General features: G+C 51.9%; 391 protein-coding genes and 11 pseudogenes. 170 read left to right on the top strand and 232 right to left on the bottom strand.

The window, feature by feature from the left end:
* The 4 genes and pseudogenes from ACLBVC_RS03440 to rhaS (ACLBVC_RS03455) all read right to left on the bottom strand — a co-directional run.
* Positions 1-222, bottom strand: a pseudogene (locus tag ACLBVC_RS03440) (type VI secretion system tip protein VgrG); the annotation flags it as partial.
* Between the two features lie 231 nt (positions 223-453).
* Positions 454-1545 carry a coiled-coil domain-containing protein gene (locus ACLBVC_RS03445; protein WP_410148107.1) on the bottom strand — a complete coding sequence of 364 codons (1092 nt, stop codon included), beginning with the start codon at positions 1543-1545 and terminating at the stop codon, positions 454-456.
* 208 nt (positions 1546-1753) lie between these two features.
* Positions 1754-3193, bottom strand: coding sequence for an aldehyde dehydrogenase (aldA, locus tag ACLBVC_RS03450; protein WP_410148109.1), 1440 nt, complete (start codon positions 3191-3193; stop codon positions 1754-1756).
* A 216-nt stretch (positions 3194-3409) separates the two neighbouring features.
* Positions 3410-4228: an HTH-type transcriptional activator RhaS gene (gene rhaS / locus ACLBVC_RS03455; protein ID WP_410148110.1), complete on the bottom strand. Its 819-nt coding sequence runs from the start codon at positions 4226-4228 to the stop codon at positions 3410-3412.
* Positions 4229-4628: 400 nt separating this feature from the next.
* Here rhaS (ACLBVC_RS03455) and rhaS (ACLBVC_RS03460) point away from each other — a divergent pair, with 400 nt between their 5' ends.
* The 5 genes from rhaS (ACLBVC_RS03460) to panE all read left to right on the top strand — a co-directional run bounded on the left by rhaS (ACLBVC_RS03460) (position 4629) and on the right by panE (position 10301).
* Positions 4629-5621, top strand: coding sequence for a rhamnose ABC transporter substrate-binding protein (rhaS, locus tag ACLBVC_RS03460; RefSeq protein ID WP_104925188.1), 993 nt, complete (start codon positions 4629-4631; stop codon positions 5619-5621).
* 68 nt (positions 5622-5689) lie between these two features.
* Positions 5690-7204, top strand: coding sequence for a sugar ABC transporter ATP-binding protein (locus tag ACLBVC_RS03465; protein WP_410148113.1), 1515 nt, complete (start codon positions 5690-5692; stop codon positions 7202-7204).
* Entirely contained in the window at positions 7201-8214 is a 1014-nt protein-coding gene (locus ACLBVC_RS03470) for an ABC transporter permease (RefSeq protein WP_410148115.1), read from the top strand. Before ACLBVC_RS03465 ends, ACLBVC_RS03470 begins: the two co-directional genes overlap by 4 nt.
* 44 nt (positions 8215-8258) lie before the next feature.
* Positions 8259-9224 (top strand): ABC transporter permease, encoded by a 966-nt coding sequence (locus tag ACLBVC_RS03475; protein WP_410148803.1) that lies wholly within the window; start codon positions 8259-8261, stop codon positions 9222-9224.
* Between the two features lie 159 nt (positions 9225-9383).
* Positions 9384-10301 carry a 2-dehydropantoate 2-reductase gene (panE, locus tag ACLBVC_RS03480; protein WP_410148117.1) on the top strand — a complete coding sequence of 306 codons (918 nt, stop codon included), beginning with the start codon at positions 9384-9386 and terminating at the stop codon, positions 10299-10301.
* A 342-nt stretch (positions 10302-10643) separates the two neighbouring features.
* Here the strand turns inward: panE and ACLBVC_RS03485 are convergent, their stop codons facing one another.
* From ACLBVC_RS03485 to ptrR, 3 genes are all read right to left on the bottom strand, one after another.
* The gene (locus tag ACLBVC_RS03485; protein ID WP_410148118.1) at positions 10644-11177 is read right to left on the bottom strand and encodes a cytochrome b; all 534 of its coding nucleotides are present in this window, start codon (positions 11175-11177) and stop codon (positions 10644-10646) included.
* 216 nt (positions 11178-11393) lie between these two features.
* Entirely contained in the window at positions 11394-11801 is a 408-nt protein-coding gene (locus ACLBVC_RS03490; RefSeq protein ID WP_152326686.1) for an H-NS family histone-like protein, read from the bottom strand.
* 537 nt (positions 11802-12338) lie between these two features.
* Positions 12339-13223 carry a putrescine utilization regulator PtrR gene (gene ptrR / locus ACLBVC_RS03495; RefSeq protein WP_410148119.1) on the bottom strand — a complete coding sequence of 295 codons (885 nt, stop codon included), beginning with the start codon at positions 13221-13223 and terminating at the stop codon, positions 12339-12341.
* Positions 13224-13323: 100 nt separating this feature from the next.
* Here ptrR and ACLBVC_RS03500 point away from each other — a divergent pair, with 100 nt between their 5' ends.
* Entirely contained in the window at positions 13324-14715 is a 1392-nt protein-coding gene (locus tag ACLBVC_RS03500) for an aldehyde dehydrogenase family protein (protein WP_410148121.1), read from the top strand.
* Positions 14716-14777: 62 nt separating this feature from the next.
* Here ACLBVC_RS03500 and ACLBVC_RS03505 read toward each other — a convergent pair whose 3' ends face one another.
* Positions 14778-16109: an ABC transporter substrate-binding protein gene (locus tag ACLBVC_RS03505; RefSeq protein WP_410148122.1), complete on the bottom strand. Its 1332-nt coding sequence runs from the start codon at positions 16107-16109 to the stop codon at positions 14778-14780.
* 19 nt (positions 16110-16128) lie between these two features.
* Positions 16129-17772: a methyl-accepting chemotaxis protein gene (locus ACLBVC_RS03510; RefSeq protein ID WP_410148123.1), complete on the bottom strand. Its 1644-nt coding sequence runs from the start codon at positions 17770-17772 to the stop codon at positions 16129-16131.
* Between the two features lie 411 nt (positions 17773-18183).
* On the opposite strand from ACLBVC_RS03510, the gene fhuE (ACLBVC_RS03515) reads away from it, so the two are divergent.
* Both fhuE (ACLBVC_RS03515) and ACLBVC_RS03520 read left to right on the top strand, forming a co-directional pair.
* Positions 18184-20385 carry a ferric-rhodotorulic acid/ferric-coprogen receptor FhuE gene (gene fhuE, locus ACLBVC_RS03515; protein WP_410148124.1) on the top strand — a complete coding sequence of 734 codons (2202 nt, stop codon included), beginning with the start codon at positions 18184-18186 and terminating at the stop codon, positions 20383-20385.
* 150 nt (positions 20386-20535) lie between these two features.
* Positions 20536-20880, top strand: coding sequence for a nitrous oxide-stimulated promoter family protein (locus ACLBVC_RS03520; protein ID WP_410148125.1), 345 nt, complete (start codon positions 20536-20538; stop codon positions 20878-20880).
* Positions 20881-21076: 196 nt separating this feature from the next.
* Here the strand turns inward: ACLBVC_RS03520 and ACLBVC_RS03525 are convergent.
* Positions 21077-21592, bottom strand: a pseudogene (locus tag ACLBVC_RS03525) (ferritin-like domain-containing protein).
* A 48-nt stretch (positions 21593-21640) separates the two neighbouring features.
* Positions 21641-22138 carry a YciE/YciF ferroxidase family protein gene (locus ACLBVC_RS03530; RefSeq protein ID WP_410148127.1) on the bottom strand — a complete coding sequence of 166 codons (498 nt, stop codon included), beginning with the start codon at positions 22136-22138 and terminating at the stop codon, positions 21641-21643.
* Positions 22139-22880: 742 nt separating this feature from the next.
* Between ACLBVC_RS03530 and ACLBVC_RS03535 the strand changes: the two genes are divergently transcribed.
* Positions 22881-23141 carry a helix-turn-helix domain-containing protein gene (locus ACLBVC_RS03535; RefSeq protein WP_410148129.1) on the top strand — a complete coding sequence of 87 codons (261 nt, stop codon included), beginning with the start codon at positions 22881-22883 and terminating at the stop codon, positions 23139-23141.
* A gap of 318 nt (positions 23142-23459) precedes the next feature.
* On the opposite strand, the gene ACLBVC_RS03540 is transcribed toward ACLBVC_RS03535, so the two are convergent.
* The 8 genes from ACLBVC_RS03540 to ACLBVC_RS03575 all read right to left on the bottom strand — a co-directional run bounded on the left by ACLBVC_RS03540 (position 23460) and on the right by ACLBVC_RS03575 (position 33933).
* A complete protein-coding gene (locus ACLBVC_RS03540; protein WP_410148130.1) occupies positions 23460-25142 on the bottom strand; it encodes a ShlB/FhaC/HecB family hemolysin secretion/activation protein in 1683 nt (560 codons plus the stop codon).
* Positions 25143-25283: 141 nt separating this feature from the next.
* A complete protein-coding gene (locus ACLBVC_RS03545) occupies positions 25284-27971 on the bottom strand; it encodes a two-partner secretion domain-containing protein (protein WP_410148131.1) in 2688 nt (895 codons plus the stop codon).
* A 197-nt stretch (positions 27972-28168) separates the two neighbouring features.
* Entirely contained in the window at positions 28169-28717 is a 549-nt protein-coding gene (locus tag ACLBVC_RS03550) for a hypothetical protein (protein WP_410148132.1), read from the bottom strand.
* Between the two features lie 117 nt (positions 28718-28834).
* Positions 28835-29368: a fimbrial protein gene (locus ACLBVC_RS03555; protein WP_410148134.1), complete on the bottom strand. Its 534-nt coding sequence runs from the start codon at positions 29366-29368 to the stop codon at positions 28835-28837.
* Positions 29369-29379: 11 nt separating this feature from the next.
* Positions 29380-29913: a fimbrial protein gene (locus ACLBVC_RS03560; protein WP_410148136.1), complete on the bottom strand. Its 534-nt coding sequence runs from the start codon at positions 29911-29913 to the stop codon at positions 29380-29382.
* A gap of 153 nt (positions 29914-30066) precedes the next feature.
* Positions 30067-32604, bottom strand: a complete 2538-nt coding sequence (locus ACLBVC_RS03565) for a fimbria/pilus outer membrane usher protein (RefSeq protein ID WP_410148137.1) — start codon at positions 32602-32604, stop codon at positions 30067-30069.
* A 49-nt stretch (positions 32605-32653) separates the two neighbouring features.
* On the bottom strand, positions 32654-33331 hold the full coding sequence (locus ACLBVC_RS03570; protein WP_410148138.1) for a fimbrial biogenesis chaperone: 678 nt from the start codon (positions 33329-33331) through the stop codon (positions 32654-32656).
* 71 nt (positions 33332-33402) lie between these two features.
* Complete coding sequence (locus ACLBVC_RS03575; RefSeq protein ID WP_410148139.1) at positions 33403-33933, bottom strand: fimbrial protein; 531 nt, start codon at positions 33931-33933, stop codon at positions 33403-33405.
* Positions 33934-34693: 760 nt separating this feature from the next.
* On the opposite strand from ACLBVC_RS03575, the gene ACLBVC_RS03580 reads away from it, so the two are divergent.
* Together ACLBVC_RS03580 and ACLBVC_RS03585 are read left to right on the top strand one after the other, a co-directional pair.
* On the top strand, positions 34694-35350 hold the full coding sequence (locus ACLBVC_RS03580; protein ID WP_410148141.1) for a winged helix-turn-helix transcriptional regulator: 657 nt from the start codon (positions 34694-34696) through the stop codon (positions 35348-35350).
* Between the two features lie 595 nt (positions 35351-35945).
* Positions 35946-36908 (top strand): fimbrial protein, encoded by a 963-nt coding sequence (locus ACLBVC_RS03585; protein WP_410148143.1) that lies wholly within the window; start codon positions 35946-35948, stop codon positions 36906-36908.
* A 528-nt stretch (positions 36909-37436) separates the two neighbouring features.
* On the opposite strand, the gene fabV is transcribed toward ACLBVC_RS03585, so the two are convergent.
* Positions 37437-38633, bottom strand: a complete 1197-nt coding sequence (fabV, locus tag ACLBVC_RS03590; protein ID WP_410148144.1) for an enoyl-ACP reductase FabV — start codon at positions 38631-38633, stop codon at positions 37437-37439.
* A 359-nt stretch (positions 38634-38992) separates the two neighbouring features.
* Between fabV and ACLBVC_RS03595 the strand changes: the two genes are divergently transcribed.
* A complete protein-coding gene (locus ACLBVC_RS03595) occupies positions 38993-40450 on the top strand; it encodes a sugar porter family MFS transporter (protein WP_410148145.1) in 1458 nt (485 codons plus the stop codon).
* A gap of 33 nt (positions 40451-40483) precedes the next feature.
* Here the strand turns inward: ACLBVC_RS03595 and ACLBVC_RS03600 are convergent, their stop codons facing one another.
* Genes ACLBVC_RS03600 through ACLBVC_RS03615 form a run of 4 tightly spaced genes read right to left on the bottom strand, consistent with a single transcriptional unit; the run spans position 40484 to position 45205 of the window.
* The gene (locus ACLBVC_RS03600) at positions 40484-41356 is read right to left on the bottom strand and encodes a 4Fe-4S binding protein (RefSeq protein ID WP_410148146.1); all 873 of its coding nucleotides are present in this window, start codon (positions 41354-41356) and stop codon (positions 40484-40486) included.
* Positions 41356-42204: a dimethyl sulfoxide reductase anchor subunit family protein gene (locus tag ACLBVC_RS03605; protein ID WP_410148148.1), complete on the bottom strand. Its 849-nt coding sequence runs from the start codon at positions 42202-42204 to the stop codon at positions 41356-41358. The genes ACLBVC_RS03600 and ACLBVC_RS03605 overlap by 1 nt, the downstream gene beginning before the upstream one ends.
* Before the next feature lie 2 nt (positions 42205-42206).
* On the bottom strand, positions 42207-42827 hold the full coding sequence (locus tag ACLBVC_RS03610; protein WP_410148150.1) for a DMSO/selenate family reductase complex B subunit: 621 nt from the start codon (positions 42825-42827) through the stop codon (positions 42207-42209).
* Positions 42824-45205 (bottom strand): DMSO/selenate family reductase complex A subunit, encoded by a 2382-nt coding sequence (locus ACLBVC_RS03615; RefSeq protein WP_410148152.1) that lies wholly within the window; start codon positions 45203-45205, stop codon positions 42824-42826. The genes ACLBVC_RS03610 and ACLBVC_RS03615 overlap by 4 nt, the downstream gene beginning before the upstream one ends.
* A gap of 292 nt (positions 45206-45497) precedes the next feature.
* On the opposite strand from ACLBVC_RS03615, the gene ACLBVC_RS03620 reads away from it, so the two are divergent.
* Entirely contained in the window at positions 45498-46169 is a 672-nt protein-coding gene (locus ACLBVC_RS03620; protein ID WP_410148154.1) for a GntR family transcriptional regulator, read from the top strand.
* A gap of 3 nt (positions 46170-46172) precedes the next feature.
* Here the strand turns inward: ACLBVC_RS03620 and ACLBVC_RS03625 are convergent, their stop codons facing one another.
* The 8 genes from ACLBVC_RS03625 to ACLBVC_RS03660 form a co-directional block, all read right to left on the bottom strand.
* Entirely contained in the window at positions 46173-47432 is a 1260-nt protein-coding gene (locus ACLBVC_RS03625) for an aspartate aminotransferase family protein (protein WP_410148156.1), read from the bottom strand.
* Positions 47433-47443: 11 nt separating this feature from the next.
* Positions 47444-48493, bottom strand: coding sequence for a phosphotransferase (locus ACLBVC_RS03630; protein WP_410148158.1), 1050 nt, complete (start codon positions 48491-48493; stop codon positions 47444-47446).
* Entirely contained in the window at positions 48486-49220 is a 735-nt protein-coding gene (locus ACLBVC_RS03635; protein WP_410148159.1) for an SDR family NAD(P)-dependent oxidoreductase, read from the bottom strand. Before ACLBVC_RS03635 ends, ACLBVC_RS03630 begins: the two co-directional genes overlap by 8 nt.
* 87 nt (positions 49221-49307) lie before the next feature.
* Positions 49308-50147 carry an ABC transporter permease gene (locus tag ACLBVC_RS03640; RefSeq protein ID WP_410148161.1) on the bottom strand — a complete coding sequence of 280 codons (840 nt, stop codon included), beginning with the start codon at positions 50145-50147 and terminating at the stop codon, positions 49308-49310.
* Between the two features lie 12 nt (positions 50148-50159).
* A complete protein-coding gene (locus tag ACLBVC_RS03645) occupies positions 50160-51425 on the bottom strand; it encodes an ABC transporter permease (RefSeq protein ID WP_410148162.1) in 1266 nt (421 codons plus the stop codon).
* A 167-nt stretch (positions 51426-51592) separates the two neighbouring features.
* A complete protein-coding gene (locus ACLBVC_RS03650; RefSeq protein ID WP_410148164.1) occupies positions 51593-52621 on the bottom strand; it encodes an ABC transporter substrate-binding protein in 1029 nt (342 codons plus the stop codon).
* Between the two features lie 267 nt (positions 52622-52888).
* The gene (locus ACLBVC_RS03655) at positions 52889-54343 is read right to left on the bottom strand and encodes an NAD-dependent succinate-semialdehyde dehydrogenase (RefSeq protein ID WP_410148166.1); all 1455 of its coding nucleotides are present in this window, start codon (positions 54341-54343) and stop codon (positions 52889-52891) included.
* A gap of 8 nt (positions 54344-54351) precedes the next feature.
* Positions 54352-55620: a 4-aminobutyrate--2-oxoglutarate transaminase gene (locus ACLBVC_RS03660; RefSeq protein ID WP_410148168.1), complete on the bottom strand. Its 1269-nt coding sequence runs from the start codon at positions 55618-55620 to the stop codon at positions 54352-54354.
* 145 nt (positions 55621-55765) lie between these two features.
* On the opposite strand from ACLBVC_RS03660, the gene pdxR reads away from it, so the two are divergent.
* The 10 genes from pdxR to ACLBVC_RS03710 all read left to right on the top strand — a co-directional run bounded on the left by pdxR (position 55766) and on the right by ACLBVC_RS03710 (position 69218).
* Positions 55766-57322, top strand: coding sequence for a MocR-like pyridoxine biosynthesis transcription factor PdxR (gene pdxR, locus ACLBVC_RS03665; protein ID WP_410148169.1), 1557 nt, complete (start codon positions 55766-55768; stop codon positions 57320-57322).
* A gap of 248 nt (positions 57323-57570) precedes the next feature.
* On the top strand, positions 57571-58656 hold the full coding sequence (locus tag ACLBVC_RS03670) for an ABC transporter ATP-binding protein (protein ID WP_410148171.1): 1086 nt from the start codon (positions 57571-57573) through the stop codon (positions 58654-58656).
* Positions 58657-60066: 1410 nt separating this feature from the next.
* The gene (parA, locus tag ACLBVC_RS03675) at positions 60067-60693 is read left to right on the top strand and encodes a ParA family partition ATPase (protein WP_014341720.1); all 627 of its coding nucleotides are present in this window, start codon (positions 60067-60069) and stop codon (positions 60691-60693) included.
* Positions 60690-60899 (top strand): plasmid partition protein ParG, encoded by a 210-nt coding sequence (locus ACLBVC_RS03680; RefSeq protein ID WP_101078106.1) that lies wholly within the window; start codon positions 60690-60692, stop codon positions 60897-60899. Before parA ends, ACLBVC_RS03680 begins: the two co-directional genes overlap by 4 nt.
* Positions 60900-62267: 1368 nt before the next feature.
* Positions 62268-63254 carry a replication initiation protein gene (locus ACLBVC_RS03685; RefSeq protein WP_104925214.1) on the top strand — a complete coding sequence of 329 codons (987 nt, stop codon included), beginning with the start codon at positions 62268-62270 and terminating at the stop codon, positions 63252-63254.
* Positions 63255-63659: 405 nt separating this feature from the next.
* Positions 63660-65279, top strand: coding sequence for an ABC transporter substrate-binding protein (locus ACLBVC_RS03690; protein ID WP_410148805.1), 1620 nt, complete (start codon positions 63660-63662; stop codon positions 65277-65279).
* A gap of 51 nt (positions 65280-65330) precedes the next feature.
* The gene (locus ACLBVC_RS03695) at positions 65331-66290 is read left to right on the top strand and encodes an ABC transporter permease (RefSeq protein WP_410148174.1); all 960 of its coding nucleotides are present in this window, start codon (positions 65331-65333) and stop codon (positions 66288-66290) included.
* Positions 66290-67237: an oligopeptide ABC transporter permease gene (gene opp4C / locus ACLBVC_RS03700; RefSeq protein WP_410148176.1), complete on the top strand. Its 948-nt coding sequence runs from the start codon at positions 66290-66292 to the stop codon at positions 67235-67237. Before ACLBVC_RS03695 ends, opp4C begins: the two co-directional genes overlap by 1 nt.
* Complete coding sequence (locus ACLBVC_RS03705; RefSeq protein ID WP_410148177.1) at positions 67234-68238, top strand: ABC transporter ATP-binding protein; 1005 nt, start codon at positions 67234-67236, stop codon at positions 68236-68238. Before opp4C ends, ACLBVC_RS03705 begins: the two co-directional genes overlap by 4 nt.
* Before the next feature lie 14 nt (positions 68239-68252).
* Positions 68253-69218, top strand: a complete 966-nt coding sequence (locus ACLBVC_RS03710; protein WP_218522899.1) for an ABC transporter ATP-binding protein — start codon at positions 68253-68255, stop codon at positions 69216-69218.
* A 29-nt stretch (positions 69219-69247) separates the two neighbouring features.
* On the opposite strand, the gene ACLBVC_RS03715 is transcribed toward ACLBVC_RS03710, so the two are convergent.
* A complete protein-coding gene (locus ACLBVC_RS03715; RefSeq protein ID WP_218522789.1) occupies positions 69248-70171 on the bottom strand; it encodes a LysR family transcriptional regulator in 924 nt (307 codons plus the stop codon).
* Between the two features lie 158 nt (positions 70172-70329).
* Between ACLBVC_RS03715 and ACLBVC_RS03720 the strand changes: the two genes are divergently transcribed.
* Positions 70330-71202, top strand: coding sequence for a fumarylacetoacetate hydrolase family protein (locus tag ACLBVC_RS03720; protein WP_410148179.1), 873 nt, complete (start codon positions 70330-70332; stop codon positions 71200-71202).
* 5 nt (positions 71203-71207) lie between these two features.
* On the opposite strand, the gene ACLBVC_RS03725 is transcribed toward ACLBVC_RS03720, so the two are convergent.
* The gene (locus tag ACLBVC_RS03725; RefSeq protein WP_410148181.1) at positions 71208-72596 is read right to left on the bottom strand and encodes a PTS transporter subunit EIIC; all 1389 of its coding nucleotides are present in this window, start codon (positions 72594-72596) and stop codon (positions 71208-71210) included.
* 321 nt (positions 72597-72917) lie between these two features.
* On the opposite strand from ACLBVC_RS03725, the gene ACLBVC_RS03730 reads away from it, so the two are divergent.
* Positions 72918-74117 carry an enolase C-terminal domain-like protein gene (locus ACLBVC_RS03730; RefSeq protein WP_410148183.1) on the top strand — a complete coding sequence of 400 codons (1200 nt, stop codon included), beginning with the start codon at positions 72918-72920 and terminating at the stop codon, positions 74115-74117.
* Here the strand turns inward: ACLBVC_RS03730 and ACLBVC_RS03735 are convergent.
* Positions 74114-74824, bottom strand: a complete 711-nt coding sequence (locus ACLBVC_RS03735; protein ID WP_410148185.1) for a GntR family transcriptional regulator — start codon at positions 74822-74824, stop codon at positions 74114-74116. The genes ACLBVC_RS03730 and ACLBVC_RS03735 overlap by 4 nt on opposite strands.
* A gap of 316 nt (positions 74825-75140) precedes the next feature.
* Entirely contained in the window at positions 75141-77615 is a 2475-nt protein-coding gene (locus ACLBVC_RS03740; protein ID WP_410148187.1) for a membrane-bound PQQ-dependent dehydrogenase, glucose/quinate/shikimate family, read from the bottom strand.
* Between the two features lie 725 nt (positions 77616-78340).
* Between ACLBVC_RS03740 and ACLBVC_RS03745 the strand changes: the two genes are divergently transcribed.
* Together ACLBVC_RS03745 and metQ are read left to right on the top strand one after the other, a co-directional pair.
* Entirely contained in the window at positions 78341-79552 is a 1212-nt protein-coding gene (locus ACLBVC_RS03745; protein ID WP_410148189.1) for an MFS transporter, read from the top strand.
* A 705-nt stretch (positions 79553-80257) separates the two neighbouring features.
* On the top strand, positions 80258-81070 hold the full coding sequence (gene metQ / locus ACLBVC_RS03750; protein ID WP_410148190.1) for a methionine ABC transporter substrate-binding lipoprotein MetQ: 813 nt from the start codon (positions 80258-80260) through the stop codon (positions 81068-81070).
* An 85-nt stretch (positions 81071-81155) separates the two neighbouring features.
* On the opposite strand, the gene ACLBVC_RS03755 is transcribed toward metQ, so the two are convergent.
* Complete coding sequence (locus ACLBVC_RS03755) at positions 81156-81335, bottom strand: YodC family protein (protein WP_195813064.1); 180 nt, start codon at positions 81333-81335, stop codon at positions 81156-81158.
* A gap of 145 nt (positions 81336-81480) precedes the next feature.
* Here ACLBVC_RS03755 and ACLBVC_RS03760 point away from each other — a divergent pair, with 145 nt between their 5' ends.
* Positions 81481-81912, top strand: a complete 432-nt coding sequence (locus ACLBVC_RS03760; protein WP_195813063.1) for an OsmC family protein — start codon at positions 81481-81483, stop codon at positions 81910-81912.
* Positions 81913-81979: 67 nt separating this feature from the next.
* Here the strand turns inward: ACLBVC_RS03760 and ACLBVC_RS03765 are convergent, their stop codons facing one another.
* Both ACLBVC_RS03765 and ACLBVC_RS03770 read right to left on the bottom strand, forming a co-directional pair.
* Positions 81980-82327, bottom strand: a complete 348-nt coding sequence (locus ACLBVC_RS03765) for a type II toxin-antitoxin system RelE/ParE family toxin (protein WP_410148191.1) — start codon at positions 82325-82327, stop codon at positions 81980-81982.
* Between the two features lie 33 nt (positions 82328-82360).
* Positions 82361-82594 (bottom strand): type II toxin-antitoxin system Phd/YefM family antitoxin, encoded by a 234-nt coding sequence (locus tag ACLBVC_RS03770; RefSeq protein WP_410148192.1) that lies wholly within the window; start codon positions 82592-82594, stop codon positions 82361-82363.
* A 211-nt stretch (positions 82595-82805) separates the two neighbouring features.
* On the opposite strand from ACLBVC_RS03770, the gene ACLBVC_RS03775 reads away from it, so the two are divergent.
* The 7 genes from ACLBVC_RS03775 to ACLBVC_RS03805 all read left to right on the top strand — a co-directional run bounded on the left by ACLBVC_RS03775 (position 82806) and on the right by ACLBVC_RS03805 (position 90852).
* The gene (locus ACLBVC_RS03775; RefSeq protein ID WP_104925231.1) at positions 82806-83714 is read left to right on the top strand and encodes a LysR substrate-binding domain-containing protein; all 909 of its coding nucleotides are present in this window, start codon (positions 82806-82808) and stop codon (positions 83712-83714) included.
* A gap of 146 nt (positions 83715-83860) precedes the next feature.
* Positions 83861-85324, top strand: coding sequence for a gamma-aminobutyraldehyde dehydrogenase (locus ACLBVC_RS03780; protein ID WP_410148194.1), 1464 nt, complete (start codon positions 83861-83863; stop codon positions 85322-85324).
* Between the two features lie 34 nt (positions 85325-85358).
* On the top strand, positions 85359-86498 hold the full coding sequence (ydcS, locus tag ACLBVC_RS03785; RefSeq protein ID WP_410148195.1) for a putative ABC transporter substrate-binding protein YdcS: 1140 nt from the start codon (positions 85359-85361) through the stop codon (positions 86496-86498).
* 153 nt (positions 86499-86651) lie between these two features.
* A complete protein-coding gene (locus ACLBVC_RS03790; RefSeq protein WP_410148197.1) occupies positions 86652-87674 on the top strand; it encodes an ABC transporter ATP-binding protein in 1023 nt (340 codons plus the stop codon).
* Between the two features lie 15 nt (positions 87675-87689).
* On the top strand, positions 87690-88622 hold the full coding sequence (locus ACLBVC_RS03795; RefSeq protein WP_410148808.1) for an ABC transporter permease: 933 nt from the start codon (positions 87690-87692) through the stop codon (positions 88620-88622).
* Entirely contained in the window at positions 88612-89418 is an 807-nt protein-coding gene (locus ACLBVC_RS03800; protein WP_410148198.1) for an ABC transporter permease, read from the top strand. Before ACLBVC_RS03795 ends, ACLBVC_RS03800 begins: the two co-directional genes overlap by 11 nt.
* Before the next feature lie 12 nt (positions 89419-89430).
* Positions 89431-90852: a gamma-aminobutyraldehyde dehydrogenase gene (locus ACLBVC_RS03805; protein WP_410148199.1), complete on the top strand. Its 1422-nt coding sequence runs from the start codon at positions 89431-89433 to the stop codon at positions 90850-90852.
* Between the two features lie 504 nt (positions 90853-91356).
* Here the strand turns inward: ACLBVC_RS03805 and ACLBVC_RS03810 are convergent.
* The 3 genes from ACLBVC_RS03810 to ACLBVC_RS03820 all read right to left on the bottom strand — a co-directional run bounded on the left by ACLBVC_RS03810 (position 91357) and on the right by ACLBVC_RS03820 (position 93302).
* The gene (locus tag ACLBVC_RS03810; protein ID WP_410148200.1) at positions 91357-91527 is read right to left on the bottom strand and encodes a hypothetical protein; all 171 of its coding nucleotides are present in this window, start codon (positions 91525-91527) and stop codon (positions 91357-91359) included.
* A 494-nt stretch (positions 91528-92021) separates the two neighbouring features.
* Entirely contained in the window at positions 92022-92621 is a 600-nt protein-coding gene (gene tehB, locus ACLBVC_RS03815; RefSeq protein ID WP_410148201.1) for a tellurite resistance methyltransferase TehB, read from the bottom strand.
* Positions 92622-92720: 99 nt separating this feature from the next.
* Positions 92721-93302 carry a nuclear transport factor 2 family protein gene (locus ACLBVC_RS03820; RefSeq protein WP_410148202.1) on the bottom strand — a complete coding sequence of 194 codons (582 nt, stop codon included), beginning with the start codon at positions 93300-93302 and terminating at the stop codon, positions 92721-92723.
* Between the two features lie 107 nt (positions 93303-93409).
* On the opposite strand from ACLBVC_RS03820, the pseudogene ACLBVC_RS03825 reads away from it, so the two are divergent.
* A pseudogene (locus ACLBVC_RS03825) lies at positions 93410-93595 on the top strand (LysR family transcriptional regulator); the annotation flags it as partial.
* A 194-nt stretch (positions 93596-93789) separates the two neighbouring features.
* Here the strand turns inward: ACLBVC_RS03825 and ACLBVC_RS03830 are convergent.
* The 3 genes from ACLBVC_RS03830 to ACLBVC_RS03840 all read right to left on the bottom strand — a co-directional run bounded on the left by ACLBVC_RS03830 (position 93790) and on the right by ACLBVC_RS03840 (position 95842).
* Entirely contained in the window at positions 93790-94326 is a 537-nt protein-coding gene (locus tag ACLBVC_RS03830) for a GNAT family N-acetyltransferase (RefSeq protein ID WP_410148204.1), read from the bottom strand.
* Positions 94327-94470: 144 nt separating this feature from the next.
* Complete coding sequence (locus ACLBVC_RS03835; RefSeq protein WP_410148205.1) at positions 94471-94800, bottom strand: NirD/YgiW/YdeI family stress tolerance protein; 330 nt, start codon at positions 94798-94800, stop codon at positions 94471-94473.
* A 145-nt stretch (positions 94801-94945) separates the two neighbouring features.
* Positions 94946-95842: a LysR family transcriptional regulator gene (locus ACLBVC_RS03840; RefSeq protein WP_410148207.1), complete on the bottom strand. Its 897-nt coding sequence runs from the start codon at positions 95840-95842 to the stop codon at positions 94946-94948.
* A gap of 113 nt (positions 95843-95955) precedes the next feature.
* Here ACLBVC_RS03840 and ACLBVC_RS03845 point away from each other — a divergent pair, with 113 nt between their 5' ends.
* Together ACLBVC_RS03845 and ACLBVC_RS03850 are read left to right on the top strand one after the other, a co-directional pair.
* Positions 95956-97308, top strand: a complete 1353-nt coding sequence (locus ACLBVC_RS03845) for an MFS transporter (protein ID WP_410148209.1) — start codon at positions 95956-95958, stop codon at positions 97306-97308.
* A gap of 17 nt (positions 97309-97325) precedes the next feature.
* The gene (locus ACLBVC_RS03850) at positions 97326-97715 is read left to right on the top strand and encodes a DUF4440 domain-containing protein (RefSeq protein WP_410148211.1); all 390 of its coding nucleotides are present in this window, start codon (positions 97326-97328) and stop codon (positions 97713-97715) included.
* A 134-nt stretch (positions 97716-97849) separates the two neighbouring features.
* Here the strand turns inward: ACLBVC_RS03850 and ACLBVC_RS03855 are convergent, their stop codons facing one another.
* The 11 genes from ACLBVC_RS03855 to ACLBVC_RS03905 form a co-directional block, all read right to left on the bottom strand.
* Positions 97850-98119, bottom strand: coding sequence for an HPr family phosphocarrier protein (locus ACLBVC_RS03855; RefSeq protein ID WP_410148213.1), 270 nt, complete (start codon positions 98117-98119; stop codon positions 97850-97852).
* Positions 98120-98128: 9 nt separating this feature from the next.
* On the bottom strand, positions 98129-98989 hold the full coding sequence (locus tag ACLBVC_RS03860; RefSeq protein WP_410148215.1) for a class II aldolase: 861 nt from the start codon (positions 98987-98989) through the stop codon (positions 98129-98131).
* A 39-nt stretch (positions 98990-99028) separates the two neighbouring features.
* On the bottom strand, positions 99029-100537 hold the full coding sequence (locus tag ACLBVC_RS03865; RefSeq protein WP_410148218.1) for an FGGY-family carbohydrate kinase: 1509 nt from the start codon (positions 100535-100537) through the stop codon (positions 99029-99031).
* Positions 100530-101888: a PTS galactitol transporter subunit IIC gene (locus ACLBVC_RS03870; protein WP_410148220.1), complete on the bottom strand. Its 1359-nt coding sequence runs from the start codon at positions 101886-101888 to the stop codon at positions 100530-100532. The genes ACLBVC_RS03865 and ACLBVC_RS03870 overlap by 8 nt, the downstream gene beginning before the upstream one ends.
* Before the next feature lie 77 nt (positions 101889-101965).
* Positions 101966-102253 carry a PTS sugar transporter subunit IIB gene (locus ACLBVC_RS03875; RefSeq protein WP_410148222.1) on the bottom strand — a complete coding sequence of 96 codons (288 nt, stop codon included), beginning with the start codon at positions 102251-102253 and terminating at the stop codon, positions 101966-101968.
* Positions 102250-102723 carry a PTS sugar transporter subunit IIA gene (locus ACLBVC_RS03880; protein WP_410148223.1) on the bottom strand — a complete coding sequence of 158 codons (474 nt, stop codon included), beginning with the start codon at positions 102721-102723 and terminating at the stop codon, positions 102250-102252. Before ACLBVC_RS03880 ends, ACLBVC_RS03875 begins: the two co-directional genes overlap by 4 nt.
* A gap of 13 nt (positions 102724-102736) precedes the next feature.
* Complete coding sequence (locus ACLBVC_RS03885; RefSeq protein WP_410148224.1) at positions 102737-103483, bottom strand: GntR family transcriptional regulator; 747 nt, start codon at positions 103481-103483, stop codon at positions 102737-102739.
* 223 nt (positions 103484-103706) lie between these two features.
* Positions 103707-104972 (bottom strand): c-type cytochrome, encoded by a 1266-nt coding sequence (locus ACLBVC_RS03890; protein ID WP_410148225.1) that lies wholly within the window; start codon positions 104970-104972, stop codon positions 103707-103709.
* A 15-nt stretch (positions 104973-104987) separates the two neighbouring features.
* Positions 104988-106757 carry a GMC family oxidoreductase gene (locus ACLBVC_RS03895; protein WP_410148227.1) on the bottom strand — a complete coding sequence of 590 codons (1770 nt, stop codon included), beginning with the start codon at positions 106755-106757 and terminating at the stop codon, positions 104988-104990.
* A gap of 45 nt (positions 106758-106802) precedes the next feature.
* On the bottom strand, positions 106803-107528 hold the full coding sequence (locus tag ACLBVC_RS03900) for a gluconate 2-dehydrogenase subunit 3 family protein (protein ID WP_410148229.1): 726 nt from the start codon (positions 107526-107528) through the stop codon (positions 106803-106805).
* Positions 107529-108093: 565 nt separating this feature from the next.
* Positions 108094-109116 carry a LacI family DNA-binding transcriptional regulator gene (locus tag ACLBVC_RS03905; protein ID WP_410148231.1) on the bottom strand — a complete coding sequence of 341 codons (1023 nt, stop codon included), beginning with the start codon at positions 109114-109116 and terminating at the stop codon, positions 108094-108096.
* A gap of 429 nt (positions 109117-109545) precedes the next feature.
* Between ACLBVC_RS03905 and ACLBVC_RS03910 the strand changes: the two genes are divergently transcribed.
* The 6 genes from ACLBVC_RS03910 (at position 109546) to chbG (ending at position 114843) form a co-directional block, all read left to right on the top strand.
* Complete coding sequence (locus tag ACLBVC_RS03910) at positions 109546-109866, top strand: PTS sugar transporter subunit IIB (protein ID WP_195826036.1); 321 nt, start codon at positions 109546-109548, stop codon at positions 109864-109866.
* A 123-nt stretch (positions 109867-109989) separates the two neighbouring features.
* Complete coding sequence (gene chbC / locus ACLBVC_RS03915; RefSeq protein WP_152326755.1) at positions 109990-111348, top strand: PTS N,N'-diacetylchitobiose transporter subunit IIC; 1359 nt, start codon at positions 109990-109992, stop codon at positions 111346-111348.
* 63 nt (positions 111349-111411) lie between these two features.
* Complete coding sequence (gene chbA, locus ACLBVC_RS03920) at positions 111412-111759, top strand: PTS N,N'-diacetylchitobiose transporter subunit IIA (RefSeq protein WP_410148233.1); 348 nt, start codon at positions 111412-111414, stop codon at positions 111757-111759.
* A 14-nt stretch (positions 111760-111773) separates the two neighbouring features.
* Positions 111774-112610 carry a transcriptional regulator ChbR gene (gene chbR, locus ACLBVC_RS03925; protein ID WP_410148234.1) on the top strand — a complete coding sequence of 279 codons (837 nt, stop codon included), beginning with the start codon at positions 111774-111776 and terminating at the stop codon, positions 112608-112610.
* 80 nt (positions 112611-112690) lie between these two features.
* Positions 112691-114034: a 6-phospho-beta-glucosidase gene (locus ACLBVC_RS03930; protein WP_410148235.1), complete on the top strand. Its 1344-nt coding sequence runs from the start codon at positions 112691-112693 to the stop codon at positions 114032-114034.
* 47 nt (positions 114035-114081) lie between these two features.
* Entirely contained in the window at positions 114082-114843 is a 762-nt protein-coding gene (gene chbG / locus ACLBVC_RS03935) for a chitin disaccharide deacetylase (protein WP_410148237.1), read from the top strand.
* A 147-nt stretch (positions 114844-114990) separates the two neighbouring features.
* On the opposite strand, the gene ACLBVC_RS03940 is transcribed toward chbG, so the two are convergent.
* On the bottom strand, positions 114991-115782 hold the full coding sequence (locus ACLBVC_RS03940) for a helix-turn-helix domain-containing protein (RefSeq protein WP_410148239.1): 792 nt from the start codon (positions 115780-115782) through the stop codon (positions 114991-114993).
* A 170-nt stretch (positions 115783-115952) separates the two neighbouring features.
* Between ACLBVC_RS03940 and cfa (ACLBVC_RS03945) the strand changes: the two genes are divergently transcribed.
* The 4 genes from cfa (ACLBVC_RS03945) (at position 115953) to cfa (ACLBVC_RS03960) (ending at position 119619) form a co-directional block, all read left to right on the top strand.
* Complete coding sequence (cfa, locus tag ACLBVC_RS03945) at positions 115953-117095, top strand: cyclopropane fatty acyl phospholipid synthase (protein WP_410148240.1); 1143 nt, start codon at positions 115953-115955, stop codon at positions 117093-117095.
* Between the two features lie 73 nt (positions 117096-117168).
* Positions 117169-117588, top strand: coding sequence for a hypothetical protein (locus ACLBVC_RS03950; protein ID WP_410148241.1), 420 nt, complete (start codon positions 117169-117171; stop codon positions 117586-117588).
* 43 nt (positions 117589-117631) lie between these two features.
* Positions 117632-118063 carry a PACE efflux transporter gene (locus tag ACLBVC_RS03955; protein WP_410148243.1) on the top strand — a complete coding sequence of 144 codons (432 nt, stop codon included), beginning with the start codon at positions 117632-117634 and terminating at the stop codon, positions 118061-118063.
* Between the two features lie 413 nt (positions 118064-118476).
* Positions 118477-119619 carry a cyclopropane fatty acyl phospholipid synthase gene (gene cfa, locus ACLBVC_RS03960; RefSeq protein WP_410148244.1) on the top strand — a complete coding sequence of 381 codons (1143 nt, stop codon included), beginning with the start codon at positions 118477-118479 and terminating at the stop codon, positions 119617-119619.
* Between the two features lie 145 nt (positions 119620-119764).
* Here cfa (ACLBVC_RS03960) and ACLBVC_RS03965 read toward each other — a convergent pair whose 3' ends face one another.
* From ACLBVC_RS03965 to ACLBVC_RS03980, 4 genes are read right to left on the bottom strand one after another with little or no spacing between them, the layout of a single operon-like run.
* The gene (locus ACLBVC_RS03965) at positions 119765-120568 is read right to left on the bottom strand and encodes an HPr family phosphocarrier protein (protein WP_410148245.1); all 804 of its coding nucleotides are present in this window, start codon (positions 120566-120568) and stop codon (positions 119765-119767) included.
* Positions 120555-121985 (bottom strand): PTS fructose transporter subunit IIC, encoded by a 1431-nt coding sequence (locus tag ACLBVC_RS03970; RefSeq protein WP_410148246.1) that lies wholly within the window; start codon positions 121983-121985, stop codon positions 120555-120557. Before ACLBVC_RS03970 ends, ACLBVC_RS03965 begins: the two co-directional genes overlap by 14 nt.
* A gap of 23 nt (positions 121986-122008) precedes the next feature.
* Positions 122009-122923 (bottom strand): 1-phosphofructokinase, encoded by a 915-nt coding sequence (gene pfkB, locus ACLBVC_RS03975; RefSeq protein WP_410148248.1) that lies wholly within the window; start codon positions 122921-122923, stop codon positions 122009-122011.
* 10 nt (positions 122924-122933) lie between these two features.
* A complete protein-coding gene (locus tag ACLBVC_RS03980) occupies positions 122934-123788 on the bottom strand; it encodes a tagatose bisphosphate family class II aldolase (RefSeq protein WP_410148250.1) in 855 nt (284 codons plus the stop codon).
* Between the two features lie 337 nt (positions 123789-124125).
* Here ACLBVC_RS03980 and ACLBVC_RS03985 point away from each other — a divergent pair, with 337 nt between their 5' ends.
* Both ACLBVC_RS03985 and ACLBVC_RS03990 read left to right on the top strand, forming a co-directional pair.
* Entirely contained in the window at positions 124126-124959 is an 834-nt protein-coding gene (locus ACLBVC_RS03985) for a DeoR/GlpR family DNA-binding transcription regulator (protein ID WP_410148252.1), read from the top strand.
* Positions 124960-124970: 11 nt separating this feature from the next.
* A complete protein-coding gene (locus ACLBVC_RS03990) occupies positions 124971-125939 on the top strand; it encodes a sugar kinase (protein WP_410148254.1) in 969 nt (322 codons plus the stop codon).
* A gap of 117 nt (positions 125940-126056) precedes the next feature.
* On the opposite strand, the gene ACLBVC_RS03995 is transcribed toward ACLBVC_RS03990, so the two are convergent.
* Positions 126057-127019: a LysR family transcriptional regulator gene (locus ACLBVC_RS03995; RefSeq protein ID WP_410148255.1), complete on the bottom strand. Its 963-nt coding sequence runs from the start codon at positions 127017-127019 to the stop codon at positions 126057-126059.
* Positions 127020-127096: 77 nt separating this feature from the next.
* Here ACLBVC_RS03995 and ACLBVC_RS04000 point away from each other — a divergent pair, with 77 nt between their 5' ends.
* The 6 genes from ACLBVC_RS04000 (at position 127097) to ACLBVC_RS04025 (ending at position 133169) form a co-directional block, all read left to right on the top strand.
* Entirely contained in the window at positions 127097-128068 is a 972-nt protein-coding gene (locus tag ACLBVC_RS04000; protein WP_410148257.1) for a transporter substrate-binding domain-containing protein, read from the top strand.
* 80 nt (positions 128069-128148) lie between these two features.
* Positions 128149-129042 carry an L-isoleucine 3(1)-dioxygenase gene (gene hilA / locus ACLBVC_RS04005; RefSeq protein WP_410148259.1) on the top strand — a complete coding sequence of 298 codons (894 nt, stop codon included), beginning with the start codon at positions 128149-128151 and terminating at the stop codon, positions 129040-129042.
* 62 nt (positions 129043-129104) lie between these two features.
* A complete protein-coding gene (gene hilB / locus ACLBVC_RS04010; RefSeq protein ID WP_410148260.1) occupies positions 129105-129836 on the top strand; it encodes a 3(1)-hydroxy-L-isoleucine 4-dioxygenase HilB in 732 nt (243 codons plus the stop codon).
* Entirely contained in the window at positions 129833-130564 is a 732-nt protein-coding gene (locus ACLBVC_RS04015) for an SDR family NAD(P)-dependent oxidoreductase (protein WP_410148262.1), read from the top strand. Before hilB ends, ACLBVC_RS04015 begins: the two co-directional genes overlap by 4 nt.
* Positions 130565-130611: 47 nt before the next feature.
* Positions 130612-131868: an ATP-grasp domain-containing protein gene (locus ACLBVC_RS04020; RefSeq protein ID WP_410148264.1), complete on the top strand. Its 1257-nt coding sequence runs from the start codon at positions 130612-130614 to the stop codon at positions 131866-131868.
* 62 nt (positions 131869-131930) lie between these two features.
* The gene (locus tag ACLBVC_RS04025; RefSeq protein ID WP_410148266.1) at positions 131931-133169 is read left to right on the top strand and encodes an MFS transporter; all 1239 of its coding nucleotides are present in this window, start codon (positions 131931-131933) and stop codon (positions 133167-133169) included.
* A 56-nt stretch (positions 133170-133225) separates the two neighbouring features.
* Here the strand turns inward: ACLBVC_RS04025 and ACLBVC_RS04030 are convergent, their stop codons facing one another.
* From ACLBVC_RS04030 to ACLBVC_RS04040, 3 genes are all read right to left on the bottom strand, one after another.
* Positions 133226-135097 (bottom strand): amidohydrolase, encoded by a 1872-nt coding sequence (locus ACLBVC_RS04030; protein ID WP_410148268.1) that lies wholly within the window; start codon positions 135095-135097, stop codon positions 133226-133228.
* A gap of 14 nt (positions 135098-135111) precedes the next feature.
* A complete protein-coding gene (locus ACLBVC_RS04035; protein ID WP_410148269.1) occupies positions 135112-135678 on the bottom strand; it encodes an antibiotic biosynthesis monooxygenase in 567 nt (188 codons plus the stop codon).
* A 114-nt stretch (positions 135679-135792) separates the two neighbouring features.
* Positions 135793-136212 (bottom strand): winged helix-turn-helix transcriptional regulator, encoded by a 420-nt coding sequence (locus ACLBVC_RS04040; protein WP_410148271.1) that lies wholly within the window; start codon positions 136210-136212, stop codon positions 135793-135795.
* A 110-nt stretch (positions 136213-136322) separates the two neighbouring features.
* Between ACLBVC_RS04040 and ACLBVC_RS04045 the strand changes: the two genes are divergently transcribed.
* The 3 genes from ACLBVC_RS04045 (at position 136323) to ACLBVC_RS04055 (ending at position 138392) form a co-directional block, all read left to right on the top strand.
* Entirely contained in the window at positions 136323-137180 is an 858-nt protein-coding gene (locus ACLBVC_RS04045; protein WP_410148273.1) for an SDR family oxidoreductase, read from the top strand.
* Positions 137181-137322: 142 nt separating this feature from the next.
* Entirely contained in the window at positions 137323-137598 is a 276-nt protein-coding gene (locus tag ACLBVC_RS04050) for a cupin domain-containing protein (RefSeq protein ID WP_410148274.1), read from the top strand.
* Positions 137599-137855: 257 nt separating this feature from the next.
* A complete protein-coding gene (locus ACLBVC_RS04055; RefSeq protein WP_410148276.1) occupies positions 137856-138392 on the top strand; it encodes a P-loop NTPase family protein in 537 nt (178 codons plus the stop codon).
* Here ACLBVC_RS04055 and idi read toward each other — a convergent pair.
* Both idi and ACLBVC_RS04065 read right to left on the bottom strand, forming a co-directional pair.
* Positions 138345-138878: an isopentenyl-diphosphate Delta-isomerase gene (gene idi, locus ACLBVC_RS04060; RefSeq protein ID WP_410148277.1), complete on the bottom strand. Its 534-nt coding sequence runs from the start codon at positions 138876-138878 to the stop codon at positions 138345-138347. The genes ACLBVC_RS04055 and idi overlap by 48 nt on opposite strands.
* An 11-nt stretch (positions 138879-138889) precedes the next feature.
* Positions 138890-139303: a MarR family winged helix-turn-helix transcriptional regulator gene (locus ACLBVC_RS04065; protein WP_410148279.1), complete on the bottom strand. Its 414-nt coding sequence runs from the start codon at positions 139301-139303 to the stop codon at positions 138890-138892.
* Between the two features lie 155 nt (positions 139304-139458).
* On the opposite strand from ACLBVC_RS04065, the gene ACLBVC_RS04070 reads away from it, so the two are divergent.
* Genes ACLBVC_RS04070 through ACLBVC_RS04080 form a run of 3 tightly spaced genes read left to right on the top strand, consistent with a single transcriptional unit; the run spans position 139459 to position 141793 of the window.
* A complete protein-coding gene (locus tag ACLBVC_RS04070) occupies positions 139459-140046 on the top strand; it encodes a non-oxidative hydroxyarylic acid decarboxylases subunit B (protein ID WP_410148280.1) in 588 nt (195 codons plus the stop codon).
* Positions 140047-140105: 59 nt separating this feature from the next.
* Positions 140106-141536: a non-oxidative hydroxyarylic acid decarboxylases subunit C gene (locus tag ACLBVC_RS04075; protein ID WP_410148281.1), complete on the top strand. Its 1431-nt coding sequence runs from the start codon at positions 140106-140108 to the stop codon at positions 141534-141536.
* A gap of 29 nt (positions 141537-141565) precedes the next feature.
* Positions 141566-141793: a non-oxidative hydroxyarylic acid decarboxylases subunit D gene (locus ACLBVC_RS04080; RefSeq protein ID WP_410148283.1), complete on the top strand. Its 228-nt coding sequence runs from the start codon at positions 141566-141568 to the stop codon at positions 141791-141793.
* 638 nt (positions 141794-142431) lie between these two features.
* On the opposite strand, the gene ACLBVC_RS04085 is transcribed toward ACLBVC_RS04080, so the two are convergent.
* The gene (locus tag ACLBVC_RS04085) at positions 142432-142923 is read right to left on the bottom strand and encodes a FidL-like protein (protein WP_410148285.1); all 492 of its coding nucleotides are present in this window, start codon (positions 142921-142923) and stop codon (positions 142432-142434) included.
* Positions 142920-143714 carry a winged helix-turn-helix domain-containing protein gene (locus ACLBVC_RS04090; RefSeq protein WP_410148286.1) on the bottom strand — a complete coding sequence of 265 codons (795 nt, stop codon included), beginning with the start codon at positions 143712-143714 and terminating at the stop codon, positions 142920-142922. Before ACLBVC_RS04090 ends, ACLBVC_RS04085 begins: the two co-directional genes overlap by 4 nt.
* A 348-nt stretch (positions 143715-144062) precedes the next feature.
* On the opposite strand from ACLBVC_RS04090, the gene ACLBVC_RS04095 reads away from it, so the two are divergent.
* Positions 144063-145190, top strand: coding sequence for an HD-GYP domain-containing protein (locus ACLBVC_RS04095; RefSeq protein WP_410148287.1), 1128 nt, complete (start codon positions 144063-144065; stop codon positions 145188-145190).
* Here the strand turns inward: ACLBVC_RS04095 and ACLBVC_RS04100 are convergent.
* From ACLBVC_RS04100 to ACLBVC_RS04115, 4 genes are all read right to left on the bottom strand, one after another.
* Positions 145165-146037, bottom strand: coding sequence for a hypothetical protein (locus ACLBVC_RS04100; RefSeq protein ID WP_410148289.1), 873 nt, complete (start codon positions 146035-146037; stop codon positions 145165-145167). The two genes, ACLBVC_RS04095 and ACLBVC_RS04100, sit on opposite strands and share 26 nt — an antisense overlap.
* Entirely contained in the window at positions 146028-148463 is a 2436-nt protein-coding gene (locus ACLBVC_RS04105) for a fimbria/pilus outer membrane usher protein (protein WP_410148291.1), read from the bottom strand. The genes ACLBVC_RS04100 and ACLBVC_RS04105 overlap by 10 nt, the downstream gene beginning before the upstream one ends.
* A gap of 85 nt (positions 148464-148548) precedes the next feature.
* Positions 148549-149127 (bottom strand): fimbrial protein, encoded by a 579-nt coding sequence (locus ACLBVC_RS04110; RefSeq protein ID WP_410148293.1) that lies wholly within the window; start codon positions 149125-149127, stop codon positions 148549-148551.
* Between the two features lie 88 nt (positions 149128-149215).
* Positions 149216-149911 (bottom strand): fimbrial biogenesis chaperone, encoded by a 696-nt coding sequence (locus ACLBVC_RS04115; protein ID WP_410148294.1) that lies wholly within the window; start codon positions 149909-149911, stop codon positions 149216-149218.
* A gap of 195 nt (positions 149912-150106) precedes the next feature.
* On the opposite strand from ACLBVC_RS04115, the gene msrB reads away from it, so the two are divergent.
* The gene (msrB, locus tag ACLBVC_RS04120; RefSeq protein WP_410148296.1) at positions 150107-150655 is read left to right on the top strand and encodes a peptide-methionine (R)-S-oxide reductase MsrB; all 549 of its coding nucleotides are present in this window, start codon (positions 150107-150109) and stop codon (positions 150653-150655) included.
* Between the two features lie 16 nt (positions 150656-150671).
* Complete coding sequence (msrA, locus tag ACLBVC_RS04125; RefSeq protein WP_410148298.1) at positions 150672-151397, top strand: peptide-methionine (S)-S-oxide reductase MsrA; 726 nt, start codon at positions 150672-150674, stop codon at positions 151395-151397.
* A 726-nt stretch (positions 151398-152123) separates the two neighbouring features.
* Here the strand turns inward: msrA and ACLBVC_RS04130 are convergent.
* Together ACLBVC_RS04130 and ACLBVC_RS04135 are read right to left on the bottom strand one after the other, a co-directional pair.
* A complete protein-coding gene (locus ACLBVC_RS04130) occupies positions 152124-153038 on the bottom strand; it encodes a proline iminopeptidase-family hydrolase (protein WP_410148299.1) in 915 nt (304 codons plus the stop codon).
* An 88-nt stretch (positions 153039-153126) separates the two neighbouring features.
* Entirely contained in the window at positions 153127-153882 is a 756-nt protein-coding gene (locus tag ACLBVC_RS04135; RefSeq protein ID WP_410148300.1) for a LuxR family transcriptional regulator, read from the bottom strand.
* 228 nt (positions 153883-154110) lie between these two features.
* Between ACLBVC_RS04135 and ACLBVC_RS04140 the strand changes: the two genes are divergently transcribed.
* The 8 genes from ACLBVC_RS04140 (at position 154111) to ACLBVC_RS04175 (ending at position 162582) form a co-directional block, all read left to right on the top strand.
* Positions 154111-155049, top strand: coding sequence for an ABC transporter permease (locus ACLBVC_RS04140; protein ID WP_410148302.1), 939 nt, complete (start codon positions 154111-154113; stop codon positions 155047-155049).
* Positions 155046-155906, top strand: coding sequence for an ABC transporter permease (locus ACLBVC_RS04145; RefSeq protein WP_410148304.1), 861 nt, complete (start codon positions 155046-155048; stop codon positions 155904-155906). The genes ACLBVC_RS04140 and ACLBVC_RS04145 overlap by 4 nt, the downstream gene beginning before the upstream one ends.
* Positions 155903-156910 (top strand): ABC transporter ATP-binding protein, encoded by a 1008-nt coding sequence (locus ACLBVC_RS04150; RefSeq protein ID WP_410148305.1) that lies wholly within the window; start codon positions 155903-155905, stop codon positions 156908-156910. Before ACLBVC_RS04145 ends, ACLBVC_RS04150 begins: the two co-directional genes overlap by 4 nt.
* Entirely contained in the window at positions 156894-157937 is a 1044-nt protein-coding gene (locus ACLBVC_RS04155; protein WP_410148307.1) for an ABC transporter ATP-binding protein, read from the top strand. The genes ACLBVC_RS04150 and ACLBVC_RS04155 overlap by 17 nt, the downstream gene beginning before the upstream one ends.
* Before the next feature lies 1 nt (position 157938).
* Positions 157939-159453, top strand: a complete 1515-nt coding sequence (locus tag ACLBVC_RS04160) for an ABC transporter substrate-binding protein (protein WP_410148309.1) — start codon at positions 157939-157941, stop codon at positions 159451-159453.
* Positions 159454-159674: 221 nt separating this feature from the next.
* Positions 159675-161171 carry an MFS transporter gene (locus ACLBVC_RS04165; RefSeq protein WP_410148311.1) on the top strand — a complete coding sequence of 499 codons (1497 nt, stop codon included), beginning with the start codon at positions 159675-159677 and terminating at the stop codon, positions 161169-161171.
* A 46-nt stretch (positions 161172-161217) separates the two neighbouring features.
* Positions 161218-161796, top strand: coding sequence for a TetR/AcrR family transcriptional regulator (locus ACLBVC_RS04170; RefSeq protein WP_410148312.1), 579 nt, complete (start codon positions 161218-161220; stop codon positions 161794-161796).
* 417 nt (positions 161797-162213) lie between these two features.
* The gene (locus ACLBVC_RS04175) at positions 162214-162582 is read left to right on the top strand and encodes a DUF2645 family protein (protein ID WP_410148313.1); all 369 of its coding nucleotides are present in this window, start codon (positions 162214-162216) and stop codon (positions 162580-162582) included.
* A 316-nt stretch (positions 162583-162898) separates the two neighbouring features.
* Here the strand turns inward: ACLBVC_RS04175 and ACLBVC_RS04180 are convergent, their stop codons facing one another.
* The 41 genes and pseudogenes from ACLBVC_RS04180 to tssB form a co-directional block, all read right to left on the bottom strand.
* Positions 162899-163063, bottom strand: coding sequence for a DUF2474 domain-containing protein (locus ACLBVC_RS04180; protein ID WP_152326793.1), 165 nt, complete (start codon positions 163061-163063; stop codon positions 162899-162901).
* Between the two features lie 10 nt (positions 163064-163073).
* Positions 163074-164081, bottom strand: coding sequence for a cytochrome d ubiquinol oxidase subunit II (gene cydB, locus ACLBVC_RS04185; RefSeq protein WP_410148314.1), 1008 nt, complete (start codon positions 164079-164081; stop codon positions 163074-163076).
* Between the two features lie 2 nt (positions 164082-164083).
* The gene (locus tag ACLBVC_RS04190) at positions 164084-165508 is read right to left on the bottom strand and encodes a cytochrome ubiquinol oxidase subunit I (RefSeq protein WP_410148315.1); all 1425 of its coding nucleotides are present in this window, start codon (positions 165506-165508) and stop codon (positions 164084-164086) included.
* 557 nt (positions 165509-166065) lie between these two features.
* Positions 166066-167448, bottom strand: a complete 1383-nt coding sequence (locus tag ACLBVC_RS04195; protein ID WP_410148316.1) for a VasL domain-containing protein — start codon at positions 167446-167448, stop codon at positions 166066-166068.
* Positions 167449-167531: 83 nt separating this feature from the next.
* A complete protein-coding gene (locus ACLBVC_RS04200) occupies positions 167532-168344 on the bottom strand; it encodes a lysozyme inhibitor LprI family protein (protein ID WP_410148317.1) in 813 nt (270 codons plus the stop codon).
* Positions 168345-168532: 188 nt separating this feature from the next.
* A complete protein-coding gene (locus ACLBVC_RS04205) occupies positions 168533-169003 on the bottom strand; it encodes a hypothetical protein (protein ID WP_410148319.1) in 471 nt (156 codons plus the stop codon).
* Positions 169004-169036: 33 nt separating this feature from the next.
* Positions 169037-169462 (bottom strand): type VI secretion system baseplate subunit TssE, encoded by a 426-nt coding sequence (gene tssE, locus ACLBVC_RS04210; RefSeq protein WP_410148321.1) that lies wholly within the window; start codon positions 169460-169462, stop codon positions 169037-169039.
* Position 169463: 1 nt separating this feature from the next.
* Complete coding sequence (gene tssJ, locus ACLBVC_RS04215) at positions 169464-170000, bottom strand: type VI secretion system lipoprotein TssJ (protein WP_410148323.1); 537 nt, start codon at positions 169998-170000, stop codon at positions 169464-169466.
* A complete protein-coding gene (tssG, locus tag ACLBVC_RS04220; RefSeq protein WP_410148325.1) occupies positions 169981-171087 on the bottom strand; it encodes a type VI secretion system baseplate subunit TssG in 1107 nt (368 codons plus the stop codon). Before tssG ends, tssJ begins: the two co-directional genes overlap by 20 nt.
* The gene (gene tssF, locus ACLBVC_RS04225) at positions 171042-172805 is read right to left on the bottom strand and encodes a type VI secretion system baseplate subunit TssF (RefSeq protein WP_410148327.1); all 1764 of its coding nucleotides are present in this window, start codon (positions 172803-172805) and stop codon (positions 171042-171044) included. Before tssF ends, tssG begins: the two co-directional genes overlap by 46 nt.
* 93 nt (positions 172806-172898) lie before the next feature.
* On the bottom strand, positions 172899-173585 hold the full coding sequence (locus ACLBVC_RS04230) for a hypothetical protein (protein ID WP_410148329.1): 687 nt from the start codon (positions 173583-173585) through the stop codon (positions 172899-172901).
* 75 nt (positions 173586-173660) lie between these two features.
* Positions 173661-174794: an SEL1-like repeat protein gene (locus ACLBVC_RS04235; protein WP_410148330.1), complete on the bottom strand. Its 1134-nt coding sequence runs from the start codon at positions 174792-174794 to the stop codon at positions 173661-173663.
* A gap of 97 nt (positions 174795-174891) precedes the next feature.
* Positions 174892-175401 carry a DUF6392 family protein gene (locus tag ACLBVC_RS04240; protein WP_410148331.1) on the bottom strand — a complete coding sequence of 170 codons (510 nt, stop codon included), beginning with the start codon at positions 175399-175401 and terminating at the stop codon, positions 174892-174894.
* Position 175402: 1 nt separating this feature from the next.
* On the bottom strand, positions 175403-176761 hold the full coding sequence (locus ACLBVC_RS04245; RefSeq protein ID WP_410148332.1) for an S-type pyocin domain-containing protein: 1359 nt from the start codon (positions 176759-176761) through the stop codon (positions 175403-175405).
* A 23-nt stretch (positions 176762-176784) separates the two neighbouring features.
* A pseudogene (locus ACLBVC_RS04250) lies at positions 176785-179286 on the bottom strand (type VI secretion system Vgr family protein).
* 41 nt (positions 179287-179327) lie between these two features.
* A complete protein-coding gene (locus tag ACLBVC_RS04255; protein WP_410148333.1) occupies positions 179328-179999 on the bottom strand; it encodes a hypothetical protein in 672 nt (223 codons plus the stop codon).
* The gene (locus tag ACLBVC_RS04260) at positions 179996-181957 is read right to left on the bottom strand and encodes a LysM peptidoglycan-binding domain-containing protein (protein WP_410148334.1); all 1962 of its coding nucleotides are present in this window, start codon (positions 181955-181957) and stop codon (positions 179996-179998) included. The genes ACLBVC_RS04255 and ACLBVC_RS04260 overlap by 4 nt, the downstream gene beginning before the upstream one ends.
* Positions 181958-181969: 12 nt before the next feature.
* Positions 181970-182512 (bottom strand): hypothetical protein, encoded by a 543-nt coding sequence (locus ACLBVC_RS04265; RefSeq protein WP_410148336.1) that lies wholly within the window; start codon positions 182510-182512, stop codon positions 181970-181972.
* A pseudogene (locus ACLBVC_RS04270) lies at positions 182505-185129 on the bottom strand (type VI secretion system Vgr family protein). The gene ACLBVC_RS04265 and the pseudogene ACLBVC_RS04270 overlap by 8 nt, the downstream one beginning before the upstream one ends.
* A gap of 26 nt (positions 185130-185155) precedes the next feature.
* Positions 185156-186757: a type VI secretion system protein TssA gene (gene tssA / locus ACLBVC_RS04275; RefSeq protein WP_410148337.1), complete on the bottom strand. Its 1602-nt coding sequence runs from the start codon at positions 186755-186757 to the stop codon at positions 185156-185158.
* Positions 186757-190176: an ImcF-related family protein gene (locus tag ACLBVC_RS04280; RefSeq protein WP_410148339.1), complete on the bottom strand. Its 3420-nt coding sequence runs from the start codon at positions 190174-190176 to the stop codon at positions 186757-186759. Before ACLBVC_RS04280 ends, tssA begins: the two co-directional genes overlap by 1 nt.
* Positions 190160-191320, bottom strand: coding sequence for a type VI secretion protein (locus ACLBVC_RS04285; protein WP_410148341.1), 1161 nt, complete (start codon positions 191318-191320; stop codon positions 190160-190162). The genes ACLBVC_RS04280 and ACLBVC_RS04285 overlap by 17 nt, the downstream gene beginning before the upstream one ends.
* 3 nt (positions 191321-191323) lie before the next feature.
* Positions 191324-191590, bottom strand: coding sequence for a PAAR domain-containing protein (locus tag ACLBVC_RS04290; RefSeq protein ID WP_410148343.1), 267 nt, complete (start codon positions 191588-191590; stop codon positions 191324-191326).
* 72 nt (positions 191591-191662) lie between these two features.
* Positions 191663-192055, bottom strand: a complete 393-nt coding sequence (locus ACLBVC_RS04295) for a hypothetical protein (protein WP_410148344.1) — start codon at positions 192053-192055, stop codon at positions 191663-191665.
* A gap of 42 nt (positions 192056-192097) precedes the next feature.
* Positions 192098-192400: an SUMF1/EgtB/PvdO family nonheme iron enzyme gene (locus tag ACLBVC_RS04300; protein ID WP_410148810.1), complete on the bottom strand. Its 303-nt coding sequence runs from the start codon at positions 192398-192400 to the stop codon at positions 192098-192100.
* A 197-nt stretch (positions 192401-192597) separates the two neighbouring features.
* The gene (locus tag ACLBVC_RS04305) at positions 192598-193383 is read right to left on the bottom strand and encodes a hypothetical protein (protein WP_410148346.1); all 786 of its coding nucleotides are present in this window, start codon (positions 193381-193383) and stop codon (positions 192598-192600) included.
* 42 nt (positions 193384-193425) lie between these two features.
* Positions 193426-194190, bottom strand: a complete 765-nt coding sequence (locus ACLBVC_RS04310; protein WP_410148348.1) for a hypothetical protein — start codon at positions 194188-194190, stop codon at positions 193426-193428.
* On the bottom strand, positions 194166-194954 hold the full coding sequence (locus ACLBVC_RS04315) for a hypothetical protein (RefSeq protein WP_410148350.1): 789 nt from the start codon (positions 194952-194954) through the stop codon (positions 194166-194168). Before ACLBVC_RS04315 ends, ACLBVC_RS04310 begins: the two co-directional genes overlap by 25 nt.
* A 3-nt stretch (positions 194955-194957) precedes the next feature.
* Positions 194958-195719 carry a hypothetical protein gene (locus ACLBVC_RS04320; protein WP_410148351.1) on the bottom strand — a complete coding sequence of 254 codons (762 nt, stop codon included), beginning with the start codon at positions 195717-195719 and terminating at the stop codon, positions 194958-194960.
* Positions 195712-197688: a lipase family protein gene (locus ACLBVC_RS04325; protein WP_410148353.1), complete on the bottom strand. Its 1977-nt coding sequence runs from the start codon at positions 197686-197688 to the stop codon at positions 195712-195714. The genes ACLBVC_RS04320 and ACLBVC_RS04325 overlap by 8 nt, the downstream gene beginning before the upstream one ends.
* A gap of 532 nt (positions 197689-198220) precedes the next feature.
* Complete coding sequence (locus ACLBVC_RS04330; protein WP_410148355.1) at positions 198221-198844, bottom strand: type VI secretion system amidase effector protein Tae4; 624 nt, start codon at positions 198842-198844, stop codon at positions 198221-198223.
* Positions 198837-201566 (bottom strand): type VI secretion system Vgr family protein, encoded by a 2730-nt coding sequence (locus ACLBVC_RS04335; RefSeq protein ID WP_410148356.1) that lies wholly within the window; start codon positions 201564-201566, stop codon positions 198837-198839. Before ACLBVC_RS04335 ends, ACLBVC_RS04330 begins: the two co-directional genes overlap by 8 nt.
* Positions 201567-201926: 360 nt before the next feature.
* Positions 201927-202415, bottom strand: coding sequence for a putative T6SS immunity periplasmic lipoprotein (locus tag ACLBVC_RS04340; RefSeq protein ID WP_410148357.1), 489 nt, complete (start codon positions 202413-202415; stop codon positions 201927-201929).
* Positions 202409-202957, bottom strand: a complete 549-nt coding sequence (locus tag ACLBVC_RS04345) for a type IV secretion protein Rhs (RefSeq protein WP_410148358.1) — start codon at positions 202955-202957, stop codon at positions 202409-202411. The genes ACLBVC_RS04340 and ACLBVC_RS04345 overlap by 7 nt, the downstream gene beginning before the upstream one ends.
* Before the next feature lie 15 nt (positions 202958-202972).
* Positions 202973-205615, bottom strand: coding sequence for a type VI secretion system ATPase TssH (gene tssH / locus ACLBVC_RS04350; protein ID WP_410148360.1), 2643 nt, complete (start codon positions 205613-205615; stop codon positions 202973-202975).
* Positions 205616-205904: 289 nt separating this feature from the next.
* Positions 205905-206396 carry a type VI secretion system effector Hcp gene (gene hcp / locus ACLBVC_RS04355; RefSeq protein ID WP_101079103.1) on the bottom strand — a complete coding sequence of 164 codons (492 nt, stop codon included), beginning with the start codon at positions 206394-206396 and terminating at the stop codon, positions 205905-205907.
* Between the two features lie 32 nt (positions 206397-206428).
* The gene (locus tag ACLBVC_RS04360) at positions 206429-208123 is read right to left on the bottom strand and encodes an OmpA family protein (protein ID WP_410148362.1); all 1695 of its coding nucleotides are present in this window, start codon (positions 208121-208123) and stop codon (positions 206429-206431) included.
* A gap of 3 nt (positions 208124-208126) precedes the next feature.
* Entirely contained in the window at positions 208127-208780 is a 654-nt protein-coding gene (gene tssL, locus ACLBVC_RS04365) for a type VI secretion system protein TssL, short form (protein WP_410148364.1), read from the bottom strand.
* Positions 208777-210114 carry a type VI secretion system baseplate subunit TssK gene (tssK, locus tag ACLBVC_RS04370; RefSeq protein WP_410148366.1) on the bottom strand — a complete coding sequence of 446 codons (1338 nt, stop codon included), beginning with the start codon at positions 210112-210114 and terminating at the stop codon, positions 208777-208779. The genes tssL and tssK overlap by 4 nt, the downstream gene beginning before the upstream one ends.
* 11 nt (positions 210115-210125) lie before the next feature.
* Positions 210126-211670 carry a type VI secretion system contractile sheath large subunit gene (gene tssC / locus ACLBVC_RS04375; RefSeq protein ID WP_195813448.1) on the bottom strand — a complete coding sequence of 515 codons (1545 nt, stop codon included), beginning with the start codon at positions 211668-211670 and terminating at the stop codon, positions 210126-210128.
* Between the two features lie 28 nt (positions 211671-211698).
* A complete protein-coding gene (gene tssB / locus ACLBVC_RS04380) occupies positions 211699-212196 on the bottom strand; it encodes a type VI secretion system contractile sheath small subunit (RefSeq protein ID WP_410148368.1) in 498 nt (165 codons plus the stop codon).
* Positions 212197-213060: 864 nt separating this feature from the next.
* Between tssB and ACLBVC_RS04385 the strand changes: the two genes are divergently transcribed.
* Both ACLBVC_RS04385 and ACLBVC_RS04390 read left to right on the top strand, forming a co-directional pair.
* On the top strand, positions 213061-214608 hold the full coding sequence (locus ACLBVC_RS04385) for a methyl-accepting chemotaxis protein (protein WP_410148370.1): 1548 nt from the start codon (positions 213061-213063) through the stop codon (positions 214606-214608).
* A 150-nt stretch (positions 214609-214758) separates the two neighbouring features.
* A complete protein-coding gene (locus ACLBVC_RS04390) occupies positions 214759-215307 on the top strand; it encodes a GNAT family N-acetyltransferase (RefSeq protein WP_410148372.1) in 549 nt (182 codons plus the stop codon).
* 62 nt (positions 215308-215369) lie between these two features.
* Here ACLBVC_RS04390 and ACLBVC_RS04395 read toward each other — a convergent pair whose 3' ends face one another.
* Positions 215370-216917 carry a methyl-accepting chemotaxis protein gene (locus ACLBVC_RS04395; protein WP_410148374.1) on the bottom strand — a complete coding sequence of 516 codons (1548 nt, stop codon included), beginning with the start codon at positions 216915-216917 and terminating at the stop codon, positions 215370-215372.
* Between the two features lie 390 nt (positions 216918-217307).
* Here ACLBVC_RS04395 and ACLBVC_RS04400 point away from each other — a divergent pair, with 390 nt between their 5' ends.
* Together ACLBVC_RS04400 and ovoA are read left to right on the top strand one after the other, a co-directional pair.
* Entirely contained in the window at positions 217308-218423 is a 1116-nt protein-coding gene (locus ACLBVC_RS04400) for a tyrosine-type recombinase/integrase (protein WP_410148375.1), read from the top strand.
* Positions 218424-218570: 147 nt separating this feature from the next.
* A complete protein-coding gene (gene ovoA, locus ACLBVC_RS04405; RefSeq protein ID WP_410148812.1) occupies positions 218571-220712 on the top strand; it encodes a 5-histidylcysteine sulfoxide synthase in 2142 nt (713 codons plus the stop codon).
* A 204-nt stretch (positions 220713-220916) separates the two neighbouring features.
* Here the strand turns inward: ovoA and ACLBVC_RS04410 are convergent, their stop codons facing one another.
* The gene (locus ACLBVC_RS04410; RefSeq protein ID WP_410148814.1) at positions 220917-221084 is read right to left on the bottom strand and encodes a YhfL family protein; all 168 of its coding nucleotides are present in this window, start codon (positions 221082-221084) and stop codon (positions 220917-220919) included.
* A gap of 313 nt (positions 221085-221397) precedes the next feature.
* Between ACLBVC_RS04410 and ACLBVC_RS04415 the strand changes: the two genes are divergently transcribed.
* From ACLBVC_RS04415 to ACLBVC_RS04430, 4 genes are all read left to right on the top strand, one after another.
* On the top strand, positions 221398-222996 hold the full coding sequence (locus ACLBVC_RS04415) for a tannase/feruloyl esterase family alpha/beta hydrolase (RefSeq protein WP_410148377.1): 1599 nt from the start codon (positions 221398-221400) through the stop codon (positions 222994-222996).
* A 173-nt stretch (positions 222997-223169) separates the two neighbouring features.
* Complete coding sequence (locus ACLBVC_RS04420; RefSeq protein ID WP_410148379.1) at positions 223170-223787, top strand: TetR family transcriptional regulator; 618 nt, start codon at positions 223170-223172, stop codon at positions 223785-223787.
* On the top strand, positions 223780-224115 hold the full coding sequence (locus ACLBVC_RS04425) for an SMR family transporter (protein WP_195813441.1): 336 nt from the start codon (positions 223780-223782) through the stop codon (positions 224113-224115). The genes ACLBVC_RS04420 and ACLBVC_RS04425 overlap by 8 nt, the downstream gene beginning before the upstream one ends.
* A gap of 35 nt (positions 224116-224150) precedes the next feature.
* Positions 224151-225017, top strand: a complete 867-nt coding sequence (locus ACLBVC_RS04430; protein WP_410148382.1) for a helix-turn-helix domain-containing protein — start codon at positions 224151-224153, stop codon at positions 225015-225017.
* 63 nt (positions 225018-225080) lie between these two features.
* On the opposite strand, the gene ACLBVC_RS04435 is transcribed toward ACLBVC_RS04430, so the two are convergent.
* Positions 225081-225860, bottom strand: coding sequence for a (S)-acetoin forming diacetyl reductase (locus tag ACLBVC_RS04435; protein WP_410148384.1), 780 nt, complete (start codon positions 225858-225860; stop codon positions 225081-225083).
* 195 nt (positions 225861-226055) lie between these two features.
* On the opposite strand from ACLBVC_RS04435, the gene ACLBVC_RS04440 reads away from it, so the two are divergent.
* The 3 genes from ACLBVC_RS04440 to ompC all read left to right on the top strand — a co-directional run bounded on the left by ACLBVC_RS04440 (position 226056) and on the right by ompC (position 228576).
* Positions 226056-226499: a hypothetical protein gene (locus tag ACLBVC_RS04440; RefSeq protein WP_410148385.1), complete on the top strand. Its 444-nt coding sequence runs from the start codon at positions 226056-226058 to the stop codon at positions 226497-226499.
* 152 nt (positions 226500-226651) lie between these two features.
* Positions 226652-226840, top strand: a complete 189-nt coding sequence (locus tag ACLBVC_RS04445) for a hypothetical protein (protein WP_410148387.1) — start codon at positions 226652-226654, stop codon at positions 226838-226840.
* 614 nt (positions 226841-227454) lie between these two features.
* Positions 227455-228576 carry a porin OmpC gene (ompC, locus tag ACLBVC_RS04450; protein ID WP_410148389.1) on the top strand — a complete coding sequence of 374 codons (1122 nt, stop codon included), beginning with the start codon at positions 227455-227457 and terminating at the stop codon, positions 228574-228576.
* Positions 228577-228662: 86 nt separating this feature from the next.
* Here ompC and ACLBVC_RS04455 read toward each other — a convergent pair whose 3' ends face one another.
* Positions 228663-228932 carry a DUF3761 domain-containing protein gene (locus ACLBVC_RS04455; protein ID WP_410148390.1) on the bottom strand — a complete coding sequence of 90 codons (270 nt, stop codon included), beginning with the start codon at positions 228930-228932 and terminating at the stop codon, positions 228663-228665.
* Positions 228933-229342: 410 nt separating this feature from the next.
* Here ACLBVC_RS04455 and ACLBVC_RS04460 point away from each other — a divergent pair, with 410 nt between their 5' ends.
* Entirely contained in the window at positions 229343-229828 is a 486-nt protein-coding gene (locus ACLBVC_RS04460; protein WP_410148391.1) for an RrF2 family transcriptional regulator, read from the top strand.
* A gap of 98 nt (positions 229829-229926) precedes the next feature.
* Here ACLBVC_RS04460 and oqxB read toward each other — a convergent pair whose 3' ends face one another.
* Together oqxB and ACLBVC_RS04470 are read right to left on the bottom strand one after the other, a co-directional pair.
* Positions 229927-233079, bottom strand: coding sequence for a multidrug efflux RND transporter permease subunit OqxB (gene oqxB, locus ACLBVC_RS04465; protein WP_410148392.1), 3153 nt, complete (start codon positions 233077-233079; stop codon positions 229927-229929).
* Positions 233080-233095: 16 nt separating this feature from the next.
* The gene (locus ACLBVC_RS04470) at positions 233096-234268 is read right to left on the bottom strand and encodes an efflux RND transporter periplasmic adaptor subunit (protein ID WP_410148816.1); all 1173 of its coding nucleotides are present in this window, start codon (positions 234266-234268) and stop codon (positions 233096-233098) included.
* Between the two features lie 409 nt (positions 234269-234677).
* Here ACLBVC_RS04470 and ACLBVC_RS04475 point away from each other — a divergent pair, with 409 nt between their 5' ends.
* From ACLBVC_RS04475 to ACLBVC_RS04485, 3 genes are all read left to right on the top strand, one after another.
* Positions 234678-235034: a helix-turn-helix domain-containing protein gene (locus ACLBVC_RS04475; protein ID WP_410148394.1), complete on the top strand. Its 357-nt coding sequence runs from the start codon at positions 234678-234680 to the stop codon at positions 235032-235034.
* A gap of 401 nt (positions 235035-235435) precedes the next feature.
* Positions 235436-236197, top strand: coding sequence for a 2-dehydro-3-deoxy-D-gluconate 5-dehydrogenase KduD (gene kduD, locus ACLBVC_RS04480; protein WP_410148396.1), 762 nt, complete (start codon positions 235436-235438; stop codon positions 236195-236197).
* A 58-nt stretch (positions 236198-236255) separates the two neighbouring features.
* Entirely contained in the window at positions 236256-236894 is a 639-nt protein-coding gene (locus ACLBVC_RS04485; protein ID WP_101079130.1) for an RpiB/LacA/LacB family sugar-phosphate isomerase, read from the top strand.
* 189 nt (positions 236895-237083) lie between these two features.
* Here the strand turns inward: ACLBVC_RS04485 and ACLBVC_RS04490 are convergent, their stop codons facing one another.
* Both ACLBVC_RS04490 and ACLBVC_RS04495 read right to left on the bottom strand, forming a co-directional pair.
* The gene (locus ACLBVC_RS04490; protein ID WP_410148398.1) at positions 237084-237404 is read right to left on the bottom strand and encodes a cupin domain-containing protein; all 321 of its coding nucleotides are present in this window, start codon (positions 237402-237404) and stop codon (positions 237084-237086) included.
* 6 nt (positions 237405-237410) lie between these two features.
* Positions 237411-238592 (bottom strand): oligogalacturonate lyase family protein, encoded by a 1182-nt coding sequence (locus tag ACLBVC_RS04495; RefSeq protein WP_410148400.1) that lies wholly within the window; start codon positions 238590-238592, stop codon positions 237411-237413.
* 293 nt (positions 238593-238885) lie between these two features.
* Here ACLBVC_RS04495 and proP point away from each other — a divergent pair, with 293 nt between their 5' ends.
* Together proP and amyA are read left to right on the top strand one after the other, a co-directional pair.
* Entirely contained in the window at positions 238886-240388 is a 1503-nt protein-coding gene (gene proP / locus ACLBVC_RS04500) for a glycine betaine/L-proline transporter ProP (protein WP_410148402.1), read from the top strand.
* Between the two features lie 122 nt (positions 240389-240510).
* Complete coding sequence (gene amyA / locus ACLBVC_RS04505; protein WP_410148404.1) at positions 240511-241992, top strand: alpha-amylase; 1482 nt, start codon at positions 240511-240513, stop codon at positions 241990-241992.
* A 36-nt stretch (positions 241993-242028) separates the two neighbouring features.
* Here the strand turns inward: amyA and ACLBVC_RS04510 are convergent, their stop codons facing one another.
* From ACLBVC_RS04510 to fbaB, 3 genes are all read right to left on the bottom strand, one after another.
* Positions 242029-243342 carry a hypothetical protein gene (locus tag ACLBVC_RS04510; protein ID WP_410148406.1) on the bottom strand — a complete coding sequence of 438 codons (1314 nt, stop codon included), beginning with the start codon at positions 243340-243342 and terminating at the stop codon, positions 242029-242031.
* A gap of 4 nt (positions 243343-243346) precedes the next feature.
* On the bottom strand, positions 243347-245032 hold the full coding sequence (locus tag ACLBVC_RS04515; RefSeq protein ID WP_410148408.1) for an Hsp70 family protein: 1686 nt from the start codon (positions 245030-245032) through the stop codon (positions 243347-243349).
* Between the two features lie 107 nt (positions 245033-245139).
* Positions 245140-246189 (bottom strand): class I fructose-bisphosphate aldolase, encoded by a 1050-nt coding sequence (gene fbaB / locus ACLBVC_RS04520; RefSeq protein ID WP_410148410.1) that lies wholly within the window; start codon positions 246187-246189, stop codon positions 245140-245142.
* Between the two features lie 237 nt (positions 246190-246426).
* Here fbaB and ACLBVC_RS04525 point away from each other — a divergent pair, with 237 nt between their 5' ends.
* Together ACLBVC_RS04525 and btsR are read left to right on the top strand one after the other, a co-directional pair.
* Positions 246427-248118: a LytS/YhcK type 5TM receptor domain-containing protein gene (locus ACLBVC_RS04525; protein ID WP_410148412.1), complete on the top strand. Its 1692-nt coding sequence runs from the start codon at positions 246427-246429 to the stop codon at positions 248116-248118.
* Entirely contained in the window at positions 248112-248831 is a 720-nt protein-coding gene (gene btsR / locus ACLBVC_RS04530) for a two-component system response regulator BtsR (protein WP_195824018.1), read from the top strand. The genes ACLBVC_RS04525 and btsR overlap by 7 nt, the downstream gene beginning before the upstream one ends.
* 25 nt (positions 248832-248856) lie before the next feature.
* On the opposite strand, the gene yjiA is transcribed toward btsR, so the two are convergent.
* The 17 genes and pseudogenes from yjiA to tssI all read right to left on the bottom strand — a co-directional run bounded on the left by yjiA (position 248857) and on the right by tssI (position 272595).
* Positions 248857-249822, bottom strand: a complete 966-nt coding sequence (gene yjiA / locus ACLBVC_RS04535; RefSeq protein ID WP_410148414.1) for a GTPase — start codon at positions 249820-249822, stop codon at positions 248857-248859.
* A gap of 13 nt (positions 249823-249835) precedes the next feature.
* A complete protein-coding gene (locus ACLBVC_RS04540) occupies positions 249836-250039 on the bottom strand; it encodes a YbdD/YjiX family protein (RefSeq protein ID WP_410148415.1) in 204 nt (67 codons plus the stop codon).
* A 79-nt stretch (positions 250040-250118) separates the two neighbouring features.
* The gene (locus tag ACLBVC_RS04545) at positions 250119-252269 is read right to left on the bottom strand and encodes a carbon starvation CstA family protein (protein ID WP_410148416.1); all 2151 of its coding nucleotides are present in this window, start codon (positions 252267-252269) and stop codon (positions 250119-250121) included.
* A 274-nt stretch (positions 252270-252543) separates the two neighbouring features.
* The gene (locus tag ACLBVC_RS04550; protein ID WP_410148417.1) at positions 252544-254925 is read right to left on the bottom strand and encodes a virulence factor SrfC family protein; all 2382 of its coding nucleotides are present in this window, start codon (positions 254923-254925) and stop codon (positions 252544-252546) included.
* A complete protein-coding gene (locus ACLBVC_RS04555; RefSeq protein ID WP_410148418.1) occupies positions 254922-257909 on the bottom strand; it encodes a virulence factor SrfB in 2988 nt (995 codons plus the stop codon). The genes ACLBVC_RS04550 and ACLBVC_RS04555 overlap by 4 nt, the downstream gene beginning before the upstream one ends.
* 4 nt (positions 257910-257913) lie before the next feature.
* A complete protein-coding gene (locus tag ACLBVC_RS04560) occupies positions 257914-259272 on the bottom strand; it encodes an SrfA family protein (RefSeq protein WP_410148420.1) in 1359 nt (452 codons plus the stop codon).
* A gap of 181 nt (positions 259273-259453) precedes the next feature.
* On the bottom strand, positions 259454-260347 hold the full coding sequence (locus ACLBVC_RS04565; protein ID WP_410148421.1) for a dihydrodipicolinate synthase family protein: 894 nt from the start codon (positions 260345-260347) through the stop codon (positions 259454-259456).
* A 49-nt stretch (positions 260348-260396) separates the two neighbouring features.
* Positions 260397-261842 carry a DHA2 family efflux MFS transporter permease subunit gene (locus ACLBVC_RS04570; RefSeq protein ID WP_410148422.1) on the bottom strand — a complete coding sequence of 482 codons (1446 nt, stop codon included), beginning with the start codon at positions 261840-261842 and terminating at the stop codon, positions 260397-260399.
* Positions 261843-261964: 122 nt separating this feature from the next.
* Positions 261965-262321 (bottom strand): hypothetical protein, encoded by a 357-nt coding sequence (locus ACLBVC_RS04575; protein ID WP_410148424.1) that lies wholly within the window; start codon positions 262319-262321, stop codon positions 261965-261967.
* A gap of 348 nt (positions 262322-262669) precedes the next feature.
* Positions 262670-262885: a hypothetical protein gene (locus ACLBVC_RS04580; protein WP_410148426.1), complete on the bottom strand. Its 216-nt coding sequence runs from the start codon at positions 262883-262885 to the stop codon at positions 262670-262672.
* Between the two features lie 71 nt (positions 262886-262956).
* Positions 262957-263499: pseudogene (locus ACLBVC_RS04585) on the bottom strand (RHS repeat-associated core domain-containing protein); the annotation flags it as partial.
* 280 nt (positions 263500-263779) lie between these two features.
* Complete coding sequence (locus ACLBVC_RS04590; protein ID WP_410148428.1) at positions 263780-264244, bottom strand: hypothetical protein; 465 nt, start codon at positions 264242-264244, stop codon at positions 263780-263782.
* A pseudogene (locus ACLBVC_RS04595) lies at positions 264216-265160 on the bottom strand (RHS repeat-associated core domain-containing protein); the annotation flags it as partial. The gene ACLBVC_RS04590 and the pseudogene ACLBVC_RS04595, both read right to left, overlap by 29 nt.
* A 216-nt stretch (positions 265161-265376) precedes the next feature.
* Positions 265377-265766, bottom strand: a complete 390-nt coding sequence (locus ACLBVC_RS04600) for an Imm50 family immunity protein (protein ID WP_410148430.1) — start codon at positions 265764-265766, stop codon at positions 265377-265379.
* Between the two features lie 12 nt (positions 265767-265778).
* Entirely contained in the window at positions 265779-270140 is a 4362-nt protein-coding gene (locus tag ACLBVC_RS04605) for an RHS repeat-associated core domain-containing protein (protein WP_410148432.1), read from the bottom strand.
* Positions 270141-270154: 14 nt separating this feature from the next.
* Positions 270155-270592, bottom strand: coding sequence for a DcrB-related protein (locus tag ACLBVC_RS04610; protein WP_410148818.1), 438 nt, complete (start codon positions 270590-270592; stop codon positions 270155-270157).
* Between the two features lie 2 nt (positions 270593-270594).
* Positions 270595-272595, bottom strand: a complete 2001-nt coding sequence (gene tssI / locus ACLBVC_RS04615; RefSeq protein WP_410148434.1) for a type VI secretion system tip protein TssI/VgrG — start codon at positions 272593-272595, stop codon at positions 270595-270597.
* 354 nt (positions 272596-272949) lie between these two features.
* On the opposite strand from tssI, the gene ACLBVC_RS04620 reads away from it, so the two are divergent.
* A complete protein-coding gene (locus ACLBVC_RS04620) occupies positions 272950-273861 on the top strand; it encodes a DMT family transporter (protein WP_410148436.1) in 912 nt (303 codons plus the stop codon).
* A 27-nt stretch (positions 273862-273888) separates the two neighbouring features.
* Here the strand turns inward: ACLBVC_RS04620 and ACLBVC_RS04625 are convergent, their stop codons facing one another.
* Both ACLBVC_RS04625 and ACLBVC_RS04630 read right to left on the bottom strand, forming a co-directional pair.
* Positions 273889-275136: an LVIVD repeat-containing protein gene (locus tag ACLBVC_RS04625; RefSeq protein WP_410148437.1), complete on the bottom strand. Its 1248-nt coding sequence runs from the start codon at positions 275134-275136 to the stop codon at positions 273889-273891.
* A 9-nt stretch (positions 275137-275145) separates the two neighbouring features.
* A complete protein-coding gene (locus ACLBVC_RS04630; RefSeq protein ID WP_410148439.1) occupies positions 275146-276213 on the bottom strand; it encodes a sugar ABC transporter substrate-binding protein in 1068 nt (355 codons plus the stop codon).
* 223 nt (positions 276214-276436) lie between these two features.
* Between ACLBVC_RS04630 and ACLBVC_RS04635 the strand changes: the two genes are divergently transcribed.
* The 12 genes from ACLBVC_RS04635 (at position 276437) to ACLBVC_RS04690 (ending at position 293610) form a co-directional block, all read left to right on the top strand.
* Entirely contained in the window at positions 276437-277525 is a 1089-nt protein-coding gene (locus ACLBVC_RS04635; protein ID WP_410148440.1) for an oxidoreductase, read from the top strand.
* A 196-nt stretch (positions 277526-277721) separates the two neighbouring features.
* Complete coding sequence (locus ACLBVC_RS04640) at positions 277722-278687, top strand: VirK/YbjX family protein (RefSeq protein WP_410148442.1); 966 nt, start codon at positions 277722-277724, stop codon at positions 278685-278687.
* Positions 278688-279079: 392 nt separating this feature from the next.
* Positions 279080-280645 (top strand): MFS transporter, encoded by a 1566-nt coding sequence (locus tag ACLBVC_RS04645; RefSeq protein WP_410148443.1) that lies wholly within the window; start codon positions 279080-279082, stop codon positions 280643-280645.
* 87 nt (positions 280646-280732) lie between these two features.
* The gene (locus ACLBVC_RS04650) at positions 280733-282901 is read left to right on the top strand and encodes a right-handed parallel beta-helix repeat-containing protein (protein ID WP_410148445.1); all 2169 of its coding nucleotides are present in this window, start codon (positions 280733-280735) and stop codon (positions 282899-282901) included.
* Positions 282902-282967: 66 nt separating this feature from the next.
* Entirely contained in the window at positions 282968-283648 is a 681-nt protein-coding gene (locus tag ACLBVC_RS04655; RefSeq protein WP_410148446.1) for an oligogalacturonate-specific porin KdgM family protein, read from the top strand.
* 436 nt (positions 283649-284084) lie between these two features.
* The gene (locus ACLBVC_RS04660) at positions 284085-284330 is read left to right on the top strand and encodes a hypothetical protein (protein WP_195813404.1); all 246 of its coding nucleotides are present in this window, start codon (positions 284085-284087) and stop codon (positions 284328-284330) included.
* A gap of 319 nt (positions 284331-284649) precedes the next feature.
* Positions 284650-287355, top strand: coding sequence for a magnesium-translocating P-type ATPase (gene mgtA, locus ACLBVC_RS04665; protein WP_410148448.1), 2706 nt, complete (start codon positions 284650-284652; stop codon positions 287353-287355).
* Positions 287356-287468: 113 nt separating this feature from the next.
* A complete protein-coding gene (locus ACLBVC_RS04670; RefSeq protein WP_410148450.1) occupies positions 287469-289136 on the top strand; it encodes a Na/Pi cotransporter family protein in 1668 nt (555 codons plus the stop codon).
* Between the two features lie 30 nt (positions 289137-289166).
* The gene (locus ACLBVC_RS04675; RefSeq protein WP_195813401.1) at positions 289167-289520 is read left to right on the top strand and encodes a DUF2493 domain-containing protein; all 354 of its coding nucleotides are present in this window, start codon (positions 289167-289169) and stop codon (positions 289518-289520) included.
* A gap of 194 nt (positions 289521-289714) precedes the next feature.
* Positions 289715-290509 carry a trehalose-phosphatase gene (gene otsB / locus ACLBVC_RS04680; RefSeq protein ID WP_410148452.1) on the top strand — a complete coding sequence of 265 codons (795 nt, stop codon included), beginning with the start codon at positions 289715-289717 and terminating at the stop codon, positions 290507-290509.
* On the top strand, positions 290506-291912 hold the full coding sequence (gene otsA, locus ACLBVC_RS04685; RefSeq protein WP_410148454.1) for an alpha,alpha-trehalose-phosphate synthase: 1407 nt from the start codon (positions 290506-290508) through the stop codon (positions 291910-291912). The genes otsB and otsA overlap by 4 nt, the downstream gene beginning before the upstream one ends.
* A 72-nt stretch (positions 291913-291984) precedes the next feature.
* Positions 291985-293610, top strand: coding sequence for an alpha,alpha-trehalase (locus ACLBVC_RS04690; RefSeq protein WP_410148455.1), 1626 nt, complete (start codon positions 291985-291987; stop codon positions 293608-293610).
* Here ACLBVC_RS04690 and ACLBVC_RS04695 read toward each other — a convergent pair.
* Entirely contained in the window at positions 293601-294491 is an 891-nt protein-coding gene (locus ACLBVC_RS04695) for a LysR substrate-binding domain-containing protein (RefSeq protein ID WP_410148457.1), read from the bottom strand. The two genes, ACLBVC_RS04690 and ACLBVC_RS04695, sit on opposite strands and share 10 nt — an antisense overlap.
* A 138-nt stretch (positions 294492-294629) precedes the next feature.
* Between ACLBVC_RS04695 and ACLBVC_RS04700 the strand changes: the two genes are divergently transcribed.
* Positions 294630-295349, top strand: coding sequence for a sulfite exporter TauE/SafE family protein (locus ACLBVC_RS04700; protein ID WP_410148820.1), 720 nt, complete (start codon positions 294630-294632; stop codon positions 295347-295349).
* Positions 295350-295405: 56 nt separating this feature from the next.
* Complete coding sequence (locus ACLBVC_RS04705) at positions 295406-295888, top strand: DUF1003 domain-containing protein (protein ID WP_165060409.1); 483 nt, start codon at positions 295406-295408, stop codon at positions 295886-295888.
* A gap of 7 nt (positions 295889-295895) precedes the next feature.
* On the opposite strand, the gene ACLBVC_RS04710 is transcribed toward ACLBVC_RS04705, so the two are convergent.
* On the bottom strand, positions 295896-296372 hold the full coding sequence (locus ACLBVC_RS04710; RefSeq protein WP_410148460.1) for a GNAT family N-acetyltransferase: 477 nt from the start codon (positions 296370-296372) through the stop codon (positions 295896-295898).
* A gap of 160 nt (positions 296373-296532) precedes the next feature.
* Between ACLBVC_RS04710 and ACLBVC_RS04715 the strand changes: the two genes are divergently transcribed.
* On the top strand, positions 296533-296907 hold the full coding sequence (locus tag ACLBVC_RS04715; protein WP_410148462.1) for a YebG family protein: 375 nt from the start codon (positions 296533-296535) through the stop codon (positions 296905-296907).
* 122 nt (positions 296908-297029) lie between these two features.
* Here the strand turns inward: ACLBVC_RS04715 and ACLBVC_RS04720 are convergent, their stop codons facing one another.
* Complete coding sequence (locus ACLBVC_RS04720) at positions 297030-297434, bottom strand: GFA family protein (protein WP_195813394.1); 405 nt, start codon at positions 297432-297434, stop codon at positions 297030-297032.
* A 179-nt stretch (positions 297435-297613) separates the two neighbouring features.
* Here ACLBVC_RS04720 and ACLBVC_RS04725 point away from each other — a divergent pair, with 179 nt between their 5' ends.
* The 7 genes from ACLBVC_RS04725 (at position 297614) to ACLBVC_RS04755 (ending at position 311034) form a co-directional block, all read left to right on the top strand.
* Positions 297614-298543: a nucleoside recognition domain-containing protein gene (locus tag ACLBVC_RS04725; protein WP_410148463.1), complete on the top strand. Its 930-nt coding sequence runs from the start codon at positions 297614-297616 to the stop codon at positions 298541-298543.
* Between the two features lie 19 nt (positions 298544-298562).
* Positions 298563-299999, top strand: a complete 1437-nt coding sequence (locus ACLBVC_RS04730; protein WP_410148465.1) for a glycoside hydrolase family 1 protein — start codon at positions 298563-298565, stop codon at positions 299997-299999.
* A gap of 257 nt (positions 300000-300256) precedes the next feature.
* Positions 300257-308797, top strand: coding sequence for a GH36-type glycosyl hydrolase domain-containing protein (locus tag ACLBVC_RS04735; RefSeq protein WP_410148467.1), 8541 nt, complete (start codon positions 300257-300259; stop codon positions 308795-308797).
* Positions 308798-308978: 181 nt separating this feature from the next.
* Positions 308979-309497, top strand: coding sequence for a hypothetical protein (locus tag ACLBVC_RS04740; RefSeq protein ID WP_410148469.1), 519 nt, complete (start codon positions 308979-308981; stop codon positions 309495-309497).
* A 121-nt stretch (positions 309498-309618) separates the two neighbouring features.
* Positions 309619-309942, top strand: a complete 324-nt coding sequence (locus ACLBVC_RS04745) for an antibiotic biosynthesis monooxygenase family protein (protein WP_410148471.1) — start codon at positions 309619-309621, stop codon at positions 309940-309942.
* A complete protein-coding gene (locus tag ACLBVC_RS04750) occupies positions 309935-310327 on the top strand; it encodes an amino acid-binding protein (protein ID WP_410148473.1) in 393 nt (130 codons plus the stop codon). The genes ACLBVC_RS04745 and ACLBVC_RS04750 overlap by 8 nt, the downstream gene beginning before the upstream one ends.
* Positions 310324-311034 (top strand): ArsR/SmtB family transcription factor, encoded by a 711-nt coding sequence (locus ACLBVC_RS04755; protein ID WP_410148475.1) that lies wholly within the window; start codon positions 310324-310326, stop codon positions 311032-311034. Before ACLBVC_RS04750 ends, ACLBVC_RS04755 begins: the two co-directional genes overlap by 4 nt.
* A 52-nt stretch (positions 311035-311086) precedes the next feature.
* On the opposite strand, the gene ACLBVC_RS04760 is transcribed toward ACLBVC_RS04755, so the two are convergent.
* The 4 genes from ACLBVC_RS04760 to ACLBVC_RS04775 form a co-directional block, all read right to left on the bottom strand.
* Positions 311087-312115, bottom strand: coding sequence for a LacI family DNA-binding transcriptional regulator (locus ACLBVC_RS04760; RefSeq protein ID WP_410148477.1), 1029 nt, complete (start codon positions 312113-312115; stop codon positions 311087-311089).
* A gap of 30 nt (positions 312116-312145) precedes the next feature.
* Positions 312146-313555, bottom strand: a complete 1410-nt coding sequence (locus ACLBVC_RS04765; RefSeq protein ID WP_410148822.1) for a sucrose-6-phosphate hydrolase — start codon at positions 313553-313555, stop codon at positions 312146-312148.
* A complete protein-coding gene (locus tag ACLBVC_RS04770; RefSeq protein ID WP_410148479.1) occupies positions 313555-314925 on the bottom strand; it encodes a sucrose-specific PTS transporter subunit IIBC in 1371 nt (456 codons plus the stop codon). Before ACLBVC_RS04770 ends, ACLBVC_RS04765 begins: the two co-directional genes overlap by 1 nt.
* Positions 314926-314999: 74 nt before the next feature.
* Positions 315000-316580, bottom strand: coding sequence for a carbohydrate porin (locus tag ACLBVC_RS04775; RefSeq protein WP_410148481.1), 1581 nt, complete (start codon positions 316578-316580; stop codon positions 315000-315002).
* A gap of 254 nt (positions 316581-316834) precedes the next feature.
* On the opposite strand from ACLBVC_RS04775, the gene ACLBVC_RS04780 reads away from it, so the two are divergent.
* From ACLBVC_RS04780 to ACLBVC_RS04805, 6 genes and pseudogenes are all read left to right on the top strand, one after another.
* Positions 316835-317779: an aminoimidazole riboside kinase gene (locus ACLBVC_RS04780; RefSeq protein WP_410148483.1), complete on the top strand. Its 945-nt coding sequence runs from the start codon at positions 316835-316837 to the stop codon at positions 317777-317779.
* A 389-nt stretch (positions 317780-318168) separates the two neighbouring features.
* The gene (locus tag ACLBVC_RS04785) at positions 318169-319722 is read left to right on the top strand and encodes a peptide MFS transporter (RefSeq protein ID WP_410148484.1); all 1554 of its coding nucleotides are present in this window, start codon (positions 318169-318171) and stop codon (positions 319720-319722) included.
* Positions 319723-319990: 268 nt separating this feature from the next.
* A pseudogene (locus ACLBVC_RS24845) lies at positions 319991-320455 on the top strand (MBL fold metallo-hydrolase); the annotation flags it as partial.
* 439 nt (positions 320456-320894) lie between these two features.
* The gene (locus ACLBVC_RS04795) at positions 320895-321284 is read left to right on the top strand and encodes an alkyl sulfatase C-terminal domain-containing protein (protein WP_410148488.1); all 390 of its coding nucleotides are present in this window, start codon (positions 320895-320897) and stop codon (positions 321282-321284) included.
* 117 nt (positions 321285-321401) lie between these two features.
* The gene (locus tag ACLBVC_RS04800) at positions 321402-322538 is read left to right on the top strand and encodes a GGDEF domain-containing protein (protein ID WP_410148489.1); all 1137 of its coding nucleotides are present in this window, start codon (positions 321402-321404) and stop codon (positions 322536-322538) included.
* Positions 322539-323212: 674 nt separating this feature from the next.
* A complete protein-coding gene (locus ACLBVC_RS04805) occupies positions 323213-323530 on the top strand; it encodes an RcnB family protein (protein ID WP_195824064.1) in 318 nt (105 codons plus the stop codon).
* A 37-nt stretch (positions 323531-323567) separates the two neighbouring features.
* On the opposite strand, the gene ACLBVC_RS04810 is transcribed toward ACLBVC_RS04805, so the two are convergent.
* On the bottom strand, positions 323568-324392 hold the full coding sequence (locus tag ACLBVC_RS04810; RefSeq protein WP_410148490.1) for a helix-turn-helix domain-containing protein: 825 nt from the start codon (positions 324390-324392) through the stop codon (positions 323568-323570).
* A 216-nt stretch (positions 324393-324608) separates the two neighbouring features.
* On the opposite strand from ACLBVC_RS04810, the gene ACLBVC_RS04815 reads away from it, so the two are divergent.
* The 4 genes from ACLBVC_RS04815 (at position 324609) to dcuR (ending at position 330098) form a co-directional block, all read left to right on the top strand.
* The gene (locus tag ACLBVC_RS04815) at positions 324609-326198 is read left to right on the top strand and encodes an alpha-L-rhamnosidase-related protein (protein ID WP_410148491.1); all 1590 of its coding nucleotides are present in this window, start codon (positions 324609-324611) and stop codon (positions 326196-326198) included.
* A 30-nt stretch (positions 326199-326228) separates the two neighbouring features.
* The gene (locus tag ACLBVC_RS04820) at positions 326229-327614 is read left to right on the top strand and encodes an MFS transporter (protein ID WP_410148492.1); all 1386 of its coding nucleotides are present in this window, start codon (positions 326229-326231) and stop codon (positions 327612-327614) included.
* Between the two features lie 148 nt (positions 327615-327762).
* Complete coding sequence (locus ACLBVC_RS04825) at positions 327763-329382, top strand: sensor histidine kinase (protein ID WP_410148493.1); 1620 nt, start codon at positions 327763-327765, stop codon at positions 329380-329382.
* The gene (gene dcuR / locus ACLBVC_RS04830) at positions 329379-330098 is read left to right on the top strand and encodes a two-component system response regulator DcuR (RefSeq protein WP_410148494.1); all 720 of its coding nucleotides are present in this window, start codon (positions 329379-329381) and stop codon (positions 330096-330098) included. The genes ACLBVC_RS04825 and dcuR overlap by 4 nt, the downstream gene beginning before the upstream one ends.
* Here dcuR and ACLBVC_RS04835 read toward each other — a convergent pair.
* Both ACLBVC_RS04835 and ACLBVC_RS04840 read right to left on the bottom strand, forming a co-directional pair.
* Entirely contained in the window at positions 330079-331047 is a 969-nt protein-coding gene (locus ACLBVC_RS04835; RefSeq protein ID WP_410148495.1) for an FAD:protein FMN transferase, read from the bottom strand. The two genes, dcuR and ACLBVC_RS04835, sit on opposite strands and share 20 nt — an antisense overlap.
* Before the next feature lie 171 nt (positions 331048-331218).
* Positions 331219-333996, bottom strand: coding sequence for a flavocytochrome c (locus ACLBVC_RS04840; RefSeq protein WP_410148496.1), 2778 nt, complete (start codon positions 333994-333996; stop codon positions 331219-331221).
* 739 nt (positions 333997-334735) lie between these two features.
* On the opposite strand from ACLBVC_RS04840, the gene ACLBVC_RS04845 reads away from it, so the two are divergent.
* Positions 334736-336247: an anion permease gene (locus ACLBVC_RS04845; RefSeq protein ID WP_410148497.1), complete on the top strand. Its 1512-nt coding sequence runs from the start codon at positions 334736-334738 to the stop codon at positions 336245-336247.
* A gap of 190 nt (positions 336248-336437) precedes the next feature.
* Complete coding sequence (gene fumA / locus ACLBVC_RS04850; RefSeq protein WP_410148498.1) at positions 336438-338084, top strand: class I fumarate hydratase FumA; 1647 nt, start codon at positions 336438-336440, stop codon at positions 338082-338084.
* Between the two features lie 77 nt (positions 338085-338161).
* On the opposite strand, the gene ACLBVC_RS04855 is transcribed toward fumA, so the two are convergent.
* A complete protein-coding gene (locus ACLBVC_RS04855; protein ID WP_410148499.1) occupies positions 338162-339106 on the bottom strand; it encodes an AEC family transporter in 945 nt (314 codons plus the stop codon).
* 489 nt (positions 339107-339595) lie between these two features.
* On the opposite strand from ACLBVC_RS04855, the gene ACLBVC_RS04860 reads away from it, so the two are divergent.
* Positions 339596-341281: an NAD-dependent malic enzyme gene (locus ACLBVC_RS04860; protein WP_410148500.1), complete on the top strand. Its 1686-nt coding sequence runs from the start codon at positions 339596-339598 to the stop codon at positions 341279-341281.
* A gap of 64 nt (positions 341282-341345) precedes the next feature.
* Here the strand turns inward: ACLBVC_RS04860 and ACLBVC_RS04865 are convergent, their stop codons facing one another.
* From ACLBVC_RS04865 to ACLBVC_RS04885, 5 genes are all read right to left on the bottom strand, one after another.
* Positions 341346-342116, bottom strand: a complete 771-nt coding sequence (locus ACLBVC_RS04865; RefSeq protein ID WP_410148501.1) for a DUF3750 domain-containing protein — start codon at positions 342114-342116, stop codon at positions 341346-341348.
* Positions 342117-342250: 134 nt separating this feature from the next.
* Complete coding sequence (locus ACLBVC_RS04870; RefSeq protein ID WP_410148502.1) at positions 342251-342703, bottom strand: hypothetical protein; 453 nt, start codon at positions 342701-342703, stop codon at positions 342251-342253.
* On the bottom strand, positions 342700-343155 hold the full coding sequence (locus ACLBVC_RS04875; protein WP_410148503.1) for a DUF1240 domain-containing protein: 456 nt from the start codon (positions 343153-343155) through the stop codon (positions 342700-342702). Before ACLBVC_RS04875 ends, ACLBVC_RS04870 begins: the two co-directional genes overlap by 4 nt.
* A gap of 1 nt (position 343156) precedes the next feature.
* On the bottom strand, positions 343157-344044 hold the full coding sequence (locus tag ACLBVC_RS04880) for a hypothetical protein (protein ID WP_410148504.1): 888 nt from the start codon (positions 344042-344044) through the stop codon (positions 343157-343159).
* A gap of 14 nt (positions 344045-344058) precedes the next feature.
* On the bottom strand, positions 344059-344538 hold the full coding sequence (locus tag ACLBVC_RS04885; protein ID WP_195824074.1) for an Hcp family type VI secretion system effector: 480 nt from the start codon (positions 344536-344538) through the stop codon (positions 344059-344061).
* A 517-nt stretch (positions 344539-345055) separates the two neighbouring features.
* Here ACLBVC_RS04885 and ACLBVC_RS04890 point away from each other — a divergent pair.
* The 6 genes from ACLBVC_RS04890 to eagI all read left to right on the top strand — a co-directional run bounded on the left by ACLBVC_RS04890 (position 345056) and on the right by eagI (position 353487).
* Entirely contained in the window at positions 345056-345733 is a 678-nt protein-coding gene (locus ACLBVC_RS04890) for an SDR family oxidoreductase (RefSeq protein WP_410148505.1), read from the top strand.
* A 269-nt stretch (positions 345734-346002) separates the two neighbouring features.
* Positions 346003-347244 (top strand): MFS transporter, encoded by a 1242-nt coding sequence (locus tag ACLBVC_RS04895; RefSeq protein ID WP_410148506.1) that lies wholly within the window; start codon positions 346003-346005, stop codon positions 347242-347244.
* Between the two features lie 290 nt (positions 347245-347534).
* Positions 347535-349265 carry an ABC-F family ATP-binding cassette domain-containing protein gene (locus ACLBVC_RS04900; protein WP_410148507.1) on the top strand — a complete coding sequence of 577 codons (1731 nt, stop codon included), beginning with the start codon at positions 347535-347537 and terminating at the stop codon, positions 349263-349265.
* A gap of 416 nt (positions 349266-349681) precedes the next feature.
* Positions 349682-350431 carry a pirin family protein gene (locus ACLBVC_RS04905; RefSeq protein ID WP_410148508.1) on the top strand — a complete coding sequence of 250 codons (750 nt, stop codon included), beginning with the start codon at positions 349682-349684 and terminating at the stop codon, positions 350429-350431.
* Between the two features lie 976 nt (positions 350432-351407).
* On the top strand, positions 351408-352652 hold the full coding sequence (mtr, locus tag ACLBVC_RS04910) for a tryptophan permease (RefSeq protein WP_410148509.1): 1245 nt from the start codon (positions 351408-351410) through the stop codon (positions 352650-352652).
* Between the two features lie 184 nt (positions 352653-352836).
* The gene (gene eagI, locus ACLBVC_RS04915) at positions 352837-353487 is read left to right on the top strand and encodes an acyl-homoserine-lactone synthase EagI (RefSeq protein WP_152323864.1); all 651 of its coding nucleotides are present in this window, start codon (positions 352837-352839) and stop codon (positions 353485-353487) included.
* On the opposite strand, the gene ACLBVC_RS04920 is transcribed toward eagI, so the two are convergent.
* Both ACLBVC_RS04920 and norR read right to left on the bottom strand, forming a co-directional pair.
* A complete protein-coding gene (locus ACLBVC_RS04920) occupies positions 353453-354214 on the bottom strand; it encodes a helix-turn-helix transcriptional regulator (protein WP_410148511.1) in 762 nt (253 codons plus the stop codon). The two genes, eagI and ACLBVC_RS04920, sit on opposite strands and share 35 nt — an antisense overlap.
* A gap of 336 nt (positions 354215-354550) precedes the next feature.
* Positions 354551-356089, bottom strand: coding sequence for a nitric oxide reductase transcriptional regulator NorR (gene norR, locus ACLBVC_RS04925; RefSeq protein WP_410148513.1), 1539 nt, complete (start codon positions 356087-356089; stop codon positions 354551-354553).
* Between the two features lie 159 nt (positions 356090-356248).
* Between norR and norV the strand changes: the two genes are divergently transcribed.
* On the top strand, positions 356249-357682 hold the full coding sequence (gene norV / locus ACLBVC_RS04930; RefSeq protein ID WP_410148515.1) for an anaerobic nitric oxide reductase flavorubredoxin: 1434 nt from the start codon (positions 356249-356251) through the stop codon (positions 357680-357682).
* A gap of 11 nt (positions 357683-357693) precedes the next feature.
* A complete protein-coding gene (gene norW / locus ACLBVC_RS04935) occupies positions 357694-358827 on the top strand; it encodes an NADH:flavorubredoxin reductase NorW (protein ID WP_410148517.1) in 1134 nt (377 codons plus the stop codon).
* Between the two features lie 60 nt (positions 358828-358887).
* Here norW and ACLBVC_RS04940 read toward each other — a convergent pair whose 3' ends face one another.
* From ACLBVC_RS04940 to ACLBVC_RS04960, 5 genes are read right to left on the bottom strand one after another with little or no spacing between them, the layout of a single operon-like run.
* Complete coding sequence (locus ACLBVC_RS04940) at positions 358888-359475, bottom strand: flavin reductase family protein (protein ID WP_195824088.1); 588 nt, start codon at positions 359473-359475, stop codon at positions 358888-358890.
* Positions 359476-359531: 56 nt separating this feature from the next.
* Complete coding sequence (locus ACLBVC_RS04945; protein ID WP_410148519.1) at positions 359532-360386, bottom strand: metal ABC transporter permease; 855 nt, start codon at positions 360384-360386, stop codon at positions 359532-359534.
* Positions 360383-361234 carry a metal ABC transporter permease gene (locus tag ACLBVC_RS04950; RefSeq protein ID WP_410148521.1) on the bottom strand — a complete coding sequence of 284 codons (852 nt, stop codon included), beginning with the start codon at positions 361232-361234 and terminating at the stop codon, positions 360383-360385. Before ACLBVC_RS04950 ends, ACLBVC_RS04945 begins: the two co-directional genes overlap by 4 nt.
* Positions 361231-362055 carry a metal ABC transporter ATP-binding protein gene (locus ACLBVC_RS04955; protein WP_410148523.1) on the bottom strand — a complete coding sequence of 275 codons (825 nt, stop codon included), beginning with the start codon at positions 362053-362055 and terminating at the stop codon, positions 361231-361233. Before ACLBVC_RS04955 ends, ACLBVC_RS04950 begins: the two co-directional genes overlap by 4 nt.
* Positions 362052-362993, bottom strand: a complete 942-nt coding sequence (locus tag ACLBVC_RS04960) for a metal ABC transporter substrate-binding protein (RefSeq protein WP_410148525.1) — start codon at positions 362991-362993, stop codon at positions 362052-362054. The genes ACLBVC_RS04955 and ACLBVC_RS04960 overlap by 4 nt, the downstream gene beginning before the upstream one ends.
* 188 nt (positions 362994-363181) lie before the next feature.
* Between ACLBVC_RS04960 and mntR the strand changes: the two genes are divergently transcribed.
* Complete coding sequence (gene mntR, locus ACLBVC_RS04965; RefSeq protein ID WP_410148824.1) at positions 363182-363628, top strand: manganese-binding transcriptional regulator MntR; 447 nt, start codon at positions 363182-363184, stop codon at positions 363626-363628.
* A gap of 49 nt (positions 363629-363677) precedes the next feature.
* Here mntR and ACLBVC_RS04970 read toward each other — a convergent pair whose 3' ends face one another.
* Positions 363678-364976: an MFS transporter gene (locus tag ACLBVC_RS04970; protein WP_410148527.1), complete on the bottom strand. Its 1299-nt coding sequence runs from the start codon at positions 364974-364976 to the stop codon at positions 363678-363680.
* Positions 364977-365279: 303 nt separating this feature from the next.
* Here ACLBVC_RS04970 and ACLBVC_RS04975 point away from each other — a divergent pair, with 303 nt between their 5' ends.
* Entirely contained in the window at positions 365280-366002 is a 723-nt protein-coding gene (locus ACLBVC_RS04975) for a FadR/GntR family transcriptional regulator (protein ID WP_410148529.1), read from the top strand.
* A 63-nt stretch (positions 366003-366065) separates the two neighbouring features.
* Here the strand turns inward: ACLBVC_RS04975 and ACLBVC_RS04980 are convergent, their stop codons facing one another.
* Positions 366066-367319 carry an enolase C-terminal domain-like protein gene (locus tag ACLBVC_RS04980; protein ID WP_410148531.1) on the bottom strand — a complete coding sequence of 418 codons (1254 nt, stop codon included), beginning with the start codon at positions 367317-367319 and terminating at the stop codon, positions 366066-366068.
* Between the two features lie 385 nt (positions 367320-367704).
* Here ACLBVC_RS04980 and ACLBVC_RS04985 point away from each other — a divergent pair, with 385 nt between their 5' ends.
* The 5 genes from ACLBVC_RS04985 to ACLBVC_RS05005 all read left to right on the top strand — a co-directional run bounded on the left by ACLBVC_RS04985 (position 367705) and on the right by ACLBVC_RS05005 (position 372105).
* Entirely contained in the window at positions 367705-368475 is a 771-nt protein-coding gene (locus ACLBVC_RS04985) for an SDR family oxidoreductase (RefSeq protein ID WP_410148533.1), read from the top strand.
* A 104-nt stretch (positions 368476-368579) separates the two neighbouring features.
* Positions 368580-369935, top strand: a complete 1356-nt coding sequence (locus ACLBVC_RS04990; RefSeq protein ID WP_410148534.1) for an MFS transporter — start codon at positions 368580-368582, stop codon at positions 369933-369935.
* Positions 369932-370978: an L-idonate 5-dehydrogenase gene (idnD, locus tag ACLBVC_RS04995; RefSeq protein ID WP_410148536.1), complete on the top strand. Its 1047-nt coding sequence runs from the start codon at positions 369932-369934 to the stop codon at positions 370976-370978. Before ACLBVC_RS04990 ends, idnD begins: the two co-directional genes overlap by 4 nt.
* Positions 370979-371200: 222 nt before the next feature.
* Positions 371201-371551: a hypothetical protein gene (locus tag ACLBVC_RS05000; protein ID WP_410148538.1), complete on the top strand. Its 351-nt coding sequence runs from the start codon at positions 371201-371203 to the stop codon at positions 371549-371551.
* Positions 371552-371565: 14 nt separating this feature from the next.
* Positions 371566-372105: a glycine zipper family protein gene (locus ACLBVC_RS05005; RefSeq protein ID WP_410148539.1), complete on the top strand. Its 540-nt coding sequence runs from the start codon at positions 371566-371568 to the stop codon at positions 372103-372105.
* 81 nt (positions 372106-372186) lie between these two features.
* Here ACLBVC_RS05005 and ACLBVC_RS05010 read toward each other — a convergent pair whose 3' ends face one another.
* From ACLBVC_RS05010 to ACLBVC_RS05035, 6 genes are all read right to left on the bottom strand, one after another.
* Positions 372187-372999 (bottom strand): Cof-type HAD-IIB family hydrolase, encoded by an 813-nt coding sequence (locus tag ACLBVC_RS05010; protein ID WP_410148541.1) that lies wholly within the window; start codon positions 372997-372999, stop codon positions 372187-372189.
* 106 nt (positions 373000-373105) lie between these two features.
* Positions 373106-374287 carry an MFS transporter gene (locus tag ACLBVC_RS05015; RefSeq protein WP_410148542.1) on the bottom strand — a complete coding sequence of 394 codons (1182 nt, stop codon included), beginning with the start codon at positions 374285-374287 and terminating at the stop codon, positions 373106-373108.
* 98 nt (positions 374288-374385) lie between these two features.
* A complete protein-coding gene (locus ACLBVC_RS05020; protein ID WP_410148544.1) occupies positions 374386-375384 on the bottom strand; it encodes an ROK family protein in 999 nt (332 codons plus the stop codon).
* 137 nt (positions 375385-375521) lie between these two features.
* Positions 375522-376244: an amino acid ABC transporter ATP-binding protein gene (locus tag ACLBVC_RS05025; RefSeq protein WP_410148826.1), complete on the bottom strand. Its 723-nt coding sequence runs from the start codon at positions 376242-376244 to the stop codon at positions 375522-375524.
* Positions 376231-376995, bottom strand: coding sequence for an amino acid ABC transporter permease (locus tag ACLBVC_RS05030; RefSeq protein ID WP_410148546.1), 765 nt, complete (start codon positions 376993-376995; stop codon positions 376231-376233). The genes ACLBVC_RS05025 and ACLBVC_RS05030 overlap by 14 nt, the downstream gene beginning before the upstream one ends.
* Positions 376996-377055: 60 nt before the next feature.
* Positions 377056-377823, bottom strand: a complete 768-nt coding sequence (locus ACLBVC_RS05035; RefSeq protein WP_165060300.1) for a basic amino acid ABC transporter substrate-binding protein — start codon at positions 377821-377823, stop codon at positions 377056-377058.
* A gap of 207 nt (positions 377824-378030) precedes the next feature.
* On the opposite strand from ACLBVC_RS05035, the gene ACLBVC_RS05040 reads away from it, so the two are divergent.
* Positions 378031-378795: a hypothetical protein gene (locus tag ACLBVC_RS05040; protein WP_410148548.1), complete on the top strand. Its 765-nt coding sequence runs from the start codon at positions 378031-378033 to the stop codon at positions 378793-378795.
* Positions 378796-378853: 58 nt separating this feature from the next.
* Here the strand turns inward: ACLBVC_RS05040 and kup are convergent, their stop codons facing one another.
* Positions 378854-380728: a low affinity potassium transporter Kup gene (gene kup / locus ACLBVC_RS05045; protein WP_410148550.1), complete on the bottom strand. Its 1875-nt coding sequence runs from the start codon at positions 380726-380728 to the stop codon at positions 378854-378856.
* 113 nt (positions 380729-380841) lie between these two features.
* Positions 380842-381699, bottom strand: coding sequence for a LysR family transcriptional regulator (locus tag ACLBVC_RS05050; protein ID WP_410148551.1), 858 nt, complete (start codon positions 381697-381699; stop codon positions 380842-380844).
* Positions 381700-381814: 115 nt separating this feature from the next.
* Between ACLBVC_RS05050 and ACLBVC_RS05055 the strand changes: the two genes are divergently transcribed.
* The 3 genes from ACLBVC_RS05055 (at position 381815) to pptA (ending at position 384004) form a co-directional block, all read left to right on the top strand.
* Positions 381815-382819, top strand: coding sequence for a nitrilase family protein (locus ACLBVC_RS05055; protein WP_410148552.1), 1005 nt, complete (start codon positions 381815-381817; stop codon positions 382817-382819).
* Between the two features lie 324 nt (positions 382820-383143).
* On the top strand, positions 383144-383716 hold the full coding sequence (gene mntP, locus ACLBVC_RS05060) for a manganese efflux pump MntP (protein WP_410148554.1): 573 nt from the start codon (positions 383144-383146) through the stop codon (positions 383714-383716).
* A gap of 57 nt (positions 383717-383773) precedes the next feature.
* A complete protein-coding gene (gene pptA, locus ACLBVC_RS05065; RefSeq protein ID WP_104925012.1) occupies positions 383774-384004 on the top strand; it encodes a tautomerase PptA in 231 nt (76 codons plus the stop codon).
* A gap of 87 nt (positions 384005-384091) precedes the next feature.
* Here pptA and ACLBVC_RS05070 read toward each other — a convergent pair whose 3' ends face one another.
* From ACLBVC_RS05070 to ACLBVC_RS05095, 6 genes are all read right to left on the bottom strand, one after another.
* Positions 384092-385000, bottom strand: coding sequence for an SDR family oxidoreductase (locus ACLBVC_RS05070; protein WP_195824099.1), 909 nt, complete (start codon positions 384998-385000; stop codon positions 384092-384094).
* A 105-nt stretch (positions 385001-385105) separates the two neighbouring features.
* The gene (locus ACLBVC_RS05075) at positions 385106-385441 is read right to left on the bottom strand and encodes a hypothetical protein (RefSeq protein WP_410148556.1); all 336 of its coding nucleotides are present in this window, start codon (positions 385439-385441) and stop codon (positions 385106-385108) included.
* Between the two features lie 119 nt (positions 385442-385560).
* Positions 385561-386418: an MBL fold metallo-hydrolase gene (locus tag ACLBVC_RS05080; RefSeq protein WP_410148558.1), complete on the bottom strand. Its 858-nt coding sequence runs from the start codon at positions 386416-386418 to the stop codon at positions 385561-385563.
* A 53-nt stretch (positions 386419-386471) separates the two neighbouring features.
* On the bottom strand, positions 386472-386672 hold the full coding sequence (locus ACLBVC_RS05085) for a hypothetical protein (protein WP_104925015.1): 201 nt from the start codon (positions 386670-386672) through the stop codon (positions 386472-386474).
* 129 nt (positions 386673-386801) lie between these two features.
* Positions 386802-387809 carry a tryptophan--tRNA ligase gene (gene trpS / locus ACLBVC_RS05090; protein ID WP_410148560.1) on the bottom strand — a complete coding sequence of 336 codons (1008 nt, stop codon included), beginning with the start codon at positions 387807-387809 and terminating at the stop codon, positions 386802-386804.
* A gap of 237 nt (positions 387810-388046) precedes the next feature.
* Entirely contained in the window at positions 388047-388973 is a 927-nt protein-coding gene (locus tag ACLBVC_RS05095) for a DMT family transporter (protein ID WP_410148562.1), read from the bottom strand.
* Positions 388974-389213: 240 nt separating this feature from the next.
* On the opposite strand from ACLBVC_RS05095, the gene ACLBVC_RS05100 reads away from it, so the two are divergent.
* The 3 genes from ACLBVC_RS05100 to ACLBVC_RS05110 are packed head-to-tail and all read left to right on the top strand — an operon-like array spanning position 389214 to position 391765.
* A complete protein-coding gene (locus ACLBVC_RS05100; RefSeq protein WP_195813530.1) occupies positions 389214-390053 on the top strand; it encodes a transporter substrate-binding domain-containing protein in 840 nt (279 codons plus the stop codon).
* Between the two features lie 3 nt (positions 390054-390056).
* Entirely contained in the window at positions 390057-390767 is a 711-nt protein-coding gene (gene pxpB / locus ACLBVC_RS05105) for a 5-oxoprolinase subunit PxpB (protein ID WP_410148564.1), read from the top strand.
* A gap of 11 nt (positions 390768-390778) precedes the next feature.
* Complete coding sequence (locus ACLBVC_RS05110) at positions 390779-391765, top strand: 5-oxoprolinase subunit C family protein (protein ID WP_410148829.1); 987 nt, start codon at positions 390779-390781, stop codon at positions 391763-391765.
* 72 nt (positions 391766-391837) lie between these two features.
* On the opposite strand, the gene ACLBVC_RS05115 is transcribed toward ACLBVC_RS05110, so the two are convergent.
* A complete protein-coding gene (locus ACLBVC_RS05115) occupies positions 391838-393040 on the bottom strand; it encodes a pyridoxal phosphate-dependent aminotransferase (protein WP_410148566.1) in 1203 nt (400 codons plus the stop codon).
* Between the two features lie 131 nt (positions 393041-393171).
* Here ACLBVC_RS05115 and ACLBVC_RS05120 point away from each other — a divergent pair, with 131 nt between their 5' ends.
* The 10 genes from ACLBVC_RS05120 to ACLBVC_RS05165 all read left to right on the top strand — a co-directional run bounded on the left by ACLBVC_RS05120 (position 393172) and on the right by ACLBVC_RS05165 (position 401557).
* On the top strand, positions 393172-393378 hold the full coding sequence (locus ACLBVC_RS05120) for a hypothetical protein (RefSeq protein WP_410148568.1): 207 nt from the start codon (positions 393172-393174) through the stop codon (positions 393376-393378).
* 31 nt (positions 393379-393409) lie between these two features.
* Positions 393410-394333 (top strand): nitrogen assimilation transcriptional regulator NAC, encoded by a 924-nt coding sequence (gene nac, locus ACLBVC_RS05125; protein ID WP_410148570.1) that lies wholly within the window; start codon positions 393410-393412, stop codon positions 394331-394333.
* Between the two features lie 138 nt (positions 394334-394471).
* The gene (locus ACLBVC_RS05130) at positions 394472-394912 is read left to right on the top strand and encodes an acetyl-CoA carboxylase biotin carboxyl carrier protein (RefSeq protein WP_410148572.1); all 441 of its coding nucleotides are present in this window, start codon (positions 394472-394474) and stop codon (positions 394910-394912) included.
* A complete protein-coding gene (locus tag ACLBVC_RS05135; protein WP_410148574.1) occupies positions 394909-395706 on the top strand; it encodes a LamB/YcsF family protein in 798 nt (265 codons plus the stop codon). The genes ACLBVC_RS05130 and ACLBVC_RS05135 overlap by 4 nt, the downstream gene beginning before the upstream one ends.
* Before the next feature lie 118 nt (positions 395707-395824).
* Positions 395825-396580, top strand: coding sequence for an SDR family oxidoreductase (locus ACLBVC_RS05140; RefSeq protein ID WP_410148576.1), 756 nt, complete (start codon positions 395825-395827; stop codon positions 396578-396580).
* 36 nt (positions 396581-396616) lie between these two features.
* The gene (locus tag ACLBVC_RS05145) at positions 396617-397312 is read left to right on the top strand and encodes an amino acid ABC transporter permease (RefSeq protein WP_195813323.1); all 696 of its coding nucleotides are present in this window, start codon (positions 396617-396619) and stop codon (positions 397310-397312) included.
* A gap of 4 nt (positions 397313-397316) precedes the next feature.
* Positions 397317-398072 carry an amino acid ABC transporter permease gene (locus tag ACLBVC_RS05150; protein ID WP_152323831.1) on the top strand — a complete coding sequence of 252 codons (756 nt, stop codon included), beginning with the start codon at positions 397317-397319 and terminating at the stop codon, positions 398070-398072.
* Between the two features lie 9 nt (positions 398073-398081).
* Positions 398082-398819, top strand: coding sequence for an amino acid ABC transporter ATP-binding protein (locus ACLBVC_RS05155; protein WP_410148579.1), 738 nt, complete (start codon positions 398082-398084; stop codon positions 398817-398819).
* Positions 398820-399212: 393 nt separating this feature from the next.
* On the top strand, positions 399213-400409 hold the full coding sequence (locus ACLBVC_RS05160) for an MFS transporter (RefSeq protein ID WP_410148581.1): 1197 nt from the start codon (positions 399213-399215) through the stop codon (positions 400407-400409).
* Positions 400410-400450: 41 nt separating this feature from the next.
* Positions 400451-401557, top strand: a complete 1107-nt coding sequence (locus ACLBVC_RS05165) for an alkene reductase (RefSeq protein WP_410148583.1) — start codon at positions 400451-400453, stop codon at positions 401555-401557.
* Positions 401558-401563: 6 nt separating this feature from the next.
* On the opposite strand, the gene ACLBVC_RS05170 is transcribed toward ACLBVC_RS05165, so the two are convergent.
* The 3 genes from ACLBVC_RS05170 to ACLBVC_RS05180 all read right to left on the bottom strand — a co-directional run bounded on the left by ACLBVC_RS05170 (position 401564) and on the right by ACLBVC_RS05180 (position 404932).
* Complete coding sequence (locus tag ACLBVC_RS05170; RefSeq protein ID WP_410148584.1) at positions 401564-402475, bottom strand: LysR family transcriptional regulator; 912 nt, start codon at positions 402473-402475, stop codon at positions 401564-401566.
* A gap of 157 nt (positions 402476-402632) precedes the next feature.
* Positions 402633-403661, bottom strand: coding sequence for an alpha/beta hydrolase (locus ACLBVC_RS05175; RefSeq protein WP_410148586.1), 1029 nt, complete (start codon positions 403659-403661; stop codon positions 402633-402635).
* 77 nt (positions 403662-403738) lie between these two features.
* On the bottom strand, positions 403739-404932 hold the full coding sequence (locus tag ACLBVC_RS05180) for an MFS transporter (protein WP_410148588.1): 1194 nt from the start codon (positions 404930-404932) through the stop codon (positions 403739-403741).
* Between the two features lie 246 nt (positions 404933-405178).
* Between ACLBVC_RS05180 and ACLBVC_RS05185 the strand changes: the two genes are divergently transcribed.
* Positions 405179-406069, top strand: a complete 891-nt coding sequence (locus ACLBVC_RS05185) for a LysR family transcriptional regulator (RefSeq protein WP_410148590.1) — start codon at positions 405179-405181, stop codon at positions 406067-406069.
* Between the two features lie 72 nt (positions 406070-406141).
* Here the strand turns inward: ACLBVC_RS05185 and ACLBVC_RS05190 are convergent, their stop codons facing one another.
* Both ACLBVC_RS05190 and ACLBVC_RS05195 read right to left on the bottom strand, forming a co-directional pair.
* Positions 406142-406465, bottom strand: a complete 324-nt coding sequence (locus tag ACLBVC_RS05190) for a hypothetical protein (RefSeq protein ID WP_410148592.1) — start codon at positions 406463-406465, stop codon at positions 406142-406144.
* A 58-nt stretch (positions 406466-406523) separates the two neighbouring features.
* The gene (locus tag ACLBVC_RS05195) at positions 406524-408176 is read right to left on the bottom strand and encodes a methyl-accepting chemotaxis protein (RefSeq protein ID WP_410148594.1); all 1653 of its coding nucleotides are present in this window, start codon (positions 408174-408176) and stop codon (positions 406524-406526) included.
* 462 nt (positions 408177-408638) lie between these two features.
* Between ACLBVC_RS05195 and ACLBVC_RS05200 the strand changes: the two genes are divergently transcribed.
* A complete protein-coding gene (locus ACLBVC_RS05200; RefSeq protein WP_410148596.1) occupies positions 408639-409268 on the top strand; it encodes a helix-turn-helix domain-containing protein in 630 nt (209 codons plus the stop codon).
* 33 nt (positions 409269-409301) lie between these two features.
* Here the strand turns inward: ACLBVC_RS05200 and licT are convergent, their stop codons facing one another.
* The 4 genes from licT to ACLBVC_RS05220 all read right to left on the bottom strand — a co-directional run bounded on the left by licT (position 409302) and on the right by ACLBVC_RS05220 (position 414680).
* Positions 409302-410141: a BglG family transcription antiterminator LicT gene (licT, locus tag ACLBVC_RS05205; protein WP_410148831.1), complete on the bottom strand. Its 840-nt coding sequence runs from the start codon at positions 410139-410141 to the stop codon at positions 409302-409304.
* A gap of 21 nt (positions 410142-410162) precedes the next feature.
* Positions 410163-411578 (bottom strand): glycoside hydrolase family 1 protein, encoded by a 1416-nt coding sequence (locus tag ACLBVC_RS05210; RefSeq protein WP_410148598.1) that lies wholly within the window; start codon positions 411576-411578, stop codon positions 410163-410165.
* A complete protein-coding gene (locus ACLBVC_RS05215) occupies positions 411575-413443 on the bottom strand; it encodes a beta-glucoside-specific PTS transporter subunit IIABC (protein ID WP_410148600.1) in 1869 nt (622 codons plus the stop codon). The genes ACLBVC_RS05210 and ACLBVC_RS05215 overlap by 4 nt, the downstream gene beginning before the upstream one ends.
* Before the next feature lie 322 nt (positions 413444-413765).
* Positions 413766-414680 (bottom strand): LysR family transcriptional regulator, encoded by a 915-nt coding sequence (locus ACLBVC_RS05220; RefSeq protein ID WP_410148602.1) that lies wholly within the window; start codon positions 414678-414680, stop codon positions 413766-413768.
* Between the two features lie 119 nt (positions 414681-414799).
* On the opposite strand from ACLBVC_RS05220, the gene ACLBVC_RS05225 reads away from it, so the two are divergent.
* Positions 414800-415243, top strand: a complete 444-nt coding sequence (locus tag ACLBVC_RS05225; protein WP_410148604.1) for an ester cyclase — start codon at positions 414800-414802, stop codon at positions 415241-415243.
* Positions 415244-415824: 581 nt separating this feature from the next.
* Here the strand turns inward: ACLBVC_RS05225 and ACLBVC_RS05230 are convergent.
* Positions 415825-416117 (bottom strand): annotated as a pseudogene (locus ACLBVC_RS05230) (hypothetical protein); the annotation flags it as partial.
* Between the two features lie 74 nt (positions 416118-416191).
* On the bottom strand, positions 416192-418321 hold the full coding sequence (locus tag ACLBVC_RS05235) for a TonB-dependent siderophore receptor (protein ID WP_410148605.1): 2130 nt from the start codon (positions 418319-418321) through the stop codon (positions 416192-416194).
* Between the two features lie 451 nt (positions 418322-418772).
* Here ACLBVC_RS05235 and ACLBVC_RS05240 point away from each other — a divergent pair, with 451 nt between their 5' ends.
* Positions 418773-419660: a MurR/RpiR family transcriptional regulator gene (locus ACLBVC_RS05240; RefSeq protein WP_410148607.1), complete on the top strand. Its 888-nt coding sequence runs from the start codon at positions 418773-418775 to the stop codon at positions 419658-419660.
* A gap of 6 nt (positions 419661-419666) precedes the next feature.
* Entirely contained in the window at positions 419667-420575 is a 909-nt protein-coding gene (locus ACLBVC_RS05245; RefSeq protein WP_410148609.1) for a manganese-dependent inorganic pyrophosphatase, read from the top strand.
* Between the two features lie 68 nt (positions 420576-420643).
* On the opposite strand, the gene ACLBVC_RS05250 is transcribed toward ACLBVC_RS05245, so the two are convergent.
* The 13 genes from ACLBVC_RS05250 to ACLBVC_RS05310 all read right to left on the bottom strand — a co-directional run bounded on the left by ACLBVC_RS05250 (position 420644) and on the right by ACLBVC_RS05310 (position 433598).
* Positions 420644-421150, bottom strand: a complete 507-nt coding sequence (locus ACLBVC_RS05250) for a protein disulfide oxidoreductase (RefSeq protein ID WP_410148611.1) — start codon at positions 421148-421150, stop codon at positions 420644-420646.
* Complete coding sequence (locus ACLBVC_RS05255; protein ID WP_410148613.1) at positions 421137-421721, bottom strand: DsbA family protein; 585 nt, start codon at positions 421719-421721, stop codon at positions 421137-421139. Before ACLBVC_RS05255 ends, ACLBVC_RS05250 begins: the two co-directional genes overlap by 14 nt.
* Positions 421721-423766, bottom strand: coding sequence for a protein-disulfide reductase DsbD family protein (locus ACLBVC_RS05260; RefSeq protein ID WP_410148615.1), 2046 nt, complete (start codon positions 423764-423766; stop codon positions 421721-421723). Before ACLBVC_RS05260 ends, ACLBVC_RS05255 begins: the two co-directional genes overlap by 1 nt.
* A gap of 52 nt (positions 423767-423818) precedes the next feature.
* A complete protein-coding gene (locus tag ACLBVC_RS05265) occupies positions 423819-424184 on the bottom strand; it encodes a copper resistance protein (protein WP_410148616.1) in 366 nt (121 codons plus the stop codon).
* Between the two features lie 117 nt (positions 424185-424301).
* Positions 424302-425567, bottom strand: coding sequence for a translesion error-prone DNA polymerase V subunit UmuC (umuC, locus tag ACLBVC_RS05270; RefSeq protein WP_410148618.1), 1266 nt, complete (start codon positions 425565-425567; stop codon positions 424302-424304).
* Positions 425551-425988: a translesion error-prone DNA polymerase V autoproteolytic subunit gene (gene umuD, locus ACLBVC_RS05275; protein WP_410148620.1), complete on the bottom strand. Its 438-nt coding sequence runs from the start codon at positions 425986-425988 to the stop codon at positions 425551-425553. The genes umuC and umuD overlap by 17 nt, the downstream gene beginning before the upstream one ends.
* 325 nt (positions 425989-426313) lie before the next feature.
* Positions 426314-427402, bottom strand: coding sequence for a fimbrial protein (locus ACLBVC_RS05280; RefSeq protein ID WP_410148622.1), 1089 nt, complete (start codon positions 427400-427402; stop codon positions 426314-426316).
* Between the two features lie 32 nt (positions 427403-427434).
* On the bottom strand, positions 427435-428175 hold the full coding sequence (locus tag ACLBVC_RS05285) for a fimbrial biogenesis chaperone (protein ID WP_410148624.1): 741 nt from the start codon (positions 428173-428175) through the stop codon (positions 427435-427437).
* Positions 428176-428438: 263 nt separating this feature from the next.
* A complete protein-coding gene (locus ACLBVC_RS05290; RefSeq protein ID WP_410148626.1) occupies positions 428439-428954 on the bottom strand; it encodes a fimbrial protein in 516 nt (171 codons plus the stop codon).
* Between the two features lie 23 nt (positions 428955-428977).
* Positions 428978-429523 (bottom strand): fimbrial protein, encoded by a 546-nt coding sequence (locus tag ACLBVC_RS05295; protein WP_410148628.1) that lies wholly within the window; start codon positions 429521-429523, stop codon positions 428978-428980.
* A gap of 48 nt (positions 429524-429571) precedes the next feature.
* Positions 429572-432220 carry a fimbria/pilus outer membrane usher protein gene (locus tag ACLBVC_RS05300; protein ID WP_410148629.1) on the bottom strand — a complete coding sequence of 883 codons (2649 nt, stop codon included), beginning with the start codon at positions 432218-432220 and terminating at the stop codon, positions 429572-429574.
* 103 nt (positions 432221-432323) lie between these two features.
* On the bottom strand, positions 432324-433016 hold the full coding sequence (locus tag ACLBVC_RS05305) for a fimbrial biogenesis chaperone (protein ID WP_410148631.1): 693 nt from the start codon (positions 433014-433016) through the stop codon (positions 432324-432326).
* A 54-nt stretch (positions 433017-433070) separates the two neighbouring features.
* Positions 433071-433598 carry a fimbrial protein gene (locus ACLBVC_RS05310; protein ID WP_410148633.1) on the bottom strand — a complete coding sequence of 176 codons (528 nt, stop codon included), beginning with the start codon at positions 433596-433598 and terminating at the stop codon, positions 433071-433073.
* A gap of 585 nt (positions 433599-434183) precedes the next feature.
* Between ACLBVC_RS05310 and ACLBVC_RS05315 the strand changes: the two genes are divergently transcribed.
* Positions 434184-434699 carry a fimbrial protein gene (locus tag ACLBVC_RS05315; RefSeq protein WP_410148635.1) on the top strand — a complete coding sequence of 172 codons (516 nt, stop codon included), beginning with the start codon at positions 434184-434186 and terminating at the stop codon, positions 434697-434699.
* Between the two features lie 250 nt (positions 434700-434949).
* Here ACLBVC_RS05315 and ACLBVC_RS05320 read toward each other — a convergent pair whose 3' ends face one another.
* A complete protein-coding gene (locus tag ACLBVC_RS05320; protein WP_410148636.1) occupies positions 434950-435870 on the bottom strand; it encodes a LysR substrate-binding domain-containing protein in 921 nt (306 codons plus the stop codon).
* Between the two features lie 95 nt (positions 435871-435965).
* On the opposite strand from ACLBVC_RS05320, the gene ACLBVC_RS05325 reads away from it, so the two are divergent.
* Positions 435966-436820 carry an aldo/keto reductase family oxidoreductase gene (locus tag ACLBVC_RS05325; protein ID WP_410148638.1) on the top strand — a complete coding sequence of 285 codons (855 nt, stop codon included), beginning with the start codon at positions 435966-435968 and terminating at the stop codon, positions 436818-436820.
* A 49-nt stretch (positions 436821-436869) separates the two neighbouring features.
* On the opposite strand, the gene pagP is transcribed toward ACLBVC_RS05325, so the two are convergent.
* From pagP to ACLBVC_RS05390, 13 genes and pseudogenes are all read right to left on the bottom strand, one after another.
* A complete protein-coding gene (gene pagP / locus ACLBVC_RS05330) occupies positions 436870-437451 on the bottom strand; it encodes a lipid IV(A) palmitoyltransferase PagP (protein WP_410148833.1) in 582 nt (193 codons plus the stop codon).
* Positions 437452-437934: 483 nt separating this feature from the next.
* Entirely contained in the window at positions 437935-438138 is a 204-nt protein-coding gene (locus ACLBVC_RS05335; RefSeq protein ID WP_410148640.1) for a hypothetical protein, read from the bottom strand.
* 122 nt (positions 438139-438260) lie between these two features.
* Positions 438261-438404 (bottom strand): annotated as a pseudogene (rpiB, locus tag ACLBVC_RS05340) (bifunctional allose-6-phosphate isomerase/ribose-5-phosphate isomerase RpiB); the annotation flags it as partial.
* Positions 438405-438649: 245 nt separating this feature from the next.
* Positions 438650-439003: pseudogene (locus ACLBVC_RS05345) on the bottom strand (VOC family protein); the annotation flags it as partial.
* Positions 439004-439181: 178 nt separating this feature from the next.
* Positions 439182-439493 (bottom strand): AzlD domain-containing protein, encoded by a 312-nt coding sequence (locus tag ACLBVC_RS05350; protein WP_410148642.1) that lies wholly within the window; start codon positions 439491-439493, stop codon positions 439182-439184.
* Positions 439490-440200, bottom strand: coding sequence for an AzlC family ABC transporter permease (locus ACLBVC_RS05355; protein WP_410148644.1), 711 nt, complete (start codon positions 440198-440200; stop codon positions 439490-439492). Before ACLBVC_RS05355 ends, ACLBVC_RS05350 begins: the two co-directional genes overlap by 4 nt.
* Before the next feature lie 77 nt (positions 440201-440277).
* Complete coding sequence (locus tag ACLBVC_RS05360; protein WP_410148835.1) at positions 440278-441051, bottom strand: AraC family transcriptional regulator; 774 nt, start codon at positions 441049-441051, stop codon at positions 440278-440280.
* 209 nt (positions 441052-441260) lie between these two features.
* Positions 441261-442733 carry a pyridoxal phosphate-dependent decarboxylase family protein gene (locus tag ACLBVC_RS05365; RefSeq protein WP_410148646.1) on the bottom strand — a complete coding sequence of 491 codons (1473 nt, stop codon included), beginning with the start codon at positions 442731-442733 and terminating at the stop codon, positions 441261-441263.
* Positions 442734-442751: 18 nt separating this feature from the next.
* Positions 442752-444137: a diaminobutyrate--2-oxoglutarate transaminase gene (locus tag ACLBVC_RS05370; protein WP_410148648.1), complete on the bottom strand. Its 1386-nt coding sequence runs from the start codon at positions 444135-444137 to the stop codon at positions 442752-442754.
* A 566-nt stretch (positions 444138-444703) separates the two neighbouring features.
* The gene (locus ACLBVC_RS05375; protein WP_410148650.1) at positions 444704-445117 is read right to left on the bottom strand and encodes a hypothetical protein; all 414 of its coding nucleotides are present in this window, start codon (positions 445115-445117) and stop codon (positions 444704-444706) included.
* Between the two features lie 106 nt (positions 445118-445223).
* Complete coding sequence (locus ACLBVC_RS05380; protein WP_410148652.1) at positions 445224-446627, bottom strand: heavy metal sensor histidine kinase; 1404 nt, start codon at positions 446625-446627, stop codon at positions 445224-445226.
* Positions 446624-447316, bottom strand: coding sequence for a heavy metal response regulator transcription factor (locus tag ACLBVC_RS05385; protein WP_410148654.1), 693 nt, complete (start codon positions 447314-447316; stop codon positions 446624-446626). Before ACLBVC_RS05385 ends, ACLBVC_RS05380 begins: the two co-directional genes overlap by 4 nt.
* Positions 447313-447624, bottom strand: coding sequence for a biotin/lipoyl-binding protein (locus ACLBVC_RS05390; RefSeq protein WP_410148656.1), 312 nt, complete (start codon positions 447622-447624; stop codon positions 447313-447315). The genes ACLBVC_RS05385 and ACLBVC_RS05390 overlap by 4 nt, the downstream gene beginning before the upstream one ends.
* Before the next feature lie 317 nt (positions 447625-447941).
* Between ACLBVC_RS05390 and ACLBVC_RS05395 the strand changes: the two genes are divergently transcribed.
* Positions 447942-448931, top strand: a complete 990-nt coding sequence (locus ACLBVC_RS05395) for an aldo/keto reductase (RefSeq protein WP_410148657.1) — start codon at positions 447942-447944, stop codon at positions 448929-448931.
* Between the two features lie 29 nt (positions 448932-448960).
* On the opposite strand, the gene ACLBVC_RS05400 is transcribed toward ACLBVC_RS05395, so the two are convergent.
* From ACLBVC_RS05400 to ACLBVC_RS05430, 7 genes are all read right to left on the bottom strand, one after another.
* Complete coding sequence (locus ACLBVC_RS05400) at positions 448961-449326, bottom strand: hypothetical protein (RefSeq protein ID WP_410148659.1); 366 nt, start codon at positions 449324-449326, stop codon at positions 448961-448963.
* A 168-nt stretch (positions 449327-449494) separates the two neighbouring features.
* A complete protein-coding gene (locus tag ACLBVC_RS05405; RefSeq protein WP_410148661.1) occupies positions 449495-451165 on the bottom strand; it encodes a methyl-accepting chemotaxis protein in 1671 nt (556 codons plus the stop codon).
* Between the two features lie 311 nt (positions 451166-451476).
* On the bottom strand, positions 451477-453069 hold the full coding sequence (locus ACLBVC_RS05410) for an ABC transporter ATP-binding protein (protein ID WP_410148663.1): 1593 nt from the start codon (positions 453067-453069) through the stop codon (positions 451477-451479).
* A complete protein-coding gene (locus ACLBVC_RS05415; protein ID WP_195824164.1) occupies positions 453066-453881 on the bottom strand; it encodes an ABC transporter permease in 816 nt (271 codons plus the stop codon). Before ACLBVC_RS05415 ends, ACLBVC_RS05410 begins: the two co-directional genes overlap by 4 nt.
* A gap of 18 nt (positions 453882-453899) precedes the next feature.
* Positions 453900-454838 carry an ABC transporter permease gene (locus ACLBVC_RS05420; protein WP_410148837.1) on the bottom strand — a complete coding sequence of 313 codons (939 nt, stop codon included), beginning with the start codon at positions 454836-454838 and terminating at the stop codon, positions 453900-453902.
* 106 nt (positions 454839-454944) lie between these two features.
* Positions 454945-456486, bottom strand: a complete 1542-nt coding sequence (locus ACLBVC_RS05425; protein WP_410148839.1) for an ABC transporter substrate-binding protein — start codon at positions 456484-456486, stop codon at positions 454945-454947.
* Between the two features lie 73 nt (positions 456487-456559).
* Positions 456560-457462 (bottom strand): homocysteine S-methyltransferase family protein, encoded by a 903-nt coding sequence (locus tag ACLBVC_RS05430; RefSeq protein WP_410148666.1) that lies wholly within the window; start codon positions 457460-457462, stop codon positions 456560-456562.
* A gap of 329 nt (positions 457463-457791) precedes the next feature.
* Here ACLBVC_RS05430 and fhuE (ACLBVC_RS05435) point away from each other — a divergent pair, with 329 nt between their 5' ends.
* Both fhuE (ACLBVC_RS05435) and ACLBVC_RS05440 read left to right on the top strand, forming a co-directional pair.
* A complete protein-coding gene (gene fhuE / locus ACLBVC_RS05435; protein WP_410148668.1) occupies positions 457792-460008 on the top strand; it encodes a ferric-rhodotorulic acid/ferric-coprogen receptor FhuE in 2217 nt (738 codons plus the stop codon).
* Positions 460009-460116: 108 nt separating this feature from the next.
* Positions 460117-460293, top strand: a complete 177-nt coding sequence (locus ACLBVC_RS05440; RefSeq protein WP_410148670.1) for a hypothetical protein — start codon at positions 460117-460119, stop codon at positions 460291-460293.
* 56 nt (positions 460294-460349) lie between these two features.
* Here ACLBVC_RS05440 and ACLBVC_RS05445 read toward each other — a convergent pair whose 3' ends face one another.
* Positions 460350-460613 (bottom strand): hypothetical protein, encoded by a 264-nt coding sequence (locus tag ACLBVC_RS05445; RefSeq protein ID WP_104925068.1) that lies wholly within the window; start codon positions 460611-460613, stop codon positions 460350-460352.
* Between the last annotated feature and the right edge of the window lie 760 nt (positions 460614-461373).

The raw sequence follows: 461373 nt of genomic DNA on the forward strand, positions 1-461373 counted from the left end.
ACCGCGCACCCGCCGTTTTATTTCGTCACCCTGCCAGATCACCAGCGTCGCCACTTCATCCAGCACTTTTTCAAACCCGATGGCCGGGTCGCTGCTGACCAGCACGACACCCAGGGTAAAGAGCTCGGAGTAGCTTTGAGATAGGGTAAAATTCAGGACGGCGAAAGTGTCTTTGGGGGTTTTTCCGACATTAATGGTAAAGCGGGTTCCGTTAATCGCCACGTGCTTAATCCTTAAGCTGAGAGAAAGAATCATTGCTCAGAAAGTAACTTCAAAAATGATTCATCATTAATATAAATACAATTAAATCAATGTGATAAATCCTGGCAGGGGAAAGTAAATCAAAGGGAGGCGGGTATCTGTGACGAAAATCGAAGAAAAGAGATTGAGTTGAAAACAAAAGCTACGGTGAAATAAGCCATTTCAGCCGGCGAAAACCGGCTTTTACGGAGGTTATGCTTTTCGGGTGTACGCGATCATGTGGGAAAGCGCGTACACCACGCAGCCAAGGAAGGCGGCGGGGGCGAGGCTGTCATAGAGATGTCCCGGCTGGGCGCCGGTATAGAGTATGACCGCCGAGACGGCGATGCCCATCATGGCGCCGGGCATGTGGATCCATCGGCTGAAACGTTCTTTTTTAACTTTGTACGCCGCGAACTCCTGCTGCGTACGTTCCAGCGCGTTGCCTAGCCTTTCGCAATCTTCTTCATTCTGACGAAAACCTTCGGCTAAACGGGCGTTTTCGTCATCCCGTTCGGCCAGCAGCTTTTTCAATTTCACCAGATTCTCTTTCGCCGACTGCCCTTCAAACTCTTCGCGTTTCAGGCTGATGCGCAGCTGGGTGATTTTCCGGTTCGCCTCGAAAGTGAGTTCTTTTTGTTGTTCGAGCAATGCGTAATTGCCATCGGCGCGACGATTAGCGGCATGCCGTTTACTTTCTTCTTCGCCGATGCGGTGTTCTCTATCACTTTCCATCTGGTTTAAACGCTGTTGCAACTTATCGCGCGCGGCCGCCATCGCAGCCATCTGGCTGCCGGTGTAGCTTATCAGCTTATTGGCGGCATCCAGCTCAGCCGAGGTCGAAGCCCCGGCGTTGCGCTGCCGTGAACGGAGCAGCGCCAGTTCATCGGCGTGCTGGATCCTTTGAATTTCTGCCTGACGTTGCAGCTCAGAAATCCGGGCGTTCAGACGAGATGCTTCATCTCTCATTCGCCCGATTTCTTCTGTATTACCACTGCCAGAATTGACGGTGGCAGGTTTATTGCGCGCAACGGCAAGTTCGTTAGTGAGGCTGCGCACCTGTTTTTCCAGCGAGGCCAGTCTTTCCAGCGTGACGGCGGTGTCTTTAAAAACGGTTTTAACCTTTGCCTTATCTGCATCAGAACGGCCAAAACTGACGCCTTTGAGCGCACTTTCCACCTCGCGTGCGATAGTGGTTTTGTCCATCGCCTTCATCCGGTTACAGGCGCTCGCCAGAAAACTTGCGGCTTCATTACTGTTTCCGGTTCCAAATGCTTGTTTGATAAGGCTCTGTATCACGCTCATTTTGTCGTGCTCGCTCGCAGGATGTATTCAGGACATGCATGATGCAGACCTTAGGTGCATCAGATTCTAATTACTCATTGTATCAGATAGGATTTGTTTTATTTATCGAAGTTATTTTAGGCGGATGTTTTGAAGGATTAATGGCCGTAGTCTTAAGATAAAAAAACCGGAACCCGTTTCCCCGGCTCCGGCTGTTTTCATACGGAAATTAGTGGAATTGCAGATACGCAACGTGGGTTTGCAGATATTCCTGCAAGCCATGTTTGCCGTCAGCGCCGCCGACGCCGGATTTGCGCCAGCCCGCATGGAAGCCCTGCATCGCTTCGAAGTTTTCGCGGTTGATGTAAGTTTCCCCGAACTTCAGCTGTTTCAGCGCTTTCATCGCAGTGTTAATATTGGAGGTATAGATCGAAGACGTCAGCCCGTATTCGCTGTCGTTGGCCATCGCGATGGCTTCTTCCAGCGTTTTGAATGTAGCGACCGGCAGCACAGGGCCGAACACTTCTTCGTGCATGATCGGCATGTCCTGTTTCACATCCACCAGCACCGTCGGCTGATAGAAGAAGCCCTTGTCGCCGTGACGTTTGCCGCCCAGCAGCACTTTTGCGCCTTGTGAAACGGCTTTCGCCACTTTGTCCTCGACGCGTTTTAACGCCGCACCGCTGATGAGCGGCCCCATATCCAGATCTTTTTGTTCGGCGGTGTTGCCGAAGGTCACTTTTTTCATCGCCTCGCTGATACGCGAAATAAATTCGTCGTACACGCCTTCCTGCACATAAACGCGTTCCGCACAGTTACAAACCTGCCCGGTGTTGATCACACGCGAGCTGACGATGGCTTTGACGGCCAGATCCAAATCCGCGTCGTCCATCACGATGGCCGGGGCTTTACCGCCCAGCTCCAGCGACACTTTCGTCACGTTCTGCGCGGCGGCAGTCATGGTGGCGATACCGGCGGCGACGCTGCCGGTCAGGCTGACCATGCCGACTTTCGGGTTTGCGGCCAGTTCCTGTCCGACGGTTGGCCCATAGCCGGTCACAATGTTCAGCACGCCTTTTGGCAGGCCGATTTTGTGGATGATTTCAGCAAAAATCACCGCGTTGTTCGGCGTTATTTCACTCGGTTTAATCACGATAGTATTACCGGTGATCAGCGCCGGTGCGGCTTTGCGCGCAATCAGGAAGAACGGGAAGTTCCACGGCAGAATACCGGTGGTCACGCCGATGGCTTTGCGGAACACAAAGATGTTTTCGTTTGGCCGGTCACTCTGAATAATTTCGCCTTCGTAACGGCGCGCCCATTCGGCCATGTAATCAAGATAATCGGCGGTAAACAGCACTTCGGTTTGCGCCAGGCCATAGGTTTTGCCGCCTTCGGCCATAATGGTTTCGGTCAGTTCGGCTTCGCGTTCGCGGATCCCGGCGGCGATTTTATGTAGCCAAACGCCCCGCTCCACCGCGGGCAGGGCTTCCCAGCCCGGTTGCGCCGCTTCGGCAGCATCAATGGCTTTTTTAGCGTCTTCGGCAGAGCCTTCCGGGATCTGCGAAATCACCTGTTCTGTGGCCGGATTGACCACGTCAATCCACTTACCGCCAGTGTTTTCAACAAATTCGCCGTTTATGTACATACGTTTTTGAATTGTGCCCATGTCAGAAATCTCCAAAGACCGGATAGAGGGATGATGAACGAGTTGTTAAAAAATAAGCTCTTTTTTGTAAAGTTCTGACAGCCTGTTCTATCCGAGACGTTTTTGCCTTTCCGTGATTGCCAGTTCGTTTTGAGAAATGGCAAAAATGTCATGGTCGGTCTGCCCGACATAACATTTTTGCAAATTGAGCTTTTGTGAAAAGAATCGGCAGGGTTTTTACTGGCGGACGTGGCGAGGGGCATACCCAAATTCGCGCTTAAAGAGAGTTGAGAAATAATTGCTGTCGCAGAAACCGCACTGATGGGCGATGTCGGTGATCGAGCTGTCGCTGAAACGCAGCATGTTGCGCGCATTCAGCAGGCGCAGGCGGTTGAGGTAATTGAGCGGCGTGCAGCCGGTTTGCTGTTTCATCTGACGATGCAGCGTGCGCAGGGACATGGAGAATTGATCCGCCAGCACCGGCCAGTTGATCTCTTCGTCATAATGCTCGTTCATCCAGTCCAGCAGATTATTCAGGTCGCCGCCCTGTCCGCGATAACCGACGTCGCGGCTGCCCTGACGCAGCAGTAATAAAAGCTGCATAAAATACAGTTCCTGCTGAGCCTGCGATTCCGGCGTCTGGCTGACCGGTTTGCGCGCCAGCAGGTCGATGAGCGTTTTGGCCTGCGTCACCTGATTCGGGCTGATGCGCCAGTGCGCCGGATAAATGCCATCGACTTCCTGCGGCAGCAAATCGCTGACACCGTTAAGGAAACGAAACGCATTCGGGCCACGGTACAGGACGTTGGTCAGATACAGATTGTCGGTATCTTCGTAAAGATGGTGGTCGCAGTGGCGCACAAAGCAGACGCTGCCCGCACTGAGGATCAGCGGATGATCATTAAAAACGTGCGTCCCGGTGCCCTGTTCGACCAGCACAATCTCGTTGAAATCCTGGTGATGATGTTCAGGAAAAGTTTCCTGCGGGAAACGAGGTTCAATGGCGACCGGAAAATTTCCTGAGGGGAAATAATCACTACTGCGTAACACGGTCATTTCCGACTCCTTATTAACATTATCGTAATATCTTAGTCGTCACTGACGCTGCCATCCGGCTGAAATTGTGATCTGCCAGCCGCTTTTGAACAAAACCTTTCTTTCCTGACACAATCTTGCGTAATCCGCCGTATGACGCAGGTTAACGCCCTCTTTAAGTGCGGTTTTTTCCGGCCCGGAATCGGTTTTTTTCGGGGCATTTCCGTGGGTCTAAACAAGATTGTTATCAATTTGTGAGGTTGTTCTCTTAAACCTTTGCAGCTTTGCCATAGTTAGCGCAGAACTGGCACTCGCGGAAAGGTCAGATCCTCAGCAACCTCCTAGAGTCGTGATCATGCGCCTGGCGCGTCGGCAATTTTGGGTCGTTAAACTTTATGCAGACTTATGCGGAGTACAAACAATGAAATTAAAACACGTACTGAGCCTCACCCTGATCGCGAGCAGCATCCTGCTGGCAGGCGCGGCATCGGCAGAAGTGAAGATTGCGCTGGTGGCAAAGTCATTGGGCAATGGCTTTTTTGAAGCGGCAAACGTTGGCGCGCAGCAGGCAGCGAAAGAGCTGGGCGATGTGAAAGTGATTTACACCGGCCCGACCACCACCACCGCCGAAGCGCAGATTGAAGTGCTGAATGGCCTGATTGCACAGGGCGTTGATGCGATTGCCGTTTCCGCCAATGACCCGGACGCGCTGGTTCCTGTGCTGAAAAAAGCCATGCAGCGCGGCATTAAAGTGGTGTCCTGGGATTCCGGCGTCGCCAAAGAGGGCCGTCAGATCCACCTGAATCCGTCCAACAATGCGCTGATTGGCGAAACCAACGTCAAACTGGCCGCCGATGCACTGAAAGCGCTGAATGTTGAAAAAGGGGATGTCGCAATTCTCAGCGCCACACCCACCTCGACCAACCAGAATCTGTGGATTGCCGAGATGAAAAAGGTGCTGCCAAAGTATCCTTCCGTCAATCTGGTGACTGTGGCGTATGGCGATGATCTGTCAGATAAAAGTTATCGCGAAACTATCGGCTTATTGAAATCTTATCCGGATCTGAAAGTCATTATTTCCCCGTCTTCAGTCGGGATTGTGGCCGCCGCGCAGGCGGTGAAAGATCAGGGAAAGATCGGCAAAGTTTACGTCACCGGCCTCGGTCTGCCATCTGAAATGGCGGGCGCGGTGAAATCCGGCGCGACCAAAAGTTTTGCCATCTGGAACCCGATTGACCTCGGCTACGCCGCAACGTATCTGGCCGACGATCTGGTCAAAGGCACCGCCACCAAAACTGAAGCCAGCATGGGCCGTTTAGGCAAAGTGAAACTGGATGCAGACGGCAGCGGCGCGATGGCTGAGCCGTTTGTTTACGACGCCAGCAACATCGACAAATTCTCGAAAATATTCTGATCCTGACGCCGGCTCATCGTTTTTTTGGTGAGCCGTTTTGTTGTGCTTAGCCAGACAGGGGAAACGAAATGACAGATTCCACGACTCCGCTTTTGTCATTACAGGGCATCAGCAAGGTCTTTCCGGGCGTCAGGGCGCTGAATAACGTGCATGTGGATTTGTATCCGGGAAAAGTGACGGCCCTGATTGGCGAAAATGGCGCGGGTAAATCCACGCTGGTGAAAGTCATGACCGGCATTTATCAGCCGGAAGAAGGCGAGCTGCGCTATAAAGCGATCCCGATAAAACTGCCCAATCCGGAATCCGCTCACAAAGTTGGTATCACCGCCATCCATCAGGAAACCGTCCTGTTTGACGAGCTTTCCGTGACCGAAAATATTTTCGTTGGCCACTACGTTTACGGCGGGCTTTTTAAGCGCCTGAACTGGCCGGCGATGCATCAGCAGGCGCGCGATATTCTGACGCGTCTGGAAGTGAACATCGATCCGCACGCTATTTTGAAAGAACTGAGCATCGCGCAGCGCCATATGGTGGCGATTGCCCGCGCACTGTCTTTTGATGCGCAGGTGGTGATCCTCGACGAACCGACGGCGGCGCTGTCGCAACATGAAATCGTGGAGTTTTATCAGATTGTCGAACGCCTGAAACATGAAGGAAAAGCCATCCTGTTTATCTCGCACAAGTTCGACGAGATTTTCGCGATTTCCGATTACTACACGGTGCTGCGCGACGGCAGTTATGTTGGCTCCGGCAAAATCAGTGATATCAGCGAGCCGCAGATGGTCACGATGATGGTCGGGCGCGAAGTCAGCCAGGCGTATCCGAAAGTCAACTGCGAACCGGGTGAAACGGTGTTGCAAGTGCAGAATCTCAGCCATCCGACCGAGTTTGCGGGCATTAATTTCTCACTGCGCAAGGGGGAAATTCTCGGTTTCTACGGGCTGGTCGGCGCGGGACGAACCGAGCTGATGCAGGCGCTGTTTGGCGTCACACAACCGAACGGTGGCAAGATTCTGATCCACGGCAAACAACATCATTTCACGCGTCCTTCTCAGGCCATCCGCGCGGGGATTGTGTACGTGCCGGAAGAGCGCCAGAAACAGGGCGCGATTATCGATTTGCCGATCAGCCAGAACATCAGCCTGCCGCAGCTCAGCCAGCTCAACCCGCGCGGCGTGCTCAATGACAAAAAAGAGTGGGCGCTGGCCGACGATTATGCGCGCCGGTTGCAGGTGAAAGCCTCGAGCTGGAAACAGCCTGTGGGCACGCTCTCCGGCGGAAATCAGCAAAAAGTGGTGATCGCAAAATGGCTGGCGACGCAGCCGGACATCATCATTCTCGATGAACCGACCAAAGGGATTGATATTGGTTCGAAAGCAGCGGTACATCAGTTTATGTCCGAGCTGGTCGGGCGCGGGCTGGCGGTGATTATGGTGTCTTCCGAATTGCCGGAAGTCATGGGCATGGCGGACCGGATTATTGTGATGCACGAAGGGCTGATGGTGGCGGAATTCAACGCGGGCGACGCGACCGCCGAAATGATTGTCAGCGCCGCCAGCGGTGCGGGCGAGGAGGCGGCATGATCAAGAATTTACTGAAGTATCGCGAGCTGTTGCTGGCGGTGGTGATTGTCCTGATGGTGCTCGGCGTCGGCGCGCGCTCACCGGAGTTTATCGGCGCCGGAAACCTGCTGGAGATGTTCAACGACACCTCGATTCTGATTATTCTCGCACTCGGTCAGATGATGGTGCTGCTGACCAAAGGCATTGATTTGTCGATGGCCGCCAACCTGGCGCTTACCGGCATGATCGTGGCGCTGATCAACTTCCATCATCCTGATATTCCGTTATGGGCGCTGGTTCTGCTGGCGACGGTCCTCGGTCTGGTCATGGGCGCAATGAATGGTCTGCTGGTCTGGAAAGTCGGCATTCCGCCGATTGTGGTCACACTCGGCACCATGAGTATTTATCGCGGGATTATTTTTCTGCTCTCGAACGGCGGCTGGATTAACGCGCATCAGATGAGCCCCGATTTCCTCAGCCTGCCGCGCGCGCCGTTTCTTGGCCTGCCACTGCTCGGCTGGTGCGCAATTGCCGCACTGATTCTGGTAGCGTATTTTCTGCGCTATAGCCGCACAGGCCGCGCGTTATATACCGCGGGCGGCAATGCCACGGCGGCGTATTACACCGGCATCAACGCCGGCAAAATGCAGTTCATCAGCTTCTGCCTTTCCGGCGCGCTGGCGGGTTTCTGCGGATACCTGTGGATTTCGCGTTTTGCCGTCGCCTACGTGGACGTCGCCAACGGCTTTGAATTGCAGATTGTCGCCGCCTGTGTCATCGGCGGGATCAGCACCATGGGCGGCATCGGTTCGGTGGTCGGCTGCCTGCTCGGCGCGCTGTTCCTCGGCGTCATCAATAACGCCCTGCCGGTGATTGAAGTGTCGCCGTTCTGGCAAATGGCCATTTCGGGCGCGGTGATTGTCATCGCGGTGATCCTCAACGAACGCGGCAATAAACGTAAAGGAAGACTGATTTTACGCCATTCACCTTCCGTCCACGCATCAGGACCTGAATCAGAGGCCAGATCATGAATAAGACCTTAACGTCGCGCACGCCTGCACGGGAAAGTGTGCCGATGGCCGTGACACCGTTCTTCCGCCGCCTGATGTGCTGGGAAGGGTTTTTGCTGGGGGTGACGCTGCTGGTGTTCGTGGTGAACGCCCTCGCCTCGCCTTACTTCCTCAATATCTGGAATCTGTCGGACGCGACGTTCAACTTTACCGAAAAGGCCATCATTGTTCTGCCGATGGCGATGCTGATTATCGCCCGTGAAATCGATTTATCCGTCGCCTCAACAATGGCGCTGAGTTCCACTATTATGGGATTCTGCGCGCAGGCCGGGATGCCGACACCGGCGCTGGTGGGTGTCGGGCTGAGCGTGGGATTAATGTGCGGGCTGATTAACGGGCTGCTGGTGACGCGTCTGAATCTCTCATCGATTGTGATCACCATCGGGACCATGAGCCTGTTCCGTGGCATCACGTATGTGCTGCTCGGCGATCAGTCACTCAATAAATATCCGGCCAGCTTTGCCTGGTTCGGGCAGGGTTATGTCTGGGGACCTCTGTCGTTTGAGTTCGCGTTATTTCTGGTGCTGGGCGCGGTTTTTTATTTCCTGCTGCACAAAACCAACTTTGGCCGCCGTACCTACGCCATCGGCAATAATCCGGTAGCGGCCTGGTATTCCGGCATTAACGTGAAGCGCCACAACCTGACGCTGTTTGTGCTGGTCGGCGTGATGTCCGGGCTGGCGGCGGTTCTGCTGACATCACGGCTCGGCAGTACGCGCCCGACGTTGGCACTCGGCTGGGAACTGAGCGTGATTACGATGGCGGTACTCGGCGGCGTCAGCGTTCTGGGCGGCTCCGGCAGCATGACCGGCGTCATTATTGCCGCCTTCCTGATGGGCCTGCTGACCTTCGGCCTCAGCCTGCTGAACGTGCCGGGGATCGTGATGTCAGTCATCGTCGGCGCGATGCTGATTGTGGTGATTTCGCTGCCAGTGCTCTACCGGAGGATTATGGCAGCGCGGGGGAAATAGCGTCTGGCCTGCAATTCCCGCCTACGGGCGGGGCTTGTGGGGAGAGAGCTGGGTTTCAATGCCTTTAATTGCCTGTTCCACTTGATCCTTTTCGCACTCTTCCCGTAGTTTAAACCCACAGCTTGGTTTCTGAATGTCTTGAAACAATGGGGAAAACATATGCGGATTTTAGTGGTAGGCGCGGGTGCGACGGGCGGATATTTTGGTGCACGACTGGCTCAGGCCGGGCAGGACGTGACGTTTTTACTGCGCGAGAAGCGCGCGCTGGCGGTGCAGAAAGAGGGACTGACAGTTCACAGCCCGCACGGTGATTTTCACCTTCAACCCACCGTAGTACAGGCCTCTCAGCTGATCGGCCCTTATGATCTGATATTGCTGACGGTGAAAAGTTTCGGCCTGGAAGCGGCCATTAAGGATATCGCGCCAGTGGTCGGCGAAAATACGCTGGTCATGCCGGTGCTCAATGGTATGAAGCATATGGAAATACTCAGCCAGCGGTTTGGCGAGCACGCGCTGATTGGCGGGCTGTGCAAAATCAACGCCACGCTGGATGCAGACGGCCATATTCACCAGATGACACCACTGCATCAGATTATCTATGGCGAGCTCTCCGGCGAGAAAACCGAACGCATTCTCAAAGTCGATCAGGCATTTCAGAGCGCCGGTATCGATGCCCTCCTTTCGGAAACTATCATCAGCGATTTGTGGGAGAAGTGGCTGCTGCTTTCAAGCTTCGGTGCCATCACCTGCACCATGCGCGGCAACATCGGTCAGGTTGCCTCTGCGCCGGGCGGAACGGAGTTCGCGCAGGCCATCGTGAGCGAAGCGTTAACGACCATGAAAGCCTTTGGCTACGCGGAACGCGCGGCGGCAGTGGCAAAAGTCAGGGAAGCGGTGACCGACAAAAATTCGCCGCAAACCTCGTCGATGTATCGCGATATGACGCAGGGATATCCTATCGAAGCCGACCAGATTATTGGTGATTTAGTCGAACGCGCAACGCGTGTGGGGATCAGCATTCCGCTTTTACAGGCAGCGTATACGCATTTGTGTGTGTATCAGAAGAACCGCGAATAGTGCCTGATTCTGTCAAATCCGAAAGCCTGACAATCTCCAAACGGCAAAAACAAAAACCCGCCAACAAAGGCGGGAATTTTGTGGTGCTTCGATTGGCGGTTTGACACCAAACAGGCGACCAACGAGGAGCTGATTAACTCACATTCAGCCCTGGTTAAAAACCCTGTGAAGTCATTGTTGTGGCATATCTTTTATGGCTTATATTTGAGTTAAGTTGAGTTATAAATCCAGTTACTTGCATAAAGCATACAGGTTATTTCATTAAAACAGCCTGGCGGGATGTCCAAAACAAAACCCGCCGCGGGGAATTTTATTCTTCCGGATGCTCTTTTTTATTGTCCGCTAATTCTTCCCCGGCAGCATGCGTATCAACGTATTATCGCGGCGACGGTAATGGTGCCAGAGCGCAGCGAACGCGTGCAATCCCATCAGGGTATAACCGGCAGTCGCCAGCCATTCATGTAAGCCCTTTAACTGTTTTTGTAATGGGAGATCCGGCAGATAGCTTTTGGGCATTCTGATGTTAAACATCGTCCAGTCATGGCCACCAAAATATTGCGACAAAATGCCCAGAATCGGTAAACCAATAAACATCAGATAAACAAGGCAATGCGTGATGGCCGACAAACAATGTTGCCAGCGCGGCGGAGCGGGTTTAATGGCAGGCGTGACGTACATCGCGCGAACAAAAAGGCGTACGCACATCAGAAATAATACGCAAAATCCCAGACTGTAATGCGTAAGAGTTAATAGTTCTCGTACAAAGGAACCTTTGGCGAACGCGTCTTTTATATCCATCGTGGTATAGGTCAGAACAACCAAAACAAACACCAGCCAGTGCAGCACAATTTGCGGATAAGAATATCGGGTACGCATAGAAGTTCCGGTAATCAAAGTTACCTTAACCTTACTTGTTGAGACTTAAGCTTACATTAAGATGGCGGTTAACGCGCCGGAGGGAAGGATGGGTGGAAAGAAAAATTAACAACCTTTGCAGTAAATGAATAAGTGATTAAAAGGCTGAGAAGTTGGATAACGCTACCTGCCCGATTCATAAGCTGACAGGTAACGCCCCAACACATCACGATTTAATTAACGCGCGATCAGGAAGCTTTCCAGCGCAGCGCCTTTATCCAGAGCAGCTTTGATGGCTGAGGGAGTACGACCCTGGCCGGTCCAGGTTTTTTTGGAACCGTCGGTGTCGGTGTACTCATACAGCGCAGGGCGCGGCTTGCGTTTAGCTTTGGTCGTTTCTTTCGCCGCCTGATGGCCCAGCAAGTCATCAATTGCGATGCCGTCATTTGCCAGCATTTCGCGGTATTTCAGCAATTTCTCATCACGTTCTTGTTGTTGCGCACTGCGTGCTTTCACGTTCTCACGGGATTCTTCAACAATAGCAGTCAGTTTTTCCAGAATTTCTTCCAGAGTGCTTAATGGGGTTTCGCGAGCCTGAGCCCGAAGTGTACGGATATTATTCAAAACGTTTAACGCGTTGTCCATGATGTGCTCACTTTAGGGGGGTATCATTAAATTAGTGACACTGATTCTACACAAACAAATAATGATATCAATTGCGTCAGGATAATATTACACGCGATTACACAATTCCTTTGCCTGCCGTTTAGTTTCATTGAATGTTAATACGCTATTTTTATAAGGGCTTGCCGTCTGAGAATAAATAAAATTATCCACTTTCCGCTTTACCCTCTTGAAATAGGTTGCGAATTATTAACCTAAATTTAGGCATCTTCTTAATAGTCTCGCAGCGTGAATAACCGATGTTGCTATTATGTACGATTGACACAAGTTCTTTTCTTTTCGTGCGAACTGCAACGGGTATAATAGCATTTTGATTGAATTATCCGATTTTTACCCGCCTGAGCACATTTCCTGCACAAGAAATATGGCGCGATTTAACAATTTTTGCCTTAGACTGTGACTTCGGTCACAAACAGGATTTCCCTCATAGTATGTTCAAAACCATTTTTTTTGTATGCGCCGCCTGCGTGTTACTCAAGCTGGCGCTCGACTGGCAGGTTATTTTACAAACGGTTGAAGGCTGACCGCAGCGACTTTCGCCATCCCGACGAATTCCGACAGATTGCGCGTCAGCGTTCCCCGGCGCCAGATAAGCCACGTTGTCAAAAAGCGGTAGTTATCCGCCAGCGGCCAGACGCTGACCGTCGTGCTGCCCGGCATGCTTTCCAGCATACTGCGTGGCATCAGCGCCAGGCCGCCGCCTGCAATGACACACGCCAGCATTCCGTGATATGACTCCATCTCGTAGATTTTTCCCGGCGCGGCACCATCATCGGCAAACCAGCTTTCGAAATGGCGACGATACGAACAGTTTGAGCGAAACGCATAGATAATTTCGCCGTTAACCTCTTTCCCCCGCGTCACCGCCGCGTGATTGAGCGGTGCCACAATCACCATTTCTTCCTGATAAACCGGGATCCCGTCGAGTACCGGATGCAGAACCGGCCCGTCGACAAACGTCGCTTCCAGCTCCCCTTCCACCAGTTTATCCAGCAGTTCGCCGGAAGGACCGGTGCTCAGCGCCAGTTCAACTTTGCCAAATTCCTGATGATAGCGCGCCAGTAATGGCGGGATCCGCACGGCCGCGGTGCTTTCCAGCGCACCGAGCGCGAAAATCCCTTGCGGCTCAGTGCCGGACACCGACACGCGCGCTTCTTCGACTAAATCCAGAATGCGGTTGTTGTAGCTGAGAAAATTCCGGCCAGCAGGAGAAAGCCGCAAACGCTGGTTTTCGCGGATAAACAGCTCCACGCCGAGTTCAGACTCAAGCTGTTTGATGCGCGTCGTCAAGTTCGACGGCACGCGGTGAACGCGCTGCGCGGCGGCGCTGATACTGCCGGTTTCCGCCACGGCGCGGAACATCTCAAGCTGAGACAGGTTCATAGTCTTTCTCAAAAAGTGAACGGTTTACTTATTTTTATTCATTTTTATTAAATCGCGCAAGCGTCTATTCTTATCGGACTGGCTTAACGAGGACACCGAAATGACGACAGCTAATCCGAACACGCACGCAATCTCAGTCAATCCGTTTAACGGCGAACGCATGGCAGATTATGCGTACGACACCGATCTGGCACTTGAAGCCGCCGTTGCGCAGGGCTTTTCTGCATTTAAACAGTGGCGCAAAACAGACGTCAGCGAACGCGCAGCCCTTCTGATCCGCCTGGCAGTCGCACTGCGCGAGGCCAGCGAAGACATCGCCCGCAGCATTTCTCTTGAGATGGGCAAACCGGTGAAGCAGGCCCGCGCCGAAGTGGAGAAATCCGCCGGTTTGTGCGAATGGTATGCCAAAAATGGCCCGTCGATGCTGGCACCGGAACCCACGCTGGTCGATAACGGCGAGGCGCACATTCATTACCGCCCTTCCGGTATGATTCTGGCGATTATGCCGTGGAACTTCCCGGTCTGGCAGATCCTGCGCGGCGCGGTTCCTGCTTTGCTGGCAGGGAATACGTTTTTGCTTAAGCCCGCGCCAAGCGTTATGGGTACTACATATCTGGTGAAGCAGGCCGCGCTGAAAGCCGGTTTTCCGGCGGGTGCGTTTGGCGTGATCAATGTCAGTACATCGGCCGTTGCCACGCTGATTGCCGACCCTCGCGTAATGGCGGTGACGGTCACCGGCAGCGTGCGTGCCGGTGCGGCTATTGCGGAACTGGCGGGCAAACAGGTTAAAAAATGCGTGCTGGAACTTGGCGGGTCTGATCCGTTTATCGTTCTGAATGATGCGAATCTTGACGAAGCGGTGAAAGCCGCCGTCGCCGGACGTTATCAGAATACCGGGCAGGTTTGCGCCGCTGCAAAACGTCTGATCATTGAAGAAGGCGTGCTCGACGCGTTTACTGCGAAATTTGTGGCGGCTACCCAGGCGCTGGTCGTAGGAAATCCGCTGGATGACGCTACTTATATTGGCCCGATGGCCCGTTTCGATTTACGCGATGAGCTGGATAAACAGGTTCAGGACAGTCTGTCGGAAGGTGCGACTTTGCTGCTCGGCGGTGAGAAAATTGCCGGAAACGGTAACTTCTACGCACCAACTATTCTCGGCAATGTTACCCCGGAAATGACGGCATTTCGTCAGGAACTGTTCGGGCCGGTTGCAGCGATCACGGTTGCCCGCGACGCGGACCACGCGGTTGAGCTGGCCAATGACAGCGATTTTGGCCTGAGCGCCACGATTTTCACCGCTGATGCAGAACGTGCAAAGCAGATGACCGCAGAGCTGGAAACAGGCGGCGTGTTCATCAACGGATACAGCGCATCAGATCCCCGCGTGGCGTTTGGCGGCGTGAAGAAAAGTGGCTATGGCCGCGAGTTGTCGCACTTCGGCCTGCGTGAATTTTGCAACGTGCAGACGGTCTGGACTGACCGAAAGTAATCACTGAAGCCGGTAGTTGAAATAAGAATCACAGGATTCCATCATCCTGTGATTCTTTGCGTTTAATTCCCCTGCGACGTCGCGGCGTAAATTGTGGTGACGACCTGCTGATTGGCGCTCAGCGTTTCATCCAGCGTTTTCTTCCCTTCCAGCAAATTCGAAATATTCCGCCCGACCGCATCCCCCATCAGATCAAAGCCCGGGATACTCACGTACTGCACGCCCTGATACGGCACGGGGTATAGCGTCGGCTGTTCCGGCGTCGCGGTTTCCACCGCCTGTTTTACGCCGTCAGCGTAAGGCGCGAGTTTCTGGTATTTCACCTGCGCGTAAGAAGAATAGCGGCTGCCCGGTGGAATAGCGCCCCAACCCACGGTTTTCGCGACGTCCTGAATATACGCCTGCGACGTGGCCCAGGTGATGAATTGCTGCGCTTCGTCTTTATGGCTGGCGCGTTGCGGAACAGCCAGCGCCCATGCCCAAAGCCAGTGCGAACCGTTGCTGGAAAGTGCCGTCGGCGCGGGTGCGAAACCGGCGCTGTCGGCGACAGATGAAATCTGCGGGTTAATCACCATTCCGGCGGCGACGGTGCTGTCGATCCACATCGCGCATTTGCCCTGCGCAAACAGTTTCAGGTTCTGACCAAAGCTGTTGGATTTCGCATCCGGCGGGCCGTAATCATGCATCATCTGCACGTAATCGGTGAGCACCGCACGCCACTCGTCGCTGTCGAGACGCGGATGCCAGTTTTCATCAAACCATTCCGCGCCATAGGCATTGGCCATCGTGGTGATAAATGCCACGTTGTCGCCCCACCCCGCCAGCCCGCGCAGGCACAAGCCGTAAACGCCTTGCGATTTATCGGTCAGCTGTGCCGCAAAAGCTTTCACTTCCTCCCAGCTCGGATTTTTCGGCATGGTCAGATTTTTTTTCGCGAACAGATCTTTGCGGTAATACGTCATGCTGCTTTCACCGTAAAACGGCAAGGCGTACAGCGTGCCCTGCCAGGAAAGCGCGCTGCGGATGGGTTTGAGCAAATCATCGACATGGTAATCAGCGGGCAAATTGTTGAGCGGTTGCAGCCAGCCTTTTTTGCCCCACAGCGGCGCTTCATAGGTGCCGACGGTGATCACATCGAAATTCGCCTGCCCGCTGTTCATGTCGCTGAGCACCTGCTTGCGCAGTTCGCCGTCGTCCATGACGTGCCATTCAAGTTTGATGTCCGGGTGTGATTTCTCAAACTCACCGGACATCTGCTGCATGATCGTCATGTCACCGTTGGCGATGGTGGCAATTTTGACCACCGTTTGCGCCTGCGCGCTGGCGCAAAGGGCCAGCGGCAGCAAAATACTGAGGTTCCGTCGCTGAAAAAGACCTGGCATGAGACCTGACATGTTCGTGCTCCTTTTCTGCTCAGGCATTGGCCAGACGCGGTTGACGGGGCGCTGTTTCCGGCGAATTCAACGCAGGCAGCGGTTCCAGCACGCCTTCCACGGCACCCGACGCAAGCTGTGCTGACGGACGAAGATGGAAGAACGACATTTTCTCAACCAGCCGCGCCGCATGTTCGTTCACCGTATGGCTGGCCGCGCTGGCTTCTTCCACCAGCGCCGCATTTTGCTGGGTCGCACTGTCCATCTGCACGATGGCGACGTTGACCTGATCGATACCGCCGGACTGCTGACGGCTGGCGACGGCGATGTCAGCCACGTATTCCACCATTTTCGCCATGCCGCCGTTGATTTCCTGAAGCGTTTCGCCGGAACGTAGCACCAGTTTGCTGCCCGCATTGACTTTGCTGACGCTGGTCTGGATCAGGGTTTTGATTTCCTGCGCCGCCGAGGCAGAACGTTGTGCCAGCTGACGCACTTCTGAGGCGACCACCGCAAAACCGCGCCCCTGTTCGCCAGCGCGCGCGGCTTCTACCGCCGCATTCAGCGCCAGCAGGTTGGTCTGGAAAGCAATTTCGTCGATAACACGGTTGATATCGGCAATTTTATTACTGGATTCTTCGATGTCGCGCATTGCGATCACCGCATTGTCCAGAATGCTGCTGCTCTGCTGCGCCTGCTTGCGGACGGTCTGCGCCAGTTCACTGGCCTGCGCGGCATTGTCGGCGTTGAATTTCACCGTGGCGGTCATCTGTTCCATGCTCGCCGCCGTTTGTTCAAGCGAGCTGGCCTGCGCGTGCGTTCGCGAGGACAGATCATTGTTGCCGTCGGCCATTTGCCCGGCTGCGCTGCTCAGCGCCAGTGCGCTTTCCCCGACTTCGCGCACAATGCCGCTGAGACGGGCGTCCATTTTCGCCAGCGCCTGCATCAGTTCGCCCATTTCATCTTTCGGGATTGCGCCCAGAAGGTGATTAAGGCCGCCTTCGGAAATGGATTCAGCCAGACGACGTGCGCGGCGCACTGCGCCGGTAATCGAACGCACCAGCATCAAGCCCGCAATCCCGGCGACCAGTAAACCGACAGCCAGAATCGCCGCCATGCTGTTGCGCATCGTGGCGTAAGCCGCTGAACTGGTGGCGTAATTGTTTTCGGCGTGGCTTCGCATCAGATTATCCAGCCCGTCGATATCCTGCTGCAATGCCTGACTGCCATTTTTCAGACGCGTTTCAATAACGACCAGCGCGCCGGACGGATTGCCTCCGGCGACCAGTTTTGCAGCATTGCTGATGGCGGCCTGATAACCGTTCAGGTCATCGAGAAAAGTGGTGCGGAGTTTTTCGCTGCCGGGCACGGCAAACGTGGATTCATACGCCTTGCGCTCGGTGGCAATTTGCCTGCCGTAAGCATCAATCTGGGCGACACGCTGATCGACTTCTGCCGGATCAGTCCAGTAGCGCAGCGATTCAAACAGCGTCGCCGATTGCATTTGTGCCAGACGGTATAATTTCGCTGAATGTTGTAAGGGTAATAATTCGGTGCGGTAGGTCGAAATCGCCCGCTGATCGGCGGCGCGCAACCCTAAAATGGCCCAGACGGCGGCGACAGTCAGCAGAACGCACAATAATCCCACGATGCCAATCAACCGGCTCTTGATGGTAAATCCCATATCAATTCCTCTGATAACAGCGGTAATCCAACAGGAAGGCGTCAGCTTTGAATGGCAGATGGGTGATCGCCCTTTGCACGGTTTATCGGCAGGCTTTGCAGAATGTTTAGTCAGTTATTTCCGTCGCCTGTGCCCACGCCGCAATGACGACTATGGCGATTTTAGATGGCAACGGTTTATGTTTAATCAGGGATTTATGCTGTCAGAAAGACGCAAACATATTTTGTTACTTTACGACGTCAAAAGATTTTGAGACGGATAAAACACAAATGATTACTATTCACATTCTCATTGCGTGCTCTTCTCAAAATTTGCGATTCAGGCTGATGGCTGCGGTCAGATGATCCTGTTTAAAGACAATGAAAAGAAGCGGTATCGCTTTTTCTTAACGTGGTTTTTACGGGATACATTATGTCTTTCAGTGGCAGGGATTACGGTGTGGAAACGTCTGCGCCGGAGAACAAAAGTAAGCTTTCAACCTCATTGTCGGCACTGGCGATCCTGGTCATGGCGGCTTCTTCCGCTGCTCACGCCGCAGCCGCCACCAGCACAGCGACAACCGCTGCGCCCGCCGCCGATGAGAATATGGTTGTGGAAGGAACGACGGGCGGAACTGCCGATGAGTCACAGGATTACAACGTCAAAACCACGCGCGCGGGCACGAAAATGTTGCTGACGCCGCGGGACGTGCCGCAGTCCGTCAGCGTGATCACTAAACAGCGCATGCAGGATCAGAACCTGCAATCGGTCGGCGACGTGATGGATAACACCACCGGCATCTCGACGGAAGTCATCGACAGCGAACGCGTTTCCTATTTCTCACGCGGCTTCTACATCAATAATTACACCTACGACGGCATTCCTTCTTCCGTCAGCGATACCTGGAACTTTGGCGATGCCGCCGAAGACACCGCCATTTATGACCGCATAGAAGTCGTCCGCGGTGCAACCGGGTTGATGACCGGTGCCGGTAATCCGGCTGCGTCCGTCAACATGGTGCGCAAACAGGCGGACAGCAAAGAATTCACCGGCAATATCAGCGCCAGCTACGGCAGCTGGAATAAACAGCGTTATGTGCTCGACGTTTCCGGCCCGCTCAACGAAGAAGGCTCAGTGCGCGGCCGCGTGGTGGCCGGTTATCAGGATCAGGACAGCTGGCTCGACCGTTATCATAAAACCAAGAAATTCATTTATGGCGTGGTTGATGCCGACGTGACCGATAACACCACGGTGTCGCTCGGCTACGATTATCAGGAGAATAATACCGGCAATCCGACGTGGGGCGGGCTGCCGACCTGGTACAGCAACGGCGCACGCACGCATTTCGACCGCAGCACCAATACTTCCGCGGACTGGACGCACTACAACACACAATCGCGCAAAGTCTTCGCCAACGTGGAACATGATTTCGACAACGGCTGGACATTCCGCGTTAACGGCACGCACGGCGAGCAGAAATTCGACGATAAGCTGCTGTATATCGAAGGTTTCCCGGAAGCGACAACGGGCGAAGGAATTTCCGGTTTTGGCAGTAAAGATCGCGGAACGCGCAAACTGGATTCGGTGGATACCTACGCAAGCGGACCTTTCCAGCTCTTTGGCCGCCAGCATGAAATGGTCGCGGGCGTCAGTTACAGCCGCCAGCACAACTCGACGTACAGCGCCAACGGCCCGATCTACAGCGACACCATGGGCAGTTTCAACAACTGGAACGGTGACGTCGCGGAACCTGAGTGGGACGACTGGTATCTGAACGCCGACGACGTGGTGCGCCAGAAAGCGGGCTACCTGGCGACCCGGTTCTCGCTGGCCGACCCGTTCTCACTGATTATCGGCGCACGTTACACGCAGTGGAGCACCGTCGGCAGCAGCGGCAACATGAGTAAAAATAACCTCACGCCTTACGGCGGCCTGGTTTACGACATCGACGATACGTGGTCGGCTTATGCCAGTTATACCTCCATCTTCCAGCCGCAAACCTACCGCACCCGCGACGGTCATTATCTGGCACCGGCCACCGGGAAAAACTATGAAACAGGCCTGAAATCCAGCTGGATGAACGACCGCCTGACCGCCACGTTCGCCGTTTTCCGCATCGAACAGGATAATGTCGCAGAAGCCGACGGCGATAATTTCGTCAATGACACCAGCGAACAGGCCTACTACGCCGCGCAGGGTACGGTCAGCAAAGGGGCCGAATTCGAGATTAACGGCGCGGTGACCGACAACCTGCAAATGACTTTCGGCGCCACGCGCTATGTTGCGCGGGATAACACCGGTGGACGTCTCAATAGCAATATGCCGCAGACGCAGCTTAAACTGTTCAGCCGCTATCAGTTGCCGTGGATGCCGGATCTCACCGTCGGCGGTGGCGTGAACTGGCAAAACCGTACCTTCCAGGATGCCACCGGGCCAGACGGCAACACAGTGCGCGTGTATCAGGGCAGCGTTCCGCTGGTTAATTTGTTCACCCGTTATCAGGTCACCCGTCAGCTCGCGGTGCAGGCGAACATCGATAACCTCTTTGACCGCCGCTATTACTCGTGGCTGAGCGATTACGCCGTTTACGGCCAGCCGCGCAGTTATTCCGTCAGCCTTTCTTACGCGTTCTGATTTGACCCGATGAACGTTCTGCCGCAGGTATCGTGCCTGCGGCTTTCTTTTCTCCATAAAGCATTCATGAAATGAATTATTGAGTCAGGTCATCTGCGGGAACATCTTGAACAGGTATTATAGATGCACCTTAATTTTCAGGTTACGTCTATGTCCGGGAAACGCATCGCCCGCGAAAAACTCACTATCCGCAAAATGATCCAACTTTATCAGCGCGCCTGCCCGCAGGCGCAGGAAGATCCCGCGCACTATCAGGCGCTGAATGTCTATGCCGATAAAAGACTGGATAAATGTGTATTTGGCGAGGAGAAACCGGCCTGTAAACAGTGCCCGGTTCACTGCTATCAGCCCGCAAAACGAGAAGAGATGAAGCAAATCATGCGCTGGGCTGGCCCGCGAATGCTGTGGCATCATCCGGTTTTGACAATCCGCCATCTGATCGACGATCGCCGCCCCGTGCCGGCGCTTCCGGAGAAATACCGGCCAAAGAAATAATGAGATTTCAATACTAAGACTGCTTTCACCTTTTCGAACGCCAACGCGCAATTCACCCCTTTTTGATGCGCGCAGCTGTTCTCAGATGATCATGGTAAGGGTGAATATCGGATTCTGAGGCGTTTAAGAAATGAGTTACAGGGCGCGAAAGCGCCCTTTTTTTATACGGAATTTGGTGCGTGGTTTAGGCCAGGAACTAGCGACTTGCATCGACGTCCGGGTTTTCAAGCAGGGTGAGATAACGTTTCGTTACCGCAGGAAGATTCTCCTCAAGCCATTTCGCCATTTGCTCTTCCTGAATTTTGATCGTCTTAAACGTCTGTGCGCCTTGCAGGTCACCCACAGCTTCTGCGGCAACTATCAGGGCACTGTAACAGGCAATTTCGAAATGCTCGAACACATAGCCGCTGATCCCGCCCTTCACCACTTCATCGCTGACAAACATTCCGCTCAGCGACTGTCCCATCGCCGTGGCTTTCGCGGCAACGTCTTTGATCACCGAATGGGAAGTATCGAGGCGATCCAGCACATCCTGAACGAGTTTCTGCTGGCCCTGCGTATCCACAATGTGCTCTTGGATGCGGCGCTGTAAAAGCGGCTAATGTTCAAGCCGGTCAGCCATTTTAGTCAGCATGGTTTCTGCTTGTTTTTCCATTGCATGCGCGTCACGCACCCAGTCAATATAATTTTCCTGCGCTTTAGATTTGCTCATTTTTATTCCTTTTATTATCGGGGACGTTACGTAATAATTCGTGCGCAATTAACTTTTTGCAGTTTTGGTTACGGGTTGTGATCCCGCAATAACCGTTAATTTTTTATCGGTGTCTTTTTCTTCTTGCAATGTTTCTTCAAGTAATTTAGCAGCCTGAGAATATCCCAGCTTTTTCGCTAGCGCGGCTAAGGTGCCGTAGGTTGCAATTTCATAATGCTCAACTTTTTGGGCGGCACCGATAAGCCCGGCGTCCAGCACTTCACCTTTTTCAACAGAATCTATCAGCTCCTGCGCTTCTTCTACCAGCCCTTCCATTGCATGACATTTCATACGTTTAAGGCGAATTTCATCTGAAGACTTAACGACTTGATCTAATCTTTCAATCTGCCCCTGCGTTTCTTCGAGGTGTGTTTTAAAAGCATCAACCAGTTTAGGGTCAGTGGCAGCACGGGCCATTTTAGGCAGCGCCTTGGTTATCTGACGTTCAGCACTATAAACATCAGATAAATCATGAATGAATAATTCTTTTAAGGTTGTAATAGACATTATATTTCCTTTTTACAACGGTGGATTTATTGACTCATTAAGCATAGTGGCTTTGAATGTCATAAATTTCGTTTAAGACTTATCTCATCAGAAATATAAAATAAAAATCATTTTTTATTCACCCATAAATACGCTAACCCCCTGCCTGCTATGACGATAATATTATTTATCGACAGACGAAAAAATAATATTGCTTTTATATTAAAAAGCAAACATCCATTCATGACGTCATAAATTTAGGAAGTGCGTTCGTTTTGTTTGTTCACCGTCAAACGCATTTTCTGCAATGGGAAGTGCAGAATGTAACTCACTGCAACGCTTGAAATTTCTCTGGAAAGCAAACCTCAATTTCACATTAAGCCTGTTGGTTTACTTCTTTGTATTACGCTATAGTGCGCCCGCTGCGGCAAAATCCGCAGCCGGGTTTCGCAGCTCGGTTAACTCTATAAGGACGTACTTAATGCCATGCATTGAGTGCCAATGTCTTTGCTCATCTGTTATTTGTACGGCTAACGCTGTCTGATAACATCAATGGTGGCTCAGACAGGGCAGCCTTCGGGCTGGCCGGTGTCCTTGTAGGCCGGTACTGCGAACCTTGTCTGAGCTACCACCAAAGAGTTTCGCAGCTCTCGTGGTAGTCGTATTTACTACAAGGAGATGTAAATGAAACTATCGCATAGCCCCACTTTTTTGCCCTTCTGCACCGCGGTTCCTGCACAAGCCAACACAGGAGCAAACCGTTATGAATAATCAGGACTGGCATCAGGCCGATATCATTGCCGCATTACGCAAGAAAGGCACAACGCTTGCCGCCGTTTCCCGCGCTGCCGGTCTGAGTTCTTCGACCCTTTCGAATGCACTTTCCAGACCGTGGCCCAAAGGTGAAATCCTGATCGGTCAGGCGCTGGGGATTCCTCCTTCCGTCATCTGGCCGAGTCGCTATTACCATCCTGCCACTCATGAACTGATGCAGCGGCCACCACGCGCGGCGAACCGGGTTTAAGAGACAGCAGGGGAATAAGATTAAGGGCGTGAATGCGCCCTTTTATTTACTCATGTCAAAATACTGAACCTGTACAGACTTCAGCTAAAAAAACTTATCGGCCATGCCATGACGGTGGATTGCCGATATAGGGTTCATTAATCTGCGCAGGGATCCCCTTAGTCGGTTGCTATCACACACCGGCGAATCTCCCTCAATTTTCCGGCGATAAGACGCATTGTTAAACTTCACATTTCAAATGTTTATATGAAGTAACCAGCCCACTTGACGATCTGCAAACAGTGGTCACTACACTCAATCAGTGTGCCCGGTTTAAAATCAATATTGCCACTGCACAGCAAATCCGACAGTAAACGGGCTGGCATGCATGTCATCGGGTTTTAAAATCGGGACACCTGCGAAGAGGTCGTAACCCACTTTCCCATTGATACCACGAACCCCTATTGCGGCACCGGCAATATGTTTGCCACTCCAGTAATCATCTTTTGAACCGCTGACTTCTCCATAGTCAACGCCGACATACGGCTGCATTCCCCATTTCGGCAAGTTAAGATTGATATCATTGCGCTGATACCAGCCCTTATCTGCATACAAGGTCGTTTCACCGTCAAATCCCCGTACCGTCCAGCGGTTACCGATAGTAAATTTGTCCGGTTGAGTCAGCCGGTCAGGGGACGTTTGTTTCATAAAATGTGGCTCATAGCTCATAGACTGCCCCGCAATCCTGAAGGGCAACGTCCCGTCAATACCCAGTGTAATAATCCTGGCTTGCGAATCGGCGCTGCCAAACAGTTCTTCCGCATCCGGCTGTTCTCCAAACCAGTGGGCTGCCCGCTGATATCCCAGGTTCGTTTTTAACTGGCCGAAGGAAAAATATGACAGGTGTTCAAGGTTTAATTTCCAGCTGCTGGTGTTACGGTGTTGTACTTCTATTTCGACGTCGTTAAGCGAATAAGCCGAGTCACGCTTTATCGCTTTCAGGCTAAGCGTGGTCTTCTGGCTGGCATTCCTGAACAGCACGCGGCTCAATTCTGCGGTTAGTAGCTTTTCATTACCGCTGTATAAATAACGGTAATCGCCGCTGTGGATTGTCTGAGTATAACGATATTTAGTGCCGTAGAAGTCCAGCAGCCAGTATCCCCAGGGGATGGAATAAAAGCTCGAAACGTTATCGGTGCGCCGCCCATCCTCATTCTTCAACCCACCGCCGTAGGAAACATAGAACATATCATTGAGCGAGGTCGGGTTATCCAAATAAAAAGCCATGCCACTCTGGTATCGTCCGGTATATTTACTGCCAGAATCGTCGGCCCAGGCCCCCAGACGCCAGGATTTGGGCTGCGTACGTGTGACTTCCACTTGCGTTTCTCCCGGTTTAGCACCAGGCACCAGGTTAATTTCTGCGGCGGATCCCGGGATACGCTGTAGGTTTTCCAACCCTTGTTCGAGGCCCCGAAGATCGAGAAGATCGCCTTTGCCCTGCGGGAAATTATTGAATGTGTGTATGTAGTGTCCGGCATTATCTTTAAAAACAATGTCAGTAATATTACCTGGGAGAATATCGAGAACCAGAGTGCCTTTACTCAGATCCTGGGGGAGAACCAAAACACGCGTTGTAATAAAGCCATGTTTAATCAGGCGGTTTTGTACAGCCTTATGGATCAATTTAATACCCTTGATGCCAATGCAACGCCCTTCAGCCTGGCGCGTTAAATCACTAAAGACCATCCAATGCGGCAGTGTATCCCTTTTTTCTAATATAACTTCGCGAATGCTATAGCAGGGTTTTTCCTGGGGGATTACCAACTTATCTGTAATAACAGGAGAATCCGATGATAATAGCGACTTAGCTTCGGAGGTAAGTTGATTGCGCCTGGCTTCATCTTGTTGTTGCTGGCTCAAAGCCTGCTGATTGGCCGCAACCTCAGCATAAGCCGGCGAAGAAATAATCCATAACGAATAAACTATCGCTACGCAAACCCCTGATTTACGAATAATCATTTTGAATTTTTGTCACTCTGATTTTTATAATATATTGCATATTAAAAACTGACGTTAATAAAAAATAAAGGAACGCTCCGATATCGGAGCGTCCTTTTTTGCATTACATCATGTACGTTAGATCGAATAAATCAACGGCAATCATAATTGTCCGTAAGTCATCATTCCGCCGGACTTAATCATATAACTTCCATCTGAGTTTACGACGACGGCTTTAATAGTTTTACCATTTACAACTGCACCGGTGTAGTAATCAACACCGTCGACCCACACACCACCTTGATCATCCGGACCATTTGGATGAACAGTTGTATCAGCAGTGGAATCGCCTTCGTCCGGCGTCACGCTACCATTGTCGGGTGTTATATCGGCAGTATCAGGAACAATATCATCGGGTTTTGTGTTATCACCAGAATCGGAGTTGCTTGCAGACGTTTCGGTAATAACCCCAAAGTTGTTTAAGCGACCTTCTGTAGTGACTTTAGCACTAACGATCTTACCGGTCGTATCATTGGTAATACCGTTATAACCCTGAATATAAACATCGCCTTCACTGCTGATTTCACCAGAGTTAGACACCGCACTGCTGCTGAGGTTAACGGCTTTTTCACCTTTGATAGTACCGAGGTTCATAAAGGTTGCCTGACCCATATCAACATTAGCAATGTTTCCAGCAGAAATTACGCCATAGTTGTCAGAAGTAGTGCGATTATTATTCATGGCCAGCAGGTTGACATCGTGTGCAGCAGTGATATCACCGGCATTGTGCATACCACTCATCAAATTAATGCTGGCATCATGACCCGCATTAATCTTTGAACCCGCATCAGTATTTAAATAGGAAATCCATGCAGTAATATCATTACCTGCAGTAATACTACCCTGCCCGGTATTATTTAAATTAGTACCGTTGATGTTGATATCACCCAGGCTGGTGATTGAACCACTATTAGTCAAATCGCTAACGGACAAATCCATTTGCGCAGCAGTGATCTTGCCTGAGTTGGTAAAGTTGCTGCCATTTTTCTGCAGATTTAGATGGTTACCCGCTTCAATAGAACCGCTATTCGTCGCGGGTTGTGTACGGGAGCCCTTGCTTATTTGCAGAGATATATCATGACCGGCTTTCATAACGCCACCATTCTTGAAGGTGTCAGTTACTGTCATATCCATGTTACGCCCGGCGATCAGCGAACTGTCCGCATCGGAAATATAATTTTGGTCATACATGAAAATGTCATTACCTGCGTTAATAACGCCGGCTGAGTTATCCAGATTACCGTTGAAGGACATATTGCCTTCGCCGGTAATGCTGCCGTCACGGTTAGTCAGCGTGTTATTGCCCATCAGCATCAGGTCGCTGTTTTGACCTTTTACAGTAATGCGACCGTTATCATTTTTCAGGTCATTAGCGCTAATCATGCTTGAGGTATAAGCATTGTTACTTCCGGCAGTGATGTCACCATGGCTATTGGTTAAGATAGTCGTGTTGATATTTAATGAACCGTCAGTTGTGATGGAACCAAAGTCATTGTTCAGGCTGGCGGAATCAATCGAGATATCGCCTTTAGCGGTGATATGACCTTCTTTATTAATAATACCGTCAGAGCCATACGGATGATTATTATTGCCATTCGTACCACGGTTAATATAAACAGAACCGCCGCTGGTCAGATTACCGCTGGTGTTGTCCAGCAGGTCAGTCATCACCGAAGCACTGCGCACACCATTGATAGTACCCTGGCTATTATTTACTGAACTACGACCATAAACGCTGACATCACCGCCATCAATTTTACCGTTGCTGTTATCAACAGCATTCTGGGCAGAGACTGAAACCATACCCGCAGAGCTAATCTTACCGCCATGGTTAATCACGTCTTTTGTGGTTTGCAACGACACGCTATTTTGAGCCTGAATATTGCCGCCGTTATTAATGATTAAGCCCTGGGAATCAATCATCAGAGAATCGGACGCGGTCAGATCAGCATGATCAATACGCACGCCAACACCGGACTCGGTTCCCTTCATGTAAATCTTGTTTGCATACATTGAGCCAAGAGAAGACACATCCAACGCCATTTCTGGCGCGCTGCCTGTGCCTGCAATGGTGTTTACACGACCATTCTTGTCAACATGGTTGCTGCCGGTGGTGATTGTCAGTTCGTTGGCTTTGAGTTGCGCATTCACTTTAACAGAACGGGCAATGATGTCGGTATATTGAGAAGAAGAGGTGTCCATCCCTTTACCGGTAATCACGATTTGTCCTTTTTTAACATCCAGCCCGGTTGTTTTTCCCTGAGCATCAACGGTTGCAACACCGGTAGTCAGGGTGGCGTGGTTAGTGTTAATAAAGCCGCAACCGTCGCAAGTAATCCCGGATGGGTTAGCAATAATAACTTGCGCAGACTTACCGGCAACTTCCACCATGCCATTTAACTGGCTTGGATCTGAAGAGCGGACTTCGTTCAAAATAACGGTAGCACTGCCGCCGGCCATATTAGCATTACCATCAATCTGGCCAGCCAGTTGGGTATTGATTGCGGTACCGCTGTTATTGAGAATTACGCCGTTAGCATCTACGTTAAATTCAGTGTAGATATTGTGAGATACGCCATCTGCACTGGCTTTGTTAATGTCAACTATTGTAGCGCCATTAGTATCGACGTGAACCGACGGTTGATTTGCTGATGAATTATCAGGAGTAATGGCGGCCTGAACCGGCATAACCATTCCTAATGCCATCATTGTAGCAAAGCATGCTGGTGCGAGTTTAGCGTGCAAAACTTTATTTTTACTTTTAGTTTGACGCATTTTTTTCGTATTCATAACTTTTCCTTGTAATTGCTAAAAATAACTTCAAAAAAACAAAAAACATTGCTAGCCACGTAATGACGCAGAGTTAATCAAGCCATTTCGACAGCAACGAGATTCTATTTTAAATAATTCAATTAAACCATATCAGATGCCAACTATTAGGAATAACCCTTCGGTTTTATTGATAACCACAAAAAATATAAACTCAGTCAATAATTACTATCAGCAATGATTTCCCAACAATTAATTAACCCCATCTCTGAGACAGCCCCCAATTTATTGAGTATCTTCTGCTTAATAGCATAGGCGGATTTATTTTGTATATTTAAAAACTTGCTGACAAATGAAATCGACTGATTTTCCATATAAAGAGAAATAAAATGGTGTTCATTTGGTTTGAGAATATTTCGCCTTAATGTCACCCCTTCTGCTTTTCGATAAGACGAAGGTTGATTAAGAAAGAAACGGGTCAGAGATACATTGATTTCATGAATGCTTGAATTATATAAAGCAAAACAAACCTGTCGAGAAATAACACCTGATAAAAACCTGATGAGTGAATCATGACAAAATATTATGATCATGTCAGCGTTAGATGACACTATAATTTCAAAATCAACCTTGCTTATCCATTTTTTTTCGAAAAAAAATATTTTATAAGTTGTCTCCCTGTATAAATTAATATTCATCGAAGCTATGATTTCATTCACCGCGACTCCGGCATAACTGTTATCACTGTATACAGTTGTCCCTTCCATTTACCCCACTAATTTAATAAGTGTATATGAGATGTTTTTTGATGCATCATTGTGAACGTGAATGACATATAAGTGTTATCTGGGATTGTATGTTATTGTTTCCATGATGACTGGCATTCACTGGTAAGTAAAATCCACTCCAACCGTTGAGCTAAATGTTCCTTTCCCCACATCACCTTTCGGAGAATACATTCGCGCCGATAACGGAAATGTAGCAGAGTGCGTGGATGATTTAACATCGACTTTCATCATGCTTCCATTGCCATAATTTGTCGTTCTTGCCGACATTTGAAGAGCAATATTTTTTGCAGAGCCATCGTTTTTGTACATAGTGGCTTCATTCTCATCGGGCACACCAGAGAATCTAGCAACAGCAGACTTCAGGTATACGGGGCAATTCTCCAAATCGAGATCGAAATCGACCCAATCCCCACCACTCCCCGCAGAAAAACTTCGGGCTTCCACTTTCGGTAATTCAACGAGTTTATTGATTGTGTCACTGTTAACGACACAGGGGGAGGCAATCACCTTCCCCTGGATATTAATTGCTGTGTCAGCCGCTGAGGCAGTTGTAGTGATAAATAATATTGCAAACACCACTGTCTTGTACCGTTCCATTTCAGCTTTCTCCATATTAATTAACGACAGCAACTCGTGGTTCTTTACTGATATTCGAAAGAGACCACAATCGTTGACGCAATATCGCCAGGGGTTACTGACCCCAGTTTTGATAATGCACGTGCAGCAAGTTTAAACGTGACATTTCCAGCGGTAACGGGTTCTGTCAGGGTTGCGTTATTTCCCAGGGGCACGGTTGGCGCATCCTGTTCCGTCAGTTCTACAGCGGTATTAACAGCTGGGCTGGCCGCCGTATTTTTCCACAATGAAGCCTCAGTATCGGCCGTACCGGTAAATGTAGCCTTAACATTTGTGGTGCTAGCCGGACAGCCAGTGAGGGGCAAATCAAACGCTTTCAATTCGGTCCCGGAACCCGCCTCGGCCAGACTATTAGCCTGAATGGTATCACCCAAGTTAACCGAAAGGGTGGCGGAGCTTCCGTTAACGGTGGTGCAAGGGGAAGCGATAACTTTGCCGGTTACATTGATCGTCACGTTATCCGCTGCAAAGGTGTTGAATACTATTAATGGCAGTACGATGGTAACAACTGCAGGGCGAAAAATACTGGTTAATTTCATGGGTACATCCTCTATATTTTAAATGATCAGTAACGAGTAAAAAATATTATTAAAAACGATGATAAAAACTGTTCATACACTCAATAATGTTAAATATATTTACTGTCTTAAAAGCAGCGTCATGAAAATCTGGATGAGTGAATTCGCTCTGATTTATACTGGTTTACAGATACTGTTTATTAAATAAATTTGCGAATCTGTCAGACGGACGTTTTTATTCACATTAAAATCGGCATGACATTTTTCATCAGCACTTTCACCCCATTGAATACTCAGTATACCTGTCTCATTAAGACCGGATAAATAGACCTGACCCGCTTCACCGACGATAAACCCTTGCGTATTTTCTGCACCACTAATTGTAGCCATAGCACCAAAAGGCACCGGGTGACCGTTATTAAGGGTTAGTGTCATCAAAATACGGCTACCTACATTTGCCTTATAGACAGCCCGCACAACGGCTCCACGTGTCGGCATGACCGTTTTAGCCGTGAGTTCAAGTTCTACATCATCCGGCAGCGTGGCGGTATCGAGTGCAATATCATTCTTTCTATAGGCCGATAAATTGCTGACAACGGTGTAGCCTCGGAAATCCGTCTTTACGCCAGTCTGATTCATAACACTGACGCCATTGGCACCCGGCGCATTCACCAGCGCGATGGTCTCGCCAAGCGGCTGACTTAATGTAATGCCTTCGGAATGGGCCAGAATGCCGCCGCTCAGTCCGAAGTTAGTACGCTGTGTATCGGTGTCGTAACTGTATCCACCGGTGACTTCGCCGTAAGTACCCCGATAATCCGCGTTGGCATTGCCGGTGTAACCCGCATTATCCGTTCCGTAACCCTGCTGTACGTTCCAGCTCAGAGCGTTTCCTTCCAGCGAAGTACCGCTGATCCCCATCGTGTGGGTCGTATTGCCCTGTTTACTATTATTAAGGCTGTAGTTCGCCCAGGTATTGCTCAGGAAACGATCCAACGGAATACTGATGTTCAGCGCTATCATCTGATCTTTGTCATAAATCTTGCCGCCACTGGTCCCGTTAGCATCAGAGTTTTTACTGTAGGTATAATTGATACCGTAGGAGATCCCATTCCATGAGTTGTTGTAACCCAGACTGAATGATTCCATGCTCTTATTGATATTCCAGTAATCCTCCCTGACGGCACTCCCGGTGATGGCTCCCAACTTTCCACCCAGGCTCTGGCTGATCGTCAACTCCGCACGGTTGCGACGACGGTTATCTAACGCGCTGCTATCTCCGTAAGAATCCAGAATCTCCTGCATGCCGTAATATCCGGCAGTTGAGTAACGGTAACCTGCGATAGAAAAATTGGTGCCCGTATCGGCAAAGTTTTTACTGTAACGGATGCGCCAGGACTGCCCACTGCTCTTTTGACCATCTTTTGGGGCGGATTCCGCCTGAATGACATCCGTCGAAATTGCGCCGATATCCCCCAAGTTCTTACCTACCCCCATCGCCAGAGACTGATATTTGCTGGATTGCTGCACACCGCCGTACAGGGTAAAACCGTGTGCTAAACCATAAATCGCCGTCCCTTGAACCAGCGGTGTTTTTTCCACGCTGCTGTTATATGAGCGATATTGACCCGCAGTCAGGCTGTATTTCAGGTGACCTTCACGCTGTAAAACCGGCACTGAAGCAAAGGGCACGATAAAATTTTGTTCACTGCCATCGGCTTCTTTCACGGTGACATTAAGGTCGCCTGATCCCCCTGTCGGAAACATATCTGTGATTTCAAACGCGCCGGGCGCGACATAGCTTTGGTAAATAACATAGCCATTCTGGCGGATCACGACCTGAGCATTGGTCCGGGCGATACCGCGAACGACAGGAGCGTATCCTTTCAGGCTGTCGGGCAACATGTCGTCATCCGACGCGATCTGACCGCCGCGAAAAGGGATGCTGTCAAACACATCTGACGGCGACGAACTGTCACCCAAGGTCATTTGGCTTTTCAGGGTCACAATATTGCGCTGAGCGTAGGTATAAACCGTTTCCCATTTATCTTGCCCGTTTGTATCGCGGTTCCAGGTCGTGTAATTTCGCACGCGCCAGGGTCCGACATTCAGACCTGGACGTAAATTCGCATATTGGCTGTTGCTGTTAGATCCACTTTTCTTACGCGCCCGGGTGCTGTCGCCAGAGAGGCTGTAATTTAATAACCCTGCTGTAATGCCTTCATCCCATAACTTAGGGGATACATAACCACGCGCCTCAGGTGACATAGCTGCCTGCGGAATGCTTAACACCAGCTTCTGTGAGCCAAATATGAACTGCGAACTTGCATCAGGAATCGATGCGAGCTGAATACACTCATCCTGACTGTCTATCTCCGGGAATAACTGTATTTTAACGCCATACGTTTGCAGTAATTCTGCACTCAAGCACGGTTTTAGTATTTCTTTACCATCAGGCTGTTTGACGTTTTTAAATTCTACTTCACGTGTATCCACCATTTGATCATTTATAATAATGTCAACACGATATTTTCCAGGTGCTTGCGAACCGGATTCAAAAGAAGATAAATCTGCGCCCTTCATTGACGGATTATCAACCTCTAAAAGAGCGGGGTTGAAATACTCATTAGAATAACTTGCTTGTGTAAAAAAACCTGATGTAACCAAGGCGACAAAACAAGCCAAATGGGTACGGTTAAATGTAAATTGCATTCAATTAACACTCCTGGAAGCACAAGCAATATAACAAAAAAATCAAAAATTAAATCGACGCTGCATGGGGTGTTCCTGTTCCGCCAAAATCGCTAATTATGATATAACTGACTTTCCCACTGCTCACGCCCGCCGGCAATGTGAATGAGGCTGACTGGCCGGGTGCCACATAGGTCACGTCCGTGAGGTTCTTGCCAGCAACTTTTATTTCATTAAAATTCATATAATAGGGAGTAGGATTAGTGACCAGTAATTTTGAACCCGCTGCTTTCCAGATTAATTTATCCGCAACCTCTTCGGGAGCATGGCCTTTCAATTTCACCGGCCGATAAATCAATTTAATTCTGGTTTTTACTGCAATCTGCAATGTGTTGTTTTTCTTTTCAGAAGAAGGGATTGATTTTACATTAAGCCAATACATTGATTCTTTATCTTCGGATAGATTACCTGCGCGTACGATGCGCATTACATTCTGTTGCCCTTGATCTAACCGGTAAAGAGGTGGTGTAATAATGAAAGGGGCTTTATCAGCACCACCGTTCGCGCCCTCTATCCATGATTGAATAAGATAAGGCACTGAATCCGGGTTATTGACGCTCAGTGAAGACTCCTTTTTGGATGCATCGTATATAACTCGAGTGCCGCCGATCACAACGCCTGCATATACAGAAGTTATACTGGAGGCAATGAGGATGCCTCCCAAAATAGTTTTTGGGAAAATGTTCATATTAACCTTTAAATTTAATGATACGGAGTGAAGTAATCATCCGTACCATTTTGTATTACACTAATTCAGAATCAGTTATAGTTGAGAGTAAACTGCGCCGTTGCGTTAGCAACACCGGAAACAACGGTTGCTTCTTTCTGAATATAACTGGCAACAAAAGGCAGAGTATTGGCACCTTCTGCCAAAGTATAACTGCTTGATGCTGTAAACAATGGAACAACTTTTTGTGCACTGTCTTTGATCTGGATGCCCACACCTGTCGCTGCAGTGCCCGTTTCCGGCGTATCCAGAGCCAGTACAGCATTATCTCCACTGTAGGTCGTGCCATCGAATTTCACGGTTGCGGTTTTTGCCGTAGCAGGACAATCTTTCACTTTGATGTCAAATTCCGTTGCAGAGGCCGTAGAGCCCACACCTGTAAAAGCGGTTTTTGCCACGGAACCCATTGCGACAGTCAGTTCATTTGTTGCGCCAATATCCATTGCACATGCCGTATCTGTTACGGAACCTGTAAAACTGATGGTTCCATCAGAAGCTGTAGCATTAACAGATGCGGCTGCTAATACGGACATTATAGTGACTGCCATTAATCCTTTCTTCATTTATATACTCCCTCTAGGTCTCATTTATTAAAAATTCACAACAAGGAAGGTGATTATTTTAAACGTGTCTATGCCTAAGCGTTCGGCATCTCAAAATAATGTCATCTTGTCGATGGGCAGCATTATCCAGATTATATTTTTTTACTCAATGTTTTTAGGTGTGTCAAATGACACAGGGTAAAAACAATTAAAAATCAATTAGTAACAACCAGATTCAGAGTGGGAGGTCTTATAAAAAACGTTAGTTTCGTGCACAGTCTGGACCTTAATAAGGCGTAATGAAGATCGTCCAAAATGACACAACATTAAAACATGAAAGATAGTATTTTTTGAGATATAGTCCATGACTACTTTGATCACACATTTACTTTGTAGCATTTAACGAGATACTCTATGAGACACGTAATAAAGTGCAAATTCAAACCCCATGAGAGCCAATATGCTTTTCTAGTATTGAATACCTTCGGAGAATTTATGACGTGGTATCTGGAACTCTATAAAACTGACCTTAATATTTTTTCAGAATTAGATATTCAGGAGTTGTTGTTTGAAGAGCGTCCTGACTTCTATCCATGTATTCCTCTCGTCAGTGGAGACCAGTTAGATATATGCTATCTGAGTCCTGATTTTTTCGATAAATAAGAAAATGAGAGCCTGGAGAATTATGCGGACACTGCGGCACTCATTTCTCTGCGTAGTGAGAGCTTTTTGCCAGGCATATGCTAAAATTAATATCATCATCCCATCTGGTCCTTGACGCATGTCTCTTTATAACTCAACAGAGTACCTTACACCCGAATTTACCAAGGCCGACGCCGTTCATATGCTCTTACTGATCGAACGTCTCTCACCCTTGTTGACGTTTGAAGATTTCCCCGTGGGCAAAAAGTTTTCCTTTACACCTCAGCATTGTCATGATTGCTACATAGTACTCACAGGGGCAATATCCCTGACCCGGAATCCTAATGATGTACTCATTGAGCTTGTCGAGGCACCGACATTAAGGGGTATTATTCCCTTACTGCATTCTTCACAATCCAGTTATACTCTCACTGTTATTGCACCTGCTCAGATTGCTATTTTGAAGCTCGACAGATTCTACGCCCTACTCACTGACCTGAATTTATGGGAAGCTTTTGCCCGACATTTACAAGTGATGGCCAGTCGGGGAGCTGATATGCTTTCTAAGCTGATCTTACCTACTGTTTATGATCTGGTTCGTACACAGTTGTATGAACTGATGGATAAAAACGAAGATATCCGTGAAAGTATCTCAGCTGAAAAGTATATCAGAAGTAAGACCTGTGTTTCGCGAAGCGCTGTTATGCGCATCCTTTCTGATTTGAGAACTGGAGGGTATATTGTTATTGAGAACGGGGTGTTAAAAACAATAAACAATATTCCAAAGGGATATTAATCCCCCCTCCCCGTTTGCAACCGTATGAATGGCTATCATTCCTTTAGCAGCTTTACACATTTTTGACTCGGCATAGCGACTGTATGTAGTGCTATCAAGGCGACTGGCAATAGTCGATATGCACTGGTCGCGACCTGTAATCTGACTGACCGCCTCAAATTTGAACTCTGAAAAGTCACGTTTATCGCTCATAGTACTTCTATTTTGAGTCATCTTAGATCACTTTGAGGTGTCGGTTAAACCTGTGGTGATTCATTTTCAAGCATATACGTCCGTTAAAGCACTGGGAGTTAAACTTGCAATACGATATAAAAAGTCAACCATCTGCAAATGAAAAGTCTTATTGTGTCATATTATGGCGATAGATGTTTTATTTTTACTGTCCCATATGAGACAACATAAATCATTGAGCAAGATAAAAAAAGGGGTAATAATGAACCTGATTTCTTCGATGTAAATTACTGACAGGGTGCTGAAAATAGAGAGTAACATTGCATTGTCCAATACTATTATGTGTAATCTAAATAAACAACTACTCAAGACGAGTATGTTTTATGACCTGTCTGTAATTCAATTCATCAGGAGAAATTATTAAATGAAATTATTTTTGCTATTCTTATTGTTTTTTAATTTTAATTGCTTCGCTAAATGTAGCTCACCAGGTGGTGATCATACATTTAGTTTTGGTAAAGTTATTGTACAAAGAGATGCTCCCGTCGGAACAAAAATAGCCCAAACTGACATTCCATTTCCGGGATATGTAAGCGGCGACAGCACTACCGACCTCTGTTACTTACATGGCATAATGTTATACTTAGGTGCTAGCGAAAGCGATATAAAAGGTGTATTTAAAACAAATCTCGACGGCGTCGGAATAGAGTTATATATGGCGACAAATAATGGAGGTGGCGATATGACGCCATATCCAGGTACCCCAATGGGAGGATTTCCAGGTGGTGGAGCTTATGGACTCTATTACAATTATTTCAGTCTGATAAAAATAGGGAAGATAACTTCAGGATCGCTTAGCGCCGGGCTCGCGGGTAAAGTAACAATGGACCATCAAGGTGAAGAGAATATCGGTGAGGTTCTTACTATCAGCTTACTGGGGGATACAACAGTTACCGCTCTGGCATGTTCTATTGATACTCCAAGTCTGACATTTCAAATCCCAGATGTCAGTGCAAACGAATTCAGCTCTACCATCGGTTTTTCACCGGCACAGAAAAAAACAATGGATCTTAAGCTAACTTGTGATTTAGGGGCAAATATCAATGTTGTTTTAAATGGCACACAGAATCCAGATACGTCTGATACGAGTGTACTGGCGATCGATGGTCAAAGTGGTGATTCTCATACTGAGGGTGCTGCAGATGGCATAGGTGTTCAACTACTTTATAATGATAAGCCTCTTAAGATAAATGAAAACATCGTATTAAAAAAATCGGATAGTGAGAGTGAAAGCTTCCCGATAACAGCCCGTTACTATCAGACGAAAAACCTTGTCAAACCCGGTTTAATTAACTCAACTTCAACTTTAACATTGACTTATCAGTAGCCAATTATTCTGATTATGGCAGGATCACCTAGGGTGCGGGTCATAGGCAAAGTGTAGTCGCCAGCTTTCACATTCATTCGGCATTTCATTCCCAGTCGGTGATGTCGACGCTTCAGATTATAAATAACTGTCGGTATAATCGATATTATCTGCAATAACTGGGTTTCGGTTTTTCACAGCAACTATTTATGAATATGCCGTGACGTTAACTGTGTTATATGCAGCAGCAACTTTTACTTATTTTATCATCACCTCCCAACGGCTAATGATATAGCCGTAAAAAGCCTTTTTTGATTCCGACAGGCATTTCAGTGGTTTCTGTTATTTCTAAACGAATTAATTATTTGGCGGGTGTTTACTTCATCTCCCTGGGATTTAATGTTTTAACGCTCATAGCCGTTGTCGCGTTGTTATTTACGCCACCAAAAACTGAAACTGTTTCAACATCCTGATATCCGACATATAAAAAACCCAGCTCCGCCTTCCGGCAGAACAGGGTTTTCAGCAACCGTTGCCCGTTAAATCAGATTACATCTGGATCAGATGTTTGATTTTCACGTCCGGATTGGTGTCGGCGGCGTAATCGACGCCGTTCAGGCCGAAGCCGAACAGGCGCATGAATTCGCTTTTGTAGCCTGCGAAATCCGTCAGTTCAGCGATGTTATCGTTGGTGACTTCGTTCCACAGTTTACCCACTTCACCCTGCACTTCTGGCGTGATTTCTTTCAGATCAGCACGCAGACGACCTTCGTTGTCCAGATGCGGAGAAGCGCCGTACAGGCTCTCTTTGTACAAGCCGTAAACCTGCTCAATACAACCTTCGTGGGTGCCTTGCTCTTTCATCACTTTGAACAACAGAGAAAGGTACAGCGGCATGACAGGAATGGCTGAACTCGCCTGAGTCACAACGGCTTTCAGAACGGAAACGCGTGCGTCGCCATGCTGTTCTGACAGTGAACTGCGGATATCCAGAACACGTTTGTCCAGATCCTTTTTCGCTTCGCCGATAGAACCGTTCCAGTAGATGTCCTGCGTCACTTCTTCACCCAAATAGGTGAACGCGGTGGTTTTCGCGCCATCAGCCAGCACACCGGCCGCTTTCAGGTCTTCAATCCACATCTGCCAGTCTTCGCCACCCATGACCGCAACTGTCCCGGCGATTTCTTCCGGCGTTGCAGGTTCGAGCGTGGTTTCGTTAATGGTTTCTTTATCGGTGTTAATACCACGGATGGTGACTTGCTTACCGATAGGTTTCAGGGTGGAGTTGAACACTTCACCGGTTTTCGGATGGGTACGACGTGGCGCAGCCAGGCTGTAAACCACCAGATCAACCTGCCCCAGATCCTGTTTAATCAGTTCGATGGTTTTCTGTTTTACTTCATCAGAAAACGCGTCGCCATTGATGCTTTTCGCATACAGGCCTTTTGCTTCAGCGAATTCTTCGAATGCGGCAGAGTTGTACCAGCCCGCAGTGGCAGTTTTTGACTCATCGCCCGGACGTTCGAAGAAGATGCCCAGCGTGGCAGCGTCAGAACCGAAAGCAGCAGAGATGCGGGCAGCGAGGCCGTAACCGGTGGAAGCACCGATCACCAGGACTTTTTTCGGGCCGCCGTCGATTTTACCCTGTGCGGTCACGTAATCGATTTGTTCTTTAACGTTCGCCTTGCAACCTTCCGGATGGGCAGTGACACAGATAAAGCCACGGATGCGTGGTTTGATAATCATATAGACCTCATTGTTGCAACTGTCTCAGTAAATTGGTCGATAGAATATAGGTTTGCGCCGTTTCAGGCAAAACCTGCTGCTTTTTCCCATCGTAAACAGACTTCTCTTAAGCAAAAACAGGTTCAATTTTACCCGAATGGATAAAAAACGAACCGAAAATCCTCTGTGAGCAAGTGTAATCCAGTTCCCGCCGCGCTCCTGCACGCGGGTCAGTATTTTCCGAAATTTCAACATCTGGTGCGCGGCAAACCATTCATTTTCCCTTTTTCCTACCAATATCCTCAACATGCGTTACGTTTAATAGTTGTGTGATCTGCATCACACTCCATAACGACAATAATGAAATACAGGGAGCACTTGTGACTGACAAACTCAAAGACGGAATGGAAGGCGAGGCGAAGAAAACGCCACAACCGACCGAACCGCTGGTAAAAGTAATCGCGTTCATCGCCACCCTCGGTGGTTTGCTTTTTGGCTACGACACCGGGGTGATCGCCGGCGCGCTGCTGTTTATGAAGCACGACCTTCACCTGACTTCGGTGACCACCGGGATGGTCACCAGCTTTCTGATACTGGGTTCCGCCATTGGAGCCATCTGCGCCGGGCGTGTTGCTGACCGGTTTGGCCGCAAGAAAATCATCCTCGCAATGGCGCTGATTTTCATGCTCGGTTCGCTGGGTTGTGCGCTGGCACCAAACGTCGTGCTGATGATTATCTTCCGCTTCATTCTCGGGCTGGCCGTCGGCGGCGCAGCGGCGATTGTGCCGATTTACATCGCCGAAATTGTGCCGTCTAACCGTCGCTGGCAGTTTGTGACCTTGCAGGAACTGATGATTGTTTCCGGCCAGCTGATTGCATACACCAGTAATGCGGCGATTAACGAAGTCTGGGGCGGCGAAACGACGTGGCGCTGGATGCTCGGCGTGGCGTGTGTTCCGGCTGTAATTTTGTGGGTCGGCATGTTATTCCTGCCTGACACACCGCGCTGGTACGCCATGCACGGCCGCTACCGCGAGGCGCGCGACGTGCTGGAGCGCACCCGTAAAGCGGGCAAGGTCGAGAAAGAACTGAGTGAAATCCGCAGCTCCATGAGTTCTAAAAGCGAGAAACACTCACGCCGCCAGAAGACCATCTCAGTATGGATGAAGCGGCTGGTGGCGCTGGGGATCGGGGTCGCGATGCTCCAGCAACTGTCGGGCGTGAACACGATAATGTTCTACGCGCCGACAATGTTACAGGCCACCGGGCTGAGCACCAATGCGTCGCTGATGGCGACCATCGCGAACGGCGTGATTTCGGTGATCATGACGTTCGTCGGGATCATGCTGCTGAGCCGTTTCGGGCGGCGTCCGCTATTACTGACCGGGCAAATTGGTTGCACCTGTACGCTGCTTGCCATCGGGCTGGTGACCTGGCTGATGCCGGAAACGGTCAACGGCCACCCTGATGCAGTGCGCAGTTATCTGGTGCTCGGCGGGATGCTGATTTTCCTGTGCTTCCAGCAGGGCGCGCTGTCGCCGGTCACCTGGTTGTTGCTGTCGGAAATGTTCCCGATGCGCATCCGCGGTATGGCGAACGGCGTCTCGGTATTTGCCATGCAGATGACAAACTTCTCCATCGCATTTATGTTCCCGATCATGCTGGAAAGCATCGGGCTGACCTGGTCCTTCTTCACGTTCGCCGTCATCGGCGTGGCGGGCGGGATATTCGCGGTGATTTTCGCCCCGGAAACGCAGGGCAAAACGCTGGAACAGATCGAGAAACACTTCAAAAAGCATTTACAGGATGACCCTGCGCCAGAGCAGTCAGGCGTTTAAGCCGTTTTGCCGGTGCAGGGACGCACCTTTTGCTCAGACCTTACGCATATTGAAACGGTGCTTCCGGCATACCGGGCACTGTTTTTCATCTGCTGACCATGCCGTAAACGGGCGGCGGCAGGTCGTACAGTCCGCGCCCGTTGTTTCGAAAACTTCTGAAACCGCCGCCGTCTCTTTTTCCACGCCGATCGCTTTTTCAAAGCAAAGCGTTTCGCAATTGCTGCAACCCGTGCATTTTTCCACGTTCAGCGTAAAAGACGTGTTGCTGATGTGAATCGCTGATTCGGGGCAAACACGAGCACAACCGCCGCACAGCGAACACTTTTCACGATCCAGCGTGAGGCGATATTCGGTGACCAGCGGGAAGCTGGCGCGGCGCGCCCTGCCTCCCGGCGTGACGTGACCGGTCTGGCGGGAATCGTCTTTAATGCGCAGCCAGTGACGGCGCAATCCCTGATGAGTCCCTTCAGAAGGCGGCTGTAGATTCCACAGCGGTTCACCGGTTTTTTTCAGCCAGATATTCAGCGCGGCAACCGCCATCAGCCAGCCGGAATGCGAACCGGCCTCCATTTCGACGGCGCGTATTTGGTATTGCGCGTGCCACATCAGCAGTTCGTTAACTGACGGCGCGCTCAGGCTCAGCGGCACCGTCAGACAGCCGTCGCGGTAAGCACGTTCCGGCGGCGTAATACCTTCAATAGCGCCAGCAGGACAGGCAAAAAGACAGGCCCCGCAGGCCGTACAGCCTGCGGTTTCTATTTCAATCTTTCGCTTGCTTACCTTTATGACGCCCGTGCCGCAGGCGTCCACGCAGGCCTGACAAGGATGGCCGGGAAGCGGGTTGCGAACGCAGGCCCGTCCGGCACCGGCTTCGGGCGGACGGGCATTGAGCGAAAACAGTTTCATTAATGAATGCTGAAGAAGTTAAAGCGCAGCAGCACTTCGGCGATAAGGATTGACACCGCGCCCGCCAGCAACCGCAGGCGGCTGAATCGCTGCGTGCGCAGACATAATGCCGTCACGCACACGCCTGCAATCAGTAACGCCCAGGCCACAAAACGCATTACGGCCATCTGCCCGTAAGCGGTAAGGGGCTGATGCGGGAACGTCATGACATCCGTACCGCCCAAGCTGGCCAGATAACTGCCGTACACCGGCTGAACCAGCAAACGCAGAACCGTCACCGCGATCAGCATGCCAATCAACATCACAGCCAGTCTGTGTAACGTCCCCCAGGCCAGCAACGGACGCTCCGTCAGTATCCACAATCCGCTGACCGCACCGAGGGTCAGCGCAGTGCCACCAAACATCACGTAAGTGTTGAAGTGCATCCACGTCACAACGGAAGCGTGAACGTAAATCGCGCTCATGCAGAAGATATCCACCGCGCCAGTCGCGACGGCAATCACCATTAACAGCGCGATCACCCGTTTGGTCAGAAGCGCAATCAGCGTCGCCAGCCCGAGCGCCGCCAGATACGCACTGGCAAAGACGATTTCACGGCTCAGCCACGAACTGCTGATATGACTCAGCGCATGAAACGCATTCAGCGGATACCCGAGATGCGCCGTGGACGCGATAAGCCCGAGCGCACCGGCGATAAAGGCCGTTAGCATGGCGGGCAGCGCAAGACGATGCTTTTCTCGGGCGCTCAGTTTGTCCGCGCCGGAAATCAGAATAAGCGTGGTGAACAGCGTGATGCCGACAGAACTCTGGATCAGCAGAGTAAAAATAATGAGTGGCCATTCCTGCATGATTACTTACCTTCCTTTTCTGCGCCCTGATGCGGTTTGATGACCAGATTTGGCTGAGTGAGTCCGGATTCCGGCAACCCCTGAACGTCGGACAGGTTGCCGTATTTGGCGCGTAACTCATCAATAGGCCCGAATTTGATCGCGCCCAGCGGACAGGTCGCGACGCAAACCGGTTGTTCGCCGGCGGTTTGCAGATCGACGCAAAAATCGCATTTCGACATCTGGCCTGTTTCCTGATTTAGCTGCGGCGCGCCGTACGGACACGACCACGCGCAATAGCCACAACCGACACATTTGTCGGTATTGACGCGCACAATCCCGTCGCCCGGACGTTTGTGCATGGCGGTGGTCGGGCAGTTTTTGGTGCAGATCGGGTCTTTGCAGTGGTTGCAGGAAATAGACAGCGTGTAGGCGTAGACGTTGTTGAAAACACCGCCCTGCCCGGTGGATACAAATCCGCCACCTTTGACTTCGTAAATACGGCGGAAACGGCGGCCCACTTCCAGATTGTTTTTATCTTTGCAGGCAACCTGACAGGCTTTGCAGCCCGAACAGCGGGAAGAGTCGATAAAGAAACCCAGCTGGCGGTCACTGACCGGCGCGTAATCTATAAATTTGCTCATGCTTTCACAACCTCCACCAGCATGGTTTGATGAGAATTCCCTTTCGCCAGCGCCGTTATGCGCGCCGAACTGAGTACATTGGCGCAACCACCACGGTCGACACCGTTTTCATCCGGCTGCCACCATGCGCCCGCCTGTAAAGCCACCACGCCGGGCATGATGCGTTGCGTCACTTCCGCCGGGATCAGCGTCACGCCGCGATCGTTGTGAATGCGCACGCTGTCGCCCTGCGCAATGCCGCGCTGCGTGGCATCAGCCGGGTTGATCCACAGCTTTTGCTCCTGAACTTCTTTCAGCCACGGGTTGGCATACTGCGTGGAGTTCGCGCGGTTTTTACCTTTCCAGGTGATCAGCTGCAACGGGAACCGGGCGGAAAGTTCGTCTTCCGGGCCTTCGTGCGCCGGCACGTAATGCGACAAGGCCGGGATTTCCGGATGCTGCATGTCGTAAAGACGCTTTGAGAAAATCTCAATTTTGCCGGAAGGCGTCGGGAAAGGATTGTTTTGCGGGTCGCGGATATTCGCTTCAAATGCGATATGCGGTTTGTCTTTGAAAAGATAACGTCGGGTGATCAGCAACTCGTCAAAGGTCGGCAGTTTCTCCTCCGGCATTGATTGGCGGGTTTTCTCCCAGATGCTGACGATCCAGTCCTTTTCCGTACGTCCGAGGCTGAACTCTTTTTCAACGCCCAGTTTGGCCGCAACTTCGCGTAACCAGTCGTAGTCAGAACGGCTTTCAAACTGCGGCTCGATCAGTTTTTCAGAAAGCATCAGATAACTGCCGGTTCCCCACGACTCGCCGATATTCCAGCGCTCCATAAAACTGGTTTCCGGCAGCAACAGATCGGCATATTTCGCGCTGGGCGTGAGGAACAGATCGCTGGCCACAATAAATTCAATTTTGGATTCATCTTCGAGAACCTTAACGGCCTGATGGATATCCGGATTCTGGTTCGCCAGATAATTTCCCGCCAGCGAAAACAGGATGCGGATATTGCTCTCCAGTTTATCCCCGCCGGTCAGTCCGTCCGCAGGGGTGATTTTGCTGGCGTCATCCGCCGCCTGTACCCAGTTCATCACCGAGATTTTCTTCGTTACCGGATTATCCGGCATTTCCACGCCAGCGGTGAATTTGCGGCTGCTGTCACCGCCATAGCCACCCGCCCAGCCGCCCTTAACGCCGACATTTCCGGTGATCGTCGCCAGTAATGTCGAACCGCGCGCAGTGCGTTCGCCGCAGTTGTGACGTTGTGGCCCCCAGCCCTGGATCAGCGCCGCCGGTTTGGTGGTGGCGTAATCACGCGCCAGCTGGCGGATAGTTTGTGCAGGCACATGCGTGATTTTTTCCGCCCATTCCGGCGTCTTTTTCACGCCGTCTTTTGCGCCAATGAGGTATGCCACCAGCGATTCATTGGCCGGAACGCCTTCCGGCATCGAGCTTTCGTCAAAGCCCAGGGTGTAACGTTCCACAAACGCTTTATCGTGCAGGTTCTCCGTGATGATGACGTACATCATCGCGTCCATCAGCGCATTGTCGGTAGAAGGCCGCAGCGGGACCCACTGATCCGCCAGCGAAGTCGCCGTGTCCGAATAGCGCGGGTCCACCACGATAAATCGGGTGCCGCTCTGCTTCATTTTCTGAAAATAGTGATTGGTATGCCCGAAAATGGTTTCGTTCGGGTTATGCCCCCACAAGATCACCAGCGGCGTGTCCGCCAGCGTATCCAGCGTGTTGCCGCTGGCTGCCGCGCCATAGGTGTAAGGCGTCGCCGCTGCCGTATTGCCCATGCTCACCGAGTGATAAGAATTGAGGTAGCCACCGGTCTGGTTCAGCAACCGGCGCACCATCGTATCGCCGGAGAACGGGCCTCCGCTGACCGCCGTGCCAACGTGAACATAGCGCGATTCCGGGCCGTATTTTGCCGTAATGCGTTTGAGATTATCCGCAATCAGCACCGTGGCTTCGTCCCAGCTGATCCTCTCGAATTTACCTTCGCCACGCCTTCCGACGCGCTTCATCGGGTATTTCAGCCGGTCAGGGTGATAGACAAATTTCCGGTAACTGCGCCCGCGGACGCAGGCGCGCATGATGGGCATTTCCGGGTCGAGATCGGCATCCGGACGTGTAGAAATGCGGGTCACAACCCCTTCCTGCAAATGGGCACGGATATCGCATTTACCGCCGCAGTCGAACGTACTGCAAGTCGGCACGATTATTTCTGGTGAGGGGGACAGTTCCTGAGTAGTTACGGCGATTTGCTCCGCCGCGTGCGAAAATTTAAAACCTATCAGAGGAAGTGCGGCCACCACGCCGCTGAGTTTGACAAAATCCCGGCGGTTAACGCCTGAGGAATTTTTACAATCTTCATTATTTTTCATAACATTAGCTCGCAAAAGGAAAAATCATCGCACGCTTGAGTCAAATTTTTCCTTGTGTGATATCAACGCGCGCGCACGTGGCCTCTCCTTTCGAGGTATTAACGCTTTATTTTTTAATTTCATAAGGTTATCTATTGATTTCAATTATGTATCGCACATAACTCATCACCCAAAATAGGTATGAAATCCCGGCTCATTTCTGGTCATCACATTTGATGCATCATGTTGTATAATCAGCGTCCATGAATTCTTCCTTAATCCGGGTGCCCGCACTCTATTGCTACGGTGAACTTTGAATTATCCCATCAGCTCGATTAACCACGCCTATCTGGGCAGCAGCGTCTACGCCACCTTGCGTGAAGCCCTGATTACCGGCCGCCTGAAACCCAATGACCGCCTGCGCATCCGCGAACTCGCGGAACAGGTCGGCACCAGTGTGACACCGGTGCGTGATGCGATTTTGCAGCTGGCAAAAGAGCAGGCGCTGGAAATGCGCACACCGAAAGATATTCGTGTTCCTCAGCTGGATGAACAGCAGTATCAGGAAATCCGCACGTTGCGTTTAGATCTCGAGGGTCTCGGGGCGGAAAAAGCGGCGCAGACAGTCACCGAGTATGAGTTACAGCGCATCGCACAGAACATTGAAAACAACCGTAAAGCTATCAGCAGTGAAGATTTGCCGGAGGCGCTGCGCCTCAACAGTGAATTTCATCTGATGCTGGCCGAAAGCGCGCGCATGCCGCTGCTGAGTAATTTCATTGACAGTTTATGGATGCGCACCGGCCCGCTGATTGCCCAGGCTTACGCACATTTTTCCGAGCGGATGGCGATCGAACATCACGAAGAAATCTTGCGCGCACTGCGCAAAGGCGACAGCGCGACAGCCAGAAAAGCCATTCAGGAAGACATTCTCGACGGCAGCCAGAAGATGGTCGAATTCCTGGCCGCCAGCCGGGAGAAGTGATTTTCAGGCAGGAATATCCGCCAGTACGCCCGACAATGTTTCCAGTAACAGCGTGGCGTGTTCGGGTTGAAAGACCATCGGCGGGCGGATTTTCAGGACGTTCGCTGCGGGGCCGGTGGCGCTGATCAGGATCTGTTTGTGCCGCATCTGGTTAACGACAAACGCCGCCAGCTCAGGCGCGGGCGTGTTGCGCTGATCGCTCACCAGTTCCACGCCGATAAACAGACCGTCACCGCGCACATCGCCGATTACTGGATAACGCGCTGCCAGTTTCAACAGCCCTTCCCGCAGAATTTCCCCCGTCCGTTGCGCGTTTTGTTGCAGTTCTTCACGGCGTAAAACCTGCAATACCGCATGCGCCGCACGGCAGGAAACCGGATTGCCGCCGAAGGTGTTGAAATAACGCTGACGGCGGCCAAATTCCGCAAACAGTTCCGGCCTGCCGACCAGCCCGGCGACGGGATGACCATTGCCCATCGGTTTGCCCAGACTCACCAGATCCGGCATCACGCCGTAACGGGCAAAGCCCCAGCGCTGACTGCCGGTGCGGCCAAAACCGGGCTGCACTTCGTCGGCGATAAATAACCCGCCCGCCGCGCGAACCCGCGCCACCGCGCGCTGCATTTCTGCCGGTTTAGGGCTGAAAACGCCATCGCTGGAAAAAATGGTATCCAGCAGCAGCGCTGCCGGTTCTACACCAGCCTGTTTCATGTCTTCCAGCGCCCGTTCCACGCCCGCGACGAAAGCGCCCTGATGGCGGAAGGTGTCCGGCGCATCAATCAGCCAGACATTTTTACCCTGCTCAAAACCGTCGCCGAGCGAAGGTGAAAGCTCTGCCAGCGCGCTGGTGACGCCATGATATGCCCAGCGCGTTACCAGAACACCCTTCCCGCCGGTGATTTGCCGCGCCACGCGCAGCGCCAGATCGTTGGCTTCGCTGCCGGTGCAGGTCATGGTGAGATTGCGCAGTTCCGGCGGAAACTCTGTCAGAAAATCTTCAGCAAACTCTACTATGGCGTCATTAAGATACCGCGTGTGCGTGTTGAGCTGCGCCGCCTGCGCGGCAATCGCTTCGACAACGGCCGGATGGCAATGCCCCACGGACGCTACGTTGTTGTAAGCATCCAGATAGCGACGCCCTTCGCTGTCATACAGCCAGACGCCTTCGCCGCGCACGACGTGCAGCGGTTCCTGATAAAACAGACGATAACCGCCGCCCAGCCACTGCTGGCGACCTTCCAGAACCTGTTGCTGAGTCAGCATTTTTGCTCCCTTTACGGCAATTCAGACGTACAAGACTGACTGAAAATCTCGCCAGTTTGCGAAAACGACAGCACCATCAGACGCGATAAACTGCCCCACGCGTGCGCCTGATTACGCAAAATATAGTCACGGTTTTGCGGGTATAACACGGCGCGGTGCTGAGCGATTAACAGGCTCAGCGCCAGCCGCGAGGCGACCAGTTCGGGCAAAACGTGTTGTTCTGCCTCGCTCAATGGCTGCCGGGCGGTATACGCCGCAATCATCGGATGGCAATACTGGAATAGATTTTCGCCCTGGCTGTCGAGCTGATACGCCAGCGCCGTCGCCAGTTCGTTGATCAGCGGCGCACGCAGCGCATCGCCAAAATCGATAATCCCCGCCAGACGCTGCGGGTCTGCGCTTTTAACCAGCACGTTGTGCGCGTTCAGATCATTGTGGATCACCTGCTTGCGCAAAAAGCGGCTGGCGGGCACCACTTTTTGCTGATGGATATCCAGCACGCGGCTGATGGTGTGGCGCTGCACCGGGTCAGTCAGATGCGGGATCCAGCCTTCGAGGCGCGACATATCGCTGATGTCCCACAGCAAATCCCGTTTCGCGCCGGGATGTTCAAAATCGCTGAGCGCAATGTCGAGACGCGCCAGAGTGTCGCCGAGTTCGTGCATCAATGTCTGAGATCGCGGCACCTGAAATTGTGCGGTCCCCGGAAGGTAACTGACGGCGCGTAAAGTCAGGTTTTGTCCGCCGACGCTGACCTTCGGCGTCAGTTCACCACTGCGGCTTTCCTGCAAACGCGGCACCGGCAGCTGGCTGTCACGCAAGGCAAGATGACTGAGAATGGCGGTCTGAAAATCGACCTCTTCTGGCACTTCCGCCGGATTCACAAACCGCAGCATGTAAGCACGGCCTGAAAGCGTGGTCAGGCAAAAGTTGCTGTCGCGCTCTCCGCCCAAAATCTGTGCGCAACCCTCCAGGCCGTAAACCTGCGCGGCGATGTTTTCGGCCTGTGAAGGGCTGACGCGCGGCACGTCGGTAGTCAGCAGTGACGGCGCTTCAGACATGCTGACCGCCGTTAACGTGGATCTCCGCGCCGTTCACATAGGACGCACCCGACGTGCAGAGGAAATAAATCAGCGACGCCACTTCTTCGGCCTTGCCCAGACGCTGTAAAGGCACGCTGCGCTCGACGATTTCCTGCGTGCCCGGCGACAGAATGGCGGTATCGATTTCCCCCGGTGCAATCGCATTAACGCGCACGCCGTGCGGGCCAAACTCATGCGCCATTTCGCGGGTCAGCGTGGAAAGTGCGGCTTTGGAACAGGCATACGCCACGCCCGCAAACGGATGCACTTTGCTGCCCGCAATCGACGTAACGTTTATGATGCTGCCCTGCGCGGCCTTAAGTTCATCAAATAATCCGGTTGCCAGAATCGCCGTCGAGAACAGGTTGACGTTGAACACCTGTAACCAGGTGGCGTAATCGCTGCCGAGCACGCCCATTCGCCCGCCCGTCGGCGTTTTTGGCGAAATCCCGGCGTTATCCACCAGCGCATCAAGCCGTCCGCCAAGGCGCTCTTTAATCATCGGCAGCGCTTTCTGCACGCTGTCAATGTCTTCAAGATCCAGATGAATATGGTTGAGAAAACCTTCTGCCCAAGGACATTCGTCCACCCAGTTCTGACGCGACGCGGTGAAAATCTGCCATCCGGCAGCATAAAAATGTTTCACCGTTGCGTGACCGATACCGCGGCTTGCCCCGGTCAGCAGTAATGTTTTCTTCTCTGTCATGATGAAGGCCCTTACCCATTTGATATTTGATGCATCAGGAATAATCAAAAAAAGAGGACCTGTAAAGTCCTCTGAGTCATTTAATGTTTAATGTGCAGCGGAAGAGTGGCGCAGGCGTTCGCCACGGCGACGCAGAAGTTCCATCACCAGCAGTAAAATCAGCGATGCGCCGACCATCAGCGACGCCGCAGCGGCAATCGTCGGGTCAAGGTTTTCGCGGATACCGGCGAACATCTGGATCGGCAACGTGCGCTGACGCGGGCTGGCGAGGAATAATGTCACCACCACTTCGTCAAACGAGGCCGCAAACGCAAACAGCGCACCGGAAAATACGCCGGGCGCAATCAGCGGCAGAGTCACTTTACGAAATACGCGCCACGGCGAAGCGCCCAGACTGGCGGCGGCACGCGATAAATTGCGGTCGTAGTTCTTGAGGATTGCCGTCACCGTAATCACCACAAAGGGTACGCCGAGCAGCGCGTGCGCCAGCACCAGCCCCAGATAACTGTTGAGCAGGGAAACGCGGGCAAAGAAGAAGAACATCCCGACGGCGATGATTACCACCGGCGCGATCATTGGCGAAATCAGAATCGCCATCACCAGCGATTTGCCGCGAAACTCACCGCGCACTAATCCGACAGAGGCCAGAACGCCCAAAACGGTGGCCAGAATCGTCGCCAGCGGCGCAATCATTAGGCTGTTTCCCAGCGAACTCAGCCATTCATCCGAGTGGAAGAATGTGTGATACCAGCGGAGCGAAAAACCAGTCAGCGGATAACTCAGAAACGAGCCGGAATTAAACGACAGCGGCACGATAATCAGCACCGGCACAATCAGAAACAGCAAGATTGCCGCGCTGTAGAAGTTGAAACACCAGCGCCACAACCGCAAAATCAGCGCCCCTTTTTGTTTCATACTGTGTTTCATAGTCGGGCTCCTTTAGTTCGCTGCCACTTCGGCTTTGGTGCGCGTCACGCGGATATAAACGATATAAAGCAGCACCACAATCACCAGCAACTGGCTCCCGAGCGCCGCCGCCATTCCCCAGTTCATCGTGGTATTGGTAAAGAACGCAACAAAATAGCTGACCATCTGATCGCCCGGCCCGCCGAGGAGCGCGGGCGTGATGTAGTAACCAATCGCCATCATGAACACCAGCAGCGCCCCCGCGGTGACACCGGCATAAGTCTGCGGCACGTACACCCGCCAGAACGCAGAGAAAGGATGTGCACCGAGTGAAATCGCCGCGCGGACATAGTTTGGCGATATGCTCTTCATCACGGCATATAAAGGAAGAACGATAAACGGCAGCATGATGTGCGTCATCGAGATGTAAACGCCGAGACGGTTGAACACCATCACCAGCGGGTGATCGATGATGCCGGTGGAAAGCAGCGCGCGGTTGATCAGGCCACCGGATTGCAGCAAAACAATCCAGCTGGCGGTGCGGACAATCAGCGATGTCCAGAACGGCAGCAACACCAGGATCATCAGTAAGTTGGCGCGACCAGACGGTTGTTTCGCCAGCCAGTACGCCAGCGGATACCCGAGAGCGACGCAGCACAGCGTGACGACCAGCGCCATCCACAAGGTGCGAAGCAGCACGTTAACGTACAGCGCCTGGTCCGGCGGCAGTGCCGTAATTTTGCCGGTATCGACGTCAACTTTGCGGTCAAAAGCTGCCAGCAGATAATAAGAAGTCAGCGGTTTCGCCGCGCGCTGCAACGTCTGCCAGGTGCTCATTTCGCCCCACAGAGGCATGCTTTGGATCAGCGCCTCTTTGACCGGCGCGGTGCCTTCGGGCGCATGGCGTAATGTGCCGGTGATCAGACTGCGGTAGCGGTTATCCTCATAGCTCAGACGTTTGGCGACAGTCGCCATCTGGCCGCTATTGCGGGCGTTACGCAGATCCGTCACCAGCGCGGAAAACGTCGCTTCATCTGGCACGGTTTTGCCTTCCCAATGTGCAAGCTGCGCCACGGTTGCTGGCATTGTTTCGCCAAGCTCCGGGTTGGTCACACTTTTGCCCAAAATGGACGCAATAGGAAACAGGAAGCTGATAATCACAAATAGCAAAAGTGGCGCAATCAGCAGCAAAGAACGTCGCGTATACGCCGCTTCTACTTTGCGCAGGCGCTGACGCAGCGTCGGCCCTGAAGCGGCGTCGTCCGGCACCGGTGTCGTCAGCATTTCGGTCTGGCTCATAATTTTCTCCCGCGGCAAATTCTCTGGTATTACCCAACTCAAAGCACAAAATCATTCAGACTGAATCGAGGCGGCAAGCGAAGCGGATCCCCGGCAACAATCAAAAGACTGTGACCGGGGTGAGCAAATGAAGCCAACGCCGAGTCAGACCGAAAGATGACGGGTATTTACTTAGCAGCCCAGGCGTTGAAGCGCTGTTCTAAGTCTTCGCCATGCTCAATCCAGAAGTGAGTATCTACCTGCAAAGCGCCTGCCAGGTTTTTCTCGGCGGTTGGCAGGTTCTGCGCATATTTAGGGTCAATCATGCCGGTGACTGATTTTTCAGTCGGGCCGTAGGGGATGGTTTCGGCGAAGACTTTCTGGTTTTCAGGTTTGTTGGCGAAAGCGATGAACTGCTCGGCCAGATCTTTGTGTTTGGACCCTTTTACGATGGCCCAGCTGTCGAGATCATACAGGCTGTTGTCCCAGACCATTTTGAAATCATGGCCTTCGCCCTGCGCGGCGCTCACGCGGCCGTTGTAGGCGGAAGTCATCACCACATCGCCAGACACCAGCCACTGAAGCGGTTGTGCGCCGGATTCCCACCACTGGATGTTCGGTTTGATTTGATCGAGTTTTTTGAAGGCGCGTTCCACACCGGCTGGTGTGGCGAGCACTTTATAGATGTCTTCACGCTTCACGCCATCGGCCAGTAAAGCGATTTCCAGCGTGAATTTGGCGCTTTTGCGCAGTGCGCGTTTGCCCGGGAAATCTTTTACATTCCAGAAATCAGCCCAGCTGGTCGGCGCTTTTTTCAGTTTGCTGGCGTCATACGTCAGCACGGTTGACCACAGGAAAATGCCCGCACCACACTCGGTTACCGCACCCGGCACGTACTGCGTTTTGTCGCCCAGTTTGCTCCAGTCCAGCGGTTCAAACAGCCCTTCATCACAGCCACGGATCAGTTCCGGGCTTTCGACTTCGACCACGTCCCAGCCCACCTGTTTGGTTTCTACCATGGCGCGGATTCGGGCCATTTCACCGTTGTATTCGCCTGGCTCAATGGTGCCTTTACCGGCTGCTGCGAAAGGTTTGTAAAACGCTTTGTCCTGAGCGTCTTTATTCAGACCGCCGAAAGAGATCACTGTCAGAGATTCAGCCTGAGCCTGAAACATCAACCCGGCGAGAAGAGTGGTAAGGGCAATCTTTTTAAACATGCTGTGACTCCTGGGTTAACTAAAAAGTAAGGAAATCGCTAAGGTAACGGCATTGCTAAAATATGATGCATCATATTTTATGATGAAGCATAAACCATGCCATTACTGTTGAGTCCGTCCGCCGCGCCGGAAATGGCGGGCGGACAGGTTCTGAAGAGGCGTTATGTGATTTTTTTGTGCCTCATGACCACTCAGTTTCTTTTTATTGTCTGACCTTGCACAGCTGACGTGCATTTCTGCACCCTATCGGGACGTTGTGCGTCAGGATTACTCACCCAGCTCGATGCACAGATATTTCATTTCCAGATAGTCGTCCATACCGTGGCGGGACCCCTCCCTCCCCAGACCGGACTGTTTAATACCGCCGAACGGCGCGACTTCGTTGGAAATCAGGCCGGTATTAATGCCCACCATGCCGTATTCCAATGCTTCCGGAACACGCCACTGGCGCGCGGCGTCACGCGTGAAGAGATAAGCCGCCAGCCCGAATTCGGTATCGTTAGCCATCGCCACTGCCTGCGCTTCATCGGTAAAACTGAAAACCGGCGCAACCGGTCCGAAGGTTTCTTCGCGCGCAAATTTCATCGCAGATGTCACACCGCCAACCACCGTCGGCTGGAAGAACGTGCCGCCGAGTGCGTGTGGCTGCCCCCCGGTGAGTATCATTGCGCCGTGCGAAAGCGCATCGTCGATGTGTTCACGCACTTTACTGACTGCGGCGTCGTCGATCAGCGGCCCTTGGGTGATACCGGTTTGAGAGCCCTCGCCAACTTTCAGCTTTTCCACTTCTTCAACCAGCCGCTTTACCAGCGCCGGGTAAATCCCCCGCTGGACATAAATCCGGTTAGCACAGACGCAGGTTTGCCCGCTGTTACGGAATTTCGAGGCCATAATACCGGCCACGGCGCGCTCTAGATTGGCGTCATCGAACACGATAAACGGCGCGTTACCGCCCAGTTCCAGAGAGAGTTTTTTCACCGTCGGCGCGCTCTGCGCCATCAGGATGCGCCCGACTTCGGTAGACCCGGTGAAGCTCAGTTTGCGAACCACCGGACTTGCGCACAGCACTTTGCCGACATCCTGCGCAGAACCGGTGATCACCTGCAATACGCCCGCCGGTATGCCCGCTTCCACCGCCAGTTGGCCGAGCGCTAAAGCACTGAGCGGCGTTTGTTCAGCCGGTTTCACGATCATCGCGCAACCGGCTGCCAGCGCCGGTGCGGCTTTACGGGTGATCATTGCCGCCGGGAAATTCCAGGGCGTGATGGCCGCGCAAACGCCAATCGGTTGTTTCAGCACCAGCATGCGTTGCGACGCCTGAACCGGAGCCAGCACGCTGCCTTCGACGCGTTTCGCCTCTTCGGCAAACCATTCAATAAAGGACGCGGCGTAGACGATTTCACCTTTTGCCTCTGCAAGCGGTTTACCCTGTTCCGCGGTGAGCAATGCGGCCAGATCGTCCGCATGTTCCAGCATCAGCTGCGCCCATTTCTGCATCACCGCAGCACGTTGTTTACCGGTTTTTTCCCGCCAGCCCGCCTGAGCCTGTTCGGCGTAAGTAATCACCTGCGCCGCCTGCGCCGGCGTAATTTGCGGAACGCTGCCGATCACCGCGCCCGTTGCCGGATTGATGACGTCTCCGCGTTCGCCATTTTCGCTGTCAACCCATTCGCCGTTGATCAGGCATTGCTGGCGAAAAAGTTCTGTATGTTTTAGTTGCATAGCGTTCCTCAGTCAGCCAGTACGCGGGACAAAATGGCCAGCGCGTCTTTGAACTGCGCATCCGGAATGGTCAGCGGATACAGGAAACGGATCACGTTACCGTGGACGCCGCAACTCAGCATCAGCAAACCGGCATCCAGCGCTTTACGCAGATACTGTTTGGTCAGTTCAGCGGATGGTTTGCCTGTCGCCGGGTCGTTGAATTCTGCCGCGACCATGGAACCGCGCGCACGCACATCGACCAGTGCAGGACATTTTGCTTTGGATTTTTCCAGGGTTTCGATCAGTTCAGCCCCCAGGCGATTAGCGCGTTCGCACAGTTTTTCTTCCCGGATAATGTCCAGAACGGCCAGCGCAGATGCTACGGCCAGCGGATTACCGGCGTACGTACCACCCAGACCGCCCGGTTCCGGTGCGTCCATCAGTTCTGCGCGGCCGGTTACGCCGGAAATCGGGATCCCGCCGCCCAGGCTTTTCGCCATGGTGACTAAATCCGGTCGGGCATTCGGGTAATAATCAGACGCAAACATTTTGCCGGTACGTGCAAAGCCGCTCTGCACTTCATCCGCAATCAGCACGATGCCGTGACGGTCGCAGATGTCGCGCAGACCTTTCACAAAATCTTCCGGCGCAATGTTAAAACCCCCCTCACCCTGGATCGGTTCGTAAAGAATGGCGGCAACCTGCTGCGGGCTGATATCACTGCGGAAAATACGTTCGATACTGTCCAGCGCCATTTCGGTGCTGACGCCGTGTTGTGTATTCGGATACTGCCCGTGGAATACCGACGCCGGGAACGGACCGAAGCCCACTTTGTAGGGCACGACTTTGCCGGTCAGTGCCATGGTCAGTAAGGTGCGGCCGTGGAATGCGCCGGAGAATGTGATAATACCGGGACGACCGGTGGCAGCGCGGGCAATTTTCACCGCGTTTTCTACCGCTTCGGCACCGGTACTGAAGAAGGTGGTTTTCGCTTTCCCTGACACAGGCGCTATTTCGTTGATGCGTTCGGCCAGCGTGACAAAGCTTGCATAAGGCACAATCTGGTAGGCGGTGTGCGTGAACAGGTCGAGCTGATTGCGGATCGCTTCGACAATTTTCGGATGGCGATGGCCGGTATTGAGCACGGCGATCCCGGCGGTGAAATCGATATATTCACGGCCCTGCTCATCCCACAACGTTGCGTTTTCCGCCTTCGCTGCATAGAAATCACACATGACGCCGACACCACGTGGTGTCGCTTCTTTACGGCGTTTTTCCAGTTCGCTGTGACTCATCTTTCGCTCCTGCCTGAAGGTTATGTTTTGGAGATTGCCGGTTGCAAGGTGAACAATTTGTCGAAATAGCAATCCGTTCTTGTTTTTTATCCCGTCAGCGGTTCTATAATCCAGAACCAGTTTGAATTATTTTGAGGATCCACTTTTGCGCTCACTGCTCTCTGACCTCATTTTTCAGCGTCTCACCGGTCTTTCTGAATCTTCCGGAGGCACGCTGAACAAGCGCGTTTATCAGGCATTACAACAGGCTATCTTTGACGGCAGCATCAGCCCCGGCAGCCGTTTGCCTGCGTCCCGGGACCTGGCCAAAGAACTGGATATTTCGCGCAATACGGTACTGGCGGTCTATGAGCAATTGCAGGCCGAAGGCTACATTCAGACACGTACCGGAAGTGGTACCTTCGTCACATCCGATTTACCGGAAGACGGTGTAATTGCAGACAAAACCACCACGCGCTGTACCCCGCTCCGCAGCCACGTTTCACTTTCCAAACGCGGCACGAATTTGCTGACGCGTACCGGCGTGGCGTCGCACCAGTGGGGCGCATTTATGCCGGGCGTGCCGGATGTCACAAAGTTCCCTCATGACATCTGGCGCAAGCTGCAAAACCGCCTGAGCCGCCGCCTTCATCCGGAATATCTCACTTATTCGCGCCACGGTGGCTGCCCGGAACTCCAGCATGCGCTGGCCGATTACCTGCGTATTGCGCGCTCCGTGGACTGTACCGCCGATCAGATCCTCATCACCGCCGGTACGCATCAGGCTCTCGATTTACTGGCAAAAATGCTCTGCGATCCCGGTGATGTGGCCTGGATTGAAGAACCCAGCTACTGGGGCATTCGCAATGTGCTCTCCATCAACGGCGTGGATATTCAGCCGATACCGGTGGATGAAAACGGTATGGATCCGCCTGAAAATCCGCCAGAAAGCCGCGCGCCAAAACTGATATGCGTGACACCGTCACATCACTATCCGCTGGGTGCGGTGATGAGTCTGGCGCGCAGACAGAAAATTCTTGCGATGGCCAGCCAGCAAGGCAGTTGGGTGGTGGAAGATGACTACGATAGCGAATTCCGCTATTCCGGCAGCCCGATCCCAGCGCTGCAAGGCCTGAGCAGCGATGCGCCGGTGATTTATATCGGGACGTTCAGCAAAACGCTGTACCCGGCAATGCGAATCAGTTACGTCGTTTTGCCGCGACCTCTGGCTTCCCGCCTCAAGATTGCGCATTCCGAGTTGTACCGTGCGGGTAACGGACTGACGCAACTTACGCTGGCAGAATTTATCCGCGAAGGCCATTACGCGGCGCATATCCGCCGGATGCGGCTGATCTACGGCAAGCGGCGTAATGTGCTGACGAAGCTGATTGAGCAGGAGCTCGGGCCGGAGTTTTTAAGCGAAAACAGTAATGCCGGATTGCATCTGATTTTGTCGTTGCCTGATTCGATTGATGACGTGGCGCTGAGCGCGGAGCTGGAGCAAAAGCGTGTGCTAACCCGTCCGCTTTCCGCCTATTACCTGCGTCCGGCCCCGCGGCGCGGGCTTTTGCTCGGTTATGGCGGTGTTTCGGAGGAAGAAATTGTGCCCGCGTTTGGGCATATCGTGAATTGTTTGCGGCGCAGGTTGCAATCTTGCAGTGCGCAAGAAGCGCTGACTGAGTTCACTGAAACGGAAGCTGGCGACTTGCCTGATCCTGCGTAATCCCTCCTTCACATTGCTAGCAATAACCCGAAAGTATTTAAAAATAGCAATAAAATTCATAAGCCTGCGAGATTTCCCTCAGGCTTTTTTTTGTGGTTTTTTGCTAAAAAATGCTTGTTAGCGTTTCTGGTGGGTGGTAAAGATTTTTAATAACGCCACACAAACAGTCCTTCTGAGGATGTTTTATGCATGATTTGTGCCGGGTTGCGTCATCCACTTTCCAATATTTTTTTCGCGGAGTGCCTGTTATGAGAACGTATGTCAGCTTCAAAAATATCAAGAAGAGCTATGACGGCGATAAACTGGTCGTTAAAAACCTCAATCTTGATGTCCACGAGGGTGAATTTTTGACGCTGCTTGGTCCTTCAGGTTCCGGCAAGACTACCAGCCTGATGATGCTTGCCGGGTTTGAGACACCGACTCAGGGCGAAATTCTTCTGCGCGACAAACCCTTGCATAACTTGCCGCCACATCAGCGTGATATCGGGATGGTGTTCCAGAACTATGCTTTGTTTCCGCATATGACGGTGGCTGAAAATCTGGCGTTTCCGCTGACGATACGCCGTCTTAACAAGACGGATATCAAGGAGAAAGTTGACCGCATTCTGGACATGGTCAAACTGAAACCGCTGGCTGATCGCTATCCGGCGCAAATGTCCGGCGGGCAACAGCAACGTGTCGCCCTCGCCCGCGCTCTGGTGTTCGAACCGAAACTGGTTTTGATGGATGAACCGCTCGGCGCGCTGGACAAACAGCTGCGCGAACATATGCAAATGGAAATTAAGCAATTGCATCAGATGCTGGACCTGACGATTGTCTATGTCACGCATGATCAGAGTGAAGCAATGACCATGTCTGACCGCGTTGCGGTATTTAATGACGGCGTTATCCAGCAAATGGACAGCCCGAGCGTGATTTATGAAAAGCCAGATAATGCGTTTGTTGCGCAGTTCATCGGAGAAAATAACAGTCTGCTGGCAACCAATACGGCAGCCGAGGGTGATTTTTATCGTGCATCGCTCGATGACGGCACAATTCTGCGCGCCGTTAAAATTCGCCCGAGTTCACCTGGTAAGAAAATTTTGCTCTCAATCCGCCCCGAGCGGATCAGTATCAACAATCCTCAGCCGGGTATGGAACAGATCAAAGCGCGAATTAAACAGTTCATCTATCTGGGTGACCATGTCCGCATGATGACTGAAGTTGCCGGTCAGGATAATTTCATGGTTAAGCTTTCTGCCGCACACATGAATCCGGATTGGAAAGCCGGATCAGAAGTTCTTCTTTCCTGGTTGCCTGAACATCTGCGTGCACTTGATGTTGTGACTCATTAATTCCGCAATTCAAATCTCTGAATCATACAATCACATAATCCCGAGATTATTTAATCTTGGGATTTATGATTTCTACATCTTGTCATCTTGTCATCTTGTCATCTTGTCATCTTGTCATCTTGTCATCTTGTCATCTTGTCATCACAAGATAAATCCCAGAATCTTACAATCACAACATCATTCATACCTGTATTCCATAATCATAAAATCACGCCATCCAGAAATCCTGCCATCCTAACTTTCATCATTAATAATGTTAATCCTGAGATTTCAAGATTCTGTAATCTTACAAAATCTCTATATCTCAGAATCCTTGAATCTTAAAAGGATGCATTCCTTGACTCCATAATCATGGAATCTCTGAATCCCTATGCATCGTGAGAATCTTGCAATCCCGTGATTTGTTACAAAAATCCTGTAATCTCATAATCCTATTTAAAATCATAGAATCCTGAAATCTTCTGATGATAGATCAGAACCAGCTTAACCTGGAGTGTATAACGGATTGATTTATAATGAATGATTATGGAATCATTGAATCCTGATGCGGAATCATGAAATCCAGGGATTCTCTTATAATCTCAGGATTACATGATACACATTGATAAGTTAAGCGAACTCTTATCTATGAGTAATCCCATACTCCTGTAATCCTCATTAAGATTGCAGGAGCGTAGCATCCTTGAATCCTTGCCTTCGTATATATCCCCCCTCTCTACAGGCAATTCAAGATTCAAGGATTGCATAATCCCTGAATCTTACTTTCACATCCTGACCTTCCGGGATTTTGCAATCTCAGGCATATCAGAATCTTTTAATCCTGTAATCGTAGTATGTTGATTATGTATCCCATGATTCCAGAATCACCCCATGTGGAAATCCTAGAATCTATAAATCACCAGATGGTGAGATGGTGAGATGGTGAGATTTTCTGGGCTACTGTTGTGGACGTCAACACCAGCCGAAACTTTTTATCACTTTAACTGACATGATAATCCCACGAGAAAATCCCAAGATTGCAGAATCATAAAATCACAAGATGACAAAATCCTGATAGTTTCATGTTGTACCATTGTTCTCTGAGATAGAAACTTCAGTCCTATCCGGCTGTAATCATGAAATCCCAAACCCCTGAGATGATGGGATTCAAAAATCACAACTTTCTGAACATAATGCTACCAACGCGCTCTGTTAACTGGTAATCACGTAATCCTGAAATCACGGGATAATATAATTCGGTAATCCTAAAATATTGAAATCATCGGATGTAATCTTTATAGTAGTGCTTCAATCCTGTGATTCATGGATTTTTAAATCCCAGAATCCTATGATTATATAAATAATAAATCCCAAAACCTTAAGATTACGGGATTCAATAATCTTCATTTAGCGCTTCATCAAGAGGTTGTTATGGCAGCGAAAATTATTTCTTTCCTGAACGGGAAGGGCGGGGTAGGGAAAACCACGACTTCTATTAACATCGCAACCTGTCTTGCACGACAAGGTCATAAAGTTGTGATGGTCGATACCGATCCACAGGGAAGCATCAGCAACTGGTACGACGAAAGTAAATGCCAGTTCGACCTGGCAGAAGCCGCATCAGAAAAAGAAGTCTATACCGTACGCAAGCAGTTGAAAGAATATGACTACGTCGTGATCGACGGTGCTGCAGCAATCTCGGCAATTTCATCAGCAGCCGTGATGGTCAGTGATTTAGTGCTGATACCCGTGACACCGTCACCTTTAGATTTTGCAGCCTGCGGCGCTATACTTGCCGTTGTTGAGGCGCGTGAAAATTTACAGCCTGTGATCGCGCGTTTTCTGATCACCAAGAAAGTCGCATCCGCTAAGATGCTGGAAGTCTTGAAAGAATCTATTGCTGATACAGGCGTTCCGGCCCTGCGCACAGGGACGACTCAGCGTCAGGTTTATATCCGTACCATGATGGATGGCGGAACAGTCTTCGATACAACGGACGGTAATGCGAAAGGCGAGATTGAAATTATGACCAAAGAAATTACGGAGTTGCTGAAATGAAAATGAAACTTGGCCAGCACAGACAATTAACTACAGCACTAGATGCTGTAGCCAAACCGCCGGCATCGGTAAAGAAATTACAGACCAATATCGATGAAGAGCTGCATCGCCGGTTCAAAACAAGCTGCTTCCTGCAAGATCGCGAGATGAAAGACGTTCTGACAGAGCTGATCAATGCCTGGCTTATCACCAACGAACGTTCCTGATCGTTTATACCGTTTGGATCGGGTCTCATCAGGCCCGTTTCTGTTTCTAAAGCCTGCACAACCTTGTCCCGTCTGGTGTTACCTCTTCCCAATCCTTTCTGCGATAACGTCACCATTCCTTATCAGGATCCCAAGATCAAATAGTGTTTTGTTTTATTTATAAGTTTAGATCTTTCTCTTTAAGAGAGGTTTTTTTCTATGTAAATCAGCAGAATAAAACGTGTCTTGTGGAGGTATTTCCTGCCCGAAGTGGAGATCCTTCCTGTTGGATGTGGATCCTTTTCATGATCAATGTAGAGCTTTTTCCTGTGGATAATTTCCTTACAGATCAGTCCACTGAATATGTGGAGCTTTTTTCTGTGGACAGTTTTCCTGGGAACCCCTGACATAAACATCAGCTTAGATTTAACGCTAACATATTGCCACAACTCATATTTCTGATAGGTGGAGTGATTTCCTGATCCCTTAAGGGGTACACATGTGGAGACATTTCCTGTGACAGCGTCACGTTGTGTCACGTAACAGAGAGGATCATCCTGGTCAGGCATAATCTGCTTTAGAAATCGGTATCCGGGCAGCAGAACAGGGCATATGTGGAAGATTTTCCTGAACTAATCAGCGGTTATGTGGAGACATTTTCTGATCTTCAAAACACTATTCAAACGAACTCTGAAAAAATATAATGTGTACAAACAATTGGTTATGAATTATGTGACATTGTCACTTACCTATATGTGGAAGAATTATCTGATCAAACGTGTGTAAATTCGCGGTAACTGTCCGGTCAGTTAAGCCCCTTACGATGGAATACGTGGAAGTATTTCCTGATCCCGCGCATTGCTATACGTGGAAAGATTTCCTGAGATCGTAACGCCCCCTTATGTGGAGTTATTTCCTGATCGCCAATCGAGCATCCCCAAATGTGGAGACATTTTCTGATCCCCGGGACACATATACGTGGAAAGTTTTCCTGCAGATCCCATTTCAGACAGGAAACGGGTCGGGGTGATGAAATGAGAAGAGGATCACAAAGCCGATTCCGGTCAGTTAACGTGCAATATGAACTTATATGTGGAAGAATTTTCTGATCGGCAGGGAAGATCAGCGCGTATCTCAGATATTCCGTGTTGGAGATCTTCAGCTCGATAAGTGGAGTAATTTCCTGTAAAAAGCGAGCCGATCCAGCATGTTAAAAAAAGGATCCCAAATGCGGAGGAAAATCATATGTGGAAGTTTTTCCTGATCGAAGTTTTAGGGGGTACGCCTAAGTATATGAAAATAAATGAATAAATAACGCTTGTTTTTACTTTACGCCAGTATTTTTTATGTGGAATAATTTACCTACTTTCCACTTATGGATCCTGCTACATGGAACTGAATAAACTCACCGTAGTTCAGGGGAACGATCTTCTTGAAGGCGCCTACAGCGTTACTCTGGATGAAATGCGCTTGCTCAACCTGGCGCTGGCACAAATTGATAGCAGGAAACCTCAACCGGACACGCTATATCGACTTTTCCCTCAGGATTACCAGCGGATCTACGGGGTAAACCCGACCAGCAGCCACCGCCAGTTGCGCGAAGCTGCAGAAAGCCTGATGAAAAAGCCGGTCACCATCTACAAACCGGATACGAAAACTGGAAAGGTCCGGACCGTTCAGCTTTCGTGGTTCTCGCGGCTGGAATACGTCAGCAGTGATGATCACAGCGCCGTTGTACTAAGATTCGGTCAGGACGTCGCACCCTATCTTTATGAATTAAAAGAGTCTTTTACCAAACTCAATTTTGCGAATATCGCAAAACTGGATACGCCGTTCTCCGTGCGGCTGTATGGCTGGTTAATCAAAGCCAAAAACCTCTACGGGCGACGCAGCGGTAAAGCCATTGAAGTGACCCTGGATCTTAACTGGATGCGCGAGAAGGCCGGTTTGGCAGGCAAATACGAAGATTACCGTGACTTCCGACAGAAGCTGCTTGAACCGACGATCAACCGGATCAACGCCAATACCGATATTTCCGTGGTCTGGGAGCCGGTGAAGCAGGGCAGAACCGTTGTTTCGATCAAGTTCGCCTATGTCGATGAGTCAGCGCCAGAAGCCAGTAAACCGCTGCGCCCGCGCTTACCGCGCCGTCCACGCGCTGTGGCAGGCTCTGCGCTGGAAGGCGAGTGGGCACGCCGCTGTATCACCATCTTCGAAGAGTATCGTGAGAAATTAAGCGCTTACGACGTAGAAGAAAAGGCGACGTTGCCGGATCTGCGCAAGCTTTCAGGCTGGTACAAGCTAATCGGCGAGAAAAGCAAACAAAAAGAGATCCTCTCTGAGGTCAGTTCCCGCAGTAAGAAAACCGCAGCCTGACACTCCGGCCGGAAAGCATTGCGAAATGAACGGTGTATCTTCGATGAGATACGCCGTTTTTTTTGTACGGATCTTGAGGATTACGGCGTCCATTACAGTTAACTCACTGATTACTCTACTCCGTATAGTTAGTAAGTACTTACTGGGTGCGGGCAGGAAATCATTCCACATTACCCGTTTTGGCGGCTTTTTCAGCGTACTGCCCAAAAGCTATAAGCCATATTTTTTCGTTGTTAGACAAGGACAAACCCCAACCTTACTCTTCGTCATGTTTTGTAAACCTATTGCACACTTATTGATGAGGGATGTCACTTGGCTACGTTACTCACTTCTGCCTCCGCGCAATCAGTCACCCGCGCGCGCCGCACCGTTTCTTTTAAAATCGCATTGCTGGCCAGCGCCGTAATGTTTTCTTCTTTATCCTTTGCGGACGATGTTCTCAAAGAAGGCATCACGCCGGCCACTGACGCCAGCCAGGTTCCTGCTGCCGCGAAGCTGCGAACAGATACTGTGATCGCCGGGATCTCCGAACCACAGGGCATTTTTAACCCTTATTTCTTCGTGAATGGTTGGGATGAAAACGTCACCAACGTGATCTTCGCCCGCCTGATTGACTGGGACAGCCAGGGTAAACTGGTTCCGGGTCTGGCGGAAAGCTGGACGGTCAGCCCGGACGGTAAAACGTATACCATCAAACTGCGTCCGAACCTCAAATACAGCGACGGTTCTTCGCTGACGGCGGAAGATGTCGCGTTCACGCTGACCGTGCTGTATGACCCGAAATATGATGGCGATACCGATATCACCCTGGCACATATTGCCGGTGGCGATGAATACAAGCAGGGCAAAGCGGACAGCGTCAGTGGTCTGAAAGTTATCGACCCGCTGACCCTTCAGGTGACGACCACGCAACCGGGCGCGACCACGCTGCAGAAAATCGGCGGGCCGGTGCTGTCGAAAGCCTATTACGGCAAAGATTATCAGCGTGGAAATCTCGATACACTGCGTACGCTGCACGGCAAACCGCTGGGTAATGGCCCTTACGTTTACGACAAATACATTCCGGGGCAGGAGATCCGTTTCCACGCCAACACTCACTATTACCGCGGTACGCCTCCGACGCCACGTTTCATTTATCGCGTCACCAACCCGTCGACGAACTTCCAGTTATTCCAGACCGGTGATACCGATTACGACGCCTTTACGTCGCGTCCGGATGATATCGAACAGCTGAAACTGCTGGGTTTTGCGAACATCAACCTTTACGGATCCAGCGATTACAGCAAGATTGAGTTCAATCTTCATCGCCCGGTATTGCAAGACGTAAAAGTTCGTCAGGCGCTGATCTACGGTCTGGATCGCCAGAAACTGATCGACGTGGTGTATCAGGGCTACGGCACCGTGGCTATTGAGCCGATCGCGCCGATCTCCTGGGCGTATAACACCGACGGCGTGAATCCGTACAAATTCGATCCGGCGCAAGCCAATAAGTTATTGGATGAAGCGGGCTGGAAAACCGGTACGGACGGCATTCGTGTGAAAGACGGCAAACGTCTGGAACTGACGCTGCTGGTCAGCAAAAAAGTGCTGAACGACGCGTTGATCCCGATTGCCAAAGAGGATTATCAGAAAATCGGTGTGCTGTTGAAACCACAGGTCGTGGATTTCAACGCGCTGATGTCGCAACGTAAAGCGGGGAATTACGATCTGGCGTCATTCAGCACCAGCACGCTCAACGATCCGCACGACGGCGTCTGGGATTACTACAGCACAGAAGCCAAAGAGCAGGGTTATAACAATCCGGAAGTGGATAAACTGATCAACGAAGGCAATGCGACGCTCGACATCGAAAAACGTAAACCCGTTTATCACGAACTGTACAAAGTTCTGGCGAACGATCCTCCGGTGATCCTGCTTGGCAACCGTAAGATTTTGTCTGCCAGCAGTGCACGCGTGACCGGTTTCAAACCGGATATTTACAACGGCCTCACCGGCAGCCTGCCGGATGTCAAAATCGTCAAATAATCAGAAATCACGTTGCTGCCGGTCTTTACCGGCAGCTTCAATGAGAAAGTCATGAGAAATTTCATTCTGCGTCGTTTGTTTCAAACCATCCCGATGTTGTTCCTCGCTTCGCTGCTCATCTTTATGCTGTTTGCCAAAACACCGGGCGATTTTATCGACGGAAATATTACCCTGACCGCACAGCGTGCCGCTGAACTCAAAGCGTTATACGGCCTCGATCAACCGCTGCTTAGCCGCTATCTGCACTGGCTGGGGAACCTGCTCCAGGGCGATCTGGGATTTTCGCTGCAATATCAGATCCCGGTGAGTCAGTTGCTGAATCAGTACATCTGGAACTCCTTCCTGCTGGCGACCATCGCGATGGTGCTGTACTGGGGTATTGCGCTGGCGGTAGGCATTGTTTCTGCCATGAAACCCTATTCGCTGTTTGATCATGTCGTCAGCGTGGTGATATTCGCGGCGATGTCATTTCCGACGTTTTTCCTTTGCCTGCTGCTGATCAAATGGTTTGCCGTTGATCTCCACTGGTTGCCGGTCGGTGGCATGACTAATACCGGCAGCGACGCTATGGGCTGGGCCTGGGTGATGCAGGTCGCGGCGCACCTGGTGTTACCGGTGGTTGCGCTGGTGATGCTCCAGGCAGGCAGCCTGACGCGCTATTTCCGCGCCAGTATGCTGGATGTTGTACGCATGGATTTCATCCGCACCGCGCGCGCCAAAGGGCTGCGCGAGCGCACTGTCATCCTCAAACATGCACTGCGGAACGCGCTGTTGCCGATTATCACGCTGCTAGGATTCGAACTGCCGGGGCTGTTTTCCGGTGCGCTGATCACCGAAAAAGTCTTTAACTGGCCGGGCGCGGGGCACATTCATATTGATTCGCTGGCAGCGCGTGATTATCCGGTGCTGATGGGATTCACGCTGTTTCTGGCGGTTCTCACCATTCTGGGCAACCTGATTGCCGATGTACTTTATGCGTGGGCTGACCCGCGTATTCGTGTGAGGTCGTGATGTTTGGATCATTATTTTCCACCAACCGCCGGCTTCGCCAAGCGGAAATTCCGGCGATGGCGCAGGTGACACCGTCACCGTGGCAGCAGGCCTGGAAATCGTTGCGCCAAAACCGGTTGGCGATGTTTTGCCTCATCCTTCTGCTGGTCATGGCGGTCTGGTGCATAGTGGGCCCTTACTATTCGCCATGGCGCGATGACGCCACAGATGCGCTGATGATTAATAAAGCGCCAAATGCCGATCACTGGCTGGGCACCGATTTTCTGGGGCGCGACGTCTACACGCGCCTGCTTCTGGCCGGGCGCATTTCACTGATTATCGGTCTGCTCACCATGCTGCTCTCCGTGACGCTCGGCTATCTGATGGGCGCAGTTTCGGGGTATCTGGGCGGAATTGCTGACAAAATCATTATGCGCTTTGCCGATCTGGTGATGACCATTCCGAGCCTGCCGCTGCTGATTGTGATGGGCGCGATGCTCTCGGAACTGGATTTCTCGCCGGATTCGCGCGTCTATATGGTGATCGTGATGCTCAGTTTGCTGGAATGGCCGAAGCTGGCGCGTCTGGTGCGCGGGCAAATTCTGTCCCTGCGCGAGCGTGATTTTATGCTGGCGACGCAGGTGCTTGGGTTATCCGCGCGCCGTCGTCTGTTCGGCCATCTGTTGCCCAATACCGTGCCCATTCTGGTGGTGATGGCGACGATGGCGGTGGCAAACGCCATTCTCAGTGAATCGGCGCTCAGCTATCTCGGGCTGGGCGTGGTGCCGCCGACGCCTTCATGGGGAAATATGATGGACGCGGCCAACAGCCTGATCGACTTCCAGCGTCGTCCGTGGTTATGGATGCCGCCGGGTGTGGCGATCTTTATCACCGTTATTGCGATTAACGTACTGGGCGATGGCCTGCGCGATGCGCTCGATCCTAAGATGAAACGGAGCAAAAAATGACTAAACCGTTGATCCGTTTTCATCAGCTTTCGCTGTCTTTTTCCAGCGATCAGGGGCGCGTGCGTGCGGTGCAGGACGTCACGTTTGACGTTCAGGCCGGGCAAACTGTCGGCATTGTGGGAGAATCTGGTTGCGGAAAAAGCGTCACGGCGATGTCGCTGATGGGATTATTGCCGCCACAGGCCGCGCGTATTGATGGCGGCGAAATCCTGTTTCAGGGGCGTGATTTACTGAAATTGCGCCCGTCGCAAATGGCTGATTTACGCGGCAACCAGCTGGCGATGATTTTTCAGGAACCAATGACTGCGCTGAATCCGGTGCTGACCATCGGTGAACAGCTGGTTGAGCCGCTGATCCGCCATCTCGGGGAATCGCCAAAATCGGCCTGGGAAAAGGCAACGAAGATGATCACAGAGGTCGGGCTGGCGCGTGCAGAAAGCCTGATGACCAGTTATCCGCACCAGCTTTCGGGCGGTATGTTACAGCGCATCATGATTGCGATGGCGCTGAGCTGTAAGCCGCAGCTGCTGATCGCCGATGAGCCCACGACGGCGCTGGACGTCACCGTGCAGGCGCAGATCTTACGGTTGTTACGCGATCAGGCGCGGCAAAATCACATGGCGCTGATGCTGATTACGCATGATCTGGGCGTCATCGCGCAGATGGCCGATCACGTGGTGGTGATGTACGCCGGGAAAATTGTTGAGCAGGGCGCAACGGCGGAGGTGCTGCGTAATCCGCTGCATCCGTACACGCAGGGGCTGATCGCGTCGCGGCCCACGCCGGGTGAGCGCCGTCGGCGGTTGTATTCCATTCCTGGTCAGGTACCAGATCTGGCGGCGCTGCCGCCGTACTGTGCTTTTACCGATCGTTGTGAACGTGCCACCGACCACTGTCGTCAGGGGATCCCGCCGCTGGAAGGGCGGTCGCGGCAGGCGGCCTGTTTTTACAGCGGGCTGAGTCCGACAAATGAAATGACGCAGAAGGAGTTGCAGCCATGAGTGCTGAAAATCTGATGAGTACCGACTACCTGATAGAAGTGGATGGCCTGAAGAAACACTTTCCGATCCGCGACGGCGTATTCGGGCAGGAAACCGGCCAGCTGCGCGCGGTAGATGGCGTCAGTTTTAACATCCGCAAAGGCACTATTTTCGGGCTGGTGGGCGAATCCGGCAGTGGTAAAACCACCGTCGGCAGAACGCTGCTCGGCCTTTACGATAAAACGGCGGGCAGCGTGAAGTTTCGTGGTGAAGACCTGCACCGGCTCAAACCGAAACAGCTAAAAGCGCTGCGACCGAAAATTCAGCTGGTTTTTCAGGATCCCTACAGTTCGCTGAATCCGCGTATTCGTATTGGTGACGCGATCGGCGAAGCGATGTTGGAACATAAACTCTGCTCACGTGCTGAACTGCACGGCAAAGTGCTGGACGTGATGAAAATCTGCGGGCTGTCGCCGCTGCATTACAACCGCTTTCCCCACGAGTTTTCCGGCGGGCAACGCCAGCGTATTGGTATTGCACGGGCGCTGATCCTGCAACCGGAATTCATTATTGCCGATGAGCCGATCTCCGCGCTCGACGTCTCGATTCAGGCGCAGATCATCAATTTGTTCTCGGATTTACGCGACGATCATGGCGTGACGTTTCTGTTTATCTCGCACGATCTGGGTGTGGTGGAACATCTGTGTGACGACGTGGCGGTAATGTATCTGGGGCAACTGGTGGAAACCGCGAGCCGCGATGCTTTATTCCGCCAGCCTTTGCATCCGTACACGCAGGCATTACTGGCCGCCGTGCCAACGCTTGATCCTGACAGCGAGCCGGTGGCAATGGTCAGCGGTGAAATTCCTGATCCGTCAAAACCGCCGTCCGGCTGCCGTTTCCATACCCGCTGCCCGCGCGCGACCGAACGTTGCCGCGCTGAAATCCCGTTACTGCGTGAAGTGGAAAGCGGCCACCGCGTCGCCTGCCATCTGGTGTAATTTCTGGATCTTTCCCGCCGCGGCTGGCCTTAGTCTTCCAGCATGCGGCGGGCTTCACTCTGCATTTTCTGCCCGACGTTTTGCGTCACTTCAATCACCTTTTGCGTCGCGGGTGAAAGGAATGCGCCTTCCCGCCAGGTAATGCCCACACGGCGCGGCATCATCAGCTGATCGTTATCAATCCGGATCAGCCGGGAAATAAACTCTTCCTCGACCAGAATGTTTTCAGAAAGAAAACTGAGCAGGCCACTTTTGGCGATCAGGCCAGGCACTGACGCCAGCGAGCTGATTTCCACTTTAACGTCCGGCAGCGGGCAATGATTTTCATAGAACATCTTGTCCAGCCACTGGCGCATCGACACGGTTTTGGCCGGTAAAATCCAGCCGTAACGGCTCATGTCGCGCAGCGAAACTGGCCTGCCCGCCAGCGGATGATCGCGGGACGCCGCGACGACCACGCGATCCGCGGTGACCGGCACCTGAACCACCGGGCTTTCATAGTTCACCAGCGGCCCGATAATAATGTCGATGACATGACGCTCCATCAGCGTGAACAGGACGTCGTTCATGCCGATCTGGATTTCCAGTTTGACGTTGGGAACTTGCAACTGAAGCGTTTTACAGATTTCCGGCAGTAAAAATTGCGTCGCGGAACCCGACACGCCGACACGTACAATCCCGCCCGCGCCGCTGCTCAGTTCCGTCATGACTTCTGCCATCTCATGATATGAGTTTTGCAGCGCCAGGCCCCGCTGATAAAGAATGCGACCCGCCTCGGTCAGTTCCAGACCCCGGCCGACTCTTTTAAACAATTTAATGCCGAGTTCTTTCTCCAAACGGGTGATGGATTTCGATAGCGCGGGCTGCGTAATATTTAAATTTTGTGACGCAAGTCTCAAATTTATCATCTCCGCAGCGGTGACGAAATAATCTAAGTCCCTGTTATTAATCATACATTCCTAAAATTCATCGATTTGGTAAAAAAATATAGTAGAAGGCATGAGAGGCGCGGTCAATAATCTCGCGATCTTTGCAGGGGCGTGAGCGTCTCCGCAATCTGAACGCCAATGAATTCACCTGTTTTATGTAAAATAAGAAACTAAGCGCACCTATGAAAATTGTTAATTTCACCTTCAGTAAAGAACACACCAAAAGCTTTGGCATCTTCCAGACAGACGGCATTATCGATGTCGGCCGTCACTCGGGTTGCCGGGATATTAACGAATTCATGGCGCATCATCAGCTTGAAGAATTACAGCGTTACGCGCAGCTTCCGGCCGACCTCCAGCTGAGCGACATCAGTTTCCTTCCGGTGATTGACCGCCCGGGCAAAATTTTCGGCGTCGGCATGAACTACGCCGAAAAGCGCAAAGAGTTTAATGAAACCAGCGATGCGCCGACGCTATTTGTTCGCTTCGCGGATTCACAGGTTGGGCATAACGGCACCGTCCTCAAACCGTCGTCGACAAATGAATTCGATTACGAAGGTGAACTAGCGATTGTGATAGGGCGTACAGGACGCAATATTTCCGCAGAGGATGCGCTGAATCATATCGCCGGTTACAGCTGTTATATGGATGGTTCGGTGCGCGACTGGCAGCATAAATGGTATACCGCCGGAAAGAACTGGCCGTCGACCGGGGCGTTTGGTCCGTGGATGGTGACGCCGGATGAAGTGGGTGACCCGCAAAATCTGAGCATTAAAACCTGGCTCAATAACCGGTTGGTGCAGGACGACACAACCGCCAATATGGTTCACACCATTCCGCAAATCATTGCGTATATCAGCACGTTTACGCAGCTTTCGCCGGGCGATGTGATCATGACCGGTTCACCGGGCGGTGTTGGTAAGACCCGCGTCCCGCCGCTGTTTCTCCATGAAGATGACATTATTGAAGTGGAAATTGAGAACATCGGCCGTCTGACCAACCGGATCGAAAATTCGCCGCTGTCTGAAGTCGTACGTTCAAAAACAGCGGCCTGATGATATCAGCGGGTTTGGTTCACCAGAGGCACCGATTTTTCGGTGCCTTTTCCTTTTACGACCATCAGATACGTCAGCGTAAATGACAGCCCCAGCGACAGCGCAACGCCCATCACGATGTAGATGAAATAAGGACCGATGTAGGCGGGCAGGCTGAAAATGCTCGACAGAATATAGCCGTACAAACGCACCCCGAAGAACGCGATAAACGCCGATGCCACAGAGCTGCTGATGGTGGTGGCGATAAACGCCTTTTTATAGCGTGTCAGCACGCCAAACAGCGCCGGTTCGGTAATCCCCAGTAGCCCGGATATCGCCGCCGACAGCACCACGGATTTTTGCTCGCGGTTTTTCACGTGGAAATAAATCGCGAAGGTCGAACCGGCAATCGCCATGTTGGCCATGAACATCATTGGCATCAGCATGTCCCAGCCCTGATCGGTGAAGTTTTGCAACGCAATTGGCGTCATGGCGTGATGCATTCCGGTGAGGATCGCCACCGGGCGGATCGCGCCAACAATGAAACCCGCAAACACCGATGACACTTCAAACAGCCCCTGAATGCCCAGCGCCAGCAGTTTACCGAGGTAAATTCCGGCCGGGCCAATCACCGTCAGTGAAACCAGCGCCGCAATAAATAACGTCAGCGTTGGCGTGAAGACCGTTTTCAGCACGTCCGGCATGATTTTGTCCACCCAGCGGTGGATGTAGCTCAGCGCCAGCACCGAGAAAATCACCGGAATAACGCTGGCCGAATAGTTAAATACCGAAACCGGCAAGATATCCATGAAATACAACGTCGTTGGCGCACCCGCAGTATGGCTGGCGAGTGCTTTTGCGGCATCAATCAGCGTGGGATACATCAGGCAGGCGGCAACTGCGGCGGCCAGATATTCATTGGTTTTGAAAATTCTGGCGGCAGAGACAGCGAGGAAGAACGGCAGGAAATAGAAAACGCCGCTGGCGATCAGATCAATGATCATCACGGTTTCGCTTTTTGCGGAAATCACCTTGAGGGCGATTAAACCGGCCAGCAAACCTTTGATCATCCCCGCTCCCGCAATGGCCGGAACAATCGGACCAAACACACCGGACACCGTGTCCATGAACATCGAGACCAGACTTTTACGCGCATTTGTGGAAACATTTCCTGCTGGTTTTGAGGCCGGATCCAACTGTGAAACTATCGCTTCGTACCAGGTATTCACCTTCGGGCCGACGATGATTTGCACCTGACCGCTCTGGCTTTGCGCACCCAAAACGCCGGGCAGATTTTTTATCTCATCCCACGCCACTTTATTTTCGTCGGCTAAATCAAAACGCAGACGGGTCATGCAATGCCAGACTTTATTAATATTTTCTGCACCGCCGACGCCTTTAATAACAGACTGCATTATTTCTGTATTCACCCTAAACCCCGCGACGGAAATTGTATTTTTATTCTCAGATGGGAAAGGAGTGTAATGAGCGTGATTTTTAAAAACAAACCAATAAAACAGGATCTCGGTCACATAATCCACGTTGCAAGCCTGAGTATACGGGGTTTTGTAATAATTGGTCTGGTTTTTAGCGGTAATTTGCCGGTCTTTTATACCAAAATAAATGCATGAAATTAAGGTTTACAGCCGGGCGTGAAATACGGTGAAATAACGGCAATACACATTCTTACGCTTTATTTTTTTAAAGAAACAGACGGTATTTATTAAGGATTTCCCATGAAACCTGTGCTGATTACTCATATTGAATGCCAGATAACGCGCCCCGATCGCCATAATTTAGTGGTCGTCAAAATTGAAACCGACAGCGGTGTTTTCGGCCTCGGTTGCGCCACATTCCAGCAGCGTCCACTGGCGGTGAAACTGATGGTCGATGAATACCTCAAACCGCTGCTGTTAGGCCGCGATGCAAATCACATCGAAGATTTATGGCAGATGATGATGGTGAACGCGTACTGGCGTAACGGGCCGGTGATCAACAACGCTATTGCGGGCATCGATATGGCGCTGTGGGATATCAAAGGCAAACTGGCGAATATGCCGCTGTATCATTTATTTGGCGGTAAATCGAAAGATGCGGTGACCGCGTACAGCCATGCGGCGGGCGAAACACTGGAAGATCTTTACGGCGAAGTGGATCGTCTTCTAAGCGAAGGTTATCGCCACATCCGTTGCCAGCTGGGCTTTTACGGTGGCAACGTGCGCGATTTCCACTCCACGCGCGAACCCACGGCGGGCGCGTATTACGATCAGGATCAGTACATGGAGAACACGCTCGCCATGTTCAAAGCGCTGCGTAAAAAATATGGCAATCATTTCCACATTCTGCACGACGTTCACGAGCGTCTGTTCCCGCAACAGGCAGTACAGTTTGCCAAAGCGGTGGAACAATATCGTCCGTATTTTATTGAAGATATCTTGCCGCCAGATCAAAACGAATGGCTGGCGCAAATCCGCAGTCAGACCGCCGTGCCGCTGGCCACCGGCGAGCTTTTTAATAATCCGGCGGAATGGAAGGATCTGATCATCAATCGCAGGATCGACTTTATCCGTTGCCACGTTTCGCAAATCGGCGGTATCACGCCCGCGCTGAAACTGGCGCATTTCTGCCAGAGCTTTGGCGTGCGTCTGGCCTGGCATTGCCCACCGGACATGACGCCGATCGGCGCGGCGGTGAATACGCACCTGAATATTCATCTGCATAATTCTGCAATTCAGGAGTTTGTTGCTTATCCGACCAATACGCAGCAGGTTTTCCCCGGCGCACAGGCACCGGTGGACGGATATTTTTATTCGTGTGAAGAAGCCGGGATCGGCGTGGGTTTCAACAGCGAGGTGGCGAATGAATTTCCGGTGGTGTATCGCCCGCATGAATGGACGCAAAGCCGCCTGCCCGACGGCGTGATCCACACGCCTTAAGTCTGGCGAAATGCCAGGTTATCCTGGTTAAACGGGATAACGTAAGTGCATGAGTAATCGATATCAATAATATTGCTGAACGCATAAACCCGGCCGCCCTGCAAAATGCCTCTGTTGGTGATCTGCATGGCGGCGATGCCTTTTTTGCAGCCCAGCAACTGCGCCTGCTCTTTGCTGACGCTGACCGCCTGATAACGGGTGAGGGAATGTGAAATCGCGAAGCCTTTATTCAGAACGTATTGCTGAATGGAATGCTCGATCGTTTTCTGATTCAGATCCGCAAAACCTTCGGCAGGCATCCGTGAATACTCAATCTGTACGTTGCGCTGGCTGATGCGCCGCAGACGGGTAAACGCCCAGATAAAATCATCCGCGGTTAAATCGAAAACCTGCTGTTCTTCGCGGTCAGGCCGCCGTTTGTGCAACTCCAGCATTTTGAAACTGATGTCGGTGAATTTCTTCTCGGTAATCGAGTTGTACACCAGCGGATTACTGCTGACGCCCGCATTGATATAAATCCCCGAGCCTTGCACGATGCGTACCGCGCCGATACTCACCAGTTTTTCCAGCGCCTTGCGCACGGTAAACCGAGACACACCATACTCTTCCGCCAGCTGGCGTTCCGGCGGCAACTTTTCCGGCAGGGATCCACTGTGCTGATAAATCTTACTCAGCAAATCCTGAGCGATAAATTCACTTTTTTTCATCGGCGTCTGGCTTATTTGAGAACGTGAGATCGGGAACGCATTGAAACATGCGACAGGCAGAAAGGGCAAATTACAGCCTGAAGGCTGTATTGGGTTTTTACAGATTATAGGGTGTAGAGGATATTTTAAAATTACCCGGATGGAACCCGGTTGGAAACACTGTTTAAACTGCTCGCCGCGCTGGATTTAGAGCTGCAGATAGTACCAGGAAATAGTGACCCACAGGACAAAACGTCGTGGGGTCAGGAGTGGTAATAACAAAAAAGCCCGCCAGTTTTCACCGGCGGGCTTTGTTTTTCGACAAAATTAAATCGAATTACTTCTGATCAGGTAAGGCGTAGGCAATCACGTAGTCGCCGCGTTCTGCGGACTGACGTGCGCCACCGGCGCTGATGATGATGTACTGTTTACCGGTTTTCGGGGAAACGTAAGTCATCGGGCCGGACTGGCTTCCCACCGGCAGGCGGGATTTCCAGATTTCTTTACCGGTTGCGGTATCGAACGCGCGCAGATAGAAATCCTGCGTACCGGCAAAGAACAGAAGGCCGGATTGCGTTGACAGGCTCGCGCCCAGCGTTGGCATACCGACTTCCATTGGCATACGCATTTTGATGCCCAGCGGACCGGTGTCTTTCACCGTACCGACAGGAACCTGCCAGACGATTTTACCGGTTTTCAGGTTAACCGCAGACATCGTACCGAACGGCGGTTTCTGGCAAGGGATTCCCAGCGGAGACAGGAAACGCTCGCGGACCGCGCCGTATGGCGTACCGTCCATCGGCACCATCCCCATCTCGATACCGCTAGCGCCCGTTGGCACTTTGGCACGCGGAACCATGTAGTTCGCCAGACCAAGACGCATATCATTCACGAACATGATGGCATTATTAGGATCCACCGACACGCTGCCCCAGTTCATGCCGCCCAGAGAACCCGGGAATTGCAGGGAACGATCCAGACCCGGAGGCGTATAAACGCCATCGTGACGCATGCCTTTAAACTCGATGCGACACAGTAACTGGTCCATCGGCGTTGCGCCCCACATGTCAGACTCTTTCAGCGTCTGGTTGCCGATGTTTGGCATACCGACGGAGAAAGGCTGCGTTTTGGAATAGCGTTCGCCAGGGACGTTACCCTGCGGCACTTCGCGATTTTCCACTTTCGCGACCGGCTGGCCGGTTTCGCGGTTCAGCATGAAAATCATGCCTTGTTTGGAGGTCTGCACCAGAACCGGCGTGCTGCCACCTTTATCGTCCGGCAGGTCATACAGCAGTGGCTGAGACGGCAGGTCAAAGTCCCACAGATCGTGATGTGTGGTCTGGAACGTCCAGCGAACTTTACCGGTTGTGGCTTCAACAGCGACCACGGATGAACTGTATTTATCGTCCAGATCAGTACGCGTGCCGCCGAAGAAGTCAGGTGTAGCGTTGCCGGTTGGCATATAAATCAGACCCAGTTTCGGATCATAAGACATCGCTGACCAGACGTTCGGCGTACCGCGCGTGTACGTCTCACCTTCCGGTGGCAGTTTGGTGATGTTCGGATTACCCGGATCCCACGCCCAAACCAGTGCGCCGGTGTGAACGTCAAACGCACGCACCACGCCCGGAGGTTCGCCGGTGGAGAAGTTATCGGCAACACGGCCACCGACCACGACTACATTACCCGCGACCAGCGGGGTTGAGGTCTGCTGGTAGTAGCCTGGTTTCACTTCACCCATGCCGACTTTCAGGTCAACTACGCCGTTGTCACCGAAATCAGCACAAGGCTTGCCGGTGTCGGCGTTGATGGCGATCAGGCGCGCATCGATGGTTGGCAGGAACAGACGACGTTCGCAGGTTCCGCTCACGGTCCCGCCGGTGGCCGCTGGCGCTTGTGGCGCATCAGAAACCGGAGCGGCAGCTTCGGAAGCCGCAGGTGTTACCGGTTCGGCGGCAGGAATGGCCGCCGCTTGAGCTGCCGGAGCCTGTGGCGCCGCGCTGTTCTCGTAATAGCCCAGACCACGGCAACGCTGCCAGTTCGGCGCAGTAGAGTTGGAGTCGTAAGCCCAAAGTTTTTTACCGTCATCCACAGAAAGCGCGATCACTTTGCTGTACGCGGTACACACAAACAGTTTGTCACCGATTTGCAGCGGCGTGTTCTGGTCTTCTGCACCGGAACCGTTGCTCTGCGGGATATCGCCGGTATGCGCAATCCACGCAACCTGCAATTTATCGATGTTGGTTTTGTTAATCTGATCCAATGCAGCAAAACGGTCGCCGGCGGTGGTGTTACCCCAGTTCGCCCAGTTTTTCTGTTCCGCACCTTTATCAACCGGTTTGACCGGAACCTGATCGTTGTCGGCGCTGATGATTGGCGTCGGGACGAACGTGTTACCGAATGCCGCGATCAGGGCAACGGCCAGCACGGCGGCCAGCGAGAAGCTCGGGCCTTTGCGGGCAACCCGACCCGCGCGCGTTTTCAGCAACGGATACGCCAGTGCGACGAGGAAGGCCAGAACACCAAAGGTGAACAGGCGGGAGAACAGTGGCCAGAAGGTTAAACCGGCGTCCCAGATTGCCCAGATAACAGAAAGCACGAAGGCGACGGCGTAGAGCCACGCGCCCGAAGGCTTGCCTTTGAAAATTAAAACGGCGGAAACGACGAGCGCCAGACCCATCAGCAGGAAGTAAATGCTTCCTCCCAATGTGGCCAGATACGCACCGCCGATACCGAGTGTCAGGCCGATAACGGCCATCAGCGCACTCAGCAGCCAGAGGAGCCAGATCCATTTACTCTTAGTTGTTGGCATGATTTATCTCACTGCACTTATGTTGTAGACAAAATTATTGTAGTCAGGATATGTGAAAAGCTGGAAACACGTAATGAACACCCGTTATCAAATGAACCAGATAGGACAATTTCGCGGAAATAGTAATACTTCTCATCGAGGTTGTGAATGTGTAACCAAGAGTTTGAAATTAGGTAAATTATTATAAGTGAGATTAATCTTTGTGCGGCCACTGGTTATCGTATTGATATTTAATAATTAAAAAAATCAACTTATTCAAATAAATTATATATTAACGGATATTTATATTTTTTATGTCTATATGGGCGCACTATTTGCTCACAAACGCTTAACTGAAATAGAGAGTGTGGCTGAGATCCCAAAGAAGTGTGAGTATCTGTGAACCTTCTGGGGCATTTTAATGATGCGGCGGCGAGATGCAGATCACCGCACAGGATAGCAGCTGCACGGATCCGTGGAGGCAGGTAACGTTAATGGCTAAGTTAGTTACAACATACTTTATATGTGGAAAGATCTTCTGTCCGCGTTATCTGTATGTGCCCTGCAAACCGGCGGCATAAGATCCCTGTGTAAGCCGCATCGCAGGCGGGCTCTGGCTTAGTCCAAATGGTCATTAGAAATACCCTAACGGTCGTTATAATAATCTTGACCCGGTGACGGCGATCACGTTTTATTACGATCAAAATACATGTCCGTAAAAATTCACCTCGCTAAGGATCACAATAATGACTGAGTGCTCATCGCTGGACACCCGGCCAGAGACGTCTGCTTTCCGCCGCTGGCTGGCGGTTTCTTCACTGGCCTGTGGCACCTTTGTTCTGGTCAACACTGAATTCCTGCCTATCGGTCTGCTGTCGCCGATTGCACAATCCCTGGGCGTGACGGAAGGCCACGCCGGACTGGCGGTGATGTTGCCGGGATTAATCGCGGCAATTTCTGCGCCGCTGATTATGCTTTTCGCCAAAAAAATGGATCGCCGGAATCTGCTTTTACTGCTCTCGGCGTCAGTGATTCTGGCAAACGGCATCGCGGTGATGGCCGAATCGTTCAACGTGTTGCTGATCGGACGCATTATTCTCGGTATCGGTGTCGGCGGTTTCTGGTCGTTTGCGATTCCGTCCGGGCGCAGACTGGTGGCGGAAGAACAGGGCGCACGCGCCATTTCGCTGATCACCGCCGGTGTGGCCGTCGGAACCGTGGCGGGCGTTCCGGCCGGGGCGTTTATCGGCGATCTGTACGGCTGGCGGATGGCGTTTACCCTCAACTCCGCGCTGGCGCTGGTTTTCTTTGTGCTGCAATGGCTGGCGCTGCCTTCTTTACCGGCGCAGCAGTCCATTGGCCTGCGCGCAATGCTGGGCGTGACGAAAGTGGCGGGGATCCGCTACGCGCTGATCATCGGCGTCTTTATGGCGGGTGGCCATTTCGCTGCTTACACCTATCTCGAACCCTGGCTGCGCTTTAACCTCAAGCTGCCTGCCAGCGATATTTCCTTATTGCTGATGGGATACGGGATCGCAGGGCTGATCGGTACGCTGACCACGGAAATCACCGTGCGCGAATTTGGCGTGAAGAAAGCCTTCATGCTGAACATGTTGCTGCTGAGCCTATCGGTGCTGGCGTTGTCGCTGCTTAACCTGCCGTTCCCGCTGGCCAGTGCGCTGGTGATCCTTTGGGGTCTCGCGTTTGGTGCGCTTCCTGTGTGTCTGAATATATGGACTTATCAGGCATCGCCCGCTTTGTTTGAAACCGGTTCAGCATTACTGGTTTGTGTATTCCAGACCTCGTTGGCGCTGGGCGCGCTGTTCGGCGGGATCCTCGCGGACACCGCCGGTGTCAGCGGTGCGTTTCTGCTCGGCGGCGCGCTGACGCTACTCGCGGGCATCACCATTTTCCTGTCACGCCCGCAGCCTGTTGCACTGCATTCCGCCAAAGAATGATCGTTTGCGATCAGGAAATCTTTCCACGTAAGCGATCCTGACCTCTCAGAAGCCTGCCTCTGGCGGGCTTTATTTGATTTAAGGCAATTTCAGTTCAATTATTGTTCGCACGAACTTCACAGCCCTGCTATTTTTTAATGGGATTTAACCGGAGGGAGTGCGTTATATGAGAGTGTTGAGGAGCGAAAGGGACTATATATCGTGGATGTTTGAGGACTACTTTAAGTTTTCGGATTCCATCGTCTCACCATTAATGAGTGATGAGGAAATTCAGCAGGCTCTGGTTGAATTGCACCCTGATTCTTTCCCCTGCATTGGATATTTAACATCTTCGCCAGGTGGTTGTATTTACAATGTAAATTATATTTCTCCTGATACGGTTTCTGCGTGGGCAACGGAATTGAATGTAAGGTAATATTATTTCACTTATAATGATATACCCTATAAAAACATGGTCTTAAGAATAATCCTAGGCCATGTTTCGTTTTTATCGAAACAGAATTCATGAAGATAAAACAACAAACTCACAACACTCAGGTTACCGTTTTATTGAATTAACGTATATTTTTCCGCCCAAAAAAAACCTTTTTGCATTAGGTTATTTCTTTTTCGTATTTGCTCATGTGAAAACGTTTTGAAACACTGTGTCGGTAAAGCTACGGCTTCAATTTGAACACTTATTTATTCACGGAAAGAGTAGACCTCATGCGCACCGCAATAAAAATTTCACTCCTGGCGTTATCGCTGGTTGGCGCTCTGGCGCTGACTTCTTGTGATCAAAAATCCAAAGATAACCACATCAAAGTGGGTATCAGCGCGGGTATTGATCAGCAAATGTGGGAGACCATCAAGAAAACGGCCAAAGATAAATACAATCTGGACGTCGAAGTGGTGACCTTCAACGATTTCGTGCTGCCTAACTCTGCGCTGAGCAGCGGCGATATTGACGTTAATTCCTTCCAGCACCGCCCGTATCTCGACAAACAAGTGAAAGAGCGTGGCTACAAACTGGTGGAAGTGGGTAAAACCTTTGTTTACCCGATCGCGGCTTATTCCCGCAAAATCAAATCCATCGATCAACTGAGCGACGGCGCACAGGTTGCCGTACCGAACGATCCGACCAACCTTGGTCGCTCGCTGTTACTTTTGCAAAAACAAGGGCTGATTAAACTGCGAGACGGTGTGGGCTTACTGCCAACGTCGCTGGATATCATTGAGAACCCGAAACATCTCAAGATTGTTGAGATTGAAGCCCCGCAGCTGACCCGCGCAATTGACGATGACAAAATTGAGCTGGCGGTGATCAACACCACGTATTCCGGTCAGGTTGGTCTTACGCCGGGCAAAAATGGTCTGTTCGTGGAAGACAAAGATTCGCCTTACGTGAACATTATTGTGGCGCGGGAAGATAACAAAGACAGTCAGTCCGTGAAGGAACTGGTTGAGGCTTATCAGACTGATGCAACAGTTAAAGCGGCGGACGCTATCTATCACGGTGACGCTGTAAAAGGCTGGTAAGGATACGGTTCTTCATAAAGAATCATTGAATCCTGAGATTTAATAATCTCAGGATTTTTGTATTTGCAAAATCAAAAAACGGTTTTCAGCAGACGCCAAAATCACCGTCTAAGTGATACAGATTCACAGAATCGGCGCTTACTTCGATCTCTTTTTTTGCGAAATCATCCGTACGCGCACACCACAACGTTTCGCCTTCCACGCGGAGCACAATCATTTGCGGTCCGCCGGTTTTTGACTGAACCAGATCCTGAGGTTTAAACATGTTTTTCTCTCTGTTTTTGGTGAGGATGAATGAATTCTATGGTTTGCGATAAAACCGCACTGAAGCCGCCTAGCCGGGCGATCCTCGCGAATCACAGCGCTAACGCTATACTTATAGCCAATGTAATACAAACCGGAGGAAAAACATGACCATTCATAAGAAAGGATCGGCGCACTGGGAAGGTGATATTAAACACGGTAAAGGTTACATCTCGTCTGAAAGTGGGGCGCTGAAGGATCAGCCGTACGGATTTAACACCCGTTTTGAAGGCAAAGCTGGAACCAACCCGGAAGAACTGATTGGCGCTGCGCATTCCGCGTGCTTTTCAATGGCGCTATCGCTGATGCTCGGCGAAGCAGGGCACACGCCGGAAAGCATCGATACCGTTGCAGATGTATCACTGGATAAAGTGGACGGCGGATTTGCCATCACTAAGATTGCGCTCGACAGCAAAATCAAACTGCCGGGTATCGATAAAGACAAATTTGACGAAATCATCAAAAAAGCCAAAGCCGGCTGCCCGGTTTCACAGGTGCTGAAAGCGGAAATTACGCTAACTTATCAGCTGGAAAACTGATGTTGGGTTGAAGCCGTCAGCGTTTGAAACGAACAAAGCCACGCGTTTATGCGTGGCTTTTGTGTTGTCAGCCCATGATAAGCTTTTTAAACAACAGCTCCTGGACGTTTTGCCGCTGTGAAAGCAGCACATACACAGAGATCAGTTTTGCCGGTTCGTTATAGGTATAAATGATTCGGTAACCGTTCAAGGTATTACATTGACGATATTTGATAACCCCCAGGGCCGCCAGATCGGGTGATACCGGGCAAGACAAGGGAAAGACCTTCACTTTAGCTTCAAACTCATCCAACACTGCGTTGATGATTTTTAGCGGATCGTTACCCTGTGAGGTCTGGTAACTCGCAATTTCATCGATAGACAGCTTTACGGTCTGCAGGTACTCAATCACTACTTTACTTTTCGTTGCTGACATAAGGGATCCCAGTGTTTAGCGAACCCGACCGGATTAACGGTGTAAGTCTTCTAAAAGCTGTTCTCTCGTGAATGTCCGGCCTTCTGCTTTATCATTTTCTGCCAGTGTCAGCAGTTTCAGCAAAGCGATGGTTTCATCCCTTTTTTGTCGGTCTTCAAAGGATTCAATGACATAAGCCGGTTCACCATTCTGAGTGACCAGTATCGGTTGTGAAAGGTCAAGTACAGCAGCATGCTTCTTCACAAAGCTGATGGTCTGTATTTGCATGTGTATATCTCCGTCGCCAAACGTATTGAGGTCTAAATATAGTCCTTTTACAGACCTCATGCAAAATAACTTTCCTGTTTTCCTTCACACCTCGAAAACTAAATTCTTCGCCGGTTTGACAAAAATCCGCCGCCTGCCATTACTTAATCATTCCCTTAAACCGAATGCTGAGTGTATGCATTCGATTATATGTAGAGGTCATGTTCGCGCCATGCTGACGTTACGCCAGATCCGACATTTTATTGCCGTCGCTGAAACCGGTTCGATTTCTGCGGCTGCGCAGGCTTCTTTTGTTTCGCAATCGTCGTTAACACAGGCGATTCAGCAACTTGAAGTGGAAACAGAAGCGCGGCTGTTTGACCGTCACGCGAAGGGAATGACGCTGACGCATCAGGGGCATCAGTTTTTGCGCCAGTCTTATCTGATCCTCGCAACCGTCGATAACGCCAAACGTAGCCTGCAACTGGGTACCGAAAGTGTGACTGGACAAATCACGTTGGGCGTAACCAGCCTGGTGGCCGGGTATTTCCTGGTGGATTTACTCAAGCAGTTCAACGCGTATTACCCGAACGTCGAGGTGAAAGTCGTCGAGGATGAGCGCCAGTACATCGAACATCTGCTGGTCAGCGGTGAAATTGATATCGGCGTGCTGATCCTCTCAAATCTCGAAGACCGCGATGCGCTCCAGACCGAAGTTCTTACCCATTCCTCTTATCGCCTCTGGTTACCGCCGTTGCATCCGCTGCTGGAGCGCGAAAGCATTTCGCTGGCTGATATCGCGAATGAACCGCTGATCCAGCTCAATGTGGATGAAATGGAAAAGCACGCGCAGCGGCTATGGGCGCGGGCGGGGCTGAAACCGAATATCGCGATGAAAACCGCCTCGACCGAAGCCGTGCGCAGCCTTGTGGCGGCAGGGCTTGGCGTGTCCGTTCAGCCGGACATGGCGTACCGCGCGTGGTCGCTGGAAGGCAATATGATCGAAGCCAGTAAACTGGAGGATTCCATTGAGCCGCTGGATATCGGGCTGGCCTGGCGGCGCGGCAGTGCGCGGCCGGAACTGGTGACGCCGTTTCTCACCATTGCGCGGGAAAACAGCGCCAAGCGACGTCCGGCCTGACGGAGCATTCGTTTTTTCCGAACGCACCCTTCAGTAATTGCTATTTGTTGCCCTCAGAGAAATTACCTAATGTGAATAGACGAATTGTTACTAACAAATAACATTTTTGTTAATTCACGATGATTGTCTTCTCTGTGGGGTAAGCGATGTCGGATGCAGAATTTGTTGCCCGTTTTTCTGAAAAACATGCGATTAACGGCGACCTCCGGACCGGCGAGGGCGCGACGCAAAGTATTTTCAATCCCGCCACCGGTGAAGTCATTGCCGAAATCGCTGAAACCTCGCTTTCTCAGGTTGGTCAGGCCGTCACCGCCGCCAACAATGCTTTTCTGCGCTGGTCACGCACCACGCCAGCCGAACGCGCTACGGTGCTTTTGCGCATTGCCGACGCTATCGAGAAACAGGCGCCGTCACTGGCGCAGCTGGAATCAATTAACTGCGGGAAACCGCTGCATCAGGCGCTGAAAGACGATTTGCCCGCGGCCATCGACGTTTTCCGCTTCTTTGCCGGTGCGGTGCGATGTCAGCAGGGGCAGCTTTCCGGCGAATATCTGCCCGGCCACACGTCGATGGTGCGCCGCGATCCGCTGGGCGTGGTGGCGTCTATCGCGCCGTGGAATTACCCGTTGATGATGTCGGCGTGGAAAATTGCACCGGCGCTGGCTGCGGGAAATACCGTGGTCTTTAAACCTTCCGAACACACGCCGCTGACCATTCTTGCGCTGCTGCCTGCGTTACAGGAAATCCTGCCGCCCGGCGTGCTGAACGTGATAACCGGCAGCGGCGAGGGCGTCGGTAATGCGCTGGTCAGCCATCCGAACGTTCGCCTGATTTCCCTGACCGGCGATATCGTCACCGGCCAGCGCATTCTTCAGGCTGCAGTCAAAACCGTGAAACGCACGCATCTGGAACTGGGCGGTAAGGCGCCGGTGATTGTGTGCAATGACGCCGATATTGACGATGTGGTGGATGCGGTCAGCCAGTGGGGATATTACAACGCGGGGCAGGATTGTACGTCTGCCTGCCGCGTGTATGCGCAGGCCGGGATTTATGAGCGTCTGGTGGAAAAACTGGGTGAGGCGGTCTCGCAGTTATCTTTCGCGCGCAAAAACGACAGTGAAAATTTTATGGGGCCGCTCATCAGCAGCCGCCAGCGGGATCGCGTGTCGAGCTTTGTTGAACGGGCGCTGAGTCAGCCGCATATCGAGCGCATCACTGGCGCGGCGTCGCATTCCGGCCCCGGTTTTTATTACCAGCCGACCTTACTGGCAGGCTGTCTGCAAAGTGACGAAATCGTCCAGCGCGAAGTGTTCGGGCCGGTCGTGAGTGTGACACGGTTCGACACCATTGCGCAGGTCGTCAGCTGGGCAAACGAATCAGAATACGGTCTGGCGTCGTCGGTCTGGACACAAAATATCGACCTGGCAATGCAAATCTCTTCCCACCTGCAATACGGCACCACCTGGATTAACACTCACTTTTCTTTAGTCAGCGAAATGCCCCACGGCGGATTAAAACGCTCCGGGTACGGCAACGATCTTTCCAGTTATTCATTACAGGATTACAGCGTAGTCAGACACATCATGGCGAAGTTCAAACCACAATTCTAAAAACATATTTACGACGACAGGACAGGAGTAACCGATGAAAAAGTTATCTGCTATTTGTTTGGGCCTGCTGAGTTTTTTAAATACCGCTCTGGCCGCGGAAACACCGGCAAATTTGGGTAAAGGCGAAGGCCAGTTAAATATTGTGGCCTGGCCAGGGTATATCGAGCGCGGTGAAAGCGACAAAAATTATGACTGGGTGACCCAGTTTGAAAAGCAAACCAGCTGTAAGGTGAATGTGAAAACCGCAGCGACGTCCGATGAAATGGTCAGCCTGATGGCGAAAGGCGGCTATGACCTGGTGACGGCGTCCGGCGATGCGTCGTTACGCCTGATTTACGGTAAACGCGTCCAGCCCATTAATCCGGCGCTGATCCCCAACTGGAAGAGTATCGACCCGCGTCTGACGCAGGGCGCATGGTTTAACGTGGGCGGGAAAGTGTACGGCACGCCGTATCAGTGGGGGCCAAACCTGCTGATGTATAACACCAAAACTTTCCCGACCGCGCCAGACAGCTGGGCGGTCATTTTCGTGCCGCAAAACCTGCCGGACGGCAAACCGAATCAGGGACGCGTGCAGGCGTATGACGGCCCGATCGCCATCGCGGATGCCGCGTTGTATCTGAAAAGCACCCAGCCGGATCTGAAAATCGACGATCCGTACCAGCTCAATGAAACACAGTATGCCGCCGTGCTGAAACTGCTGCGCGCGCAACATCCGCTGATCCACCGTTACTGGCACGATGCGTCGGTGCAGATGAGTGATTTCAAAAACGAAGGCGTGGTTGCCAGCTCTTCCTGGCCGTATCAGGCCAATGCGCTGAAAGGCGAGAAACAGCCGATTGCCACCGTGTTCCCGAAAGAGGGCGTCACCGGCTGGGCGGATACCACCATGTTAGCCGCCGATTCTGAGCATCCGAACTGTGCGTATCAGTGGATGAACTGGTCGCTTGAACCAAAAGTACAGGGCGACGTTGCCGCCTGGTTTGGCTCCGTGCCTGCGGTTCCGGCCGGATGCAAAGCCAGCCCGCTCCTAGGCGCGGAAGGCTGCGAAACCAACGGCTTCAATAAGTTTGCGTCCATTTCCTTCTGGAAAACCCCGCAGGCTGAAGGCGGTAAATTCGTGCCTTACAGCCGCTGGACACAGGATTACATCGCCATCATGGGTGGCAGATGATCCGCTTTATCCTTTGAGCCGTCTCTGCGTTGGCTGCGTTCGCGAACCCCGGTCACTTACTTCAGTAAGCTCCCGGGGATCACTCAGTTGCCGCCTTGATATAACTCAAATGATTTTGCGTTTGGTTTCGGTGAAAAAATCCAGGAGCACTTTATGCCTGCCGTACAGTTCATCAATGTTTCCCGTTTATTCGGGGAAGTGAAAGCCGTCGATAATGTGTCGATTGATATTCAGGACGGCGAGTTCTTTTCTATGCTCGGGCCGTCGGGCTCGGGGAAAACCACTTGCCTGCGTCTGATCGCCGGTTTTGAAACGCTGACATCAGGATCCATCCGCATTCACGGGCAGGAAGCGGCGCAGCTCGCGCCATATGAGCGTGATGTGAACACCGTTTTTCAGGATTACGCGCTGTTTCCGCACATGACGGTGCTCGATAACGTCGCTTATGGCCTGATGGTCAAAGGCGTGGGGAAAAAGGAGCGAACGCACAAGGCGATGGAAGCGCTGGAACGCGTGGCGCTGGGTTTTACCGCCGCCCGTAAACCGGCATTTTTGTCCGGCGGCCAGCGTCAGCGCGTGGCGCTGGCACGGGCGCTGGTGAATCAGCCGAGCGTGTTGCTGCTCGATGAACCGCTCGGCGCGCTGGATCTCAAACTGCGGGAGCAGATGCAGGGTGAGCTGAAAAAGCTGCAACGCGAACTGGGCATCACCTTTATTTTTGTTACCCACGATCAGAGCGAAGCGCTGTCGATGTCGGATCGCGTCGCGGTGTTCAATAATGGCCGCATCGAACAGGTCGATACGCCGCGCGAGCTGTATCTCAACCCGCGCACCGCCTTTGTTGCACAGTTTGTCGGTACTGCAAACGTGTTGACCTCCGATCTCTCCTTCAGACTCACCGGTCTTTCCGGCAGCCGTTCCATCCGCCCTGAGCATATCCGCCTGACGCCGCAACCGGTGGCCGGAACGGATACGGTGCAGGTCAGCGCCATCCTCAAAGATATTCATTTCCAGGGCGCCGCGACGCGCTACGAACTGGCGCTCGAGGGCGGTGAAAAACTGTTTGTCAGTGAGGCAAATAACCTTTCGGTCGGCGCGAAAAACACCTTCCATCAGGGGCAACCGGTGGTGGCCTGTTGGGACAAAGATGCCATGGTGGCGCTGCTTGAGGGCTAAACGATGGATATCAGCATGACTCCTTACGAGAAGCGATCGCGGCGTGGCCGGGCGCTGGTGACATTCCTGCATCGTCGTCCCGGATTTTATCTGGCACTGCTGCTTGTGCCGCCGCTGTTGTGGTTCGGCGCGGTGTATTTAGGTTCGCTGTTTGCGCTGTTGTGGCAGGGTTTTTATACCTTCGACGACTTCACCATGACGGTGTCCAATACGCTGACGCTGGCCAATCTGCGGGCGCTGTTTGATCCGGTGAATGCCGACATCATTATCCGCACCGTGACGATGGCGCTGCTGGTGTCATTTTTCAGCGCGGTGCTGGCGTTTCCGATTGCGTATTACATGGCGCGTTACATCACCGGCAAGAAAAAAGCGTTCTTTTATATCGCCATTATGATGCCGATGTGGGCGAGCTATATCGTGAAAGCGTATGCGTGGACGCTGCTGCTGTCCAAAGGCGGCGTGCTGCAATGGTTTCTTCAACATCTCGGGCTGGAACCGCTGCTGACGGCGGTGCTGAGCCTGCCGGGGATTGGCGGTAACACGTTATCGACCTCCGGGATTGGCCGATTCTGGGTTTTCGTCTACATCTGGCTGCCGTTTATGATTTTGCCGATTCAGGCCGCGCTGGAGCGCCTGCCGCCGTCGCTGATCCAGGCATCGGAAGATTTAGGCGCTAAGCCGTGGCAGACGCTGCGCTACGTGATTTTCCCGCTGGCGGTGCCGGGGATTGCCGCCGGGTCGATTTTCACTTTCTCGCTGACGCTGGGCGATTACATCATCCCGCAGCTAGTGGGACCGCCGGGGTATTACATCGGCAACATGGTGTATTCACAACAAGGTTCGATCGGCAATATGCCGATGGCCGCCGCGTTTACGCTGGTGCCTATCGTGCTGATCGCGCTTTATCTGTCGATGGTTAAACGATTGGGGGCCTTCGATGCACTCTAAACGCGCACCCTGGTTACTGAAACTCTTCGCGTGGGGCGGGCTGGTTTTCCTGCATTTCCCGCTGCTGATTATCGCCGTCTACGCATTTAACACCGAAGACGCGGCGTTCAGTTTTCCGCCGAAAGGCTTCACGCTGCACTGGTTCGCTGTAGCCGCCGGGCGTCACGACATTCTCGACGCCGTCTGGCTCTCGGTACAAATCGCCTGCTACGCCACGATTATTGCGATGGTGCTGGGTACGCTGGCGGCTGCGGCGCTGTATCGCCGGGATTTCTACGGCAAGAACAGCATCACATTATTGTTCATGCTGCCGATTGCATTGCCGGGGATTATCACCGGGCTGGCGCTGCTCAACGCCTTTCACGCCGCGCAGATCGAACCGGGCATGCTGACGATTGTTATTGGCCACGCCACGTTTTGCATGGTGATTGTTTACAACAACGTGATTGCGCGCTTCCGGCGGATTACGCACAGCCTGATTGAGGCGTCGATGGATCTTGGGGCCGACGGCTTGCAGACCTTCCGCTACATCATTTTGCCTAACCTCAGCACGGCGCTGCTGGCGGGCGGAATGCTGGCATTCGCGCTGTCTTTCGATGAAATCATTGTGACGACATTCACAGCCGGGCACGAACGGACATTGCCTATCTGGCTGCTCAATCAGTTGGGCAGGCCGCGCGAAGTGCCGGTGACAAACGTCGTCGCGCTGAGCCTGATGGTACTGACCATGTTCCCGATTTTAGGGGCGTGGTATCTGACAAGAAACGGGTCTGATGTAGCCGGTGACGGCAAATAATAAGGAAAAATGATGCAAACGAACATGCTGATTAATGGTGAGCTGGTTGCCGGAGAAGGGGCGTCATTGCCGGTTTTCAACCCGCATAACGGACAGGAAATTGTGCGTCTGGCGCAGGCCAGCGAACAGCAGACCCAACAGGCCGTTGATCTGGCGCATCGTGCATTTACGCAGTGGGGACAAACCACGCCGAAAACCCGCGCCGAGCTGCTGCTGGCACTGGCCGTTCGCATTGAAGCCAACGCCGAAGCGCTGGCAAATCTCGAGTCCCTGAACTGCGGGAAACCGTACCATCTGGCGCTGGGCGATGAGATCCCGGCGGTGGCCGATGTGTTTCGCTATTTCGCCGGTGCCAGCCGTTGCCTGAACGGTCTGGCCAGCGGGGAATATCTGGCCGGACATACGTCGATGATCCGCCGCGACCCGCTGGGTGTAGTGGCGTCAATCGCGCCGTGGAACTATCCGCTGATGATGGCGGCGTGGAAAATCGCACCCGCCCTGGCGGCGGGTAATTGCGTGGTGATCAAACCTTCTGAAATCACGCCACTGACGGCGCTGAAACTGGGCGAACTGGCACAAGATATCTTCCCGGCTGGCGTGCTGAACGTGCTGTTTGGCGACGGTCAGACGGTGGGTAACGCGCTGACGCATCACGATAAAGTCCGCATGATTTCCCTGACCGGTTCGGTCGCAACGGGCGAAAAAATTGTTGCGCAGGCCACCAGCGGCATCAAACGTACTCACATGGAACTCGGCGGCAAAGCGCCGGTGATTGTGTTTGATGACGCGGATATCGATCAGGTGGTGGAAGGCGTGCGGACGTTTGGTTTCTACAACGCCGGGCAAGACTGCACCGCCGCCTGCCGTATTTACGCGCAGAAAGGCGTTTATTCCCGGCTGGTCGCGGCACTGGGCGAAGCGGTTTCCACGCTGAAATTAGGCACCGATGAAAACAGCGAAATGGGCCCGCTGGTTTCTGCGGCGCATCTCGCACGTGTCGAAGGTTTTGTGCAGCGCGCAAAACAGGTGCCGCATATTGAGGTCGTGACCGGCGGCGAACGCGTCTCCGGCGAAGGGTATTACTTCCAGCCCACCGTTCTGGCGGGCGCGCGGCAGGAAGATGAAATCGTTCAGCGCGAAGTGTTTGGCCCTGTCGTCAGCGTGACGGAGTTCGATACCGAAGAGCAGGTTCTCGACTGGGCCAACGAGTCAAATTACGGGCTGGCTTCGTCAGTCTGGACGCAAAACATCGGTCGTGCGCACCGCCTCAGCGCCCGCCTGCAATACGGCTGCACCTGGGTGAATACGCACTTCATGCTGGTCAGCGAAATGCCACACGGCGGCCAGAAACAATCCGGCTACGGCAAAGACATGTCGGTGTACGGGCTGGAAGACTACACGGCAATCAGGCACATAATGATAAAACACGAATAATGGGCTCCCATGGTTCGTAGCAGGTATTCAGGCGGGGCGCATCGTTAAAATCATTCGTTATCAGGCTAATAGTCAAAATGGCAATTATTGTTAAATGCCATTAGGAGGAATCTGAGAAGATGAGTTCGCCCCTTCAAGAGCTAAGCCAATGAGAGTGCCGGAGATAAGCGCCGGGTGGGGTAAAAATTAATGAGAAGGCCGCCATCAGGCGGCCTTCTTACGTTTCTGAAGCGGAGTCTACGATGAACTGCTCAGGAATATGATGGCGATAATGAATGAGACGACCGTCAGGGCAGCGACTAAGCAGTTGCCCGGGGTCAGCAACTTGCTGTTGGTTTTGCTTCGGTGATTTCGGAACAATATCCAGATCATCACAATCGCGATGAGTATGAATATTATCCCACCGGTCAGACTGGCAACTGAAGTCATGTATGAGCCCTCATCAGTTAAACTCTAATGATAGTTCATATTATTGAATCCACTCCCGAAGCTGCCGCACGGTCGTTACGCTTCGCCGGACGTTGCGCTCTTTTTGCGGGCAATGTCGATAAACAGAATGCTGGCCGCGAACGAAATTCCGGAGCCGATAATCATGGAAAGCAGATAAGAAGTGACGTAATTATATTCTTTATCTATTAATGTCTGTTGTTCAGAAATTAAATCAATGTTGTCCATGACATAACCCCGGGACAAAAAGAGCCCTGCCCATAGCGCGCCGCAGACTATAAAACAGGTATAACAGACGTACGAGAATTTTTTATCAATATAATCAAGGTAGAATTTGGGATCTGAATAGGCCATTTTGAGAAGACCCAAAAAACAGCCCAGATAAATACCAATCAACCACTTCATTACGTCCCAGTTCATAGATGTCTCTGAATGTTGCCGGTGCGGCAGTAAACGATAGATAGAAGCCATCTCCGGATGCTCCGTTACGCATCGCTCAATAGCCGTAAAAACCCTAACAATATGATTTTACGTTGTTTTTTGTCATAAATAACGCGGCGTATTATCACACACACTTCGACATTCTGGCAAGATTGTTCACGCCGTGGGAAGAGTGAAACAGGTTAATGGCAGTCCTAAATTGCGAACCGTAAACGGAAATAAAAAAGAGCCGGAGATTTCTCTGTCGGCTCTTTTTTGGCAATAAACGTTTTAATGCTTAATTAACGCTTTTTCGCCAGCAGCGTGGCAAAACGCAGTTTGTAACGGTCGCCGTTTTCGTCGCGTTTATGCAGTTCGCCGACGTCTTCGTTGTATTTCACGATTTCCCAGCCTTCGTAATAATTACGCAATTCTTCCGGTTTGAAGGTAAACGGGAAAGGCAACGGACACGGATAATCCGGGCTATCCATGGCTGCGACAATCAAGTTGTAGCCGCCGGGCTTCGTCGCCGCATGCATATCTTCGATGATGTGCGGGATGCTGCCTCGTTCCAGGAACATCATCACCACGGTGGAGAAAATGAAATCGTACTCGCCGCTGAAACGGTGTGAATTGAGATCCGCCTCGCTAATTGCGATGTTTTGCAGTGATTCCTCAGCGATGATTTCATTCACTTTTGCGACGCTCATCGCGTTGTGATCCCAACCGGTGACGTCGAAACCTTTCAGGTTCAGATAAAGCGAGTTACGCCCGCTGCCGCAACCTAAATCCAGGGCTTTGCCCGGCTGGACATACTTTGCGGCGTTGATGATTTCAGAGTGCGTGCGGGTCAGGCCGTATTTTTCGGTGTAATAATCTTCGTGCGCAATGGGCTGAGTCATCCCTGGTTTCCTCTAATAGTGAATCGAATATCCGCTATTATCCTCCAAAATGACTCCCGCACCATTATCCTTAGTGATCAGCTTTATCGCCTAAAAAACTTACACCGCCAGCCAGGCCTTCGCGCTGGCTTTCATTTTTTGTTCCAGTTCACTGCCACGTGTGGCAAAGATGCGGCTCAGCGGGAAACCGCTCTTTTCCAGCAGATAAGCCAGTGCGGCATATTCGCGCGGATACTTCGTCACGATGCTCTGGTCTATTTCCACCTGCCCCAGCGGGAAAGTGAACGTGCCCATATCGTAAACACTCTGGCGGTGGAACAGTTTCCAGACGCCGTCGCGTTTTTCGGCCAGATCGTAAAAACGGTTATGGCATTCACAGCCCAGATTAAGGATTACGTTTTCGCCCATGATCATCGCGTTGGTTTCCAGAATCGCTTTGTTTCCGCTGGCATTAAACGTGACGACGGGTTGTGCGATGAGGTGTTTGGTGCGCAAATCCGACGCGCCCATACGCATTGAGCCATCGACAAAATCGCTCGCCAGCCCTTCAAACCAGGTGATTTCAATCGTGCCGTCCGGGTGGAATAAATTGCGCAACCCGTCCCAGTTACCCAAGTCGCGGTACATCCAGCCATTCATCAGGTCATTAATTTGCTGACGGTCTACAAGTTGACTTTGCATTTCGGTGACTCCTGTAGGTTGACGGTGTTCAGTTGGTCGTGAGAAGCGTTAAACTCAAATATATAGATTTGACTGAACAATCATTTTTAATGATTGATGGAGCGGTTATGGATTTGCGTCATCTGAGGTATTTTTTGGCCGTCGCCGAAGAACGGCATTTTGGCCGTGCGGCTGGACGGCTTAACATCGTTCAGCCCGCGTTAAGTATGCAAATCAAAGCGCTGGAAGCCGAACTGGGCGGTGCATTATTTATCCGCACCAGCCGTCACGTAGAACTCACGGAAGCCGGGATTCTGCTGCGGGCCGAAGCACAGCGCACGCTGGATCAGGTGAATATTCCCGGTCTGCATTACCGCCGTTTTGATGCGCCGGAGATGATGGCGAATCTGGTGATCATCAGCCGCGTCGCAGAACCGGGTCATGCGGTTACAGCTTATCTTGAGATGGCGCTCCCGGCGGTGTGACAGATTCTGCCGCCGGTATGGCGTTAATTTCCGCGCCTTCCGGTCTGGTGGTTTGTCTGCCGGAAAATATAACTGCCGACGCCGTGAACCGGATCGCCCTGAAAACCGACTTTCTGCATACCGATTTTTTCCAGAACGCGCTGTGACGCCTGATGATTTTCACGCACAGTCGCAGAGATTTGGGTAATGCCAAAGTGCTCAAAGCCGGTGTTCAGCGCCGCGCTGGCAAATTCGGTCGCCAGCCCTTTTCCCCACACGGACGTGGCGAACCGGTAGCCGAGAAACACCCGGTGATTTTCGTAGCCTTCACGAATGCTCAGCCCGCCAAACCCGATAATGTTGTCCGGCTGCGTATTCAGCGCGACAGCCCAGTGCCCGAAACCGTAATCGGGCCATTCGCGCAGCCAGCCGTTCATTTTTTCACGGGCAAATTCAAGATCAGGATAGGGGCCGCGCGGGTTGAACAGATTTGTCTGCGGGTCGCCATAGATCGCGAAAAGGGAATGGACATCATTGGCCTCAACCGGCCGGAGCAATAACCGCGATGTTTGGATGAGCATAGTGAACGTTTTCCTCCCGTTAGCTGAAATCAATCTTAGCCTGAGCGGAGAACTCTGCCACTGTTTGTAAGGAATAAGTGACCTTATTATTATCTCCCAACAACAAGGTCATGGTAATACGCGGGTTACAGATGTGAGGGGAAATTAGTTACCGACTACAACGTGGTCGACATCGATTTCGACACGGCCACCATCTTTATCCACATCACCGATAATATGCACGGTTTTGCCGATTAATCTGCGTTCATCGTCGTCGTCATCATCGTCCACGTCGATGCGGATTTTGCCCGTACTGTCCTGGAACCAGTAGCGGTCGTCGTCTCCGGCGTAGCTGATGATTTTTCCTGTCAGCATCACCCGTGCGTCGTCGCGCAGTGTTTTGGCTTGCGCCACGGTGACTTCACGGGTGTGTGAATGATTCGCGAAGGCGATCATTGGGAATAACAAAATAAGTAATGCACTTTTTTTAACCATTAAGGATCCATCCTTCCCTGCGGGAATGCTATTCCGAACCGATATGACAACGAGCAAAAGCAACCGGTTTACGGCGGAAGCGGATTCTAATCCTGAACAGAATGTAAGTTAATCCTGCGAGGCAATTATCAGAGATTTCTTTCACTTATTCTGGATTTATCTGACACTTCAGGAAATCAATAAACCGCCGTACTTTCTCGGGAACGTGGCGGGTGTTGGGGTAGAGCGCAAAAATTCCCTGCGGCGGAAAACGATGATCGGGAAGCAAATGGCGCAGGCGGCCCGCGTCGATTTCCAGCTGAACCAGCCAGTCCGGCAGCAATGCGACTCCGGTGCCGTGCAGGGTGAACGCCAGCAGCGATGAGGCATTATCGGCAGTTATGACCGGCGGTGTGGTTACGCGAAACAGCGTTTGTTTTCCCTGCGGTGACGTCACGGGCCAGCTCACCGGCCACGGCAGACGGCTGTGGGCAATCCACTTTACTTGTGCCAGCTGTTGCAGATTACCGATGTCGCCGTGCCTGCGTAAAAACGCCGGAGACGCCACCGGCAGTATGCCAAAACTGCCCAGCGTGGCGGCGTGATGGCTGGAATCTGCCAGCTGACCGAGGCGGATCGCCAGATCGAACCGGCCTGAAATCAGGTCATCATGATGCGATGAGGCGACATGCTGAATGCGCAATTGCGGGTGCAACGCCGCAAACGCGGCCAGCGCCGGAACCACCACGCGCGCGCCGTATTCCGGTGTACTGGTGATGCGTAACTGACCGCTCAGCCCGCCGTGATCACGCCGTACATCGTCAAGCACCGATTCTGCATCCTGCAATAAAATCCGGCAACGTTCGTAAAAGCGTTCGCCGGAATCAGTCAGCGCCAGACGCCGCGTGCTGCGGGTCAGCAGCGCGACGCCGGTTTCATTTTCCAGCTGTTTAACGTTGAAACTGACCACCGCCTTGGTCAGCCCGAGGGTTGCGGCCGCGCCGGTAAAACTCCCCGCCGTCACCACCGCCACGAAAATCTCCAGACGTTGTAAATTCAGCATTCCGAAGCCTTTATTGTCAAAAATATTTTGACAGTGTAGCGGCAACCCGCCCGTATATCATCCACCCTTTCTCCGTTACATTGCCCGCCATTCAGGGTGAAGGAGAGAATCAAATGCAGTACCGCACGCGTGTGGCCATTGTGTATCTGCTGGGATTTTTTGTTGATTTGATCAACATGTTTATCGCCAACGTGGCGTATCCCGGCATCGCCCGGCATTTTGACGCACCGGTCAGTGCGCTGGCCTGGGTCAGTTCCGGGTATATTCTCGGGCTGACGCTGGTGATCCCGCCCAGCCGCTGGTTGGCTTCACGGCTGGGTGCGCGTCGCGTATTCACCGTGTCGCTGGCGATTTTTATGTTGGCGTCGGTTGGCGCTGCGGGCGCGGAAAGCCTGACGTCGCTGACTGTCTGGCGGATTGTGCAGGGACTCGGCGGCGGCCTGCTGATCCCCGTCGGGCAAACACTGGCGTACGCACTTTATCGCAGCCACGAACGGGCGCGGCTTTCAGCGGTGATCATGCTGGTTGGCCTGCTGGCACCGGCGTTATCGCCCTTGGCGGGTGGCATCATCGTGGATCATCTGAACTGGCGCTGGGTTTTTGTCGCCAGTTTACCGCTGGCGCTGCTCGCGTGGATCCTTGCATTGTGCTGGCTGCGCGAGATTCCGGCTGAACCTGCGGTGCGTTTTGACCTGCGCGGTTTTTTACTGGCCAGTCTCGGGCTGACGCTAATTTTATCCGGCCTGACCCGTCTGGGGGAGCCCAGCGAAATGACCGCGGGAAGCGCGTTATTGCTGGCGGGTGTGGCGTGTCTTTATGCTTTCGTTCGTGATGCGCGCAGGCGACATAATCCGCTGCTGGATCTGCGGCTGATCAGGGAGCCGCTGCTGCGCACCGCGATGATAATTTACCAGTGTATCCCCGGCATTTTTACCGGCGTGAGCCTGATTGCGATGCTGTATTTGCAGGATGAAATGCAGTTTTCCGCCGCGCAGGCGGGCGGACTGATGGTGCCGTGGTCGGTGGCGTCGTTTGCGGCTATCGGGTTAACCGGCAAAGTGTTTAACCGCACCGGCCCGCGCGCGTTGTTTATCCCCGGATGTCTGGTTCAGGGGTGCGGAATTGTGCTGCTGGCGTGCATGACCGTTTATCCGGCGTGGCTGGCGGTGGCGGCGTTCACGCTGATGGGGTTCGGCAGCAGTTTGTGCAGCAGCACGGCGCAGAGCTGCGCGTTTTTACACATCGCCGCGCCGCAGCTTGCTGACGCCAGCGCGTTGTGGAACATCAACCGCCAGCTGAGTTTTTGCCTTGGCGTGACGGTCATCAGCGTCCTGCTCAATCTGTTACAGGCGCATCTGCAGCCGCAATGTGCCTACGAAGTGAGCTTCTGGCTGGCGGCGGCGAGCGTGCTGCTTCCGGTCATATTTTGTCTGAGATTACCGCGCGGGGCGGTGGTGCAGGAATGAAAACAACAGGAGAAAAAATGAACCGTTTTGTGAAAGAGGTGTTTGATGCACATGAACTTATCCGGATGTGGCTGGGCGATGAAAATTCTCCGCAGACAATTTGTGATGAATTGCTGGCGCGGTTTAGCGCAGATTATTCGATGGTGACGCTGACCGGCCACCGGCTGGATTATGCGGCGTTACGCGCATTTTTCACGGCGCAGCACGGGGCGAAATCCGGGCTGGAGATTCAGGTTGAGCAGCCAGAGTTAATTGCGGAAAGTGAAATGTCCGCCGTAGTGACGTATCAGGAGCGCCAGCAATTGCCGGGGCAGGCGGCGACGCTGCGTTATTCAACGGTGGTATTCAGCGTGGACGCGCAGGGCAAAATCCTGTGGCGGCATCTGCATGAAACAGCGGCGGGCTGATTTCAATGGCCGACCAGCAAAACATCCGGGATTTCATCTTCATATTATTGTGAGTCGCCGTCTGTTAACCACAGTGATAAGCGATACGGGAAGTTTTTATTATCCCCCGTATCGCTTATTAGTTTTTCATTTCACTAGCCGGGTTCACCAAAACCTTCAGCGAAAGCGATTTTCAATTCATTCATAAATGCCAGCTCATCCTGGCCATCACAAATTAAATCAATCATTGTATTTCCCTTCACGCCCGCACCCAGAATACTCATCATTCCTTTAACAGGTATTTCTTTATCATTGCTCACCAGGATCAGTGATGACTGGTATTTCTTGACGATTTTTGTCAGGGTGGCCGCCGGGCGAGCATGTAAACCTGTGCTGTTAATAACACGCACTTTTTGTCTGATCATCTCTGCTCCTTAGGATACTTTTCGCAACGCCGGATGGTGTTTATTCATCATCTGGATTTTGGAATAAACATCATTTTCAACAGCCTGTTTCGCTTTGGCCATTACGCCAGCCAGATTGGCTTCATTATTATTATTTTCCCAAGCTTTGCCGACAGAAGTTATAAATGCCTTTCGCAAGTCACTCGCAATATTAACCTTAGAAACTTTATAATTAATAAAGCTTCTCAGAATATCTGCATCAATACCTGAGCCACCATGAATAACCAGAGGAACCGGACTTAAAGCTGCGATATGTTGCAACAGCGGGATATCAATTCGTGGAACATCGTCCAGTCCATGTACATTTCCAATCGAGACGGCCAGCATATCGCAGCCTGTTTCCTCAACGAAACGCAGAACTTTCTCCGGTTCAGTTTTGCAATCAGCCTCGCTGACATGGTCATCTTCTTTGCCAAGAATAGCCCCCAGCTCCGCTTCAACCGGGACACCAAATAATTTACAGAAATCGACGGCTTCACGGGTAAACGCAATATTTTCTTCAAAAGGCAGCGCCGCACCATCAATCATTACCGAGGTAAAGCCTGCTCTGACAGCTTGTTTAACATCTTCAAACGTTTTTCCGTGATCCAGATGCAGACTAACAGGGACATCCATTTTATCTGCATGTCGCTTAACGATTTCATAAATATAGTCATAACCCGAAAGCTGAGCATTAGTTGGTGCTATTTGAATGAAATTAGGCAATCCAGAACGCTCTATCGCATTAAGAATTGAAATTGTCGTTTCCAGATTTGTCGTATTAAATGCACCAGCCAAGACACGCTTTTCCTGGATATAATCGAGTAAGATCCTACCATTAACTAAAGGCATATTAACTCCTAATGTTTTTTAGAAATAAGGATTAATTAATTAGCGAACGACTTCGTTTTCACAGGGATTTTCAGTATTTACTCCCTCATGCTGTAATTTAAATCGATAAAAAGACAACCATTGCCGCTGAAATATTTTTAACTTAGCCGAACGATTCGGATCAGGAACATAGCGCGCGGTTAGTGTTATTGGCGGAAGTGCCACCTCGGGACACGCTATTAATAAAGCCCCGACGGAGACGGCTTCATCAAAAGCGATGGCCTCGACAGGGCACTGCAAAACGTCAGCTTTCAATTGCAACCAGTAAGGGTTTTTCACTGCCGGGCCAATAACCTTAACGGGTTTACCCACGGGTAGGTTAAAGCACTCGTAACACTGTGCGAATTCCATTACCAGACCGATAAACACGCTTTCAAGGAGAGTTTCCGGCGGCAATGAATCTGTCAGGCCATACATCAGGCCTCGCGCATGACGATTTTTATTTGGCGAACCAGATCCCCGTAAATGGGGAATAAACACGGGGACCTGATCGGCAGACCAGGAAGGCCGAAGGTAGTCATCCCTTGCCTTTTCCAGGGCACTGCACATTTCCTCATCGGTTAAACGAAACGTTTTTTGTACCCATTCGAACGCATAGCCACCGACCGGGAGGGAAGCAAAAAGCGTAAAGGATCCGTCTGCCGAATAACAACCATTAGCCAACTTATCCCTTCTCGCATGTGAATGAAGAGTCGGTTGAGTATTCAGCAAAAGAATACCCTCTGTCGTCCCTGTTGAGTTCAGAATATCACCGGGCTGCATCTGCAATGCACGCGCCCCCACCATGTGATCGTGACCCGCGAGTGTGACTTTTACCTCATGAGAAATCCCCAGATCATTTCTGAGCGCTGGCGTAACCCATCCGGCCACTTGATCTGGCGTAATCAACGGAGCGAGGACATCGAAAGGGACGCCGAGTATCGCCGCCGCTTTGCGCGACCAGCTTCGGCGGGTAACGTCCAGACATAATGTTCTGCTGGCCAGAGAGATTTCCGTTTTTCTCTCACCCGTCAGCCGTAATAACAAGACTTCCGGGGCATGTAACCAGCAGATGTCTTTGCGTTCATGCAGTGAACAGTGGTCAAGTAACCAGCGCATTTTGAACGCCGAGTAGTTGCTGTGAGGCGGCAGGCCCGTTATTGCGTACAATTCTCTGGTTTCAGTTTCGCTCAGCGAGGCGAGATAGGATTCGCCTCGCCGGTCATACCAGGCCAGCATCGGCGTCAGGATGGTTCCGTTTTTATCCACAAACACACCTGACTCACCAAAACTCGCAATGCTGATCTGGGTCACCGGAAACGGCGAACAAGTGACGAGTCCAGCCATTATCCGTCGCAATGCTTGCCACAACTCTTCGATATCGAAATCTACCTCTCCGGGTTGCAATTCCTTCTTGGGGGTTGGAAATTTGCGGACTTCCAGCACTGTTGCGTCATGACAGGAATAGCAGCTGACTTTGCAGTTGGTTGTGCCAATATCGATGACAAGCGCTGCGTGATAATCAGGCATAAACCGTTCCTTTTGTCAGACGAAAGACACCATAGATAAGCAGTGCAATCACCGGGACCAGACCGAGCGCAATGATATTTCCGTTGAAGATCTCAAGCAGCCAGAAGCGGAAAGGGTTACCCCCGTCAAGAAAACTTGAGACCTGCCCGCTCGATCCTTCTGCCATCTTGAAATTAACGTCTTTTGCCATGCCCGTAATAAATGGCGCAATTTTGGTCGCAATCCACAAATCGGCAACGATGACCGGAATGGCAGTAATCACCGCTCGGAAAATATTGCCACGACACGCCAGTACAATCATTGAAGCCATTACAGCCAGGTTTGCGAGATCACCCAACGGCAGAACTTTATTGCCAGGAAGAAGAAAAGCAATGAAGACAGAGATTGGCGTTAAGATCAGGGCGGTCGAAATAATCGCCGGATTCCCTACTGCTACCGCAATATCCAGCCCGATAAACAGATCGTCACGGCCCGGATATCGGGCATTCAGATATTTCTTGATGGCTTCAGACAGAGGCAGCAAGCCTTCCATCAGAATGCGTACCATACGGGGAAGAATGAACATGACACCGCCGATACTGATGCCCAAAAGCAGGACATGCTTAAAGTCATATCCGGCAATAATACCCAGCAGGAGACCCAGGATTGTCCCAACCATCATGGGTTCACCAAAGATGCCCAACTTTTTCTGCACATTCTCAGGATCAATGTGAATGCGGTTAAGCCCGGGGATCTTGTCAATGATTTTGTCAAACAACAGCCCCACGGGAAAGAAGACAACGGACGACAGAGTCGGAAGAGAAATACCTTCCAGACCAAAGTACTTCGCCACTAAGGGTGCTGACCAGTCTGCCAGTTTAAGGACCACGATTGCTGCAACACCAGCAGCAGATAGCCCAAGAACAAAACTCCCTGTGCTGTAGTAAACCAGCGTTCCTGCTAAAGCAAAGTGCCAGTAATTCCACATGTCCACATCGACAGTCCGGGTTTTGTTGAGTGCCAACATGGCGACGTTAATCAGCATTGTCAGTGGAATGACAAAGGGAGCGATTGGAGATCCCCAGGTAATTGCAGCTAATGGCGGCCACCCCAAATCGACAACAGGAAGACTGATACCCGTTCGTTCAACCATTGCCTGTGCCGCCGGGCCTACGTTGCTGGTAAGAATGTCAAAGATGGCATAAATTCCGACAAAGCCTATTCCGACAATTAACGAAGACCGAAGTGCTTTTGCAGGTTTGACTTTGAAAAATAAGGCAAGAAAAAATAGAACCAGTGGTAATAACACTGTTGGACCAAAACCTAATACATATTGCACAACGGTATAGAGGGTATGCGCTATATCATTCATATTTTACCTCTTCTTCAGACATAACCAGACTTCGCGTTAGCGCCTGGGAATATCTATGTGGATTATTATTTATAAAATCAGTTCTGGTCTTTGAGAATAGAAACAATTCTTTCAAGCACTTTATCTTCGCCCACACCGGTAATTATCGGCAAACCATTAACGACAGGAATATCCAGTTCATAAGGCACCTTAGTTGTCGAAACAATCAGTGTGGCCCCGTCAGTATTATTCGGTAGCGAAGCGACATTTGTCTGAGAATAATTAACGCTAAGTCCATTTTCTTTACAATACTCCATGACTTTTTCCGCTACTGCCGTGGAGGTTGCAATACCTGTTGCACAAACGAACAGTATCATTTGACTCATAATTCACCTCTGTCAGATAATTTTTTGTAAATAGACTGAAAGATATCCTCAGCATTCATGACAAGTAGTTCCTGCATAAAATTCCCGTCCTGTATGATATCCATAACCCAACCAAGAACATTGAGCTGTTTATTGCTCTCACTTAAAGCAAGCAAGAACACCACCCGGACAGGGACAGGATCCGTCTCTCCGCCCATGTCTTCGAAACTGACGGGTTCAGCCAGTATTCCGATACTGATTGCGTTCTGACGAACATGTTTATGGTCAGTATGTGGAATGGCCACCCCGACAGGTTCCACCGGCAAACCTGTCGGAAAATCTCGTTCTCGTGCAATGACGTGTTCTGTAAAATCAGGAACGACCATCCCATCATTAATTAATGGCCTGGCAAGAGCACTGATAATGTCATTTTGACTCACCTCTCTTGTAAGGTGTTGAACATAATGACGGTGAAAATTAATACCCTGCATAATTTCCCCTTTTCTAGTTTGCTTCCCGGCGCTGCAAAATAGTGCCAAGATAATATTTATTGCCTTTTAACCAGACATTACCGAATTCAACGGGCAATTCTCTTGAGAAAAAGACCAGTTGTTCCAGATGAAGAACAGGTGCATCATCACCAATATCAAGATAATGCCCCCTCTCATTGCCAATAAGCCTGGCGGCATAGCGACTTTCAGAAAAACTTATTTTCTTATCAGACAATCTTTCAATTGTTGGAAATAAATTTTCTTTTGTGAAATTAATATCAATAATTCCGGGGCAAAGCTCAATATTAATACGGTTCTCAATCAGCATGACTTTTTCATCGCCGATTGATCGAAGGCGTTCAAGAAATAAGATATCCTGCCCTGGTTTGATACGCAGTTTTTCTGCCACAAAGCGGTTAGCGGGCTCCAGCCGGGAAGTGATGACGCTGGTAGTAAAGTTTATCTTCTGGCTTGCCAGAGCTTCCGCAAAAGAGAGCAATCCTTCACCTAACGGATATGCGACATTTTCCTTCTTCACGAAGGTTCCTTTGCCCTGAACCTGAACCAAAACGCCTTCGCGGACTAACTGATTAACAGCTTTCTTAACGGTTCCCCGGCTGACCTCCAGCATATCCATGATCTGGTACTCAGAGGGGATCCGGTCATCTTCGACCAGTTCACCGCTATAAATGCTTTCTCTAATCCACTCCACAACTTGCTGGTACAACGGCGTTTGTGAATTTTTACTCAACATTTTCATGGCGCGCACCTGAACGTTTAGAGTTGTCTATAGACAATCATGTACAACCTGGAGTTTATGATAGAGAATTTTTAGGAATGGGGGATGGGAGGGAGTCACAGTTTTGGTGTTCAAAACCAGATCACTTTTCCGTGATGTAAATCACAAACTTCAGACACAAAAAACGGCCTTCCCGCAGGAAAGCCGTTTTGATTTGAAACGCGATATCTGGCGGGCAACGAAATTAGTGGGTCAGCGTTTTTCTGACTTCACTGACGTCTTTCGCTGTTACCGCGGGTGCGTTGTTGCTCCAGCCCTGACGGATAAAGGTCGACAACTGCGCCGCTTCTTCATCGGTCAGACGGCCCGCAAAGCCCGGCATCACCAGTGTTGACGGTGCGCGTGCAGTTGACGGTTGCTGGGCACCGGCGAGGATCGTGTGGATCAGGCCAGTCGGATCTTTAGCATTCACAATCGTTGCCTGATCCAGCTGCGGGAACACGCCCGGTGCGCCTTTGCCGGTCACAAAGTGGCAGGCACCGCAGTTATCCAGATACAAACGCTCGCCTTCACTGAGGTTTTTCGCCGCTGTTAGTCTGGCTTCGGTCGCGCTGGTTTTCTGCGTTTCCGGTGCCGGAACCGGCGGATTGCCGCCCAGGAACTTGATGTACGCGGCAATGGCTTTCAGATCTTCATCGGTCATGTGCGCGGTGCTGTTCTCCACCACTGACGTCATTTCACCGCCAACGGCCGCTTTGTCGTTGCGCCCTTTGCCCAGATAATCAACGATTTCCTGCTGATCCCAGTGCGCCACGCCGCGCAGCGACGGAACGTCCCAGTTATTCAGACTGCCGCCCGCGAGGAAATCGGAGTCACTGCTGTCCAGCGCCTTCTCATTCATCCCCAGACCGCGCGGCGTGTGGCAACTGCCGCAGTGTCCGAGGCTTTCGACCAGATACGCGCCACGGTTCACTTCAGCGGACGCGGCGCCAATCGGCTGGAACGGTTTATCCGACGCGAATGCCCAGTTCCAGAAACGCATGCCCCAGCGCTGGCTGAACGGGAAACTCAGGTCTGTTTCCGGCGGCTGTTCAGCACTCGGTTTCACGCCCTGCATGAAGTAGACGTAAAGCGCGTGCATATCTTCATCGTTGATTTTGGCGTAATCCGGATACGGCATCGCCGGGTACAAACGGGTGCCATCCGGCAGCACGCCTTTACGCACGGCGTCCGAGAATTGCGATTCCGTATAAACGCCGATCCCGTGTTCTTTATCCGGCGTAATATTCGTCGAATAAATGGTCCCCAGATTTGAATTAATCGCCAGGCCGCCGGAAAACTCCGGTTTACCCGCCACCGTATGGCACGCACCGCAGTCACCCAGACGCGCGACGTACTCGCCCTGTTTGATGAGCTGCGCGTTATTAGCATCATCCGCCGCCTGCGCATTTGCCATCAGCCCGGTGCCCAGCAGCAGGGCGTTCGCGATAAATAAACTTTTAAGTTTCATCCTGTTCATCTCCGCTTATGCCTGTACCAGTGGACCAGGATTTTTCAGATACTGATCTTTAATCGCCTGCGCGGCCATCAGCGTGATGGCGCCGATGGTATCCGTCGGGTTCGCCTGGAAGTTCTGCGGGAACGCATTGCCGCCCGGCACAAAGACGTTATGCACATCCCAGCTTTGCAGGAATTTGTTCAGCGCGGAGGTTTTCGGGTTATCGCCCATGACCGCGCCGCCGACGTTGTGCGTCGAAACGTATTTGGTCAGGTCAAAGTGTGCGTCCATCGGCAGGAAGCTTTCGCTGTAGCTGTCCGGGTTCAGCTCTTTGGTGATATTGCCCACGATCCCTTTCAGATATTGCTGAAGTTTGAGTTCGTTCTGTTTCCAGTCGAAGGTCATACGCAGCAGCGGATAGCCGTATTCATCTTTGTAGTTCGGATCGAGATCCAGATAAATATCGCGATAAGACTGGCAGGTGGTGGTGATGCTGATTTTCATCGAATGGCCGTACCACTCTTCCATACCTTCTTTCCAGCCCGTGCCCCACGCCGGCGTGCCTTTTGGCAGAGACGTACTGATTGGCGTGCCGGTGGCCTGAGAACTGTGGATTTTCGCGCCGCCGATAAAGCCCAGAGCAGGGCCGTCGAAGTTGCCCGGAGAGATGTCGTTGATCATCTGGCCGGTGGCGCCCGCGGTGGCGAACGGGTTGAAGTTTTTGTCTTTGAAGAACAGCGTGGAGCCGCCGTTGCTCAGGAACGCGTAGTTACGGCCAATCACGCCTTCTTCGGTGATCGGGTTGTAGGGTTTGCCGATCCCGGAAAGCAGCATCAGGCGGACGTTACAGAACTGGAAGCTGCTCAGCACCACAATTTTCGCAGGCTGGAAGCATTCGTTGCCCTGCGCATCCCTGTAGATCACGCCTTTGGCGGTTTTCTTGTCGTCATGCAATTCGACTTTCAGCACGTTGGCGTGGACTTCGTAAGAGAAGTTGTTCATGCGTTTCAGTGCGTCCATGACGGCCGTCTGCGGCGAAGCTTTTGAGTAGTTCAGGCACGGATATTTACTGCAATAGCCGCAGTAGTTACACGGTGCGATCTGGTTGCCGTACGGGTTGGTCCAGGCGCGGGACACACAGGCAGACGGGTTCGGGAACGGGTGATAACCCATTTTTTTTGCCACTTCGGCAAACATGCTGCTGTTGAGCGTATCTTCCAGCGCAGGCAATGGATACGGCTCTGAGCGTGGCCCTTCGAACGGGTCGCCGCCTTCCATAATCTGGCCGCGCAGGTTGCCGGTTTTGCCCGACTGCCCGCAAATGTGCTCAAATTTGGTGTAATACGGCTCGATTTCATCCCAGGTGAACGGGAAATCCATGATCCGCATGTCTTCCTGCAGAATGCCCGGTTTATACGCCTCATCGGCATACGTTTTGAGCTTTAAATCGGTCGGTGTAGGGCGGATAAGAACGGCCGTCCAGTGCAGACCGGAACCGCCAACGCCCGTACCCGGCGCAAATGCGCCCCATTTACGGGTTGGCAGCGCGGTTTCGCTCATGTTGTAACGCACGGTCACCGCCGCTTCGGCAGGCGTCGCCATCACTTTGTTACGTACGGCGTAGGCGTATTCATCCGCCGGTTTCGGGTAAGCGAATTCTTCATACCCGCGGTCACCGCCGCGTTCAAGTGCGCGCACGGTCAGACCGGCCATTGCCAGCTCGATACTCATCAGCGAGCCCGCCCAGCCGAGGCCGACGACGACGACGTCGACTTCTGGTTTAATTACTTGTGCCATCTTTAATCCTGTCAGTCATCAGAAAACGGAAATAGCGTCCGGCGCTCAGGCGCGGGCACCTTGCAGGCTCACCGGCCCCAGCGGATAAGGGACGTTGTGTTGTTTCACCCACTCCGTAAAGCTGGCGCGTGCTCCGGGGAATCCGATGGCAATCCACGCTTTCATGCCTTTGTTGCCGCCATAAATCGGATCTGCCAGATAGCCATGTTTGGTATCGGAAAGCAGTTCCCCGAAGAATTGCGACGCGACCAGGTTCTCTTCGCCCATATCGGCAAAACGGATGCCGTTTTTCTGGAGCTGCGTCAGGGCGTTGTCTTTGTCCTGATCGGAGAGCGCGTGGAAGTCTTTCTGATGATTTTGCTGACACCAGCTGTTCGCCAGGCGAATACCGGTTTTGTAGATTTGCTGAGGACGGAAGGGGATCTGATACCCCATGGTCGCGGGCGCGTGAACGTTAAACGGCCCCTGCATATAGATCTCTTCGCCGAAATCGCCATGCATTTGCTGATCGATAAAAATCGGCACGTTGGTTTCGAGCGCGCCGGGCGCTTTCCCTTTGCCTCCTGCGGGGATCAGACGGTCAGCGGCGGCCATAATAAACTGCCACTCATCCGCGCTGAAAAACACGGGTTTATAATCGAGTAAATCCGGGGCGGCCATTTCAGCAGCCTGCGCCGCGGACAACCCTTTCATCATGATGGTGCCGACGGGCAACGCCATCAGCGACCCAAGTAAAAACTTGCGACGGGTAGTTTTCTTTTGAAGGAGCATAGAATGACGACTCTCACATGCCTGATGTTAAGTTTGGGTTAATTGTTATTATTTTGGGGTACAAATTTATAATATCACCGCTACATTTAAAATAAATGACTAATTTCCACAATGAATGTGAGGAGGAGATATTTCTTATGTTTCCATATATCAATTGTGAGTTTAAATTTTTTATAAAACAGTGAGTTGTGATTATTTGGTTTGGATGTGTAGTTGCGGGTATTTAGCATTTCTTATCAAAGAATAACGCCGGGTAATTCCGGTTAAATTTAGGTCAATATAATTCCGGAAGGAAAGTTAATGTTATTTGTTGAGAGTAATGTTAGCTAACATTTATAACATTTGGGAAATGGAATAAAGTTAACGTTTATATTTAAGGTCAATACCAAGACCTTGGGTTCGCCGCCGCTTCTCACTACTTACCCGACGCCGTTTTGAAAGCGGCCAGAAACTATGTAATTCGAAAGATTGATGCCGGTGTTTTTCCTCCTTCCCCCTTCGCAGGGGGAGGAGCAAAGCAAAACGGTTTTGACCTTTAAGCCCTTTTGGGCGGCGAGCCCAAAAATTAAGCGGATTCCCTGATCACCAACCTGTACCCTGTATCCACAATCGGTTCTTCAACCTTAATTCCTTCAATTCTGTCCGCCAGCATACTGGCCGCTTTGATCCCCAGCTCCCACTTATCTACGCTGACAGTCGTGATCGAAGGCCGGTTATGGGCCGCAAAATTTAAATCCGCAAAACCAATCACGGAAAAATCGTCGGGCACGCGCAGGCCTTGCGCTTCCGCCTCCATGATCACCCCTTGCGCCAGCGTGTCGGAACTGCAAATGATCGCATCGAAACGCTCACCGCCGGAAATCATCTCTTTCAGCGCTATGCGTCCGACTTCCATATTGGCAGGCAGCGACACCATCATTTCACGGATTTCCGTGCCGGGTTGTGTGCGTAATATGGAGATTGCGCCATTCTTGCGCACCACGGCACGGCGGTCCGAAGCACAGATAAAACCAAAACGTGTGAAGCCTTTCTCACGGAAGTATTCGCCAATCGCATTGCCGACTTTTTCATGGGAAAACCCTATCAGCATATCAATCGGCGTCGGGGTTAAATCCCAGATTTCCACGACAGGAATATTGGCGTTGAGGATAATTCTTTTCAGATCTGACGAATGATGAATACCGGTCAAAACGATGCCGTCCGGACGGCGTGAGAGCAGGGTGGCGACAATCTCTGTTTCTGCGTCCGGCTCGTAACCGACAATACACAGCAACATATGGTAGCCGCGTGCTCCCAGTTCATCGCTGATCGCCTGAACGGTATCGACAAACATATTGTTGTTAATCTGCGGCACAACCACAGCGATCAGCTTCGTGCGGCTGGTCGCCAGCCCGCCTGCCAGCATATTGGGGATATACCCGGTCACGTTCACGGCTTCCATGACTCTGGCGATGGTTGCTGGGCGCACAACCTTGGGATTATTCAGCGCCCGGCTGACCGTCATCGGTGAAAGACCGGCTTCTCTGGCGACATCTTCAAGCGTGGCCGTACGGGAACGACCTGTGTGATTCTTTATTATAGTATTCAATGTATTGCTCACTGGTTTGCAAGTTCAAACTACGAATGTTTGCGCAATCATTAGGAGTTTCTCACAAGAAAATGAGGGACGATAGACCCAAAGTGTTAAAACGCTGTTATCAGACAGATATCAATTTTAGAAGGAAAATTCTTACCCTTTCATCTGCTCCTCAGCAGCCTGTCGCAGTGACCCTGTAAACGGGGATCTTAATTATTTCCGCGAATTATTTGCCCAAAACGTGAAGGGAGTCATGGGCGATGGTCAAGGAGAGACAATTTCTATAAGTTCAGAATTATCCCTGCCGGAAGTGATGCCGTATACTTCTCTCAAGCAGAAACAATTAACTATCTTCCTTTATCTGCTGAAACTGAGTAATGACAGATAAAGAAGGATCCGTTGTCAGACCTGCACTCTATACGGAATACGAGGGTTTTCATTATGGAAAAGAAAGTCATTTATTTGTTTTGTTCCGCCGGAATGTCCACTTCTCTGCTGGTTTCTAAAATGAAGGTTCAGGCTGAGAAATACGAAGTGCCTGTCATTATTGAAGCATTTCCTGAAACGCTGGCCGCCGAAAAAGGCCACGCAGCAGATGTGATCCTTCTCGGGCCACAAATTGGTTATATGCTGGAAGAAATTAAGAAGGTATTACCGGGCAAGCCGGTTGAAGTGATTGATTCTGCCCTCTACGGGAAAATTGATGGATTGGGTGTATTGAAAGCAGCGGTTGCTGCGATCAAAAAAGCAGCAGCACAGTAAGTTTCAATTTTTTGCGTCAATTTTAAATTAGCAGTGATTAGCATTTTTAAGTCAAAGAGAACTCCAGTCAAAGAGCGAATTTCATACCTTGCCGCCGGAAGGCGGCTTTAAAGGAAAATGCCAATGAGCAAAGCCATTGATTCACTTGAAAAGATACTTCTCCCGTTTGCGGTAAAAATAGGTAAGCAGCCCCACATTAATGCCATCAAAAATGGCTTCATCAAATTAATGCCGCTGACACTGGCTGGCGCTATGTTCGTTTTAATTAATAACGTATTCCTGAACTTCGGTGCCGGTTCCTTCTTTTATTCCTTAGGTGTTCGTTTAGATCCGTCAACCATAGAAACACTGGCGGGATTAAAAACCATCGGGATTAACGTTTATAACGGTACGCTCGGAATAATGTCGCTGATGGCGCCGTTCTTTATCGGGATGGCGTTAGCCGAAGAGCGAAAAGTCGATTCGCTTTCTGCGGGTTTATTAGCCGTCGCCGCATTTATGACAGTCACACCTTATAGCGTAGGTGAAGCCTATGCCGTTGGCGCAAACTGGTTAGGCGGCGCGAATATTATTTCGGGGATGGTGATCGGGCTGGTCGTTGCCGAAATGTTTACGTTTGTTATTCGCCGGAACTGGGTGATTACATTACCGGCCAGCGTACCAACGTCTGTTTCACGTTCATTTTCTGCGTTAATTCCAGGCTTTATTATTCTGTTTATATTCGGGGTGATTTCCTGGTTGCTCGGATTGTATGGCCACAACTTCCACCAGATTATTATGGATTCCATTTCCAAGCCTCTGGCGTCAATGGGAAGCGTAGTAGGCTGGGCGTATGTTATTTTCAACTCACTGCTGTGGTTCTTTGGTGTGCATGGTTCTCTGGCGCTGACCGCGCTCGACAACGGCATCATGACCCCGTGGGCATTGGAAAACATCGCGCTGTACACCGAATACGGTTCCGTGAGTGCGGCGATTGAAGCGGGTAAGACCTTCCACTTCTGGGCCAAACCGATGCTCGATTCCTACATTCTGTTGGGCGGTTCCGGGGCTACATTGGGTCTGATTATCGCCATCTTTATTGCATCACGCCGTGCAGATCACCGTCAGGTGGCGAAGCTGGCACTGCCGTCAGGCATCTTCCAGATTAACGAACCGATTCTGTTTGGTCTGCCGATTATCATGAACCCGGTGATGTTCATCCCGTTCGTGCTGGTGCAGCCGATTCTGGCCGCTATCACGCTGGCGGCCTACAGTATGGGCATCATTCCGCCGGTCACCAACCTTGCACCGTGGACCATGCCGACCGGTTTGGGTGCGTTTTTCAACAGTAACGGCAGCATTGCAGCTCTGCTGGTCGCCTTGTTCAACCTCGGTGTCGCCACGCTGGTTTACATGCCTTTCGTGATTCTGTCTAACAAGGCACAGGCGATCATTGAAGAAGAAGAAAGCGAAGAAGACATTGCGGCGGCCCTAAAATTCTAATCTGACCTGAAAGCGGGACGATATATGTCCCGCCACTCAGCGGACTTTCAAGGAGAGATAAAGATGTTTGATTTAGACAGCATTGTTGAGAATGAAACCGAATTGCAGGATCTGGAAGAAGTGGTGATGGGGTTGATCATTAACTCCGGACAGGCGCGCAGCCTGGCGTACGCGGCACTGAAAAAAGCCAAAGAGGGCGATTTTGAGCAAGCGCGCGCGGTGATGGCGCAGTCAAAAATGGCGCTGAACGAGGCGCATCTGGTGCAGACCAAACTGATTGAAGGCGATCAGGGTGAAGGGAAAACCAAAGTCAGCCTGGTGCTGGTACACGCGCAGGATCATCTGATGACATCGATGCTGGCCCGCGAACTGATCGCAGAACTCATTGAGCTTCATGAGAAAATAAAATAACGTAGGGATCCAGGATGCAGCCACAGGTATTGAGCATGGAAATCAAGACAGCGCGCGAAAATCAACTCTTCGACGGTCAAAATTTCCACATGTTCATCTACAACAAAGTAGAGAGTATTTCCGGGCTGCATGAACATGATTACTACGAATTTACCGTGGTGCTGACGGGGCGGTATTACCAGAACGTCAACGGGAAAAGGGTATTGCTGGAGCGCGGAGATTTCGTTTTTATTCCTCTGGGTTCAAATCATCAAAGCTTTTATGAATTTGGTGCGACAAGAATACTGAATGTCGGCATCAGTAAAGCTTTTTTTGAACAACATTATCTGGCCCTGTTACCGGCACAGTTTATTGCGTCGCAGGTTTATAAGATAAACCACGAATTTCTGAATTATATTGAGTCCGTCACGGCGTCCCTTAATTTTCGTAACGGCGAGTTCAACGAATTTCTTGAGATGGTGACGTTTTATATCGTTAACCGTCTGCGCCATCATCGTGAGTCGGAAGTGACAGCGGATATTCCGGGCTGGCTGACGATGGCGGTTGAGAAAATGCATGATAAATCGCGCTTCGGGGACAAAGCTCTAACCAATATGGTGCAGTTATCCGGTAAGTCGCAGGAATATCTGACCCGCGCCACGCAGCGTCATTACGGCAAAACGCCGATGCAAATCATCAATGAAATTCGTATTGATTTTGCGAAGAAGCAGCTGGAAATTACGAACTACTCCGTCACCGATATTGCATTTGAGTCCGGTTACAGCAGCCCGAGTATGTTTATTAAGAATTTCAAAAAGCTGACTTCATTTACGCCGAATCATTACAGGAAGAAATTGTTCAGCATTAACTAAATGTCCATAGATTAAAGATGGATCATTTATATTAATCGGTTTTGTAATTTACAGTGCATTCTTATTGCACGGGAGATCCTATGCGTAAAAAACTGAAAGTGGTCACCATCGGTGGCGGAAGCAGTTATACCCCTGAATTACTTGAAGGCTTTATTAAGCGTTACAATGAATTACCGATTACCGAATTATGGCTGGTCGATGTAGAAGGCGGAAAAGCCAAACAGGATATTATTTACGATCTCTGCGTGCGTATGGTTGAGCGCGCGGGTGTGTCAATTGAAATACACAAAACGCTGGATCGCCGTGAGGCGCTGGCTGGGGCTGATTTCGTCACCACGCAGTTGCGCGTCGGGCAATTAAAGGCGCGTGAGCTGGATGAACGCATTCCGCTGAGCCACGGCTATCTGGGCCAGGAAACCAACGGCGCGGGCGGATTATTCAAAGGATTACGCACAATTCCGGTGATTTTTGACATTATCAAAGATGTCGAAGAAATCTGTCCGGACGCCTGGGTCATCAACTTTACCAACCCGGCGGGCATGGTGACAGAAGCGGTATTCCGTCACACCCAATTCAAAAAATTCATCGGCGTCTGTAACATTCCTGTTGGCATGAAAATGTTTATTCAGGATGTGCTGAAACTGTCAGCAGAAGACGATTTGTCGATCGACCTCTTTGGCCTGAACCACATGGTGTTCATCAAAGATGTGCTGGTTAACGGCGAATCCCGCTTTGCAGAACTGCTTGACGGCGTGGCGTCCGGGACACTGACCGCCGGTTCGGTGAAAAACATCTTTGATTTGCCGTTCAGCGAAGGGCTGATCCGCTCGCTGAACCTGCTGCCATGCTCGTATCTGCTGTATTACTTCAAACAGAAAGAGATGCTGGCGATTGAAATGGGTGAATTCTACAAGGGCGGAGCGCGCGCGACCGTAGTGCAGAAAGTCGAGAAACAACTCTTCGATCTGTACAAAAACCCGGAACTGAACGTCAAACCGAAAGAGCTGGAACTGCGTGGCGGCGCGTATTATTCCGATGCGGCCTGCGAAGTGATCAGCGCGATTTACAACGACAAACAGACCGAGCAGTACGTCAACTTCCCGCACAACGGCCATATTGATAATATTCCGGCTGACTGGGCAGTGGAAATGACCTGCACGATTGGACGCGACGGCGCGAAACCGCATCCGCGTGTCACGCACTTTGACGATAAGGTGCTCGGCCTGATTTACACCATTAAAGGCTTTGAAATCGCGGCCAGTGAGGCGGCGCTGAGCGGAAAACTCAATGACGTCCTGCTGGCGCTGAACCTCAGCCCGCTGATTCATTCCGATAAAGATGCCGAAATACTGGCGCGCGAAATGTTGCTCGCCCATGAAGCGCTGCTGCCAAACTTTGCTGACACCATTGCAGCGCTGAAATAATCCGCCGCCCTCCCGTAAAAAGGAGGGCGTGTTAGAAAGGGACGCTTATGGATAAGTTACTGATTGTGAACGCCGACGATTTCGGGCTGTGCAAAGCGCAGAACTACGGGATTATCGACGCGTTCAACAATGGCGTCGTGACGTCCACCACGGCGATGATGAATATGCCCACCATCGGGCACGCTTCGGCGCTGAGTGCGGCAAATCCGGGGCTGGCCGTCGGGATGCATTTTGTCCTGACGTTGGGAAAACCGCTTTCGCCGATGCCAGGTCTGGTGCGCGAAAACGGTGAACTGGGAAAATGGATCTGGGAAATGGCGGAGCAGGGCACGCTGCCGCTTGATGAGATTAAACATGAGCTGAAAGCCCAGTTTGCGAGGTTTACAGAACTGTTTGGCCGTCTTCCCACGCATATCGACAGTCATCACCACGTGCATCTGCTTGCGCCAATATTTCCGATTGTGGAAGCCTTTGCGAAAGAACAAGGCGTGGCGTTACGCATCGACCGCGATGAAATCAGGAAAGGCGAAATTGTTCTGCGCGGCGCGAAAAGCACGCAAGGTTTCGACAGCACGTTTTACGGCGAAGCGATTTCAGAAGCGTTATTCCTGAATGCACTGGATCAGGCTACCGCGCGCGGTGACGAGTCCGTGGAAATCATGTGCCATCCTTCGTTTATCGATAACACAATCCTGGCGAGCAAATATTGCTATCCAAGACTGGCAGAGCTGGACGTGCTGACGTCTGCATCGCTGAAAAACGCAATTGCAGAACGCGGGTTCAGGCTGGGGACGTTTAGGGATTTATAGTTTTTTGTAGCAAACCCTTCAATGTTAATGATTTAACGGCTCCCTGATGTTTGCCGGAAACGCCAGGATTGGGGACCGTTCAACTCTTCATCTCATACACATCCGTTATTTCATCCTGGTCAACATGATCTCAGCGTGCATGCTGCATTACACAGAGTACTCGGTGGGAGGGACGCCTAAAACGCTTTTGAATGAATAGCTGAATGCAGCTGTACTCGAGTATCCCATTTCGAGTGCTATTGTCGTGACGCTTTTATTTTGTTTCAGCATGATAACAGACTCAAATATCCGCATTTTTTGTTTCCAGAGACTAAACGATAATCCTGTTTCCTTTTTAAATTTTCTTGAAAAGTTTCGTGTAGACATGCCCACTTTGGCTGACCAGATTTCAATAAAATGCTCAGCGCCGGGGGATTCCAATATTGTACGGCACATTTCGTTTAACGCCGGACTTTGCGGCCAGGGAAGGACAAAATCTACTTGCGGTAAATTAAAAATAATATCCAGCAAAACACTGACCAGTTTCCCATCTTTCCCATGCTCATCGTACAACTCCGGAATTGTTTCGGATGCATAATGTATGAGTTCTTTTGCAACGTCACTGATGGTCACGGCTTTACACATGGTGATCGTTTCGTCTACGACATCCGTTTCGATATCCAAACTTTCCAGGAATACATCATCCATTGCCCAGACGGTATGCTCCATATAAGCAGGGATCCAGATTCCATAATGAGAAGGGACAATCCAGCAATTATCGGCAGTCTCAAGGCGCATACTTCCATTTCGGGCACAATGAAATTGTGCAAATCCATGAGTGTGCGGTAATACGCCCGTATTGGATTTAATTAAATAAGAGCGGAAATGAACAGGACGGCGCTCCTTGGGCATGGGATAGTCCTGCGATGAAACCCAATTTCTTTTAGCCGAGGCTTTCATTGCCGATTCCCCGAGAACATCTTGCTTAGACTTCTTATCGATAAAGATTGTCCTGTCATGATAATACATTTACAACATTTATAGATAATAATAATTCCCATGAATTGTTGTGTGTGATGAAGTTGTTGCTCGCAGGATATTATGCAAATCATTGATTAAACGGGTAAATTTTGAAATATTTTTCTTCCGTTACTCAGCATGTACGGTGTGACCCATGGTCACTTTTGGGAAAGAACCTTCTGCACAAAGCCGATATTCAGATAGAGGGAACGCGTCCCTGGGATATCAGAATACGCCATCCCGGGTTCTTCAAACGCATTATGCTACAGGGACTTTTGGGACTGGGTGAAAGCTATATGGATGGGTGGTGGGAATGTGATCGTCTGGATATATTTATCTATAAATTTCTCGCTCATAAATTAGATGAAGCAGTGCCTGGAAATTTCAGAGATATCCTGCTGGTTTTAAGTGAAAATATATTCAATCGAAAATCAGATGATTGCCACGGCAGTGTTTTCGTAAATGAATACGATATTGGTTACGATGTTTTCACTCATATGCTCGATCCTTATATGCAATATTCCTGTGGATACTGGAGGAAGGGTGCGACGCTGGCTGAAGCTCAGGAGGCTAAATTGAAAATGATTTGTGAAAAACTTCAATTAGCGCCGGGTATGCGTGTATTAGATATTGGTTGTGGTTGGGGGGGAACTGCTGAGTATAGTGCACGTCATTACGATGTCTATGTCGAAGGCACCACTAATTCGACCGAAGAGCAGAAAATTGCACAGTCGCGGTGTCAGGGACTTGATATAACGATAATGCTCGAAGACTATCAGGATCTGCTTGACGATAAATTTGACCGAATTATCGCGCTCGGTGCGCTTGAGTATCTGGAGCTAAAAAATTATCAAAATTTTTTTAAAGCGCTTGCGCGTTGTTTGAAACCTGATGGTCTTTTCCTTTTACACAGTACAGGTAGCACAGAGTTGGTTAGTCATGTCGGCCCCTGGTTAAATAAGTATATTTTTCCAAAAGGGTGCCTGCCGTCGGGGCAGCAATTAGTCCAGTCAATCGAACCTTATTTTAGAATTGAAGATTGGGATAACTTAGGTACGGATTATGATAAAACATTGATGAGTTGGTTTGAGAAAATAAACGAGTCCTGGCCTTCGTTGTCAATGAATTACTCTCCGGGGTTTAGGCATATGCTGGAATATTATTTATGTTCCAGTGCGGGTTTTTTTCGTGCGGGAAAAATTCAACTCAGGCAGTTACTGCTTTGCCTGGGAGGGGAAGGACAGATTATTTAAAACCCGAACTTTCTTCAATAAATTTTTTAATTATCTGCATGCAGTAATGCCATTTTATTAAATCAGAGAAATTATGAAACATACTTTATTACTGTCTTCTGTCATCATTGCAGTACTGTCTGTGTCCAGTTGTTCAAGCTATAAGTCACTCGAATTGAGTCAACAAAAAGTCCATACTTCTTCTGCATCATCTGATTATACCTATTATAAAATTGATCCACCTTTGTACGGAGGTGATATCGTGCAATATTCATTGCGTAACGGAAATAACGGTACACTTACTGTGAAAAGAACAACACCACAAACATTAATCAGTGATGATGGACTCCTAATTAATTTGTCGGATCTCGTCTCACTTAAGCGTAAAGAAATATCCAAAGGAAAAACAGCTGCCGCTGTCGGTACCGGTGTTGTTACCACCGTGGTGGTTGTGACGGCTGTCGTGGGTTTAGCGTTTGGGGCTGGCATGGTTGCGATGTTATCCGCAAGCTAAGGTATTAATGGGAATCAATTGTTGCAATTTGAGGCGCAGTGAGATGAAAGTGGAGTTGAATAAGAGTACGCCGGAAAGAATTTTACATGCAGTTCTTTTCGAAGTACTTGGGAATGTTGTTATAGCCATTTTCCTCGCCTACAGTCTTAAGGTTTCTTTGATACAGTCCGGGATGTTATCATTCATTTCCGCTCTGACTGCAACGGTCTGGAATTACGTATTCAATAAGATTTTTGATGGGATTCAGAAGCGGTTTTTATTTGAGAGAAACTTTCCAATCAGAGTTTTGCATGCCGTTATCTTTGAAGCGGTACTTGTTCTTTCCCTCACTCCTGTCGCGATATTTTTACTTGAGTTAACGGTCACTGAGGCATTTTGGGTTGAAATAGGTTTAATATTTATTTTCTTACCTTATACGTTAATCTTTAACTGGATCTATGACTATATACGTTGGAGGTTATTGGCGAATGAGTAGATTAATGATTTTAACTGAAATGATAAGGTTGCAAATATGAATGGTGTGGATTTGTTAAAGTTCAAGGCTAGTTCTCTGGAAAGTAAGGGGCTATTACGAAGAGCAATATCAATCTGGCAGGATATTTCAATTAACCCAAAGTTAAGTAAACACGATAGAGAGCAGGCATTGCATAGCTTGAATCGTCTTACGTGCGCTATTCAACAAAAAGTAGACATTCAGAGGGAGAAACTGAAGTCACATCCAGACAGATATAAAAATGTCGAGTCAGACAAAGAAAAGATTATGCATCTTTATCGGCAGGGATTAACAACAAGGGAAATACAACAGATAACACAGCGATCCAGGGATTTTATTTATAATTGCAAGAAGAAATCATGATTTTATAGGGGTTTTATTCAAAAGGCACGCTAATGAAAAAAAATATGATCGTACCTAAGGACTATAACGAATGGAAGAGAATCTGCCGTGAGCTTCTTGATGACGCGGGGATCGGAATTGATGGAGGTGAGAAGTATGATATTCATGTCAAAAATCCAAAATTCTATAAGCGTGTTTTAAAAAGAGGATCGCTTGCATTGGGTGAAAGTTACATGGACGGTTGGTGGGATTGTGACCGGCTTGATGTCTTTTTTACTAGAATAATCAATGCCGATTTACAATCTCGCGTACCGGATAATTTGAAAGATATGATCAGAGTGGCCGGGGCCAGATTCATTAATTTTCAATCCAAAAAAGGAGCTCTGAAAGTCGGTAAAGAACACTACGATCTTGGTAATGACCTTTTTTGTCTGATGCTTGATCCCTGGATGCAATACTCTTGTGGTTACTGGAAGAACGCAGATAATTTATATCAGGCACAGCAAAGTAAACTTAAATTGATTTGTGAGAAGTTGAAGTTAGAAAAAGGAATGAGCCTGCTGGATATTGGCTGCGGCTGGGGAGGGCTTGCGGCATACGCTGCTGAACATTATGGTGCGAAAGTCACAGGGATTACGATATCAGCTGAACAACAAAAAATGGCGCAAGTGCGCTGCGCCAGTTTTGATGTCGAAATTCTGCTTCAGGATTACAGGGAACTTGACAGGAAATTTGACCGAATCGTTTCTGTCGGAATGTTTGAGCATGTAGGGCCTAAAAATTATGCGACTTACTTCGATGTGGTGGATAAAAATCTAAAACCAGAAGGAATTTTCTTATTGCACACGATTGGTGCTAACAAAACAGAGGTCAACGTCGATCCCTGGATTAATAAGTATATTTTCCCTAACGGATGCCTGCCTTCTCTTGCGCATATCGCCTCGGCCAGTGAGCGATATTTTGTTATTGAAGATGTGCATAATTTTGGTCCTGATTATGACAAAACGCTTATGGCATGGAATGAACGATTTCTAGCCTCCTGGATGCATATCGAAGAAAATTATTCAGAAAGGTTTAAAAGGATGTTTACCTATTATTTAAATTCATGTGCAGGCGCTTTCAGGTCTCGCGATATCCAGCTCTGGCAGATCGTCTTTACAAGAGGGTTAGAAGGCGGTTTGATCGTCCCCCGCTAATAATGCAAAAATTCTGGGTTGAAACCGACAGCTTGCCAGACGGCGGCATGCGGTATCAGAGCTGCCGATCAACCCAGTGTCAAATGTTAACGGTCAGCCCGATCTGCGCAATTACAGGCCATTTTCTGTTTCAATAAAAAACCGGTCAGGAAAACAGGCGACTGAGCCAGGAACGTTTCTCGTTCTGTAATGGCAGCGTGACGGGCAATGTTGTAATTTCCCCCAGCCCTTCGCCTATGGCCAGCCCAATATTTTCCAGCGCGGAAAGGGCATCTGAACCACAGGCGCTGAAACGCAGCCGGTGTCCGTTTTTTGCACCCAGCGAAACTACCCGCATCAGGTTCTTAGCATCGACAATGCCCGATTGTGTATCAAGGTTCTGAACCCTGATATTGCATAAAAACTTTTTCGCTGTTTTTACCAGCAGTGCAGCAGGGCGGGCATGCAGGCCATGAGGATTACGAATGACAAATGTCGCCACTTCTGCGTGGACGTTTTCTCCCTCCGGAATATCCTCCCGTGTGTCCCGGCCGTTGAACAGAGCGAGAATATCTGAGGGCGTCTGCGCGTTTACAATTCGTTCCGGTACGCTTTCATCGCTTAAAACATGCGTCAGTTGCCTTAATATATCGAGATGCTCGTTGGTTCGCGCTGCAATACCGAAAACGACGTAAGCAATATTGTCATCGCCCCAGGCGATACCCTGACGAAACACAACCACGCTTACGCCGGTGTGCAAAACGGTATCTCGTGTTTCGGTTGTTCCGTGCGGGATCGCAATACCATTGCCCAAAAACGTGGATATCTGGTCTTCCCGCGCCCGCATGCCTTCCAGATAACCGGCTGTCACGTAACCCGCCTCTGTCAGTCTTGCGGCGATAAAAATGAGTGCCGAATCTTTGTCGAGCAGTTCGTCACAAAAGATGATGTCCTTTTCACAAAGTTGCATGTTGATCTCCTTGAGTAACGTTAACAGGGGTGGAAAGCGTGGATTGTGTGCGTTTTTGCCACAGACGCCAACATCCCATCATGACTGCACCACATGCCGAACCGGCAAGAATACACAGCACCCAGGCCAGTGGTTTGCTGACCAGCGGCAGGATCAGGAATCCGCCATGCGGCGCCGGAACCTGAATATGCAGGCTGTAACTGAGCACGGCGGAAATGGACGATGCAATCATCATCATCGGGATCACCCGCAGCGGATCCTTGGCGGCAAAAGGTATTGCACCTTCCGTAATATGGGTGCAGCCGAGAATATAGTTCACCATGCCCGCAGCACGTTCTTCTTCACTGAAGCCTTTGGGAAAAAACGTGGTCGCCAGCGCAATGACCAGCGGTGGCGTTATGCAGGCGGCTGACACGCCAGCCATAAAGAAGTAATTACCCTGGCCGAGCAGTACAGTGCCAGTGACATAAGCGGCTTTGTTGACCGGTCCACCGAAATCGAATGAGCACATGGCGCCGACCACAATCCCAAGCAGCACCGGATTGGCTTCCTGCAACGACGCAAGCCAATTCATCATGCCATTATTCACCGCGGCCACTGGCCGGCCCAGCAATACCATTAATACGCCAATCACCAGCACGCCCGTCAGCGGCATAATAAAAATCGATTTCAGCCCTTCATACTGACGGGGTAATCCGGCCAGCAGCGCTTTCACCCACAACATCAGATATCCGGCGGCAAAACCGGCGATGATTCCGCCGAGGAACCCCGCACCCGTAACGTTCGCAAGCAATCCGCCGACGAACCCAGCCACCAGTCCCGGTTTGCCTGAAATCGACCAGGCGATATACGCCGTGAATACCGGCACCATGATGGAGAAGGCTTGCTGACCTATTTTCATTAACATGGCCGCGATGGGGTTATATTGCGCGGATGTCGGATCCGCGGAATAAATGCCCCACAAAAAAGACAGGGCTATCAGGATCCCGCCAGCAACGACAAACGGCAGCATGTTCGAAACCCCGCTCATCAGATGTTTATAAATCTGCCGCCCGGCGGATTCTTTTTCCTGCTTCTCTGTACCAGACGTGGAAATCCCTTTACGCACAGGTACGCTGCCACTGAGCACTTTATTGATCAGGTCAGAAGGATGGTGGATCGCTTCTTTAACCGGAACTTCAATCACCGGATATCCGTTAAACCGGTCGGCATCAACATCTTTATCTGCTGCAATGATGACACCGGCGATGTTAATTAAATCCTCCTGAACAATCGGATTCTCCACACCAGAAGCACCGTTAGTTTCTACTTTTATTTCAACGCCAAGTTTACCGGCGGCGTGTTTGAGTGCTTCTTCAGCCATAAACGTATGCGCTATACCGGTAGGGCATCCGGTCACCGCGATTATTTTTTTCATGGGCAGACCTCTGGGTTCGGTAGTTATAATTTTTCAACCTGAACCTGCGATAACAGGTTCTTAATGGCGGCAAGTTTGCCAAGACCAGCAGACGCCGCGACGTCCGCACCGGTAGCACTGGCGAGCCTCAGCGCGTGTCCGATATCAACAGATTGCAACCACACGCTGAGAAAGGCGGCCAGCGCGGCATCTCCGGCGCAGGCAGAACTCACGAGTTCAATGTGTGGAGCGGAACAAAACCAGCAATCCAGGCCATCGGAGAAATACAGCCCGCGTTCGCCAAGCGTCAGTAAAATATTCCTGGCACCCAGCCTGTGCATTTCACACAGGGCTATTTTGACGTCGTCGTGGCCGGTGACTTTGAAACCAAAGATGGCCGCCACTTCGTCGTCATTGGGTTTGATTAAAAGCGGATGGAATTCCAGTAATTGGCGCAATGAGGGATGACTGATATCCAGGATCACCGGAATCCCTTTCGTTTTGCAAATTTCGAGGATCTCTGCATAAAAATGGCTTTCAATGCCGGGTGGCAAGCTCCCGCTGATCACCAGATGATCCGCTTTTGTTAACTGCGTCAAATGTTGAAGAATTTGTCTCTGGCAGTTGTTGCTTATGAATGTCCCCGGGTTGACGAGCTTGTATTCCTGCGCACCGTCGTTAATGAAAATATTGATCCGCGTGGGTTCTTCGACCCAGACGGGCGTAACGCTGAGTTTTCTTTTGCGCAGCTCATCGACTATATAGTGGCCGGTAAAACCACCGAAAATACCGAGAACGTGCGCGGGTTGTGCAAAATGCTGGAGTACCAGCGCCACATTCACGCCTTTGCCATTCGGGCAGTATTGTGTGCTGTGTGTGCGGTTTACCGCACACGGAACGATGGGACCGCTGGAAATATTCATATCAACAGCGGTATTGAGGGTCAGTGTGTAGATCACCGTGTGCTCCTTACAGTTGCCCTTCGCAGCCGCAAACGTGTATTACCTTACGCACGACGGCGGCCATTGCTTCCTTCGCCGGTTGCATGTAATGGCGGGGATCATTCGCCTGCGGGTGATCGCCGAAGTAACCTTTTAGCGCGTCCGAGAAGGCAATTTTCAGCTCAGTAGCGACGTTCACTTTGCAAACGCCCAGGCTGATGGCCTGGCGGATATCTTTTTCCAGCAGTCCAGAAGCTCCGTGCAAAACAAGCGGAATATCGACCTGTGCGCGTATCTCTGCGAGACGTTTGAAATCCAGTTTGGGTTCTGCGGTGTAAAGACCGTGCGCGGTCCCGATGGCGACAGCCAGGGAATCAATACCCGTAAGAGCAACAAATTCTCTCGCCTGCGCCGGTTGGGTATAAAGGGCGTCGCGGGCATCCACGATCAGATCATCTTCCACACCACCAAGACGACCTAATTCGGCTTCCACACTGGCGTCATACCGGTGACAGAAATCCACAACCTGCCTGACCAGTACGACATTTTCTTCAAATGGCAGGTGCGAGCCGTCGATCATGACAGATCGAACGCCTGCGTGGACTTTGGATTCGATATCAGTCAGCTTTTCGTGATGATCGAGATGAACGGCCAGCGGCAGGTTATAGATTCGAGCCAGATCCCCGGCAATCGCCACAATGTTGCCCGTTCCGGCATAGCTGAAGGTTCCTGGCGTGCCGGCAACAATCACCGGTGAACGCATTTCGGCAGCGGTTTCCACCACGACCTGCAACGTTTCGAGGTTGTGAATATTAAACGCAGGCACGGCATAACCCTTCAGTTGTGCTTTTTGCAGCATATTTTTACTGGAAATGATAAACATCGCGGACTCCCCATTAAGTTTACTTTCAATATTTAAGTTTTGTATCGGATTTGGCTTTCATTATGAAAGCAATGTAGCCTCCATTTTGCTCAGCGATTGTGATCTGCACTGCATAAAACAGATCTAAATTTAATAACGAAAGTAATTTCGTATAAATTACTTATGTTTTGTAAGTTGGTGGGCCGGCAAAGTGAGGGCTAACACGCTGAAATGAATGACCTACCGAAGAACAACCTACTCGCTGGCAGGCCCGTTAAATTGACTTCTCAGGGAGGAAGTTTAAAAATGAAAGTTAAAGCGCGGGAAATTCCTGCATGACAGTCAAAAGGTTATTTTTGTGGCCAAACCTTCTACCAGCCTGCTGAAAAGGCGTCTGGATATCGCAGAGATTGTCCGGAAAAACGGCGAAATAAAAGTGGACGATCTGGCTGAAAAGCTGGGCGTTTCTGGTGTGACAATTCGCAATGATCTCAACTATCTCGAAAACCAGGGGTACCTGAAACGGTCGTTCGGCGGGGCAATCTACACGGCGCAACAAGTCGGGAATGCAATCAGTCCGGCAGCATCATTTTTTCAGCCAGTCGATACCGCCATCGAGCTGGAACTTGCGAAACAACTGGCCAGACTGGTCAGCGACGGTGAACGGATATTTCTGGGTAGCGACAGCGTCTTGCGCAAAACGATCCCATTTTTGGGGGATTTTGCCGAACTCAGTCTTGTGGTGAACGATCTGATGCATCTCGCGCCTGCGCGGGATTTTATCAATGGCGAAGTTGTATTGTTGGGCGGTGTGTTGGGGACGGACGGGCAAACTGTCGAAGGCGAGCTGACCCTGCGCGGACTCGGGGAATTCCGTCCATCACGCTGTTTGCTGCGGGTAGATCACATCAGTGAAGACGGCACGCTGAATGTCGTTAACAAGGATTCGGCTCAGTTACTGCGTGAGGCAATGCGGGTAAGTGAACGTTGTGTCGTAGTGGCTGCCCGACGCCCTGCTTACGGTGAGCCGCATTTTGCTGTCGGTAAGCTTAAGGATGTTTATGCTGTCGTAACACCACAAATTGTCGCTGCAGAATATCACGCCCGATTTCTGAGCGTGGGTCTGTCAAATAGCTACACAAACAATGAATGTCTGACCTGGATAAACCCGCTTCTCCATCCTGCAAGGTGAAGGATCAACACATGAACGTGACCATTTGTACCATCGGGGAACTGCTCGTTGAGTTTCTGGCAAAGAAAGAGAACCAGGGATTTTCCGCTCCGGGTGAATTCTGGGGGCCGTATCCCAGTGGAGCACCGGCAATATTTGCCGATCAGGTCGCGAAATTGGGTTTTGGTTCACTGCTGTTCAGTTGTGTAGGAAGTGATGCATTTGGCGAGATGAATATTGCACGATTAGCGCGGGACGGGGTGAATGTTCAGGGGATTTCTGTGCTGCAAAAAGCCACCACCGGCAGCGCATTTGTCAGTTACCGCAGTCAGGCTCAGCGAGATTTCATCTTTAATATGCCCAACAGCGCCTGTGGTTTACTGAGCGCCGATCATATCGACGAATCGCTTCTGCGACGGTGCAAACATTTTCATATTATGGGCTCATCGCTGTTTTCATTCAGATTGATCGACGCAATGCGTAAAGCGATAGAGATCGTGAAAAGTCAGGGCGGCACGGTGTCATTTGATCCTAACATCCGCAAAGAAATGCTGAATATTCCGGAGATGTCTCAGGCATTTGAATACATTCTGGATTACACCGATTTCTTCCTGCCGAGCGATGGCGAACTGGAATATTTTGGGCAGAACAAGACAGGCAATGAACAGAAGATTGTCGATGGCCTGTTATCACGCGGAATCAGTCACGTCGTAATAAAGCGAGGTCAGCGCGGTGCCAGTTATTATGGTAAGAATACGCAGCATCATGTTGCGGGTTATCCGGTCAAGGTGGTTGATCCTACCGGTGCCGGAGATTGTTTTGGTGCTACTTTCGTCAGCCTGTTTTTGGCGGGATATCCGGTGAATGAGATTCTTGCGTATGCTAATGCGAGCGGGTCGTTGGCGATTTCTCAGCGCGGTCCGATGGAGGGCACCTCGACGCTGGCTGAAATCAAAACCTTTATGCAACAACAGAACAAAGTGAATCTGGCGGCGAATTAACATTAGACAGAGGCAAAAAGGCCCGCATCGCAGGCCTTTCACACATCATTCAAACGGCACGAGTAAGAAAAACACGAACATCCCATCAGGCGTTTGTATTTCTGCCACAAATCTGATCTAAAGCCGTCCTTCCTGTTTAATCCATTGCATAAAATCATCGATAAACACCCGCGTTTTAAGCGGCAGGAGTTTGTTGGGCAGGGTGATTGCGTAGGTGTTGCGCGGGAGCGGGTTTTCCACGCGCCAGTCAGGTAAAACGCGGCGCAATTTGCCGCTGGCGATATACCGGTTGGCGATAAACGTGGGGATCAGCGCAATGCCGACGCCTTGCAGAATGGCGTCGATCATGGCGTCACTGTTATTGATCATCAGCCGTGGAACCAGCGTCACACTTTCCATGATTTCATTTTGCCAGAAGCGCCATGCGCCGCGAAATTGCCGCTCATCAGGGAAAAAAATGTTGTGTTTGATGAGTCCGGCGGGGAAATCCGGCAGCACTTCGTCGTAATCTGCGGAACACACTAATACGTAATCGATCGGCATCAGTGCGCGGGCCACCATGTTTTCCGGCGGGCTTTCGGTGACACGCAGTGCCAGGTCGTAAGCGTCTTGCGCCAGATTACTGACCCGGTCGGACAATGTCAGCTCGACATTGATCTCAGGGTAACGGCGTAAAAAAGCGGGCAGGAATGGGGTAAGGAGGATTTTCCCCAGCGTGTTCGGTGCGGTAATTCGTAAAACACCCTGAGGGGTATCACTGAAACTGTCTGCCTGTGAGAAGAGTGCCTGCGTGGCAGATAACACGGCCTGCGCCTGCCGGTAAATCTCCAGCCCGACCTCGGTCGTCGTGACCGACCGCGTGGAGCGGGTAAATAACACCACATTGAGGCGTTTCTCCAGCCTGTCGATCATCCTGCTTACCGAAGATGGAGCCATCGAGGTCTCACGTCCTGCCGAAGAAAAGCTTCCTTTTTCAACTACCTGAATAAAAACGGACAAACTGGGAAGCAGTTCTGCTAACTCACTTGTGTTCTTCACGCATAGCTCTTTTGTTTCTGGGATATCTAGCCAAATTAGCATCAAGCCGTATGATGTTCAACAGAGGGTTCATCTGGTGCAAATCGACCATAATAGTCAATTTATTTAATGGGTTAGCTATGCCAAACCAAACGGTAATTGAAATGATCCGCCAGCGTGATGTGCTAAATGTTGGCGTTAGTCTGGGTTTTAGAGGGTTGTCGTTTCGTAACGCAATAAAGAATTGCTGGGAAGGGTTCGACATTGATTTAGCCCGGGCAGTGGCGGTCGCGGTGTTTGGCGATGCAGGAAAAATCCATTACATGCCGTTGCAGTCTGGTGACCGTTTCCGGGCGCTGCGTGATGGTGTGATTGATCTGGGTTCGTTCAATTCCAGTATTACCTTCCAGCGTGAGGCGGAATCAGAGGTCACTTTTGTTCACCCTATGCTGTTTGACGGTGAAGTGCTGATGACACCGGCCAGTAATTTGCTTGAACCGGTTGAACAGGCAAGTTATACCCGCAAGCGCCGGATAGCGGCCATGCGCGGTTCTACAACTGAAGAAAATCTGAAGCGTTATTTTGGAAATTTAAACCTGTCCTGCGAAATCAGTCTGTTTGATTCGCCGTCTCAGGCACGCCAGGCTTATCAACACGGTGAATGCAATATCTACTGTCTCGACTCCTATCTGCTGGCCGGTGAACGTGCTCAGCTGAAGGATAAAGACGCGCACATTATCTTGCAGGATCGTATCTCACTGGAAACCATGTCACCGGCTGTTGCCTCGCATGATCCGCAGTGGCTGAAAGCGGTAACCTGGATCATGCGTGCGCTGATAGAAGCGGAAAACCTGCAGGTCAGCAGCAAAAATATTCATGAAATGAGCCAGGAGGCGACGGGTTATCTTAAGACCTTCCTGTATCCGTCAGAGCAGAATTGCAAAAATTTGGGTCTGCGTCCTGAATTTATTCGCGAGATTATTCATCAGGTAGGCAACTACGGTGAAATATTCCAGCGCAATCTGGGGAAATACTCAGAACTGAATCAGGCGCGACGGGATAATAATTTATGGTCTCAGGGTGGAATGCTGTATTCGCCTTTATTCATATGAGACCTGATTTTATCCGGGCAATAATTTAATTTGGTCATATTCTTACTACACACATCTAAATATCCTTGGGCAGGAACATCATGAGTGAACTATTGGCTGAAAAACAGCAGGAAATGATATTGTCTGGTTCTGTGAAGAAAAACTTCGGTTATTTAGAAACCCGCCCTGATAATATCGACTTCAGTGTTATCAAAAATATTATTCTGCATGGACATCATCAGGGTAATGTTTTGTATATTATCCGTGATTTTGCTAATAAACAGATTTGCCAGGATGTAGCTGAAAAATTCGATCAGATGGTGAATAACAACGGCGGTGGGAACCGGGCAGATGACGGTTTTGTCCTGACCAACCAGATTGGCGCCACGCAGTTCTCACGTAATGGCGAACAATATATGGCGGAAGTGAATCGGGTGAATGGCAGCGTCGCTGAACTGATGGCAGTGACGGACACTTATGCCACAGAATCTCTGTTCCTCAACCGCACGCTGGAAGAAATTTTCCTTAACGAAGGTATTCATTTTGGCCCGGCGCGCTATAAAAATACTTACGCTTGTTTTGCTACTTTCCGCCGTTGGCTGGATAACGGGGTCATGTCTCTGATGCCGCATGAAGACCGCGCCCAGCTTAAGTTTGCGCTTCAGGATAATTTCGAAATTGCCGATGCAATGACGGTGACGGCTTTCAATGTCTGTCTGGAAGCGGCGCAGGGCGGCGGCGAACTGAAAATGTGGAATCTCGATCCGGACGAAATTTGCCGCGCCCGCTTTGGTGTGATGGACACAGGTTATCCGTATCCGCCACATTTGCTCCAGGGCGTGGAGTCGTTATCCGTCCAACTGAACGCCGGTGACATTTACTTTATGAATGCCTGTCATTTGCACGGCGTGAGCAGTGTGAGTCAGGGAAGTCGTCTGACGGCCGGGCGCTTTATCGGCAGGCTCAATAATAGCAAAGTGGTGTATTGGACATAATCGGAATGAATTCACAACGGCGATATATTCTCTCTGAATTCTGAATTAATAATGAGTCTGATATGAAATATGCTAATCATCTTACCGCCGGAGGATATGCTTTTATTCCCGGCAGTTATTATCAGGAATTGCCTGATACCCATTACGGAAATAAAGATATTTTTCTTTCGGATCTGGAAAAGTTAAAACTGGCGTACGAAAGTCTGACGCTGGATCCTTATTCTCCGGGCAACCGCTGGCGCGGCTATGCGCAATGCCGTCGGGACGCAGAGGGGAAACTGTTTTTTGGTCATTTCACAGCCTATAAGCAAACTAAAAAATACAATCCGGATACCGGAGGTATTATTCGACAATATCCTTTGTTGCCGGAAAATATTACCGCGAACCGTCTGATGCAGGCAATTTTGCAAGACGATATCGCTTTTGTGGAAGCCTATGAACGTATCGGGCCGCTGGAAGAACTGACTGTCGGCATTCATCTGTTTCGCTACGAAGCTCAGTGCGACGCTCCCGCCTACAGCTCGCCCGTGTGGCTGCATAAAGATGATGAAGACCTGGTGTTCGTTCATCTCATCCATGCTTCCGCCAACATGCTGGGCGGCGACAATCTGATTGCGCCGAACCCTAAAAACATTGAGCGGGTGTTGCGCCTTGAGAACCTGTTCGACACGCTGGTGGTGAATCACGACAAATATCACGCCGTGACGCCGGTCGGTTGCCGTGAACCCGGAGAGACTGCCGTGCGCGACATCATCCTGGTCACGTTCCAGCGTACTGAAGGAGAGGCGGCATGAGCCTGAACCATAAAGCTTTTATCACTGGCGCATCCAGTGGGATCGGCAGGTCGATGGTGGCGGCCTATCTGGCAGCCGGTTATGTGGTCGAGGGCATTGACTGTGCCCCGTCTGTTTTCACCGATGAACCTGACTACTTTCACCATCAGTTGGATATTACTGACTCCGTGCGACTTGATGCCGTCTTTGAATCGGCAGAGTACGCCAGCAGTAACAACGTCTTAATCAACTGTGCCGGTACCCGTGAAATCTGCCGTATTGATGAGTTATCGCTGTCGCTGTGGGAAAAAGTTTTTGCCGTCAACGTGACCGCCAGTTTCGTTGCCGGGCGTGCCTTTTGCCAGCAACTGGTTCGTCATAACTTGCCGGGCAATGCCGTGAATATCGCCTCGGTATCCGGGCTGATGGGTGAACCGGATCGCACCGCCTATGTCTCGTCAAAACACGCGGTGATCGGCCTGACGAAGCAACTGGCGCTGGAATACGGCAAACACCAGATCCGGGTGAATGCGATTGCGCCAGGTGTGATCCGCACGCCGCTGACCGAACCTTATTACGACAATCCGGCACAGATGGAGAAGATCCAACGCGGTCAGTACCTGCCTGTGCTGGGCGAAACTCAGGATGTCGCGCACGCGGCGATGTATCTCACCTCGCCAGAAGCGCGATTTGTCACCGGCTCAACATTGGTTATCGATGGCGGCTGGACGATTGGTAAAGAACTTTAATCCGATGGCCAGTGTAACGGCCACTAAAGACTTGCAGGAGTTTTAACATGAACAACACCTATATTCTGATCCTTGGCGGTGAATTTGCTTTACGTGAACGTGTTCTGGCCGGTGCCCTGCGGGCTTCAGGCGGTATGCGGGTACTCACCATGGCGAAAAATCGCACCACACCGACAATCAAATTTTTCGACGGTTTTTTGCCGGGCGACGTGGCGGATGCTGAGGCTGTTCTGCGTGCCGTTCAGGCTCATGAAAGCGAAACCGGTGAAACCCCTGCGGCGGTTATCCCGATGAACGACTTCACCGTGCGTGCCGCCAGCCTGCTGACGGAGCATTACCAGCTCTACGGGAATGACAGCCAGACTATCACCCACTGCCGCGACAAATTTGTCATGAAGCAGATCTTGCAAGCTGCTGGCCTGCCGGTGCCTCGCTTCGCGGCGTTTCGTACCTTAAATGAACTCAAAAAACTGATCGCTGAAATTGGTTTGCCGGTGGTGATTAAGCCTCGTGAAATGGCGGGCAGCCTGGGCGTATTAAAAATCAGCCGTGAAGATGAAATCGAAGAAGTATTCGGTAAATGTGTGACCGATGTGATTTCACTGAACGGGGAATCATTTGCGCCGGAAGACCTCTTCCAGGTCGAGGAATATGTCCCGGCCTGGCAGGAAGTCAGCGTCGAGGTGATCAATCAGGGCGACTATCACCGGGCAATGGCCGTGACCGACAAATACCTGGGCGAAGAGCCAAATTTCGTCGAAGTGGGCCACAGCATGCCGTCGCTGCACAGTAACAATAAGCAGTTGCGCGACATCGCCGAGCGTGCCTGTCATGCGCTGGGGATCCGCTACGGAGTGGCGCACTTTGAAGCGCGTATTACCCCGACGAATGAAATCAAAATCATTGAAGTGGGGGCGCGCACCGGTGGCGACACCATCATGGATCTGGTCGAAAGAACTTACGGCATCAATCCTTATGAACTGCATGTGCTCAGCCATCTGAACAAACTAAAACCCCTGCCGGACACCCTGAAGCCCCGCGGTCTGAGCGCCGTTGCTTTTATTAAAGCTGACGAAGGCGTGATTGAGAAAGTCACTTTGCCCGCCAGCCTGCCGGATCACGTAGTGAATATGCAGGTCACGGCGAAACCGTTGGATACGTCGAAAAAGCTGGTTTCATGGAAAACACGCGAAGGTTCGGTGGAGTATTTCTGGCCACAACGTGCCGCAGAACCGGGTTTTGATGAGCATTTAACGATTGCCGATCAGTACGCGCGTTCGCTGTTTACACTTCGTCAGGCCTGATATTAACCGGGCCACCTTGCCGGTGCCGGTGGCCCCTGAACTCTTTTAAGGATAGTGATGATATGAACAGTGATCGTTTTGGATTAAAACGCTTCGTCTTTTCCCGCTTTGCCGGGTCACTGTGCGATCAGTTCCTGCTGTTTGCCGTTCCGTTGGCGATTCTCAAAGCCACCGGATCTTTGACCTTTTCTTCGCTGGCCTTCGTCATCGAATGGCTGCCGCGCATTCTGTTTTTCCCGCTATCTGGTTTTCTGGCAGACCGAATCAAACCGCGCTTTATCTTCTTCAACGTAGAAGCAGGGCGTTCGGTACTGATGGTGGTGGCCTTCCTGACCCTGACTTTTCATCCCAGCGCCACGTTCCCGGTGCTGGCCGTCATGATGGCACTGCTGTCAGTCGCCTATGTGCTGAACTTTGTCGCCACTGAGGCGCTGTTGCCGCGCCATATTCCGGCCAGTACGCTGCCAAAAGCACATTCCATGCTGCAAGGTGTCGATCAGATCACGCAGGTGCTCGGCCCGGCACTGGCGGTGGCCATTTCGGTGTATGGCGGCGTCGGGGCAATTTTAGCCTGTGCAGCCGTGCTGTTTGCCATCTCGGCCATCAACTATTTGTTCCTCGAAACCCACGATCTGGTGGTTGCGGAGAAGATGAGCTTCCGCTCAATTGTTGAATCGAACCTGACGGCGATTCAGGTGCTGAAGCAGAATAAAATCCTGCTGCATCTGTGTGCGCTGACCTGGGTGGTGAATCTGGTCTACGGGGCGGCGCTGGTAGTGAGTGCGGCGGTGATCCTGAAAGAATTCCACCTGCCGGAAAGTTTTTTTGGTGTACTACAAACGTCCGCCGCGCTGGTCACTATTGTGACGTTTATCTTTGTGCCGCGCATTGCCAAACGCTTTGGTCTCTCAACGCTGGGAACATTGTCATTTTGCGGGATGATTTTGTCTGGCGCGCTGATGTCTTTGTCACTCGATTTCGCGATGTATCTGGTGGGTTATGCGGTACTGATGGCCTTCGACGGTGCATTCAGTGTTTACCTGCGCACCTTACGCAGCCAGATTATTCCACAAGAGCACCTGGGGAAAACGATGGGGCTGATTGGTCTGATGAATATGTGTTCTGTGCCGGTCAGTGGTCTGGCAGTGACGGCGCTGGCGGGCAGCTTCATGCCGCTGCAAATCATCGCCATTATTCTGGCTTTCGCGCTGGCATTAGGACTGGTGCTGATCGTCGTCGGTCGCCGCGCTTTTGGCTATCACAGCTGGTTACCGCCGGTGATTGCGCAGCCGCAGGTTTAAAACGAAATCACCCCTTACCCGTAAGGGGAAGGGGTGTATTTGCTAAAACAACACCCTCAGAAAGAGAAGCACGAACATCCCAGTGCACCCCAGAAGGCGTTGTCGTCTGAGACCGGGACATCGGATCTGCGGGCGATATCGTGGCTGTGTTTATGCACGCCGCAAGGGCCGACGCACTGGTGAGCCTGACGAACGAGCCCGACGCGTGCGGCACCTTGCGGGGGAGCGGAGCGGTAATGCCCTGGCACGGTGGTGACCGGCGACCAGTCCGGCAGAACCGGGATCGCGGGTGGTGAAAGCGGAGAGAATCCACCTGCGGCGTACACCACTTTCCCGTCTACCACCGTCATCACTGATTCAATGCCTTTTATGCGTTCTTCCTGCACGCTGAAGAAATCTTCTGAAAGCACGGCCAGATCCGCCAGTTGCCCGGCTTTGATTTGGCCTTTCTTGCCCTGTTCGCTGGAGAACCACGAGCTGCCCTGCGTCCAAAGCATCAGCGCGGTTTCGCGATCGATTCTGGCGTCGTCATCGTACATCGCCATTCCACCGACCGTGCGGCCGGAAACCAGCCAGTACAGCGCGGTCCATGGGTTGTAGCTTGCGACGCGGGTGGCATCGGTGCCCAGCCCGACCGGTAAACCGGCGGACAACATTTTCGCCACCGGTGGCGTGTGTTTAGTGGCTTCAAGTCCGTAGCGTTCAGCGAAATATTCCCCCTGGAATGCCATGCGGTGCTGTACCGCAATCCCGCCACCCAGCGCTTTGACGCGCTCAATATTCCGCTCGGTGATGGTTTCCGCATGATCGAAGAACCAGTGCAGGCCGTTGAACGGAATATCGCTGTTCACTTTTTCAAACACATCCAACATGCGGCTGATGGATTCGTCATACGTGGCGTGCAGGCGGAACGGCCAGCGGTGTTCGACCAAATGACGCACCACGCGCTCGAGTTCCACTTCCGTACCCGGCGGTAAATCCGGGCGCGGTTGCAGGAAATCTTCAAAATCCGCTGCCGAGAACACTAACATTTCGCCTGCGCCGTTATGACGGTAGAAATCTGTGCCCTGACCGGGTTTCAGCATGTCGGTCCACAGTTTGAAATCATCCAGCTCATGCTGGGGGCGCTGAGTAAACAGGTTGTAAGCGATACGCACGGTCAGCTGATTATTCTGATGAAGTTCATCAATGATCTGATAATCCTCAGGATAGTTCTGGAAGCCGCCGCCCGCATCGATGGCGCTGGTCAGCCCGAGACGGTTCAGTTCGCGCATAAACTGGCGTGTGGAATTCACCTGCTGTTCCAGCGGCAGTTTTGGCCCTTTTGCCAGCGTCGAGTACAAAATCATCGCGTTGGGTTTGGCAATCAGCATGCCCGTCGGGTTGCCGTTGCTGTCACGCTGAATTTCGCCGCCCGGCGGGTTTGGCGTGTCTTTGGTGTAGCCGACTACTTTCAGCGCGGCGCGGTTGAGCAGAGCGCGGTCATAGAGATGCAGAATGAAAACCGGCGTATCCGGCGCAGCCTGATTGATTTCATCCAGCGTGGGCATGCGGCGTTCGGCGAACTGAAATTCAGTCCAGCCGCCCACGACGCGAACCCACTGCGGGCCTGGCGTGCGCATGGCCTGATCTTTGAGCATCCGCAGCGCATCGGCCAGAGAAGGTACGCCTTCCCAGCGTAATTCCAGATTGTAATTCAGACCGCCGCGGATCAGGTGAAGGTGCGAGTCGTTAAGACCAGGAACCGCTGTGTGACCTTGCAAATCAACCACCTGCGTGCCCGCATCGGCGAACTGCATCACTTCATTTTCTGTGCCGACGGCAAGGAATTTACCGTCTTTGATCGCCACAGCGTTCGCCAGCGGTTTTTCGCGGTCAACGGTATGGAATTTACCGTTGGTTAAGATCAGGGAAGCAAAACGAGTCATTGGAAAAGCTCCTGTCATTGCGCGGTTGTGCGCGTCAGCCATGAATGGAAAACTCGGGTAATAATCGGCATCCAGAGGAATACCACCAGCGCAACGACGGACGCGTCATTGAGTAAATGGCCGCCCTCCGTGCCTTTGAGCTGCGGTAAAATGAGACCCCAAAACCAGGGAACGATGTGCGTTGAAGGGTAAATCACCAGCAGGGTCAGCAGATATTGCTTCCAGCGTGCCGGAGGACGAACCGTGGCGCTGGGCGGGGTGAACCAGAATTCAGCACCGGGGCGCACTTCCGTACTGTCGCTTTGTAAAAGCAGCGGGCTGACTTCATCCACCAGCTGCTTGCGCAGATCTGATTTGTGCCAGGCGTTGAGATTTTCCAGCGTGTCGAAGCGGACCAGAATGGTGTAGGCATCGCCGCTGCGGCTCGGACGGATAACGTTGACGCCCAGATGGCCCGGAAAGGTACTCGCCTGCGGCATGATTTTATTCAGCCAGGTTTCGTACTCTGCTTCACGGACAGGCGCAACTTTGTGCGTAATGACAAGCGTGACGTGCTGTTTGTGGGTCTGAGACTGGGACATTAACCACCTCACCTGTTGAAAATAAAATCATTTATCGAATCAATGAAATGATATTAGTTGGCGAGTGGAATCAATGATAGGTGAGAATTTTGGCCTTCTTGTTAAGTTTTTTTGTTACTCATTTTCCCCGACCACGCGCAGGCTGCGCTGCTTCATGACGCGGTGCAAATTCGATTCCAGCCAGTTCGCCAGCCCGGAAACCTGATCCTTCACCTCAATACCCAGCGGGGTCAGACTATACTCAACGTGCGGCGGCACGACCGGGAACGAACGGCGGTCAACAAAGCCATCTTCTTCTAACGACTGTAATGTTTGCGCCAGCATTTTCTCACTGACGCCCCCGACTTTGCGGCGCAGTTCGCTGAAGCGCAGCGTTTCATCGCTCAGGGCGAGCAAAATCAGTAAACCCCAGCGGCTGGTAATGTGCCGGAGGATTTCGCGGGAAGGGCAATTCGGGTCGAGCACTTCGCCCCGGCGGATCTGTTCTGTGAGAGGCAAACGCTCTGCCGGTATGTCGGAAGGAATTATTTTCATACTAACCTTTTGGTGCGTACTTACGAAAAGTTAGTATATCGCATAGGATGTTTTCAGAGCCAGCGTCTTTCGGGCCTCATGTTGAATAAAACACTTTTTGGAGAAACAAAATGATTGCAATTACCGGTGCTACCGGCCAGTTGGGCCGCCTCGTTATTGCCGCACTTTTGAAGAAAGTGCCAGCTAATCAGATTATTGCTGCTGTGCGCAGCCCGGAAAAAGCCAAAGATCTGGCTGATTTAGGTGTTGAAGTACGTCAGGCCGATTACAGCCAGCCTGCAACACTCGATTCCGCGTTTAACGGCGTTGAGAAACTGCTGCTGATTTCTTCCAGCGAAGTCGGTCAGCGAGAAGCACAACACAACGCGGTGATTGCCGCTGCGAAACGCGCAGGCGTTAAATTGCTGGCATACACCAGCCTGCTGCACGCGGACAAAAGCCCGCTGGGCCTGGGCGTGGAACACCGCGCGACGGAAAAAGCACTGAGCGAATCCGGCGTGCCTCACGTTCTGCTGCGCAACGGCTGGTATACGGAAAACTACGCGGCAAGCGTAGCGCCTGCACTGGCACACAATGCGTTTATCGGTGCCGTCGGCGAAGGGCGTATTGCTTCTGCCGCACGTCAGGATTATGCCGAAGCGGCCGCCGCAGTGCTGACCCTTGATAATCAGGCGGGTAAAGTTTACGAATTAGCCGGTGATGAGGCGTATACGCTGGCTGAATTCTCCGCAGAAATCGCGAAGCAGTCCGGTAAAAAAGTGGATTACGTCAATCTGCCGGAAGCGGAATTTGCAAAAGCACTGATCGGTGCCGGTTTGCCGGACTGGCTGGCGAATATGCTGGCAGATTCTGATACTGGCGCGGCGAAAGGCGGTCTGTTTGATGATTCCCATACATTGAGCAAACTGATTGGTCGCCCAACGACACCGGCAAAAGACGTGATTGCCGGGACGCTGAAATCACTCTGATTTATTAAATGTTGTTCACTATGTATTACTCAGCGGCCTGCAATTTTGCGGGCCGTTTTTATTTCTTCCTGATCCCGCCGTCTGTTAAGCGAATCCCCATCTGGTATTATCAGAAGGTCCGCATAAATACTCAGGTGAACCTATGACAGAAAATGAATTCAGACTACTGCTCGTCGATAATGGTTTTGACGAACCGGTGCTGGTCGAGCGGGAACCGCTTATCCGTCTTGAAAAACACGCTCACCCGTTCGAAGCCATGGCTTTTATCCTCAGCGGAGAAATCACTATCACCACCCAAAACGGGATCAGAACCTATTGCACCGGAGAGATTTTTCATCTTCAGCCCAATGAAATGCACGAGGAAGAGTTCGGCGATCAGGGCGTCCGCTACCTTTCGGGACGTAAAAGCCTGCAGTAAATTGCAGATAAAAGAATGCCCGTCAGGGGAAACGGGCATTGGAATGAGTTACAAGGGGAAAACCTTAAATCGTCTGTAGCAGGCTACAGATGAGCTCTATAATAATCATTTAATGTGAAGGTTGTGTGTAGGATGAATCTGTTTTCTGCTAAATGTGGCAACACATTTTCAACGTTCCCTCGCTATACAACCGATTAATTTCGCGGCAGAATACGCGCCCTTTTTGGCGAGAAAAACAGCGAGCGGAGAATTCTTCAGTGAAAATCAATGTCATTGGCACCAGCGGAAGCGGGAAATCAACACTGGCGCGCGGGATTTCTCAGAAGCTGAATATTCCGTATATCGAACTGGACGCATTGTTCTGGCGGCCGGACTGGCAGGGCACGCCGGATGAGGAGTTTTTCGTCCGCCTCGGCGAAAGGCTTTCCGCCAGTGAAGGCTGGGTGCTGGACGGCAATTATAAACGCACGCAGCCCGTGAAATGGCGGGAAATCGATCTGATTATCTGGGTGGATTACTCGTTCGGGCGGACGCTGTTTCAGGCGGTGAAACGTGCCGCTACACGCGCATGGCATCAGCAGGAACTTTGGCCAGGAACGGGAAATCGTGAGACGTTTCGCAAAAGCTTTTTCAGCCGGGATTCTATTATTTTGTGGACGCTGAAAACCTTCGCCAAAAACCGCCGCCAGTATCAGGCATTGCTAGAGGATCCTGACTGGCAGCATGTTCGTTTTGTGCGCTTACGTTCACCCCAGCAGACTCAGGTTTTTCTCCGTAATCTGACCCAGTTGTAACACCATCCACGGGCTGAATGCCCAAGGTGTTGCACGTACGCTGTTCAGCAAATCTTCCGGTTTTACCCACTGATAATCCATGACTTCCGTGTCGCGTGGCTCGGGAGTCTTACGGCAAAATGCGGAAAAAATCGGGCAGAATTCGTTCTCGACAATCCCGGAAGCATCCGTCGCGATGTACTGGAATTCCCCGATCAGCGAGGTGATTTTTTCAACCGATAAACCCAGTTCATACTGGCATCGACGGTAAACGGCTGCCTGCAATGATTCGCCGGGAAGCGGGTGCCCGCAGGCGGAGTTCGTCCAGACACCGGGCCACGCGATTTTGTTCAGGGAGCGGCGCGTGATCAGTAACTCACCGCGATCGTTGTGAATGTAGCAGGAAAAAGCCAGATGCAATGGCGTCTGAGCGTTGTGCACCAGCGCTTTATCCATGGTACCGGCCGGTTGATTTTTAACATCAAGCAACACGACTTCTTCAATCATAAAACTCTCCGTTACTCCTCCATCATCGTTTTCAACAGGCGAACCAAATGCTGTTGATCATCAGGAGAAAGTCTTGCCAAAAACTCGGTGTCTACCTGCTGGCCGAGCGGCTGGGTTTTGGCCAGAACCGCTTTTCCTTCCCCGGTCAGGGTAATAAAACGCCGGCGTTTATCTGCCGGATCCGCCTCACGGATTAACAAACCGCGTGACTCAAGTCGTGAAAGCATTTCCGCCAGCGTGGCCTTACTGCTGATGGCAACGTCGGTCAGCTGCACCTGTTCAATGCCCGGGTTTTCAGCAATTGAGCGCAATACCGCGTACTGAGGTTTGGTCAGATCCGGAATGCATTGCTGCCATCTCGCGGTGTGTTGCTGGAATACCTTACGCATTAAGTGAAAGGCTTCCTGTCTCAATTGTGTGCTCATCATCGTTCCCGGCTTTCTTATGGTTTCATCCTATCTTAGCAATCTATGGATCTCGAATGCGACAGACCATTGCGGGGATTTGAAAATGAGTATAAGGTAAAAATAGTTCGTATACGAACAATATATTCAAAAAGGCTAACGTGAGTGAGGGTGGCATGAGACTGATTGTGGGAATGACCGGTGCGACGGGCGCACCTTTGGGCGTCACGCTGCTGAAAGCACTGCGGGAAATCGACGGAGTAGAAACGCACCTGGTGATGTCGAAATGGGCGAAAGCCACCATTGAGCTGGAAACGCCTTATACCGCACGGGACGTCGCTGAAATGGCTGATTTCACGCACAATTCTGCCGATCAGGCTGCCACGATTTCCTCCGGTTCATTCAAAACCGACGGCATGATTATTATTCCGTGCAGCATGAAAACGCTTGCCGGGATCCGCGCCGGTTATGCTGAAGGGTTGGTCGGCCGTGCAGCGGATGTCGTACTGAAAGAAAACCGCAAGCTGGTGTTGGTTCCGCGTGAAACACCGCTCAGCACCATTCACCTCGAAAACCTGCTCGCGCTGTCGCAAATGGGCGCGGCGATCGTGCCGCCGATGCCAGCCTATTATAACCATCCCGAGACAATTCAGGATGTTACCGACCATATCGTGACCCGCGTACTCGACCAGTTTGGCCTTGAATATCACCGTGCAAAACGCTGGGCCGGGTTATCGCCAAAAAGTGACATCGTCACGTTATAGCATTCAATTTCTAAATTCTAAACACGTAGTAATCCTTCAACCGAAACAGGAGAGTCGAGATGGCTTTTGATGATCTGCGCAGCTTTATGAGCGCACTGGATGAAAACGGACAACTGCTGAAAATCACCGAACAGGTGAAAGCAGAGCCCGATCTGGCCGCGGCGGCTAACGCCACCGGTCGTATCGGCGAAGGCGCACCCGCCCTGTATTTTGACAATGTGGAAGGGTTTACCGACGCCCGTATCGCTCTGAATACGCTCGGTTCCTGGCAAAACCATGCGATTGCGATGGGGCTGCCGCCCACTACATCGACCAACGAACAGATTGCCGAATACATCCGCCGCTGGGATACCTTCCCGGTGAAACCGGAGCGCCGCGATAATCCGCCGTGGGCGCAAAATACCGTCGATGGCGAAGACATTAACCTGTTCGACATCCTGCCGCTTTTCCGCCTGAATGACGGCGACGGCGGTTTCTATCTCGACAAAGCCTGCGTCGTTTCCCGCGACCCGACTGACCCGGACAGTTTTGACAAACAAAACGTCGGTATTTACCGGATGGAAGTGAAGGGCAAACGCAAGCTCGGGCTACAGCCGGTGCCGATGCACGACATCGCGCTGCATCTGCATAAAGCCGAAGAGCGCGGCGAAGATTTACCGATTGTTATCACGCTGGGCAACGACCCGATCATCACGCTGATGGGCGCAACGCCGCTAAAATACGACCAGTCAGAGTATGAAATGGCCGGTGCGCTGCGTCAGGCACCGTATCCGATCGCTACCGCGCCGCTGACCGGTTTTGACGTGCCGTGGGGTTCAGAGGTGATCCTCGAAGGCGTTATCGAAGGCCGCAAACGTGAAATCGAAGGGCCGTTCGGGGAATTCACCGGGCACTATTCCGGTGGCCGCAACATGACCGTTGTGCGCATTGATAAAGTGTCGTACCGAACCAAACCGGTATTCGAATCCTTGTATCTCGGGATGCCGTGGACAGAAATCGATTACCTGATGGGTCCGGCGACCTGCGTGCCGCTGTATCAGCAACTCAAAGCCGAATTCCCGGAAGTTCAGGCCGTTAACGCCATGTACACGCACGGGCTGCTGGCGATTATCTCTACCAAAAAACGCTATGGCGGCTTTGCGCGCGCGGTCGGTTTACGCGCCATGACCACGCCGCACGGGCTGGGCTACGTGAAAATGGTGATTATGGTGGATGAGGACGTCGATCCGTTCAACCTGCCGCAGGTGATGTGGGCCCTTTCCGCGAAAGTAAATCCAGCGGGCGATCTGGTTCAGTTGCCGAACATGTCTGTACTGGAGCTGGATCCGGGGTCTTCTCCGGCGGGGATCACCGACAAGCTGATCATCGATGCCACCACGCCGGTCGCGCCGGATAACCGTGGGCATTACAGCCAGCCGGTACGTGATTTACCGGAAACCAAAGACTGGGTTGTGAAGCTGAATTCTCTGCTGGCGGGCCGTCAGGCCTGAGCATTAACTGACTGAGTGAAGGAGTGATTATGATTTGTCCACGTTGTGCCGGCGAGCATATCGAGCTGATGGCGGTATCGCCGGTGAAAGGGGTCTGGACGGTACATCAGTGCCAGCATTGTTTATACACCTGGCGGTCAACGGAGCCGTTGCGGCGCACCAGCCGGGAGCATTATCCGGAGGCGTTCCGGATGACGCAGGCGGATATAGATAATGCACCGATGGTGCCGTCGGTGCCGCCGCTTTTAGGGGAATAGTATTGGGTTGCCACCCAAAACTTCAAGAACTTGGGCTTGCCGCCCAAACTGGCCCAAAGGGCGCGTTAACGCTCGCGCCCTCTGTACACCCGCGCTTTTTAACGGCGCGCTGCCGCTCGCTGGCTATGTTCCAGAAATTCCGGTTAGTGCCGCAAAATCCCGCCGCTGCGCGGTACCCTTCGTTCGGGTTACAAACCTCGCAAAAACACGCTCGGTTTTCCACCACTCCTGCGGCGTGATTTTTGAAAGCGGCCAAAGGCTATGTCGTTCGGAAGATTCATGCAGGTTGATTTTGAATTGACTCCTTCCCCTCTCACGAGAAGAAGGGCGGGATGGGGTGTTGGTTGTAGCGACTCAATTGTCTGCCCCTTTTGCAAGAGAAGGAGCAAACCAATCCACTGTTATATTGGGGAACAGCCCCCGGCCACTGAGCGATCACCGCAATTGAAAAACCGAAACTTACACCAAGCTGGCGCTTCAAGCTGTTTGGGGGCAACCCAAGGTTTTGCCCTCAAGATCTCGATTTTTGACGCCGCTGTTACACGGCTATTTGAAGTATTTCGCTACATTAACGCGATTTATAGATTTTAAATAAAATTATACCGATATAAATAGATTTTTATTCCGGACTGACGTTCTCAATTCGCCACGCAAACGAACTGTGGCGCGTACGGGCTGCTGATCACATAAGCGCTGTCACGGATATTTCTCACTCCGATATTTATCGATCTGCTGTCACCGCTGTTTTCAAGCCACAGCTGATTGAAGTCGGCATCCGGCGTGGTGTCCAGCGGTGACGGTGTCACTTTTTCAATGGTGAAGTGATAGGTTTTACTGTCGACCCTGACGCCGTGAGTCAGATAGACCGTGCGCTCCAGATAGGTATTTTTCGACGGGGATTTCACATTGCCTTCGTACTGCACAATACCTTTATCCTTCCCGTAAAACTGAAGGTTTTCATTGAGTGAAAAAATTAATTCTCCTCGTTCGAGATCCATACTCCATCTGGCAAAGCCTTTACAGTTAAGCGAAGGCACAGAATTACGCGGGAAGAGTAACGCCAAAATTAAGGCGATGATGACTACAGCCAGCAGTAATAGAGAAAAACGCAGAGGTTTCAGGTATCTCATGGTTTGATCCATTTATAATGATAAAAATTATCACAGGAGATAATTTCTCTGTTCTTCCCCAGGACGCATAGAGACAGTAATGTTCGGCGGGTGTCCAGATTGGACACTGTCACCTCTCGGTTATAAATAATCACATTGTCTTTGTGACATTGAAGGCCATTTTTCTTCATAATATTAGCTACTTCCTGCATAGCATCCTTTTGACGCCGTTCAGAAATGTCCTTTAGAAAAATCACTTCACAACCGCTTTCCTTGTGAGTAACCACTGTTTTCTCATCATGTTCATCCTGATATTCCCAAAGCCAGAAAGCAGCAGCGCACAATACGATCAGCGCCCCCAAAATGACCGGCAGGATTTTCTTTTTTGGCGCAGCCGTGACAACCGGCGTTTCAGGAGCCTGGGGCTGAGAAGGCGGAAGTGGCGTCGGGGGCACCGGCGCGCTTTCTTGCTGCGTTGTCTCCGCTACCGGCATCACGCTGATGCTGGTATTCAGCCTGAAGCCGACTTTTGGCAGCGTCACAATCAGCTCATGGCAGTCGAGCATCGCCAGATTGCGGCGCAGGATGCTGACGTACTGGTTAAGATTATTGCCTGATGCCTGCAAACCGTGGCGATCCCACACGGTTTCCAGTAAGTAATCACGGGTCAGGTCACGCCCGTCCGACAACAGAAACTCTTCCAGAAGGCGCGACGCCGGCAGAGTGAGTTTTATAATATCTTTGCTGGCGGGATAAAAGAGCGACCCGTCGTCTGAGTTGAATTCTATTTTATTATCAATAAGATATTTCATCTGACCCTGTTAGATATCCATGAAGTCGTTCAAGTGGTCTTCTGAGAAAAGGTGTCTCAGATTAAGAGTATACAAATTAAAATCTTATATTCGTACTTCGGGAAAATATCGTTAAATTTTCTCTCCTTCTTGCTGTTGTCCATTATTTATGTGTGGGTAATTTTGTTGCCGTAGATAATTAATTATCCGGTAAATTCTGCTGAATGAAAAATAAAAACCTATATATTCCCCCATCGGGTAATTAAATTGTCTGCTTAATTAAAATACGGTTTCCTGTGCTGCCTGATCACAACGTATCGGAGGGAGCAGGGCCACGCGCATTTTCTCCCGTCTGCACGGGAGGTTTTAATGAACGTCAATTTTACTGATTTTCTCACTGCTTTTTCCTCGGCGCTGGATTTACTGAAACCGGAAACTCCTCATCAAAGCGCCCGCCGGGCTTACATTACACACAACATCGCCCGGCATCGCGGCCTCAGCAAGTCTGCTCAGCGCCGTTTGTTTATTGCCGCCTTGCTGTGGGATATCGGTAACGGCGCGCATTCTCCGGCGCATTGCGCACAACGGCTGAGGAATATTCCTCTGCTGGCCGGATGTGCCGGAGTGGTTTGCGGCGCAGGTATTCACAATGCGGAACATAGCCTGCTGCAACTGGCAGACGACCTCGCCGCCCTCAGCGTGCAGGAATTTCCTCGCGGGCATTATCCCGGAAAAGCCATGCAAACCCTGTGCGACTCCATCGGATGTAAATACGCGCTGGATGACGTCATTGCCCTGCGTGATCTCGGTTTACAGCAGGAATTCTGGAAGCAGCTCGCTTCTTCTGCTCTCAGCACTGAAATTCGCCTGCTCGCCCCTTTACCCGCACGCACTCTGACGGACACAGAGTTACTCCAGATTGCCAGCCTGCTGGCGCGCGTGATTGATACGCATTGTTGCTCGGCTATTGGTCATTCTTTCAAAGTTGCCGAACTGAGCGCTCAGCTGGGCGGTTTATATGGTTTCTCTCAGACGGGTATAGAAAAAATCCATATCGCCGGTCTGCTGCACGACCTCGGAAAACTGGCGGTTCCGGCGGCGGTGCTGACGCAAAAAACGCCGCTAAATGAAATGCACAGAAAACAGCTTTTCTGCCATCCGCTGCATACCTGGGATGTTTTATCCGCTGTGCCCGGGTTGTGCGATGTCGCACAGAGCGCCAGTTTTCACCATGAACGGCTTGACGGCAAAGGCTATCCTTTCTACCTGAAAAGCACGCAGCTGGATTTGGGCTCACGCATTGTTTCCGTCGCGGATAATTATGCCGCTCTGACGGAAGAGCGCTGTTACAAGGCCGCATACTCACCGGAAAAAAGCTTTGCGATCATGGAAGAAAACGCCCGCGGTGGAGGGCTGGATGCGGCCGTCGTAGGCGCGCTGAAGTCCGCCCTCAGCGTTAGCCCGGACATACTCAGCGCATCGTCAGTACAGCCGTAATACTTACATTGAATTTCCCGGTCTGCACCGGTTCGCCGGGAACCCGGCTCAGTTCCGCCACGTAACCCGTCTCATGAAATGCCGCGTCCGCATCGGTACTGGCGGCGCTGAAATCAACATATTTCCCCTGTTCCGCCCTTACGCTCAGCCCGATGCCCGGCAGACTGGTTTCGATGTGTTGCGCGTCAACCCGCTTGCCGTTGTAGACAAAATGAATGTCCATGTTGTCGTAATCTTCCGGCGTGTTACAGCGCACGGGCAGATGGAAACGGACGCTGGAAAGCACCGGAGAGGTGCCGAGCGTGGCGTCGGGGAATGTGACGTGCAGCGAATTACGGGTGATGCTGCACTGGCTAACGTTAAGCCGCAGCGCATTCAGCCCCAGCGACATTAGCGGCGCTCCTGCCTGATTGAGGGTAAACAGGGCGGCTAAATTGTATTCACCGGCCTGAACCCGACCGGTTTTATACAGGTGGATCGCGAAATTTTTCATCGACGCCGGAACGGATGACCCCGTCAGCGCCGCGCCGTTGTGCAGACACAGGCTGCCGTCCTGCTGGCAAAAACTAAAACCAATTCCCGGAATATCCGTCTGATAAATGCCCCGGCCTTCATCCCAGACCGGGTGCGGGATCATCACATTGAGGTCTGCGTCGGGCAACACCGCATGGCTTAACGTGCTGGCAGGAAAGGTGCCAAGCAGCGTGCCGCTGGGTTGGATCTGTTTTACCGCGACGGTCCCGGCTTTAAGTAACAGGATTTTGTTTTCGCTGGCCTGTGTCTGAGATAACAGAACCGGGGCAAGCAAAGGCAATAACAGCCAGGTATTGCGGCGCGCTATGAACATGATAATTTCCACAAAGTTGATGTGTCGGAGGAAGCGCCGGAGGTTGCCGGGCGGGGAATATGACACAGCAGCTGGCCGTTGAGGGTGACAGCCAGCGGCCAGCGGGCTTTACTGAAATCCGCCAGCAAAATGCCTGCTGCGCCACCGGTGCCCAGTTCAGAATGACCGGCATCCTGAACGCTGACGCCGAATGGCAGCGGCTGCTGTTTTTTATCGAGTATTTTGGCAAAACGCCGATCGTGGCGGCGTGCGTTGAATTCGGCTTCGATGATTGCGCCATGGGTCGGGACCACCCTTTTTACGGTCGATGACGCATCGATATGTCTGTCGAGGGATTCAGGATCCAGCTCCACATCGTTCGCCCGGTAAGGCACGGCGTAAGGGATCACCGCATTGCCCCAGTGGTCGGTAGCGATATTTTCGCTGTTTTCAATTTTCAACCCTGATGTCTGCGGGGTGTGAACCAGCACCACCGTGTCGCCCAGCGGCTGGCTGAACGTGATGCCATGATGATGCACCAGCATGCCGCCTTCCAGGCCGAGAATGGTTTGCTGATAACCCCGCCCCTGTGAAATTCCGGCGCTGACAATGCCCGCCGGACCGCTGTAATCACCGGAAATCTGCGCCGTCTTATGGCTTCCCTGACCGGAGAGACTGACGTCGTAACCCAGCTGATTATCCTCAAGAAAAGAACCGTTCACCGAGGCCGTCTGCTGCGTACCGCCCCGGGAATCTGTCAGGGCGTTGTAACCGACGTGGTGTTTTTGGGATTCGCCCAGCGGGATGACGACGTTGAACGTCAGGCTGTTATCCGTAACGCCCTGAAGGCTTCGCTGATGGGTGTAGTAAACCTGAAATTGTGATTGCCAGCGGTTGACGCTCAGCCCGAGACGCGAACTGCGCTGTCGGCTGCCGTCCCGGCGCTGGTCTTCGGTATAACGCAGCATCACGGTCATTGTGCCGATGCTCTGATCGAGTTGAACGTTGTACTGATCACGGAAGCGGATGCCTGCCGGGCTCAGTTCGGCGGCGCTGATCGCTTCGTCGATTTCCTGATAATTCTGGCTGTATTTGTGCTTCCAGCTCAGGCTCAGGGTGCTTTGGGTTTCGTCGACTGTACGCACAAACAGCGTTTCCAGCTGTTTCCCTTGCCGCATTTTTGGATTGCTTCCGGTTTGGGACTGACTGCGTTTAAGCAATAACGACAGCCCGCCAATCACCGGGATATTCGCACCCAGCCCGCCGCCGCTGTTCTGATAACGAAAGTTGCCCTTCGTCGCCATCTGCTGACCGCCAAGCAGGGTGAAGGTATTGCTTAATCCGTAAAAGGTGCTGGCCTGATAAATTTTTGGCGTAAGTATCGGGCCTGCCGTCGTGTTGTTGCGATAGCGTCCGGCGGAAATTTCATAGTTAAAAGTGCCCGGCGAAAGCAGGGCGGCAATGGCATTGAACGACTGAGTAAAATGCCAGGTACTGCCATCGCTTTCCATCACGGTGATATCAAGATCGCCGGAGCTGCTTGCGCTGTGTAAATCCTTAATCAGAAACGGGCCGGGCGTAACGCGGCGCTGGTCAATCACAAAACCGTTCTGGCGGATAACCACGGTGGCGTTGCTGCGCGCCGTTCCGCTGATGTCGGGCATGTAAAAACGCTGATTATCCGGGCGCATTTCATCGCTGGAAAAGAGCGTCATGCCGCGCAGTGAAACGGACGAAAAGATTTTGCCATTTGTGAAGAAATCGCCGCCGCGAAATGTACTTTTCAGTGCTGCGATGTCGCGGGTGGTATAGCTTGCGCTGCTCTGATAATGGCTGCCCGCCTCGCTGCTGTAGTTAAAATAGCCGTCGTTGCGCAGCCGCCAGTTTCCCAGATTGATGCCGCTGCTGAGCGTCGAACTGACGGTGTCATTTTGCTGGCTCTGGCTGCCGGTGTTGCGTTGAAGATTCAGGTTGTAGTTGAGCCGCGCGGCATTAAGCCCGGCTGCCCAGTTTTCTTCCGGCGCGATATCCCCTGAATTGGCGGAAAACCGGGCCTGCGGAACGGTCAGGGAGAGTTGCTCGCTTCCGGCGTCATAATTAACCTGGGCGTCATCCACAAAAGTAGCCAGCGGGTGCGGCCCTTCAGGGGAATGGTCAGGCGTAACGCCCCATGCGCTGAGTTGTGCGGCGGTAAACACGGGCTGAACGGAACCGTCCACCAGCTGAAAAGGCTGCGTGACCTGGCCGGTTTCCTGAGTATTGATCAGCAGATCGACCGGATAATTTCCTGCAATCATTTCACCGCCTTTTTCCAGCACTGATGTATCCACGCCCTGCAAATTGCCCACTTTTTCCATTAAAGACATATCGAAGTCTTCACTGCGCACAACGCCCGGATAACACATCGGGAGCAGAAAAAGGGTAAGAAAATGCGGGGGGATTCTCATGATGGGTGCCGGGAACCGGGCCGTAAAGACCGGTAACATCTGACGCCCGTGAGGTGAAGGACGCCAGATGTTATTTCCCTATGCGTTACTTATATGTGAACGCAAAAGTTGCATTGGACGTCAGAGCACCGGCGCTGACTGTGGCGTCCTGTTTCGCGTATTCCACGACAAAGTTGATGCTTTCGGTACCCTGATTCAGGCGATCGATGTAATCGGAAGATGGCACAACGCCGCCATTCACCTGGAGAGGTGTTGCCAGATCCTGCTCACTGAAAAGCTCGAAGCCTACGCCTTTTGCTCTGTCGGCATCGGTGCTGGCGTTGGTCAGGATATTCGGCGTTGAGCCGTCGGTATGACCATCAATGGTCAGGGTCAAATCATCCGCACTGGCTTTTTCAGCGCAGTTCACAGAAAGGTGAAAACGTTGCTGATTTTCCGCGGTGGCCTGGCCGGTGGTGAGCGCGGCAACTTTCGCCTGGTTGATTTCCGTCAGGTTCACGGAATGATCGGTATCACTGTCATTAATGGTGCAGGTCGGGGCTTTCACCGAACCATTGAACTGAATTTCAACCGAAGAAGCGGCGTCATCAGCGTGAACCATACCGGCGACTGGTAATAAAGATAATGCTAAAGCACCTGCTAATACATTTTTATTAAACGTCATTTTATTGCCTATATAAATTTAAAGCGTGGAGACTCACTTCCTTCAGCGGGGGGGTAAATCGCTGTGGGAAATTTTATTAAAATACATACTAGAGAGAGATATTTTGTATTTTTGATACGCCGCCAAAATCATTGATAATATTGTAATGCACCTGATGGACTACGGCGCTGGCGGGAACGGAAATTGTCAGAGTAGAAAACGGTTCAACCATATTGGCGGTAAGTCTGTTTTTATCGTTACTGACCGGGCCGCCCCATAGTTTATCGAAGGTAATATGGTAGGGCGTCGGGTTGGTGACGATCAGTTTTCCCGGTTCTGCGCGCCAGGTCATTTGGGTAAAACTGTCATGAAGTTCCGGGTCTATCCCTTTCGGACGGTAGAAAATTTTGATGCGGGTTTTGAAGGCGACAACCAACTGTGGCCCGCTTTCTTTGGCTTTTTGCGGAATTTCCTTCACATTCAGCCACATCATCGTTTCACGATCTGAAGGAAGATTGCTGGCGTCGATTTTTTCAATGCGCAACGTGCTGGCATTATTTCCGCTAATTTTGGACAGCGGCGGATACACGGTAAAACGACCTTCTTCCTGACCTTGATCGTTTTCAATCCAGGCCTGTGCCAGGAAATTAATTCGCGTCGGGTTATCGACTTTTACAGATTCCTGTGTTTTAGATTCAGGATATACCACCCGGGTTTCATTAAGAATAAGCGAAGCATGACAAAAGAAAGGAGATAAATAAGTCACCAGAAATAAGGTTAACGTCGTGACTATTTTGATGTTCATGTTTTTACCGGTATTAATGTATTAGGATAATTCGCAGGGGATTATTATAGGTGGCTGGTATCAACGCTTCTTCAACGGGTTTCTGCTGCTTACTTTAGATGTAAACCAATTGATACCAGAATATTCAAATTCGTCAGTTATCACAAAATGGTTAACTTTTCGGGAGGATTCGGTAAGACATCCGCCGGTAATCTGATGTCATCGACAGCAAACGCAACCGCAACCGCAACGGTGATGATGATGAACAGACGTAATTTTCTCTTAGGCAGCACCGCCGCTTCGGCGATTGCCGTAATGGGGCTCTTCCCCGGCGTGTTTACCCGCAGAGCCGAAGCGCAGGCCAAATCTGAAAAGTTTGAAATTGAACTGACCGATGCTCAATGGCATCAACGGCTTAGTGAAGCACAGTATTACGTTTTGCGCGAAGCCGGTACGGAGCGTCCTTATTCCAGCCCGCTCAATAATGAGCATCGCGAAGGGCAGTTTGCCTGTGCGGGTTGCGCCCTGCCTTTATTCTCTTCGGCGACCAAATTCGACAGCCACACCGGCTGGCCGAGTTTCTGGAAACCGCTGCCAGACGCGGCGCTGACCAGCCGGGATACGACATTGGGCATGGTTCGCGACGAAGTGCATTGCCGCCGCTGCGGCGGCCATCTCGGCCACGTTTTCGACGACGGCCCGCAGCCCACCGGTCTGCGTTATTGCATGAACGGGCTGGCGATGACGTTCAGTCCAAAAGTTTAATTCCCGCGAGGCTGCTATGAAAACATCCGAGAAAAGAGTGAAGTCTTTACGCAATATCAGCGTGATCGCCGGTCTGGTAATGGCGTCTGCCTTTGTCTTTCAGAATAATGCCTGGTCGTGGGGCGGCGCGGAAACGGCAGTGGTGATCCCCGCACCCGCACATGATGAACCGGCGGGCACATCACACAGTGAGACTGCCGTATTTGCCGGTGGCTGCTTCTGGGGAATTCAGGGCGTGTTCCAGCATGTGAAAGGCGTGACCAGCGCGGTGTCCGGATACGCCGGCGGCGACGCGCAAACCGCCAGCTACGAACAGGTCAGCGGCGGCGATACCGGCCATGCCGAATCGGTCAAAGTGACGTTTGACCCGACGCAAATCACCTACGGCGAACTGCTGCACATCTTCTTCTCTGTGGGGCATAATCCGACCGAGCTGAACCGGCAGGGGCCGGACACTGGCAGCCAGTACCGCTCGGCAGTGTTCCCGATGAACGCGGCGCAGGCGGAAGTGGCGAAAGCGTACATTGCGCAACTGAGCGCCAGCAAAATTTACAGCGATCCGCTGGTGACGAAGGTGGAAAGCAATGCGCACTTCTATCCGGCGGAGGCTTATCACCAGAACTTCCTGAATGATAATCCGGACTATCCGTACATTGTGGTGAACGATCTGCCGAAGATTAAAGATTTAGAGAAAGTCTTCCCGGCGGATTACCGGGAGAAACCGGTTCTGGTGATAAAGTAGAGCTTAGCGCTCTGGCTTTAAAGTCAAACCCTTGGGCTCGCCGCCCAAACTGCTCTCAAACGGCAGCTTGGCGTAAATTTCGGTTTTTCACTTGCAGTGATCGCTCAGCGGCTCGCGCCGAAACCGACCAAAGAGGCCCAGGACGGGGCCTCTTTGGAATCTCCGCGTCTTTTTACAACCCGCGCTATCGCTCGCTGGCTATGTTTCAGGTACCGCAGTTATTGCCGCGAAAACTTGCCGCTGCGCGGTACCTTCATTTCGGTCTTCGAGCCTTTCGGTCTCGAAACACTCATTCAGCAAGCTTTCTGAAAGCGGCTGGAGGCTTCTTCAATTCAAAATCAGCCTGCATAAATCTTCCGAATTACATAGTCCTTGGCCGCTTTCAAAATCACGCGGCTGGAGTCTTTTTCAATTCAAAATCAGCCTGTATAAATTTTCCGAATTACATAGCCTTTGGCCGCTTTCAAAACGACGTCGAGTGAGTGGTGAGAAACAGCGAGAGTCTTTTTTCGAGCAGGTTCGAACCCGAGGCGAGAGAACCGCGCAGCGGCGGCGTTTGCGGCAATAGCCGGAGTTGCTGAAACATACTTTACAAGCGGCAGCGCGCAGTTTAAAAAGCGCGGGTGTCCAGAGGGCGCGCGCGTTAACGCGCCCTTTGGGCCAGTTTGGGCGGCGAGCCCAAGGTCTTGACCTTGAGCGATCACCGAAACTTACACCAGACCGCATTTAAAGGCAGCCCTTTGCAGTTGCCTCCTGCAAATCCAAAAACTCCGTCACACACTCCATACACGCTCCCCGTTCTTCCACATGCGGCATGTGGCTTGAATTCTCAAAAATTACCCACCGGACGTCTTTGATCCCGTCGGCGAACGGTTGAACCACTTCAGGCGCAGCTTCATCGTAACGGCCAGAAATCAGCAATACGGGGACGTTAATCGCGTGCAAACGGTCGATAATCGTCCATTCTTTCATGCTGCCGATGACGTGAAATTCGGTCGGGCCGTTCATTGCGTGATAAACCGTCGGATCGGCGTCCATCGCGGAGAAGGTGCGTTTTACCTCTTCCGGCCACGGGTCGAGACGGCAAACGTGGTGCGCGTAGAAAACCTGCGAAGCGGCTTTGTATTCTTCGCTGTCAATCGTTCCCGTCTGTTCGTGGGCGAGCAGAGTTTCCTGCACACCGGCAGGAAGTTCGCTGCGCAGGCGGGCAGCGGCTTGCAGCCAGAGTTCCATCGAGGCCGGGGAGTTGGCGATGATCAGCGCCTTCAGGCCGGGGGGCTGCGTCACGGCGTGTTCTGCACCTAGCATTCCCCCCCAGGATTGCCCGAGCAGCGTATAGTTTTCTTCGATGCCGAGATGGCGCAGGAGATTGTCCAGCTCTGCCAGAAACAGCGGTGGTTGCCAGAAACCGGCCGGTTTATCGGGAAGATGCGTCGAACGGCCATTGCCGATCTGATCGTAATGAATGACCGCACGACCCGTTTTGGCGATGTCGCGAAAGGCGTCGACGTAATCGTGCGTGCAGCCCGGTCCGCCGTGGGCTATCACCAGCGGAGCCATGCCGCTGCTGAGATCGCCGCTGATGCGGTACCAGGTCTGGTATTCCTGAAACGGCGCGTAGCCTTCAGTGATCTTGACCATTTTGTTTCCCCTGTCGGTGAATAATCTTCTCAGGGTAAACATCGGGGCGGTGCTGAACAGCTAGTAAAAAAGATAGGAAATCGGGCGGTCAGCTGTCCAGCAGGCGGTAATGCAGCGCGCGAACCACCGCCTGGACGCGGTTGCTGGCCCCCAGTTTCCGACCGGCAGTGTTGAGGTGCAGCGTGACGGTGCCCACCGAGCGGTTGAGTTTGCGGGCGATTTCCTTGGCCGTCAGCCCTTCCGCCGCCCACGCCAGACATTCGCGCTCGCGCTTGCTCAGCCGCACATGTTTGCAGGTCAGCACGCTGGCGTCGAACAGCGGAAAGACGCACTCCTGAAACGTCAGCGCCAGCAGGCTCAGCTCCGCCAGCACATCGTGAATATCCAGTTCATGCCCCGCGCCGGTGTGTATGCCGGTCACGGTGACAAACCCGCCGTTAGGCAAATGCAGGGGGACGGTCGCGCCGCACGGCATATTGTTATCACACATGTAATGCGTGACCGGTTTGTTGAGATCGCTCAGGCGATTTTGCAGAGACGTATTGTCCGGTCGCTGATAGGACCACACAAACGGCGCGCAGCTTTCCAGCGCGTAATGCTGCACCGGATCGACCTGATAATAGCCACTTTCCAGCCACAATTTCTGCATGTCGCCCGGCACGTTACACATACGCAGCAAAGAGGGTGTGATCAGATCGCCTTCCAGCGAGCGCGGCACCGGCGTGTAATCGTAGATCAGGGCATCGAACCCCAGACGCGATGTCTGCGCAAAGAGCTGGTTAAACGCGCCGTCCACGGTGGTTTCCCGTAAGGGGGCTGCACTTTCTTTCACCGCGAGTTTCATGAATTCATCTCCGCAAGTTGCTCTTTCCGCCATGAATGTGCTGATCGGGCACCGATTTTGCTGCTGACCGGTTGTTAAGAAAAAGTTATGCAATCGCAGTGCCAAATCGCCGACGGGACAAACCTAGTATTTTTGCTAACTACCGGTGAGGTTTTGCTGAGGCTAACGTAGAGCCACAGGGGAAATGACGCCTGCTCTGCACCAAAAACAGTCATTAAGAGGATTGCCATGCACCGTTACCGATTTTTGCTCTGGCGCCCGCTGCAACTGCTGCCGGTTTTGCTGGGGATCAGCATTCTGACGTTTGTCATGGTGCGCGCCATTCCCGGCGATCCGGCGAGGATCCTGCTGGGCGTACGCAGCACGCCGGAAGCCATCGCCCGCATTCGTGCGCAGTACGGACTGGATCTGCCAGTCTGGCAGCAATATCTCTACTTCTTGCGCAACCTGTTGCACGGCGAAATGGGTAAGTCGCTGATTTACCGCGTGGATACGCTGAAACTGATCATGTCGCGCATCGAACCAACGTTGTATCTGGTGCTGGGCAGCGTGCTGCTGGCGATGCTGTTTACCGTGCCACTGGCGGCAACGGCGGCGCGAAACCGCGGGCGGCTGGCGGATCAGATGATCCGTCTGCTTTCTACCGTCGGCCTCGGATTACCGGCGTTCTGGCTGGCGATCATGATGATTTTGCTGTTCAGCCTGTCGCTCGGCTGGTTTCCGGTGTCGGGCTACGGCAGTGATTTCGGCGAGCGTTTACATCATCTGTTTTTGCCTTGTCTGACCGTGGCGCTGGCGTTGTCGGCGGTGCTGACCCGCAACCTGCGCGCCAGTTTATTGATGGAATTGCAGAACGATTACGTCACCGCGGCCAGGGCGCGCGGGCAGAACGAGAACCGGATTTTCTGGCGGCACGTCATGCCCAATTCACTGGTGCCGACGGTCAATCTGCTGGCGGTAAATATCGGCTGGCTGATTGGCAGCACGGTGGTGATTGAAAGCGTTTTTGCCATTCCGGGCATGGGACAGTTGCTGGTGAAAGCCATTATCAGCCGCGATTACATGGTGGTGCAGGGCGTGGTTTTGGTGTTTGCGCTGGCGACGGTGGCCGTCAATCTGGTGGCTGATTTGCTGACGGTGGCGTTAGATCCGAGGGTGAAGCTATGAGCATGACCGAAAAAATAGCCACGCAGCGGTTGAGCCGTTTTCATCTGCGCGGGTTGCCGCATCAGCAGGCGCTGAGGCTGGGTATTCTGATGCTGAGCGCGTGGGTGCTGATTGCGCTGTTTTCCCCGTGGATTGCCCCGTTCGATCCGATTGCGCAGGACGCTGCCGTCACGCTGTCGCCGCCGACTTTTGCGCATCCGTTTGGCACTGATAATTTTGGCCGCGACATTCTTTCACGCGTGATGTGGGGGGCGCGGATTGATCTGCAAATCTGCATTATTGGCGTCATTTTCCCGTTCACCTTTGGCACGCTTATCGGTGCGTTTTCTGGCTACCTCGGCGGCGCAGTGGATACGTTCTTCATGCGTGTCATCGATGTGGTGCTGGCGTTTCCATTTCTGGTGCTGATGCTCTCGATCATCGCCATTCTCGGGCCGGGGTTGAGCAGTTTTTATATCGCGATGGCGATGGTCGGCTGGGTATCTTACGCCCGGCTGGTCCGCTCACAGGTGCTGACGCTTAAACACCGCGATTTTATTCTGGCCGCACGCAGCCTGGGTTACAGCCATCCGCGCATTTTGCTTTTGCATCTTTTACCCAACGCGCTGACCAGTTCGCTGGTGTTCTCAATGTCCGATTGCGTGCTGGTGTTGCTCAGTGGTGCATCGGTGAGTTATCTCGGCTTAGGCGTTCAGCCGCCGCTGGCCGAATGGGGCGTGATGGTCGCGGAAGGGCAAAGTTTTATCACCACCGCCTGGTGGATAACCACGTTCCCGGGCTTAGCGATTGTCGTGCTGGCGATGAGTTTCAGCCTGCTGGCCGACGGTTTAGGCGACAAACTGGGGGAACGCCCATGACGCTGTTGCAAGTTCGCGGTTTAACCATTGAAGACCGGCAGGGCGTGGCGCTGGTGGATAAGCTTTCTCTCACGCTCAGTGCCGGTGAAATCCTCGGGCTGGTGGGCGAAAGCGGGTCGGGCAAAACGCTGAGCTGCCGCGCCATGATGCGCCTGTTGCCGGGCGAAGGCTTGGATATCCGCGCCGGAGAAATCCGCCTGAATGACACCGATTTACTGACGCTGAACGATAAACGCATGACGGCCATTCGCGGGCGGGAAATTGGCATGATTTTCCAGAACCCTGCCAGCCATCTGAACCCGGTGATGACCATCGGGCAGCAGATTGCAGAAAGCCGCCGCCTGCATTTTGGGGCGAGCCGCCGCGAGGCACAGCATCAGGCCGTCGAATGGCTGCGGCAGGTGGGCATTCCCGATCCGCAGCGGCGCGTGGACAACTATCCCCATGAGTTTTCCGGTGGTATGCGTCAGCGCGCAATGATCGCCGTGGCGCTGGCCTGCGAGCCCAAAATTCTGATTGCCGATGAACCGACTACGGCGCTGGACGTCACAGTGCAGATGCAGATTTTACGGCTGCTTTGCGATCTGCGCGACCGGCTGGGTATCGCCATTATTCTCATTACTCACGATCTCGGCGTGGTAGCGCAAACCTGCGACCGTATCGCGGTGATGTACGGCGGGCGCTTGTGTGAAACCGGCGAAAAACGGCAGGTACTGGCGCAGGCGCTGCATCCTTATACCCGTGGCCTGATTTACTGTCAGCCCGCCAGCGAAGGCGGGGCGGGGCGGCTGATCACGTTGCCCGGCCAGCCACCGGTTGCGGCGCGATTCCCGACCGGCTGCCGTTTTCATCCGCGTTGTTCACACGCCACGGCGCAGTGCCATGAGCTTCAGCCCGCGATGCAGACCGCTGCGTTTGCCCGCAGCCACGTCGCCGCCTGCCATCACCCTTTGCGGGTCCTCAGTCCGGTGATATCCGGGAGGGAAAATGAATCCACTTTCTGACCGGACGGCTGCGCCGGATGCGCGGCCTTACCCGCTGCTGGAAGCCGAAGATTTATCGGTGACGTTTCCGGTATCCGGCGGGCTGGGGCGTAAAAAGCGCGTGGTGCAGGCGGTGAACGGTGTGTCGATGTACATCAATGCCGGAGAAACCCTGGGGCTGGTGGGCGAATCGGGCAGTGGAAAAAGCACGCTGGGGCGCGCGATATTGCAGCTGGAAAACGTCAGTGCAGGGCGTGTGCGCTTTAACGGGCAGCTGATCACCGGCGGTGTGAAACCGGATATTGTCCGGCTTCGTCAGCAAACGGCAATGATTTTTCAAGATCCGTTTTCCTCGCTGAATCCGCGGCAGACGCTGGGCGAGAGCATTGGTGAAGTGCTGCGTGTACACCAGAAAGTCGCGAAAGCGGCGATCCCCGAACGGATTAACGAGTTGCTGACGCTGGTCGGCCTGAGCGCGGAACATGCTTCACGACGGCCGCAGGCGCTGAGCGGCGGGCAGTGTCAGCGCGCCGGAATTGCCCGCGCGCTGGCGATTGAGCCACGGCTGATTGTCGCCGATGAATGTGTCGCCGCGCTCGACGTGTCGATTCAGGCGCAAATTATCAATTTGTTGATGGATCTGCGCGAGAGCATGGGGCTGGCAATCTTGTTTATCGCGCACGATCTGGCGATTGTGCGGCGTCTCTGCGACCGCGTGGCGGTGATGTATCTGGGGCGGATTGTTGAAAGCGGCCCGACGCAGACGGTCTTTACCAGGCCGCGCCATCCTTACACTGCCGCGCTGGTGGCGGCAATTCCTGAAATTGACCCCGACCGCCCGCTGCCGGAGAACCCGTTACAGGGCGAACCACCAAGCCCGGTTTCACTGCCTGCGGGCTGCGCTTTTCATCCACGCTGTGCCCGTGCGCTTCCTGCGTGCAGGCAGGGCGCGGCACCCGAAACCCGGCATATTGCCGACCATACTTTCGCCTGTGTGCTTGATGCGCCCGGTAGCGAAAGGATTTTTCCGATGACTGAAGGAATGTGACATGAAGCAAAAGCATTTTAACGTTGTGGCCGCCGGGGTGCTGCTGGCGTTGAGCCTGGTCAGCGAAATGGCGCAGGCGGCCGGGGTTCTGACCATCGGACGTCGTGAGGACAGCACGACGTTTGACCCGATCAAATCGGCGCAAAACGCCGATAACTGGGTGTTCTCGAACGTGTTTGATCCGCTGGTGCGCGTGGACAATACTGGGACCAAACTGCTGCCGGGACTGGCGGAAAGCTGGACGATTTCGTCGGACGGCAAAACGTATACGCTGAAATTGCGCGAGGCAAAATTTTCAGACGGCACGCCGGTCACGGCTGCGGATGCGGTCTTCAGCCTGACGCGTATCCGCGATGACGCCGGTTCACTGTGGAAAGATTCGTACAGCATTATTGATACGCTGAAAGCGGGCGATGCGCACACGCTGGTCATCACGCTGAAAACGCCGTCGGCGGCGTTTCTTTCCCAGTTGGCGCTGCCCAATGCGTCGGTGATTTCACAGGCGGCGCTGACCAAACAGGGCGCGGATGATTTTGCCGAACATCCGGTGGGGTCGGGCGCATTCAGCGTGAAAGAGTGGACGCGTGGCGAGAAAGTCGAGCTGGTGAAAAACCCGTATTACTGGGATGCCGCGAAGGTAAAGCTTGATGGCGTCGAGTGGCTGACGCTGCCGGACGACAATACCCGCATGCTCAAAGTGCAGGCGGGCGAAATCGATGCGGCGCTGTCGATACCGTTCTCACGCATTTCCTCGTTGCAGAAAGACCCGAAACTGGCCGTCGAACTGGACACTTCTACGCGAGAAGACCACTTGCTGATTAACCATTCACACGGCGATCTGGGCAAAGTAGAAGTGCGTCAGGCGCTGGATTTCGCCATCGACAAAAAGTCGATTATCGACACCGTGACGTTCGGCTACGGCAAAATCGCCAATTCCTATATTCCTGACGGCGCGTTGTATCACTATGCCGGTAACTTACAACGTCCTTATGATCCCGAGAAAGCCAAACAGTTGCTGGCGGCGGCAGGCGTGAAAAACCTGACGCTGAAATATCTGGTGAACGCTGGGGATGAAGTGGACGAGCAAATCGCTGTTCTGCTGCAACAACAGCTGGCAAAAGCGGACATTACGGCCAGTCTGCAAAAAGTGGATCCGAGCCAGAGCTGGGACATGTTAGTCGCGGGTGATTACGACATTTCGGTGATGTACTGGACGAATGACATCCTCGATCCCGATCAGAAAACCACGTTTGTGCTGGGACATGATTCCAACAACAACTACATGACGCGTTATCACAACGATAAAGTGAAAGCGCTGGTGGCCGCCGCCCGTGTGGAAATGGATCCGGCAAAACGCCAGCAGATGTATATCGATTTACAGAAAATGGCTAAAGCGGACGTGAACTGGATAGATTTGTATTACAGCCCGTACCGCAACGTGACACGTAAAAATATCAAAGATTTCCATCAGAACCCGCTGGGCCGTTTCACGCTGGAAGACACTGTTAAAGAGTAATTTCGCCACACCGGGGAAATAATAAGAAAGCTGAGATAAAAGTCTGTTTACCCCTTTTGCCCACCTTCCGGTGGGCTTTTTCTTGCCGCTGAGTTCTGCGTTTCTGCCCGCCGGAGTGTCAACCGATCCTCAACCATTACGCTGGCTTCGCTTGATTTTGAGCGCCCGCTCAAGTACCTTTCGCGCTTGAGCAAGTGCTCAAAAACTTTCTGAGGCTGTATATGTTCGTCCAAAACCGCTGGCTGATCCTCGCGATTGTCACCAGTACCCTTTTCCTGATCATCATTGATATGACGGTGCTTTACACGGCGCTGCCGCGTCTGACGCTGGCGCTGGGGGCGTCGTCATCCGAAAAATTATGGATCGTGAATGCGTATCCGCTGGTCGTCGCCGGGCTGCTTCCCGGTGCGGGTATGCTGAGTGACCGTCTCGGGCATAAAAATCTGTTTATGAGCGGCCTGCCGGTGTTTGCGCTGGCGTCGCTGTGCGCGGCTTTTGCGCCGTCCGCAGAATGGCTGATCGCATCCCGCGTGTTTCTGGCGATTGGCGCGGCCATGATGATGCCTGCAACGCTGGCGATTGTGCGCCATGTGTTTACCAATGAGCGCGAACGCGCGCTGGCGATTGGTATCTGGTCGGCGGTGGCGTCAGGCGCGGCGGCGCTCGGGCCGGTGATTGGCGGCGTGTTGCTGGAGTATTTCTGGTGGGGCTCTGTATTCCTGATCAACGTGCCAATTGTGCTGGCCGTGTTCCCTTGTGCGCTTGCGCTGATCCCACGCGGCAAAGGCAACCCGGAACGACCGTGTGATTTCACCGGTTCTGCGATGGTGATGCTCGGGCTGGTCGGCGTGATTTATGCGCTGAAAGAGCTGAGCAACATGAACTCGTCATGGGCGGGCGTGTTGTTCCCGGCCTTTGCAGGCGTACTGTTTCTGGGGCTGTTCGCCAGAAGGCAAAAACGCGCCGTGCAGCCGATGATCGATTTTTCGCTGTTCCGCAACCGCGCTTTTGCCTGCGGCGTGGGCGTGGCGATCACCTCGATGATTGCGCTGATCGGCATCGAACTGGTACTGAGCCAGCGGTTGCAACTTGTGCTCGGGCTGACGCCATTTATGGCCGCGATGTTTATTTTACCTATTCCGGTAGCCTCCGCGCTGGCATCGCCGCTTGCCGGAATGCTGATGCCAAAATACGGCGTCCGTAAAATTATGCTCGGCGGTTTCGCGCTTTCCGCCGCGGGAATTGTCAGCCACGCGCTGCTGTTTGAAGGCGGCACCGCGATGCAACTTGTCAGCCTGTTTATTTTAGGTTTCGGCCTTGGTGGCGCGGTGACAGCGGCCTCGACCTCCATCATGCTGAACGCCCCGGAAGAAAAAGCCGGGATGGTCGCGGCAATTGAAGACGTGTCATGGGAAATGGGCGGCGTGCTGGGTGTGACGTTGCTGGGCGGCCTGATGACGGCGGTTTACAGCCGCAGCCTTATGCTGCCGGACGGTATTGTGACCGGCGACGGCGCGTATGACAGCCTCGATGAAGCGCTGAATATCGCCAGCCATCTCAGCCCGGAGCATGCGACGTTAATCAGCGAACTGGCGCGTACGGCGTTTGATCAGGCGTTTCTGGCAGTCCTGATTTCTGCCGCCACGCTGGTGATTGCCACCGTGGTGGTGCTGAAGATTGTCCTGCGGAAGCCGGTGGGCGTGCGCCAGTCTTCCTGATAAACTGCGGCCTGAGCGGTTGCTCAATGCCAGCACAGGATTGATGATGAAAGAAAATCGGGAAGCGTTGAGGGCGAAAATCCTCGACGGCGCAATCAGCCTCTTTATCGAAAAGGGGATTGAGAAAGTGACGACGCGCGAACTGACGGAATACGTCGGGATCTCGCGCAGTCATATTTACCACTACTTTCCCGACTGGCAGACGCTGTGTATTGAAGCGCTGACGGAAGTAATGCTGGCGGAGCTCAAGGAGTTCACCGCAGAAATCGTGGCGCTGCCGCCGCAGGAAAAACTCCACACGCTGGTAAACAGTTATCTGCCGGACACGCAGGGTGACATCTGGCGGCTTTACGGTTCGCTGTGGCAACTGGCGGCGCACAACGAGGCTTACGCCGAACTGGCGCAACTGATGGTGAGGAAATGGCTGGATTTGCTGGCTGAAATCATCAGCGCGGGCACTGAAGCGGGGATATTTCGATCCACCAACGCCGCACGCGTCACCCGCCAGCTTTCCGCAATGCTCAACGGCTACGCCGATCAGCTGATCGTCATGCCTTCAGCGGAGGTCAGGCAGGAAGCCATGGAAGATATCTGTGATTTCGTGGAATTGGTGTTGAAGAAATAAAGGGCGTTTTTGATCGGCTCTCCCTCAGGGCCGATCTTAGCAAAGACGGAAAGTGAAGATCTTCAACAAAAGAGACGTTTTAAACGTACACATCCCATTAATTACTGATATCTCTTATTCACACTAATAATTACTTATTGGTGTGAATGCCAGTGCTCGATTCTAATCAATCATTCTGTAGGGTATAAACCTTTACTATCGTATTGTGAAAACTCAGTTCACATAAATTAATAAGGTTGAATTATGATTGAGCATGGATGGGCGAACACTGTCATTGATACCGGAATTGCCGGTAACGTCACATTGAACAGATAGTCAGATTAAGAAGCACACACAAGGATGCTAAATTCTTAACCCTATGAGAACTTACAAAATGAGAAGAAATGCGATGTTCCTGCACGTGATGAGGTTTCAGGGGTGAACGTAAGGACAGATAAAAATCATTTCAAAATTATTATTAACGCTTTGATAATTTTTTATATATTAGTGATCATGTCATTTGCCCTTGTAGGTGGCATTCCTGAATATCTTTCCGCGATCGATGGTGATGACATAAAAAATGTTTGTGATGTTCTGAGAAATTTTGTTGCTGATGATATCAGGGGGCCAGTTGCCATTGCTGCTTTGATTGCGATATTTCCTGTCATTATTTACTGCGTCAAAATAAAATTCAGAATTAAATCTATAAATTTAACGTTAATGCTGTTTTCAGGTGTCTGGGTGTGGAACTTTATTATCCAATACAGAAATTGTTTGGGGTTTTATATTTATACGACCGGTTCATAGTGATTTTTTCGAACTGATACTTATAAAGTAAAATATTAGCTGTTTTAAAATCAAAACTGGCGCACTCAAAATCTTGCTGATTGAGGGTTCCAGACCTGAGGCTGGAAGCCCGAAAGAAGGTACCGCGAAGCGGCAAGGTTTGCGCCACATGCAGAAGTGCCAGAACACGACCTTTGTCCCAGCGACAGCGCGCAGTAAATGAGCCCGGGATTCTCAAGGGGGACGGCGATAAGTCCTCCTTGAGGCCGGTTTGGGTGGCAACCCAAGGTGTTGAATTTGAATTAAAAGGCCGCCACGGATGCAGCGGCCCTCTGCATCAATGCTCCCGCATTCCCGCTGCAAACATCAGCAGATGAAATACTGTCGCGACGACAAACAGCGCTAACACACTTCCACCCCAGATGACGGCCATCCAGCCAACGCGTTTTAAGAACGGCGCTTTGGTGATGTTGTTGTCATCCATTTTTCTGATGAGATTCATACGAAATTCCTCAGTGATAACCCTGGTCCGGCGTCACTTTTCCGCGGAACACGTAGTAGCTCCAGAAGGTGTACACCAGAATGATCGGGATGATGAACAGCGCGCCCACCAGAATGAAGCCCTGGCTTTGTGGCGGTGACGCCGCTTCCCAGATAGAAATGGACGGCGGAATGATGTTCGGCCAGATGCTGATCCCCAGACCGGTATAGCCCAGGAACACCAGCGCCAGCGTCAGCAGGAACGGCGCGTGATGCGCATTTTTGCTGATGGCACGGAACATCCACGCAGAGACTAATACCACCAGAACCGGCACCGGCAGGAACCCGTAAAGGTTAGGCCGCGTGAACCAGCGGGTGGCGATATCGCTGTGCGTCAGCGGTGTCCACAGGCTGACTGCCAGTGTCACCAGCAGGAAAACCACCAGCAGAGGTTTAGCGATTTTGTGCATCGTTTCCTGCAATTCGCCTTCGGTTTTCATGATGAGCCAGGTGCAGCCGAGCAGGGCATACGCCACGACCAGCGCGAACCCGCAGAACAGGGTGAACGGCGTGAGCCAGTCCAGCGCGCCACCGGCATACGTGCGGTTAACCACCGGAATACCGTTGATGACGGCGCCCAGTACCACGCCCTGACAGAAGGTCGCGATCACCGATCCCCAGATGAAGGATTTATCCCACACATGGCGCTTGGCCGGGCTGGCTTTGAAACGAAACTCAAATGCCACGCCGCGGAAAATCAGACCGAACAACATCAGGGTCAGCGGTATGGTTAGTGCATCCAGAATCACCGAATACGCCAGCGGAAATGCGCCATAGAGTGCTGCACCGCCCAGCACCAGCCAGGTTTCGTTGCCGTCCCAGACCGGCGCAACGGTGTTCATCATCACGTCGCGGTCGTGCTCTTTTTTCACCAGAGGGAACAGCAGACCGATACCCAGGTCGAAGCCGTCCATCACCACATACATCATCACGCCGAAGATGATGATCAAAAACCAGATCAGCGGTAAGTCGATACCCATTATCAAGCTCCCTTAGAGTCGTCGGACAGTGATTCCGAAATAGCAGACAGCGGACGCGCTGGCGTACGGTGCTGGCCCGGACCACCGTGGTCTACGCTTTGGCCTTCATGCGCCTGCGGACCTTTGCGGATCAGACGCATCATGTAGCCGTAACCCACGCCAAATACGGAGCAGTAAATCACGATGAACAGGATCAGGCTGACGCTCATCTGGAGAACGTTATGGTTCGATACCGCATCTTTGGTGCGCAGCAGGCCGTAAACGACCCAGGGCTGACGCCCCATTTCCGTGGTGATCCAACCCGCCAGCAGTGCCAGCAGACCGGAAGGCCCCATCAGGAAGGCAAAGCGCAGGAACGCTTTAGAGGTATACATTTTGCCGCCACGACGCAGGATCAGGCTCAGCACACCCAGTAAAATCATCAGCATGCCCAGACCGGCCATGATGCGGAAGGTGTAGAAAATGACGGACGAGTTCGGACGATCTTCTTTCGGGAAAGATTTCAGCGCCGGAATCTGATGCGTCAGACTGTGCGTCAGGATCAGGCTGCCGAGATACGGGATTTCAATCGCGTAACGGGTTTCTTCGCGGTTCATATCCGGGTAACCGATCAGCACCAGCGGCGTCGGTTTATTGTCTTTATTTTCCCAGTGACCTTCGATGGCCGCGATTTTAGCGGGCTGATATTTCAGCGTGTTCAGGCCGTGGGCATCGCCCAAAAATGCCTGAATCGGGGAGACAATCAGCGCCATCCACATCGCCATCGACAGCATGGTGCGGATTGCCGGGGTATCACGCCCGCGCAGTAAATGCCAGGCCGCCGCAGAACCCACGAAGAACGCCGACGCCAGGAAGGCCGCGGTGGTCATGTGCATCAGACGGAACGGGAAAGACGGGTTGAAGATAATTTTCATCCAGCTGACCGGCACGACCAGATTGTTAACAATCTCGTAGCCCTGCGGTGTCTGCATCCAGCTGTTGGACGCGAGGATCCAGAAGGTGGACATCAGCGTACCGAGCGCCACCATGCAGGTGGAGAAGAAGTGCAGTCCGGGGCCGACGCGGTTCCAGCCAAAGAGCATCACGCCCAGGAAACCGGCTTCGAGGAAGAACGCGGTTAACACTTCATAGGTCAGCAGCGGGCCGGTAATGCTCCCCGCGAACGAGGAGAACATACTCCAGTTGGTGCCGAACTGGTAAGCCATCACCAGGCCGGAGACCACGCCCATACCAAAGTTCACGGCAAAAATTTTCGACCAGAAATGATACAGGTCGCGGTAAGCCTCTTTCTTCGTTTTCAGCCACATGCCTTCCAGAACAGCCAGAAAACTGGCAAGCCCGATTGTGATTGCGGGGAAAATGATGTGAAAAGAGACGGTGAACGCAAACTGGATCCGGGCCAGTTCTAGCGCATCAAGACCAAACATAACAACCTCTTTTTGTGTGTCAGGTAACCCTTCCAGACATTAATACCGGTACGGGAACCGGCAATTTCTGACATTCGCAGGTGAAGTCTTGAATGAAAGGGTGGTACAGCTGGGTTTTCGCGAGGAGCCGATTTAACCACAGGGGTTAAAGGTATTAACAGGGACGGTTTCGCGGGGAAATTACTGGCTGTAACACTTTTGCGGCAGGGGAATAGGAGCGGGGAGGGAAACTAATTTCAGCCCGAAACGCCTGAGGGAAGAGTAACCCTGAAAAGTGCGCGGACATGATGTTGCATTGATCTGGATCAAAGGGTTTTGATGTTTTCTGAATGTAATTACCCTGCGTCCAGTAATGACTTGTTGTGTGCAATATTGGTAACTAAAAGGTTAAATCGCCAGCGGCACCAGCGTATTCTGGTTTTAATGCAATGTAAATTTATGTCATCGGTTTTGGTTGAAATGACGTCAAAACAGGTAATGGTTGTAGTATTTGTTTACATTTGCGTATCACGAAGGAAACGCCGTCAGCGCAGCGGGGTTGGCTGACGGCGTATAAATCATCGTTGTTGTGTTTCAGGCACCGCAGCGGCGGGTTCCAGCAGCGCATACCGGTTCAGCAGTTGTGTGAACTGATTATCCAGTTGCATCAGCAGCTGAGGAGACACGGCATTTTTCTGCTGTCTGGCGTCTGCTAATTTACGCAACGATTCTTCGACCGGTGTAGCGCTGTTCAGCGCCTGCTGAATGGCAAAAACCGACGATTTGAGCTGCGAGACGGTCATATATTTGCCGCGCTGTTCATCCAGCCCGTTAAGCTTATCTGCCAGTTGCTGCAACTGCGTGTTGGCCGCATACCAGCCGTTAAGGTTTTCCAGCGGCATAGCATTGGCGGTCAGTTGCTCGTTCCATTCCTGCGTCAGCTTTTTCGTCTCGGGACTGTCAGGCCAGAGGAACCGGGTCTGGTGGATCAGTTGTGAACCGGCGTCCTGCGCCCAGCGCGGTGAAAGTGCGGCGAGCTGGCGGGTTTGCTGACGGGTGGCTGCAATGATCTCTGGCGCCTCGCGGTTCAGTGATTCTGCCTCGCGATTTTTCAGGGCTTGCAGCTCCGTAGTGCTCAGAGATTTTGGCATGTTCGTCAGTGACACTATCAGCCGCTCGCTGGCAGGAGGATGATAAAACGCGTTTACGCCTGCCATAACGCCGCTGCCGACCAGTACGGTGACCACTATCCCTGCCACAAATCCTTTCCACTGTAACGGACGCCTCGCTGCCGGAGCGGGCGAAATCACCACCTGCGGAAGCTCGGGTTCTGCCTGAGCAACATAAACCCAGGGTTCGCTGGCCTGGGTCTCCCATGTTGTTTCAACTTTTTCGGCGGAAGCGGGCAGCACAACGGCAGAGTCTGTCGTGGCGTGCATGTTTTCGAGGCGCATCGCGGCACCCTGCATATAGGTGCTCAGCACGGCAAGCTGGCTGGCGTGTTTGAGTTCAAGGCGTTGCAATACTTCACACAACGCATTGATGAGTTTTTCCGCCTCATAAATTTGCGGCAGGTCGCGGTATTCCAGCGTCATTCCCCGTAGGGATTGCTGCAAGCGCTGGCTCAGCCCGGTCAGGATTTCCATTCGTGCATGAACCGGCTGCGGCCACAGCCCCGGCCACTGGCGGGAAATTAGCGCGTCGAGTATCGCCAGCCCTTCATTCAGCCCGGACAACCCGACGAGTTGCGCCCGCGCCTGTGTGTACCATGACGCAGTTTGCAGCTCGATACCGTTTTGCTGGAACAGGCTCAGACACAGCTGTTCCACTTTTTTCCAGTTCACATCCGGACGCGCCGGGTGTGTCAGCTTACTCAGTTCTTCGCGTAAAACGGCATAATCAGCCAGCGCACGCGGGTCGCCCCCGGTGCGCAGCTGGCGGTTTATATCTTGGGTCATCATCTTGTCTTACCTGATAGGGTAACATTAGGCTGGTGAGATTCGTGCACCCGCATCCGCGAGTGCACGTTGGTTAGATTAGGAAATTAGTTATTGTCTCCACCTAAGAACGTAATGCGATCATTGGTCATTTTAGTCTGACAGTCATAAATATTTATTCTGGTCTGGCCTGGGGTCGTTTCCATGTTTGCGTCAGAGAGTTTGCCGCATTTAAGTGCTTTCTCTGCCACCCAGGTCTGTTGTGATTTTTTCATGGATGTCTTAATTGAATCTGGGAGGCCTTTCCAGATGTCATTCAGATAAGTGTCACTTCTCGCGTAGTCATTCCTGGCGTTTAATATTTTTCCGTTAAAATTAGAATCAATAATGTAATCCTTATTAACGGCAAGTACGGCAATTTGGTACAAAGCGTTCTGGATGTAATTTATTTTGCTAACGGAAATGTCCTTTTTATTATCCGCAAGACTCAGGCTGTATGAGTAATTACTCCATACCACTTTGCCATTATTCAGTTTCCCGTTGTCTGAAATGATACTGGAGAGATACTCGGGATTACTTTTTATGACAGCCAGTGTTTCTGGAGGCAGTTGAGCTGACAGGGTTGCACTGCAATTGAGTGTGCCTTCGGTATCTGATGTTGTCGAAACATTAGAAATAGACATCGGGAGTGAATCGATTTTGCTTTGAAATTCCTGAATGTCTTTATTATGAAATGCCGCAGGACTGGTTATGTAGTAATTCTGTAACTTTGCCCCTGCTTCACTCTTAATGTAATCCTGAACAGCTTTTACGGCATCATCCCTACCACATTTAAACTCATCCCCTCCGCCAAAAAAACCAGCGTGTGCACTTAAAGAAAAAAGTGATGCGGAAGTTAACACTAAAATACCTTTAAACATATAAAAACCCTTTTATTTTAAATAAATCCGTTCAGGCATAAATAGCCCGTCGTTCCATATAGAGAGAATAAATATTGATATTACCGGTGTTGTGTGGCGCACCTCCATTGCTGAAAAACGTAAGACAATAAAATTGCGTTATGACAATTAAATATAAGAATGATAAAACCCGGCAACAGGATTAAAGGTCAGGACAATAAACCTTCAATCATGTTGAAAAAGACCTCTTCGCTGAACCTTTCGCCGGGCTGCGTGGACCAGCCTGCCGGACGCCATGTCCAGTGATTGTGCTCTGCGGAACGCATGAATAAACGGCAAAGAGGGACAGGAGCGCCCTCAGCGCAGAGGCTGACTTCCACACACCCCGTCACACCCTGACCGTATAAAAAGGCAGGCGTGAATTTCACCATCCTGTTTTCATAAAGAAGGTGTATTCCGGGGATGCTGAAGGTCTTCCCGCCTATCAAGAATTCAACCAATGAAACGGAAGTGCTTTTGGTCTGAATGCCGGTATCCGTCAGCCACGTTTCGATGCTCTCCTGCAACTGACTCATCTGTTGCTGAAATTCAGCGATATCAGCCTGACCTTTATTTTCAAACACGGTACGACCCGGTTGTTTGTCCTGTAGCTTTTTCAAAAAACGTTCTTTAGCTGACATACTTCCTCTGTCATTGACGATGGCGGATGACCATCAAACATAATTCTGCTGTTTCATATGGCGCATCAGCACCCGACCTTCCGGCATAAATTCAGTCCCAAACCGCACCAGGCCAAGCTCTTTCAGCTCGGCGTCAATGGCGTATTCAAGATGCCCTGGTGTGGATTGCGGCAGTAAAATCACGTTCAGCTTTTGGATCCGCGGCTCGTATTTCAGCAGCGTGGCGGAGAGCGTGGTCAGCAGGGAGTGCGCGGTGCCGGGCATCCCTTGCAGGATCTTACTCATGTCCGGCAGGCCGTAATCTGGCAGATGCGAAATCGTTCCTGCGCGGCAGTTAAGGACCCGCTGCATGTTGTCGAGCACGGACAGAATGACCTGATTGGCTTCGCTGACCTGATGAAGTTCGAGGCCACCGGCAAAATTGCCGAGCAGCATTTCGTAAAGTGAGGGTTGCGGCATATCACTTATCCTTCAGAGGTAACAACGTCATCCCGTGATTATTCAGTTCAATCTGGCGGGCCTTGTCGGGGTCAAGATCGTCACGGCTCAGCACAAGTCGCCAGGTGTTGTTGGTGATATCGGGTGCCAGAAATAGCCCGGCGACAGCCACAAATTGGGCTTTTTCATCCAAAGGCACATCAATGGTCACCGCCGCGCCCGGACGAATGCGGATGTCTTTCTCTGCAATCAGATCGGCTTTGATGGCCTGGCTGTCTTCGGCAAACAGCGACGGATAATCCGTACCATCAAACACTTTGCGGTCTTTTAACTGATAGACACGCACCACGGTGGAGAGCGGGGCACCGCTGGCATTATTGTTAACGGCGTCGCGTGCCTGAATATCCAGGTGCAGTGTTTTAACCTGTTTATAAAATAGAGATTTGGTCATCGCGACGGTGCCATCACTGACCTTTTGCGTTAGCCCGCATCCGCTTAAAGTGGACGCCATTGCCAGCATCAGTAACGTAAAACGGGTTTTACCAGCGATAGTCGCCATATTCATCAGTCTCCCTGCGGTGAAGATTTTCCTGTACGCGCTGATAGCGGCCCAGATTAATTGTGATCATTTCAGTGCTATTTTTTATGTCTGACACATGGTGTTGGGTACGCATTACGGCTGTCCGTCCCAGCAACACGCCGGTGCTTTTCGGCTGGCAGGAAAGTTGCGCATCCGGCAGCAGCGAACGTAATACCGACAGCTGCAGGCGCACATGTAATCGCGATCCCAGATATACCTGCATTAACGCCAGTAAATCCTGATGCAACTGTCCGCCCGGCAACCATTCTCTGGCCTCATCCGGATTGTTGGTTTTCAGTTGCAACAACACCTGGCAGTTTACGTCCACGGTATGACTGCCCATTACCGGGCTGTTGCTCATGCAGACAGGGTGACGCGTACTCATGGCAAGCTGTTTTCGCAGCGGTATGCGGCAGCGGTCATGCGCTGACACACGAACTTCGGTGTCCGGGGCCAGCAACTGAACCAGCGCGATGATGCCTTCACTGGTGCGCGTCGGCAGACGCATCATGCTGGTCAGTGCCAGAAAACGTGAGACTGGCGTCGCGATGTTATCCGCACATCCTTCAATGCCCAGACCACAGAGGCTCAGCAGATATTTCGACGTTTTATCTGTACCACCCGGCGTAAACGTGGCCGGATAAGAGTACTTACGCCAGATACGGTAATACTGGGTGATCATCCGGTGGTTGAAGATATCCAGAAAATCACTGACGGCTTCATGCCCGTCCCGGCGCTGCGTAATGTCGTCGATGAACGACGTGGGCAGCGGCGATTCCACGCCATACAACCCCATAAACGTGGTGCGGATAGTCGGCGGAAGATGCGGATGTTCCGGCATCTCCATCCGTTTAAACTCACTGGCCGGAAAACCCATCCCCGGATGAGGGCGGAAGCGAACCGGGTCGTGCCTGACCTGCCAGTGGCTGCCCAGCGCGGGCGCGTCCGGTTGACTTTGTTCCAGCAACTGACAGAAGCGATAAAACTGGGTGTTGGGCAGTTTATCGCGCAACTGCACGATTAACCGGGCAGACGCTGATTGTGATTCTCTTTCCATCGGATGCATTTCCCGGCTGGCTGAACGATAAGGGTGAGCTGATTGAACAGGTGAATATCCGCGTAAAGGGCAAAGAAACGATTGAGCATTTCGCCAAACAGATGGATGTCGCCTTCGCCGGTAAACCCGTTGCCATCGAGCGTGATTTCAATGTCGATACCCCGCAGCAAAAAGCCTTTTTCAAAACGCTGGATCTGGTGGTGTTCAACGTTCTGAATGGCATCGAGGCGGCGGTTATTCAGCTCGTCTCCCTGCCAGTTGTACAGCTCCAGCGTTCCGCGCAATACCTGTGCGCTGCTCATCAGATTCAGATAGCTGGAACCCAGATGGCTCAGCACCCGCCACTGGAAGTGATCTTCAGCAGGGGGATAAGACGGTAATGTTGGCTTACTCAGGTTGCGAACTTTCAGCGGCGTCTGCAGCACGGATTCGCAGCGGTCGAGCAGGGTACTTTGCAGTGCTTTTCGCGGTAACTGGCCGTTGGTGCCGGTGATTTTCAGCGAGACGGCTTCGCGCGTGAACTGGCGGTCGGCTTCCCACTGCTGACCGCCCAGGATCAGCCAGGTATCGTGCATCCCGGTTACGCCGCGCTTTACGCGGGTGTGGAAATAGCGTTCGGGTGCGTGACGTCTTTGCATCCCGCCGCGATGGCGGAAGCTGGTGAACGGCACGTAAGTCGCATCATCTGTACGCTGTGAGCCGGTCACTGAGTCCACCGAATAAATCTCGGTGTGCCCGTCCTGCAAGCGGCGCGGACGTAACAGGTACTCGTTCTCCAGCCCGTTGACGAGCAGCGGATCTGCTTCCAGCGTGAACAGGTTAATGACCGGTACGCAATGCAGCGCCATCGCCTCATCGGTCACCGGCAAATCACTTTGCCACTGGCTGCTCAGCACCACCTCAAGGTCAAAATGCGAAATCCCTGAGGGTAATGTGACGGATTCCAGCCCGTTGAGATGCACGAACATAAACTTCTCGCGGAAAGTGAAATATTCCAGCAACAGCTGATAACCGCTGAATGCGCTTTCTCCTTTCGGCCACAGCAAGTCCTCATCGGCAAATCCGCCGGGAGAGAACCAGCCGTCCAGTTTCATCCGGTCAGCCTGATTGGGCAGACGCAAATACAATGCAGCCTGACGGCGGGTGAGTGCCAGATGCAGCGCGCTGCTGACCGGTGCATCTCCCGCCAGATAGAAGCACAGACGGCGCAGATCCACCTGCGACCAGTCGGCCTGAGTGCTGCATTGCAACCGGATACGCAGCACAGAACGTCCGTCCGGCTCGGTTGCTATCATGACTTTGGAAACAGCAAGCGGGTTCAGTGCCACATCACAGGTCGTGCGGTACTGACAGACAGTGTTTTTCGGGCCGACAGGGCGGGAGTAAACCTCCATACCGGCATGCACGGTTTCCGCCATCTTCATCGCCGGTACATCCGGCGTCAGTGCCACGATGGAGAGTGAGGGGATCGTCCGCAGATAGTGTGGCCACAACATGCTCACCAGCCCTTCGGTAAACTCCGGCAGATCGTCATCAATCTTTTCGCGCAACCGCCCCATCGAAAAGGCAAAACCCTCAAACAGGCGTTCAACGTAAGGATCAGGCGTTCCCGGTTTATCAAGGTCAAGCATTGCAGCACGATCAGGGTGAGTTTGTGCAAACTCTTTCGCTGCATCGCGCAAATAGCGCATTTCAGCATCGTAATAACGCAGGGTTTGGTCTTTCATTTTGTTCCAGATAAATTAATTTCTGTTGTGGCTGATAAATAAATGCCCAAAACTGTATCGTGTATAGTACTGTTAATCAATTCTGCTGCTCACCTATTGCCTGAATTGTTTGTTACACCATAGGCAAAATAAGTCACCCGTATTTTCATCGCCTATGTCTGGAGTCTCCTTGATTATATGGGCGGCATTAGCAGGTCTCTTTATTCCAAAATCATTCTCTAACCAATCAATAAAGGAGTCATTTATTTTTATTTCTTCTCCATCTGCTATTTCTTCAGGAGATGATGAAAAATCATAGACATCACCTAACTGACCATAACCTATGGAAAGTAAAGATAAAAACTCCCTCGCGTTATTGGCAATGACACAGCATAGCATCGAAGCAGAACCCGATCCCATGTGAACAAACCTAAGCTCGTTGTTATCATCAAGCCAAAAAGCAAGGCGAGAACCATCAAATCCACTTTCCGCGAATGGCACTAGCCTTGATGATATTTCATCCGTGATTTCCGGAAGATCAAACCAATAATTCAGCCCTTTATGGACTGATGTGGTGAAGGTTATATCCGGGGAGAATTCATAGTCAACATTGATTCTGCCATACTGGTAAACATCAGGGTCACCCACCATACCTTTAGGTGTTTGTATAAGGCCGTCATGAGACTCTATAAGACCATTATTTTCAATCCACGTGTAAAGTAACTTTATCTCCTCGGGTATTTTTATGTCATTTTTTGATTTTTCAATTTCCTTTTGTAAATCCATGAGTAATTTACACATAATTAATCCCTCAATATTTATTAGTGCTCGTTATTGTGTATACAGAATATTTTCGAGGTCGCAGGTTTGCGTTTTTTACGACATCATTAAATTGATATGCCGCCAGTAGCCGCTTTTCGGGCAGGGCTCACCGGTTTTACAAAGCAAATGTACGGCAGCAGTTTTATTAAAATCCGGTGAGGTCGGCAACGGCCTGCCTGTTTCCGGGTTGAGCTGTTTGTCTTTCGCCAGTTGCTCAATCAGGGCCTCGCTCGGTTTGGTTGGCGGTACATTCGCTTTACGGGCTTCGACCCATTTCAATTTGCCGTCCCAGGCGGGCAGCGGGGCAGGTGGCAGCGGGACGATATCATTGATTTCAGGGACTTTAGGGCTGGCATAAGAGGCACTCGATAAGACTTTCCAGATTGCCTTGTAGCGCCGAGCTCGCTCAGGATCTTTCTGCTGACCCAAATAATACAATCCGTCGGTCGGCTCAGGGTCGTCAAACCCATGCTCTAAAAAACTGGAAGCGCTTTCATTACCCGCCGCTACGCCCAGTTGAAATGCCTTCATCGCCTCCTTGTATAATCCATCAATTTGAAGATCGATCCCCAGAGCCTTTGCTGCCTCTCCCTCACCCTGTTCGGCAGCACAATGTCGCATCTGTCGGGAAACATCAGGTGCCATATCAGCCGGAGACAACTTCTTGCCAACGTAAGCCTGGGCCTGAGGATTTCCTTCATCTGCCGCTTTACGGTAGTAGCGCAATGCCATGTCCGGATTTTGCTGCAGTCCGGCTGCACCACGTTCCAGATAGATGGCAATAAAGTAGTAACCGGTCGCCACTTTCGCATCTATAAGCTGTTGGCTCATCCGCAGACGTTCGTCTGAACGGAGAGTGAACTGGCCGCGCATTGCGCCATTCTGCAGGTTGATGCTGGCTTTAACATGCCCGTTGGCGGCGGCAATGCGGTACAGCCGCTCGGTTTGTGCATCCACGGCTTTGTCCTGCTTAAGCAGATTATTTTTCTGTAACCAGCGGGCGTATTTAAACAACACATCCGAATCGGCGGAAGCCTCCGGGATAGTTTCATGTTTGCAGGTAAAGGCCAGACGGGCGTTGATAGTAGAAAGCGGGTCCATGGCCGCACTTTTATTAACGGGCGGCGTGAGGTTATTTTGATCACACGCCGTTAGTAACAGACATGATAGAAATAGCAATTTACGCATCAATCCTGAACCTTTAAAAGGGGGATGAGTAATTCCCCTTAATTTTAAAAATCCTAAAAAAATAATTCTTATTTAGATTGGCCTTTTATTCCCATTTTCATTTTCCACTAAGCCGTTTTTTCTCTAACGCAGCCTGAATTTCTTTAGCTCGCTTTATTGGGAAAAAAGTTATATCCGATACAAACGAATCTTTATTATAACTAAATGAGATTACTATATTTTGATTGGGTGCCGGTAACGAATAAAACTCTTTTACCCCTCTATATATAGTCATAATGGTTTTCGCTTCAACATAAATCATTGGAACACCAAAACGCCCTCTTACCCATTGCTGAGTCATAACAGGTTCTAAGCTAAATGGCATCGGATGAGGGAAGATCCAATCTGTTTTCCCTTCATCCTCCAATGTTAGCGTCACTTCAGTAAGGATTTTTTCAGAGTTATTAATAAAAGCTAAATATATTCCTTCACGTTTCATGTCTAACCTAGCAACATCTTCATCGATTGCCCCGTATGGCTTTGTTTTATATGGTATTAAACCATCGTTATAAATTTCCTGATAAGGGGAGTCTAATTTTTTTATCAGCGCTTCAACATTAATATTCATTCTAATATAACCCTGTTTTCCGGTTTAACTCATGTAACTTAGCTCTGACTTCTTCAAGCTTTTCTTCACTTACATTATATTCATTTTTCAGGCACTCTGCATTTGCATCCCAGTTAGAGTTGACTGCCCCTTCCAGATCGCTGGCATCCAGCTCTTTTTGTCTGACTATATCCCCACCTTCTGTTTTAATCTGGCTATTATTCCGTCCGCCATAAGTCTCACTACATTTCTGGTGAACAGCTTTAGGAATAGCCACTGAAGCCACTCTACCTACCATCTTATCGATGAATTTACTTCCTTCATCAGGGTAAAGCCTACTTAAATAAATTCGTACGGCTGCCTTCGACGGAATATGATCCACCTCATATTCACCCTGTCTTGAGCGTCCTTCGAAATTGTCATAATAGTCAACCTCAAGGTTTTCGACAGGGGCTTTCTGAAAGTAGACATAAATGGCCGGAACATTGCCAATCGGGTCAACAATGATAAAGTCATCAAAATCCCGGTCTTCTATCGGAAATGTTTCAATGCTCGGGCGCTGTTCATCGGGAATTGGCGTTCCCGGTATCGGTGGCAAGGGCTCGGGAGCCGGATTGGGTAATCCCCAAATACCGACAGGCTCTGGTATTGGCGTCGGCGGGGATGTATATCCGCCGGAACTTCCTTCATGAATCGTTGTTTCGTTTTTCGTAGACGGATTAAGCTGGACTGGGGTGCTGCTATCGCCTTGCACAAACCTGCCCTGACCAGTGTCCGTTGACCAGACAAGCTTGCCCATGATGGACGGGTCTTCAAAACTCCACGTTTTATCATCGACCCGTTTTGCAAATCTGACTCGAACCCGGTCCAGCCCGCTCCCTTCGCCAACCTCGTAACTCTTCGTGGTTTTTTCGCCTGTCCGGGCATCCTGTTCAACACGTAAGCGAACTTGTGTTCGTACCGAGCCATTTTGCCGGGCTATGTGCCGGAGTTCATCCTCCGGCACATAATCTTGTTGTGAAACTGTATCCGAGGCACGGGTAAATGCGCCGACCATGAGTTGGCCATTAATCATGTTTTGATATAGCTGGTCGGGGGGCAGGTCAGAATTACCCAGGCTAGGTGTGTAAAATAATCCCATAATCAGGACGGTGGCGGGGTTGAGCGTTAAACCTTCACCTACACTCGCTGCCGCTGTACTAACACGTGTCGCGATCGCGCCACCCAACGCGGTTTCCGTCGCTCCCATGACATAAGCCCCGGCCATGGAAGCTGACAATGATGCAGATGCAAAAAAAACTTTTGCCGGTAAGCGTTCTACAACGGGTTCTTGTGGGGTCGCAGAGGTCCTGGCTGATGAAGTTCCCAATATTTGAGACATTACGGCTTTCTCCTGTCCATCACTTACAACAGTTCGACTTTTATTGATTCAGGTGTTCCGGTATAAACGCCGGCCGTTTTTCCTTTTGCATCAGCTCTTCCTTCAAATACTTCACCTTTCTCTGTCGTTATGCGGTAACGGGCATAGGGAATGACTTCACCGGTCTTGTGATCTTTGACGGTAAAACGTTCATCGAATCCTTTTGGTAGCTCAACCGGAGGTACCCGAAAATTTGCCGGCCCCATCTTCTGCCAGTTAGCCGACTTAAATAAGATGTTTTGCGGATCGGCAATTTCGATATTCCCGCCGCTGAGTCTGATGTATCCGCCGCCGCAGGTGAGGATCAGCTCTTTCGAGGCGGTTATCGTCACGGTGCCTTCCACGCTGGTGACGGTGACGTCGTTTTTCGCCAGTGCGGACAGTTCATCGCCTTGCGCCTGAATCTCGACTTTCCCTTTGCCGGCAAAGAGTTTCATACCGGCTTTCTGTGCCAGCAGGCTGACGCTTTCGCCTGCGGCTGAGGTGAAGGATTTACCGCTGCTGATATCCGTATTGCTGCCCGACATCATCCCGACGCTTTCGCTGCCTGACGCAATACGCACGGCCGCGGGGCTGACGATGCCGATCCCTTGCGGGGCAGACATCAGAATGCCCGCCGCTTTCAGTTTTGCCAGTGAGGCGTTCAGCGCTTTCTGGCTGTCGGTATCGCCCGGCGTCGCTTTGGCAATCTGCGCCGCTTTCGCCAGACTGCGCGCCAGCGTCAGCGCCTGCTCAAGCTGCGCAATCGCCTCATCCATCTCCAGCTGTTTGCCACTGGCGGCGGGCTGCGGATCGGCGCTGACGAACAGGCCTTTGCCGGCACGCAGTGCACCCCATTCATCGGTGCGCAGTTCAAAACCTTCGCCGCGTAATGTGCGGCTGGCTCCGACGTTATGGCCGAGATTCAGCTGCGTCTTGCCGCCGTATTCTGTGCTGAGCTTAATGTGTTCTTCGCCGCGTTTGTCTTCCAGCCGCAGCTTGTTATTGGCCGGTGTGCGGATCACGTTACGGGTGTTGTTCGCTTCCGTCACATGATCAACATGGCGGGAATCGTGCAGGGCGTGGGCAATGTAAGGTCTGTCCGGGTCGCCGTCGTGGAAGGCTATCGCGACTTCCGTGCCCTGAATCAGCGGGAAGTGAATGCCATATTCGTCGCCGCCGTAGGGCTTCGCGAAGCGCACCGGCATGCTTTCCTGCCCGACGGTTTTATCGTCCTGATCCGCATCAAATTTCACCCGGTACAAACCGGCATTGTCCTACCAGGCGTAGATATCGTTCGGTTTTGCGCTGGTGATGCGGGCCATCAGGGTGCCGCTGACGTTTGGGCGCGGTGTGAGTGCCGGACGCCAGCACAAGGTTTCGCTGAAGGGAACGGCGGCGAAGGTGACGTTCAGCGCGTCCTTACGGCTGGCGGTGAAGCCAGTGCGAATAAGCATCATCGGCTGCGAGAGCAGCTCCGGCAGCGTGGACGGAATGCTGTTGTCTGTCACGGTGAGCACCTGCGCCGGTTTCAGCGTGGCGTCTGTGCTGGTGCCGGTGATCAGGGTTTGCTGAGATAAAAAACGCTCATGGTCGAGACGCGCCATGAAGTTGCCGGTTTCAGCGGCCGGGTCAGTTTTTGCGCCGGTGTCCAGATGGCGGGGCTTGTAGTGGTAGACGTCACCATAATTAATCCCTTCACCGTCGCCGCGGGTCATGTCGGCTTTGGCGGACTGATTGACCTTCTGCGCTTCGCGGTAGTTATAGTCTTTGGCGGTGACGCTGGCCTGAACGACATTGTGCTGAACGTTCAGGCCCCAGACCGACTCCGCGCCGCTGTCACTCATACCCGACGGGCTGTTGAGCGGCAGCGTTTTGCCAAACTCGTAAGCGCTTTGTTTATCGGCAAAATGCACGACTTCAGTCTGTGTATCCGGCTGCAGGCTGAAGAAATAGAAAATACCGACTTCAGAGAGCAGGCGTTCGATAAAGGTCAGGTCACTTTCCTGATACTGGTTTATCTGCTCACGTTTGGGGTAAGTCTGTTTGAGGTTAAATGTATATTCCCAGCCTTTGAGACCGTGCTCCTGGAGCACCTGTTCCACCACGTCCCGCACGGACTTATTGACAAAGAAGCGGTGAGTACGGAACTGGTTACCCAGCAGTGCCAGAAAGGGCTGAAGGGTAATCTGAAACCGCGTCTGGTCGGCGGAGCCTGACAGGCGTTGAAAATCGGTGATAACGCCGTGCACCACTTTTTGTCCGGTCAGGCTTTGCAGCAACCCGGTGCCCATCGTGAGGGTGACCGGTTTACGCAACAGCTGAGCGGCGTCGATGTCGCGGTCGGTACTGGTGAAGGTGATGGTGTAGCGATACGTCCGGCTTATGCCCTCATCTCCGCGTAAAGTCTCAACATCGAGCGGCGACGAACAGGAAGGAATATCAAGACGATAGCGGTTCAGGGTGGTGGCATTCAGCGCCGCCACCGCGTGTTTAAGAATATCCATGATTCGGGCATGTCCTTATGTAGGGTTTAGCATCCAGCAAACTATTTTATTTTTTTGAACAAAATCCATCCTTTGGATATTTGCTCATTGGATTGTTTATCCAAAATAAGATTACAAAGCCCATTATTATTCATAAGTATTTTTTTACTATAATCCTTCATTGGATCATCTGTTGGTTCAGGTGAATTATTAGCTTGCATATTTACTTCAAAATAAGTGGAGCAATTGATTTTAAATGCTTCAGGATTAATTTTCTGTAACGGAATTATTTCTTTTTCATTTGTTGGTCGATTATTGCCCGGGAATTTTTCGCCGATTTTATATCTTATATTTTCGTCGGAATCACCATTAGTATCATCGTAGAAATTTTTTACGGTAGGTGCGTTTACTGTGAGTTCGTTACCTACCAACTTAGCATCATCCCATCCAATCGATGGGCCACCTTCGATCTCATCATGTTTATAAAAAAGTGCAATGTTATTATTTTTAACTAACATATATATTTCATTATTAGATTCATCGTTGGTATTGTTAATAAAGTAAAACCCGTTATCAATTTTATTGGGTTTGTTGATAATTAAGTCGCTAATCTTGTAGGAATTAATGTTGCCGTATGCCCAGTACGAATAATAAATTCCATCATCTATGCTTATTTTCTCAGCGTGGCAATTAAAGGGGAGTGATAAAAGTAAAAATATGAGTGGTTTATTCATTGTTCAATCTCGACATGGAATGCTGGCTCGCCAGCATGCTTAAAGGGGCTTATGTATTTAAACCCATCGTTATCCCTTGCGTAATCAGTTAAAGCTTTATCAAAAGCTAATTGAATATTTTTCTCTGTTGAAAAATGTTTGCTGATATCGAAAACATTTCTTGTGGCATACATTTTCTCGGTTACACAATGCCGCGAAACTAGCCGTCCACTTTCTTGTAAATCAATAACTTTATTAACCATGGCAGACTTAACTTCCTTGGTTTTGCTTAAGTCGTTGCCACCTGCAGCAACAGCTGCTTTTACAACCTCTCTTCCAGCGACTGCATAATAGTTAAGTTGAGACTGAATGCCTTTGCTTTGCATGTTTGCATACATTGCATCTACTTGTTTTTGAACAGTTCTGAGTGTGCTGGTTATTGTTATTTTATGAATTCCAGCCGTTTTCATTATTGTTTTCATAATGTTTAATGATTTGCTAGTCACAAGATCTTTTAAAGATTTTGAAACTGCAAAATTTATGACTGGCTCAAATTCACCTGGAGCCGAAGAAGGTTTTGAAGTTCCTTTGTCATCCGTTTTATGTTTTTCCGGTGGTTTCTGTCTTTTATTGATGGTGGCTGATTTCGTTGTTGTTTTTATATGAACAATATTCTTATTTTTATCAACGTCAGCGGACGTGCTACCAATAGGAAGTACAATATGACTCTTTGAATAAGCTATAGCCGCCTTAGAATTTCCATTGTGTACTCCAAGGTATTTCATGATCGCTTGCATTACGTCTTTAGGTATGTAACGGCTAATGTAATCAGCATTTGTGAAATCTTTAGTGTCATTATCTGTGGTATCAGGAAGCTTCAAGACTTGCCCGATATGAAGAACATTAGCATTTGGTAAATTGTTTAAATCAACAAGAACCGCGGCTGTAGTATCGAATGATTTTGCAATGGCAGATAAGGTATCACCTGATTTTACTGTGTATGTTGAGTTTGGTTCAGCCGTTCTTAGTGAGGGAGATGTGTTCTTTTTTTTCTTATCTTTAGATTTTTCTGTTGAACCTGAATCCCCTGACATGGCCAGTTTTTTATAGTTGTTCTTTAGAATGGTAAATACTATTTCCGCACCAGCAAGTGCATTGATTGCTTCGGTTTTACCCTGGCCATCAGTTTTTCCTTTAATGAATATTAAAGGATCATTCATAGTAGAAACAATTGATGGATAAAATGTGTTGGGACAAAGAGAAACAACGGCAACGTATTCCTTATTAGAAACTGGAGTGTCATCACCCGTGGATAGTTTAAATGAAGTTGCTATTTGCGTCGATTTTAGAAAATTCTCAATTTCAGGTAATCTTCTAATAATTTCGTTGGCACAATCTGTAGCATCTTTAGATATAAAATGTTCATTTTTATGATACTGCTTCAGACTTCCTAATCCATCATGATGGAGATAGTAAAGCCAGCGCCAATAGTCATCATAATTCGAATGGTAGAAATCTGAAACTAAATCTCGTGCCCGGAGAAGTGAGAATATGATTGCATAACACCCTAGCTCTGCATCAAATATTCTTTCGCCTGTAATATCCAGAGTGAACCCTAAACGTGCAGATGAATTTATAAGGGTATAATCCACAAACGCGATAGTTGCCTGGCCTATGCCTGCGGCTGATGTTGTACCAGCTGCTGCATCTGGGTTGAAACCTGATTCTATATGCGCGCAAAGTAAAATGTATGAAATTTCTTTATATGTTAATTTATATCGAGCACCTATTGTTATCAACATGTCGATAACTTTGTGTTGACTCTGCACATCTATATCGCCACTGATTCTGCTATTCCCTTTTATATCCTTTGCTTTGTCGATGTTTGGGTAAGTTTTTAGCAGAGATGAACTTATTATTTGATTATCAAAGTAAGCTTTGCCTTTCAAGGCAAACAAAGCAGAGTATAAATCACTCACATGTATTCCTCATCAATTGTTGCCATAAACAAAATTAATGTAGGTTACCCCTTGTGGGTTGGGCGGTATTTTACTTCTAAGAACTAAGCTTTTTTCTTGGCTGACAAAGTTTCCGTCAACATCAAATATCGGGGCTGTACTATTGGCGCTCAGAGAACCATCTATTCCCTCAGCATTATTCATCCCATCCCAGTAACCAATTAGAACATATTGTTCATCAACGCAAAACATCTTTTGTGGAGCCCAATCTGAACTGTCTATTATTTCCGGGAAGGTGAATTTTTGCTTTTCCAACTTTCTTTTTTGTTCGAGTGGTATATAGGGAAGATTGGCGGAGAAATTTTTATTTTCCCGACTGATGTTTAATGTGACACTTTTGCAAATATTTGACTCGTCATCTTCAGGATCCGCTTTGCATTTTGCAGAAACTGTAACTGTTGCAGGACCACATTGCATATTCACTTCACGTGATGTCCAGCTATCGCTAGCGAAGCTGTTTAGTGATATCAGTATAATCAGGGAACATGCGCAGCTTAATTTGCATGAATTATTCATTCTCATTTCCTTCACATTTGTCACATTGGCAGTCTGCGCCATGATGTGAGGCATCTTCAATATTTGTGTAGTGGACCCGTTCAACGACTATTTCACTGTCATACCAGAAATCATCCGTTAACATCTCAATTTCAAAAGCTTCACCCGCCTGAATTGACGTGACTGGGATCGTTTCGCCATTTGAATTTGTAATACCGAAAATTCGTTGACCGCTATCGAGGGTGATAAGGTAATTTTGTAATGCTACTGGAGTACCTGTTTCTGACATTGCTGTAAATTTCCCGCTATATGCTGCGGGTATTTGTGTCGGAGGTACATTCATACTCGCCGGCCCCATCTTCTGCCAGTTAGCCGACTTAAATAAGATGTTTTGCGGATCGGCAATTTCGATATTCCCGCCGCTGAGTCTGATGTATCCGCCGCCGCAGGTGAGGATCAGCTCTTTCGAGGCGGTTATCGTCACGGTGCCTTCCACGCTGGTGACGGTGACGTCGTTTTTCGCCAGTGCGGACAGTTCATCGCCTTGCGCCTGAATCTCGACTTTCCCTTTGCCGGCAAAGAGTTTCATACCGGCTTTCTGTGCCAGCAGGCTGACGCTTTCGCCTGCGGCTGAGGTGAAGGATTTACCGCTGCTGATATCCGTATTGCTGCCCGACATCATCCCGACGCTTTCGCTGCCTGACGCAATACGCACGGCCGCGGGGCTGACGATGCCGATCCCTTGCGGGGCAGACATCAGAATGCCCGCCGCTTTCAGTTTTGCCAGTGAGGCGTTCAGCGCTTTCTGGCTGTCGGTATCGCCCGGCGTCGCTTTGGCAATCTGCGCCGCTTTCGCCAGACTGCGCGCCAGCGTCAGCGCCTGCTCAAGCTGCGCAATCGCCTCATCCATCTCCAGCTGTTTGCCACTGGCGGCGGGCTGCGGATCGGCGCTGACGAACAGGCCTTTGCCGGCACGCAGTGCACCCCATTCATCGGTGCGCAGTTCAAAACCTTCGCCGCGTAATGTGCGGCTGGCTCCGACGTTATGGCCGAGATTCAGCTGCGTCTTGCCGCCGTATTCTGTGCTGAGCTTAATGTGTTCTTCGCCGCGTTTGTCTTCCAGCCGCAGCTTGTTATTGGCCGGTGTGCGGATCACGTTACGGGTGTTGTTCGCTTCCGTCACATGATCAACATGGCGGGAATCGTGCAGGGCGTGGGCAATGTAAGGTCTGTCCGGGTCGCCGTCGTGGAAGGCTATCGCGACTTCCGTGCCCTGAATCAGCGGGAAGTGAATGCCATATTCGTCGCCGCCGTAGGGCTTCGCGAAGCGCACCGGCATGCTTTCCTGCCCGACGGTTTTATCGTCCTGATCCGCATCAAATTTCACCCGGTACAAACCGGCATTGTCCTACCAGGCGTAGATATCGTTCGGTTTTGCGCTGGTGATGCGGGCCATCAGGGTGCCGCTGACGTTTGGGCGCGGTGTGAGTGCCGGACGCCAGCACAAGGTTTCGCTGAAGGGAACGGCGGCGAAGGTGACGTTCAGCGCGTCCTTACGGCTGGCGGTGAAGCCAGTGCGAATAAGCATCATCGGCTGCGAGAGCAGCTCCGGCAGCGTGGACGGAATGCTGTTGTCTGTCACGGTGAGCACCTGCGCCGGTTTCAGCGTGGCGTCTGTGCTGGTGCCGGTGATCAGGGTTTGCTGAGATAAAAAACGCTCATGGTCGAGACGCGCCATGAAGTTGCCGGTTTCAGCGGCCGGGTCAGTTTTTGCGCCGGTGTCCAGATGGCGGGGCTTGTAGTGGTAGACGTCACCATAATTAATCCCTTCACCGTCGCCGCGGGTCATGTCGGCTTTGGCGGACTGATTGACCTTCTGCGCTTCGCGGTAGTTATAGTCTTTGGCGGTGACGCTGGCCTGAACGACATTGTGCTGAACGTTCAGGCCCCAGACCGACTCCGCGCCGCTGTCACTCATACCCGACGGGCTGTTGAGCGGCAGCGTTTTGCCAAACTCGTAAGCGCTTTGTTTATCGGCAAAATGCACGACTTCAGTCTGTGTATCCGGCTGCAGGCTGAAGAAATAGAAAATACCGACTTCAGAGAGCAGGCGTTCGATAAAGGTCAGGTCACTTTCCTGATACTGGTTTATCTGCTCACGTTTGGGGTAAGTCTGTTTGAGGTTAAATGTATATTCCCAGCCTTTGAGACCGTGCTCCTGGAGCACCTGTTCCACCACGTCCCGCACGGACTTATTGACAAAGAAGCGGTGAGTACGGAACTGGTTACCCAGCAGTGCCAGAAAGGGCTGAAGGGTAATCTGAAACCGCGTCTGGTCGGCGGAGCCTGACAGGCGTTGAAAATCGGTGATAACGCCGTGCACCACTTTTTGTCCGGTCAGGCTTTGCAGCAACCCGGTGCCCATCGTGAGGGTGACCGGTTTACGCAACAGCTGAGCGGCGTCGATGTCGCGGTCGGTACTGGTGAAGGTGATGGTGTAGCGATACGTCCGGCTTATGCCCTCATCTCCGCGTAAAGTCTCAACATCGAGCGGCGACGAACAGGAAGGAATATCAAGACGATAGCGGTTCAGGGTGGTGGCATTCAGCGCCGCCACTGCGTGTTTAAGAATATCCATGATTCGGGCATGTCCTTATGTATTACTTATCCGCACAACACCGCGGCCCGCGCAGGGTCGAGGCCGATTAATCCGGCGAGTAAACTTTCCATTTCACCCTGAAGTCGGGGCTTGTCGGATTCCGCGCGGGTCGCTTTCATGCGCAGCAGTTTCAGGCGGCGGGCTTTCACTTCAAACAGCAGCTCGGGTTCCCACTGTGTGAGCGTCAGCCGGGTGCCATTGCTGTCCAGTTCGCCCAGCAGATGCAGCGCCATGTCGTTTTTGCCGTACTGTTCGGCCACGCGGGCCATCAGCAGGCGTATTAACCACTGATGACGTGGGGTTCGCGTGCCGGGGCGGTTTTGCAGCCAGTTTAGTGCCGCTTCGACGCCGTCGCTGTCGGCCTGCGCCAGTGCTTCCGGCTCCAGTTGCAGAATGTCGTCATCACCCGCCGTGTTGGCCGACGCTGAAGGTTCGTTACCCCAGTTCTCCGATGAGGTCATCACCTTTTGGTGGATCCAGTTCAGCGTGACTTCATCGGCAAACGGGGTGCCGTCGCTGAACGCCAGCCCTTCGAGCCCCGGCAGACGGGTCAGCAGGCCGTTCAGATCTTGCTGAATAATATCAGCCCAGCGATCAAAGGGCGCACCGGCTTTCATCAGCGCCTGATGGGTATACCACTGCAAATCCAGCCACAGATGGTTGACGCCCTGCGAGAACAGGCTGTCGGTTTGTTCAAGTAACTCCAGCCAGCTTTGTTGCAGATAAAGGCGTTTGAGCAGCGCGCGGTTTTCCGGTTTTGGCGGTGCGAGTCGGGTACGTGCGTCCCCAGCCAGCGGCGGTAATTCATGCAACGTATCCAGACGGATGCTTTTCATCAGGTGATGGCCCGATAGCCAGCCGTCCGGCTGATCGCGCAGATATTTCGCCAGCAGTTTGGCCTGATCGAGCAAATCGCGCCCGGAAGAGACCGGTTTCAGCGCTGGAGAATCCGCTGACGTATTTCCCGCCGGGCTGCCTGCGGACGTGCTATTTTGCGGGACAACGGCGTCAAAGCCGCCGGACTGCGCAAGCCGGTTTTCCAGCGCGGCGTAAAGTGCCCCCAACTGCGGTCTGGAAGACGCTTCCCAGATACTCAGACCCTGTTCCATGAGCGTCAGAGCACCCACGATCCGGGCAAAATCGACACTGTTGACTTCCGGGAACAGCGACAAGCTGTCCAGTACACGCGCGCCGGAAAGCCATTCAAGTGCGGTTTTCCGGCTGTTTGCGCGCTGCGGGTGCAGGGTTTCACCAAATCGGGTAATCAGCCCGGCCAGCAGGGAAAGCGCGTCGGCCAGCCCGGCTTCACCGTCACGATGCAAGCGGGCCCAGATGTAATAGGTTGCCACGCGTACATCTTTGCAGTGCGAAGTGAGCAGTTTTTCGGCCAGTTCGCAGGTCAGTGTGGTATCTGCGCCGGAGATTTTATTGACCTCTTCGCGCATCTGCTGAAAGTCATCATCGTAGCCGGGGTCTTGACCGGCAGGCATTTCAGGTGTTACCGGCTGGAGCCAGTTTTCCCAAAGGGAAGCCTGCTGTTGTGCCTGCAAGTGCATCGACTCCGGGTTGGCAGAACAGGCGTTCTGCAGCGTGATTAATGTTGCCATTACTGCTCCTCAGCGACTGCGTCGGGGTCAAAAGGTTTTTCAACGGGTGCCAGCGATGCCGGTGTTACCTGAAAAATTTGTGCAGGAAGCTGGAAGTTTCGCAGTTTCAGCAACTCCAGTGGGCCTTCTCCGGCTTCGGTACGCAGGGTGTAATTCAGCGATCTGCCGTCTGGTGCTTTCCAGCTAATATTAAAACTGCTGCCCACGCCCTGATACGGCGTCACCGTGGCTTTATCCAGCAAGCGGATCAGCCCCCATGCGCCCGGCATATCCGCATACTGACGGGTGCCCGCCTGTGTGCTTATCCAGCTCAGGCTGGCACCCGGCGCTTCGGTATCATTCGGCCAGGTGAAGCGCTTCCAGGCGGGTAACTGGTTGAAGTAGCTAAGTTTTTGGCTGTCGATCACCAAGTCGGTTTGCATCACATCTTTTGCGGTCCCGGGACGCAGCTCAAAGTGCAGACCGGCTTCACCGTTGGTGAACACAACGTCAGACAGGGAACTCAGGGTGTCCATGGCGTTCAGGAATGCCGGACTGAAGGTCAGCCCCTGTGCATTAATGCTGTCCGGTACCCAATGACGGCCTTCTTTATGCAGCACGCCGTTCAGGCGGGTTTGCAGGAAGAGGGCGATGCGCCCGCTGTCGTTGTTGAGATAACGTGCCATCAGCGGCAGTGAGACTTCGCTACTGGTGTCTTTCAGCGGATAACGGCTGCCGAATGTGCTGTTCCAGTCATTGACGATCGCGGTCTGCCATTGTGCATTCAGGCTTTCAGCGGCTGGGGTTAATACCTGCTGCCAGGCCTGCTCCATCGGCTGGACAAATATCGTTTGCCCAAACCCGCTCCATTCCTGCCCGAGGCTTGCGGCGACCAGGCTGCCGTAATCGCGCGTCTCGGTAAGATCAACGGCTTTTCCCTGAAACACGGTTTGCGCCAGCGTCTGGGTCATCGCCTGCGGATCGGCCGCATTGACCACCTGCTGGAGTTTAAGACGTACCTGCGTGACCCGGGTCAGGAAGGTTTGCAGACTCAGGTTGGTGTTACTTTGACCGCCCGACTTGCTGTCCATCAGCGCTATCACCGGGCCGAAGGTGGCATCGAGCGGCCCTTTTGCGCCAGCCTGCTGATCGATAGCCGGTTGTTCATCGCGGTTCAGCAAGTTTTTCGCGGATTTCACCAGCGAATCCGAGAGTGCTTCATTGGTCTGCCCGGTTTTGCCCTGAATGCTCAGGGTATTCATCAGTGCCACCAGCGGTGACTGTCGAACATCCGCCATCAAAGTCAGTTGATCGATAGCATCCGACAGCGTTTGTGCCTGCTGCCAGTGCAGGCTGTTGAGGAAATCCAGCCAGCTTGAGGAGAAGTCGGCGAAGTAACGTTCTTTGAGGCGGGCCTGCAAAGCTTCCGGTGAATCCTGTTCCGGCACCGCCGTTTTGCTGTCGCTCAGAACCCAGTCCATTTCCTCACGGCGGCTGCTGACGACTTTTTCAATCGCCGGTTTTACCGATTCCTCCCAGGCTTTGCGGGTGAACATGCCCGGCACAACTTCTTCGGTGGTGAAGATGCGTGACGAATCGGTATCCCCGGTCATATCGGGTAGCCTCATGTCGGCGTACAGATGTGCGACCTGGCGAAGCATTTTCTGGTAAAGCGACGACTCACTGTTGCGTGCGCCCATCATGCGAACCAGAAGGGTACGCGCCTGACTCACCAGATTCTCATCCGGCGTCAGACGCCAGTCCGGGTGACGGGGAAGATTGCGGGCATAAAAATCAAGCAGGGCGGGGCCATTGCCCTGCCAGATACCATCCGGTACGCCCGAACGCTGCGGCCAGTCGCTCAGCAGCGTTTTGCTAAACCATTCGGCATCCATTTTTTCCGGACGCGCCAGCATCAGATACATTTTCAACTGGTCATAAGCCGGTCTCATTAGCTTCTCGCGCAGCGGGGAATCTGGCGGAAGCTGCGTCAGGGTTTCAAGCTGATCCGAGAGATGTTGTGCCGTCGCATCGCGCAATAGAGGCAGTGCGCTTGCGCCGTAGTGCGGCCACAGCGCCGTCAGTAACGTATCATTCTGGCTCATCCCAAAGCGGCTGTACCACGGCGCACCGTGAATCTGGCGGAACTGAAGTCTGTCCAATGTATGCTGCAAATCAAGCTGAGACTGAAGGCGAACGGGTAGGGGGTGCTGCGTGTTGGCGGCCAGTTTCACCTGCGATCCGCTGGTGTTAATGATATTGCGGTTGACCATAAAGGCCATCACCATTCCCGCCCCCCACAACACCATCGCGCAGGCCGCGACCGTCGCCAGCAATTTACCCCAGGCAAATCCCAGTTTTTTGGGGGCAAGACCTGCCGGCAGGGAAAGTAATGAACCCGTTAATAAATCCCAGCGGTTATCCTTCGCCCAATGGTGTTTCACCGTGCGCTTCGCATCAACCGACGCTGAGCTGAACATCACACCGGCCAGCGGAGAAGGGCGGTAAGGATTTAACAATGTGGACAGCGGCCCGGCGACGGAGCCCGGCGAATGCGCCAGCTGATCGGCCAGCTGCAATAAAAAGGAGTGACGGGTATTCGCGCTGATCTGTTGCGTGCCTTGCGCAATCAGGTCGGGAACCAGCCCGGCAAGCTGAGCACTTAATTCATCGGTTTTACATCCGGCAGGCAGCAAACACCCCACGGGTTGTGTGATGCGGTCGTCCTGATCTTTTACGTTGGAATACAGCGACCAGACGTACAAAGGCAGCCGCCAGCCCAGAAGTTCGAAGCGTGCCGAGAAGGCTTTAGCCACGCTGTCCATCATATCCGCAGACAACGTATTTTTGTTTTCAGGTACCCCGGCTGAGGTTGTACGTGCCAGCGCAGAGGTCACCCAGACCACGCCATCCAGCGGACGGCGGCGGATACTTCGCAGCGCACTGAGCCAGGCTGAATCGGCCTGCGCCCCTAAATCGCCGCCCCACAACAACACGGTGCCGCTGTCTTCCTGCCAGTACTGTGACGTCAAACCTGGCGTGAGTTGTTCCACCTCGGCCGTGCTGCCGGTGAGCAAAAGAATGCGGACTTTGCGAGGCCAAAAACGGCCATAGGTCTGGCGAAGGGCCTGACGAAGTTCAGCCACCGTGACATGACGCGGTGGCGTTTGTACCAGGCGATTTTCACTGTCTGGCAGGATGTTTTGTTGTTTTTCTTCCTTACGGAACATTAACTGACGAGCCAGCCGAAGCAGCGAAGGGCCAAAACGTAATGCGACACCCAGTACACAGATCAGCAGGAAGGCGACGACTTTTTTGCTGTTTGTATCGAGTCCGATCATTTCGCCGTGATGCCAGATAGCCCAGCCAATAAGGCTGAGTATCGCCAGCAGCAGAACCGTTATCCCCCCGATACGCCAGAGCCTACTTAATGCGCTCATCCCCACTCCCTGATGTGATGGTGTAAACAAAATTTTCTGCTCCTGTTGTGGATAACGCTAACCATGATTGTTGCCCAACGCGGACAAAATCAGCCCCCAGCGCAAGGGTGAACCAGGGAGAATAGGGCCCCTGAATGCCGCAATAGGTTTCGACAGTCGTAATATCTTCTGCCTGCCACGTTGTGCCCAGTGCATTACCGGTGCCTATCAGCCCGGCTGTGGATTCTTTCCATTTTTGATGGTCAGCAAGAACACGGGCAGTTTGAATCGCCTTTGTTTGCGTCGTCAGAAACAACGCCAGGTCATCGTTGAAATGGTGCATATCTAACGGCATAGGCCGCAGCACCCGGACTGAATGCGCTAATGCGTATTTTTCCGCTACGTCATCGCTGGTGAAAACCAACGCCGCCAGGCCATCCGAATAGCTCGTTTCACCCTGCAACTGCATCACAAGAACGAGATGAACGCTGGATTCTGGTTGTCTGAGGCGCTCATCCAGCACGCTGAACGCGAGTTGCTCAGTAGAATTTATCGATGCCGGGCCCGGGCGCGTCGGGTACGTCTCCTGCCAGGATTGATCAAACTGGCTCAGCCATTCTTGTCGGGTTCTTTCCGGTTCGTCGGTAAGTAAAGTGACCTGAAGAGGCAGTTCGGCAGGCAGTGCCGATATTGTCTCCCGCACGCCTGACAACAAAACTGACAGAGGAGATTTGTCTTCAAGATAATCAATACGGCGAATCAGGTGTGAGAACTGCTCCAACCCGCGGGCATTTTTTAGCAATAACGCGGCTGAAATACGTTCTGGCAGTAGCACACAGTTTGCAAGAACGGCGATATAGCGCTCTGCCCAGGAGGTCCATTGCTGCTGGGCGTGTTCAGCTTCCTGCGTAAAAAACTGAAAGCGTTCAAGCTCACGACCGTAGAGATAGCCGCGGATGCAAAAGACCAGTATCCAGAGGACTACGGGGATCACCGAGAATAACCAGATGTTCACTGAATTGAGCACACTCAGCGTTCCAGAAGCGTGTAAAACGAAGAACAACACGCCGGCAATCACCGACAGTACACCACTGACTAACCAGCCTCCTGAAGAAGGGGGTGAGGGCTGTTCGGCGGTAAAGGGTTTTTGACGTTCCCAGCCCATGACTTATCCTATTGCGCAATCCGGCGCGCTTGAAATGACCTGACAGCCGCACTGACACCGGCAACCTTCCACCACAATGGCTTTCCCGTCTGAAGACCACTCAGATGATCCTTCTACAATCTGATTGGTGCCGTGTCCGGGAACCGGACAACTGACTTTGTCACCGACCAGTGCGACAGCTTTTCCGTTCACGATCATGGTTGACGATGCAGAAATAACAGCGCCACCGTGGGTGGTTTTATCGCCGAGTAATACGAAGCCTTTTGGCATGACAGTGTCGCCTCTGTAATTTATTGATAAGTTATAAGGAAGATGTTTTAAATATTTGTTCTGTCATTTTTATTAATTAGCAGATGCCACAGCAATGACATTTTCTTTTATGTCTTTATAAATAGTGCTGCCATCTTTTTCTGTTACCGCATGTCCAATAGGATTACCCAGTTTATCTTTATATACGATATTCCCCTTAGAAACCTCCGTTGAGCTTCCAACCAAAAGGCCAATTTTATCTTTGTAAGAAAAACCCCCATCAGAGTTTTTTGAAGAGTGTCCCAATGGACGACCTGACTCATCGGTATAATTCACGCCACCTTGAGCGTTAGATGCCTCATCAATTCGGTTGAAATGCTCACTGTTTAAGTAAAATACGCTGAATCCATCGAATGCCATGGCTACATTTGAGGTGCATAAGAAGAATGAAGTGATCAGGATGTATTTCGCTATACGGTTGGTCATGGTCATCACCTATGTAAAGTATCAGAGGATAGAAATGGAATATTATTTATTAATTACACAGCGGAAATTGTATACAGGCGAAATTCCGGTTTCTTTATCCGTTGGGTCCGGTTTAACAAACTGGCGATATACAGTCTGATTGGTGAAGGGGCCTCCGCCTCCAAGATACCCTCGGATGACTTTGTACTGACCTTTATCCGGCCCTTGCGGGTTCAATTCTGGATACTTAGAATAATAATCTTCCGTATGCCAGTCATTCATCCAGTCTACGATACTATCTGCCATGATATATAAACCTAATGGCGTCGATGGGAATTTCCCAACTGCATAACTAAATCCATTTATTCCTGCAAAAAAACATTTTGATCATTAGTGGCAGTGTTTACACCTGGCTTATATTCCCCGTTATCTGTTGCTCTGGCACAGCTACTTAAAATGAATGCAGAGATACAGATTGTCAGGATGTTTGCTTGTTTATGAATTTTCGATTTTATATTCATAGTTTATGGCGGCGCTGTGTGCTTTCCAATAAAGGAGATAAGCTACTTCATTTGCTCCAGCTTATTAAAGTCTGGATTTATATCTTTGGTTAAAACTTTTTCCCCATTAGGATATATATATGTGTACGTGGAGCCTTTCTTTTTTTCATAAGGGAATTTCATTTCTACTATTTTGCTTTCTTGAATGTCTGGTCTGTAGTTTATTAATGAGTCTTCATTAGGCTTTATGTGAAGGCGGGTTTCAAAAAATGCATTTTCCTTTCCAAATAGATAAAGTTTGTCAGGGGTTGTAGAATTTTTTTGTTCATTCCATCTTATTATGAAAGGATAGTACTTAGGGGTATAGTTTAGCTTGCTGCCTGATGTCAAACTAAATTTCCCATTGCGAGAAGCGTCATCGTCAAATGCGATCGTAGCACCGACAGCCGTGCCCGGTACCAGATCTTTTCCGAGATGTATGGCATCAATATATTCAATCCCTACATTGAATGCGCTTAATGTCCATTCGCAGGCACCCCCACCGGTCATCGCTACCTTCGCCTTCCAGAGGTCATTGGCTCCCTGCTGCAGGGGGATGTTGATGACGTTGTAATTGGGTTCTGTAATAACGGAACCGTCGACTCCGCTGATTCTTTTTTTCAGGCATTTATGCGAAATATACCTCACCTCCAGCGGGAAGGGTTTCGTGTATTGGGAAGGGTTTTTGACTTCCACGTTAACCCATTGGGTATCGGCTGGCGGCGATAGCGTACGATTTGGAGTGCCCGTGCAACCGCTGCTAAATAATACGGATAAAATAATCCCGAAAGCCTTTAATTTGTAATTCATTATACATTCCTTTGGTGGCTGTGAATTAGCGGTGGCTTTAAATTACTTGACTTTCATTTTATCGACTTTATCGAAGTCAGGAAAGAGCGTTCTTTCGGGGGCGATGCTGCCATCAGGATAAACTATTTTTGAGTAAACTCCTTCAGTTTTTTTCTCAGGCTCTATAAATCTAACCACTTTAGTTTCATTTATTTCAGGCTTGAATAATATTTCGCTCGCATTGGAAACCCTCAATGAGAGAAAACCCTCTTTACCTAAGAGTGATAGATCTTTCTTTTTCTTATTAATATTCCACTCTGTTATGTAAGGGTAGTATTTAGGTGATATTGTTACATTGCCTTCAATGGTCGTGAATTTCCCATTTCGTGATGCATCATCATCGAATGCAATTGTTGTACCTACAGCCGTGCCCGGTACCAGGTCTTTTCCGAGGTGGGTGGCATCAATATATTCAATCCCTACATTGAATGCGCTTAATGTCCATTCGCAGGCACCGCCACCGCTCATGGCTACCTTCGCCTTCCAGAGGTCATTGGCTCCCTGCTGCAGGGGGATGTTGATGACGTTGTAATTGGGTTCTGTAATAACGGAACCGTCGACTCCGCTGATTCTTTTTTTTAGGCATGTATGCGAAATATACCTCACCTCCAGCGGGAAGGGTTTCGTGTATTGCGAAGGGTTTTTGACTTCCACGTTAACCCACTGGGTATCGGCTGGCGGCGATAGCGTCTTATCTGTTGCTCTGGCACAGCTACTTAAAATGAATGCAGAGAAACAGATTGTCAGGATGTTTGCTTGTTTATGCATACGTCACTTCTCGAGTTTTTTATATCTGGATGAGTTGAACCATCAGAGACGACAGTGCCATCAGGATAAATTATTTTATAGAAAGCCCCGATTTTATATTCTTTAGGTGCAAGCATCCTGACTATTTTTGATTCGTCAATTTTAGGTCTATAGTTCACGCTTAGAGATTTAGAAACACTGCTAATTCTTTTTTGCAAGAAGTCTTCTTCGCCAAACAAATTTAATGTAGTGTTTTTATTTATACGGTTATTTACTTCTATTAAAGGGTAATATTTAGGTTCAAGATTTAAATCCCCTTGGGAAAAAGTAAATTGTCCATTTCGAGAAGCATCATCATCAAAAGCAATGGTTGCACCTACAGCTGTACCCGGTACCAGGTCTTTTCCGAGGTGGGTGGCATCAATATATTCAATCCCTACATTGAATGCGCTTAATGTCCATTCGCAGGCACCGCCACCGGTCATTGCTACCTTCGCCTTCCAGAGGTCATTGACTCCCTGCTGCAGGGGGATGTTGATGACGTTGTAATTGGGTTCTGTAATAACGGAACCGTCGACTCCGCTGATTCTTTTTTTCAGGCATGTATGCGAAATATACCTCACCTCCAGCGGGAAGGGTTTCGTGTATTGGGAAGGGTTTTTGACTTCCACGTTAACCCACTGAGTATCGGAGGGCGGAGATAGCGTTTTATCTGTTGCTCTGGCACAGCTACTTAAAATGAATGCAGAGATACAGATTGTCATGATGTTTGCTTGTTTATGCATACGTCACTTCTCGAGTTTTTTTATATTTGGATGAGTTGAACCATCAGAGACGACCGTGCCATCAGGATAAATTATTTTATAGAATGCACCGATTTTATATTCTTTAGGCGCAACCATCCTGACTATTTTTGATTCGTCAATTTTAGGACTATAGTTCACGCTTAGAGATTTAGAAATACTGCTTATCCTTTTTTGTAAGAAGTCTTCTTCGCCAAATAAATTTAATGTATCAATTGCATGAACCATTTTATTTGTTTTAATTAATGGATAATACTTGGGTTCTAGGCTTAAATCTCCTGGAGAAAAAGTAAATTGCCCATTTCGCGAAGCGTCGTCATCAAAAGCAATTGTTGCGCCGACAGCCGTGCCCGGTACCAGATCTTTTCCGAGATGTATGGCATCAATATATTCAATCCCTACATTGAATGCGCTTAATGTCCATTCGCAGGCACCCCCACCGGTCATCGCTACCTTCGCCTTCCAGAGGTCATTGGCTCCCTGCTGCAGGGGGATATTAATGACGTTGTAATTGGGTTCCGTGATAACGGAACCGTCGACTCCGCTGATTCTTTTTTTCAGGCATGTATGCGAAATATACCTCACCTCCAGCGGGAAGGGTTTCGTGTATTGGGAGGGGTTTTTGACTTCCACGTTAACCCACTGGGTATCGGCGGGCGGGGATAGTGTTTTATCTGTTGCTCTGGCACAGCTACTTAAAATGAATGCAGAGATACAGATTGTCAGGATGTTTGCTTGTTTATGCATTTTCGATTTCCTCTTCTCCGTAAAAAGCAAAGCGCTCGAGAATATCATTGCCATTTTTTATGGATAGGGTCGCCGCTAACGAGATGTCCAGCATTTTTTCAAGACTCAGGAATTTTATGTTACTTTCTGCTTCTTTTTCCGGCATTTCAAAGCCTTCTTTCTTCATCTGCTCTTCAAATTTTTTGACATTGTCTTTATGCTCTGTGAAATGTCTTTTCTTACTCAGGCCTTTATCATCGATCAATTCAAGGAGTTTGTTGTTTATATAGGGCATATAGGCTGTCATGAAATGGTCGCCAAAGGTCAGGTCAGCCCCCCTGTCGGGGTTTTTCCCTTCCGGGAAATAATCAGCTAAATCTTTTGCTGTGAGTGAGTGAATGAACTCTTTCTGATTCTTCCCGGCTTCCTGAGCCACTTGTTCTGCCAGTAAGGGAACCAGATACAACTTGGTCTTTACCGGCATTCTGCCTCTTAATGTTATGCAACCCGCAGGATCAGGATAACTTCTTTTGCAATCTTTCCATTCCCGGCTTTGTGTTGTCGTAAGAAAAACAACCGGGTTGCCGTGGTGCCAGAAACAGTCTCCCCATTCTACTATTTGCCATAAAGGAAGTTGCACAAGGGAAGACCATAACCCCCCTAATACACCGCCGACGGGGCCCCATAGTCTGTAAAACTCATTATCGACGTTTGCTTCTGGCGGCACGGCAGGAACTGGATCATTATCATTAACGTGCCGGAAGTGGGTTAGACCTGACAGTTGTTGTATGGCATCCCGAGTGAAGGTACGCGGCATGCCATAAGTGTGTAGGATCGGGCTGTATGATATTAATTTCGCAGCATGGATTAGCGCTAATGCCCCCCCTAGGCTATGTCCGCATATAAATAATTTTCTACCTTGTAATTTATCAAATAAATTTTCAATTTCTTTGGTGAATTTTCTTTCAAACCGATTATAGCCATTCCAAAAACCCTCATGCACTTTTCCTTTTGGAAATAGCGAAGTGCATTGGACTTTGTTGATATTACAGCTCTCAGTATCAATGGGACGAAACACGAGATCGGTACCCACATCGTATAGGGAGGCGGTTCCTCTCCAGGAAATTATGATTTTCTCATTGTTATAAACATAGAAAAGTTGTGTGTCGCCATCCTTCTTACTGCCACCTTCCGTACCTGACGTATCTCTTGATGTGTCCATAAATACTGGCGGAGAATAACGTTCACTGAACGGAACATCTTGCGGCAGTGTATTTGTGATGTAACTTCCTTTGTGCAGTTGGGGTAACTTTGATAAATCCTGACATTGCGTAATGAAAAACCGGCTGATCGATGAAGTATCGAACATATTATCATCTGCATACGACAATGACGCTGCCGCACCCAGGTTAATAGCATTCGCCATCGAGTAATCCTTCTGATGGTGCAATACCAGTTCCCATGCTCTGAACGGACATATTTCAACGACATGTCTTTTTTCAAGCTCATTGGTTCTTATTTTCAGTCCTTTAAGGGACTTGTCAGAGGGGAAATGAAATGGTGGCCGGTCGGGTTCACCCGGACGTTTCTCAATATCAGGATACGTTCTGCATAACTCACCGATTACGACGTAGTGCCAGATGTTCCCATTGTCTTCCGCTTCTTTTTTTATTTTCGATTCATTGGGGTCTCTGCTCACCCGTAAGGCACGTTGTTCCATTTCTTTTGACAATGGCTGACCCTCTATAAAGAGTCTTAATTCGCTGCCATAGCGAGGTTCAATTCGTATCAGGCCAGTAGCATCGCTGGTTCCTTTTAGTTCTTTCTCATAACCTCCAGGCGTTGCGCTATTTTCTGCGCGCCATGGCATATTGGCGACGGCTTTACCTTCTTCGTCGACCAGTTGTATTTCAACCCAGTATTCTTTTTGATTATTTGATGCGGGTGCATTTTTATTATCTGCCGTGGCGGAGGTTTGGTGCTGCGTCATTTTCATATCCTTTGATAAAATGATGTGAATTAATTATATTATCTAAGTGAACCTCTGAATTTAGAAAATGTTTGGAAACACAACCATGCTATTGCTCCACCTAATAAAAAGCAAAGTGGGATTAGACGGGTTATATACGACATGAGTTGTTGATTTTTTTCCTCACCCTCGTAATGCACCCCTTGGTAAAACAGGTGGATGTAGGTTTCGTATATTGATTTTGATATTAACTCAAACCTCGCCACAATGAATATTATCGCAATTCCAATTACGAATGAAAGAATAATAATGAAAATGGCTTTGCTTTGGTTTTTAATTTTTTTAGATATGCAGTAATAACTGACAATATTTAACCCGATACAAGCCAGGATTAAAGTCGATAACAGGTAAAGAGGATTAAAAAATGGGATGTGTTCTGCAATAATCTCAAAAATTCCATTTCGTGATAACCCATCCAAAGCGAAGAAAACAGCGACAGTATAAAAAGATGTAATCATACATGCGAGAAAAAGGCAGAACTTTTTTTTCATTTTTAATTAATCTCCCATAAAATGACTTTTTTGGCTTTAGTCAAGTCTGAAACACGAGCACCATCGCCAAACAGTCCCGTTATGGTTTCAGTTGCAACCGGTAAAGAGACGCGGAAAAAAGAAGCAACACTACCACTTCCTGCTAATTCATTTTTGTTCCATAAATCAATGTGATCTCCAGTAGGCGTTGTTTCCCCTGCCCGAAGCCAGTAATTTTGAAAGAAAATTATCCCCGTCTTACCTTTTACGCTGTTTTCAAATTTTTCGCCGGTGAGTACCAGTGCCTTAGGGCATCCAGCAAACGGACGAGTCTCAAGGTAATCACTCAGTTCCTGTGCCCTGATGGCATGGATTCCTTTCTTAGTATCCGGATCGGGTGTCGGGCAACTCCAGCAACGCTGTTTATTAAAACTCTTCATTAATACGCCACATTTATAAAGTGCATCGCTCACATTAATAGCACAGTGATCCGAAAAGGCATCTTTTCTTGTTTTAGGTTCAAGGTGCGTAATTTTATTGGAAGGGTAGGCAGCCCAGAGCTCAACGAATTTAAGTGTTTTTAATGAAAGTTCTTTTTGGGAATCTGTTTTGCTGTTTGTTCTTACGGTATTTTTTGGGTTAGGCATCTCGTCCTCCTTGATTCATTTTAAATAAAGCTTCGTCTCCCCAGTAAATATCAACGTCAACCTCATCTACAGTTTCAATTCTCTTCGTCAAACCTGAGTTATCTGTATAACCGGAAATGGTCTTTCCATTGGATGACACTGCATAATACGCATATCCGGAAATTGGCAAGCCCGTTGACATATCGATGGCTTTAAATTGTTCATCGTTGATTGTATCTGGGTATTCGATTTTCAGAGGAGTTGGTAAGTCGGAGTATATGTTAACCGTTTTTCCGAATTCATCCGTTGTTCCTTCATATATATCACCCTCACCGGTTGTTACCCGATAACGAGTAAACGGTAGTATTGCACCCGTTTTCTCATCCGTAGAGGTGTAAGAGGCTGCAAACGCCTTTGGCATTTCAGGAGGCGGAGAGTCGAGACTCGAAGCGGCCATCTTCAATACATTTGCGCTTTTCAGCAGTATATTCCCCGGCGCTCCTAATTCGATGTTTCCACCGCTAATCTTAATATATGCTCCGGCACAATTCAGCAACAGTTCCGTGCTGGCATTTACCGTCACCTTTCCTTCCGTGCTGGTTATAGTCACATCTTTTTGAGCTAAGGCAGCGAGTGCATCCGACTGTGCCTGAATATCGACTTTGCCCTGTCCGGCAAAAAGCTGCATTCCCGCACTCTGCGCAAATAAACTTACGGCATCACTTGCTGATACTGTGAAGGATTTTCCGCTGCTTATATCCGTGTGCCCGCCCGACATCACGGCAACGCTTTCACTGCCCGATGCCACACGTATGGACTTTGGACTTACCAGGCCAATACCGGCCGGGGCTGATATGACAATACCCGGAGCTTTCATCTTGCTGAGCGACTTATTAAGTGCCTGCTGGCTCGCTGTATCACCTGGAGTCGCCTTTGCTGTTTGAGCCGCTTTTGACATGCTCCGGGCCAGTGTAAGGGCTTGCTCCAACTGAGCTATCGCATCATCCATTTCCAGCATCTGGCCGCTGGCCCCAAACTGATTATCTGCCGCCAGTAATATCCCTTTCCCGCCACGGATCGCACCCCATTCATCCGTGCGCAGTTCAAACCCTTCACCACGTTTTGCACGCCCGGCATCCACATTGTGCCCCAAATTCAGCTGCGTCTTGCCGCCGTATTCTGTGCTGAGCTTGATGTGTTCTTCGCCGCGCTTGTCTTCCATACGCAGTTTGTTATTCGCAGGGGTGCGGATGACGTTACGGGTGTTGTTTTTCTCTGTGACGTGGTCAACGTGACGCGAGTCGTGCAGGGCGTGAGCGATATACGGCCTGTCCGGATCGCCGTCGTGGAAGGCTATCGCGACTTCCGTGCCCTGAATGAGAGGGAAATGGATCCCGTAAACGTCGCCGCCGTAAGGTTTTGCGAGGCGCACCGGCATGCTCTCCTGACCTTGCGCTTTATCATCCTGGTCGGCATCAAATTTCACGCGATACAAACCGGACGCATCTTGCCAGGCATAGATATCGTTAGATTTTGCACTGGTGACGCGTGCCATCATGGTTCCGCTGACTTTCGGACGCGGTTTGAGTGCAGGACGCCAGCAGAGAGTTTCGCTGTAGGGAATGGCTATCCACTGTGCAACTAATGCATTTTTTCGGCTGGCACTGACGTTGATGCCCGTAATCACCACGCCGTTTGTCGCGGCGGCTGGCACTGTTGGCGCAAGGGCAAGCTCTGTGATCGTTAATACCTGGCCGGTGCTGAGGTTGACATCGTTCGCCATGCCCATGATCCGCATCTGCCTTGATAAAAATCGCTCATGATCAAGGCGGGCGAGAAAGTTGGCGGTTTCCGCCGTCGGGTCGCTTTTGGTACCGGTATCCAGATGGCGGGGTTTGTAGTGATAAACTTCACCATAGGTCACGCCGTCACCGTCACCGCGTGTTACATCGGTTTTGGCAGACTGCAAAACTTTCTGTGCTTCACGGTAGTTGTAGTCTTTGGCGGTGACGCTTGCCTCAACCACGTTGTGCAGCACATTCAGGTCCCATACCGATTCAACGCCGCTGTCACTCATCCCTGACGGTTTGCTCAGCGGCAGGGTCTTACCAAACTCGTAGGCACTTTGCTTATCACCAAAATGCACCACTTCCGTTTGGGTGTCGGCCTGAAGGTTGAAGAAATAGAAGATCCCGACTTCGGAAAGCAGGCGTTCGATAAATGCCAGATCGCTCTCCTGATACTGATTTATCTGTTCGCGTTTTGGGTAGGTCTGTTTCAGTGCAAACTCATATTCCCAGCCCTTAAAACCATGCTCTTCCAGGATCTGCGTCACGACATCCTGCACCGATTTATTCACGAAGAAGCGGTGCGTGCGGAACTGTTTCTTCAACAGTGCGAGGGAAGGTTCCAGCGTTAACCGATATTTTGCCTCGTCGGTTGAGCTAGAAATCCGGCTAAAATCGGTAACCACGCCGTGTACCACTTTCTGATCAACCAGGCCTTGCAGCGATCCGGTTCCCATGGTCAGGCTGGCGGATTTGAGCAGGAACTGGGTTGCATCCAGATCTTTATCGGCACTGGTGAACAAGATGTCGTATTGGTACGTGTTACTGAGTCTCTCATTACCATTGAAATCTTCCACATCCAGTAATGAAGAGCAGGATGGAATATCAAGACGGTACCGGTTCAGGGAACCCGTGATTGCTGACGCAGCGTTGTACAACGTTTCAGTCATGCTCATAGCTTTGCTCCGTGGTGTTAACCATTTTTGTGTCACATTGCTGATCATCAGCAATCACAGAAAAATTGCAGTGGCTTCTTCGTCAGGCGTGAGTCGATCTCCCGAACCCTGACATCCAGTGAGAGTCATTAAGCAGATCAGAGAGAGTAGCGCGGGTCGCAGATTACGATCATTTTTTGTTATTACCATGGGAACCCCCTCAGAGCTTCTTTAAAATTTTGTCGCACTTAGGACTCAGTGATATCGCCATCATTAGTGACATCGCCGTCATTCCTCAGGCTGAGCCATTGGCGAAATTGGAAAGTGTATCAATCAGACTCATGATACTTACTCCATGTAATTCTTCAGTGCCTGTAAGGTTTACCGCTGGCAGGCAGCAAGCGGGGTGTCCAACGCGTAGCGGCAATATGGCAGAGAAATCTCCCTTTCTGTCGGTGTCACGTTATAGATGTGTCCGTGATTCACCTCCAGAGTGACAACAAATTTTCGAGGCTCGCCTTCATGTTTCGCTGAGGTTAATATGTATTCGACAATAAATTGTCCTTTATCCGGGAAGCGATAAAACGAAGGTGGAATACATAATTTTCCGTCAGTGACTTTAAGGTCTGGAGAAAAATTAAAATTCTTATTCTTTGAAGGTATTCCTCTTGGATTAATACCCATATCAGCGGGTTGATAATCCTGAGCGTCAGTGACATTGAAACATACACTGTCGTCCTGCTGACTGACCTGTGCAGTTTCATCAGGGCGCATCCTGTCACCAGGTCCAGGGCAGCCCGTAAGCACCAGCAAACATATGCCAGACAAAAAAGCAGACCATAGCACACGCGTTTTTATCTGTTTCACCATGGGAACCCCCGTAATGCATTTTTGTATTGTTTGCAAATGAGCGATTCAGAAATATCACCATCAAGCGTAATTGCTGGATCTTTCTCTCTCCACATACGTAGCCAGATATCATAACCACGAGTCTGTAATGTAAAATTATCTGCAATAATCTGCGCCTGCTGCTCCATGGGATATTCACACAGCAGTCGGCCATCAAGGGTATAACGGTAACTGACTAGCCAGCTAACCAGTCCCCTGCCGATGATGTTCATTCCTTTTGTCCGTTGCCAGACATGACTCATTTCGTGGATAAACAAATGCTTCATATCATCCGTTGACTGCGAAAAGTCATTCTTATACCAGTAGCGAAAATACAGCTCACCGTTTGGAGTCATTGCGGCATATTGATTTTGCATATTGAATGGCGGATAGCTATCGTTGTGGATCCATACGGTACCGTACTCAATGGAGGATCCAAACACCGTTTTCGCCAGCGCGATTTCTCCGGGGGTCAGCAAGCGGATCCCCCCTTCTTTTAATGTCTTGTCTGATTCATCTGCCATCTGAAATCTCCTTTATTACTCCCCAAATTCCAGCGTGATCCCTTCCTCTTCGTCCCAGCCCAGCGCCAGCGACGTGGTGCGTTGCTGTTCACTCATGCGGCTCAGCAGTTGCTGGCTCAGCACCGGCAAGATCTGCTGGTTGAGCAGGCTGTCGATGTTGCGCGCGCCGGTGTCCGGCAGCAGGCAGGCGGCGACCAGCGTGTCGTAGAGGCTCTCTTCGATGGTGCATTGCAGGCCGTAATGTTTGTTCAGACGTTTGGCGACCTGCGCCAGTTTCATCTCAACAATGGTGCGCAGCGCGGTGGCGGCCAGCGGACGGTAAATCAGCGTCTGGAAACGCGCCAGCAGCGCAGGCTGGAAGTGGTCGCGCAGGATAGGGCGCAGCAGTTCCTGCAGGTCGCTGTCCGTCGATTCCGGCTGTTCATCCAGCATCTGCAGGATGTGGTCGCTGCCAAGGTTGGCGGTCATCAGGATGACGGTATTGCGGAAGTCGATCTCACGCCCTTCGCCATCGCGCATAAAGCCACGGTCGAAGACCTGATAGAACAGGTTGATGACGTCGCGGTGCGCCTTTTCGACTTCATCGAGCAGGACGACGCTGTACGGACGTTTGCGCACGGCTTCGGTCAGAATGCCGCCCTGGCCGTAACCGACGTAGCCCGGAGGTGAGCCTTTCAGCTGGGAAACGGTGTGCGCTTCCTGATATTCGCTGAGGTTAATGGTGATCAGGGATTTCTCGCCGCCGAACAGGCAGTCGGCGAGCGCCAGTGCGGTCTCGGTTTTGCCCACGCCGCTTGGCCCGACCAGCAGGAACACGCCCAGCGGACCGTTCTCGGACGTCAGGCCGGTTTTGGCGGCGCGCAGACGCTGCGCCATATCCACCAGCGCGTGATCCTGCCCGACGACGCGTTGCCCCAGATGGTTTTCCAGTTGCAGCAAATCGGTCTGTTCGTCTTTTAAGAGGCTGGACAACGGCACGCCGGTCCAGTCGGCAATCACGGTGGCCACCGTGCGCACATCGACGTCCAGAGAGAGCAGCGGCGCGTTGCCTTGTAAGTGGCTGAGCTGATCCTGCAGGCTGGCGATTTCTGCCTGACGGCTGATGTCCTGACGGGTCTCCAGCAACTGCTGTGTCAGGGCTTTCTCCGCGTGATACTGCGTGTCCAGCGCGGAAAGTTGTTCGCTCAGACGATCGGTTTGCTGTTCAATCTTTTCCAGACGATCGCCGTGCGTTTTGTTGCCCAGCGCAATGTCTTCCAGCAGCGCCTGTTCTTCCATTTCCAGTGCGGTGACTTGTGCTTTCAGGCGGGTTATTTCTTCCGGTAAGGTATCGAGGCTCATACGCACGCGGGCGCTGGCGGTATCCAGTAAATCTACGGCTTTGTCCGGCAGCTGGCGGCCAGTGATATAGCGACGCGACAGGCTGACGGCGGCTTTGACGGCTTCGTCGGTAATGTGTACACCGTGATGCTGTGCATAACGGGATTTCAGGCCGCGCAGCATCAGGCTGGCCATTTCGTCGTCCGGCTCGTCCACTTTAACGATCTGGAAGCGGCGCTCGAGGGCGGCGTCGCGTTCAAAATATTGTTTGTATTCCGACCAGGTCGTGGCCGCAATGGTGCGCAATTCGCCGCGGGCGAGCGCCGGTTTAAGCAGGTTGGCGGCGTCCGCGCCACCGGCCTGATTGCCTGCGCCGATGATGGTGTGCGCTTCGTCGATGAACAGGATAACCGGCGTCGGGGATTGCTGAACGGCGTCGATGACGTTTTTCAGGCGTTGCTCGAACTCACCTTTAACACCCGCACCGGCCTGTAACAGCCCTAAATCCAGCGTGCGCAGGCTGACCGTTTTCAGGCTGTCCGGCACGTTGCCTTCTGCAATGCGCAGCGCGAGACCTTCCACCAGTGCGGTTTTCCCGACGCCCGGTTCGCCTACGAGGATCGGGTTATTTTTACGGCGGCGGGAGAGGATATCGACCATCTGGCGGATTTCGTTATCGCGGCCAAACACCGGATCAATTTGCCCGGCTTTGGCTTTCGCGGTGACATCCAGCGTGAATTTATCCAGCGCAGCTTGTAAAGCTTCACTCAGGCTGTGGCTGGACAAGCTATCCGCTTTCGGCGTGGCAGCAGGTTCATTCAGCGAGGACACCGGCATGTTCAGGCTTGCTTGTTGCTGAAGCTCTGAACGCTCTTCTGAAATCGCATCCAGCATGGGTTTAAGGCGACTGAGATGCTCTTCGCTCAGGCTGAACAGCGGCCACAGGCCTTCACAGCGCAGCAGTTTAGGTTTTGTCAGCAGGGCTTCCAGTAAGTTCACGCTGCGGATGGTCTGGTTATCGTCCTGCAAAGAGGCGGCCAGCCAGGCAGATTTCATCAGCGTCTGTAAGTCGTCGGAGAGTTGCGGGCGGGTGCGCACGGAACGCGGCAGGGCATCGAGATGGGCCAGCAGGCTTTGCCAGAGTGCGTCCATGTCCCATTCATAACGGCGCGCCAGCACGGTGATGTCGCCTTCGCCCTGTTCCAGCAATTTCAGCAGCCAATGCTCAATGGTGATTTCGGCATGTGCGCGGGTCTGGCACAGGGTGGCGGCAGCTTCCAGCGCTTTCGCGCAATACGGGTTCAAACGACGAAGTAAAACGGCTGACTGGTGTTCCATGCGGGCTGCTCCTTGATTTTGGGTATGCTACCGCCCGTCGCTGTTTCCTTGTCATCAGGAACCTAAAGCGCATCAGGGCGGAAGGCAGATTGTTTTTTTACTCAGCACCCGACACGCAGACGCTCAGGAAAACGGCGGACAGAAAATCCTGTCCGCACAGGGCATTACCCTAAATATTTCGTGCTGCAGAAAGGCGGCGAGTTCGCAAATCCCCGGGAGCATAGATAACTATGTGACCGGGATGAGCGAATGCAGCCAACGCATCTGCGGCGCGAAAGATGACGGGTAATTAGGCGGTGGTACGTTCGTTCCAGGAATCGGAATGAATGATGTTGCCGTCTTTGTAAGTCCAGGTGATTTTTTCGTAACGCAGCTCAATCGCTTCGAGGTGATTGTGTTTCTCTTTCGCCGGGTCTTTGATGTCGTGCATTTTTGGCGCGACTTTCACCAGCTTGACGTTTTCCAGTTTGGTGTTGAAATACTCAACTTCCTGGCCAGCGTCGTTGATGCGGTACCATTTGAACTCAGCAGATTTCAGGGTCTGACCGGTGGTCACTGCTTTGTACAAATACGGGCTGGAGGAGTCGATTTCTTTGGTAAACAGGAACGGGGTGTGAATACGAGTACCCGTCAGTTTGCCGGTGTTGTTATCGGTTGGGATGTACAGGTTGTGTTCCTGTGCAACCACTTCGATGCTGCCTTCGCGATCTTTTACGTCTACGGAGCCTTTAATGTCCGCACCGCCGTCGTCTTTCAGCCACAGATAAACAGGAATTGCCATGGGTAGTTCTCCATTTCTAGGTTAAGCATCCATCAATCATTTGATGAATCGGGGGTTGCTGTTGCTTTACAGGCGTCTGCCTGGGGCACCAGACTGATTTCAACACGACGGTTAGCCGCACGGCCTTCCGTTGTATCGTTTGTTGCAATAGGGCGTGTTGCGCCGTAGCCCTGAACCGCAAAGCAGCTCTCCGGTACGTCGCCGGTGTCACGCATCCAGTCACGCAGTGATTCCGCACGCCTGAGGGACAATGTCTGGTTCGCTTTTGCGTCACCGGTGATATCGGTGTGACCCGCGACGACGATCAGCCAGCCTGGCTTGGCTTTGATCCCAACCAGTGCGTTGATCAGCACTTTGGTAGAGCCCGTTTTGAGGACAGATTTGCCGGTGTCAAACAGCGACAGGGCGTCAAGGCTGATGATTTTCGGACCCTGCACAATTTTCTGAATCACCGGCGGCGGCGGTGGCGGCGGTGTCCAACTATTGATGGCGGCCTCAAGAGGGGCAATCAGTCGCATTCCCTGATATAGCCCCAGAGACAGGCGCATCGGTGCACCGCTACGCAGCCAGTCGTCAAGTAAACGGGCGTCAGCACGTAGCTGTTGCTGAGCGAGGGTTTTAGGAGAAGGCGGTGTACCCGTGAGGCGGTTATACACTGCGAGGTGATCACCGACACTCTGGATCAGGCGCTGGTTATTGATAAATGAAGCCAGCAGGGCAAAGAGCAGGAAAATGCCGAACATAGCGCCAGCAATTTGCCAGGTCTGCATCAGGCGGGAAACACCATGGCGGCTGGGCAGGTGCGGCAATAACATGTCCGGTAATGCCAGACAGTCCTGCTCATGCGAAGTGGCAGGCACCAGCGTGGTGATCCCCGCGATGTGCGTCTGCCATAAATTGTTCAGGTTCCCTGTCACCGGCGTAAAGCATGCGCCCCATACACAAGGGATCAGCGCCGGAACATCGCCTTGTCGCTGGGTCAGAATACTGCTGACATGGGTTTCCAGCCAAGGCAAGAGGCTTTCCATCCATAAGACAACACTTAATCTTTCCTGCATGTTCCGGGCATCTTGTTGCTGGCTCCACTCGACCAGTGGCAATGCGCCGGAACCTGTTTCCTGAACCTGGACGTCTTTTTGTCCTGGCGTGACGGTGAACCAGCGTTCGGTCTCAACGTCAGATGTGACAGGGGGTGAAATCCAGGTGCTGACCCAGACCGGAGGGATCCCTGCCAACCAGCTTTTACATTGCACAACGGCGCGTTGCCAGACGCGCAACTTTTGGGTGAAATCATCCTTGTCCTGATGCAGCTCGGGAACAATGGCCAGCAACACCGAAATCTGAGCGATAAGCGCCGGGCGTTCAGCGGCCAGATGTTGTGCCAATAGAGGCAGGTGTTCCGGCAGGCTTACCGGCAGATACCAGCCCTGACGTGTTTCCCGGAAGGGAACTGCCGCTGAGAACAACGGTGCGCTATCTCCACAAACGAGCACGACTGCGCCCTGGAAATCCTCGGGAGGCAGTGCGGCGTCAACAATGTGCGTCTGAGCAATCGCATCGTGGTGATGCCTGCGCCACTGAAAGTAGCCCATGGCACCGGTGATAATGATGACCAGGATGCTCAGTGTCACGCGGCTAGGGGTACCGAGTGGCCAGAAGCCAAGAATAAGCCACAGCGAGAGAGAGGCGGCCAGCAACAGCAGAATCAACTGCGTGAATACGCGCATTCGTTAGTGGTTCCCTGTTAGCTGGGACACCATATGTGCAAGGCGTGTATTTAATGTGAACCACAGAACCATCAGTATCACGATACCGGCAACCCATGAGAACCAATACGTCTTCCGGCCTGAACGCAGGCGCAGTGAACGTGAAACGATTGGCGTTTCCTGTGCTGACACAAAGGGTGGCACCAGCTGATTCAACTTGCGCACAACGTCTTCACGACGTTCGTCACCCTGTTCACGGTATCGGCCCGAGAATCCCAGCGTCAGTGCCCGGTAAAAGCAGGTTAGCACGGCGGTATCCGGCGCAGGTTCGTGCAGCACGGTACGAATGCGCTCCCACAGTTCCTCACCGGCATTCAGGGTATTGAAATAACGGGCCTGAAGCGGATCTTTAATCCACTTCTGGTAACCGCTGTCTTGTTTCTGGCGGTTCAGCACGCTTTCATCCAGCAATGCACACTGGGTATATAGCATATGGTCGCAGCTTACTTCGCTAAAACCTGCACGCGAAAGAGATTCACGCGCACCGTCGATCCAGTCACAGGCACGACGATAGAGTGCCTCCCCGTCTTCAATGTCTTGGCCGTTACGCAGCTGGCTGACCATCAGCCAACAGGGATAGAAGACTTCATCAATGACAGAGGTATTTAATTTGCTCATGAGCGCAGTACCGCAAACAGTTCGAGTTTGATTTCACCCAGCGAGCCGGGGGTGTAGAACGCGCAGTTACCCGCATCCAGCATGGCTTGTGCAGCCGGACTGTTGAGATCCAGAGAGAAATACTGATTCTCAAGGCGTAGCGGAATGGCGGCGGGTACATGGGACAGTGCCTTCATGACGACACCGTTCAGTGCCACGTTCACCACGTCCGACACATCTTCAAAGTTCCCTGCCTTACACAACAGCGGGAACTGAGTCTGCAGCAAATGGTTAGGAATAGATGAACGCACGGAAAGATAGAAATCCGCGCCTTCACGCAGGCGGGTGTCATGCAGTGAACCGGTCCAGAACTGGCCTTCGTTTGTCAGTTCAATAGCCACCATGCGCGATGGCAGGCTGGCTTCGAGCAGCGCGTCGAGTAAGGTAAACAACGGCGGGAAGACCTGCTCGGGTGCATCATGTTGGTAAAGCGGAATATCTTCAGCTTTATGCTCGAGAGAAAACGTCAGCAAGCTCCCGGCCAGGCGCACCAGTTCACGGTAGAACAACTCCGGATGACGGCCAGGTGCCTGATAAAGCTCCATCAGTACAGGTTCAGCGCTGTTTAATGCATTTAATAGCCAGAATAGCGACACATCCGCGACGGCAAAATCGGCCATTCGCTCATTACTTTCACGGCGCATGGACATCAGACGGCGACGACGAGCTTGCAGACGGTGAATCAAATCCCCCAGCTCTGTCAGTACAGCCGGGCAGGACGATAATGACAGCATAGGGGGAATGAACGCATTATCCTGCATCCATTGACCCTGGGCATTGCGTGTCAGGCGGACGACCGGGCAGGTCAGGTAAGCACTGTTTTCCTGATGCGCAAAACGCAGTGTCACGGCGTGTCGCATAATCGCAAGTTCAGTGCGCTCGTGCCCGGAAAGCTCCTGTACGGTCACCCATTCCTGTTTCCAGCGACGCGGACGTTCACTGTCCTGACCGTCATCCAGATTGCCCCCGTTGGCGGAAAGCAGCGGCAAAGCCAGTACCACCTCCACACTGTCACGATCTGAAATCACAGATAAATCGCAGGCAGGGGGCAGGTTATCAGCCCGTTCGGAATCAATCAGCGTGCCATCTGGAAAGCGAACGGTCAGTCGTAAAGCATTCAGGCGAGAAAGGGCCAATGATCCGGTGTCAAAGGCAGCATCAATCACACCCCAGGGGTTCGCCAGAACCATGTGCGCGACGGTATCGGCGACAAAGGCATCCCAACGGGCTTGTTGCTGGAACTGTTGTGGGGCCAGAAAGGCCCCATCGTTCCATAATGGACGATAAATTTTCATTGTTTCTCTGTTTATGCCTTAGCCTTCGGCATCTGAGAAACCAATGACAGGTTGACGTCCATACCTTCCACCTGGAAGTGCGGTACGGCGTACAGTTTCACGCGGAAGAAGCCCGGGTTGTCTTCGATATCTTCAACGGTCACTTTGGCATCGCGCAGGGGATGAGAAGCCTGCAGGTCATCGCCCGGATCGGTCATTTCGGTGACCAGCGAACGCACCCAGGTATTGAGTTCCAGCTCCAGCAGACGACGGTCTTTGGTGGTCCCGATGTTTTCGCGCTGGATTAACTTCAGATAATGCGCGATGCGTGACAGCAGGAATATGTAGGGCAGGCGCGCGTTGATGCGGCTGTTCGCGGTGGCATCCGCCGTGTCATACAACGCCGGTTTCTGCGCGGAGTTCGCGGAGAAGAAGCAGGAGTAGTCGCGGTTTTTGTAGTAAGACAGCGGGATGAAGCCCAGGTTGGCGAATTCAAATTCGCGGGTTTCCGGGATCATGACTTCAGACGGGATTTTCACCTGATTGCCGGTGCCCAGATCATACAGGTGGATTGGCAGATCAGTGACTGCACCGCCAGCCTGCGGGCCGCGGATCTGTACACACCAGCCGTTTTTGATGAAGCTTTTCACCATGTTCGCTGCAAACGCGAAAGACGCATTGGTCCACAGGTATTTCTCGTGGTCCGGGCCTTTCACTTCTTCAACATAGTTGAAGCTGCGAACTGGCACGGTATCTGGACCATACGGCAGACGACCCAGCACGCGCGGCATGGTCAGACCGATATAGCGGGAATCATCGGAGTCACGGAAAGATTTCCATTTGATGTATTCAGCACGGTCAAAGTAGTTGCCGATATCCTTGATGGCGGCAACTTCTTCCATGGAATCTTTCAGGAAGAATTTAGGGCCGACAGCACCGACAAATGGCATGTGTGCAGCAGCAGACACTTTGGAGATATTGCGCAGCAGCGCGACGTCTTGCGGGCTGGCGTCAAATTCGTAGTTGGAGATCACAGAACCGATGGGTTCGCCGCCCGGGGTGTCATATTCCTGGATGTAGGTATGACGGTACAGGCCACTTTGAATGATCTCAGGGCAATCTTCGAAGTCCTGACGAAGGTCGTCTTTAGAAACGTCCAGCAGTTCAATTTTTACGTTCTGACGGAAATCAGTACGATCTACCAGGAACTTCAGACCACGCCAGCCGGATTCCATACGTTGGAATTCAGGGTGATGCATGACTTCGTCCAGTTGGCGGCTAATTTGCTCGTCGAGCATCGCGATGTGGCCGTCCAGCAAGGTTTTATCCAGACGTTCAACTTTCTGACCGGACTGTTTCAGGCGTTCCAGGAAGACCTGAACTGCCGCTGTGACACGTTCATCCGTAGAGACATCAGACAGCGCCTGATCGTCCTGGAAGGCATTAACATCACCCAGTGCAGAGACTGGAGTCAGATTGATTTTTTCAAACAATGACGCATAAACACTTCCTGCGTCGGCACGTTCCAGCACGGTTGTGCGGCTTTCTTGACTGTTTTCAGTAGCAGACATCAGCATAGTCTCGGGTTAATCCGTTCAGGAAGGGTTAAGAATTCTGGGGAGCCAGAGCAGCCAGTTCAGCACGCAGGTCATCGCTCAAATTGTCATCTTTCAGGATGACTTCGAGTTCTTTGCGGAAAGTGGCGTTGTCTAATAAGTTGGATTTGAGGTCACGTAATAAATTACGCATAGCGAGCATTGCGCGCAGTTGTGGGATCTGACGTGCAACCTGTTCTGGCTCGAAATCTTTCATCTCTTTGAAATTGAGACTGACAGTTTCTTCGCTGCGATCGCCAGCCAGGGTGTTTTCCACGGTCAGGTTGAGCGACGGGCTAAAGTCGGCCAGAACACTGTTAAAGTTATTTTTGTTGATGTTAACTTTTTCACGCTCTGACACTGGACGTGTCTCTTTGCCATTGCTGTAGTCGCCCATTACCATTAATTTTAAAGGTAATTCGACTTTCTTCTGAGCGCCGCCAGTATGTAAATCAAGTTTAATATTGACGCGAGCCTTGGGTATTTCTTCCTGAAAGCTATTAGACATGCCTATCCCTTACTGTGGAGTGATAAACGCTGCCAATGAATCCATAAATAAATGAAAGGTTGGCAACCCTGCCAAAATAAACATCCTTTTTATGCACGTCAGTGTGCAAATAAAATCAGGGTCACAAGCGAGACAAAATATTTTGGGAACATTTTGCAGTGTGTTTTTGAATTTACCTGGAAATAAAATTTCAGATAAGTACCTGTTGACGGCATTTTAGAAACATTAGCTGTTTTAAGGAAAACTAAATATGTAAATAAATGTTACAGTTTTTGGCGTGGCCCATCCCAGATCATTTTGTTGATATATAGGAATTTTCTTCATATAACCCCGCAGCCCGCATGGGGTAAGGGTTCCGGAAATCAGTAGATTTATTTACAAGTTGAGAGTCGTAAGAATTTTCTTAGTAATTGGCCATCTGTCCTCAAAAAATATATAACAACTCGCAATGGCTTTCTATTTAACACAGGGTAATAAAAGAGAGTAAATATAAGAATTTTCCTCCAATTCCCCTAAGAATATTCGTGCGGTGAATCATTCATGCCATCAGGGTTTATTGTTCATCGGTGTGATTATATTTATTCCTTGTGATTTAGAGATTTTTGCTCGTCAGGAAAATTGCCTGTTAAAGATCATTTAAAAGAGATTGATCACAAAATTATTCATTCAGACGTGAAAGATCATTTCAAAAAAAGGGAAAACGTCTTGTTGTGAATAGTCAGATTTAGTCCGTCGTGTACCCCGTTGAAGCCCTTGCAGACACCGATCATCCTGCCGTAAATTTCAGATAAGGCGATGAGAATGTTAAATATCTGGTGCAATATGCCGATAAACAGACTCCAGCCCCATTTTGAGAGTTTATCGATGTCGCTTAAAAAGTCTTCTTTGCTAGTTTTAGTTGTTCTTTTTGCACTCTTTTTTACCAGCATGATTTCAAACGTCTGGTTGCTGACTCAGAGCAACCAGTCTTTGGATGACGTGAATAAAGAAATCCGCGTAGTGCTTTCCATCATTGACCCCATCAACCACAGCCGTACCTCACGTGTTCGCGTGATGGAATATATGAAAGAGATTGAAAACAGCGGCGGCCAGCCGTCGGCCTCTTCTCTGGACGGCGTCACTGAAGTGATGGGTAAAGCCGACGCCGCATTCAAGGCATACATTAATGCGCCAAAATTACCGGGCGAAAATGCACTGGCGGAGGCCTACCGCACGGCTTATCAGAACTATCGTCAGAACGGAATCGAGCCGTTGATCGACGCGGCGAAAGCAGGTGATCAGGTGCAGTTCAAAGCGCGGATCCCGGCTGTTGTTCAGCTGGATCATCAGTATGAAGTGGTGCTGGATAGAGTGCTGGCGCTGCATGAGCAGTACGCCAGAAATCTTAACAGTGACGCGCAGGGCAATTTCAAGTTTGGTATCGGGCTGACAATTGCGTTTGGTGTGCTGTTCCTGGTCATCATTATTGTTGTGTTGTTATTACTCCAGCGCTTCGTTCTGACACCGCTGCTGAGCTCGCGCGATCATTGCCGCAAAATTGCGGAAGGTTATCTCGATACGCCGGTGCCATTCAAAAACAGTTCACGGAGCGAAATTGAAGAACTGATGCAGTCAATGGAGCACATGCGTCTGTCGCTGACGCAAATCATCGGGCAGGTACGTGATACCAGCCATACTGTTGCGCACGCGTCGCAGGAAATTTCCGCAGGCAATATCGATCTGGCGTCGCGCACTGAACAACAGGCCGCAGCGCTGACGCAAACTGCCGCCAGCATGGAAGAGTTGGGCGCGACGGTAAAACAGAATACTGAAAACGTCAGCCGGGCCAGTGGTCTGACGCGTGAAGCGGTACAAAATGCCCGTGCGGGTGAAAAGGTTGCGCAGGATGTGATTGGAACCATGGTGCGTATTAACAGCAGCTCTAAAAAAATCGAAGACATTACGGGCGTCATCAACAGCATCGCTTTCCAGACCAATATTCTGGCGCTGAACGCCGCAGTTGAAGCCGCGCGCGCCGGTGAACAGGGGCGCGGATTTGCGGTAGTCGCCAGCGAAGTGCGCAGTCTTGCGCAACGAAGCGCGGTGGCGGCAAAAGAAATCGAAAGTCTGATTTCTGAATCGGTTGCCAATATAAAGGAAGGGTCGGATCAGGTGTCCCGTACCGGCGAATCTATTTCGGCAATTATCTCTTCGGTTACGCAGGTCGATGTGCTGATGGAACATATTTCAACGGCGTCCGATGAGCAAAGCCGGGGGATCAGTCAGATTGAGCAGGCCGTGACAGAAATTGACGGCGTGACCCAGCAGAATGCGGCGCTGGTGCAGGAATCTGCGGCAGCGGCGGCTTCTCTGGAAGAGCAGGTGCTTCATCTGACCCGCTCGGTGTCTGCGTTCAGGTTGGCGATCGCCTGATCCCGGCAGCGGACTGATCGGAAATTGTGATAAATCAGGCCGGACAGTGAAAACCTTGTCTGGCTTTTTAATTGATACAGAAACGGTTTCACAATGAATAACACTTTGATATAACGGATGAATTGTCTTTTATATTAACGAGCAACCTCTATGATTTTACTGGCCTCACCTTTAATCAGTCTGCGTCACTTTCATCATGACGACCTCGACGCTTTCACCCGCTATCGCCAGGATCCGGCTGTTGCCCGCTATCAGAGTTGGGAATATTTCACCCGTCCGCAGGCGGAATTGTTGTTTGAACAGATGAATGAAATTCCTTTTGGTACGCCGGATAACTGGTTTCAGATTGCGATCGAACATGCTGAATTCGGCATGGTAGGTGATTTCGGGCTGCACTTTGTCGATGACTATCAGGTGGAACTGGGCATAACGCTTGGCCCGAAATGGCAGGGAAAAGGGATCGCGAAGAGCGCATTAAATCTGTTGCTGACGTATCTTTTTGACCATCTCAAAAAGCACCGCGTGTACGCCGTTACCGATATCCGCAATCACGGCAGTTACCGGTTATTCGAGTCAGCGGGATTTCGGCGGGAAGGAAGTTTCCTGGAAAATTGCTTTCTGAAAGGGAAATGGTGCAGTGAATATTTGTATGCTTTGCTGGCGTCAGAGTGGGAGGTCAGAAACACAGTCAGGAAATAACCCAGCACCAAATTCGGCGAAACTTCCGTATCGGGTGCTGAATATGATCGAATTCCGACAAATTATCTGAACACACCGACGGCCTCAACCAGCCGGTCGGCCTGTCGTTTCAGGCCGGTAGAAGCGTGCGCGCCCTCCTGAACCTGAAGTGAATTCTGATGTGTGATCCGGTCGAGTTCTTCGATGGCTTTGGCGATATCCAGTAATCCCAGATTTTGTTCGCTGGTCGCGTTACGAATTTGCCCGATCAGCGACGAGACATTTCGCACCTGAGAAACAATTTCCGCCATCGTTTTACCGGCCTGATCGACTTGCTTTGATCCCGAAACAACAGTCTCGACGCTGGTGTCGATCAGCCTTTTGATTTCGCTGGCGGCGCTTGCACTTCGTTGCGCCAGGCTGCGAACTTCACCGGCCACCACCGCAAATCCTTTTCCCTGTTCTCCGGCGCGGGCTGCTTCGACGGCCGCATTCAGTGCCAGAATGTTGGTCTGGAATGCGATGCCGTCAATCACATTGGTGATGGTCGCAATCTGTTGCGAACTGTCAGTGATTTCCTGCATTGTGCCGACGACTCCCTGCATGGCGTTACTGCCTTTTTCTGCTGCGGCACTGGCGGTCAGCGAAAGTTTATCGGCTTCGGCGGCCGTTTGCGTATTGCTTTCAACGGTCGCACTCATTTCATTCATTGCGGCGGCTGTCTCGCCAACATTCGCGGCGGTTTGTTCGGTGCGCTGACTCAGCGCTTCGTTTCCGTTTGCCAGAGATTCACTGGCGGTGCGAACTTTGTGTGCCTGATCGTTAACGTCGTCCACCATCCACCGGCAGATCAACCCGAGCTGGCCTACCGAGCGCAGCGTCATCCCAATTTCATCGACGCGTTCCATCGGCGTGATCGTATGACTTGCACCACTGGCAACCCGCAATGTCTGGTGACAAAGTTGTTCGACCGGGCGAGTGATTTGCCATTCAAGCCAGAAGCCTAAAAGCAAAATGAAAAATGTGCTGAGTGCATACGCTGAATACAACTGTGCCGACGGTAACGCGGTGAGTGTGGAAATTGCCAGAGAGTTAAGAAGGAATAAAAGAAAGAGCCCGCTGCGGATCCGTCCCCGAACCGAAAGCGTTTTTAAAATTGAAAACGGGCAGGTGATGCCGGTGCGGATCAGCAGACCCCGGAACAACCGGCGGTTGTTCAGCTCCCCACGATTCATTTTGTCATAGAGCGCTTGAGTGTCAGAAATTTCGGTCGCCGTGGGTTTGGTCCGGACAGAAAGATAGCCTTTGGTTTTTCCGTCACGAATGATCGGTACCACATTTGCCCGAACCCAATAATGGTCTCCGTTACTTCGGCGGTTTTTTACCAGCGCCGTCCAGGGAAAACCTTGCTGCAATGTGGTCCACATATCTCTGAAAGCGGACGGCGGCATGTCGGGATGCCGGACAATATTGTGGGGCTGACCGATAATATCTTCACTGGCAAAACCGCTGACTTCAATAAAAGCATCATTGGCATAGGTAATATGGCTGTCGGCATCAGTCGTTGACATCAATGTTGCGTCGTCCGGGTACTGATATTCCCGCTGTGATACAGGTTGATTATTACGCATAGTGACATTTCCATGGCCAGACTGCGATTTGGAGAAGGTAAATGAGGTTTAACTCTTTAGATCTCGGCATAACCAAAATTTTCTTTAGGGCTGAAAGCACGTTATTGAAATTAATGTATTCAGGTGGCAAAACGGGAGATATTTTCGTCAATTTATAAGCTACAACGATGTGTTCAGTCGAAAATATGCGCTATATCATTATGTATGCTGTTTTTATGAACAATCTTTCAGGCGCCAATGACCGTCATAACTCCTTCATTTCTCTTTATTCATCGTTTTAGTGACTCCAGACTTAATAGGTCTGGAGTCATAAACATTTTGCCTCTGTTTCGGGGGCTTGCTATAACTGCGCACTGTGATTTTTCTGATGGAATTTAGCGGGCGGGCAATGTGGTTTCAGTAACAGAAGTCGAAGCGGATTTTGCCGCCGAAAATGTAGGCCGCCACGTTCTGGCCTATCTTCAGCAGGTCAAAATGACACCGCTGGCGAAACTGGACGATTTTGACGAAGAGGGCAATGCAACGGTCCGCCAGGTGATCAATATCTGGATCCGGCTTTCGCTGATGCTGACCCGACGTCGGCCGGAAATCGCTGTGTCTTCTTTGATGAAACATGTGCTGCCGTTGATCGGGGATGTTCCGCTGAATAAAATTACGCGCCTGCGCCTGAACCGGTTGTTTAATATTTTACTGGCCGAAGGTAAAATTTCGGAAGCCAAACGGGTTTTTGCGCTATGTAAGCAATTTTTTGGTTGGGCAGAAACGCAGGGTTATCTGGCACATTCGCCGCTTAGTTCCATGAAACGCCGTGATGTTGGTGGCCGCAACACGCCGCCGCGCGAAAGGGCGCTGACCGATGCTGAAATCTGGGTGTTCTGGTATGGCCTTGATTTATGGGATATTTCAGAACAATGCCGCTGGGCATTACGCCTGTGTCTGCTGACAGCCAGACGTCCGGATGAAGTGATCCGCGCGCGAAAAACAGAATTTAATTTGCGGATTGGCGTCTGGCGGCAGGGCACCCGAAACAAATCGGCCCGTGAACACAGCTTGCCCCTGACGCCTCTGATGATGGTTTGCATCAACGCGTTATTCGATGCCAGCCCGAAAGAGAGTGCCTGGCTGGTTCCGTCCCCAAAAGATGCACAAAAACCGTTATCGAGAGGCGCAATTACGCAGGTGATCCGCCGGATGTTACGCGCCGAACGTGGCCTGGGCATCGATGCTTTTACGACCCGCGACTTACGCAGGACTGCACGCTCCAAATTATCGTCCCTCAATGTTCCCAACGATGTTGCCCGTAAAATTATGAACCACTCGCTGGAAGGCATCGACAGGGTTTACGACACTCACGACTATTTACCGCAGATGAAACAAGCGCTCGAAGCATTTTCTGACAATATAAAGGGCATTATTGACGCCCCGGATTACTTTGCATTAAGCCATAAATATGAAGGCGAGTTCCTGGAACTTCCGGAATCTTCGCTGCTGTATATGGAAAAATAACGACATTTAACTGCATTTAAAATCTATTCATAATCATCAACCCGTATTCAGGTCAGCGCTCAAAATCTCCGCCTGCAAGGTTTGCGAAGGTGAACTGCTACACTTGGATATTGCCCGTCGTTGCCAGAGAAGATAAAGGAAATCATGATGCATTCACCACAATCGAATACGGCCGGTTTGCCCGAACCGACCCGGACAATCCTGCTGAGTACCGGAACCGCGGAACAAAAGCGTCAGGAAATTCGCGCGTACTTTATTCAGACATGGGAACTCTATGAAAGCCTGTTTGATTGCCTGACCGACGAACGCGCGTATTTTACTAAAGCGATTTCACTGCGGCACCCGCTCATTTTTTACTTCGGCCATACCGCTACTTTCTACATCAATAAGCTCATGGCGGCGGGGCTAATCCCACAGCGTATCGATTCCCATATTGAGGCGATGCTGGCGATTGGGGTGGATGAAATGAGCTGGGACGACCTCGACGATCAGAACTATAACTGGCCAACTGTTAGCAATTTGCAGGCATATCGTGACAAAGTTCGCGAAGAAGTCCTGGGCATTATTGATTCGATGCCGCTGACGCTTCCGGTTGGCTGGGACAGCCCGGCGTGGGTGATTCTGATGGGCATCGAGCATGAACGTATTCATCTGGAAACATCCAGCGTGCTGATTCGTCAGTTGCCGGTGAGCTGGGTCACCCCACAAACGCACTGGCCAGCATGCAACATTGCCCGAAATAACCGTCACACCGTGCCAGAAAACGAAACGCTGGCTGTAAAAGGTGACGTTGTCACGCTCGGTAAGCAGGATGACACTTATGGCTGGGATAATGAATACGGTTCAGTAACACATAAAATTCAGGCGTTTAGCGCCAGTAAAATGCTGGTCAGTAACGCTGAGTATTTCGCTTTTGTGGAGAGCGGCGGATATCAGGACGCAAAGTGGTGGGATGAAGAAGGCGCCGGGTGGCGGAACTTTGCTCAGGCTGAAATGCCGACTTTTTGGGTCGGATCGGCAAGTGAACCGGAGCAACTGAAACTGCGGTTAATGACCGAAGAAGTCGCAATGCCGTGGGACTGGCCGGTTGAAGTCAATCAGCTAGAAGCGGCAGCATTTTGTCGCTGGAAGGCGGCACAAACGGGTGAATCTGTGCAGTTGCCGACGGAAGCTGAATGGACTATTTTGCGAAATCAGGTAGAAGGGGACCAGCCTGACTGGGAAACTGCGCCGGGGAATATCAATCTGGCCTGGTGGGCGTCGCCATGCCCGGTCGATCACTTTGCGCAGGGGTGTTTCTTCGACATCGTGGGGAATGTGTGGCAATGGGCGTCCACGCCGATCAGCGGTTTTGAAGGTTTCCGCGTGCATCCGCTTTATGATGATTTTTCTACGCCAACGTTTGACGGCAAACATTCGATGATTAAAGGCGGAAGCTGGATTTCTACCGGTAATGAAGCGCTGAAATCCTCGCGTTATGCGTTTCGTCGTCACTTTTTCCAGCACGCCGGTTTCCGGTATGTGATATCCGGTCATCAGGAAACACAGACGGTGAATCCTTACGAAACGGACGGGCTGATCGCGCAGTATCTGGATTTCCAGTACGGGCCGCGTCATTTCGATGTACCCAACTATGCTGAACAACTGGTTGATATTGCGGTGAAAAATGTCGATTTACGCAGAAGGGCGCTGGACATAGGTTGTGCAACTGGACGCGCAAGTTTCGAGCTGGCAAGACATTTTGATTCTGTTGTCGGGATGGATTATTCGGCCAGATTTATTGATGTTGCTTTAGCGCTCGCCCGCGGCGAAGCCTGCCGTTATGTCATTCCGGAGGAGGGCGAGTTGGTCGATTACTGTCAGGCCTCATTGTCTGAGGTGAATATCGGTGGAGCACAAACCGGTCGTGTGAGCTTTGTTCAGGGGGATGCCTGTAACCTGAAGCCTCAGGGCGAACTTTATGATCTGGTTCTGGCGGCAAATTTACTGGACCGTCTGCGCGAACCGGCGCGTTTCCTGAAAGATATCGTGCCAATGATCCGCAGTGGCGGGGTGCTGATGTTGTCTTCGCCGTATACCTGGCTGGAAGAATTTACGCCGAAACAAAACTGGCTCGGCGGTTTCCGTGAAAACGGGGAAGCTGTGACAACCCACCAGGCATTACGTCGTCTTCTGACCAGCGAATTTGAGGAAATTCAGACACCGCAGGATATTCCGTTTGTTATCCGCGAAACAGCCCGTAAATTCCAGCATACGGTTGCAGAACTTACGCTGTGGCGTAAGCGATAAAACTCAGCATATTTCTGAAAAAAAATACAAACGGTCACGAATTGTGGCCGTTTTTTATTCGCATATTTATCTTGCTTGAAACCAAACGTTTTCGGAGTTGAAGTGTTCTCTGATATTTTTTACAAGTATAAGAATGTTGTAACTAAAACATGAGTTTTAAAAACCGCCCTGAAAGGGGCGGTCAGAGTAAAAAACAAACTCGAACTATTTATCCGTCGGGCCACAGCCGCCAATCATTTTAGAAATTGAAATCGCCGGGTGAAGCAGGTAAGTGTAGTCGCAGTTTTTCTCTTTATTATAAACGCTACCTGTACAGCCAGACAGGGTGGCCACTAAGGCAGAAAGAAGTACGAACTTGATGACGTTTTTCATGTAAATCCCTTTAAAAATAATAGTGTAAATAGTGCCGTTCAGAAGCCTGACGGCCACAATAATATACGCCTGAAAAGTCAGCGCATACAAATAAAACATCTCGTTTACCTGTTTTATTTAAATAAGTTATTCAATAAAATCAACTGGTTATTAGTTTTTTGTATATTTTGATATTTACGCATAGATAATTAATATTATTCAGGTTAAATAATGGTTTCAAATCCAGCGACATTTCTGAGATTAACCAGGCTTTAATCAATCCTGATTTAGTGACACACTGCCGTTATTGCGACTTTAGGACATATGTCTTCTGATGAAATTGATTCTGCCTGGTTTGTTGTTGATGCTGATCTCCGGTACTGTTTTCGCCACATCCGTTTCAGGATTGACCGAAGCACAATGTGTTGCCATGAAAAACACGCGTATACCGGCTTCCCGGATTGGACTTCCGTCGCGTGGAGCCGTCATAACGACCGTCGCGATCGCCGGTCAGCCGGTTGAAACCCATTGCAAACTCGAAGGAAAAATCAAACCGATTGACCCGAAAGCGCCAGATATCCAATTTCAGCTTTATCTGCCACTCGTCTGGAATGGCAAGGCGCTGCAACTCGGCGGCGGGGGATTCGATGGCGCAATAAAAGGGGCGGATACCGCGCGACTCGCGCCTGCCGCCGTACCCGGCGCACTGAAACAAGGATATGCAACTTTTGGCAGTGATTCCGGCCATCAGGGCGGCGTGTCTGACGCATCCTTTACGCTGAATGAAGAGGCCTGGATAAATTTTGCCGGTGCGCAAATAAAAAAAACGCACGATGTCGCAGTTGTACTGATTGAACAGGTTTATGGACGTAAACCTTCGCGCATGTATTTTCAGGGCAATTCGCAGGGCGGGCATGAGGCGCTGGCCGCTATTCAGCGGTATCCGCTCGATTACAACGGCGCTATTGCGATACATCCGGTTTACAACGTTGTCGAGTTGCATATGGCAGGCATTCGTATCGGACAGGCTGTTTACACTACGCCGGGAGCCTGGATTTCACCGGCGAAGGCCGCGCTGATATCTAATACCGTTTTTGGTGCCTGTGACAAGCTGGACGGGCTTAATGACGGCGTGGTCGCCAATGTGAACGCGTGCAGGGCGACCTTCAAACCAGAGAGGTTACGTTGTCACGATGGCAAGGATGACGGCGACCATTGCCTCTCTGATACACAATTATCTTTGGTGGAAATGCTGAGTAAACCTGTGCCTTTGGGCGTGAATTTACCCACCGGCGATCACTTTGCATCCTGGCCGATTTTGCTGGGGGCAGATGCCTCTGCGCTGGTCAGCGTATTTGGTTCCGGCGCTGATAAGCCGAAACCTGCCGCATCGAACATCATCATTTCCTTTCCTTATATGATGGGCGATCAGGCTGTGCGGTATGAAGTAATGCGTTCACCTGATTATGATTCCCTGCAATTTAATCCCGCCGAACATGAGGCACGACTGAAAGAACTGGCGTCTGAGGTTGATGATGACAATGCAGATATCAGCGCTTTTGTTCAACACGGTGGAAAATTGCTGCTGATGCACGGCACGGCTGATATGGCGGTGCCGCCGGGAAATACGCTGGCTTATTACGAAAAGCTCAAAGCGCTGTTTGGAGAGAAGGAACTGCATCGATTCGCGCGATTCTATCTTGCGCCTGGTTTTACCCACAGCAGCGGCCCCTTCCGTGTAAGCTGGGATTCTCTCGGCACGCTCGATAAGTGGGTAGATCATGGCATCGCCCCCGGTCAGCAAGTCATGATTGATACCAACAAAGCCACCGCCGGTCGTGAAATGCCGCTGTGCGAGTATCCTCAATTTCCCAAATATAAAGGGCAGGGAGACACAAAATCAGCCTCGAGTTTCATGTGTACAACTGACTAATTCCGCCTGCTACTGTATGAATATCCGCCGTATGGCGGGTACTCATTCCTGATCAAATGCAAGTTAATTTACCTATATATAATCACAGGTGAATGAACGTTCTCAAAAAACTTGAACATCCGTCCAACTCTTGGCATTATCCTCTGCTGTCTCTTCACTTTCGGATTTTTCAAGTGGCCTATCTCTGTAAGGAAGCGCGCAAGACAACCATTCTTGAAGCCGCCGCGCGGGTTGCGCGCTATGAAGGATTGGCTGCCACCACGGTACGCCGTGTGGCTCAGGAAGCGGGTGCTGCAACTGGTCAGGTTCATCATCACTTTTCAAGCGCGGCTGAACTTCGCGCACAAGCCTATACACAGGTGATGAAGATCCTTAAGGAACAGTTGCAGGAAAGAAGTCAGCAGCTGACCGCCCGCGAGCGTCTCAATATGCTGTTGATTGATCCGCAGGATGACCAGTCGTTGATGGCTATTCCGCTCTGGCATGAGGCCATGTTGCTGACCGAACAGGAGCCGCTGATGAAAGCGGCTTTTGCCCTGTCGGTAGCCGACTGGCACGAACTGGTATCTGATGCGATTGAATTCGGTCGCGAGAAAGGAGAATTCTCCAAAGGCGAATCTCCCGAGCATATATCCTGGCGGCTGATTGGTCTGAGCAGCAGCATGGATGCCATGTCGCGCCTCGATACGCTCGGGTTAACCAGTCAGTGTGCGGAATACAATTTACACCGCGCTATTCAGAACGAGTTGTATGTCAGCGAAGCTGGCTGTAAGGAAACCTCTGATGTTTAAAACTTATTTGCTGCTTGGCCTCGCGATTGTTGCCGAAGTTATCGCGACCAGCAGCCTGAAAAGTTCTGAAGGATTCACCCGTTTGTGGCCAAGCGTTGTCACATTGCTGGGCTACACAATTGCCATCTTTTTATTGTCTCTGACCCTGAAAACCCTGCCGACCGGTATTGCATACGCGATCTGGTCTGGCGTCGGTATTGTCCTGGTCTCCGCCATTGGCTGGTTTGGTTACGGGCAAAAGCTGGACACCCCGGCAATGATTGGCCTCGGGCTTATCATCGCGGGCGTGATTGTCGTGAACGTGTTTTCAAAATCTGTCGCGCACTAATTATGGCGACTTTATCGCAGCACAGGGAGTTCATTTTGCAGAGCGAACAAAAACCTGATTTCCATGATGACTTGATCAAAGAGTTACTCTACTGGATCGAAGTCAACTTAAGTGATCGTCTGACCATGGAAAAGGCCTCGAAGAAAACCGGCTATTCTCCCTGGTATCTTCAGCGTTTGTTTAAAAGTAAAACAGGTTTCGCGCTGGGCAAGTACATTCGTGACCGTCGTCTGACGATGGCTGCGATTGCTTTGCGGCTGACCAATATGCCGATCCTCGATATTTCGCTGTATTACTCTTACGATTCTCAGCAGACGTTCACCCGTTCGTTCAAAAAGAACTTTGCTGAAACGCCGGGAATGTACCGCCGGAATGCGTCTTGGACCATGAGTGGCATCACGGCACCGCTTACCGTGGATGAGTTCCCGCAGCCGGAATATGAAATTATAGAATTGCCGGAAATGGCATTCGAGGGCCAGACTTCAACGCATTCTTATCCGATTGAAGCGCTGTTTAACGCCAAGAATCACGTACATCGTGCCGAATTGTTGCGCTATCTGGAAACGCCGGAATCACTACTCGCGCCGGTTTGGGGCTTATCAGATTGCCGTCCTGATACGAATGATGAAGTCGCCAATGCGTTGCAGATGGATTATACGGTGGCGCATGAAGTGAAGGTCAGTGACAACCACAGCATTTTGGTGCCTGCCAGTCGTTATCTGAAGATCAGTTATCCATATGATCTCAGCCGGCTGAACGACTTCATTCTGTATCTGTATTCTGTGTTCCTGCCAACGCTGGGTCTCGAATTCATCATGCAGCCGGATCTGGAAAAATACTCACGGGAATCGGCCCTTAACGGTGTGACCTGCGAATATTACATTCCGCTGGCCAGACAGTAACTCCTCACCTGTAAAAACGCAAAAGCCTCCCGAATGAGAGGCTTGCCATGAATAGATGCGCTGTTAATTGAAGACCATCCCGCCGTCGATCAGTAACGCCTGACCGGTCATATAATCAGAATCCGGGCCAGCAAGATAAGAGACGCATGCTGCAACATCTTCTGGCTCTGAAAGGCGTTTCAGCGTGATGTTTTTCGCGAACTCTTTCGTACCGAAGCCCACAGGCTGACCTGCGGCCGCAGAAACCTGGCGGTCAATCTCTTCCCACATCGGCGTTTTCACGATGCCCGGACAATAGGCGTTAACGGTAACCCCCAGAGAAGCCAGATCGCGTGCTGCTGTTTGCGTCAGCCCGCGCACAGCAAATTTGCTGGAACTGTAGATGGCCAGTTCGGGATTGCCCACATGGCCCGCCTGAGAAGAAGCATTAATGATTTTGCCGCCATGCCCCAGTGATTTGAACGCTTTCACCGCCGCCTGAATCCCCCAGATAACGCCTTTCACATTGATGTTATAGACTTTATCGACAATTTCCGGCGTGATGTCTTCGATCAGGGTGGTCGGCGCGATCCCGGCATTATTCACGATGACGTCAAAACCGCCGAGCTGCTTAGTTGCTGCTTCAACGGCAGCAAAAACCTGTTCGCGGTTTGAAACATCAGCCAGCTGAGAAATTGCTTTACCGCCCGCATGATTAATTTCTTCGGCAACTTTCTTCGCTGTTTCCCCGTTGTAATCTACAACCGCAACAGCAAATCCATCCTTCGCCAGACGAAGCGCAATTGCACGGCCAATCCCCTGACCGCCACCTGTTACTAAAGCCACTTTTCCATTTTTAGACATACCACTATCCTCTATGTATTCGGTTTCTTTTCAGGTGCTGCGCGCAAGGCACGGCCAGACCAGCCCGGTACCTTTGCGTGAGCTCCGTACTGGTTTACGCCTCTGAGTCTGCATGTGCAAATGTTAGCCACGGTAATTAACTGTACTCACTCTAATAGTCATTAAGCGTCAGAATAGCGGCCAGGGTCGGGTAGAATGGCAGAATTGAACGTTATAAAGGATGCTGAAATGACAGAGTCAGACACTACAGTTTTTCGCGAGCGCCTGCTCGTGCTGGCGCGATCGCTACAATTAGCGCCCCAGGTGGCCGAAAATCAGGTTTTAGATCGCATGGCACTGAGTTTTCGCAAATTGCTGAATTTTTTTGCTGAAGATAACGCGATGACGCAAAGGGCTTTTCTATTGCCTCCGGAAGGACATGAAACACAAGCGATGCTTATCCGCATGATGGCTGAAAATATCACATTCAGTCAGCAAGATAAGCTGTTCCGTGATGATATTCCCGCACCACTTCTGGCACAGTGTTTTACCGGGATGCTGGTACAGTTCGCACATCAGCAGGGTGATTCTGCACAGCGGCATCAAAACAGTCTGGCGTGTGCAAAACTGTTCTGTGAGGGTATCTGGCTGAGGGAATAGGGACGCGATCCTGCTTTATTCTATTAATGAGAAAGCAAAGCATAAATCGTTGGTTCAAATCACGGTGCAGAAACGGTTAACTGAGGTCATTCCAGCGGCAGATAAAATCTGCCTGTTTCTTTAAACAGAATCATGATCAACCGGAGGCCTGTATGTCCACGACGGCACAAGCTACTGAGCAACGCTCGTTATGGCAGCGCATCACCCATCGCAAGGTAAAGGATCAGACTGAAGAAAAAACGCAGGATACATCGCGTTTTCTGGAGAGTTTTCTGGCTACAGGATGTCTTTACGGCATTGATGTGGGGAACACAGACCCGGCGTGGTTTCGCCGCTCCTGACCGTTACATTCGCTTGTTGCGTTTTAGCTACTGGAACGAGCTGTGCAACGGGCAAGCTTTCTCCTGATAGTGCAAAGCTGTACCCTGAATAGTTGGTGTTGCCGTTGCGCTGTGTGGACAGCGTAACTGTAACATCAGGTATGAAGGTTGTTGTGGAAAGTCTCTCTGACCTCGTCGTAGAAATTTTAGTTCTCTCTCATTTGTTGAGCCCATAACTTTCGCCGGTTATGGGTTTTTTTATGCAAAAAAAAGCCCCGCAGTCAGGCGGGGCAACGATAAGGCCGTTGACAGGGATTACGGCAAGTTAATGCTAATAATTAAAACCAAGGAAGGGTAAATTGAATTACAGTGATGATTCTGCAAGTCGGGAATTAATTTATCATAAAGCCATTCTTCATTTAAAATATATTATTTGTATGATTTGAATTTAAATATTCATCAAACATATAAATAAGCCATTTTGAAATATTTAGCAATAAATAATAAAGCTATTTTTAATAATTCCCCTACAAAAAAAGGGAACTATATAGGTAGTATTAGTGCGAGCACTGACTCATTAATAATGTATATATAAAAAATTCAAGTATTCAATTAAATGATAAAGGAATGACGTCATGAAATTAAAAGCACTGGCTCTTATTATTCCCGCATTACTGGTAGCAGGCGCAGCGCATTCAGCTGAGATTTATAACAAAGACGGCAATAAACTTGACCTGTACGGTAAAGTCGATGGCCTGCATTATTTCTCTGATGACGCAGGTAAAGACGGCGATCAGACTTATGTGCGTGTTGGTTTTAAAGGCGAAACTCAGATTACTGACCAACTGATCGGTTACGGCCAGTGGGAATACAATATTCAGGCAAACAGTGTTGAAGGTTCTGACGCTAATTCAACTGCCGGTAACGCAACCCGTCTGGGCTTCGCAGGTCTGAAATTCGGTGAATACGGTTCATTCGATTACGGCCGTAACTATGGCGTAGTGTACGACGTAGAAGCCTGGACAGATATGCTGCCAGAATTCGGCGGTGATACCTACACCAGCGCTGATAACTTCATGGTTGGCCGTGCAAATGGTGTTGCAACTTACCGTAATACTGATTTCTTCGGCGCAGTAAAAGGCCTGAACTTTGCGGCTCAGTATCAGGGCGCAAATGATGGCAACAACCGTGGTGAAGGTACAAACAATGGTGACCGTGCGGTACGGAAACAAAACGGCGATGGTTTTGCACTGTCTTCTACATATGATTTCGGCATGGGTATCAGCGCAGGTGCCGCGTATGCCTCTTCTGACCGTACCAACGATCAGGCTGCTGACGATCGTGGTGACAAAGCTGACGTCTGGACCATCGGCGCGAAATACGACGCGAACAACGTTTACCTTGCGACCATGTATGCTGAAACCCGCAATATGACTTATTACGGTAACGGCGACGCAGCAAATAAAACTCAGAACTTTGAAGTCACCGCACAATATCAGTTTGACTTCGGCCTGCGTCCGGAAGTTTCTTACCTGCAATCTAAAGGTAAAGATCTTAACAACGGCAACGGCGGCAAAGACAACGATAAAGATCTGGTTAAATACGTTTCTGTCGGTACCAGCTATTACTTCAACAAAAACATGTCCACCTATGTTGATTACAAAATCAACTTACTGGATAACGATGATTCGTTCTACGACAACAACGGTATTTCTACCGATGATATCGTAGCAGTTGGTCTGGTCTATCAGTTCTAATTATTCAGCGTTGACCTGAATATTAAGAATAATCAAAGCCCATCTTCGGATGGGCTTTTTTACATTTAAATCTAAATTAATATTTATTATTCTAACCACTGCGCAACACCACCGTGGCGTGAACAAGTTCCCCGGTGATGAGTACTGAAACTATAAGTTCCGTCACGACATTGTGCAGAGGCGCCTTCGGGGACGTTACCTGATTTGCTGTGTGCTGGTTTATGGACACTTTGCCCGTCGGAATTAATATAGTCGCCTTGTTCTATAAGCTCGCTATCCTGAGAATTATTTTGTTTTGCCAGGGCGGGTTGAAAAAGCAGAAAGCCAGTGATTATTAAACAAGCGAATAATCGCATGATGTTGCTATCATCCTGTGATAAAAAAGTGTGCGCAAAGCGTACTCTCCGTTTACAGCGATGCAATCCTGATATTTAACCATTAATGACGTGCTTAAATGAGGTGCTTCAACCTTTTTCAAGCCATATTCCTGCCCGCGTAAAATTTTGGTTAAGATTCGTTTAAAAAGACAACAAATCCTTGCCTGATCCTCCTGAAAAATCTCTCAAGCGCTTGAATTTAAAGAGGTGGAAAGCGTTATTATGCAGGGTCACTTATTAAGCGATTTGTGCCCTACATGATTGAAATCTATTGATAAATCGCATGTACAACCGACGGAGTATTTGGTATATTATTGACCAGATCACGTACAGGGCTATTTCTCTGTGATACGGTGTTTATCTAAGACTGGTTTTTTCAGGACAATGACATGTTAGATTATCGCTTTCCGACAGCTATGCAGATGGTGTTTTGTATCGCTCAGTCCCAAAAGGCTGGCCAGCGCTGCACCAGTGCGATTTTAGCAACGGGTCTGGAAGCCAACTCCAGTTTTATCCGCAAACTGATGGTGCCGCTGACTCAGCACGGCATTATTGTCTCCACTCTCGGTCGTACCGGCTCTATTAATCTCGGGCGTCCGGCTGAAGAAATCTCACTGCGCGATATTTACTCTGCGGTGATTGAAGATAAGCGCCTCTGGGCCGCTCGCCCCGATGTGCCAGCCCGCTGCGTGGTTAGCGCCAATGCCTGCACGTATTTCAAAAATATTGTCAACGAAGCCGAAGAAGCCTCGCTTCAGGTTTTAGCCCGTCATACCGTGGCGGATGCGCTGGCGGAGTTTGAACGCGGCGGCAAGTATAAATGCACACAAGATCTGGCGGCAGAATACGCAGAGAATGTTTCCTGCTCTAAGTAAATCACAGATTCTTTTTTTACTTTGACCATGAATTTTAACCATAAAAAAGCCGGGATATTTCCCGGCTTTTTGCTATAAGGAATATTTGCAGCAAGACGTTACACCGTCTGCGTTTCCAGCACGGCTTTTTTACGCGTCACCAGCTTACGCAGCGCAACATAAAATACCGGCGTCAGGAACAGCCCGAACAGCGTCACACCCAGCATGCCGGAGAACACGGTAATCCCGGTTACACCGCGCACTTCCGCACCGGCACCGTGGCCGAGGATCAGTGGAATGGTCCCCGCAATGAACGCAATCGACGTCATCACGATAGGGCGCAGACGCAGGCGACAAGCTTCCAGCGCCGATTCGATAATCCCTTTACCCTGCATTTCCAGCTCGCGGGCAAATTCCACAATCAGAATGGCGTTCTTACAGGCCAGTCCCATCAGCACCACCAATCCGACCTGCACAAAGACGTTGTTATCACCACCGGTCAGCCAGACGCCAAACAACGCGGAAAGCATGGTCATCGGCACAATCAGGATCACCGCCAGCGGCAGAGTCCAGCTTTCATACAATGCCGCCAGCACCAGAAACGCCAGCAGAACGGACATCGGGAAGACGATCAGCGCTGCATTGCCTTGTGTGGATTGCTGATAACTCAGATCCGTCCATTCAATATTCATCCCGTTTGGCAGCAGATTTTTCGACATTGCGGTCAGCTCAGTCATTGCCTGCGCCGAGGACAGAATGCGCGGGTCTGCATCGCCAATCAGATCCGCCGCCGGATAACCGTTATAACGGATCACCGGATCCGGCCCGTAGGTCGTGGTGATATTGAGCATACTGCCAATCGGCACCATTTCACCTTTGTCGTTACGGGTCCGCAGATTCGCGATATCTTCCACGCTGTCACGGAACTGGCCATCGGCCTGCGCCATCACTTTCCAGGTACGACCAAAACGGTTGAAGTCATTGATGTACGACGAGCCAAGATAAACCTGCAACGTACTGAACAAATCGTCCAATGAAACGCCCTGAGCTTTGGCCTTATCGCGGTCAATGTGCGCATCAAGTTGCGGCACGTTGGCCTGATAAGAGGAAATCGGATAACCCATTCCCGGCGTTTGCATGATGGCACCGGACATCGTATTGATTGCCGTTTGCAACGCACCGTAACCCAGCCCCGCGCGATCCTGCACGTAAAGCGAATAACCCGAACCCTGGCCTAATCCGAGGATCGGCGGTGGCATAATCGAGAAGGCAAACCCTTCCTGAATTTGCGAGATTTTGGCGTTGATTTCCGCGTTAATCTGCGCCGCCGTACGGGTACGCTCGCTCAGTGGCTTCAGGGCAAAAAATACCGTACCGGTATTCGGCGTATTGGTGAACTGCAACGCATTCAGGCCGGGGAAGGCCACCGCGTCAATCACGCCGTCTGTGCTCAGGCCCATTGCACTGATTTTGCGGATGACCGCATCAGTGCGCGACAGGGAAGAACCTTCCGGCATTTTCACACCGGCAATCAGGTACAGTTTATCCTGCGTCGGAATAAACCCGCCGGGCACCGTTTTAAACATAAATGCCGCGGCGCAAAGAAGCAGAACGTAAACACCAAATACCGCACCACGGCGACCCAGCGTTTTCGATACCGCATTCTGATACTTATGCGAACTGGCGTTGAAGAAGCGGTTGAACGGGCGGAAGATCCAGCCAAACAGCCGGTCAATCAGCCGCGAGGGCATATCCTTCGGCGCGCCGTGGGCTTTCAGCAATAATGCCGCCAGAGCAGGGGAAAGCGTCAGTGAGTTGATGGCTGAAATCACGGTAGAAATCGCAATCGTCACCGCAAACTGCTTGTAGAACTGACCGGTCACGCCGGAAAGGAATGCCATCGGCACGAACACCGCACACAGCACCAGCGCAATCGCTACAATCGGCCCGGATACTTCCCGCATGGCCTGATGCGCAGCATCTCTCGGGGCTAAGCCTTCCTCAATGTTACGCTCGACGTTTTCCACCACGACAATCGCATCATCCACCACAATCCCTATCGCCAGCACCAGCCCAAAGAGACTGAGCGTATTAAGCGAGAAACCCAGCAGATACAGAATACTGAATGTCCCGATCACGGAAATCGGTACGGCCAGCAATGGAATTATCGACGCACGCCAGGTTTGCAGGAACAGAATCACCACCAGCACAACCAGCACCACGGCTTCCAGCAGCGTATGCACCACGGCACTGATGGAGTCACGGACAAAAACGGTCGGATCATACGGCGCGCGCCAGGTCATACCTTCCGGGAAACGCGTCGACAGCTCAGCCATTTTTGCACGCACGGCGTCTGACAAATCAATCGCATTCGCGCCAGGCGACTGGAAGATACCAATCCCGACCGCATCCTTATTATTGAGCTGAGAGCGCAGGGCGTAACTGCCGGAACCCATTTCGATACGCGCGACGTCACGAAGACGCACAATCTCACCATTATCACCACTTTTCAGGATGATTTTGCCAAATTCATCTTCATCTTTCAGGCGGCCTTGAGCGTTGATAGACAGCAAATAATCGCTGTCTTTCGGCATCGGTTCAGCGCCCAGCTGACCGGCAGAAACCTGCACGTTTTGCTCCTGCATCGCTTTCACGACGTCAGACGCCGTCAGGCCACGCGCCGCCACTTTGTTCGGATCGAGCCAGACACGCATCGCATACTCGCCCGCACCGAAAATCTGAATCTGACCGACACCCGGCAGGCGCGCCAGCTCATCTTTCACTTTCAGCGTGGCGTAGTTACTCAGATACAACGAATCGTATTTACCGTTAGGCGAGACCAGATGCACGACCAAAGTCAACGTTGGCGACTGTTTCTGCGTGGTCACGCCCTGGCGGCGCACATCTTCCGGCAAGCGCGCTTCGGCCTGCGCCACACGGTTCTGCACCTGAACCTGTGCCTGATCCGGATCGGTACCCGGACGGAACGTCACGGTCGTCACCAGCACGCCGTCAGAACCAGCGACAGATTTCATGTACACCATGTTTTCAACGCCGTTGATGGCTTCTTCCAGCGGCGTCGCCACGGTTTCCGCAATCACTTTCGGGTTGGCGCCCGGATATTCAGCGCGAACCTGCACACTCGGCGGCACGACGTTCGGGTACTCGCTGACCGGCAGCAGGGGAATGGCAATTGCACCGGTCACCAGAATCAAAATCGACAAAACAGCCGCGAATATTGGCCGGTCGATGAAAAAGCGGGAAAAGTCCATAAGTCAGGATTCTCTTTTATTGAACTGCGGCGGGTGCAGGCGTCACGCTGTTCGCCGCCATAGTGACGGTTTTGGCGTTTACAGGCATTCCCGGCATGAAGACTTTTTGCACGCCGTCGATAATCACGCGGTCACCGGCTTCAAGGCCTTTCTGGATGATGCGAAGTCCGCCTGACATCCGTCCCGGTTCTACATCACGGCGCTGCGCTTTGCCGTCCTTATCCACCACGTAGACAAACTTGCGATCCTGATCGGTCAGTACAGCTTTATCGTCAACCAGCATGGCGCTGAACTGCGCGCTGCCCGGCAATTGCACGCGGGCAAACAGACCCGGCGTGAATGTGCGGTCGCGGTTATCCAACAGGGCGCGCATACGGATAGTGCCGGTGCCAGAATTGAGCTGGTTATCGGTGAAATCGACCACGCCCTGATGCGGATAGCCATTTTCGCCAACCAGACCTATGTGAACCGGTAGGCGGTTCTGCGGGTTATCGCTGCGCTGGCCATCACGCGCCATCGCCTGATAACGCAGGAACGTGCCTTCATCTACGTCAAAATAGACATACACTGTATCGAGGGAAACCAGCGTCGTCAGTACGCTCGCGGTATCACCGGCTGTTACCAGATTGCCGGTGGTGATCATGGCGCGGCTGGCGCGTCCGTCAATCGGTGAGGTTACGCGGGTGAAATCAAGATTGAGTTGCGCCATATCCAGCTGCGCCTGGGCGGCCAGTACATCTGACTGCGCCTGCGATGCGGCAGAACGGCGTTGCTCAGCGATTTCTTTGGAAACGGCCTGTGTCCCGATCAATGCTTCGGTTCGTGCAGATTCGCTGCGAGCCAGACCGGCCTGATTACGGGCGCGCACCAGCTCGGCCTGCGCCTGTTCTTGGGCAGCACGATAAGTCCGATCATCGATGGTGAATAACACCTGACCTTTTTTGACTTCCTGTCCTTCCTGATAATTCACTTTGTCAATGTAGCCCGACACGCGCGGACGCAGCTGAACGCTCTGAACCGCTTCGACGCGGCCATTAAAGGCATCCCATTCGCTAATTTGCCTGATTAAAACATCTGCCGCACTGACCTGCGGGGCAGGCGGAGCGGCGTTTTGCGCCACGCTGTTATCGCACCCGGCAAGCAGGGAAATAACCAGCGCAATCCCGGAAAGACGCAACGTCAAAGGCATGCCGACGGAACGGCCGCGTGCATTAACCTGTGATTTTTGCAGGTTCATCATTATTTTTATTTCCAGTGAAGTAAGTGCTGCCAGGCAATACACCGGCCTGTCCTCCGGGTAACGTCCTTTGCCTGATCTGACTTTTTTGGGGCTTGTGCCGTTCATCAGCACAATTATGTATCAATGTCTGATACAGTTAGTTCGAGGGGATTGTAGGGACGCTGCTACTAAAGTGCAAGAAATACTGTTACACTTTCTGTGCTATTTTACAGAACGTTTACTTCGGGGGAGTGGACTATCCCGTAACGAGAAATTAAATGCAATAGTAAAACTTGCATTTAACTCAAAACTGCGTCACTTTATAAATAGACGAGCCGCCCCGTTGGGTGATGAAAATTAAAAATGACGGAGAGAGTCCATGAGAACCGAGGATTTCATTCACGACCTGATCGAGTGGATCGATCACAATCTGGAAGAGCGTCTGGATATCAAAACCGTCGCTAAACGCGCAGGGTATTCACGCTGGTATCTGCAACGCATGTTCAAAGAACATACCGGCCTGCCGATGGGTGAATATATTCGTGAGAAAAAACTGAAGAAATCTGCCGATATGCTGGCCAGCAGTGGCGAACCTATCGTCAGTGTCGCGATTTCACTGGGGTTCGATTCCCAGCAATCGTTTACCCGCAGTTTCAAACGCCAGTTTGGACAAACACCGGGCGACTGGCGCCGTGGCCTGAGTCTGGCAACGGAATGTCAGGGCTGCCTGCACTGAGTTTACGCTCCGCTTTCTCTTTTCCCTGAGACGGCGTGTACCACTGGCCCGGCTTTCGTCGGGCAGTGAGTTTTCTTCCCCATCTTTTATTCCAATCCCTTTCAAAACCCGACATTGACCGATCCGGTACACTTTCTGTTGCACATTTTTCACTGTTTCCTTCACCCGTTTTGGGCATCTGCCTGCCTTATCCTGTGCCTGCAATAGTCAGGACGTGATCAACACAACAAAAAACAACACCAAAGTTCACATAAATTGAAATGATGTTTCAATTTGTTGAGTTGTGCGAATTTTGTCGCTAAACTCGCTCCATTACTTCGGCGCCGGGCCGTGCCCGACATCATTCAAGACGTCCGACGGAATCGCGTATTCGCCTCCGTTTTATGAAAAAAGGAAACATCATGATTCTGGATAATTTCTCTTTGCAGGGAAAAGTGGCTGTTGTCACCGGCTGTGACACCGGGTTGGGTCAGGGTATGGCCCTAGGTCTGGCAGAAGCGGGCTGTGATATTGTGGGGATCAACATCGTTGAACCGACGGAAACTATTGAGCGCGTTGGCGCAACAGGTCGCAGTTTCCTCAGCCTGACCGCCGATCTGAGTGACACCAAAGTGATCCCGGCCCTGCTGGAACGTGCCGTAGCGGAAATGGGTCATCTGGATATTCTGGTCAACAACGCAGGGATTATACGCCGTGAAGACGCCATTGAGTTCAGCGAAAAGAACTGGGATGACGTCATGAACCTGAACATCAAATCCGTTTTCTTCATGTCTCAGGCTGTCGCGAAACAGTTCATCGCGCAAGGGACTGGCGGGAAAATCATTAATATCGCGTCGATGCTTTCCTATCAGGGCGGCATCCGCGTGCCGTCTTATACGGCGTCAAAAAGTGCCGTGATGGGCGTGACCCGACTGCTGGCGAACGAGTGGGCGAAACACAATATCAACGTCAACGCCATCGCGCCGGGATATATGGCGACGAACAACACCCAGCAACTGCGTGCCGACGAAGCGCGTAGCGAAGAGATTTTAGGTCGCATTCCGGCCGGGCGCTGGGGTTTACCGTCTGACCTGATGGGGCCGGTGGTTTTCCTGTCGTCTCCGGCTTCTGACTATATTAATGGCTACACAATTGCCGTCGATGGCGGCTGGCTGGCCCGTTAATCCCGCCGCAATTCAACTTGCGCAGCGGAGAAATCCGCTGCCACAACGAGGAAATCTCATGAAAATCGCATTGATGATGGAAAACAGTCAGGCCGCTAAAAACGCGATCATTTTGAAAGAACTGAACGCCGTGGCGTCCGAAAAAGAGTATCCGGTCTACAACGTCGGTATGTCTGACGAACAGGATCATCACCTGACCTACATCCATCTGGGCATCATGGCCAGCATTTTGCTGAACTCCAAAGCCGTCGATTTTGTGGTCGCAGGCTGCGGCACTGGACAGGGCGCTCTGATGTCCCTGAACATTCATCCGGGTGTAAACTGCGGTTACTGCATCGATCCGGCGGATGCTTTTCTTTTCGCGCAAATTAACAACGGTAACGCGCTGTCGTTGCCATTCGCCAAAGGATTTGGCTGGGGCGCGGAACTGAACGTTCGTTTTATCTTCGAAAAAGCCTTCACCGGCGTGAAAGGCCAGGGCTATCCGGCAGATCGTAAAGAACCGCAGGTTCGCAACGCAGGGATCCTGAATCAGGTGAAAGCCGCCGTTGTGAAAGAAAACTATCTCGATACGCTGCGTGCCATTGATCCTGAACTGGTGAAAACCGCCGTCACCGGCGAACGTTTCCAGAAGTGCTTCTTCGAAAACTGCCAGAACAAAGAGATCGAAAACTTCGTGCGTGAAATTCTCGCATAATTTCAGTTTCTTTCAGGCGATAAAAAACCGGTGCTCAGTGAGTACCGGTTTTTTATTAGCAATAATCTAACCCTAAATGTTTTGAGTTGTATCAAGGCGGCAACTGAAGGAATCCCCGGGAGCTTACAAAAGTAAGTGACCGGGGTGAGTGAAGGCAGCTAACGCAGAGACGGCTCAAAAGATGACGGGTTAGAGGAAGTCCTGACGCTGCGGCGTAAAGGTATCGAGCAGTACGCCTTTCTCCAGACACACGCAGCCATGCATGATGTAGGGTTTTTTATACAGCGTATCGCCCGCTGAAACCTCGAGCGTTTCCTCGCCGATGGTGAATCTGAAGCGCCCCGAGAGCACGTAGGTCAGCTGTTCGTGCACATGATTATGCATCGGGCCGATTGCGCCGGTTTCGAATGAGACTTCCACTGCCATCATCGTGCCACCGTGCGCCAGAACGCGACGGCCCACACCGTCGCCCAGATCCTGAAGTGGAATATCTTTCTTAAAAATGAACATCGTCGTTTAGTCCTTACGTAATGTACTGAGCAGGCCCGCCGGGATTTCGGCCAGATACAGCGCAGGAAGACCTTCGTGATCGGTGGTAAAAAGCACATGACGATCATCCGGTGAGAAAGAAGGGTGCGGATGCGTCACCTGGCGGTCGCCGTCCAGCACACGCCAGGAACTGTTATGTGCCGCAAGTGGTGCATACTGGCGGGATTCGGCATCAAAAATGTACAGCCACGGGTCGTTATCAATCGTATGGCTGGCGGTATCCTGCACATCCACCGGCGTGCCGGATCCGTCGCCCACCAGCAACGATCCGTTTTCGTTGCTCATCAGATGCGAACAGGCGGGCATGGTCATCAGGGAAATATCTTCACCGGTTTGCGGATCAAAACGGCGGATATGGCGATCGTGCTGACCTTTCAGATACGACACGTACATCAGCGCCGATCCGTCCGGCACCCAGAATTCGTGAGTGCAGCTTTCACCCGGCGCATGTTCTTTCACCTTGCGCACATTGCTGCCATCTTCGTTTACCAGCCACATGCGCGCATCGACCAGATCGTGCGGGCCTTCATGGCAGAATGCGACGGTGTTGTCATCAAACGGACGATAAATCGGATGACCAAGCCACTCATTTCTCTCGTGGATGACACGGGATTTTCCGCTGAGCAAATCGACGCCCAGCAGGCGGCAGTGTGGATTGCTGTGATAAAACGTCTGGAAAATCGTCCAGTCGGTGAGCGGCGTCCAGTCCTTGCGGCTGATTTCGATACCGACCAGACGGGTACATTCACTGTTTGCCACCCACGTTCCGTACCCGACCCACTCTTCAGGCACCTGATATACCGTCCGCTCGCTGAAATCATTCAGCGTGACGCATTGCAGGCTGCGCTCGTTTTTCACGTAATACAGCGACTGATCGTCCGGTGAAAGAAAACCGCCGAACGTGTTATCGCCTGTACCTTCCGTCAGTTGAACCGCTTTTTGCGTCGTCAGATCCAGCAGGTAATAGTTGCGGTTACCGTCGAATTCCCCGGCGAAAAGCAGCTTATTGCCATCACGCGTAAAACATTTTTGATAGAAATAATTGCGATGACACAGAACGTCGGGAGGCGTTAAACGGGTCACGCAGGCACCGGTTTGCGGATCCTGAACGGTGTGGAAATTGAATTGAATCTGAGAACCTTTAGCCATGATTCACCCCATCAGTAGCATGAAATTAGCCGCTATTCTGGCTTCCCTTTCGTTAATTAAAATGCAGTTTCATTAATTTGAAAACACATTACCACTTGATGCGGTCTCACGGGGGCAGGGGAAAACAAAAGTGTAAAGCTGATCACAAAATGGCCGCCTTTTGCCTCTGACGAAAACCATTCTATAATGGTAGGGCTTGCTGAAAAATTATTGATACCCGAAATATTTAAAGGGTACGAACAAAAATATCTCACGCTTACATAGTGGAGTATTTTAGAAAAGGGATGTAAAAGATGAGATTAAGAAGAAAACGTGTTAAACCTATGCAAATCAATGACATTACTATCATTGATGATAAGAAACTGAAGAAAGCCATTACCGCCGCCGCGTTGGGCAACGCGATGGAATGGTTCGATTTTGGTGTATATGGCTTTGTCGCTTTTGCGTTAGGCCAGGTGTTTTTCCCGGGTGCCGATCCCGGTATCCAGATGATCGCCGCACTGGCAACCTTCTCGGTTCCTTTCCTCGTCAGACCTCTGGGCGGTCTGTTCTTTGGTGCAATGGGCGACAAATTTGGCCGTCAGAAAGTGTTATCCGTCACCATCATTATTATGTCTGTCAGTACCTTCTGTATCGGGCTGATCCCTGGCTATGCCACCATCGGCATCTGGGCGCCAATTCTTTTGTTACTGGCAAAACTGGCGCAGGGTTTCTCGGTCGGGGGTGAATACACCGGCGCGGCCATTTTTGTTGCGGAATATTCACCGGACAGAAAGCGTGGTTTCCTCGGCAGCTGGCTTGATTTCGGTTCCATCGCCGGCTTTATTCTCGGCGCGGGCGTCGTGGTGCTGATTTCCAGCATTGTGGGTGACGCGAACTTCCTCGACTGGGGCTGGCGTATTCCGTTCTTCATCGCTGCACCGTTGGGGCTGATCGGGATTTACCTGCGCCATGCGCTGGAAGAGACCCCGACATTCCAGCAACACGTAGATAAAATCGACACTGACTCACGCAAAGACATCGCTGAGCCACCGAAAGTCTCTTTCCGTGAAATTCTGACCAAGCAGTGGCGACCGCTGATTATCTGCGTCGGCATGGTTATCGCCACCAACGTCACCTACTACATGTTGCTGACGTACATGCCAAGTTATCTGTCTCACAGCCTGCATTATTCTGAAGATCACGGCGTGTTGATCATCATCGCCATTATGGTGGGTATGCTGTTTGTGCAGCCGTTTATGGGGATGCTGAGCGACCGTTTTGGGCGCAAGCCGTTCGTTATTATCGGCAGCGTCGGCCTGTTCATTCTGGCCATCCCATGCTTCATTCTTATCAACAGTGATGTGATTGGTCTGATATTCCTCGGGTTGCTGATACTGGCGGTTCTGCTGAACTGCTTCATCGGCGTGATGGCCTCGACTTTGCCAGCCATGTTCCCGACACACATTCGTTACAGCGCCCTCGCGATTGCGTTTAACGTCTCTGTCCTGATTGCTGGTCTGACACCTACCATCGTGGCGTGGCTGGTGGAAGCGACCAACAACCTGTACATGCCTGCGTACTATCTGATGGTCATTTCCGTTATTGGCCTGGTGACCGGTATCTTCATGAAAGAAACCGCGAACCGTCCGCTAAAAGGCGCTACGCCAGCGGCCTCTGACCGCGCAGAAGCCCGTGAAATCCTTCAGGAGCATCACGACAATATCGAACATAAAATTGAAGATATTGACGCGCAGATTGCCGAACTGGAAGCCAAAAGAAAGAACCTGATCGCGCAGCATCCTGAAATCAACTGATTCAGCGCTGACGCCCACACATGCCGGTCACTTTCATGACCGGCTTTTTTTTGCGCTTAGCCTTACAGTTCGTCATTCCTGATCCATACTTCATTTCCCGCTCATCTGAATGGAAATCCTGTATGCAGAATCCTACGTTGTTTCAGTTCTTCCACTGGTATTACCCGGAGGGTGGCAAATTGTGGCCTGAGGTCGCAGAGAAAGCCGCGTGGCTGGCTGAAATAGGCATCACCGCCGCCTGGCTTCCCCCCGCCTATAAAGGCGATTCCGGCGGATATTCGGTGGGTTATGACACCTACGATCTTTTCGATCTGGGTGAGTTCGACCAAAAAGGCTCACGCGCCACCAAGTACGGCGACAAAGAGGGATTCCTGGCCGCTGTTCAGGCGCTGAAACACCATCAGCTTGGCGTCATTCTCGATGTGGTGCTCAACCACAAAATGGGCGCAGACGAAAAAGAACGCGTGCAGGTCAACCGCGTCAATATGGACGACCGTGATGATATCAGCGACGACATCATTGAAGCTGATGCCTGGACCCGTTTTATCTTTGCCGCCAGAAACGGCCAGTATTCTAAATTCGTCTGGGATTATCACTGCTTCAGCGGCGTCGATCATATCGAAAACCCCGATGAAAACGGCATCTTCAAAATCGTGAATGACTACACGGCGGGTGGCTGGAACGATCAGGTTGACGAAGAGTTTGGCAATTACGATTACCTGATGGGTGCCAACGTCGATTTCCGCAATAACGCGGTCAGCGAAGAACTCAAATACTGGGGCCGCTGGGTCATGGAACAAACCGGCTGCACGGGATTCCGGCTGGACGCGGTGAAGCATATTCCGGCGTGGTTCTATAAAGAATGGATTGACCATATTCAGGCTGAATCCGAACAGCCGATGTATCTGGTGGCCGAATATTGGTCGTTCGACGTTCCCACTCTGCAAAATTACATCCATCAGGTGGAAGGCAAAACCATGCTGTTCGATGCGCCGTTGCAGCTGAACTTCCATCACGCATCGAAGCAGGGCGCCGATTACGACCTGACCACCCTTTTTGACAACACGCTGGTGGCCGCCGACGCGTCGCATGCAGTCACGCTGGTAGCGAATCACGACACGCAGCCATTGCAGTCGCTGGAAGCACCCGTTGAGCCGTGGTTCAAACCGCTGGCTTACGCGTTAATTCTGTTGCGCGAACAGGGCGTACCGATTGTGTTCTACCCGGATTTGTTCGGCGCAAGTTACGAAGATGAAGGGGATGACGGCAATAATTACACCATCGAGCTGCCCGCGATCCCGCAACTTGAAACGCTGATCAAAGCCCGCCAGACATACGCGTGGGGCGTGCAGACCGATTATCTCGATCACCCTAATTGTATTGCGTTCAGCCGCAGCGGAACCGAAGAACATCCGGGCTGCGTGGTGGTGATGTCAAACGGAGAAGGCGGAGAAAAGGCCATCGAACTGGGCGACGGTTTCGCCCATAAGAAATGGCGCGATTTACTGGAACACCGCGAAGACATCATCGAAACCGATGAAAATGGCGCGGCGCAGTTCTTCTGTGAAGCAGGCAGTGTCAGCGTCTGGGTTCTGACGGAGTAAAAAGACAGGCTGGTGAAGCTGCCAGCCTGTTATTTTTTAGCGGATCCCCAAAGCAATCAAAAAGGCATACATCGCCAGCAACAAAACAAATGACACAATGCCCACGATCCCTTCTGATTTTTTCATAAGTTGCCACGGGAATACCACCAGAATAATCATGGCGTTAAGCGGAACCTGGTACCATTTCCAGACCTTCGGCGCCATCATCCAGAGCACACAGAAACCGACAACACACATCACGCCGTAATTGGTTAACAACATTTGAAGATGGCCAGATTCTGGTTTGAAAGCGTCGAAAAAGCCCAGCAGCATTTTCGCTAAAATCAGAAGGGCAAGCAGCGAAAGTCCGCCTTCCGCAACCCTCAGCCACCAGTGCCGGTAACGCAGCACTCTTGCCAGAAAACTGTAGCCCTGCGTATAAACGCCAATAGTCGCGATCAACAGGATCCGGTCACGCCACTTATCGGGGTCTTCGCGGGTCGCAAGCATTGTCAGTAAAAGCCAGAAACCCGTCAGAAACACCGTTCCCCAGCTCATCGCTGCTCGTGATTCATCGAGCGCTTTCACCAGCTGAGAGTTTATTTGCGGCAACAGCGAAGGGAAATTCATCCTGATATAACTGAGTTCATCATACAGGGGTTTCAGAAAATCAGGCATCCACCTTGCCCACCACGCAAGCGTGGTGCCTTCGACGGTAAGCAACCTCAACCGCTGCCGATCCAGTGCGGATTTCTGATATTTATTTTGCAACTGAGTCAGGTAATACTTCGCGCCCGTATTTTCAATCTGACGATGAAGCGCGGCCAGACGATGCGCGGGTATTCCGCCCGGCTGATAATTGTCAATATCCCAGCCCATAATCTCTGAAACGCGAATAAGCAGCGCCGAATACAATCCTTCGCGCTCACTCAACTGTGCAGCCAGTTCCTGACTAAATACTTCCCGCAGACGCAGATTTTGCAAAAGATCACCGGATAGCACAGATTCGAGCAGGTTCACCCCTTCGGTTTCATCTTCCATCATGACATCGATGATGGCAGTCACCGGCCTTGACGCCTCTAACTCCTGCTCAAGCGCATCATCGATATCCGGCGTCAGCTCTTGTAAAGGCTCAATGTGAACCGGCATCCGTACAGTGAAAGAGGGAGATTCATCCAGAATTTCCGTGACAACGTCACTCTTTGAAGGGCGATTCGCATAACCTTTCGCCTGCTCGAACGCCTCTCTCAGCCGCTGATAGCCTGCAGGATCCTGATCTGGGCGCGTCGTTTTCAGTTTACGGGCATATGCGCGCTTGATAATGCTCAGATCGTCGGTAGGTTCGATGTCTAAGACTGACCAGATGCTCATCCGTTTACTCCCATTCCTTACGCAGATACGCGATCAGTCCCTCGATTTCCTTGCGAGCTTCAGCGATTTGCCGGGCATCCTGCGTGTCTAGCACGCTTTCGAAACGGTAAAGATGATCGGCGATATATTGACGTTGCTCACCGAGACTTTGTTCGTAAAACGCATTGGCTTCGGCGACCAGCTGGCGGTTAACCAGTTGCTCGCGCGGGTGCTGTTTGATGTTCTCAAGTTTCATCAGGCTGGCGGAGATTTGTTCCGGCGTGAGCGAACCGGGGGATTTTTCGATCACCAGTTTTTGCATCTCACCGGTGTGGTCGATCTTGCATTCCACTTCCAGAATACCGTCAAGCGTATAGGTAAAACGCACGTCGGCGGTGATTTCACCGGCAGGGCGCGGCGGGATATCCAGCGATAATGAACCTAGCAAAATATTGTCGGAAACGCGGCGGCCTTCGCCCTGGAAAATCGAAAGCTCGAGCAATTTTTGCTGGTCGTTCGTTGTGCGGACCGATTCCACGCGGCTCACCGGCACAAAACTATTACGTTCGATCAACGGCATAAAATGCCCCGCCTCATAGCCTTCGCCTTTACGTCGCGCAATCTCAATGCCGAGCGTGAAGGGCATCACATCAGTCAGCACGATGTCATCGAGCGCCTGATCCTGCATCGCCAGCCCGGCCTGAATTCCCGCACCCAGCGCAACCGCTTCATCGGGCTGAAGATCGCAGCGCGGGAAACGGCCAAACAGACGCGCGACAGCCTGACGCACCAGTGGCATTCGTGTTGCACCGCCCACCAGCACAATATGATCAACCTGATCGGCAGAGAATTTTGCATCTCGCAGCGCCTGAATCACCGGTTTTTTCATCCGTTCCAGCGCACTTTCACAGCATTGCGCCAGAATCTCCGTGGTAATGGTCCAGCTCAGTGTTTCGCCTTCATGTTGATAACTGACGAGCGTACTTTCCTGCGCTGTCAGCTGGCGTTTGGCCCGCTCCGCTAAGGTGACGAGCCGGCCGTGTAAACCGGTGTCTTCCTCGTCGAGTTGTGGAAATTGCGCCAGCATCCAGCTGACCAGGCTGCGAGTGAAATCATCGCCGCCGAGAAACACATCGCCGCTGCTGGCGCGTACTTCAATAACGCCTTCGAACATATCGATGATCGAGACATCAAAAGTGCCACCGCCCAGATCAAACACCAGAAACTTCTGCTCCTGCTGATTCGCCAGCCCGTAAGCCAGCGATGCGGCGGTCGGTTCGTTCAGCAAGCGCTCAACGTGTAAACCCGCCAGCTCACCGGCAGTTTTCACGGCTTTACGCTGAATGTCATTGAAATAGGCGGGAACGGTAATGATGGCGCGTTCGACTTTACAACCGCAATGTTGCTCGGCGTCGGCTTTCAGGCTGCGCAACAACACGGCTGAAAGCTCTTCTGCACGAAAAGACTGATGTCCGAGCCGGAAATTATGGTCGGTACCCATGAAGCGTTTAAAACTGGAGAGGGTTAAATCGGGGTGAGTAAACAGGCGGGCGTGAGCGGGTGCGCCAACCAGAATGTGCCCGTTATCATCGAGCCCGATAATCGAAGGCGTGAGATTGTGCCCGTAGGCGTTCGGTATCAGAACGGCCTGGCCGTCCTGCCAGATGGAAACAGCACTGTTTGACGTACCTAAATCTATCCCTATCAACATCCGTATTGCTCCCGAAATAAACTGAGAATGGCCGAAAGAAGTGTCTGACGATGAAACGTCTCTATCGGCCAAATGTACAGAATACTTAAGGGATTTTGTAGGCCGGATTAAGCGATGGTCACTTTCTTATCCAGATACACATCCTGCACTGCATTGATTAACGCCACGCCATCTTTCATGGATTTCTTGAAAGCTTTACGCCCCAGAATCAGCCCCATGCCGCCCGCGCGTTTATTAATAACCGCTGTACGCACCGATTCCTGAATGTCGTTTTCGCCAGCCGCGCCGCCGGAGTTAATCAACCCTGCGCGCCCCATGTAGCAGTTCGCCAGCTGATAACGCACCAGATCGATAGGGTGTTCGGTGGTGAGTTTGGAATAGACACGCGCATCGGTATAACCAAATTTTACGGCGTTATAGCCGCCGTTATTTTCGGCCATCTTTTGCTTCACGATATCTGCGCCAATGGTGGCCGCAAGGTGGTTCGCCTGACCGGTCAAATCTGCGCTGGAGTGATAATCCACGCCGTCTTTCACAAAGGCCGGATTGCGCAGATACGCCCACAACACAGTGACCATGCCCAGCTCATGCGCCCGTTCGAACGCGGCGGAGATTTCCTCAATTTGACGACGGGATTGTTCTGAACCGAAATAAATGGTTGCGCCGACCGCCTGCGCGCCCAGATCAAACGCCTGATCCACGCTGGCGTACAGCGTCTGATCATACTGGGTCGGATAACTGAGCGTTTCATTGTGGTTCAGTTTGACCAGGAACGGGATTTTGTGGGCATAGCGGCGGGAGACGGATGCCAGCACGCCGTAAGTCGAGGCCACACAGTTGCAACCGGCTTCCAGTGCCAGTTCGACAATATTCTTCGGGTCAAAATAGAGCGGGTTGGCTGCAAATGATGCGCCAGCGGAATGCTCGACCCCCTGATCGACAGGCAGAATCGACAGATAACCGGTTCCCGACAGACGGCCGGTATTATACAAATTTTGCATCGCTGCCAGCACGCGCGGCGAGCGGTTATTATCAATCATTACGCGATCGACAAAATCAGCCCCCGGAAGGTTAAGCTGCTCAGCAGTAATTGTGGAACAGCGATGTTGCAACAGGGAATCGGCTTCTTTACCTAAAACCTTAGAGATATCAGTCATAACGAACTCCGTCTCGGGCTCTGAACAGGGGTTCAGAGCGATGAATGAACCTGCCTTACAGTAGACAAAGTAGACTAACGTTTTGATTCCGGCCAACTTGTACATTAGATGCTGAGGGCTGACGCAAGCCACACATACAAAAAATTAATAAATCGATTTCGTTTTTCTGGCGCGTGCCAAAGAAACGTTTCGCTGAACACGGTATCGTGTGCGCTTCACTGATTGCGGATGTCAGGCATGTACGAATTCAATTTAGTTTTACTGCTTTTACAACAGATGTGTGTGTTTCTGGTTATCGCCTGGCTGATGAGTAAAACCCGCCTTTTTATACCGCTGATGCAGGTCACCGTCCGTCTGCCTCACAAACTGCTGTGCTACATCACGTTCTCCGTGTTCTGTATTATGGGCACCTATTTCGGCCTGCACATTGAAGATTCCATTGCCAACACGCGTGCGATTGGCGCGGTGATGGGCGGTCTGCTGGGCGGTCCGGTAGTCGGCGGACTGGTCGGGCTGACCGGCGGTTTACACCGTTATTCGATGGGCGGTATGACGGCGCTCAGCTGCATGGTTTCCACCATTACCGAAGGGCTGCTCGGCGGTTTGCTGCACAGCATTCTGATCCGCCGCGGGCGCACCGATAAACTGTTTAATCCGCTGACTGCCGGTGCGATTACGTTTGTGGCAGAAGCGGTGCAAATGCTGATCATCCTGCTGATTGCACGGCCATTTCATGACGCGCTGCATCTGGTCAGCAGCATTGCCGCACCGATGATGATAACGAACACGCTGGGTGCGGCGATGTTTATGCGCATTCTGCTGGATAAGCGCGCGATGTTTGAAAAATACACATCGGCGTTTTCCGCCACTGCGCTGAAGGTCGCGGCATCGACGGAAGGGATATTACGGCAGGGGTTCAACGAAGAAAACAGCATGAAAGTGGCGCAGGTTCTGCATCAGGAACTGGATATCAGCGCCGTCGCCATTACTGATTGCGAGAAACTGCTGGCCTTTACCGGCGTGGGCGATGACCACCATTTGCCCGGCAAACCAATATCTTCCGCCTATACCTGGCGGGCGATAGAGAATGACGAAGTGGTTTACGCAGACGGCAATGAACTGCCTTACCGTTGTTCGCTGCACCCGAACTGCAAACTCGGTTCCACGCTGGTGATCCCGCTGCGGGGCGAGAATCAGCGGGTGATTGGCACCATTAAATTGTACGAAGCGCGTAACCGGCTGTTCAGTTCGATCAACCGCACGCTGGGCGAAGGGATTGCGCAGTTGTTGTCGGCGCAAATTCTGGCGGGCAAATACGAGCAACAAAAAGCGCTGCTCGCCCAGTCGGAAATCAAATTGCTGCACGCGCAGGTGAACCCGCATTTCCTGTTCAACGCCCTGAATACGCTGATGGCAGTCATCCGCAACGACAGCGATAAAGCCGGGCAACTGGTACAATATCTCTCGACGTTCTTTCGCAAAAACCTCAAACGCCCGTCAGAAATCGTCACACTGGCCAATGAAATCGAGCATGTGAATGCCTATCTGCAAATCGAACTGGCACGTTTCCCGTCGCAACTGAGTGTCGAATTACAAGTGCCGGATCGGCTCTCAGCGCAGAATCTGCCTGCGTTCACCCTGCAGCCGATTGTGGAAAATGCCATTAAACACGGCACATCTCAATTACTTGGTCACGGCATTATAACCATCCGCGCCCGCCGTGAGGGGCAAAACGTCGTGGTCGAGGTCGAAGACAACGCCGGTTTGTATCAGCAGCCGCGCACAGAAAGCAACGGGCTGGGCATAAGTCTGGTGGATAAACGCCTGCGCGCCCGCTTTGGCGATGACTACGGGATCGTCGTCAGCTGCGAACAGGATCTTTTCACCCGCGTCACGTTGCGTCTGCCGATCGAGGAACCCGCATGTTAAGAGTGATGATTGTTGATGATGAACCGCTGGCACGCGAGAACCTGCGGCTCCTGCTTGAGAACGAAGGTGACATCGAAATTATCGGCGAATGCGCCAACGCCATTGAAGCCATCGGCGCGGTGCATAAACTGCGTCCGGATGTCCTGTTTCTGGACATTCAGATGCCGCGCATCAGCGGGCTGGAAATGGCCGGAATGCTCGATCACCGGCATCGTCCGCACATTGTTTTTCTCACCGCGTTTGACGAGTACGCAGTGCAGGCATTCGAAGAATGTGCGTTTGATTACCTGCTGAAACCCATTGAACCGCTGCGTTTACAAAAAACGCTGGCACGGTTGCGGCAGGAACGTCAGGTGCAGGAAATCTCGCAACTGCCGGAAAGCCAGCAGTCGCTGAAATTCATTCCGTGCAGCGGCCACAGCCGGATCTGGCTGTTACAGATGGAAGAGGTGGCGTTTGTCAGCAGCCGGATGAGCGGAGTTTACGTGACCAGCCAGGACGGCAAGGAAGGGTTTACGGAACTGACGCTGCGCACGCTGGAAAGCCGCACGCCGTTGTTACGTTGTCACCGGCAATATCTGGTGAATATGGATTATCTGAAAGAGATCCGCCTGGAAGATAACAATCAGGCGGAGCTGTTATTGCGCGACGGTCAGACCGTGCCGGTCAGCCGCCGCTATCTGAAATCGCTAAAAGAAGCCGTCGGGCTTTAAGTAGCAAGATATGTAGCGCAGCGGTTCAGGCTGGACGCAGCCCGTCAAATGCCTCACGAATTTCAGTTTCGGGTAACGCGACGCCGATAAACACCAACTGGCTGACCGGCGTTTCTTCCTGTTCCCACGGGCGATCCCAGTCGGCGCTGTACAGCCGCTGAACGCCCTGAAACAGCAGGCGGCACGGCTGATCTTCAATCCACAACATACCTTTGTAGCGCAAAAGACTGTCTGCAAAGCCAGAAAGCAAACCTTCCATCACGCCGGACACTGCCTGCAGCGCCACCGGATAATCCAGTTCCACCACAATGGATGAAATCGTATTTTCCTGCTGCGCCACAATGCGGCGGAAAACCGGCTTTGAAACCACCACGTTTTCTTCCAGCATAAAACCACGCGTATCGAACAACAGCGCCAGATCGATATCGCCGTTCACCACCGGATACACCGGCGCACGGGCGTTAATCCGCTGCAACCGCGCAATCAGCTCGCCGCTGTCACCGGCCACATCGGTTTTGGTCAGTAAAATCCGGTCGGCATAACCAATCTGCGACTGCGCCAGCGGGAACTGATCCAACTGCTGTTGCGCGTGAACCGCGTCCACCAGCGTGATCACGCCGTCGAGCAGATAGCGTTCACAGATAATTTCATGGGCGAAAAACGCCTGCAAAATCGGCCCCGGATCCGCCATGCCGGTGCACTCAATCACCAGCCGGTCAAACTGCACGTCGCCTTTATCCAGACCGTCGAGCAAATCCAGCAACGCATCTTCCAGTTCGTTCGAACGGCTGCAACAGATGCATCCGTTGGTTAGCGTGGTAATCCGCGTCGCGCGATCGCCAATCAGCTGACTGTCGATCGCCACTTCGCCAAACTCATTTTCAATGACCGCAATTTTGTAATCGTGCTGCTGATGCAGCATCTGGCGCAGCAGGGTGGTTTTGCCTGCGCCGAGAAAACCGGTTAAAACCGTGACCGCAATGGGTGTCATAACGTCATTCCTGTTAACAACAGCGCATCCCGCCTTTGCCGTCGCCGCCGTAGCGGGCCTGCTGGCGTTCGCGGAAAAATTCTTTGTAAGTCATCATCGATTTATCAGGATGATTAGTCTGCATGTGCAGCACGTAGGTATCGTAATCGGGGATCCCCACCAGCATGCGCGCCGCCTGACCAAGGTACTTCTTCGCTGCGCCTAAATTATCGAACACAAGCCGCTCCTTTGAGAGTATTGGCCGCCATGCTATATGCGGGAAAGCCCCGCGAGTGCGGGGCCATCACACAACATCATCAGTGGCTGGAGAGTTTGATACCTTCCTCCGGCACTGGCACATACGGCGTTTCTTTATCGGTACGCTGGTCGGTTTTACGCGCCTGCAACCACGCCTTGAAGCCGTAGAAAATAATACTGTACACCACAATCAGGAACAGAATACTCAGTCCGGCGTTGGTGTAGTTGTTGATCACTATATGGTTCATGTTGCTGATTTGCTGTTCCGTCAGATCCGCGCCGCCAGCGGCGATGCGGGCTTTATACTGGCTGGCCATGAAGAAGAAGCCTTCCATCTGCGGATTGGTGCTGAACAGTTTCAGGCCCAGCGCCCAGGTGGTGCAGATCAGCAGCCAGACCGCAGGCAACACGGTAACCCAGATGTATTGAGTGCGTTTCATTTTGATCAGCACCACGGTCGCCAGCACCAGCGCGACGGCGGCCAGCATCTGGTTGGAGATCCCGAACAGCGGCCACAGGCTTTTCACGCCGCCCAGCGGATCGACCACGCCCTGATACAACAGATATCCCCACAATCCTACGCAACCGGCGGTACCCACAATTCCGGCCACCAGTGAATCGGTTTTCTTCAGGAACGGAATAAAGTTGCCGAGCAAATCCTGCAACATAAAACGTCCGGAACGCGTACCGGCATCCAGCGCGGTCAGGATAAACAGCGCTTCGAACAGGATCCCGAAGTGATACCAGAAACCCATATCGGCGAACGGCACAATCTTGTGGAAGACGTGTGCGATCCCCACCGCCAGCGTCGGTGCGCCACCCGCGCGGTTCAGCACGGAAGGTTCGCCGATGTCTTTGGCGGTTTGCAGAATTTGTTCCGGGGTGATCACAAAGCCCCAAGAACTGACCGTAGCCGCCGCATGCGCGGTCACGTCTTTCAGTTGCGCCAGAATCATCGGCGCATTATCGCCGCCCAGTTCATGCAAGTTTGGCATCACAATGCCCAGACCGGCCGGCGGGGTGTTCATCGCAAAGTACAGGCCCGGTTCGATAATGGAAGCCGCAACCAGCGCCATCACGGCCACGAAGGACTCCATCAGCATCGCGCCATAACCGATAAACCGCGCATCAGTCTCGCAGGCCAGCAGTTTCGGCGTGGTGCCGGACGCAATCAGCGCATGGAAACCGGACACCGCGCCACAGGCAATGGTGATAAACAGGAACGGGAACAGCGCGCCTTTCCACAGCGGCCCGGTGCCGTCAATGTACTGCGTAATCGCCGGCATTTTCAGTTCCGGGTTCAGGATCACAATCCCGATCGCCAGCCCGACAATCACGCCAATTTTCAGGAACGTCGCCAGATAATCGCGCGGAGCCAGAATCAGCCAGACCGGCAGCAGTGCGGAAACAAACGCATAACCAATCAGGGTAAAGGTGATGGTGGTGTCTTTAAACGTCAGCGCCGGCCCCCAGTAAGGATCCGCCGCAATCACGCCACCAAACCAGATGGACGCAATCAGCAAAAGCACGCCGATGACCGAGATTTCACCCACCTGTCCCGGCCGGATAAAGCGCATATAAATGCCCATAAACAGCGCGATAGGTACCGTCGAACAGACCGTAAACACGCCCCACGGGCTTTCTGCCAGCGCTTTCACCACGATCAGGGCCAGCACCGCCAGAATAATAATCATGATCAGGAAACAGCCGAACAGTGCGATGGTGCCTGGCACCGGCCCCATTTCCTCTTTGATCATCTCGCCGAGCGACGCCCCGTTACGGCGCGAAGAGATAAACAGCACCATGAAATCCTGAACCGCCCCGGCCAGCACCACACCCGCCAGCAGCCACAGCACGCCGGGCAGATAGCCCATTTGCGCCGCCAGCACCGGCCCGACCAGCGGACCCGCGCCCGCAATGGCCGCAAAATGGTGACCGAACAACACGTTGCGGTGCGTCGGCACATAGTTCAGCCCGTCGTTATTGAGCACGGCAGGCGTTGAACGCGTCGGGTCGAGCTTCATCACTTTTTGCGCGATATAGAGGCTGTAATACCGGTAGGCCACCAGATAGACCGAAACCGATGCCACCACAATCCACAGCGCACTGATATGTTCACCTCGCCGTAAGGCAATCACTGCCAGACAGCAAGCACCGATGATTCCCAGAATCATCCAGGGTATATGCTTGAATATTGATTTTGTATTCATATGAAACCTGGTTGTCAGAATAGCCAACGAATGCCCCTCACGAATGGTGAGAGGAGCTTTTATAAGAGAAGGGCACTATTTTTTTGCCAGACACAGAATGGCGAATTTCACCGCAAAACGGGGGAAAGAGTGATTGAGCGGTTGTATGGGGAGATAAGCGGTTACTGGAGGCGGTAAGCGGTTTTGATGTCGCGCTAACCCACTGAATTTTGTGATTTAGATCTCACTGCAACCCCGCGTCACAGAGGCGTTTTGCCCCTGTGACGGGTTATTTTCAGGCCGGAACGGCTAATTTGCCGAGCAGGCGTTCTAAGTGTTCGCGCTGTTGCGCAGGAATTTCACCGCCCGCGGCGTAACCGGCGTTACGCATGATGCTTTCCTGCAATCCAACCAGCCAGTCGTAAATGTAAAACGCAGTTGAATTGGTCGGCGTCGCGGAGAGTTTGGTCAGCCTGCGGGAGGATTTCCAGCTGGCAACGTTTTTCTGCGGCTTGGCGAAAATCTTATTGCCCTTATTGATGCGGCTTTCCGGGCGTTCGGCTTCGCTGAGTTTTTCATAGCCGAGCCACGCGACAAAATCACCGAGCACGGTCAGCGCACGGGATACCTGGCGGTCGGCGTGATGTTCATGCTCGCGCGAACCGGCAGGCAAGGTTCCGCCCAGAGATCGTACCAGCGCCTCGCCCATATTCAGCCGGAAACTGGCGGTGATCAGCTCTTCCATCAGCAATTCCACCGTTGGTTTCGCCACGCCAAGCAGGGCGATCAGCGGTTCGTTTTCCGGCAAACCGCGCAGATGGTTTATCCAGTAACGCTGCACCTGACGCGCAAACGCCGCGCCGTCATCCTGTTTTTCCTGCCACGGCTGCACATCCTGTTGCTCGGCAAACAAATCAATGTCGATGCCGATACCAAAACTTTCTGTGCCCGTCTGATCCTGCGTGCCGGACTCCGCGTCCTGCCCGGAAATCTCGTGATAAATCCGGTGCAGCTCATCACGGCCGGGGAGCAGTTTTTCCAGCAATTCGCCGTGGACGCCGGTGCGCGTCTGCAAGGCTTTAATCACGGTCTGAACGGTATGCTGCTTTTTCGCCGGGTCAGCCACTTCGCCTTTCTGGAACCAGCGCCCCAGCAGGTTATCCGCCAGCTCACGATAGAGTTCGTCACGCAGTTCTTCGAGACGGTTCAGCCGGATTTCCGGGCGAATTTCCGCTACCAGATAATCGGCCATACGTTGCAGGCCGCGCTCGTCCATCGCCAGCAATGCGCCCCAGGCATCACCCGGATTGCCGACGTGACGCTGCACGGCTTCATCGAAATGCACCGATTCGGTCATACGGCGATCAAACGGTGTCAGCACCCAGACCAGACCCGGCTTGCGGCGGCCACGCACCTGCGTGTTTTCACCCTGCATTTCTTTGACCCAGTATTCCAGCGTGCGGCCCACGGCGACCACCTCTTCACGTTTGTCCGCGGCAGTGCACACCATCAGCATATTCATTTCATGGCGGTCGGTATAACGCTCGGGCAAATAAGCCATTTTGGCGCGGAACAGGGCGTCTTTATCGTCGTCCGTGCCGTCTTCCGCCAGCGCGCTTTGCGCCGGTAAATCCAGCAGGTCAGTCTGTTCAAACAGCACTTCGCGGGGAGCCGTCAGGAGCGGAATCTGGACTTCTGACGCAAGCAGCGCCAGCTCAGCCAGTGACAACGTCACCTGTGAACCGGTTTCGTCACCAAACTGCGGGCAGACCGGCACCTGAATATCCCAGGTCGGCGACGGGCTGAAAATCCCGTCCGCAGGCTGCATCGCGTCATCCACCAGAATGCTCAGCGGTGCCAGCAAACTTTGCGCATTACCGAGATGTTGCAGCGTATGAGCGTAATGACGATATGCGGCGGTTAATGCAGGTGTATTACCCCACAGCAAAGAAAACAAACGCGCGCGGTCGTCAACGTTCAGATACGGCGCAAGCTTCACGGCCACCGGCCAGTAATGCGCGTTGAGATGGCGGAAACGGCGAGCGTCGAGACGGATCATCGAATCCCATAGTCCCATCATCTGCTCGCGGGTAAAGCCTTCTACCGGTTCCGGCTGGCGGTGCATCATCAGCTTATTGAGATGCTCGGTAATCTGCTGCGTATCGGGAACGTGGTAGCTGGCGTCCGGCTCGAACGCGCGGATCACAATGCGCGCCAGATCGGCTTCGCTGAGCAGCAAGATACGTACCGGGAAAGCGCGATCTCTCACATCCACCTGACGCGTAAAGCGGGTCGCCAGACGGGCGGCGCGGTTGCCCGGATTAATCTGCGTCAGATAATCGAGCGTCACACCGCCGAGGCGGGTTTCAAGACGTCCATAGTTACCGGCCGCCAGAGAGCAAATCAGATAGGATTTTCCGGCCTGCGAATGCCCGTAGAAACCCAGCGCAGGCGGCAGCTCGCACGCCAGCGCCAGACGCTGTGCCTTGTCGCGGCAGCGTTTGAGTTGCAGACGCAAACGGTCGGCTTCCAGATCCAGACGCGGTGCCTGTTCACGGGTGGTGTCCACCCACTCCAGCGCGTCGCCCATTGTCGCGGCAGCGGCCGCGAACTGACGCTGTAATTCGTTGGTAGTCAGCGCCGGTGCCGGCGTTGAAACTGTCATACTTGTTGTCATGAGACGAATACGCTCCCACTGTCGATCCAGTAATGGCTTTCGCCCAGTGTGTTCAGCCTGAGCCGCAGATGATGAGAAGGCACTTTGGTGCCGTTATCCAGCACCGCGCTGGCGATGTCGAAAAATTCCGGTGTCGGGTGATCTTCACCTTTCTTAACGGCCAGCTTAACGCGCAGCACGCTGTCGCCCGCCACTTTACGCGCCAGCTCCGGCTGCGCAATCGACAGGGTATACAGCGGCGACGCGGGCCAGCGGTCATTTTCCAGCTGACGGAAACCGAGACAAATCGCACCACGGATACGGAAACTGGCGGCGCTGTCGAGTTTGTAATCATGCGCATCCAGGTCGATATCGCTGTAACAGACATTGTCCTCGGTCAGAACCTGATTACCGTTTATCATGCCGAGATATCGCACCGTGGAATACGGCTGGAAATCACCGGCCTTGAAATAGAAGCCCGGCAGCCGTAAATCCAGCGCCAGCAGGCACAACATCGCGCCCACGGCCGCCGTCGATTTCGGGTTATCAATGCGACCCTGTTTGTTAAACGGATACCAGCCGCTGGTGTGATAACCGTCCAGCGACAGCATGCGGTTAATTGGTAACGGCTGTAAATGGCGGAACAGCGCCTGAATACCGGGGAAACGCGAAGGGCGGCCGGTCAGCAGCAGCACATCGCAATCGTGCAGCGACACCACTTCACAGAGCGAACGCAGATTCTGCGTGATGCTCATGCGGTTAGATAAAAATTCGTTGTGCAGTTTGCTGAGCTTGAGCACCAGCGGAGCCTGCAAAATATCGAAAACGGCGGAACCGGCAGGCAGTACGCGCTGAATTTCGCTGTGCAGATAATCCAGCACTTTTTGCGTCGGATGTTGCCCCAGCAGTTCGCCAAACGGCGCATCGATTTCCGCGTGCGTGTCCAGCGGATCAAAACGTTCGTAAACTTCCAGCACGGCATGAGCCAGCGGGATGAAGATTTGCAGCGTACTTTGCTGACGCAGCGTCGCGTGTCCGTCCATGCGGCCTTCGCTGCCAAACAGGCGTGTCATCAGGCTGTCCGGATTCGCCAGCCCGGCTTTCTTCAAGGCGGCGTGCAGCGCTGGCAAAATATAAAGCTGGATCACGTCGAGCAGAATATCGTCGCCCGCAACTTTAAACCCTTCACGGAACAGCAGGCGCGGAGTGATTTTGACGTTATTCCCCATACCGTCGTCGAGCCAGTATTGGGTAATTGCCAGATCGGTGGTGCCGCCGCCAATATCAATCGACGCGATGCGCAGGGTTTTGCCCACCGGCTCATCGTCGGCGAGTTCCCGGTCCGGACGTGCCATGCTGGCAAAGAATTCGCCGGTATGACCGCCGAAATTCACCTGCGTTTCGTTGTACAAATAGACCATCTGGCCGCAGGTCGCTTCATCCCATTCCATCTGCACATCGGGCACCGGCAACCGGCTTTTGGCTTTATCGGCCTGATTTTTAAAACCGTCATCCGACGGATGCCAGCCCATAGATTTCCAGACCAAACCAATCGCTTCCTGCATTCTGCGACGGAAAATTTCGCGCTCAGGTTTCGGCATCGCCGACGGCAGCGTCAAAATGATATTGCGGATCTGGCGAGGCGCGGACGAGCGCAGCATGCGGATACGCTGCGCCGGGCTGTTGATTTGCATCATCGCCTGCGCCAGCAGTTCGGACAGCATCAGCGTCATCACTGAGCTGCGGCTGTAATGTGCAGAGAATACCGGCAGGCGATCTTCCGGCGGCAGGTCAGACAGCGGCTGACCTTCATCGTTGATGAGGAACGTCAGCGGCATCGCCGCCGCCACCGGCTCCTGCACTGCGCCGTGGCCGCCCTGACTGAAACGCCAGCCCGGTGTGTAACTGTCTTCATCCCACAAATAACGTCGCGGGCTGGAAATTCCGGTCGATCCTTCCGTGCCTTCGCGCAGCAGCGCCAGACGGCTGGCTTCACGCCCGGCGCGCAGAATTGACGGCCAGATAAAGGCATCATCACGGCCGCTTTCAACGGAAAAATTCGGCTTACCAAAGCGCGCCTGAGCAAACTCCACACGGCTCTCGAACAGCTCGTTATAGAGAAAATGTGGCTGCGAAAGGTCACGCAGTTGCAGTTCGCTGGTCTGTTTCAGGCCGTCGGTTTCGCCAACATGATCTTCAACCAGAATGCCGCAGGTGTGCGAGTTACCGACATCGAGGATAAGATCCACGCTGATCGCCGGTTCCTGAAGCGTCGCGCCGTTGATCTTCAGTTCCGGCATACTCAGCTGGCTGCCGAGCATTTCCAGCAGGTTCAGATAGTGCGCCTGATATTCAAACTCGCGGAGCGCCACTTTGATATTGCGCGCCTCGCGCTCTTCGCGTAGTGCAGCCTGCTCGGTAAAGACTTCACGCAGCCAGCCGTCTACCCAGGTCTGGTCAAGAAACTCAGGCAGTTCTTCGTTGTGCCACGCCAGCGCAAAGTTAATGCCGTTTTTCACGTCGTCCGGCGTCGGAGCCAGCAGCGCCAGTTCTTCATCGTCTTCAGTCACGCGGGTGTCAAACGCCACCACCACGCGGTGTGTGCTGCCGTCGGCTTCCGGCGTATCGAGCGCACGGATTTGCACACGCGCCCAGTTATCCGGGCCCGCCATAAAGGTGCGCGGAGGATTAAAACGCAGGAACGGCAACGGCAGCCAGACCTGATCGAGCAATTGGAGCGACTGTTCCAGCGGGAAACTGAATTCAGGCCGCACCACTTCCGGTGCGCCGCCATCCACGGCGGGTAAGAAATGGCGGCCATTTTGCGGGTTGAAATCCAGACGCAGCAGCGGGCCGTTGGCGCTTTTGCGCACGAATTTGGCAGGCAGCGCGTCATCCCAAACCGGTTTGAGCGCGAAATCGAGAAACTGAATGCCGCTGTCCTGGATCAGGGTTACGGCCTGCTTAAAAATGGTCTGTTTAAAATCTGTAATGGTTGCCAGCATGCTGTTATTTACCTTCGCGCTTCATGGTAATTGGGTAAACCGTGTCACCGTTGTAACGCCCCTGACACACCGCTGCGCCCGTCGCGCCCTGAGTACAGCTGATTTCCGGCATCTGATAACGGGAACCGTCGCTGCATTTCGCTCTGTAGCGGCTGTTGATCACCAGCTTGCCAGACTGCATCAGGCCAGCGCCCGTTTCAGCGTGACAGGTCACGCCCGCGCCATAGGTGATTTTCACCGTACCCTGGCCTTGTTTAATCTGATAACGCAGCACCGGCGGTTTGCCGGTTACCGGATCTTTAATATCGACGATAGCCGTCCAGTTACCGTTCAGGAATTTAGTTGAACCGATTTTTACCGCGTCCGCTGGCAGTACCAGCGAATTTTTGCTGACCGGAACCGGTGCAGGCGCAGCTTCGGCGATGACCGGGTTTTTCTCGGCTTCTGCCACCGGTTCCGGCGCAGGAACAATGACCGCCGCCGGAGCCACCGGCAGTGCGGCCGGGGCCGGTTTCGCAACCTCAGATTCCGGCGCTTTCACTTCCGTTGCGACCGGTGGTGGCGCAATCGTGACCGGTTCAGCCGCCGGTTTTGGCGCCTCGGTTTTGGCGATTTCTGCTTTCGGTTCAGGCGCACGCGAATATAACCAGGCGGCAGCAGAACCGGCGAAGACCAGCGCCGCGACCGGCAATGCCCAGATCAGCGGTGATTTTTTACGGCGCGGCGCGGCGACCGGTTCAGGCGTTGCGTTTTCCTGTTCGGCGGCGCGGGCTTCAATCGTTTTGATTACGCGCGGTGCCGGAGGCAGTTCGATGACCGGTTCCTGCACGCGCGGTTTTTCTGCGGCAAGCGACAGCGTCGGCAGCGGTTCTTCGGCTTTCAGCGTATTACGCAAAGCGGCGAACGGGTCGGCGTTATGGGTGTTATCCAGACTGACAAAACCCCAGAACGTCAGTACCGGCTGACCGCCCACCAGATAAACGTGGTTCTGATCCGGGAAACGAAACGCCTTTTCCAGCAGCGAGCCGAAAAACTGATTCGCGGATTTCTCAGAGGCTTTCGCCGTTTTGCTGATTTGCGCTACAGCATCCAGACAGTTTTCGAGCTGGCGCAGCGCGGAGGCGCGGGCCGCATCGGTGGCCGCTGCCCACGACACGACTTTGCCTTCGCGCGGGGAATACCAGTCGAGCCGGTCACCGGCTTCATTGAGTTGCCCAATAGCCAGACAATCGGCAATTGCAGGTTGTTTACGCAGACGTAAGGTTTCCCGTAATTGCAGGGCTGATGCGTAAACCGGTTGCCCGTTTTCGCCCAGCGCAAGGATGTCGTTGAGACTGCCACTGCGTAAAAATGATTTTGCCACGCCAGAAAAGCCTTTATTGGTTTTGCGCTGCGGAAGATAACAGGCAGAAAAGGTTCATGATGCTGACACTTTAGGGGATTTAAGCGAAATCAAACGGGGGAATAAGCAGCAAAAAGGGTGGCTGTTTATGGCGTGGGAATAGAGAAGGGAATAACGGCGGGACAAACGCCCGCCATCAAAATCAGGCATGTAAATCCAATTGTTCGAGAACACCCGCCAGGCGCTGACGCGCATCACCGCCCAGAGACTGAAGCGGTAACGGCAGACAGGGCGCAGAAACCATACCCAGTAATTCTGCCGCGGCAGCTACAACACGGACGCTGCCGTGTTTTCTGAATAACCCCCATAACGGCTCAAGCTGCGCCGATAACGCCTGTGCGCTCTCCGCATTGCCACTTTTCGCCGCGCGGGCAATAGCTACCGGAATTTTCGGGAACAAACCGCCAATCACGGAATACCAGACGTCGCCGCCCTGCGTCAGCACGGTTGCTGCCGCCAGATCACCCGCGGCGCCCAGTGCGATGTGTGCAGGCAGTAAGGCGCGCAGCACATCCAGACGCTGGCGGGTGGCGACCGGATCCGGCGAAAGGTTAGGGATTTTGATGCTGGCAACGTGCGGCAGTTGCGCCACGCGGACATACAGTTCATCGGAAAATTCAAAATGCGTGGTGCCCGGATTATCGTAAACGCACAAAGGCACCGACAGGTTACGGGACACCGTTTCATAGAGCGTAAACACTTCATCTTCGGTGAGTTTCTGGTACGACACTGGTGCCAGTAATACCGACTTCACGCCCGCCTGCTGGGCATCTTCGGCCAGGCGTAACACATCCGACGTCCGCACAGAACCGATGCTGACCATCACCCCCACATCACCCGCATTTTCAACCGCCAGACGCGCTACGCGGGCGCGCTCTTCTCGGGTCAGATAGGCGTAACTGCCTGTCGAACCCAGCGCACCAATGGAATCCACGCCAGCACGAACCAGCCGGTCAATCAGCCTGACAAAAGATTTCTCATCAATGCCGTTTTCTGTGAGCGGCGTAAGAGGAAAAGCGCTTAATCCTGTGAACATCGGTCTCTCCGAAAGAAGTTAACTAGCCGGGTAATCATAGCGTCATCATTTACTTTTTGCCGGACACCGCGACACCGGCGTCGGGTTTCAGCCGCAGTATATCCAGCCAGCCAATGAGTGTCAGGATCGCAATCACCACGAACGCGACTTTAAAACTCAGGCCGGGAATTGAATCCCAGTGCATCGCGGCGATCAGCTGTTCACCGAGCCGCGTACCGAGCGCCCCAACGGTAATGCCCAGCCCCACGGAAAGCTGTAGAACCGTGCTGAACAGCGTATTGGCATCGGCCATTTGTCTGGCCGGAACATCAGAAAACGCCAGCGTACTGATGCCGGTGAACTGCATCGAACGGCTGAGGCCACCGAGAAACAGCAACAACATCACCAGCCAGTCGGGGGTTCCCGGCGTCAGGAACGCACAAAACAGCAGCGAGAAAACGCTCAGTAATCCGTTCACTACCAGCACTGGCCGGAATCCGAAACGGCGGATCAGCGGCGTGGTCGCCGGTTTCATCGCCAGATTACCGACAAAAACCGCCAGCACCAGCAGCCCGGCGTGAAAAGGGTTCATCCCGAAACCCACCTGCAACATCAGCGGCAGCAGGAAAGGCACCGCGCTGATGGTCACACGAAACAGGGAACCACCGCCCATACTGATGCGAAACGTCGGGATCGCCAGCGACCCCAGATGCACCATCGGCGCGGGGTCATGTTGCAGGTGCCGTAACGCCAGCACCGAAAGCACAACGCCCACCACCAGCAACGCAATGGCGGTGATCCATAAAATGTGGTCCTGACTGATCAGCTCCAGTCCCGTCACCAGCGAAAGCATCGCCATGCCGGTCAGCAGAAAGCCCGGTTTATCGAAATGCTTCGGCTGGTCAGGTTTTTCCTGCGGGAAAAGCCGCCACGCGAGCATCATCGCAATAATGCCCAGCGGAACATTGATGTAGAAAATCCAGTGCCAGGAAGCGTAGTGAGTGATGAATCCGCCGAGCGGCGGCCCGAGAATTGGCGCGACCAGCGCAGGCCAGGTGAGGGTGGCGATGGCTTTAATCAGCTGCGGTTTAGGCGTGGTTTTCAGCACCGTCAGGCGCCCGACCGGCACCATCAGCGCGCCGCCAATCCCCTGAATAATACGCAGAATGATAAATTCACTGACGTTGGTCGCCAGCGCACAAAACAGGGAAGCCAGCGTGAAAACGCCCAGCGCAAAGGTGAACACATTGCGCGCCCCGAAACGCTCCGCCGCCCAGCCACTGGCCGGGATCAGCACCGCCAGCGTCAGCATATACGCGCTCATCCCTGCATTCAGATCCACAGCCGAAACACCGAACGACAGGGCCATTTGTGGCAGCGCGGTGGCAATCACCGTGCCGTCGATAAACTCCATGAAGAAAGCGGCTGCAACCAATAAAGCAATAACGGAAATTCCGGAGTTAACCGCGGAATCACCCTGCGGATGTTCTGACGCATCCGATTTACTCTGGCTCATTTATTCTGTCCCGGACACCACAAAGGCGCTGCAAGGCGCAGCGAAAGATAGATGATAAGTAGTCAACCTATCACACACCTTTGTGCAGGTTATAGATCTGCGGAGTAACAAAAAGAGCGGTTTTAGACAGGAAGTGCGGCAAAGAAAGCCTGGTCCGTGAGTTTGCAGGCGGAGTGAGAGAGGTCTTGCTGCAAGCAGAGTTCGACATCGGCAGTAAATTCGCGTCGCTGAAGTTCAAGTGTGGAACCGTTAGGCGAAGGCAGCACCAGCCGGGTACCGCCGGGCATGTCCAGCAAAGAGCAGGGCGAAAGCGTGAAACCCGTCCCGTCAAAACGGCGCTCCGTAGCGACACTTACGCAGGTTGAAAACGACATCACGTCAATAATGAAAATGCAACCCGCCTCAGCCGCCAGTTGTTCTACCGCCTTTACACTCCATTCCAGCCAGGTGTCATAATCGGCTTGCGAGAAATCGTTCAAGGGAGTGACCTGTAAGGTTAATTTAACGTGAGAGATAAAGCTTATTCCGAGCAGGGTTAATAATAAAGATCTGAAGCATCGGCTATAGAAACATCAGGCTCGCCGCACCCATATTTATTTCCTCCTGGTGAGTTATTTCCTCACGCTGGCCGTTGACCTGATTGTGGAGATAATAAATTTTGCTTTCAACACCTGTGCCGTCGATTCTGGCGAGCGGGGTATAACTATTCTGGTCGCTGCAGGCGTAAACCTGAGTATGGTTGCCACTCAACTCGACCAGCAGGCGCGGGCCTTCCCATAGGAATCGGGTTTAATTCGGAAAAATCAATGAATTTTTCCGAATGCTTATTAAACTTCTTCTATCGAATAGTTTATATCTAACTCAGTAAATGCTAATTCGATACAATTAAACACAGTATTTTTAACATCCCCACTTAAGTTGCTCACTATGAAAAAGCCTTCATCAGATTTTGCTATGGAAAAATCAATCCATTCAGGATATTCACTAGGTATCCATAATGCATTAAAATCCTCGGTTAACTGAGCTGCTGAATCTTGATCCATTATTTTTTTGCAATAACAAAAAAAACCTCTTCTTTGTTTTCTGAAAAATGAACTATGTATTCTAAACTCATTTACACACCACACCCATGCGCTCGACCACGTTTTGTCGGATAATCACTAGGATTTCTTATTCCTATATGTGTTTCATTTGGATTATAGCTTGGAATCCCTCGGTCATTGAGCGTAATAATTCCCGCCTCATTTTTATGAACATGGGTGTTAGCCCCTGATTTAGGTAAAGGTTGTCCATTTTTCATAGTCGTACTCTGGTTACCGTAGGGGTCAATGCGAACTTGGGAACCATCAGCATGGTTCCATGTTTGATTACCCGTACTGCTTTGCTTATCCAAATTAAATCCGCTGTCAGTTAAAATACTCCCAATCTGGGTTTGAGATTTTCCTTTCAATGGAGGCAAGTCTGAAGATGCGCTTAAACCTAGCGGATCTATCCAGCTCAGTGGATTCATCCCATAAGCATATAAATTCAATCCACCCAGCAACCCTATCGGATCTTGCTGGGTAAATCGTCCGTTATCGGGATCGTAATAACGGTATAAATTGTAATGTAACCCCGTTTCTCTGTCGAGATATTGACCCTGCATCCTCAGGTTTTGCGGGCCGCAGGTTGTAATGGCCTAGGATGAGAAATTATTACCTATAGTCTAAGAACAGGGTCGAGTGAAAAAACTCAGGAAACATCATTGCAACATTCACAACTTTGCTTCTGGTAGTAAACATTCCACCTTTAACACCTAACAAAATAACTTACTCAAAATACTCCTTCAGATCTTATTCATTTCAGTAATATTCACGGGTAATGTTGTCTGACTCTTGAGTACGTATTATTCGCTCATTAATGCTATGACTTAAAAACACCCCTGCCGTTTTTCATCCTTATCTTGTCACAAGAAAAAAACGTTCTTCGTATGAAAAAATAAAATGACTATTTGATTCCGTTACAACTACAGTTGTTTCATCCGAAGGCAAAAAAAAGTAGTTCCAATACTTTTTCAATAAACTATAAGGTGCAATGCATAAACATTTTGCACTAAAAAAAACAAAAACATTGGATATAGCAGGTAGCACTTTCTCAAAATCAAAAAATAATTCACTTGCTGATTTGTCATCTTCAAAATCAACATCATAATGATCGATTTTGAGAACTTCCTTCAATCCAACCTTCATCATATGTCGCTCATTCGGTGAAATAAACATTGACCAAAGAATATTACTTTGTTTTTCGTTAAAAAAAACAATATCACCAGAATGCATAGCCTGCATTAAGTCATCACAGTCTTCAAACCGCCATGCTTCGTAAAAATCATGCTCGCTAGAAAAACACATGTCCTCTTCCTCCATTAGATTTTCCTGCTTCCCAATCCTTCCATTTTACATGAGGTGTATTATTTTCTGGTGCGTTTTGTGTATGTGCTTCGTTTGGGTGAATTTCGTATCCTTTTTTGTATGGCCCCCCATTCTCATTATAAGGATCCCCAATCTCACCTTGTCTTTGTATGCGCCCACGCCCTTGATTAACCAAATCTATAGCATCTTTTTCGGTCGCTGTTCTAAAATTTGAATTCTTCCCGCCCCTAATTGCTTCAACAGCTTGCTTCCATTCACGGGTTCCAGGTTTTATAACTTTCAAATTTGAAGCATTACCAACTTCATTACCAGTAAGTCCACATTTCAATAAACCCAGCGGATCCACCCACCCCAAGGCATTCGGGGCATACTGGTATAAATTCAATCCTCCCAACAAGCCTATCGGATCTTGCTGGGTAAATCGTCCGTTATCGGGGTCGTAATAACGGTATAAATTGTAATGTAACCCCGTTTCTCTGTCGAGATATTGACCCTGCATCCTCAGGTTTTGCGGGCCACCGGTTGAGATTTCTCGGGGGTGTGTTTCCCCTGTGATTTTGCCCCAACTGTCGGGCTGGCCGCGCCAGCACTCCTTTCCTTCGCTGTCGGTCATGGCCTCCGGCTGGCCGTTGACCTGATTGTGGAAATAATAAATTTTACTTTCAACGCCCGTGCCGTCGATTCTGGCGAGCGGGGCATAACTGTTCTGATCGCTGTAGGTGTAAACCTGCGTACGGCTCCCGCAGAATTCGGCCAGCAGGCGCGGGCCTTCCCATAAAAATTGGGTGTCTGCGGGCTGGTACTTCTCAGGCTCGAAGGTGACGAGATCCCTCCGCTGGTAACGTACCCGCTTGCTGATGCGTCTGCCGAGCGGGTCATAGCTGAAATTCACCACGCATTCGGGGCAATTTATTGCACCTCCTGAATTGCCTTATTTATTAGGTTTTCAAGAGAGGAAATTGTGAGTTCTGCGTGTGAACTACATTTAACAACAAGCAGTTATGAAATGCCGCCTGAAATAACCTAGGCGGCGCTCCGGGGGGGATGAAGGTTTAGGACCGCAACCAACTGAAAAAATATGAAAATAGCCGAGAGGTTTTAATATTCTCTCGGCTTGATTTTCTTATTAATCCCATCTTTCATCTAAGTAAGGAGTTATTTCCTCGATAGTTAAAAACTTTGACTTACAGTGCAAATTAAGGTCATCACATTTTATTTTTATTTCAGAATAGTCTTTCAAAGAAACGATTGTTGGTGAGCAAAAAAAACCAACCCTTGAACCTGAAATATCTAACTTAATTACATCCCCAAAAGTAACTACCAAGTTCAAGGCATTAAAACGTTTTTTGTCCCATTTTTCAGGATGTTTTTTTGGCAAATTCTTACAACAAAAATGAAAATTTAAGTCTGAAAACCTTCCCAATGAAAAAAAATTAATTTCGATAGGCTGGATGTTGAATTCATTATTAAACATGAATTCAATTTTTTCTTTACCTATAGCATTTTGAAACCACATTCTAAACTCCCTCTAAAAATTATAATGACCATGAATTCCGGGTATACTGCCTGTATTCAAATTGTGACGTGGTCTAACATTAAAATGCGGCTCTGCTCCATGCCCTGGTGTAGCCTTCGAATGTCCCAGGCTATGTTCCTGTATAAAGACAGCGTTGCCGTCACCATTAGTTAATTCGTATTGCCTCGTTTTTGTTGGCTGCCCTTTACTGTTTAATATTTTCTTGCCACCACCATCCAACAAATCAGGCCTTGTAATTGATTGAGGTTGTTGGCTCATTGGTATTCCCGCGTCGCGTTTAGCCTGCCTGAATGAATCTCTTCGACTTGTACCTTCATAAGTTGTCTTTTTATTAGCTCCCAGACAACCACTTAACCCCAATGGATCAATCCATGAGAACGGATTCGGCCCATAACCATATAAATTAATCCCCCCCGCAAGCCCTATCGGATCTTGCTGGGTAAATCGTCCGTTATCGGGATCGTAATAACGGTATAAATTGTAATGTAACCCCGTTTCTCTGTCGAGATATTGACCCTGCATCCTCAGGTTTTGAGGGCCACCGGTTGAGATTTCACGGGGGTGTGTTTCCCCTGTGATTTTGCCCCAACTGTCTGGCTCGCCGCGCCAGCATTCCTTTCCTTCGCTGTCGGTCATGGCCTCCGGCTGGCCGTTGACCTGATTGTGGAAATAATAAATTTTGCTTTCAACGCCTGTGCCGTCGATTCTGGCGAGCGGGGCATAACTGTTCTGATCGCTGTAGGCGTAAACCTGCGTACGGCTCCCGCTGAACTCAGCCAGCAGACGCGGGCCTTCCCATAGGAATCGGGTGTCTGCGGGCTGGTACTTCTCAGGCTCAAAGCTGACGAGATCCATCCGCTGGTAACGTACCCGCTTGCTGATGCGTCTGCCGAGCGGGTCATAGCTGAAATTCACCACGCATTCCGGGCGCGTGTGGCTGAAGGGCTGATGCAGTACTTCAATCAGCTGATGGTCACTGTTATAGCGGTACTTCCAGCGTTCACCGTGGGTGGTTTTCTCGGTCGTTCTGCCGTAAATATCGTACCGATAATCGCATTCGTTGTGCTGCATGACGCGGTTATGCGGCCACAGTCCGACATTTATCGCCGTATCCAGTGGATTGGATGCCGGGTCATATCGGTAATACTGCGGTGATAGATTCGGGCCTTCGCGACCGGTCAGATGGTCGGCGGCATCATAGGTGTAGCGTCGGGCACGAAAATGCGTCGTGCTCTGATGCACCAGCGTCAGGTTATCCCTGAGGTCGTAATGCCAGCTCTCTTTCGACTGCGCCAGAGCGGAATGAGGCGTCCGGCCCGTCCAGCGTTCACTGACCCGCCCATGGCGGTCATAACGCAGCCCGGTTTGCAGCACGCCCTGAGTCCGGCCTGTTTCACGGTGCAATGCATCGCGGCTGAATTCAGTGATCAGCTGTGAATCCAGCATTACCTGCAGGGCATGTCCGCTGCCGTAATAGAGCGTTTTTAGCGAACGGCCATCAGGTAATGTCACCGCGTTGCGGTTACCCAGCGCGTCATACCGGTAGTTAACGTCTCCATTGCGCCCCCGTTCTGACAACAACTGGCCTGCGGGATCGTAGGCCAGCAAGAGGCGTTCCGGTTCTCCGCCGTCTTTGGGGGCGAAAAGGGCGTCGGTCAGTTGCCCGAGAAGATCATACTGATAGTGCGTGATGCCATCCGGCGTCTGCCGGGCAACAATTTGCCCGAGCAGATTGCGTGTGAAATGGTGAGTCAGCGCCTGATCAGTACCTGCGGCAAAGGATCTGTTGCTGCTCCGGTCACAGAGGTCATATCCGTATCGGGTGACCACGCCGTCGAGGCCGCGCTCTTCGGTCAGCCTGTCGTTTTCGCCCCAGCTGAAACCGTAGGCTTCGCCGCTTTCATTCATCAGGCGGATCAGCCGCCCGCGCGGATCGTAAGTACGGGAGACCGTTCCACCCAGTGCATCGCGACTGAAACGCAGCTGACCGGTGACCCGGTCATAGCCATACTCGCGCAATGTTCCGTCAGCGGCTTTCAGCCCGACAAGCTGGCCTTTTTCATCCCAAAGCGCGTGTTCAGTCCGTTCCTCTGCCGACGTCACCCGCAATATCCGTCCGGCAGCGTCGTACTCGTAATGCCTTGATTCCCCGGTGGCATCTGTCACAGAGACCTGCCGGTAATGCTCATCGTAGGTATAAAGCGTGGTGTGCCCGGAACAATCCTGCGCCTGCGTCAACTGACCGCGTTCATTCCATAAAAAACGGCTGATGCCATTGAGCGGATTGATGTAAGCCGTCACCTGACCAAATTCGTCACGTTCGTAGCGGCTGATATGCCCGAGCTCGTCTTCTTCGGCAATGACACCGTGGCAGGCGTCATATTGCAGGCTGTAAACGCCATCCTGCGGGTTGATGAACTGACGGGGATTTGACTGCTGCTCAAGCCAAATCGTGTGCGATATGCCTCCCATCGGGTCGATCTCTTTGACGAGGTTGCCGGAGGTATCGTAGAAAAATTGCTGCGTTGTACCGTCCGGCGCGACGGTTTGGGTGAGTTGCTGATTTTCATCCCACGCGAAACACCACGCGTTGCCCGCTTCATCAATAAAACGCTCCACCAGATATTCGGCGTTCCAGTGGTGCTCGCGGGCCATGCCGTCGGATTCCTCAACCCGTGTGATCCGCTGAGTCATGTCGTAACTTATCGTGCTGCGTCTTCCCGCACTGGTGGCGTGTGAAATGACCCGCCAGTCGTCTTCAAAAAGCTGCCAGCCATAAACACTGCGCAAGCCTGATGGCAAAATATGCCACGCCATCAGCTTTTTAGCGGTGTAATCAAACTCGCGAAGCACCACGTCAGCGGCATCCGTCACTTTTGCCAGCTGGCCGGTCAGCCCGTAATCATAAGTCATCAGCGTGTGGGGTTTTTCGCTGCTGGTGTCAGTGATCTGTGTGACACGCTGCGGGTGTGACGCAATCTGATAATGCAGGCTGACGCTGAGGCTATTTTCTGTGTCATTGATCTCAGCAAGTTTTCCCTGTGCGTCATAATGCAACAACAGACCGTTGCCGTATTCATCGCACAATGACGTCAGCCGCAGATTTCCGGCTGATTGAGGATCAGGCAGATACATACGCCAGACGCTGCCGTCAAGGTCGGCAACCAGAATCTGCCCCTCATCCCCGGTGGCCACCAGCAGACCAGAGTCGGGATAGATTTTACGTTCTCCGGCTGCCAGCGAGGCAAAGCGTAATTCGCGCCCGCTTTCGTCATGAAAACAGGTCATTTCGCCTTCAAGGGTAATGCGCGTCTCAAAAGAGGTTCGCCAACCAGTGCCAAACATTCCGCCTTCGGTGTTACAGCTGCTGTAAATACGTTGCCAGCGAAGAGGGAAACGTGCCGGTAAAACAAAATCCAGTTCTTCCTCACCCGCCAGCACTTTTGCGCCTGTCGCCGCATGCACGGGCATAAAGGCCGATTGCACAGAAGCCGCCAGTTTACTGCTCAACATACCTGCGCCCATCATCAGCAGCATGCACGGCAGTCTGCTGAACATTTTTGAGGGTCTGCCCATCGCCAACATGCTCACCGCCACCAACAAATCCAGCCCCGGCACTTTTCCACTGGAGATTGGGCGAACTATGACCGCTGCGCCGCCGATGGTGACGTTGGGCGATACGGCGGTTGAAACGGTGCCGCCACAGGTTGTGCGATCTTTCCCACGTACGGCAGGTAAATCGTTAATGGAGACGGTAGAAGAGCCTTCCGCAAGATATTGCGGAGGGGCAGGAGGATGTTTCTCACACAGGACGATATCCTGATTTGATGGTGCAACCGGCCCCGGAGGCAGCGCAACGGTCGGGTTCATCAGCTCCAGCCCGATGGCCTTAATGCCATTGAGCAGCATGGCGACGTAATCCCGTTCGCCTTCAGGTTCAGGCGGTAATCCGGCCTGTTCGGTTGTGCTGAGCAAACGTCCGGCTGCACGCGCGGCCGCGATATCATTGGTCAATACATTAGGCGCACCGGTGGTGATAACGCCCGCGGGTGAAGGCGGGAACATCATGTTCGCCAGCCCCTCACTTTCGTTGATGACCTCATCCATCATCCCCATGGCCTCAAGAACGAAACCGGCAATCAGCCCGGACCCCACACACGTTCCGGCAGCAGCGAGCGCGGTAGCCGCTAAGCTACCCACAGCTACAATAGGGGCAGCAACATAGGCAACACCCGCTACGATGGTCCCGGCGGCGACCAGCACAATCCCCTGAATCGCAACCGCAGCAATATCGGCCATTACGCTGGTATGAATAATGGCATCACCCAGACGGGCAGCATGTTCATCAGCCATGATGTGCTCCCCGGTCAGGATTGAGTCAGACACAATGACTGGCAAAGTTTTTGCCAGTAAAGGTTCTGCTCATCAGTGAAAGGTTGTAATGCGGTGCAGGTAAAAATCAGCATGTCCCGCCGCTCACCACGATAAATGGCCAGCTGGCGCTGGTAATGGATATGAGCCCCACGCCTGAAGTGACAATCTGTTTCCAGTGCGTGCAGACCGGTTGACATGGGCAGCAGGCGGGGGAGACGCGGCTCTGAGTGCAGAACTTCCACGCTACCGAGCAGGAGTGACCACTGATAATCCATTTCTTCTTCAAAAGTCCGTTCTTTGGGGATAACGCCCCGGCTGACAATCAGCGAAGAATTATCCTGAGTATTACGAAAAATATTGAGGCTGTAGTCCAGCCAGTTGTTGCCTTCAGGCAGCGGGAAGGTGCATTCGTCCGTGCGGTAGAGATTCATGATCACTCACTTTCCTTGTTGAAAATTCCATCGATGCTGTTTTGAATGGATTCTTTGTAGCTTTCACCCGGCGCACTTGCCGGGGAGCCCGGAGAGGAAGGATTCAGACCGAGCACGCCGCCAACGGTATTAATGACGCCGTTGCCTTCAATGGTGACATTCAGGCTTTTGCCTTTGAGGTTGATGGCTCCGCTGGCATGTAACTCGAGCGCGCTTTCGCCACATTCAAGGCGGATAAGTTCCCCGGATCCTATCGTGACGATCTTGACGGCCAGACTGGTGTGCGTTCCTCCCGTTAACTGAGCGACATCCCCTTGCACAGCGGCTGACTGCCCGACTTTCACCGTCGAGCCTTGAAATCCTTCTATGGCGTTCGTTTCATTACCCGTAACAATTTTTGTGCGATAGCCTTTAATGGTGTTGATCTCATTACCTTTGATGGTTTTTACCCGATGCCGGTCTACCGTAAGCACCTGATCGTTCAGCACTTTGGTCTTCATATCCTTCTGCGCCTGCATCGACAACAATTGATTGCCAGTCGCATCTTCGAACATCAGCTCGTTGTAGCCGTCGCCTTTGTAGGTTTGCGAACGGATCGCCATCTGGGTTTTGGTGCCGGGCAGGCCGCCAGGTGCGCGGTTTGTGGCGTGATAGGTGCGTCCGGTAATGATCGGCTGATCGGGGTCGCCGTTGAGAAAATCGACGATCACTTCCTGTCCGACACGTGGCACCGCGATGTTGCCAAAACCGGTGCCCGCCCATGCCTGCGATACGCGGATCCAGCATGAGCTGTAGTTGTCGGCTTTGTTGTAACGGTCCCAGGCAAACTTCACCCGCACGCGACCGTGTTCGTCACAAAAGATCTCTTCGCCCGGAGGCCCGGTGACAATCGCGGTCTGGGGGCCATCTGCGCGCGGTTTCGGGTGCGGCATCGATCGCCAGGTTTGGGTCGAAGGGATCACTTCAAACTCGTTAACCAGCGTCGTTCCCTGACCTTCGTTGCCGATCCATGCCTGTGGCTGGTCGCCACTCATCTCGCTTGAAACAACCTGCCAGTTCACGTTCAGATCTTCACGCGGATGGTCTGTTAACGCAAAGCAGACGCCCGGAGAGAGTTCGGGTGTATTACTCCTGCCAGCCACGACATCGGCGTTATTACGCCAGCCTTCAATCTGATATTTGGCGAAGTCCGCGCCGTGTTGCTCGTCTTTAAAACGCCCCGGATAGTCGAAAATCTTGTACAGGTCATGCTGATATTTCATTTTTGACGGTTGCTCCTGGTACTGTGCCTGCCAGTTGGGAGCGGTGAAGGTGTAATCCTGAGTGACAACTTCGGAAGGCCGGATGCGTGCGCTGCGACGGAAGTTGTTGATACAGTAAGTGTCGGCTTCAGAGGCCGCATTAGGGTTGTAAGGCAGGGAGCCGATGCCGGTTAATGCGGAGCAATTATCAGCAAAAGTCAGCTTCTGGTCGCTGGCCTCCAGAAACTCCTGCTCATAAAAGAAGATGCCTTCTTCCGCAGATAAGCGGGAAATATAATCGTAATCCGTTTCCATAAACTGGACGCAAAACTCACGCACGCCATGACTGGCACGAAAGAGTGTGTCGTATTTAACCACTTCCATTTCACTGAGTAATGGTTTGAAAATACTGAGAATATCCAGATTCTGAAAACTGCGGCAGTTCGTTCTCAGGGAACTGCGCCAGAAATTTGGCCGGATAGTCATCCGGTAAAGTGTCTGATGCTTGCCGGTATCACCTTGTTCACAAAACGTCACGATGCCGCGGACCCGTCGTTTAATCTCCTCCCCTTGCCAGATCGTCAGTGTCGCGTTTTCATCCAAGACCTTTTCGAACCCAACAGCCGGGTCGCTGCTGGCCAACGTAAGATTCAACGTAAAGAGTTCAGAGTAACGTTGTGAAAGATGAAAACTCACGACGGCGAAGGTGTCTTTTGCCGTGCTGCCTGCTGTAAAAGTGAAGCGCGTTCCATTAATCGCCATGCTGCTATTCCTTTATCATCCGGGGGCATTCATTAATCAGAAAGTCATTTATTAGACAAGATATCACTGAAATAAATACAATAAATTCAAATGGATAAACTCACTCAGAACAAAGAAACTAAACTGACTCAGAAGGTTTATCCATGACTCGGATCACACAAGAGCGGGGACAAAAAATATAAGCGATCCATTTTCCAACGTTGATAAGCCGGAAATGTGCAGAATGAAAAAGCAAGAAGCAGGAGGGCAGTAGGAAGGGAGTTAGCTACACTCATGAACGAAAATTAAGAAGAAGCACCGCTCACGAATATTGTGGCAAACAAATACACCACCCCAATCCAAAAGGAGAAGTGAATGAAAAGTGGCGATTATTGCCGTTTGTTGTTGCTGGCGGCTATCTGGGGCGGGAGCTTTTTGTTTATGCGGGTGGCGTCTCCGGCGTTCGGGGCGATCAATACCGCATTTTTACGGGTGCTGTTCGGGTTTGTCGGGCTGGTGGTGATTCTGGCGGTGCTGCGTACGCCCCGTGAGTATCAGGGGAAATTCCGCAGTGCGTTGCTGCTCGGCGTAATCAACTCCGGGTTGCCGTTTCTAATGTACTGCCTGGCCGCACGCTGGCTGCCCGCCGGGTATTCGGCCATTCTTAATGCCACGACGCCGCTGATGGGTGTGGTCGTGGGCGGGCTGTTTTTCCATGAAAGCGTGACGCTCAAAAAGGCGCTCGGCGTGCTGCTGGGGTTATTCGGCATTACGCTGCTGACCGCCACCGGCGCGGCGCAATCCGTGTCGTCGCTGCTGGCGGGCGTGCTCGCCTGCCTGATAGCGACCAGCTGTTATGCGGTGGCCGGGTTCCTGACGCGCCGCTGGATTTCTGATCGCGGCGGGCTGGATCCGAAACTGGTGGCAACCGGCAGTCAGCTGGGCGCCACGCTGTTCCTGCTGCCGTTCTTTTTGTACACCTCCGCGACAGAAGCGCCGGTCAGCTGGGCGCAGCCGGTGGTCTGGCTGTGCGTGCTGTCGGTCGGTTTCATCTGTACGGCCTGGGCGTATATTTTGTATTTCCGCCTGATTGCCGATATCGGCCCACTGCGCAGCATGACCGTGACGTTTCTGATCCCGCCATTTGGTATTTTGTGGGGCTATCTGTTGCTCAATGAAACGCTGTCGGAAGGGTTCTTTGCGGGTGGTGTGCTGATTTGTCTGGCGGTGTGGCTGGTGCTCAGCCCGGGGAAGAAGGTGGCAGAAAAGAAAATCGCCGCATCTTAAACTGACGTATTCAGACGCGGCGAAGCATTAACCGAGATACTCGATGATGGAAAGGCCACCGTTGTAGTCGGTGCTGTAGATGATGCCCTGCGCATCGACAAACACGTCGCAGGACTGAATCACCTGCGGCCTGCCGGGACGGGTGTCCATCATTTTGGCCGGAGCCGCCGGCACCAGTGCACCAGTCTCTTTCGGCTGATACGGATTGCTGATGTCGTACGCGCGAACACCGGCATTCTGGTAAGTGGCGAAAATCAGCGTCGAGCTGATAAAGCTGCCCGGACGGTTCTCATGCAGGTTGTGCGGGCCAAAATGTGCGCCTTTACTGACATAATCCCGCTCATCCGGCTGCGGGAACGTCGAAATACTCACCGGGCTGGACGGCTCGCGCACATCGAATACCCAGATCAGCTTCTCGCCGTCTTCCTGATTATCCAGCACCGCCTCATCGAGCACGATCAGCAAATCCCGGTCCGGCAACGGCAGCGCGGTGTGCGTACCGCCACCAAACGGCGGGCTCCAGTTACGGTGAGAAATCAGCTGCGGTGCGGTCCGGTCTTTGATGTCCAGCAACGTCAGGCCGCCGTCGCGCCAGCTGGCATACGCCGTGTCCCCGCTGATTATCGCGTGATGCAGCGCGTAGCGTTTACCTTCCGGCCAGCTCTGCGTTTCACCGCCTGCGGTGTGCATCCCCGGCAGCCACCAGCGTCCGGCCACCTGCGGGTGACGCGGGTCAGCCAGATCGATAGTCAGGAAAATATAATCGCTATAACCGTCGATCAGCGCCGACACATAAGCCCAGCGCCCGCCGACATACCAGATGCGGTGAACGCCGATACCTTCCAGCCCGAGAAAGCTAATCTCTTTTGGCTGATCGGGCGTCGAAATATCAAAAATCCGCACACCGGCGCTCCAGCCGCGCTGCTGCGTGCCTTTGACCGTCTCGCTGACGGAACGGGTGTAATACACTTTTTCATCGGCGAAACGCACGTCGGCAAACAAATCACGGGCGTTGATCACCAGCAGTAAATCGTCGTGCGCCTGTAAATGCACATTCCAGGTGCCCGGCGGTGCCGCGACGAAACCGGCAGGGCGTGGATTTTTCGGGTCGCGAACATCCACGATAGAAAAACCCTGCGACACCATATGGCCGATATAGGCATAACCACGGTGAACCATTACCTGTACGCCGTCAGGCTTTCCGCCCTGATCGCTGTGCCCGATCAGCCGCATATTGCGGCTGTATTCCGGTTGCGGAAGAGATTGCGTTGTCATTTTCCGGCCTTATTTCTTATTTTTGGCTTCGAGGGTGGCGAACCACGGGGCGATGAAATCATCCGATTTACCCCAGCCCGGAATGACTTTCGCCAGCGACGCGACGTTGACGGCGTCCGGATTGCTGGTCAGCAATGCCTGCGGAATAGCAGAAGCTTTGAAATCATAGGTTGCAGGCGTTTTCCCGCCGGCAATTTTATTGGCAACCAGACGCAGGTTAATCGCGCCGATCAGTTTCGGATCGACCGCCGCGCTCAGTTTCCACGGGCTGTTTGCCTCACGCATCAGGCCGATATCCTGATTGGAAATGTCGATGCTGTAGAGTTTGATTTCCGTGCGGCCATTTTCCTGCAAGGCTTTATACGCGCCCTGGCTGAACGCATCCCACGTCCCCCAGATCGCATCAATTTTGCCTTTCGGGTACTTCGCTAAAATCGCGCCAATTTTGTTGGCCGTGTCGCCCTGAACGTCCGAAGACACTGCGCCGACGGATTCGAGTTCATGAATTCCCGGCTGGTCTTTCAGCAGCTTTTTATAGGCATCCTGACGGCGTTCCATTGGCGGAAAACCGGCGACCCACAGTTTGACGATATTGGCCTTGCCGTCGAAATCCTTCACCAGCTGGCCCACGGACATTTCGGTTAACGATGCGTCATCCTGCTGGGTAACGGTTACGCCGGGAATATCGCCGTTGACGGCGGTATCAAAAACCGACACCGCAATGCCGCTGGCGGTAATACGTTTGAGCAATTCGGTGGAATACGGGTCGCGTCCCTGAGACAAAATAATCCCGTCATATTTCTGGCTGATGGCCTGATTGACGAAATCCTGGAATTTGGCGTCATCGCCGTTACTCAGAAACGTGCTGACCTGAAAACCTAACTTGCGGCCTTCCTGGATCGCACCGGAGACAAATTGCGTAGTGTTATCGTCCGAGCCCAAATTGCGGATCACCGCAATGCGCACCGGCCCTTTATGATCGGCAATGGCTTTTGGTATCGCGGCGGTGTCTGCCGCAAAAGCAGGAAAGACCGACAACAAACTTAATGCCAGCAATGAAGAAGAGAACAATTTCATTTCAATTACCCTGTGTGTGGTTAATCATCATTCGAACGGGAAGACAATTCATGCAGGCCTTTGGGGAGGCTTTTAGAATGCGTTAATGAATTGATTGTCCGAGTTTTGATGACAGGGTAGTGATTGGCAACGAACTAAAAGGCATAAGTTAATGCCAAAAATTATTAGCCATCCAGATGTCCGTGAGTAGGATGTTAACAGCTTCTAATTCAAGGATTTCCCCATGAGCGATACTGATATCCGCGTGGTTACCGGCCCCGCAAACTACTTTTCTTTCCCCGGCGCGATTGAACGTCTGGCGCAGTTTTACACACCGGAACAACTGGATAACGCGCTGTGGATTTACGGCGAACGCGCACTGGCGGCAGCGCAGGACTATCTGCCAGAAGCGTTCAGCGCATCGCAGGCAAAGCGCGTATTGTTCAGCGCCCATTGCAGCGAAACCGAAGTCCGGCGTATTGCGGCGATTGGCGGGGAATACCGTCAGGTGGTGATTGGGATCGGCGGCGGCGCAGTACTGGATACAGCGAAAGTCGTGGCCCGTCGCCTTGGATTACCGGTTGTCGCCATTCCGACTATTGCCGCCACCTGCGCCGCCTGGACGCCGCTTTCCGTGTGGTACAACGATGAAGGGCAGGCGTTGCGCTATGAAATTTTCAACGACGCCAACCATCTGGTGCTGGTCGAGCCGCGCATTATTCTCAGTGCGCCGAAGGAATATCTGCTGGCCGGAATCGGCGATACACTGGCGAAATGGTACGAAGCGGTGGTGCTCAGCCCGCAGCCGGAAATTCTGCCTTTAACGGTGCAGCTCGGCCTGAACACGGCGCTGACGATCCGCGACGTTCTGCTCAACGAAAGTGAAGCGGCGTTGCAGGCGCAGGACGACAATCAGCTGACGCAATCTTTCCTCAACGTACTTGACGCAATCATTGCCGGTGGCGGGCTGGTCGGCGGTCTGGGCGACCGCTATACCCGCATTGCCGCCGCACACTCAGTGCATAACGGCCTGACGGCGTTGCCGCAAACTGACGCTTTCCTGCACGGTACCAAAGTGGCTTACGGCATTTTGGTGCAAAGCGCACTGCTGAATCAGCCGGAAGTGGTTCAACAACTGACGGCGCTGTACCGCGTGCTGGATCTGCCAGTCAGTCTGGCGCAGTTGCAGGTGGATATTCATGACGAAGCACAGATCTCACGGCTGATTGAACGCACCTTGCAGGCTGGAGAATCCATACATCTGTTGCCGGGAAATCCGAACGCAGAACAGCTGCGTCTGGCCTTTGAATTTGTGGAAAATAAAACCTTGTAATCTCCACGGCGCGTCACAGTAAAAAACCTGATGAATGTGCAGAAAAAGCGGGTTACTGTGTAAAGAAAGCGTAAAGTAAACCGCAGCTAAACGATATGTACTTAATCCTGAAGCCTCCATTCTCTTTAAATCCACGTTGTTAAAATGTTTAAAAATCGGGTGATACCGTGATTATTTCAGGCAGCGGAAATAAATCATGGAACACTCGTCCCTCAATCAAACCGAATCCCTTAACGAAACAACGACAAAAAATGCCAGCGGATTCAACTTGTTTATGGATCTGCTGAGTGGTGCGCGCGTGCCTGATAATTTGTGGCGCGACCGGATGTTCCGCGTCAAATATTTCGTTCGCACCTTATTACATCCGCTGGACACCCTGAAAGTTCTCGACAAGATGGCCGCAGAACCGGTCTGGCACGAGGCCTTCACCGTTCAGACCAAACTGCCCAGCAAAATTCACAAACCTTATTTGTATCTCGGCTTACCTTCTGCCGGTCGCGCCGACGCGCTGGTTGACCATTACGCATTCGTCAGCGGTATGGAAAATACGTCATTGCGCAATACCTTCCTCAGCGCAAAAGGCAATACCGTCACGCAATTTACTGGCAAAGACGGCGAGGCATTCAGAGTAGTGCTCGGTTCCATCGGTAAATCCGAGCGTGAAGGTGAAGCCAACATGTTCCTGTATATGGAAGACACATTGCTGGCAGCACTGACGTTCAGTGTGGTGCAACGCCCGGAAGGGCCGACAATCGTGGTCGGCGGCTTTCAGGGTGCGCATCGCTCAACGCCGCATGAAGTGATTAAACAGGCGACCAAATCCTGCTACGGGCTGTTTCCAAAACGTCTGTTACTCGAAAGCCTTCAACGCATCGCAGAAATTGCTGGTGTGAAACGCATTCTGGCCGTCAGCGATACCGGCCACGTTTTCCGCAGCCTCCGTTACCGTCACCGAAAGAAAAATGTGTTTGTCGCCAGTTATAACGAATTCTGGGATTCCATCAGTGCGACGGTGTATTCATCTGCGTTATATGACGTTCCGCTGCAACTTCCACGCAAAACCATGGAAGAGATCCCGAGTAAAAAGCGTTCCGAATACCGTAAACGCTATACCTTGCTGGATGAACTCAGTGAAAGCACAGCGTCACTGCTGAAAGCCTGATATTCCGGGCGATTTATGAATCAGAATGACCCGCTGTAGCAGGCAATAAGGCCAGGGAATGGCCTGTTTTATCCCTTTCATGCACGACCTTTCACCTTAAGGTGAAAAGAAATCCTCAGATTCCCCCCCCCCAGGTTAAGTCATGGTTTTGATTAGTAATAGTCAGCAAACCATTCAACTCCAAACTAATGCAAATTGAACATACTCGTGAATTGTGATTTTTTGATGGACGAGAATGTTACACGTATCGCAAAATTGCCTGACAAATCATCCGCCGCGCTTTCAAATGTGAACTGATTCACATCTATTCATTCACTCCGCCTATATAAAACGCTATCTCTATAAAAACGAAACAGCGGTTCATATTTCTAAACTCTCTGGCGGAACGAAACATGAAGACAGAAAAACCGATTTTATTTAAACATCAGCTGGCCTACGGCGGCGGTAATTTACTGGGCAGCGGGGCGCTGGCGATTGCCGGGATCTGGCTGCTTTATTTCTACACCACGTTTTGCGGCCTGACCCTGCTTCAGGCTTCAGCCATCTTCTCGGTTGCCAGCATTATTGACGCTATCAGCAATCCGCTGATGGGTTACCTCTCGGATAACTTTGGTAAAACGCGCCTCGGCAAACGCTTTGGCCGCCGCCGTTTTTTCATTTTACTCGGCGTACCGCTGATGATGTTCTACCCGCTGTTATGGGTGGAAGGCTTCGGGTTCTGGTATTACCTGTCCACGTACGTGCTGTTCGAGTTGATTTATACCTCGGTCATGGTGCCGTATGAAACGCTCGCGACCGAAATGACCACCGACTTCTCGGCGCGCTCTAAACTGACCGGCTACAAAGCGATTTTCGGTAAAGTGGCAAATTTCCTGGCGGCTTTCATTCCCGGCCAGTTCATCCTGATTTACGGCAAGGACTCCGCGCAGCCGTTCTTCTTCACGGCGCTGACATACGGGGTGATCTTGTGTGTTGCCATTGGCCTGCTGTATTTGTCTTCCTGGGAACGTCCGGTGGAAGAGACTACGCCGGTTGACGAAACCAAAATGAGCCTCGGCAAAACCATGCTGACGCTGGTGCGCGATATGAAATCGACGTTCCACCTGCGCGTATTCCGTAAACATCTGGGCATGTATCTGTGCGGATTTGGGGCGGAATGGCTGTTCGCATCGGTCTTCACCTACTTCATCATTTTCGTTCTGCAATATGACCCGACCATGGTCGCAGGCCTGAGCAGCCTGAACTCAATTCTGCAACTGTTCTCTACCGCGATTTTCATCGGTATTTGCGTGAAACACGGCTTCAGCAAGCCTTATATTCTGGCACTGGGCATCGTGGTGTTTTCCGTCCTTTGCTACAGCCTGCTGCATTTCCTGCACCTGCCGCAGCAGTACGCGACCGTGGCGATGCTGACCATTACCGTGATTTTCGGTATCGGCACCGGCGGCGTTTACTACATTCCGTGGACGGTTTACACCTTCCTGGCTGATGTGGATGAAGCCTTTACCGGCCGTCGTCGCGAAGGGATCTACGCCGGGGCGATGACCTTCTCCGGCAAGCTGATGCGGTCGGTGATCGTGTTTGTGATGGGTGCCATTCTGAGCTTCTACGGCTTCCAGTCCAAATCACATACCCAGCCGGAAAGCGCGGTGATGGCGATTGCGCTGGTGTTCTGCATCGGGGTCATCGGCCTTGCGCTGATGGCGATGCTGTTCAGTAACCAGATGAAGCTGAACCGCAAAACGCATCTGGTGGTATTGGGTGAAGTGGCGCGTATCAAAGCAGGCGGCGCCATCGGCCATATCAAACCGGACGCGCGCGCGGTCATGGAAGAGCTGATCGGCCATCCGTATGAAGAATGCTGGGGCAACAGCGCGGTATGCCGCAAAATCTTCAACACGCCCGCCGTCAGCGTGGACGTGCCTAAACCGCTAACTGGCACCACGCAGCAGCCGTAATCTCCGAATAACACAGTATTTAGACCTCACCGGCTGGCCGGGAAACACCGGCCAGCGACCCCGTATTTTTTATGGATGAGAAAATCTATGTGGGAATACAAACTGGCTGTGGTCGCACTCTCCTTCGGGATTTGCGCACACAGCGTAGCCGCCGCATTGCCTGAACCGGAAAATCTGCGCTGGCACAGCATCGCTTTTGGTCAGTCTACCGACGTCAATTTCGCCACCAACGTATTGCCGGAAAAAATCGGCATGAACGAAGTGCGTCTGGCGGATGATAAGCCCGTTCCCGCAACGGGCATCCCGCTGACCACGCCGTTTACGCTGGAAAGCCGCGGCGGCAAAGTGGGGAACAGCCACGACGGCCTGACCTATTTCTATACGCGTCTGCCCGCAGAGGCGAATTTCCAGCTGGAAGCCGATATCACGCTCGATCAGTTTGGTCCTGAAAACGGCGCGAAACCGGCCGGTCAGGAAGGCGCGGGATTACTGGTGCGCGACATCCTCGGCGCACCGCGCGAGCCCGTCACCAAACCGGGCATTGAGGAGTTACCGGCAGCCTCAAATATGGTGATGAACAGCGTGATGGCCGTGGGCGATAAGCCGCCGGTCGTGGCGCTGATTGCACGGCAGGGCGTCAGACAGCCGTGGGGAAACACCGGGATCGGCATTGTGCGCGACGAATATCATCCGCTGACCACCCCTGCGCATTTCTCGCTGCGGCTGACGCGGACGGACAGCGGTTTTGATGTCGCCTATGCACCGCAGGGGAGCGACCAGTGGACGGTAAAATCCGTTGAAGGCGCAGACCGGGTCACGCAGCTGGATAAAACCGGGTATTACGTCGGTTTCTTCGCATCGCGCAATGCCAAAATCACGGTCAGTCACGCGAAGCTGACACTCAGCGAAGCGCATTCTTTGCCTTCCGCAGCTTACGTGACACCGTCACTGAAACCGCGTATTGAAATCATGTCTTCGCCGGTCATCGCGCGCCGCGACAGCGTATTCCAGCTGCGCACTAACGGCGATGGCCAGTTGCAGATAGATGAAGGAAATAAGCCGCTATTACGGCAGAAAACCGTTCAGGGCGGCGAAGTGGTTGCCGTGCCGTTCCACGCCGGGCAGCCTTCCACCACGCTGAAAGTGACGTTCACGCCTGAAAGCGGGAAACCGCTGACGCAGGAATTTGCGGTTCGTATGGCGCTGGTCAGCAATCCTGATGCGCTTTATGTCTCACCGCAGGGAACGGCTGAAAACGACGGTTCACAAGCGCATCCGCTGGATTTCGCCAGCGCGGTGGATCTGTTAGCGACGGGCGGCACGCTGTGGCTGGCAGACGGTGACTATCCGGCCAGCGTGATCCCGGCCACCGCCAGCGGCACTCTGGCAAAACAGAAAACGTTGCGTCCGCTGGGCGAAAATGCGGTGTTTAACGGATTAAAACTCGAAGCCAGTTTCTGGAATGTGCAGGGTATTACCGTCACGCAGAAAAGTTTTCATATTGCAGGAAGTCACAACCATATCGACCGCGTCAAAGCCCATCATGCCGACGATACCGGCATCTGGGTCGCCTCGCCGGACGGCATTGGCCGTGCGTTATGGGCCAGCCATAACCTCATCAGCAATTCTGAATCCTGGGAAAATCAGGATCCGGGGCGTAAAAATGCCGACGGTTTTGCCGTGAAAATGCGCGTGGGCGAGGGCAACCGGCTGGTGAACTGCTATTCACATGACAACGTGGATGACGGATTCGACCTGTTCAACAAAATCGAAGACGGCCCGAACGGCAGCGTCACGATCGAAAACAGCTTGTCGGTTCACAACGGCAGTAACGGATTTAAGCTCGGCGGAGAAGGCCTGCCGGTGGCGCACCGCGTGCTGAACAGCGTGGCGGTTGAAAACGGTATGGACGGTTTCACCGACAACTTCAACCCCGGCGAGCTTTACGTGGAAGGTAACCGCGCGGTGGACAACAAACGCTTCAACTTCCTGTTCCGTCCGTCGCCGTACACCACTGCAGATAAACAGGGCGTATTCAAAGACAACATATCGCTGCGCACCACGCCGGGAAAATATGACGATTCTGTCAGCGGCAATGTCGATGAGAGTAATTATTTTTATCTGAATAACAAAAGCGTGAATACGCTGAATAAAGAAATTACGCCGGGAGAGTTTATTTCTCTCAGGCTGCCGGATCCGGTTACCCGTCTTTCTGACGGCGGATTTAATTACGCTGACTTTTTGAAACAAAAATAAAACGGCGTGATGAATAACAAGCATTGCTTATAACATAAAAAACTCAATATCTCTGGGACTTAAAAAATGAAAAAGAACAGACTGCTGATCTGCGGTCTGCTGCTGGCCAGCGCCAGCAGTCAGGCCGTGACGATCGACCTTCGCCATGAATGGCTCGATGACAGTAAACAACATAAAGACAGGGCGTTAGTATCACACCGGTTTGCCAATGGTTTCGGTTTTTCACTGGAAGCCAAGTGGAAATCTGGTGGTGACAACCCCAACAAACCCTTTAATAATCTGGTAGATAACGGTACTGAAAGCACCATCAGCTATCAGTATAAAGTGACGCCCGCGTTCTTCCTGCAGCCGGGCTTTACGCTCGAATCCAGCTCTGACAGCAGTATCTATAAACCGTTTTTAACCGCCGGATATACCTTCGACAACGGCATTTACTTTAATGCGCGCTATCGTTACGAATATACCCGTTATACCAAAGAAAATACCGAAGACCGTAAAACTAACCGCGGTGAAATCTGGCTGGGATATCGTCTTGCCGACTGGCGCTTTGAATATAACTATATTTATAAGCACAGCGACCAGATTTTATATGACAACGACAAATGGGATTATGAGCAGGACCTGAAGGTCGCTTATAATATCAATAAGAACTGGACGCCGTATGTTCAGGTCGGTGATGTTTCTGTCAGAAAAACCACCGACGAACGTCAGACGCGTTTCCGTTTAGGAATACAATATTCATTCTGATATCACAAAATAACCAGCGCTTTAATTAACTCAAAACTCAGTAATAAACTCCTGCCTGAGAACTCCGGCGGGAGTTTCACTTTTATGACAATCTTGTTGATGTTCGTTTAGGTTATAACATCCGGTTGGAATAACGCTGTCGCTGTTTCCTCACTCAAACATAAACGGGGCGTATTAATTATGAGTTTACGGGTTGACAATATTTCCGACCCTGCGTAAATTGCACGTGCCGGAAGTTGCGGCCTTTCCTCACTTAACATAAGAGACTAATGGACACTGTATCTAGTAACTTCCCGAATGACGCTGAACTGGCGCTTCGGAATATTAAACATGAAATCGACTGTGATCATTTCATCGTTTGGGTGCGCCTCGCCAGAGCCTGATGCTCTTGTGTTATCTCACCTCAACCTGAGTGTTTACGGTCCCGGGGTGTGTTATGAACTTCAAATCAATCCTTTATCCTGATGTCAAAACCCTGACATCACTTCTGCGTGTCCGTCCGTCCCGAGACAGGGTTCTGGCTGCGCGCGGCAAAGACTCGCATTCAATTTTTTCTTCTAAAATCAGTAATATGAATCTTCGCGTAACCACCTGGCGCGTCAGTCCTGTGACCGGCCAGCTCGAACAGCGTTGCATCATGGCTGACAGCGAAGAACCTCAAAGTCGGTTTTCCCCCGCCTGATTTAGCCCGTGGTTTATCCCGTGCTGGATTTCGTCCTTATTACTGCCTGATCGTTTTCCGGCAGGAATATCGCTGATTTAATTCCGTTGAACTGGTTCGACTAAGTTATTTCAGAGAATAATTCCGCCCGGCAAAACCTGAAGCAGAAATAATAGACACACAATAAGGCTTGTTCTGTTTATCTTTAAATAAACAGCGAATAGCCCTGCATAAAATAAATGAAAATACCGATCGTCTCGACGATGCGGGCAATATTCTGCAGCCTGAAATAAGGCTTACAGATATTACGCCCCTATTGTTGCGCGACAGGAGCACCACCATGACTGTACAAAACAACACCACACAAGAAAAAAAGAAACAACAGACGCTCTCCATGCGTGCCGCGCAGGAGGCGAAAAACGGCGTTGCGGTTACGCTGATTAACGTTAACGCCACCCGCGATGGCCTGACGGAAGCCAGTGCCGCCACGCGTCTGGAGAAAGAAGGTTACAACGAAGTCGCCCATGACAAACCGCCTCACGCGCTGATCCAGATGGTGAAGGCCTTTAACAACCCGTTCATCTATGTATTAGCCGTGTTAGCCGTCATCAGCTTCTTCACCGATTTCTGGTTCCCGCTGCGCGCCGGAGAAGAAACCGATCTGACCGGGGTTTACATCATCGGCACGATGGTGGTGCTGAGCGGACTCGTCCGTTTCTGGCAGGAATATCGCTCGGCGAAATCGGCTGAAGCGCTGAAAGCCATGGTCAGAACCACAGCCACAGTGCTGCGCCGTGACCGCATGGGAAAAGCTGGTTCCCTGCGTGAAATCCCGATGCGTGACCTGGTCGTCGGCGACATCGTGCAGCTTTATGCGGGCGATATGATCCCGGCGGATGTCCGTCTGATTGAATCGCGGGACCTGTTCATCAGCCAGGCCGTGCTGACCGGTGAAGCGTTGCCGGTTGAAAAGTACGACACGCTGGGCGACGTGGCGCAAAAATCGGCCAGCGACGTGAGTGCGGATAATGAAAATCTGCTGGATATTCCCAACATTTGTTTCATGGGCACCAACGTGGTCAGCGGCACGGCGCAGGCCGTCGTCGTGGCGACCGGGCCAAGAACGTATTTTGGCTCGCTGGCGAAAGCCATTGTCGGCACCCGCGTGCAGACGGCGTTTGATCGCGGCGTGAACAGCGTCAGCGGGTTACTGATCCGCTTTATGCTGGTGATGGTGCCGGTGGTCTTCCTGATCAACGGCATCATGAAAGGCGAATGGTGGGACGCGCTGCTGTTTGCCGTCGCGGTCGCCGTCGGGCTGACGCCGGAAATGCTGCCAATGATCGTCAGCGCCAATCTGGCGAAGGGCGCGATGGCGATGGCGAAACGCAAGGTGGTCGTCAAACGTTTGAACGCCATCCAGAACCTCGGCGCGATGGACATTCTGTGTACCGATAAAACCGGCACGCTGACGCAGGACAAAATCATTCTTGAGCACCATATCGACACAAAAGGAGCAAAAAACGAGTCGGTTCTGGCGCTGGCATGGCTGAACAGTTATCACCAGAGCGGCATCAAAAACCTGATGGATCAGGCAGTTCTGCACTTCTCCGAGAATGGCGTTTCAAAATTCACCCGGCCTCAGGGCTACAGCAAAGTGGATGAAATGCCGTTCGATTTCGTCCGCCGCCGTCTGTCGATTGTGGTGAAAGATGCGAAGGAAAACCATCTGCTGATCTGTAAAGGTGCGGTAGAGGAAATGCTGAGTATTTCCACGCACATGCAGGAAAACGGTGCGGTGGTGGAACTGACGCCTGCACGCCGTGAGGCACTGCTGGCGCTGGCGAATGACTACAACCAGGAAGGGTTCCGCGTACTGGTTGTAGCGAGCCGTGACATCCGTAAGAGCGAGGCGAAAAAACAGTACGGCACAACTGATGAGCACGACCTGATCCTGCAAGGGTTCCTGACCTTCCTTGATCCGCCGAAAGAATCTGCCGGCCCGGCCATTGCGGCGCTGCGTGATATCGGCGTGGGCGTAAAAGTGCTGACCGGCGATAACGCCGTTGTGACCAGCCGCATCTGTCATCAGGTGGGATTAGCACCGGGCGAACCGCTGCTCGGGCCACAGATTGAACGCCTCGATGACGCCACGCTGCGTGAGCTGGTGGAAGAGCGCACGGTGTTTGCAAAACTGACGCCGCTGCAAAAATCGCGGGTGCTTAAAGCGTTGCAGGCCAACGGCCACACGGTCGGATTCCTCGGTGACGGTATCAACGATGCACCGGCGTTGCGAGACGCGGACGTCGGGATTTCCGTCGACAGCGGTACAGATATCGCCAAAGAATCTGCCGATATTATCCTGCTGGAAAAAAGCCTGATGGTGCTGGAAGAGGGCGTGCTGAAAGGGCGCGAAACGTTCGGGAATATCATGAAGTACCTGAACATGACTGCCAGTTCCAACTTTGGCAACGTGTTCTCCGTTCTGGTTGCCAGTGCGTTTATCCCGTTCCTGCCGATGCTGGCGATTCAGCTGTTGCTGCAAAACCTGATGTATGACATCTCCCAGCTGGCGCTCCCGTGGGACAAAATTGACAAGGAGTTCCTGAAAAAACCGCGGAAATGGGATGCCAAGAACATTGGCCGTTTCATGGTGTGGATTGGTCCGACGTCGTCCCTCTTCGACATGACGACCTTTGCCCTGATGTGGTACGTGTTCAGCGCCAACAGTGAACATATGCAGACGTTGTTCCAGTCCGGCTGGTTTGTGGAAGGGCTGCTGTCCCAGACGCTGGTGGTGCATATGCTGCGTACCCAGAAAATCCCGTTCATCCAGAGCACGGCGGCGTGGCCGGTGATGCTGATGACCGGGTTGGTGATGGCGGTCGGTATCTATGTGCCGTTCTCTCCGCTGGGGCCGATCGTCGGGCTACAGGCGCTGCCGTGGCAATACTTCCCGTGGCTGGCCGGTACGCTGCTGGCGTACTGCTGTGTCGCACAGGGCATGAAAACGTTCTACATCCGTCGTTTTAAACAGTGGTTCTGATGTCCTGATTTCTCATTAAAACCTGACCGGTGCCGCCGCACTTTGCGGCACCGTTTTAAGACTGAAAATAGCACCACGCTTCACAATGACAACCCTGAAAAAGGGGAGCGATTATGTTTGCAACAACCCAATCTGGCACCACCTTACTGATTAACCTGGCAGGCGCAATTGCTCTGCTGCTGTGGGGTTCCCACATGATTTCCTCCGCGTTGCAACGCGGGTTCGGAACGCCGTTACGCCACTGGATGGGGCGTCATCTAAAACATCGCGGGATGGCGTTGCTGTCCGGCGTGGGCATTACCTGCCTTTTGCAAAGCAGCACCGCCGTCAGCCTGATGGCCACCTCGTTTACCGCCGCCGGAACGCTGAGCCTCGCGCCTGCGCTGGCCGTGATGCTCGGTGCCAACGTCGGTTCGACGCTGGTGGTTCAGCTGATGAGTTTCAACACCGCGATCGCGGTTCCGTTGCTGATGCTTAGCGGATTTATCGTCTTTAAAATGCGTGACCATACCGGCTTTGAAAGTGCCGGTTGCGCGATGATTGGCCTCGGGCTGATGCTGTTGGCGCTGAACCTGCTGGGCGCAACGCTCGCACACATCGAATCCACACCGGTGTTCCGCGCCGTGATGTCCGGACTAGAGGGCGATACGCTGATCGCGCTGTCCGTGGCAGTGATCCTCACGCTGGTTTGCCATTCAAGTGTGGCGGTGATTTTACTGATCGCCTCGCTGGCGGCGACGGGCGTCATGACACCGGTCACCGCAATGGTGCTGGTACTCGGCGCGAACATTGGCGGCGCGCTGCCGCCGGTGCTGAATGCCGGAAAAGCCGTCGCCCGCCGTCTGCCCGTGGGCAATCTGCTGATCCGCTGCGCCGGTTGCGTGGTGGCACTGGCCTTTATGCCGTTGTTGGCGCGTCTTGCAGACAATTTATCGCTGACCACGCCGCAGCTGGTGGTGTGGTTTCATACCGCGTTCAGCGCCGTGCTGGCGCTGGTATTTATCGGCCTGACCGCGCCGGTCGCCCGCCTGCTTGAGCGGCTTTTCCCGGAAGAAGCACGTGCCGGTGATCCGGGCATGCCGGTGTATCTCGACGAAACCGGGCTGGACATCGCCTATATCGGTTTATCAAATTCTGTGCGTGAATCCCTGCGCGCAGCGGATATGCTCAACATTATGCTCGACCGGTTGCAGGTGCTGTTTCAGACACCGGAAAAGGGCAGCCGCACGGAAATCCGTCATCTGGATCAGTCGCTGGACATGCTGAGTGCGGCGATCCGGGCTTATCTGGCCGATCTGGCGCACGACGGGCTGAGTGACGCCGATGCCGACCGCGCGCAGGAAATTTTGATGTTTGTGATTAACGTCGAACATGCGGGTGACATTCTTTCCAGCAGCCTGGCGGAGCTGGCCGCACGCAGGACGCGACGTGGCGAGACGTTCAGCGAGTTCGAACGGAACAATATTGCGCTGCTGCATACGGAAATCCTCACCAGCCAGCGTCTGGCCGTAACCGCATTTCTGGGCGAAGACCACGACGCTGCGCATCAGCTGGTGGCGCGAAAAGAGGTGATTCGCCAGATTGAAGCCACCGCCAGCCGTGAACATTTTAAAAAACTGCGCGATGATAAAAATGCGTGGGCGGAATCCGGTGATATTTTTCAGCGTGTTTTACGCGATTACCGCCGCGTACATCATCATATTGCTGCCGTGGCGTATCCTGTTATTGACCGGCACGGTGATGAATTACGGGCGATAATTGAAAATAATGCAGACGTGTGAATCCCATAATAAAAACAACAGGAAAACTTCATGAGAGTGCTTATTTGTTCAGGCCGGTTTTATACCGGTATTAGTACGCTAACGCGGGTACTGGATTTATATTCGCAATCGCAGAATATCCGTGTGCTGATCCACGGCGGACATCAGTCCTCCGGCGGTGCGATCGAGCGCTGGGCAAGGGATGCGGGCGTTCATATCGTGCGCTATCCCGCCAACTGGGCCGCGCACGGTAAATATGCAGAAATCCGCCGGAATATTTTTATGTTAGAAGACAGCCGCCCGGATATTATTTTGGCATTTTCTGGCGGAGAGGATACCGCCGATTGTATCGGGCTGGCGAAAAGCAAAGGAATTAAAGTGATTGAAATTGAACAGTATCTGTAATGACAAATACGCCGGAAGTTAAGTGCAATTCTTTCCGAATATTCGGGAAACCGGTTTCTGGATTATTCTGATAGTCCCGGCAAACGCTTTATAAGAGGTTATATTTATTCAATTGTAGAGAGGTTGCGCCGCGCTGTTTTCGTTAACAGTGATAACGATTCAGCGCAACCGGCTACGTATACAGGAGAATAAAATTGACCTCAGAACTTAAGGATACCACCACAGAGACACCCCCGATCCCCGCCCTCAGTGGCGGGAAATATGCTTTCTTTTTTGATGTTGACGGCACGCTCGCCGAAATCTGCGACGAGCCGGACACCGTCACGATTCCCGCTTCCGTTCGCGATAATCTAAATACGCTGGCTATGGCTACCTCGGGCGCACTGGCGCTGATCTCAGGGCGCCCGGTTGATCAGCTTGATCAGCTTGCCGCGCCGCTGAAATTACCTGCAGCAGGCGTTCATGGCGCTGAACTGCGCGACGCCGCAGGGAATCTGCACCGCGTGACGTTGCCAGAGGACGTGGCCCTTGCGCTGCAAAAACAGCTCGAGCAGGGAATGGCCGCGATGCCGGGCACGCTGCTCGAAGCCAAAGGCATGGCGTTTGCCCTGCATTATCGTCAGGCACCGGCTTATCAGCAGCAGGTTCTGAAACTGGCCGAATCGGCGGTCGCCGCGTATCCCGAGCTAATGCTTCAGCGCGGCAAATGCGTGGCGGAAATTAAGCCGCGCGGCAACGATAAAGGCTCGGCCATTACGGCCTTTATGCAGCAGGCACCGTTCGCGGGGCGTATTCCGGTGTTTATCGGCGATGATCTGACCGATGAAAAAGGCTTTCAGGTCGTCAACGCGCTGAAAGGGATTTCCGTGAAAGTCGGAGGAGGTTCCAGCCATGCGCGCTACCGCCTGACGCGGGTCAGTGATGTACATCAGTGGCTGGAATCGTTACAACGTCACTTAACAGTCACTCATATGGAGACAAAATCATGAGCCGCCTGGTTGTCGTATCAAACCGTATTGCCATTCCTGATGGATCGAAATCCGCGGGTGGCCTTGCCGTCGGTATTGTGGATGCGCTGAAAAACACGTCCGGGCTGTGGTTTGGCTGGAACGGAGAAATCAGTGAAATCTCAGGCGAGGAGGAAGATGATCTCAGTCTGGTGGAAGAGGACGGTATCACCTATGCCTCGGTTCCGCTGAACCAAAACGATTACGATCTTTATTATTGCCAGTTTTCCAATGCCGTACTCTGGCCAGCGCTTCATTACCGCATTGATCTGGTGGATTACCAGCGAGAGGCCTGGGAAGGCTACTGCCGCGTCAATGATCTGCTGGCGAGAAGATTGCAGCCACTGATAAAGCCCGACGATGTCTTGTGGATCCATGACTACCATTTGCTGCCCTTTGCCGCGGCGCTGCGTAAACTTGGCGTAAAAAACCGCATCGGCTTTTTCCTGCATATTCCGTTCCCGACACCCGAAATTTTTAATGCCGTACCGCCACATAACGCACTGCTGGAGATGATGTCGCATTTCGATTTGCTGGGCTTCCAGACCGAAGGCGACCGTCAGGCGTTTCTGGATAATCTCGGCGAGCTGACTACCTTGCAGCCGTCCAATACCTGTCTGCATCAGGCGTTCGGCAACACATTCCAGACCGGAGTTTATCCGATCAGCATTGCGCCCGAAAGCATCCGGAAAATGGCCGAAGGGCCGTTGCCGCCGAAAATGGCCGCCATGGAACGCGAGCTGCGTGAGGCGAAAAATATTATTTCCTGCGAACGTCTGGACTACACCAAAGGCTTGCCGGAGCGTTTTCTGGCGTTTGAAGCGTTGCTGGAGAAATTCCCGCAGCATCGCGGCAAAGTGCGGTATTCCCAGATTGCGCCCACGTCGCGCGGCGATGTGCAGGCTTATCAGGAACTGCGTCATCAGCTCGAAACCGAAGTCGGGAGGATTAACGGAAAGTACGGCAGTTTTAACCAGACGCCGCTGTTTTATCTCAATCAGCATTTCCAGCGCAGCCTGCTGATGAAACTGTTCCGCCTGACCGACGTTGGGCTGGTCACGCCGCTGCGCGATGGCATGAATCTGGTGGCAAAAGAGTATGTCGCGGCGCAGGATCCGCAAGATCCGGGCGTGCTGGTGTTGTCGCAGTTTGCCGGTGCCGCCAATGAACTGACGGCGGCGCTGATCGTCAATCCGTATGACCGTGATGACGTGGCCACCGCGCTCGATAAGGCGCTGACGATGCCGCTGGAAGAGCGCCGTGAACGTTACAACGCCATGATGGATGTCCTGCGTAAAAACGATATTACGCACTGGGGCGAAAGCTATTTGCAGGATTTGCTGGCCATTTCCCCCCACGACGTTGCGCACAACGCGGTCGCTTGAGAAAAACTTATCTAAACACAGCCCTGAATTAGGGCTGTGACATTTTTAACGCAATGCAGAGGCTTGTCGCATATGCAAAACGCTAAATTGAAGACGAACGAATTCCCTGAACTGGAACCCATTGAACTGATCCTCGACCGGATGATGGACGCCGAGCCGGAACCGGAAATGATCGAAGGCCTGCCGCCATCCGATGCCTTGACGCCCGCAGACCGTTACATGGAACTGTTTACCGCCGTGCAGTCTTCGCACCTGTTTGAAGACAGCAAAACCTTCCCGGACTGCCCGCCGAAAATGGATCCGCTGGACATTCTGCTGCGCTACCGCCGGATAAAAAATCATCCCGGTTTTAACCTGCAGCGCTTTGTTGATGCACACTTTTCGTTACCGGCGCATCACGGCGATGAATACGTCAGCGATCCGGGCGACTCCCTGAAAGAGCACATCGACAAACTCTGGCCGGTGCTGACGCGCCAGTCGGAAGATCATGTGCCGTGGTCGTCGCTGTTACCGCTGCCGCAGGCGTACATCGTGCCGGGCGGACGTTTCAGCGAAACCTACTACTGGGATTCCTACTTCACCATGCTGGGGCTGGCGGAAAGCGGTCGCAACGATTTGCTGCGCACTATGGCCGATAACTTCGCCTGGATGATTGAGATGTACGGACATATTCCCAACGGCAACCGGACGTATTATCTCAGCCGTTCGCAGCCGCCGGTATTTGCCCTGATGGTCGAACTGTTCGAGGAGGACGGCGTGCGCGGTGCTCGGCGTTATCTGGATCATCTGCTGAAAGAATACGAATTCTGGATGGACGGCGCGGAATCGCTGATGCCCAATCAGGCGTACCGTCATGTGGTTTGCCTGCCGGACGGCACGCTGCTGAACCGCTACTGGGACGACAGGGATACGCCGCGTGATGAATCGTGGCGCGAAGACGTGGAGACGGCGAAACTTTCAAGCCGTCCGGCTCATGAGGTTTACCGCGATCTGCGCGCCGGTGCGGCTTCCGGCTGGGATTATTCCTCACGCTGGCTGCGCGATCCGGACAGACTGGCGAGTATCCGCACCACGCAGTTTATTCCGGTGGATCTAAACGCGTTCCTCTACAAACTGGAAAGCGCAATTTCGAATATCTCCGGCCTGAAAGGTAACCGTGAAACGCAGGCGCTGTTCCGGAAGAAAGCGGAGATCCGCCGCGACGCCATTACCCGCTATCTGTGGGATGACGAAGACGGGAGTTTCCGCGATTACGACTGGCACCGTCAGCAACTGGCGCTGTTTTCTGCCGCCAGCGTGGTGCCGCTGTTTGTCGGGCTTGCGACGCATGGACAGGCCGAAAGAGTCGCCGCCGTGGTGCGCGAACGCCTGCTGACGTCCGGCGGTTTGCTGGCGACGGAGTTTGAAACCGGCGAACAATGGGATAAACCAAACGGCTGGGCACCGCTGCAATGGATGGCGATCCAGGGTTTCAAACTGTACGGCAATGACGCGTTGGGCGACGAAATCGCCCGCAGCTGGCTGCGCACGGTGAATCAGTTTTATCAGAAACATCACAAGCTGATTGAGAAATACCACATCTCCGGCAACGCCGCGCGCGAAGGGGGCGGCGGCGAATATCCGCTTCAGGACGGTTTCGGCTGGACCAACGGCGTTGTCCGCCGCCTGATCGGGCTGTATGGCGAGAATTACGAGTAAAGGTCAGCCGCGCCCTGAATAACCAGCCAGCGCTCAAAGTCCTGATGGAGAAGTGTTTTCTGCACGCCGACCGGCGTCAGGGCGTGATACTGGCAGGACGCGACCGTGATCTGCGGGAACAGCGGCACAAGATTTCCGCGGGTGATTTCCGCAGATAACGTACTGACCGGCCCCAGCCCGACGCCAATCCCTTCAAGCATTGCGTGCAGCGAAACGTGAAAGTGATCGTAACGCCGGAAACCGCTGACCGGCGCTTTTTGCAGTCCGGCAACTGCCAGCCACTGATACCAGTGCCCCGGCCGCGTCAGGGTTTCAATCCTCGGGCAATTCAGCACATCCTCAGGCTTTCGCAGCGCAAAGCGTTTAAGCAGCGCAGGCGAGGCCATCAGACAATGTGTGTCCTGCAAAAACGGAATCGCCGAATATTCGGTCGCACTGATTTCGCGGCGGATCAGCAAATCATAATGACCTCCGATGTGCAGTTGCTCAGTATTGGCAGCGGAGATTTGCAGATTGGCCTGCGGAAAACGGGCATAGAAATCGTTCAGACGCGGCAGTAACCACTTCAGGCTTAACGTGGTTGGCACGCTGACGTTGAAAACGTTGTTCCGCCCGCCGTTGCCGTAGCGCAGGGCAATATCCGACAGTGTATCAAAGGCGCTGCCCAGCTCACGTGCCAGCTCCAGCGCATACGGCGTCGGCACCCGCCGCTGGCCTGCTTTGCTGAATAAATTCACCCCGAACCATTTTTCCACTACCTGAATATGGCGGCTGACTGCGCCGTGCGTAATACACAACTCCTGCGCCGCCGCAGTATAGCTGCCCGCATGGCAGGCAACGAAGAAAGCCCGTAAAGCCGTCAGAGGAGGAAGGGCGTGCATGGCGACTCCTTTATTCACAACGTTTTTAATCGCAACATTTTACTCACTGAAGTGTGACTTTTTATCACGGGTGCAGGTTTTTCCTTAACGCTATTATCGCGGCGGTGAATATCCCGAAAAGGAAAATACGACGTGATGATGTATGGAGTCATAATTGTGATGGGCATTCTGGCGGGCATGATCAGCGGCATTGTCGGCACCGGTTCTTCTATCATGCTGCTTCCCGCGCTGGCTTATACTTTTGGCCCGAAAACAGCGATCCCTGTTATGGCCGTCGCGGCCATTGTGGGGAATATTTCGCGCGTCATCCTCTGGCGCAAAGACATCAACCTGAAAGCATTCTTTTTGTACGCCGTGCCGGGCATTCCAGCGGCCATACTCGGCGCGAACACGCTGTGGGCGCTGCCAGCGACGCTTTCTAATCTTCTAATCGGTCTTTTTTTCCTGCTGCTGATCCCGTTGCGACATTGGGCCAGAATGAAAACGCTGTCGCTCAGTGACGGGCAACTGGCGCTGAGCGGCGCGCTGGTGGGGTTTTTGACCGGCGTGGTGTTTTCGACCGGTCCGCTGACAATCCCGGTTTTTGCCGGTTACGGGCTGGCGAAGGGCGCGTTGTTGTCCACAGAAGCGGCGGCGTCATTTGCCATTTATCTGGCAAAAGCGTCTACTTTTCGTGCCATCGGCGCGATGCCGGGATCGGTTTTACTGAGCGGGTTTCTGGTTGGCCTGACGCTGGTTGCGGGGATGATGATCGGCAAAAAGTTCGTGATCAAAATGCCGGATAAGACTTTTCACCGTTTCGTTGACGGCATGTTAATGCTGGCAGGGCTCTCACTGCTATGGGATGCGGCGAAATAGCGATAGAGTTAATCCCCGCCGTAAGCCTTTTTCACCGAAACATGAGAGTCAACACGATGCAGCCCGTCAAAAAATTCCGTTTTTATCGCCCGCTGAAAGGCCACAGTCACACGTTTGGCGAACAATGGTTTGCCCTCAAAGCTGAAGCCTTCGCCCGGTTCTTTGGCACGCCGACGTTTCTCATCGCGCAGACAGTGATTGTTGCGGTCTGGATCTACCTGAACATCTCCGGGCTGTCCAAATTCGACCCGTATCCGTTTATTCTTCTGAATCTGGCCTTCAGTTTGCAGGCAGCTTACGCCGCGCCGCTGATTCTGCTGGCGCAAACCCGCCAGGCCGAGCGCGATCAGGCGCACGCGCTGACGGATGCTCAGCACCGGGAAGATCTGGATGATGCGATGGCAAAACGTCAGACTGTGGCTGAAGAAAATTCCGCGCAGTTACTGGTTTTAGTCCAGCAGAACATAGAATTGACCTCGCTGACCAAAGAGCTGGCCGAACGTATTGAAACCCTGACAACACAGCTGGCCAGCCGTTAAAGAAAAGCTACGCCTCGTTCTTCAAATCATCCTTTTTTAAATAAATATCAGGCCGGGTTATCGCCCACGCATAATCCGGCCGGTTTACCGGTTCATAACCAAATTTTTCATACAACCAGGGCGCGGTGGTGGTGAATAACACCATGCGACGCAGGCGCGCGGAAACCGGATGCGACTGGCAGCATTCCACCAGCCAGCCGCCAAGGTTTTTACCCTGATATTCTTCCAGCACATAGACGTCGCACAGGTAAGCAAAGGTGGCGTAATCAGTGATAAAACGGGCGAAACCGATTTGTTTTTCGCCTTCAAACAGACCAAAATTGAGGCTGTTTTCCACGGAATCACGCACGGTTTGCTCGTCAATTCCGGCAGCCCACGTTGATCGGGTGAGATAACAATGTATCGCCGGAATATCCTGCGCGGCTTTATCCGTGGTGATATGAAATGCGCCTTTTGTCCACTGGCAAACGTCGGTTGCTGTCACTGTGTTCTCCGCGAGTTTCGGTTGTTTTAATGATCACCGTACGAATGTAGCGCAGGCCGGTCGAGATTTCATACAGTCGGGCTGTAAAAAGCTGACTGAATGATGTATCCTGCACTCATCATTAATATGCTGTATATAATTACAGTATAAGGAGCGAGTCATGGCTGTTGAAACAAAATTTGTTGTCGTCAGAAAAGGTGAAGAGAAAATGACATTTGCCAATAAAAAAGATGCGGACGCTTACGACAAGATGCTCGATATGGCAGATACCTTCACCGAGTGGCTTTCGCAGAGCGGACTTGAGATTGACGAAGTGCTGGCTGAAAATATTGCGCTGCATCTCGCCGAGCAAAAAGATGCCGTTCAGCATATTCTGCGTACCAGTAAAATGCCGGAAGCCGCAGTGGCCGTTGTTGAAGAAACGCCTGAAGAAACCGCAGAGCCTGTCACCGCAGAGCACGCTGAGCCGGAAGCAGAAACAGAAGAAAAAGCAGCGCCCGCTCCGAAGAAGCCTCGCGCCGTGAAAGCCGCCTGACTTTTTACCATAAAGAGCGCCGGAAACAGAAAGGGCACGCAACGGCAATAATCCCGCGTGCCCCTTTATCAATACCATTCCTCACACCTTCACTTCTTAGTACTGATTCCTTAGCCCCGTATTTATTTCGGCTCGTAACGAATATATCCCGCCACGCCGCCTTTACCGCCATCTTTCGGATGATTAATGCCGTCGCTGACGCTGACCACCGGGAAATCAAACGGCGACACGCCTTCGATGCAGGCGACATTAACGCCATAGAATTCAGGATTGGAACGGCGCTGGTGGAAGGTGTAAATCCCGCAAACTGAGCAGAAGTAATGCGCGGCTTCACCGGTGTTAAAGCGGTATTCGGTGAGCTTGTCCTTGCCCTTAATGACATCGACTTCCTGAGCCGGGACGACGACCGCGCCGCGCATACGGCAGAACGAACAATTGCAGCGAAGCACGTTGTTATAGCCATCGGTCAGTACGGCGCTGAAGACAACCGAACCGCAATGACATTGGGCAGACACTTTATCTGACATGGAAATCTCCTGAGATCGTCCGGCAAATGAGGGGGTTAGCCGATTCACCGTGTTGACTGTTTTCATCGAAGCTGACAGGCGTTCAGTTACGTTAGCCGCTTTTTTATCATTGCTCAACCGCATGACAACACGTCGGGTTGGCGCTATGTTACTGGCAATTTATTTTTGCGGAGCGGGTAATGGACATTATCGGGATCATTCTTTCGGCGGGGAAAGCTTCAGTTAACGTGGCGCTTTACACGCTGATCCCAATCATGGTGGTCATGCTGATCATCATGAAGTACCTGGAAGTTCGTGGGGTTCTCGACTGGATTGTCCGGCTGGTGACGCCGGTTTTACGCCCTTTTGGCGTCACGGGCATGGCTGTGTTTGCCCTGATCCAGCTGAATTTTGTGAGTTTCGCCGCACCGCTGGCATCACTGGCGCTGATGGAAAAGAGAGGGACGTCTGACCGCCATCTTGCCGCCACGCTGGCAATGCTTTTCGCCATGGGGCAAGGCAACGTGTTTTATCCGCTTATTCCTTATGGCCTGCACTGGGGCGCGGCGATTATCATTTCTATTGTCGGCGGGCTCGGCGCGGCCAGTGCGACGTACTATCTGTTTGGCCGCCGTCTTTCTGCAACCGCGCTGGAACGTGAAGGCAATCCGCTGGAAGACAAAGCAGGCAAAGGGCTGATCGCCATCATTAATGGCGCGGGTTCGGATGCAATCCGTCTGGCGCTGGGTTCCGTGCCGATGCTGATCCTCTCACTGACCGTCGTCGGTATTTTAAAAGAAGCCGGGGCAATTGAGTTTCTGACCCGTTTGCTCGGGCCGGTGTTAGGGTATTTCAGTATTTCGGACGTGTACGTTCTGCCCGCGCTGACCAAAATGCTGGCAGGCGGCACCGCCTATTACGGCGTGGTATCTGACCTGATTCATCGCGGGCTGTTTTCCCCGCAGCAGGTCAATGCGTCCAGCGGTTTTCTGATCCAGACGCTCGATTTGCCCGGTATCGGTATTTTTCTGGGGATCGCCAGCCGCTTCGTCCGGTTGTTCCGCTATGCGCTGCCGGGCGCGATCATCGGCATCCTCATTCGCAGCATGATTCACGCAATGATATTTTGACTGTTCAAGGGAGTTTTTTATGAAAGAGAAGTTTCCGCAAGGCTTTATGTGGGGCGGCGCAACGGCAGCCAATCAGGTCGAAGGCGCGTACGATCAGGACGGCAAAGGGCTGTCGATTGTCGATGCTATTCCCGGCGGTAAAGACCGGTTACGCATTGTTTCTTCACCGGAATTTGATTTCACGCTGGATACCGCGAAACACACCTATCCAAACCACAAGGGCATCGATCACTACCATCGTTTTGAGGAAGATATTGCCCTGTTTGCGGAAATGGGTTTCAAATGTTACCGCTTCTCTATCGCCTGGACGCGTATCTATCCAAACGGCATCGAGCAACAGCCGAACGAAGCCGGTCTGGCGCACTATGACAAGGTGATTGACGCCTGTATCGCGCACGGTATCGAGCCGGTGATCACAATTTCCCATTATGAAATGCCGCTGCATCTGGCGACCGAATTCGGTGGCTGGAAAAACCGTGAACTGATCGGCCACTTCGAGCGTTTTGCGCGCACGGTGCTGACGCGCTTTGGTCATAAAGTGAAATACTGGATGACCTTCAACGAGATCAACAGTGCAGCGCATTTCCCGATCATGAGCCAGGGGCTGACAGTCAAAACCGGCGCGCTGGAAGCTCAGGCCAAATTCCAGGCATGGCATAACCAGTTCGTTGCAAGTAGCCTGGCGGTCAAAATTGCCCATGAAACAAATGCTCAGATTCAGATCGGCTGCATGATCCTGTTCGCCACCAACTACGCCTACGACTGCAATCCGGTGAACCAGCTGGAAACCCTGAAAGAGACACAAGCGTTTAACTTCTATTGTGCGGACGTGCAGGCGGGCGGTAAATATCCGTACTACGCAAAACGCTTATGGGAATCGCAGGGCGTCGTACTGGACATACAGCCTGGCGACCTGGAACTGATTAAACAGCACACGGTGGATTACATTGGTTTTAGCTATTACATGTCTTCAACCATCAACAAAACCAATCCCGACGCAGTGTCCGCGCAGGGCAACCTGCTCGGCGGGGCGCGTAATCCGTTCCTCGAAGCCAGTGACTGGGGCTGGGAAATCGATCCGGTTGGCCTGCGCATCGCGCTGAACCAGCTTTATGACCGCTATGAAAAGCCGCTGTTTATTGTTGAGAATGGGCTGGGTGCCGTCGATAAGCCGGATGAAAACCACGTTATCGACGATGATTACCGCATCAACTATCTGCGCCAGCATATCGCTGCGATGGCAGAAGCCATTGAAGACGGCGTGGATCTGATGGGTTACACACCGTGGGGTTGTATCGATCTGGTGAGTATGTCCACCGGTGAAATGAGCAAACGCTACGGCCTGATTTATGTCGATCTCGATGACAAAATCTCCGGCACTGGCAACCGTTACAAGAAAAAATCTTTCCACTGGTACCAGAAAGTGATCGCCACCAACGGCGCAGATATCAGCTGAAACGGTGATGTGAAAAATTGCGGAAAAAACGGGCGGAGAAATTCGCCCGATTTTTTTGTAGTGAATTCAGGCTTCACACTCTGCGCTGACGAAAATAAACCCAGTGAAATCCGGTAAACAAGCTAGTATGAAAAGTGTTACCCGCAAAGGGGAATATGCCGTTTCGCCTCCCTGACCTTTGTCCTTTCTTCTTTCTACGTGAACTCTTATTGCAGCTCAGGCAACTGCCTTCTCGGGTCCGCGTAAGGTATGTTGATGTGAAAAAAACTGTCATTAACTGGTTCAAAAGTAAACGCGCACCGCCTGTTATCTCCCTCACGCGGCGTCACCGCGCCAGCGCGCTGGAGCAACCGGTGCCGATCCGCACGGAGCTTTTCTCGGCAGATCAGATGGAACGCTACGGCGGAAAACTGGCACTCTCGCACAAACTCTCCGGTAAAAAACTCCCGTATTACCTGCTTAAACGCCTCGATGATAATGAAAAAGTCCTGACCCGAAGCTGTCTGATTTTAAGCAACGGAGAGAAAGCGAGCATTACGCCCGCCGGTGAATGGCTGCTCGATAACTTTTATCTGATTGAAGAACAAATCCGCCTGGTACGTCAGTTGCTGCCGAAAAACTTCGGCAAAGGCCTGCCGTCGCTTGGCGCTCCGCATTTCTGCCCGCGTATTTATGACATCGCCACGGAAGTCGTCAGCCACAGCGACGGGTTGCTGGATATCACCACACTTACCCGATTCTTCACCACCTACCAAAGCGTGAAACCGCTGACGCTCGGCGAGCTGTGGGCATTTCCCGGCATGTTGCGGCTCGCGCTGATCGAGAATCTGCGCCGCGTCAGCATTGAAGTGGCGAATGCCCAGCAGGAACGCAATCTGGCCGATTACTGGGTCAATAAATTGCAGGACAGCGCCGAAAACGATCCGTCCGGTCAGATCATTATTATCGCCGATATGGCGCGCACCAATCCGCCGCGCACCAGCGCGTTTGTCGCCGAACTGGTGCGCCGCTTACAAGGGCATGGTTCGATGCTGGCACTGCCGCTGACATGGGTAGAACAACGCCTGAGCGAAGTCGGGCTGACGCAGCGTGAAGTGATCGACAAGTTTAACCAGCAGCTGGCCGCGAATCAGCTTTCGGTCAGCAACAGCATTATGGGATTACGCCAGCTGACCGAAATGGACTGGGCTGATTTTGCCGAAAATCTCAGCGTGGTGGAGCAGACGTTGCAGGGCGATCCGGCCGGAGTTTATCCGCTGATGCATTTTGATACCCGCGACAATTACCGCCATCAGATTGAACGTCTCTCGCGCAATTCCCGTCATGACGAAGCCTTTGTCGCCGCCCGTGCCGTGGCGCTGGCCCGCGAGGCAACCGGTTCTTATCAGCATCAACACGTCGGGTACTATCTGATCGATGCCGGGCGTAAAGCGCTGGAGCAAGATCTCAACGCACGTTTTTCCCTGATCACCCGCATACGCGCCAGACTGAGCCAGACGCCGCTGCTTTCGTGGCTCGGCAGTCTGTTGCTGCTGACGACCGCCGTTACCGCCGATGCGCTTTACCGCTCGGCGCATCCGGCGCTGCACTGGCTCTGGTGGGCGCTTCTGGTTCCGGTGGTGCTGGTCGCCAGCCAGTTTGCCCTCAATCTGCTCAGTGAAATCACTACCCGCAGCCGCACGCCGCAGCCGTTACCGCGTCTGGAATTTGCCGGGGGCATCCCGCAGAGCGCCAGCACGCTGGTGGTCATACCCTGTCTGCTGGGCAGCCAGAAAAATATCGATGCGCTGATTAACAGTCTCGAGGTGTGTTATCTCGGCAACATGCTCGTGCACCTGAATTTCGCGCTGCTGAGTGATTTCCATGACAGCGATAAACGAGACAATCCTGAAAATGACGCGCTGCTGGTTTACGCCACCCGCCAGATCCAGTCCCTGAACCGCCGCTATCCCGCCACGCAGGGCGCACGGTTTACGCTGTTGCATCGCGACAGTGAACTGAATACGGCGCAGGGCGTGTGGATGGGGTATGAGCGTAAGCGCGGCAAGCTGAACGCGCTGAACCGCTGGCTGCGCGATGAAGGTCAGCCGTTCTCGCTGATTGAAGGCAGCACGCAGGAACATTTACGGCAGGTGAAATACGTGATTACGCTCGACAGCGACACGGTACTGCCGCGCGCGACGGCGCATCAGCTGGTGGCTGCGATGGCGCATCCGCTGAATCATCCGGTGTACAACGAAAAGCTTCAGCGGGTGGTTTCCGGTTACGCCATTCTCCAGCCACGACTGGCGGAAGAAATCCCGGAAAATGGCCAGGGACGTTACGCCGCGTTATGCAGCAGCGTGCCGGGAAACGATCCGTACTCCTCCATGTCGTCCGATATTTATCAGGACTTATTCGGCGAAGGCTCGTTTGTCGGGAAAGGCATTTACGACGTGGATGTCTTTATTCAGGCCACAGAAAATACCTGCCCGGAAAATCTGGTGCTCAGCCATGACTTGCTGGAAGGCTGTTACGCCCGCTCCGGGATGCTCAGCGATGTGGTGCTGTACGAGCAATACCCTGACCATTATCTTGCGGATGTCGCACGTAAAACCCGCTGGATCCGCGGTGACTGGCAGCTTCTGAACTGGCTGGGTTTGCGGGTCACACAGGAGGACGGCCAGCGCGCGCGCAATCCGCTGACCCTGCTTTCACGCTGGAAACTGTTTGATAACCTGCGACGCAGTCTGGTCGCGCCCGCTTTGTTAATCCTCCTTTTCAGCACGCTGATTCTGGTGCCCAACAAACTTTACTGGTTCGGTTTTATCAGCTTTATGTTGCTGTTCCCCGCGCTGGTTGCGCTGGTGCTGGATTTATTCAATAAAGGCCCGCGCCGCGCGCTGATCCCACATCTGAAAAGCGTGTTTTCTGCCACCGTCAGCCGTGTTTCGCGTATTTTTCTGCACCTGATGACCTTGCCGCACGAAGCCGTTTATTCCGTACAGGCAATTTTGCTGACGCTGTGGCGGCTTAACGTCAGCCATCGCAAATTGCACGAATGGTCAAGCTTGAGTATCAGTGCGCAAAACCGGGCGCATTCACCGGAGTATTTTTACCGCCGGATGTGGGCCAATCCGCTGGCCGGTGTGGCAGTGATCTTAGTGTCGGCGTATTCCCATCTGCCGCTGCTGGCGTTCGCACTGCCGCTGGGCATTCTGTGGTTTCTTGGGCCGCGCATTCTGTGCTGGCTCAGTCAGCCGGCCAAACGCGAGATGCCGGATCTCAATGTTCTGCAACACGCATTCCTGCGCCAGACAGCGCGCCAGACCTGGGCCTTCTTCGAAGATTTCGTCACTGAAACCGAAAACTGGCTGCCGCCGGATAACTTCCAGGAAATCCCGCAGCCCACGATTGCGCACCGCACATCGCCCACCAATATCGGCCTTTCTTTACTGGCCAATATTACCGCGTGGGATTTCGGCTATCTCACGCAAAAAGAGGTGCTGGAACGCACCAGCCTGACACTCGATACACTCGACAAACTCGAGCATTATCGCGGTCATCTTTATAACTGGTACGACACGCGCACGCTGGAACCGCTGAATCCGCGCTACATTTCCAGCGTTGACAGCGGCAATCTGGCCGGGCATTTGCTGACGCTGAGCACCGGTTTACGGCTGTGGCGCACGCAGCCTGCGACGGATATCGGACGGTGGCTGGCCGGGCTGGAAGATACCCTGCAAATGGCCGAAAAGCAGACACAATCGCCGCTGCTGAACAAACTCCGCCAGCTGATGCCGCAAACAGCAGGCACGGAGGCGCTGGTTCCATTGCGGGAAATGCGCGCGCTGCTCACACCTGCAGATGGCGTATGGCTGCAACGTCTGGCCGCACAAATTGACGCCGGTCTGGAAGAGTGGACTGAGTTTTATAGTGTGTTTACGCCGGAGGTACAAAGCGGTGAACTGCCTTCGCTGCAATGGCTGGCGCAACAGGATGCACGAACGGAGCCGGGTTTATCCCGCGCGATCGGGCTGGCGCGTCAGCGGCTGGACATCATCCGTGAGCTGGAAAAACGCCTGAACGACCACGCGCACATGGATTTCCGGTTCCTGTATGACAAAAACACCCATCTGCTGAGCGTCGGCTACAATTGCGAGGCGCATAAAATGGACAGCGGAAAATACGATCTGCTGCCGTCTGAAATTCGCCTCACCAACTACGTCACCATCGCCACCAATCAGTTGCCGCAAAAAAGCTGGTTCGCGCTGGGCCGGTTATTCACGGTGATCGACAAACAACCGTCGCTGATGTCGTGGAGCGGCTCGATGTTTGAATACCTGATGCCGCAGCTGGTGATGCCCGCTTATCCCGACACGCTGCTGGTGCAGATGTGCCAGACCGCCGTTGACCGCCAGATCGCCTGGGGCAGGGAGAACAAGGTGCCTTGGGGGATTTCTGAATCGGCCTATGCCGCGTTTGATCTCAACCAGAACTATCAGTATCACGCGTTTGGCGTGCCCGGGCTCGGGCTGAAACGTGGTCTTGCCGAAGACATGGTGGTGGCACCGTACGCCACGCTGATGGCACTGATGATCCGGCCGCAGGAAGCCTGTCTCAATCTGAATGAGCTGGAAAATCGCGGCGCACGCGGGGAATACGGTTTTTATGATGCGCTCGATTACACGCCGTCCCGCCTGATCCGCGGGCAGATTTACATTGTGGTGCGCTCGTATATGGCTCATCATCAGGGCATGGGTTTTCTGGCGCTGGCGAATGTGCTGCTCGATGCGCCAATGAACGCGCGCTTTGCGGCGAATGCGGCATTCCAGTCTGCTCGCCTGTTGTTGCAGGAACGCGTGCCGGATGCTGTCGAACTGTACAGCCCGCGCCGTCACTTCGAATCCCACGACAGCACGCTGCAAAAAGTGAATATCGAGCTGCGCGAATTTAGCAACGCCGACAGCCCGGCACCGGAAGTTCAGCTGCTCTCCAATACGAATTACCATCTGATGGTGACGCAGGCGGGTGGCAGCGTCAGCCGCTGGAAAGACCTGACGCTGACCCGTTGGCGGGAAGATGCAACGCGAGATCATCGAGGTATTTTCTGTTATCTGAGTGATCCGGAATCCGGCACCGTCACCAGCAATACGTGGCAGCCGCTCGGCAAACAAAAGGGCACATATCACGCCGTGCTGACCGATGCCGGTGCTGAGTTCCGCCGCACGCACGGTTCGCTGACGACACAAACGCATATCGTGGTGTCACCGGAAGATGATGTCGAAATCCGCCGGATGACGGTCACGCATCATGGCCGCCATGCCCGCGAGCTGGAAATTACCACCTATGCCGAAGTCGTACTGGCACCGGCGGCCAATGACGCGGCGCACCCTGCGTTCAGCAATCTGTTTGTGCAGACTGAACTGATGCCCGCGCAGGAGGGGATTCTGTGTCATCGCCGCCCGCGCGAGCCGGAAGAACAGTGCCCGTGGATGTTCCACATGATGGCGATCCACGGTTCCGTTGAGCGGGAAACGTCATTTGAAACTGACCGTGCACAGTTTATCGGGCGCGGCAATACGGCGTCCAATCCGCAGGCTCTGCGCCGTGCGGGGGCGCTCAGTAACAGCGCCGGTGCGGTGCTGGATCCGGTGATGGCAATCCGCCAGCGCATTCGCCTCAAACCCGGCGTGCCGGTCATCATCGATATGGTTTACGGTATTGCGGACACCCGGTTGCAAAGTCTGGGATTGCTGGAAAAATACCGCGATCACCATATTGCTGATCGGGTATTCGAAATCACCTGGTCGCACAGTCAGGTGGTGCTGCGCCAGCTGAATGCCACCGAGGAAGATGCCGGGCTGTTTAACCGGCTGGCCGGTGCCCTTATTTTTGCCAGTCAGGAAATGCGCGGTGATGCGCAGGCCGTGAGCGCGAACCGCCGAGGGCAATCCGGGCTGTGGGGGCAATCTCTTTCCGGCGATCTGCCGGTGGTTCTGCTGACCATGACCAGCAATGAAAATATCGGGCTGGTGACGTTGCTGATCCGCGCGCACCATTACTGGCGGCTGAAAGGGCTGAAAGTCGATCTTGTGATTCTGTGTAATGATTCCGGCGGCTACCAGCAGGCGCTGCAAAATCAGATCCTCAGTCTGGTGGCGTCCGGCGCGGGATCCAGCCAGACCGATATTCCGGGCGGCATTTTTGTCCGTAATGGCGAACAGATGACACAGGACGACCGCACGCTGCTGATGAGCGTTGCACGCGTGGTGATCGACGACCGCCGCGGGCTGCTGGCGGATCAACTGAATCAGCGGATGCAGCCACCACATGTTTCGCTGCCCGCTTTACTGCCGGTACGCACCCTAAACGACAGTCAGCCGATCACAGCGCCTCCACGTGACCTGCGTTATTTCAACGGACTGGGCGGATTCTCGCCAGACGGTCGCGAATATCAGATTGTCCTCAACGATGGAGAAAATACGCCTGCGCCGTGGTCGAACGTGCTCGCGAATGCGGATTTTGGCTCGGTGATTTCAGAAAGTGGTCAGGCGTATAGCTGGTATGAGAATGCCCATGAATACCGGTTGACGCCGTGGGAAAACGACCCGGTCAGCGACGGTTCCGGCGAAGCGTTTTATCTGCGCGATGAAGAGACCGGGAGCGTCTGGTCTCCGGCACCGTTGCCGGTTCGTGGCCCCGGCGGCTACGTGACGCGTCACGGTTTTGGCTACAGCGTCTTTGAGCATACCGAACGGGGGATCAGCAGCGAAATGACGGTGCTGGTCGCTGAGCACGCGCCGGTCAAACTGATCATGTTGACGCTGACCAACACGTCCGGCAGGCCGCGCAGGTTGTCGGTGACCGGTTATGTCGAGTGGGTGATGGCCGACTTGCGGGTAAAATCCGCGATGCATATTGTCACTTCAGCCGCGCACGTCGTGCAGGGCTGCGGCGTGCTGGCGACCAATCACTACACCAGCAACGGCTCCCCGCGAACGGCCTTTTTTGCCGTGACCGGCGCACATTGCTCGGTAAGCGGCGACCGCCGTGAATTCCTCGGCAGAACAGGTTCCGCCGCATCCCCTGCAGCAATGAAAACGCAGCGCCTGTCGGATAAAACCGGCGCGATGTTTGACCCGTGTGGCGCGGTGCAGTCAGCGACCTCGCTGATTGACGGCGACCAGCGCACCTTTATTTTCGCGCTGGGGCTGGGGCAAAACGCGGAAGACGCCGAAGCGCTGATCCATCAGTTCTTCCAGGAAGGCGCCGCGCAGGCCGAGCTGGATCGTGTTCATCATCACTGGCATAAGGTGCTGGATAAAATTCAGATCACCACGCCGGATAAATCCGTCGATTTACTGACTAACGGCTGGCTGATTTATCAGACCCTCGCCAGCCGGATCCTCGCACGCAGCGGGTACTATCAGTCCGGCGGCGCGTTTGGCTTCCGCGATCAGTTGCAGGATACGCTGGCGCTGACGCATGCTGCGCCACAACGCATGCGCGAGCAGATTCTGCTGTGCGCCTCGCGGCAGTTTATTGAAGGCGACGTTCAGCACTGGTGGCATCCGCCTACCGGCAATGGCGTCCGGACGCGCTGCTCGGACGACTATCTGTGGCTGCCGCTGGCAATCAGTCATTACATTGCCGTGACCGGCGATCAGGCTATTGCGAATGAATCCGTGCCGTACCTCGAAGCACGCCTTCTGGCTCCCGGCGAGGAATCCTTCTATGAACAACCGGTGGTCAGCAACACGCAGGAAACCCTGTGGCAGCATGGCGTGCGTGCGCTTAAATACGGGCTGAAAATGGGCGAGCACGGCCTGCCGCTGATGGGCGCGGGGGACTGGAATGACGGCATGAATCTGGTCGGGCTGGGCGGACGCGGCGAAAGTGTCTGGCTGGGCTTCTTCCTCTATGACGTACTGCAACGTTATGGCGAGCTGGCGCAGGAGCGTCAGGACGCGGACGTCTCCACGCTTTGCCGTGAACAATCCGCCTTGCTCAGACAAAATCTCAACGATCACGCCTGGGACGGCGAATGGTATTTGCGCGGCTATTTCGACGACGGGCAAACACTGGGTTCGCATCTGAATAAAGAATGTCAGATCGACGCCATCGCCCAAAGCTGGTCGGTGCTTTCCGGTGCAGGGACGCCTGAACGCACCGCCAGTGCCATGCAGTCAGTGGATAAACACCTGGTCGATAATGAGGCCGGTTTGATCAAACTGCTGACACCGCCTTTCGACGGCAACGGCCCGAACCCCGGTTATATTCGCGGTTATCTGCCCGGCGTCCGTGAGAACGGCGGCCAGTACACGCATGGTGCGATCTGGGCAGTGATGGCCTTTGCGAAACAGGGCAATATCGAACGGGCATGGGAACTGATGGCAATGATCAACCCGATCAATCACAGCCTGACCGCAGAGGCGGTGAGACGGTACAAGGCCGAACCTTACGTGATTTCCGCTGATATTTATTCGGTCGCGCCGCACGGCGGACGCGGTGGCTGGAGCTGGTATACCGGTTCCGCCGGGTGGACGTACCGCCTGATCACCGAATCGTTACTGGGCATAACGCGCAAAGACGACACGATATCTGTTCACAGCCAGCTTCCCGAAAACTGGCCGGAAATCAGCGTCGCCTACCAGCAAGGCAGCAGCCGTTATCTGATTACGGTGCGCAAAAGCACGGAGAAATATCGCGTGACGCTGGACGGTAAGCGGCTGACAAATGATGAGATCCCGCTCACCGACGACGGGCAGGACCATCACGTTGATGTTGAACTGGGAACGCCGGTTAAAAATGAATGAATGATTGGTCTGAATAATTCCCGGCAACGGTCACCATGCTGTTGCCGGAATTACCACGTGGCTTTTTTGTACAAACCCCGATCCTGTCTTAGAATATTTTTTATGAGCCTGATCACGCTCATATCAATGATTTTAATTTTTTAGATAAAATTACATCTTTATAATCAAAGAGATTGTCTAAATGCTAAAAAAATCAAGTCGGGTTTTGTGTTTCTTTTTATTCCTCGTTACTGCAAGCCTCCACGCAGATGAAATCAATTTATACTCCTTCAACACCGGCTCTTTTGTTTACCATCTGACCGGTAACTACGGACAATACAATGAATTTTTCGATAATAAATTCATGTCAGTAGAACGAAAATTCTCCGAAGATTCTAAATACAGCGTTCTGGTTGGCACGATGAACAACAGCTTCGGCGACCGCTGTATCGCGCTCGGCCTGCGCCGGGACTGGATACAAGGGGATTCCAACTGGGTATTTAAAGGTGTCTACGGTTATACCGGCGAATTCTTTTTTGACGCCTTCAAACACTGCGGTGACGACGGCTCCTATGAGGACTTCAAAAAAGTCACCGGCGTCGGATTCTCTCCGTACATCTACCATGCCTTTCAATACAATTTCACCCGCTACTTTGGCGTAGAAACGGGGATCATCCTCCCGTCAGTGTTTGTGGTGAGCGTGCAGTGGAGTTTCAGGTAGGGAATCAGTCCCCTTATCCGCACCCACACCCGCCCAACATCAACATTTCGCTGACCAACGAAGTGTTACCCGTTTCATATCCCTATAGTGGGCTCCGAAGACATTCCTGCCGGAGCATTTTATGATCGCCGTACTTTTTGAAGCAGACGCCATTCCTAAACATCAGGATCGCTACTTTCAGTTAGCCGCAGAGTTAAAACCTTTGCTGGACGACGTTGAGGGTTTTATTTCTATTGAACGTTTTCAGAGCCTGAGCACACCGGGAAAAATTTTGTCACTGTCATGGTGGGAAAACGAAGAATCGGTGCTGGCCTGGAAAAAGAATGTGACACATCAGGCAGCACAATCCGAAGGGCGCAATACCATTTTCTCGTTTTACCGGATCCGTGTCGTTCAGGTTCTCAGGGACTATTCATCTGAAAAAGGACGTTATTCGCATGTATGATATTCACGTTATTCTCAGCAATGCGCCCGGTGAGCTGGCGCGTCTCGGTTCTGTGCTCGGCCAAAACGGCGTAGGGCTCGAAGGTGGCGGCGTGTTTACGGCGGGCGATGAAAGTCATGCGCACTTTCTGGTTGAAGACGGCGAGCGCGCCCGCACAGTGCTGACGGCTGCCGGATTACATGTCCGGCAGGTTACAAAGCCGGTGATCAGGAAGCTGAAACAGGAACGCCCCGGAGAATTGGGTGCCATTGCCGCTGTCATCGCGCAGAACGGTATTAACATATTGGTGCAGTACAGCGATCACGATAACCGGCTGATTTTGCTTACCGATAACAATACATTGGCCACACAGGTGACATCAGAATGGGACGTACCGACTGAATGAGTTTGCACGATTTACGTAAAACGGATGATGACGGGTTGCAGCTCGAGCTGTCGTTATCCACTGTCGCCTCAGCGATTGCTGACCCTTCGCGGGTCAGCATGCTTTGCGCGCTGATGGATGGCAGGGCGTGGACTGCGACAGAGCTGGGCTCCGTGGCAAATATTGCGGCGTCGACCGCCAGTGCGCATCTGTCCAAACTCCTTAACAGCGAATTAATTACCTGCCTTTCTCAGGGAAGACATCGTTATTACCGGCTGGCTGGCAGCGATGTTGCTCATCTTCTGGAAACCCTGATGGGGATTTCCATGAAATCCATGAAATCGCCGGTGCCTAAAACACCGGTGCATTTGCGCGTCGCACGAACCTGTTACGATCATCTGGCGGGGAAAGTCGCGGTCAGTGTTTACGAATTCATGAGTGATGAAGGCTGGCTGGAACCGGATGGCAATTCGCTGACAGCCGCCGGAAAGCTGTGTTTTGAGAATCTGGGTGCCGTTCTGAACCCGAACACCCGACGCAAAAGCAGTTGCGCGTGCCTCGACTGGAGCGAGCGTCGCTATCATCTCGGAGGCGATGCCGGTGCAGCTTTTCTGGCCGCTTTTGAGCGAAAAGGCTGGCTGATCAGAACGCCGGGTTATCGGGAAGTCACGTTCACAGAAGAGGGGAAAAGGGCGCTTTTACGCATTTTCCAGATTGATGTGAGCTGAGGTCTCAAGGCGCATTCCCCGGGTGAAAGGAGTCCTGCGCGCAAGATGATATTCAGTTTGCAGCGTCCATCGAATCAGGATGACGCCAGTGTAATTTTGGGGCTAAATAGCTTTGAATCTGCTCAGTCGGTTGTTCATTGATCAGACTTATGATCATGTCAAAACAATGGATGGCCAGTTCCTTGCAATCCTGCGCGACGGTATCAATTTTCACCGTGAGCGAATCATAAAGATAGTGGTCATCAAAACTGCATAAATGAATATCGCTCTCCAGCAGTTTGTGCTGGCTCATGTAGCGCAATACCCCTTCCATCAGCCCGCAGGACGCAACGTACAGCGCTTTGGGCGGGCGCCCGAGCCGGGCACAGAGATTGGCAAACATTTCATAACCTGAGCTGGGGTGATAATTACCGTACATAATCCACTCAGGATTCAGGCTGACGCCCGCACGCTCAAGCCCAAGCTGATAACCGGCAAGACGGTCGCGCGTTGGAGAGATGCGTGGCTGGCCTCCAAGAAAATAAAATTCATCCGGGTGCTTTTTCGCCACCCGCGCAACCAGCTCAGCGGAAGACTCGATGGCTTCACACACCACCAGCGGCAATTGCGTTTCCTGTAAATAACGGTCAAACAGAATTACCGGTAACTGCTGGCTGATTTTCACATATTCCGCATCGCTGAGCATACTCGACGCAACAATCAGCCCGTCAACCTGGCGCTGGATAAGGTTGTTCACCACCATAGTTTCCTGGCTGGTGTTCTCATCCGTGCAGGCGATCAGCAGTTGCATACCGTTTTCGCGGCAGAGCGTTTCGAGTTCGTTGGAACAGGCAGCAAAACCGTAGTTGGTCATTTCCGGGACGACCAGACCCAGCGTGAAGCTGCGCGATACGTTGAGGGAACGGGCGTGAATACTGGGCTGATAATGCTGCTCAGCGGCCACGGCAAGCACGCGATCGCGCGTCGTATCGGAGATGCGAAACTTCTTGCTGTGTCCGTTAAGAACCTGGCTGGCAGTCGATTTCGACACGCCAGCCAGCTCTGCTATGCCACTGATAGTGATGCGTTTGGTCTTTTTCACTGCGCCATATTCTGTTGTCCGGAAAGGTTTTTATTCTAACACGCAATCGGCTAACAGCCAGTGGCGCAGCGCAATCGGGTAATGACCGCTGAAGTTTAATCTGGCCGGTAATACAGGGAAATAGCGTGAAGTCATCACCGCTTTGCCGTCGTTGATGAAAATCTCAATGCTGGAACTGTCACACAGCACCGTCAGTTTGCGTAACGAACCGTGCCAGACACGTTCTTCCGATAATCCGGTGCGCCGGTTTTTGCGCGTCAGATGCAGACAATCACCGTCCCATCTCAGCAGCAGGTCTCCGCCAAAATCAGCGCTGAAGGCCTGTACGGTTTCAATTTCCACTTCAGCGCGGGTCACATCCCAAACCGGCGCATTGTCCGCCAGCCCCTGCCATTCCTGCACATCGCCGCGAAGCGCCTGCAATTCACGCGCAGGGCGCTGAATGATTTTACCGTTCTCCAGCGTCAGTTCACGCGGGCAGGTCAGGGTATGCAGCCAGCCGTTTTCTACCGTGGGCTGATAAAACTCATCGCCGTCCGGGATACCCATCCAGCCGATGAGCAACCGGCGACCATCGTCGGTTTGCGTCGTTTGTGGCGCATAAAACTCAAATCCCAGATCAAGCTCCGTGAATTCGCCATGCGGAAACTTCGCTTTTTCGGTATCCAGATGCCCGGCAAAATAGCCTGACTGGAAGGTATTCAGATATCGGTCGGCTTCAGCAGGCAGACCTTGCGGGCAGCAAATCAGCACGTCCTGACCGTCCAGTCTGAATAAATCCGGGCACTCCCACATGTAACCGAAATCCCCTAATCCGTTAAGATTCGATCCGGCAATTTCACCCGAAAATTCCCAGGTGAGCAGGTCGTCAGAGCGGAGCAGAAGAACCTTGCCCTGAAGGCTGAGGTCCTGCGCGCCCAGCACCATGAACCAGTGACCGTTTTTTCGCCAGACTTTCGGATCACGCACATGCCCGGTGTAGCCTTCCGGTAAATCCAGCACCGGGCCGGTTTTATCAAATTCACCTTTTGCGTTTTCACGCGCCAGACACTGGAACGCCGTGCGGCTGCCATCCGGATATTTCACGTTGCCGGTATAAATCAGCGTCAGGTGACCGTGATCGCTGACCGCAGAACCGGAATAACAGCCGTGCGATTCGTAGGCTTCCGACGGTACCAGCGCCACCGGCTCATGCCGCCAGCTCAGTAAATCCGCTGAACTCCAGTGCCCCCAGAATTTCGCGCCGTGCGCACAGGCCAGCGGGTTCCACTGGTAGAACACATGATAACGACCTTTATGCTGGATAAATCCATTCGGGTCGTTGAGTAATCCGACCGGAGGCGCAAGATGCCAGCCAGGACGGTATGGATCCGCCGCGACTTTTACCTGCCCTGACACCACACTGCGCAGGGCTTGTTTCAGCAAACTCGTTTCCGTCATCATTCACTCTCCGTTTTGTATTTCAGCAACAACGACAGCAGGAACGCGCTGCCAAAAGCAATCACAAGACCAATCAGATAGCTGAGGATCGAACTGGCTTGTACGATCGCCAGCCCCGGAATACCGGTCAGGCCGACGGCCGTCATATTCACGTGCATAGCCACCACCCAGGCACCGCCCAGTGCGCCACCCGCCAGCGCGGCGAGGAACGGTTTCATGAAGCGCAGGTTAATACCGAAAATCGCCGCTTCGGTAATGCCCAGCATGGCCGAGAAGGCCGAAGGCACGGCGATGGCTTTGATTTTGGCATCCTTTGTTTTGAAATAAACCGCCAGACAGGCACCGCCTTGCGCCACGTTAGCCATTGACCAGATCGGCAGCAGGAAGTTAACGCCAATATTCGGATTACCCAGCAACCCGGCCTCAATAGCATGGAAGCTGTGGTGGATGCCGGTGATCACAATGACGGAATATAATCCGCCAAATACCAGCCCGGCGAACCAGCCTGCATGCGCGATCAGCGTGCTGAGCACAAAGGAGATGCCGTCACCCAATGCACGACCGGCTGGCCCGATAATCAGGAAAGCGATGAATCCGGAAATAATCACCGTCAGGAAAGGGGTCAGGATCAAATCCAGCGCATCAGGGATGACTTTGCGCAGACGTTTTTCAATAAAGCTCATAAACCAGACGGCCAAAAGAACCGGGAATACCGTGCCCTGATAGCCGATCATCGCAATTTCAATACCAAAGAAATTCATGGTGTGGAAACCGCTGGCAACGCCCCAGGCATTGGTCAGCGCAGGGTGAGTCAGAATACCGCCGAGCGTGGCCCCCAGGAACGGATTGCCGCCAAATTCACGCGCCGCCGTGAAGCCAATCAGGATCGGCAAAATGATAAATGCCGCCGAGCTGAACATGTCGAGCATGATAAAAATCGCGCTCTCAGGATTGGCCCAGCCGTAGGTTTTCACCATGCCGAGCAGGCCCATCAGGAGACCGGAAGCCACGATTGCCGGAATAATCGGCACAAAAATGTTCGACAACACGCGGGCAATGCGCTGGAACGGATTCAGTTTTTGCGCTGCAATGTTGGCCGCTTCGGATTTGCTCGATTCGCTGATGCCCGCCACTTTGATGAACTCGGCGTAAACCTTATTCACCAGACCGGTACCAAAAATAATCTGTATCTGGCCCGCATTGCTGAAACAGCCTTTCACGCCTTCAACTTTTTCTATGCCACTTTTATTGATCAGGCTGTCGTCGGCCAGCACCAGACGCAGGCGCGTCGCGCAGTGTGCCGCGCTGGCGATATTGTCTTTGCCGCCAAGCAATGGCAGTAATTCCGTGGCAATTGCATTGATATTCATCTTATCCCTTACCTTTTTATTATCGACATCGCCCGGTTTAACCGGGCGCAGCCTCATCAATCACACCCTGTTTTTTAGAACCAGGTTTCCATCTGGATACCAAAATTCCACTGTCCGCCAGCGGTAAAACCATCCGTGCCGAACGAATCGCTGGAAGAATAGCGATCCAGTTCTTTGCTCCAGTCCATGTAGCTGGCGAAGAAGCGAATTTCCGGGCGGCTCAGCATGTCGCTGATATCACCTACTTTGAAGGTCGGCGCAAAGGTCAGTTTGTAGAATCCGCCTTTCACTTTGTTGTAATCGTTGTAGCCCTGCGGATCGAGATCCATGTACTGATAACTGCCTTCATACGCCAGCTCGAAGTTTTCGGTGATCTTCTGAATCAGGCGGGTGTTGAACGTCACCCATTTATAATCATCGCCGGAGATATAGCGGTCTTTACTCTGCTGAGCCAGAACGGCAGGGGCGATGCTCCAGTTTTTGCTTAACGGCGTGATCCCGTAAGTTGCCAGACGCAGCGTGTTGGCGTCATCGGTCAGATGACCGTCTGAACCCAGCGCTTTAACTTCTGCACCCAGACCATGACCGTAAAGCAGTGCGGTCGTGGATGTCCCGTCGCGCAGCCCGTAGAAGCTGTCACCGTGGTAGGCCAGCATCGTATGGAAACCAGTATCGGCGGCATTCGTGACGCCCTGAGAACCGGTATTTTCACGATCCTGATTATTTTTGGCACGCAGGCCGCTGAGCATCCACTGGAAAGGTCCGGCGTAGTTGTTCGCCGTAACAATGTAGTTCTCAATCCGCGTGTCGTCTTTGTTCTTATTTTCGAGATCGTCAAAATTGCGCCCGTAAAGTGAGAAGTTACTTTTCAGGTTGTCTCCCCATTTGACGTCGTAGATCCCGCCACCGGTTCCCGCCAGGAAGATGATGTCAGAGTCGAGGAAGTGAATGTCGAAATTATCGCGGTCAAAACGTTTACCCGCCCACAGCGTCGAATCTTTCCATGGCCCGGTGAACGTCGGCAAAGAACCTAATTCCACAAACGCCTGACGAATATTCAGATCGCTGGTTGCGCCGGTCCAGTCGTTGTAGCTGCGTTGTCCGTCCGCCAGCATGACTTTGTAGCGGGAGGTCGCGCCGCTGGCCATGGTCTGGTTATGTTCCAGATTTAATTCGACGTAAGTGTTGTTTTCGTTACCCAGACGTCCGACTGCGCCACCGGTTTGCCCGGCTGGCGTGACGTAAGGCCCGCTTTCTGTCGATGTGCCGGAATCATTCATGATCACGCCGGAACGCGCATAGCCCGAAAATTTGAATCCTTCTGGCGCACTGCTGGTTTTATTATTAATGCTGGCTAACGATTCTGTCCGTTCCGCCACTTCAGCCGTTTTTTTCTGATTAATTTCAGCATTCCTGGCGACCTGAAGCGTTTGCAGTTCATTGCTGGCTGTCCGTGTTTCCAGCGTTTTCACCTGTTTTTCTGCTTCCGTGGCGCGCGCTTCTGCTTTGGCGGCGCGGTTCTCGGCGAGTTGCAATCTTTTCTCCAGAGCATTCAGCCGGGCCTCGATGGCACTGGCCGACGTATCCGCTCCCTGGGCGGCGCTCGACAGAATTAATCCAATAGCAACAGCAAGATAGCGAGGTTTCATCATCATTTTTATCCCTCAAGGTAAGTGTAATTATTATGGGAAAACCATTTTTGCTAAATTGCTAAACTGGTTTTCCTGAGCACAATAATCATCCACACTGCCTTTAATCAATGATGTTTTACCGCCATGTCTTGTATTTGTGATCCTGTTTGCAAAATATGACTAAACTCTGACAATTCATTTGTACTTGATTAGCTAAACCGGTTCTTCTATTTTACATGACCATGTGGCCAGACAGGAATTGAATACAGGGAATGAAAATGAAAAACCGAATTTGGGTGTTGGGTGATGCTGTTGTCGATCTGATCCCGGAAGACGATGGCCGATTATTGAAATGCCCCGGAGGCGCACCGGCGAACGTTGCTGTGGGAATCAGCCGTCTCGGCGGGGAAAGCGCGTTTATCGGGCGGGTAGGGGATGACCCGTTTGGGAAGTTCCTGATGAAAACGTTAAGCGATGAAGGCGTAGATACGGAACATATGCTGCCGGATGCCAGTCATCGCACATCGACGGTGGTGGTCGAAAACGATGCCGACGGGGAACGCTCCTTTACGTTTATGGTGCGTCCGGGCGCAGATTTATTCCTGCAATCCACCGATATTCCGGCCTTCAAAGCCGGGCAATTTTTGCATCTGTGCTCGATTGCTTTATCCGCAGAGCCCAGCCGTTCTTCTGCCGTGCTGGCGATGGCGCAAATGAAAGCCGCAGGCGGCGTGGTGTGTTTTGACCCGAATATTCGCCACGATTTATGGCCGGATGAAAATCAGTTGCGTGACTGTCTGACACAGGCGCTGTCTCTGGCCGATATCATCAAAGTGTCGGAGGACGAGCTGGAATACCTGACCGGTGAAGTGTTGCTGTCTGAGGGGATTCTGCGTCTTTGCGACCGTCACAACCCTGAACTTTTACTGGTCACACAGGGCAAAAATGGTGTGTCGGTTTACCGGAAAAAAGATGCGTCGTTGATGCAATATCCGGCTCCGGAAGTAAAAGCACTGGATACCACCGGCGCGGGCGATGCGTTTGTCGCCGGATTACTGGCCGGGCTGGCGGAGCACTGGCCGCTGAATTCAGAAAACGCCTGGAATCAAACGGTCCGTCAGGCACTGGCTTGCGGTGCGCTGGCAACGACAGCCAGGGGCGCCATGACGGCGTTGCCGGATCGTGCAAAATTAGAAGAATTTTACACTGTGGTCTGTTCCTGAAAGGGAATCGACCACGTCGATTTCTGGGTCAAATCACGAAAACTTGTCCTTCAGAAGAGGCGCGCGGTGACGGCGTCTTTTCTATATTTTCCTTTAAACTCCAGGCAACCATCGCAATAGGATTATTCTATAAATCATAGAGTTATTTTCTAAATACGTCAGATTTCCTCACCAAGTTTCCGCTAATAACCCCATTCTTAAAGCCGACTTTAAATCTGTAAAAGTAGACAACTGTCGACTTTTCATCTTAAAGTCCCCCGGTTGGCGCTAGACATAACTAGTATCCAGTGACCCGATAATAATAGCTGAATGTTGAAGAGCGGCCGTCCAGATGTCGCCGGACATTTCAGTATTCACAAGCACGACTTAAGACTTTCTCTGGAGAATTTATGCAATCCTCTGTTAACAAAAACGAGAGCCGGACCTTCTTCGGCCATCCGTATCCGCTGGGCTCACTGTTCTTCACAGAAATGTGGGAACGTTTTTCATTTTACGGGATCCGCCCTTTACTGATCCTGTTCATGGCAGCAACGGTTTACGATGGCGGCATGGGCATGGCGCGTGAAAACGCATCGGCTATCGTCGGTATCTTTGCAGGCTGTATGTATCTCGCCGCGTTACCGGGCGGCTGGCTGGCAGATAACTGGCTCGGGCAACAAAAAGCGGTCTGGTACGGTTCGATTCTGATTGCGCTCGGCCATCTGGCTATTGCCTTATCTGCGTGGTTTGGCGACAACCTGTTCTTTATCGGCCTGATGTTTATCGTCCTCGGCTCCGGCCTGTTTAAGACGTGCATCTCCGTCATGGTCGGAACGCTGTATAAAAAAGGGGATACACGCCGCGACGGTGGGTTCTCACTGTTTTATATGGGCATCAACATGGGTTCATTTATCGCACCGCTGATTTCCGGCTGGCTGATCAAAACCCATGGCTGGCACTGGGGCTTCGGTATCGGTGGTATAGGGATGCTGGTGGCGCTGATTATCTTCCGCGTTTACGCCGTTCCAGCGATGAAACGCTATGACAGCGAAGTCGGTCTGGATTCCACCTGGAACAGCCCGGTGGCGAAGAAGAAAGGCGTCGGCGGCTGGTTGCTGGCGCTGGCAGCCGGTGTGGCGGTTATCGTTACGCTGATCGCACAGGGCATTATCGTCATCAATCCTGTCGCACTTGCCAGCATGCTGGTGTACGTCATTGCGGCCTCGGTCGTACTCTATTTCATCTATCTGTTCGTGTTCGCCGGACTGACTCGTAAAGAACGCGCCAGACTGCTGGTGTGCTTCATTCTGCTGGTTTCAGCGGCGTTCTTCTGGTCCGCGTTTGAGCAGAAGCCGACCTCGTTCAACCTGTTTGCTAATGACTACACCAACCGCATGATCGGCGATTTTGAAATCCCTGCCGTGTGGTTCCAGTCCGTCAATGCGCTGTTCATCATTTTGCTGGCCCCGGTATTTAGCTGGGCATGGCCGAAACTGGCACAGAATAACGTGCGTCCGAGCAGCATCACTAAGTTCATCATCGGTATTTTATGTGCGGCGGCGGGCTTTGGGATCATGATGATGGCGGCACAGAATGTGCTGAGCAACGGCGGAGCAGGGGTATCCCCGCTGTGGCTGGTGGGCAGTATTCTGATGCTGACACTCGGCGAGCTTTGCCTGAGCCCGATTGGGCTGGCGACCATGACGTTACTGGCACCGGAAAGAATGCGTGGCCAGATGATGGGGCTGTGGTTCTGCGCCAGTGCGCTGGGTAATCTGGCGGCTGGCCTGATTGGTGGCCACGTGAAAGCCGACCAGCTGGACGTTCTGCCAGATCTCTTCGCGCGTTGTTCTATTTCGCTGCTGATCTGTGCTGCGGTGCTGTTCGTGCTGATCATTCCGGTACGCAAAATGCTGGAAAACTCACAGACGAAACCAGAAGAGAAACCGTTGAACAATGCCTGATCTGTCAGCCACATGATTAAAAATGCCCTTCATATCGGTTTTATGAAGGGCATGATTCTTACGTCTTTGAACACATCATTTCACCCCGAGATTATTTCGCGACTTCCCTAGCTGGAAGTCGATTGGGTGCTTAACCTCGTTCGAATCCATTAAGTATCGATACACACCCTTCGATTTATTCTGTCAAAAAATCACGCCTGATAAATTTGGGATAGCTTGTTGCGAAACGACAAATAGCGCACATAAAAAGAACATATAAGTCCATAACCTAAAAAATCAGGGGCCGACACCCGATACCGTTAATCCAAGTTTATGGCGACAATCACAGCTTCTGGCAGTTCATGGTTTGTTTAAGGTTGTCGATGGCATCTATCAGGTCCGCAGCATTGATCTCGCCAATATCACATTTATTCGTGGTAAAACGGGATGGGTTATTGTTGACCCGTTAACGTCAACTGAAACAGCAAAAGCTGCGCTGGATTTAATCAATTCCAAAGTTGAAAACCTTCCTGTCACCGGGGTGATTTTCACCCACTCTCACGTTGACCATTTCGCCGGTGTTCGCGGTGTCGTTAACGAGGACGATGTTCGTTCCGGCAAAATCCCCGTGGTGGCTCCAGAAGGATTTATGGAAGAGGCCGTGAGTGAAAACGTCTTCGCAGGCAACGTGATGAGCCGCCGTGCATCCTATATGTACGGAAACCTGTTGCCTAAAAACCCGGAAGGAAATGTCGGAGGAGGGCTGGGGCTAACGACAGCCGCGGGGAACATTACCCTGTTCCAGCCAAGCAAACTCATCAGCAAAACCGGCGAAAAGCTCACCGTAGACGGTGTGGACATGATTTATCAGATGGCGCCAGGCACCGAAGCTCCCGCTGAAATGTTGTTCTACTTCCCGCAGTTTAAAGCGATCGACCTGGCCGAAGACGCAAACCATACTTTGCATAACATTCTGACGCTTCGTGGCGCGAAGGTTCGCAGTGCGGCCAAATGGGCCAGCACCCTTAGTGAAACGATTGATATGTGGGGCAGCGAAGCGGTGGTGTCCTTTGGCAGCCACCAGTGGCCACAGTGGGGCAACGATCGCGTGCTTACCCATCCAGGCTGAATCAGGCCCGGCACGCAACTTTTACCTTTCCGGCGCTCAGGAGCTTCGCGGTGGTGTTCATAAAATGGCAACGCCAAATACCAGCTCCCCGGATATCATTCGTGGCATGACGACACCGATGTTCCTCGATTTCCTGGCCATCCACCTCAACGGTCCGAAAGCCGGCGATAAATCGTATGCCTATAACCTCATTTTCCCGGATACCAACGAGAAATTCATTCTCACTGTCAAAAACGGTGTGATGAATTACAGTAAAGATAAACAGATGGATAAACCGGATGGCACCGTGACGCTCAAGCGTACAACCCTTGATGACATTGCTCTGGGTAAACTGAAACTCGGAAATCTGTCAGAAAGCGGAGATGTCACCATCGATGGAAATAAAGAGAAATTCAAAGAAATGTTGGGTGAATTCGATAAATTTGATTTCTGGTTCACTATTGCGGAGCCTTAACAGTTCGCAGAGACATTTGTCACAAACAGGGCGCCCGTCAGGGGCGTCTTTTTTATGACACGCTCAATTTTCAAAGCAAGATAACGTGCATCTTAATGATAATTATAAGGTTAATTCATGTCCAAAGAGCAACGCAGGCCACCGACGCTGAGCATGCCGCAATGGAAGCGCCGTGAAGAGATGATCCTTTTCGCGCTGTCAAAAAGTGTCCCCTGGCTGGCATTTATTAACCTCAGTTTTGCTGTGATTATCATTTTTCGTAACCAGCTTTTCAGCCATTTTGATGCCGGGCTTTCTCTGCACGGGAACATCTTCCAGACCATCAATATTATGATGTTTTTGACGATGTTAATGTCTGCCGTAATGGCCGGCGCGGCAGTGATTGCATCAAAAAATCGGTCGGCATGGCTCAGTCATATTCTGGATATTTCACTGCTGCTGATAAGCCTCATCTGGTCATTTTGTTGCTATATCTTTGTGACGTTTTGGGCGCTCCCGATAGCTTATCCTCTTGCCATTATTCTGATGCTGACCGCGCTTGCCGGACTGTACTTCTATCCGCGTGGCTTGTTGCTGTCTGTTTTTCCGCTTTGGATAACCGTTCTTGCGGCGAATATCACCCTTTATTCAGAGATATACGTTCGCTTCTTCGTGATCTGGGTTCTCTTCACATTGATTTTGATCTACGGAAGGCAGATTCTGCAACGCTGGTTTAATGAGAACTGGGAACGTCATCAGGATAATCTTTTGCTGATTACTCGCCTGGAAACCATCGCTAATCAGGATCCGCTGACGGAAACGGCCAACCGGCGGGCAATGGAAGTCCATCTGAACATGGCCATCAACCGCAATGTTCCATTTAGCCTGATCATGCTGGATGTCGATTATTTCAAGCGTTACAACGATCATTATGGACATCAGGCGGGAGATGAATGCCTTGTGAAGATGGCGAAAATACTCAAAGCTGCCGTGCGGACGCCCGAAGACGTGGTGGCGCGTTACGGGGGCGAGGAGTTTCTTCTGTTACTGCCGGATGCATCGGCAAAAGAAGCGGAATTAGTGGCAGAACGAATTCATAAATTGCTAATGCAGGAGGCAATACCTCATCTGCAATCTGACGTCAGCGACATCGTGACAGTCAGTATGGGAATCGCAAGTTCAGGTGATGACAAAAGTGTCGCCGAACTGATTTCTGCCGCAGATTCGGCTTTGTATCGGGCCAAAAGCCAGGGACGTAACCGCTGGTGTGGCTGATATTTAGCATAACCTAATCTTGAATTTGGTGCGCATAATCATGATTATGTTAAATAAGGAATCCCATGACGCACCCGCCAATAATCCACCGTCTCTCCTGCTGATAAACTGGATCTTCCGTTGTGACCCGCTGTATTTTTAGCTCTCTTCAAGAATAGTTCTCTCGCCTTTCAGATATCGAAATCATTCAGCCTGTTCTGACTTCCCGATGACGTATCGAATGTCCCGCTGATGTATGTTCCGTCTCTGAAAATAACCACGTCATCCACTCTCACAGGATGCGCGCACTCGGCACACTGGATAGTATGCACAACCTCTGCAAACGGCGTACTCACTGTGGCATTGAAGCGATCTGAACCGCATTGTTCGCAAATTATCCGGATATCCGGCATGTGATAAACCCGACATAAGAAAAAAAATAACAGATTTAAATATAACACATAGGAAAATTCTTATTGTGGATATTTCCTTTACGGTAGAGAAATCCCCTGACTGATATAGCCCGCTGTCTCATTTGCATTTAGACACAATAAATCGTCCCGCCATCGGGGGATTTTCTCGTTATTATCCTGTCCTACAAAAAAGCACAGGTTTCGGCTTTACTGCTTACACAAAGGATTGGCGGCATATCACCGAGGCAGGCATTACGTTGATGATTTTAAACGGGATAATCTATGCGTCATTCTAAAATTGTTATGTTATCGGCTCTGGTTGTTTCTTCATTATTACCACTGGCCAATACCGCGTTTGCGGCATCAAACTCTCACGAAATCAAATCGTTCTACGATGATTCCAAACTTTACTCGATTGGCGATCAGGTTCCGGCGCTGTATCGCACCAAGCCTTATGAAATTATCGGCTGGCAGGAACGTCACCTTCCAGCGCCGGATGCAGGTACACACTGGACGTACATTGGCGGCAGTTACGCACTGATCACCGACACTGACGGTAAGATCACCAAAGCTGAAAACGGCGATATCTACTTCCAGTAAGACACTACAAGTTCGTCTCTGCGAGGCCTGAAGAAATTCAGGCCTTTTTTCTTTCCTGTGACGGTGTAATGCCAAACACCTGTTTATAGGAAGTGGTGAAGTGATTACTGTTTGAAAAACCACACATAAATGCGATATCGGTGATAGAGGTTTCCGTGTTTTTGATCTTGACGCGTGCCGACACCAGACGCAGCCTTTTCAGATAGTTTTCCGGGGTCATCCCGGTAGTTTCCTTTATGCGGCGAAACAGCGTGCGCTGCGTCAGCAAGAATTCGTCAGCGACGTCCACCCAGTTAATCTCTGTAAAACAATGTTCCTGCAAATACCCCAACAGGCGGTGAAGTTTGTACTGCGTATGATTGCGATCCTCGCTTTCCCTCTGGTTAACCAGGCTCATGATCAGTTGGAAAAATAACCCTTCCTGCTGAACCGCCCGCACGCTCCGGTCGCTTTTACCCGCACGGGTAAACATCTGCCCGACTAAATCCCGGCAATGATTTTTCACCTCCGGCAATAACCAGCCGTATCCACTGCCTCCGCTGGCAGAAAAGGGAGAAAGCAGGCGTTCGGTATTGGTCAGATAGTTGAATTCAGTCCGCGGGTTGATGAGTACATTAATCAGTTTCAGCGTGCCGAGTTCATCATAGAAATGGTAGTCATTGTCTCGGACGAAAAACACGTCGCCTTCCTGAATAAAAACCGGTTTGCCGTTGATAACGTGCAACCCGTGGCCGCTGTCCACAATCACCAGTTCGTCAAAATCGTGGCAATGCTCGCTGTTGTTATCTTCCGGGTCGCTGGAGTAAACCGACAACTTCTCCTCAACAGAAGAAAAATAGGCTTCCACTTTGAGTTTATCCATAAGGTGATTTGTCTCGTTCAGATCCTTTATCCTTGCAGACAATCAACATAAGGGATTCCCCGCAGGCCAGCGAATCCGATTTCTGAATATGTGATCCTCCCCTTTCATACCCCACGCTGGCTGCCATTTTCCGCACAAAGCTGGCAATCACAGAATAGCTGGCGTTCAGAGCCTGGCGCACACTCCATTTCACAGATCATTAATCAGGAATCGGGTATGTCTCAGGGGATACAGAAAAACAGCAGTCTGACTTTCCATCGCAATGAGCGTTTTTTAGCAACCGCCGCCGGTCTTTTACCGGCGTTGCAGCAAACCTGTCTGTCACCTGTCGGGTTGGTGGACGTCATTGCCGACGCTTCCGAAGCCCAGGGCTGGAAAGCCGTTATGCGCGCCCTTCCCGCCTGCCTGATGCAGCAGGAACTGGCTCCGGGTGATGAAGTCATTGTCGATTTTGGTACGCACTGCGTAGGGTATTTTGAGATGCGGTGCGGATCCGCTGGCAGCCCGCCGGATGCGCCAGCCCATCTGCAATTAATCTTCGGTGAGACGCCGGCGGAAATGGCCGAACCGTTCAGCGAATATCACGGCTGGCTGAGCAGCAGCTGGCTGCAACAGGCGGATATCTATCTGGATGTGCTGCCTGAACTGGTCCGGTTGCCGCGCCGCTATTGCTGTCGTTACGTGAAGATAAAAGTCATCTCCACCTCAGCAAAATTTAACCTGAAGCTGAGCGACATTCATCTGAACACGGTGACATCTGCGGATAGAACATCACTCAAACCACTGCATCATCCGGATGCCTTGCTGAGCCAGATCGACCAGGTCAGCATTCTGACGCTTAGAAACTGCATGCAGGAGGTGTTCGAGGACGGGCCAAAACGCGACCGCCGTCTGTGGCTGGGTGATCTGCGTTTACAGGCGCTGGTGAATTACCAGACGTTCGGGCAAAACGACCTGGTCAAACGTTGCCTCTATTTATTTGCCGGGGTCACGCGCGAAGATGGCATGGTGTCGTCCAATCTGTTTATGAAGCCAGACGTCATTGCTGATGATACGTTTCTGTTTGATTATGCTTTATTTTTTGTGGCAACACTGGCTGATTTCATCGCGGCTACCGATGACCAGCAAACGCTGGAGGATCTCTGGCCGGTTGCGTGGCGACAGATTGAGCTGTCACTGGAACGCGTTGGCGCAAGTGGGATATTGCAGGACAGCGATGACTGGTGGGCATTCATCGACTGGCACGAATCACTGAACAAACAGGCTCCGGCACAGGGCGTACTGATTTACTGCCTGATGAAAGCACGGGAACTGGCACAAAAAATCGACAGAGCGAAAGTCACCTGGCTGACCGCCAGAATCGATGTGCTTAAAGACGCGGCCATGCAAAATTTGTGGAATGAAGAAAAAGGTTTTTTCATCAGCGGTGCCGGGCGACAGGTTTCCTGCGCTTCGCAGATATGGCTGGTTCTGGCCGGAGTTGGAGACAATAATTTCCGGGCACGATTGATCAGCCGTCTGCTGGCGAATCCGCCCGAAATAGGGATGAATACACCCTATATGATGCACCACTTTATTGACGCGCTGCTCAGCGTCGGTGAAACGCAGCATGCAGTGCAGGAAATCAAAAAATACTGGGGCGGGATGGTTCAGGCCGGAGCCGACACGTTCTGGGAAATGTACGATCCCAAACACCCTGATTTTTCCCCTTATGGCAGCAAACTCATCAACAGCTATTGCCATGCGTGGAGCTGCACACCGGCGTATTTCATCCGCAAATATAGTTTGTCGTTAACTCAAAAATAAAAATAACCGTAACCCTGAAGAGACTACATCATGCGCAATACGACTTTTTCCCTGTGGCGTCAACGCCTGGGATATGGGATCGCCGACCTCTCCTGTAACCTTGTCTGGCAGATGATTTCGCTGTACCTCATGTTCTTTTATACCGATATCATGGGTCTTCCCGCCTATTACGCCGGGCTGATGTTTTTAGTCACGCGCCTGGTTGATGGTGTTGCGGATGTCCTGATGGGATTGCTTATCGACAATACCAACACCCGCTGGGGTCGTTGCCGCCCTTACCTGCTGCTGGGTGCAGTGCCGTTTGGTCTGTTATGTGTCATGGCCTTTTATGTGCCAGATTTCAGTCTGACGGGTAAACTCTGGTACGCCTTCCTGACCTATCTGTGCCTCTCGTTTCTGTACACGCTCGTTAATATTCCGTTTTGCGCGATGCTGCCGTTCATTACCAATGATTCGAAAGAACGCACCACGCTCTCGGCAGTACGTATTGTGATGGGTTCACTCGGTTCTACTATTGTGGCCGTTGCGACCTTACCGCTGGTGCATTCTCTGGGCAACGGAAATCAGCAATCGGGCTTTCTCTATACCGCGATGATTTTTGGGGGGATCGCCGTATTCTTCCTGCTGCTGAGTTTTGCAAACGTCAAAGAGAGCATTACGGTTAAGAATGAAAAAATGACGCTGGGTCGCGCGTGGACCAGTCTGCGCCACAACCGTCCGTGGTTTGTGTTTGCGGTAAATATTTTTCTGATGTGGGGCGCATTCTTTTTCCAGACCGGCGCGCTGGTCTACTTCTTTAATTATTACGTGGGCGACACGAGTATTACTGCCGTTGCCGCAGGTATTTCGACTTTTGTACCGCTGTTGGGAACATTAACCGTTCCGTTTATGGCGGCGCGAATGAAAAAACGTCACGTCTATTTAATCTCCTGCGCGATTAACCTAGCCGGTATGCTGGTCATGATATTCTCCGGCAATGCCATCGTCGGCCTATTGGCAGGGGCCACCCTATTATCTGTCGGCGCGGGTCAGCGAACTGCCATTTATTTCTCCATGCAGGCGGATCCGGTGGATTACGGCGAATGGAAAACCGGGATTAACACCGCAGGTATTCTGACCTCAGTTAACGGCTTTTTGGGAAAAGTCGCCATGGCCGGAGCCGGAGCTATCAGCGGGATCCTGCTGTCTGCCGGAGGTTATCTCGCCAATCAGGCGCAAAGCCCTCAGGCGCTGCTGGCCATCAAAGCCTGCTATCTGTATATTCCGGCTGCGCTAATCCTGTGTTCGATGTTCTGGATAGGCCGTTATTATCGTCTTGATGATAACTATGAAGAGATCAAAGCCGAGCTGGATGAAAGAAAATCAAACAACCTTGGAAGGCACGCCGCAAAACGCACTTTAGAAAGTATTAAATAGCGGTAAGATCAATCGAATAGACATATCATTATGGCTGAACAGGGTTAGTTCATCGTTCAGCCAGAGTCGTTACATCGGCACAGGACGTTTAACGCGAACTATTCATCATTATTCATGAGCATTTTGCTCTTTTGTCTTTGGGGCTCCGATGAGCGACTCGCAGCAACGTCATTCAGTGCGCAAGCACCCCATGAAACTCAGTACTTCCGTCATTCTGATGATCAGCGCCGTCATTGCATCCGTGCTGCTGGTCGTCCATCTGCTTTATTTCGTCCAGGTCAGCGATACCACGCGTGATGGCGTTAAAGATAAAGCGCTGGCCGTGGCGAGAACGCTGGCAGATTCACCCGAAGTGAAACACGCCCTTTCACTTTCTCCTGACAGCGGGATAATACAGCCGATCGCCAGCGCAGTGCAGAAGCGCAACGACCTGCTGTTTGTCGTTGTGACTAATATGGACGGGATACGTTTCTCACATCCGAATACCGATGTGATCAGTCATCATTTTATCGGAGATGACATCAATCCTGCGCTACTTGGCAACGAAAATGTTTCTATAAATAAAGGGACGCTGGATAAAGCGTTGCGCGTCTTTACGCCGGTGTATGACGATCATCACAAGCAAATAGGGGTGGTCGCCATCGGCATTTCGCTGGTAAAAGTCACCGAGCAAATCAATAAGAGCCGCTGGAGCATTCTCTGGACCGTGCTGTTTGGCATGATGGTTGGCGCGCTGGGCACCTGGTTCCTGGTCAAAATGCTTAAACGCATTCTCTTCGGGCTCGAACCTTATGAGATTTCGACGCTGTTTGAACAGCGTCAGGCTATGTTGCAATCCATCAAAGAAGGCGTGATTGCCGTTGACCAGGACGCACATGTGACGCTCATCAACCAGACCGCCCGCCAGATATTTCAGGAAACCGCCACGGACGTGGAGCCGAATACGGATTCCCTGCCGCTTATCGCCAACCTACGAGATGTTCTTAATACCGGCGTTCCGCGCCGGGACGAAGAGATCAACTACAAAGGGCGTTTACTGCTGAGCAATACCGTGCCAGTGCGTAATAACGGCGTCATTATTGGCGCAATTTGTACCTTCAGGGACAAGACGGAAGTCAGCCAGTTGATGCAGCGCCTTAGCGGCATGGTAAACTACGCCGATTCGCTGCGGGAACGCTCGCATGAGTTCATGAATAAACTCCATGTGATACTGGGTTTGCTGCACATGAAAAGTTATACGCAGCTGGAAGATTACATTCTCAAAACAGCCAATAATTATCAGGCTGAAATCGGGTCCCTGCTGCTGAAAATTAAGTCTCCGGTCATCGCCGGATTCCTGCTGAGTAAGATTAACCGGGCATCGGATACTCGTCATTTGCTGACGCTCAGCGATGACAGCCTGTTGCCTGATAACAACAATGAAAATCAGGTCGCGGCGCTGATCACCGTGCTGGGAAATCTGATTGAAAATGCACTGGATGCGCTGGGTGACCAGCCGGACGGTGAAGTCAGCGTGCTGTTGCATTATCAGAATGGCTCGCTGGCCTGCGTTGTCAGTGACGACGGACCGGGGATTACACCGGAGAACGTCGAGGCAATATTTGAGAAAGGTGTTTCATCCAAGGGTGATCAACGTGGTATGGGGTTGTTCCTTGCAAAACAGCAAGTTGAAAGCCTCGGCGGAACCATTAACGTGGAATCCGAACCCGATGTTTATACCCAATTTTTTGTACAACTTCCCTGGGATGGTGAGAGGACAAGTTCTTGATCAATGTGCTGATAGTTGATGATGATGCCATGGTAGCCGAGCTCAATCGCTGCTACGTGGGCCAGATTGAAGGCTTCGCGTGCTGCGGCACGGCGTCGACGTTACAGCAGGCGAAAGATCTGGTTTTGAATTCAGAACTGTCTATCGACCTGATTTTACTCGATGTATACATGCAACAGGACAACGGCCTGGATTTACTTCCTGAGCTGCGTGATGCTCGCTGCCCTATCGACGTGATCGTAATTTCATCCGCCGCCGATGCTGAAACCATCAAGAAATCGCTGAATTACGGCGTTGTGGATTATCTGATCAAGCCGTTCCAGTTTTCTCGTTTCGAGGAAGCACTGACGGGCTGGCAGCAAAAAAAAACGTTGATGGATAACCAGCAATATTACGAGCAGTCGGACGTTGACCGGTTAATTCATGGCAATAACCCGTCGGCGGCAGAATCTAAAAAACTGCCGAAAGGCCTCACGCCACAAACGCTGCGCACGCTGTGCCAGTGGATTGACGAGCATCCGACGATGGAATTCTCCACCGACGAACTCGCCAGTTCAGTGAATATTTCACGGGTCTCTTGTCGTAAATACCTGATATGGCTGGCACAGATGAACATACTCTTCACCAGCATTCATTATGGTGTGACCGGCAGACCGGTTTACCGCTATCGCTTACAGGCCGATCATTACTCGCTGCTTAAGCAATACTGCCAGTAATGTGATAGTCCGGGTCCAGCGGCGTAAACGTAAACTGCCGCTGCGACGAGAAGATAATCTGCAGGTCTTTCGTGACAAAAACAGCCTCAATGTGCGGGTAATTCTGCAAGTACCTGAGGCTTTTTTCAACGCCCATACCGTAAAGCAGCGTAGTGTAGATATCACCATCAATCGAATCATCGGAAATAATCGTCACGCTGAGAAGTTCGTTATCCAGCGGATAACCGGTTTTCGGATCGAGAATATGATGATAACGCTGGCCGTTCAGTTCGAAATACCGTTCGTAAATGCCCGATGTCACCACCGATTTGTTTGTCACGTTTATCACGCCAATCAGCGATTCCGGGTTTGAAAATGGTTTTTTCAAACCAATCGCCCACGCACCTTCCGCCCCGGCACCCAGCGTTTGCACATTACCACCCAGATTGATCAGCGCCTGAGTCACCTGCTGTTCTCGCAGAAAATCCCGCACCACGTCGGCGATATAGCCTTTCGCAATCGCGCCAAGATCGATTTGCATTCCCGTTTTATGCAGAAAAACAGACTGCGAATTATCATCGAGGATCACGTCATGCGGATCCGTGATCTTCAGCAACGCCTGTAAGTCCGTGACCGCAGGCACGCTGTTGCCGTTAAAACCGATTTTCCAACGCTTCACCAGCGGGCCGATGGTGAAATTAAAACTGCTGTTTTCCAGCACACTCACGGCTTTCGCCCGACTGATCAGGTCAAACACCGGCTTGCTGACGGCAACGGCGTGATCGCCTGCCGCATGGTTTATCGACATCACTTCGGACTGCTGGCGGTTAACCGTCAGTTTGTTTTCCTGAAGCTTGATGAGTCGGAAAACGTTAGATGCCAGGGTTTCATTATGTTCAAACAGCTTGAGAAGAATAGGCGAACCCATCAAAACGGCGGAGTAAGCATAAACACGATCGTCTGGCGTCATCAGATTTACCCAAAAGCAGGCCTTAAAATAGACCCTAAAGAAGAAAAGTGAAAAGCCTGCCCCGCAGCGATGCGGGACAGGCTTTACGTTGAACTGAAACCTCAACCTTACGGGTTTCAGCAGCTGGTTTAGCGTTACCAGACTCCGTGCAACCGGAAGGAAAACAGTTCTTTATTGCATCGCGTATTTCGCTGCATTCTGCCCTGCAAGAATACCGAAGATAATGATATCTGCAACGGCATTCCCGCCGATACGATTACCCCCGTGGATCCCGCCGACCACTTCACCGGCTGCAAATGCACCGCTGAGCACCTGTTTCTGAGCATCCAGCACACACGTATTGGTGTTAATGGTTACCCCGCCCATGGTGTGGTGAACCCCCGGCGCGATACGGATAGCGTAGAACGGTCCCTGATTGATCGGATGACGCATCGCCGTTTTACGGCCAAACTCTGCATCGTCCTGTTTATCGACCGCGACGTTATAGGATTCCAGTGTGGCGAGGAACGCATCTGAACCCATTTCAAGTTTAGCGGCCAGTTCACGTGGCGTTGCTCCGCTGATCACGAACCCGCGAGCAATATACTCATCCGCCGCTTTGTTATTTAAACGTACCTGCTCGTCAAAGACTACGTAGGCAAACTTCTCTGGCAGGCCGATGATTTTTGCTGACACTTTGTCGCGCGTTTCCATCTCATTGAAGAAGCGATGGCCCGCCTGGCTGACCAAAATCGCACCGCCGCCACGGATCGCTTCGGAAATCAGATAAGACGTTGTCTGTTCCACGGTCGGGTGAATCTGAATTTCGCCCATATCGACGGTACCGGCACCGATTTTTTCCAGAATGGCAATACCGCCGCCGGTCGCACCTTTGTGGTTTGTGGTCACAAAGCCGTCCAGTTCAGGGCGATATTTCACGACCATGTCGCGATTGGCGCTGAACCCACCGGTGGCGACAATCACGCTTTTGGCGTTTACCGCCAGCACTTCGTTTTCATCATTGAGTAGATCTACACCCTGCACCGCGCCATTGGTGTAACGGATTTCTGTCACAGACGTATCCAGCATCACGTCGATATTGCGCTTGTTAAGGTTTTTCACCAGGCCGCTGATCAGGAAGCCGCCAACTGCGCTGCGGTCTGCCGGACGGTGTGTACGGTCAATGCTCATCCCGCCGGTAATGGTGATATCGCTCAGTTCAATGTTGTGTGCCGCCAGCCATTCGACGGCCTGCGGGGCGCGTTCGATGAATTCTTTCAGCAGCACGGTATTGTTTTTGAACTGGCCGCCTTTCAGGGTTTCCTGATAGAACAGCTCTTTGCTGTCTTCGATGCCTTTCAGTTTCTGATAACGGGTTTCCGCGGCGTTCATGCCCACTGACGCTTTGATGGTGTTGCCGCCGATGGTAGACATTTTCTCGACGATCAGCACTTTCGCACCTTCATCACAGGCCTGAATCGCCGCCGCCAGACCGGCACCGCCGCTGCCAACCACAACCACGTCGTAGCTTTGCGGTTCAGACAGGCTGCCGCCCTCTTCCAGTAACTGCGCTTTGCAGGATTTTGCGATGGCTTTGGATACCGCTTTCTTCACTGCTTCACTCTGTTCTGTTGCACCCGTAACTGCGTCAACGTGCGGGCTGTTAGCATCCAGAATACGTGTACGGATAATGTCGAAGCTGGTGGTGAACTCCACATCCAGATCCGCACCAGCTTCCAGCATGATGTCCGAAATGCGGTCGGTTTCCAGACTGACGTCAACCGCCACTTCATGCGCGTTGTCCTGCACTTTCTCCCGGAACACACCGGCTTTGAATTTTTTCGACGACATGCTCATGTCGCGAATCATTGCGTCAACCAGCGAGAAGCGCCACAGCGGTTCAGGAATGGTCAGGGCTTCGCGTTGGGTGCTGTCGATGAACAGGTCTAGTTTCTGATCATTCGAAATTCGGTCGGTCCAGTCCGGATAAGCAATGCAGGCCTTACCAATGGCAATCATGTCGTAGCCATGTTCCAGCGCCAGCTCCGCGTCAGCTTTGTTCACAATCCCACCCACGCCCATCACCGGGATCGTCGCCAGCACGTCTGAACGCATCGCGACATATTTGTCGATTAACGGCGTCGGATCCGTGGTGTCATTGATGGAAGGACGCAAGGAATAGCCGAGGGAGAAATGCAGATAATCCAGGCCACGCGCCGCCAGTTGTTCGAGCAGATACATTGTGTCCGCGAAGCGAATACCCGGCTCCTCGAGTTCTTCCGGTGAGAAACGGTAGCCAATAATGAAAGAGGAATCGGCGTATTTCTGCGCCATTTCATGGGTAATATCCAGCACCGCCAGCGGGAATCGTGCGCGGTTTTCTCGGCTGCCGCCCCATTTGTCGTTACGCTGATTGGAGTTCGGGGAGAAGAACTGCTGGATGAGGTAAGTGTTCGCACCGTGAATCTCCACGCCGTCGAAACCGGCTTCAATCGCGCGGCGCGTCGCTTCACCAAATTTGGCGATCATGGCATCCACTTCTTCGGCGGTTAACGCCACCGGCGTTGCCGCGCCATCACGCGGAGCGGCCAGCGCACTTGGCGCAACCGGCTGCTGACCACCAATGAGTTTGGGTTCGCTCATGCGGCCGCCGTGATAAATCTGCAACAACGCTTTGGAACCCTGAGATTTCACTGCTTCGGCAATTTTCGCCAGACCGGCGATTTTGCTGTCATTGTCGATGCCTATAGCGCCCGGGAATGCGAGGCCTTTATCATCAACAAAACAGCATTCCACGATAACGGTGCCGATACTGCCAGCGCGGGCACGGTAATACTCAACCAGTTCGCTGGTGACGGTGCCATCATAAAAACCGGTGCAGGTGGTCATTGGTGCCATCAGGAAACGGTTTTTCAGTACAGTACCATTTGGCAGAGTGAACGGACTCAATAGCGGTTGGTTGGTGCTCATAATGATAACTCCAAATTTTAAGTATTAATTTTCTGAATTCTTTACCGGCCGCTATTTGACGAAATATTTGATTATTATTTGTGTGTTTTATTTCATTGCCGGTCTTATGCTTATTAATATAGTTTTATTTTTAGTTTCAAAATCTCTTACATTAGTTTATTAACTATTTATCTATTAACTTAATGCCTGTTATATTAAAAATATGTTAACGCTAAAAATAAATAATCACATTCGTGTAAACTACGATCTTATTTGTATTTATATGATCAGATAACTATTACATCCGGGGCCGGCTTTTCCGCAAAAAATCAGAGATTTCGCCTGCCCGCAAGGCCGCGGTCATCCGCGCAGTCAGACATCACGGATGTGAATGACTCTCATTTATGAATACCCCTGTTTTTGCAAGGGTTACATCCGCAAAGATACTCCCATCACAACTTCCTGGCAGTTTGATTTAATAGCGTCTCTTCAGGACATTTATTCATTCTAAAAATTAAACTGCCACCGTATTTTGTTGATCAAGATCAACAGTAATAAATAGGGAAAACGCATTATATAAACATTTCCTCCCTCTTAAGGGGAATGACATCTACCAAGCACAAATAATAATAACGGGGCAGATTCTCAATAAGAAACGGGCAACGTTAAATAACTAAAGAAATCAAAGTAACTAAAAAAACACATAAGACATTTTACCTAAGCATCATCACAATATTCCTAACTACCTAAGATAAATATTATGAGCGAAATAACAAAAACTGCGGTGAAAGAGCCAGCGAAAAAAGCCGAGTCCGGCAAAAAAAATCGCTGGATCTTTATGTTACTTCCCGTGCTGGTGGCGGTTCTGTTGCTGCTGGTTCCTACTCCTGATGGTCTTGAACCTTACGCATGGCACTTCTTCGCCATTTTTGTCGGTGTCATCGTAGGCCTGATCTTCGAGCCATTGCCAGGTGCCGTTATCGGCCTGACCGGCGTCGTGGTCATCGCTCTTTTCAGCCAGTGGTTGTTGTTCAGCCCGGCAGAACTGGCAGATCCGAAATTCAAAATGGCTGCACAGTCCTTTAAATGGGCCGTCAGTGGTTTCGGCAACTCGACGGTCTGGTTAATCTTCGGCGCATTCATGTTTGCCGCGGGCTACGATAAAACCCAGTTTGGCCGCCGTCTGGCGCTGATTCTGGTGAAATATCTGGGCCGCCGCAGCCTGACGCTCGGTTATGCCATCACCTTCGCAGACCTGCTGCTGGCACCGTTCACACCGTCCAATACCGCACGCAGCGGCGGCACGATCTACCCGATCATTGCCAACCTGCCACCGCTGTACGGCTCAAAACCTAACGACCCAAGTGCGCGCAAAATCGGTTCTTACCTGATGTGGGTTGCGATCACCGCGGCGTGTATCACCAGCTCAATGTTCCTGTCTGCGCTGGCACCTAACCTGCTGGCTCTGGGCATCGTGAACAGCGTCACCGGAATTAACATTTCCTGGGGCACCTGGTTCATGGCGTTCCTGCCGGTCGGCTTGCTGTTGCTGCTGACCATGCCGCTGCTGGCTTACTGGTTCTACCCGCCGGAAGTCAAAGTGAATGACGAAGTGCCAAAATGGGCGACTTCTGAACTGGCAAAACTGGGCAGAATGTCCCGTCACGAAATCCTGCTGCTGGTCTTCGTATGCTGTGCGCTGGCTATGTGGATTTTTGCCGCCAGCTTCATTGAGCCAGCAATGGCTGCCCTGCTGGTTGTGGTTCTGATGTTGTGGACCGGCGTTCTGAACTGGAACGATATCACCAGTAATAAACCGGCCTGGAACACTTTTGCCTGGTTCGCCACGCTGGTTGCTCTGGCCGACGGCCTGTCCCGTACGGGTTTCATCGCCTGGCTGGGTAAAGAAGGCGCGGCGCTGATGGGCGGCATTTCTCCTGGGGCGGCGACAATCGCCCTGCTGCTGGCGTTCTACCTGTTGCACTATCTGTTTGCCAGCACCACCGCACACACCACCGCACTTTTACCGGCTATGCTGACTATTGGTGCTGCGATTCCGGGCATCAATATGCAGGTGTTCTGTCTGCTGATGGTGACGTCTCTGGGGATTATGGGGATCATCACACCGTACGGGACTGGCCCGAGTCCGATTTACTACGGGAGTGGTTATCTGCCAACTAAAGATTACTGGCGTCTGGGCACCATCTTCGGTGCAATCTTCCTGGTCGCATTACTGGTTATCGGCTACCCGTGGATGGTGATGATGTTCTGAGGGTGTGTATAAAATCACCTACAAAGCATTAACAGAGCATTTACTGAAATAAAACAGTTAAACCACGTTGCCAGCCTGTGTATTTGGCTGGCAACATACGGAACGAATAGAAACGTCGCCGTGATTTTCCCGTACTCTTCCTGAAAATCGTTGTTCCCGTGGCGGCCATAACGGATTAAGTGAGAAAACAATGTCGAATAAACCTTTCTACTATCAGAATCCCTTCCCCGTTTCCAAAGACGAAACCGAATACTATCTGCTGACTGAAGAGCACGTCTCTGTCAGCCAGTTTGACGGTGAAGACGTTTTAAAAGTCGCCCCCGAAGCGCTTACCCTGCTGGCTCAGCATGCATTCCACGATGCTTCTTTCATGCTGCGCCCTGCGCATCAGCAACAAGTTGCCGCCATCCTGGATGACCCGGAAGCCAGCGAAAACGACAAATACGTTGCCTTGCAGTTCCTGAGAAACTCAGAGATCGCCGCGAAAGGCATTTTGCCAACCTGCCAGGACACCGGCACCGCGATCATCATGGGCAAAAAAGGCCAGCGCGTCTGGACTGGCGGCAACGACGAAGCCAGCCTTTCTCAGGGCGTGTACAACACGTTCATCGAGGACAACCTGCGCTATTCGCAGAATGCTGCGCTGGATATGTACAAAGAAGTGAACACCGGCAGCAACCTGCCAGCACAAATCGACCTCTACAGCGTCGATGGTGACGAGTACAAATTCCTTTGCATCGCCAAAGGCGGCGGTTCTGCGAACAAAACCTATCTTTATCAGGAAACCAAAGCGCTGATCACCCCGGCGAAACTGAAAGGTTATCTGGTTGAGAAAATGCGCACGCTGGGTACAGCGGCCTGCCCTCCGTACCATATCGCGTTTGTGATTGGCGGTACTTCTGCTGAGGCCACGCTGAAAACGGTAAAACTGGCGTCAACGCATTACTACGACGGTCTGCCGACGGAAGGTAACGAACACGGTCAGGCGTTCCGCGATGTACAGCTGGAGCAAGAGTTGCTGATCGAAGCGAACAATCTGGGGCTCGGCGCACAGTTCGGTGGCAAATACTTTGCTCACGACATCCGCGTTGTTCGTCTGCCACGTCACGGCGCTTCCTGCCCGGTAGGCATGGGCGTTTCCTGCTCCGCTGACCGTAACATCCGCGCGAAAATCAACAAAGACGGTATCTGGATTGAGAAACTGGAAAGCAACCCGGGCAAATATATCCCTGAATCACTGCGTCATGCAGGCGAAGGCGAAGCCGTTAAAGTTGACCTGAACCGTCCGATGAAAGAGATCCTCGCGCAGCTTTCTGAATATCCGGTCTCAACCCGCCTTTCCCTGAGCGGTACGATTATCGTGGGACGTGACATTGCGCATGCCAAACTGAAAGAGCGTCTGGACAACGGCGAAGGTTTGCCGCAGTACGTTAAAGATCACCCGATTTACTATGCAGGTCCGGCGAAAACGCCGGAAGGTTATGCATCCGGTTCCCTCGGCCCGACCACCGCAGGCCGTATGGATTCCTACGTGGATCTTCTGCAATCAAACGGCGGCAGCATGATCATGCTGGCAAAAGGCAACCGCAGCCAACAAGTTACGGACGCGTGTCACAAACATGGCGGCTTCTATCTGGGCAGCATCGGCGGCCCGGCAGCGGTTCTGGCTCAGCAAAGTATCAAGAGTCTGGAATGCGTTGAGTATCCTGAGTTAGGGATGGAAGCAATCTGGAAAATTGAAGTCGAAAACTTCCCGGCGTTCATCCTGGTGGATGACAAAGGCAACGACTTCTTCCAGCAGATTCAGCAAAACCAATGCGCTAAATGCGTGAAGTAATCGCATTGCAGTAAAACAAAAGGCCCGCCGTAAATCGCGGGCCTTTTTTATCAGCTCAGGTCACTGTATTTACCGCGCTAAGACATCATAAAAATCACGATCCCTTCCGTCACAATTCCGAGTGCAGTGCCGATGAGAATGGAGGAGGACGCGGATTCCACGTAGGTATCGCTGCGTACCGCAAACATTCCGGCAGCAATCGCCGACGGCGTAGCGCCGATAATCACCACCTGCTGCATCAGCGTATGGCTCAGCCCAAATGCTATCCCGGCAGCGGCCATGATGGCGGGTTGAATTAAGTTCTTCATCCCGATGTTAGTAAACGTATGGATATTCAGGGTTGGACGTTCGCCGAAGAACAACAACCCCAGCGCGAATAACGAAATCCCGCCTGCCGTTTTCCCCATCATTTCAACCGAAGATGACAGCAGTTCCGGGATTTTGATCCCCGCCAGACTCATGATGACACCGAGAACCGGGATCCACACAATCGGGTTTCGCACCGCTTTAAACAGATTGGTCAGAATCATTTTGCCCAGGCTGCCCTGCCCGGCGAGTTCACTGTCTTTATCCCCCATGCGGATCAGTACGATGGTCAGCGGGATCATCAATACGCTGGTGATCAGATTGCCAACCAATACGCCCAGAAAACCTTCCGGCCCGATAAGCACGGCCAGAACCGGCGCGCCGAAATACGCCATATCCGGAAACGCACAAACCAGCGACTGAATAGCGCTGGTTTTTATGTCATGCCGGAACAAAAAGCGGGAGATACATAATGTCAGAAGATAAGACCCCATCAGGCCGATGACCAACACAGCCATAAAGGATAAATTCTGTATTTTGGAAGGGTCAGTGTGCAATGCGCCGATAAACAGATGTAATGGCAAAGCAAAACGAATCACCACTGTGGCTAATACCGTTGCATCTTCCCGTTTCATATAACCGAGTTTCCCGCTCAGCCAGCCTAAAACCATAACAAAAACTAAAGGAAATAAAGAGGATAAGAGTAACGTTGGCATATTCAGACCTTTATCTTTTTTATTGTTAATTGAATGAAGAAAAATAAAACCGCGAGTCTTTATATTATTTCTACTCAGAGGTGTTTGTGATAATGCTCACATCTGTATACCTGATAAGAATAACAATAATTACTTAACCATTAATTACATTAAAATCAATGCTTTATATTAATTTCAGTTATTTAACTTAAGTGCGCAGTCATTTTATTACTTACGCTGAATTATTCTGAAATATCCAACAACATACTGACGCCTTTCATCACTAAGTAAGTATTTAAATAATTTTGTAATTTATGTAACCAGAACCTTCACCCCTCGCGTGATATAAAAACAAGACAATAAAAAATACTATTTCCGGCTGCTGTGCGCCATTATATTTATTTTCCATTCACTCCGATTCGATTGTTTATAGGATTTTACTGCGAGGGATCCTGAAGCGAAGAAATAACGCCGAGGGAAATCACTGAGTACAAACTCTAAGGCTTAACGATGTTAAAAAAACGCCCACTCTACACGCATTACACCGGTTCGCTGTTACTCGAAAATCCGCTGCTGAACAAAGGTTCGGCCTTCAGTCGCGAAGAACGTCTGGCGCTAAATCTGAACGGATTGCTGCCAAATCAGGTGGAAACCATCAGCGAACAGACCGACCGTGCATACACCCAATTCTCTGAATTCAAACGTGATATCTCCAAACACGTTTATCTGCGCAATATCCAGGACACCAACGAAACGCTCTTCTATAACCTGGTGAATTCTCATCTGGAAGAAATGCTGCCGGTCATTTACACCCCAACCGTTGGTGAAGCCTGCGAGCATTTCTCTGATATCTACCGCCGCGCGAGAGGGTTGTTTATCTCCTACCCGGACCGCGACAATATCGATGAGATGCTGCAGAATTTCTCCAAAAATGACATCCGCGTGATCGTCGTCACCGACGGTGAGCGCATTCTGGGGCTGGGCGATCAGGGCATCGGTGGTATGGGTATTCCTATCGGCAAACTGTCTCTGTATACCTCTTGCGGCGGGATCAACCCGGCCAATACGTTGCCCATCATGCTCGACGTCGGCACCAATAATGCGCAACGCCTCGATGATCCGCTGTATATGGGCTGGAGGCACCCGCGCATCACGGACGGCGAATATAATGAATTCATGGATATGTTCATTCAGGCGGTGAAAACACGCTGGCCGGACGTATTGCTTCAGTTCGAAGATTTCGCGCAAACCAACGCGATGCCATTGCTTGAGCGTTATCGTGAAGAGCTTTGCTGCTTCAATGATGATATTCAGGGCACTGCCGCCGTCACGCTGGGCTGTCTGATTGCCGCCAGCCATGCCGCCGGAACGCAATTGCGCGATCAGCGTGTGACGTTCCTCGGCGCGGGTTCAGCGGGCTGCGGTATCGCAGAAAAAATTATCGCGCAGATGATTGCTGAAGGTGCGACGGAAGACGAAGCACGGAGTCAGGTCTTTATGGTGGATCGTTTTGGTCTGCTGACCGATGACATGCCAAACGTGCTCGGTTTCCAGCGCAAACTGGTCACGCGCAAAGCCAATATCGCTCACTGGAATGTCGATACACAAAACATCTCGTTGCAGGATGTCGTACACCATTCCAAACCGACGATTCTGATCGGCGTTTCCGGGCAACCGGGGCTGTTCACCGAAGAAATCATCCGCGAGATGCATCACAACTGCCACCATCCGATCATCATGCCGCTGTCGAACCCGACATCCCGCGCTGAAGCCCGCCCGCAGGACGTGATTGCGTGGACAGAAGGCGCGGCGCTGATGGCCACCGGCAGCCCGTTTGCACCGGTGCATTATCAGGATCGCACGTACCCCATCCCGCAATGCAACAATGCGTATATCTTCCCCGGTTTAGGTTTGGGAATTCTGGCCGCCAAAGCCCGTCGCGTCACAGACGGAATGTTGCTGGCCGCAAGTCAGGCGCTGGCCAGCCTTTCTCCGCTGGCGACCACCGGCAAAGGCTCGCTGTTACCGGCTATCGCCGATATTCAGCATGTGTCGAAAGTGATTGCAGCCGAAGTCGCCCGTGTGGCGCAGCAGGAAGGCGTTGCGCCGGAAATGTCGCAAGAAACACTGCAAAACCGTCTCGATACTGAATTCTGGAAGCCTGAATACCGGTCTTACAAGCGTTCATCATTCTGATAATGTGTCTGGCCGGCAGAAATACCGGCCATTTTGCATCTGAAGTAGATCGTAGCCATAAACGTTACAGCTCTGCATTTTGCGGGTTATCAAAACCGACCCGTCCGACAAACGGCAAACGCAGCGCCGGATTCTTGAAATCAACACCCAGATTCAGCCCTAACACATTCACTTCCACCCCTTCTTCAACGCCAAGTGTTATGCCCAGAATCCCCAGGACTGAAACCTGTACTCCGCGCCCGGAAGGCGGTAAACCGATCGGGTTTGTGATGCCACGATAATCTTTGCCAATGGCGTTAGACGGCATATCGAGTTGCAGGTCCGGCACTTCACGACCAATATGCGCCATAAACGTGTTGCTGTTTGGCCCCGGCCACGCGTGATAGGTGTGTGGAAAGGGATAATTTTTTATCGCCGCGACAATTTTAGGGATCATCGCTTCTGCCTGAGCGCCGCGATGATCGACCAACAATTTCGGCTGTGAGCCAAACCAGTAACCGTCAGGGATCGCATAATTGCGACGAACAACATTGGTGCTGCCCCAGCTGATGACGTCATAACGAGTAAACGCCGTTTCGCCTTCGCGTTTAAAAATAATCCACGGATGTACCGCCACCAGCCCGCGCCACCCATACGTCGGTGCGGCATATATCTGAACAATCGCGGTACTGCGCAGTTTGACCGGATCCGGCGCAATACCAGCAGAATCACGACGCGCCGTCGCCCAGTTCTGACTCGCGGGCTCCGTTTTGCTATGGGATGCTCTGGCATAGCTGTAACCAAATGACAGCAATAAAACGCCGACAAAACAGAGTATTAGCCATTTCACAGCCATTATTTTTCACTCACCTTTTTTCATCTATTTCGAAAGAACAACATTACGCATTCATTACAAGGCTGGCAACGTGAAAGTCTGATGCACATCACAAACTCTGTAGCAAAAGACGGTTGGAAAAAAGAGTCATTTCATTATCTCAACTTGTCATGAGGAACTATCGTCTTACATAAATCAGGATGAATAACATAATAACTGCCGAGTTTATCTTCGTTGCAGGAAGTGTAGGATGAAAACATTAGGATAAAAGGAATGATAAAAGATATAACAAACCCTAAGCAGCAGCAGGCTATACTAAATCCTGCCCACAAATTCCCAATCAATGTGGATTTTTTTAAAGGCTTCATTCCCTTATGCAATAATATTCTCAATGAAAAGAAGAAAAACCAAATGAACAGAGGAATTCCTCCAACGCATATAATTACCTTCCCATTATATTGTATTATATCACCACGATAAAATATGGAGGAAGTATTAAATATGTCAGTGAATTTAATAACAACACAAATCAACACTACACTAAGCACCATCATAAATGCTGCTGATAACTTATAAATAATAAATTTTCGTAATTCATTATCTTTCATTTATCCCTCCTACGATGCGTAACTATAGTCTTACATAAATCAGGATGAATAACATAATAATTGCTAAGTGTATCTGTATTGCAGGAGGTATAGGATGAAAACATAAATATGAAAGGGAGAATAAACGACGCGATAAAACCTAAGCATACGGATGCCAAGCTAATCCCTCCCCAAACATTCCCAATCCACGTGGCTTTTTTCAAGGGTTTCATTCCCTTATGCAATAAAATCCTTAACGAAAAGAAGAAAAACCAAATAAACAGAGGAATTGCCGAGACAGAAATAACCACTTTCCCGTTATACTCTATGATATCTCCAAAAGTAAATATCGAATAGTCACCAAGCACACCAGGAAAGCTAATCACCAGGTAAATGAATCCTACAAAAATGACCATCAGAAAAATGGCTGAAAGTTTATAGATGATTAACTTTCTAAAATCATTCATTTCCATTTTAGTATCCAAATCCTACAGGTGTATTTAAAAATAAACCGGAGTTTTTAAAATTCCATTCATTGATTTTTTGATATTCTGTCCATCCCTCCCTCAACTTTTCTTTAAGACTTGAAGATAAGCCAATTTTGTCATCTAACTTATTCAACGTAAAATTTAATACAATGCCAGCGACTACAATTAGAAATATAGTTAAAGCGACAGGGGCACCAACTACAGTCAAAATGCCGCCTAGTACCCCTATTACAATACTAGTAACAATGGTTTTTACCGCATCCACCGAAACATCAACAAGAAAATCGGCAAGGTGATAATCAGATTTAAAGATCAGTTCAAGTGCGCGCCAGGCTACGGAAGCAAAAATACAGAATTTCATCCCTTTAACAAGTGTTCCACCAACCCCCCGGTAGCCAATGCCCATTTCCAGCATCTGAGGATGATTCACAGCATAACGGGTGCCCTTTAGAATTTGGCGCAATCCGGCGTACCCGGTTATTTTTATGTAAGACTTTCCCTTGAAGGTGTATTCAATCGCCCGGACACCGAGCGATTTGAAATGAAACACCAGATCACCGGCTGAATTCTTATAGGTCATTAATTTACTGATATTCCCTGTGCCTTCAAGGATATCTTTAATGTTACCCGGCGCCAGTTTGTAGGAGAAGATTTTATCCGTGCCGCCCATCAGGGTATCGACAATTTCTTGCGCCTCTTCCATCGTCAGCAACATGATATGGCGAGTTTCGGTAATAAATGTACCGTTTTCGAAAGCCATATCGCGCTGAACAGGATTCATGCTGGGGAAAGAGTTGAATGAGTCCTCGCCCATTAAGATTTTCTTGCCGGCATTGACCCGACGCCAGTAAGCCGCATCCGTTAGATCTGACATTTTGTTTCCCTTTCTTAATAAACGCGTTCATTCCATAAACTGTAAGCGCTGGTGCCTGCTATGCAGTGTTCCCATGTGATGGTTTCGTAGCTGAAACTGACTCTTTCCTGTGCTTCAGCTTCGCTCTCAAGAATGCTGTGGGGCACAATAAAATCGATATTTGTTATACGGGCACCGGTTAATTTCACTTTGTAATAACATTCTCCCATGCCGACTTTATTTGTACGGTAGAGTTCCAGATCGCAGGTTAATATTTCATTATCTGTTATAGCCTTTCCAAGAAGCGGCGAAGATTTATCTATCGGTTTAAGAATAGTTACTTCATGATGGTTAACGTTCTGATCGCGAGACAGTGTATGTTTCATACTGTAAACCATGATCTTGTCGATATTTCCGATTTGCGCTTTATTGCCAATAGAGTCCAGTGACGAACATCCCGCAGAGATCAGCCCCTGAGTTTGTCCGTTTAACGTCAGATAAGTTAAGTTTGCCATATTAATCCCTTAGAAATTATTTGAATGAGTGATACTTTCCATTTCGAAAATCATGTCATCTTTATCGATAATTTTTCCCATTACTTTTTAAATAATTAAAATAACTTAGCCAGCCTATTAATGAATTACATAAACAATAAAAGTGCAGGGATTTTGTTCCTGAGCGTTTTAAAAAACAAGTTATTTGTCGGGCAGTTTTAAAAATGGAATATTATTATTCACGTAATCAATATGAATTAAATAAAGATGTAAACATTCAAATGAAACAAGCAATAAAATCCAGCACACCTCACAGATAGAGTGGTTTTTCCCTCAACAGTGAATAAGTCATGATGCAGGTTATATTTCGTGACTCAGGGTCTGCGTTTTTTTAGAAAAACACCCCCAATTGAAAATCGGACTCCAGCCCATTGTTGCCAGCGACTGGCTGTCTCATACTGAAACTCACGCTAAAGAGGTTTCACAGATTTAATGATGGCAAAAAATTGACGTTAACGCATTGAATAAAAGGATGAATATGACTGACTCTAAGAAAGCATTGATCATCGGCGCTTCACGCGGTATAGGTTTGGGTGTGGTGGACGTTCTGGCAAAACGTGGCTGGCAGGTCACGGCGACAACACGGGCTGCCGTTCCGGCCAAAAGCCCGGCTGCAGTTGAATGGGTTAAACTGGACATCAACAAATCCGAAGCCCGCGAGGCAGTTAAAGACGCACTTTCCGAAAGCCGTTTTGATCTGATTTTTGTCAATGCGGGCGTGTTTGGCCCTGACCATCAGGACATTCACCAGGCTACCGATGAAGAAATTATTCAGCTGCTTCTCACCAATGCCATCTCCCCTGTGCGCACCGCGGCTGAATTCCTTTCGCTGCTGAACCACCGCACCGGCGTGCTGGCGCTGATGACTTCTGAGCTTTCCAGCCTCAATGAGAATGAAGTCGCTACGTATCCACTGTATTCCGCCAGTAAAGCCGCACTGAATATGCTGACCCGCGGGTTGCTGGAAGCGACTGAAAAACAGGGGCTGACGCTGTTGTCTGTTCATCCGGGTTGGGTGAAAACCGATATGGGCGGCGAAGATGCCACGCTGACCGTGGAAGAAAGCGCCACCGGGATTGCCGATCAGTTCGACGCATTCCGCGGCAAAGGCGGCCATCATTTTGTGGAGTATTCCGGCCGGAAACTGCGCTGGTAAATTTGCGGTTCCCCGCTCGCTGACGGTCTCACAGGAGGCCGTTTTATTCCTAAAACACAAGCGTTATCCCCTCCATTCCTTCTTCACAATATGACGGCAGACTCCGTTAAATGAAGATTTGCTGAACCTTTTGTGATGTTTCTCTTTTATGGTAATACTAGCCGGTCGGTTGGTTGTTAATAATTTGTACACAAAATAATTGCCGGGCTAACTTATTCCAAAGTAAGCTTCAGACGCGGCGTAGAAACGTTTTTTTTCAGGGATTTATCATGCCTCCTGCTTCCTCAGCGGATTCGGATTCACTGTTACAACATCGTTCATTTGTGGCGTTCTGGATAGCGCGCGCCGCGTCCAGTTTTGGTTTTCAGATGCTTTCCATTGTGGTGAGCTGGCAAATCTATTCCACCACAGGCCGGGCGTTTGATCTCGGGCTGATCGGGCTGGTGCAGTTTTTCCCCTCTGTCGCGCTGGCGCTGATCGCCGGGCACGTCGCCGACCAGTTTGATCGCCGCCGCGTCGTCTTGCTCGGGCAGATCGCCGAATGGCTGGCAATTGCCGCGCTGGCGTGGTTATCACTCACACATCATGTTAATGAAGTGATTGTGCTCGGGCTGATTTTCATTATTTCAACCGCCAAAGCGATGGAAGCGCCGTCGTTGCAGTCGATGCTTCCGGCGCTGGTTCCGCCGCATTTACTGGCGCGCGCCATGGCGGCAAACAGCGTGTCCGGCCAGGCGGCGGCAATGGTTGGCCCGGCACTGGGCGGTTTTCTGTATGTCGCCGGGGCGGGCGTGGCTTATTCGGTCTGCGCCGTGCTGTATCTGCTGTCGATCCTGATGGTCAGCCGTTTACGTTACGAACAGGCGCCTCCGCGCCGTGTTCCGGCCACGTTCAAAACGCTGTTTGCTGGCATCAGTTTTATCCGTAACCGGCCGGACGTTCTGGGCGTCATTTCACTGGATTTGTTTGCCGTACTGCTGGGCGGCGCGACGGCCCTGCTGCCGATTTTTGCTCACGACATTCTGCATACCGGCCCGTGGGGTTTGGGCTTATTGCGCGGCGCGCCTGCGGTCGGCGGGTTAATCGTCGGATTCTGGCTGAGCCATCGCGCGCTTAAACGCAATGTCGGGATGACCATGTTTACGGCGGTGGCCGGTTTTGGCGTCGCGACTTTAGTATTCGCCTTCTCAACGTCGTTGTGGCTTTCCATGATTGCGCTCTTTGCGCTCGGCGGTTTCGACATGATCAGCATGGTCATTCGTGGCGCGCTGGTTCAGCTGGACACGCCGGACGATATGCGCGGCCGCGTCAGCGCCGTGAATTCCATTTTCATCAATACCTCCAATCAGCTCGGCGAGTTTGAATCAGGTTTATTGGCCGCCTGGGTCGGTGCGGTGCCCGCTGCAGCGATTGGCGGCGTCGGTACACTGATCGTGGTGGGATTATGGATGGCCTGGTTCCCATCCTTGCGTAAACGGCAGAAGCTTGAAAATGACTCGGTGACACCGTAACGTTTTACAGGGGTATCCGGGACTGGAACAATTCGGAAATCCCCAATATAATCCGTTCATTCATTCACCAACAGAATACATAAGGAGGATTGCCATGCTGACCCGTGAAGTTTTTTTAATTTCACTCGTCCTTAGCGATCGTCACTGCTCAAGCGTTACCGGTATCGTGCTGCGATAACCTGCTTGAGCGAAGCTAACTGACAATCTGAGAACTTCCCTCCGGCTTACCGGTTATCGTCGGCTTTATTGACGAGAGGCATTTGTTTGCCTGTAAAACTTGAGTAAGCACCATGACATTATTATCTGCACAATCCTTATCCTTCGATAATTCCTTCGGCCCTTTGCTGACGGAGATTTCATTCGGCCTGAATAAAGGCGACCGCATCGGGCTTATCGGCCACAACGGCTGCGGAAAAAGTACCCTTCTGAAAATACTCAACGGCGAACTCGCAGCGACCTCCGGCACGCTGACGCTGGCAAATCGGTGCATTATGGCGACGGTAGAACAGCACCTTCCGGCGGCATTGCAGGATGCGACGCTGATTGATGCGGTGCAGAACCACCTGCCCGGCAGCCTCTATCAGCCGGAACGCTGGCAGGCCGAAGTGCTGCTCGCGACGCTGGGTTTTGAGGAAAAAACCTGGAGTCTGGCCGCTGGAACGTTAAGCGGCGGGCAACATACGCGGCTGATGCTGGCGCGTGCGCTGGTCCGGCAGCCGGATTTACTGCTGCTCGATGAACCAAGCAACCATCTGGACCTGCCCACGTTGCTGTGGCTCGAACAGTTTCTGCAAAACTGGGGCGGCAGCTTTGTGCTGGTTTCCCATGACCGCAGCCTGCTGGACAGCGTCACCAATTGCACCTGGATCCTGCGCGACAAAACGCTGCAATTTATCCGTCTCCCCTGCACTCAGGCGCGTCAGGCGCTGGCCGAAAAAGATGCGGCGGACGCATTGCGCCGCAGAGCCGAGCAAAAGGAGATCGACCGTGTCACCAAAAGCGCCAAACGGCTGGCCGTGTGGGGAAGCGTTTACGACAACGAAGGTCTGGCGCGCAAGGCCAAGCAAATGGAAAAACAGGTCGACCGGATGAAGGAAGAGCAGACCGATGTTACCGCGGGTAATCAGTGGCAGTTACGGCTGCGCGGAGAAGCCTTACCGGCAGATCGCGTACTGGCGCTTTCTGCCTTACAGATCCGGCCCGCCGCGGATGCGCCGGTCTTGTTTGAACTGGACGAACTGCGGGTGAAAAGCGGCGACCGTATCGCGCTGGTGGGCCGCAACGGTTGCGGGAAATCATCGCTGCTGCACCATCTGTGGCAGGCTTATAGTCAGCAGGAAATCGACGCGGAGGGCGTGATGTTTCATCCCAAAGTGCGTACAGGCTATTACGACCAGAGCCTGCGGCAATTACAGGATGAGGATTCGCTGTCGGATGCGCTGGCACATTTTGCGCCGCTGACCGAAGAACAACGAAAAATGGCGCTGATCGGTGCTGGTTTTCCGTATCTCCGCCATCAGCAAAAAGTCAACACGTTGAGCGGCGGCGAGCGTTCACGGCTGCTGTTTATCGGGCTGACGCTGGCGAATTTCTCGCTGCTGCTGCTCGATGAGCCGACCAACCATCTGGACATGGAAGGTAAAGAGGAGCTGGCGGAAACCCTGAAAACCTTCAGCGGTGCGGTGCTGCTGGTCTCTCACGACCGGACGCTGATTGAGCAAAGCTGCAACCGCTTCTGGCTTATTCATCAGCAACGGCTGGAGGAATGGCTCAGTTTCGCGCCGGTCTGCGCGATCCTCGCCGATATTCCGGTCGCGAATACTCCGGCTGCGACAAAACCACAGGTGGCTAAGTCTGCGGTTCCCGAAACTGAAGAAGAGCACTGGCTGGCGACGCTGCTGGAGCTGGAAAGTAAACTGGAAGAAGATCTGGCGCGAAAGCCCAGACATCAGAAACCAGAATTACAACGCCAGTGGCAACAGCAAATCGCCGAACTGAATGCCTTGCTGGTAATGAATTAGCGTTTAAAAACGCCCCCTTTAGGGCCGCAGAAATGCGGCCTTTTTTCGTGCCAGCCTGTCGCTTTTACCCACGTCGGTTATGCTCAAAAAGCAAAAACATGGAAACGCTGAATATTATGGTCAGCATGGTTAATAAACATCTTTTGGATCGGGATTTATTCATCCTGTTCCTGCAATCAGGCATCTGGGTGTGATTATGCCCAAACCTATTTAGAACCGGAGAAAGCCGACAGCGTGGACATCGCCGCCATGGTGGCAAAAATCGCACCGCAGCCTGTTGTGGATATGCTTTGTGCAATAAGCCCGGCGAGAAATTAGCCGGCGTAAGGAAGCACCGCATTCTTAACAAAAAGATCACACCCTCTTCGCCTCCTTGGTAGACTGGCCGGAGACTAAAATAAGCTGCCGGAGAAAACATGTTTAACGTATTACGTGCTGAACCCAAAACGACTTTCGAATACGGCCCTTTCCGGATCCGGCGTATGCGTCCGGGGCAGATCCTGCCTGAGCGCGGTGACGATGCTTTCGGCCCGCTAAGTGTTATTGACCATGCGAATCTCGAACAGGGGACGCTGGTGAAAATGCATGAGCACAATAATGACGAGATCCTCAGTTATATGTGGCGCGGTTCGATGGTTCACGAAGATTCTGCTGGCAACCGCGTTCCCCTTTCGCCGAAAAAACTGATGATGATGAATGCCGGGGAAAGTTTCTGGCATGAAGAATCCACGCCTCTGGTTTCGGCTGAGATGCTGCAAATTTTCATCCGGCCGCGCAAGGCGAATCTGGAAGGCCGCGTGCAGTTTATGGAACGTCGGGACGGTCCAAAACAAAACGCATGGACGCTGATTGGCGCACCGGAAGGCATTGAGTCTCCGCTGGAAATACGCCAGGCCATCTACGTTTACGATACCCGCCTGGACGCTGACACGACGATTGAAATCCCCACGCATTCGGGATTTGCGCAATGGCTGTACGTAATGGACGGCGAAATTACCCTTGGCGGTCACACGCTGGCTAAAGGTGACGCAATCAGCGACGAAACCAGCGCACTGACGCCTGCAACGGCCACAAAAGAGACGACGCTGGTGTGTTTTCTGGTGTATCTGGATGCGGAATCCGTTCAGGAAGGCACCATCAGCGGTAAATTCGGTAACGTGAAATAAGGCAACAGGCCAGCGTTACGAATAATCCGTGATATTACAGTGCCCTGAATGAAAAAGCCCCAGCAATTTATTGCCGGGGCTTTTAAGGTACTATCAAATTAGTATTTAACATTCATCAACTTAATTACAGATACTTACTTCTACAGATGTACATCGTTTCACAGGATATATTTTTGAAGCCAGTTAACGCTATCCTCCTATAAAATTATGGAATAACATCGTTATCCTGTTCATTTCACTCAGCCTGGTTTTTCATGTCAGGATAAATGAGTACATCACCCTCGCGATATAGACTCTTTGATGCGTGGCCTTACTCTCTTCGCGATATTCTCGATTTCAGACTTACGTACCCAAATCGCGAACATTACTCTTAATTACAAGGCGTTACATCATCGCGTTTTCGTCCACACAATGCGATTGCACAGATTTACTGCGTGGCCTTAAAGCATCATCTCACAGACCTTCAAATATCGCCTGATATTGAATCATCCAAACAAAAAAACTTCGTGACCTTTATCGCATCTCATTACTGACAAGTTTATCAACTTGTTAAAGGCACCGGGAAATAAAATCTTCACTTCATTTCTCTGCGGGGCTGACTTCTAATTTACTCGTTATGAGCAGTGTGTCAACACTGTATTTAAGCACAGGTTTTTGCTCCCTTTTTTGATAAGAAATAATAATGAAAACTGTGATCTGCACCAGATATAGAGGTAAGTGTTTTAACCTAAAAAATCAACATTTTCATATTTAAGAAACACCCCGATTCGCGCCCTGCCCGGCATCTTCGCCTATGCGCTGCCTTGTACCAGCAAACTAGTTCAGCAGTGTACATCTGGCACGAGATGCACTATATTGTGGCGCGTAAGGCTAACAAGGCAGGATTAAACTGCGATTTTTGGTCATTTCCCCCTATCAATTCTTTTACAGCAATTCTTGAACGAATCGTGATAAAAGCCACGCGAGGAACCGCACTATGGCGACGCTTTCCGTGACCACCCCACAACGCTCTGTGCTGGGTGGCGCAATGATTATCGGTGGAACCATTATTGGTGCCGGGATGTTCTCCCTGCCGGTGGTGATGTCCGGTGCCTGGTTTTTCTGGTCTGTCGCGGCACTGATTTTTACCTGGTTCTGCATGCTGCATTCCGGCCTGATGATCCTCGAAGCCAACCTGAATTATCCGGTAGGATCGAGTTTCAACACGGTGACAGGCGATCTGCTGGGCAAAAAATGGAACCGGCTTAACGGCCTGACCATCGCCTTCGTGCTGTATATCCTGACGTATGCCTATATCTCGGCCAGCGGTTCCGTGCTCCAGCATACGATGCGTGAAATGTCGGTGGACTTCTCCCCGCGTCTCGGCGGGCTGCTGACGGCGCTTGCCGTGGCGTTTATTGTCTGGCTAAGTACCCGCGCGGTGAGCCGGATTACGGCGATTGTGCTGGGCGCTAAAATCATCGCTTTCTTCCTGACGTTTGGCAGCCTGCTGTGGCACATCAAGCCGGTGAATTTACTTAACAGCGTCGAAATTACCCCAAGTTATATGCCTTACGTGCTGGCGACGCTGCCATTCTGCCTAGCGTCATTTGGTTATCACGGCAACGTGCCCAGCCTGATGAAGTATTACGGCAAAAATCCGCAGATCATAAAAAAATGCCTGCTGGTGGGCACGCTGATGGCGCTCGGGCTTTACATCATCTGGATGCTGGGGACGATGGGGAACATACCGCGCCCTGAGTTCATCGGCATTGCGGCCCGTGGCGGCAACATCGACGTACTTGTGCAGTCACTGAGCCAGATCCTCAACAGCGAAGGATTAGATCTTCTGCTGACGGTCTTCTCCAACTTTGCCGTCGCCTGTTCATTCCTCGGCGTGACGCTCGGCCTTTTCGACTATCTGGCGGATCTGTTCGGGTTTGATGACAGCCGCACCGGACGCTTCAAAACTGCCCTGGTGACGTTTATCCCGCCCATCGTTGGCGGCGTGATTTATCCGGATGGTTTTATCTATGCGATCGGCTTTGCCGGTCTGGCGGCTACCGTCTGGGCGGTCATCGTCCCGGCGCTGATGGCACGCGCATCGCGTCAGCGCTTCGGCAGCCCGCTGTACCGTGTGTGGGGCGGAAATAAAATGATTGTACTGGTATTACTGTTTGGTGTGCTCAACGCGGCCGTACATATTCTTTCCAGCGTAAATCTGTTACCTGTTTATCACTGATAGCGCATAAATACCGGCATCAGGCCATGCTTAACGGCATGGCTTTTTTTTGTTTTACATCACAAACACCCCCCATAAACAAATTCCCCCTACAGACGGTGATTTATTTGCCGATTGTATATTGTAATAATCAATGCAGATGCCAAATATACCCCTTCGACCGTATTCAAAATCAGGAAAAAAAATGCTGGAAATTTTCGATGTGAGTTACAACGACCTGACAGGCAAACGTTCGGATGATCTCTACAAACTGAGGAAAAAAACGTTTAAAGACCGCCTGGACTGGGCTGTTCAGTGCAGCAATGATATGGAATTTGATGAATTTGATAATGCCGATACGCGCTACATGCTGGGTATTTACGACAACCAGCTGGTGTGCAGCGTGCGCTTTGTTGATTTACGTCTGCCGAATATGATCACCCATACTTTTAACCGGCTGTTTGATGACGTGAAATTACCTGAGGGTGATTATATCGAATCGAGTCGATTTTTTGTGGATAAGAACCGCGCAAAAGAATTACTCGGCAGCCGTTTCCCGATCAGCCATGTTCTGTTTCTTTCGATGATTAATTATGCGCGCCATCACGGACACACCGGAATATACACCATTGTCAGCCGGGCGATGCTGACGATAGCGAAACGTTCCGGCTGGGAAATTGAAGTGATCAAGGAAGGTTTTGTCAGCGAAAATGAGCCTATTTACCTGCTCCGTTTGCCGATTGATTTGCATAACCAGGGCATCCTTGCCCGGCGCATCAGCGATCAGTCCGAAGCCTCGCTGGAGGCGTTATGTGAATGGCCTATGTCTTTGCCTGTGACACCAGTACAGGTTTGATGAGTTCGAGTTCAACGCCAAGCCGGATTGCCTGCTTGGCGTTAATAACGCCCAGTTTTTTCACCACATTACCCATGTGATATTTCACAGTTCTCGTCGTGATATTGATGATCTGCGAAATCTCATCGTAGGTTTTCCCCATGCTCGCCCAGTGCAGAACTTCGTTTTCACGCGGTGAGAAAATCGGTTTCCCGCCCGACACCAGCGATGGCGAAATCTGCGATGAACGCGCCGCGCTCTGGTTGAGCATCAGCATCTTTTCATGGGTTTTGATCAGCAGGCATTGCAGTTTATCCATATCCTGCGCGACCCTATTTTCCGGCCCTTTATCCGCACCCGCTTCCATAATCAGCGACAGCATGCCCAGATTATTCATGTGGTCATGAAGCACGAAAGTAAAACCGTTCGCGATATTATATTTCTTAGAAAGCGAGAAAATTTTGGATGATTTTAAATCAGAAAGCACGGTAAGATTTTCATCCCACGCGAACGGCGAAATACGTTTAAGCGCGGTCAGAACCACCGGGTCGATATGCTGGTAATTATGCGATTTATAGATATCGGCCCATTCATCCGGATAGCTGGTGACAACAAAGATGTCGACCGGATTTCTTTTATTGATCACCAGATAGGTGTATTTCAGATTGCCGTAAGGAAGTAATTTCCTTTCGAGATAATCACGTAACGTATCGATAATCTTTTCATCATTTCTAACACGCGAATGCATTCCTCTTCCCCCCTGGCTGACGCGGCTTCCCTTTTGATTTCCGTGGTCTTTCTGTCACAAAGTACAGTGCACGATTACACCTTAGTACAACTATCGGGTTGCGTCTCCCCCCGTATAATCACCGCATAATAATTAATTAGCAAAAAAAAACCTGACCGTTAGAGTCAGGTAGCAACATTAGCCAACACCAGGGAAATTTTTAAAAGAAGTTATACCTAAAATGCTACAGAAGCGGACGCGTATCAACAGTTCTCGCTTCCGTAGCATTTATTATTTTCGCGCCTCAAACTATTTCGGTTAATTATTCGCCAGCCCACGCCTTAATCTCCCCTGATATTACGCCTTCATTCCTAACCGCTTCGCCAGCCGGTGAAGATTTCCGCCGTCCATTTCCAGCGCTCTCGCCGCCGCAGACCAGTTCATCTGCTTTGCCTGCAAGATTTTGGTAATTTGTTGCCGCTGAAAATCCTGTGTGGCCTGTTGCAGATTGAGTGAGGTTACCTCGGGGATTTCGGTTTCGGGCGCGGCTGTGACTTCTGAATTTCCGGCCTCTGAAAAGTTAAACAGTGTACGGTGCAACGTGACATCGCCCTGATTTTGCGATGCCCGCGCCAGCACCGCCGCACGTTCAATCGCGTGTTTCATTTCCCGCACATTGCCGGGCCAGACATAACTGACCAGCATCGACAGCGTATCCGCCGGCAGCATGAGCTGCGAAATCCCCAGTTTGTTTTTGATGTGTTCGACAAAAAAACCGGCCAGAAGAACGATGTCACCCTTTCGTTCGCGCAGCGGCGGCACGAAAAGCGGAAACACGCTCAGGCGATGGAACAGATCGACGCGGAAAGTCCCGTCCACCACCGCTTTTTTCAGGTCGCAGTTCGTCGCGGCCAGGATCCTGACATTCACACGTTTGGTGCTGTCATCGCCGACCCGTTGCAAATCACCGTACTGAATCACGCGCAGCAACTTGGCCTGAAGCACCAGCGATAGCTCGCCGATTTCATCGAGAAACAGCGTGCCGTTATCCGCCATCTCAAATTTTCCCGTGCGGTTATGGATGGCGCCGGTAAACGCCCCTTTCACATGACCGAACAGTTCACTTTCTGCCACACTTTCCGGCAGCGCCGCGCAGTTGAGATACACCAGCGGTTTTCCCGCACGCGGTGAAAGATGATGCACGGCATTGGCCACCAACTCTTTACCCACGCCGGTTTCACCGGTGATCAGCACGTTGAGATCCGAACCGGCCACCACGCTGATTTCATGCCGCAATTGCTGCATGGCGTCCGAAAGCCCCACCATTTCTTCTTCCGGGCTGCGAACGTTTTGCTTACGCGCATTCGCCGCGGCCATCGCCGGTAATGCCTGCTTTTCAAGTGCATCCACCAGCAGCGCATTATTGAGTGCGGAAGACGCCAGCGCGCCGATGAGCCACAACTCCTCATCGCTGAACGCGTCAAATTGTTCCGGGTTCATGCTGTCAAACGTCAGCGCGCCAATCAGCGCCTGATCGGCAAACAACGGCAAACCGATGCAGGCGTGAACTTTCAGATCGTCATGACCGGGGATGAGCCCGTCGTACGGATCCGGCAGATGGCTGTCTGCCGGAAAACGCACCACGTTCCCCGCGCGGGCAATGGCCTCGAGACGCGGATGTGAGGCCAGCGCAAAACGCCGTCCGAGCACATCCGGCGATAAACCATCAATCGCGAGCGGCCTGAACTGTTGTTCTTCATAACGCAACAGCGCCGACGCATCGCATTTGAGCAGTTCACGCACGCTGGCAATCAGATGCTGAAAGCGATCCTCACCGGACAGACCGTTTTGTAATTCAATGGCGATGCCCGCCAGGGACTGAATGGATAAGTTCATAATGTCAATCCGACACAGTTAAAGTCATTTTGACAATAATACAGCTCTGTCAAAATGACTCATAGTTTTATTAAAATGCATTAAATCAATAAGATAAAAATTGGCACAACCATTGCTCTATCTGAAGAAGACCATCCATTACTTTTTCAGGAAACTATCATGGCTATTCAGGTTAAAAATAACATCAGTTGGGTCGGGCAACGTGACTGGGAAGTGCGCGATTTTCACGGCACCGAATATAAAACCCATCAGGGCAGCAGCTATAACAGTTATCTGATCCGTGAAGGCAAAAATGTCCTGATTGACACCGTCGATCATAAATTCAGCCGTGACTTTGTCGCCAATCTGGAGAAAGAGATTGCTCTCGCGGCTATCGATTACATCATCATCAATCATGCCGAAGAGGACCATGCCGGTGCGCTGACCGAGCTGATGTCCCGCATTCCCAACACACCGATTTACTGCACCACCAACGCCATTGATTCTATCAACGGTCATCATCATCACCCTGAATGGAATTTCCATACGGTGAAAACCGGCGACTCGCTGGATATCGGTAACGGCAAAACGCTGATTTTTGTTGAGACACCCATGCTGCACTGGCCGGACAGCATGATGACGTATATGACGGAAGATGCCGTTTTGTTCAGCAATGACGCCTTTGGCCAGCACTATTGCGACGAGCATTTGTTTAACGATGAGGTCGACCAGACAGAGCTCTACGAGCAGTGCGCCCGTTACTACGCCAATATTTTGACACCGTTCAGCCGTCTGGTGACGCCAAAAATTAACGAGATCCTCGGCTTTAATTTGCCTGTGGACATGATTGCAACTTCGCACGGCGTGGTTTGGCGCGACAATCCGACGCAAATTGTGGCGAAATACCTTGAATGGGCGGCGGATTATCAGGAAGACCGCATCACTATTTTCTACGACACCATGTCCTCAAATACCCGCATGATGGCCGACGCCATTGCACAGGGCATTCACGACACAGACCCGACCGTCGCGGTAAAAATCTACAATATTTCCCGCCACGATAAGAACGAGATCCTGACGCAAATCTTCCGCTCCAAAGGCGTGCTGGTCGGTTCATCCACCATGAATAACGTGATGATGCCGAAAGTAGCAGGCATGCTCGAAGAGCTGGCCGGTCTGCGTTTTCGCAACAAAAAAGCCTCCGCGTTTGGCAGCTTTGGCTGGACCGGCGGCGCGGTTGATCGCATTCAGACCCGCCTGATGGATGCCGGTTTTGATATCGCGTTGTCACTGAAAGCCAAATGGCGCCCAGACGGTAAAGCGCTGGAAGAATGCCGGGAACATGGCCGTAAAATCGCCCGCGAATGGGCTTTACATCCGCTGAATGAAACCAGCGCGCCGCTGCAGCCCGCCGAATCTGCCTGCGGATGCAACGCTGAGCCGAAAGCCGACGCCGGTGTTTCAATGATTTGTACCGTATGTCAGTGGGTATATGATCCGGAACTCGGGGAGCCGTTGCAGGATGTCGCGCCGGGAACCGCGTGGTCTGACGTACCGGAATCCTTCCTTTGCCCGGGCTGTGCGCTGGGTAAATCCGTCTTTGAACCGCTGTGAAAGGAGGCCAGATGGAACACAACATTGTGATTATTGGCGCAGGATTTGCCGCGCGCCAGCTAATAAAAAACATCCGCCGCGCCGATAAACAGGTGCCGGTCACGCTGATCGCGGCTGACAGCGCAGACGATTACAACAAACCGGATCTGAGCCATGTCTTCACGCAGAAACAAGGCGCGGATGATCTGACACGCCAGAGTGCGGCGCAGTTTGCCGCGGAAAATAACCTCACGCTGGTTTCACACACGCGGGTTACGGCTATCGATCGCAGGAATAAACGCGTGGTGTGCGGCGACCGGTTTTTCGATTATCAGAAACTGGTGCTGGCGATCGGTGCGCAGGCGATATTGCCTGTGTTGCCGGGCAGTGAATGGATTTTCACGTTTAACAGCCAGAATGAGTACCGGCAGAATCAGGACGCTTTGCAGTCGGCGAAACAGATTATGGTACTGGGCGGCGGCCTGATTGGCAGCGAACTGGCGATGGATTTACACCGCGCCGGAAAACAGGTCACGGTAGTTGATCGTTCCCACAGCCTGCTGGGCTCGGTGATGCCTGCGGAAATCAGCAGCCGGCTACAGCATAAATTCAGCCAGATGGGCATTCAGCTGGCGTTAAATAACGAACTGGAATCGGTGGCTAAAACGACGGATGGTCTGAGCGTTTCGCTGAAAAATGGCCTGATAATCCGTGCTGACGCCGTGATCGCCGCCATCGGTCTGACAGCGGAAACCTCCCTTGCCGCAGACGCCGGTTTGCACACGCAGCGCGGCATTGTGGTCAACGGCCAGCTGCAAACGTCGGATCCGGCCATTTACGCGCTCGGTGACTGCGCGGAAATCGAAGGGCAAATTCTGCCGTTCCTGCAACCGGCGCTGATTGGCGCAATGACGCTGGCGAAAAACCTGCTGGGTGGCGCGGAAACGCTGAGTCTTCCTGCCATGCTGGTGAAGGTCAAAACGCCGGATTTACCACTGTTCTTTGCCGGTGAAACCACACGGACCGACCTGAACTGGGACATCACGCTCAACGGTCAGGGCATGATGGCGAAAGGCAGGGACGCGCAAAATCAGCTGCGGGGATTTATCGCCAGCGAAGAACACACTAAACAAGCTTTCCTGCTGTTGCGTGAACTGAGCGCATAAGCAAAAAATCCCCTGCACGAATTTACGTGACAGGGGATTTTTACGTTTATCGCGGCCTGATCAGTCCAGATCGGTATTGGCGTTCAGCGCTTCGCCGGTGGCATAGAACTGGCCGCCTGCGATGTAGTGCAAGCTGCGCAAGGATGGATCGGCGTCTTCGAAATGCCAGTGACCGTTGCTGAATACGCGTGTATCCGCCCAGGCACCGACAATTTCACCGATAAACAGATCATGCGCCTGCTGGTTGTGCGGCTCAGGGATCAGCTTACACGCCAGCCAAGCGGAGCAACCGGCGACAAACGGCAGGTCGCCGTGCCCTTCCATACGAAACAGCTCTGCGCCACAGTGCTGCAATTTATCCGGATCGTTACGCAGCGTTCTGTTACCCAGATCGTATGTCATCTGCAATTGCGCCACCGTTGGCACCTGAATCACGAAATAACCACTTTGCTCAATCAGCTCGCGGGTACGGGCGATTTTATCGATCACCACCGTCAGTTTTGCTGGTTTAAAATCCAGCCCGCACACCCAGGACGCTGACATCACGTTGTCCACGCCCGCGTGATGGGCGGATACCAGCGCGGTGGTTCCGTGGTTGATCAGGCGATAGGCTTTTTCCAGTTCGACGGGTGCAAATTGTGGGGTCATCAGAATCTCTCAGCAAAAAAGTCAGAAAACAGCATGGCAAATCAGCCCGGCCAGCACTACGCAATCGGTGCGGACTGCCGCGGTTTTATGGCTTTTCGCAGTAAATTAGTCGTCAGCGCCAGCAGGAAAAACAGCGCCTGAATCAGCACAATTGTCGGCCCCGTCGCGGCATCAATGTAAAAGCTGATAAACGTCCCTGACACTGCCGCAGAAAGTGACACCGTCACTGCAATCATCACCATTTTCGGCAAGGTTTTACACAGCAGAAACGCGGTAATGCCCGGCGTGATCAGCATCGCCACCACCAGCACCACGCCGACCGCCTGAAGCGCCGCAACAATGGTCATTGCCAGCATGCACAGCAACGCGTAGTGGTAAAAACGCACCGGTAACCCGATGACTTTGGCCTGAACAGGATCAAAGCAAAACAGCACCAAATCCTTAAATCTGAACAGGATAGCCACCGTCACCACTGCCGCGATAATCAGCGTTTGCAGCATTTCGCTGTCCGTTACGCCGAGCACGTTGCCAAACAAAATATGGCTGAGATGCTGCTCGGTGTTCACCCGCGAGAAAAGCACCAGACCGGCGGCAAACATCCCGGAAAATACAATGCCCATCACCGAATCTTCTTTTACACGGCAATGTTCTTTAATAAAACCGGTGGCGACGGCGCAGAAAAGCCCGGAACCGAACGCCCCGATGGCCAGCGGGATCCCCGCCAGATAGGCCAACACAACGCCCGGTAAAACGGCGTGAGAAATAGCGTCGCCCATCAGCGACCAGCCTTTCAGCACCAGAAAACAGGAAAAAATCGCGCAGACGATACTGGTCGCCGCCGCCGTCAGCAGCGCGCGCTGCATAAATTCGAAGCCCATCGGCTCAAGCAAAACATCCAGCCAGCTCATCATGCGCGACTCCTGCGGATCCGGAAGTGATTAACCAGCCAGCCGTGTTTCGGCGCAAACAGAAACGCCAGCAGGAAGACGACGGTTTGCAGGCAGACAATAACGCCGCCTGTCGCGCCATCCAGGTAGTAACTCAGCCACGCGCCCACCGCACTGGTGACCGCGCCAATAATCACCGAAATAATCAGCAAGTGAGAAAAACGATCAGAGAGCAGATACGCCGTTGCGCCGGGCGTAATTACCATCGCGATCACCAGAATCGCGCCCACGGTTTGCAATGCGGCCACGCTGCACGCGCTGAAAATGGTGAAGAAAATGATTTTCAGCTTCAGCGGAGAAAGCCCGACCGACACGGCGTGCGCTTCATCAAAGAAGACCGCCAGCAGATCCCGCCAGATAACGCACAGCACCACCAGCGAAACGCCGACAATGATCTGCACCTGCAAAATATCTGCGTCGTCGATACCTAAAATATTGCCGAACAGGATCGACTGGACGTTGACCGACGTCGGGTTAAGCGACACCAGCAGCAGGCCGAGTGCGAAGAATGTGGAGAACACGAAGCCAATAATCGCGTCTTCGCGCAGTTTTGTGAAATGGCGCAATAGCGTCATGGAAAGCGCGGCCAGAATGCCGGTGCCGAAAGCACCGACGGCATACGGGAAACCAAGCGCATACGCGCCGGCCACACCTGGAACGACCGAATGTGATAAGGCATCCCCCATCAGCGACCAGCCTTTGAGCATCAGATACGCCGACAAAAACGCGCACACCGCGCCCACGCCCGCGCTGACCCAGATGGCTTTGACCATGTAATTATACTGAAACGGCTCAAACAACAGTTCGGTCATACTACCCGCCTTACCGCTGACTCCGGCAGTCTCTCTTTATGCACGCTATCTTTCTGCACACTCTCTTTTTGCACTAAATAGCCGATATTGCGCAGTGCGCCGCCAAAGGTGTTTTCCAGATTCTGATGCGTAAATGTGGCTTCCAGCTCACCGGCGGCCATCACCGTCCGGTTAATGAGTACCACGCGATCGCAGAAATCCGGCACGCTGGCAATATTGTGCGTGGACACCAGAATCAGATGCCCTTCCTCACGCAACTGGCGCAGAAGTTCGATAATGGCATTTTCCGTTTTGATATCCACGCCGGTAAAAGGCTCATCAAGCAGCAGTACGCGCCCCTGCTGAGCCAGCGCGCGCGCGAGAAAAACACGTTTTTTCTGACCGCCGGACAGCTCACCAATCTGACGATGCGCAAGATCTGTCAGCCCGACACGCGCCAGAGCCGACGCAACCTGATTTTTATCTTCCTGCGAGGGAATACGCAGAAACGACATTTTGCCGTAACGCCCCATCATCACCACGTCACGCACCAGTACCGGAAAATTCCAGTCCACTTCTTCGGACTGCGGCACGTAAGCGATCAGATTCTGCTTGAGCGCTTTAGCGACGTTCAGGCCATCCAGCGTCACGCTGCCGTGCGTCGGCCGGATTATGCCCATAATGGTTTTGAATAACGTGGATTTACCGCTGCCGTTAACGCCTAGCAGCGCGCAAATCGAGCCGCCATGCAACGTAAAACTCGCGTCTTCAATGGCGGTGTGGCCGTTGTTGTAGGTCACGGTGACATCATCAACCCTGAGGTGAAGCCGCGAGTCATTCATTGCCCGAACCCTTGCGCAATCGTGCCGACGGTCACTTTCAGCAGATCAATATACGTGGGCACCGGGCCGTCTGCTGCTGACAGCGAATCGACATACAACACGCCGCCGTATTTCGCACCGGTTTCCTTACTGACCTGCTTCGCCGGTTTATCCGAAATCGTACTTTCGCTAAACACTACCGGGATATTTTGCTGACGCACCAGATCAATCAGTTTTTTCACCTGCTGCGGCGTTCCCTGCTCTTCGGCGTTGATCGGCCACAGATAAGCTTCTTTCAGATCGTAATCTTTCGCCAGATAACTGAATGCGCCCTCGCTGGTCACCAGCCAGCGCTGACCGGCCGGGATTTTCGCCAGACGTTCGCGCAGCGGCGCATCAAGCTGCATGATTTTTTGCGAATAATCTTTGGCATTACGGTCGTAGGTTGCGGCGTTTTTAGGATCATATTTAACCAGCGCGGCGCGGATATTCTCGACGTACACCAGCGCGTTTTTCGCGGACATCCAGGCGTGCGGATTCGGGTTACCGAGATACGGCCCTTCCTGAATTGGCATTGGCGTAATGCCGTCTGTGACCGTCGCTGACGGCACATCTTTGATATTGGCAAAGAAACGCCCGAACCAGCGTTCGAGGTTAAAGCCGTTCCACAGAATCAGATCCGCAGACTGCGTTTTGACGATATCGCGCGGCGTCGGCTGATAATCGTGGATCTCCGCACCCGGTTTGGTGATCGACTCTACGGTCGCCGCATCACCGGCGACGTTCTGCGCGATGTCCTGGATCACCGTGAAGGTCGTCACCACTTTGAACTTTTTTTTGTCTTTCTCAGCCGCCGTCGCATTTCCGGTGATCAGCGCGACAACCATACCGATCAACATCAGACGCAAACGAAACGGTGAATAACTGAATAATTTTAAGAAGCTTTGTCCATTTCCCATCAACGTTCTCCTGTGAAACACCACAACAATCGGCGGTTTATTATTCAGGTATAGCACAGGCTATACTCCATAGCCAATGCAAAGTTTTCAGAAATTGGTAGATGTGTGCACTTGGTTTACAATGCACGGATTGCTGCGGTGAGCGCGGCTGCGGTGGAAAACCGTTGAGCAAGAAAGAGGCAGGCGTAGTGAAAGATAAAAAAATAAATCCATTGCTGGATGTGGAAGAACACGCTCAGGGTTTTTTACAGGTGCGCGAGGCGCATCGCCGGGAATTAATGGACGATTACGTTGAGCTGATTTCAGACTTAATTCATGAATTTGGTGAAGCACGACAAGTCGATCTGGCCGCACGGCTGGGCGTTTCGCAGCCGACGGTGGCGAAAACGCTAAAACGCTTGGCTAACGCCGGGCTGGTTCATCAGTTGCCGTATCGCGGCACCTTCCTCACGCCGGAAGGTGAGAAACTGGCAGCAGAAAACCGCGAACGTCATAACGTCGTAGAAGCCTTTTTCATCGCGTTGGGCATCAGCGCAGAAACGGCGCGCCTTGATGCGGAAGGTGTGGAACATCACGTCAGCGACGAAACGCTGGCCGCTTTCCGGCGCTTTACTGCGCAAAAAAACGCACTGTAGCACCGGAAATACCGCCGAAAGGATCCGGCGGTATGCATACTCAACAAATTCATTTAACGGCAACCGCAATTTTTGATGCAAAGTCCAACGCCGGTTTGTTGGTGAAACGTGTGATGGCAGTAAGGGCTACCGCAATAACCAGTGAACTTCCCATAAACACGTAAGACGCCTGCGGACCACCAAAGACACCATTCAGATATCCAACAATCCATGAGCCCACAAACGAGCCAAGTGCACCGAAGCTGACGATAAACGCCATAGCGCCGGCCATCACGTTGCGGGGCAGAAGTTCTGGGATCGCCGCAAAGAACGGGCCATACGGTGTGTACATCGCTCCGCCTGCAATGACCAGCAGTACATACGAAACCCAAAAATGATTAGCTCCCACGGTAAACGATGCACAAAAGCAAACCGCACCCAGCCCAAGGAACAACAACACAATGAGCTTACGCTGCTGGTATTTATCAGAGAACCAGGACGCCCCCAGCATCAGCGGCACGGCCAACAGATAGGGTGCAGCTGATAGCCAACCGGTTGCCACTATTCCCATGCCGGAGGCAGTTTTCAAGATTGACGGCAACCACATGATGAAGCCGTACATGCCGATATTCCAGAAGAAGTGGATAAAAGACAGTGACAGCACTTTGCGCGAGCGTAACGCTTCGCCATAATTTTTGACCGGTTTCATCTCGGCCTGTTCAGCAGCCAAAGCGGCGTCTAAATCAGCCTTTTCCTGCTCGCTCAACCATTTAGCATTGGCCGGGCGATCCACAAAAACAATCCACCAGATTGCAGCCCAGATAATCGCAGGAACACCTTCGACGATGAACATTCCCCGCCAGCCCAGTGCGTCAACCAGATAGCCCGAGAGGACCGACATCCACAATACCGTAATCGGGTTACCCAGAAACAGGAATGTGTTGGCTTTAGAACGTTCCTGTTTGGTGAACCAATGGCTGAGAAACACCAGCATGGCGGGCATCACGACACTTTCAGCAACTCCTAAGAGGAAACGGATAACCGCCAGTGCCAGCACGCTATGCACCATACCCGTCGCGGTAGCTAAAATCCCCCATAAAATCAGGCTCCAGAAAATCAGTTTCTTGGCGCTTCGCTTTTCAGCGTAAATGCCCCCCGGTACCTGAAAAAAGAAGTAGCCGAGGAAGAATAAAGCCCCTAACAGTGAAGAGATCCCTGGAGTGATATTTAGATCTTGCGCCAGGCCTGATGCCGCACCGAATCCATAATTCGCTCTGTCGAGATACGCCAGACTGTAAGTAATAAAAGCCAGCGGGATAAGTTTTCGCCAGCGTAACGGTGCCAGTTTCTGTGGTAAATGGAGACTCATAATCATTTCCCAAATGGTGATGTATGCTTCGGCCAGTGTTGGTTTCAGCTGTATTTTAGAAACTTTCGACTGATACATGACTTGTCCTACGTTAACTTGTAGGACGTCATTCATGCTGTAACATGCAACACCCCTCTGCGCTGATCAATAAACAAATAGGCGAATTGAATCCTCAGTCACAAATTTCACTTTTTATTGCGCTGTGCACCATAAAACCAGAAAAACAGGCGTGACGCCTTCACACTCATGTCATGACGTGTTATATCTCTGCTTGTTGTAGGACAACATATGGCGACGGACAAGATGAGTATTCAATCGATCCAAAAACACAATGTAGTGAATGCGGTTTACGATCAAATCAAAGAAAAACTGCTCGATGGTAGCTGGCCGCCGGGCAGTAAACTCCCATCAGAAGCAGAGCTGACCGCCTCGTTTAACGTCAGTCGCGTCAGTATCCGCAGTGCGGTGCAGCGGTTACGGGATCTGGGTATTGTAGTCACGCAGCAAGGCAAAGGCAGCTTCGTCAGTAAGAATCTCAACCCGCAAACTCTGCTTAATGAGCAGCAACCCATCATGCACCTCAGTCGTGAAGAGTTTCATGACATGATGATATTCCGTCAGACGGTGGAATTTAAATGCATGGAGCTGGCCGTGATCAACGCGACGGATGAAGATATTCAGGCACTTGAGCAAGCACTGAACCGTATGCTGGTCAATAAAGACGATTATAAAAAATACTCGCAGGCAGACTTTGATTTTCATCTGGCGATAGCCAAAGCCTCGCAGAACAAAGTTTTCTACAACGTGATGAACTCAATCAAAGACATTTATTACTATTATCTGGAAGAGCTAAACCGCGCACTGGGTATAACGCTGGAAAGTGTCGAAGCCCATATCAAAGTTTTCATGGCAATAAAAAACCGTGATTCTTCTACCGCTGTCGCAGTGCTCAATGATGCAATGTCAGATAACGTGACAGCCATTGAAAAACTAAAACAATCCCTGCCAGATACCTCGGCCAGATAGCTTAAAAGCTCAGCGCCAGAAACTGATTCTGACGCTGAAGTTTCTTCAAAGTGCAAACCGATATTAAGGCCGTGACGCCGTCCCATCCGGTGTGCGGGCCATCGTCCACGAGGGAATACCGCCGACGCAAGGATACTGCGCCGCTTTCTTCTCATCGATATCAATGCCGAGCCCAGGCCGATCACTCAGATAGGCATAGCCTTGCTCGATTTCAGCACATCCCGGGAACACCTCACGAAGGGCATCGTTCACAGGCGTATATTCCTGAATACCAAAATTGGTCACACTCATATCCAGATGCAGATTGGCACACACACCCACCGGGGAAATATCTCCCGGCCCGTGCCACGCAGTCCGGACACCATGCAGTTCGCTGAACGTAGCCAGTTTCTTAGCGGGTGTAATCCCACCGATAGTACTGACATGACAACGGATATAGTCAATCAGGTTGTGGGCGATCAGCGGCTTCCAGTCATTGATATTGGTAAACAATTCGCCCATCGAAATTGGTGTAGAAGACTGTTGACGTAGCATTTTCAGCCATTCAATGTTTTCCGGTGCCACCGGGTCTTCAAGATAAAACAGCTGATATTGCTCGAGTGTTTTCGCCAACTGAACAGAGGCTATTGGCTGCACACGTTCATGAACATCATGGATAAACTCAATCCCGAATCCCAGTTTATTTCGCAGATGATCAAACAGACGCGGCACGCTTTTGACGTAGGATTCTGGATCAAAATAAATCCCCGGTGTGGTATTGCGCGGTGATCGTTTTGGTTGAATGTTTTTCGCGCGCGCCAGACGGGTGGCGATGAGCTTCATATCATCGGTCCCTGCTCCGCCGTACATCCCCATCTGGCAGCGCACGTACTGGTAGCCTTCTTCCATTTTGGCGCGAATATTATCTTCGACTTCAAATTCGTCCCCACCATCGGTATGGACGTACAACGGAATACCATCCCTGCATTTTCCTCCAAGTAACTCGTAAACCGGCATTCCCGCCAGTTTCCCTTTGATATCCCACAGCGCCATGTCCACGCCAGACAACGCATTATTCATAATCGGCCCGCTGCGCCAGTAGCCGCTCACACACGCTGACTGCCAGATGTCTTCAATGCGTGTCGGGTCTTTACCGATTAAAAAGGGTTCCATGTATTCGTCGATGGCGGTTTTCACGGCATGGATCCGTTGCGTAAATGTCGCGCAGCCTAAACCGTACAAGCCCGGCTGGTTGGTTTCTACCTTCACCACCGCGAGATCAATACCGCCTGGCGCCGTCAGAATCGTTTTCACTGCGGTGATTTTAAGATTGCTCACACTCACTCCTTAATTTTGTCTGTTACAGACCCGTTAAATTCACCCTATATCGAACTGCAAGGGTTTTGCTGGTATTTATCTTTACCAATTCGTATGTCGTCCTACAAGTAGTTTTCGTTATAACATTGATAGACTTTTCTCCAAACTCATCCGTACAATTTTGTGGAGCAGATCAAAATAGTGTTATGCTATATTCCAATTCATTGTTTTATAGGCATTTATTTTGATTACCATTAAATTCATGAAAAAACTTGTGACGTATGTGGCAAAAAAAATTGATCGTCATTGATTTAAAAATATTCATGTATCACTTTAAAACACGAATGATGTCATACAGGTTTAACTCTGATGATACTTTCCTAAAAACCCACCATGAGGATTTACCATGTCTGCTGCATTATTTGATTTAACCGGGAAAACGGCATTAGTCACGGGCTCTGCACGAGGGCTAGGTTTTGCATACGCACAGGGGCTGGCAGCGGCAGGAGCCGGTGTGATCCTCAATGATATCCGAGAAGAATTATTGCAAGATTCGGTCCAGACGCTGCGCAATCAGGGCTATCAGGCGCATGGATTCGCCTTTGACGTCACAAGTGAAGAGGCCGTGGAAAGGGCCTTTACCGCACTCGAAGCGCAAGGCCTGCGGGTAGATATTCTGATCAACAACGCGGGGATCCAGTACCGCAAGCCAATGGTCGAACTGGAGCTGGAACAGTGGCAGCGCGTAATTGATACCAATCTGACCAGCGCGTTTATTGTCTCACGGTCCGCCGCGAAACGAATGATCGCACGCGGTAACGGCGGAAAAATTATTAATATTGGCTCTCTGACCAGCCAGGCAGCACGCCCTACCGTCGCGCCCTATACTGCGGCAAAAGGTGGTATCAAAATGCTCACCTGTTCGATGGCCGCCGAATGGGCAGAATTCAACATTCAGTCCAATGCCATCGGCCCCGGTTACATTCTCACCGACATGAATACTGCGCTTATCGATAACAAAGAATTCGACAGCTGGGTTAAAGCCAGCAATCCGTCCAGGCGCTGGGGCAAACCACAGGAACTGATTGGCACCGCTGTTTTCCTGTCATCTTCAGCTTCTGACTACATTAATGGCCAGATCATCTACGTTGATGGCGGCTGGCTAGCCGTGCTGTAAACATCTTATTCAACCCTTTGCCCGTGGCTTCAACGCTATGCTGCGGGCGTTCCCCTGCCTTGTTTGACTAAAACTAAGAACAAAAATCTGACCAGGACACTCAAATGAAACCCACAAAGTCGCGATTCTTTATTCTCTCGCTGTTATTCATTGTGACGGCTATTAACTACATGGACAGGGCCAACTTGTCTGTCGCAGGAAGCAAAATACAGTCTGAATTTGACCTCAGCGCCACTCAGCTTGGGCTGCTTTTCTCGATGTTTACCTGGTTCTACGCCGCCAGTCAGATCCCGGTCGGTTACATTCTGGATCGTATTGGCTCACGTATTTTGTACGGTAGCGCCATTATTCTTTGGAGTATTTTCACGTTCCTGATGGGATTCTCTTCACACCACTTATTCACCACCGCCACGGCCTCTTTCCTGATGCTACTGGGATGTCGCGCGCTGATTGGGATCGCCGAAGCCCCTTCCTTTCCGTCAAATACCAAGATTATTGCCACCTGGTTTCCGGACCATGAACGGGCGCGTGCCACGGCGATTTATTCCAGCGCACAGTACATCGGGCTGGCGTTGTTAACACCGGCACTCTCTTACATCGTGGCAGTGTACGGCTGGGAAATGTCGTTTTACCTGTCCGGCGGCGCGGGCATTCTGTTTGGGATTTACTGGTTGTTCAAATACCGGGACCCGCAACACAGTACCGGCACCAACACGCAGGAATTGGATTACATACGGGAAGGCGGCGGTTATGGCTCCCAAAACCAGGCAAACGTCAGCGAAAAAGTCCGCTGGGAAGATATCAGGTATTTCCTCAGACAGCGCACCATCTGGGGGCTATTCATCGCTCAGTTTGCCTGCTCGTCAACGCTCTATTTTTTCCTGACGTGGTTCATTGTTTATCTGGAAAAAGGGCTACATCTGTCGATTACTAAAGCCGGTATTGGCGCTTCATTCCCTTATCTGATGGCCATGGCGGGCGTACTGTGCGGTGGCACGCTGAGCGATATGCTTCTCAAAAAAGGGAAATCCCGGACCTTTGCCCGCAAACTGCCGGTGATGTCGGGTCTGTTTCTGACCATGGTCATTTGCCTGGTCAACTTTTTCGAGGATCAGCCGACAATTGCCATTGCAATCCTTTCTATTGCCTTCTTTGCGAACGCTTTTTCCAATCTGGGTTGGGTAGTCTGGAGCGATGTGATCCCGCGTAACTTCATTGGCACAATGGGTGGCTGTCTGAACATCTGCGGCAATCTCTCCGGGATTATCAGCCCGATCGTGATCGGCGTAATCCTGCAACGCACCAACAACTTCCAGTATGCCATGTGGTACATCGCTGCCGTCGCTTTGGCTGGCTTGCTGGCTTATACATTCCTGGTCGGAAAGATCGAAGTGATCGTCCCGCCAAAATCTGAAAATCCTACCCCGCAACCTAAGGATTTAACCGAGGCTCTGAAATGAATACTACACACAAAATGATCTGTAAGGCCTGTTTCGCTTATCGCGAAAAAGACGTGCACGTCAGTCAGCACGAGCTGGAATACGGTGACAGCGACGTTCTGGTTAAAGTCGACTGCGGTGGCATTTGCGGTTCTGACATTCATTATTACCAGCACGGACGCGCCGGGATGTCTGTACTTAAACACCCTATGGTGATCGGACACGAATTTGTCGGTGTCATTGAAAAAGCCCCGACAGACTCGGGGCTGCGGGCCGGTCAGCGCGTGGCAGTGAATCCGTCTCAGCCCTGTAATCACTGCGTGCATTGTCTTGAAGGCAAACAAAACCTGTGTAAAACCATGCGTTTCATGGGCAGTGCGCAGTTTAACCCACACGTCCACGGTGGGTTTTCAGAATACGTAGTCGCATCCCCAAGCCAGTGCATTCCTTACCGAAAAGTCTCCCCGCAGATTATGGCATTTGCGGAACCGACAGCCGTGGCAATCCACGCCATTAACGTGGCGGGTACGCTGGTCGGGAAAAAAGTGCTGGTGATTGGCGCAGGCCCTATTGGCTGTCTTATTATGGCCGCAGCCCGCAGCGCCGGTGCTTCAGAAATCGTAGCCTCCGACGTCAGCCCACGTTGCCTCGAACTGGCGACAGAAATGGGGGCGAATGCCACTTTTAATCCTGCTGAAGCGGGAAGCGCAGAAACGTATCTGGCTGGCAGCGGTTACTTTGATGTCGTTTTCGAAGCTTCAGGCAGCCCGGCAGCAATCCAGTCTACTGTTGCGCTCACCCGCCCTTCCGGCACAGTGGTTCAGGTGGGAATGGGCGTCGCGAGTGTCGAATATCCGGTCATGCCAATGCTGGTGAAAGAGATCAAATGGGCGGGATCATTCAGGTTCATCAACGAGTTTTCCACGGCTGTCGCCTGGCTGGAAGATGGCCGGATTAATCCTTTGCCACTTTTGAGCGGTGAATATACACCGGAATCCATCGAAGAAGCGCTTATTGCCGCTGCAGATAAAACCCGAAGTTCAAAGGTGCAAATTAAATTCTGACAGGCCAAAAACCCACCGTGGTGCTCCTTTAAGCAGCACGGTGGTCGCTTCGTCAACAAACGTATCTCCCTGAATTCTTTATACACAATTACACCCAAACTCTTGTCACATTCCCCCTGTTCTCGCGCCAATCTTTTACACCAATGAAGCGTATCTTTAGCCTCAGGAGTGGTGTCATTTTTTGCCGCTCCGTGCATCCGGTCAATGTGCTTCGAGGTGGTTATGAAAAGGCTATTGTTGTTGATGCTTACCGCTGTCGCGCTGATGTCAGCCAGCTCTGCGTCGTTTGCCTATGGGTATTATGCTCACGGTTATTACAGTCATGGATATTACGGCCACGGCTGGTATGGCGGCCCGCGCGTTATTGTTGGGATTCCCTGGGGTCCGCCGCCGCCGGTGTATTACGGGCCACCGCCGGTTGTCTATGTTGCGCCTGCGCAACCGCAAGCTTACGTCGAGAAAACCCCAAATTATGCTTACTACTGCCAGAATCCGGCGGGATATTACCCGCAAGTTCAGCGCTGTGCGCGCGGCTGGATGAAGGTTGTAGTCAGTGACTCCGCTCCACGTTAACAGGCGATAATTTCATGAACAGGTTTACTCCGCTGGCGGTTATTGCCCTGGCCGCAGCGCTTTCCGGTTGCGTATCTCCCCCGACCCGCCCGGACGTGATGGTTTTACCGGGTACGGGAAAGGATTATCAGCAGTTTCAGAGGGATGAAATGTCCTGCCGGAATGCGGCCTACGCCAGCGTGAACGGCGGTGCGCAAACGGCCAATAATACTGCGTTGAATACCGCGGCAGCAGGCACGGCGGTCGGTGCTGCCGCCGGTGCGTTGCTAGGCGCAGCGTCACATCAGGCGGGTGCGGGCGCGCTGATTGGCGCAGGCAGCGGGCTGTTAATCGGCAGCGCGATGGGCAATAACAGCGCCGGTGCCAGCAGCGGCGATTTGCAGGATCAGTACGATACGGTTTATACCCAGTGCATGTACGCCAAAGGCAACAAAGTGCCGGTGGACGCCAGCTACAGCGACCGTCAGGACTCTGCGCCACAAAGCCCGGTGCCGCCGGATTACTATCCCGCTCAGCCGGGTGACAACGGCGTTCCGCCTGATTACGTTCAGTAAACGCTAAGCAATAATACAAACAATAAAAAAGGCTGCCGTAATTTGCGGCAGCCTTTTCGTTTTAACCGGGGTCAGCGCCAATCATGCAAACGGCGGACGCGCATTGAATACATCGTCAATCACCTCAAGCACGCCCTCTTTTTCATGCGAAGGCGCGCGATATTTCGCCGCAGCTTTTGCCGGTGCGGACGCATTCTCCATCGCAAAACCGTAGCCCGCGTAACTCAGCATTTCAAGATCATTACCGCTGTCACCGAAAGCCAGCACTTCATCATCACGGATACCGTAAATCTGCTGGATTTTGCGCAGCCCGCTGGCTTTATGATTCCCGGCGATAATCAGGTCAACGGATCCGTGTCCGCTGGTCACCGGCGCGACAATCCCGCCGAGCTGATCTGTGATTTCCCCCATCAGCGGGTAAACGTCGTCTTCCACGTAGCTCAGCGCGAACTTGAAAATCGTGTCACTGATTTCTGCATAACTTTGCACTTTGGTCAGGCGATGATAATAACGGCGCATCCGGCTGATAAACGCCTCTGGCGTGCCTTCCAGCACATAGGCACCCAGCCTGCCGCAGACAATGGTGTTAATCCCCGGCGTGCGGCTGATCCAGTCCAGCACCAGCGTAACCTGTTCGGGTTCAAGTTTGCCGCAGTAGATTTCCTGTTTTTTATCGACGACGTAACCGCCGCCTTCCGCCACGTAAGCGATCTCTTCATCGATGTCATCAAAGAAGGATTTCAGCTGGTAATACTGGTTGCCGCTGGCAACGACAAACTTGATACCACGCTCCAGCATTTGCGCATACTGTCCGCGAAAGCGGGCTTTGTTATATTCACCGTTCTGATCCAGGAAAGTGCCATCCATGTCGACGGCAATAAGTTTTACGGCCATTACAGCTCCTTACAGGGTCGGATTTAAAACAATCATCATAAACAAAAAAAGGCTGGCGGGGTTCTGCACACCAGCTGGCAAGATGCCACTCAGTTATAAACTTTTATTAATCAGCCTGATATTTTAATTTGTACGCCCCGAACGTCACGATCAGGAATGCAGCGGCGACGGCGGAAAATGCCACGTACAAACTCGACAGGTGCGCGACAAAGCCAATCAGCGCCGGTCCCCCCAAAATGCCGAGATACCCGAGCGTCGCGACAAACGCCACTGACATGTTCACCGGCATCACTTTTTCCTGACCGGCCAGCGTGATCAACACCGGCGCAATGTTCGCCGCACCAATCCCGACCAGCGCAAAGCCGCAAATCGGCAGGAACCAGCCCGGCAGCAGGATCACCATCAGATAACCGGCAATCCCGAGAATTCCGCCAATCACCAGAACGCGTTTACGGCCCAGCGCGCTGACAATCGCGTCGCCGGTCAGGCGCATCAAGGACATCGCGATGGCAAACACCGCAAATCCCCATCCCGCATGTTCAAGCGCCAGCCCGCGTTCGCCGGTCAGGAAAACGCCGCCCCAGTCGAGCACTGCGCCTTCTGCCATAAAGCAAATCATCGCCATAACCGCCATCAGGATCAGGCGGAAATTTGGCCGCGCTTTAGCTTTACCTTCGTGCGAGCTTTCCTCATGTGCCCCAAACGGCAGCAGACTGCGCCACGAAAATGTCGTCCCCAAAATCACCAGAACGATGGCGAAAAATGTGCTGCCCAACGGCGTGATTCCGGCGCTAAGCAGCAACGCACCGCCACCCGCACCGGCAATCCCGCCGACGCTCCACAGACAGTGAAAACCGGACATCAGCGGTTTATCCGCCGCCTGTTCAACCATCGTGCCCTGCACATTGACCGCTACGTCCGCCAGCCCGATGCCCATGCCGAATATGAACAGACTCAGCGCCATCAGCCGGATATCGCTGAATGACGCCAGCAGCGGCATCATCAGACAATACATCACCACAGCGGCGAGGATCACCGCGCGGCAACCGAAACGGCCGATGATCCGGCCGGAGCCGAGCATCGATAACAACGATCCTGCGCCGAGACATAACAGCAGCATACCGAGCGCACCGGCTTCAGAATGCGTTCGCAGCTGCGCGTAGGGCACCAGCGCGCCCCACAATCCCATCGCCATACCGGTGACAAAAAATATCATCCGCGTAGCGACACGGCGCCCCGGTGCGCCGACCCACTCAGCGGGTTTTTCTAATTCAGGTGACAGTGACAAATTGCGCTCCCGTGCCGTATCGGATGGTTATTAAAAGACTTCTAATAAGTGCGCAGTATATTAATCCGGGCAGCGCAAAGTCAACGTTTGAGGCGCGATTAGTTTCCGAAAGCGATATGCAGGTTGTAGTTATTCAGCGTGAGTTCAGTGATGCCTTGCAGATAGTCCTGTCGCATCGACGGGCGGTAAATCAGCGCGGGCATATGCTGCGCGGGAATGTATTCCTGACAGCGTTGGGTAAGTTCCGGGATCAGCGCATCACTGATTTTCGGGCCGGAGAGCGCAATTGTCGCCGGGTTGATAATGGCGCTGAGCGAGACAATGACCTTGGCCATTTCTTCCGCTACAGGCAGCTTATCCAGATCTTTAAACGGCAGGTTCGACACCTCCCCCGCAAACTGACTGGCGCCCTGCAACACTTGCCCGTTGATGACCATTCCGCAGCCGAGGCAAGGCACGTCAGGCTTGAAAATGTAAGCCACCGGCGCGGTTTCTCCCGCGCAACTGCTGCGGTAAAAACCATAGGCGGTGTAGTTCATGTCGTTATCGGCCTGCACGTAAATACCGAATCTTTCGCGCAACTGTTGTTCCACGTCCACGCCGGCAAACGCACTGATATCGCAGGTCGCTACGCGCCCTTTCACCACCACGCCAGGCAGGCCGATGCCGAGGGCTTTGATGTTCGGGTAATCCGCCAGCAACCCTGCAATCTGCTGATAAAAAGTCTCAAGGCTGAGCGGCAGAAAACGCACTTCGCCCTGCGCCAAACTCACGCCTGTGGCCGAATTTACCGACCAGAGAATCTGCGCCGCCGCATCACTGCCCTGCGCATAGAGACTCAGCACCGAGAAATAATCGGGATTATACGCGTATCGCTGCGCAGGTCGCCCGCCGCGGGATTCTTCCAGCTCGAGCGACAGAACTTCACGCGTCTGACGTAATTCATTGAGCACCGCGCCGCAGGTCGCAATACTCAGCCCCGTTTGCGCCGCCACTTCCGCTTTGGTCGCCGAGCCCAGAGATTTCAACGCCTGAGTGACCAGCACCACGTTATTGATCTTCATTTCGCGGGTTGTACGGTTTTGCGGGGTAATCATGGTGCCTCAGGATGCGGGGAATTTGAGGGTAATTTAGCACAAAATCAGGACGCGGACTTTTGGCCGATAAAACTCAGAGGGCGGGAAGTGTCTGGAAATGGAAAGTATCCGGAGGCCAGTAACCTCCGGACCAAGGATTACAACACCTTACTCAAGAACTCACGGGTACGCGGATTGGCCGGTGCGGTGAAAAGCTGCGCTGGCGGCCCTTCTTCCTGGATCACACCCTGATCAATAAATACCACGCGGTCGGCCACTTCGCGGGCAAAGCCCATTTCGTGGGTCACGATCATCATCGTCATGCCTTCGAGTGCCAGCTGTTTCATGACGGCCAGCACTTCGCCGACCAGCTCGGGGTCGAGCGCAGATGTCGGTTCGTCGAACAAAATAATCGAAGGTTCCATCGCCAGCGCGCGGGCGATCGCCACACGTTGCTGCTGACCGCCGGAGAGGCTGGAAGGCCAGGCGTCGATTTTGTCGATCAGCCCGACTTTTTGCAGCAGCTTTTCAGCGCGTGAAACCGCTTCGGCTTTCGACAACCCTTTCAGCGACATCGGCGCCATAATCAGGTTTTCCAGCACTGTCATGTGCGGGAACAGATTAAAACGCTGGAACACCATACCGACGCCGGAACGCAGCGTATTCAGATTGGTTTTCGGGTCATGAACCGCGAAACCGTTCACCACCACTTCGCCACCGTTCGGTTTCTCCAGCGCATTCAGGCAGCGCAGGAAAGTACTTTTCCCCGAACCGGACGGGCCGATGATGCACACCACTTCTTTCTCTGCGATATCACACGAGATGCCGCGCAAAACGTGGGTTTCACCGAACTGTTTCTGTAAATCCTTAACGTGAATCACTTTTGCCAAGCCTCTTTTCCATGTGTTGAACCAGTAACGAAAGCAGGAAAGTCAGAACCCAGTACACCAGCGAAATCGTCAGATAGGGTTCCCAGTAGGTGGCGTAAGCGCCGGAAACGGTACGCGCCGCGTAAGCCAGATCGGCCAGGCCAATGGCGGACGCCAGCGAGGAGTCTTTCACAATTGCAATCGCGTTATTACCCAGCGGTGGCAGAATGCGGCGGAACGCCTGCGGCAAAATCACTTTGCGCATCGTTTTGCCCCAGCCCATCCCTAATGCACGCGACGCTTCCATCTGGCCGTTGTCAATCGACTGGATCCCGGCACGGAAAATCTCGGAAACGTAAGCGCCCGCATTCAGCGTAATCGCGACGACGCAGGATAAAAACGCGCCGTAATCGGAACGTAACGCACGGGCGAAATCGGAAGACATCAGGCCGTTGGTGACTAAAATCCCGTCACGCGGGTTGATGAACAGCGGAACCAGCGCGAAGTGAACCACCATGATCTGCACAAACAGTGGAGTGCCGCGAAATGCGCTGACGTAAATGCGCACCGGCCATTGCACCGCGAAGCGCAGCACGTATTTCCACGGGCCGTCGTCGGCGCGGGCCATGCGTCCGAGGCCGAGCAGCAGGCCCCAGGTGGTGCCTAAAATGACGCAAATGATGGTGCATTTGATGGTCATCAGCGCGCCCTGCACAAACAGCGGCGCATATTCTGAGATTATCTCCCAGCGAAATCCGGTCATACCTGTCCTTGTTCAGGGGCGCTTTCACGCCCCTGCATATCAATATTTTTCTGGGAGGATTTATTGCGCTGGCAGCGTTGGAACGTTCTTATCAAACCAGGTTTCGTAGATTTTTGCGTAGGTGCCGTCAGCCACGATTTTCTTCAGACCGGCGTTGATTTTACCCAACAGTTCCGTGTTGTCTTTGGCGACCGCAATGCCGAAATACTGACGTTCGAACTTGCTGTCCGGTACCAGTTTCAGGGCTTTTTCAGGATGGGATTTGATGTAGTACTTCACCACGCCGACGTCGCCAACTGCCGCGCCTATGCCGTCTTCCGCCAGTTCCTGCAACATCAGCGGCGTGTTATCAAAACGTTTGATGTCCGTGCTGTTTTTGCCCAGTGCATCAGACACCACGATATCGCCGGTGCTGGAGTTCACCACGCCGACTTTCAGGCCTTTCAGCGCAGCAACGGAATCCACTTTAGAATCCGCAGGCACCACGATGGACTGTTCTGCCGGGAAATACGGCGCAGAGAAATCGACCATCGCTTTACGTTTGTCGGTAATAGTGATGCCGGAAATAATGATGTCGCGATCACCGGAATTCAGGGTAGCGAAAATCCCTTCCCACGGCGTGTTAACCAGTTTGATGTCGAAATCTTCCGCTTTGGCGATGGCTTTGATGATGTCGATATCAAACCCTTCCAGCTGTTTCTGGCTGTTTTCATATTCGAAAGGGCGATAAGTGCCGCCGGAACCGACCACATAAGTGGTCTGCGCGGCGTAGGCGGAAGTGATTAAGGAAGAAAGCAGGCACCCGGTGAGAACTAAAGACTTGAACATGGACACTCCTGTGTGTTTGTTATTTTATGCAGATAATTTGCATAAAAATACACAAATTGACGAAGCGCTTCAACCGAAAATTTGGTGAGGGGGACAGACTGATAAGAAGAATCCTCCGAGTTCCCCGCGGCGACATTCATCTCAATCCTGAGATCGGGTATATTGGTACGCAGATCACAAAAATCCCTTAAAGGAAGACGTCGCACTATGAGTTATCGTTTCACCCTGGCCGCCGTTGCGGCCGTTTTCGCACTCACAGGTTGCGCAAACACCAAAACCGCCGAAAAACCGGCGTTCGATCTCGGTTCCACACGTCTGACCGTCACACACGTTCCGACCAAAACCGACGATGGCACACAGATTTACGTCACCATAGATGGCAAAGATGCCGGTGCGCTGGGGCTTGGCGAAAGCGTAGAAGTGCAGCTTCCGGAAGGGAAACATCAGGTCGGCGGTTATGCCCGTTCACTGATCGGACGCGTCACCATTACGCCTGTTGATGTGACAACGTCACGCAACGACATCAGCCATGTGACCTATTCCGTAGCGAATCTCAAGCCGACATTCCTGGTTCGCGCGACAACGCCGATCCCGAAACCTAAGTCAGAATCGGTGCCGTTAGAACCGATCCCAGCCCTGCCAACACAAATTGAAGCTCCGGCAACGGACGTTCAGGCGCAAACTACAACGCCTGCGGCGGCATCAACGACTTCGCCAGCAGAAACTACAGCACCATCAGCAGCCACGACGACAACATCGTCAACGCCAGCCACCACAGCACCTGCGACCACGACTAAAACCGAAACCACTTCGACACCGGCTGCCACAACGCAAACTGAAACCACGACGACACCGGCAGCGCAGACCACGACGCAATCTGTGCCGGTTACCGTTTTGCAATCTCAAACGGATACCACGACGTCATCGCCTCAGGCCGCTAACATCACAGAACTTCAGGATCCGCAGAGCTAATCTGTTCTGCTTCCTGCACGCCCCGGTTCGGGAACCTCCAGAACCGGGGCGTTTGTTTTTAGAATTTCACCACCGCACCCAGTTCAATCACCCGGTTAGGCGGAATATGATAATGTTCCGGCGCACGCAGGGAGTTACGTTGTAACACCTGGAACAGTTTCCCCCGCGCTTTGAGATACCACGGACGCGGATCGCCCAGCACAAACGTATCTCGCGACATAAAGAACGACGTTTCATTCATCGTACACTTCAGACCTTCCAGCCCGCAGCGATACAGGATGTCGGTGACATTCGGTTTCTCCCGCCAGCCATAACTCGCGATAACCCGCCAGAACGACGGTGAAAGTTGTTCAATCGTCACACGCCGGACGTTGTGCACGTACGGCACGTCTTCCGTTGCGACGGTCAGTAACACCACACGTTCATGCAATATCTTGTTATGTTTCAGATTATGCAGCAGCACCAGCGGTACTTCATATTGCCCGCGCGACATCACCACAGCAGTGCCCGGTACGCGTTTCGGCGGCGATTTTTCCAGTGATACGATCAGCGCTTCGAGCGCTTCCGGATCCTGACGCAAACGCCTCAGAAGGCGGTTACGTTCGGTTTTCCAGGTGAGCATAATCAGAAGAATCGTCAGCCCGATGACCACCGGCAGCCAGCCGCCGGAGAAGAGTTTGACCAGATTCGCAGCAAACAGCGGCACATCAATCAGCAGCATGACCGCCATCATCAGCCCGCCCACCCAGCTTTTCCATCCCCAGTTTTTAATCATCACAATGCCAATCAGCAGTGAAGTGATGACCATCGTGCCCGTCACCACAATGCCGTACGCCGATGCCAGATTGCTGGAATGTTTGAAGCTCAGTATGGCAATCAGCACCGCGAAATAGAGCAGCCAGTTGACGACCGGAATATAGATCTGCCCCGACTCTTCGTCCGAGGTATAGATAATGCGCATCGGCGGCAGATAACCCATCCGCACGGCCTGCCGCGTCAGGGAGAACACGCCCGAAATGACCGCCTGCGAGGCAATCACCGTCGCCAGCGTCGCCAGTATCAGCAGCGGAATCAGCGCCCAACCGGGTGCCAGCAGGAAAAACGGATTCTGGATGGCATCAGGTTTGCGGAGCAACAGCGCGCCCTGCCCGAAATAGTTCATCACCAGCGATGGCCCGACCAGAATAAACCACGCGATACGGATCGGCTTTTTACCGAAATGCCCCATGTCGGCGTACAGCGCTTCCCCGCCGGTCACGGACAGCACCACCATGCCGAGCGCGAAAAACGAAACGGTTTTGTATTCCGCAAAAAAATGCACCGCCCAGTACGGGTTCAGCGCCTGCAAAACTTGCGGATTACGCAGGATCCCGCTGATGCCCAACACGCCAATCGTGATAAACCACAGCACCATCACTGGCGCAAAGATTTTCCCGACGCTGCCGGTTCCATTTTTCTGAATGAAAAACAGTAGCGTCAGAACGGCAATAGAAAACGGGATGATAAAACGGTCGAGGGAAGGCTCGATGATCTCCAGCCCTTCGATGGCGGAAAGCACCGAAATCGCCGGGGTAATGACGCCGTCGCCGTAGAAGAAACTGCCGCCCACCAGCCCGAGGAACATGATGAGAGGCACCCAGCGCGGGCTTAGGTTGCGCACAGCCAGCGACATCAGGGTAAGAATTCCCCCTTCGCCGTCGTTGTCGGCACGCATCACAAAGCTGATGTATTTAACTGAAACCACCAGCATCAGCAGCCAGAAGATCAGCGACAGAAAGCCGAACAGAGAACTTGGTGTCAGGGTAATGCCCGCCTGGCCGGTCAGGCATTCCCTCAGGGTATACAACGGGCTGGTACCGATGTCGCCATACACGACACCAATACAGGCCACAGTCACAGTTAGCAGCGATGATTTCTTTTTTATATGTGTCATAAGTGGCTTCGCGATGTCTCAGGACAACCTTTGTTGTCCCATTTTCTGAGTATAGCTGCTGCTACCTGTTCGCTGCCTCAACAGCCCTCACTTTCTTTACATAAAAGAAACATTTAACAAACAAAGCCTTTTGCGATCGCAATAAAATTATCGCGGACAGAATCGTCATAGCGGGGATCCCAGGCGATCCCCACCTGCCAGCGGGTAGCTCCACCCGGAAGTGGCACAATATTCAGCCCCGGCGCGATATGCACCACGCTTTGCGGCAACAGCGCCACACCGATACCGGCGATAATCAGCGCGACAATCGTCTGAATATCTTCGACCTGCTGGGTTGATGCGGGGAAGATGTGCTGATCGTGCAGGAACAGCGTCGTCTGGGTATTCAGGCCGCCGCCGCGCGCCGGATACAACCGCAGCAAGGGGAATTTTTGCAGCCATTCTTCGATGTTCAGGCCGTTATTCACCGGCGTGACCAGCACCAGATTATCGTCAAAAAGGCTGTGATAATTGAGCGGTTTCGCCGGTGGCACGCGGACAAACCCGACCTGCAACGCCCCGCTGTGCAGCATTTCGTATTGCTGCGCCGAGGGCAAGTCTTCCAGCGTGATGTCAACGCCGGGATACTGCGCCCGGAACTGCGCAATGCATTCCGGCGCAAAATAAAAACTGGACAGCCCGAAGCCTGCCGCCAGAAAACCCTCGCGCCCTTTTGCCACCTGTTCCGCATGATGCAGAAACAAATCGGCCTGCGCGACGACTTTTATCGCTTCCGGCAACAGTCGCCGACCGCCCGCCGTCAGCGCGGTGCCGTGGCGACCACGCGTAAACAGCGCCAGGTTCACCCGGGATTCCAGCAGATTGATCTGTTTGGTGAGCGCCGGTTGCGATATCGCCAGCGCTTCTGCTGCCAGGGCGTAATTTCCTTTTTCAGCCAGCACCACGAACGCCTTGAGCAGTCGCGTATTCATATTTTACATTCCATCTGGTTATCAAAAATGAAAAATAATTCATTATAAAGTTATCAACAGGATTGCTGTAATGCCAGTGAAAGTCACCCTTTGTGGCCCTTTGCGGAGAACGGCGATGAGCGAAGTAACGTCAGTAAAATCGATAAAAACGGCAGTGGTTCAGTTTCAGCATCAGGCCAGCAATAAGGCTTACAATCTGTTGATTATGGAGAAATACATTGAACAGGCTGCCGCGCAGGGCGTGAAAATCCTGGCCTTCCCGGAAATGTGCATCACCGGTTACTGGCATGTGCCAGGTCTGTCGGCGGAAGAAGTGAATGCGCTGGCTGAACCGGTTGAAACCAGCCCGTCGCTGGCACTGATCAGGGCGCTGGCGGCAAAAAATCAGATGCTGATTGGCGCAGGTCTCATCGAACGCGCGGCGGATGGCCTGATTTACAACACCTACGTGGCCTGCATGCCGGACGGTTCTTATCACGCACACCGTAAACTGCACGCATTTGAGCATCCTGCATTTAGCTGCGGGGACAGTTTTACCGTGTTTGCTACGCCGTGGGGCGTGAAGGTGGGGATCCTGATTTGCTGGGACAATAATCTGGTGGAAAACGTACGCGCGACCACCCTCCTTGGCGCGGATATCCTGCTGGCACCACATCAGACCGGCGGCACGCATTCGCGCAGCCCGCACGGCATGAAACCCATCCCGCTGGAATTGTGGGAACAGCGTGCGGAAAGAAAGGCAGAAATCACCGCTGCGTTTAAAGGGGAAAGTGGCCGCGGATGGATCCTGCGCTGGTTGCCATCGCGCGCGCACGATAACGGATTGTTCATTTTATTCAGCAACGGCGTGGGCGCAGATGGTGATGAAGTCCGCACCGGCAACGCGATGATCCTCGATCCTTATGGCCGGATCATCAGCGAAACCTGGGTTGCCTCCGACGCCATGGTCAGCGCCGAACTGGATTTAACGCTGATCCCCCTGAGTTCTGGCCGCCGCTGGATCTATGGCCGCCGCCCTGAATTGTATTCCATTCTGACCGAACATCAGGGCTACGAACGCGACGCCATCACCGCACGTTTTTCCGAAGAAGCGACGGGGCCGGCATCGCGTAAGGTTTAGGCCTTTATAGCGTAATGATTGTGGAAACCGGTTATTTTTGATTACCGGCTCGACCGCCCGCAGGCTGCGCATCACCCGCTGAGATTCGTTGAATAACACCCTCAGAACCTAACGGATTAGGATTACAGGCTTTTTTGTCTCTCTGCGGATGAATTTCAGGCCAAATGAAGCCTTTTCATACAAATATAGCCAAGGCTAACATTCTTAACCAGTACTATAACCGATTGAATATTATGGTTTTTTTATTTTGTCTTTTGTGGCAGACTGCGCGCTTCTGATGATAACCCGCCTTTTTGTCACCAAAGGCCTGACCGGTCCGTTTTTATGCAACTTTATACTATCCTCATTCTGGCTTTTGGTATGTCTATGGATGCCTTTGCGGCGGCTATCGGCAAAGGTGCTGCGTTGCACCGTCCCCCGCTGAAAGAGGCACTGCGTACCGGACTGATTTTTGGCGTGATTGAAGCCATTACGCCGGTGATCGGCTGGGCAATCGGGCTGGCGGCCAGCCAGTTTATTATGAGCTGGGATCACTGGGTGGCGTTCACCCTGCTGCTGATTCTGGGTATCCGTATGATTTCCGAAGCTTTCAAAAAAGATAAGGCCGAAGAGGTTGAAGCGCCGCGCCGTCATGGTTTCTGGCTGCTGGTGACCACCGCAATTGCCACCAGTCTGGATGCGATGGCCGTCGGCGTCGGGCTGGCATTTCTGCAAGTGAATATTCTGGTGATGGCGCTGACGATTGGCGCGGCCACCACGATTATGGCGACTACCGGTATGCTGCTTGGCCGTTTTCTCGGCGCTGCCATCGGGAAATGGGCCGAAGTTCTGGGCGGTATCGTGCTGATTGGCATCGGTACGTCGATTCTGGTCGAGCATTTAGGTTTGCTGAGCTGACGTGAATTACGGTAGCTTTACGGCAAATGGTTCAGCCAATCCGACAGGAGCATCGTAATGCCACATATTGATTTGAAATTTTACCCGCGTGGACTTTCAGAAGAAGCGACGCAGAAACTGGTCGATGACCTTTCCGCCGTGCTGATCAATCATCTGGGGACGACGGACAAAGCCATCTCCGTGATGCTGACGGAAGTTCAGCCGGATGCATGGAAAAGCGATGTGTATGATCCGGTCATTAAACCGGCATTAGAGCAGATGGCGAAAAAACCCGGTTATACCCTGTAATCTCCCTAACAGCGCCCCCTATTGAAGACCCCGTCACGGCTAACGTGACGGGGTCAATTTTTAAAAATTAATTACTTTTAGCGCTAATTAAAGTGTTCCTGTCCCACCATCAGAACACCAGACCTGCCCGGAAGAATAGCTGCTTTCCGGCGATGCAAACGCAACGTACAGCGCCGCGATTTCCGCAGGCTGGCCGGGGCGCCCCAGCGGCGCCTGCTCGCCAAATTTTTCCACTTTCTCCTGCGGCTGACCACCTGAGGTTTGCAGAACCGTCCAGTACGGGCCGGGCGCGACAGCATTCACTCGAATTCCGTCCGGCGCTAACTGCTTGGCGAGTGATTTTGTAAACGCCACTATTGAGGCCTTGGTTTGTGAATAGTCGAGCAGATTCTCACTGGGCAAAAATGCCTGAACCGAGGTCGTGTTGATCACCGAACTGCCGCGCGGAAGATAATCCAGCGCCGCTTTGGTTATCCAGAACATCGCGTAAACGTTGGTTTTAAACGTCGCATCGAACGCCTCGGTCGTGAGATCTTTAATCGAGTTGCAGAACTGCTGACGCCCGGCGTTATTCACCAGAAGATCCAGCCCGCCGAGCTGTTCCGCGGCTTCTTTTACCAGCTTCTGGCAAAACTGCTCATCACGTATATCGCCTGGGATCGCAATAATCTTGCGCCCTTCACTGCGCAGTAAATCAACGACTTCCCGGGCATCCGGTTCTTCTTCCGGCAGATAGTTAATCGCGACATCCGCACCTTCCCGCGCAAATGCAATCGCAACAGCGCGGCCAATGCCCGAATCACCGCCGGTCACCAGTGCCTTACGGCCTTCAAGTCTGGAACTCCCCTGATAAGAGGTTTCACCGTGATCCGGAACCGGGATCATTTTGCTCGCCAGACCCGGAAATGGCTGCTTCTGCCTTTCAAAAGGGGGCTTCGGATACGCATCCACATGTGGCTGATTGAGGGACGGAGGAAGGGTTTTGTGACTGCTCATGATGGCTCCTTAAACTTAAAACGTAGCTTTAAGGGTAGAACACCTCAGCCTGCCCGAGGTGTGTTACGGACAGTTCCGAGTTGAAGCCGCAAGCATTGAGGGAAATCAGGTAAACGTCATCGCCCAGGTAATCACCCCGGCGACAACGGTGGTGAAGGTCAGCGCGACGAGAAAAAGTATGTCGGCAGTTTTTTCCAGCTTGTGGTTGCGCCGCACATTACGCGTGCGCAGCGCCCAGTAAGACAGAATGGTGCTCGCCAGATACAAAATGGCGTTAACCGCCAGCAAATCGTCGCCCAGCGTCCCTTCTTTTCTTAACGTCGTGATGACCTGAAAAATGCCGATAACCGTAATGCAGACGCCAACCATCGCCGCTGACGCCGTAAAAATATGAACGCAGATATCCTCATCCAGTTTGACGGTGCGGTTTTGTTTGAGCATTACAGACCCCTTCAGGTAAGCGACGTCCGTTTCGCAAAGTTCGAAGATTCTCGGTATCCGACATTTCACTGAGTGTGGATCATGCTTTCGAGTGCTTCAATGTCACCGGTTAACATTTTTCAGCTTTTCGGATAAGCCACATGATAGCCGACGGTGTTATCCGGCGAGGTCAGCGGCAGGATATGCGCAAAACCCGGTTCGCCGAAATGCATACCGGCCACCAGCAGGTTTTCGCGGGCAGCCTGCGCCATAATGGTTTTACGGGTGTTTTCCGCCAGAACGGGATCGCAGTCAAACGCGATAGAAACGCCGGGCTGCGCGGACTGAATATGCGGGAAATGCACGATGTCGCCCCAAATCAGCAGGCTCTGCTCGCCTGAATCAATACGGTATCCGCTGTGCCCCGGCGTATGACCGGGCAGCCAGACGGAACGAATACCTTTCACAATCTCCGCGCCATCAAGAAACTTCAGCTTCGCCGCGTAAGCCGTCAGCATCCGGCGCGCCAGCAAGAAATTACGCTGCCGGTGCTCCGCGACCTGCATCATTTTGCTGTCATCGCGCCAGTATTCAGCTTCGAGCGGGTGAATATAAATTTCTGCATTGGGATAAACCGGTTGTCCCTGCGCGTCCAGCAGCCCGCCGATGTGGTCCGGGTGCGCGTGCGTCAGCAGAACCGTGTCGATATCTTCGGGAGCCACGCCCGCAGACCGCAGATTTTCACCGAACTTTCCGCCGGAATTATTCAGCCCGCCGGTGCCGGAATCGACCAGAATGGTGCGCCCCTGCCCGCGGATCAGATAACAATTGATATGAATATTGCCGGGCTCTGCCAGCCCGGCATCACGTTGTATTTGCGCGGCATCTGCCGTCTCAATGCCGGACAACAGATCCAGGCTGGCCGCCATGTTCCCATCGCTCAGGGCCGTTACAGTAAAATCCCCAATCTGGCGGGATGCAAAAAACGGATTGTTCATAATCACCTCAGGTTAACTACGTGCATGAGGCTGCAACATCGTGGTTTAGCGACTCATAAGCCTTTGATGTGTTTGATCGCCAGCTGGAGCGCCGAGTTGGGCTCACCGTGGAAATCTAACGCCTCTTCCTGCGCACGTTCGAGACAAAAAACAATACGCCTGCGGCTGACTTCCTCACAGTTCTGAGCAAGCATCAAACAACATTCACCCACCATCCTGCAGGCCTCTTCAAAAATCTGACCGGACTCTCGCATAGCAAACTCCATCACGCCTGAAAATAAAACACTGTTTTTAGGTTAACGGCATAATTTGATAAAAGTTTGTTTTTTTTACCTAACCTTTACTCAAATTTTCTGAGTTCGCATGCTGCGGGCAAGGCTAAGTCAGAACATCACCGGCAACCCGAGCCCGCGTTTCACCTGCACAAGCGTTTGCTGCGTGATGTTTTGCGCCTGTTCGCTGCCGTGTCGCAGCAACGCCAGCAACTGCCCTTTGTCCTGAATAAACGCATTCCTGCGGCTGCGGATCGGCGCGAGCAGGGATTGCAGGCAGCCTTCCAGCTCGTCCTTACAAGCCCGGTCGCCTAATCCTCCGCGCTGGTAAAGCGCTTTCATCGCGCTGACTTTTTCTGCATCCGGGTGGAATGCATCCAGATAGCTGAACACCACGTTGCCATCGACCTGACCGGGATCGTTAACCCGCAGGTGATTCGGATCGGTGTACATCGCGCAGACCGCCTGATGAATGTCTTCTTCGCTGGCAGAAAGCGTCAGCGTATTGCCGAGGGATTTCGACATTTTGGCCTTGCCGTCAATGCCCGGCAGACGTCCCGTTTTACTCAGCAGCGCCTGACAATGGCGCAGCACAGGCTGTTCCGTCAGGCTGTTCATCTTGTGGACGATTTCATTGGTCTGCTCAATCATCGGCAACTGGTCATCGCCGACGGGAATTAAATCCGCCTGAAACGCCGTGATATCCGCCGCCTGGCTGATCGGATACGCCATAAAACCGACCGGCAGCGAACGGGCAAATCCTTTCTGGGCAATTTCACTTTTCACGGTCGGGTTACGCTCAACGCGCGCCACGGTCACAATATTCATATACAGCAGGGTGAGTTCAGCCAGCGCGGGCAATGCGGATTGCAGGCAGACCACCGTTTTGGTCGGGTCGATGCCCACCGCCAGATAATCCGCCATCACTTCGAGAATATTACCGGCGACTTTTTGCGGGGAATTGCCGTTATCAGTGAGCCCCTGAAGATCGGCGATCAGAATGTTTTGCTGATGCTCGTGTTGCAGCGCCACACGCTGGCGAAGTGAGCCAACAAAGTGGCCCAGATGCAGCTGACCGGTAGGACGGTCGCCGGTAAGAATGGTTTTTACGTTATTCATGAGAGTTCCTTTTTGGGTTTTACGCCGGAAGGGAGTCTGATAAACAACAAAGCCGCCTTCCGGCGGCTTTGTGAACAGATACAGAAATTCGGCCGCCTTTAAATAGGCAGCCACCAGGCGCAACGTGGTGTTGTCATGGTGTGTATCTGAGTTTTCATGGCGGTAATTTATCATTACTTAGCACGAAAAGTAAATCCCGAATTTCTTCGCGAGCCGCTCATAACGGGCGTTGCACGGCTATTCGGCTTTTACCGGCTTGATGAGCAGCGCTTTTCCCCGACGTCTTTCGCTCAGCACGGCCAGTATTCCGGCGGCGGCAATCACCGATGCGCCAACCAAAGTGGAGGCCGTTGGCAGGCTGTCGAGGAACAGAAAACCAATCATCATCGACCAGACCATCGTGGTGTAATCGAACGGCGCCAGCAGCGAGGCGTCGGCGTAACGCAGGCTCAGCGTAATCAAAATCTGCGCCATGCCGCCGAAAAATCCGCAGCCGATCAGCAGCAAAAGCTGTCTGGTATCGGGGATTTTCCAACCGAAGAAAATCGTCGCCAGCCCGATCAGCATGGTCATCAGCGAGAAGTAGAAAACAATCGCCCCCGGCCTTTCGATTCCGTTCAGAAAACGGATCTGCACCGACGACACCGCCGTACACATTGCCGCCAGCAGCGCCAGAATCACGCCGAGCCCGGCTGAAACCTGCGTAAAACCGCCCGAAAGCAGCGATCCGCTGTCACGCAGATGCGCCCACAGCATCACCAGAATGCCGGTGAAACCGACCACCACCGCCATCCAGCGGGCAGCATGCACGTTTTCACGCAACAAAATAGCGGCCATGATCACCGTAAACAGCGGCGCGGCGTAGCTGATTGCCGTGGCGTCCGCCAGCGAGATATACACCAGCGCCAGATAATTAAAATACATGCCGCCGGTGCCGGAAAATCCGCGAATTAAATGGCCGAATATATTCTTCGTTTTAATTTGCGCAATCACCGGCCCCTGCAATTTTAGCCAGATCAGCAGAGGGAATAAGGCGACGAACGAGCGGAAAAATATCACTTCTCCGGTAGGAATATTTCCGCCCAATCCTTTTACACAGGCCAGCATGAGCGTGGCGCACAGGGCGGATAATATTTTCAGCGAAACACCCATTCTGGCGTTCATGTTTAACCCTTTTGCTCTTTGAGATTAGCGGTCTGAAACTGACCACTATTCTGGCAGAGCCGCCTTTTATGCGGTCATACAAAAAGCGTATCGCCATACAGGGTTTACTTCTTATACAACGCCAGACTGAGCTTATATAGTCGGGTTGACCTCATAAGAAACCGCAGCCAGTTTTGCTCACAGTGAGCCAGGGGAAGTTGTCGTCACACACCGCTAATTAAAAGACCCGGAGAATGAATGATGAAGCTGAAGTTACTGTCTTGCTCTTTGCTCGCCTTGCCGCTGATGGCGGCCTTTTCCTCTGCGAAAGCCGATGTTCTCTCTGATATTCAGGCGCGCGGCGCACTCAACTGTGCGGTGTATTCCGATGTGCCGCCGTTCTCTTCGCCGGATCCGAAAACGCGCCAGCTGGCCGGAATGGACGTCGATTTATGCACGGCGTTAGCCAAACAGATGGGCGTGAAACTCAATCTGATGCCGACCTCTATTGAAGCGCGCATCGCAGTGATCGCCACCGGTCGCGCCGACGTGCTGATTGCCAATCTGGCGTACACCAAAACGCGCGGCCAGCAGATTCAGTTCAGCGACCCGTATTACGTGGCGAAAGAAGTGCTGGTGGTGAAAAAGCCGAACGTCGATAAAACCCGTGCGGATTTTAAAGGCAAACGCATCAGCGCCACCAAAGGCACGACGTCTGAACAATCCATCTATCTGGCAGGCGCCAAAGCCGTGACCTTCCAGGATGCCGCGTCGGCGTTTCTGGCACTCGAACAGAATAAAGCCGTGGGCTTTGTGACCAACACCATGACCGCAATCAAGATGATTTCTCAGGCCGGAAAAGACGGCATCGAACTGGGGATGATCAAAGAGCCAATGGCGCTGGAACCGATTGGCGTCGGCATGAAAAAAGACGAACCGGCGTTACTGGCAAAAGTGAACGGCAGTCTGAAAGCGATGGATGACGACGGCACCATCGACAAAATCTGGGCGACCTGGATCGGGCCAAATACCGAATACAAAATGGTGCGCGAGGACAAAGTTCAGCCACTCTCCAGCCTTAAATTTGAACCTCTGGAATAGCCGATGACCATTGTGTCGCACGAGGCGCCTTCCCGCGCCTCTTTTATTCTTGCCAGTCAGGGCGACAACGTCAAAATCTCCACCATCGGCAGCCGCGCTTGGCTGATTGAAGCGCCGGGGGAATTCGATCTGCCCGCGCAGCGCCGCATCTGGTCGCTGGCGGCCACACTGCGCGCACGCGATGATGTCGAATCGCTGATCCCCGGCGTGACCAATTTACTGGTGCTGTTTCGCCAGACGCCGGAAGATTATGACGCGACTTTCGCCCTGCTGACCGCCGCGTGGGAACAGGCGCTGGCCGTTCATCCGCAAGGCAAAATGATTGAAATTCCGGTGATTTACGGCGGTGAACACGCCACCGATCTGGATGCGGTTTGCCAGCATACCGGGCTTTCGCCGCGCGAAGTTATCCGCCGCCATTCTCAGGGCAGCTACACGGTGTTTTCGCTGGGCAGCGCGCCGGGATTTGGCTATCTCCACGGGCTGGATCCTTCTCTCGCCACGCCGCGTAAAAAAGTCCCTTCGCTGAATATGCTCAAAGGCACCGTGACCATCGGCGGCGCGCAGACCGGCGTTTCCGCGCTCACCGGGCCAAACGGCTGGAACGCCATCGGATTCGCCGAACTGACGCTGTTTGACCCACGTGCTGAAAATCCCGCGCTGATGGCGCCGGGTGACAGCGTGCGGTTTCTGCCAGAAAGGATAGAACTGTGACCCCAAAAGCTGTGATTGAAATAGTGAAAACCGGCCCGCTGAATACCGTTCAGGACGCGGGCCGCAGCGGATTTCGGGATATCGGCGTGTCCGTCAGCGGCGTGATGGATCCGCTGGCGTTTCGCGCGGGCAACATCCTGCTAGGCAACGACGAAAACGCCGCCTGCATTGAAGTGCAGATGTTCCCGTTTAAAGTGCGCTTTCTTGCCGATACCAGCATTGCCGTTACCGGCGCGGATTGCCGCACGAAGCTCGATGGCGCAGATCTTCCGCCCTGGTGGGCCTGTTCCGTCCGCGCCGGGCAGGAGCTGGAAATGCAGTTCCCGCGCTCCGGCGCGCGCAGCTATTTGTGCATCGCCGGAGGCATTGACGTACCGGTAGTGATGGGTTCGCGCAGCACCGCCCTGCGCGGCGGTTTCGGCGGAACAGACGGGCGACCACTGGCGAAAAACGATCGTCTTGCGGCAGGCATTTCTTTCATCTCACCTTTGCCTGCACATGGCATGGGTATCGAGCCGCCACAGATTGCGCTGGCCCACGTGTTCCCGACCAGCACTGAGGGACTGGTGCAACTGCGCGCCATTCCTGCCGGTGAATATGCGCTGTTCGAAGCCGATCTTCCGCGCTTCTGGTCGCAGCCGTGGAAAGTTTCCCTGCACAGCAACCGCACCGGTTACCGCCTTTCCGGCGAGCCGGTCACGCCGTCGAAAGTCATTGAAATGCGTTCCTACGGGTTAATCCCCGGCATCGTGCAGGTTCCGCCCGCGGGCGAGCCGATCATTCAACTGGCCGACGCCAATACTGCCGGAGGCTATCCGAAAATTGCCGGTATTATTGAGGAGGATTTGTGGCGTCTGGCGCAGGTTCAGCCCGGTCAGAGCATCCGGCTTGTCAAAAGTGATGCACGCGAAGCCATTGCCGTGGCACGTCAGATCAACCAGTGGTTCACCCGCCTGCGCGATAACGTGATGCCGGTGAAGACGGTGATGGGGTTTTAAATTTCCCTTCTGATGAAACAGAAAACGGGCCCGAAAAAGGCCCGTTTTTTCATGTCCCGAACTCAGATTTTGTTACTTCAGACCTGCACAAAACTCGGCGATCCGGTCGCAGCCGTCCTGCAGGATTTCCATGCTGGTGGCGTAGGAAATGCGGAAGTACGGGCTCATGCCGTACGCCGCGCCCTGCACGGTGACAACGTGTTTTTCTTCGATCAGCGCCATCACAAAATCGGCATCGTTCTCGATGTGACGGCCGCCTGCGGTGGTTTTGCCAATACAGCCTTCGATATTCACGAACAGATAAAACGCGCCCTGCGGTTTATGGCAACGCAGTTCATGTACGGACGTTAAACGCTCCAGCACGTAATCGCGGCGCTGACGGTAGATTTCGGCGCGCTCTTTCAGTAAATCCTGCGGGCCATTCAGTACAGCAACCGCAGCCGCCTGGGTGAGCGTGGTGACGCCCCCGCTGTTTTGCGTGTTCACGTTGCTCATGGCTTTAATCAGATCTTTCGGGCCACCGCAAAAACCTAAACGCCAGCCGGTCATGGAATAGGCTTTCGACACGCCGTTGACCGTCAGCACGCGATCGAGCAAACGTGGCTCCACTTCGGCCAGCGTGTAAAACGTCACGTCGTCATAAATCAGGTGTTCGTAGATATCATCTGTCAGGATCCACACGCCCGGATGGCGCAGCATCACTTCACCAATCGCCTGTAATTCCTGACGCGTCGCCACGGAGCCGGTCGGGTTGCTCGGGTAATTCAGCAGCAGCCATTTGGTTTTTGGCGTGATCGCCGCGTCAATATCCTGCGGATACGGCTTGAAGTTGTTCTCTTCCGGGCAGGCCACCGGCACCGGAATACCGCCCGCAAATTTGACGATATCCGCATAACTGATCCACGACGGCGTCGGGATCACCACTTCATCGCCCGGATTAATGGTCGCCAGCATCGCGTTAAAGATAATTTGCTTCGCGCCGCCTGCGGTGAGGATCTGGCTCACATCGTAATCCAGGTGGTTATCGCGCTGGAATTTACGCGCGATAGCTGCCCGCAAAGCCGGGGTTCCGTCGGTCGGCGGATAACGGGTATCACCGCCGAGCGCCGCGGCATAGGCCGCTTCCGTGGCGTGTCGTGGCGTCGGGAAATCCGGTTCGCCGGTAGAAAGCGCGATGACGTTCACGCCTGCGGCGGCGAGATCACGGGCCTTTTGTGTCATGGCGACAGAGGCAGAAACAGAAACATTTTTTAAGCGATCGGCGATATCAGGCATGGTCCTGGGGTTCCATTATTTTTATCGAACGTAAAAAGACGGACAGCGATGAGGCACTACAGGGGGAAGAGTAATGAGGAACAGACCGCGCCGACCAATAGCGCTTTGTTGTGGTGACATAACACAAAGCAATGGCTGAACGCGCAAATCAGGCAATTTGCACCGGTGCGGTGCAGGCAGCGATGGGCATTATTCGGGGGGTGGTGAAAACGCCGAAAATATCCGGCTACACAGTGAACAAACTGGCGCTGAAATCAGAGGAAAAACCGGCGTTCTGGCCTAAATCAGCGCGTCAGTGCGTGTTGGCACTCATCTTGCTTCATACACATTACTTATAACACCACTCGTTTACGTGATGAGGATGCCATCGTGAATCTCCGCCGCCTTAAATATTTTATCAAGATTGTCGATGTGGGCAGCCTCACTCAGGCCGCAGATATCCTGCATATTGCGCAGCCTGCGCTCAGCCAGCAACTCGCCACGCTGGAAGGTGAAGTGAATCAGCAACTGCTGATCCGCACCAAACGCGGCGTGACGCCAACCGAAGCGGGCAAGATCTTGTATATCCACGCGCAGGCCATTTTGCGCCAGTGCGATCAGGCGCAGAGCGCGATTGATGGCTCGGCGCTGGCGCTTTCGGGCAGCGTTTCCGTCGGGCTTGCGCCGGGAACAGCCGCCCAACAGCTGGCGTTGCCGCTGATGGAAGAAGTCCACCGGCAATATCCGGGCATCGTATTGTATTTCAATGAAAACTTCGGCACCACGCTGAGCGAACTCATCATGAATGGCCGGATGGATATGGCGGTGATTTACGGCAACCGCGAAATCCACGGGCTACGCTTTATGCCGCTGATGAAAGAAGATCTGTATTTCGTTTGCCCGCACGCACTGAGCAAACCGCTGAAATCCGTTAGTCTCGCGCAGGTGGCGAAGTACGATCTGTTCCTGCCGCGCATTTATAACATCATGCGTAAAGTCATCGACGACGCGTTTATCCACGAAGAAGTGATGTACCGCGTGAAGTGCGAAATCGAATCACAAACCACCCTCAATGCCGCGCTGGCCGCAGGTTTAGGCTGCACGATCATGCCAGAATCTGCCGCCCGCGCGATGCTCAAAGCCTCGGGTTCGTGGATGGCGAAAATCGATAAACCGAACATTCAGGCGGCGCTGTCATTTTGTATGTCCGACCATCTGCCACTTTCCCAACCCGCCGAAGCGGTCAAAGCGATTTTGCTGTCGCTGATGGCCAGCCGCACGGTGGATAACCGGCCACTGACGCTGGTGGGGTAATAAGCGCACCTTATTACCGCAAAGCGAAATCCTCTTTCCTGACGTCCGCAGTGACACGATAGAGTGCGTTTACCGCCCGCTCAGCGGGTCGTTTTGTCGTCGTTATTGCGCGGGGACACTCTCTTTGACGGGATGGATATGGAAAAAAAAGCACCAGCACTCAGCGAGTTGCGCTCTGTCGCACAGAAGATGCGCAAGTCCGGCCTCAGCCAAATTGAACTGCGCGGAAACGGCTTTCGGGTCAGCATAAAATACGCGCCAGTTTCCCCTGCCATTTTGCCGTGCCGCATGCCGGACGAAACGCCTGCGCTTCCGGCGCTGGCCGCCCCCGACGCGGTGTGTGCGCCCTTCCCCGGCATCGTGCTGCTACAGCATCCGCTCAGCAAAATTCCGTTTACTCAGCCGGGCGAAAAAGTCGGGAAAGACGCGCTGCTCGGCCTGCTGAAAGTCGGCGTGATTTACCTGCCGCTGCGCAGCCCGGTGCAGGGCGTGGTGGGATCCTTTTCAGTAAAAGACGGTGACTCCGTGGAATACGGCGCGGAGATTTTCACGTTACGCCGCGAGGAACTGGCTGCATGAAATACATCGATTTAAACGCCGATATCGGCGAAGGATATGGCGATTACACCATTGCCGACGACGCCGCGCTGATGCCGCTGATCACTTCCGCCAACGTGGCCTGCGGGTTTCACGCCGGGGACGCGGTGATTATGGCGAACACCGTCGCGCTGGCGAAAAAGTATCAGGTGGATCTCGGCGCGCACGTCGGGTTTCCCGATTTGTCCGGGTTTGGCCGCCGCCGGATGCACATCGAACCGGAGGTCATGGCGCATTACGTCACTTACCAGCTGGGTGCGCTTTCGGCGTTTGCCAGAGCGGCGGATTACCCGCTGACGCACATGAGTTTTCACGGCGCGCTGGGGAATATGGTCTCCGAAGATGCTCAGCTGGCGCGGGTGTTATTGCAGGCGGTGAAGGATTTCGATGCACAGATGATCATCAGCACAATGTCCGGCAACGCCGTAGAACGCATGGCGCGTGAGCTGGAGTTACCGGTGATTTGCACGTTTCTAGCCGACCGCGCATATGAAAGTAACGGGCTGCTGGTCAGCCGGGTGAAACCGGGCGCGGTCATTCATGACAAAGAGCAGGTGCGCACGCGCATCCGCCAGCTGCTGCGCGAAGGCACGGTGCAAAGCATCGACGGCGTGACGCTGCCGGTTACGGCATCGTCGATTCTGGTTCACGGCGATACGCCGGAATCCATCGAAATGGTGCATACGCTGCGGGAAATTATTGCCGAAATGAACATCGCGCTGATGCCGCCACACCAGCAACGCCGCCAGCTTGAGCGGGAAAACGCGCTGTTATAAGTCCCGCTTATCGCCTCACACGGTTTATGTCTTATACCGTCTGAGAATTACTGGATACAGTCAGAAAACACCCACCGGTAGAACATGACGGAGCCGGGGGTTTAACAGGAGAGTCGCAATGCCATTTTCAGATTACAAAACCGCGCTGGTGACCGGCGCATCGGCCGGAATGGGTGAAGCCATTGTCGAACGCCTTTGTCAGGAAGGGATCACGGTTCACGCCGTCGCCCGCCGCGCCGACCAGCTGGCCGCCCTCGCCGCCCGCACCGGTTGCATTCCTCATGCGGTCGACGTCAGCGACCTCGACGCCGTCACGCGCCTGTGCAGCGAAATCAGCGTGGATATTCTGGTGAACAATGCCGGTGTTTCACGCCCTGGCTCTATCCTGAACGCCGATAAAGAATCTGTGGATACGCAGGTGGACGTGAATTTGCGCGCCGTTTTGCATCTCTGCCGCCTGCTGGTGCCGGGCATGATGGAACGCGATCGCGGCCACGTCATTAACATCACCTCGATTGCCGCAATTTATAACTTCGGCGGCAACTCGATTTATCACGCCACCAAAGCCGGCGTTCACGCCCTCTCGCGCCAGCTGCGCGTTGACTGCTACGGCAAGCGGGTGCGCATTACCGAAATCTGCCCCGGCCGCGTGGCAACGGACATTTTCGGCAACGTTTCCGGCGATCACGAAGAAGCCCGCCGCCGCTTCATTGACGGCTTTGAACTGCCGGAAGCTAAAGACATCGCCGATTGCGTGGCGTTTGCCGTCTCTGCGCCGGTTGCCGTGAACATCGGCAATATCGAAATCACCCCGACGTTGCAGGTTCCCGGTGGCCTTTCCACCATGCGCCCCGGCGAAACCGTTTCCTTATAAACCGACAGTTCAACTATTCAGGAGGGTGAAAATACGATGACGCTCGATTTCAGCAAAGTCCTGACCGGTCAGTTCGGGCAGATGATCGTCGATGGACTGGTAGTCACCCTCAAGCTGGCGCTGGGCTCCTGGTTGCTGGCGATGTTTATTGCCCTGCTGCTGGTCGTCATCCGGCTGACGCACAAACGCGCCGCCGAATATTTTGTCCGCGCGTATGTGTCATATCACCGCAATGTGCCGACGCTTATCCAGCTGATGATGTGGTATTTCGCCATTCCGACGCTGCTGCCGGAATCCGTGCAGATGTGGATTAACGATTTTAACGCCGAGTTTCTGTTCTCGATGTTTGCGCTCGGATTGTGCCAGGCGGCGTATTTCTCCGAAGACATCCGCAGCGGTTTACGCGCTATTCCTGAAGGGCAAACCGAGGCATCACGAGCCCTGGGCATGAGTTACACCCGTTCTTTGCGTTCGGTGATCCTGCCGCAGGGCATCCGTAACGCGCTGCCGTCGCTGCTCAACCACACCGTTTTACTGTTCAAAAACACCAGTCTGGCGATGGTCATTGGCGTGGCTGAGCTGACTTACGTGACCCGTGATATTGAAAACCAGACGTTCCGCACTTTCGAATCGTATCTGGTGGCCTCTGCCGGTTATCTGTTCTTCTCTCTGCTGCTGATGGGTGCAGGTGCGTTGCTGGCCCGCCGGTTCCAGCGGGTCTACGCGAGGTAATCCCATGCTCGAAATGTTCACGATTTTGCACGACAACGGGATGCTGTTCCTGATGGGACAATATCCGCAGGGGCCGCTCGGCGGGATCCTCTGTACGCTGCTGATTTCCGTGCTGGCCGTGCTGTTTGCGCTGCCGGTGGGGGTTTTGCTCGGGCTGGCGCGTTTATCTCCGTTCCGCTGGCTGAGCTGGCCCGCCGCCTGCTGGGTCTACGGTTTACGCGGTATTCCGTTGTTGATGGTGGTGTTCTGGACGTACTTTTGTGTCCCGCTGTTAATCGGCCACAACATCAGCGGATTCAGCACCATGCTGTGTACGCTGGTGATTTATGAAAGTGCCTATATCGCCGAGATTGTGCGCGGCGGCATTCAGGCGCTGCCGGGCGGTCAGTACGAGGCGGCGCGTGCGTTAGGCATGAGTTATTTCAAAACGCTGCGCCTGATTATCCTGCCGCAGGCGTTGTACAACACGCTGCCAAGTCTGGTCAGCCAGCTGGTTTCTATTATCAAAGACAGCACGCTCGGTTACGTGATTAACGTACCGGAGCTGACCTTTGCCGCCAATCAGGTCAACAACCAGCTGCTGACCAAGCCGTTTCAGGTTTTCGCGATTGTCGCGATTGGCTATTACTTGATCTGTTTCAGCCTGACGTGGCTCGCCAATAAGCTGGAAGCGCGCATTACGCGCAAACGTCAGAACCGCGTGCCGGAAGCGGACAACGTGGCGCAGGCGATGCTGCTGACCAAGACTCAATCACAATAAGGAACGACGATGCGACCGATGATCTTATTTAATCAGGTCAATAAATGGTATGGCGAATACCAGGCGCTGACCGACCTGAGTGCAGAAATTAAAAGCGGTGAAGTGGTGGTGGTATGCGGGCCGTCCGGTTCGGGAAAATCAACGCTGATCCGCACCGTCAACCGGCTGGAGCCGATTGAAGAAGGCCAGATCCTGTTTGATGGCATGGATATTCACGGCACCAGTACGCGCCTGAACCAGTTGCGCACGCGCATTGGGTTTGTGTTTCAGAACTTCAACCTTTTCCCGCACGTTTCGGTGCTGGAAAATATTATGATGTCGCCGGTGAAAGTGCTCGGCGTGAAGCGGCAGGAAGCGCGTCAGCACGCGGGTGAACTGCTGGAACGCGTCGGTTTGTCGCACAAAGCCAATGCCTATCCGGCGCAACTTTCCGGCGGGCAACAGCAGCGCGTCGCCATTGCACGGGCGCTAGCCATGAAACCGCCGGTGATGTTGTTTGATGAACCGACGTCAGCGCTGGATCCGGAAATGGTTGGTGAAGTGCTGAACGTAATGCGCGGTCTGGCGCGGGAAGGCATGACCATGATGTGCGTAACGCACGAAATGAATTTTGCCCGCGAAGTGGCGGACACGATCTGGTTTATGGATCAGGGGAAAATTCTGGAGAAATCCACGCCGGAGAACTTCTTCACGCGCCCGCAACACGCCCGTGCGCAGAAGTTTTTAAGCGATTTGCATCACAACTGATTTCTGAATACCGCGCCTTTTTTATATTTCATATATAAAAAAGGCGCCGGCACCCGCCTTCTTACTTCCATCGCCCCCACTCGCCCCGAGAATGATCGCTTCCGCCGCGCCTTTTCAAACCTCTGACAGGGGCTAAACAGAAAACCATCGCCCGTTTCATAACCGTCAATAGCATTAATTTTATTGAAAATTTTGATATTCAGAAGCGTCATCGGAATATCAAAACTGGGCAAAACCCGTCGGGCGGCTGCCGTTTCAATGGCGTGCTGCCTGGTTTAATTGACGAAGTTATGTCTACTAAGATGCGCCCGGAGAGGCCTTTCCGAATAATTCGAACTGCCGGATGATCAGGTTCAACTTTTCATCTGCACATTCGGTTCTACAAGGCTTTCAATGCAAAATAAAAATTCACTCCTGCTGCTGACACTTTCCGTCGCCGTCTTCAGCGTCATCACCACGGAAATTGGCATCATCGGATTGTTGCCAAAACTCATCGAACAGCTCCACGTCACCGCCACGCAGGTCGGTTTTCTGGTCAGCATTTACGCCGTGATCGTCGCCGTCACCGGCCCCTTTATTACCCTGCTGCTATCGGGTTTTAACAAAAAAAACGTGCTGCTTTCGATTCTCCTGGTGTTTGTGGTTTCCAACCTGATTTACGCCACCACAGACGTCTTCAATATGATGCTGGTGTTCCGCATTCTTCCGGCACTCACGCACGCGGTATTCTTTGCGGTCGCGCTGGTGGTCGCCACGCAGGTCGTGCCGAAAGAAAAAAGTGCCGGTGCGGCGGCGAAAGTGTTTGCCGGTGTGGCAATCGGGCTGGTGCTTGGCGTGCCGTTAAGTTCGCTGATTGCAGAACATTTATCGCTGGCCGATGCGTTCTACTTTGCAGCGATTTCCTGCGCCCTCGCGTTCTTCGGGATCCTCTTCTTCGTCCCTTCGATGCCTGCCACGGCCAAAGTTTCCTTCGCCAGCCAGGTGAGCGTGCTGCGTAACGGCAAACTGTGGCTGACGATCGTCACGGTCACGATGATTTTCGCCGCGATGTTCTCGAGTTTCAGCTACGTGGCGGATTACCTGTCCCACGTCACGCACCTCAACAGCAACATGATCACGGCGATGCTCATCGTCTTTGGTGTCTGCGGGTTCGCCGGGAACTTTGTGTTCAGCAACTTCCTGCAAAAAGACACCAACAAAACGACGCATCTGTATCCGGTGGTATACGCGCTGATCTTCATCCTCGTCTGGCTGGCCGGTGATTCCCTGCTTGCCATGTGCGCGCTGATGATTTTCTGGGGCGCATTCCACTCTTCCGGGCTGGTGGTCAGCCAGACGTGGCTGATGCGCGAAGCCAGCAAAGCGCCGGAATTCGCCAACAGCCTGTACATGTCATTTTCAAATCTGGGCATCGCCGTCGGTTCACTGGCGGGCGGCTGGTTTATCGCCGAGTTCGGTACGCGTTCAGTAGTGCTGAGCAGCATTATTTTCGCCGCCGCTGCGTGGTTCAGTATTTACATCAAACAGCGCGTGGACGCCGGTGACCGTGCTTGCCAGACGCACAGAATCGAACACGCAAAACAAAATTAATTTCGCATTTTTCTAACAACATTCAGTGAAAGGAGAGAACCATGGAGAAATTATTTACACCGTACCAACTGGGGGATATCACCTTATCCAACCGCGTGGTGATGGCACCGATGACCCGTTCGCGGGCGGATAAAGGCGATACGGCGGACGAACTGACTGCCCGTTATTATCAGCAGCGTGCCTCTGCCGGGCTGATCGTTTCTGAAGGTTCGCAGATTTCCGTTCAGGGCCAGGGTTATGCGTTCACGCCGGGGATTTATAACGAAGCACAGGTCAAAGGCTGGGCGCTGACAACAAAAGCGGTGCATGACAAAAACGGCAAAATCTTTATTCAGCTCTGGCACGTGGGCCGCGTTTCACACACCAGCCTGCAAAATAAAGGCGAAGCGCCGGTGAGTTCCGTGGCCGTCAGGGCTGAAAACTCCACCTGCTTCGGGATTAACGATGAAGGCAAATACGGCCCGGTCGCCGTTTCCATGCCGCGCGCGTTATCCAAAGAGGAAATCCGCAGCGTGGTGCAGGATTACGTGACTGCCGCGAAAAACGCCATCCGCGCCGGATTCGACGGGGTGGAAATCCACGCGGCCAACGGCTATCTGGCGGAGCAGTTCATCAACGGCGGCTTAAATACCCGTGAAGATGAATACGGCGGCGCGGAAATTGCCAACCGCCTACGCTTTGTGCTGGAAGTGACGGACGCCGTGGCGGAAGCCATCGGTGCCGGTAAAACCGGGATCCGCCTCGCGCCGTTTGGTCGTCTTTTTGATATGCATGAATTTGAAGGTGAAGCAGAAACCTGGTTAACGCTGGCCGCAGAACTCAGCACGCGTTCGCTGGCCTTTGTGCATCTGAGCGACCAGCAAAGCCTTGGCGCACAGGCAATTCCGCAAGGATTCACCGATTCATTCCGCAAAGCCTATTCCGGCACACTGATCATCGCAGGCAGTTTTGAGAAAGACCGTGCGGAGGCCTGGTTGCAGGCAGACCGCGCTGATCTGATTGCCTTTGGCAGACCGTTTATTTCCAACCCGGATCTGGTCGAACGGATGGCGAACAACTGGCCGCTGACGGAACCGGATCGCGCCACGTTTTACGGCGGTAACGAAAAAGGCTACACCGATTACCCGTTCTATGACGAAAAAGCGTAAGCCGCATCAGTCGAGCTGGCCGTCTTCCGCGGCTTTGATCAGCGTATCTACCACAAAGCGAATTTTCGGTAACAGCTGACGGCTTTTAGGCCACAACGCGCTGACAGGCATTTCTCCCCCGGAATGGCCTGTCAGCACCTCTTTCAGTTGACCGCTTGCCAGATATTTTCCCACCAGCCACAGCGGCAATTGCGAAAGCCCGCAACCGGCCAGCACGCCTGCCAGCATGGCGTCGCCGTCGGCAAATTCGTACGTCGCGGGTGGCGTATATCGGCTCACCTCGCCGCGCGCGTTGCGCAGGATCCAGAATTTCGGCTGATTGCGCCGCACGCCCACCACGCAGCGATGCTGGCTGAGTTCATCAGGTTCATGCGGTTCGCCATATTGCGCGAGATACTCCGGTGCAGCGCAGATCACCAGCTTTTGCGTGGTCAGACGGCGCGCTATCAGCCCGCTGCTGTCGGTCAGTTCGCCGATACGCACCACCAGATCAATACCCTCTTCAATCGGATCGATAAAACGTTCGCTGAAGGTAATCGTCATTTCCAGTTCAGGATATTGCCGGATAACCGCCAGCAGATGCGGCATGATCCGCTGGCGCCCGAACGCCGCCGGTAAATCTACCCGCAACCGGCCGGAAGGTTTCGCGGTATGCGACATCAGCTCCGCCTCGGCCTGTTCCAGAATTTCAATCGCGTTCTGGCTGCTTTGCAGATAACGCTCACCGTCCGGCGTCAGGCTGAGCCGCCGCGTCGAACGCTGAAAAAGTTGCAGCCCTAGCCGCGCCTCAAGGCGCCCGACACTTTTCGCCACCGCCGATTTCGTCAGCCCAAGCCGTTCCGCCGCCGCAGTAAAACTCCCGCACTGCGCCGTTGTGACAAACGCCGTGATCCCACCCAGATGATCTGTTTTGCGCATTTCGTGATGTTCCGGAATCTGAGAATGTTGGCGGGTTTGCTTAACGCGCATTGTGGAATATATGGCGTCATAAGGGCAAGAAAAAGGAAGAACTCGGCGAAAATCAGCATAAAAAAACCGCTCCGGAGAGCGGTTTACAATGTCATTCTGTAGGATTTTACTTCAGGTTTTCTTTAAAGAATGAGGTCAGTTTGGCAAACGGGATCAGATCGGTGCGGTCGTAGAGATCAACATGACCGGCACCGGGAACGATGTAGAGCTCTTTAGGCTGGCCCGCACGTTTGTAAGCGTCTTCACTGAATTCCTTCGAGTGCGCCTGGTCACCGGTGATAAACAGCATCGGGCGCGGTGAAATCGTTTCGATATCGTTGAACGGATAGAAATTCATGAATTTTACGTTGCTGGTCAGCGTCGGATGCGTTGTCAGCGCTGAGGTTGTTCCTTTTGGCGTGAACTCGCCGCGCGGCGTGCGGTAAAAATCATAAAACTCTTTAGCAATTGGCGGCGAGTTTTCATCAATCTTATCCGGCGTGCCGCTGGTGTATTGGGTTTCGCCGCCGGTGAATTCGGTATAACGCTGCTCGGCGGCTTCGGCTATGACCTGCTTACGCTGCGCCAGGGTTAACGAATTATTCAGCGCGTGACGGTTAGCAGAACCCATGTCGTACATGCTCACCGTCGCTATCGCCTTCATGCGTGGGTCGATTTTGGCCGCGCTGATCACAAAGCTGCCACTGCCGCAAATCCCCAAGACCCCGATGCGGTTTCTGTCGATAAACTGACGTGTCCCAAGGTAATCCACCGCGGCACTGAAATCTTCGGCATAGATATCCGGTGCAACGGCATTACGCGGTTTGCCTTCGCTTTCGCCCCAAAAAGAGATATCAATTGCCAGCGTGACAAACCCCTGCTCGGCCAGTTTTTGCGCGTACAGATTCGAGCTTTGCTCCTTGACTGCGCCCATCGGGTGCCCGACGATAATCGCAGGATTTTTGGCGTTCTGATCCATGCCTTTAGGCATAAACAGGTTGCCGGTCACGTTCATCTGATACTGGTTTTTAAACGTCACCTTTTGCCGAGTGACATTGTCACTTTTATAAAAATTATCCGCCCCTTTTGACATGTCCGCAGCAGTTGCCGCGAACGAGCTGATAAACAGCCCCAGTAACATAGAAAGCATTCTCATAGCGATATCCTTGATGGAGAGTGGCAAAAACAGGCGTCATTTCGCCCGGTGAATCAATGAATTACGGTAGTGGTACGTTACGCCGCGTTATCCCTGCGGGATGTCATCAGCGCCAAACAGGAACCCAGCACCAGCAGTGCGGCGCTGAGAGCAAACGTGCTTTGCCAGCCAGTGTGGTCAAACGCCAGCCCCCCAGTGGTGGAGCCCAACGCAATGCTGAGTTGCACGACGGCAACCATCAGCCCGCCTCCGGCTTCCGCGTTATCCGGGAAGGTCTTCGCCACCCACGACCACCAGCCAACGGGTGCCGCCGTGGCTACCAGCCCCCAGAAACCCAGCAAGGTAAAGACCAGCCAGAGGACATGACCGGAGAGCATCAGCGTTACGGCTATAGCGGCCATCACCAGCGGGATTGCAATGAGCGTGAGGTAGAAATTTTTCTTCAGGAATGAGCCGATGAGCAGCGTCCCGATAAACCCGGAAACGCCGAGCGTCAGCAAAATGAGAGACAAAGTTTCCACGTTGACGCGCGTAACCGTTTCAAGAAACGGGCGCAAATAAGTGAACAGAGCAAATTGCCCCATGAAGAAAACACCGCAGGCCGCCAGTCCCGTGGCAGCAAGCGGTTTTTTGAACAACCGGAAGAGGTTTCCCGTGCCTTTTTCACGTACGACAGGAGCCATCGACGGCAGGCTGATCAACTGCCAGATGAAGGTCACGAGCGCGACCGGCACGAGACAAAAGAATGCGCCACGCCAGCCCATTACGGAGCCGAGATAACTGCCCAGCGGTGCAGCCACAACCGTCGCCAGCGCATTGCCACCGTTGAAAATTGCCAGTGCGCGGGGCACTTTTTCAAGCGGCACCAGCCGTATAGCTAGCGCGGCGGACATTGACCAGAACCCGCCGATCACCACGCCAATCAGTGCGCGACCCGCCATGTACGTCAGATAGTTGGGCGAAAAAGCAATCACCGCACCGGAAAACGCCATCAGCAGCGTCAGTCCTAAAAGCAGATGTTTGCGGTTGATATTCCCCGCCAGCCGCGACAACAGCAAACTGGTGATCACGGCAAGCGCGCCGGAGATGGCGATCCCCTGCCCGGCCAGCCCTTCGCTGACACCCAGATCCTGTGAAACCGGTGACAGCAGACTGACGGGCATAAACTCCGACGCCACCAGGGCAAAGGCGCACATGGTTATCGCCCAGATACCGTTCCAGTGCGCCACCGGTTGCTGGTTCGCTTCATCATTCTCAATAATCGTCGTCACGCTTTACCCTTTTTATTTTCTGCAGGATGAATTTTTGGCAAGCCGGAGCCGGTCTTTATTCACGTGAATAAAGACTGATAAAACATTACGTTAACCGGAGAGTTCAGCGAAAAAAATAATCCGCTGATTTTGCGTTTTGGCTTGCCTGAAATTCTACACGGCAGGTATATTTTGACTAGGTAATGAATTCTTAATAGGCTTATAAGCCCTGCTTATAAATAGAATAATAAAGAGGCGGAATGTTCGATGAAACGTAATCTTAATGACCTGCTGGCGTTTGTGACCGTGGCCCGCGAAGGCAGTTTCACCCGTGCGGCGGCGCAACTGGGTATCACGCAGCCAGCATTAAGCCAGACCATTACGGCGCTGGAAAATCGTATGGATATCCGCTTGCTGACGCGTACCACGCGCAACGTGTCGCCGACAGCGGCGGGCGAGCGATTATTACTGGCGATTGGCAGCCGTTTTGATGAAATTGAAGCGGAGCTGGACATGCTGACGGAAATGCGCGAAAAGCCTGCAGGGACGGTGCGCATCACCTGTGGCCCGAATATTCTCAGCTCGCTTTTGTTGCCGAAACTCGTGCCGGTATTGCGAAAATATCCGGATGTCAGGCTGGAGTTTGATGCCAATCACGGATTCCGTAATATCGTGGCTGACCGGTTTGACGCGGGTGTTCGTCTGGGCGATACGATTGATAAAGACATGATCGCCATGCCGATTACCGGGCCATTGCGTATGGCAGCCGTCGCTTCACCAGCCTATTTCGACAAAAACCCTAAACCGGAAACGCCCCACGATTTGCTGCATCACAACTGCATGAATATGCGTCAGGCCACATCTGGCGGGCTATATGTCTGGGAATTTGACAATGACGAAGGGCCGGTAAACGTTCGGGTGAACGGGCAACTGACGTTTAATACTTCTGCGCACATGGTGGAAGCCGCGCTTACCGGGCTGGGGATCGCATTTTTGCCAGAAGAAGAATTCGAACCGCATATTGATGAAGGGCGTCTGATCCGCGTTCTCGAGGCCTGGTGTTTACCATTTCAGGGCTATTACCTTTACTACCCGAGCCGTAAACAGCATTCCCCGGCGTTTTCGCTGGTGATGGATGCGCTGAAGCTGGGCGGGTGATGATGGAGAAAAGGTGACTGAACACGCGGTCACCTTTTCCGTTAAAACTACCGCATCCGATGATTGAACGCGTCACTGCACCTGATCGTTTGCCACCAGTTTATTCATGTTTTCCAGAAGATTGGTCATCATTCCGAAGGCCATGTTGACGCTGTTAATACTGTAAAAAAGGACAATGTCATTTCTCATCAGATATTGTTCGAAGGAGGGTTCGGCCAATATCTTTTGCGCTTCCTGACTGCGCTTGCTGAAATGTCGGCAATTATTGAGATACAGCTCCAGCGAGTGGTACTCCCCCACGGCGAGCTGATTCACCAGAGCGATCATTTGTTCAAATATGTCGATCAGAGCCTTATGTTTTATCAGATGCTCCGCCGGTTCTTGCGTAAGATCCATCGGGATTTTCCCTCTTCATTGGCGGGCTCGCTTCTGGTTTGCCCGCTTTTAAACGGCATTAAAAGCTTTCCCAGTTCGGGCCATCCGTGACAGATTTCAGCGTTTTCGTTTCACCGTTCAGACGGGGGATCTGCGCCTGTGCGGGCTGTGCCGGAGAACGCTGCGCAGAACCTATGACCCTGAATTCACCCACCAGCTGCGCCAGGCTATTGGCCTGTTCCTGAAGGGAGCGCGAGGCCGCAGACGCTTCTTCAACCAGCGCGGCGTTTTGCTGGGTCACATCATCCATCTGGTTAACGGCCTGATGCACCTGTGAAATCCCCTGGCTTTGCTCAAGCGCCGCGGCCGCAATTTCGTTCACCAAATCCGTGACCTGCCGGATGGTGGTGCTCATGTTGGTCATGTTTTCTCCGACATCACCCGCCTGATCGGCACCCGCTTCTATCTGATTATAGGAAATGTCGAGCAGTTCTTTTATTTCCCGTGCCGCCAGGGTGGAACGCTGCGAAAGATTTCTGACTTCTCCCGCCACGACGGCGAATCCCTTGCCGTGTTCCCCGGCACGCGCGGCTTCAACGGCGGCGTTTAAGGCCAGAATGTTGGTCTGGAAAGCGATGCCTTCGATTAGGGTGATAATTTCGGTCACCTTGCGCGAACTGCTGCGGATATCGCCCATCGTCCCGAGCATTTTCTCGAGAGATGACGCACTTTTTTCCGACAGCGTGCTCATGTTACCGGCCAGCTGACTTGCCTGACGGGTGTTGTCAGCGGTCTGTCGCACCGTTTCACTGAGTTGCGTCATGCTGGCAGCCGTTTCTTCAAGGGAAGCGGCCTGCTGTTCGGTGCGGGAAGACAGATCTTCGTTGCCCGCCGCGATTTGTGCCGACGCACTGCTGACAGACTGCGATGCGGCCCCCACGGACAACAACGCGGCAGAAACGCGCTGCATCAGATGGTTAAAAGCCTGCGCCATATTGCCGACTTCGTCGCGACGACGCGTGTCCGCGCTGACGGTCAGATCGAGATTATCGCTGGCATTTTTCATGATATCGCCGATGGCCAGCAGGCTTTTGCGCACCCGCAGAATCGTCGCCAATCCCAGCAAACCCAGCAGCAGAATGGTCAGCGTTACCGCGATCCCCATGCCCCACAGGGTTTCCTGGAAAATAGAACGGTTTTTAAGCCGCAGCCCTTCGCCAATATCAATGTTCAGCGTCAGCTGCTTCTGATAACTCGTGACCATCTGGCGGATAGCCTCACCGATGCCCTTATCCCCTTCGATAAGCGCCAGCGTGACATCATCCTCATGCGAGCGCGACGCGGCTAAAAACGCCGGTAACGCCTCTTCAACCTTACGCACATTGTCAAACGCCACATGCGTCAGCCGCTCATCTTCATCACTGGAGATATCGTGTTCAAGATAGTTTTGGGTCTGAGCTTTTATGATTTCAATCTGCTTCTGAATGAGCGCTTCAACCGGCGGCATTTTGGTGTTGTCCGTCTGACTCTGATGTTTGTAGAGCGTCAGTGAGAGTTTATTACTCTGTTCGATAAGTTTGCTGAGGTCTTTTATTGATGGGATGGCGTTGTCCTGAACATACTCAAACCGGGACTGAAAACCCGAAATGAGCATGATGGCGACAGTACCCAGCGCAATGAGTGCTGTCGAAAGCAGTGTGAACGTAAGCAAAAGTCGTTGTGTTATGTTCATTTTATCTCCCTGAATCGTAAGTCCTGCTCATCTAAAAAATGAGACAGGTTGTGAGAGGAGAATATCGGCAGACCTTGTGCAAACATTAATTAAACCGATCTAATTCAATAATTTACGTTAAATACATTGTAATTTTTTTATCAAAATGACGTAAGTCATCAAGGGAATCTGATCATTCAACCCTTTCTGAAATTAATCATTCATCGGCATAAACAACCGGTTTCTCACCGGAGCGGGGCTGATGTGTTGTTCACCGGGATCCGGCATCGCCTTACATGATTGAGTTAGATTACGTTAGCAGGCGGCGCTTCGGATTCGTTCTAAAGAAAAAGCGTAAAGTACTCCGTGAGGGAAAAACTGAAAATTCCATAAGAAAAGTAAATGTGTTGTTAAACAAAAAAGTCTGGATGTTATACCAGACCTTTTTGGAGGGGGCGGTGCATCTAAGCAGGTCCAGTCGCTTTGTGTGGCGACGACCTTGGCGTTCAAAATCCAGTCAGGGAAGACGTATCCCTGTCGAAGGGGCTTTCGAGGGCGCAGGAACGTTATCCTAAAGCCAGGCCGGTCTGGGGAACCTATCTGGAAGAACATGACAGGATAATTACCACCGGCGGGCCGTTGTCATGGATAGAACTCGCGCTGCATATTATCAGGCGATTTTCGGGTCCGGACATTGCGAGGCTGGCTGCGGATATGGTGGTAGCTGAGAGTCAGCCTATTTCGCAGAGAATTTATGCAGCACCGCAAGGGTTCGTTAATACGCGCCATCCTCTTCTTCTGAGGGCTAAACATATCATCCGTTATAAAGAACCCGGTATTACTGCAGAAAATCTCGCAAAAGAGTTAAATATCAGCCACAGAACTCTGCACAGAAAACTGAAATTACTTACAGGTGAAAACCCTAAAGAATTTATTACACGAGTAAGGATAGAGTCGGCTTGTGTTCTTCTGCGGAAACGTACTGCAAATATTAGCGGCGTAGCCACAAAATGCGGGTATCGTGATGATAAGGTGTTTAGAAGAGTCTTTTCAAAGCTGATGGGTATGACGCCAACGCAGTACCATAAGCTGGCGTCCCGCAGTAATCCATGATGCTTTTACGCGCTATAAACCAGGCAAAACCGCTCACTCGTCCTGATCAGTAATACGCGTCAGGTGGATGACCAGATACAGCAGTTCATCATTGGACATCTCCATTTCCAGCAGGTTTTTGATGTAATCGCGGATAAGCAACGCGCACCGGTAAACGTGCGGATATTCACGGATCACCTGCGAAAAAATGAAGTCATCTTTTGAAACCACCTGCTGTTTTTCTACCATCCGCTGGATGAAGAACTGCATGTGAACCAGAAAACGGGCGTAGTTCAGGGATCCCGTGTTGATGGTGATGCGAAAGTGATACTGGATGATATTGAAAATATCCTTCAGCATTTTCACCGCCAGCAGCGTGTGTTCCATGTTCTGCACGTCGGTCTGGCCGTTAACCAAATGAAAGGCAATATTGCCCGCTTCTTCTTCAGGAAGCTGGATCTGCAAACGCTGGTTGATATGCCCCAGAGCCTGCACCGCCACGGCGAATTCCTGCGGATAAAAACGCTTCACTTCGAACAGCAGGCGATTCTGAATGCTGATGCCTTTGTGATAACGCTCAATCGCAAAACTGATGTGATCGACCAGCGTGAAAAAAATCTGCTCGTTGATCCGCCCTTTCAGCCCGGCGTTGGCCAGGCTGAGGATCATCTGCACAATCTCAATATGCTCTTCCGGCGTGTCTTCGATCAGCCGCAGGTATTCACGGCCTTTCTGATTGTTTTGTACGGCATAGATTTTCTCAATGCTTGCCGGGTCGAGAACGTCACCCACTTTGCTGCCAAAGCCTAGACCTTTGCCCATGACGATAACTTCATGGTTATCGTCATCCGTTGATAGCACCAGGCTATTATTGAGGACTTTAATGACCTTCATCTTCTCAGCCATACACCTTTTCTATGTGCGCTGTTCGCCGTTTGACGCGATTAAGCGCTGATACCAGCCAAAGCTGTTCTTTTTGATACGCCGCAAATCCAGCAGGTCTTTTTCACCCCGGTTGACGTAGATAAACCCGTAACGTTTTGCATAACCCTGATGCGTGCTGACCACATCGATCGCCGCCCACGGGCAATATCCTATCAGCTCGACACCGTCGTTGATCGCCAGCTGCATCTGCTCAACGTGCTGGCGCATAAATTCAATGCGGTAATCATCATTAACTGACCCATCGGGCTGCAATATATCAGGTGCACCAATACCATTCTCCGTAATCAATATCGGCAGGTGATAACGCTCGCAGGTTTTACGCAACGTCAGGCGCAATCCGACCGGATCAATCACCCAGCCATACTGCGTTTTATCCACGAACGGGTTTTCTGCCGCGCGATAGACGCCCGGTTCTCCCAGCATAATTTGCTGATCGCCTGCGCGTGCGCTGATATCTGAAGCGTCGCCCCGGCTGGCGGCAATGGTCGCTGTTGAATAATAGTTGATTGCCACGTAATCAGGTTTACCCTGCAATAAAAGCGCGGCATCTTCCGCTGCCATTACCGGTGCCAGCCCGCGGTCTTCGAGATACCGCCAAGCCAGCGCGTTATAACGGCCGTGCACCGCAACATCCAGAAAACTCCAGCACCGCAACGTTTCCCAGTTGTGGGCGGCGATGGCATCCAGAGGAGCACAGGTTTCCTGATACATCGACGTTGTGTTAATCGCCGGACCAATTTTACCGGCCGGACAAAGCTGGTGACACAATGCCATGACCCGCGCCTGCGCCACCATCATGTGGTGGTTTTGCTGATATAGCACGGCCTTCGAGGGTAATTCGCCGCCTTTTGGCATACCGACCGCCCCCGGATGCAATATCAGCGTGTTTTGCTCATTAATGGTCAGCCAGTATTTGATTTTGCTGCCAAAAGCCGAAAACAACACACCGGCATATTCCACAAACGCATCGATGGTTGCCCTGTTCGACCAGCCACCCTGCTGCTCCAGAATATACGGCAGATCAAAATGATAGAGCGTCACCACCGGTTCAATGCCGTGATGAAGCAGTTCGTCGATCAGTTGCTGATAAAACGCCAGCCCGGCCTGATTCACCTCGCCGGTTCCGCCCGGTAAAATACGCGTCCAGGCCACAGAGAACCGGTAAGCTTTCAGCCCCAGTTCGGCGAACAACGCCACATCTTCGCGAAAACGATGATAGTGGTCGCTTGCGACGGTGAAATCAGCGGCTTCGTGCGGATGCACCAGCATGTCAACGACTGACGGGCTTTTACCGTCTTCATTCCATGCCCCTTCGACCTGATAAGCCGACGTTGACGCGCCCCATAGAAAATCTTTCGGAAACCCTTCCAGCGTCTGAAAAATCATACGTTCTCCTTAACGGTGTTCAATGTGATGATCGGCTCACCAAAATTCACCGCACCCGCCTGACGGCATTCCAGTTGCGGATATTCTTCGCTGTTGACCACCAGCACCGGTGTGATGATTTCGTAACCGAGCGCGGTTATGGCCGCAATATCAAACCGTACCAGCTCATCGCCTGCTTTGACCCGATCACCTATCTGCAGCGCCGAGGTAAAATGCTTTCCGCCCAGATTGACGGTATCAATACCGATGTGCATCAGGATTTCCACGCCATTGTCCCCACGAATACCCACGGCATGTCGTGATGGCAGGAACGTCACCACTTCGCCATCAACCGGGGCGCGCAACAAACCTTCGTGCGGAATAATCGCGAGTCCTTTACCTAACAATCCCTGAGAGAAGACGTCATCGCTCACCTGATCCAGCGCCACTAACTCACCGGCCAGCGGGCTGACGATTTTCTGTGGCGAACCGGAAACCGGCGCAGCATCCTGCTCTTCCTGAACTTCTTCAACCGGATCTTCAAACCCTAAAATCCAGGTCAGTGCAAACGTCACTACAATCGCAATCGCACAGGTAATCAGGGCATGGACGATGTTCATCGGATTTTCGCCGATAAACGCCGGTAACGCTGCCAACCCCGGCGAAACGAACGCGTAACGCACCAGCCCGCTCAGCCCGGCGTAAATACCCGCGCACCCGCCGCCGATCATGGCCGCAATCAGCGGCCGGCGCAGTTTCAGCGTTACGCCATACAGTGAAGGTTCGGTGATCCCCAGCAGCGCGGTAAACCCCGCCGACGACGCTAACTGACGCAAATTCTTGTTCTTCGTGCGGAACGCCACACATAATGTCGCTGCACCCTGCGCGATATTGGACGCCAGCATTCCCGGCCCGTTAATCATCTCAAAACCATTTTTACTGAGCTGCCCGGTTGCAATGGGCGTCATCGCCCACGCGGTACCTGTGATCACCAGGAACGGCTGCAATCCCCCCATTAACATCGGGATCAGCCAGCTGGCTTTGTGGTCAACAATCGCCGCGCCGCTGGCGACGATGTCATTGAGGAAGATCCCAAAAGGCCCTACAACTACCAGCGCCAGCGGTGCCGTCACCAGTAAGATGATCATCGGTTTGGTGAAGAATTTAATCATCGTCGGCGAGACTTTCTCGGCAAAGCGTTCGATATACGACATCAGCCAGACCGTGAAGATAATAGGCAGCACCGAACCGGCGTAATCGGCCAGCCGCACCGGAATACCGATGAAATCAATCGCGGTGCCCGCCGCCATCATTTGCGCCAGATTCGGGTGCAACAGCGCCCCGGCGATGGTCATGGCCAGAATCGGGTTACATTCAAATTTGATGGACGCGCCGTAAGCCAGCAGCACCGGCAGGAAGAAAAATGCCGCGTCAGAAATGGTATCCAGCAGATGATACGTCGGGCTGGCCGCGCTCATCACACCGGTCAGTTTCAAGATTGCCAGCAGCGCTTTGATCATCCCCGCGCCGGTAATGGCAGGAATAACCGGCGTAAAGGTGGTGGAAATCACGCTGATGATTTGCGTAATAATCCCGCCTTTCGCTTTCTGTTTTTGCTGCCCGGTCGTCCGCGCGCCGGGTGCGCCGATCTCTTTTTGTATGGCGCGGAAAGTCTGCTGCACGTTGTTGCCGACCACGATCTGGAATTGCCCGCCGCGTTCGACGACGCTGATGACGCCAGGTAACGCTTCGATGGCTTTCGCATTCACTTTCGCATCATCGTTAAACTCCATCCGCAAACGGGTTGCGCAGTGCGTCAGTTTGCTGACGTTCTGCTTGCCCCCGGTATGAGCCAAAATTTCAATACCCAGTTGTTTGTAATCCATTGGTTTTCCCCGGTGAAAAAAAGCAAAAAAAAAGACCAAAATGAAAATGCACCTCCCCTGAAGAGAAGTGCATTCTTATTTTGGTCTTGCCTGCCTGAGCAGTAACACGCCTCAATAAAAATGCGTCAGCAACCGGTCTGAACCCGTTGCCAGCGGAGTATCGCCACAGGACGGTATCCACGGCAAGCGCGGAAGATCCATTTTGCGAGAGACATCACGAACTTTTTGTCAGCCGACGCGTGCGTTTATTACATTTTTTCAACATCACCAGAGGCACAAAAATGGCTCAGAAAAACGGACTTCCAAGCTATTTCGTATTGAATTACCTTAGTTTTCCTGCAACTTCATCAATCAGCCCGCGTAACCATTTTTGCGCCGGGCTGTTGTCGGAGCGTTTATGCCACAGCAGATGAAACGGCACTTCAGGCATGGCGACGGGCGGCGTGATCATCGCGACATTTTCATGCTTTTCACCGGCCAGCACGCTGCGCTTGAGCACCGTCGCCACGTAATCTGTTTGTTCAATAATGGCGGAAACACCAAACATGGTCGGCACAGTCAGCCGCAGTTCCCGGGTCAGGCCAAGTTCGCGCAGTTGTTCGTCCACCTGCCCGTAATGATGACCTTCCGGCGAGACCAGAATGTGCCACATTGCGAGATAAGCTTCTAACGTCATGCCGCCTGTCGCATTTTTGTTATCACGGCGGATCAGCGTGACAAAGCTATCGCTGAATAAATACTGCGAGAAAATCCGGTTTTCAGATTGCGTCGGCGTGATGCCAATCACCATGTCAACTTCGCCACTGTCCAGCATGCCAATAGATTCATCGCGATCGATAAACGTGCGCACATGCAACGCCACACCGGGCGCTTGCTGGCTGATAGCGCGCATAATGCCGGGCAGCACCACCATCAGCGGATATTCCGGCATACCGAGCGTGAAGGACATTTCCAGGTTTTCCGGTGAAAAATGCACTTCGGGCACCAGCAAATACGTCAGTTCGTTCAGCGCTTTCGAAACGTGGACGCCGATCTCTTTGGCGCGTGCAGTCGGCAATAAACCGGACGCGCTGCGGATAAACAGCGGATCGCCGAAATGTGTGCGCAGACGCGAAAGTGCGGCGCTCATCGCGGGCTGACTGACGGCCGCTTTGGTAGCCGCGTGCGTCACATTGCGTTCTTCCATCAGCGCGCTAAAAGCCACCAGAAGATTCAGGTCCAAGCCCTTAAAATCCATAAAACGTATAATCCTCTATATGGTTTTCTTATTTCAATTATCGCTGATGTGAATGTGATACTGGCCGCGTGATCCAGATTATCCCGATAGAAAGACAATCAGCCAGAGGAATTACCGCCATGTCAGACCACAATGAAACCGCCCTTCGCCTTATAAAAGAACGTCAGGCGGTGGAGAAGATTTATCAGGCATTCAGCCTGCAACAGCCTGATTTGCTCGATGAGGCCGTCACGCCGGATTGGGACGATATCCCCCTCGCGCCGGGTCAGGCTCCCGGCCCTGAAGGGCTGAAAAGTATCATCAGAATGTTTATCACCGCATTCCCGGATGTGCAGATTATTATTCATGATTTATTACAGATTCCGGGGCAGATTGCGGTACGGGCTGAAATTACCGGCACGCACAAAGGTAATTTCATGGGCATCGAACCCACCGGCAAATTTGTCAGTATCCGGCTGCACGAATTTCATCAGCTTAACGGTGAAAGAGTCACAACGACCTGGCATCAGGAAGATTTCTTTGGCTTATTTATCCAGCTAGGGCAGTTTCCGTCCCTTTTTTAACAGATTCGCTTATCGCTGACATCCCTGCGTGTTAATACCTGTAAATACGGAGGACTAATGATAGCGACTTTGTTATGTCTGTTTTTGGGCGCCCCTCTCCTTGCCTCTGATCAGATAACGTTCTGAATTTAACCCGAAGCAACGATATCGGCGGGAATGACTACCGCTTTTACACCAGCTGGACACAGCATCAGCTTGCGGGCAAAAACTGGCACCTGTTTGCCACCCCACCGCGACGTACGGCGACATTATCTATTCCTCGTCCGGTAAAGACGGCAAATTCAGCGCAGGCTTTGCCGGTGCGGGCGTGAAAACCGGTAAAAACATCCCCCTGAAAGGCGCCCAGACGTTGCGCCCTTATGTTGAAGCGTCGTATGTCGGGCTTAACGCAAAAACTGGAGCGCCACCGCCAAAGTGAATACACTCGTAGCCAGTGACGTGAGCAATGAAGTTCATGCGTATCTGGGCGCTGAGTATAAGTTTTAATTAGGAAAACTTTAAATCATGCTCGCGTTCTGCAAAGCCCCGGCCCTCTCAACAGCCGGGGCTTTTTTGTGTGCTGAATTCTGCGTTTCTCTCTTTTAGTCTTTTCCCTGGCCGAAATACGTTCCGCTGGACGGAACGGGCAGGTAATCGTGGAAGAGTTGTCTGAGGGTTTGTTCGGGTTCAATGTCGGCAAAAAGCTCCGGATACAGCGTTTTCGCCATAAACTCGGTGGCCGCAACGTGCCGGTCGCGGTGTAAAATTCCGGCTGCGCCATGATCACGGATTCTTCATTCAGACGACTCAATACGCCGCCGAGGGTTTTGCTGGCAATGTTGTCGTCACCAGCAAACGTCAGCAGTCCGCCGAGGCTGCCTTTCACCGCCGGCACTCAGCAGTGCCAGTGCGATAAGCACCAGTCTGAAAAATGCGGGCACGCGCAGCGCGCCCTTTTGACTATCACGATCAGAATTCAACACTGGCCTGCACCATCAGATTACGGGTTTCTCCTTCACGCACGCGCAGATTGCCGCCGCTGGAGGTGTAATAGTGTTTGTTAAACAGGTTATTCAGATTGAGTTTCAGCTGCGTTTTCTCGCCGAACAGCTGGTTGTTCCATGCGATAAAGCTGTCAGCCACCACATAGTCCGGCATCGTGAAACTGTTCTCCGGATCGCCCGCCCGCGAGCCAACATAACGCGCCCCACCACCCACGCGGAAATCACCCGGAATACCGCTGAACATCAGGTTATGGCTCAGATACAGCGCGCCGGAATGGCGTGGTGCATTTTGCAAGCGGTTGCCATTATTGGCGGAGTTCACGCCGTCATTCACAATTTCGGCGTTGTCATAGCTATAATTGGCGCTCACATCCCAGTCTGGCAACACTTCGCCGTTCAGCTCAAATTCCGCGCCGGTGGAACGCGCTTTATCAATCGCCCGCGTTGTGCCGTTTATGCTGAGAGACATGTCGCGTTCGTCAATCCGGTACAGCGCCACGCTGGCAAACAGGCGCGGGGAAATCTGCCATTTGCTGCCCATTTCCCAGTTGGTGCCCTGCTCCGGTTTACCGACATTGCCGTCGTCATCCACGTCGGTTGACGGCGTAAAGGATTTGCTGACGCTGCTGTAGAGCGAAACGTCCGGGGTCAGTTTGTAAATCAGCCCGGCCTGCGGCAGGAATTTATTGCCTTCGCTGTCGAGCGTCTGAACGACCGGATCAAAGCCTTTCGACGCGCGCTGTTCGTAATGCTGATAACGCCCGCCGACCACGGCAATCCAGTCCGACGTCAGCGAAATGCTGTCTTTGGCATAGACCGAACGGCTGTGAATGCGGTTCAGGTTATTGCCGTTGGCGGTGTTTTCTGTGGTGCTGTTGGTGACCGGCGAAAGAATATCGTATTGCGGATCAAAGTAATTGAAGCTGCTATTCGCTTTGCCCTGGTACTGATGCGCACGGTATGTCTGATTCATCTCATAATCCGTGCCCAGCACGATATCGTGATTCATCCCCAGAATGTCCTGCGAGCCCAGCAAATCCCAGGAAACGTATTTAGTTTTGTGGTTAAAGCCGCGGTTAGCGTCGGCGCGGCGCGTCACTGCGCCGGTGGTAGTGTTGACCGCCGTCACCCTGACTTCGTCATTGTTGTAGCGGCGCTGGTTCCAACCGAGCGTCAGGCGGGTGCTCCAGTCATCGCTGAACTGCCAGTCATAATGGGCATTCAGCGTTTTATTGTGGCCCCAGGCGCGGTTTGCTTTGTCGTCCAGCCGGTCTTTATAATTGATATCAATCGGTTTGCCGTTGATAAATGCCGTACCTCGATCGTAAGGAATGTCGTAGCGGTAATCGGAATAGCTGATCCGGAAACTGGTTTTTTCGCCATACCATTGCAGCGACGGTGCAACCAGCGTGTGTTTATCGCTGCCAAAATTGCGCCAGTAATCCTGATTTTGTTTTTCTGCAATCAGGCGGAATGCAAAACCCTTGCCGAGCGGGCCGGTGACGTCAATTGTGCCCGCGCCACCGCCTTCGCTGGAGGAACGCCCGCTGATTTTGGTGTGCCAGTCGTATTGCGGTTTTTTGCTGACAACGTTGATCACGCCGCCCGGATTCTGGATGCCGTACAGCAGCGATGCCGAGCCTTTCAGCACTTCGACGCGTTCGGTGGTGGCATCAAAATTCAGCCCCTGACTGCTGCGCACGCCGTCGCGATAAATCGAACCGTCGGAGTTCGAACCAAATCCCCGGCGGACAAAACCGTCCTCGGTGCCCGCCAGTGTATTGCCTTCGGTGACGCCGCTGACAAAACGCATCGCGTCCGACAAACTCGAAGCCTGATAATCCTCCAGCTGTTGCTGCGTCACCACGCTGACCGACTGTGCTTCATTGAGCCGGGAAGTCGGCGTTTTGCTGGCCACTGAAGCCTCGCTGGCGCTGTAACCCTGCCCATCTTTTCCCTGTCCGGACACCGTGAGCGTATTGCTGTCCCACGCAGAATAACTGATCCCCGGTGTCAGCAACGCGACACCATAAATAGCGGCCAAAATTGCCGGATGGCCATTTCGTTTAAAAAAAATCGTCCTGTTATTATTCATTTCATTAAGCCTGATGATTATTGTTTTATTATTTCCGTAAATTCATTCCGGATATTTTAAGAAATCACCCAATTTTGCAGGGAACTATTCCCGCAATTTCTCCATAGGTTATTTCCTGCACGTTCCTTGAGTAAAAGAGAACCGCGACAATGCAATTGATAATCATTCCAACATGCGAAAATGTAGTAGTAAATGAACAATTTAATGCAGACACTACATGATTCATTAAAAAAACTCACACAACCCTATGATCATAGAAACCAATTAATCCATTAATTTATCGCAAAAAAAACTCATTAATCCCGACAAAACCGAAGTCTTTCCGCCCTGAACTCAGTGAATTAAAGCGTTTTAATAGCGGCTAGATCACTACATTTGATATGATAAAAATCATCTCAGAGCACTGACGCTTACCCATACACTTTTAAAGCAAAGGGATCGGGTTCATTCCATGGCTGCCACTCCGTTAAAAAAACGTATTGATGTATTTGGTGAACGTTATCGTGCGCGGGCACCCGCACTTTCACCACGCTTACAGGCCGTGGTCAGATATATCAATGACAATCGTGAGATTGTTCTGGAATCCACGGCATTAGAAATATCTGCCGCAACGGAAACCTCGGACGCCACCGTAATCCGCGCAATCCAGGCATTAGGGTTTGCCGGTTTGCGTGACATGAAAAAAACGCTGGAAGCGTGGCTCGGCACAGCGATAAATTCAGAAGAAAAGATGATCACTACGATCAGCGAGCTGGCCTGCGATATTAATTCCGGCATCGATTTCGTTCTCGATGGCCATAAACGTGCGTGCGATACGCTTTCCGAACCCGGTAACCGGCAGGTGATGTCTGAAGCCGTAGCGTTGCTGATTGGCGCGCGTCAGGTGGGGCTTTTTGGCATTAATGCCTCGGGAATTCTGGCGGATTACAGTACACGGCTTTTCAACCGCATTGGCATTCCAGCCGTTTCGCTTAACCGTTCCGGCGTCGCGCTGGCGGAACAGCTAATCAGCCTGCAACGTGGCGATGTACTGATTATGATGGCGCAAAAAAGCGCGCACAAAGAGGGAACGACCACGGTTCGCGAGGCAAAACGTCTGGGTATTCCAATCATTTTGCTGACGCACGCCACAGAATCATTCTTCGCCAAAGAAGCAACCCTCGTGATCAACGTGCCACGCGGCGGCGAAAATGGCCGGATGCCGCTGCATGGCACTGTGCTGGTTTGTCTGGAAATGCTGATATTATCGGTCGCATCCGCCACGTCCTCCCGCACGGTCAAAACAATGACCCGCATTCAGGATTTATACCGGACACTGAAACCGTCAAACAAGAAGTGAGGCGTTATGATCTACGTTTTTGGCCATCTCAATCCGGACAGTGACACCATTTGCAGCGCGTTGGTCACCGCCGCCTGGCTTAACTATCTGGGCAAACCCGCCGCACCGTTCCGTCTGGGCGATATCACGCCGGAAACGGCGTTTATCTTGCAGCAGGCTGGCGTCAGTGAACCTGCGTTGCTTGAATGTGCGCTGGATGATAAAGACGTCTGGCTGGTGGATTTCACCGATGCGGAACAGGGGCCGGAATCGTTATTGCGCAGCAATATCATCGGTATTATTGACCACCACCGGCTCGGCACGGTGATGACCAAAAACCCGCCGGATGTCTGGATCCGCTCAGTCGGATGCTGTGCGACGATCCTCTGGAAAATTTTCTCTTTCGAAAGTGTCATGCCCATTTCACCGTCGCAGGCCACGCTTTTGCTGGGCGCATTACTGAGTGATACGGTAGCACTGACCTCTTCCACCACCACCGAGCAGGATAAAGCCGCCGCTCAGGCTTTAACTGAACTTTCCGGTCTGGATTACGGCGTTTTTGTAAAAGGGCTGCTCACCGCAAAAACCAATATCAGCGGGCTTTCACCGGCGCGCCTTCTGATGCGCGATGCCAAAAGTTACCGGCTAAACGCGCTTTCCGTTCTGGTTTCTCAGATTGAAGTGGAATCGGTGTCGTCGGTCGAACACATGCTGGCGGACCTCATTGCTGAACTGGCCCGGCAAACCGCGCAAGGGGGATTTGATTTTGGCGTCGTCGCCGTTACCGATATTTTTAAACGCAATTCCACGCTGTATTTCTCTGACAACAATCCGCTTCAAACCTCGGGCCTGTGCTTGCCGGGCGTAATCAGCAGAAAAAAAGATATTTTGCCGTGGCTGACCGAGGCTGTTGCGGCGTCTACCGGGGCGAAATAAAAATGAAATGAAAAAAGCCTTCACCACGGTGAAGGCCTTGTGTTTCGGACGATAGCAGCAACGACAAATCAGGTGCGGATGTGCGCCCACCACAACCGCGCTTTCATTCCCCAGTAAGAAGTCCAGCCGGTGGTGGTGGCAATCACCTGCCCTTTATCAATGATAACGAACGTCGGGGTGACGCCAATATCCCATTGTCCTGACAAGTCGCCGCGGGCATCGTTAACCACCGGCATCTGAATGCCCTTTCCGTTCAGATAACGCGCCAGCGTGGCGTTATCTCCTGAACGCAATGCCACGGTCAGGACGTTCTCCCCTTCTTCTGCCAGCCTGGAAACTGAAGGTGTGGTCATTTTGCAGACGCCGCACCACGTTGCCCAGAAGTAGACCAGCAGCGGGCGCTGCTGACTTTGTTCGCCGAGCGTCACGGACTGATTGCTGAGGGTCTGCAACGACTGGCTGCCAAAACTGGCCGGTGCCTGCGGCGCGCGCAGAAAATCCATTCCCAGCATCACCACCAAAATCAGCACGACGAAAATCGCCCCTTCGCGCGCCCAGCGTTTAAGCCTGATCATGTTTTACCTTCGCCAGTTGCTCCTTCACGACTTTCTGCAAATCCTCCCAGGAGATGGCACCCGCAATCAGCTGATCGCCAATGATCGTCGCAGGCGTTCCCTGAATGCCCAATACCTCGGCGATTTCCATATTGGTTTTCAGTTCAAGATAACTGGCGGGCGTCACGCGAATAGGTTCGAGTCCCGCATATTTCACCGCCTCGAGCGCACTGGCTTCATCATGCTGCCCTTTTTTAGACATCAGCCGCTGATGTACCACCAGAAACTTTTCCGGATGCTGCTCCCAGACCGTCATCGCCGCGCGACCGGCAATAATGGAACTCGCGCCGCGGAAAGGCAGCAGTTTAATCACCACTTTAATATCAGGATTTTCTTTCGCGACCATTTCCAGCATCGGATCAAACTGCTTGCAGTAAGGACAGTTGTAATCGGTGAAGGACACAATGGTCAGGCGGGGATTTTTCGCGCCAAACCACGGCGAGGCCGGGTTATTGAACAGCGTATCCTCCGGCGTCATCGCCAGAACCACCGGAGAAATCACCATCATCATAATCAACATTAACGTTTTCATTATCGGGCTCCACGGGCATCTTCCAGCCCCTGTAATACGGCATCACGCGTCAGCAACGGCGATAAGATTTCACCGGCAGGCATGTGCGGACCATAAATTTGATTAAACGGCACGGCGACGCTGCCGCGTTTTTGCAGGAAGTCATTGATCGGTTTTGACGGCAACGTCCAGTCGCCGCGCAGGGCAACAACGTCGTTTTCCGTCAGGGCTTTCTGCACATCGTCGCGCATCAGTACGTTGTATTTGTTGGCTTTACAGGTCACACACCAGTCAGCGGTCACATCCACAAAGACCACTTTTTTTGCAGCCAGCGCGCTCTGAATCGCCTCTTCGGACAAGGGTTGCCAGGCAATATCATCGCGCAGTGGCTTCCCGCCTGTGCCGGAAAACTGCGAGGCCATGACGATTACGGCACCTGCCAGAAGCGCGCCCGCACCGGTGGTTAACGCCGAATTACGCAAGCCATAGCGGCGCAGGGAGAAGGCGAACAGCATCATCAGCAAAGCACCCCCCAGCACGGCGACCATCAGCGCAGAGAAATGGTGTTGCATCAGGCTGAGCAACCAGAGACAGGCCGACAGCATCAGCACGCCGAGGAAAAGCCGCAGCCGCAACATCCAGCGACCGGGCCGCGGCAGACACATCGCCAGCCCCGGCCACAGGGCAATCATCAGCCACGGCAGACTCATGCCGATGCCCAGCATCAGGAACAGTCCCCACAGAACCGGCAGCGGTGCGGCCAGCGCAAACGCCACCGCCGTGCCGAGAAACGGCGCGGAACAGGGCGTCGCCAGCAGCGTGGCAAAAGCGCCTTCACCGAAGTGTCCGCTGAGACCGGAACGCTGATGCGTCGCCAGGCGTGTCGTCATCTTTGAGGGCAGATTAATTTCAAACAGCCCCAGCAGATTGGCGGTAAATACGGCCGTGACCAGCACCATCAGCCCGATAAACCACGGGCTCTGAAACTGGATGCCCCAGCCCAGCGTCTGATTGCTGTAACGGAGGAGCGTCATCAGCAATGCCAGTGCCAGAAACGAGGTGATGATCCCACCCGATGACGCCAGAAACTGTACGCGAATGCTTTTCCGGTTGCGCTGTTCCACCTGCAAAATACTGCCGAGTTTCATGCCCAGCACCGGCAGAACGCAGGGCATAAGATTGAGGATGAAACCCCCGGCCAGTGCCATCAGCGCCACCTGCCAGAGTGCGACCGCGCCCGGCGCGCCGGCCGGAAGCGGGTTCACTTTCAGGTGAATTTGCTGCGCCAGACCGTTGTCCGACAACACGATACTCAGCGTTTTGCCCGTGATATCCGCCGCCTTATCGCCCCATTCGTCGGTCACAGGCAACGTGAACCGCGCCAGTTGGCCGTCCACTTTCACCCCGGGTTTACCCAGAGAACTGCCTTCCAGCGTATCGGTAAAGACCTCCGGATTTTGCCAGCCCTGCTCGCGGTGAGCGGTGATCTGCAATACGCCGGGGCGATATCCCGCCGTGACGCTGTCCGCCAGACCTTCAGCAATTGGCACCTTACCCATCGCGGCGGCGAACTGACGCGCAAAATCCGCGTTATCCCCGGACGAACGGAGATCCAGACTAAAAGGGTAGTCGGTGAGAATGCACACGTTGCTGCACACCGGCAGTGTCAGCGTTCCGGCAATTGTACCCGGCACTTCACCGCTGAGGGTGACGGGCAGCGTGACTTCATCGTGATAGCCCTGGGTGGTGATGCCCGCGACATCAAAACGTGCGGGCGTCGGCCAGAACCATGTGGCCTGTTGCGGCGTGACCGGTTTTTGCCATTCGACTGACGGTGAAATGCCGCCCTCGCCCGGCGATCGCCAGTAGGTTTTCCAGCCCTTTTCGAGACTGACAGAGACCAACATCCGGGTTTCTTTTTCAGAAAGAGGGGCTGGTTGCGCCTGTAAGCGCACTTTCGCGTGGCTATTTTGCGGGCTTTCCAGCCAGCCGGTGTCGGCAGCATATCCGGTATGCAGCCAGAGCATCAGTAAGCAGCCCGCGGCCACCCTGAATAAATTTCGCATCGATTTTCTCCAAAAATAAAAAGTCACATCCTGATGAAAAACAGGCGTATTTTTATTCCCGGAAGACACAGAGCCGCAAATGCACCCGCAGGCGCGGCACAGGGACAGCCTCCGGCGCAAGCAGACGGATAGCCGCCATATTGCCGCGTGACAAAAAGGCCAGCAGCAGACTCAGCGCCAGAAACGCAAATTCTAAGAGGAGAGGAGGAACGGAAAGCAGCGATTTGCTGCTGAGCTCGCAGGGAGCGGGAATTTTAGCGATTTCAGAGGTCGTGGATGACGCCTGCGCCGTCGCCGTTTCCTGATGAAGGATACCTGACAACACATTCAGCCCGGCGATGCGCTGTGTCATGCACGTCAGTATGACCAGGCAGGCCAGGCAAAAATAGAGCAGCGCTAAACGCCGTTGTTTATTCACATTTTCCTCGCAAGCAGGCCGCCATTCTAACGGCCACTCAGACATTCACAAGATGTATGAATCATGAATTACAAGAATTTACGCTCAATAATTTGCACAGAGTGACTCGCGTAGCCATCACGCACGCGCCACCGGCACATCGCTCAGGCGAGTGGTCCATGCGGGGGATAACATCTCGCGCTTCATCTGCCAGTCGCGCGAGATCCCCTGCCCGGCGAACCACAGTGTCCCTTTTCCTTTGTCATTGATTTCATCAAAAAGCATCATCAGCGCATCGCTGTTGGCACGCGGCGCGCGCTCATCAAATAAGTGCAACTGGGACACGCCCTGACTGAAAAAATCCCCCAACATCACACCCGCTTTCTGATACCGATGCCCTTCTTTCCAGACATCATCCAAACACTTTGTTGCGGCGAAGATAATGTCGCGGGTGTCCTGAGTGGGTGTAATCAGCCGGGTACTCGCCAGATTTCCATAGTAAATCTCACCTTCCGCGAACGGGCTGGTTTTGACAAATACGGAAATCTGCCGGCAAAACTGATGCTCTCCGCGCAGCTTTTCAGAAGCCCGCGTGGCGTAATAACAGATGGCTTCACGCATCACCTGATACGTCGTAACTCGCATACTAAAAGAACGCGAGCAAACAATTTCTTGGTTGGCTGGCGCAAATTCATCGAAACCCAGGCAAGGCTCGCCACGCAGTTCCCGCACGGTACGTTCCATCACCACATTAAAATTCTTTCGGATAAACCACAGGTCGCATTCGGCAAGCTGGAGCGCCGATTTAATCCCGGCGTCGTTGAGTTTTTTCGATATCCGCCGTCCGACGCCCCAGACCTCTTCGACCGGTACATATGACATCAGTTTTTTCTGGCGAATCGGGTCAGAGAGATCGATAACTCCCTGACTTTTTGTCCATTTCTTTGCTGCGTAATTAGCCAGTTTGGCCAGCGTTTTCGTCGGCGCAATGCCGACGCCAATGGTAAGCCGGGTGTTTCGCTTCACCGTGTTTCTGATTTCTCTGCCGAAACTTTCTAAATCGAGATCTCCCGGCAACCAGCTGAAATCGAGAAAGGCCTCATCGATGCTGTATATTTCGATTTTCGGACATAATTCTCCCAGCGTCTCCATCACTCTCTGGCTCATGTCGCCGTAAAGTTCGTAATTGCTGCTGAACACCACCACGTTGTGCTGCTGAAAAAGCGCCCTTTGTTTGAAATACGGCGCGCCCATTTTGATTTTGAGCTTCTTCGCTTCCGCCGAAAGCGCGATCACGCAGCCGTCATTATTGGACAATACAACGACCGGTTTTCCTTGCAGGTCAGGGCGCCAGGCGACTTCGCAACTGGCGTAAAACGAGTTCACATCAGCGAGTGCGTACATTGCGATGCATCGTGCTGATAACGGTGGTGACAACGCCGACAATCTCAACCTGCCGGTCTTCATTCAGCGGAATAGGTGAGTAAGCCGGGTTTTCAGCCCGCAGATGAGGATACGGATGGAGCATAAGCCGTTTCACCGTAAACTCACCGTCAAGACTGGCGACAACGATATCGTTGTGAGCCGGTTTCAGGCTGAAATCGACCAGCAACATTGAGCCATCGATAATCGCCGCGTCCCGCATGGAATCGCCGGAGACTTTAAGCACATAGGTAGAAGAAGGATGCGCAATCAGGTGCGCCACCAGGTCGATACCTTTATCCACATAGTCCGCCGCCGGGCTGGGGAAACCCGCGGCAATAGGGTTTAAATACAACGGGATATCCGTTTTTTGCTGCCGTGCGGCGATTTTGTAAAGCATCATGAGTGGTTTCCCGTAATTATACTGTTTTTATATACAGTATAATTAAAGGAACACTTAAATCAATGCCTGCAGAGGCGATAACGATGCCCTTACAATGCGTAAAGAATGATCACGTTGATCTAACAGGAAAGAAATTTCCTTTTCTTTATCCCTGCCTTCCAATGGGCCCCGTGGCATGAACCGTTTTGCCGGAATACAGACAAAAAAACGATGATGCGCCAATAATGATCGGGCATCATCTCTCGCAAACTTAAGCAGTTAAAATCGCTCAACGACGATAAGTTCCCACGCAGGAAAATTTATATCGCCGGAAATAGTCCAAACATCATTGAATGTCAACACCCACTGTAACTTGCCCGGAGAATGTACCTTCTTGCGGGTTATTCCCTGTGGTATTAAAGGGATAAAGTTTGATTGAACTGGTGCCCCGCTGATTTAGGTAGTCAAAACTGACCGGCGTTTCTCCACGATTTACGCCTATTGTGTTGCCAGCACTGTCTGTGATCCTAACTGCAATATCTGCATTACTTGTTTTTAAAGCCGTGCTATCAGAGGCTATGCCTGTGCCATTAAACTCCAATGAAACCAAAACACCATTTGAAATATTGGAACACTGCAAAGTGAAATCAACTTTTCGATCTAAGAAACCCACAGGTTTGGCACCTTTAGTATGAAAACTATTTGGGTAAAGGTTACCAAAATCGACATTAATAACTTGCCCTGCATTTATTTCACATGATTGCGGAACAGTTACTGTTCCTGACATACTGACAGTTGCAATAGGACTACCATTAAAAGTACTCCGGTCCGGCCTCATATATAATCTTGCAATTGTTGTCTGTTTAATAATATGTTTACCCACAAATGGCCGACTAAAATAGAGCGACACCTGACCCGTTCCTCCCGTAGCTAAATCTATTATTGTTGAGGGGGTATTGTTGTGAGTTACATGATTTTCTATGTCCGTAAAGGGCACACTATACAATTTGAAGCCGCCCGTATTGGCATCATAGACATCAATTCTTGCAGCATAATCCAGATTAGCATCCAGATAATACCATACCCCACCACTACCACTGTGACCTTGACGATTACCACCACTATCCGCGCTGAAATAATAAGTCGCACCGGTGGTTTCATCGGTCCAATCGCAGATAGCCTGATAATTTCCGCTTACAAGCCACGTGTAAGCACTTGGGAATACCAAACCGGCTTGGTTTTGAAGAGGATCGGTCAGTGTCGTATCATAATTAAAGTGAAAATCCGTTGGTACACCATTAATATTTTGACAATTCCCTGGCCCTTTAGCCAGAGACAAAGGACTGTATGTAAAAAATAATAAAAGCATACCGATAATAAAATTATTACTTAACCAGTTTTCTTTTCGAGTACAAAACAAAGAGGTCATTATCATTTTTAAACCCATAATTAATTTAATGTTATACGCTAAATTTTCGCACTAAAAGCCTGAGTAGATGCACCATAGTCATTAATTACCTTCCAAACTAAATCACCGTGAGCATCATTTTTATTAAGCGTCACACTGTAATCAGAACGGGGTGGAACCATTGATAGACCAGGTATTTTTACATTGTGTAAGGTCACAGAATAAAACGTCATGTAATAAGCTGTCGGATTAATGACGGTTAATTTATTCCCAACAAGATTCCATTGTAAATTTTTTGCTTCATCCTCTGGCATCTCTTTTAATTTCTTGGGCCGGAACAGGATTTTTATCCGCGTTTTAACGGCAACCTGGATAGAGCTGCCCTCTTCGGTCGTCAAAGGAATGGCTTTCACGTTAAGCCAGAAAAGAGATTCCTTATCTGGCGGCAAGCCGACACCATGATAAATCACTCTCAAGGTCCTTTGGCTGCTTGCCTTGATTTTAAATAATGGCGGCGTAATAATAAAATCAGGTTTAGCCCCCCCCCCAGAATCGGGCCACGACTGAATAAGATAGTCTTGCGAATCATTATTCAAAACGTCGATTGAGTTTGCTTTTTTATTTTCATCATAAACTAAACGCGTCCCCCCCAAAGTGATACCCGCTTTTGCCACAAGGGGCGCAAACAGCATCATAAAATAAAAAACAAACAATACTATTATTTTATTGACACTTTTGGCTGACATGTGATTGTTTTTTATTTGTTTAAAAAAACAAACCAACTCTGGAGGATTTTTCATATATTCAGTCTGTAGGATTTATTTTATGGATTATATCAGCAACTCGAATTTTAGAACTTTATTTTTTTGCAGGTCAGCAGTAAGGGGGACTATATATTAATAATAAATCATTGTTTTCCATGGGAAATTCCTCGAGTTAAAGAAATTTTAATTATACATTTAATTAACTAATGCCACTGGCATTTGAACTACTGAATGCATGATATCTAAGATTAATTATCCCTACCAATGAATAAAGGCAGTATCAGAGATACTGCCTTTATTCATTGGTAGGCGAATGATACTTCTATTGTTCCTGACACACTTCCTGATGTTGCATTCCCTTCAGGCGTAACCATTCGGCTTTTAAGTGGTAATATCGCATTATGCAATGCATCAACCTTTATTTCCCGGGTAGATTCGTTACTGATTGCACCCCCTTGTACATCGGCAACTTCAATCGCTACCTGGGTACTCCCCCCTGAATTAGAAAAGAGATTTTCCCTCGTAGGGTAAGGTTCCCCTTTAAAATCAACCACCACTTTTGTCGTTTGTTGCGGGCAACTGTTTAATTCTAAGGAAAAACTTACCCACTGAGTCGCATCCCCGGGGTTGCGAAGCTGATTCGTAAAAAACCGTCCCAGCGCAACTTTTCCGTCAATCGTACTGTTATTAACAATACAGGGCGACGCTACAATATTTGCTGAAATATTCAGGGATGCATCACTCAAAGCATAAACAGGAGAGGTAGAAGCTGAGAGTAAAGACAAACAAAGCGAAACTATATATTTATTAGCCATTTAAACCTCTCATCTACTACCTGTCAGCTGAAGGTAAAAGTGACTTCAACAGGCGCGGTAACAGCACCTAAGGTTGCCGAACCTTTAGTGCTGTACATTCGGGCTTTTACCGTAAAGGAAGCGTTGCCATTATCAACAGTGACGTCACCGTATTTAGCACCGTTCTTTAGGAACGTCGTGCCGTCCGTTTTGGCTAATTGTACGCTGACGTTTTTTGCACCCGTCGTCGTTGCATTGATATAACCATTAGTATCGTCAGCGTCTGCGGTTCCAGAGAACGTTGCATTAACTTTTGTCGTAATACTAGGACACCCGGTAAGATTCAAGGTGTAGTTAGACGACCACGATGAAGCTGATTTAGCAGCTGTCAGCGTGCTTGCCTGAACCTCGCCCAGAGGAATTGATACAGATTTCGAATCTGCAGATATCGTGCAGGTTGGGGAAATAATAGTTGCAGTAAATTTTATTGTCGAATCAGCAGCCATTGCCGTTGATGCCAGTGTTCCGCAGATAGCGATGGATGCCAGTCTGAGAGAAATATACTTGTTCATATCATTACGTTTTTTCATTTTTTTCCACTTTTGTTTTACAGGATAAATATTAATTCTTATCTATTTTTAATGCGCTGTGCATTTTTCTTTAAGCATATAAATTTCAGTTTCTGATTCTTTATCAGGTGAGACCTTATAATGTATAAAACAAGATTGGTCATCCCCTTTGCCCCACTGGGCTTTTAATACTCCCTCTTGCGGTAAGCCGCTCAAATAAGCTTCCCCCGCTTCGCCAACAATACCTGAATTGACATCACCTTCCGTTCCTGAAAGCAAAATAATGGCTCCAAACGGAAGTGGGTGCCCATTATCCCTACTAATTGTCATCATCACACGAAAACCAATGTGCGTAACGAAACCGGCTTTCACAACAGCACCGCGAGTTGGAATAACATCTTTGGCGCTTTCTTCAATTTCGACATTTGCATTTAGGCTTGTTGCATCAAGAGAAATAGTATTTCGCCTGTAAGGGGTCACATAAGGAAGAACCGCGAACCCTTTATCATTAGTACTAACACCACTGTTATTAATTATTTTTGTCCCACCCGCACCTGGCGCTGAGACCAAAACAACCGTTTCACCGAGAGGTTGAGAGAAAGTAATACCTTCGCTGTGTGCAACAACCCCGCCTTTCAGGCCATAATTGACGCGATTCGAGTTGGGACTATAACTATATCCGATATTGGAATTACCATATCTCCCCTGATAGGATAAATTTGAACTTCCTGAGTTTCCCTGCCCTTGAGTCCCATAACTTTGAGAAACGCTGTAGTTGAGATTATTATCATCAAGTAAAGTCCCACTTATTCCGGCCTGCTGGTTGACTTGCCCTCTGCTATTGTGGGTAACATTATAAGTAGCCCAGGATGAGCGCAACCAGCGATCCAACGGCAAAGAAACATTCAGAGAAATCTGCTTATCACTGTCTTGCCCTGTAATATAGCTATTACTAAAAGCTATATTATAGGAAATACCTTGCCAATTATTGCTATAACCCCATTGTAACGTTTGTTCTTTGGCGTTATCGCCCCAATAATCCTGAATGCTTGCAGAAAAATAAAAGGAACCGAATGTTTCAGGAAGTGACTGGTTCACCGATCCTTCAATTTTGCTACGTTTATGTGTGCGAATGTCGAAATCATCATCGCTATTATTGTCATCATTCAGCTCGACGGACTCCTGAAGGGTATAAAATCCCTTTGTTGAATAACGATACCCAAGCAAGCGGAAATCAGTCCCGCTATCTGCAAAAGACTTGGCATAAAGAAAGCAGAAAGACTGGCCGGTAGACGATGCGGAGTCGGGAAGCAACGTTTTGGCTTCTGTAACATCAACCGAAATCGCACCAATATCCCCGAGGTTTTTACCGACACCCAAGGCTAATGCGTTATATTTTTCGCTAGCCTGATAACCACTATATAAGGTTAAACCTTTCGAAAAACCATGAATTAAGGTGAATTGCCCAAAAATGGGATTATCACCACCATAGCCGTTTCTATATTGCCCCGCCGTCAGGCTGTACTTAGTACGCCCTTCGCGCTGGAGTACAGGAACCGAAGCATAAGGCTGTATAAAGGTTTGTTGGCTACCATCATCTTCTTTAATGACGACCGTTAAGTCTCCGCTGTTGCCACTCGGGTAGAGATCGGTAATTTCAAATGCGCCCGGTGAAACATAGCTCTGATAAATCACATAACCGTTCTGGCTAACACTGACCTGGGCATTCGTTTTGGCAATACCCCGGACCACGGGCGCAAAACCCTGAAGACTATCGGGTAACATTTCATCATCTGATGCTAATTGCACGCCACGAAACTGCTCACCATCGAAAACGTCCGAAGTTGAGTAGCTATCGCCAATAACGAATTGAGATTTCAAAGACACAATACTTCGTTGCAAATAGTTATTAATATTTTGCCATTTTCTTTGTTCACCGGTCTTGCTTAACGCGGAAGTGTTGCGCGCGCGCCATGCACCGAAATTAAATCCAGAACGTAAATTGAGATAGTAGGTATTATCATTACTGCCAGAGGAAGAACCCTCCCCTCTGTTTTTATCATTCGCTGCGGAAAAATCATAATCCAGCATTAAAGCCGAAATACCTTCATCCCAGAGTTTCGGATCGACATAGCCACGGGCGCTGTAAGACAACATTGCCTGAGGAATACTGAGTGTCAGTCTTTGCTGACCAAAATCAAACTCAGACTTCGCAGAAGGTATTGTCTGTAAAACCAGATCACAAGTATCTTTACTCTTTTCAGGTGGATCTGCGGGTGACTCTGAGTCTGCACTCTCTTTATCTTTTGCAGTCTCTTCTGATTTATCTTTGAAATTAACACCGTAAGCTTCCAGCTCTTCTTTTGAAAAACAAGGTATTAATGTATCTTCGCTATTTTTAACTCCATCGACTTTTGGCGAAGTAACAAAATTGACATACCTGTGATCAATACGCTCATCATTTAGATAAATATCTACCAGATATCGACCAGGCAGCTGCCCACCATTACCGGAAGAAAATGCAGACAGATCAGCAACACCATCACTTCCATTGATGTTTTCAAGAAATGCTGGATTAAACCCTGGATCGGCCATGCAAGAACCTGATATAAATAGAAATGCGAAAGCATTTAATGTAAAATATCTAATTCCTTTTTTAACTAAAAAACCATAACTTAAAACAGGAATTTTAGTAGATATTTTCAATGCAGCCATCATTTATCTCTATGATATTATAATTAATAAATATTAATTTAGTTTAACTAAACACAAGCAACAAGAATAAATGATGAATTTTGATTCTCATTGCATAATGCGGTACTTAATTAATGCTTGCTGTAATAGGTTTTGTTATACCACCGAAATCTGTAATGGTAGTAAATACTATATCCTTACTATTCTCTGTCCCGAATGGAACTTCATACTTAACTTCTTGTTTAGGTAAAATCATATTCACATCTGCAATGTCTTTGCCGGCAATAGTGACTGTGTTTAACGTTACCGCATACTCAGACGAGTTTTTTACGATAAGTTCTTTACCCTTATGAGACCACTGTAAAGATGCAGGCGCATCTTCAACTTTGCCTTGAAGCGTTGTTGGACGATAGAAAAGCTTAATTTTTGTTTTAATGGCTAATTGCAGAACATTACTTGATGTACCGTCAGCAGGGGCGGGTGGGATCGATTTAACATTAATCCAGTAAACAGACTCTCTGTCTGCAGGGACGTCGCCTGGCGTTTTAATAATGCGCAGCATATTCTCTTTACCCGCATCTAAGCGAAAGAGGGGCGGCGTAATGGTGAACGGTACTTTTTTATTACCATTCTGGTCATCAACCCAGGATTGGATCAGGAAATATTGCCCCTCTGTTTTGTTGGTAACAGTCAATGCTGCTTCTTTATTTTTAGCGTCAAAAACAACACGTGTTGTTCCTAATACCACCCCCCCCGCAGCGAATGCGGTCTGTGATGCAAAAGCAAGTAACAGTGCACTTAAAATAAATTTACATTTCATTTTTTGGTTCTCATTTTTCGGCATCAACAGTATGTCGATGCCGAATTTTACAGGTTATTTATAGGCGAGCTGGAAATCGGCCTGAGCACTGGCATGCCCCGGTGTCACAGTGGCTAATGTGGAAACATAGCGTGCTTTGAAATATAACGTGTTCTGACCGTCTTTCAGAGCATAGCTAGGACTTGCAATATTCATTGGAATAACAGCAGCAGTGCCCGCATCGCTAATCTCAATGCCAACACCTTTAGCTGCGCCTGACTGATTACCAATACCTAACAAATCTTTATTATCAGTATCACTGCTTCCTCTGAAGGTGATATCAGCGTTCTTCAGTGTTGTAGTAGAACACTCCTCTAAATTAATTTTAAAATCTTTATAAGCAGATGTATCTTTCACTGCCTTAAAGTTTGATGACTTTACCTGACCAAGATTAACATTTTGGTTTTGTGTGTCTGCTGATACAACGCAAGGAGCATCAACAATATCACCGGTGAAATTAACGGTTCCATCGCTGGCATTTGCTGCAGAACAGAAAAGACCCGCTGTAACGACCATGAAAAGTGCTGATTTTACTAAGTTCATTTATATTTCCTTTATTTACTACCCATTTTATTGGGTGCGTGTTGGTACATTCCATTTTGCCAATCACTGGCATGATTCGATTTCGATTTATTAAATACAAAAAATGAATTGATAATGATTAACATCATATTAGCAACGGGTAACAACAAGATTTTACAACTATTAGTTCTAGTTTATTACCTACTACTAAATCTAGAACTGCTAGTGCTGATTCATTTCCCTGACATATTTGCATTCGACGTGAACTATCATAATCAAATAATTTTTTTTGTCCTCAGATTTTTCCGCTGAGTTTTTATTGCTCCATCCAACCCCCCACATAAACACCTGAATACAAAGAGGTAATAGTTAAATTATAAAAACCTGAATGAATAATTAAGCACATCAATTCACCTATTAATGTTAGTATTCCGTTGTGAAAATCATTAAGCGCAATATCCAATTCCAGGCTCGATTACCTATTCGTGATGAGCCGGAAAAGTAACTCGACAATCTCGACATTGGGATTTGTTAACGGGTTACGGGTTATTCCTCGCTGTTTTAAAAGTATAATTTATCTTTTCGTATAAATAGGAAATGAACGTAATGGCTATAAAACCTCTGAGCCTTGTGCTTTCAACAATGCTTTTGTTATCCATGCAGCATGCAATGGCTGCCGATTCGACGATCAATATTACAGGTACTGTGATTGCCTCTCCTTGTACCGTCGTCGCGGTAAAAGATGTTGATCTTGGAACGACTATCGATGCCAGTAAACTTGCCACGGCGGGTACAGCATCTAACTTCATATCATTTAATCTCGATATGACTAACTGCCCAGCCTCAACCACTAAGGCTACTGCGACCTTCACCGGCCCGGTATCCCATGTAGATTATTATGCGAATGCCACCGGCAGTGCCAAACACGCGATTGTTGAATTGGTCAGTAATTATTCCTCAACAAATATGGGGAATGGTAAGATTTTTTCGACGGCGATTGACGCAGGAACCCACGCGGGCACATTTGGGCTAAAAGCTCGCATACGTAACGATGGGGATGGTTCTGCCGTAACGCCGGGTACAGTGATTACGCCTGTCGAAGTCACCATTGCCTGGGCATAAAAATATGCTTCACCCTCGTCATTTGATATCTGAATAATCAAATCATCAGGGACTGAATATTTCTATAGAGATGTCTACATTCTTTAATCTAGACATCTTAGCCTGACTCTGGACTACATATGATCCCGTCATAATCAGGGATCACCCCATTGCACTCCTCCATTGCATTATCTGTTTTCGTTCCCAGCGCTTACTGTTCAGAGCAAACTGAAATACCCGATGGGCGTTAAAGGGCGAGCGGATTTAGGTTTTAACCGGCCGCCGCCCGTTTCAGATTGTCGGCGCGGACAAAATCGATAAACGCCTGCAAAGGCGCGGGGATCAGGCGACGATCGTTGTAATAAAGATAAGGGCCTGAAAACGACAGCCACCACGGTTGCAAGATGGCTTCCAGCTTACCCCAGGTCATCGCGGGTTCCAGCCAGTCTTCGAAGAGATAGATGATCCCCGCACCCGCGATGGCGGCTTCCACGGCCAGATCCACCGCACCGCCGACACTGACCACCAGCGGGCCGCTTACCTGCACGCTGAGGTTTACGCCGTCGCGCTCAAATTCCCAATCTGGCATGCTGCCGCTGGCATAACGGCCACGCAGACAGCGATGCTCAATCAAATCCCGCGGGTGTTCCGGCCTGCCCTGCGCGTCGAGATACGCTGTGGACGCCGCCGCCGCGTAACGCTGACGGCGCGGTCCGATAGGAAGCGCCACCATATCCTGCTCAAGACGTTCGTCGTAACGAATACCGGCGTCGCAGCCGTCGCGAAACACGTACTGCACATTACTTTCCGCAATGATTTCCAGCTGAATATCCGGATAACGTCGGAGGAATTCCGGCACCAGCGCAGGCAAAATCAGCCGCGTGGCGCTGACCGGAACGTTCAGTCGCAGCGTGCCGCCGGGCGTATTGCGATAACGGTTAAGCGTGTCAAGCGCGGCATTTACCTCATTCATGGCGGGCTGCAAACGTTCGATCAGTGCCCTGCCCGCTTCGGTCAGCACCACGGTGCGGGTCGTCCGGTGAAAAAGCCGGATGCCAAGCTGCTGTTCGGCGCGGCGCACCGCATCACTGAGCCGGGAGGCATTGCTGCCGGTGACGCGCGCGGCCTCACGGAATCCACCGGCTTTCGCCACTTCAACCACTGCGTGCAGCAGGGCAATATCCATCGACATTGTGCGTAACCTCGTACAGTTTGTCCGGATTTTACCGGATAGTTGCACAGCCAGCGCCCCGCTACAATCAGTGAACATTCACAGAGGAGAATTCCATGTCACAGCCTTCAATGACTTATCACCTGGGCAATCGCGAAGTAGGACGCTTAGGTTACGGCGCCATGCAACTGGCGGGGCCGGGCGTTTTTGGGCCGGTGAAAAATGAAGCGCGGGGTATCCAGGTATTGTGTGACGCCATCGCCAGCGGTGTGAATCATATCGATACCAGCGATTTTTACGGCCCGCATGAAACCAACCGGCTGATCAAAAAAGCGCTGCATCCGTATCCTGACAATCTGTGCATTGTGACCAAAGTCGGCGCGCGCCGTGATGAAAAAGGCGGCTGGTTAATGGCTTTCAGTCCGCAGGAACTGACGCAGGCGGTGGAAGATAACCTGCGCAATCTGGGACTGGAAACGATAGACGTGGTGAATCTGCGCAGCATGCTCGACACTCATCAGCCGAAGGAAGGCTCGTTGGAGCCGCAACTGGAAGCCCTGATGAGGTTGAAAGAACGCGGATTGATCCGCCATATCGGCCTGAGTAATGTCACGGCCAGTCAGGTCGCTGACGCACAGAAACTGACGGCCATTGCCTGCGTTCAGAACATGTATAACCTGGCGAACCGGCACGATGATGCGCTGGTCGATACCCTTGCGGAACAGGGCATTGCGTATGTCCCTTTTTTCCCGCTGGGCGGTTTTTCGCCGTTGCAGTCCACGTCGCTTGATGAGGTGGCCGCGACATTGCAGGCCACACCGATGCAGGTCGCGCTGGCGTGGCTGCTCAAACGCTCACCGAATATTTTGCTGATCCCCGGCACGTCGTCGCCTGAGCATTTACAGGAAAATCTGGCAAGCGGGAAGCTGCAATTATCCGAAGAAGTGATGGCGAAACTGAACGGGATATAAGTTCAGCCTTTCATTAGTGGCTGAAATAGCGTCTGACCGCGGGTAATATCTAAAAACCATATCTCAGCCACGCAAAAAGCACGTTGCCGTTATTGTAAGTTCCGGGGATGTAGGTGAACTGCAAATTGACGTTTTTATATCCCGCAGAAAAGAGTGGGAATAAGAATGGCAGCGGCACGTAATTAGCGAAATCCTGACGGGCGGTAATTCCGCCCGCTAATCCCAGCCCAAGACGGACATCCTTACTTTGCGTGAAATACCATCCCTTTTCCCACCCGTAACCGGCGGCTGGTTGCCACTCGCGGTGGGAATCCTGAAATACCATCGCAAAGAGGCCACTCCAGTTGCCCTGTTCTGTATAACGGGAAACACCAATCCCGCCGCCCCACGGCATTTCATTATAGTGATCTGTTTTATGCTTATCGTACGTCAACCGGTTATGCCAGCTCAGAAAAGGAAGATAAATATCGGTATATTGAGGTTCATTCCAGGTCAGGGAAACATCATCTTTAAAATCTTCCCATAAGCCCGACACTCCGCTTCTGTTGTCGCCCGTGGGGTTAGCCGCCAGTGCGGGCACCGCGCAGGCAATGCTTAACACCATCATGATTGAATTGAGTTTTTTCTGTATTATCATCCGTCCACCAGAGTTTGCTGAGAGCACTATTTCAGTCAATGATAGCTCATCCTCCAGCAGGGACTTTTATTGCTCGTCAATAAAATCAATAAGGTCAGAGGTGTTTTTTTAACATCTGTAGCCTTCAGGTGTGTCCTCTCATTTCGTTAAATCACCTTTATCTGGCCGCGTGATCTATCATCAATAGGTAAGCTGCGATTTGCCCGGTTTACTCTGCGTCCAGTCATGAGTCCGCTGTTCTGAAAAACGTTCAACTGAGGTGCTTAACTATGAAAAGAGCTTTAGTGGTGGGTTATATGTCGTTCGTTTCAATTGCATTGGTCGCAGCGCTGATTATTGGTGCCCGCAACTAAGTGCGGTTTTCTTCATCAGGGCCAGCAGGACGCTGACTGCGTCCGCCGTAAAATACATAAGCCATTCTGCGAATAACGTTATTTTGCAGAATGGCTTTTTTGTTGCCTTCCTCCCGCGCACGGGCTATGCCACTTCCACCGAGCCCTTCGGCAAAACGACCTGTTCATGCAAAACAGTCATCGCCTCTTTGTAAGACATGTCTTTGCGGAACAACCCTGCTGTGCCGAGAATAAAGAGGTCAATTTCCGCGCCGAGCGTTTTTACCACTTCGGGGGAAATGGCTCCGTTGATGGCGATGAGCGCATCGCTCTTATTTTCATTCAGCATGGCTCTGAGCCGGCGGACTTGCTGAACGAGCTTTCGATAAAAGGCTGGACAGTTCCTCGCCCAGACGGGAAAAGTCCACGCGCATCAGCGACGGGCAAAATTGCGTGCATTGTTGCGCCTCCTCAATGACGGTGAGCATCCAGCCACGCGTCGATAATCATCTTTGCAAGCTCAGAGCCGACAACGCGTGACCCAAAGGAAAGAATATTGGTATTGTTATGTTCGCGGGACAATTTCGCCGAATACGGCTCGCTGCACACCACTGCGTCTGCATTAAGCTGCCGGAAAACGTTTGGCCGACGCCGACATTAAAGATGTGGCAAAGCATGAATGACAATCCGGCCAGAAGGCAGTGCGGCACGTATAACAGCGGCGCGGCGAACAGGAACGAGAATTTAATCGACTCTGTGATACCCGTCAGAACGGCGGTCAGGGTGGCAGATAACAGTAAACCTAATACTCCCGGACAGGTCTCACAGAAGACTAAATTTACTGCCCCAAAATCAATCCGGTTACCGTCAGGATCGGCAAAAACAAACGCCCGGATGCCATAATCTTTGTCCTGTAATCCTTTGACAATTTTCGCGCCAAGGCTCTGACAAATGATCAATAACGCATTGGCATCATCGACAAGCAGATGTGCGACAGGGAAATGCGCGGCTTTATGCGCCGGCTGAAGTGTTAAATGCAACTCACTGTCACCGCGTTTCAAAATCATAAAACCGATTGGATCGCCATTTTCAAAAACCTTTTCGAATTTCAATCCGTCGATATAAAACGCCTGCGCGGTTTCCATGTTCCTCACCGGCAAAACAGTGGCAATACGACCAAATCTGACATTATGTTGCATAACCGACCTCATCATTAGAAAAGTCAGCAATTACATAGCGTCAGACGGTGCTAAAGCTAAGGTGCTTACGGTAGAAACCGGACGGTGCCAGAGGAACGGCAAGAATATCTGGTAAAAAATAGCCACTCAATGAAAAATACTCGACGATGTTTTCAGCAAAATATGTCACATCTGCTCGTCATTTTTGATCATGCTAAAGCACCGATCCCACCAGGTAAAACATCACCATACTCAGCATCACAACGGTGACTGTACTTCGGATAAACAGAGCAAACAGCACGCTGAAAACCGTTCCCCAGAAATACGGATTATCGGGAAATACGCGCAAAACACCGTCCTGCGCCACAATGATTGGCCCGCAGATTGCCGTGAGTAAACAAGGCGCGGCGTATTTCAGCGCCTGATGGATAAAAAGCGGCAGGCGCACCGGGAGACGGGGTTCGAGGAACACATAGCGGTTAAAAAAAACAATGCCCGCGAGGCTCAGTAACAGTAACCAGCTCATTCTTTTTCCCCGCATAATCTGGCGACCAGCAGCGAAATTGCCATCCCCAAAAGCCCGGCAATAATGATTGCACCAGAGAAATGCCATGCGGCAAACAACATCGATAATCCTAACGAACTGCAAACGCCTGCCAGCACTGCAGGCCGGTTTATCATCGGGACTACCAGCGAGGCAAACGTCGCAATGATGGAGAAATCCAGATGAAAACGCCCCAGTTCCGGAACTGAAGAGGCCATCAGTATTCCCGCCAGACTACACAGCACCCAGCACAAATAAAAGGTCAGCCCTGCCCCGAGCATAAACGCCGGCGTCAGCGCACTGCGTTCTCTGTGGGCGGTGCTAAGCGCAAAAAGTTCGTCGGTCAGCAGAAACCCTACAGGAATACGCAGGCGGGCGGCAAATACAGAAACCTGCTGCCTCAGCGTCAGGCCATACAGAAAGTGTTGCGCCGTCAGAAAAAATACGGAAATCGCGATGACCCACGCATTCGCCCCTGTCAGCAGCATCCCCAGCGTCACCAGCTGAGCCGCACCGGCATAAATAATTGCTGACATTCCAAGGCTCTGGGAAAACGTCAGGCCGGACTGAATCGCCATTGATCCTGCCAGAATGCCCCACGGTATCACGGATAAACACAGGGGCAGCATCGCGACCGCGCCGTGCATAAACCCGTTATGCCGGGCTGAAATTTGCGAAGGAATTGTCATAAAAGTGAACCTTAATAGAGTGAAAGGTCACTTTAGGTCAGTGCAGGAAACAGGTCTTGAACGCGATTGCTCGCTGCTCAGAAAATTTTATGAGCTTTAACGAACTGACCGGGCGTGACCCCGATGGCCCGTTTGAAATGACGGTTAAGGTGGCTTTGATCGGCAAATCCGGCCAGCAACGCCGATTCACCAATCGGCACGCCGCCCAACAGGCAGGCTTTGGCTTTCCGCAGACGCGCCTGAATCAGCCAGGAGTGCGGCGACAATCCGACCACTTTCTTAAACTGGCGCAAGAAATGCCAGGTGCTCAGCCCTGCGGCTTCCGCCAGTTCCGTCAACCCGAAATCTGCTTCAGGACAATCATTAAGCAGGTCTTTAATCCGCAATATCTGGGATTCGGCATTGCTCAGCGGGCGGGGCGTTTTTGGGGAAGAACAGTGCCGCATCACCAGCCGGGTCATTGTCGACATCAGCAGGCTTTCTTTAAACAGTTTGTCTCCGGGCTGTAACAATACATCGAAGGTCAGTTGCAGCTGGTGCGCAAGGCCGGGGTCATAAACCACCGGCATAGGAAACCAGGGGATCTCGCCATTTATACTCAGCAAATCGCGGGACAGCGATTTCATCAGCGATGGATGCGGATAGATGGCCCGGTACGACCATCCGAATGCAGATTCGGCCTGTCCGGTATGCACTTCATCCGGATTCACCAAAACAATATGTCCCTGCGGCGCGCAGTGCTCACCGCCGCTGCGGTAGAACCGTTGCGTACCCTTTTCGATCAGCGAAATACAAAACGTCTCGTGAACGTGGCGTGAAAAACACTGTTCACGGTAAATCGCATTCAGCATCTCCAGCCCGTTAAATTCAGCCAGATGATAATAATTTGTCTGTTCCTGAAGAGTTGCCACAGTGCCGTCACGTCATTTTGCGCAAAAAGAAATATCTGTATACCAATCCGGTTTCTGAAAATCTTGAACAAAGTTGCTGCGATAAGAATAAAAAAGCCGGTAACACCTGAAAAGTGTTACCGGCTTTTTACCGCGTTCGGAGTGAAAACTTACGCGTTCAGCAGTTGCCGTGCGGTTTTCTCAACCAGCGCCAACAGGACTTTGACATCCTCCAGCGTTACGGTCGGGTTCAGCAACGTCAGTTTCAGGCAGGTCACGCCGTTATGCTCAGTCACGCCCACGTTGGCACGACCTGATTCCAGCAGCGCATCACCGATTTTCTGATTCAGCAGCGCGATAGCCGCGTCGCTGGCGGTCGCCAGCTGCTGTGGACGATAACGGAACAGAACGCTCGCCAGCTGAGGCTTCATCACCAGTTCCAGCGCGGCTTCGGACGTTACGAACTGCGCCACGTCTTGTGCCAGCGTCACACCGTGGTCGATGATTTCGGCGTATTGTTTCTGACCCAACGCTTCCAGACCCATCCACAGTTTCAGTGCATCGAAACGGCGGGTGGTTTGCAGTGACTTAGACACCAGATTTGGCACGCCAGCCGCTTCGTCGAACTCAGAGTTCAGGTAAGCCGCCTGATAGCGCATCAGCTCGTAGTGACGCTCTTCTTTGAGCAGGAACGCACCGCAGCTGATGGTCTGGAAGAACTGTTTGTGGAAGTCCAGCGTAATGGAATCCACCAGCTCAATACCGTCAAGATAATGACGATATTTTTCAGACAGCAGCAATGCACCGCCCCACGCCGCATCTACATGCACCCAAATCTGTTGTTCTGCGGCCAGTTCAGCAATTTTACGCAGCGGGTCGATAGCACCGGCGTCGGTGGTACCGGCCGTTGCGACAATCGCCAGGATCTGCTCGCCATTGGCCTGAGCCTGCGCCACTTTCTCGCGTAAATCGTTGAAATCCATACGGGCGTATTCATCGGTTTTGACGAGTGTGACAGACTGATAGCCGAGGCCCAGCAATGCCATGTTCTTCTGCACGGAGAAGTGCGCGTTTTCAGAACATAACACTTTAATTTTACGCAGATTACCGGTCAGACCATCCTGCTGGATGGAGTGTCCCTGACGGGCGAAGAACGCGTCACGCGCCAGCATCAGCCCCATCAGATTGCTCTGGGTGCCGCCGCTGGTGAACACGCCCGCATCGCCAGCCTGGTAACCGACCTGAGTACGGAGCCATTCAATCAGCTTCATCTCGATGATGGTCGCTGACGGGCTTTGGTCCCAGGAGTCCATGCTCTGGTTAGTGGCGTTAATCAGCACTTCCGCGGCCTGGCTGATCACCAGACTCGGGCAATGCAGATGGGCCACGCACTGCGGGTGATGCACCGACAGGCTGTCTTTCAGAAAATATTCAATTGCACGTTCAATCGCAGCCTGATTGCCCAGGCCCTGAGGATTGAAGTCAAGCGTAATACGCTCACGCAGTTCAGCAACGGTTTTCCCCTGATACATCTCAGGTTGTTGCAGCCACTGCACAACAGCTTCACTGCTCTGTGCAATGGCCTGCTGGTAGGCTTCAGTGCTTTGCGCTGAGCCTGCCAGAATCGGGTTTAACTCGGACATCAGAATCTCTTACTCCGCTCAGACAGGTTTGATGCCAGCCGCCAACAGCGCCTGTTCAAACTTATCGAGGAAAATACCCAGCTCATCATTGGTGATCAGCAGGGAAGGCAACAGGCGTAACACGCAGCCGTTACGGCCACCGCGTTCCAGGATCAGTCCAGCACCGAAGCATTTTTTCTGCAACAGCGCAGACAAATCGCCATCAGCCGGGTAGCAACCCATGTGATCCTGCGCTTCGTTTGGTTTAACGATCTCAATACCGATCATTAAGCCCAGACCACGCACGTGACCGATGACCGGGTAACGTTTTTGAAGATCAGCCAGCTTGCCTTTCAGCCATTCACCCTGCGCGGCGACTTTTTCTGCAATCTTTTCGTCTTTCAAGATTTTCAGCGTCGTCAGGCCGGTGGCCATTGCCAGTTGGTTACCACGGAACGTGCCGGTGTGGTGACCTGGAGCCCAGGCGTCGAACTGTTTTTTGATACCCAAAACCGCCAGTGGCAGACCGCCGCCGACCGCTTTAGACATCACGATAATGTCCGGCTCGATTCCCGCATGTTCGAAGGCGAACTGTTTGCCGGTACGGCAGAAACCCGCCTGAACTTCGTCGAGGATCAGCAGAATGCCTTGTTCCTGAGTCACTTTACGGATGCGCTGCAACCACTCAGCCGGAGCCGGATTCACGCCACCTTCGCCCTGAACGGCTTCCAGAATTACGGCCGCAGGTTTGCGAACGCCGCTTTCCACGTCGTTGATCAGGTTTTCGAAGTAATAGGTTAATGCTTTAACGCCAGCCTCACCGCCGATACCCAGCGGGCAGCGGTACTGGTGCGGATAAGGCATGAACTGCACTTCCGGCATCATGCCGTTTACGGCTTCTTTCGGAGACAAGTTACCGGTCACCGCCAGCGTGGCGTGTGTCATACCGTGATAACCGCCGGAGAAACTGATGATGCCAGAGCGACCGGTGACTTTTTTAGCCAGTTTCATGGCCGCTTCTACCGCATCCGCACCCGATGGGCCGGTGAATTGCAGGCAATACTCTTTGCCCTGTTGCGGCAGTAAAGAAAGCAGATATTCTGAGAACTGATCTTTCAACGGTGTTGTCAGATCCAGTGTATGTAACGGCAAGCCGCTGGTAATGACATTTTGGATGCTTTGCAGCACGTCCGGATGATTATGTCCAAGAGCCAGCGTACCGGCACCGGCAAGGCAATCAAGATATTGATTATTCTCAACATCGGTGATCCACACGCCATTGGCCTTCGCAATTGCTAACGGCAACTTGCGCGGGTAGCTCCTGACATTCGATTCAAATTCAGCTTGTCTCGCCAAATAGGTTTCATTGTTTCCGTTTAATGAATTCGCACCTAAACTGTCAATACGGACTTTATCCGTCATCATATCTCTCCTACAACCGCAGGTTATGGAAACGCTGCAATTGAATAAATGTATTTAAAAGGTAAGTACCATGAGAAAAACGCGGCCAATATATGGCTTTTTACTCTGTACCTCAATAATTTATTTTGTATAGAATTGTTTATTCTTTTTTAAAGGAATCAATATGTTGCTGATTTAGTGAACGATCGTGCTGACTTAACTCCGTTACACGGTCATTAATAAAGCACTAAAAAGCACTTCCTGTCAGGTAAACAACGGGTAAACGCGTGATACCACGGGAACAAAATTGCCCTTAAGTGACATCGCATCGTCCCGCGCTGGCCGTGACTTCGCACCGGCGCAGAGGCCGGTTTACGGATCCCATGAAGAACATTGTTATTATAGCCTGCCGAATGTTAGGCGGCCGCAGATAATAACCTGGCGGGCAGTAAATGGCTGAATATTAGCCGAATATAAATTTTGAAATATATTACACCGATATAACGGCGGGTTATTAATGAAGTAATTCGGACTTTTGTTATATCGGCGAATAACGGAAATGCGATTTCCTAAACGCAACCGCAATATTGCTAGCTATTTTTTGCCTTATCTTTCCCTTTGCGATAAAGGTCATACAGCGCGACGTAATCCTGAAAAACCTGCAACAGAAAGGCATCTGCTTCGTGCCCGAGCATACTGTTGGTCTGCATCTGATAGCGCGCTTTTACCGCATCAATCCACAGTTTCTTCGCCGCCGGGCCGGGTTCCTGCACCAGATGCGCCAGCCAGTAGACCGCGTTGCGCCTGACCGTCACCACCGGATCCGGACAACGGCAACACCACCAGATCGGTTCGAGTATCTTTGAGAACATCAAGGAACTGATCCCCCGCCAGGCCTGCACGGTATAAGGAGGCGGCGTCCACGCACTTTGCCAGTGAACCGCCTGCCCCGTCAGCAACGACATCATCAGCGCCTGCGCCGAGGGCGATAAAATTTTGGTCATGTACTCCCTTTATCTTTCTGGCTAATCATCTAAAAACCTTAAGAAAGATAGCCTGTCTCATCGAGAACGCTGAATTTTATTTATCGGGGGTTCAGCGTGAAGATGATTATTTCGGCAGAACCAACGTAAAGCGGCTGCCTTTGTCCGGCTCGCTTTCTACCACAATCCGCCCGCCGTGTAATTCCGCGATGGTTTTCACAATCGCCAACCCGAGGCCGGTATTTTCAGTCAGGCTGCGCGAGGCGTCGATCCGGTAGAAACGGTCAAAAATCAGCGGCAGATGTTCGGCCGCAATTCCTTCGCCGGTGTCTTCGATACTCAGCCAGATAAATTGCGTGTCCTCTCTGGCGCTCAGGGTAATCAGCCCGTTTTCGCCGGTATGGCGGATGGCGTTAGACAGAATATTCGACAGTGCGCGCTGGATCAGCAGCGGATCGCCCTGCAATGCGATATCGCCTTCACTGACCAACCGGATATTTTTTTCTTCCGCCAGCACGTCGTAGAAATTGATCAGTTTTTCAAATTCGTGACGGCTGCTCATCCACTCTTTCGCCAGAGATTCGCGACTGTTGTCTGCCCTGGCGAGAAAAAGCATGGAGGAAATCATACGGGACAAACGTTCACCTTCTTCAACAATGGCGGCAAGGGTTTCCTGATATTCCCGGCTGCTGCGGTCTTTCGACTGCGTCACGCTGGCGGCGGAAATCAGGTTATTGATCGGCGCACGTAATTCGTGGGCGATGTCGGAGGAAAAACGGTTGAGCTGCTTAAACGAGGCTTCAAGCCGCATCATCATCCGGTCAAAAGATGCGGCCAGCGCGTTCAGCTCCGTCGGCCAGCGCTGCGTGGAAATACGGGTATGCAGGTCTTCGGCGTGGATTTTCTCAATATCGGCAATGATCAGCCGCAGCGGCGATAATCCCCGGCGCGCCAGCCAGAAACCCAGAGCGGCAAACAGGGTGATCGCCAGCGCGGCGATCACCTGCATCATCTGATAATAATTTTCGATGATCTCGTTATTTTTGGACACGTTCAGCGCCGCCTGCACCAGCCATTGCTGGTTGTCGCGGAGTGTGAAATGCGTTGAGGTAATCAGGTATTTTTCGCGGTGTTCTTCATCACCGTAGCGCCACGAGCGGTAACTGAAGTTTTGCGTCGGCGGCGAAAAGTCAGACTGTGGCACGCGCATATTCGCCGACTGAGAATAGATTTTTCCGTCCGGGCTAATGATGCGCAACGACAGACGCTCCTGCTTCGCCACGAATTCAAACAGTTCCTTTTGCCACTGCGCTTCCGTGCCCTGCCGTTCGCTGATGGCTATCGCCATTTCCTGCTGAAACTGCATTGAGCTGCGCAGTTCCTGTTCGTCTTTCTGATTGAGCTGCGAACGCATGGTGGAATACAACAAGCCGGACACGCTGTACAAAACGATCGCCATCGTCAGCGAAAAATAGAGCGTTAACCGGAAGGTGATCGGAATATTTCGCAGTGCGCGCAAAAGGGATTTCATGAGGTGCGCAGTTCCAGCACATACCCCGCACCGCGCAGCGTATGCAGAAGTTTGTCCTCAAAATTGTCGTCAATTTTGTTGCGAAGACGACGGATCGCCACGTCGATGACGTTGGTTTCCGGGTCGAAATTCATGTCCCACACCTGCTCGGCCAGCACTGTGCGGGAAAGCACTTCGCCGGAGCGGCGCATCAGCAAACTCAGCAAGAGAAACTCTTTTTGGGTAAGTTCGATACGCACGCCGCCACGTGTCACTCTGTGCTTAAGCAAATCAAGCGTCAGATCTGCCACCTGTAACTGATTTTCTTCTGCTGCGGGCGAAAACTGCGCCGTCTGTCGCCGCAGAATCACCCGCGCGCGGGCGAGCAGTTCGCTGAACGAAAACGGTTTAATCAGATAATCCTCCGCGCCCAGTTCCAGCCCGCGCACGCGGTCTTCGACGTCGTCACGCGCGGTCAGAAACATAATCGGTGTTTGTTTACCGGCCTGACGCGCCATTTCAATCACTTTCCAGCCGTCAATGCCCGGCAACATGACGTCCAGAATGGCCAGGTCATAATCATTGGTTAGCAGAAAATGCAGCCCGTCGACGCCGTTTTGCGCGACATCCACGACGAAATTATTCTCCGTCAGCCCCTTGGCGATATATTCAGACGCCATTTTCTGGTCTTCCACTAACAATAACCTCATGCCAGCTCCTTAAGCACAAATAAAAGCTCCCCTTTTTTGACGAAATCGCCTTCGTGGAACGCCACCTGCGCCACGGAACTGGTGATTTGCGCACGGACGTCCACCTGATTAAGCGACACCAAATGTCCCTGCGTATTCAGCGTCAGGGGCAAATCTTTGGTTTGCGCCGCCACCAGCGTGACTAGCGGCACGGCGGTCGTCGGTTTTACAGCCGCAGGCGAACTGCGCAACGAATAGCCCCAGAAAGAGGCTCCGCAAACCAGCACTAACGTGATTACAGCAAGGCGCTTTGGCCTGGAAATGTTCATACAACGGGTCTTCCCGGCAATAAGATATTGCGCCGAGTCTACGCTGCGTGCCCCTACAGAAAGCCGCCAGAAAAATGACAACTTTGTAATGTTCCTCGCAGGCTCTCTCCGATTAATGAACTCAGCTCATAAAGGTATGCGGATTGCCACCTCTAATTCGATGAACCTCAAGCGACTATGATTCAACCCACGTTAAGCATTCGTTGTTACTCATCCTGAAATCACAGGATTTTGGGATTGCAGGATAAGAGACTACACAACGGATCGCAGATCCCACGGACACTGAACGTATCACGTCAATACTGAGGAAGAATCACATGCAAAAACGCTTACTGGGCAAATCTGGCCTCGAAGTTTCGTCTCTCGGTTTAGGCTGCATGGGGCTGAGCTTTGGTTACGGCGCAGCAACGGAAACCCGTCAGGCCATTAAACTTATCCGCGCCGCGGTCGAACGCGGCGTGACCTTCTTTGACACCGCCGAAGTTTACGGCCCGTACCTAAACGAAGAAGTGGTCGGCGAAGCGCTGGCACCGGTGCGCGATAAAGTAGTGATCGCCACGAAATTTGGTTTCACCTTTGGTGACGATAACAAACAGCAGATCCTCAACAGCCGCCCGAAACACATTCGCGTTGCGGTGGAAGGCTCGCTGAAACGCCTGAAAACCGATGTCATCGATCTGCTTTATCAGCACCGCGTAGATCCGGAAGTGCCGATTGAAGACGTCGCCGGCGCAGTAAAAGATCTGATTGCCGAAGGTAAAGTGAAACACTTCGGGTTGTCCGAAGCGGGCGCACAAACTATCCGCCGCGCGCACGCCGTGCAGCCGGTTACTGCGCTGCAAAGCGAATATTCCATGTGGTGGCGCGAGCCGGAGCAGGAAATCATTCCGACACTGGAAGAGCTGGGTATTGGTTTTGTGCCATTCAGCCCGCTGGGAAAAGGCTTCCTGACCGGCGCGTTTGATGCGAATGCCACCTTTGGGAGTGATGATTTCCGCAGCAAAGTGCCGCGTTTCTCACCGGAAGCGCTGGCGGCAAACCAGAGCCTGCTGGCTGTGATTCATAATATCGCCCAGGAAAAACGCGTTACACCGGCACAGATTGCGCTAGCCTGGTTGCTGGCACAAAAACCGTGGATTGTACCGATTCCGGGCACCACCAAACTGCAGCGTTTGGAAGAAAACTTAGGCGCAACGGACGTTACGCTCAGCGACAGCGAATTACGCAACCTCGGCAGCGCGCTGGCCGCCGTCGAAGTTCACGGCGACCGCTATCCGGCTGCGTTGCAGGCACGCGTTGGGCGCTGAAACTCAAAAACGACGAAAACGGAGCGGGCTCAGTTCCGCTCCGGATCCCCGGCTTCATCGCGCATTTTTTGCGCCCGCGCCAGTCTGTCCATTTCATCTTGTTTATTGCGCTCGACCGCTTCCTGATGAATGCGGTCAGTTTCGGCATTCTGCTGTTTAACACGTTCCTCAACCTGTCTGGCATAGTCGCGAGAACTCTTCTCAAACTCTTCCTGTTGTTTTCGTTGCTGTTGCAGAACCTGTTCATACCGCTGACGGTTCTTCTCAGCAGCCTGATCCAGAAACTGCTGACGCGATTGCACATCTGCGTTGGCCACTAAACTGAAAAGCAAAGCCGCTGTACCCGCGACAATCCCCAGACGTGCATTATTTTTAGCTGCCAGTAAACCGGTCATATGAAAACTCCCTTTCTAAAAATGAATGTGTATTACAGGAAAACAATAACAAAGAGGGGAAGTACGGCAGTTAGGGGAAGTGTCCTAAATGTCTGAAAACGGCAGAAAAGTAAAAAACCCGATACTCAGTACCGGGTTTGGAGAATTAACGCAGAAATAACCAGAAAATCAGAAGGTTTCCCACGAACCCTCATCGGCGCTGGCAGCAGGCACCGCACGACGGTTTGGCAACAACGCCGGGGATTTTGCGTGCGTGGCTTTACGTACGGCGGAGGTTGCCGTCGCCGCGCTGACTTTAAAGATGCTGATGGCCTGCGACAGGCGCTCCGCCTGTTCGTTGAGGGAATACGCCGCCGAAGACGCCTCCTGAACCAGCGCGGCGTTCTGCTGAGTCACTTCGTCCATCTGATTGATGGCCTTGTTGATCTCTTCAATGCCGGTGCTTTGTTCGTTGCTGGCAATCGCAATTTCACCCACGATATCCGTGACGTTTTTCACGCTGGAGACCACTTCGGCCATTGTCGCGCCCGCTTTTGCGACCAGTTGCGTCCCGTTATCGACTTTAGAAACCGAATCGTCGATCAGTACTTTGATCTCTTTCGCTGCACTGGCAGAACGCTGCGCCAGATTGCGCACTTCCGAGGCCACCACGGCAAAACCGCGACCCTGTTCACCGGCACGCGCAGCTTCTACCGCGGCGTTTAGCGCAAGAATATTGGTCTGGAATGCAATGCCGTCAATGACCGAAATGATATCGACTATTTTGCGCGAAGAGACATTAATACCTTCCATCGTATTCACGACCTGCCCGACCACTTCGCCGCCTTCCACTGCCACGCGTGAAGCCTGTGTCGCCAGCTGATTCGCCTGACGTGCGTTATCGGCATTTTGTTTCACCGTCGCGGTCATCTGTTCCATCGCCGACGCCGTTTCTTCAAGCGAGCTGGCCTGTTGCTCAGTACGGGAAGACAAATCCAGGTTACCGGCGGCGATTTCGCTGGACGCGCTGTTAATGGCGTTCGTTCCGGCACGCACTTCTGTGACGATCTTGAGCAGATTTTCGTTCATGTTTTTCAGGCCCTGCATCAGCTGCCCGGTTTCGTCGTTCGATCTCACCTGAATCTGCGTCGTCAGGTCGCCTGCCGCCACGTTTTCTGCCACTTTTACCGCGTTAAGCAGCGGACGGGTAATAGAACGCGTCAGGAAATAGCCCATTGCCGCAGCCAGCAAAATCGCCAGCGCAGAGAAAATCAGCGTCAGTTCGATGGCAGTATGCCCGTCTGCTACAGCTTTTTTGCCTTCGGCCTGCAACTGTTGATCCTGAGAGTTGGCGAACGCGGTTGCCAGATCCAGATAGGCGTTTTGCGACGTGGTCAGTTTACGCAGGACATATTCGGTTGCACCGTCCATATCACCGGCGCGGGCCAATGTGATTAACGCTTCTTTGCCACTTTCAAACGCCTCGCTGGCATCCTGCAATGCTTTGATTTTTTGCTTACCGACCACCGTTGACTGAATGGCAGCAATTTTACTCATCGCCAGGTTGGTTTGTTTAACGGTGTCATCAAGTTGTAAATAGCGTTTTTGGTTTTGCTCAGGGTTTTTAGTATCAATGACAATTCCGCGCAAGAATTTAATCTGATTATTCACTCCGTCGCGGACATCAAATGCCAGACGCACTTTCACATAACGATCGCTGACTATTTGGTCGATACTGGCATTAATGCCGCTTATTTTGGTTACCGCCGTCACGCTGACGATGATTAATAGTAAAATTACCAGGCTGAATGCGGCCCCTAAACGAGTGCCTACCCGCATATTGTTGATCATAATGAACATTCTAACTCCCTTATTTCCTGGCCAATAAAATGAATTCAACACGAAACAATTCAAAGTACTGATGATTGCATAGCGAAATTACTGTTTATTTTCTTTTAAATAAATCAGCACCACTTATCTCAAATTAATTTTTAAAGCGGGGAAAAATACCTTTAAAAATATTTACGGTTCAGGAAGGTTATCGGTACAAATAAAGAGATCTTTAGTGACGGTATTATTAGGGAAGTGTAAAAAGAAATGAATCAGAATGGTTTGTTACTGTACGAAAATGGAATTGCGATTTACGCCTCCCCTTTTCAGGGGAGGCCGCTTTACGCGCTGGCGAACATTTCCGCCAACCAGCCGGTGCGCATTTCCGGTACCGAGCGCAGCAACTCGCGGGTGTATTCGTCCAGCGGTTCGCTCAGTGCGGACGCCACCGGCCCCTGCCGTACAATCACGCCTTGTCTAAGCACGGCCACTTCATCAGCAATCTCACGCACCACCTGCAAATCATGCGTGATAAACAGGTATGCGATGCCTGTGTCGTGCTGGATTTTACGCAGCAGCGCCAGCACGTCGCGCGCCACCAGCGGATCTAACGCCGACGTCGGTTCGTCGCACACGATCAGCTTCGGCGCCGCCGCCAGCGCCCGCGCGATGCACACGCGCTGTTTCTGGCCGCCGGAAAGTGCCGAAGGGAAACGCTCCGCCAGTTCCGCATGCAGCCCGACCTGCGCCAGCAGTTCGCTGACTTTGGCCTGCCGTTCGCTGCGGTTAAGCGAAGTAAAACATTCCAGCACGCGGGAAATCTGCCCGCCAATCCGCTCTTTCGGGTTCAGCGCGGTATCGGGGATCTGATGAATCAGCTGCACATCGCGCAACTGCGGGCGGCTGCGCTGACGCAGACCGGCAGGCAGCGTGTGCTGTTCCAGCGTCACTTCCCCTGTTTCCGGGCTGAGTAATCCGCAAATCACTTTGCCGAGCGTTGATTTCCCCGAACCGGATTCGCCGATCACCGCCAGCGTCCGGCCACGCGGCAGGTTCAGGGAAATATCCTGCAAGACCGGCTGCGCCTGATAACGTGCACTGATATTGCGCAGACTCAGCGCCACCGGTGCCTCGCCGGTTTGCGGCGTTTTGGTTTCGCCCTGCGCATTCAGCAGACGCCGGGTGTATTCCTGTTGTGGCTGCGCCAGCAGCTGCGCGGTCGGCGCCTGTTCCACCGTTTTGCCGTGCTGCAACACCATAATCTTGTCGCTGATTTGCGCGACAACGGCCAGATCGTGGCTGATGTAAATCGCCGCCACGCCGGAAATTCGGATCACATCGGCAATGGCTTTCAGCACACCAAGCTGCGTAGTGACATCCAGCGCGGTCGTCGGCTCATCGAAAATCAGCAGCTCGGGACTGGCGCACAGCGCCATCGCAATCATCGCCCGCTGCAACTGACCGCCGGAAACCTGATGCGGATAACGCTGATAAAATGCCTGCGGCTGCGGCAAACCGAGCTGTTCAAACAGTTCAATGGCACGCACCTGTGCCTGCTGGCGGTCATAGATTTTGTGTTTCAGCGCCGGTTCAATCACCTGTTCACCCAGGGTAATCGCCGGATTAAACGCCGCACCGGCGGACTGCGCCACATACGCAATATGGCGGCCACGGATCTGGCGCAAACGCCGCTCAGACAACGCCGTGAGATCTTGCCCGTTAAAGACAATGCTGCCGGAATGAATACGCATTCCCTGACGACAATGACCGAGGATTGCCAATCCGATCGTGGATTTCCCCGCGCCGGATTCACCAATCAGCCCCAGGACTTCGCCGCGTTTGACGATAAAAGACACATCATCCACCAGTGTACGCGGATTTTTACCGGCGGACACCACGCGCAAATTTTCTGTTTTGAGTAAAACGTCGTTCATGCTTTTTTCCCCCAGACGCGGGTCGAACCGCTCATCAGCCAGTCGGCGACGGCATTGACCGCCAGCGCCAGCACCGCAATCGCCCCGCCGGGGATCAGCGCCGCCCAGACGCCAAACAGAATCCCGTCTTTATTATCCCGCGCCAGCCCGCCCCAGTCGGCGGTCGGTGGCTGAACGCCAAGGCCGAGGAACGACAGCGCTGAGAGGAACAGCAAAATGAAAATAAAACGCAGGCCGAATTCGGCAATCAGCGTCTGTAAGGCGTTAGGCAAAATCACCCGCCGGAGGATCCAGCCGAGGCTTTCTCCGCGCAGGCGCGCCACATCGACAAACTCCATCACGCCGATATCTGTCGCCAGCGAACGCGCCACGCGCAGCACGCGGGTGGATTCCAGCAGCCCGAGAACCAGCGTCAGGGTCAGCAAGGTTTTCGGTAAGACGGCCAGCACGATCAGCGCCAGAATCAGGGTCGGGATCGCCATCACGATGTCGTTGCAGCGCGAAATCACCTGATCCAGCCAGCCGCCTCGTAATCCGGCGATAAAGCCCAGCGTACAGCCGACCGAAAAGGCCACCAGCGCCGCCAGAGCGGTAACACCCAGCGAAACGCGGGTGCCCCAAATGAGACGAGAAAGCAGATCGCGCCCGAGATTATCAGTGCCGAGCAGCGCATTCGGCCCCGGCAGATCCCACGACATGCCCAGCGTCTGATCCGGTGCGTGCGGCGCCAGCCACGGCGCAAAAATCGCGATAAGAACAAAGAGACTCAGCACAAGCAGGCCAAGAATCGAGGCAGGTTTTAAGGCAGGCATTGCAGCAATTCCTAAAATTTAGCGGTTATGGCGTAAACGCGGATTGGCGACCAGCGCCATCACGTCGGCCAGCAAATTCAGCAGAATATAAATCCCGGCCAGCAACAGCGCGCAATCCTGCATCACCGGAATGTCGCGTTTGCTGATGCTGTCGACCATGTATTGCCCCAGCCCCGGATACACAAAAACGTTCTCGACAATCACCACGCCGACCATCAGATACGCCAGATTGATCGCCACGACGTTGATAATCGGGCCGATAGCGTTGGGCAGAACGTGACGCCACAAAATACGCGACGGCGACAACCCTTTCAGCAACGCGGTATCCACATAGGCGGAGCTTTGCGCGGCAATCAGCGCGGCGCGGGTCATGTTGCTCATGTGCCCGAGGATCGCCAGCACCAGCGTGGCGCATGGCAGTGAGATTGCAGAAAGTTTGGTAGCCAGCGGCATGTCCGGCGAAATACTGCTGTTGCTCGGTGCCCATGCCAGCGTGATGGCGAAAATCAGGATCAGCAGATAACCGGAGAAAAATTCCGGCAGCGCAACGGTGGCGCGGGTGATGGCATTGAGGAAAGTATCAATAACGCTGCCATGATAACGCACGGAAATAAACCCGATGATTAGCGCCAGCGGAACCGCGATGGCGGCAGTGCATCCTGCCAGAAACAGCGTATTGCCAAGCCGCGTAAACAGCGGGCCGCTGATGGCTTCGCGGGTGGAAAAACTGGTGCCGAAATCGCCGTGCAGTACGCCGAACAACCAGCTCAGATAGCGACTCGCCGCCGGTTTATCCAGCCCGAGTTGTAAGTTCAGTTCGCGTATGGCGTCCGGCGTCGCGCTCTGGCCGAGAATGGCCGTCGCCGCATTACCCGGCAGCAACTGTACACCGGCAAAAATCAGTACGGAAACCGCCAGCACCACCAGTACGCCATAAAAGAGGCGCACCAGCACCATGCGCAAAAGCGAGCCGTTTTGTGAAGCACGGTTCAGCGAAAAACGGCCCGCAGGCCGTTGTGATGTTTTTACAGAAGGAAGCTCTGACATTATTCTCTTACCCGGCTCAGCTTTCGATCCAGATTTTCTCTGCCGCGCGGTTACCGCTCAGCGGCATTCCCGGCACGGAGGTGAATCCTTTGATTTTGGAAGAGCAGCCATCAAGCGCGTCGGCGTACAGCGGAATGACTTCACTGCCCTGATCGACCAGCATCACCTGAATATCGTGGTAAATCTGCTTACGGTGCGCTTCATCCGGCTCACCGCGCGCAGCTTTCACCATCGCATCGAAGGCCGGAACGTGCCAGGCCGATTCATTCCACGACGACTGGCTGGTAAACACCAGAGATAGCAGCGCATCGGCGGTCGGACGGTTCGCCCAGTTCGACGACACAAACGCTTTTTTCTGCCAGATATCATTCCAGAACGCGTCATCCGGTACGCGAACCACGTTGAGGTTGATACCGGCTTTCGCCGCAGATTGCTGATAAAGCTGACCGGCATCGACCGCGCCCGGGAAACCGGCATCGGCCACGTTAAGCGTCAGCGGACCGTTGAACCCGGATTTCTTCCAGTGGAACTGGGCTTTTTCCGGGTCATACGGGCGCTGCGGAATGTCTTTCGCAAAGTAACGGTTCGACGGGAAAATTGGATTGTCGTTGGCAACGGTGCCGTATCCGCCCAAAACGGTGTCGATAATCTGCTGACGGTCGATGGCGTATTTCAGCGCCAGACGGCCATCGACACTATCAAACGGCGCCAGATTCGACAGCCCCGGGAAGGTGTAAATCATGCTGTCTTTCGCGCGCACCAGTTTCAGGTTTGGCATGCGCTCGATACGGCTGACAATGCGCGGATTCACACGGTTAATCAGGTGCGCAGAGCCGCTGACCAGCGCCGCCACGCGCGCCGTGGAGTCGTTCATCGCCAGCGTTTCGACGGAATCAACATGCCCGCGTTCGCTGTTCCAGTAGTTCGGATTGCGTTTGGTCAGCGTGGTGACGCCCGGCTGGAATTTCTCCAGAATGAAAGCGCCGGTGCCGATGCCTTTGTCGAAGTTTTCATTTTCTGCAGTGATCGCAAAATGCACCGCGCTCAGCAGCCAGACAAATTCCACATCGGCGGCGGTCAGTTTGATCGTCACTTCATGTTCGCCGGTTGCTTCAAGGGAACTGACGGTGTCCAGATAGCCTTTCACCGGCGACGTAGATTTCTCGCCGCGATGGTGATTCAGGGAATACACCACGTCTTTCGCGCCCAGCGAACGTCCATCATGGAACTGCACGCCCTGACGGATTTTCAGCACCCAGGTTTTACTGCCATCGGCAGATGACCAGGATTCCGCCAGCGAGGGCGCAAGCCCGGCGCTTTCGTCGATTTCCACCAGATTATTAAAGACCTGAGAACCGACAAAATACATGTAGGTTTCGAACCAGAATGCCGGATCCAGACGGTCGGTGCTGGAGGCGTTATCGACGCCCACCACTAAATGTCCGCCTTTTTTCGGCTTTTCCACTTGCGCGGCAAATGCGTTGCCCAGCCACAGTGAATGTGTGGCGGCTGCGATGGAAAGTGCCCCCGCACTTTTAATAAACGAACGACGATCAATCATGTTTTTTCCCCTGTCACTGAGGCGATAACGCCCCTAAATTCAGTCCGGCGTGCGGCTGATATTTTTGATTTTATTGACTGAATGCGTTTTTCAATGCCGCGATGTGTTCTGGCCCGATCCCGCAGCAGCCGCCAACCATCGTTGCGCCCTGCGCTACCCAGTCTTCGGCAAATTGCAGATATCCGGCAGGATCGGTGTCCTGACGCATTTTGCTTAACCCTTCGTTCGCGCCGCGTTTGTTATCCGCAGGCTCAAAAGCGTTGGCATAAACGCCGATATCAAGAGAAGTGTTTGCGGCACGTGCCGCACGTACGGCGGCGGCCATCACTTCCGGGCGACTACAGTTGAACAAAATCGCGCTGGCGGATAAACGCTGCGCGGCGTCAACCGCCTGCTCAATGGATTCACCGGAGCGCAGCAGCGCCTGGCCGTCATCGTTAAGCTGATCCTGCAAGGTGAACGAGAACCACAGCGGACGCCGGTCATCGCCCAACACGTCTGTCAGCACTTCGCGCACAGCTTCAACCTCGGCGACTGAACTTTGCGTTTCGGCCAGCCAGTAATCCACGGTGTCTTTGAGATTTTCCACCAGCACTTTCAGCAGTTTTTTCGCCGCAACCGGTTCGAAGAGATCCGGGCGATAAGAACCCAGAACCGGTGGCAAGGAACCCGCCACGTTCACCGGCGTTTTTGCCGCATCCGCTGCTTCACGCGCCAGTTTTCCGGACAGCGCAATCAGCGCCGCGCCCTGCTCAGCAAAGACTTTGTCGCCCACATGGAAAGGGACGACGGCGTAACTGTTGGTGGTGATCACGTCGGAACCGGCTGCAATAAAAGCGTCGTGCGCTTTACGGACAAACTCCGGTGCCTGGATCAGCGACAGCGCCGACCACTCTGGCTGACGGAACGGCGCGCCCATCCGGGCAAGTTCACGGCCCATTCCGCCATCGAGGATTTTGATGTTACTGATCATTGTGTCGGCGCCTCGCGTTTTCTTATCTGAATCAAACAGTAATTCAGCAGGTGAATAACACTCTACAAAACGAACGTTTAGATGTCTAGATTTCTTAATGGCTAAAAAGAGAAAAGCAAACTCGCGATGACGGAATGGTAATAATTATTTACACAGTTAAACTCAATACGTATTATTCTCATTCGCTTTACTAACTAAACCTGACCTTTCATCATTCTGGCCCTCTTTTTCGGGGGATCCCGGCGGGTCTTGTTCACCCTTTTAAAGCGTTATAAATATCTAAAAGTTGTGGCTAATAAAATATAAAATAATCTTTCGGAGATTAATAAATGGTATCCGTTTCAGGGAAAAAGTCAGTTAAATCAATCCGTGGCAGGAATAATAATTTAGGACAGAAACTTTCACTTTCTGTTATTGCTGTTTTTATTTCGTCGTCTTTACATTCTGCTTATGCCGCCGAAACTACGGCGAATAAAACCGACGATACGGTCGTCGTGACCGGCCAGAATAACGCCGCAGCTACCGACACTGCCGCCACCGATTACAGCGTACCGGTCACCACCGCGGGTACCAAAATGGCGCTGACCACGCGCGATATTCCGCAGTCCATCAGCATCATCAGCAAACAACGTATGCAGGATCAGCAGCTGCAAACGCTGGGTGATGTACTGAAAAACACCACTGGCATTCAGGAAAGCGTCTCGGATCTTGACCGCCGCACCTATTACGCGCGTGGCTTTTTAATCGATAACTACATGGTGGATGGTATTCCGACCACCTTCGACCCGCGCTGGGATCTGGGCGATTCACAGTCCGACACCGCGCTTTTCGAACGCATCGAAGTGGTGCGCGGCGCAACCGGCCTGATGACCGGCCCGGGCAACCCATCCGCCTCCGTCAATCAGGTGCGTAAACACGCCGACAGCAAAGAATTCACGGGCAATGTTTCCGCAACTTACGGCAGCTGGAACAAACAGCGTTATGTGGCAGATTTATCCACCCCGCTGAACGAATCCGGCAGCGTGCGTGGCCGCCTGATCACCGGATATCAGGATCAGAACAGCTACGTTGAGCGTTACGGCGCGACCAAAAAATTCGTCTACGCCACGGTGGATGCCGACCTGACCGATTCCACCCTGCTTTCCGCCGGTTACGAATTCCAGCAAAACAACACCGACAGCCCGACCTGGGGCGGCATGCCGCGCTGGTATCTCGACGGCAGCAAAACCGATTACCGCCGTGGCTTCAACTCCGCGCCGGACTGGGCTTACAGCAATAAAGAAACCACCAAACTTTTCACCACTTTGAAGCAGTCCTTCGATAACGGCTGGCAGGCGACGCTGAACGGCACGCATACCGAATCCCGTATCGACAGTAAAATGATGTACATCGACGGGACATTCGATAAAACCACCGGCGTGGGCGAATCCGCTTATGCCGGTTATCCGGTCGTCGCGGGAACCGGCTACAACACCGGTAAACGTAAAGTCGATGGCGTGGACGCCTTTGCCAGCGGCCCGTACGAACTGTTTGGCCGTCAGCATGAACTGATGACCGGCGTGAGTTATTCCAAACAACAAAATACCTATTACAGCTCATTCGCCAATATTTCGACCGAAGAGCTGGGCAACTTTAACGATTACAACAGCCAGTTCCCGGAAACCGACTGGGGCCCGCGCTCTCTGGCTGAGCGGGACGTTATCCGCCAGAAATCAGCGTACGTCGCCACGCGTATTTCGCTGGCCGATCCGCTGCATCTGATTGTCGGTGCGCGTTACACCAACTGGAATTCTGACACCCTGACGGCTCAGATTGAGAAGAACAACATCACGCCTTACGCCGGTCTGGTGTTCGACATCAACGATACCTGGTCAACCTACGCCAGCTACACGTCGGTATTCCAGCCGCAGACTTACCGCGATATCAACGGCGCGTATCTGTCGCCGGTTATCGGTAAAAACTACGAAGCGGGCGTAAAATCCGACTGGTTCAACAGCCGCCTGACCGCTTCCGTTGCGGTGTTCCGCGCGGAGCTGGATAACGTCGCGCAAAGCACCGGCCGCACCATCGAAGGCTCGACCGATACGGCATATGAAGGCAAGAACGGCACGGTGAGTCGCGGGATTGAATTTGAACTGAATGGCGCGCTGACCGACAACTGGCAGATGACGTTCGGCGGCACCCGTTACATTGCCGAAGACGAAAACAGCGATGCGGTTAACCCGCAACTGCCGCGCACGCAGCTGAAACTGTTCACCAGCTATCGCCTGCCGATGTTGCAGGATCTGACCGTCGGCGGCGGAGCGAACTGGCAGACCCACGTCTGGCAGGATGAGCCAGGCCCAAGCGGCAACGGAACCCGTTACGCCGAGCAAGGCAGCTATACCGTGGTTAATCTCTTCAGCCGTTATCAGGTCACGAAACAACTCGCCGTTCAGGCCAACGTGAACAACCTGTTCGACAAAGAATATGACACCAGTGTCAGCCAGTACGTGGTCTACGGCGAGCCGAGGAATGTGTCGGTGACAGCGAGTTATAGCTTCTGATTTTGGCTCGCAGATACTGGCCGTATCGGGCATAACCGGAACGGTACGTATCGGTTATCGCACAGGTCAAGGTCGTGGCACCGGCCCACACCGGGTTAAGGAGCGTAAATGCGCTCCTTAATAATCCTGCGTTTTTTAACTGCGCGCTATCCCTCGCTGGCTATGTTTCAGGTGCCGCCGTTATTGCCGCAAACGCCGCCGCTTCGCGGTACTCTCATTTCAGGTTCGTACCTGCTCGAAAAAAGACTCTCGCTGTTTCTTACCGTTCATTCGACGTCATTTTGAAAGCGGCCAATGGCTATGTAATTCGGAAGATTGAGATAGATATGACTGAGCTTATGCTAAGAAGCAACGCCTCTAAGAGCACCTGGTTTTACGATTAGAAGATCATCCTTTTCTCGTCTTTTGCATTGTTTAGCAAAATCTACTGCCATGGCAGGATTACTCAGAAAGATATTATACTCGCTTTCACTTATCTCATAATATTCTTCATAATCAATCATATGATTGGTTACAGGAATGGACAGATAATATCGAGCAGTCTCTGTTTCAATTCCAATAGAATATCTTTCCTCTCTGCTAAAAAAAACGTCTTCAAATTTCATTAAATTATCTCATCTAAATTTAACAGGAGAAACCGTGTAATCACTGGGTAATATACTCCCCGCATCAATCACTGCTTCGGCGTTATTGTTTGGTAGTATCCCTCCCGGTACCCAAAATTCATTCACACCGGCCTCATTTCCAGAAGGAATCCGTAGATTAAAATCACCAGGTTTAGGGATGTCAACACGTACAACATTTGCCGCGAAAGCTTGCCGCTACGCGGTACCTTCATTTCGGTATTACTCGGCCTGCGGCCTCGCCCTTCGGGTCGTCACTTCGCTCGGCTCAAGCCTTTAAGTCTCGAAACGCTCATTAAGCAAGCTTTCTGAAAGCGGCTGGAGGCTTTTTCAATTCTGACGCAACCTGTATAAATCTTTCGAATTATATAGCCATTGACCGCTTTCAAAAAGACATCTGCTGCAAGCACATTCAACATAAGATTCACTGAAAAATAAAGAATGCTAAAATTCCTCTAGATAGATATGACTGAGCTTATGCTAAGAAGCAACGCCTCTAAGAGCACCTGGTTTTACGATTAGAAGGTCATCCTTTTCTCGTCTTCTGCATTGTTTAGCAAAATCTATTGCCATGGCAGGAATAATGAGTCTTTTTTATAGCATGAGTACATATCGACCAAATTTGAAAAACCACATATTTTTTATAATTAACTAACTCGCATAAATTAAATAGTCAGAAGTTCAAATTTCATTATCGAAAAATATTTATCGAAACGTTTTCGAAAAAAACTTCCATGGGTAG

Source organism: Rahnella selenatireducens (genome assembly GCF_046449555.1).
Taxonomy (GTDB): domain Bacteria; phylum Pseudomonadota; class Gammaproteobacteria; order Enterobacterales; family Enterobacteriaceae; genus Rahnella; species Rahnella selenatireducens.

Coding starts and splice junctions, on each gene's coding strand:
- ACLBVC_RS03445 (WP_410148107.1), bottom strand. CDS start 1,545: ATGAGCGTGATACAGAGCCTTATCAAACAAGCATTTGGAACCGGAAAC.
- aldA (WP_410148109.1), bottom strand. CDS start 3,193: ATGGGCACAATTCAAAAACGTATGTACATAAACGGCGAATTTGTTGAA.
- rhaS (WP_410148110.1), bottom strand. CDS start 4,228: ATGACCGTGTTACGCAGTAGTGATTATTTCCCCTCAGGAAATTTTCCG.
- rhaS (WP_104925188.1), top strand. CDS start 4,629: ATGAAATTAAAACACGTACTGAGCCTCACCCTGATCGCGAGCAGCATC.
- ACLBVC_RS03465 (WP_410148113.1), top strand. CDS start 5,690: ATGACAGATTCCACGACTCCGCTTTTGTCATTACAGGGCATCAGCAAG.
- ACLBVC_RS03470 (WP_410148115.1), top strand. CDS start 7,201: ATGATCAAGAATTTACTGAAGTATCGCGAGCTGTTGCTGGCGGTGGTG.
- ACLBVC_RS03475 (WP_410148803.1), top strand. CDS start 8,259: ATGGCCGTGACACCGTTCTTCCGCCGCCTGATGTGCTGGGAAGGGTTT.
- panE (WP_410148117.1), top strand. CDS start 9,384: ATGCGGATTTTAGTGGTAGGCGCGGGTGCGACGGGCGGATATTTTGGT.
- ACLBVC_RS03485 (WP_410148118.1), bottom strand. CDS start 11,177: ATGCGTACCCGATATTCTTATCCGCAAATTGTGCTGCACTGGCTGGTG.
- ACLBVC_RS03490 (WP_152326686.1), bottom strand. CDS start 11,801: ATGGACAACGCGTTAAACGTTTTGAATAATATCCGTACACTTCGGGCT.
- ptrR (WP_410148119.1), bottom strand. CDS start 13,223: ATGAACCTGTCTCAGCTTGAGATGTTCCGCGCCGTGGCGGAAACCGGC.
- ACLBVC_RS03500 (WP_410148121.1), top strand. CDS start 13,324: ATGACGACAGCTAATCCGAACACGCACGCAATCTCAGTCAATCCGTTT.
- ACLBVC_RS03505 (WP_410148122.1), bottom strand. CDS start 16,109: ATGTCAGGTCTCATGCCAGGTCTTTTTCAGCGACGGAACCTCAGTATT.
- ACLBVC_RS03510 (WP_410148123.1), bottom strand. CDS start 17,772: ATGGGATTTACCATCAAGAGCCGGTTGATTGGCATCGTGGGATTATTG.
- fhuE (WP_410148124.1), top strand. CDS start 18,184: ATGTCTTTCAGTGGCAGGGATTACGGTGTGGAAACGTCTGCGCCGGAG.
- ACLBVC_RS03520 (WP_410148125.1), top strand. CDS start 20,536: ATGTCCGGGAAACGCATCGCCCGCGAAAAACTCACTATCCGCAAAATG.
- ACLBVC_RS03530 (WP_410148127.1), bottom strand. CDS start 22,138: ATGTCTATTACAACCTTAAAAGAATTATTCATTCATGATTTATCTGAT.
- ACLBVC_RS03535 (WP_410148129.1), top strand. CDS start 22,881: ATGAATAATCAGGACTGGCATCAGGCCGATATCATTGCCGCATTACGC.
- ACLBVC_RS03540 (WP_410148130.1), bottom strand. CDS start 25,142: ATGATTATTCGTAAATCAGGGGTTTGCGTAGCGATAGTTTATTCGTTA.
- ACLBVC_RS03545 (WP_410148131.1), bottom strand. CDS start 27,971: ATGAATACGAAAAAAATGCGTCAAACTAAAAGTAAAAATAAAGTTTTG.
- ACLBVC_RS03550 (WP_410148132.1), bottom strand. CDS start 28,717: ATGGAAGGGACAACTGTATACAGTGATAACAGTTATGCCGGAGTCGCG.
- ACLBVC_RS03560 (WP_410148136.1), bottom strand. CDS start 29,913: ATGAAATTAACCAGTATTTTTCGCCCTGCAGTTGTTACCATCGTACTG.
- ACLBVC_RS03565 (WP_410148137.1), bottom strand. CDS start 32,604: ATGCAATTTACATTTAACCGTACCCATTTGGCTTGTTTTGTCGCCTTG.
- ACLBVC_RS03570 (WP_410148138.1), bottom strand. CDS start 33,331: ATGAACATTTTCCCAAAAACTATTTTGGGAGGCATCCTCATTGCCTCC.
- ACLBVC_RS03575 (WP_410148139.1), bottom strand. CDS start 33,933: ATGAAGAAAGGATTAATGGCAGTCACTATAATGTCCGTATTAGCAGCC.
- ACLBVC_RS03580 (WP_410148141.1), top strand. CDS start 34,694: ATGTCTCTTTATAACTCAACAGAGTACCTTACACCCGAATTTACCAAG.
- ACLBVC_RS03585 (WP_410148143.1), top strand. CDS start 35,946: ATGAAATTATTTTTGCTATTCTTATTGTTTTTTAATTTTAATTGCTTC.
- fabV (WP_410148144.1), bottom strand. CDS start 38,633: ATGATTATCAAACCACGCATCCGTGGCTTTATCTGTGTCACTGCCCAT.
- ACLBVC_RS03600 (WP_410148146.1), bottom strand. CDS start 41,356: ATGAAACTGTTTTCGCTCAATGCCCGTCCGCCCGAAGCCGGTGCCGGA.
- ACLBVC_RS03605 (WP_410148148.1), bottom strand. CDS start 42,204: ATGCAGGAATGGCCACTCATTATTTTTACTCTGCTGATCCAGAGTTCT.
- ACLBVC_RS03610 (WP_410148150.1), bottom strand. CDS start 42,827: ATGAGCAAATTTATAGATTACGCGCCGGTCAGTGACCGCCAGCTGGGT.
- ACLBVC_RS03615 (WP_410148152.1), bottom strand. CDS start 45,205: ATGAAAAATAATGAAGATTGTAAAAATTCCTCAGGCGTTAACCGCCGG.
- ACLBVC_RS03625 (WP_410148156.1), bottom strand. CDS start 47,432: ATGCTGACTCAGCAACAGGTTCTGGAAGGTCGCCAGCAGTGGCTGGGC.
- ACLBVC_RS03630 (WP_410148158.1), bottom strand. CDS start 48,493: ATGTCTGAAGCGCCGTCACTGCTGACTACCGACGTGCCGCGCGTCAGC.
- ACLBVC_RS03635 (WP_410148159.1), bottom strand. CDS start 49,220: ATGACAGAGAAGAAAACATTACTGCTGACCGGGGCAAGCCGCGGTATC.
- ACLBVC_RS03640 (WP_410148161.1), bottom strand. CDS start 50,147: ATGAAACACAGTATGAAACAAAAAGGGGCGCTGATTTTGCGGTTGTGG.
- ACLBVC_RS03645 (WP_410148162.1), bottom strand. CDS start 51,425: ATGAGCCAGACCGAAATGCTGACGACACCGGTGCCGGACGACGCCGCT.
- ACLBVC_RS03650 (WP_410148164.1), bottom strand. CDS start 52,621: ATGTTTAAAAAGATTGCCCTTACCACTCTTCTCGCCGGGTTGATGTTT.
- ACLBVC_RS03655 (WP_410148166.1), bottom strand. CDS start 54,343: ATGCAACTAAAACATACAGAACTTTTTCGCCAGCAATGCCTGATCAAC.
- ACLBVC_RS03660 (WP_410148168.1), bottom strand. CDS start 55,620: ATGAGTCACAGCGAACTGGAAAAACGCCGTAAAGAAGCGACACCACGT.
- ACLBVC_RS03670 (WP_410148171.1), top strand. CDS start 57,571: ATGAGAACGTATGTCAGCTTCAAAAATATCAAGAAGAGCTATGACGGC.
- parA (WP_014341720.1), top strand. CDS start 60,067: ATGGCAGCGAAAATTATTTCTTTCCTGAACGGGAAGGGCGGGGTAGGG.
- ACLBVC_RS03680 (WP_101078106.1), top strand. CDS start 60,690: ATGAAAATGAAACTTGGCCAGCACAGACAATTAACTACAGCACTAGAT.
- ACLBVC_RS03685 (WP_104925214.1), top strand. CDS start 62,268: ATGGAACTGAATAAACTCACCGTAGTTCAGGGGAACGATCTTCTTGAA.
- ACLBVC_RS03690 (WP_410148805.1), top strand. CDS start 63,660: ATGTTTTCTTCTTTATCCTTTGCGGACGATGTTCTCAAAGAAGGCATC.
- ACLBVC_RS03695 (WP_410148174.1), top strand. CDS start 65,331: ATGAGAAATTTCATTCTGCGTCGTTTGTTTCAAACCATCCCGATGTTG.
- opp4C (WP_410148176.1), top strand. CDS start 66,290: ATGTTTGGATCATTATTTTCCACCAACCGCCGGCTTCGCCAAGCGGAA.
- ACLBVC_RS03705 (WP_410148177.1), top strand. CDS start 67,234: ATGACTAAACCGTTGATCCGTTTTCATCAGCTTTCGCTGTCTTTTTCC.
- ACLBVC_RS03710 (WP_218522899.1), top strand. CDS start 68,253: ATGAGTACCGACTACCTGATAGAAGTGGATGGCCTGAAGAAACACTTT.
- ACLBVC_RS03715 (WP_218522789.1), bottom strand. CDS start 70,171: ATGATTAATAACAGGGACTTAGATTATTTCGTCACCGCTGCGGAGATG.
- ACLBVC_RS03720 (WP_410148179.1), top strand. CDS start 70,330: ATGAAAATTGTTAATTTCACCTTCAGTAAAGAACACACCAAAAGCTTT.
- ACLBVC_RS03725 (WP_410148181.1), bottom strand. CDS start 72,596: ATGCAGTCTGTTATTAAAGGCGTCGGCGGTGCAGAAAATATTAATAAA.
- ACLBVC_RS03730 (WP_410148183.1), top strand. CDS start 72,918: ATGAAACCTGTGCTGATTACTCATATTGAATGCCAGATAACGCGCCCC.
- ACLBVC_RS03735 (WP_410148185.1), bottom strand. CDS start 74,824: ATGAAAAAAAGTGAATTTATCGCTCAGGATTTGCTGAGTAAGATTTAT.
- ACLBVC_RS03740 (WP_410148187.1), bottom strand. CDS start 77,615: ATGCCAACAACTAAGAGTAAATGGATCTGGCTCCTCTGGCTGCTGAGT.
- ACLBVC_RS03745 (WP_410148189.1), top strand. CDS start 78,341: ATGACTGAGTGCTCATCGCTGGACACCCGGCCAGAGACGTCTGCTTTC.
- metQ (WP_410148190.1), top strand. CDS start 80,258: ATGCGCACCGCAATAAAAATTTCACTCCTGGCGTTATCGCTGGTTGGC.
- ACLBVC_RS03755 (WP_195813064.1), bottom strand. CDS start 81,335: ATGTTTAAACCTCAGGATCTGGTTCAGTCAAAAACCGGCGGACCGCAA.
- ACLBVC_RS03760 (WP_195813063.1), top strand. CDS start 81,481: ATGACCATTCATAAGAAAGGATCGGCGCACTGGGAAGGTGATATTAAA.
- ACLBVC_RS03765 (WP_410148191.1), bottom strand. CDS start 82,327: ATGTCAGCAACGAAAAGTAAAGTAGTGATTGAGTACCTGCAGACCGTA.
- ACLBVC_RS03770 (WP_410148192.1), bottom strand. CDS start 82,594: ATGCAAATACAGACCATCAGCTTTGTGAAGAAGCATGCTGCTGTACTT.
- ACLBVC_RS03775 (WP_104925231.1), top strand. CDS start 82,806: ATGCTGACGTTACGCCAGATCCGACATTTTATTGCCGTCGCTGAAACC.
- ACLBVC_RS03780 (WP_410148194.1), top strand. CDS start 83,861: ATGTCGGATGCAGAATTTGTTGCCCGTTTTTCTGAAAAACATGCGATT.
- ydcS (WP_410148195.1), top strand. CDS start 85,359: ATGAAAAAGTTATCTGCTATTTGTTTGGGCCTGCTGAGTTTTTTAAAT.
- ACLBVC_RS03790 (WP_410148197.1), top strand. CDS start 86,652: ATGCCTGCCGTACAGTTCATCAATGTTTCCCGTTTATTCGGGGAAGTG.
- ACLBVC_RS03795 (WP_410148808.1), top strand. CDS start 87,690: ATGACTCCTTACGAGAAGCGATCGCGGCGTGGCCGGGCGCTGGTGACA.
- ACLBVC_RS03800 (WP_410148198.1), top strand. CDS start 88,612: ATGCACTCTAAACGCGCACCCTGGTTACTGAAACTCTTCGCGTGGGGC.
- ACLBVC_RS03805 (WP_410148199.1), top strand. CDS start 89,431: ATGCAAACGAACATGCTGATTAATGGTGAGCTGGTTGCCGGAGAAGGG.
- ACLBVC_RS03810 (WP_410148200.1), bottom strand. CDS start 91,527: ATGGACAACATTGATTTAATTTCTGAACAACAGACATTAATAGATAAA.
- tehB (WP_410148201.1), bottom strand. CDS start 92,621: ATGACTCAGCCCATTGCGCACGAAGATTATTACACCGAAAAATACGGC.
- ACLBVC_RS03820 (WP_410148202.1), bottom strand. CDS start 93,302: ATGCAAAGTCAACTTGTAGACCGTCAGCAAATTAATGACCTGATGAAT.
- ACLBVC_RS03830 (WP_410148204.1), bottom strand. CDS start 94,326: ATGCTCATCCAAACATCGCGGTTATTGCTCCGGCCGGTTGAGGCCAAT.
- ACLBVC_RS03835 (WP_410148205.1), bottom strand. CDS start 94,800: ATGGTTAAAAAAAGTGCATTACTTATTTTGTTATTCCCAATGATCGCC.
- ACLBVC_RS03840 (WP_410148207.1), bottom strand. CDS start 95,842: ATGCTGAATTTACAACGTCTGGAGATTTTCGTGGCGGTGGTGACGGCG.
- ACLBVC_RS03845 (WP_410148209.1), top strand. CDS start 95,956: ATGCAGTACCGCACGCGTGTGGCCATTGTGTATCTGCTGGGATTTTTT.
- ACLBVC_RS03850 (WP_410148211.1), top strand. CDS start 97,326: ATGAACCGTTTTGTGAAAGAGGTGTTTGATGCACATGAACTTATCCGG.
- ACLBVC_RS03855 (WP_410148213.1), bottom strand. CDS start 98,119: ATGATCAGACAAAAAGTGCGTGTTATTAACAGCACAGGTTTACATGCT.
- ACLBVC_RS03860 (WP_410148215.1), bottom strand. CDS start 98,989: ATGCCTTTAGTTAATGGTAGGATCTTACTCGATTATATCCAGGAAAAG.
- ACLBVC_RS03865 (WP_410148218.1), bottom strand. CDS start 100,537: ATGCCTGATTATCACGCAGCGCTTGTCATCGATATTGGCACAACCAAC.
- ACLBVC_RS03870 (WP_410148220.1), bottom strand. CDS start 101,888: ATGAATGATATAGCGCATACCCTCTATACCGTTGTGCAATATGTATTA.
- ACLBVC_RS03875 (WP_410148222.1), bottom strand. CDS start 102,253: ATGAGTCAAATGATACTGTTCGTTTGTGCAACAGGTATTGCAACCTCC.
- ACLBVC_RS03880 (WP_410148223.1), bottom strand. CDS start 102,723: ATGCAGGGTATTAATTTTCACCGTCATTATGTTCAACACCTTACAAGA.
- ACLBVC_RS03885 (WP_410148224.1), bottom strand. CDS start 103,483: ATGAAAATGTTGAGTAAAAATTCACAAACGCCGTTGTACCAGCAAGTT.
- ACLBVC_RS03890 (WP_410148225.1), bottom strand. CDS start 104,972: ATGAAACTTAAAAGTTTATTTATCGCGAACGCCCTGCTGCTGGGCACC.
- ACLBVC_RS03895 (WP_410148227.1), bottom strand. CDS start 106,757: ATGGCACAAGTAATTAAACCAGAAGTCGACGTCGTCGTCGTCGGCCTC.
- ACLBVC_RS03900 (WP_410148229.1), bottom strand. CDS start 107,528: ATGCTCCTTCAAAAGAAAACTACCCGTCGCAAGTTTTTACTTGGGTCG.
- ACLBVC_RS03910 (WP_195826036.1), top strand. CDS start 109,546: ATGGAAAAGAAAGTCATTTATTTGTTTTGTTCCGCCGGAATGTCCACT.
- chbC (WP_152326755.1), top strand. CDS start 109,990: ATGAGCAAAGCCATTGATTCACTTGAAAAGATACTTCTCCCGTTTGCG.
- chbA (WP_410148233.1), top strand. CDS start 111,412: ATGTTTGATTTAGACAGCATTGTTGAGAATGAAACCGAATTGCAGGAT.
- chbR (WP_410148234.1), top strand. CDS start 111,774: ATGCAGCCACAGGTATTGAGCATGGAAATCAAGACAGCGCGCGAAAAT.
- ACLBVC_RS03930 (WP_410148235.1), top strand. CDS start 112,691: ATGCGTAAAAAACTGAAAGTGGTCACCATCGGTGGCGGAAGCAGTTAT.
- chbG (WP_410148237.1), top strand. CDS start 114,082: ATGGATAAGTTACTGATTGTGAACGCCGACGATTTCGGGCTGTGCAAA.
- ACLBVC_RS03940 (WP_410148239.1), bottom strand. CDS start 115,782: ATGAAAGCCTCGGCTAAAAGAAATTGGGTTTCATCGCAGGACTATCCC.
- ACLBVC_RS03950 (WP_410148241.1), top strand. CDS start 117,169: ATGAAACATACTTTATTACTGTCTTCTGTCATCATTGCAGTACTGTCT.
- ACLBVC_RS03955 (WP_410148243.1), top strand. CDS start 117,632: ATGAAAGTGGAGTTGAATAAGAGTACGCCGGAAAGAATTTTACATGCA.
- cfa (WP_410148244.1), top strand. CDS start 118,477: ATGAAAAAAAATATGATCGTACCTAAGGACTATAACGAATGGAAGAGA.
- ACLBVC_RS03965 (WP_410148245.1), bottom strand. CDS start 120,568: ATGCAACTTTGTGAAAAGGACATCATCTTTTGTGACGAACTGCTCGAC.
- ACLBVC_RS03970 (WP_410148246.1), bottom strand. CDS start 121,985: ATGAAAAAAATAATCGCGGTGACCGGATGCCCTACCGGTATAGCGCAT.
- ACLBVC_RS03980 (WP_410148250.1), bottom strand. CDS start 123,788: ATGTTTATCATTTCCAGTAAAAATATGCTGCAAAAAGCACAACTGAAG.
- ACLBVC_RS03990 (WP_410148254.1), top strand. CDS start 124,971: ATGAACGTGACCATTTGTACCATCGGGGAACTGCTCGTTGAGTTTCTG.
- ACLBVC_RS03995 (WP_410148255.1), bottom strand. CDS start 127,019: ATGCTAATTTGGCTAGATATCCCAGAAACAAAAGAGCTATGCGTGAAG.
- ACLBVC_RS04000 (WP_410148257.1), top strand. CDS start 127,097: ATGCCAAACCAAACGGTAATTGAAATGATCCGCCAGCGTGATGTGCTA.
- hilA (WP_410148259.1), top strand. CDS start 128,149: ATGAGTGAACTATTGGCTGAAAAACAGCAGGAAATGATATTGTCTGGT.
- hilB (WP_410148260.1), top strand. CDS start 129,105: ATGAAATATGCTAATCATCTTACCGCCGGAGGATATGCTTTTATTCCC.
- ACLBVC_RS04015 (WP_410148262.1), top strand. CDS start 129,833: ATGAGCCTGAACCATAAAGCTTTTATCACTGGCGCATCCAGTGGGATC.
- ACLBVC_RS04020 (WP_410148264.1), top strand. CDS start 130,612: ATGAACAACACCTATATTCTGATCCTTGGCGGTGAATTTGCTTTACGT.
- ACLBVC_RS04025 (WP_410148266.1), top strand. CDS start 131,931: ATGAACAGTGATCGTTTTGGATTAAAACGCTTCGTCTTTTCCCGCTTT.
- ACLBVC_RS04030 (WP_410148268.1), bottom strand. CDS start 135,097: ATGACTCGTTTTGCTTCCCTGATCTTAACCAACGGTAAATTCCATACC.
- ACLBVC_RS04035 (WP_410148269.1), bottom strand. CDS start 135,678: ATGTCCCAGTCTCAGACCCACAAACAGCACGTCACGCTTGTCATTACG.
- ACLBVC_RS04040 (WP_410148271.1), bottom strand. CDS start 136,212: ATGAAAATAATTCCTTCCGACATACCGGCAGAGCGTTTGCCTCTCACA.
- ACLBVC_RS04045 (WP_410148273.1), top strand. CDS start 136,323: ATGATTGCAATTACCGGTGCTACCGGCCAGTTGGGCCGCCTCGTTATT.
- ACLBVC_RS04050 (WP_410148274.1), top strand. CDS start 137,323: ATGACAGAAAATGAATTCAGACTACTGCTCGTCGATAATGGTTTTGAC.
- idi (WP_410148277.1), bottom strand. CDS start 138,878: ATGATTGAAGAAGTCGTGTTGCTTGATGTTAAAAATCAACCGGCCGGT.
- ACLBVC_RS04065 (WP_410148279.1), bottom strand. CDS start 139,303: ATGAGCACACAATTGAGACAGGAAGCCTTTCACTTAATGCGTAAGGTA.
- ACLBVC_RS04070 (WP_410148280.1), top strand. CDS start 139,459: ATGAGACTGATTGTGGGAATGACCGGTGCGACGGGCGCACCTTTGGGC.
- ACLBVC_RS04075 (WP_410148281.1), top strand. CDS start 140,106: ATGGCTTTTGATGATCTGCGCAGCTTTATGAGCGCACTGGATGAAAAC.
- ACLBVC_RS04080 (WP_410148283.1), top strand. CDS start 141,566: ATGATTTGTCCACGTTGTGCCGGCGAGCATATCGAGCTGATGGCGGTA.
- ACLBVC_RS04085 (WP_410148285.1), bottom strand. CDS start 142,923: ATGAGATACCTGAAACCTCTGCGTTTTTCTCTATTACTGCTGGCTGTA.
- ACLBVC_RS04090 (WP_410148286.1), bottom strand. CDS start 143,714: ATGAAATATCTTATTGATAATAAAATAGAATTCAACTCAGACGACGGG.
- ACLBVC_RS04095 (WP_410148287.1), top strand. CDS start 144,063: ATGAACGTCAATTTTACTGATTTTCTCACTGCTTTTTCCTCGGCGCTG.
- ACLBVC_RS04100 (WP_410148289.1), bottom strand. CDS start 146,037: ATGTTCATAGCGCGCCGCAATACCTGGCTGTTATTGCCTTTGCTTGCC.
- ACLBVC_RS04105 (WP_410148291.1), bottom strand. CDS start 148,463: ATGAGAATCCCCCCGCATTTTCTTACCCTTTTTCTGCTCCCGATGTGT.
- ACLBVC_RS04110 (WP_410148293.1), bottom strand. CDS start 149,127: ATGACGTTTAATAAAAATGTATTAGCAGGTGCTTTAGCATTATCTTTA.
- ACLBVC_RS04115 (WP_410148294.1), bottom strand. CDS start 149,911: ATGAACATCAAAATAGTCACGACGTTAACCTTATTTCTGGTGACTTAT.
- msrB (WP_410148296.1), top strand. CDS start 150,107: ATGTCATCGACAGCAAACGCAACCGCAACCGCAACGGTGATGATGATG.
- msrA (WP_410148298.1), top strand. CDS start 150,672: ATGAAAACATCCGAGAAAAGAGTGAAGTCTTTACGCAATATCAGCGTG.
- ACLBVC_RS04130 (WP_410148299.1), bottom strand. CDS start 153,038: ATGGTCAAGATCACTGAAGGCTACGCGCCGTTTCAGGAATACCAGACC.
- ACLBVC_RS04135 (WP_410148300.1), bottom strand. CDS start 153,882: ATGAAACTCGCGGTGAAAGAAAGTGCAGCCCCCTTACGGGAAACCACC.
- ACLBVC_RS04140 (WP_410148302.1), top strand. CDS start 154,111: ATGCACCGTTACCGATTTTTGCTCTGGCGCCCGCTGCAACTGCTGCCG.
- ACLBVC_RS04145 (WP_410148304.1), top strand. CDS start 155,046: ATGAGCATGACCGAAAAAATAGCCACGCAGCGGTTGAGCCGTTTTCAT.
- ACLBVC_RS04150 (WP_410148305.1), top strand. CDS start 155,903: ATGACGCTGTTGCAAGTTCGCGGTTTAACCATTGAAGACCGGCAGGGC.
- ACLBVC_RS04155 (WP_410148307.1), top strand. CDS start 156,894: ATGAATCCACTTTCTGACCGGACGGCTGCGCCGGATGCGCGGCCTTAC.
- ACLBVC_RS04160 (WP_410148309.1), top strand. CDS start 157,939: ATGAAGCAAAAGCATTTTAACGTTGTGGCCGCCGGGGTGCTGCTGGCG.
- ACLBVC_RS04165 (WP_410148311.1), top strand. CDS start 159,675: ATGTTCGTCCAAAACCGCTGGCTGATCCTCGCGATTGTCACCAGTACC.
- ACLBVC_RS04170 (WP_410148312.1), top strand. CDS start 161,218: ATGAAAGAAAATCGGGAAGCGTTGAGGGCGAAAATCCTCGACGGCGCA.
- ACLBVC_RS04180 (WP_152326793.1), bottom strand. CDS start 163,063: ATGAATCTCATCAGAAAAATGGATGACAACAACATCACCAAAGCGCCG.
- cydB (WP_410148314.1), bottom strand. CDS start 164,081: ATGGGTATCGACTTACCGCTGATCTGGTTTTTGATCATCATCTTCGGC.
- ACLBVC_RS04190 (WP_410148315.1), bottom strand. CDS start 165,508: ATGTTTGGTCTTGATGCGCTAGAACTGGCCCGGATCCAGTTTGCGTTC.
- ACLBVC_RS04195 (WP_410148316.1), bottom strand. CDS start 167,448: ATGATGACCCAAGATATAAACCGCCAGCTGCGCACCGGGGGCGACCCG.
- ACLBVC_RS04200 (WP_410148317.1), bottom strand. CDS start 168,344: ATGTTTAAAGGTATTTTAGTGTTAACTTCCGCATCACTTTTTTCTTTA.
- ACLBVC_RS04205 (WP_410148319.1), bottom strand. CDS start 169,003: ATGTCAGCTAAAGAACGTTTTTTGAAAAAGCTACAGGACAAACAACCG.
- tssE (WP_410148321.1), bottom strand. CDS start 169,462: ATGCCGCAACCCTCACTTTACGAAATGCTGCTCGGCAATTTTGCCGGT.
- tssJ (WP_410148323.1), bottom strand. CDS start 170,000: ATGGCGACTATCGCTGGTAAAACCCGTTTTACGTTACTGATGCTGGCA.
- tssG (WP_410148325.1), bottom strand. CDS start 171,087: ATGCATCCGATGGAAAGAGAATCACAATCAGCGTCTGCCCGGTTAATC.
- tssF (WP_410148327.1), bottom strand. CDS start 172,805: ATGAAAGACCAAACCCTGCGTTATTACGATGCTGAAATGCGCTATTTG.
- ACLBVC_RS04230 (WP_410148329.1), bottom strand. CDS start 173,585: ATGTGTAAATTACTCATGGATTTACAAAAGGAAATTGAAAAATCAAAA.
- ACLBVC_RS04235 (WP_410148330.1), bottom strand. CDS start 174,794: ATGCGTAAATTGCTATTTCTATCATGTCTGTTACTAACGGCGTGTGAT.
- ACLBVC_RS04240 (WP_410148331.1), bottom strand. CDS start 175,401: ATGAATATTAATGTTGAAGCGCTGATAAAAAAATTAGACTCCCCTTAT.
- ACLBVC_RS04245 (WP_410148332.1), bottom strand. CDS start 176,761: ATGTCTCAAATATTGGGAACTTCATCAGCCAGGACCTCTGCGACCCCA.
- ACLBVC_RS04255 (WP_410148333.1), bottom strand. CDS start 179,999: ATGAATAAACCACTCATATTTTTACTTTTATCACTCCCCTTTAATTGC.
- ACLBVC_RS04265 (WP_410148336.1), bottom strand. CDS start 182,512: ATGAATAATTCATGCAAATTAAGCTGCGCATGTTCCCTGATTATACTG.
- tssA (WP_410148337.1), bottom strand. CDS start 186,757: ATGGCAACATTAATCACGCTGCAGAACGCCTGTTCTGCCAACCCGGAG.
- ACLBVC_RS04280 (WP_410148339.1), bottom strand. CDS start 190,176: ATGAGCGCATTAAGTAGGCTCTGGCGTATCGGGGGGATAACGGTTCTG.
- ACLBVC_RS04285 (WP_410148341.1), bottom strand. CDS start 191,320: ATGGGCTGGGAACGTCAAAAACCCTTTACCGCCGAACAGCCCTCACCC.
- ACLBVC_RS04290 (WP_410148343.1), bottom strand. CDS start 191,590: ATGCCAAAAGGCTTCGTATTACTCGGCGATAAAACCACCCACGGTGGC.
- ACLBVC_RS04295 (WP_410148344.1), bottom strand. CDS start 192,055: ATGACCAACCGTATAGCGAAATACATCCTGATCACTTCATTCTTCTTA.
- ACLBVC_RS04305 (WP_410148346.1), bottom strand. CDS start 193,383: ATGAATTACAAATTAAAGGCTTTCGGGATTATTTTATCCGTATTATTT.
- ACLBVC_RS04310 (WP_410148348.1), bottom strand. CDS start 194,190: ATGCATAAACAAGCAAACATCCTGACAATCTGTTTCTCTGCATTCATT.
- ACLBVC_RS04315 (WP_410148350.1), bottom strand. CDS start 194,954: ATGCATAAACAAGCAAACATCATGACAATCTGTATCTCTGCATTCATT.
- ACLBVC_RS04320 (WP_410148351.1), bottom strand. CDS start 195,719: ATGCATAAACAAGCAAACATCCTGACAATCTGTATCTCTGCATTCATT.
- ACLBVC_RS04325 (WP_410148353.1), bottom strand. CDS start 197,688: ATGACGCAGCACCAAACCTCCGCCACGGCAGATAATAAAAATGCACCC.
- ACLBVC_RS04330 (WP_410148355.1), bottom strand. CDS start 198,844: ATGCCTAACCCAAAAAATACCGTAAGAACAAACAGCAAAACAGATTCC.
- ACLBVC_RS04335 (WP_410148356.1), bottom strand. CDS start 201,566: ATGAGCATGACTGAAACGTTGTACAACGCTGCGTCAGCAATCACGGGT.
- ACLBVC_RS04340 (WP_410148357.1), bottom strand. CDS start 202,415: ATGGTGAAACAGATAAAAACGCGTGTGCTATGGTCTGCTTTTTTGTCT.
- ACLBVC_RS04345 (WP_410148358.1), bottom strand. CDS start 202,957: ATGGCAGATGAATCAGACAAGACATTAAAAGAAGGGGGGATCCGCTTG.
- tssH (WP_410148360.1), bottom strand. CDS start 205,615: ATGGAACACCAGTCAGCCGTTTTACTTCGTCGTTTGAACCCGTATTGC.
- hcp (WP_101079103.1), bottom strand. CDS start 206,396: ATGGCAATTCCTGTTTATCTGTGGCTGAAAGACGACGGCGGTGCGGAC.
- ACLBVC_RS04360 (WP_410148362.1), bottom strand. CDS start 208,123: ATGCGCGTATTCACGCAGTTGATTCTGCTGTTGCTGGCCGCCTCTCTC.
- tssL (WP_410148364.1), bottom strand. CDS start 208,780: ATGAGCAAATTAAATACCTCTGTCATTGATGAAGTCTTCTATCCCTGT.
- tssK (WP_410148366.1), bottom strand. CDS start 210,114: ATGAAAATTTATCGTCCATTATGGAACGATGGGGCCTTTCTGGCCCCA.
- tssC (WP_195813448.1), bottom strand. CDS start 211,670: ATGCTGATGTCTGCTACTGAAAACAGTCAAGAAAGCCGCACAACCGTG.
- tssB (WP_410148368.1), bottom strand. CDS start 212,196: ATGTCTAATAGCTTTCAGGAAGAAATACCCAAGGCTCGCGTCAATATT.
- ACLBVC_RS04385 (WP_410148370.1), top strand. CDS start 213,061: ATGTCGCTTAAAAAGTCTTCTTTGCTAGTTTTAGTTGTTCTTTTTGCA.
- ACLBVC_RS04390 (WP_410148372.1), top strand. CDS start 214,759: ATGATTTTACTGGCCTCACCTTTAATCAGTCTGCGTCACTTTCATCAT.
- ACLBVC_RS04395 (WP_410148374.1), bottom strand. CDS start 216,917: ATGCGTAATAATCAACCTGTATCACAGCGGGAATATCAGTACCCGGAC.
- ovoA (WP_410148812.1), top strand. CDS start 218,571: ATGCATTCACCACAATCGAATACGGCCGGTTTGCCCGAACCGACCCGG.
- ACLBVC_RS04410 (WP_410148814.1), bottom strand. CDS start 221,084: ATGAAAAACGTCATCAAGTTCGTACTTCTTTCTGCCTTAGTGGCCACC.
- ACLBVC_RS04415 (WP_410148377.1), top strand. CDS start 221,398: ATGAAATTGATTCTGCCTGGTTTGTTGTTGATGCTGATCTCCGGTACT.
- ACLBVC_RS04425 (WP_195813441.1), top strand. CDS start 223,780: ATGTTTAAAACTTATTTGCTGCTTGGCCTCGCGATTGTTGCCGAAGTT.
- ACLBVC_RS04435 (WP_410148384.1), bottom strand. CDS start 225,860: ATGTCTAAAAATGGAAAAGTGGCTTTAGTAACAGGTGGCGGTCAGGGG.
- ACLBVC_RS04440 (WP_410148385.1), top strand. CDS start 226,056: ATGGCAGAATTGAACGTTATAAAGGATGCTGAAATGACAGAGTCAGAC.
- ACLBVC_RS04445 (WP_410148387.1), top strand. CDS start 226,652: ATGTCCACGACGGCACAAGCTACTGAGCAACGCTCGTTATGGCAGCGC.
- ompC (WP_410148389.1), top strand. CDS start 227,455: ATGAAATTAAAAGCACTGGCTCTTATTATTCCCGCATTACTGGTAGCA.
- ACLBVC_RS04455 (WP_410148390.1), bottom strand. CDS start 228,932: ATGCGATTATTCGCTTGTTTAATAATCACTGGCTTTCTGCTTTTTCAA.
- ACLBVC_RS04460 (WP_410148391.1), top strand. CDS start 229,343: ATGTTAGATTATCGCTTTCCGACAGCTATGCAGATGGTGTTTTGTATC.
- oqxB (WP_410148392.1), bottom strand. CDS start 233,079: ATGGACTTTTCCCGCTTTTTCATCGACCGGCCAATATTCGCGGCTGTT.
- ACLBVC_RS04470 (WP_410148816.1), bottom strand. CDS start 234,268: ATGCCTTTGACGTTGCGTCTTTCCGGGATTGCGCTGGTTATTTCCCTG.
- ACLBVC_RS04475 (WP_410148394.1), top strand. CDS start 234,678: ATGAGAACCGAGGATTTCATTCACGACCTGATCGAGTGGATCGATCAC.
- kduD (WP_410148396.1), top strand. CDS start 235,436: ATGATTCTGGATAATTTCTCTTTGCAGGGAAAAGTGGCTGTTGTCACC.
- ACLBVC_RS04485 (WP_101079130.1), top strand. CDS start 236,256: ATGAAAATCGCATTGATGATGGAAAACAGTCAGGCCGCTAAAAACGCG.
- ACLBVC_RS04490 (WP_410148398.1), bottom strand. CDS start 237,404: ATGTTCATTTTTAAGAAAGATATTCCACTTCAGGATCTGGGCGACGGT.
- ACLBVC_RS04495 (WP_410148400.1), bottom strand. CDS start 238,592: ATGGCTAAAGGTTCTCAGATTCAATTCAATTTCCACACCGTTCAGGAT.
- proP (WP_410148402.1), top strand. CDS start 238,886: ATGAGATTAAGAAGAAAACGTGTTAAACCTATGCAAATCAATGACATT.
- amyA (WP_410148404.1), top strand. CDS start 240,511: ATGCAGAATCCTACGTTGTTTCAGTTCTTCCACTGGTATTACCCGGAG.
- ACLBVC_RS04510 (WP_410148406.1), bottom strand. CDS start 243,342: ATGAGCATCTGGTCAGTCTTAGACATCGAACCTACCGACGATCTGAGC.
- ACLBVC_RS04515 (WP_410148408.1), bottom strand. CDS start 245,032: ATGTTGATAGGGATAGATTTAGGTACGTCAAACAGTGCTGTTTCCATC.
- fbaB (WP_410148410.1), bottom strand. CDS start 246,189: ATGACTGATATCTCTAAGGTTTTAGGTAAAGAAGCCGATTCCCTGTTG.
- ACLBVC_RS04525 (WP_410148412.1), top strand. CDS start 246,427: ATGTACGAATTCAATTTAGTTTTACTGCTTTTACAACAGATGTGTGTG.
- btsR (WP_195824018.1), top strand. CDS start 248,112: ATGTTAAGAGTGATGATTGTTGATGATGAACCGCTGGCACGCGAGAAC.
- yjiA (WP_410148414.1), bottom strand. CDS start 249,822: ATGACACCCATTGCGGTCACGGTTTTAACCGGTTTTCTCGGCGCAGGC.
- ACLBVC_RS04545 (WP_410148416.1), bottom strand. CDS start 252,269: ATGAATACAAAATCAATATTCAAGCATATACCCTGGATGATTCTGGGA.
- ACLBVC_RS04550 (WP_410148417.1), bottom strand. CDS start 254,925: ATGACAACAAGTATGACAGTTTCAACGCCGGCACCGGCGCTGACTACC.
- ACLBVC_RS04555 (WP_410148418.1), bottom strand. CDS start 257,909: ATGCTGGCAACCATTACAGATTTTAAACAGACCATTTTTAAGCAGGCC.
- ACLBVC_RS04565 (WP_410148421.1), bottom strand. CDS start 260,347: ATGTTCACAGGATTAAGCGCTTTTCCTCTTACGCCGCTCACAGAAAAC.
- ACLBVC_RS04570 (WP_410148422.1), bottom strand. CDS start 261,842: ATGAGCCAGAGTAAATCGGATGCGTCAGAACATCCGCAGGGTGATTCC.
- ACLBVC_RS04580 (WP_410148426.1), bottom strand. CDS start 262,885: ATGGATCAAGATTCAGCAGCTCAGTTAACCGAGGATTTTAATGCATTA.
- ACLBVC_RS04590 (WP_410148428.1), bottom strand. CDS start 264,244: ATGGAGGAAGAGGACATGTGTTTTTCTAGCGAGCATGATTTTTACGAA.
- ACLBVC_RS04600 (WP_410148430.1), bottom strand. CDS start 265,766: ATGTGGTTTCAAAATGCTATAGGTAAAGAAAAAATTGAATTCATGTTT.
- ACLBVC_RS04605 (WP_410148432.1), bottom strand. CDS start 270,140: ATGGCTGATGAACATGCTGCCCGTCTGGGTGATGCCATTATTCATACC.
- ACLBVC_RS04610 (WP_410148818.1), bottom strand. CDS start 270,592: ATGAATCTCTACCGCACGGACGAATGCACCTTCCCGCTGCCTGAAGGC.
- tssI (WP_410148434.1), bottom strand. CDS start 272,595: ATGGCGATTAATGGAACGCGCTTCACTTTTACAGCAGGCAGCACGGCA.
- ACLBVC_RS04620 (WP_410148436.1), top strand. CDS start 272,950: ATGAAAAGTGGCGATTATTGCCGTTTGTTGTTGCTGGCGGCTATCTGG.
- ACLBVC_RS04625 (WP_410148437.1), bottom strand. CDS start 275,136: ATGACAACGCAATCTCTTCCGCAACCGGAATACAGCCGCAATATGCGG.
- ACLBVC_RS04630 (WP_410148439.1), bottom strand. CDS start 276,213: ATGAAATTGTTCTCTTCTTCATTGCTGGCATTAAGTTTGTTGTCGGTC.
- ACLBVC_RS04635 (WP_410148440.1), top strand. CDS start 276,437: ATGAGCGATACTGATATCCGCGTGGTTACCGGCCCCGCAAACTACTTT.
- ACLBVC_RS04640 (WP_410148442.1), top strand. CDS start 277,722: ATGGAACACTCGTCCCTCAATCAAACCGAATCCCTTAACGAAACAACG.
- ACLBVC_RS04645 (WP_410148443.1), top strand. CDS start 279,080: ATGAAGACAGAAAAACCGATTTTATTTAAACATCAGCTGGCCTACGGC.
- ACLBVC_RS04650 (WP_410148445.1), top strand. CDS start 280,733: ATGTGGGAATACAAACTGGCTGTGGTCGCACTCTCCTTCGGGATTTGC.
- ACLBVC_RS04655 (WP_410148446.1), top strand. CDS start 282,968: ATGAAAAAGAACAGACTGCTGATCTGCGGTCTGCTGCTGGCCAGCGCC.
- ACLBVC_RS04660 (WP_195813404.1), top strand. CDS start 284,085: ATGAACTTCAAATCAATCCTTTATCCTGATGTCAAAACCCTGACATCA.
- mgtA (WP_410148448.1), top strand. CDS start 284,650: ATGACTGTACAAAACAACACCACACAAGAAAAAAAGAAACAACAGACG.
- ACLBVC_RS04670 (WP_410148450.1), top strand. CDS start 287,469: ATGTTTGCAACAACCCAATCTGGCACCACCTTACTGATTAACCTGGCA.
- ACLBVC_RS04675 (WP_195813401.1), top strand. CDS start 289,167: ATGAGAGTGCTTATTTGTTCAGGCCGGTTTTATACCGGTATTAGTACG.
- otsA (WP_410148454.1), top strand. CDS start 290,506: ATGAGCCGCCTGGTTGTCGTATCAAACCGTATTGCCATTCCTGATGGA.
- ACLBVC_RS04690 (WP_410148455.1), top strand. CDS start 291,985: ATGCAAAACGCTAAATTGAAGACGAACGAATTCCCTGAACTGGAACCC.
- ACLBVC_RS04695 (WP_410148457.1), bottom strand. CDS start 294,491: ATGCACGCCCTTCCTCCTCTGACGGCTTTACGGGCTTTCTTCGTTGCC.
- ACLBVC_RS04700 (WP_410148820.1), top strand. CDS start 294,630: ATGTATGGAGTCATAATTGTGATGGGCATTCTGGCGGGCATGATCAGC.
- ACLBVC_RS04705 (WP_165060409.1), top strand. CDS start 295,406: ATGCAGCCCGTCAAAAAATTCCGTTTTTATCGCCCGCTGAAAGGCCAC.
- ACLBVC_RS04715 (WP_410148462.1), top strand. CDS start 296,533: ATGGCTGTTGAAACAAAATTTGTTGTCGTCAGAAAAGGTGAAGAGAAA.
- ACLBVC_RS04720 (WP_195813394.1), bottom strand. CDS start 297,434: ATGTCAGATAAAGTGTCTGCCCAATGTCATTGCGGTTCGGTTGTCTTC.
- ACLBVC_RS04725 (WP_410148463.1), top strand. CDS start 297,614: ATGGACATTATCGGGATCATTCTTTCGGCGGGGAAAGCTTCAGTTAAC.
- ACLBVC_RS04730 (WP_410148465.1), top strand. CDS start 298,563: ATGAAAGAGAAGTTTCCGCAAGGCTTTATGTGGGGCGGCGCAACGGCA.
- ACLBVC_RS04740 (WP_410148469.1), top strand. CDS start 308,979: ATGCTAAAAAAATCAAGTCGGGTTTTGTGTTTCTTTTTATTCCTCGTT.
- ACLBVC_RS04745 (WP_410148471.1), top strand. CDS start 309,619: ATGATCGCCGTACTTTTTGAAGCAGACGCCATTCCTAAACATCAGGAT.
- ACLBVC_RS04750 (WP_410148473.1), top strand. CDS start 309,935: ATGTATGATATTCACGTTATTCTCAGCAATGCGCCCGGTGAGCTGGCG.
- ACLBVC_RS04755 (WP_410148475.1), top strand. CDS start 310,324: ATGAGTTTGCACGATTTACGTAAAACGGATGATGACGGGTTGCAGCTC.
- ACLBVC_RS04765 (WP_410148822.1), bottom strand. CDS start 313,555: ATGACGGAAACGAGTTTGCTGAAACAAGCCCTGCGCAGTGTGGTGTCA.
- ACLBVC_RS04770 (WP_410148479.1), bottom strand. CDS start 314,925: ATGAATATCAATGCAATTGCCACGGAATTACTGCCATTGCTTGGCGGC.
- ACLBVC_RS04775 (WP_410148481.1), bottom strand. CDS start 316,580: ATGATGATGAAACCTCGCTATCTTGCTGTTGCTATTGGATTAATTCTG.
- ACLBVC_RS04780 (WP_410148483.1), top strand. CDS start 316,835: ATGAAAAACCGAATTTGGGTGTTGGGTGATGCTGTTGTCGATCTGATC.
- ACLBVC_RS04785 (WP_410148484.1), top strand. CDS start 318,169: ATGCAATCCTCTGTTAACAAAAACGAGAGCCGGACCTTCTTCGGCCAT.
- ACLBVC_RS04795 (WP_410148488.1), top strand. CDS start 320,895: ATGGCAACGCCAAATACCAGCTCCCCGGATATCATTCGTGGCATGACG.
- ACLBVC_RS04800 (WP_410148489.1), top strand. CDS start 321,402: ATGTCCAAAGAGCAACGCAGGCCACCGACGCTGAGCATGCCGCAATGG.
- ACLBVC_RS04805 (WP_195824064.1), top strand. CDS start 323,213: ATGCGTCATTCTAAAATTGTTATGTTATCGGCTCTGGTTGTTTCTTCA.
- ACLBVC_RS04810 (WP_410148490.1), bottom strand. CDS start 324,392: ATGGATAAACTCAAAGTGGAAGCCTATTTTTCTTCTGTTGAGGAGAAG.
- ACLBVC_RS04815 (WP_410148491.1), top strand. CDS start 324,609: ATGTCTCAGGGGATACAGAAAAACAGCAGTCTGACTTTCCATCGCAAT.
- ACLBVC_RS04820 (WP_410148492.1), top strand. CDS start 326,229: ATGCGCAATACGACTTTTTCCCTGTGGCGTCAACGCCTGGGATATGGG.
- ACLBVC_RS04825 (WP_410148493.1), top strand. CDS start 327,763: ATGAGCGACTCGCAGCAACGTCATTCAGTGCGCAAGCACCCCATGAAA.
- ACLBVC_RS04835 (WP_410148495.1), bottom strand. CDS start 331,047: ATGACGCCAGACGATCGTGTTTATGCTTACTCCGCCGTTTTGATGGGT.
- ACLBVC_RS04840 (WP_410148496.1), bottom strand. CDS start 333,996: ATGAGCACCAACCAACCGCTATTGAGTCCGTTCACTCTGCCAAATGGT.
- ACLBVC_RS04845 (WP_410148497.1), top strand. CDS start 334,736: ATGAGCGAAATAACAAAAACTGCGGTGAAAGAGCCAGCGAAAAAAGCC.
- fumA (WP_410148498.1), top strand. CDS start 336,438: ATGTCGAATAAACCTTTCTACTATCAGAATCCCTTCCCCGTTTCCAAA.
- ACLBVC_RS04855 (WP_410148499.1), bottom strand. CDS start 339,106: ATGCCAACGTTACTCTTATCCTCTTTATTTCCTTTAGTTTTTGTTATG.
- ACLBVC_RS04860 (WP_410148500.1), top strand. CDS start 339,596: ATGTTAAAAAAACGCCCACTCTACACGCATTACACCGGTTCGCTGTTA.
- ACLBVC_RS04865 (WP_410148501.1), bottom strand. CDS start 342,116: ATGGCTGTGAAATGGCTAATACTCTGTTTTGTCGGCGTTTTATTGCTG.
- ACLBVC_RS04870 (WP_410148502.1), bottom strand. CDS start 342,703: ATGAAAGATAATGAATTACGAAAATTTATTATTTATAAGTTATCAGCA.
- ACLBVC_RS04875 (WP_410148503.1), bottom strand. CDS start 343,155: ATGGAAATGAATGATTTTAGAAAGTTAATCATCTATAAACTTTCAGCC.
- ACLBVC_RS04880 (WP_410148504.1), bottom strand. CDS start 344,044: ATGTCAGATCTAACGGATGCGGCTTACTGGCGTCGGGTCAATGCCGGC.
- ACLBVC_RS04885 (WP_195824074.1), bottom strand. CDS start 344,538: ATGGCAAACTTAACTTATCTGACGTTAAACGGACAAACTCAGGGGCTG.
- ACLBVC_RS04890 (WP_410148505.1), top strand. CDS start 345,056: ATGACTGACTCTAAGAAAGCATTGATCATCGGCGCTTCACGCGGTATA.
- ACLBVC_RS04895 (WP_410148506.1), top strand. CDS start 346,003: ATGCCTCCTGCTTCCTCAGCGGATTCGGATTCACTGTTACAACATCGT.
- ACLBVC_RS04900 (WP_410148507.1), top strand. CDS start 347,535: ATGACATTATTATCTGCACAATCCTTATCCTTCGATAATTCCTTCGGC.
- ACLBVC_RS04905 (WP_410148508.1), top strand. CDS start 349,682: ATGTTTAACGTATTACGTGCTGAACCCAAAACGACTTTCGAATACGGC.
- mtr (WP_410148509.1), top strand. CDS start 351,408: ATGGCGACGCTTTCCGTGACCACCCCACAACGCTCTGTGCTGGGTGGC.
- eagI (WP_152323864.1), top strand. CDS start 352,837: ATGCTGGAAATTTTCGATGTGAGTTACAACGACCTGACAGGCAAACGT.
- ACLBVC_RS04920 (WP_410148511.1), bottom strand. CDS start 354,214: ATGCATTCGCGTGTTAGAAATGATGAAAAGATTATCGATACGTTACGT.
- norR (WP_410148513.1), bottom strand. CDS start 356,089: ATGAACTTATCCATTCAGTCCCTGGCGGGCATCGCCATTGAATTACAA.
- norV (WP_410148515.1), top strand. CDS start 356,249: ATGGCTATTCAGGTTAAAAATAACATCAGTTGGGTCGGGCAACGTGAC.
- norW (WP_410148517.1), top strand. CDS start 357,694: ATGGAACACAACATTGTGATTATTGGCGCAGGATTTGCCGCGCGCCAG.
- ACLBVC_RS04940 (WP_195824088.1), bottom strand. CDS start 359,475: ATGACCCCACAATTTGCACCCGTCGAACTGGAAAAAGCCTATCGCCTG.
- ACLBVC_RS04945 (WP_410148519.1), bottom strand. CDS start 360,386: ATGATGAGCTGGCTGGATGTTTTGCTTGAGCCGATGGGCTTCGAATTT.
- ACLBVC_RS04950 (WP_410148521.1), bottom strand. CDS start 361,234: ATGACCGAACTGTTGTTTGAGCCGTTTCAGTATAATTACATGGTCAAA.
- ACLBVC_RS04955 (WP_410148523.1), bottom strand. CDS start 362,055: ATGAATGACTCGCGGCTTCACCTCAGGGTTGATGATGTCACCGTGACC.
- ACLBVC_RS04960 (WP_410148525.1), bottom strand. CDS start 362,993: ATGGGAAATGGACAAAGCTTCTTAAAATTATTCAGTTATTCACCGTTT.
- ACLBVC_RS04970 (WP_410148527.1), bottom strand. CDS start 364,976: ATGAGTCTCCATTTACCACAGAAACTGGCACCGTTACGCTGGCGAAAA.
- ACLBVC_RS04975 (WP_410148529.1), top strand. CDS start 365,280: ATGAGTATTCAATCGATCCAAAAACACAATGTAGTGAATGCGGTTTAC.
- ACLBVC_RS04985 (WP_410148533.1), top strand. CDS start 367,705: ATGTCTGCTGCATTATTTGATTTAACCGGGAAAACGGCATTAGTCACG.
- ACLBVC_RS04990 (WP_410148534.1), top strand. CDS start 368,580: ATGAAACCCACAAAGTCGCGATTCTTTATTCTCTCGCTGTTATTCATT.
- idnD (WP_410148536.1), top strand. CDS start 369,932: ATGAATACTACACACAAAATGATCTGTAAGGCCTGTTTCGCTTATCGC.
- ACLBVC_RS05000 (WP_410148538.1), top strand. CDS start 371,201: ATGAAAAGGCTATTGTTGTTGATGCTTACCGCTGTCGCGCTGATGTCA.
- ACLBVC_RS05005 (WP_410148539.1), top strand. CDS start 371,566: ATGAACAGGTTTACTCCGCTGGCGGTTATTGCCCTGGCCGCAGCGCTT.
- ACLBVC_RS05010 (WP_410148541.1), bottom strand. CDS start 372,999: ATGGCCGTAAAACTTATTGCCGTCGACATGGATGGCACTTTCCTGGAT.
- ACLBVC_RS05020 (WP_410148544.1), bottom strand. CDS start 375,384: ATGATTACCCCGCAAAACCGTACAACCCGCGAAATGAAGATCAATAAC.
- ACLBVC_RS05030 (WP_410148546.1), bottom strand. CDS start 376,995: ATGACCGGATTTCGCTGGGAGATAATCTCAGAATATGCGCCGCTGTTT.
- ACLBVC_RS05035 (WP_165060300.1), bottom strand. CDS start 377,823: ATGTTCAAGTCTTTAGTTCTCACCGGGTGCCTGCTTTCTTCCTTAATC.
- ACLBVC_RS05040 (WP_410148548.1), top strand. CDS start 378,031: ATGAGTTATCGTTTCACCCTGGCCGCCGTTGCGGCCGTTTTCGCACTC.
- kup (WP_410148550.1), bottom strand. CDS start 380,728: ATGACACATATAAAAAAGAAATCATCGCTGCTAACTGTGACTGTGGCC.
- ACLBVC_RS05050 (WP_410148551.1), bottom strand. CDS start 381,699: ATGAATACGCGACTGCTCAAGGCGTTCGTGGTGCTGGCTGAAAAAGGA.
- ACLBVC_RS05055 (WP_410148552.1), top strand. CDS start 381,815: ATGAGCGAAGTAACGTCAGTAAAATCGATAAAAACGGCAGTGGTTCAG.
- mntP (WP_410148554.1), top strand. CDS start 383,144: ATGCAACTTTATACTATCCTCATTCTGGCTTTTGGTATGTCTATGGAT.
- pptA (WP_104925012.1), top strand. CDS start 383,774: ATGCCACATATTGATTTGAAATTTTACCCGCGTGGACTTTCAGAAGAA.
- ACLBVC_RS05070 (WP_195824099.1), bottom strand. CDS start 385,000: ATGAGCAGTCACAAAACCCTTCCTCCGTCCCTCAATCAGCCACATGTG.
- ACLBVC_RS05075 (WP_410148556.1), bottom strand. CDS start 385,441: ATGCTCAAACAAAACCGCACCGTCAAACTGGATGAGGATATCTGCGTT.
- ACLBVC_RS05080 (WP_410148558.1), bottom strand. CDS start 386,418: ATGAACAATCCGTTTTTTGCATCCCGCCAGATTGGGGATTTTACTGTA.
- ACLBVC_RS05085 (WP_104925015.1), bottom strand. CDS start 386,672: ATGCGAGAGTCCGGTCAGATTTTTGAAGAGGCCTGCAGGATGGTGGGT.
- trpS (WP_410148560.1), bottom strand. CDS start 387,809: ATGAATAACGTAAAAACCATTCTTACCGGCGACCGTCCTACCGGTCAG.
- ACLBVC_RS05095 (WP_410148562.1), bottom strand. CDS start 388,973: ATGAACGCCAGAATGGGTGTTTCGCTGAAAATATTATCCGCCCTGTGC.
- ACLBVC_RS05100 (WP_195813530.1), top strand. CDS start 389,214: ATGAAGCTGAAGTTACTGTCTTGCTCTTTGCTCGCCTTGCCGCTGATG.
- pxpB (WP_410148564.1), top strand. CDS start 390,057: ATGACCATTGTGTCGCACGAGGCGCCTTCCCGCGCCTCTTTTATTCTT.
- ACLBVC_RS05115 (WP_410148566.1), bottom strand. CDS start 393,040: ATGCCTGATATCGCCGATCGCTTAAAAAATGTTTCTGTTTCTGCCTCT.
- ACLBVC_RS05120 (WP_410148568.1), top strand. CDS start 393,172: ATGGCTGAACGCGCAAATCAGGCAATTTGCACCGGTGCGGTGCAGGCA.
- ACLBVC_RS05130 (WP_410148572.1), top strand. CDS start 394,472: ATGGAAAAAAAAGCACCAGCACTCAGCGAGTTGCGCTCTGTCGCACAG.
- ACLBVC_RS05135 (WP_410148574.1), top strand. CDS start 394,909: ATGAAATACATCGATTTAAACGCCGATATCGGCGAAGGATATGGCGAT.
- ACLBVC_RS05140 (WP_410148576.1), top strand. CDS start 395,825: ATGCCATTTTCAGATTACAAAACCGCGCTGGTGACCGGCGCATCGGCC.
- ACLBVC_RS05145 (WP_195813323.1), top strand. CDS start 396,617: ATGACGCTCGATTTCAGCAAAGTCCTGACCGGTCAGTTCGGGCAGATG.
- ACLBVC_RS05150 (WP_152323831.1), top strand. CDS start 397,317: ATGCTCGAAATGTTCACGATTTTGCACGACAACGGGATGCTGTTCCTG.
- ACLBVC_RS05155 (WP_410148579.1), top strand. CDS start 398,082: ATGCGACCGATGATCTTATTTAATCAGGTCAATAAATGGTATGGCGAA.
- ACLBVC_RS05160 (WP_410148581.1), top strand. CDS start 399,213: ATGCAAAATAAAAATTCACTCCTGCTGCTGACACTTTCCGTCGCCGTC.
- ACLBVC_RS05165 (WP_410148583.1), top strand. CDS start 400,451: ATGGAGAAATTATTTACACCGTACCAACTGGGGGATATCACCTTATCC.
- ACLBVC_RS05170 (WP_410148584.1), bottom strand. CDS start 402,475: ATGCGCAAAACAGATCATCTGGGTGGGATCACGGCGTTTGTCACAACG.
- ACLBVC_RS05175 (WP_410148586.1), bottom strand. CDS start 403,661: ATGAGAATGCTTTCTATGTTACTGGGGCTGTTTATCAGCTCGTTCGCG.
- ACLBVC_RS05185 (WP_410148590.1), top strand. CDS start 405,179: ATGAAACGTAATCTTAATGACCTGCTGGCGTTTGTGACCGTGGCCCGC.
- ACLBVC_RS05190 (WP_410148592.1), bottom strand. CDS start 406,465: ATGGATCTTACGCAAGAACCGGCGGAGCATCTGATAAAACATAAGGCT.
- ACLBVC_RS05195 (WP_410148594.1), bottom strand. CDS start 408,176: ATGAACATAACACAACGACTTTTGCTTACGTTCACACTGCTTTCGACA.
- licT (WP_410148831.1), bottom strand. CDS start 410,141: ATGAAGGTCATTAAAGTCCTCAATAATAGCCTGGTGCTATCAACGGAT.
- ACLBVC_RS05210 (WP_410148598.1), bottom strand. CDS start 411,578: ATGATTTTTCAGACGCTGGAAGGGTTTCCGAAAGATTTTCTATGGGGC.
- ACLBVC_RS05215 (WP_410148600.1), bottom strand. CDS start 413,443: ATGGATTACAAACAACTGGGTATTGAAATTTTGGCTCATACCGGGGGC.
- ACLBVC_RS05220 (WP_410148602.1), bottom strand. CDS start 414,680: ATGGATTTTAAGGGCTTGGACCTGAATCTTCTGGTGGCTTTTAGCGCG.
- ACLBVC_RS05225 (WP_410148604.1), top strand. CDS start 414,800: ATGTCAGACCACAATGAAACCGCCCTTCGCCTTATAAAAGAACGTCAG.
- ACLBVC_RS05235 (WP_410148605.1), bottom strand. CDS start 418,321: ATGAATAATAACAGGACGATTTTTTTTAAACGAAATGGCCATCCGGCA.
- ACLBVC_RS05240 (WP_410148607.1), top strand. CDS start 418,773: ATGGCTGCCACTCCGTTAAAAAAACGTATTGATGTATTTGGTGAACGT.
- ACLBVC_RS05245 (WP_410148609.1), top strand. CDS start 419,667: ATGATCTACGTTTTTGGCCATCTCAATCCGGACAGTGACACCATTTGC.
- ACLBVC_RS05250 (WP_410148611.1), bottom strand. CDS start 421,150: ATGATCAGGCTTAAACGCTGGGCGCGCGAAGGGGCGATTTTCGTCGTG.
- ACLBVC_RS05255 (WP_410148613.1), bottom strand. CDS start 421,721: ATGAAAACGTTAATGTTGATTATGATGATGGTGATTTCTCCGGTGGTT.
- ACLBVC_RS05260 (WP_410148615.1), bottom strand. CDS start 423,766: ATGCGAAATTTATTCAGGGTGGCCGCGGGCTGCTTACTGATGCTCTGG.
- umuC (WP_410148618.1), bottom strand. CDS start 425,567: ATGTACGCACTCGCTGATGTGAACTCGTTTTACGCCAGTTGCGAAGTC.
- umuD (WP_410148620.1), bottom strand. CDS start 425,988: ATGATGCTTTACAAAATCGCCGCACGGCAGCAAAAAACGGATATCCCG.
- ACLBVC_RS05280 (WP_410148622.1), bottom strand. CDS start 427,402: ATGATAATGACCTCTTTGTTTTGTACTCGAAAAGAAAACTGGTTAAGT.
- ACLBVC_RS05285 (WP_410148624.1), bottom strand. CDS start 428,175: ATGAAAAATCCTCCAGAGTTGGTTTGTTTTTTTAAACAAATAAAAAAC.
- ACLBVC_RS05290 (WP_410148626.1), bottom strand. CDS start 428,954: ATGGCTAATAAATATATAGTTTCGCTTTGTTTGTCTTTACTCTCAGCT.
- ACLBVC_RS05295 (WP_410148628.1), bottom strand. CDS start 429,523: ATGAAAAAACGTAATGATATGAACAAGTATATTTCTCTCAGACTGGCA.
- ACLBVC_RS05300 (WP_410148629.1), bottom strand. CDS start 432,220: ATGATGGCTGCATTGAAAATATCTACTAAAATTCCTGTTTTAAGTTAT.
- ACLBVC_RS05305 (WP_410148631.1), bottom strand. CDS start 433,016: ATGAAATGTAAATTTATTTTAAGTGCACTGTTACTTGCTTTTGCATCA.
- ACLBVC_RS05310 (WP_410148633.1), bottom strand. CDS start 433,598: ATGAACTTAGTAAAATCAGCACTTTTCATGGTCGTTACAGCGGGTCTT.
- ACLBVC_RS05315 (WP_410148635.1), top strand. CDS start 434,184: ATGGCTATAAAACCTCTGAGCCTTGTGCTTTCAACAATGCTTTTGTTA.
- ACLBVC_RS05320 (WP_410148636.1), bottom strand. CDS start 435,870: ATGTCGATGGATATTGCCCTGCTGCACGCAGTGGTTGAAGTGGCGAAA.
- ACLBVC_RS05325 (WP_410148638.1), top strand. CDS start 435,966: ATGTCACAGCCTTCAATGACTTATCACCTGGGCAATCGCGAAGTAGGA.
- ACLBVC_RS05335 (WP_410148640.1), bottom strand. CDS start 438,138: ATGCTGAATGAAAATAAGAGCGATGCGCTCATCGCCATCAACGGAGCC.
- ACLBVC_RS05350 (WP_410148642.1), bottom strand. CDS start 439,493: ATGAGCTGGTTACTGTTACTGAGCCTCGCGGGCATTGTTTTTTTTAAC.
- ACLBVC_RS05355 (WP_410148644.1), bottom strand. CDS start 440,200: ATGACAATTCCTTCGCAAATTTCAGCCCGGCATAACGGGTTTATGCAC.
- ACLBVC_RS05360 (WP_410148835.1), bottom strand. CDS start 441,051: ATGCTGAATGCGATTTACCGTGAACAGTGTTTTTCACGCCACGTTCAC.
- ACLBVC_RS05365 (WP_410148646.1), bottom strand. CDS start 442,733: ATGTCCGAGTTAAACCCGATTCTGGCAGGCTCAGCGCAAAGCACTGAA.
- ACLBVC_RS05370 (WP_410148648.1), bottom strand. CDS start 444,137: ATGATGACGGATAAAGTCCGTATTGACAGTTTAGGTGCGAATTCATTA.
- ACLBVC_RS05375 (WP_410148650.1), bottom strand. CDS start 445,117: ATGACCAAAATTTTATCGCCCTCGGCGCAGGCGCTGATGATGTCGTTG.
- ACLBVC_RS05380 (WP_410148652.1), bottom strand. CDS start 446,627: ATGAAATCCCTTTTGCGCGCACTGCGAAATATTCCGATCACCTTCCGG.
- ACLBVC_RS05385 (WP_410148654.1), bottom strand. CDS start 447,316: ATGAGGTTATTGTTAGTGGAAGACCAGAAAATGGCGTCTGAATATATC.
- ACLBVC_RS05390 (WP_410148656.1), bottom strand. CDS start 447,624: ATGAACATTTCCAGGCCAAAGCGCCTTGCTGTAATCACGTTAGTGCTG.
- ACLBVC_RS05395 (WP_410148657.1), top strand. CDS start 447,942: ATGCAAAAACGCTTACTGGGCAAATCTGGCCTCGAAGTTTCGTCTCTC.
- ACLBVC_RS05400 (WP_410148659.1), bottom strand. CDS start 449,326: ATGACCGGTTTACTGGCAGCTAAAAATAATGCACGTCTGGGGATTGTC.
- ACLBVC_RS05405 (WP_410148661.1), bottom strand. CDS start 451,165: ATGTTCATTATGATCAACAATATGCGGGTAGGCACTCGTTTAGGGGCC.
- ACLBVC_RS05410 (WP_410148663.1), bottom strand. CDS start 453,069: ATGAACGACGTTTTACTCAAAACAGAAAATTTGCGCGTGGTGTCCGCC.
- ACLBVC_RS05415 (WP_195824164.1), bottom strand. CDS start 453,881: ATGCCTGCCTTAAAACCTGCCTCGATTCTTGGCCTGCTTGTGCTGAGT.
- ACLBVC_RS05420 (WP_410148837.1), bottom strand. CDS start 454,838: ATGGTGCTGGTGCGCCTCTTTTATGGCGTACTGGTGGTGCTGGCGGTT.
- ACLBVC_RS05430 (WP_410148666.1), bottom strand. CDS start 457,462: ATGATCAGTAACATCAAAATCCTCGATGGCGGAATGGGCCGTGAACTT.
- fhuE (WP_410148668.1), top strand. CDS start 457,792: ATGGTATCCGTTTCAGGGAAAAAGTCAGTTAAATCAATCCGTGGCAGG.
- ACLBVC_RS05440 (WP_410148670.1), top strand. CDS start 460,117: ATGCGCTCCTTAATAATCCTGCGTTTTTTAACTGCGCGCTATCCCTCG.
- ACLBVC_RS05445 (WP_104925068.1), bottom strand. CDS start 460,613: ATGAAATTTGAAGACGTTTTTTTTAGCAGAGAGGAAAGATATTCTATT.